The following is a 461,373-nucleotide window of genomic DNA, read 5'->3' as shown; positions in this document are numbered from 1 at the left end:
GAGCTGGCGCTGACCGCCGACCCGACCGTGCTGCGCGGTCGCCGCTTCGGCAACGCGGTGCTGCTCGCCTCGGACCGGGAGCTGCCGGTGGCGGAGCTGACCCGCCGGGTCGCCACCGACCCGCACCCGGGCCGGGTCGAACACGGGCGGGCGCTGGCCGACTTCGCCGGGGGAGCGGTGCCGGTCACCGACGCGAGTGCCAAGCCCTCGCCCGTACCGCCGGCGTCCGTCTTCCGCTGACCGTCCCGGCCGGGGCCCCGGGGCCTCAGACCGCTCGGTCCTCGATCTCCACCCGGGGCGCGGTGTCGTGCCAGACGCAGAACACGGACAGCTCGCGGCCGTCCGCGGTGAACGTGACCCGGATCCAGGTGGACTGCTTCCACACCTGCATCTGCCAGCCGGAGGCCGGGATCGCGGAGACCAGTTCGGCCGAGGTGTCCCCGATGTCGAAGGTGACCCGGCCGCCGTCGACCGTGTAGCTCTTCACATCCGAACCGGAGTCCGCCGGGGCGGTGGTGGGCGCTTTCGTCGTGGGCCTGGGCGTCCGCGAGGGGGGCGCCGGAGGGGTCGCGGGCGCGGTCGTGGGGTCGGCGCTCGGCGTGGCCCTGGTGGTGGCGGGCGGGGAGGGCGTCCCGGTCCCGGGCCGCCGCGTCGACGAGGACCGCGGGTCGTCGCCGGCCGTCTCCGCCACGTCGGCGGCGCCGGCGGGGAGGGGCAGCGCGCGCGGAGGGTCGTAGACCGTTCCGGACAGCACGGTGTGCACTCCCCACCAGGACAGGGTGACCGCCGCGCCGGTGGCGAGCGACCAGGCCAGGGCGTGAACGAGTCCTCTTCGCACCGGGACATAGTGCACCACGCCCGGGAGGGCCGGGCCGGGGGGTGGACATCGTCCGATGATTCCCCTGAATGGCGTACGGTGCCGCCCATGGCAAGTGTGCTCGTGGTCGAGGACGACCAGTTCGTGCGCTCGGCCCTCATCCGCCAGCTGTCCGAGGCCTCCCACACGGTACGGAGCGTCGGCACGGCTCTGGAGGCGCTGCGCGAGGTCGCCCATTTCCGCTTCGACGTCGTGATCCTGGACCTCGGTCTGCCGGATCTCGACGGGTCCGAGGCGCTCAAGATGCTGCGCGGAATCACCGACGTCCCGGTGATCATCGCGACCGCCAGGGACGACGAGGCGGAGATCGTACGGCTCCTCCACGCCGGGGCCGACGACTACCTCGTGAAGCCCTTCTCCGTGGACCATCTCACGGCCCGGATGGCCGCGGTGCTGCGCCGGGCGAGGTCCGCCGCGGGGGAGGCGCCGCCCTCCCGGGTGATCCGGGTCGGCGGGCTCACCGTCGACCCGCTGCGCCGTCAGGCGGAGCTCGACGGGGCGCCCCTGGACCTCACCCGGCGCGAGTTCGACCTGCTCGCCTTCCTCGCCGGGCGGCCCGGTGTCGTCGTCCCGCGCAAGGAACTGCTCGCCGAGGTGTGGCAGCAGTCGTACGGGGACGACCAGACCATCGACGTACATTTGTCATGGCTGCGGCGGAAACTGGGTGAAACGGCCGCCCGTCCCCGCTACCTGCACACCCTGCGCGGGGTCGGCGTGAAGCTGGAACCGCCCCGGGAGCCGCAGCCGTGAGATGGGCGCTCGTCAAGGTGTCGCTCGCCGTCACCGCCATGGTCGTCTTCGCCTTCGCCGTACCCCTCGGGCTGGTCGTCAAGGAGATGGCCCGCGACCGGGCGTTCTCCAACGCCGAACGGCGGGCCGCGGGCCTCGCCCCCGTCCTCGCCATCACCACCGACCGCGACGAACTCGAGAAGGCCGTCGCCACCACCGAGGACGGCGCCGCCGGACGGCTCGCCGTCCACGTGCCCGCCGCCGAACCCGGCGGTACGGCCCTCGCGATCGGCACCCGGCGGGCCGGCGAGGAGGAGCTCGCCGCCACCCGCAGGCTCGGCCGGGCCTCCATCGCGGAGGTCCCCGGCGGCTACGCGCTGCTCCAGCCCACCGCCCTCAGCAGCGCCCAGGTCGCCGTCGTCGAACTCTTCGTCCCCGAGAACGAGGTGTCCAACGGCGTCGCCACCGCCTGGCTGGTCCTCGCCGGGGTCGGCGTCGCCCTGATCGTCGGCTCCCTCGCCGTCGCCGACCGGCTCGGCGTCCGGATGGTCCAGCCCGCCCAGCGGCTCGCGGGCGCCGCCCACGACCTCGGTGAGGGCAAGCTCGGCGCGCGGGTCCCCGAGGAGGGCCCGCCCGAACTCAAGTCGGCCGCCGTCGCGTTCAACTCCATGGCCGACCAGGTCGTCCAACTCCTCGCCAACGAACGGGAACTGGCCGCCGACCTCTCCCACCGGCTCCGCACCCCGCTCACCGTGCTCCGGCTCAACGCCGCCTCGCTCGGCTCGGGACCGGCCGCCGACCAGACCCGCGCCGCCGTCGAGCAGCTGGAGCGCGAGGTCGACACCATCATCCGTACGGCCCGGGACGCGAAGCCGCAGACCCAGGCGACCGGGCCGGGCGCGGGCTCCGACGCCGCCGAAGTGGTGCGCGAACGCATGGAGTTCTGGTCGGCGCTCGCCGAGGACGAGGGCCGCCGGGTCCGGATCGCGGGCGTCGAGCGCCCGGTCCGCATCCCGGTCGCCCGCCACGAGCTCGTCGCCGCGCTCGACGCGTTGCTCGGCAACGTCTTCCGGCACACCCCCGAGGGCACGGCCTTCTCCATCGACGTCCACAACGGCGACGACGCCGTCATCGTGCTGGTCTCCGACGCGGGCCCCGGCATCGCCGACCCCGCCGCCGCGCTGGCCCGCGGCAACAGCGGCGCCCGGGACGGCTCCACGGGCCTCGGCCTCGACATCGTGCGGCGGATGGCGGAGGCCACCGGCGGCGACGTCCGCATCGGCCACTCGGTGCTCGGCGGCACGGAGGTCCGGATCTGGATCGGCCTCGACGGCCGCCGCACGGGCGCCGCGTCCGGCCGCCGGGGCCACCGCCCGCCCCGCCGCCGCGGCGGCACGGGCACCCGAAGGGCCAACGGCGGCTGAACCGCCCGCCGTTCCCCGGCCGACGGCGACGGAACCGTACCCCGCTCCATCGCCGACGGCGGGGCGAACCGCCCCCCGTCTTCTCGCCGCTCCCGGCCGAACCGCCCGCCCTGCCCGCGCCCAACCTTTCGTGGCTCCGATGCCTTCCTTAAGCGGAGCCTAAGGATCCCCGTCCGCGTCCCCGGACGCCGTTCTGTCCGCTTCCCGGTCGCTAGCGTGCTGCCCGCACCCCCTCCCCACACCCCAGCACAGAGGCAGGCACCCGATGGGCACCAGTTCGCACCGGCGCAGGGCGAGCACCAGGACGAAGATCGCGGGTGCGGTCGTCGCCGCCGCGGTCGTCGGCGGCGCCGCGTTCGCGCTCACGGGTACGGCCCAGGCGGCGGCGGTCGGCGCCGCGTACACCAGGACCAGTTCCTGGACCGGCGGCTACACCGGCCAGTACGTCGTCACCAACGAGACCGCCGCCGCCCAGTCCGACTGGACCCTGGAGTTCGACCTCCCGGCCGGCACGGCCATCGGCTCCCTCTGGAACGGCGAGCACACCGTCTCCGGCCGCCATGTCACCGTCCGGCCCGCGAGCTGGAACAAGCAGCTGGCGCCCGGCGGCTCCGTCACCGTCGGTTTCGTCACCTCGGCCGCCGGAGCGGCCGGCGACCCCACCGGCTGCCTGATCAACAAGGCCGCCTGCTCCGCCGGAGGCCCCGCCCCCACCCCCAGTGGCCGCCCCACCGAGCAGCCCACCCCCACCACCGCCCCGACCACGACGGCGCCGCCCACCCCCGCGCCCACCACGGCCGCCCCCACCACGGCCCCGCCCACCACGGCCGCGCCCACCCCCACCCCCACGGCGACCGCGACCGGCACCCCCGTCGGCGCCGCGAAGTTCGCCCCCTACGTCGACACCTCGCTCTACCCGGCGTACGACCTCCTCGCCACCGCCGACGCCACCGGCGTCAAGGAGTTCAACCTCGCCTTCGTCACCTCCGGCGGCTCCTGCGCCCCGCTGTGGGGCGGTGTCACCGACCTGGCGAACGACAAGGTCGCCGCCCAGATCGGCGCCCTGCGCGCCAAGGGCGGGGACGTCCGGGTCTCCTTCGGCGGCGCCGCCGGCCACGAGCTGGCCCTGAACTGCTCGTCCTCCTCGGCGCTGGCCGCCGCGTACGGCAAGGTGATCGACCAGTACGGGCTGACCAAGGTCGACTTCGACATCGAGGGCGCCGCGCTGCCGGACACTGCCGCCAACACCCGCCGCGCGCAGGCCATCGCCCAGCTCCAGAGGTCCCACCCCGGCCTGAACGTCTCCTTCACCCTGCCGGTGATGCCCGAGGGCCTGACCCAGCCGGGCGTGGACCTGCTCGCCGACGCGAAGCGGAACGGGGTCCGTACCGACGCCGTCAACATCATGGCGATGGACTACGGGCCCGCCTACAGCGCCGACATGGGCACGTACGCGATCCAGGCGGCGACCGCGACCCAGGCGCAGGTCAAGGGTGTCCTCGGGCTCTCCGACGCGGCTGCCTGGAAGGCCGTCGCCGTCACCCCGATGATCGGTGTCAACGACGTCGCGAGCGAGGTCTTCAAGGTCGACGACGCCACCCAGCTCGCCGACTTCGCGAAGTCCAAAGAACTCGGCTGGCTCTCCATGTGGTCCTCGACCCGCGACAAGCAGTGCGCGGCCGGCGCGATCGACTACGCGGACGCCACCTGCTCCTCGGTCCTCCAGCAGCCGCTGGCCTTCACGAAGGCCTTCGCCGCCTACAAGTGACCGCCCCCGTCACCCGCGGCCGACCGCCCCCGCCCACCCGCACCCGACGACCTCCCCCGTCCCCCCACACCGCGCGCCCCGGCCGGACCCCTACCACCGGCCGGGGCGCGCACCCCTTTGAGCAGGTCCAGCTCGATGCAGTAGCCGGCCCGCTTCGGGTCCTCGGCGATCTTCATCTGGGCGCCTTCGAGGAGCAGGTCGAGGCGCTGGCGGGGGCAGGGGGATGGGGTCGACACCTCGCCCGAACGGGTGAGCGGGCAAACGGATGTGCGGGTGAGGGTGGCGGCCCGGCGCGTAAGGGGGGCGATGTGGGCCGTCGGCCCGGGCGTCACGGGGCCGGTGCGGGCCGTTCGCCCCGGCGCACAACGACGCAGGCCCCGGTTCTTTCGAACCGGGGCCTGCGCTCTGAGGGTGAGTAACGGGACTTGAACCCGCGACATCCTGGACCACAACCAGGTGCTCTGCCAGCTGAGCTATACCCACCATGCCCGGCGGTTTCCCCGAAGGTTTCCCTGACCGGCCGAGAAGAAGTCTACAGGGTCTTGGAGGGTGCTCGCGCCCGCATTGTTTCGGGGGCGCGAGCAGGCCCTATGCGAAGGGATTCACGCGGCCGGAACGGGGATCATTCGGCCGGTACGACATGACGGGCCGCGATCTTCTTCGCGGTGTCCGAGTCCGGTCCGGGCTGCGGGACGAAGACCGCCTCCCGGTAGTAGCGCAGCTCCGCGATGGATTCGCGGATGTCGGCGAGGGCCCGGTGGTTGCCGTTCTTCTCCGGACTGTTGAAGTACGCCCTCGGGTACCAGCGGCGGGCCAGCTCCTTGACCGAGGAGACATCGACGATCCGGTAGTGCAGGTGGCTCTCCAGGGCGGGCATGTCCCGGGCGAGGAAGCCGCGGTCCGTGGAGACCGAGTTCCCGCACAGGGGCGCCTTGCCGGGTTCCTTGACGTGCTCGCGGATGTACGCGAGGACCTGGGCCTCCGCGTCGGCGAGCGTGGTGCCGCCGGCGAGCGCGTCGAGCAGCCCCGAGGACGTGTGCATCTGGCGCACGATCTCGGGCATGGTCTCCAGGGCCCTGTCCGGCGGGCGGATCACGATGTCCACTCCGTCGCCGAGCACGTTCAGTTCCGAGTCGGTGACCAGTGCGGCCACCTCGATGAGTGCGTCGTCCGTCAGCGAGAGCCCGGTCATCTCGCAGTCGATCCACACCATGCGATCGTTCATGCGTCCTACCTTAGGGCCTGCCCGACCATTCCCGCCGGGTCCGGACCGCCCGGCACGAAGGCTCGAACGGCCCGGCGCGATCCGGCGCGAAGGGCCGGCCGGGCCCAGCGGGTCTTCTTCTTGTCCGGGCGCGCCGACGGGCGCCCGGGGAGGTGTCCCCGGGCGCCCGTCGGTCCTGCGGTGCGCGGCTTGTGGCCACGCCGGTCCTTCCGCGGGGGGCCTGTCGGCCGGTCCCCCTACGGCGCGCTGCGCTGGCCCGGGAGCGACGCGCGCCCCGGAACGTAGGCGTCGGACTGCGGCTTCCCCGGCTCGAGCGGCGACCCGGGTCGCCGGACACCCGCCGAGAGCTGCGCGGGCACGACCGGGTCGAGCACCGCCGTGGCGGTCTCGCCCTGCGGCCGACGGGCCCGGTACGCCGCCCGGTAGGCGGCCGGCGAGGAGCCGAGCTGGCGCCGGAAGTGGCCGCGAAGTGCCACCGGGGAGCGGAAACCGCACCGGCCCGCGACCTCGTCGACCGAGTAGTCGGAGGTCTCCAGGAGCCGCTGCGCCTGCAGCACCCGCTGGGTGATCAGCCACTGGAGCGGGGCCGAACCGGTCAGCGAGCGGAACCGGCGGTCGAAGGTCCGCCGGGACATGTAGGCGCGGGCGGCCAGCGTCTCCACGTCGAACTGCTCGTGGAGGTGCTCCAGCGCCCAGGCGACGACCTCGGCCAGCGGGTCGGCGCCGATCTCCTCAGGTAAAGACCTGTCGAGGTAGCGCTCCTGACCGCCGCTGCGCCGCGGCGGGACGACGAGTCTGCGCGCCAGCGCGCCCGCCGCCTCGGTGCCGTGGTCGGTCCGCACGATGTGCAGACACAGATCGATTCCGGCCGCGGTGCCGGCGGAGGTCAGTACGTCCCCGTCGTCGACGAAGAGCTCCCGGGGGTCCACATGGACCGACGGGTAGCGCTTGGCGAGCGTCGGCGCGTACATCCAGTGGGTCGTCGCCGGCCGGCCGTCGAGGAGGCCGGCCGCGGCGAGGACGAACGCCCCCGTGCACAGGCCGACGATCCTGGCGCCCTCCTCGTGGGCGCGGCGCAGCGCTTCGAGCGCCTCCGGCGGCGGCGGCGAGGTGATCGACCGCCAGGCCGGTACGACGACGGTGCCCGCGCGGCTGATGGCCTCCAGGCCGTAGGGCGCGGTCAGTTCGAGTCCACCGGTGGTCCGCAGCGGGCCGTCCTCGCCCGCGCAGACGAGCAGTCGGTAGCGTGGCACCCCGGCGTCCTGCCGGTCGATGCCGAACACGGAGAGCGGGATGGAGCTCTCGAAGATGGGGCCGCCGCTGAACAGCAGCACCGCGACGACTTCGCGACGGCGGCGTCCGGTCAGCTTCCGTGCGGCCTCCGGTACGGCGGAGTCCTGGCTCATGACGCTAAGCCCCCCTCGGTGTTCGCGTCTCCCTGGTCGTGTCGCTCCTGCACGTTTCCCCTCGGTTTTGCACGAGACCCCAGTCTTCGGTACCCATGATCGAATCTACTGCGTCCCGTGCCGCCGGCGTGACAAGTTCTCCGTCCGGTGGATTGTCGACAAGGCCACTTGGCGTGAAGCGATCGATCGCGAAGTCTTCCGTCCGGAGGTCGCCGGGGGAGGGTCCGGTACGGCGAACACCCCCGTAAGCGGGGGGTGCGAGCCCCTGGAGCGGGGCATTCTCGGGTGCCGGCACCAGGGTTGGGCAATCGTTTTGCCAAGGACTCGCCGACGGATGGAAGTTGGCCGAAAACATATGGGTTCGGGTGTACGAACCTGTCAACTCCAGGAGGGGCGGGCCCGGTGGGGGGCTCCTTTTCGGACCGGTTTGCCCCCCCGTTCACCCCGCTCCCCGTCCACCGGGGCCGCTCAGGCGCGGCGCCTGCCGTGCGGGACCTCGGCCCGCAGCCCGCGCTCCGAGCGGCGCAGCAGGGCCCAGCACGCGGCCGTCACCGAGACGAGTCCGAACGCGGTCCCGGCGGCCCCGGCGAGCGAGGCGCCGTAGACGACGAGGACCACCGGGACGAGCGCACAGCAGAAGACCGCCCAGCGGACGACGTCACCGGCCTGGTCGCCCGCGCCCGCCGTCCCCGCGCCGGACCCGGGACCCGTACGCGACCCGGGGCCCGCACCCATCGGTCCCGGTGCGGTGCCCATCGGTCCCGGCGTCGCGCCCACCGGTCCCGGTGCCGCTCCCGCGTCCGGGTCCCCGGGAGCGGCCCATGTGGTGGTGGGGGTGCGGCGGAGCCCGTGCGGCCCGGAGAGAAGGGGGGCGGGGGCGGTGGAGGTCTGGCCGGCGGCGGTCGATGGTGCGGGCACGGGCGGTCTCCCTGCGACGGTGGGCTGGACCTGTGGCAACGAGGAGCGGAACGTTACGGTCACTCTCGGCGACGTCCGTTTGGCCCCCGTACGGACGCCTGTAGGGCACATCCGCCATTGCCAGATCCCGAACCCCTCGGGCATGCTCCCTGGAACGCCGCGCGTGAGCGGCGGGCACGCCAGGAGTGGCACGGCAGGCTCTGGGCAGGAGAGGAGTGGCGCCGTACCCTTGGGGGTATGGGCTTGGGAAGATGATTCCCGGACACAGCTCCGCCGCCACCCGTCGTTCGTCCCCTTCTTTCCCCGTCCCTTCCCACGAGGACCTTCTTCGCCGAGACACCGATGGCCGGTCACGAATTCCCCGAACCCGCGGACCGCAAGCGCGTCGCCGATTCCACGGTCGACCCCCTCGCGGTAGAACAGCCACGTCATGCCTGCGACCCGGCCTTCCGGCACGGGGTGGTCGTCGGCTTCGACGGCTCCACGTCCAGTGAGCGAGCCCTCGCGTACGCCATCGGCATGGCCAGGCGCTCCGGCTCGGGCCTGATCATCGTGCATGTGGCCAACCGGCTGCCCACCACGGTGTGGGCCGGCTGCGAGCCCCCCGTCTTCGTCGACGTGCCCGACCACCGAACCGAGGTCCTCGGCCTCGAACTGGCCTGCGCGGAGCACCTGTCGGAGGTGCCCTGGATCCTGGTCGAGCGCGGCGGGGACATCTGTCACGAGCTGCAGGAGGTCGGCCGGGAGTACTCGGCCGACGCGATCGTGGTCGGCTCCACGCACGGGATCGTCGGCCGGATCTTCGGCTCCGTGGCCGGGCGCCTCGCGCGCCGCGCGCAGCGGCCCGTGATCGTCATCCCGTAACGGGTACGGGGACTCCTTCCGCCCCTCATGACCCGTCAGGCACCAGGGTCAACTGCCGTTCTCCGGCCATAATTTCGGACTTCCTCAGGTGAATTGTGCGCTTGTGAAGGGTACATAAAGGTCACCGGAACACAGCAGCTCACGCAGTACACCTGCGCATCTGAAGGGAGCCCGCCGTGGACAACGAAGTCGCCGCGGGAAACACCACTTCCACTCTCGGACACCTGGCACTCGGACTCACCCTGCTGGCCTTCGGCCTGGGTGGTACGGGTGTCATCGACAACGTCGCGGCGACGGACGCCGCGGGCCTCGCCACCTGGGTCGGCGGGGTGACGCTCTTCCTCGTCGGCCTGCTCGCCCTGCGCGCGGGCGACAAGGGGGAGGGCACGGCGTTCGCGGCGCTCGGCGCCTTCTGGTTCACCTGGGGGACCGCCGCCGGCGGCGGCGCCTCGGCCGACGCCATCGGCGTCTTCCTGCTCCTGTGGGCGCTGCTGGCGCTCACGCTGACGCTGGCCGCATCGGGCGGCGGACTGTTCGGCCAGGGCGTGTACGGGCTGCTGTTCGTGGCGCTCCTGCTGCTCGGCATCGGGGCGCTCGCCGACAACGGCGGGCTCGGGAAGGCGGGCGGCTGGGTGGCCGCCGCCGCCGGTCTCGTCGCCTGGTACGGCGCCACGGCAGCGGTCGCGGGCTGGCCGACCTCCCTGGCCCGCGCGGGCCGAGGGGCCCCGGCAGCGAGCTGACCGTACGGGACAGGCGAACCGAGCCCCAAAGAAAGCGGCCCCCCGTGCACCTGGGATGCACGGGGGACCGCTTTCGTGTCCGGTCGAACGCCGGGGGACAGGCCCGGCGCGCGGGGGGCGGGGGGACAGGCCCGCCCGGGTGCTACTCGACCGTGACGGACTTGGCCAGGTTGCGCGGCTTGTCGATGTCGCGGCCCATGGCGAGCGCCGTGTGGTAGGCGAGGAGCTGGAGCGGGATGCCCATCAGGATCGGGTCCAGCTCGTCCTCGTTCTTCGGCACGATGATGGTGTGGTCGGCCTTGGCCTGCTCCTGGTGCGCGACCGCGAGGATGCGGCCGCTGCGGGCCTTGATCTCCTCCAGGGCGGCACGGTTCTTCTCGAGGAGGTCGTCGTCGGGGACGATCGCGACCGTCGGCAGCGCCGGCTCGATGAGGGCGAGCGGGCCGTGCTTCAGCTCGGAGGCCGGGTAGGCCTCGGCGTGGATGTAGGAGATCTCCTTCAGCTTGAGGGAGGCCTCCAGGGCGACCGGGTAGCCACGGACACGGCCGATGAACATCATCGACTGGGCGCCCGCGTACTCCGCCGCGATCTTCTTGATCTCGTCCTCGGACTCCAGGATCTCCTGGATCTGCGCGGGCAGCTTGCGCAGGCCCTCGATGATCCGCTTGCCGTCGGTGACGGACAGGTCGCGGATCCGGCCCAGGTGCAGGGCGAGCAGCGCGAAGGCGGTGACCGTGTTGGTGAAGCACTTGGTGGAGACGACGCAGACCTCGGGGCCGGCGTGGACGTACACGCCACCGTCGGCCTCGCGGGCGATGGCGGAGCCGACGACGTTGACGACGCCGAGGACGCGGGCGCCCTTCCGCTTGAGCTCCTGGACGGCGGCGAGCACGTCGTAGGTCTCACCGGACTGGGAGACGGCGATGTAGAGGGTGTCGGGGTCCACGACCGGGTTGCGGTAGCGGAACTCCGAGGCCGGCTCGGCGTCGGCGGGGATGCGGGCCATCGACTCGATGAGCCCGGCGCCGATCAGACCGGCGTGGTACGAGGTGCCGCAGCCGAGGATCTTGATCCGGCGGATGGTGCGGGCCTCGCGCGGGTCCAGGTTCAGGCCGCCCAGGTGCACGGTGGAGAAGCGGTCGTCGATCCGGCCGCGCAGCACGCGGTCGACCGCGTCGGGCTGCTCGGAGATCTCCTTGTGCATGAACGTGTCGTGACCGCCCATGTCGTACGAGGCGGCCTCCCACTCCACGGTCTCCGGGGTGGCGGTGGTGGACGCGCCCGAGGTCGTGTACGTACGGAAGTCGTCGGCCTTGAGGGTGGCCATCTCGCCGTCGTCGAGGGTGACGACCTGGCGGGTGTGGGCGATCAGCGCGGCGACGTCGGAGGCGACGAGCATCTCCTTCTCGCCGATGCCGAGGATGACCGGGGAGCCGTTGCGGGCCACGACGATGCGGTCGTTGAAGTCGGCGTGCATCACGGCGATGCCGTAGGTGCCCTCGATGACCTTGAGCGCCTCGCGGACCTTCTCTTCCAGAGTGTCGGCCTGGGAGCGGGCGATGAGGTGGGTGATGACCTCGGTGTCCGTCTCGGAGGCGAAGACGACGCCGTCGGCCTCCAGCTTGGCGCGGAGCTCCTGGGCGTTGTCGACGATGCCGTTGTGGACGACGGCGACCTTGTTCTCGGGGTCCAGGTGCGGGTGCGAGTTCACGTCGCTCGGCGCGCCGTGGGTGGCCCAGCGGGTGTGGGCGATGCCGGTGGTACCGGTGAAGCGCTTGGGGACCTTGGCCTCCAGGTCACGGACCCGGCCCTTGGCCTTGACCATCTTCAGGCCGGAGGCCTTCGGGCTGGTGACGACCATGCCGGCGGAGTCGTATCCGCGGTACTCCAGACGCGCCAGGCCCTCAAGGAGCAGGGGGGCGACGTCGCGCTTTCCGATGTAACCGACAATTCCGCACATAAAGGTGAAACCCCTCCAGGTTGGTGAGTGTGCCCGTGCCTCAGCCGTAGACGATGCGGCGCAACTGCCGGAGCGAGAGCTCCGGTGGTGCCACCGCCCGGTGCGGCAGTTCCGTCGCGATCCGTTCGAAGATCTCGGCGTTCACCGCCCCGCCGGACTGCAGCTCGCGGTGGCGGCGGCGGACGAAGTCCTCGGTCGACTCGTCGAAGTACGCCAGCACGTCGAGGATCACCCGGGCGGCCTCACCGCGCTGGAGCGCGGTGCTGCGGACCAGGTGGTCGATGAGGTCGTCGTGCGACGGTCGGCGTTCGAGCACCCGTGAATACTGAGGGGTCCACCCCGCCTTCCGCAAGAATCCTGCCCGATATCGGGCAGGGGTGTCATGATCCAGGGCTTTCGGGTGTGGCTTGGTCCAGACCTTGACCGTTCGGAGTCTCAGCGGTACGGATGGTGACGGTTCGGATATACAAGTCGACAGACGCGCCCAACCGATCGAAAGGGACCCAGCCTGTGAGACAGCGCCGAAGGATTCCGCGCCTGATCGGATCACTGCTCCTGGTCGCCGCCGCCGGGGTCGGCTGCGGGGAGGCCGTCGCCGACAGCCGGACGGACGGCAGGAACGGCGGCGCCGCCGCCGAGCCCGAGGTCCGCCCGCTCGGCCGCATCGTGCCCGTACCCGCGTCCGTCACCCCCGAGGGCGAGCCCTACACCCTGACCCGCGCCACCCGCATCGGCGTCGACGGGGCCTCCCCCGAGTCGCGGGACGTGGGCCGCTACCTCGCCGGACTCCTCCGTCCCGCCACCGGCTTCCCGCTGCCCGTCGTCGACGCGGCCGGGGCCCGAGGCGGCATCCGCCTCCGCCTCGACCCCGACGACACCGCGCTCGGCGACGAGGGCTACCGGCTGCACTCCGCGCCCGACGGCCTCACCCTCACGGCCCACGCCCCCGCGGGTCTCTTCCGCGGCGTCCAGACCCTGCGCCAGCAGCTCCCCGCCGCCGTCGAGCGCCGCAGCGTCCAGACCGGGCCCTGGAAGATCGCCGGCGGCACCATCACCGACACCCCGCGCTACGGCTACCGGGGCGCCATGCTCGACGTCGCCCGCCACTTCTTCACCGTCGACGAGGTGAAGCGGTACATCGACCAGCTCGCCCTCTACAAGGTCAACACCCTCCATCTGCACCTCTCCGACGACCAGGGCTGGCGCATCGCCGTCGACTCCTGGCCCCGCCTCGCCACCTACGGCGGCTCCACCGAGGTCGGCGGCCTCCCCGGCGGGTACTACACCAAGGAGCAGTACAAGGAGATCGTCCGGTACGCGGCCTCCCGCTACCAGGAGGTCATCCCCGAGATCGACATGCCGGGCCACACCTTCGCGGCCCTCGCCTCCTACGCCGAACTCAACTGCGACGGCGTCGCCCCGCCGCTCTACACCGGCATCAAGGTCGGCCTCAGCTCGCTCTGCGCGCCGAAGCCCGTCACGTACGACTTCGTCGACGACGTGATCCGCGAGATCGCCGCGCTGACCCCCGGCCGGTACCTCCACATCGGCGGGGACGAGGCGCACTCCACCAGCCACGCGGACTACGTGACCTTCATGGACAAGGTGCAGCCGGTCGTCGCCAAGTACGGCAAGAAGGTCGTCGGCTGGCACCAGCTGACCGGCACGACGCCCGCGCCCGGCGCCCTCGTCCAGTACTGGGGCCTCGACCGCACCCCCGCCGCGGAGAAGGAGCGGGTCGCCGCCGCCGCCCGGAACGGCGCCGGGCTGATCCTGTCGCCCGCGGACCGCACGTACCTCGACATGAAGTACACGAAGGACACCCGCCTGGGCCTGGCCTGGGCCGGCTATGTGGAGGTCCGCAAGTCCTACGACTGGAACCCGGCGACGTACCTGCCGGGAGCCCCGGAGGACGCCGTCCGAGGCGTCGAGGCCCCCCTGTGGACGGAAACCCTGGCCACGACGGACGACCTCGACGTGATGGCCTTCCCGCGCCTGCCGGGGGTGGCGGAACTGGGCTGGTCCCCGGCGTCCACCCACGACTGGGACACCTACAAGCAACGCCTGGCGGAACAGGCCCCCCGCTTCCGGGCCCTGGGCATCGACTGGTACCGCTCACCGGAGGTGCCCTGGCCGGCGGAGTAGGAGCCGGTACGTAGACGGGAAACGCCCGGCCGGGGAGACCCGGCCGGGCGTTCCGCGTACGTGCGCGGGTCAGACGTTCCCGAACGCGCTGCCCTTGACGCCGGTGACGAAGGCCGTGAAGGCGGCGGCGGCGACGTCGAGCACCGGGCCGGTGGGGCGCTTGGAGTCACGGACAGGGACCGAGCCGAGGGAGCCGACCAGGTTGGTGGCGACCTCGACGCACTCACCGCCGGTGGTGCTGTAGGAGGACGTGAACCAGCGGGGGAACTCGGTCGTCACGGCGTGCCCTTTCGTGCCTCATTGATCACGACCACGGATTCAGATTGGCTGAGCGACGCGGCCTGTAGTTGATGGTAGCCCGTCAGCAAGGCCAGGACGGCGGTGCTTTCGCGCTCTACGTGACCCTGCGCGTGAGTCTCGGCGTACGCGACCAGGGACCGGTCCGTCAGCGTGAGCAAGTTGACCGGCAGGTTGAACGAGCGGCGCTCGCCTATGTCGAAGGGTGCCACCTGGACCACGGTGTTCGGCAGCTCGGAGAACTCGACCAACCGTTGCAGTTGGGCGTCCATGACGCCGGGGCCCCCGATCGGGCGGCGGATGCAGCTTTCGTCCATCACCACGAACACCATGGGAGGCCGGTCTCGCGCCAACTTCGCCTGCCGGTCGGCCAGGAACGCGAGGTGCTCCTCTGCCTGTTCGGGGGTGATGGAGCCGCGCCGTACGTCGCCGTACGTCAACGCCCGTGCGTACTCCCGGGTCTGTAGCAGCCCGGGGATGATCCCGAGATGGAACGAACGGATCTCGACGGCACGCCCCTCGTATCCGACGTACTCCGGGAAACCCTCCAGCAGCACACCGTGTCTCAGTTCCCGCCACTCGCGTTCGAGTGAGTCGCTGGTTCCGGCGAGGCCGAAGACCTGGTCGGCCTTGCGCGAGAACGGGAGGGTCGGCGGTTTGCGACAGGTTTCCACGGCGGAGATGTGCTGGCTGGTACAGCCCATGGGGCCCGCCAGGTCCTCCTGGGTCCAGCCCCGCTCCTCCCGCAGCCTGCGCAGATGAGCCCCATAGGCCGCCTGCGGGCTGGAATTCGGTCGTAACTCCTTGCGGTTCGCCACAACTCATCCTTCGCATCCGATTAGTTGAAGGGTTCCAGACTCTAGGACACTCTGGGCACCCTTGGTAGTGAATCCACTACGGAGAGGAGTGTCCGTGCCCGTGCACAGTCAACCCGCCGCCGGCGCCTTCGTGGCCGATGTCGGCAACGGAACGACCCGGCTCGGCAGGGTGTCGCGCAGCCAGGTCGGGTGCGTCTACCTGCGTCCCCCGGGCGGTGGCGCCGAGTGGGCCGCGTCGCCCGAGGACCTGCGCGCGCCCACCGAGGGCGAGTGGTCGACCATCCGGGTCCTCACCACCCCCGTACCCGCGACGCTCGTCCTGTCCGCCGACCACGGGCTACGCCCCCGCCCCGAGCCGGCTCCGGACTGCACGCCGTGCGCGCATCTGGTGCGGTGGTTCGACCTCTACATGGGCACCGGGCCGCAGCACGACGAATCCGCCGCCGTGGACTGCGTCGTGGAGATCCGGAACCACCCGCACGACCCGCCGAAGATGCGGATCGAGGCGCCGTGACGGCGGCACCGGTGGACGTACCCGTCACGCGCCGGATCGGCCCGCACCCGCAGGGGGAGGTCGTCGCGACGGCCTACTGCCTGGACGGCGGGTGCACCTGGGAGACGCAGCCGACGCCCGCGCCCCCGGGCGTGAACGTCGAATGCCTGGCGCATGCCGTCGCGATCGGGCACGACACCTTCGCCGTGACGGTCGAGTACGTCGCCCTGGTCACGGACGGCCCCCCGATGAGGCTCCAAGCCGTGGCCGTCACGGCCGTGAGCTTCGTCGGTGCTCTCGCCATGGCTCTCGTCGTCAGCCGGTGACCTCGAACGGCCCTGGGGTACGCCCCTTCCTCCCGGCTGCGGGCTCTCAAGGGGAAGGAAGGGGAGCTCCACCCGGAGCGGTCCGTTCCGCGGGGCCCGGCCCCGCCGCCGGGCCCGGGATCCCGCGGCGGATACTCATGGGTAGCCGGACTCATGCCCTCCTGCTGGGCCATCGCCACCAGCCACTACCCGATCGGGGTATGGGGACCCTCCAGAAGGCAGATGCGAGCCCCGGCGGAGGACCGTACTCCGGCGGGGCTCGCATCGGTTCCGGGGGAGGTGTCAGGCGAAGCGGGCTATCGGGTTGACCAGGTCGCCCACCAGTTGGAGGGCCGCCGACGGGTCCGCCAGGTCCACCATCTGCTTGTTGTCGCGGAGCTGGAGGCGGTTCAGGGCCGACAGGGCGAAGGTCTCCGCGAACATGTCGTACTGGGCGAACCGGTCCGCCAGTTCCGGCTTCGACCGCTCGTAGCCGCGTACGCACTCCGCGACCGTCCGCCAGAAATCGTCCTCGTGCAGGACGCCCTCCGTCGCCAGCGTCGCCGCCAGGAAGCGGAAGAAGCAGTCGAAGACGTCCGTGAAGACCGACAGGAGCTTCATGTCCTCCGGGACATCGGCGCGCACGCGCTCCACCGCCGGAGGCAGGACCGCCGTCGGGTCCATGACGACGATCTCCTCCGCGATGTCCTTGAAGATCGCCCGCACCACCGCCCCGCGCTCGTCCAGGACCAGGATCACGTTCTCGCCGTGCGGCATGAACGCCAGGTCGTACGCGTAGAAGCTGTGCAGCACAGGCAGCAGGTACGCGTCCAGGTACCGGCGGAGCCACGCCGTCGGCGCCTGCCCCGACTCCTTGATCAGCGCCCCCGCGAACGACGCGCCCGCGTGGTCCACATGGAGCAGAGAGGCCATCGTCGCCAGCCGCTCGCCCTCGGCGAGGGTCGGCACCGGCGACTCGCGCCAGAGCGCCGCCAGCATCTTGCGGTACGGCGAGTAGCGGTCGGTCGCCGCCTCGTACTCCAGGTGCCGGTAGCCCACCGCCGCCCGCTCGCGGATGATCGAGAAGCGGGCCGCCGCGAACACCCCGTCGGAGGCGATCAGACCGGTCAGCCAGTCGTTGATCGCCGGCGTGGCCTCCATGTACGCGGCCGAAAGCCCCCGCATGAAGCCCATGTTGAGCACCGAGAGGGCCGTCTTCACGTAGTGCTTCGACGGGTCCGAGGTGTTGAAGAAGGTACGGATCGACTGCTGCGCCAGATACGCGTCGTCGCCCTCGCCCAGGTACACCAGACGCTCCCGCGCCACCTCCGCCGCGAAGGTCACGGACAGCTTGTTCCACCACTGCCAGGGGTGGCAGGGCATCAGGAGGTACTCCGCCGGGTCCAGGCCCCGGGCGCTCAGCGCCGCCGCGAAGCCGTCCACCGTCGCCTCGCCCAGCTCCGCGCGGACGAAGGAGTCGTACTCGATGTCCGCGCCCGCCGTGAACGTCGCCCGGTCCCGGCGCGCGGCCAGCCAGATCAGCCGGATCTCGCTCGCGGCCTCGGGGGCGTACGCCCGGAACTCGTCCACACCGAAGCCGAGCCGGCCGTTGTTGGCGACGAAGCAGGGGTGCCCCTCCGTCATCCCCGTCTCGATCGCCTGGAAGCCGGCGCGGGCCAGCTCGGCGGAGGTGACGGGCGGTTTCGTCGACTTGTAGGCCGTACCGGCGAGGGTGGAGGAGATCTCCTCCAGGTAGACCGGGAGGACCTCGTCGCTCAGGCCGAGCGAGCCGCGGAGTTCGATGACGAACTCCAGTGTGTCGAGCGGGAGTTGCTCGTCCCCGCGATGGCGGCTGATCGAGTCCGGGTAGACCTGCCAGTGGTCGAGGGCGAACCGGTCCGCCGTGAAGCGGTACTCGGTCGTGCCGTCGTCACTGAGCACCGCGTAGCGGCTCTCGCCCAGCTCCCTCGGGTGCAGCAGCCGCTCGTGGGCGAACTCCGCGAGGCCCTTGCGGATCAGGGCGCGGTTGGCGTCGGCCCAGCGCTCGGGGGTGAGGTGGGCGACGGGGTTCGCGGGCGCGGGGGCCGGTGCGGAGGAGGTCGCGGCCCCGGGGGACGCGAGGTTCACGGTGCTCACGCGGTCGCTCCCACTGCCGTCTCGAACTGCGCCCTCGTGCAGAAGCTCAGCAGCGCCGTCTTCTCCGGCTTCCGGATCTCCCGCTCCGGTACGAAGCCCACCGCCTCGTTCAGCGCGTGGACCGCCTTGTTGCCCACGTCCGGCTCGACGACCACGCGCGCGGTCGCCGGGTCGGCGAACAGCTCCTTCATCACGGCGGTGATCACCGTCCGGGTGAAGCCGTGCACGGGCGTGTCCGTGGGGGCGACGAGGAAGTGCATGCCGACGTCGCCCGGCCGGGGCTCGTACAGCCCGACCAGCTCCAGCTCCGCGGGGTCGTAGCGCTCCATCAGGAACGCCGGTTCGCCGTCGACGAGGCCGATGAAGGCGTCGTGGTGCGGGTGGGCGGTGATCGCCGCGTACTCGCGCTCGACGTCCTGGAGCGTCGCGTCCCGCATCATCCAGAAGGCGGCTTTCGGGTGGGTGACCCAGGGGTGGATCAGCCCGGCGTCCTTCGACGGGTCGAAGGGGCGTATCGATACGGTCATGCCGCGAACTCCTGGAAGGCGATGGTCTTCTCGACGGGGTAGTACTCGCGGCCCAGCATCGCTCCGATGATGTAAGCGTTGCGGTACGCCCCCATGCCGAGGTCGGGCGAGGTGACCGAGTGCGTGTGCACCCCGGCGTTCTGCAGGAAGACCCCGCTGCCGGTCGTGTCGATCGCGTAGTTGCGGGCCACGTCGAAGCGGCCCTGTCCGTCCCAGTTGAGGCGGTCGCGGACCGGCTCCAGGAAGGCGGGGACGGCGTACTTGTACCCGGTGGCGAGGATCAGGCCCTCGGTCTCCAGGGTGAAGTCCTTCTCCTGTTCCTCCTGGCGGAAGCCGAGGCTGTACGTGTCCGCCGTGGCGTCGTACGCGGCCGTGCGCAGCGCCGAGTTGGTGAGCAGCCGGGTGGGGACCGGGCCGTTGAGGTTCTTCTGGTAGAGCAGGTCGAAGATCGCGTCGATCAGCTCGCCGTCGATGCCCTTGAAGAGGCCCTTCTGCTCCGTCTCCAGGCGGTAGCGGGTCCGCTCGGGCAGCGCGTGGAAGTAGTCCACGTACTCCGGGGAGGTCATCTCCAGGGTGAGCTTGGTGTATTCGAGGGGGAAGAAGCGCGGGGAGCGGGTGACCCAGTTCAGCCGGTAGCCGTGGACGTCGATCTCGCTCAGGAGGTCGTAGTAGATCTCGGCGGCGCTCTGGCCGCTGCCGACCAGGGTGATCGACCTCTTCCTCTGCAGCTGCTCCTTGTTGGGGAGGTAGCGCGAGTTGTGGATCAGGTCGCCGCCGAGGTCCCGGCAGGTCTCGGGGACGTACGCGGGGGTGCCGGTGCCGAGGACCAGACGACGGGAGCGGAACGTCTCGCCGGAGTCGGTGGAGACGATGTACACCTCGTCGGTCTCGTCGAAGTCCACGGTCGTGACCGTCGTCGAGAAGCGGACCGAGGAGAGTTGCCCGGCGGCCCAGCGGCAGTAGTCGTCGTACTCGGTCCGCAGCGGGTAGAAGTTCTCGCGGATGTAGAACGAGTACAGCCGGCCCTTCTCCTTCAGGTAGTTGAGAAAGGAGTACGGCGAGGTCGGGTCGGCCATCGTGACCAGGTCCGACATGAACGGGGTCTGGAGGTGGGCGCCTTCGAGGAACATCCCCGAGTGCCACTCGAAGTCCGGCTTCGACTCCAGGAACAGGCCGTTCAGCTCGTCGACCGGCTCGGTCAGGCAGGCGAGTCCGAGGTTGAACGGACCGAGCCCGATGCCGATGAAATCGAGGGTCTGAGCCGTCTCAGGCGTGGACAAGGTTCTCTCCCAGGTACTGCTCGGCGTGGCCGGCTATCAGATCGAGGACGGCGGCGATGTCGGCCGCGGTGGTCTCGGGGTTGAGCAGGGTGAACTTGAGGTACTGGCGCCCGTCGACCGTCGTCCCGGCGACGACGGCCTCGCCCGAGGCGAAGAGGGCCTTGCGGGCGTGGAGGTTGGCCCGGTCGATCTCCTCGGGGGAGACGACGGCCTCCGGGACGTACCGGTAGACGAGGGTGGAGAGCCGCGGCTCGACCACCACGTCGTAGCGCGGGTCGGCGGCGAGCAGCGCGAAGCCCTCGGCGGCCAGGTCGCAGACCTCGTCGAAGAGCTGCCCGACGCCTTCGGCGCCCATCACGCGCAGCGTCATCCAGAGCTTGAGCGCGTCGAAGCGGCGGGTGGTCTGGAGGGACTTGTCGACCTGGTTGGGGATCTTCTCGGCGACCGTGCGGCGCGGGTTGAGGTAGTCCGCGTGGTACGTCGCGTGGCGCAGGGTGGCGCCGTCGCGGACCAGCAGGGCGGAGGAACTGACCGGCTGGAAGAAGGACTTGTGGAAGTCGACGGTGACCGAGTCGGCCCGCTCGATGCCGTCCAGGAGGTGGCGGCGGGTCGGCGAGGCCAGCAGCCCGCAGCCGTAGGCCGCGTCCACGTGCATCCAGGCGCCGTACTCCTCGGCGAGGGCGGCGATCTCGGGCAGCGGGTCGATCGAGCCGAAGTCGGTGGTGCCGGCGGTGGCGACGATCGCCATCGGGACCAGGCCCTCGGCGCGGCAGGCCTCCAGCTCGGCGGCGAGGACGACGGACTGCATCCGCTTGTCCCGGTCGACCGGGATGGAGATGACGGCGTCCTGGCCGAGACCGAGGAGCGTGGCCGACTTCTGGACGCTGAAGTGGCTGCACTCGGAGGAGAAGACGCGGAGCCCGGCCAGCCCGGCGGGGCCGGTCCGGTCGGTCCGTCCCGCCGTCGCCTCCTCGCGGGCGAGGAGCAGCGCCTGCAGGTTGGACTGGGTGCCGCCGCTGGTGAACACCCCGTCGGCGAGCGGGCCGAGGCCGATACGGCCGGTGGTCCAGTCGACGAGCCTGCGCTCGATGAGGGTGCCGCCCGCACTCTGGTCCCAGGTGTCCAGCGAGGAGTTGACCGCCGAGAGGACGGCCTCGCCGAGGACGGCGGGGATGACCACGGGGCAGTTGAGGTGCCCGAGGTAGCGGGGGTGGTGGAAGTAGACGGCGTCGCGGAGGTAGACGCTCTCCAGCTCGTCGAGGGCGGCGGAGGAGTCGCCGAGCGGGAGGTCGAGGTCGACGGCGTCGATGACGGGCGCGAGTTCGGCGGGCGTCACGCCCGTGAACGGGCCGCGCGTCGCGGCGAGTTTCCTCGCCACCCGCTCCACTCCTTCGGTGACGGAGCGCCGGTAGCTCTCCGCCGTCGTGTCGTTGAGCAGGTGGGAACGCATGTGTGGGGGCCCTTCCGGGAGCGGACTCGGTCGGCTTGAGTAAGGTTAGCCTAACCTAACTTCATCGCACAACGGCCCCCCAACCCGAAAGGGCTGGGGGGCCGTTGGCCCTGTGGGGGTAGAGGGGCGGGGCTACGCCGCGTCCTGCGATGCGCCCCGCACTGCCTCGTCGCGCGTCGCGTCCCGCGCCTCGTCCTGTGTCGTCTCGTCCGGGACCTCGCGCAGTGCGTCCTCGGACAGCCCCTTGCGCCAGTAGCCGACGAACGTCACCCGGCGCCGGTCGAGTTCGCGCTCCCGCACGAAGTGCCGGCGCAGTGCCTTCACCGCGCCCGACTCGCCCGCGATCCAGACGTACGGGGCCTCCCCGGCCAGTTCGGCCCCGCGCACCGCGTCCACGGCGGACGGCGCCCCCTCCTCCCGTACGAGCCAGGTGACGGTCGCGTCGGCGCGCGTCGACAGCTCCATGCGGTCCCCGGAGTAGGGCACTTCGAGGAAGACCCGGGCGCGGGTGTCGGCCGGCAGCCACTCCAGGATCGCCGAGGCGGCCGGAAGGGCGGTCTCGTCCGCCCAGATCACGACGGAGTCGGCGTCCTCGGGCAGCCGGAAGCGGACGCCGGTGTTCTCCGCGACGGCCGGTCCCAGTACGACCACCCGGTCGCCGGGCGCGGCGCGTCCGGCCCAGCGGCAGGCGGGGCCGCCGTCCTCGTGGATCGCGAAGTCGATGTCCATCTCGTGCACCGGCTCGGTGCGCTGCTCGCGGACGGTGTACGAGCGCATCACGGCCCGCTCGTCGTCGGGCATCGCGCGCCAGGCGCCGAGGATCGCGTACATGTCGGGATCGTCCAGCGGCGGCAGGACGGGTGCCGGCTGGCCGGGGTGCGGCAGGAAGAGCGAGAGCGACTGGTCGCGGCCCCCGGCGGCGAAGTTCTTCAGCTCGTCCCCGGTGAAGGTGACCCGGACCAGGGACGGGCCGAGCCGCCGGGTCCGGTCGACCTGGAGGGGGAAGAACTGGAAGGGGGCGGTCTCGGCGTGCGTCATGAGAACGTAGGTTAGCCTAACCTCACTAATCTCCATAGGGGTGCGGGGGCAGGGGATACGGGGGTACGGCGAAGCCCGCCGCCCCGAGGGGACGACGGGCTCGCCGCGGGGAGGGGTCCGCGTCAGGCCGGCAGGCCCAACTCCCGTGCGATCAGCATCCGCTGGACCTCGCTCGTGCCCTCGCCGATCTCCAGGATCTTCGAGTCGCGCCACATGCGGGCCACCGGGTACTCGTTCATGAAGCCGTAGCCGCCGTGGATCTGGGTCGCCTCGCGGGCGTTGTCCACCGCTACCGTCGAGGAGTACAGCTTCGCGATGGCCGCCTCCTTCTTGAAGGGCTCGCCGAGGACCAGCCGCGAGGCCGCGTCCCGCCAGCCGATCCGGGCCATGTGCGCCTTCGTCTCCATGTCGGCGATCTTGAACTGGATGGCCTGGTTGTCCGCGATCGGACGGCCGAAGGCGTGCCGCTCGTGCGCGTACTTCACCGACTCGTCGACACAGCCCTGCGCGAGGCCCGTCGCGAGCGCCGCGATGGCGACCCGGCCCTCGTCGAGGATGCGCAGGAACTGCGCGTACCCGCGGCCCTCCTCGCCGAGCAGGTTCTCCACCGGGACGCGGACGTCGGTGAAGGACAGCTCGCGGGTGTCCGAGGCGTTCCAGCCGACCTTGGAGTACGGGGCGGCGACCGTGAAGCCCGGGGTGCCGGAGGGGACGATGATCGAGGAGATCAGCGGCCGACCGTCGGGCTTGCGGCCGGTGACCGCCGTGACCGTCACCAGACCCGTGATGTCCGTACCGGAGTTGGTGATGAAGCACTTGGAGCCGTTGATCACCCAGTGGTCGCCGTCGCGGACGGCGGTGGTGCGGGTGCCGCCGGCGTCGCTGCCGGCGCCCGGCTCGGTCAGCCCGAACGCGCCGAGGACCTCACCGGCGCACAGCTTCGGCAGCCACTCGCGCTTCTGCTCCTCGGTCCCGAAGCGGAACACCGGCATCGCGCCGAGCGAGACACCGGCCTCCAGGGTGATCGCGACGGAGGAGTCGACCCGGGCCAGCTCCTCCAGGGCGATCCCGAGCGCCAGGTAGTCGCCGCCCATGCCGCCGTACTCCTCGGGGAACGGCAGCCCGAACAGGCCCATGCGGCCCATCTCGCGGACGATCTCGTACGGGAACTCGTGCCGCTCGTAGAGGTCGCCGATCTTCGGCGCCACCACGTCGTGCGCGAACGCCTCGACGGTACGGCGGAGTTCCTCGTGCTCTGCGGAGAGCCGGTGGTCGAGGGACATGGTGTTCGTCACTCCTTGTGGGAGAGGGCGCGGACGGTACGGGAAGGGCTGGGGCGGCCCAGCCGCTCGGCCATCCACACGCTCGTGGCGGTGAGGGCGGCCAGGTCGATGCCGGTCTCGATGCCGAGACCGTCGAGCATCCACACGAGGTCCTCGGTGGCGAGATTGCCGGTCGCGCTCTTCGCGTACGGGCAGCCGCCGAGGCCGCCGGCGGAGGCGTCGACCGTGGTCACCCCGTGGCGCAGGGCGGCCAGGGTGTTGGACAGGGCCTGTCCGTAGGTGTCGTGGAAGTGCACGGCGATACGGGAGGTGGGGACGCCGGCCTCGTTCAGGGCCGTCAGGAGGGCCTGGACATGACCGGGGGTGGCGACGCCGATGGTGTCGCCGAGGCTCAGTTCGTCGCAGCCCATGTCGGCGAGGGCCTTGGTGACCCGGACGACCGGCTCGACCGGCACGGCGCCCTCCCAGGGGTCGCCGAAGCACATCGAGAGGTAGCCGCGGACCTTGAGCCCCGCCTCCATGGCGCGGGTGACCGTCGGCGCGAACATCGCGAGCGCCTCGTCGACGGTCCGGTTCAGGTTGGCCTTCGCGAAGGACTCGGTCGCCGAGGCGAACACGGCGACCTCGCGGGCGCCGAGCGCGAGGGCCCGGTCGAGACCGCGCTCGTTCGGCACGAGCACCGGGAGCCGGACGGGGAGGTCGCGGACGAGCGGGAACAGCTCCTCCGCGTCGGCCAGTTGGGGCACCCACTTCGGGTGCACGAAGCTGGTCGCCTCGATCGTGCCGAGCCCGGCGGCGGCCAGCCGCCGCACGAACTCCGCCTTCACGTCGGTCGGGACGGCCGTCTTCTCGTTCTGCAGCCCGTCCCGGGCACCGACCTCGTGGATCCGGACCCGGGCGGGGAGCGCGGGGTCGCGGACGGTCATGGGCAGGGTCATTCCGCGGCCTCCTCGCGGGGGGTCACCACGGCCAGGATCTGGTCCATGGCGACGGTGGTGCCGGGGGTGACGTCCAGCTCGGTGACGGTGCCGGCGTGCGGGGCGGAGATGACGTGCTCCATCTTCATCGCCTCCACCACCAGCAGGCTCTGCCCGGCCTCGACCTCGTCGCCGACGGCGACCTTGACGACGGTCACCGTCCCGGGCATGGGCGCGGCGAGCGTGTCGGCACCGCCGTGCCGGGCGCCGGAGAGGGCGGCGGCGACGGGGTCGTGATCCATGACGTGCCAGGAGTCGCCGTCGCGGCCCAGCCAGTCGCCGGCGTGGCGGAAGGTGTGGGTGACGCCGTCCAGGGCGACCGTCACCGCGGTGTCCGTGACCCGGGTGCCGGCCGGCGCCCCGGCCATGACGGGCTCGTGCCCCGGTACGCGGAACGGCAAGGCGAGCGGCTTCGCGGTGCCGCCGAGGCGCCAGCCGCTCGGCACGTCGAACGGGTCCGTCCAGCCGTCCCGGGCCTGCGGGGCCAGCCGCGCGAGCCGTACGGCCGCCGCCGCCGCGTACACCTCCTCCGGAACGCCCTCCGGGATCAGGCTCTCCGCGTCCCGCTCCACCAGCCCCGTGTCCAGCGCGCCCGAGACGACGTCCGGGTGGGCGAGGAGGCGGCGGAGGAAGCCCGCGTTCGTCGGGACGCCCAGGGTGACCGTGTCCGCCAGGGCCGCGCGCAGCTTCCGCAGGGCCGCCTCGCGGGTGGGGGCGTGGACGATGACCTTCGACAGCATCGGGTCGTAGAGGGACGAGACCTCCGTGCCCTCCGAGAGGCCCGAGTCCGTGCGGACGCTTCCCCTCTGCGGCTCGTTCAGCGCCAGGACCGTACCGCCCGAGGGCAGGAAGCCCCGGGAGGGGTCCTCCGCGCAGATCCGCGCCTCGACCGCCCAGCCGTCCAGCCGGATGTCCTCCTGCGCGAACGGCAGCGGCTCGCCCGACGCCACCCTCAGCTGCCACTCCACCAGGTCGACGCCGGTGATCAGTTCGGTCACCGGGTGCTCGACCTGGAGGCGGGTGTTCATCTCCATGAAGCAGTACGAGGACGGGTCGCCGCCCGGCACGATGAACTCGACCGTGCCCGCGCCGACATACCCGCAGGACCGGGCCGCCTCGACCGCCGCCGCACCCATCGACGCCCGGAGCTCCGGGGTCAGCAGGACGCTCGGCGCCTCCTCGATGATCTTCTGGTGGCGCCGCTGGAGCGAGCACTCGCGCTCGCCCAGGTGGATCACGTTCCCGTGGGTATCCGCGAGGACCTGGATCTCGATGTGCCGGGGCCGGTCGATCCACCGCTCCACCAGCAGCGTGTCGTCACCGAAGGAGGCACGCGCCTCGCGCCGGGCCGCCGCGATCTCGTCCTCGAGGACCGTCAGGTCCCGGACGAGCCGCATGCCCTTGCCGCCGCCGCCCGCGCTCGGCTTGAGCAGGACGGGCGCGCCCAGCTCGCGGGCGGCGTCGACGATGTCGGGGTCCGCGGCGCCGGGCACCACGGGCACGCCCGCGGCCTTCACGGTCTCCTTCGCCCGGATCTTGTCGCCCATCAGGGAGATCGCGGCGGCGGAGGGGCCGATGAAGACCAGGCCCGCGTCCGCGCAGGCCTGCGCGAAGCCGGCGTTCTCCGCGAGGAAGCCGTAGCCGGGGTGGACGGCCTGCGCGCCGGTCCGCCGGGCCGCGTCGAGCAGCGCCGGGACGGACAGATACGACTCGGAGGCCGACGGCGGGCCGATCCGTACCGCCGTGTCCGCCTCCCGTACGTGGCGGGCGTCGGCGTCCGCGTCGCTGTACACGGCCACCGAGCGGACGCCCATCTCCCGCAGGGTGCGGATGACGCGGACGGCGATCTCGCCCCGGTTGGCCACGAGGACGGTGTCGAACATGCTGTGCATCTCCTGGGGGCCCTTCACATCCGGAAGACGCCGAACTGGGGGTCTCCCAGGGGCGCGTTGGCACAGGCGGTCAGGGCGAGTCCGAGGACCTGCCGGGTCTCCATCGGGTCGATGACCCCGTCGTCCCAGAGCCGGGCGGTCGCGTAGTAGGCGTTGCCCTGGCTGTCGTACTGCTCGCGGATCGGCGCCTTGAAGGACTCCTCGTCCGCCGCGCTCCAGTCGTCGCCGAGCTGGTCGCGCTTGACGGTCGCGAGGACGGACGCGGCCTGCTCGCCGCCCATGACCGAGATCTTGGCGTTGGGCCACATCCACAGGAAGCGCGGGGAGTACGCCCGGCCGCACATCGAGTAGTTGCCCGCGCCGTACGAACCGCCGACGACGACCGTCAGCTTCGGGACGCGGGTGGTCGCCACGGCCGTGACCATCTTGGCGCCGTGCTTGGCGATGCCGCCGTGCTCGTACGCCTTGCCGACCATGAAGCCGGTGATGTTCTGCAGGAAGACGAGCGGGATGCCGCGCTGGTCGCACAGCTCGATGAAGTGCGCGCCCTTCTGGGCGGACTCGGCGAACAGGATGCCGTTGTTGGCGACGATGCCGACCGGGTGGCCGTGGATCCGGGCGAAGCCGGTGACCAGCGTCTGCCCGTACTCGGACTTGAACTCCTGGAAGCGGGAGCCGTCCACGACCCGGGCAATGACCTCGCGCACGTCGTACGGGGTGCGGGAGTCGACCGGCACCGCGCCGTACAGCCCGGCGGGGTCGACCTTCGGCTCCTCGACCGGCTCGACCGACCAGGGGAGCGGGCCGCGCCCGGGGAGCGTGGCGACGATGTTCCGGACGATCCGGAGCGCGTGGGCGTCGTCCTCGGCGAGGTGGTCGGTGACGCCGGAGATCCGGGAGTGGACCTCGCCGCCGCCCAGCTCCTCCGCGGTGACGACCTCACCGGTCGCGGCCTTCACCAGCGGCGGACCGCCGAGGAAGATCGTGCCCTGGTTCCGTACGATCACGGCCTCGTCGCTCATCGCCGGGACGTACGCGCCACCGGCCGTGCACGAGCCCATGACCGCCGCGATCTGCGGGATGCCCGCGCCGGACATCCGGGCCTGGTTGTAGAAGATCCGGCCGAAGTGCTCCCGGTCGGGGAAGACCTCGTCCTGCATCGGCAGGAAGGCGCCGCCCGAGTCGACCAGATAGAGGCAGGGGAGACGATTCTCCAGCGCCACCTCCTGGGCCCGCAGGTGCTTCTTCACCGTCATCGGGTAGTACGTGCCGCCCTTGACGGTCGCGTCGTTGGCGACGATCACGCACTCGCGTCCGCTGACCCGGCCGATGCCCGCGATGACCCCGGCCGCCGGGGCCGCGTCGCCGTACATGCCGTTCGCCGCGAGCGGGGCCAGCTCCAGGAAGGGCGAGCCCGGGTCGAGGAGCGTGTCCACCCGGTCGCGCGGCAGCAGCTTCCCGCGCGCGGTGTGCCGGGCCCGCGACTTCTCGCCGCCGCCCAGTGCCGCGGCGGCGAGCTTGTCGCGCAGGGTCGCGGCCAGCTCGTGGTGCGCCGCCTCGTTCGCCTGCCAGGCCGGCGAGGCGGGATCCGCCGCACTCGCCAGCACAGGTGCCTGCTGCATCCCTCGAGCTCCCTTGCTCGGTTAATGAGCGTTAACGTATGACGCTCAGGTTAACGACCGCTAACCGCGTTGTCTAGGATGGAACCCATGGCCACGACTCCGACCCCCACCGCCACCGGCAGGATCGACGCCCCCACGCGGCGCGAGCAGATCCTCAAGGAGGCCGCCCGCCTCTTCGCCGAGCGTGGGTTCCACGGCGTGGGCGTGGACGAGATAGGGGCCGCCGTCGGCATCAGCGGCCCCGGGCTCTACCGGCACTTCCCCGGCAAGGACGCGATGCTCGCCGAGCTGCTGGTCGGCATCAGCGAGCGGCTGCTGTCCGGCGGACGGCTGCGGGTGGCCGAATCCGACGGGGACCCGCGCGTCCTCCTCGGCGCCCTCATCGACGGGCACATCGACTTCGCCCTCGACGACCGGCCGCTGATCACGCTCCACGACCGCGAGCTGGACCGCCTCAAGGACGAGGACCGCAAGCGGGTGCGGCAGCTCCAGCGCCAGTACGTGGAACTGTGGGTGACGGTCGTGCGCGAGCTGTACCCGGACGCGGGGGAGTCGGAGTCGCGGACCGCCGTCCACGCCGTCTTCGGACTCCTGAACTCCACCCCGCACCTGGCCGCGCTCGGCCGGGGCCCGATGGAGGCCCTCCTCAAGCGCCTGGCCCACGGGGCCTTCGGGGCGCTCGCGGGGTAGGCCCCGGCGGGTCCGGCCGCGGCTCCCGGCGGGCCGTGCCACGGCTTCCGGCGGGTCCGGCCGCGGCTTCCGGCGGGTCCACGGGACGGAACGATTGCCCGTCACGCGGTGGCGTCCTCCAGAATGAACCCCATGCCGATACTCAGCCGCCCCGCCCTCGTCGAGCACCTCGTCCGCACCCGGATCGCGGGAGACGTCGCGACCCCGCGCGACAACAACCTCTCCCACTACCGCAAGCTCGCCAACGGCGACCGGCACTACTGGCTCGGCCTGGAGCTCGGCGACCGCTGGAGCGACGAGCAGGACGTGCTCGCCGTGATGGCCGAGCGCTGCGGCGTCATCGACGACCCGGTCCACCGCGTCGGCCAGGACACCATCGATCCCGAGCTCACCGTCGACGGCCTCGACCGGATGGCCGCCCGGCTGCGCAAGGCCGCCGCGGGCCGTGAGCGGGTCCTCTTCGCGACCGGCCACCCCGGCGCGCTGATCGACGTGCACAGCCGGGTCGCCGCCGCGCTGCGCGCCCAGGGCTGCGACATCGTCCGCATCCCCGGCGGGCTCGTCGCGGACGAGGGATACGTCGTGCAGTTCGCGGACGTCGCCGTCTTCGAGCGCGGCGCCAGCCTCTGGCACACCCACTCCCCGGAGCCGATGAACGCGATCCTGGACGGGCTCGGCGAGGACGGCCGCCCCGACCTGGTGATCGCGGACCACGGCTGGGCCGGGCGCGCGGGCCAGCGCGGGATCGACTCCGTCGGCTACGCGGACTGCAACGACCCCGCGCTCTTCATCGGCGAGGCGGAGGGCACGATGCAGGTCACGATCCCCCTGGACGACCACGTCCTGGACCCCCGCTACTACGAGCCGCTGACGGCGTACACGCTGGACGCGGCGGGCCTCGCCTGACGGTCCCCTACCCCTCCCGCCCGTCCCGGCGCCGCGCCACGCCCGGCGTCAGGTCCAGGTACACCCGGCGGATCTGGGGGAAGCGTTCGCGGAGCTGTTGTTCGGCGTCCTCGCAGGCCCATTCGACCTGCGCCGCCGACGCGACGTCCCGGAAGTCGACCTTCGCCGCGATCAGGACCTCGCCGGGGCCCTGGATGAGGGTGGTCAGATCGAGTACGTCCACGATGTGGGGCACGGAGAGCAGCTCCTCGCGGACCTCCTTCCGCATCGTGCGGGGGAGCGGCCGGCCGATGAGCAGTTCGGCGTTGGAGCGGCCGAGCACCCAGGCCACGTACACCAGCAGGCAGCCGATCAGGATCGAGGCGACGCCGTCCCAGACGCCGGAGCCGGTGATCTGGACGCCGAGGAGGCCGCCCGCCGCCAGCATGAGTCCGGCGAGGGCGGCGGAGTCCTCCATGACCACCGCCTTGACGGTGGTGTCGGGCATCAGCCGCAGATAGCGGGCGAAGGGCGCCCGCGCCCGCTCCGCCTCGGCCTTCACCTGCTTCACCCCGGTCCGCAGCGAGAAGCCCTCCAGGAGGAAGGCGACGCCGAGGACGATGTAGGAGATCAGCGGGTCGCCCGGCTCCTCGCCCTGGCTGAGGGTGTGGATGCCGTCGTAGATCGAGAAGACCGCGCCGCCCACGAAAGTGGCGACGGCCGCGAGCATCGCCCAGACGTAGCGCTCGCCCGCGTACCCGACGGGGTGGTCCTCGTCGGCCGGCTTCCCGCTGCGCTTGAGCGCGGTGAGCAGCATGACCTCGGTGACCGTGTCGGCGAGGGAGTGGGCGGCCTCCGAGAGCATCGCGCTGGATCCGCTGACGACGCCGGCGACGGCCTTGGCGACGGCGATCCCCAGGTTCGCCGTCGCCGCCACGATCACCGTGAAGGTGCTCTCACCGTTCCCCGACTGCTCTGCCATGACATCGGACGGTATGTCCGGTCATCAGCGCGGCACGCGAACGACACCCTCCTGGATGACCGAGATCGCGAGCCGTCCGTCCTGGGTGTAGATCCGGGCCTGGCCGAGGCCGCGCCCGCCGGACGCGGTCGGCGACTCCTGGTCGTACAGGAGCCATTCGTCGGCCCGGAACGGCCGGTGGAACCACATCGCGTGGTCCAGGGAGGCCCCGACCACGTCCCCGACGGCCCAGCCGCCCCGCCCGTGCGCGAGCAGGACGGAGTCGAGCAGGGTCATGTCGGAGACGTACGTGGCCAGGACGACATGCAGCAGGGGGTCGTCGGCGAGCTTGCCGTTGGTACGGAACCACACCTGTGAGCGCGGCTCGCGCGGCTGTCCGACCGAACCCCAGGGCGGTACGTCGGCGTACCGCAGGTCCACGGCCGCGCGGGCCTCGACCAGCCGGTCCGCGACCTCGCGCGGGAGGTGGCGGGGGAGCATCTCGGCCGGTGTGGGGAGTGACTCCGGGTCCGGCGCGGGCGGCATGTCGACCTGGTGGTCGAGCCCCTCCTCGTATGTCTGGAAGGACGCCGAGAGGTGGAATATCGGCTGCCCGTGCTGGACCGCGACCACCCGGCGGGTGGTGAAGGAGCGTCCGTCGCGGATGCGGTCGACCGTGTAGACGATCGGCGCGCCCGGGTCGCCGGCGCGCAGGAAGTACGCGTGGAGCGAGTGGGCGAGCCGGTCCTCCGGCACGGTCCGGCCCGCCGCCACCAGCGCCTGGGCGGCCACCTGGCCGCCGAAGACGCGGGGGACGAGCGCGGACCGGGACTCGCCCCGGAAGATGTCCCGCTCGATCCGCTCCAGGTCGAGCAGATCGAGCAGGGCGTCCAGGGCGCTGTGCGCTTCGGGCACCTGGACCTACAGGCCCATCGACTTGGCGATGATCGACTTCATGATCTCGCTGGTGCCGCCGTAGATGCGGTTGACGCGGTTGTCGGCGTACAGGCGGGCGATCGGGTACTCGTTCATGTAGCCGTAGCCGCCGTGCAGCTGGAGGCAGCGGTCGATCACGCGGTGCGCGACCTCGGTGCAGAACAGCTTGGCGCTCGCGGCCTCGGCCGGGGACAGCTCGCCCGCGTCCAGGGCCTCCAGGGCGCGGTCGGCGACGGCCTCGGCGGCGTCCACCTCGGCCTGGCAGGCGGCCAGCTCGAACTTGGTGTTCTGGAAGGAGGCGACCGTCTTGCCGAAGACCGTGCGCTCCTGCACGTACTGCTGCGCGAAGCGGACGGCGGCCTTGGCCTGCGCGTAGGCGCCGAAGGCGATGCCCCAGCGCTCGGAGGCGAGGTTGTGGCCGAGGTACGAGAAGCCCTTGCCCTCCTCGCCGAGCAGGTCCTCGACCGGCACCTTGACGTCGACGAAGGCCAGCTCGGCCGTGTCGGAGGTGCGCAGGCCCAGCTTGTCCAGCTTGCGGCCGATGGAGTAGCCCTCGGACTTGGTGTCCACGGCGAAGAGGGAGATGCCGAAGCGGCGGTCCTCGGCGCTCGGGGCGGAGGTGCGGGCGCAGACGATCACGCGGTCGGCGTGGACGCCACCGGTGATGAAGGTCTTGGCGCCGTTGAGGACGTAGTGCGTGCCGTCCTCGGAGAGCTTGGCGGTGGTCTTCATGCCCGCGACGTCGGAGCCGGTGCCCGGCTCGGTCATCGCGAGGGCCCACATCTCCTCGCCGGTGACGAACTTCGGCAGGTAGCGCTTCTTCTGGTCGCCGGTGGCGAGCATCTTGATGTACGGCAGGGCGAGCAGCACATGGACGCCGGAGCCGCCGAACTGCACACCGGCGCGCGAGGTCTCCTCGTACAGGACGGCCTCGAACTTGTGGGTGTCCAGGCCCGCGCCGCCGAACTCCTCGGGCACGTTGATGCCAAAGATGCCCAGCTCACCGAGCTTGTCGTAGAACTCGCGGGGCGCCTGGCCCGCGGCGAACCACTCGTCGTAGACGGGGACGACCTCGGCCTCGATGAAGGCGCGGATGGTCTCCCGGAACGCCTCGTGGTCCTCGTTGAATACGGTACGGCGCACGAGTCGCCCTCCTTCGTGTCCGGTCCAGGTTGTCTAAGCGCTTGCTCAGCCCTCTTGGGGACGAAGTTACCGATCGGTCAACCCCTCTGTCCAGCGTTCGGGGCCGAGTGCAATGCGAACCACAGCTCCATCCTTACGTCCGGATCGTCCAGGTCCCGGTCGAGGAGCGCCGCGCAGCGCGCGATCCGCTGTCGCACGGTGTTGCGGTGCAGGCCCGTCGCCACCGCCGTCCGGTCCCAGCCGCCGTGCAGCGAGAGCCATGCGCGCAGGGTCTCGGTCAGCGGCTCCCCGAGCGGCGCCAGCAGCTCACGGGCGTACGCGGCGGCCTCGTCCCGGTCCACCAGCCCCGCGAAACCGCCCGCCCGGTGCCGCACCAGCGCCACCCGGGTGGCCTCCGCCCGGCGCAGCGCCCGCGCCGCCTGGGCGTCCCCGGCGGCGAGGTCGGCGGCGGGGACGGGGGCGCTCGCCCCGAGGGTCCAGCCGTCCTGGGGGGTGAGGGCGGCGGAGGAGGGGAGGAGGAGACGGACGGTTCCGGGGGCGGCTTTGCCCGCGCCCGCGCCCGTGTCCGTGCCCGTGCCCGTGCCTGTGCCTGTGCCCGAGGCCGTGGCGCCGCCCGCCCCCGCCCCCGTGTCCACCAGTGGTGTCCCCAGCGCCGCCGCCAGGCTCGCCGCCGCGAACGGCGTGCCGTCGCCGCCCGAGGCGTGGACCACCGTCCACGGGCCGGGGCCCAGGGCGCCCGCGGCCTCCGCCGGGGCCGCGCCCAGGAGCAGCCGGACCAGCGCCCCGTCCCGTACCGTCACGTCCGCACCCCGGTGCGGGGCCGTCAGCAGGGAGAGCAGCACGACCGCGACCCCCGCGATCGTGTGGTCCCCGGGGCCGCGCCGCTCCGTGGCGATCCCGAGCGTCAGACCGTCCCCGCCGCCCAGCGCGTACGCCGCGAGCCGCAGCCCGCCGCCGTCCCCGCTCGCCGACGCGGGCCCGCCGGGGCGCGGCCCCAGCACCCCCGCCAGCTCGCGCAGCGCCCGCGCCGACTCCGCCGGTACCGCCCGGCCCGCCGCCGCGGACTCCGTGCCGTCCGCCCCGAAGAGGACCGCCCGCCCCGCCAGCCGCGAGGCGAGCGCGCCGAGCACCGCCGGGACCGGGGCGGGCCGGGCCGCTGCCGCCGCCAGGGACTGCTGGGCCTCCGTCACCCGGCGCAGCTCGTGCAGCCGGGCCTCGGCCATCAGCCGCCACACCGCCCGCGCGACCGCCGTGAACGGAGTCCTCGGCGGCACCTCGACCAGCGGCAGCCCGTGCCGCGCGCAGGCCTCGACCAGTTCCGCCGGAACCGTGTCGTACACCGGCGTCACCCCGAAGGCGAGCGCCGCCGCCCCCGCCTCCACCACCCGCTCCACGTACCGCGCCGGCTCGGTGAGCTGCACGCCCGCCGTCATCAGCAGCTCGCCGCCGAGGAGGTACGGATACGGGTCGGCCATCTCCGAGGTGTGCACCCAGTGCAGCGGTACGTCCCCGGGCCCGGCGAGCAGCCGGAGCCCCAGGTCCCGGCGGGCGAGCAGCGCGGCGAGGGAGACGGGCGGCGCGGGGGGAGTGGGGGAGGCGAGTTCCGGTACGGACACGGTCATGGATCCTTCGTACATTTCCGGTGTCGACAGTGGAGGAAACGTACCCTTCAACGGAGGGCCCCGGCGACCTACCGTCGTGAACATCCGGGGCCACGGGCGGACCCCGACCGATCCACCTCAGGAGGACCCCGACCATGAGCAGCAGCGACCGGAACACCCCGCGCGGCCCGATCGACTCGTCCCGCGTCCCGCGGTACGCCGGTCCCGCGACGTTCGCCCGCCTGCCGCGACTCGACGAGGTCGGCACCACCGACATCGCCGTGGTCGGCGTCCCCTTCGACAGCGGCGTCTCCTACCGCCCCGGCGCCCGCTTCGGCGGCAACGCCATCCGCGAGGCCTCCCGCCTGCTGCGCCCCTACAACCCGGCGCAGGACGCCTCCCCGTTCGCCCTCGCCCAGGTCGCGGACGCCGGCGACATCGCCGCCAACCCGTTCAACATCAACGAGGCCGTCGAGACCATCGAGGCCGCCGCCGACGACCTGCTCGCCTCCGGCGCCCGCATGATGACCCTCGGCGGCGACCACACCATCGCGCTGCCGCTGCTCCGCTCCGTCGCCAAGAAGCACGGCCCCGTCGCCCTGCTCCACTTCGACGCGCACCTCGACACCTGGGACACCTACTTCGGCGCCGAGTACACCCACGGCACGCCGTTCCGCCGGGCCGTCGAGGAGGGCATCCTCGACACCGAGGCGCTCTCCCACGTCGGTACGCGCGGCCCGCTCTACGGCAAGCAGGACCTCACCGACGACGAGAAGATGGGCTTCGGCATCGTCACCTCGGCGGACGTCTACCGCCGTGGCGCCGACGAGGTCGCCGACCAGCTGCGCCAGCGCATCGGCGACCGCCCGCTGTACATCTCCATCGACATCGACTGCCTCGACCCGGCCCACGCGCCCGGCACCGGCACCCCCGAGGCGGGCGGCATGACCTCCCGCGAGCTGCTGGAGATCCTGCGCGGGCTGTCCTCCTGCAACCTGGTGTCGGCGGACGTCGTCGAGGTGGCTCCCGCGTACGACCACGCCGAGATCACGGCGGTCGCCGCTTCGCACACCGCGTACGAGCTGACGACGATCATGTCCCGCCAGATCGCGGCGGGCCGCGCGGCGAAGTAGGAACCTGTCGGAGGTGCCCCGCGTTCCTCCCCCGGGCGGAACGCGGGGCCCGCCCCGGCCACCGGGCCGCACCGCACCGACCACGCCACGCCCCGAGGGATCCGATGACCCACGACCACGACCTGGTACTCCGCCCCACCGACGCGCAGACGGCAGCCGCCCTCGACCCGCCCAAGGGGCGCATCGGCGGCGACCTGGTCGTCGAGACCCTCACCGGCCTCGGCGCCACCACCGTCTTCGGCCTCCCCGGCCAGCACGCCCTGGGCATGTTCGACGCCCTGCGCCGCTCGGCACTGACGTACGTCGGCCTCCGCGTCGAGAACAACGCGGGCTTCGCCGCCGACGCCTACGGCCGGATCACCGGTGAGGCCGCCCCGCTGCTGCTCTCCACCGGGCCCGGCGCGCTGATGTCGCTCGCCGCGCTCCAGGAGGCCGCGTCCGCGTCCGCGCCCGTCCTCGCGATCGGCAGCCAGATCCCGGTGGCCGGCCTCGGCGGCGGCCGACACGGCTACCTGCACGAGCTGCGCGACCAGCAGGCCTCCTTCCGGGACGTGGTGAAGTCCGTCCACACGGTCCGTACGCAGTCCCAGATCCCCTCCGCCATCGCGGCGGCCTGGGAATCGGCGCTCACCGCCCCGCACGGGCCGGTCTGGGTGGAGATCCCGCAGGACGTGCTCCTCGCGGAGACCACCCTGCCGGTCGTGACGGCGATGGACGCGACGCCCGAGGAGGTCGCCCCGCGCCCCGAGCTGACGGCGGTCGCGGCGCACCTGCTCGCGAACGCCGAGCGCCCGGCGGTCATCGCGGGCGGCGGAGTCGTCCGCTCCGACGCCTCGGGCAAGCTGCTGGCGCTCGCGGAGCGGCTGGACATCCCCGTCGTGACGACCTTCGGCGGCAAGGGGGCGTTCCCGTGGGAGCACCCGCTGTCGCTCCAGTCCTGGCTGGAGGACCGGCACACCACCGACTTCCTGGAGGACGCCGACGTCCTCCTCGTCATCGGCTCGGGCCTCGGTGAGCTGTCCTCGAACTACCACACGTTCGCGCCGCGCGGCCGGGTGATCCAGATCGAGGCGGACGCCGGGAAGCTGGAGTCGAACCACCCGGCGCTCGGCATCCACGCGGACGCCCGGCTCGCGCTCCAGGCGCTCCTGGAGACGGTGCCGGAGCGCCGGGACCCCACCGCGCCCGAGCGGGTCGCGGCCGTCCTGGCGAAGGTCAGGGACCGGATCGCGGCCCAGGGCCTGGGGCTGGAGCAGCGGGTCGTGGCGGCGGTACGGGAGGCGCTGCCGGAGCGGTCGCCGAGCTTCTGGGACATGACGATCCTGGCGTACTGGGCGTGGTCGGCCTTCGACGCGAAGCACCCGAACACGATGCACTCCGCGCAGGGCGCCGGCGGCCTCGGCTACGCCTTCCCGGCGGCCCTCGGCGCGGCGGTGGCCGACCCGAGCCGCCCGGTCCTCGCGGTCTCCGGCGACGGCGGCGCGATGTACTCGATCGCGGAGCTGGCGACGGCGAAGCAGTACGGCCTGGACGTGACGTGGCTGATCGTCGACGACGGCGGCTACGGCATCCTGCGCGAGTACATGACCGGCGCCTTCGGCGAGGCCACCGGCACGGAACTCACCCGCCCGGACTTCGTGGCCCTCTCGGAGTCCTTCGGCGTCCCGGCGACCCTGACGACCCCGGAAACCCTGACGACGGACCTGACGAAGTCCCTCACGACCCCGGGCCCGTCGGTGGTCGTCCTCCCGGCCCTCCTGAGGATGTTCGAACCGACGCACCTCTGAGCGGACCGGCCGGGGTCCTAGGACCCCGGCCGGGTCCCCGCCGGGACCTTGGGCGGGACCTCGTCCCCGATTTGTTGCGGCGGGATGAAATCGCACGTCGGCCGTGTTGGGGCTTCCGGTAGAGCAGGACGGACGGGAGGCCATTCGTGGCGGTGGTCGGGGAGAAGCAGCAGGGCTGGGCGCGCAGGCTGGCCGGGTACGCGTGGCGGTACAGGGCCAACGTGTTGCTCGCGCTCGGGTCGTCCCTGCTCGGGATGGCCGTGCTCGCGCTCGTGCCGCTGGTCACCAAGGTGATCATCGACGACGTCGTCGGGACGAAGACCCGGAGCCTCGGCGTCTGGACCGGGCTGCTCGTCGGCGCCGCCGTCATCGTCTACGTCCTCACCTACGTCCGCCGCTACTACGGCGGCCGGCTCGCCCTGGACGTCCAGCACGACCTGCGTACCGACATGTTCGCGACCATCACCCGGCTCGACGGGCGGCGGCAGGACGAGCTGTCCACCGGGCAGGTCGTCGGGCGGGCCACCAGCGACCTCCAGCTGATCCAGGGCCTGCTGTTCATGCTCCCGATGACCATCGGGAACATCCTGCTCTTCCTCATCTCACTGGCCGTGATGGCCTGGCTGTCCCTGCCCCTCACCCTCGTCGCGCTCGCCGTCGCCCCCGCCCTCTGGTGGATCGCCAAGCGCAGCCGTACCCGCCTCCACCCCGCCACCTGGCACGCGCAGCAGCAGGCCGCCGTCGTCGCCGGTGTCGTCGACGGGGCCGTGACCGGCGTCCGGGTCGTCAAGGGCTTCGGCCAGGAGGACCAGGAGACCGGCAAGATCCGCGAGGCCGGGCGGAAGCTGTTCGCCGGCCGGCTGCGGACGATCCGGCTGAACGCCAAGTACACCCCGGCCCTCCAGACCGTCCCCGCCCTCGGCCAGGTCGCCGTCCTCGCCCTCGGCGGCTGGCTCGCCTACAAGGGCCAGATCACCCTCGGCACCTTCGTCGCCTTCTCCTCCTACCTGGCCTCCCTCGTCGGCCCGGTCCGGATGCTCGCCATGGTCCTCACCGTCGGCCAGCAGGCCCGCGCCGGCGTCGAGCGGGTCCTCGACCTCGTCGACACCGAGCCGGTCATCCGGGACGGGACCAAGGACCTTCCCGCGGACGCTCCCGCCACCGTCGAGTTCGACGATGTGAGCTTCGGATACCCGGGCGCCTCCGGCAGGACCATTCCCGTCCTCGACGGCTTCTCCCTGGAGATCCGCGCCGGCGAGACCGTCGCCGTCGTCGGCGCCTCCGGCTCCGGCAAGTCCACCGTCTCCCTCCTCCTGCCCCGCTTCTACGACGTCTCCCACGGCGCCGTCCTCGTCGGCGGCCACGATGTCCGCGAGCTCACCCTCGACTCGCTGCGCGCCGCGATCGGCCTCGTCCCCGAGGACTCCTTCCTCTTCTCCGACACCGTCCGCGCCAACATCGCGTACGGCCTCCCGGACGCCACCCAGGAGCAGATCGAGACGGCCGCCCGCGCCGCCCAGGCCGACCGGTTCATCGCCGAGCTGCCCGAGGGCTACGACACCAAGGTCGGCGAGCACGGCCTCACCCTCTCCGGCGGCCAGCGCCAGCGCGTCGCCCTCGCCCGCGCCATCCTCACCGACCCCCGTCTCCTCCTCCTCGACGACGCCACCTCCGCCGTCGACGCCAAGGTCGAGCACGAGATCCACGAGGCCCTGAAGTCGGTGATGGCGGGCCGTACGACCCTGCTCATCGCCCACCGCCGCTCCACCCTCGGCCTGGCCGACCGCATCGCCGTCCTGGAGGACGGCCGGCTCGCCGACATCGGCACCCACGCCGAGCTGGAGGAGCGCTCCCCGCTCTTCCGCCGCCTCCTCACCGACCCCGACGAGCTGGGCGCCGTCTCGCCCGGCCACATCGCGCCGCCCGCGCCGCCCGAGGACCGCATGCTGCGGGCCGAGCTGGACGCCGAGTTCGACGCCGAGCGGGGCCTCACCCCCACCCTGTGGGTGCGCGAGGAGACCCCCGACCGGGAGAGCACCGCGCCGGGGGCCACCCCCGAGCTGCTCGCCGCCGTCGAGGCCCTGCCGCCCGCCGACGACACCCCCGGCATCGACGAGGCCCGCGCCGTGTCCGCGGAGGACTCCTACGGCCTGCGCAGGCTGCTCCGGGGCTTCGGCCTCCCGCTGCTCGTCAGCCTCGGTCTGGTCGCGCTCGACGCCGGCGCCGGCCTGCTGCTCCCGGTCCTGATCCGGCACGGCATCGACCAGGGCGTGAACCGGCTGGCGATCGGCGCCGTCTGGGCGGCGTCCGCGCTGGCCCTGGTGACCGTGCTCGTGCAGTGGGTCGCGCAGACCGCCGAGATCCGGATGACCGGCCGGACCGGCGAGCGGGTCCTCTACGGGCTGCGGCTGAAGATCTTCGCCCAGCTCCAGCGGCTCGGCCTGGACTACTACGAGCGCGAGCTGACCGGCCGGATCATGACCCGGATGACCACGGACGTGGACGCCCTGTCCACCTTCCTCCAGACGGGTCTGGTCACCGCCTTCGTCTCGGTCGTCACCTTCTTCGGGATCATGGTCGCGCTGCTGGTGCTCGACCTCCAGCTGGCCCTGGTCGTCTTCGCGACCCTGCCGGTCCTCGCCGTCGCCACGTTCTTCTTCCGCCGTTCCAGCGTGAAGGCGTACGAGCTGGCCCGCGAGCGGATCAGCGTGGTCAACGCCGACCTCCAGGAGTCGGTCTCCGGCCTCCGGATCGTGCAGGCCTTCCGTCGCGAGCGGTCCGGGGCGGAACGGTTCTCCGAGCGCAGCGACCACTACCGCGAGGCGCGCGTCCGGGGCCAGTGGCTGATCTCGGTCTACTTCCCGTTCGTCACCCTGCTGTCCTCGGTCGCCGCGGCGGCCGTCATGATCGTCGGCGCGAACCGGATCGAGGCGGGCACGCTCACCACCGGCGCCCTGGTCGCCTACCTCCTCTACATCGACCTGTTCTTCGCCCCCGTGCAGCAGCTCTCGCAGGTCTTCGACGGCTACCAGCAGGCGACCGTCTCGCTGCGGCGGATGCAGGAACTCCTCCAGGAGCCCACGTCGACGGCCGCCGCCGACGCACCCCTGGACGTGCTTTCGCTGCGCGGTGAGATCGCCTTCGAGGACGTCTCCTTCGCGTACGGAGGGGAGGACGGCACCGTCAAGGACGAGACCGCCCTCACCGGCATCGACCTGCGCATCCCGGCCGGCCAGACCGTCGCCTTCGTCGGCGAGACCGGCGCGGGCAAGTCGACCCTGGTCAAGCTGGTCGCCCGGTTCTACGACCCGACGGGCGGCCGGGTCACCGCCGACGGCACCGACCTGCGGGACCTCGACCTCACCGCGTACCGGCACCGGCTCGGCGTCGTCCCGCAGGAGGCGTACCTCTTCGCGGGGACGATCCGCGACGCCATCGCCTACGGCCGTCCCGAGGCGACCGACGCCGAGGTGGAGGCGGCGGCCCGCGCGGTCGGCGCCCACGACATGATCGCCACCCTCGAAGGCGGCTACCTCCACGAGGTGGCCGAGCGGGGCCGCAACCTCTCCGCCGGTCAGCGCCAGCTCATCGCGCTCGCCCGCGCCGAACTCGTCGACCCCGACATCCTGCTCCTCGACGAGGCCACGGCGGCCCTGGACCTGGCCACCGAGGCCCAGGTCAACCAGGCCACCGACCGGCTCGCCGGCCGCCGCACGACCCTGGTCGTCGCCCACCGGCTGACCACGGCGGCCCGCGCCGACCGGGTGATCGTCATGGACCACGGCCGGGTCGCGGAGGACGGCACCCACGAGGAACTCCTCGCGCTGGGCGGCCGGTACGCGGCCCTGTGGAGCACGTTCATCGGCGAGGCCGTGGACGAGGAGGAGCCGGAGCGGGTGTGACGCGGGGCCGGGGCCGGGAGCCGTCGCGCGATCTGAGTACGGGCCGCCCGGCGGGACGAGTATCCCGGCGGATTCCGGTCGGCCCCCGCCGGGACCGAATCGGGGTCATGAGCAACGCCCGTCCCCGAGCCGCCTCGCCCGTCCCCGTCACCCCGCCGGACGTCGAGGGCACACGTCTGCGCAAGCGCTCGATGATCCGGGCCGGGCTGTTCGTACCGGCGTCGCCGCTCGCCGGCATCCTCGTGCTCACCCGGGAGAACACGACCCAGCTCGGCGCCGAGGGCGTCTTCCCGCTCTTGCTCCTCACCGCGTTCGCGTAGCCGCAGCAGCCTGGAGGCAACCATTCCGGCCCGGCGCGCGTCGTACGCCCGTACGCCGATCCACCCGGGAGGGGAACCCATGTCCACGGACACGACGTCCGCACGGCCCGGCCGACGGCTGCTCGCCCGGGTCCTCGCCCCGCTCCTGGCCGCCCTCGCGCTGCTCCTGCTCCCGGGACCCGGCCCCGGCGGAGCCGCCGCCGACGCCGCCTCCGTCTGTCACGGCCGGCCCACCCGCACCATCGCCTTCGCCACCGGCGAGCTGCGCCTCTACAAGACCCGCCACTACGCCTGCGCCGTCACCGTCGCCAAGCGGCCCGGGGCCCTCCGCCCGATGAGCGTCTCCCTCCAGCCGCGCGGCGGCCGGCCCGCCGTCAAGGCGGGGCGCTTCGGCCGGCAGGCCGGTCCCGTCACCGTCCACGCCCTCAACCGCTGCGTCCGCGTGGTCGCCTCGGTGTCCGGCCGGGGAACGGCCACGGGCTGGATCCTGTGCTGACCGTCCGCCGCGCCGACTGATTCCCCGCCGCCCGATTCCCGTACCGAACGGCACCCGCCCGCCCGTTTCCTGTGCCCATACGAAGGAAAGTCCAAGCGTAAGGGCCAACTGGGTCTGGCGGTCCACACGTTGCCCCCGCTAGGTTCGCGAGACCGTTGTGAACCAAGGGGAGGACGAATGCGCAAGTCGCTCAGATGGGCGCTGTCGCTTTCGGTGCTCATAGGCACCGTCGGCTCGACGGGCGTGGCTACCGCCGCGGACACCGAGGCCGAGACCATCACCACGTCCGTCGCCGACTCGCAGAGCACGGACATCAAGGACCGCCTGCTGGCGATTCCCGGGATGAGCCTGATCGAGGAGAAGCCGTACGCCGGCTACCGCTTCTTCGTCCTGGACTACGTCCAGCCGATCGACCACCACCGCCCGTGGGCGGGCACGTTCAAGCAGCGGATCTCGGTCCTCCACAAGGGCACGGACCGCCCCACCGTCTTCCGCACCAGCGGCTACGGTCTGAGCACCGCCCCGAGCCGGGCCGAGCCGACCCGGATCATCGACGGCAACCAGGTCTCCATGGAGTACCGCTTCTTCACGCCGTCCCGCCCGCAGCCGGCCGACTGGTCCAAGCTCGACATCTGGCAGGCCGCCAGCGACCAGCACCGGATCTACACCGCGCTGAAGAAGGTCTACAGCGAGAACTGGCTCTCCACCGGCGGCTCCAAGGGCGGCATGACCGCCACCTACTACGAGCGCTTCTACCCGAGGGACATGGACGGCGTCGTCGCCTACGTGGCCCCCAACGACGTGGTCAACAAGGAGGACTCGGCGTACGACCGGTTCTTCGAGACCGTCGGGACGAAGGACTGCCGCGACCGCCTGAACAACATGCAGCGCGAGGCCCTCGTCCGCCGCGAGCCGCTGCAGAAGAAGTACAAGGAGTGGGCCGAGACCGAGGGCGCCACCTTCAACACCCTCGGCTCGCTCGACAAGGCGTACGAGGCCGTCGTCCTCGACTTCGTCTGGGGCTTCTGGCAGTACTACGGCCAGGACGTCTGCGACCGGATCCCGGACGCGAAGACCGCGAGCGACGACACCGTCTACGAGACGATCGACGCCTACTCCGGCTGGTCCGCCTACACCGACCAGGACCTGGAGTACTACACGCCGTACTACTACCAGGCGGCCACCCAGCTCGGCTCGCCCAGCATCAAGCAGCCGCACCTGAACGGTCTGAGCCGCTACGGCTACCAGCCGGCCAGCAGCTTCGTGCCGAGCGAGATCCCCATGAAGTTCCAGCCGCAGGTCATGCGGGACGTGGACAACTGGGTCCGCAGGAACGCCGACCGGATGCTCTTCGTCTACGGCGGCAACGACCCGTGGGGTGCCGAGCCGTTCCACCTCGGCAAGGGCGCGCGCGACAGCTACGTGTACTACGCGCCGGGTGCCAACCACGGTGCGAACGTCGCCGGTCTCGTCGACGCGGAGCGTGAGAACGCCACCGCGCGCATCCTGGCCTGGGCCGGAGTCGACGCCCCGGCCGTGCGGGCGGCGCAGCCGCTGGCCCGCTTCGACGCCCGCCTCGACAAGGCGGTCGACGAGGACGTGACGCGGGAGCACGGCCTGCGGCCGTAGTCCCTCGGCCGGACCATGAGGTACGAGGTGGGGTGCGTCCGGCGGCGCACCCCACCGTCGTGTCAGCGGTACGACAGGCCGTACCCGACCGGGTACAGCTCCTTCGCCGGGTCCTTCGCGCTCCGCACCGGGACCGGCAGGCGGCCCTGCGGCCGTGCCCGGCCGGCCAGCACGCGTACGGCCGCCCGGAGTTCGACGTCGGTCCACGAGTAGGCCGCGAGCGTCGCCCGCTGGCCGGAGAGCAGCGCCACGTCGTACGGGTTGCGGATCGCGACCGTCACCACGGGCACCCCGGTCGCCACCAGCCGCGCCACGAGCGTCCGCTGCGGGCTGGTCGCGGTGACGTTGTACGTCCCCACCACGACCAGTTCCTTCCCGGCCGCCGCCGCCACCGCCTCGTCGATCTTCGCGGCCGTCGGGGTGATCCCGGTGGAGAGCGCGGTCGCGGTGAAGCCCAGTTCGGTCAGGGCGGTCGCGAGCGTCGTGGTCGGCGGGCCCGTCGTACCGGACGGGGAGGCCGGGTCGGCGCCGACGACCAGGACCGTGCCGTGCGACGCCGGAGCCACCGGCAGGAAGCCGTCCTCGTTGACCAGCAGGGTCGTGGTCGCCTCCGCGATCCGGTCGGCGTGGGCGAGGTGCGCGGCCGTGCCGACCACCCGCTCGACCCCCGCCCGGGTCACGTACGCGTTCCGGAACAGGCCCAGCTTCGCCTTGAGCCGCAGGATGCGCAGGATCGATTCGTCGAGCCGGGCCTCCGTCAGCTCACCGCTCCTGACCGCCGCCAGGACCGCGTTCCACGCCACGTCCAGCTTCGGCGGGTTGAGCAGCTGGTCCACGCCCGCCTTCAGGGCGAGGACCGGGACGCGCGCGTCGCCGTACTTGGTGCGCACCCCCTCCATGCCGAGCGAGTCGGTGACCACCACACCGTCGTAGCCGAGCTGTTCGCGCAGGATGCCGGTGAGGATGGGCCGGGACAGGGTCGCCGGGTCCTCGCTCGGGTCGAGCGCCGGGACCACGATGTGCGCGGTCATGATCGAGTCGATCCCGGCGCCGATCGCGGACCGGAACGGCGGGGCGTCCAGCTCCGCCCACTGCTCCCGGGTGTGGGTGATCGTCGGCAGCCCGTAGTGGCTGTCGACGGCCGTGTCGCCGTGGCCCGGGAAGTGCTTGGAGGTCGCCGCGACCCCGGCCCGCTGGTAGCCCTTGACCTGCGCGGCGACCATCCCGGCGACCGCCGCCGGGTCGGAGCCGAAGGAACGGACCCCGATGACCGGGTTGGCCGGGTTGACGTTGACGTCCGCGACCGGCGCGTAGTTCTGCCGGATGCCGACGGCCGCCAGCTCCTCGCCCGCGATCTGCGCCGCCTTACGGGCGTCCGCGTGCGAACCCCCGGCGCCGAGGGCCATCGCCCCGGGCAGCAGCGTGGCGGGCTCGCCCACCCGGCAGACGATGCCGTGCTCCTGGTCGGTGGAAATGAGCGCGGGGACCGGGGTGGGCTGCGCGAGCGCGGCCTGCTGGATGCCGTTGGACAGCTCGGCGATCTGCTGCGGGTCACGGGTGTTGTGGGCCCAGGCGAAGTAGATGACCCCGCCCACGTGGTAGCGCTCGACCAGCTCGGCGGCCGTCCGGACACCGATCTCCTGGAGGTTGGCGTCGATGTCGGCCTGGTCGGGCGCGGTCGCGGAGTGGCCGTACACCCTCATCACGAAGAGCTGGCCGACCTTCTCCTCAAGAGACATGCGGTCGATGATCCGCCGGAGCTTCCGGTCGTCGGGCCGTTCCCTCTCGGCGTGGGCGGGGGTGCTCACCCCGGTGACGGCGGCTGCCGCCGCGGCGGCCGTCACCGTGAGAAGGGTGCGTCGGGAGGGGGCGGGGGCGCGGTGGTGCACTGATGCTCCTTCCGGCCGTGCGAGGTTGGAGGACTCGTCGGAAGAACCCTTGAAGGAAACTTCCAAGGAGTCACGAAAGCCCGAAAGTAACTGCCAGGTCAAGGACCCGCGCAGGAATCACCCACGGCGGCGATCCCGGGCCGGAGTCCCTGGAGCGTACGGACCGTCGCCCGGATCTCCGGGCGCCGCGCCGCCCCCGTCCGCCATACGGCGTGCGGCCGGCGCGTCGCCATCGGATCGAGGCGCACCGCCACCACGGCGGGGTCCCGCGGCGGGCGGGAATTCGGTGGCGACCGGCGGGCCCGCGGCCGTATCGTCGTCCGGTCGCAGCGCCCAGGAAAGGCCCGTATGACCTTCGAGAACATCACCGTCGACGCCTCCGTGCCGGCCCCCGGCGCCGTGCTGATCGTCGGCATCCCCGGCAGCGGCAAGTCCACGGTCGCGGCGGCCCTCGCCGCCCGCCTCGCCCGCTCCGCGCACATCGAGGGCGACGCCCTCCAGTCCCTCATCGTGAGCGGCTGCCACTGGCCCACCCCCGACGGCGACCCGGAGGCGGACCGCCAGATCCTGCTGCGCGCCCGCAACGCCTGCCTGCTCGCGGACAGCTTCGCCACGGCCGGCTTCGTCCCGGTCATCGACGACGTGGTGGTACGCCGCTCCCACCTGGACCACTACCGCGCCCTGGCGAAGGCGGTGCCGCTCCATGTGATCGTCCTGGCCCCGGGCCCGGAGAAGGCCTGGGAGCGCAACAACGCCCGCGACAAGCGCCTGACGACGAACTGGGCGTTCCTGGACGAGGCGATGCGCGCCGAACTGTCGGGCGAGGGCGTCTGGATCGACAACGCGGAACACACGGTGGAGCAGACGGTGGAAGCGGTGGCGGAGGCGACGGGCCTGAGGGACCTGCTGAGCTGACGTACGTGCGCGTGGGCGACCGGAGTTCCCCGCCGACTCCGCGCCGCCCGACGCCGCTTGCCCGGTAGCCGCCCGGCCTCCGCGGCGCGGCCGCATGGCCCCCGCCCCGCAGCCGCCTGCCCCCTCCGTCCTGTCAGCGGAGGCACCTCCGTCACGCGAGGCACCCGAGGCACCCCCCCTCACCCCCGAGGCACCCGAGGCACCCGAGGCACCCGAGGCACCTCCGTCACCCGAGGCACCCGAGGCACCTCCGTCACCCGAGGCGCCCCAGGCACCCCAGCCACCCCAGCCACCCGAGGCACCCCCCTCACCCCCGAGGCGCCCCCGTCGACCCCCGTACCACCAGCCCCGCCGGGACGTCCTCCCTGCCGCCCGCCGGAGGCTCCTCCGTGCCCATGGCCAGGCGGCCCGCCCGTACCCCCGACTCGTGCAGCGGGAGGTGCACCGTCGTCAGGGACGGGACCGCGTCCACCGAGAACGGCAGGTCGTCGAAGCCCGCGACGGACACGTCGCCGGGGATGTTCAGGCCGCGTTCCCGCAGGGCCGCGCAGACGCCGAGGGCCACCGTGTCGTTGGCGGCGACGACCGCCGTGAGGCCGGGGTCGCGGGCGAGGAGTTCGGCCGTGGCCTCGTAGCCGGCCCGCCGGTCGTACGCGCCGTGGACGGTCGGCCCCTCCGGGACGCCCGCCGCCGCGAGCGCCTCGCGGTGGCCTTCGAGCCGGTGCCGGGTGGTGGTGCGGGCGGCGGGCCCGGCCGCGTAGCCGATGCGCCGGTGTCCGAGGCCGAGCAGGTGCTCGGTGAGGCGCCGCGCGCCGGTCCGGTTGTCGAAGACGAGCGCGGCCGTGTGCGCGTCGCCGTCCACGGGCGGGCGCCCGCAGAGCACCACGCGCGTCCCCGCCTCCGCGAGCTTGGCGAGCTTCGCCGTCGTGGCGGCCAGGTGCTCGGGCCCCTCCAGGGACCCGCCCATCAGGATGACGGCGGCGGCCCGCTGCCGCTGGAGCAGGGTGAGGTAGGTCAGTTCGCGTTCCGGGGAGCCGCCGGTGTTGCAGACGACGGCGAGCTTCTCACCGCCGCCGCGCCCGGTCCCGCCCTCCCCGATGGCGCTCTGCGCGGCCCCGGCCATGATCCCGAAGAAGGGGTCGGCGATGTCGTTGACGAGGACGCCGACCAGATCGGACGTGGCGGCGGCGAGCGAGCTCGCGGGCCCGTTGAGGACGTAGTCCAGCTCGTCCACCGCGCGCAGCACCCGCTCGCGGGTCGACGCGGCGACGGGGTAGTTGCCGTTGAGGACGCGGGAGACGGTGGCGGGGGAGACCCCAGCGCGGGCGGCCACGTCCGCCAGGGTGACGGTCATCGTGTGCGTACCTCCGGGGCCTTGTCGACGGCGATGTCGGCAGGCTAGCGTCCTCCTCGATGGAAAGCGCTTTCTATCGAGGCGCGGAACACCGGGGAGAGGAACCTTTCGTGACACGCAGGACAGTCCGCATCGCCATGAACGGCGTCACCGGACGCATGGGACACCGCCAGCACCTCGTCCGCTCGATCCTCGCGCTCCGCGAGCAGGGCGGTCTCGACCTCGGCAACGGCGACGTCCTCTGGCCCGAGCCGGTCCTCGTCGGCCGCCGCGAGCCCGCCCTGCGCGCCCTCGCCGAGCGCCACGGCCTCACCGAGTGGTCGACCGACCTCGACGCCGTCCTCGCCGACGACAGCATCGACATCTACTTCGACGCCCAGGTCACCTCCGCCCGCGTCGAGGCGCTCACCAAGGCCATCGAGGCCGGGAAGCACATCTACACCGAGAAGCCCACCGCCGCCGACCTGGCCGGCGCCCTGGAGCTGGCCCGCCTCGCCACCGCGAAGGGCGTGAAGCACGGCGTCGTCCAGGACAAGCTGTTCCTCCCCGGACTCCTGAAGCTGAAGCGCCTGATCGACGGCGGCTTCTTCGGCGAGATCCTGTCCGTGCGCGGCGAGTTCGGCTACTGGGTCTTCGAGGGCGACTGGCAGGACGCCCAGCGCCCCAGCTGGAACTACCGCGCGGAGGACGGCGGCGGCATCGTCGTCGACATGTTCCCGCACTGGGAGTACGTGCTCCACGAGCTGTTCGGCCGGGTCACCTCGGTCACCGCCCAGGTCGCCACCCACATCCCGCGCCGCTGGGACGAGCAGGGCAAGCCGTACGAGGCCACCGCCGACGACGCCGCGTACGGCATCTTCCAGCTGGAGGGCGGCGCCATCGCCCAGATCAACTCCTCCTGGACGGTCCGCGTCAACCGCGACGAACTCGTGGAGTTCCAGGTCGACGGCACCCACGGCTCGGCCGTCGCGGGGCTCCGCGACTGCCGTGTCCAGCACCGCTCGGCCACCCCCAAGCCGGTCTGGAACCCGGACATCCCGGCGACCGAACCCTTCCGCGAGCAGTGGCAGGAGGTCCCCGACAACGCCGAGTTCGACAACGGCTTCAAGGCCCAGTGGGAGCTGTTCCTGCGGCACGTCACGCTCGGGGAGCCGTACCACTGGGACCTGCTCGCGGGCGCCCGGGGCGTCCAGTTGGCCGAGCTGGGCCTCAGGTCGGCGGCCGAGGGCCGCCGCCTGGAGGTCCCGGAGGTGACGCTGTGACGATCCACCTGCCCGGACCCGACGGCGGCGTACGGGCGTACGAGCCCCGCACCGAGCCCCTCGCGCCCGCCACCGGCGGCCCGCTCGCCTCCCGTACGGTCTTCTCCGCCGCCCATGTCGTCGCCGACCCCTTCGCCGACACCACCCCCGACTCGCCCGCCGCCGTCGACTGGGGCGCCACCCTCGCCTTCCGCCGCCACCTCTGGTCCCACGGCCTCGGGGTCGCCGAGGCCATGGACACCGCACAGCGCGGGATGGGCCTCGACTGGGTCGGCGCGGCCGAACTGATCCGCCGCTCGTCGGCCGAGGCGAAGGCCGTCGGCGGGCAGATCGCCTGCGGGGTCGGCACCGACCAGATCGCGGGCGGTTCGCTCGCGGAGATCCGCGCGGCCTACGAGGAACAGCTCGCGGTCGTCGAGGAGTCCGGCGCCCAGGCCATCCTGATGGCCTCCCGCGCGCTCGCCGCCGCCGCGAGCGGCCCGGAGGACTACCTCGACCTCTACGGCCACCTCCTGCGCCAGGCGGGCGAACCGGTGATCCTGCACTGGCTCGGCCCGATGTTCGATCCGGCGCTCGACGGGTACTGGGGCTCGGCCGACCTCGACACCGCCACCGAGACCTTCCTCGACGTGATCGCCGCGCACCCCGACAAGGTCGACGGCATCAAGGTCTCCCTGCTCGACGCCGGACGCGAGGTGGCGCTGCGCCGCCGCCTCCCGGAGGGCGTCCGCTGCTACACGGGCGACGACTTCCACTACCCGGAGCTGATCGAGGGCGACGAACAGGGCTTCAGCCACGCCCTGCTCGGCATCTTCGACCCCCTCGCCCCGCTGGCGGCGGAGGCGGTCAGGACCCTGGACACCGGCGACACGGCCGGCTTCCGCGGGATCCTCGACCCGACCGTCGCGCTCTCCCGGCACCTCTTCCGGACCCCCACGCGCTTCTACAAGACGGGCGTGGTGTTCCTCGGCTGGCTGGCCGGCCACCAGGACCACTTCACGATGGTCGGCGGCCTCCAGTCCGCCCGCTCGCTGCCGCACCTCGCACGCGCGTACGAACTGGCCGACGGCCTCGGCCTGTTCCCGGACCCGGCCCTGGCCGAGGCCCGGATGCGGTCCCTGCTCACGGTCCACGGAGGCATGCGATGAACCTCGACCGCTTCAGCGTCAACCAGATGACGGTCAAGCAGCTCGCCCTGCCGGAGCTGGTGTCCCAGTGCGTCCGCCTCGGCATCCGGGGCGTGGGCCTGTGGCGGGAGCCGGTCCAGGAGTACGGGGTGGAGGCGGCGGCCGACCTGGTACGGGACGCGGGCCTCACCGTCACCACCCTCTGCCGGGGCGGCTTCTTCACCACGGAGGGCTGGCTCGACTCCAACCGCGCGGCGATCGACGAGGCGGTGGTGCTCGGCACCGACACCGTGGTCCTGGTCTCCGGCGGGCTCACCCCGGCCCACCCGGACCTGCCGTCCGCGCGCGCCCGCATCACCGAGGCCATCGGCGAACTCGCCCCCTACGCGGGCGAACGCGGCATCCGCCTCGCCGTCGAACCCCTCCACCCGATGTACGCCGCGGACCGCTGCGCCGTCTCCACCCTGGACCAGGCGCTGGACATCGCGGAACACTTCCCCGCCGAACAGGTGGGCGTGGTCGTGGACACGTACCACCTGTGGTGGGACGACCGGGCCCCGGCGGCGGTGGAACGCGCGGGCGCGACGGGCCGCATCCACTCCTTCCAGCTCGCGGACTGGACGACCCCCCTCCCGGCCGGAGTCCTCAACGGCCGGGGCCAACTGGGCACGGGCTCGATCGACCTCAAGGCCTGGTCGACCCTGCTGGAGAAGACGGGCTACACGGGCCCGGTCGAGGTGGAACTCTTCAACGAGGAACTGTGGGCGAGGGACGGGGTGGAGGTCCTGGAGGAGACGCTGGAACGCTTCCTGGAGGTGTGAGGGCCCCGACCCCGCTGGTTACTTCTTGGTGCCGCCGCCCAGGAGGTTGCCGAGCCCGCCGCCCTTCTTCGCGGCGGCGCGCTTGGTGAGGGCGGCGAGGACCACGGGGACGAGGATGTCGACGGCGCGGTTGACCGTCGCGGGCGGGAGGCCAGTGCGCTTGGCGACCGCGTTCGCCGCCGGTTTGGCGAGCTTGGCGAGCACTCCGGCCATCAACCCGCCCGCCGCCAGACCGCCGAGCGTGGCGACGCCCTGGAGCGGCGGCTCGGTGGAGGTCACCTCGTCGACGGCGGCGCGGACCTCGTCCGCGCTGCCCGGTTCGGCGGCCGCCTGGCGCAGCTCGCCGGAGAGCTCCGCGACCGAACCGCCCACGAGCTCCCTGGCCCCGACGACATCCGTGCCGACGAGCCCGGCGATCTCCTGGAGCCGGTCGTCCCCGAGCTCGCTCAGCACGTCGTCCTGGAAAGATCCGTCGCTCACGCGGACAACGCTATGACGGGCTTTGTGCGTCGGCATGTCGAGAACGTGAGCGGCTCCGGGCGGGACGGCACCCGGGGTCCCGACGCGGACGCGCGGGTACAGGTTGTCCGTACCGCCTTCCGTAGAATCGGCCATCCGGGTCGGCAGGTCGTCTCCTGCCCTGGTTCCGCCCTCAGGACCGAGCGAACGGACTGCGACTCCCATGTACGTCAGCAGGATCCACATCGAGAACATCAAGTCGTTCCACGGTCCTCGCATGGTCGACCTGGCGCTGACCCGGCCCGACGGCAGTCATGCCGGCTGGACGGTGCTCGCGGGCCGTAACGGGTCGGGCAAGACGACCCTGCTGCGTGCGCTGGCGCTGGCCCTGAGCGGGCCGGTGGCAGCGCGCGGGCTCGTCCAGAGCTTCGAGAACTGGATCGCGCGGGGGACGGAGGTCGGCCGGGCCGAGGTCGAGATCGTGAGGGACAGGAACTTCGACAGGTTCAGCGTCGGGGGAAGGACCGTGGACGAGTTCTGGACCGGACTCAAGTGGACCGCACCAGGTGAAGCGAGCGGCAGTCGCCGGGGCGCGCAGCCCGCGCTGGAGGAGGTCCGGTACCCGAAGGCACGGGCGACCAGTGCCACCCCCGCCCGGCGCGGCCCCTGGTCCGACAACCCGGCGGGCTGGTTCTGTGCCGCGTACGGGCCGTTCCGGCGCATGGCAGGCGGCTCCGGAGACGTACAGCGACTGATGCTGGCCTCCGGCCCGGTCGCCCGCCAGGCCAGCCTGTTCCACGAGGACGCTTCTCTCGCCGAGGGCGTCGGCTGGCTGATCGAGCAGCACCTGCGCGCGCTGGAGGGCAGGGAAGGCGCCGAAGCCCTGAAGGGGGCGGCTCTGTCCATCCTGGGCGACGGGCTTCTGCCGGACGGATACCGAGGGGACGACGTGGACTCCGAAGGGCTCTGGGTCACCCGCGACGGACACCGCTTCCCCTTGCGTGAGATGAGCGACGGCTTCCGTACGGTCGCCTCCCTCGTCGTCGACCTGCTCAAACAGATCCACGACGCGTTCGGTGACGCGGCGTTCCCCGGAGACGGCGAGGGCCTCCGGGTGATCCGCGTTCCCGGAGTGGTGATCATCGACGAGATCGACGCCCACCTCCACATCACTTGGCAGCGTCGCATCGGGCCGTGGTTGACCTCGCACTTCCCCCACATCCAGTTCATCGTCACCACGCACAGCCCGTACATCTGCCAGGCGGCCGACCCCGGAGGCCTGGTCCGCCTCCCCGGAGTCGACGAGGAGGCCGCGCCGGAAGTGGTGCCGGAGGACCTGTACGAGCGGGTGGTTTTCGGCAGCGGAGACGACGCGGTCCTCTCCGAGCTGTTCGGTCTGGACACCCCGTACTCCGCACGGGCCGAGCGGCTCCGCGCCGAGTTCGTGGAGCTGGAAGCGAGCGTCTACGACGGCGACACGTCGGCGGAGACCCTGACCCGATACAAGGAGCTGAAGAGCCGGCTCACCAGTTCGCCGACGGCTCGCCTCGACGAGATGTCCGCCCGGCTCCAGCGGCTCTCCGACGAGATCGCGGAGGGCGAGGCGGAGTGATCCGGCTTCGGCGTATCGCGCTGCCGCAAGAGACGGCGACGCGGCTGGGGGAGTACACCGAGAAGATCGCGGAACAGACCACGGAGAAGGCCCGGAAGACCAAGGCCAAGGACCTCTGGGGCGCCCGGCGGAGCGTACGCCCCGCGCTCCTCGCCGCACTCACGGAGATGGCGCCCGGCCACGCGCGCTGCATGTACTGCGGCGACAGCCAGGGCACGGACATCGATCATTTCGACCCGAAGAGCCGTACTCCGCTCCGTACCTTCGACTGGCTCAACCACCTGCTCGCCTGCTCGTTTTGCAACAGCAACCAAAAGAGGAGCCTGTTCCCCCTCGACGGCGACGGTGCCCCCCTCCTGGTCGACCCGACCCCGCGGGATCCGCTGGACCATCTACGCCTGGTGCTTCCCCTCGGCGAGTACAAGGCGAGGACGCCACAAGGCCAGGCGTGCATCGACGTGTTCGGGCTGAACAGCAGACCGGTCCTGGTCAAGGGACGGGTGGATGCCTATGCGACGTCTCGGCACTCGTTGGAACTATGGCGCATCGCCACGGACAAGGGACAGCACGACAAGGCGAGAGAGATCGTCCAGGTCTCCTGGAACCGCCCACTCGTCGACGTGCTCGTCACGATGTTCCACCAGTCCGAGCACGCCGCAGCCGAGGCACTCTTCGCGGGCGAAGACGACGTACTGGCACTTCTGCGCGACCCGGAGCTTCGGGAGGGGTTCCTGAACCGGGCGTGACCTCTCTCGCCGCTGTTCTCCGGGCCCGTGGAGCCCGGAGATTCAGGCGGAGAAGCGGCCGTCCTTGACGGCGGCGACGAAGACGGACCAGCCGTCGGCCGAGAAGACAACAGCGGGGCCGGTCACGGCCTTACTGTCACGGACGGGCACGCCGGCGTGGCCATGGGCTACCTCAAGGCACTCGCCCTGATCGCCGCCGCTGTAGCTGGACTTGTGCCACCCGGTGAGGGAGGACGAGTCGGAGACGGTGTGCTCACTGTGGACCATGTGCGTATTCCTCTGCTGCTGCCCTCACGAGGGCCAGTGACTCCTGTCGCGACAGTGCATCGCTCAGAGCCAGAGCGTAGGCCGTGCGACTGGCGTTCACCAGGGAGGGATCATCCATCAGGTTGCCCGTGAGGAACGCTTCCACGTAGGCGACCGGGGCGGAGTCCTCGAAGCTCATGAGGGTGAGCAGACTCTGCTGGAGCGCGTGAGCACCAGCGCTGTTCGGCAGTACGTGCAGCCGGATCCGTCCCGCCTCGGCCAAGTCGGCGATCCTGTGGAGCTGTTCAGCCATCACCTTTCGTCCTCCGACCTCGCGCCGAAGCACAGCCTCGTCGAGCAGCGTCCAGATGACAGGATGCGCCGGCCCGTCGAGAAGACGGGCACGCTTTGTTCGGATGACAACGGCCTCGTCAAGTTCCTCCGCCGTGTGGTTCGGCCGGTATGCCCGGAACAGAGCGCGCGCGTATTCAGGGGTCTGGAGCACGCCGGGAACCAGCGACAGGGCGAACTGCTCGATCGTCGTGGCCTGTAGTTCCAACTCGGCGGCAGCCGCGAAGTGGTCGGCGTACTTGGACTCCAGGTCCTCCAGCCAGCGCTCGAAGAACCCGTCCGTCCCCAGCGCCCGGTCGATCCGCCGTGCGTCATCGGGCTTCGGAAGTCGTCTCCCGGCCTCGAAGTGGCTGATGAGCGTGGGTGAGCAGACGACCAGGTCGCCCAGTTCCTCCTGCGTGAGACCGGCCGCGATCCGCCGCAGCCTCAACTCCTCCCCGTACTTCTGTCGTTGCGTGCGCGGCTTTCGGCGCTGTTCCATGCGGCCGACTCCCCAACCTGACGAGTGTCCTGTCAAGCCTCCGGTACTGGAAGCGTATCCAGCTTCGACCCCACTCTGTGAGTAGATCGACACACAACGCTACGAAAGGAAGCGGTTGTCATGACATCTCACCTCGCCCGGCTCCGGGAGGCGTTCGCGCGGTTCCTCCCCTCCCGATGGCGGCGGAATCCGGCGTCGTACCGCCCTACGTACCCCTACTCCTGCGTGTACGTCGGAGGGTCGACCGCGCACCACATCGGAAGCCGTCCGCCGCGCAGCGAGGACAGCCCGCTGGTGCGTCCGTACCTCCTCGCCGATGAGCGGCGGACGGTCGCCAGGCGCGCCTTGCGGATCGTGGGGCCGGGCGTGGACATCCGTATGCTGCCCGCCCTCCCCGTAGGGGTGGCGTCGTGACCGCCGGACGGCTGCTGCCCTGGACTGGGGAAGGCGGTCGCCCCTGCTACCTGCGGGGCGACGGGTCGGGCCGTGTCTCACGGCTTGCCGACGACATCGAGAGCATCCAGCTCGGTATGGCCGGCGGACTCCTCGGCCATGCCGCCGAACTCCTCGCGGACCGTCGGGTGACCAACGGTGAACTGCACTACCTCGCCAGTCGGCTCAGCGAGTCCCTGCGGGACGTGAAACGGGTCGCGGACAGCCGTGGGGCACGGCTGGCGCAGCGGGAGTCCTGACGGTTTTCCACAGCATATTCCCAGGTCAAGGTGAAAGGGCGACCGTGAGACGTGTGCTACTGGCTGAACGAATCTCCTACAGCCGGGACGAGAAGAGCGAGTCCATTGAGGCTCAAGACGCCAGGCTGAGGACCAGGGCCGCAGAGGAGGGAGCCCGCATCGTCGGCATCACGGCGGACGTGTCCGTGTCCGGCGACGTGGACATGTTCGACAGGCCGGCACTCGGTGAGTGGCTGGCCATGGACAAGCGCGAAGAGTGGGATGAGCTGTGGGTCACGAACCAAGACCGGCTCAGCCGCAGCGAACCGCATTTCATGGCGTTCGTCTTCAAGATGCTCGAATGGAACAAGGAGATCCATGTCCTGGATGACGCCTCGTTCACGGAGCAGATGCAGACGCCTGAGGGCCGCGCCATCCTGCACGTGAAGTCACTCGGTCCGCACAACGAGCTGGAGCGCATCAAGAAGCGCATCCAGGACTCCCATGACCGGCGACGCTTCACGAACCGCTGGCCAGGGGGTATCCCTCCCTTCGGCTACCGCATCCTCAAGCGGTACGAGAACGGCCGAGAGGCCGCGTACATCGAGCTGGACGAGGAGATGGTGATCTGGCTTCACCGGATGCGGGAGTGGGTCATCGCCAACGAGTCTCACGCGAATATCGCGACCAAGCTCAACGATTCGGACGTACTGACCGCGCGGGACCGGGCACGCATCGCCCGAGGCAAGCCGACCAAGAGCAAGTCGCCTCTCAGGAAAGACCTGGAGACAAGCCGGGAGCATTGGTCTAACGGCTCGATCAAGGCCCTCCTGACGAATCCGGCGCTACTGGGGTACAAGAAGTACCGCGGGGAGGTACTTCGGAACGAGAACGGTGACCCCATGCTGATCGCTGATCCGGTCTTCACGACGGAGGAGTGGGAGACGCTTCAGACGGCCGTCCAGGCTCGCCTTGTCTCGACGGCCCGCAGGGTGAACATGACCTCACCCATGTACGGGGCCGCTATCTGTGGGGGATGTGGCAGCAACGCCAACCACAAGATCTCTCGTGGCCAGAAGAACCGATCTGGGGCCCCCGAGTACCGCTACTACGTCTGTGGGAACTGGCCGAACAGCCGGCGATGCAAGGGCATCAGCTGTCGCGCCGAAGTCGTCGAAGAGATGGTGGAAGTGCTCTTCCTCCAGCACTTCGGCCACGAACGCGTGACCAAGCGGGTGTGGGTGACGGGGTCTGACAGTTCCAGGGAGCTGGAGCAGGTAGAGGCCAAAATCCGGCGCCTGAAGCGCCAGGACGAGGAAGGGGACTGGGAGGACGACCGGGCGGAGTACCGCCAACGGATGGACAGGCTCAAGATCCGCAAGAAGGAATTGGGTGCTCAGCCTGTCGTGCGATCCGGCTGGATCGAGGTCGATCAAGGGATGACCTACCTAGAGCTGTGGGAGTCGCTAGATCTCGAAGGGCGGCGGAAGCAGCTCATGGAGTCCAGCTTCCGCATGGTCATCGGCAAGGGCACCGCGTGGCCCGAGAAGGTGACTCTGCAAGAGGCGTTGGTCATCGAGGGCGATGCAGCGGAGCCCGCACCGGTCTCCCTCGCTGAGTGACCTCTCGGCCCCTTCCGAAGATTGTGAGCCCTCTGTCGGAGCCTGGCAGTAGCCTCCGAGGCGTCGGAGACGTAGGAAGCACAGGTGGGGACGTGTCGGGTAAGGACGTTGACTCTGGACGGAGTAGCCGCCAAGGCGTTTGTGAAGTCGATGGGGTCCTGGAGCGGATCACCTATGCCAACGAGGAGAGCGGGTACACGGTCGCCCGGGTCGACACCGGGCGTGGTGCCGGTGATCTGCTCACCGTGGTCGGGGCGCTGCTCGGCGCGCAGCCGGGGGAGTCGCTGCGGATGGAGGGGCGCTGGGGGTCCCATCCGCAGTACGGCAAGCAGTTCAGCGTGGACAACTACACGACGATCCTTCCCGCCACCATCCAGGGCATCCGCCGCTACCTCGGCTCCGGGCTCGTCAAGGGCATCGGGCCCGTCTTCGCCGACCGCATCACGACGCACTTCGGTCTCGACACCCTCGACATCCTGGAGGACGCCCCCGCGCGCCTGATCGAGGTTCCCGGGCTCGGCCCCAAGCGCACGAAGAACATCACCGCCGCCTGGGAGGAGCAGAAGGCGATCAAGGAGGTGATGGTCTTCCTCCAGGGCGTGGGGGTGTCGACCTCCATCGCCGTACGGATCTACAAGAAGTACGGGGACGCCTCGATCTCCGTCGTGCGGAACCAGCCCTACCGGCTCGCCGCCGACGTCTGGGGGATCGGCTTCCTCACCGCCGACAAGATCGCCCAGGCCGTCGGCATCCCCCACGACAGCCCCGACCGGGTGAAGGCCGGCCTCCAGTACGCCCTGTCGCAGTCCAGCGACCAGGGCCACTGCTTCCTCCCCGAGGAACGGCTGATCGCCGACGCCGTGAAGCTCCTCCAGGTCGACACCGGGCTTGTCATCGAGTGCCTCGCCGAGCTGGCCGAGGACCCCGAGGGGGTGGTGCGGGAGACCGTTCCCGGGCCCGAGGGGACCCCCGTCACCGCCGTCTTCCTCATCCCCTTCCACCGGGCCGAACTGTCCCTCGCCGGGCAGCTCCACCGGCTCCTCGGCACCGACCGGGACCGGCTGCCCGCCTTCCGCGACGTGGCCTGGGACAAGGCCCTCGCCTGGCTCGCCGACCGGACCGGGGCCTCCCTCGCCCCCGAGCAGGAGGAGGCCGTACGGCTCGCCCTCACCCGCAAGGTCGCCGTGCTCACCGGCGGTCCCGGCTGCGGCAAGTCCTTCACCGTCCGCTCCATCGTGGAACTGGCCCGCGCCAAGAAGGCCAAGGTCGTCCTCGCCGCGCCCACCGGCCGGGCCGCCAAGCGGCTCGCGGAGCTGACCGGCGCCGAGGCCTCCACCGTCCACCGGCTCCTGGAGCTGAAACCGGGCGGCGACGCGGCCTACGACCGGGACCGGCCCCTCGACGCCGACCTGGTCGTGGTCGACGAGGCCTCCATGCTCGACCTGCTCCTGGCGAACAAGCTGGTCAAGGCGGTGGCGCCGGGGGCGCATCTGCTGCTCGTGGGCGATGTGGACCAGCTTCCCTCGGTCGGCGCGGGGGAGGTCCTGGGCGATCTGCTCGCCCCGGGAAGCCCCGTACCGGCGGTGCGGCTGACCCGGATCTTCCGGCAGGCCCAGGAGTCCGGCGTCGTCACCAACGCGCACCGGATCAACGCCGGACTCCCGCCGAGGACCGAAGGGCTGCCGGACTTCTTCCTCTTCGTCGAGGAGGAGACCGAGGACGCCGCCCGGGTCGCCGTGGACGTCGCCGCCCGCCGGATTCCGGCCAAGTTCGGGCTCGACCCGCGCCGCGACGTCCAGGTGCTCGCCCCCATGCACCGGGGCCCGGCCGGCGCCGGCTCGCTCAACGGACTGCTCCAGCAGGCCATCACCCCGGCCCGCCCCGACCTGCCGGAGAAGAGATTCGGCGGCCGGGTCTTCCGTGTCGGTGACAAGGTCACCCAGATTCGGAACAACTATGAGAAGGGGGTCAACGGGGTCTTCAACGGTACGGTCGGCGTCGTCACGGCGCTGGACGCCGTCGAACAGCGGCTGACCGTGCGGACGGACGAGGACGAGGAGGTGCCGTACGACTTCGACGAGCTGGACGAACTCGCCCATGCGTACGCGGTCACCATCCACCGTTCGCAGGGCAGTGAGTATCCGGCGGTGGTGATCCCGGTCACCATGAGCGCGTGGATGATGCTCCAGCGGAACCTGCTCTACACGGCCGTGACCCGGGCCCGGAAGCTGGTCGTCCTGGTCGGCTCCCGACGGGCGATCGCCCAGGCGGTCCGTACGGTCTCGGCGGGCAGACGCTTTACCGCACTCGCCCATCGGCTCACAGGGAACGCCCTCGTGTGAAAGATCACGGAGGGCTACCGGAACCGGGGCGAAGGGGGCAGGATGTGTAGGTTGGCGGCACTGAGTGCCGCCGATTGGGCCAATGAGCGACCCCGAGTGCACTCTCCTGAGCCAAATGGGGGATGGTAGAGACAGTCAGGGCACCTCGAAGAAGAGGCACTACGTCGGTGAGGGATGACGTGAGCGACAACTCTGTAGTACTGCGGTACGCGGACGGTGAATACACCTACCCGGTGGTCGAGAGCACCGTCGGCGACAAGGGCTTCGACATCGGGAAACTCCGAGCCCAGACCGGTCTGGTCACCCTGGACAGCGGATACGGCAACACCGCCGCCTATAAATCCGCGATCACCTACCTCGATGGTGAGCAGGGGATTCTGCGGTACCGCGGCTACCCCATCGAGCAGCTGGCCGAGCGCTCCACCTTCCTTGAGGTGGCGTACCTGCTGATCAACGGCGAGCTTCCCAAGGTCGACGAGCTGTCGACCTTCAAGAACGAGATCACGCAGCACACGCTGGTCCACGAGGACGTCAAGAACTTCTTCCGCGGCTTCCCGCGGGACGCCCACCCGATGGCGATGCTGTCCTCGGTGGTCTCCGCGCTGTCCACGTTCTACCAGGACAGCCACAACCCGTTCGACGAGGAGCAGCGCCACCTCTCCACGATCCGGCTGCTCGCGAAGCTGCCGACGATCGCGGCGTACGCGTACAAGAAGTCGATCGGTCACCCGTTCGTCTACCCGCGCAACGACCTCGGCTACGTCGAGAACTTCCTGCGCATGACGTTCTCGGTCCCCGCGCAGGAGTACGACCTCGACCCGGTCGTCGTCTCCGCGCTGGACAAGCTGCTGATCCTGCACGCGGACCACGAGCAGAACTGTTCGACCTCCACCGTGCGTCTGGTCGGCTCCTCGCAGGCGAACATGTTCGCCTCGATCTCCGCCGGCATCTCGGCCCTGTGGGGTCCCCTGCACGGTGGCGCCAACCAGTCGGTCCTGGAGATGCTGGAAGGCATCCAGGCCAACGGCGGCGATGTCGACTCCTTCATCCGCAAGGTGAAGAACAAGGAGGACGGCGTCCGCCTGATGGGCTTCGGCCACCGGGTGTACAAGTCCTTCGACCCGCGCGCCAAGATCATCAAGGCGGCGGCGCACGATGTCCTCTCGGCGCTCGGCAAGGACGACGCGCTGCTGGACATCGCGCTCAAGCTGGAGGAGCACGCGCTCTCCGACGAGTACTTCGTCTCGCGCAACCTCTACCCCAACGTGGACTTCTACACGGGCCTCATCTACCGCGCGATGGGCTTCCCGACCGAGATGTTCACCGTGCTCTTCGCGCTCGGCCGCCTCCCCGGCTGGATCGCCCAGTGGCACGAGATGATCAAGGAGCCCGGCTCCCGCATCGGCCGCCCGCGCCAGATCTACACGGGCGAGGTCCTCCGCGACTTCGTCCCGGTCGAGGCCCGCTAGGACCTCAAGGGCTGGACAGCGCCCCGGCGAGTGAGCCGAAGGGGCGCGTCGGTGTCGAGACGGTGATCGCGCGGAGGCCCGACGAAGGAGGGTCGAGCACGATCGCCGTCTCGACACCGGCTGAAGCGCCCCGGAGGCGAACCGAGCCTCGAAAAAAAGAGGAGCGCCCCGGAGGCGAGCCGAGCCTCGAAAAAAAGAGGAAGCGCCCCGCCGTAGATCCCCCCACGGGTCCACGGTCGGGGCGCTTCCCATGTCCCGGTGCGGATTCCCCCCACGGGATCCGGGCCGGGCGTCTGCGGGTGTCAGCAGAAGCTACGCGGGTCGGGCGCTGCGCGGTCTGCCGGGGTACGTACGGGAGGGCCGCTCAAAGCTCCCCGGTGCACGTGCCCCGGCCAACGCTTGCCAATGGGACATCCCCCAAGACATCCCATGAACGTCCCCCAAGACGTTCTCGGCATCGCCCACTTAGACTCGCGAACAGCCCAGATGGTTACCCCCCAATATCTGTGATCTAGATCTCTTTGTGAAGGTCCTGTGCGTCAAGCGTAGGTGAATTCACGAGAACCGCCGCAGCCGCAGGCTGTTGGAGACGACGAACACGGACGAAAGGGCCATCGCGAGGCCCGCGATCATCGGATTGAGCAGTCCGGCCGCCGCGAGCGGCAGCGCCGCCAGGTTGTAGCCGAAGGCCCAGCCGAGGTTGCCCTTGATCGTCGCCAGGGTCCGCCGGGAGAGCCGGATCGCGTCCGCCGCGACCCGCAGGTCACCCCGTACCAGCGTCAGGTCGCTCGCCTCGATCGCCGCGTCCGTGCCCGTCCCCATCGCCAGCCCCAGATCCGCCGTGGCGAGCGCCGCCGCGTCGTTGACCCCGTCGCCGACCATCGCGACCGTACGGCCCTCCGCCTGGAGCCGGCGGACCACCTCGGCCTTCTCCTCGGGCAGTACCTCCGCGATCACCTCGTCGATGCCGACCTCGGCGGCCACCGCCTCCGCCACCGCCCGGTGGTCCCCGGTGAGCAGCACCGGGCGCAGCCCGAGCCCGCGCAGCCGGGCGACGGCCTCGGCGCTGGTGTCCTTGACGGTGTCGGCGACGGTCAGGGCGCCCCGGGCGACTCCGTCCCAGGCGACGTGGACGGCGCCGGGCTCCGCCCCCGCCGGGACCTCGATCTCCTCGGCGGCGAGCAGGGCGGTGCGCCCGACGAGGACCAGGTGGCCGTCGACGGAGCCGCGTACGCCGAGCCCGGGGACGTTCTCGAAGGTCTTCGGTACGGGCAGCTCCCCGCACCGCTCGGTGGCCGCGGCGGCGACCGCGCGGGCCACCGGGTGCTCGGAGGAGTGCTCCAGGGCCCCGGCGAGCCGGAGCAGCGTGTCCTCGTCGGCGCCCGCGCCCTCGTACACGTACACCTTCCGCAGGGACATCCGGCCGGTGGTGACGGTGCCGGTCTTGTCGAGGACGACGGTGTCGACCCGGCGGGTGGACTCCAGGACCTCGGGGCCCTTGATGAGGATGCCGAGCTGGGCGCCGCGGCCGGTGCCGACCATGAGGGCGGTGGGCGTCGCGAGGCCCAGGGCGCAGGGGCAGGCGATGATCAGGACGGCGACGGCGGCGGTGAAGGAGGCCGTGGCGTCGTCGGTCACGAGGAGCCAGGTGACCAGGGTGCCGAGCGCGATGAGCAGCACCACGGGGACGAAGACGGCGGAGATCCGGTCGGCGAGCCGCTGCACCTCGGCCTTGCCGTTCTGGGCGTCCTCGACGAGCTTCGCCATCCGGGCGAGCCGGGTGTCGGCGCCGACCCGGGTGGCCCGGACGACGAGCCGGCCGGAGACGTTGACGCAGCCGCCGGTGACGGCGCTGCCCTCGGTGACGTCGAGGGGCAGGGACTCGCCGGTGAGGAGGGAGGCGTCGACGGCGGAGGCGCCCTCGGTGACGGTGCCGTCGGTGGCGATCTTCTCCCCGGGGCGTACGAGGAATTGGTCGCCGGCCCGCAGTGCGGCGACCGGGACGCGGACCTCGGTCCCGCCGCGCAGGACGGCCACGTCCTTGGCGCCCAGGTCCATCAGGGCGCGGAGCGCCGCGCCCGCCTTCCGCTTGGCGCGGGCCTCCAGATAGCGGCCGAGCAGGATGAAGGTGACGACTCCGGCGGCGACCTCCAGATAGATCGCGGAGGAGGCCGCGGAGCGGTCCACGGTCAGGTCGAAGCCGTGCCGCATGCCGGGCATGCCCGCGTCGCCGAGGAAGAGGGCCCAGAGCGACCAGCCGAAGGCGGCGAGGGTGCCGACGGAGACGAGGGTGTCCATGGTGGCGGCGCCGTGCCGGAGGTTGGTCCAGGCGGCCCGGTGGAAGGGCAGTCCGCCCCAGACGACGACGGGGGCGGCGAGGGTCAGCGAGAGCCACTGCCAGTTGTCGAACTGGAGGGCCGGGACCATGGAGAGCAGGACGACGGGCGCGGCGAGGAGCGCGGAGACGGTGAGCCGCTGCCGGAGGGAGGCGAGCTCGGGGTCCTCGTGGGTCTCCGGGGCGGTCGTCGGTCCGGGCTCCGGCGGCGGGGGTTCCTCGGCGGTGTAGCCGGTCCTGACGACGGTGGCGATCAGCGCGTCGACGTCGACCTCCGGAGGGTGCTCGATGCGCGCCTTCTCGGTGGCGTAGTTGACCGTCGCGGTCACCCCGTCCATCCGGTTGAGCTTCTTCTCGACACGGGCGGCGCAGGAGGCGCAGGTCATGCCACCGATCGTGAGCTCGGTGATCGTGGACGTCATGAGCGGTTCCAAACGGGAGCAGGGCCGTACCAGGTAAACGGTACGACCCTGCGGGGTGGTGGCGGGGGAGCGGTCAGACCAGCTCGTAGCCGGCCTCGTCGACGGCGGCGCGGACGGCCTCCTCGTCGAGCGGGGCGGCGGAGACGACGGTCACCTGTCCGGTCGCGGAGACGGCCGTCACGGAGGAGACGCCGGGGAGCTCGGAGATCTCGCTGGAGACGGCGCCCTCGCAGTGGCCGCAGGTCATGCCCTTGACCTGGTAGACGGTGGTGAGTTCGGTCTTCGTCTCTGCGGTCATGGCGTTCTCCTCGTGGGTTCAGTGCCGTACACCACCAGATTATACCCCTAGGGGGTATGAATTCCAGTCGGGGCGCGGTCGTGGCGCGCCAGTGATCTCAGCCAGAGGAGACCGGCCAGGGTCACGAGCACGAGTCCGCCCACCGAGAACAGGGTGAAGAGGTGCTGCTGCTGGTCGGTCGGCTGCGGAAGGTACCCCTGGGCGAAGAGCGAGCGGTCCAGGCTGGTGGTGGTCACCTGGAGGACCAGCCAGAGCGCGATGCCGTGCATCGAGTCCCAGAGCGCGTGCAGCACCGCGACGCCGAGGTAGGTGCCGATGACCGGCCCGGTGAAGCGGAAGCGGCCGTCGGGGCGGCGGAAGGCGAGCAGTACCCCGCCCGCGACGGCAGTCCACAGGCCGTGCCCGAAGGGGGCGAGCAGGCCGCGCAGGATCTCGGTCTCCAGGAGGGAGCGCAGGTCGATGCCGTCCATGGTGACGGCGGCGTTGAAGGCGTATCCGGCGCTCTCGAAGGCCGCGAAGCCGAAGCCGACGGAGCCGCCGAGCACGATCCCGGCCCGGACGCCCCGCAGCCGGGTGTGGCGGCGGACGACGAACATCAGCGCCGCCAGCTTCACCGCCTCCTCGATCAGGCCCACCCCGAGGAACATCCACAGGGAGGGGTGGAGCAGGTAGTACTCCATGACCGAGGCGCCGAGCACGCCGAGGACCCCGCCGGTGACGAAGCAGCCGAGGATCACCGGCACCCCGAGGTCCCGGCCGTGTCGCTCGTAGGCCCAGAGCACGAAGACCGCCGGGACGAGGAAGCTGCCGAGCAGGATGAGGGTGGGGAGGAGGGTGGTGTTCTCGGTGGTGTACGTGACGACCGCGGTCAGCACCCAGAGCGCCAGGCCGCCCCAGAGGCAGCGCTTCCACAGGCCGGGGCGCGGCATGGGGGCCGGCGGGGCCGCCGGGGGTGGCGGTGTCTGTGTGATGGGCGGGTACTCGTGCACGGGAAGACCTCCAAGTCCCTCCGTCGCCAGGTGATCTGACCGGAGCTTATGATAAATACCCCATATGTCGCATTCGGGGACCACGCTCATCCTGATCATGGCGATCGCCGTCCTGGCGCCGCTGCTCGCCTACGGAGTCGGCCGCAAGGTCCCCGTACCCCTCGTCATCTTCGAGATCCTGCTCGGCATCCTCATCGGCCCCGACGTCCTCGACTGGGCCCGCCCGAGCGAGCTGATCGACGGACTCTCGCAGCTCGGCCTCACCATGCTGATCTTCCTCGCGGGGTACGAGATCGAGTTCGGCAAGGTGCGCGGCGACACCCTCCGGCGCTCCGTCTGGGCCTGGGCGATCGCCCTCGCGGTCGGGCTCGGCGCCGGCGTCCTGCTCGGCGGCGGCTACACCAAGGGCGTCTTCATCGGGGTCGCGCTCACCAGCACCGCGCTCGGCACCGTCCTGCCCGTGCTCAGGGACGCGGGCGACCTCCGCGGGCGGTTCGGCTCGGTCGTCATGGCCTTCGGCGCCGTCGGCGAGTTCGGCCCGATCATCGCGATGACGCTGCTGCTCAGCGGGCGCGGCGCGGGCGAGTCGACGGCGCTCCTCGCCGTCTTCGCCGCGCTCACCGCCGGGGCCGTGTTCTGGGCGCTCCGGCCGCGCCCGCCGTGGTTCTCGAAGATCATCGCCAAGACGCTGCACAGCAGCGCCCAGTTCGCGGTCCGGTTCGTCTTCCTGCTGCTCGCCGTGATGCTGGGCGCGTCGGAGGCCCTCGGGCTGGACGTCCTGCTCGGCGCCTTCGCGGCCGGACTCATCACCCGGCTCGTCCTGACCGGGGCGGCGCCCGAGTCCGGCCCGCAGATCCTGGAGAAGGTCGAGGCCGTCGGCTTCGGTTTCCTGGTGCCGGTCTTCTTCGTCGTCACCGGCATCGAGTTCGACCTCGACTCGCTCCTCGACGGCGGCCGGACCCTGCTCCTGCTGCCGGTCTTCCTGCTGCTCTTCCTGGTGGTGCGCGGCGGCCCGATCTGGTTCCTCGCCCCGCGCGACCTCGACCGGAAGGACCGGGGCGGGCTCGTCCTGTACGGCTCCACCGCGCTGCCGCTCGTCGTCGCCATCACCACGATCGGCGTGGACGACAAGGCGATGACGGCGGGCGAGGCGGCGGCGCTCGTCGGGGCCGGCATGGTCTCGGTCCTCGTCTTCCCGCTGCTCGCGCTGAAGGTGCGGGCGGGGAAGGGGGAGGGCGGGGACGCGCTTCTCGCGGAGCGGGTCAGCGGTTCGGAAACGTGGTGATCGGGGGGGCTGTGGTGAGCCTGGGGTCCGTGGTGGCTCTGGGGTCCGTGAGCGGCTCGCCGGTCAGTGGGCTGAGGTAGCGCAGGAGGAGGGTCTTCAACTCGTTGATGGTCGCGTCCCGCTCGGGACCCTCGGGCGCGGCCAGTACGAGCCCCAGGCCGCCCTTGAAGGCCGAGAAGGTCATCGCGGCCACGCGTGCGCGGTCCGGGGCGGGCGTCTCCGGGGCGTAGTGGGCGATCACCTCCTGCACGCGCGCGAGGAGCGAGGCGTGCAGGGCGTCGTGCTCCTCGGCGATCCGGCCGGGCACCTCGGAGCCGTGCATCAGGGCGAGGAAGGCGGGGTTCGCGCAGTTGAACTCGATCATCGGGTCGACGACCGCGTCGAGCAGTTCGGGCAGCGGCAGTGCGAGGTTCTCCGGGACGAACGCCTGGCCGTGGGCCTCGCGCATCTCGTGCATCAGGCGCTCGCCGAGCTCGATCGCTATGGCTTCCTTGTTCGGGAAGTACTGGTAGAGCGTGCCGGGCGAGACATGGGCCTCCCGGGCGATCGCGTTGGTGCTGGCAGCCGTGTAGCCGTTCGCGCAGAAGACGTTCGCGGCGGCCTGGAGCAGCTGCGCGATGCGGCGCTCGCCGCGCGCCTGGTGGCGGCGCGGCTTCGGTTCTTCGGACACGGTTGTCCCCAGCTCTCCTCAACGCGATTGACAAACACGAGAGGTCGCTCGCATTCTTGGGAAACGCGAGTGATCACTCGTGTTTGCCAGTCTATGGCAACGGGCGACCCATGTGACCTGCCGGGAAGCGAGCGCACGGGTCAGGTGAAGGGGACACCTCGTCATGGCCGAAGTCAAGAATTCAGCACCCGGGGGAGGGTCCTCCGGGACCGCGGGGGCGGCGAGGTCCCGGGGCGGCGCTTCCGGGGCGGCCGGGTCAGGGGGCGGGGCTTCCGGGGCGGCGAGGTCCGGCGGGTGGACGCGGGTCGTCACCGCACGGCCGCGTCTCACCCTGCTCGTGGCCCTCGTCCTCACCGCACTCGCGGTGCTCGCCGGCGGCGGGGTCGCCGACCGGATGGGCAGCGGCGGCTGGGAGGACCCGACCGCCGAGTCCACGTACGCCATCGAGGCCCTGGAGCAGCGGTTCCCCGGCTCCCAGCCCAATCTGCTCCTCCTCGTCGACGCAGGCCCCGCCGGGACCGACGCCCCGGCGGTGGCCGCCGAGGCCCGGAGGCTCACCGAGCGGCTCGACGCCGAGCCGGGTATCGAGGGCGTCGGCTCCTACTGGTCCACCGGCTCGCCCGCCCTCCGCTCCGAGGACGGCCGGCAGGCCGTGATCGCCGCCCGGATCGCCGGCGAGGAGAAGGACGCCGCCGCCGTCCTCGACCGGATCGCCCCCGCCTACCGGGGCACGCACGGGCCCGTCGAGGTCTCCCTCGGCGGCGGCCTCGCCGTCCGCCACGAGATGCAGACGATCATCCAGGAGGACCTGCTGAGGGCCGAGCTGATCGCCCTGCCCCTCACCCTCGTCCTGCTCGTCATGGTCTTCGGCAGCGCCGTCGCCGCCCTGCTGCCGCTCGGCGTCGGCATCGTCGCCATCCTCGGCACCAACGCCGTCCTGCGCGGCATCACCGAGTTCACCGACGTCTCCGTCTTCGCGCAGAACCTGACGACCGCCCTCGGGCTCGGACTCGCCATCGACTACGCCCTGTTCGTCGTCCGCCGCTACCGCGAGGAACTCGCCACCGGGGCCGACACGTACACCGCCGTGCGCACCACCCTGCGCACCGCCGGGCGGACCGTGCTCTTCTCCGCCCTGACCGTCGCCGTCTCGCTCGCCGCGATGCTGGTCTTCCCGCAGTACTTCCTGCGCTCCTTCGCGTACGCCGGGATCGCGGTCGTCCTGCTCGCCGCGACGGCGGCGCTCACCCTGCTCCCGGCGGCCCTCGTGCTGCTCGGCGACCGGGTCAACGCCCTCGACCTGCGGCGCCTCCTGCGGCGGGGCGCGTCCGGCGGCGGCAGCCGCGACCGTGGCGAGGGTGCGGGCTGGGCGAAGGCCGCCGCGCTCGTGATGCGCCGGGCGCCGGTCTTCGCGGTCCTCGCCACCGCCGGACTCGTCCTCCTCGGACTGCCCTTCCTGGGCGTGCGGTTCGGCACCGCCGACGACCGCCAGCTCCCCGTCACCGCCTCCTCCCGGGTCGTCCAGGACCAGCTGAGGGAGGGCTTCCCCGGCGACCCCGGCGGCGGCATCACCGTGCTCGCCGAAGGGACGGCCACCCCCGCCCAGTACGCGGCCTACCGGGAGCGGATCGCCGCCCTCGACGGCGTCGTGCGGGCCGACGGCCCGGTGACCGCCGGCGGCGGCCACGCCTACTTCACCGTCGTGCCCGAGGGGGAGACCGTCGGCGCCGGGGCCCAGCGGGCCGTGGCGGAACTGCGGGCCGAGCCCGCCCCGTTCGACACCTCCGTCACCGGGCAGGCCGCCGTCCTCGTCGACTCCAAGGACGCCCTCGCCGAGCGGCTGCCCTGGGCCGCGGGCATCATCGTGCTCGTCACCCTGCTGCTCGTCTTCCTGCTCACCGGCAGCGTCCTCATCCCCGTACAGGCCGTCGTCCTCAACGCACTCAGCCTCACGGCGATGTTCGGCGCGGTCGTCTGGGTCTTCCAGGACGGACACCTCGCCGGACTCCTCGGCTTCACGCCCACCGGCGACATCGAGACCACCCTGCCCGTCCTCATGTTCTGCGTGGCCTTCGGACTTTCCATGGACTACGGGGTGTTCCTGCTCTCCCGCATCAAGGAGGAGTACGACGCGACCGGCGACCACGAGCACTCCGTCCGCTTCGGCCTGCGCCACACCGGCGGGCTCATCACCGCCGCCGCCGTGATCCTCGCGGTCGTGATGGTCGCCATCGGCACCTCCCGCGTCACCAACACCAAGATGCTCGGCCTCGGCGTGGCCCTCGCCGTCCTCATGGACGCCATGGTGGTCCGCAGCCTCCTCGTCCCGTCCGTGATGAGACTGACCGGCCGCCTCACCTGGTGGGCGCCGGGCCCGCTGCGCCGCTTCCACGACCGTTTCGGGATCAGTGAGTCGGACGGGCACAATCCTGGACATCGCCCAGGTGTCGAAGAGGTGTCCGAGGAGCGGTGTGAAACCGCTTCGCCGCGCACATGAGAAGCACTCCCAGGGGGGATTCATGGCACGCATTCGCGGGGCTCCGGTTCTGGCGGCGGTCCTCGGCGCGGGTGCCCGACGAGGAGAACCTCCCGTACCGGCCCCGCCGGGTCCCGGAGGTGTTCCGGGGCCCGGCGTCCTCGTCGGGGGCGGGGAGGTGTCAGTCGCGGCGGCCCCGGTTGCCGGGGCGGTTGGCGACCCAGGCGCGGATGGTGTCCACGTACCAGTAGGGCTTGCCCGACTCGACGTGGTCGGGGGACGGAAGCAGCCCGTGCTTCCGGTAGGAGCGGACCGTGTCCGGCTGCACCCGGATGTGTGCGGCGATGTCCTTGTACGACCAGAGCCTCTTGTCCGTCATGCCTGGTACCTCCCTGCGCACCGCGCAGCGGCGGCGGGGGTGCCGTTCGGGGGCGCTGCGGGCGGGCGTTGGCGATCACTGAGCCTGTGCCCCGTGCAACGACCCCTCCAGACAGGAGGGGAGGGGCTGTCGATCGCCTGTGACGGAAGACCCGCGTAATGGAGACATGTGTGACGGTCGCGGGACGAGCGTGACAGAAGAGACGCATTGGGGCATCGGTGTGTCCGCATGCGTCACCCCTGGTCGGAGAGGTATGCGCCGCCGCGCCCGTCAGACGCCGCAGGACCGCAGGAAGCGCCGGGTGCGTACGGCGACCGGGTAGGGGACGTCCGGCTCGCACGGGTACATGTCCTGCTCGACGATCGCGAACAGGTCGACGTCCAGGGCGGACGCGGCGGCAAGGACCGGTTCCAGGGCGGGCACCCCGGACGGCGGTTCGCACATCACACCCCGCGCGACGGCCGGACCGAACGGCACCCCCTCGGCCACCACCCCCGCGAGGACCTCCGGGTCGACCTGCTTGAGGTGGAGGTAGCCGATCCGCTCCCCGTACGTCTCGATCAGCTTGACGCTGTCCCCGCCGGCGTACGCGTAGTGCCCGGTGTCCAGGCAGAGCGCGACCGCCTCGGAGTCGGTGGCGTCGAGGAACCGCGTCACGCTCTCCTCGCCGTCGAGATGGGTGTCGGCGTGCGGATGGACGACGATCCGCAGCCCGTACCGCTCGCGCACCTCCCGGCCGAGCCGCTCGGTGAGCCGGGTCAGATTCCGCCACTGCCGCGCGGTGAGCGTCCGGTCCTCAAGCACCTCGCCGGTGCGGTCGTCCCGCCAGAACGAGGGGATGACGACGAGATGGCCCGCGCCCATGGCCTGGGCGAGGGCGGCGTTCTCGGCGACGTGCGCCCAGGTCCGCTCCCAGACGTCGGGCCCGTGGTGGAGGCCGGTGAAGACCGTGCCCGCCGAGACCCGCAGGCCGCGCCGCGCGGTCTCCTCCGTCAGGACGGCCGGATCGGTGGGCAGATAGCCGTACGGGCCCAGCTCGATCCATCCGTAGCCCGCGCCGGACACCTCGTCGAGGAAGCGCCGCCAGGGCACCTGGCGGGGATCGTCGGGGAACCACACGCCCCAGGAGTCCGGGGCCGACCCGATCCGGATGCGGGACGGCGACGGCTGTGGTGACGGCTGCGGGGACGGCTTCGTCATGTCCGCCACCTTGGACGGGGGCCACGAGCAGCGTCAAGGAGGCCGCCCCGGCCCGGTCACGTCGTCCGAATGTCCGGACATATCGTTGACACGCCTCCCGGCGGACGGCTAGACCTGGGTGCGGGAGACCGGACGCGAGAGGTGGCGCGGGTGGAGTCGGAGCCGTACGACCTGATCACCATGGGGCGCCTCGGTGTGGACCTGTATCCGCTCCAGACCGGCGTCGGGCTCGACCGGGTCGAGACCTTCGCCAAGTTCCTCGGCGGCTCCCCGGCCAACGTGGCCGTCGCAGCCGCCCGCCTCGGCCGTCGCACCGCCCTCGTCTCCCGTACCGGGACCGACCCCTTCGGGGTCTATCTGCGCCGCGAGCTGCGGGGCTTCGGCGTGGACGACCGCTGGGTGACCGGGGTCGAGGAGCATCCGACGCCCGTCACCTTCTGCGAGCTCTTCCCGCCCGACGACTTCCCGCTGTACTTCTACCGCCGCCCCAAGGCCCCCGACCTGGAGATCCACCCGCACGAGCTCGACCTCGACGCGATCCGCGCCGCCCGGGTCTTCTGGGCGACCGGCACCGGGCTGTGCGCCGAGCCGAGCCGCGCCGCGACCCTTGCGGCGCTGCGGGCCCGGTCGGGCCGCGAGGTGACGGTGCTCGACCTGGACTGGCGGCCGATGTTCTGGGCGGACCCGGCGACGGCCCGGCCGTACTACACCGAGGCGCTGCGGCACGCGACCGTCGCCGTCGGCAACCTCGACGAGTGCGAGGTGGCCACGGGGGAGCGCGACCCGTACGCGGCGGCCCGCGCCCTGCTCGGCTCCGCCGCCGGGCGGGCGCTCCGGCTGGCCGTCGTCAAGCAGGGCCCCAAGGGCGTCCTCGCGCTCGCCGCCGACGGGACGAGCGCGGAGGTGCCGCCGCTGCCGGTGGAGGTCGTCAACGGGCTCGGCGCGGGGGACGCCTTCGGTGGGGCGCTGGTGCACGGGCTGCTCGCCGGCTGGGACCTGGAGACGGTCCTGCGCCACGCGAACGCCGCCGGCGCGATCGTCGCCGGCCGCCTCGCCTGCTCGTCGGCGATGCCGTACGCCTCCGAGATCGCCGAAGCGCTGGCCGGCGGCGGCGGAACCCGGGCGGAAACGGGGTAGGGGTCTGCCATGAGCACCGATCACCCCCCGTCCCTCCACCTGCCGGCCGGGACCGCCGCCCGCGGCCCCTACGCGCTCGACATCGACCCCACGCGGGCCGGATGGGCGTACTCCGCCCTCCGTGTCCTCACCCTCGGACCCGGGGAGATCCACTCCTTCGAGAGCGGGGATTCCGAATGGACCGTGCTTCCCCTCGCCGGTGCCTGTAGCGTGCGCGTCGACGGAGAGAACCTCGAACTCCAGGGCCGCGCAGGCGTGTTCGAAGGGGTGACCGACTTCGCCTACGTACCGCGCGACGCCCACGCCCAGATCGCCTCCGGTGCGGGAGGCCGCTTCGCTTTGGCAGGAGCGAAGTGCGAGCGACGACTCCCCGCCCGCTACGGCCCCGCGCCGGAGGTTCCCGTCGAGATCCGGGGCAGCGGCAACCGCGCCCGCGAGGTGCGGAACTTCGCCTCCGCCGACGCCTTCGACTGCGACCGGCTGATCGCCGTCGAGGTCGTCACCCCCGGCGGCAACTGGTCCTCCTACCCGCCGCACAAGCACGACGAGCACCGCCCCGGCGCCGAGTCCGTCCTCGAAGAGATCTACTACTACGAGGTCGACGGCCCGCACGGTCTGGGCTACCAGCGGATCTCGCCCTCCCGGCCCGGCGGCGCCGAACTCCTCGCCGAGGTCAGGGGTGGCGACGCGGTCCTCGTGCCCGACGGCTGGCACGGCCCCTCGATCGCCCAGCCGGGACACGACCTCTACTACCTCAACGTGATGGCGGGCCCGGGTCCCGGGCGGGAGTGGAAGATCTGCTTCCACCCGGACCACACGGAGGGATACGCATGAGCGACACCGGCCCCGGCCACGGACCCGGCCACGGACCCGGCCACGGCCACGGACCCGGCCACGGCCCCGGCCACGGACCCGGCCCCGGCCACGGACCCGGCCACGGACCCGCGAGCCCCGGCGGCCCCCGCCCCGCCGGTGCCCCCCACGTCCGCCTCACCGTCGCCCAGGCCCTCGTCCGCTTCCTCGCCGCCCAGTACACCGAGCGCGACGGCGACCGGCAGCGACTGATCGCCGCCACCTGGGGCATCTTCGGTCACGGGAACGTCGCCGGCATCGGCCAGGCCCTCGTCGAGGACCCCACCCTGATGCCCTTCCACCAGGGCCGCAACGAGCAGGCCATGGTGCACGCCGCCGTCGGCTACGCCCGCCAGTCGAACCGGCTCTCCGCGCACGCCGTCACCACCTCCATCGGCCCCGGCGCCACCAACCTCGTCACCGGCGCCGCCCTCGCCACGATCAACCACCTCCCGGTCCTGCTGCTGCCCGGCGACACCTTCGCCGGCCGCCCCGCCGACCCCGTGCTCCAGCAGCTCCAGCTGCCCTACGCGGGCGACGTGTCCGTCAACGACTGCCTGCGCCCGGTGTCGCGGTACTTCGACCGGGTCACCAGGCCCGAGGCCCTGATCCCGGCCGCGCTCGCCGCCGCCCGGGTCCTCGCCGACCCCGCCGAGACCGGTGCCGTGACCCTCGCGCTGCCCCAGGACGTCCAGGCGGAGGCGTACGACTGGCCGGAGGAGTTCTTCGCCGAGCGGATCTGGCGGGTCCGCCGTCCCCGCCCCGACACGGCCGAACTCGACTCCGCCGTACGGGCGGTGAGGTCCGCCGCCCGCCCCCTGGTCATCGCCGGCGGCGGGGTGAGGCACAGCCGCGCCGAGGACGCCCTGCGCCTCCTCGCCGAGCGGGCCGGCCTCCCCGTCGCCACCACTCAGGCGGGCAAGGGCGTCCTGCCGTACGACCATCCCTGCGACGTCGGCGGCATCGGGCACACCGGCACCGGGCCCGCGAACGCCCTGGCCCGCACCAGCGACCTGGTCATCGGCGTCGGCACCCGCTACACCGACTTCACCACCGCCTCCGGCACCCTGTTCCCCGAGGGCACCCGCTTCCTCAACCTCAACATCACCGGCTTCGACGCCCACAAACTGGGCGCCCTCCCGCTCGTCGCGGACGCCCGCGAAGGCCTGACCGCGCTCACGGAAGCGCTCGGTGACCACCGCCGGGACACGGTCCGGTGGCACTCCTCCAAGCAGCGCTGGGAAAAACAGGTCGACGCCGCCTACGCCGTCCCCGACGAGGACGCCCGCCCCACCCAGACCCAGGTCCTCGGCGTACTCGACACCCTGGTCGACGGCAGCGACATCCTGATCAACGCCGCCGGCTCGCTCCCCGGCGACCTCCACAAGCTCTGGCGGACCCGCTCACCCGACCAGTACCACGTCGAATACGGCTACTCCTGCATGGGTTACGAGATCCCCGCGGCCATCGGCGTCCTGCTCGCCGCACCCGGCCGGCCCGTCTGGGCGCTCGTCGGCGACGGTACGTATCTGATGAACCCCACCGAAATCGTCACCGCCGTCCAGGAACGGCTGCCCCTGCGTCTTGTCGTCCTCCAGAACCACGGCTACGCCTCGATCGGCGGCCTCTCGGAAGCCGTCGGAGCCGAGCGGTACGGCACCGACTACCGCCACCGGGACGCCTACGGAGGCTTCACCGGACCCCCGCTCCCCGTCGACCTCGGCGCCAACGCCGCCTCCCTCGGCATGCGGGTGCTACGCCCCCGCACCGTGCGTGACCTGCGGGAAGCCCTCGCGGACGCGCGGGCGGCGACGGTTCCCACATGTGTCTACGTCGAGACCGAAACGGCAGACAGAGTGTCGGGCCCGCCCCCGGCCCAGGCGTGGTGGGATGTGCCCGTGGCCGAGATCTCGACCCGCCCGTCGGCGGTCAAGGCCCGCGAGGAGTACGACCGGCACGTCACCGCCCGACGCAGCCATCTCTGAAGGAGCATTTCGTCATGACGAACACCGTCAAGACCGTCGACCACTGGATCGGTGGCAAGACCGTCGAGGGCACGTCGGGCAACTGGGGCCCGGTCACCGACCCGGCCACCGGCGCCGTCACCACCCGGGTCGCGCTCGCCTCCGTCGAGGAGGTGGACGCCGCCGTCGCCGCCGCCAAGGGCGCCTTCGCGACCTGGGGCACCTCCTCGCTCGCCCAGCGCACCACGATCCTCTTCAAGTTCCGCGCGCTGCTCGACGCCAACCGCGACGCCATCGCCGAGCTGATCACCGCAGAGCACGGCAAGGTCCACTCGGACGCGCTCGGCGAGGTCGCCCGCGGCCTGGAGATCGTCGACCTGGCCTGCGGCATCACCGTCCAGCTCAAGGGCGAGCTGTCCACCCAGGTGTCGAACCGCGTGGACGTGGCCTCGATCCGCCAGCCCGTCGGCGTCGTCGCGGGCATCACGCCCTTCAACTTCCCGGCCATGGTGCCGATGTGGATGTTCCCGATCGCCATCGCGACCGGCAACACCTTCATCCTCAAGCCGAGCGAGAAGGACCCGTCGCCGGCCCTGAAGATCGCCGAGCTGCTCGCCGAGGCCGGTCTCCCGGACGGCGTCTTCAACGTCCTGAACGGCGACAAGGTCTCCGTGGACCGCCTCCTGGAGCACCCGGACGTCGCGGCGATCTCCTTCGTGGGCTCGACCCCGATCGCCCGCCACATCCACACCACCGCCTCCGCCAACGGCAAGCGCGTCCAGGCGCTCGGCGGCGCGAAGAACCACATGCTGGTCCTCCCGGACGCCGACCTCGACGCCGCCGCCGACGCGGCCGTCTCCGCGGCCTACGGCTCCGCCGGCGAGCGCTGCATGGCGATCTCGGCCGTCGTGGCCGTCGGTTCCATCGGTGACACGCTGGTGGAGAAGATCCGCGAGCGCGCCGAGAAGATCAAGATCGGCCCCGGCAACGACCCGACCTCCGAGATGGGCCCGCTCATCACGGCCGTCCACCGCGACAAGGTCGCCTCGTACGTGACCGGCGCGGCGGCCGAGGGCTGCGAGGTCGTCCTCGACGGCACCGGCTACACGGTCGAGGGTCACGAGGACGGCCACTGGATCGGCCTGTCCCTCCTGGACCACGTGCCGACCACGGCCAAGGCGTACCAGGACGAGATCTTCGGCCCGGTGCTCTGCGTGCTGCGCGCCGACACCTACGAGGAGGGCCTCGCCCTCATCAACGGCTCGCGCTTCGGCAACGGCACCGCGATCTTCACCCGCGACGGCGGCGCGGCCCGCCGCTTCCAGATGGAGGTCGAGGCCGGCATGGTCGGCGTCAACGTGCCGATCCCGGTGCCGGTGGGCTACCACTCCTTCGGTGGCTGGAAGGACTCGCTCTTCGGCGACCACCACATCTACGGCAACGACGGCGTGCACTTCTACACCCGCGGCAAGGTCGTCACGACCCGCTGGCCGGACCCGTCCGACGCCCCGTCCGGCGTCGACCTGGGCTTCCCGCGCAACCACTGATCAAGCCCGGCAGCACCCCGCCGCCCCGTACCGCACCTGCGGTACGGGGCGGCGCTGTCGTACGACCCCAGAAGGTCGGGCGGCTCCGCCCCCGGGCAGCCGTACGGTGGGGCCGGGACGCCTAGGCTCGACACCATGCGACTCCGACTTCCCCGGTGGGCCGCGGTCACCGCCGTCCTCGCCGTTCTCGCGGGTGCCGGCACCTGGACCGCCGTCGCCTCGGACGATCCGCCGCCCGTGCACCGCGCGGACCGGACGCTCGACATCGACGGTGCCCGGCTCGACACCTCGTACTTCACCGGCGACGGTGACGGGCGCCGGCCGGCCATCCTCCTCGGCCACGGCTTCGGCGGCTCCAAGGACGACGTCCGCGCCCAGGCCGAACAGCTCGCCCGCGACGGCTACGCCGTCCTCACCTGGTCCGCCCGTGGCTTCGGCGCCTCCACCGGGCGGATCGGCCTCAACGACCCCGCGTACGAGGTCGAGGACGCCCGCAAGCTGATCGACTGGCTCGCCGCCCGCCCCGAGGTCCTGCTCGACAAGCCCGGCGACCCGCGCGTCGGCGTCACCGGCGCCTCGTACGGCGGCGCGATCTCCCTGCTGGCCGCCGGGCACGATCCGCGCGTCGACGCCATCGCCCCCCAGATCACCTACTGGAACCTGGCCGACGCCCTCTTCCCGAACGGCGTCTTCAAGAAGCTCTGGGCCGGGATCTTCTTCTCGGCGGGCGACCGGCCCGCGGCGGGAGCAGCAGCAGGAGCAGGAGCAGGAACCGGAGCCGGGGCCGGAGCCGCCGCGCCCGGGGCGGCCGACGCCTGCGGGCGCTTCACCCCCGAACTCTGCGCCCTCTACCAGCGCGTAGCCGTCTCCGGGAAGCCCGACGCCGCCGCCCGCGCCCTCCTCGAAGCCCGCAGCCCCTCCGCCGTCGGCGCCCGGATCAAGGTCCCCGCCCTCCTCGTCCAGGGCCAGTCCGACTCCCTCTTCACCCTCGCCCAGTCCGACGCCATGGCCCGCGCCCTCACCGCCAACGGCGCCCCCGTCGCCGTCGACTGGATCTCCGGCGGCCACGACGGCGGCGACCGCGAGACCGAACGCGTCGAACGCCGCATCAGCACCTGGTTCGACCGCTGGCTGAAGCGCGACACCTCCGTCGACACCGGGCCCGCCTTCCGCGTCAGCCGCACCGGAGGCGTCGACTCCACCGACGGACAGGCCACCCTGCGCGCCGCGACCGACGACCACTACCCGGGCCTCACCGCGGGACCCATGGCCGTGGCCCTCGCGGGACCGCCGCAGACCTTCACCAACCCCGCGGGCGCCGCACCGCCCGCCGTCTCCGCCGTCCCCGGGCTCGGCGGCGGCATCGCCGGACTCTCCTCCCTCGGCGTCGGCCTCTCCCTCGACTTCCCCGGCCAGCACGCCCGCTTCGACGCGAAACCGCAGACCGGAGCCCTGCGGATCACCGGCACACCGACCGTCCGCGTCAAGGTCACCTCCACCGCCGCCGACGGCTCCGCCGTTCTCTTCGGCAAGGTGTACGACGTCGGGCCCGACGGGCGTCAGCAGGTGCTGCCCGCCCAGCTCGTCACCCCCGTCCGCGTCGACGGCGCCAAGGCCGGGAAGAGCGTCACGCTCACCCTCCCCGCCATCGACCACGAGGTGGAGGCCGGGCACCGGCTCCGGCTCGTCGTCGCCGCCACCGACCTCGGCTACGCCTCCCCGGTGGTCCCCGCCGGGTACACCGTCGCCGTCGAGGGCCCGCTGACCGTCCCCACCGCGCCCGGCCTCGCCACCCAGGCCGCCGGCTTCCCCTGGTGGGTGTGGGGCCTGCCGCTGCTCGGCCTCGCCGTCGCCGCCGCGCTGCTGCTCACCGCCCGCCGCCGCACCGCCGCCCCCGCGCCCGACCCCGGACTCGTCTCCGTACCCCTCCAGATCACCGGACTGTCCAAGAAGTACAAGGGCGGCGGGCTTCCCCAGGCTCTCGGCTTCGCTCAAGCAGGAGAGACCCCGTTCAGCGTCAAGGACCTCTCCTTCCGCGTCGAGCAGGGCCAGGTGCTCGGCCTCCTCGGACCCAACGGCGCCGGGAAGACCACCACCCTGCGCATGCTGATGGGCCTGATCACCCCCGACGAGGGCGAGATCCGGGTCTCCGGCCAGGCCATCCGGCCCGGCGCCCCGGTCCTCTCCCGGGTCGGCGCGTTCGTCGAGGGCGCCGGCTTCCTGCCGCACCTCTCGGGCCGGGAGAACCTGGACCTGTACTGGAAGGCCACCGGTCGCCCCGCCGAGGACGCCCACGTCGACGAGGCCCTGCGCATCGCGAACCTCGGCGGCGCACTGGAACGCGCCGTCCGCACCTACTCGCAGGGCATGCGGCAGCGCCTCGCCCTCGCCCAGGCCATGCTCGGCCTGCCGGACCTGCTGATCCTGGACGAGCCCACCAACGGACTCGACCCGCCGCAGATCCGCGAGATGCGCGAGGTGATGATCCGGTACGCGGCCGGCGGCCGTACCGTCATCGTCTCCAGCCACCTCCTCGCCGAGGTCGAGCAGTCCTGCACCCATCTCGTCGTCATGGACCGGGGACAGCTCGTACAGGCGGGACCCGTCGCCGAGATCACCGGCTCCGGCGACACCCTCCTGGTGACGCTCGGGGCGCCCGTCCCCGACGCCCTCGTGGAGAAGGTCGGCGCCCTCCCGGGCGTCGCCGGGGCCACCCGGACCGACGGCGGCATCCTGGTCCGCCTCGACGGCCTCGAACCGACCGCCCTCATCGGCGAACTCGTCGGCCTGGACGTCCCCCTGACCGGGGTCGGACCGCACCGGCGCCTCGAAGACGCCTTCCTGACCCTGATCGGAGGCGGAGCCGCATGAGCCCGCTGCTCGACACCGCCACGACCGCCGACGCCGACGGGACCGGCGCGACCCCGCCGGACTCCGCCCCCGGCTACCGCCCCGGACGCACCCTGCCCCTGCGGGTCGAAGCGCTCCGGCAGTGGAAGCGCCGCCGCACCCTGGTCATGGGCGGCATCCTGGTCGCGCTGCCGTTCGTCCTGATGATCGCGTTCGCGGTCGGCGGCGAGCCGGACGGCGGCGGCAACAGCCGCATCACCCTGATGGACACGGCGACGGCCTCCGGCGCCAACTTCGCCGCGACCTGCCTCTTCGTCTCGGCCGGTTTCCTCCTCGTCGTCCCCGTCGCCCTGTTCTGCGGGGACACCGTCGCCTCCGAGGCGAGCTGGTCCTCACTGCGCTACCTCCTGGCCGCGCCCGTGCCCCGGTTCCGGCTCCTCGCCTCCAAGCTGGCGGTCGCCCTCGGCTACAGCGCGGCCGCGATGGTCCTGCTGCCGCTGGTGGCCCTCGTGGCGGGCACGGTCGCGTACGGCTGGGGGCCGCTCCAGCTGCCCACCGGGGGCTCGGTGCCCGCCGGGGACGCGCTGTTCCGGATCGCGGTCGCCGTCGCGTTCGTCTTCGCCTCCCAACTGGTCACGGCGGGACTCGCCTTCTGGCTCTCCACCCGGACCGACGCCCCGCTCGGCGCGGTCGGCGGCGCCGTCGGCCTGACCATCGTCGGCAACGTCCTGGACGCCGTCACGGCCCTCGGCGACTGGCGCGAGTACCTGCCCGCGCACTGGCAGTTCGCCTGGATCGACGCGCTCCAGCCGCAGCTGGAGTGGGGCGGCATGGTGAAGGGCACGGCGATCTCCCTCACGTACGCCCTCGTCCTCTTCGCCCTCGCCTTCCGGGGCTTCGCCCGCAAGGACATCGTGTCCTAGAGCACGTATCCGAAAGGCCCGGGCCGGGGCGGCGGGCACGTATCCGCAAGCCCTGGGCCGGGGCCTCAGGGTCTCGTCACAGCCACCCCCTCCGAGCCGCTTCCGCGCCCGCGCGGAAGCGGCTCGTCGTGCCAAGGGCCGCCATCAGCTCGCCGACCCGGCGGCTGTACGTCCGCGCCGACATGCCGAGTCGGGCCGACGCCGTCTCGTCCGTGAGCCCCGACAGCAGGGCGTCGAGGACCGGACGCAGCTGCGGCGGCAGATCGTGGGGCGGCGGCGGGGGCGACGGTGTGTACGTCAGCTCCTCGGCCGCCGCCCAGCAGACGCGGTGCGCCCGGACGAGGGCCTGCACCACCACCGGGTCCCGGATCAGCAGCAGCCCGTTGTAGAGGAGTTCGAGGTCGAGCGGGAGCGCCGCCACGGTCCGGTCGACCACGATCATCTTGAACGGGATCGACTCCGCCAGTCTGGCCCGGCCCGGCATCCGGACGCCCGACTCGATCCGGGGCAGCGCGTGCCGCGGCACGATCCTCCTGACCTCGTCGGCCCGCTCCGCCGCGGCCCGCATGCACGCTCCCGCCAACTGCAGGAACGGCTCGGGAATCGCGCAGCCCGCGGACGCGACCGGGTCGTCGAAGGTCAGCAGTTCGTACCGGGTGGAAGCGGCCAGCCCGGCGAGCGCCGCGCTGATGCGCCGCGCACCCCGGACCGGGCGCCCCGCGGGCCGCTGTCCCTCGGTCGCGGCCCGGTTCATCGCCGAACGGGCGAGCATCACGGAGCCCGCGCTCTCTGCCACCGCTGACCACCCCCGCCCGATCGATGTCCACTCCATGTACGCATGCGACTGCACACGGTGACAACCCCTGTTGAGAAGGATGGCGAATCCATGCCACACCACGTCATCCCGGGCGCCGTTGCCGCATCGAGATTCATCCGCAACACCTTCGACTGCTTCCGGCGGGCCCTCTCGTTCGTCACATTCGCAAGTGCCTTACGGGGAGGGGGAGATGACATGGGACGACCCGGCAGCGCGACGACCCGGCGAGGAACGGGCCGACGGGGGCGGTTCTCGGCCACCGTCGCGGGGCTGCTCGCGGCCGGACTTGCGATCGGGGGGCTGCGAACGGCGACCGGCCCTCCACCGCCGACCACTCGGGCCGGGCGGCCCCGTACAGCTGAGATCCGGGGGTCCGTACGGGCGGGGCCCCGTGCGGCCCCCTTCTCCGGTGCCGGTGTCACGGCTGATCCGCAAACACTGACGCCGCGGGCGGGCGGCGGGTCAGAATGGCCGCATGGCCTCCCTGTTGCTCGCTCTCGCCGTCGGATGCACCGGGCTGTACGCCGGATTCATGCTGATCTTCCAGGCCGGGATCATGCCCGCGCTGGCCCGGCTGACGGACGCCGAGTTCGTCACGGCGATGCGCAGGATCAACGAGTCGGTGCCGAGGGGCGTGTTCATGGCCGTCTTCCTCGGGGTGGTCGCCTTCCCCGCCGCCGCGTTCTTCGTGCCGGCCGACGGGCGTACGGACACGCAGAAGTGGCTGGTCCTCATGGGGCTCGTCGCCGCGGTCCTCAATCACGCGGTCACCGTCGGCGGCAACATCCCGCTCAACACGGCCCTGGCCGCCTCGGAGTCGACGGGCGAGGCCCCGGCCGCCGTCCGCGCCGCCTTCGAGAAGCGCTGGAACGGCTTCCACCGGATCCGTACGGCGCTGGTCGTCGCCGCGTTCGGCCTGCTGACGGCCGCCGCCGTCCAGTAGGTCCCGCCCGGAACCGTACCCCCCTGCCCGTTTCTGGCGTGAACTCGCGGGTGAGGCCACCTCCCGTTCCCACGAGGGGCCCGCGAAAGCGTACCTACGAGTCCGGAAACAGTCTTCCGGCGTGTGTCAGTCTCCGCCACTGACGAAATCCCTACGCTCAGATATCTCGACAAAGGGGGTGAATCACCCCGATATCCAGGGTCGGGTTTCCATACCCTCCGGTTTCTTATTGACATGCCTACGGGGGTCTTTTCTAATCATCGAGAGTCATCCCGCGCGCAGACACCACACAGGCACTGAGGGGGCAAGGTGGACGTCCGGATCCTGGGGGGGCTGTCGGTGCGCGAGCACGGGGTGTCGATCACCCCGACGGCCGCCGCACCCCGGCAGCTCCTCGCCCTGCTCACGGCCAGCGCCGACCAGGTCGTCCCCGTGACGGTCCTGACCGAGGAGCTGTGGCCGTCCGGCGCGCCCCGCGGAGCCCGTACCGAACTCCAGTCCCACATAGCCGAGTTGCGCACCCTCATCGCGGGTGCGCTGCGCGGCGCCGACCCGGCCGAGCCCCGGCCCGGCGGCTGGTCCGACCGGCGCACCGCCGACGCGATCCTCGTCTCCCAGCCCGGCGGCTACCGGCTCGACACCGGCGGCGGCGCCAACGACGTCTGGCAGTTCGAGCGCGCGGCCGGCGCCGGCTACCGGGCCATGGAGGCGGGTGACCTGCCGAGGGCCGCGCTCCGTCTCGGCGAGGCCCTCGCCCTGTGGCGCGGCGAGCCCTACGCGGGCGTCGCCGCAGGACCCCGTCTCCGCAGGGAGATCGAGCGCCTCGAAACCTCCCGGCTGAGCGTGCTCGACCAGTGGGTGGAAGCACAGCTCGGCCTCGGCCGGCACGCCGAACTCGTCTCCGAACTCTCCGGGCTCACCGCCCGCTACCGCACCAACGAACCGCTGCACGCCCACTACATCGTCGCGCTGCTGCGCTGCGGCCACCACGACGAGGCCCTCGCCGCGTACGAGCGGCTGAGCGCCTCGCTCCTGGCGGAGAGCGGCATGGAGCCGTCGGCGCGGCTCAGACGCCTCCAGCGCTCGGTCCTCGCCGTCCGGGAGACCGCGATCCGCCCCGTGTACGCTCCCCGCATCCCGGCCCAGTTCAGCCCCACCCAGTTCAGCCCCACCCGCGCCCGGCTCGTCCCTGCGGGCTCCGTCGGCTGACGGCGCCGGAAACCACGAAACGCGCCGGGCGGTCGACGGCGCGGGCACCGGCGGGGAATGAAGTGCGGCAACTCACCGTTGACCGACTCCCGAAGCCGAATTATTTTCGGCGAGCAGTACGGGTTTCCTCCCAGGTGCCCGATTTCGCTCGACCACGGGGGTAGGGGCCATGAGCTTGCACGGCGCGGACGGAGCCGGTGGTGCCGACGCGCTGCTCACGGTCCTCGAACTGCTCGCCCGGCAGGCGCCGCCCGCCCGCTTCGACGCCGTCCTCGCCGAGGCCCGTGCCACCGGCCTCGAAGGCGACGCGCTCGCCCGCCTCGAACGGGCCGTGGCACTGGCCGGGGAGGCCCACGCGGGACGGGAACGGGAGGCGCGCGGCGACGACCGGGGCGCCCTTGATCAGGTCTTCCGCGAGCAGGTCTTCGGCGATCAGGACTTCCCCGATCAGGACTTCCTCGAACAGACGGCCCTTGAGCGGGCCGCCCTTGAGCAGGCCGCCCGGCGCGAGCAGGCCGTCCGCGAGCAGGCCGTCCGCCGTGAGGCCGGGCTCGCCGCCCTCGCCGACACCGCGCGCGACCTGACCTCCTCGTACGACCTCGAAAGCCTGCTGCGGGTCATCACCCGCCGCGCCCGCCGGCTCCTCGGCCTCGACCTCGCGTACGTCACCCTGCGCGGCCCGCACGGCGCCTGCTACGTCCACACCACCGAGGGCTCCCGGGCCGGCCGCGGCGCGGGCCCCCGGCTCGCCCCCGGACTCAGGATCGCCGAGGGGTACGGGCTCGGCGGCGCCGTCCAGCTCCACGGCGAACCCGTCTGGACCGCCGACTACCTCGCCGACGAACGCTTCGCGCCCTCCGGCTCCCTCGACGCCGGCGTCCACGCCCCCGCCTTCGACGAGGCCGCCGAGACGGCCCTGCGCGCCGAGGACCTGCACGCGATCATGGCCGCCCCGCTGCGCAGCGGCGACACCGTGATCGGCGCCCTGCACGGCGCCGACCGGCGCGTCCGCGACCACACGGCCGAGGAGATCGGACTCCTCGCCGCCCTCGCGGACCTCGCCGCCCTCGCCGTCGAGAAGGCCGGACTCCTCGACCGCACCCGTGCCGAGGTCTCCGAGCTGGAACGGGACAGCTCCCGGGTCCGTACGAGCCTCACCCGGATGCGGCACGTCAGCGAGGCCCACGGCCGCATCATGAACCTGGTCCTCGCGGGCGGCGACCTCTGCAACGTGGCCAAGGCCACCGCCGACGCCCTCGACGCGACCGTGATGATCCGCGACCCCGGAGGCCGCTGCCTCGCCGGTGCCGGGGACCTCCCCGGTCTCGACGAGGAGGCCGTCGCCAAGGCCTCGCTCGACGCGCACGCCCGCCGCCGCCCGGTCCTCGCCGACGACGACACCTGGGTCGCGCCCGTCATCGCGGGCTCCGAGGACCTCGGCGGCCTCGTCATCCGGGCCGCCGGCGGACTCACCGGCGAGGACGAACGGCTGCTCGAACTCGCCGCCCAGTCCGTCGCGTTCCTCCTCCTCATGCGCCGCTCCACCGCCGTCGCCGAAGGACCCGTCCGCGACGAACTCCTCGACGACCTCATCGCCGACCCGCCGCACGCACCGCAGCAGATCGCCCAGCGGGCCCGCCGCCTCGGCGTCGACCTGCGCAAGCCGCACGTCCTCGTGCTCGCCCGGCCGGAGGGCGGCGAACAGGGCAGGGCCGTGGTCTGGGCGTCCTCCTACGCGTACCGCCTCTCCGGTCTGAAGACCGTGCAGGGCGGCTGCATCGTGCTGCTGCTCCCGGGCATCGACGCCTCGGCCGCCGCGCGGGCCGTCGCCGACGAACTGTCCCCGCTGCTCGGGCACCCCGTCTCCGTCGCCGCCGCCGGACCCGCGCAGAGCCCGGACGGCGTCGCGCGGATGCACCAGGAGGCCGGCCGCTGCCTGGACGCGATGAGCGCGCTCGGCGGCACCGGCTCCGCCGCCTCCGTGCAGGACCTGGGCTTTCTCGGGCTGCTGCTCTCCGACGACAACGACGTGGACGGCTTCGTCGAGGCGGCGATCGGACCCGTGCTCGACTACGACGCCGAGCGGTTCACCGACCTCACCCACACCCTGGAGGCGTACTTCGCCTCCGGCGGCAGCCCGACGAACGCCGCCGAGGCCCTGCACGTCCACCCCAACACGGTCTCCCGGCGCCTGGAGCGGATCGGCGAACTCCTCGGCCCCGAATGGCAGAAGCCCGGCCAGGTCCTGGAGGTCCAGCTCGCGCTGCGCCTCCAGCGCACCCGCGAGCTCCTGGCCAGGGGCCGTCAGCCTGCCGAACGCCCCGAGCCGTAGCCCGAACCGTACGGCGCGTCCCAGTCGGCGGAGGCCAGCACCGTCGCCGCGTGGGCCGCCGACGCCAGCGTGATGTGACGGTGCCAGCCGCGGAACGAACGGCCCACGAAGTCCCGCAGCCCCGCCCCCTCACCGACCTCCACGAAGTCCCGCTCCACCCGGCGCGCCAGCTTCGTCAGCCGCAGCAGCGTGCCGACCGGCGACCCGGCCAGATCGCTGATCCACACCCGGGACGGCGCCCGCCGGGGGTCGTCCCACTCACCGAGCAGCACCAGCGGACGCATCCGCTCCCCGCCCGGCGTGGGCAGCGCCACCCGCACGGCCGTGGCCAGCGAGGTCCGCGAGGTCCGCGCTCCGGCGACGGTGTCCACCCAGCTCACCGGCCTGCGCAGCCCCTTGAGCGACTCCAGGATCTGCACGGCGGACAGCGGGCCCGCACCGAAACCGGGCAGCGAACGGTCCGCGATGGCCAGCCGGGACCCCGGACCGATCCGCGCCACGACCGGCACCCCCGCCCCGGCGAGCCGGGTGAGGGCCGCCCGCCCCGCGCCGCCCCGGATGTCGAGCAGCACCGGCTTGCGGGTGACGTCGGACCAGCGGGCGGTGTCGAGCGCCGCCGCCACCGCGCACTCCTCCAGCGTCTCCTCGCCGGCCTCCTGGGGAACCTCCGCGCGGTCGCGCCGCGTGCGGTCGTTCACCCAGGGGTCCGGCAGGAACAGCCGCCAGTTGACGGGGACGCTCAGCTCGTCGCTCGCGAACCACACCCCGAACGCCTGCTGGCCGTGGAAGACCTGGCCGCGCTCCGGGTCGAAACGCCGGTCCACGCCCACCGAGTGCTCCCCGGCCTTCGGGATCGGCATCGGCCGCACCACCCAGGCCTGCGGGCAGCCGTTCCGCTCCAGGTGGCGGGCGAGCGCCGCCCGCATGGGCTGCCAGTCCCAGGTGGAGCTGGACACGAAGTGGTGCAGGCTCTGTTCGGCGGCGGGGCCGCCTATCTGGGCGGCGATGTTACGGATCGACTTGCGGCCCTGCGCGGTGAGCAGGCCGTGCAGATACTGCTCGGCCTTCAGCCGCTGGTCGCGGCGCGGGAAGCCGGAGAACAGCGCGGCACACAGCTCGGCGTAGACGTCCTCGCGCGAGCCGGCCGCGCCGACGGACCTGACGACACCCAGGGGCGCGGCCGGGGGAACGGTACCGGCGGCGGCCCTGCGCTTGGTTGCGACGGATGTACTCACGACACTCCTGCCCGAAGGTTGCGCAGCTCCCTCCCGCTGCGCCACCACCGTCGCCCGTGACCGCTTCCCGCGACGAGGTGTACCCGGCACCCGAATCGGCCGCCGGATGGTGGCCGGACCACCTCCCGCCGTGTCGTCGCAGGTCGCGGGGGTCACCGCCGCTCCCTCGCCGGCCCTCGCCCGGGGAGTCCGGAATACCCCGCGGGGGGATCTGACAGACTCGCGGGCCGGGCTTTGACCCGTCGCACGGCGTGGCCGGACCATCGCAGAGCGAGGCTGCACGGGCCGGACCGCGGTTAATGCCCCAGGCCGGGGACCGCGCCTGTGCGCCTCGCCTCGACCCGCCTGTCATAGGCTCTCGGCCATGGCACTGCGGCGACTGCACGGACTGCGGGGACCGCGGGGACTGCGCGCGGAACTGCCGGTCGTCGCCGCGGTGGCCGTCGGCGGCGCCATCGGCGCGTCCGCCCGCTACGGCGCGGGACTCCTCTGGCCGAGCCCCGAGGGCGCCTTCCCCTGGACGACGTTCACCGTCAACGTCACCGGCTGCGCGCTGCTCGGCGTGCTGATGGTCCTGGTCACGGAGAAGCCGACCGAGTGGTCCTCCGCACCCCCGCACCCGCTCCTCCGGCCCTTCCTGGGCACCGGGTTCTGCGGCGGGTTCACCACCTTCTCGACGTACGCCCTGGAGACCGAGCGGCTGCTGAGCGGCGGCGACCCGACGCGCGGGCTGCTGTACCTGGGCGGGACGGTGCTCACCGCGTTCACCGGGGTCTGGGCCGGTGTCACCGTCACCAGGTCCGTGTGGCGAAGGGCCGGCGGTGTCCGGGCCGCCCGTGAGCGGGCGGGCCGCGTGTGAACTGGCTGCTCGTGGTCGTCGGAGCCGCCGTCGGGGCGCCCCTGCGCTACCTCACGGACCGTGCGGCACGGGCCCGGTTCGGGCCGGACTTCCCCTGGGGCACGTTCCTGGTGAACGTCGTCGGATCGTTCCTGCTCGGCCTGTTCGCCGGAACCGCCTCCGGCCGTGCGTACCTGCTGCTCGGCACGGGCCTGTGCGGGGCCCTGACGACGTACTCGACCTTCTCGTACGAGACGCTCAAGCTGTTCGAGGACGGGGCGAAGCGCCACGCGCTGCTCAACGTGGCCGGGAGCCTGGCCGCCGGACTCGGAGCCGTATGGCTGGGAGTCCGGACGGCCGGGCTGTTCTAGCCAAGGCCTCAGGCGGTGATCCAGTCGCTGGTCGCGATCACCGGCTGGACGCCCTCGCGGTGGATCGTGCCCTCGATGAGGCCGTACATCCGGTCGGCCGCGAAGTACACCTCGTTGTCGTTCTTCAGGCCGAAGGGCTCCAGGTCCACCAGGAAGTGGTGCTTGTTCGGCAGGTTCAGCCGGACCTCGTTGACCGTGGACACGTTGTCGAGGACCCGGTCGGCCATCGCGTGCAGGGTCTGCTGGAGCGAGTAGCTGTACGTCTCCGCGAAGGCCTCCAGCATGTGGCGGCGGACCTTCCCGTACGAGCGGTCCCAATCGTGCTCCGTGTCGGCGGCGGCGGACGCCGAGTTCGCCCAGCGGGCGGTCACCTTGGTGGCCAGGATGCGGTCGTACGCCTCCTGGAGCGTCGTGTACCTGTCCTTGATGAAGCCGTGGAACTCGGAGCCGGTCGAGTTCATGACCGTGAGCTCCCTGAGGCCCGAGAGGACCTGGAGCCCGGTGTTCTCCGAGTAGGTGATCTGCGCGGTGCGGACCTCCTGGCCGTCGCGGACGAAGGAGTGCTGCTCCTTGCGCGTGGGGACGGAGATCCGCTCCCAGGCGTACTCCTCGATCCGGATCTGCGCCTCGTGGATCACCTCCCGGCCACTGGCAATGGGGGAGCGGCGGGGAGCCGTATGTCCCCCCCCGCACGTACGGGACGCGTCAAGACGGGCATTCGCGGCGTTAGGGGCACGTCAACGGAAGCGGTGAGCGGCCCGAGGAGGGGTTTCCTCATCTCGTCAGAGAATCCGTTCTTCCTTCTTCCTTCATCCGGGAGCTCACGATGGCCGACATGGCCTTCGTCGTCACCACGGTCGCGGTCTTCGCGCTGGTGGCCCTCATCGCCAAGGGGGTGGCGAAGCTGTGAGTGCCGAGAACATCGTCGGTCTCCTGGTGGCCGCCGCCCTGCTGGGCTATCTCGTCCTCGCCCTCGTCAAGCCCGAGAGGTTCTGAGTACGACGATGAGTCCTGTTCTCGCTGGGATCCTCCAGCTTCTCGCGCTGGTCGTCGCGCTCGGTCTTTCGTACCGGCCGCTGGGCGATCACATGGCGCGGGTCTACTCCTCCGACCGGCATCTGCGGGTGGAGAAGTGGATCTACAAGGTCATAGGTGCCGATCCGTCGGTGGAGATGCGCTGGCCCGCGTATCTGCGCGGGGTCCTGGCCTTCTCCGCCGTGAGCGTTCTGTTCCTCTATCTGCTGCAGCGGCTTCAGGGTTCGCTGCCCGGCTCGCTCGGCTTCGTGTCGATCGACCCGGACCAGGCGTTCAACACGGCGGCGTCGTTCGTGGCGAACACCAACTGGCAGTCGTACTACGGCGAGCAGGCCATGGGCCACGTCGTGCAGACCGGCGGCCTCGCGGTGCAGAACTTCGTCTCGGCTGCCGTGGGCATCGCCGTCGCGGTGGCGCTGGTACGTGGTTTCGCCCGTTCGCGTACGGGGGAGCTGGGCAACTTCTGGGCCGACCTGGTCCGTGGTGTCGTCCGGATCCTGCTGCCGATCGCGGTGATCGGCGCGTTGGTGCTGGTGGCGTGCGGGGCGATCCAGAACTTCTCCGGCATTCATGAGGTCGGGCAGTTCTCGGGCGGTTCGCAGCAGTGGAACGGTGGGGCGGTGGCCTCGCAGGAGGTCATCAAGGAGCTGGGCACGAACGGCGGCGGGTATTTCAACGCCAACTCGTCCCACCCCTTCGAGAACCCCAACGGGCTCTCCAACCTCTTCGAGATCTACCTGATCCTCGTGATCCCGTTCGCGCTGACCCGCACGTTCGGCCGGATGGTCGGATCGTTGCGGCAGGGGTACGCGATCCTCGGCACGATGGCCACGATCTGGCTGCTGTTCACGGGCCTGATGCTGTGGACCGAGTTCGCGGGCAAGGGCCCGGCGTTCGAGCTGGCCGGCGGGGCGATGGAGGGCAAGGAGACCCGGTTCGGGATCAGCGGCTCCGCGATCTTCTCGGTCGCCACCACCCTGACCTCGACCGGCGCGGTGAACTCCTTCCACTCCTCCAACACCGGCTTCGGCGGCGGCATCGACCTGCTGGGCATGCAGCTCGGCGAGATCGCGCCCGGCGGCGTCGGCTCCGGCCTCTACGGCATGCTGATCATGGCGGTCATCGCGGTGTTCATCGCCGGGCTGATGGTCGGCCGCACCCCGGAGTACCTGGGCAAGAAGATCGGCACCCGCGAGATCAAGTTCGCGGCCTGCTACATCCTGATCACCCCCACCCTCGTCCTCGGCTTCACCGCGATGGCGATGGCCCTGGACACGCCGTCGAACTCGATGACGAACTCCGGCGCGCACGGCTTCTCCGAGATCCTCTACGCCTACACCTCCGGTGCGAACAACAACGGCTCGGCGTTCGCGGGTCTGAACGCCGACACGCAGTGGTTCAACTCGACGATCGGCATCGCGATGATGCTGGGCCGGTTCCTGCCGATGGTGTTCGTCCTCGCGCTGGCCGGTTCGCTCGCCGAGCAGACCCCCGTCCCCGAGACGGCGGGCACGCTGCGCACGGAGAAGCCGCTGTTCACGGGCCTGTTGGTCGGCACGATCCTGATCATCACCGGTCTCACCTACTTCCCGGCCCTCGCGCTGGGACCGCTCGCCGAAGGGCTCGCAGCATGAGCACCATCACTCCCACCCGGCCCCCGCAGGCGGGGACGCCCGGCGGGCACCACGCCCCCGGACGCGTCGGCGGCGGACTGTTCGACCCCAAGCAGCTGGTGAAGTCCTTCCCGGACGCGATCAGGAAGCTCGATCCGCGGGTGATGGTCAAGTCGCCCGTCATGTTCGTGGTGTTGGTCGGCTCGGTGGTCACCACCGGGCTGGCGGTGGCGCATCCGGGGGACTGGTTCGGCTGGGCGATCACCGTCTGGCTGTGGCTGACGACGATCTTCGCCAACCTCGCGGAGGCCGTGGCGGAGGGTCGGGGCAAGGCGCAGGCCGACACCCTGCGCAAGGCCAAGACCGACACCGTGGCGCGCAGGGTGATCGGGAAGAACGAGGAGCGGGTCCCGGGTACCGAGCTCCGCATCGGTGACCTGGTGGTCTGCGAGGCCGGCGACATCATCCCCGGCGACGGAGACGTCGTCGAGGGTGTGGCGAGCGTGGACGAGTCCGCGATCACCGGGGAATCGGCTCCCGTCATCCGGGAGTCGGGCGGTGACCGGTGCGCGGTCACGGGCGGTACGAAGGTGCTGTCGGACCGGGTCGTCATCAAGATCACGACGAAGCCGGGTGAGACGTTCATCGACCGGATGATCAATCTGGTCGAGGGCGCGGCCCGGCAGAAGACGCCGAACGAGATCGCCCTCAACATCCTCCTGGCGTCCCTCACGATCGTCTTCCTGCTCGCCGTGGTCACTCTCAAGCCCTTCGCGATCTACGCCGGGGCCGACAAGCAGACTTCGATGATCGTGCTGGCGGCGCTGCTGGTCTGCCTGATCCCGACGACGATCGGCGCGCTGCTCTCCGCGATCGGCATCGCGGGCATGGACCGCCTCGTCCAGCGCAACGTCCTGGCGATGTCGGGGCGCGCGGTGGAAGCGGCCGGCGATGTGTCGACGCTGCTGCTCGACAAGACGGGCACGATCACCCTGGGCAACAGGCAGGCCTCCGAGTTCGTGCCGGTGGCCGGGACGACGGCGGCCGAACTCGCCGATGCCGCCCAGCTGTCGTCACTCGCCGACGAGACGCCCGAGGGCCGCTCGATCGTGGTCCTCGCGAAGGAGAAGTACGGGCTGCGCGAGCGCCACCAGGGCGAACTCGCCCACGCGCAGTGGATCGAGTTCACCGCCCAGACCCGCATGTCCGGCGTGGACATCGACGGCCGGAAGGTACGCAAGGGCGCGACCGGCTCGGTGGTGGCGTGGGTGAAGGAGCGGGGCGGCAGTGTCTCCGAGGATGCGCAGGCGCTCACGGACCGGATTTCCCAGGCTGGTGGCACGCCGCTGCTGGTGGCTGTGGAGGACGACAAGGGCGGCGCGCGGGTCCTGGGTGTCATCCACCTCAAGGACGTCGTGAAGGACGGCATGCGGGAGCGGTTCGACGAGCTGCGCCGCATGGGCATCCGCACGGTCATGATCACGGGCGACAACCCGCTGACCGCGAAGGCCATCGCCGAGGAGGCGGGTGTCGACGACTTCCTCGCGGAGGCGACGCCCGAGGACAAGATGGCGCTGATCAAGCGTGAGCAGGCCGGCGGGAAGCTGGTCGCGATGACCGGTGACGGCACCAATGACGCCCCCGCCCTCGCGCAGGCGGACGTCGGTGTCGCGATGAACACGGGCACGTCGGCCGCGAAGGAGGCCGGCAACATGGTCGACCTCGACTCCGACCCGACCAAGCTCATCGAGATCGTCGAGATCGGCAAGCAACTCCTCATCACCCGGGGTGCGCTGACGACCTTCTCGATCGCCAACGACGTCGCGAAGTACTTCGCGATCATCCCCGCGATGTTCGCCGTCGCCTATCCGTCGCTGGACAAGCTCAACATCATGGGCCTGGCCTCGCCGGAGTCCGCGATCCTGTCCGCCGTCATCTTCAACGCGCTGATCATCATCGCCCTGGTCCCGCTCGCCCTGAAGGGCGTCCGTTACCGGCCCTCCAGCGCCGACTCGATGCTCCGCCGCAACCTCGGGATCTACGGACTCGGCGGCCTCATCGCCCCGTTCATCGGCATCAAGCTCATCGACCTGCTCCTCACCCTCATCCCCGGAATCGGCTGACCACCATGAACATCTCAGCGGCGAACACCGGCCGAGTCCTCTGGGCGGGCCTGCGCGCCCTCCTCGTCCTGACCGTCGTCTGCGGCGTGCTCTACCCCCTCGCCGTCACCGGCATCGCCCAAGTCGCCTTCCCCGGCAAAGCCAACGGCTCCGAGGTCACCGACGCGAACGGGAAGGTCGTCGGCTCCGAACTCATCGGCCAGAGCTACAACCTGCCCCTCAAGGACGGCGAGAAGACCGCCGCCCCGGACCTGCGCTGGTTCCAGCCACGCCCGTCCAACGGCCTGGGCTCCAACAACGTCAACACCCAGTACTCCATCATTCTCTCCGGCGCCACCAACCGCTCCGGTGACAACGCCGACCTGATCCAGTGGGTCAAGGACGCCAAGGCCGCCGTCATCAAGGACAACTCCACCGCCGACTACAAGGTCAAGCCCTCGGAGATCCCCGCCGAGGCCGTCACCTCCTCGGGATCCGGCCTGGACCCGCACATCTCCCCGGAATACGCGAAGCTCCAGGTCCACCGGATCGCCGAGCGGAACCACCTCACCGTCGCCCAGGTCGACAAGCTCGTCGCCGACCACACCGACGGCCGCGTCCTCGGCTTCGTCGGCGAACCCCGCGTCAACGTCCTCCAGCTCAACATCGCGCTGAAGGAGATGGTGGGGGAGCGGGGTTGAGACCCCGTCAGGCGTACGGAGGGCCTCAGGCGCCCGGGAGCACCCGGGTCTCGACCGCCGGGAGGCCCTTCGTCCACCAGTGGTCGTAGCGGCCGTAGACCCGGGGGTCCCGGCCCGCGAGGAGACCCCCGAGCGCCGCCGCCTCCTCGGCCAGGCCGGCCCAGACCCCGGCGGGCAGCGGGTGGAAGGCCGAGGCCTCGACGCCGCCCTCGACCGGCCGCCAGACCCCGGCGACGTACCCGTCCACCAGGAGCGTCGGCAGGGTGTCGCCGTTCACACGGATCACGTGCCTGCGGTACTCGGACGGGATCACGCGCGCACGGTCGGCGTACGCCAGCAGGATGCTGTCCCACATGGCCATCAGCCGGGGCGGGGCCGGAGTGTCCTCGTCGGGGCGCGGCGCCCCGGGCACGTCGTACAGGACCGTTCCACCGGGCCCCTCCAGCTGCTCCAGCTTCGGCAGGTCCCCGCCCGGGAGGCCCGGGAGGCCTTCGAGGAGGAGGCTCAGCGCCTCGCGGACCTTGCCCCGCGGGGCCGTCGTGAACTGCGCCATGTCCGGGACGGACGCCGGCCCGAAGCCCTCCAGATAGCGCCGGAGGAGGACGGCGAGCCCCGCCGTCGAGGCCTCCGGTTCGGCGAGTACCGGCAGCGTGGCCGCCGTCACGAAGGACTGCGCCGTCCCGAACGACCACGGCGGCCCCGTCGGCGCGTGCCAGAGCGGCGCGTACTGCCGGATCATCCGCCAGACCACGGCCTCCACCGGACCGCCCCTGACCTCCTCCAGGCGCGCCCGCATCTCCGCCCCGCTCCGCACCCGCCCCGCGTACTCCAGCAGACCGGGCAGCAGCGCGTCCGCGTCGGCGGCCGTGAACCCCGCGGCCTTGAACCGCGGATCGTGCAGCCGCGAGCCGCGCAGGGTCGGCTCCATGCCCTCCCGGAAGGCCCGGTAGTCCTCGGCGTGCACCAGGTGCAGGGTCAGCCGCATCAGGGTCGACCTGACCAGCTCGTACCCGTCCAGCGCCTCGTCCAGCCGCTCCGGAACGAAGCCCGCGACCCGGTTCCACAGCGCCACGTACGGGGAGCCCGGCTGCTGCGCCTGGAGCGCCACGACCTGTCGTACGGCGTCCCCGACGCCGATCCGCGCCCGGTCGAGCAGCAACTGCCGGGCGAGGGTGGACCGGTTGAGAGCGCGTGCGGTGATCACCATGGGCCGATTCTCCCTCCATGGAGTCATATAGACGCACCGTAGGGTCATGGCCATGGATGCCATATCGACGCGTACGTCACCGCGACCGCCGGAGGGGGAGGCGGGGGGTGCGGCGTCCGCGGAGGGTGGCGGTGCGGGGTACGGGGAGGGGGCTGCGGCAGCGGTTGCGGTACTGGCACCGGCACCGGCACCGGCACCCGCACCGGCAGTGGCGACGGTCCCGGGCGGGGTCGTGGCGAGCCTGTCGCGCCGGCACGATGTCCTGCTGACCCTCCTGTGCTTCGTCGTCTGTTGCGGCATCGGGTTCCAGTCCTGGACCGCGATGCGGCTCACCGGCTTCGACCTCGGCATCTTCGACCAGGCGGTCCGCGCGTACGCGCACTTCGAGCTGCCCAGGTCGCCCATCAAGAACGTCCACCACGAGTTCCCGCCCGGCTTCTCCCTCCTCGGCGACCACTTCACCCCGGCCCTCGCGCTCCTCGCGCCCCTGTACTGGCTGTGGGACGACCCAAGGGTCCTCGTCCTCGCCCAGGCCGCGCTGTTCGCGGCGGGCGTGCCGGTGGTCCGGCGCATCGCCCGGCACTGCTTCGCCCCCGCCGGGCCGCCCCCCCCGCACCGCTCACCGAGCCGCTCGCCGTGCGCCGGGCGGCGGACCTCGCCGGGCTGGTGTACGCCCTGGGGTGGCCGCTCCTCAACTCCTCGTACAACGGCTTCCATGAGGTCGCCTTCGCGGTCCCTTTCACCCTCCTGATGCTGGAGCGGGGCCTCGCCCACCGCTACGGCGCCGCCGCCTGCTGGGCGCTCATGCTGTGCACGGCCAAGGAGGACATGGGCCTCGTCGTCGGCGCCTTCGGCCTGGTCCTCGCGGCCCGCGCCCACCGCGCCGGCCACGGCGGGGGCCGCGCCACGGGCATCGCGCTCGCGCTCGGCGGGCCCCTGGTGTCCGCCGCCGTGATCGGCTGGTTCCTGCCGGTGATGGGCGGACCCGACGGCTACTACTGGTCGTACGGGAGTCTCGGCGCCGACCCGGGCGCCGCCCTGACCCATGTCCTCAGCTCCCCGTGGGTCCTGCTCCAGGTCGCCGTCACGCCCCTCGTGAAGGTCGGCATGCCGGCCTGGATCCTGGGCACACTGGCCCTGCTGCCGCTGGGCTCCCCGACGTTCCTGCTCGCCGTGCCCCTCCTCGCGGAACGGGTCCTCTCCGACAATCCGAACCACTGGCCGGTGATCAACCACTACGACGCCTTCCTGTGGCCGATCCTGCTGACGGCGGCCCTGGAGACGCTCGGGCGTCTGCACGGGAAGCACCCCCGGCTGTTCCGGCGGTGGGCGGTCACCGGAACCGCGCTCGCCTCGACGGCGGCCGTGGCCCTCGGCCTCGTCCTCTTCGTCCAGCCGGGCGCGTGGCGGGCCCCGGACGACCGGCGGGCCCTCGCGGACGCGGCGGAACTGATTCCGGACGGGGCGACGGTGGAGGCGGACAACGCGGTCGCGCCCCGGCTGACCGCCCGTACCCGGGTGGTCATCGCCGACGCCACCCCCAGAGGCGCGGACTGGGTCCTCCTCCGCGTCGAGGGCAGGACGTTCCCGTTCACCTCGCTGGAAGAGCAACAGCTGCGGGTGGCCATGCTCCTGGACCACGGGTACACGCGGGTGTGGCAGCGCGACGGATCGGTTCTGCTCCAGCGCACCCGACGGGTGCCGATCCCCGGGATGCGCGTACCGGGCCCGGACAGCACACCGGTCAGGGAGGCGGTACCGAGGGACGTGGGCGCGAGCTTGTTCCGGCGGTAGGGGGACCGAGTCGCTCCGGCGGTGGGGGACCGAGTTCGTTCCGGCGCTGCGGGCGCGTGGCTGTTCCTTCGGGGGCGTGTGCCCGTGTCAGGGGCTCCGGACGCCGCCGGTTCACCGAACCCACCTCCGGGGGACACGCGGATCTCACCCTCCCTCACGACCATCGTCCGCATGACCTCCACCGCCACCTCCACGTCCACGTCCACGCCCGCACCCCGGGGCGCGCGCCGCGCGCACACCGCCGGTTCGGCCGTCGTCGGTTCGGCCCTCGCCCTCGCGGCGGCCGTCGCGCTCCTCGCCCCGGCCGCGCCGGCGTACGCGGCGGGCAACGCCGTCCCGACGTACGAGGTGAAGATCAACCTCACCGCGGCGGCCCTGGACGGCTCCCACAACCCGAGCGCGGCGGTGAAGTCGGCCTTCGGCATCACCGGTTCGGCCAAGTCCCGCTCGTACAGCTACTACGACACCGACGCGCGGGCGCTCGACGCCGAGGGCTGGAGCGTCCGCCTCCGCCACAAGGACGGTTCCTCCTTCGAGGAGACGTACAAGAAGCGCTTCCCCGTCACCGACGGCGACATCGACGCGGCGCTCACCGCGGCCAACGCCGCCGGCTTCGACAGCGGCGACACCAACTACGACGCCGAGGTCGACTGGGGCTACGCGAAGCAGACGCTGAGCTTCAGCAACGACAAGAGCCACAGCGCGAGCGGCTACTCGGGCACGACGCTGCCGACGAGCACCACCGGCCGCGGCTGGCTCGTCAACGACATCCCCGGCAAGCTGGCCGACTGGCGCGGCACCGCCTGGGGCACGAACACCCTCAAGGCGTCCCGCGCGCACGGCCCGGTGACCGCGAAGGTGTACGGCGGGGCGTGGGGCGGCTCGGACGACGCGAGCATCGAGGTGCTGCCGGTCGTCGGGGCGAGCGGCACGGGTACGGAATACGTCGTCGAGCTGTCCTTCAAGACGGACTCGTACGCCGACGCGGCCGACCTGCACGGCGACGCGATCGCGGTCGCCGAGGCCAACGGCTGGCTCCACCACGGGGACATCCTGAAGACACAGCTGATCCTCGACCGCTACTAGAAGAGGTTCGCGGGCGCGGAGCCGCGCGTTCATCCAGGGCTCTCCTCGTCGTCGTGCGGACGATGCCCGTCGTTGTGGCCGGAAATAGACCATGAGGCCGCCTCCACGGGTGACATCCACACGTTCAAAGGGAGTTCAGATGAATCCGCGCCTCCTGCGCCGGCCTGCCGTCGTGGTACTGCCCCTCACCGCCGCGCTCGCGATCACGGCGGTCATGGGGACGGCCGAGGCGGAGCCGGCGCGGCACGGTTCCGCCGCCCGCGTCGTCTCCACGTCGACCCTGCCCGACATCCCGCTGGCCGGCTTCAGCAACGGCCTGCTGCCCGGCAGCGTCGACGACGACCGGGACGTCGACCTGGGCGGCATCGGCAGTGACCTGTACCCGGCCGGGCGGCGCGGGGAGTACTGGACGGTCACCGACCGCGGCCCCAACGGCCAGATCGCGGTCGGCAAGGACAAGCGGCGCACCTTCCCGGTCCCCGGCTTCGACCCGGCGATCGTGAAGATCCGCGCGGTCGGCGGCCGGATCCAGGTCCTGAAGTCCATCCCGCTCACCACCGCGTCCGGCGCGCCCGTCACCGGCCTGCCGAACCAGCGGGGCCGCGACGAGGCCCCGTACAACTACGACGCCTCGACCCCGCTCGCGTACGACCCCAACGGCCTCGACACCGAGGGCCTGGTCCGCGACCGCGACGGCAGCTTCTGGCTGGTCGACGAGTACGGGCCGTCCCTGGTGCACGTCTCCGCGAAGGGCCGGGTGCTCGCCCGCCATGTGCCCAAGGGCCTGAACCTGACCGGCGCCGACTACCCGGTGATCGAGTCGCTGCCGTCGATCTTCCTCAAGCGTAAGGTCAACCGCGGCTTCGAGGGCCTCGCGCTGCTGCCCGACGGCGACCTGGTGATGGCGCTCCAGAGCCCGCTGCTCAACCCCGACAAGGCCACCGGCGAGGACTCCCGCAACACCCGCCTGGTGCGCTTCTCGCCGCGCCAGAACCGGGTCACGGCCGAGTACGCGTACCGCTTCGACGCGGTCGGCGAGGTCGAGCCCGGCCAGACGAAGACCTCCGAGCTGAAGATCTCCTCCGTCGTCGCGCTCGGCGGCGACCGCCTCCTCGTGCAGGAGCGCACCGACAAGTCCGCCCGCGTCTACGAGGTACGCCTCCGCCGCGGCGCCGACATCCTCGGCTCGCCGTGGGACGGCGCGGCCGCCCCGACCCTGGAGCAGCTCGACGACACGACGCCGGCGAAGGCCCCGTTCCTGGCCAAGCGCCTGGTGGTCGACCTGAACACCGTCGAGGGGGTCCCCGGCAAGATCGAGGGCATCGCCGTCGAGGGCTCGTCGACCCTCGTCCTCCTCAACGACAACGACTTCGGCATGACGGACGGCCCGTCGGCCTTCGACGCGAACGGCCGCCTGGTGGACAGCGACGTGGAAACAACCCTGGTCCGCGTCCGCCTGAACCACCCGCTCCGCTGACGGAATGAAGTCCGGGGGCGGCGGGAGGCCGTCCCCGGCGGGGCGTCGTCCGGAAGGTCCTTCGCGACGGGCGGCGCGCCGAGGACCGGGCTCACTTGGCGCCCGCGCCCGTACCCCCGCCCGTGCTTCCCGGCGTGGCCGGTGCGTCGGTGACCTGGTAGGTCACCTGCGGTTCCGGCGCGCCCTCGGTCTTCATCGCCTTGCTCTCGCTCTTGAGGATGCGCGCGGCCTTGCCCGCGTTCCGCGCCAGCTCGGGGAGCTTCTTGGCGCCGAGCAGGACGATGACGACGATGAGGAGGATGGCGATCTCGCTGATTCCGAACACTGTTCTCCACTCCCTGTGGAATCGGGGCCTGCGGCCTGCGGTGCCGCCGGGGGCGACCCCTTCCCGGTGTCGTCCAGGAGCCTGAATCTACAGTGCTGTAGAAGATGCGGGAAGTGCGGTGAGGTGCGGAGCGCGGCCGTGCTGTGGGGCCCGCCCCCTCCTGTGCCGGAGCCGGTGTGCGGGTGCACCCGCCACCTGGCGAAGCACGACAAGCAGGGTCGGTGCCACGAACGCGTCGAGGTGCCGACGGCCTGGGACGAGACGAAGAAGCCGCTGCGGTACGAGGCCGGGCAGTGCAACTGCCGGCAGTACGTGGGGCCGCAGCCGTTGTCGCAGGTGTTCGCGGAGGACCTGACGGACCTGGCGTAGCCCGCCACCCGCGCGACCGGAGCCCCCTCCGGGCGCCGCGACGGTCGATGCCTCCGAGCACCGCGACCGCCGCGGCTCCCGGCTCCCGCCCTGCGGCTCCCGGCCCCCGTCCCGCGGCTCCCGGCCCCGTCCCGCCGCTCTCAGTCCTCGTCGCCGCTCTCGTCCTCTTCCTCGTCGCCCTCGAAGAAGTCACCGATCTCGTCGACGACTTCGGCCGCGACCATGCCGCCGACGACCCCCACGGCGAGCCCGGCGGCTCCGGCCGCGACGGCGGTGCCCATGCCGGGACCGGAGTGATGCCCGTGGCTGTCGCTGTGGCCGTGGCTGTGGCCGTAGGAATCGTGGGATCCGTGGGATCCGTATGCGGCGTGCGACCCGTGCGACCCGTGCGATCCGTGCGCGGCGCGGTGCTCGACCAGCTGCCGCATCCAGGAGCCGACTTCGGCGTTCCAGTCGATCCGGTCGACGCCGTGGTGGCTGACGGTGAAGCGAGTGACGGTGTCCTGGCCCTCGGAGAAGAACCCGCCGCGCTTGTCGGCCTCCAGGACGACATCGACTCCGGCCGGCCCGGCGAGGAAGGTCACCTCGATCTCGTTGACCTGGGACGCGTACTGGGGCGAGGGCGTGACCTCGATCTCCTGGTAGAAGGGCAGCTGTTGCCCCGTCCCCCGGATGTGCCCGAGTTCGAGGCCGGCGGACCGGAAGCCGAAGCCGAGCCGGCCGAGGGCTTCGAGGATCGCCTCCTGGACCGGCAGGGGCCGCACCGCGAGGGGGTCGAGGTCGCCCTTGTCCCTGGCGCCGGAGATGCCGAGTTCGGTCCGTACGCCCAGGGTGATGCCGAGGCCCTGGCCGTACAGCTCGGTGATCGGGGTCTCCCAGGGCAGGTTGACGCCGAACGGGACGGTGCGCAGCTCGCCCGCGGAGAGGCGGAAGCCGCCACCGACGGTGAAACGCTCGAAGACGACCGTGCCCTCGGACTCGCCGTCCTCGTGCTCGGCCTCGACGCGGGCGACGAGTTCGAGGGTGATGTGCTCGATCGTGAAGTCGGCGTCGCCGCCCTTCAGATGGACCTGACCGGCCAGACCGCCGCCCGGCGTCACCGCGCCGGGGTCGAGGACGGTGTCCACCGAGGGGGCGCCGACGCCGAGGGATCCGAGCAGCCGCTTGAACACCATCGTGGCGTTCACTCCTTCTTACGTACGTGTACGGGTCGAGCACGGGCTGCGCGAGCCCACCCCGTGCCTCTACATCACTGTAGAAGGATAGAGGGCGAGTACTCCAACGGAAGTGCGCGCCAAGGCGCTTGGGGAAGAAAGTCCGAAAGGTGAGCACGAAGCCGACCGGAACCTTCGGGCTGTCGGTGGGGTGGACGCCGGTGGGGGCGTAGGGAGGGCCTGGGCGGGGGAGCGGCTGCTGCCCGGTTCGCCGGGGACGAGCGACGGCAGGGCGGCCGTGAGGGCGGTGTCGCCGAGTCGCCCAGGTCGAAGGCGACGGTTCCACCGACGGGGTTGGGCAGGCGGCCACGGGGGAAGTCTCCGTCCCGCGGACCGTCGACCGACCGTTGTCCGAGAGCAGCGGAAACTTCAGGGATGGAGTTGATGCACGGTGGAACGACGCATGCCGGTCGCGACGCACTGGGGCAGTTTCATCGCGGTGGTCGACTCCGGCCGGTTGGTGCGCATCGAGCCGAGGGGCGATGACCCCGTGCCGTCACCCATTGGCCCCGGAATGGTGGCAGCCGCCGACGACAGCGCTCGCGTGCTGCGCCCCGCGGTGCGCAAGGGCTGGCTGAACGGCCTGCCGCGCGTCCACGACACGGCCAGAGGCGCGGATGCCTTCGTGGAGGTGAGCTGGGACGACGCGATCACGCTGGTGAGCGATGAACTGCTTCGAGTTCGCTCACAGCACGGAGACAGCGCGGTGTTCGGCGGATCCTACGGCTGGGCGAGTGCGGGCGGCTTCCACAACGCGCAGGGGCAACTCCATCGGTTCCTGGCCTTGGGCGGGGGATACACCGACTCTCGCAACACGTACAGCACCGCGGCTCTGGAGGTCGTCCTCCCCCATGTGATCGGCGGGCATCCGTGGAGCTACCAGTCCCGGATGCCGATGTGGGACGAGATCGCCGAGAACTGTGAGTTGGTGGTGGCGTTCGGAGGGCTGGCCCTCAAGAACAGCCAGATCAACCCTGGTGGGCTGGCCAGGCACCAGACGCGGAACCTGCAGCGCCGGTGCCGTGAGGCCGGGGTGCGGTTCGTGAACATCAGCCCCATCCGCAGCGATGCCGCCGGCTTCCTCGACGCCGAGTGGCTGCCCGTCGTGCCCAATACCGACACCACCGCGATGCTCGGAATCGCACACACGATGCTGGTCAACGGGTGGCACGACGAGGACTTCCTTCGCCGGTGCTGTGTCGGATTCGACCGCTTCGCCTCCTACCTGGTCGGCGAGCCCGATGGCGTCCCCAAGGATGCCGCCTGGGCGGCGAGGATCACGGGCATCAGCCGCGACGCGATCACCGACCTCGCTCGCCGCCTCACCACACGGCGTTCACTCGTCATGGTCAACTACGCGGTGCAGCGGGCGGACCACGGCGAACAGCCGATCTGGATGTCCGTCGTGCTGGCCGCCATGGCGGGCTCGATGGGCCGGCCCGGCTGCGGCTGGGGCGCGGGTTACGCGACGATGGACGCGACCGGCGTCGCCAGGGGCCGCCCCTCCGTGGCGGCGTTCCCCGGGGCTTCCAACCCCGTGCCGGATTTCATCCCCGTCGCGCGGATCGCCGACACCCTGCTGCATCCGGGCAGGACCATCGACTACGACGGCCGGCGCCTCACGCTGCCCGAGCTTCGCCTGATCTACTGGTGCGGAGGGAACCCGTTCCACCACCACCAGGACCTCCATCGGCTGACCCGGGCCTGGCAGACTCCTGACACGGTGGTGGTTCACGAGGCCTGGTGGAACACCACGGCCAAGTTCGCGGACATCGTCCTTCCTGTCGCCACCAGCCTGGAGCGCGACGACTTCGCCGCCGGATTCTCGGACCCCCACCTCACCGCGATGCCGAAGGTCCGCGAGCCGGCGGGTGAGTCGCGCACCGACCACCACATCTTCACCGCCTTGGCCTCCCGGCTCGGATACGAGCGGGAGTTCACGGAGTCGCGCTCCGAGATCGAATGGGTCCGGCACCTTTACGAGCAGACGAAGGCCGAACTCGGCGACGATGCCGCCTTGCCGAGCTTCGACGACTTCTGGCGAAACTCCGCCGCCGAGTTGCCGGCGTCGACGGGGCCGTATCCCGGCAGCTTCGAGGCGCTCCGCTCGGATCCGCAGCGGTTCCCCGTGCCGACGCCCTCGGGCCGGATCGAGATCTTCTCCGAGGAGATCGACTCGTTCGGCTACGACGACTGCGCCGGGCATCCGGCCTGGTTCGAACCGGCCGAGTGGCTTCGTGGCGATCTGGCGGAACGATTCCCGCTGCATCTGATCTCGAATCAGCCCGCTTCCCGCCTGCACAGCCAGTACGACAACGGTGGCCACAGCCTCAGTTCGAAGATCCGCGGCCGTGAGCCCGTGACGATCAACCCGTCGGACGCCGCGTCACGCGGCATCGAGAACGGCGTGATCGTACGCGTCTACAACGACCGAGGCAGCTGCCTCGCGGGTGCGGTCCTGTCGGACGACGTCATGCCGGGTGTCGTACAACTGTCCACCGGAGCGTGGTGGGATCCAGTGCGGCCAGGGCTGAGCGGAACGCTGGACCGCCACGGCAATCCGAACGTCCTCACGGCGGATCGGCCGTGCTCGCGCCTGTCCCAAGGGCCGAGTGCTCTCAGTGCGCTGGTCGACATCGAGCTCTACGACGGCCCCCTTCCCGATGTGTTCGCCTTTGCGCCACCGAAACTCGAACATTGACACGAATGTCGGAAATCCCTACGCTCGCCCGTTTTGCGCGTGCGTAGGGGAATGAATACGGTGCGCAACCGTGACTGCACTTCAAAACCTCAAGTACGCACAGTGGTTCAGGGGCGCCGACGTCGACGGCGACGGGTTCATCACCCAGCGGGACGTCCGAATGATGAGCGAGCGATACATCGCCGCCCGCGGCGCCGCGCCGGACTCCGCGCCCGCCCGCCTGCTCGCCGAGGGGTTGGACGGGTTCTGGAGGAACGTGATCGCCCCGATGGACCAGGACGGTGACGGGAAGGTCGATCTGCGGGAGATGACCGAGGGGTTCCATCGGGTCCTGACCGACCCCGCCCTGTACCCGCAACAGGTCGAGCCGGTGACCGAGTGCTTCTTCGACCTCGTCGACCTCAACGGAGACGGCAAGATCGACCAGGCGGAGTTCCAGCAGATGTTCGACGCGGTCGCCAGAGTTCCCGGCGAGGACTGCGCCGCGGTCTTCGCCGCTCTGGACCGGGACGGCTCCGGTGCACTGGACCGCGCCGAATTCCATCAGGCGGTCACGGAGTTCTTCTACGGCAACGACCCCGACGCTCCTGCCAACCACCTGTTCGGCAGGGTCACCGGCTGACGGCCCCAGGCACGGCCCGGCACCCGCACGCCCCTGGTTCGGCGGGAACCCGAGACCTTCCGCGTGCGTCCACGCCCGCCTGTGCGGCGCGCTCAGATCCTGCTCCACGTCGTCCAGGAAGAAGAACGCCCCAGTTCCGGTGAAGATCCTGGAGATGAGGCGGCTGCGCCGTCCGGGCCCGCGCCCCGCGCGGCGGGGCGGTCGCCCCGATGAGCGGTACGGGCCCGGTCGCGCCTTGCGGCGGCCGGGCTCGTGGCGGGCGCCCGTCGCGGCTCGACTCCGATGCCGCACGCACCGCCCTCCCTGCGGGGGCTGCTCTGACCTGCGGAGACACCGTCAGCAGTATCGATTCCGATGTCCGACCGGAACGCCGCTTCCCGTCCTGAGGGTGATCACGCGGTGGTTCCGGTACGCGGACCATGGCCGATGGCTCACCCTCGGTAACTGGTGCAAGCTCCAGCGCACCCCGCCCAGCGTCACGACCACCCTCTGACCTGCCCGTCGCCCGGCCGCCGTCCCGGGTGACCGCTGCGAGCGTCACGCCCGGTCGAGACGTTCCCGGCGGACGGCTTCGCTTTCCCCCCGACCAGCAAAAAGACCCTCCCGAAGGAGGGTCTATCGCGGAGCGCCCCCGGCAGGACTCGAACCTGCGGCCAAGTGCTTAGAAGGGACTTGGTGGGTGGGGGCGTGGGGCGTCTCTGACCTGCGCGGACGTGCGTAGTAGCTGCCCGCTCCCGAAAACTTCGGGCGTTTTCGGGACGGCGGGACTGTCAGTGGTGGGGGCTAGCGTGCGTCGCATGGGAGCGAAGACGGCGCTACTGGCGTACGCGGACGGAGACGTGGCCTCGGCGCTGCGGGAGGCCGGCGAGCCGGTGGCTGAGGGAACGGCGGCGTTGATCGCCAAGGTCTTCCCCTGCTGGGGGATGGAGTCGACGGAGGGAGAGGTCCTGGGGGAATCGACGTACCCGCCGGAGGGACTCACGTACGCGGCGAGCTTCCCGGGCGTGGACCTGGTCTGCGATCGGCGTCTGATGTTCGACCGCCCGTCGGAGCTCCTGGCGCACCTCCTGGAAACGGCAGCGGGACGCCGGGTGATCCTGCATGCGATGCACAGCGTCTCGGACTGGCTTGCCTTCGCGGTCTGGGAGGACGGCCGTCTCTGCCGCTCGCTGAGCCTCTCGCCGGACGGCGGCATCGTGGAGAACATCGGTGACCCGTTCCCCTTCGAGACGCCCTACTGGGCGGGTGACCGTCCCGTGGAATTCGACCCGGACTGGGACGAGGAGCCGTACGCCCTGCCCTTCCACCCCCTGGAACTGGGCAATGAAGCCCTGCGCGCCTTCTTCGGCTTCCTCCTGGAAGGCCGGCCCTTGCCCGAGGACGTCGACCCGGACGAGGTCCCACTGCTCGGTTTCCGCCTCTTCGCCGACAGCAATGAGCCGAGCAGCTGACACCGCCCAGACGATGGCATCCGTCTGAGATAGGTTGACGATTCACGTCTGCAAGGGGGTGCGACGGTGGCCGGTCTTGCTCCGGATGTCAAGTTCATCGCGGAGGGAATGATCCGCGGGTCCATGGGGCTTCTCGACACGATGCGGGGAGCGCGTGACACGGCCATTGCCGTCGGCCACGAACTGGCGCGACAACAGGGGATGGCAGGGGACGACGAGGCGGGGCGAGCCTTTGCCAAGGTGTACGTCTCGGCAGCCGCCGCGACGCTCGACAAGATGGGCTTCAGTTCCTACGTCCTTGGCGAGACGAGCAAGGGGCTGATGCGTAACGCCCGTGAGTTCATGGCCGAGGAGAGCCGACAAGTCTCTGCCTTCCTGGGACGACAGGCCGACCTCACCGCAGGGATGGGCGACCCCGGCGCAGACTGCACCGAGAACTACCTCGGGCTCGGCCAGGAGCTCCCCGAAGTGGTGGGGGAGACCGCCTGGTACGAGCAGTACGCCCCCAGCGGCGGCAGCGACCGCTTCCGTGGCTCGCCGGAAAAGATCCGGGACGTCGCCGGCTCCTGGCGTCACGCCGGAGTGCTCATGCAGCGCTTCCTGGAGGACGCGCAGGCGTACGCCCTCACCGCGAGCAAGGCACACTCCGGCGAGGCCGCCGATGCCTTCCAGACGTACGTCAAGTACAGCGTCGGCCTCACCTGCCCGCCGGCGAAGGCGGAGGATGGCGAGCCGCTGGTGACGAACCTCGTCGCTGCTTGCGCGCAGGTAGCCAAGGCGTGTGACCGGTACGCCGAGCACGTGGAGGCTGCCAAGGGGAAGATCGCCGAGCGCAAGCTGGACCTCTTCGCGGTCGACATGCCCTGGGACCAGCCGACGTTCGGGGGCAACGGATACGACGGCGGACTGCTCGATGCCGTGCTCGGGGACTCCTGGATCCGGGACCTCGGCTCCGTGGGGCATGCACTGGACTCGTCCGCCGCACGCATCAAACTTCCCGCCGCCGATCCGCCGGCGGCACCCACCATCCCGGGATTCCCGTTCCTGCCGCCGCTCATCCCCGCGCCGATTCCCGTACCCGTCCCGATCGTCCTCGCGTCGTACACCGGGCAGGTCCCGGCGCTGGCTCCGATGATCAACCCAGTCGACCCGGGTATCTCCTTCGCCGACCCGATTCCGCCGGTCCCTGGGACGACCCGTCTGCTCACCGCGGCAGAGCAGCAGCAGTTCCGCGCGTGGACGAATACCCTCCGACCCGGCGGCCTGGCCGGCGGCGGTGGCCCGGCGGCCCCGGACAACGCCTACCAGCTCCGCGTGGCCGGCTATCCCGAGCGTGAGGTGCCGTTGCTCGGGAGCAAGCGCGGGCTGATGGTGGACGGCATACGCCCCCTCGACGGCCACCTCGTCGAGGCGAAGCACGTACGGGACCCGGACTGCACGAAGAAGAGCTTTCGCACCCTCGACCGAGTCGAGGAGACACTGGCGAAGCCTGTCAAGATCAACAATCAGGGGAAGATCGCATGGGACCCTGTCGTCGACTCCATGTACGCGGGTGACGAGAAGGAGCTCATCCGCTACAAGCAGGCCATGGCCAACCCCGCCAACAGCGAGATCAGGGGCCTGGAGATCGTGACGAACGGCAGGGACAACGCCGTCTACTGGCAGTCCATGATGGCGATGACGGGCACGCCAGGCTCGACGCGGTACGTCCCCTGAGAACAAGGAAGACCATGGCCACGGAACGAAACATCCGGACGAACTTCGCCTTCTATCCCCCCGAGGGGGACGGCGGAGCCTGGCACGCCACGCTGGACTCCCTGGAGCGGGCGCTGCGAGAGGCGTTCCCCGACCCCACCATCGGGCACCGGCGGTCCGGCGTCCACGAGATGACCGTCCTGGACTTCGAGATCGAGCTGTCGCCGGATGTGTGGCTGGACGGCACCGCGGCCATCACCGAGCCCGACTACGCCTACATCACCCTCACCGACGCGACCGCGGACGAAGCCGGCGCCTTCGCCGTCTGGCTGCGCGACTCCTTCGCCCCAGCGCCTAACCTCGTGCGCTTCGCCAGCAGCCTCGCCATGGCGAACGGCGAGGACACCCCCTCACCGCTGCCGACCGCAGGGGGCCGCGAAGACATCGGCGACCTGCTGCGCCGGCACCTCGACACATTCGACTACTGACCGGCGACCACCAAGCGTCTGCCGCCTGTGTGACGCTGCTTCCCGTTGGTCTAATCGGCCGATGGAACGTAGGGCCGCAGTGTCACAGGCCCGGATACCTTCCGCCGAGCCCCGGAGCGGGGCTCGGCTCGAAGAGGCGGTCCGGCGGGTGCAACGCAGGCCGCTCTGCCTCTGCCCGGACGGGACTTGTGCTGACACTGTCGGCGGGTGACCGGATGTGCGCGCATCTCACCGGTCCCGTGCTGCACGCCAGGCGTCGGTGATGCAGCCCTCCCACGACCTCTTCGTCCCGAACGAGGTTCGGGTGGAGTCGGGGTCAGGCGGTTTGGTGTTTTGCCTGGTCAGGGTGTTGGGGGCGGGCGGTCTCGGGTGGTCTGGAAGTGGACCAGGGAGTGGGCCGGCTCCCAGGCGGCTCCCAGGAACCCGCGGCGGGGTGGGGCCGGGCGAGGTCGGGTCGTCTGTCGTCTCCACGATCCGGGCCAATAGAGCCTCCATCCGCAGGTCAAGCGTCGCCCTCCTCCTCGAGCGCCACTCCGAGCGCGGCCATGGCAGGCGCGAGTTCAGGGTCCCGGTCCACATCGACCGGGCGACCGTCGAGAGGTGGTTGCGGGATTGCCCGCGTCCGGCGGCAGGACCGCCGGGCTCACGCAGCTTCGTCTGGACGTCCGGGACGCGAGGTCAGCCAGGAGGATCCCGCAGATGACCCGCGTGATCGCGAGGTGCTCAGCCGCTCGGGTGCACTGAGGTACGCGTACGCGTCCGAGCGGCGGTGCGCCTCGTTGGCGTCCTGTGCCGAAGACATGTCGTGGCCTCGCGGACTGGGCGCCGAGTGCGAGTTCCGCCATGTCTGCGAGGTGGCATGGAGGGTCTGAGGGGCGACGCCGGACGAGACCGGAACTGATCCGGGAGGCCGCTGGTGGATGGCACGGGGCGCGTTCTCTCCCACTCAGACGCGTGAACGTACTTTACGGAGGACCCGTTTAGGTCACTGGCCTGCTTCGAGCTCTACTCGTGCCGCGCTTCGTTGGCCAGACTGTCGGACACGACGGCGCCTCGGGGCGGGAGCTTGCATGGTGGGTAGGCATGGACGAGGTGCGGTCGCGCGAAGGCGGACGGCCGTCCGGTCGCGGCGGGTGGCCTTGGGCGGTGGCGCAGCGATAGCCCTCGGCGTGATGTTCTGGTCCACGGTCTGGCCCTACCTCGTCTGGGTGCTGGTTTTCGGAGGCATGGGTGGCACCGCCTGGTGGCTCTGGCATACGGACCGACGAGTCCGCGGGCGGGACCGCCTGTGGCGGCAGGCTGACAGGGTCGAGAGCGGGCGGCGGACACTCGCGGAGATGGACGCGATGACTGGTACGGAGTTCGAGGAGCAGGTCGCGGCCCTGTGCCGGAGGGACGGCTGCACCGGCGTACGCCGCGTCGGCGGCGCGAACGACAACGGCGCTGACGTCGTCGGCCGTCTCCCGGACGGCCGGACCATGGTGATCCAGTGCAAGCGCTACGCGCCGACCAGGACGGTCGCGAGCCGCGAGATGCGTGATCTGCTGGGGGCCAGGGTGCATTTCGGAGTCGATCTGGCGGTGTTCGTGACGACTACGCGGTTCAGTCGGCCTTCCCAACAGTTCGCCGTACAGCACGGCATTCTCGCGGTGCACCGTGACCTCCTCGGGCTATGGAACAGCGGAGCGTCGCTGCTGTCGCTCGGTGAGGTGAACGGTGGCGGACAGGGGGATCCTCAGCACCGGACGCGATGGAAGCGGGCGTACGGAGAGTGAGAGCCCTTGCCGGATCAGAACGGCGGGCCTGGCTCACCCCCGCTGTTCCTCTGTCTCGTACAGCCTCCAGGCTGGCCATCGAGCCGCTTCGACTTCGCCATCTCCACCGTCCAGCAGACTCCGCCGGCGCAGCACAAGCCGAATGTGGCGTGCCGCGTCGGTGCCCTCTTCGACTCCTCTGTCGAGCAGTACAGCTCTAGGGGCGGTGCCGCCGATGCCTCCCACCAGAGCGTCCACCGGATGCCCGTGAACGGTCTCGCCCAGTGTGACAGCGGCTCCCGCCTCGCGGGAGAGGACCTGGTACAGGCGTTTGAGCAGCACGTCTTCGCTGCTGTCACGCGGGGGCACGCCGTCGCGCTCCGCGCTCTCCAGCAGCGCAGCGGCCACGCCTCCCCGCTTCCGCCAGCGCTCCTTGTCTCCCACGACGATGAGGTGACTTCGCGCGCGGGTGACGGCGACGTTCCAGAGGTTCAGCTGCCCGCCGACCCATTCGACGGCACCGGGGTGCATGCCATCCCCGGCGACGAGGGTGAACACCATGACATCGCGTTCGCCGCCCTGGAAGGTGTGCACTGTGCCGATGCGCAGACGCTCCTCGTCGTATGGTCGCAACCGCCTCCGCAGCGCTTCGGCTTGCGGCGCGAAGGGAGTGACGACGCCGACGGTGGCTTCGGGCGGCAGCTGTTCCAGAAGGTAGTTGACGCTGTCGAGCGCCTTTCGGATTTCATCTTCGTTGACCCAGGAGCCACCGAACCGGGGGCGGGTGGCTCGTCCGGGCACGTCTGTCCAGATGACTGCGGGACGCGGCAGAGCGGGGCGGCCGCGGGTGTCCGTGAGGACGGTCAGTCCGCCGTCGTAGAAGAGGTCGTTGGAGATCGCGGCGATGTGCGGGTGGCAGCGGAAATGCTCGTCGAGAAGCAACGTGCCGCCCGCGGAGCGTTCGGCGGCGTGGAAGGCGGAGTGGCGCCGGTAGGCAAGGCGGTGTTTCTCAAGCCATTCCGGCCGTAGCCCGTTCCCGCGGCGAATGAGCGAATCGCGGTGCGGGCTGGTCTTCGTGATGTGCGTGAGCTGCATGGGGTCGCCGATGACGAGGGCGCGCCGCGCGCGGAAGAGCAGTGGTAGGACGTGCGGGATCGCGCATTGGCTGGCTTCGTCGATGATGACGAGATCGAACAGTGCCGGGCCCAGCGGAAAACGTCGGGCGGAGAGGCTGGTTACGGCCCACCCGGCCACCGCAGGTGTATCCGGCGAGCCGTCTGAGCGGCCCAGAACCCTCCGCATCTGCGGCCAGTCGCTGCGGCTGCCGTCCTGAGCGGACAGCAGATCGAGGATGCGACGGCGCCCAGCCCAAGCGGCGGATTGCACCGTGGTGGCGAGGAGAGCACGCGAAGCGTTCTGAACGCGGTTCTCGGCGTCGCCCAGTGCGCGCGCGAGCGCTGTGTCGTCCACGGATGCTGCGTGCTCGTGCCCGTCACGCCATTCCGTCTCGGCCGCGGCGAAGCCGGCGATCGCGAGGCAGCCCGCGGCGGAGTCGCCGTCATACCCGTCCAGACCTGCCCGACGCAGGAACCTGGCCCGGCGCCACGACCCGAGGAAGCGCGCGCGGGAAAGGCGCCGCGACTTGTCCTCCAGCTCCCTCGGCCGGGGTAGACGACCGAGTAGGCCCTGGAGTTCGGCGACGGCGATCCCCAGCTGTTCCGCGTGGTGCTCGCGCGACTCGCCTGCCCGGCGGAGCCGCAACTCCGTCGTCGCGATGTGCGCCAGGTTCCGCCGTACTTCTGCCAGATGGTCGGCGGCCAAGGTGGCCTCCATGGACGCCGTGGCCACGGTGGACGACGGCTCCGGGCCGGTGCGCAGCGCGTGCAGCGCGGCGGCCTCGTGCTCCGCGTTGCTCTTGGCGTTCTTCCGTGCTGAACCTGTCCGTACGATGCTGCCGGGCACCAGTGTGTCGCAGCGGCGCCAGACCTCGTCCACGGCTTCGTTGTTGGTGGACGCGACCAGTACGGTCTGACCGGCAGAGATCGCGGTGGCGACGAGATTGGCGACCAACTGACTCTTGCCGGTGCCGGGGGGCCCGGTGGCCACTGTGAGCCGGCGGGTCATGGCGGCCCGGAGCACCGCGGTCTGCGCCTCGTTGCAGGGCAGTGGGGTCACGAGGCGTGCCGGTTCGGGTTCCGTGTGGCCGAGGGCTCGTTCACGCTGCGAGGTTTCGGGCGCGAGGGCCCCGAGGGCGGTCTTCTCGATCTGGTCGGTCCGCTTGGCGATGTCCGCGAAGTCGTTGAGCAGGCGCTTGGTGAAGCCTGTCTGGGGGCGCGCCGCAAAGAGGACCGCGGTGTTGCGGGCACCGTGGCCGGGTGTGCGGACGTCGATGCGGTCGGCGAGACGGTCGGGCTGGAGTTCCTGCACGCACGGCAGTTCGAACTCCTGTGTAAGGAGGTTGCGCACCTCCAACGCCATACGGTCGTGCTGCCCTCGATGCCAAGACGGCTGGAACGTGTCGATGAGCTGGGTGGCCTCCTCCTCGCCGAGCCAGTCGAGAGCCAGCTGAGGATGCGGCTGGACCGGGCCGTACGGCTTGAGCCTTACCTCGCCCTTGCCTTCGCCGTCGCCCTCACCCCGGACGATCTCGACACGGCGTACCAGAAGCGGCGCGAACTTCGGGTGCCGCCAGGGGTGCCCGGAGCGCGGCCCGGTGAGGACCACGGCGGGGTAGCCCGCCCAAAGCTCCGCGTCCTCCTCGGTCGCCGAATGCACCAGTGAGGCTGCTTCTTCGGGGAGTGGGGTGCATCCGTCGTCGTCCACGTCGCCGGAGATGAACCTCTCAGCGCCGTCCAGGCATACGTACGACGTGTTCTGGTGGCCCACCTCCATCAGAGGCGTCTCGGCGCTTTCGGCCAGCACGCACTCGCGGTAGTAGTCCAGCAGGCCGGCCCAGGAGGGCTGCGTATGGGCGGACTTCGCGGCGTGCGGCTGTGGCGGTTCCTCGGCGCTGGCACGGGGTCGCGGACTGGGGGGATCGAGGATCGGGGCCCGGCCGAATGGACTGTCCGCGATGACGATTCGATCATCGACGCCGAGCGCGGAGTGCACCGGCACCTGGCGGCCACCGTCCTGGGCACGCATGCGTCGGTTCACATAGTGGAAAAGGTCGCTGATCTGTACTTCACTGCCGCCGTCCTTGCTGACCTTCCCCGTGCGCAGGGCTTCGATGACCTCACCGGTGAACGCCGACGGCCTCACGTGATCGCCGCCGACCGCGTCAGCGAACGAGTCTTCTCCGGCCCGTGAGGACGACAGGACGTACACGCCCCTGCTGGTCAGTGGAGGCTGCTCGCCGGATTTCGCCACGGAGCTGTCAGACCGTCGGTCCGACGTACGCAGCCCCATGGCGAACCCGCCGCTGCGGCAACAGTCGATCATCACGATCTTCTGCGGTGCGACGCATTCTTCCAGCGAATCATTGAGGAAGCCGGCGCTGACACCGGTCGTGGCCACTCTGTCATAGTCGGTGTCCTTGGCGACGAAGTGGAACTCACCGCCGTCACGCACCGTGCGTACACCGTGCCCGGAGACGTATACGAGCGCGAGTTCGTCCTCGTCGCGATCCTGAAGGAACTCGCCGATGACCGCCCGCATGTCGTCTGCTGTGAGATCGGATTCTGTCTGGACAGAGACGAAGTTGCCGATGCTGCGGTGCTTCAGGACCTGGGCGAGCCCCCATACGTCCGCTCGGACGGAGGCGAGTGGCGAGAAGCGGCCGTCGTCGTAGTGCTCGTTGCCGATCAGAAGAGCCCGGCGCTTGTGGAGGCGGGTCACGCCGCGCTGTCATCCGGGCCGGGGCCGTTGTCGCCGGAGACCCGGTCCTGGAATTCGCGGACCATGCGTTCTTGAGCGGCGTCAGGGCGTCCGGTGATCTCAACGGAGTCGCCCGCGATGGTGACCACGACCTTGCGGTGTCGTTCCTTGGCGCACCACTCCTTGATCAGGGTGATCAGCACCTGCGACGCCGGGCGAACGACAGCTGCAGTGGTAGCGGCCCAGAGAGCCACCTCGCCCACGCCTGTACCTTTGTGGCCCGGTCCGGTGGGCCTTTCGGCGTCATGGAAGCCGACGACGAGACCCTCTGCCCTCTCCAGGCTGTCGTGCAGATCCCGAGTGAGGCGCTCCTGCCGGAGCGTGTCGCCGCCTGTGGGTACGGTGAGTGTCCACTGTGCTCCCCCGTCGCGCATGTGCTGCCCCTCGCGTTCGCCTGTTTGCTTGTCCGGCCCGTTCAGCGACTTTGGCACGAGGACGTTCGCTGGTGACAGCCGGGGGCGGAGGGAGGGGCGGCATCCGGCCACCTCCGTTCTTTGAGGAGTGGCGTCTCAGCTGCCGACCGGCGGATCCTCAGGACGGTAGCGCTGGGGATTGTGCGCGGTGTCGGTTCCCAAACGGCTCCCAGGTTCCCCCGGAAACGCCTCAGGGGCCTGACCTGCTCTCGCGGATCAGGCCCCTGAGGGTTTTGCGGCTGTCGGGGTGGCGGGATTTGAACCCACGACCTCTTCGTCCCGAATGAGGTTCGGCCCGGATCTTCACCGGCCTGTTTGCCGTTTCGCCTGGTCACAGCGTTGGTGTGCGGTGGGCTCGGGTGGTCTCGCGGGGGCTTGGGGAGCAGGTCGACTCCCAGACGGCTCCCAAGCGGGGCCGGGCGCGAATCAGGCTTCAGTGCGGTTGAGGGTATTGCCGAGGCGGCGTGGTGCGGCGAGTGCCCCGTAGGCTGCGCCGAGGATGACGGTCAGGGCGACGACGGCGGAGATGGCTGCCCAGTCCATGACGACCGGGATGTCCCCGGGCCAGTTCCGTGCGGCGCTCAGACCCCACCCGGCGGCGGTGCCGAGCACTGCCGCGAGGGTGGCGATAGTGACCGACTGACAGACGACGATCCGGCGCAGCGTACCCGGGGACAGGCCGACGCGGTGCAAGCGCACCAGGTCGGGTCGGAGCTCGGTCGCGGAGGAGGTGACTGTGATGCCGAGAACGGTCACCACGGCGGCCAGTGCGAGGCCGAGCAGGAGGTACCACAGGGAGGGCGGTGTCACTTCGGGGCAGCGACCTGGAGAACTGGCTCAGCGACTGTGAGGCCGCTGCGTGACTGTTCGGTCCTACAAGGTCCGCTTCTACAAGACGGAGGTCTACGAGGGGAAGCGCGGCTCCACCTACACCGTCCGCTGGTCGGTCGATGGCCGGCGGCACGGCGAGACGTTCAAGAAGAGCGCGCTCGCCGAGTCCTTCCGCGCCACCCTGCTCGTCGCCGCCAACAATGGCGAGCCCTTCGACCAGGACACCGGCCGACCTGTCTCCCACGCCGCGCCGTCCACCGAGATCACCTGGTACGACTTCGCCATCCAGTACGTCGACATGAAGTGGTCCCGCATCTCGGCGAACAACCGCATCAGCACCGCCAAAGCCCTGACCAAGGCCACGCTCGCACTCCTCCGGGCCGAGCCCGTCCAGTACGAGGGCGTGGACGTCCGCAAGGCGCTGCGCGAGTACGCCTTCAACAAGAACCGCCGGGAGGAAGCCCCGTCCGAGTACCGGGCGATCCTGGCCTGGATCCGGCGCAACTCGCTCCCGATGAGCGCTTGGGAGGACACCAAGCACGTCGACGCCGTCCTCCATGCCCTCGACACTGTCCTCAACGGCACGCCGGCCGCCGCCAGCTCTGCCAAGCGCTACCGCCGCATCCTCAACGTGGTCCTGCGCCACGCCGTCCGCCAGAACGTCCTTCGGGCCAACCCCATGCCCAAGGGGAAGGAGGAGAACGCCGCCCCGAAGACCTCCGGCGCCGTCGACAAGCGATCCCTCCTCAACCCCCACCAGGTGGCCGGCCTGCTCGTCTGGATCGCCGCTCGGCCTCGCACCGGCCATCGGCTCACCGTGTTCTTCGCGACCCTGTACTACACCGGTCTGCGCCCTGAGGAAGCGGTCGCCCTGCGAGTCGAGGACGCCGTCCTGCCCGCGACCGGCTGGGGCGAGCTCCGTGTCCACACGGCAGAGCCCGAGGTTGGCAGCCACTGGACCGACGACGGCGAGGTCCACGAGACCCGTAACCTCAAGGGCCGCGCATCCGGAGACACCCGCGCTGTCCCCGTCCACCCCGACTTGGTCGCGAGCCTCCGGGACCTGATCGCACGCGAGCAACTCAAGCCCGGTGGCCTGCTCTTCCCCGGAGAGAAGGGCGGTCTCCTGGCCGGCTCCGTCTACCGACGGATCTGGGCCAAGGCCCGCAAGGCCGTCCTGCCCGAGCACGAGTTCAAGTCGCCTGTCGGGAAGCGCGTATACGACCTCCGGCACACCTGCCTGACGACCTGGCTCAACAACGGCATCCCGCCCGCCCAGGTCGCCGAATGGGCCGGCAACAGCGTCCCCGTCCTGCTCTCCACCTACGCCCGCTGCATCACCGGGCAGATCGCCGAACTCCAGCAACGCATCGAAGGCCCCCAGGCACTGCCCGGTCCGCGGCTGCCTTCGAGCATCGGTCTTACCCGTGCCGCAGCCTCTTCGGCGAGAGGTGCTCGGGCAAGGTGACTTCTCGACACGATGCTTATCGCGCGTTGCCGACGGAGCCGCGCCTTGAAGGCTGTTCTGTGCGATGTGCCGTCGTGTGACGCGGCCGATCACTTCAACCAGCTGGAAGGGTGCCTGATGAGCCTTGCAGCTGGCTGCGGGGAGGCTCTGTCAGAGGCGGCTGGCACCATGCCCCGCATGGATCTCGCACACCCGCTCGACGACCTGGACGCTTTGCCCTGGGCCTCCTCCTCCCACGCGTACGGCAGCGCGGAGGACGTTCCTGACTTGCTTCGGGCTCTGACAGGTACGGACGCCGCTGCGGCGTCCGAAGCGTTGTCGGAGCTGTATGGGAGCGTGCTGCATCAGGGGACGGTCTACGCGGCCAGCGCGGAAGCGGTGCCGTTCCTCGCCAGGATCGCGGCGGCCGGCCACCGTACGGCTGACGTCCTCGGGTTGCTCGGTGGCATGGCCGAGAGCGAGGACGAGTACGGCGTGGCACCGGGTGGTGTTCGGGCGGCCGTGGCCGCGCAGTTGGAGCTGCTTCTGCCGTTGCTGGCCGACGCCGAGCCGGACGTCCGGCGGACCGCCGCCTGGGCGGTTTCGCACACCCGCGCAGGCAGAACCGTCCTGCCCGCGCTGGGGATCCGCTGGGCGGAGGAGACAGAGTCCACCGTGCGGGCCGAGGTCCTGGCCGGGATCGCTCGGCTCGACCCGCAGCGCGGAGTGGTTGAGGCGGCTTCCGTCCTGGACCCGTCCCAGCCTGCCGTGGTGCGGCTGGCCGCCCTCTTCGCCTGTCTCGATGCGGACGCTTCGTGGACTGATTCCCTGCACACGACGATGCTGTCGCTCCTGCCCGCCGACTCCTTGCGTTCCGACTTCGACCTCGAACGCGGCGAGCCACTGGCCGCCGTCGTCGAAACCCTCCTGGGCCGGGATCGCGGACTGGAGCGGGAGGCAGCGTTCGCCCTGGTCGACGCGGCCCTGCGCGATAGCCGGGCCGAGGTCCGGGCCGAAGGCGCCTGGGCGGCCGACCGCGCCTGCATGCTCTCGCGCAGTGCCCCGCAGCAGTTGGTGGAGAGCCTGCGTGCGGCGGCCTTCGACGACAAGGCAGTGGTGGACATGGCGTCTCTCTTGGAGCGGCTGGCCCACGCTGCCGAACCTGCTGTGGCCGTGCTCGCCCCTCTCGCCGGACGGAACCTGGACCGGGAGGACGATCACGCCGACCGTGCTCTGGCCGCACTCGTGCTCGTCGCACCCGAGCAGGCTGCCCCGCTCCTCGCCGCCGGCCTTGGGCGCCGCCCGCGTGCCCTCGACGCGGCGACCGGCTTGTGGGACGTGGAGAGCGCGGCCTTCCCGTTCGACAGGCAACTCCTCGATGCTGTTCGCTCCCGCCTCTCCCAGCCCGCGGCGCTCAGCGGCAACGAACCATGGCAGCTGACCAGTCTGTTGGCCGGGTGGGGCGCCGAGGCGGCGGCTGCGCTGCCCGAGCTGTGTGCAGCGGTCCCGCACTTTCCTGCCCAAGCCTCACGTGCCCTCGTCTCCGTCGTGGCGGACTGCGCTCCGTCCGATCGCGACATGGCCCTTGCCGCGCTGCGTACGCCAGTCCAAGGGAACGTCCTCCCGGCGGCGAAGGCCCTGTACGACCTCACGGACGATCCCGCACCGCTGCTGCGATGCCTCGAACAGGAACTCGGCCGTGGCGGCCGAGACCTGCGCGACGCCGCCAGGATCGCTGCCGTACTTGGTCCCCGGGGAGTGGTCCTAGCGCCGCTCCTGCGCGGGGCGCTCAGTGACCCGGCCAAGGACACCACGCCCGCGCTGGACACGGACACGGCCCTCGCCGAAGCCCTGTGGCGCGTCACGGGGGACCCGGAACCTGTCGCCGCCGTCCTTGCGTCGGTCTTCGACCGCGCCGCGCAGAGCCAGTGGACCCGCTGGTCGGTGGCGAGAGCCGCCCGGGCGACCGCGCTCCTCGGCCCTGCCGGTCGTTCGCTCATCGACAGGCTGGAGGCGGCCCTCGACGATCCGGTGCAGGCGCCAGCCGTGGTGCTGGCCCTCGTAGCTGTTGCGGACCCTGCTGCTCTGGACCATGCCGCGCTCGCCTCCGCCGCCCTGGCGTCCGCCGAGTCGGACGCCGATCCGGTGGGGGCCTGCGACGCCCTGGAAGCCCTCGGAAGCGCCGCCTTGAACAACGACCACCTGCGCCGGCTTGCGGTCCTCGCCGACGGCGACGCCCGGGTGGTCCGCTCGGGAGCCGAGAACCGCATCATCCGCCAGGACGAAGCCTTCCGGAACCGGGCCAGGTCGCTCCTCACCGCATTCAGGAATGCTGCGGCGTCCTGAGTGGATGCTCGTGAGTGCTGTGTCGGTCCGCTGACCTACACAGCACTCCTCGGTCGTGTCGGCGGCTCGGGGCGGTTTCTCCTGCGGCCCGGTCTATTCGGAGTCGGGCATGCGAACGGGCATGACACCGAGAACGAGGTTCTCCATGGCCTCGGGCATACGGCCGAAGCGGGCCAGCCAGTCGGCGACGACGTACAGTTCACCGTCCTCGTCCAGGCCGAGGAACGCGTGACCGTGGGCGAGTTCGCCCACCGGGAAGAGGTGGTGGCCGATCTCCTGCCCCCACTCGTTGAAGCGGTCGGCCTCGCCCAGCGCCAAGAGCGGGTCCAGATCGAAGGGTTCCCGCGCGCGCGTGATGCCGGCACCACCATGCTCCACCGACAGTCCGCCGAACTTGCGCAGGAAGTCGTCGGCAGCGGCATGAGAGCGGAAGCCGTCCTGCTCCATTTGTTGCTTCCAGCCCCTCGCATCGACAGCCCGTCCGGGATGCCAGCCCGTCTCCCGCAGAACCTGCTCCACCTCGGACGCCCATGCGTGCGGCTCCTTCAGCCCTACGGCGTCATCGGTACGCACCAGAGTGGCTGCGAGCGCGGCGGCCTTCGCCGGATCGGGCGTCGTCAGCCGGACGACGTCTCCCCGCCGGTCGTGACCCACCACCTCGTACCGTCGGGACGAGCGAACATCGCCGGGAGCAGGGCATGCCCCCACTCTCCCCAGCTGTCCCCTGGAGACACACTCAGCTGTTCCATCGACACCCAGGGGTACATCGCACCGAGCGTGGCTTCGTGGCGGGCCGCCTCGATCAGACAGCCCAGGGATGGCAGAACCTGATGGCCGTCAGCAGGCCGAGTGGGGTACGTCTCCAGCAGCTTCGACCAGGCTGCTGCGTGACCGAGCGACGCGGGAGCGGAATCCATGCACCGACCCTGACGGCGCCAACCGCCCCCGTCAACGGCTGTGCCTCTGGCCGCCAGCATCCGCCGTGCGACGATCCCGGTGTGAACGCTCCAGAAGACCTCTCCGCCAACGAGCGCGCATTCATGCTCAACGCCTTTGAGATCGACATCCTCCCGGGCGTCCGCGGCGATCTGGACGAACCCCTCGCATCGGCGCCGCCTGGAGAACTGATCCCCATCCTCCTTCCCCTGATCGACAGAGGGTGGATCGATGTGTGCCGCGTCATCCCCTGGACGCCTCCGAGCGGGGGCGCCGGCGAGCAGCCTGGTCCGCCCCTCGCCCGCGAGGAACTGTTGAAGGTCCTGGCCGACGCGGACAACTGGGAGTATCCGGAGAGCGGTGACTGGATCGGCTGCGTGACGCTCACCCACACACCCGAGGGCCGTCTGATCTCCTGGTGAGCCGCTTCCCTTCTTCGGTAGCTCGGGAAGCATGCAGTTGCCTCTGCCATCCAATCCGATGACACAGCGGCTGGGTTCGCTGTTGTAGGAGCTCGCTGGCTCATGTCACGGAGCATTGCGCTGACCAGCAGGTTCCTGATCCGTCTCAGGGCGTTGTCCACACCGCTGTCTCACCTACCGGGCATTTCCTCGTTGGGGTGGCAGCGGCGTGCTGGATGATGGGACGGTGCAGCGCCCCTACGTCTACCGCGTGACCAAGTACGACCCCGCCGACCGTGACGAACACGGGCATTACGCTGGCAATGAGGACACCGTCAGCGATCACGGCGAGGTCGAGGCGTCTTATCTTCAGGCGGTCGCGGCCTTCGCCGAAGACACCGGCGTCGATCACCTGGCTGTACGTGAACCGCAGGTCCCGTCCTTCGCGCACTTCGGTGCGGAGCCTCCGGTGGACGGCTTTGGGTTGGCCGGGCTCTTCCCTGCCGGTCCGACCGGTTTTCACGACGGGGCAGAGGTACCGCTCGACATCGCGCTGGAGCTGGTGCGCGCCATGTTGCGTAACAACGGCGCCTGGTGCCGACTGGAGGCAGAAGGCTCGTTCGCGGGCCATGTGGGATGGGACCAGTACCTCTACATCGGCAGCAGCCGGCCCTGCGAGGAGGCCCTGGCCCGAACCCGCGCGCTGGGGCTGTTCCCGGAACGCCTGGACTCCTCTCCGTACGAGATGGAGACCGATGGCGCAGAAGTCCAGCGGCCCGGCGACGACGAGTTCTGGGCCGGTCTGCGCTGGGCAGTCGCCGCATGCCGCGCCGGGCTCCTGGAAGAGACGTACATCGACGGCGCCTCGCGGTGGCACCGCCTCACGCGCGACTCCATCGACACGGTTCGCGCCGGGATCGCTCCCCGCGCCCGGCTGGCCGTGTGGCCGGACCTGTCCTCCGACGTCGACGCAGCCATCGCTGCCCTCCCCGCCGAGGGCCTCGTCGAATGTGTCTGGCAGGACAAGGACGGCCGGATCCACAGCGCTGTCGCTGACGAGGATGAGTTCGCGGAGTTGGCCGCCCGGCTGTCCGATGCCGAAGCTGCAGCGCTCCTGTCCGTGTATGCCGATGAACGTGCGCCTCTGTTCACCGCTGTCATGCCTGACGACGACGGAGTGGTACGGGCCCGCTGGCAGACCGAGCCGACGCCGAGCGACCGGAACTGGGCCTTCCTCAAGACCCTTCACCGAGGCGAGACCGTCACCGGCACGGTGACCCACATCGCCGACTTCGGCGTCACCTTCGTGGACATCGGCGGCTTCGAAGCGATGATCAATATCCCCGAGCTGTCGTGGCGCCCCTTCGACCACCCCTCCGACGTCGTCTCCGTCGGGCAGGAGATCAACGCCGAAATTCTCGACGTCGATCCCATCCGCGAACGCGTATCACTGTCCCTCAAGGCCCTGCACGAAGATCCGATGCCGCTGCTGACCGTGCAGATCGGCCAGACCCTCGTCGGTCGCGTCACCAAACTCATACCGTTCGGCGTCTTCGTACGCATTGAAGAGGTGGAGAACGGTTTCGAGGGGCTGGTACACAACTCCGAACTGGCCGACGAGCACCTGGAAAACCCTCAGCTCGGCATCCAGCTGGGTGACGCACTACTGGTCAAGATCCTTGACATCGACACGGTCCGGCGTCGAATCACCCTCTCGCACCGGCAAGCTGTTTCAGGGCTCTAGCCCCAGGCCGTCTGACGATCAAGGCGACGGGACGAAAGTCGCCGACTGGTCAACCAGGAAGGGGGAGCCGGACCCGGCAGGCTCCCAGCCCTGCGCCAGCGCCTCTTTGATGCTGGCGGCAACATGATCCGGCCTGACGGGCTCCGCTTCAACGCCCAGCCAGTTACTGGGGTGCGGTTGGCCAGTGGTGACAACCAACGTCCTGCCCGGGCGGTCGTCGTCGGCGAGTTCGACGGCGTAGGCCAAGGGCGTCCAGCACAGTCCCTGCATGTAGGACGGCTTCCGGCGGATCCGCCAACGGTAGGCGGCCCCGTCGACTGTGATCCGCCGAGAACCCTTCTTGTTCAGCGCCATCAGGCCCCCTCTCCTGCTCTCGGACTGTAATGCCCTGCCATCGGCCTGTCCCCGTAGATTCCTGGCTGCGGTGGCGACCTACTTCCCGGAAAGGCGAGCGTCCCGAACCGGTGTCCCGTCGCATCGGAGCTGTCTCTGGATCTTGGCCTGAGCCGCTGGTTCGCCAAGTGGATCGAGAACACACCTCGCCGGATTCTCAACAGACGTGGCTTCGGCGGAATCGCTGATGACCGTCCGTCGCCCTTGGCTGGGCCGTGCACCATGGTGGGGTGATGAGCACCGAAGCAGAGCCTGTGGAACACGATGACCGGTGGACCTTGAATCTCCGAGGGTGGGGCGTTGCTGGGATCACTGTCGACTACCGCCTCACGCTGACTCTCGACGGAGGTTGGGAAGTCGTACTCGAAAAGCCTGCTCAGCTCTCCTCCGGGCCGGCCCACACCAATCCCGGCGTGCTTCTGGTGCCGGAGACCCAGGACGTGGCCGCAGCCCTCCCGCTCTTCGGGACGAAGGTCGTCTCTGCGGTCGCCTTCAAGTCCGGCACGCTTCGGATGGTGTTCGAGGATGGCTCGCATCTGACGTGTCCCACCGATGCGGCGTTCGAGGCGTGGCAGATCACAGGACCTGGAGGATGGCGGTTCGTGTCCCTGCCGGGAGGCGACCTCGGCGTTTGGTCCGCCTCCGCGGCGAATGAGAATCCGCAAGGTCGGTCTGCAGCGCATTGAGAATCTGCCAGCTGGAGTGCGACGGGACACCCGCGAGTCTCTCGGAGACGGCGCAGGCGTCATCGATGTGACATCGGACCTGAGGGTGTGCCGCGAGATTTGAGACCCCACAGCTGTCAAAGGACACCAGTTCGCCGGAGGCAGACGAGGAAGAGCGCCAAGGGGCTGGTTACGGCCCCACGGCCATGTCAACGTAGACGACCGCCCAGAACCTCGATCTCACGGAGGCGCCCCTGCACCCGCACCGCTTTAGCGAATTCTCCCTCCCGGACCCTGTGTACTGGGTCGCCCCTCGCCACCTAGCGGGCGACGACGAAGCTCTCGCCGACCAGGTGGGCGCGGCCCTGGACTTCGCAGGCTGGCGGATGTGGCCCACCGCCCGCGACACCCTTCTCTACGTGAGCCCGAACGAGCTGTGCGGTGCCGAGTGGACACGCGCAGCCTGTCCGTTCGAACTGGGAGACCTCCCGGTGGCCTGGCAGATCTCAGTCCGGTCGCATCCCACCAGTGCGCTGGCGGAGTGGAACGCGTACTTCACCGCCGGCATCCCGTACGAAGCGCTGACCGACTTCCTGCTCGCGCTCGACGCCCGCCGGGAACCCTCCTCTTCCTTTGATGGACCCGAGACCGTCCTCGCGGCGGTCTGCGCTCAGGGGTGGGTTCGCGACATCGACCGCCCCCGCACCGCCGCCCTCGCCCCTGGCTTGTCCGCCGGCGTCTCGCTGGAGGAGGTGCCACCGCTCGTGCGCGATGCCGATCCGCGGCCCGGACAGCTCGGATGGCAGGCGTGGGCCGAGCCTGTCGTCGGGGACCCGTACCTGTGGTGCGCCAGCTTCAGCGCCGGCGTGCCGCACGACCTGGCCGCGATCTTCGCTTCCTCGCTTGCCGCGCCCCACCCCGTGCCCCGGTCCACCCTCCCGGCGGGAGTCGAGGGGCGGCTCACCGTCATCCAGCAGGGGGTTGATCGACAGAGGAGAGCACGCCGGTCGGAGTGAGGCAGGGCAGCGGGCGATCTCAAAACTTCGGGAAGTTTTCGGGAAAACCAGCCGTCAGAGGCCGCCTCTGGCCGGTTTCAGCCGGACAGATCAGGCCATCTGATGTCCTCGCCCTGGCACCCCTACCCTCGACCGAAAACCGCCCCTGAACAGCAAAAAGACCCTCCCTAGGGAGGGTCTTTCGTCGTGCGCCCCCGGCAGGACTCGAACCTGCGGCCAAGTGCTTAGAAGGCACCTGCTCTATCCACTGAGCTACGGGGGCCGGGTGGTGGCCGTGTGGCCAGGAGCCCCTTTTGGGTGGGGTGTGGCCTGTTGGGACAAGGATAGGGCTCCGATCGCCTTGGCCCGGTTGCTTCACCTGCGTGGCACGATGTGGAGGTTCGGTGAAGCGGAACGATAATCGCAGGCAGGTGCGATTCGCGCAGCGCTTTTCACGCCGCTCGGGGCGGGTGTTGTGCACTCGTTATGCCTGAGGTTCCGGTCACCGCTCCTCTCTTCGGCGCGCAGGGCCGCAATAGGCTTCAAAAACACTCATAAATTGGGCATTCTTCGCATGTGGTGACCTTGGACGAACGGCCTCAGCTGATCGACGCACTCTCCGCCCTGCGCGACCGTGTCGCCGCCGTGCGTCTCCCCCTCCCCCTTCCCGACACGCCGCGCGCCCGGCAGACCCGGGCCGAGCTGCTCGCCCAGCTCGACGACTACCTCGTTCCCCGGCTCAAAGATCCCGACGCGCCGCTCCTCGCCGTCGTCGGCGGATCCACCGGCGCCGGCAAGTCCACCCTCGTCAACTCCCTTGTCGGGCGGCGCGTCAGCGAGTCCGGTGTCCTCAGGCCCACGACGCGCACCCCCGTGCTCGTCTGCCACCCCGAGGACCACCACTGGTTCGCCGGCATGCGGGTCCTCCCGCAGCTCACCCGCGTCTGGCTGCCGCAGGCCGACCACGACCACCCCGCCGACGACGCGCCCCCCGAGGAGAACGCCCTGCGCGTCGAGACGGCCTCCTCCATGCCCCGCGGCCTGGCCCTCCTCGACGCCCCCGACGTCGACTCCCTCGTCGTGGAGAACCGTCTCCTCGCCGCCGAGTTGATCTGCGCCGCCGACATCTGGGTGATGGTCACCACCGCCTCGCGCTACGCCGACGCCGTCCCCTGGCACCTCCTCCGTACCGCCAAGGAGTACGACGCCACCCTCGTCACCGTCCTCGACCGTGTCCCGCACCAGGTCATCGGCGAGGTCTCCCGGCAGTACGAGGCCCTGCTCGACAAGGCCGGCCTCGGCGACGTGCCCCGCTTCACCATCCCCGAGCTCCCCGAGTCCGCCGACGGCGGCAGCGGTCTCCTGCCCGACAGCGCCGTCGCCGCCCTCCGCGGCTGGCTCGCCCACCGCGCCGAGGACCCCGCCGCCCGCCAGCAGGCCGCCGACCGCACCGCCTCCGGAGTCATCGACTCGCTCGACGCCCGGCTCCCCGAGCTGGCCGCCGCCGTCGCCGCCCAGTACGCCGCCGCCGGACGCCTCGGCGGCGCCGTCGAAGCCGCGTACACCGCCCAGGGCACCCGGGTCCGCAAGGAGCTGGGGCGCGGCGCCGTCCTCGCCGGCGACGCCCGGACCCGCTGGCGCGGCTACCCCCGCGACAGCACCGCCGACGAACTCCTCGACGCCCTCTCCGAGTCCCTCGCCGCCCTCCTCCACTGCGCCGTGTCCGCCGCCGAGGAGCGCGTCCGCGACGCCTGGCGCCGCGAACCGGCCGCCGAGGCCCTCGGGCCGCCGCGGACCGGCTCCGACCGGGACACCGGCGAGCGGATCGGCGTGGAGGTACGCCGCTGGCGCCGCGTACTCGAAGAGCTGGCCGAGGAAGAGGTACGCGGCCTTGAACGGCCCTCCTCCTCCCGTACCGCCGTGCCCGAGGCCGACACCGTCGCCGCCCTCCTCGCCGCCTCCCTCCTCGGCGGCCGGCGCACCCGGGCCGCCGGCGAACGCCTCGCCGAACTCCTCGGCGCCCAAGCCGCCCTGCGGCTGCGCGACAAGGGCGGCGAACTGGTCCTCTCGTACGTCGACCGTGTCCTGCACACCGAACGCGACCGGCGCCTCGCGCCCCTCGAAGCGCTCGGCGTGACCCCCGAGCCGCAGGCGGAGCTGATCGCCGCGCTCTCCGTACTGCAGAAGGAGAAGTGACGTGGTGGATCCGGGAGCAGGGACAGGGGCCGGGGCAGAGACAGAGACAGGGGCCGGGGGTCGGGCTGCGGCGGGAACAGGGGCCTGGGACGACGGGCTCATCGCCCGTCGTGCCGGTGAACGCGGGGGCGGCTCCGGAGACCGCGCCGGATCCGGAGCCTGGGCCCCCGGCGCCGACGGCGCGGACGCACACGAGCCCGACACCCTGCCGCCCCTCGGCGGGAGCTACGGCGGCCCCCTCCGTACCCGCCTCGACGCCCTGCACGAACTCGTCGGACTCTCCCGCACGCGGGTCGACAGCGAGGCGCTCGCCGAAGCCGGGCGGGTGCTCGACGAGGCCGCCGCACGGCAGCGGCTCTCCTCCCGGCACACCGTGATCGCCATCGCCGGCGCCACCGGCAGCGGCAAGTCCACCCTCTTCAACGCCTTCGCCGGCGTCCCCGTCTCCGAGACCGGACTGCGCCGCCCCACCACCTCCGCGCCCATCGCCCTCAGCTGGTCCGAGGGCGCCGCCGGACTGCTCGACCGGCTCGCCGTCCCCGGCCGGCTGCGCCGCCGTCCCCTCGCGGGCGGCGCGGCCCACACCGAACTCCAGGGGCTCGTCCTCATCGACCTGCCCGACCACGACTCGGCCGTCACCGCCCACCGCGACCAGGTCGACCGGGTCCTCGGCCTCGTCGACGCCGTCATCTGGGTGGTCGACCCCGAGAAGTACGCGGACGCCGCCCTCCACGAGCGGTACCTCCGGCCGCTCGCCGGGCACGCCGAGGTCACCTTCGTCGTCCTCAACCAGATCGACCGGCTCGGTACCGAGGCCGCCGACCTCGTCCTCGACGACCTGCGCCGCCTCCTCGACGAGGACGGCGTGGCACTCGGCGAGCACGGCGAACCCGGCGCCACCGTCCTCGCCGTCTCCGCGCTCACCGGCGACGGCGTACCCGAACTCCGCGAGATGGTCGGCCGTTTCGTCCAGGAACGTACCGCCCCCGAGCGCCGGCTCGCCGCCGACGTCGACGCCGCCGCCGCCCGGCTGCGCCCCGCCTACCTCGCCGACGGCCGGCCCGGCCTCGACGAGCGGGCCCGGGACGCCTTCACCGACCGGCTCGCCGTCGCCGTCGGAGCGCAGGCGGCGGGCGAGGCCGCCGAGCGGGTCTGGCGCCGGGGCGCGATCCGCGCCTGCGGGACCCCGTGGCTACGGCTCTACCGCTGGTACGAGCGGATGCGCGCGCACGGCTCCACCGACCCGCACCTCGCCTCCCCGGTCGAGGACGAACTGACGGCCCGCCAACGGGTCGAGCAGGCGGTACGGATCGTCGCCGACGAGGCCTCGCGCGGGCTCCCGGCGCCCTGGGCGCAGGCGGTGCGCGAGGCGGCGGAACGCGGGGCGGAGGGGCTGCCCGAGGCCCTCGACGAGCTGACCGTGAGCATCGGCGACCCGGCCGCCCGGCCGCCCCGGCCCGCCTGGTGGCCCGCCGCCGTCCTCGCCCAGGCCGTGATGACGCTCCTCCAGATCTTCGGCGCGCTGTGGCTGGTGGGGCAGATCGTGGGTGTCGTCGAGCCGGGCCTGCTGCCGCCGGTCCTCGTGATGCTCGGCGGCATCATCGGCGGCCCGCTCGTCGAATGGGCCTGCGAGGGCGCCGTGAAGGGACCGGCCCGGCGGTACGGGCAGGAGGCCGAGCGGCGCCTTCGGGAGGCCGCGGCGGCCTGCGGCAGGGCCCGGGTGCTCGACCCGGTGGCGGCGGAGCTGATGCGCTACCGGGAGGTGCGCGAGCAGTACGCGACCGTGACGGGGACGCGGCCGGGGACACGGATCGTGGGCGGGACCCGCGCCGGTACGACACGGCTCGGGGCGACTCGGGCGGAGGTACGGGTGAGGTAGCGGCCTCCCTCCTCCTCCCCGGGGGACCCGCTTTGTCCGGTCTCCTCGGTTCACCCTTCCGGGTGGGGGAGTTGTCCCCATCCGTCCGGCTGTCCACAGGCTCCGGCGGGTTTTTCCCGATGGCTCCAGGATGGGTGTCGACCGGCGAAGAGGCCGGGGCGGACAGCAGGGTGAGGACAGGGGTGGGGGACGGATCATGAACGAGACGACCGTGACGCTCGTCGGCAACGTGGCGACGGCGGTGGAGTACCGGGACACGGCGACGGGCGGGGTCGCCAGGTTCCGCTTCGCGGTGCCGACGCGCCGCTGGGACCGGGTGCAGGCGCTCTGGTCCGACGGGCCCACCAGCTTCTACACGGTGTCCGCCTGGCGCTCGCTCGGCGCGAACCTCGCGGCCTCGGTGTCGGTCGGGGAACCGCTCGTGGTGCACGGCCGGTTGCGGGTGCGGGAGGATGAGCGCGACGGCCAGCGGAAGACCTTCGTGGACGTGGCCGCGCTGGCGGTGGGCCACGATCTGAGCCGGGGGACGGCGGCGTTCCGGCGCGCACCGAAGCCGGAGCAGAGGCCCGAGCCGGACCCATGGGCCGTGCCCGCCGTGACTGCCGTGCCCGCCACGGCCACCGCGCCCGCCACGGCCGCCGAAGGCGCAGAGGACACACGGGGCGCAGAGGGCACGTCGGCCACACAGACCACACCGGCCACACAGCGCGCGGGGGCCCCGGCGGCGGACGCCGTCGCCGGGTCGAAAGCGCGCTTGGTGACCGTCCCCTGACCTTCCGTCGTGGGGATTTGTCGACCAACTCGCTTTGTGTGATAACGATTCCGAGTCGGAATGCTTATCTGACCGGATGGCCGGGCACCGGGGGGTTCCGCATACCTAGGATTCCCGGGTACTCATGTGGCACGTGAGCCCATCGAGTCTGTGAATCTGCTGGCGTGCGCTCCCTCCACGCAAATCGACCATGTTTGCGGAGCGACGCGCCCGGAGGGGAATGCAATGTTTTCAGTTCGAGGGCGAGGCGTAGCCCGTCTCGCCGCTGCGACTCTCGTCTCCGGCCTCGTCGCGGCCGGAGCGATAGCCACGGCAGGTCCGGCGCTCGCCGCTGACCCCGCGGGTACCGGTGGTGTGACGGCGAAGCTCGGCGGCATGACCGACCGCGGCTCCGTCGAGATCGCCGAGAAGGACGGCGACACGTGGAAGAAGTGGCCCAGCCCCGTGACCGGCGGCCTCTTCAAGATGCAGGTCGAGGGCGGCGGAACGCTCCAGACCTACTGCATCGACATCCGGACTGAGGCGAAGCACGACTTCGACTACAAGGAAGTCGGCTGGAGCGAGTCCTCGCTGCACAACAACGACAACGCGGGCAAGATCCTCTGGGTCCTGGAGAACGCCTACCCGAAGAACTCCGCCGAGGCCCTCGGCGCGAAGCTCGGCGTCGACCTCTCCAAGGACGAGGCCGCCGCGGGCACGCAGGCCGCGATCTGGACGTTCTCGGACGACGTGAGGGCGACGCCGCGCAGCGCCGACGCCAAGAAGCTGACCGCGTACCTCCTCAAGGAGGCGGTCAAGCTCGAGGAGCCGAAGGCTTCCCTCTCGCTCTCCCCGTCCTCCGTGGCGGGCAAGGCCGGTGACAAGCTCGGTCCGATCACCGTCGCCACCAACGCCGAGACCGCGAAGCTCCAGGCCGCCGCCGGCACCCCCGAGGGCGTCAAGGTCGTCGACAAGGACGGCAAGCCGGTCACCGAGGCCAAGAACGGCGACGAGGTCTACTTCGACGTTCCCGCCGGCACCGCCGACGGCACCGCCGAGCTGACCGCCTCCGCCACCACCAAGGTCTCCCTGGGCCGCGCCTTCGTCTCGATCGACGGCCCCTCGCAGACCCTGATCCTGGCCGGCTCCAGCGACTCCACCGTCACGGCCAAGGCCTCCGCCAGCTGGGCGAAGAAGGGTGCCGTCCCGGCCGTCACGGTCGCCAAGGACTGCGCCAAGGGCGGCCTTGAGGTCATCGCCTCCAACAAGGGCGACGAGCCGTGGACCTTCGACCTGAAGGGCACCTCGTACACCATCGCCGCCGGTGAGACGAAGACCATCACGGTCCCGCTCGCCGAGGACGAGGCGTACAAGTTCACGATCACCGGCCCGAACGGCTTCGAGGAGACCTTCGAGGGTGTCCTGGACTGCAAGACGGCCCCTCCCGGCCCGAAGCCGTCCGAGACCCCCAGCACGGAGCCCTCGACCCCGGCCTCGCCGTCCCCGTCGACCCCGGCCGGCACCACCGGTGACACCACGGGCGGCACGGCCGGCGGCTCCAGCACCACCACCGGTGGCGGCGACCTCGCCGAGACCGGCAGCTCCAACGCCACCCCGATGATCGCCGGCATCGCCGCCGCGCTCGTCGTGGTCGGTGGCGGCGCGGTGTTCTTCCTCCGCAAGAAGAAGACCGCCGGCCACTGAGCCCGACCCCCACGGGATGAACCCGTTCCGTGAGAACGCTCGACCCCGGACCGCGTCAGCGGGCCGGGGTCGTCGTCTGTCCGGGGGCGTTCTAACCCGCCGTCCCGCAGCGTTCGGTGTCGATCTCCGCGAGGGTGGGGTCGTTGTAGCGGGGGCCCCGCACCGTCGTCGCGTTCAGGATGCGGCCCGCCGCTTCGAGGGTCTCGGCGGGGACGGTCCGGTCCAGGGTGGACAGGTTCTCCGTCAGATGGGCCGTCGAGCGGGTGCCGGGGATCGCGAGGACGTGCGGGCCCCGGGAGAGGACCCAGGCCAGCGCCAGCTGCGCGAGCGTCACACCGGCGTCCTCCGCGAGCCGGGCCAGTTCGCGGCGCAGCAGCAGGTTGGCCGGGTAGTGGTCGGCGCCGAAACGCGGCATGCCCCGCCGGATGTCACCGGCCGGGAGGCCGTCGAGGTCCGGTGGGGTCGCCGTCAGGAAACCGCGGGCCAGCGGGCTGAACGCCACCAGGGCGACGCCCAGCTCGCGGGCCGCCGCCAGGGTGCCCTGCTCGGGGTTGCGCGACCAGAGGCTGTACTCGTTCTGGAGCGCGGCGATCGGATGCACCGCGTGGGCCCGCCGCAGCGTCGCGGCCGACGCCTCCGACAGACCCAGCGCGCGTACCTTCCCGGCCTCGACGAGCCCGGCCATCGCGCCGACGCTCTCCTCGACCGGGACCTGCCGGTCGATCCGGTGCAGGTAGTACAGGTCGATCACATCGGTACGCAGCCGGGCCAGCGCCTCGTCGGCGGTGCGGCGGACGGTCTCGGGGCGGCCGTCGATGACCCGCCGCCCGTCGACACCGGTCATCCCGCACTTGCTGGCCAGCACGATCCGGTCCCGGTGGCCGGACAGGACCCGGCCGACCAGCGACTCGTTGGCGCCGAAGCCGTACAGCGCGGCCGTGTCGAAGAGCGTGACCCCCTGGTCCAGGGCGGCCAGGAGCAGCTTCTCCGCCGCCTCGGGCTCCGGGGCGACCCCGTACGCGTGACTGAGGTTCATGCACCCCAGGCCGATCGCGGGGACCTCGAACGGGCCGATCCGGCGCGGCGAGCGGCCGGAGCCGCCCGCCGGTGCCGCACTCGCCGTACTCACGCGCCCGCGACGGCGTCGAGCTGCTTCTCCAGGTCCGCCAGCGTCCGGTAGCACGGCATCACCTGGGCGATGGAGGAGTTCGGCTCGCGGCCCTCGCGGATCGCGGCGACGAACTCGCGGTCCTGGAGCTCGATGCCGTCCAGCGAGACGTCGACCCCGCTCACGTCGATCGGCTCGTCCTTGCCGGTGACCAGGTCGTCGTACCGCGCGAGGTAGGTGCCGGTGTCGCCGATGTACCGGAAGAAGGTGCCCAGCGGGCCGTCGTTGTTGAAGGACAGCGACAGGGTGCAGAGGGCGCCGTTCTCCGCGCGGAGCTGGATGGACATGTCCATCGCGATGCCCAGCTCGGGGTGGATCGGCCCCTGCATGGCGTTGGCCTGCACGATCGGCGACCCGGTCTGGTACGCGAACAGGTCGACGGTGTGCGCGGCGTGGTGCCACAGCAGGTGGTCGGTCCAGGAGCGCGGCTTGCCGAGGGCGTTGAGGTTCGTACGGCGGAAGAAGTACGTCTGCACGTCCATCTGCTGGATGGAGAAGTCCCCCGCCCGGACCTGCTGCCGCACCCACTGGTGGCTCGGGTTGAAGCGCCGGGTGTGGCCCACCATGGCGACGAGCCCGGTGCGCTGCTGGGCCGCCAGGCACGCCTCGGCGTCGGCCAGGGACGCGGCCAGCGGGATCTCGGTCTGGACGTGCTTGCCCGCTTCGAGGCAGGCCAGCGTCTGCGCGGCGTGCATCGGCGTGGGCGTGGCCAGGATGACGGCGTCGACGTCGTCCATCGCCAGGACCTCGTCCAGGTCGGCGACGGCGCGGTCGATGCCCTGCTCCGCGGCGAACTTCCGGCCGCTCTCCAGGCTGCTGCTCACGACGGCGGCGACCTCGACGCCCTTGATCCGCCGGAGCGCGGCCGCGTGCTTGGCACCGAAGGCGCCGCCTCCGGCCAGGGCGATCCGTACGGTCTGGTCGTCAGTCATGTCGTCACTCCTTCACGGCGGGCTCCTGGGCCCGCGGGTGGTTTTCCAGGATCAGATGGCCGACGGCGGTGTTGGACGCGGGCACATGGTAGAAGCGGTGCTTGACCTCGATCTCACCGGACTCGTCGAGGTCGCTCATCGCGCCGCGGGCGATCAGCCACATGACCAGCTCGATGCCTTCCGAGCCGGCCTCCTCCACGTACTCCAGGTGCGGCACCTCCGCCAGGCCGGCCGGGTCGTCGATCAGCCGGTCGAGGAAGGCGTTGTCCCATTCCCGGTTGATGAGTCCCGCGCGCGGGCCCTGCAGCTGGTGGCTCATGCCGCCGGTGCCCCACACCTGGACGTTCAGCGGCCTGTCGTAGGACTCGATCGCCCTGCGCAGCGCCTGCCCGAGCTTGAAGCACCGGGCGCCGGACGGCACCGGGTACTGCACCACGTTGACGTGGAAGGGAATCACCTTGCACGGCCACTTCTCGACGTCGCCGAACATCAGCGACAGCGGGACGGTGAGGCCGTGGTCGACGGTCATCTCGTTGACGAGGGTGAGGTCGAAGTCGTCCCTGATCAGCGAGTGCGCGATGTGCGCGGCCAGGTCGGGGTCGCCCTCGATGCCGGGGACCGGGCGGGGCCCGTACCCCTCGTCGGCGGTGGGGTAGGCCGCGCCGGTGCCGAGCACGAAGGTCGGGATCAGCGACTGGTCGAAGGAGCTGGCGTGGTCGTTGTAGACCAGGAAGATGACGTCGGGGACGTTCTCCCGCTCCCACCGCCGGGAGTACTCGTACCCCTCGAAGACCGGCTTCCAGTAAGGCTCCTCGGTCTTCCCGAGGTCCATCGCCGCACCGATCGCGGGCACGTGCGAGGTGAAGACCGCACCGGTGATCGTGGCGTGCTCGGCCGGCGGGTTCGGGTCGGCGTAGGCGGCGTCGAGGACGGCGTGGTCGATGCGGTTGCCCTCGACGGAGCGGCCGCCGCCGACCATCATGTCGCGGTACTCCTGCTCGGTCATGCCGGTCATGGAGCCCGCCATCTGCTGGAACGACAGGCCCAGCGTCGCCCCCCACTTGGCGAGGAAGTAGATGTTGCCGCCCTCGCGCATCGCCGCGTTGAGGTCGCGGTCGAGCAGCGCCTGCTTCTGCTCCTCGCGCAGCGGCCACGCGTCCAGGTAGGCGCGCTCGTCGGCGAGGTACAGCGCCCGGTTCTCCGCTGTCATCAGCGACATGCAGAACTGGTTGAGGTGGTAGCCCTTGGCGGACTGCTCGGCGTCGAAGATGGTGGTTCCCGGAACCAGTTTGTACGTCTTGTCCAGTGCCATGCCCGGACTCCAATCGTGAGGCGGGTCAGTCGGCTTCGGGCCAGTACAGGCGCGTCGGGTTGTCGACGAGCAGCTTGCGCCGCAGCTCCGGCGTCGTCGCGATGTCCGGGACGAAGTCGACGAGCAGACCGTCGTCGGGCATGTGGTCGGTCAGGTTGGGGTGCGGCCAGTCGGTGCCCCACAGCACGCGGTCGGGGAACTCCTCGACCACCCGCCGGGCGAACGGGACGACGTCGCGGTACGGCGCCCGCTCCCCGTCGAGGGCCGGCGGACCGTCGGTCGACAGCCGCTCCGGGCAGGAGACCTTGCACCATATGTCCGGCTTCGCCCGCATGAAGTTCAGGAACGCCTCGAACTCCGGTCCTTCCGGGTCCTTGGTGACATCGGGCCGGCCCATGTGGTCGATGACCAGCGGCACGGGGATCGACAGGAAGAACTCGCGCAGGTCGGCGAGGTCGGCCGCCTCGAAGTAGACGACGACGTGCCAGCCGTACGGCGCGATGCGCTCGACGACGTCCCACAGGTCCTGCCGGGGCGCCGCGTCGACGAGCCGCTTGACGAAGTTGAACCGCACACCGCGGACACCCGCCTCGTGCAGCTCCCGCAGCTCCGCGTCAGAGATGTCCGGCCGTACGGTGGCGACGCCCCGGGCCAGGCCGCCGGAGGCCCGCAGGGCGTCGGCCATGGCGCTGTTGTCGGCGCCGTGGCAGGTCGCCTGGACCACGACGTTACGGGCGAAGCCCAGGTGGTCGCGCAGCTGGAAGAGCTGGTCCTTGGACGCGTCGCAGGGGGTGTACTTCCGCTCCGGGGCGAAGGGGAACTCCGCGCCCGGCCCGAAGACGTGGCAGTGCGCGTCGACGGCGCCCTCGGGCACCTCGAAGCGGGGCCGGCTCGGACCGGCGTACCAGTCCAGCCAGCCGGGGGTCTTCTCGAAGTCGGTCATCGTCGGTCCTCGTCGGTCGTCGTCAGGCCTCGTCCGTCCTCGTCCACCTTCGTCAGTCCTCGTAGCGAAGGCCGAGCTCGGCCAGCGGGCCGCGCATCTTGTACATGTCCAGGCCGAGTTCGCCGGCGCGGAACCGCTCGCGCTTGCCCTCCTCGTTGGCCTCCCGGGCGGCCGCCGCCGCTGCGACCTCGGCGGCCCGCTCGCGCGGCACCACCACGACGCCGTCGGCGTCCGCCACGACGACGTCACCGGGCCGGACCAGGGCGTTGCCGCAGATCACCGGCACGTTGACCGAGCCGAGGGTGGCCTTGACCGTGCCCTTGGCGTTGACCGCGCGGGAGAAGACCGGGAAGTCCATCCGCTCCAGGTCGGCCACGTCGCGCACACCGCCGTCGATGACCAGGCCCCGGCAGCCCCGGGCGCGGAACGAGGTGGCGAGCAGGTCGCCGAAGAAGCCGTCCTCGCTCTCCGTCGTGCAGGCCGCGACCACCACGTCGCCCTCGCGGATCTGCTCGGCGACGACGTGCATCATCCAGTTGTCGCCGGGCTGCAGCAGGACGGTCACCGCCGTGCCGCACATCCGGGCCGTCGGGTAGACGGGGCGCAGGTAGGGGCGCATCAGCCCGACCCGGCCCATCGCCTCGTGGATCGTCGCCACGCCGAACGCCGACAGCGCGGCGACCGCGTCCGGGTCGGCCCGGGTGACCGAGGTGTGGACGACACCGATCTCGGTGTGCTGCATGTGCTCTTCTCCTTGGTCGGTCGGTGGCCGGTCAGCGGCCGGCGGCGGCGAGGCGCGCGGCGAGCCGGGGGTAGACGCGCAGGGCGTTGCCGGAGTAGACGGCGGCTCGCTGCTCGTCCGAGAGGTGCGGGGTGGCCTCGACGTACCGCTTGGTGTCGTCGAAGTGGTGGCCCGTGCGCGGGTCGATGTCGCGGACGGCGCCGATCATCTCGCTGGCGAACAGGACGGAACGGCTGGGGATCACGCGGGTGAGCAGGTCGATGCCCGGCTGGTGGTAGACGCAGGTGTCGAAGAAGACGTTGTCCAGCAGCGCCTCGGGGTCCGGCTTGCCGAGCGCCATCGCCAGGCCGCGGAACCGGCCCCAGTGGTACGGCACCGCGCCGCCGCCGTGCGGGATCACGAACCGTAGCGTCGGGAAGTCGGCGAACAGATCGCCCTGGACCAGCTGCATGAACGCCGTGGTGTCGGCGTTCAGGTAGTGGGCGCCGGTGGTGTGGAAGGCCGGGTTGCACGAGGTGCTGACGTGGATCATCGCGGGCACGTCGTACTCGACCATCGCCTCGTACAGCGGGTACCAGCTGCGGTCGGTCAGCGGCGGCGCGGTCCACCTGCCGCCCGACGGGTCGGGGTTGAGGTTGACCGTCACCGCGCCGAGCTCCTCGACCGCGCGGCGCAGCTCGGGCAGACAGGTCGCCGGGTCGACGCCCGGGGACTGCGGCAGCATCGCGCCCATCGCGAAGCGGTCGGGGTAGAGGGTGCTGACGCGGTGGACCAGGTCGTTGCAGATCCGCGACCACACCGAGGAGACCGCGAAGTCGCCGATGTGGTGCGCCATGAAGCTGGCCCGCGGCGAGAAGACCGTCAGATCGCTGCCGCGCTCGTCCATGAGCCGCAGCTGGTTGCCCTCGATCGCCTCGCGCAGGTCGTCGTCACTGATGACCAGGTCGTCGGGGTCGGGCGCGTCGCCGCCGGAACCGGCCGCCGCCACCTGCCGGTCGCGCCACTGGGCCAGCTGCGGCGGAGCGGTGGTGAAGTGACCGTGACAGTCGATGATCATGAGTACTCCCGGTGCTCTTCGGGTCAGTTCTGGGGGCGGGTGGGCCAGCCGGTGTACTGCTCCGCGAGGTAGGCGCGCCCGGCGCGCGTCCCCACCACGTTGTCCAGCTCGCCGAGCTGACGCCGCAGGTCGTACGGCGAGGCGCCGGGCGCGGTGTGCAGGAGCCGGGTCATCCAGTACGAGAAGTTCTGGGCCCGCCAGACCCGCTGGAGGGCGCGCGGCTCGTACTCCTCCAGCGCGCCCTCGCCGGCGTCGCCGAGAGCCCTGAGCAGGATCTCGGCGAGCACCTTCACGTCGTGCAGCGCGAGGTTGAGCCCGCGTGCCCCGGTGGGCGGCACGGTGTGCGCCGCGTCGCCCGCCAGGACCATGGAGCCCCACCGCATCGGTTGCTGCACGAAGGAACGGAAGCGCAGCACCGTCTTCTCGGTGATGGCCCCCTCTTTGAGCTGGAAGCCGTCGTGGCCGGCCACGCGCGCCTGGAGGGTCTCCCAGATGCGGTCGTCGGACCAGGCGTCGACGGACTCGTCGGGGTCGCACTGGAAGTACATCCGCTGCACGCTCTCGGTGCGCTGGCTGATCAGCGCGAAGCCGTGCTCGGAGTGGGCGTAGATCAGCTCGGGCGCGCTCATCGGCGCCTCGGCCAGGATGCCGAACCAGGCGAAGGGGTATTCCTTGCCGTAGCGCATCCGCCGGTCCTCGGGGACCAGGTCGCGGCACATGCTGCGCGAGCCGTCCGCGCCGACCACGTACCGGGCCCGGATCTCGTGGCGGGCCCCGTCGGGCGAGGTGTAGCGGACGCGCGGGGCGTCGGTCGTGATGTCGAGGACCTCGGTGTCCCGGATGCCGAAGTGGACCGTGCCGCCGTCCCGGTCCCGGGCGTTCGCCAGGTCGACGAAGACGTCGGTCTGCGGGTAGAGCCAGACCGAGGCGCCGACCAGCTCCTGGAAGTCGATGCGGTGCGGCCGGCCGTCGACGCGCAGCTCGACGCCCTCGTGCTCGTACCCCTCGCTGAGGATCCGGTCGGAGACGCCGGTGTCGACGAGGTCCCGGGCCACGTCGGCCTCCAGGATCCCGGCCCGCTGCGTCGTCTCGATCTCGTGCCGGGTACGGGTGTCGAGCACGATCGTCTCGACACCCGCGCGACCGAGCAGGTGCGCCAGCATCAGGCCTGCTGGACCGGCACCGATGACCGCGACGGGAACCGAGGCAAGGGTGTCGACGGTGGCGTCGGCCATGGCGTCTCCTCAACAGCTGCGAACGTTCGGAACACCCGAACGTTGACAGCCGGTGCGGGGGCGGGTCGCCGCCGTTTCCGCCAGGCGGAAGCCGGTCGTGGAACTCGGTCGCGGGGCCGGTCGCCGAAGCCGGCCCCGTCTCCGGTCCTCCCGGAACTCGACGGGGCGTCAGGCCGTCGTCGTACGGGTCCGCCGGCCGAGTTCGTCGGAGATCCCGTGCGCCGCCCGCAGCAGCGGCTCGCGCAGCCCGCCCGCGCGGCGCGCGTCCCGGGCCGTGAAGACGATCCCCAGGACGGCGCTGACGGGACCGGTCCGGCCGATGCGGACCGGGGTGGCCACGGCCACGGTGCTCTCCGAGAGCTGCCGGTCGCTGACGAAGACCTGCTCGCGCCGGATACGGTCCAGCTGGGCGCGCAGGGTCTTCGGGTCGGTCACGGTGTGCGGGGTCCACGCCCGCAGCGGCGATTCGAGGACCTCCTCCTGGACGTCCCGAGGCGCGTGCGCGAGCAGCACCCGGCCCATCCCGGTGGAGCTGACGGGGAACCGGCTGCCGACCATCGTCAGCAGCTCCACCGACCGGTGCCCGGCGATCCGCTCGACGAACACCAGCTCGCTGCCCTCGCGCACCGCGAGCTGGATGTTCTCGTGGGTCCCCTCGTACAGGTCCTGCATGAACGGCAGTGCCACATCGCGCAGGATCTGGGTACGGGGACACCCCGAGGCGATCTCCCAGAGCCGCAGCCCGACGTGCCAGGACCCGTCCTCGCCGCGTTCCAGCGCCCCCCAGGCCGCCAGTTCGGTGACCACCCGGTGCGCGGTGCTCAGGGCCAGACCCGTGCGCTGGGCGATCTCCGACAGGGTCTGCGCCGGGTGCTCGCGGTCGAAGGCCGCGAGGACCTCCAGGACCTTTCCTGCCGCCGTGCTCCGGGTTGTGCTCACCCGGCAAGTCTCGCAGACCGGCGTTGAGCGGCCCGGCCGGTCGCCGTACCATCTGCCGGACACCCGTACCACCCACCGGACACCAGGAGCGACGTGGAACGAGAGATCGCAGGACTGTCCTCGATGGCGACCTGGCCGGTCCTGGCCGAGGTCGCCGCGCACATCGGGCTCGCCCACGGCATCCCGGTGCGCTTCGACGCCGCCGGCGGCGTCGAGATCGCACGGCGGGTCCGCGAGGGCGCCGAGGCCGACGTGCTGGTACTCGCCGCCGGAGCGCTCGCCGCGCTGGAGGCGGAAGGGCACCTGGTGGCGGGCACGGCACGCCCGCTGTGGATCTCCCAGGTCGTCGCCGCCGTCCCGGAGGGCGCACCCGTTCCGGCCCTCGGCTCGGAAGCCGGCCTGCGGGCCGCGCTCCTGTCGGCGCGGACGATCGCCTACTCCACCGGCCCCAGCGGAACGGCGCTCGTCGAACTGATCGCCCGGCTGGATCTGACCGGCCCGCTCACGGACCGGCTCGTCCAGGCCCCGCCGGGGGTCCCGGCCGGCAGCCTGCTGTCCTCGGGCCGGGCGGATCTGGCCTTCCAGCAGCACAGTGAGCTGATGGACCTCCCGGGCGTCGTCGTGGCAGGCCCGCTCCCGGGCGACACCGCGATCAGCTCGACCTTCGGCGCGGCCGTCCTGGCCACCTCGACCGCCCGGGACCGCGCCCGCGAGGTCCTGGACCTGCTGTCCTCCGCCCCCGCCTCGGCGACGGCCCGCGCCAGAGGCATGCGCCCGGCCGCGGACGCGTAGCGGAACCCCAGGTCAGCGAGCCCCCCGCCTACTGGTTCGCCCCCGAGGGTGGCGGTCAGGCAAGATGGGGTGTATCTGCCCACTCACTCTTTGCCGGACGGTTTCTCTTGGCTGAGTTCATCTACACCATGCGCAAGGCGCGTAAAGCGCACGGCGACAAGGTGATTCTCGACGACGTGTTCCTGAACTTCCTGCCCGGCGCCAAGATCGGTGTGGTGGGCCCGAACGGTGCCGGTAAGTCCACCGTTCTGAAGATCATGGCCGGGATCGAGCAGCCGTCCAACGGTGACGCGTTCCTGTCGCCGGGCTACAGCGTCGGCATCCTCATGCAGGAGCCGCAGCTCGACGAGTCGAAGACCGTCCTGGAGAACGTGCAGGACGGCGCGGCCGAGCAGATGGGCAAGCTCAAGCGCTTCAACGAGGTGGCCGAGCTCATGGCCACCGACTACAGCGACGCGCTGATGGAGGAGATGGGCAAGCTCCAGGAGGACCTGGACCACTCCAACGCCTGGGACCTCGACGCCCAGCTGGAGCAGGCCATGGACGCCCTGGGCTGCCCGCCCGGCGACTGGCCGGTCACCAACCTCTCCGGTGGCGAGAAGCGTCGTGTCGCGCTCTGCAAGCTGCTCATCGAGGCCCCGGACCTGCTCCTCCTCGACGAGCCCACCAACCACCTCGACGCCGAGTCGGTGAACTGGCTGGAGCAGCACCTCTCGAAGTACGCGGGCGCCGTCGTGGCCGTCACCCACGACCGCTACTTCCTGAACAACGTCGCCGAGTGGATCCTCGAGCTCGACCGCGGCCGCGCGATCCCCTACGAGGGCAACTACTCCACCTACCTCGACAAGAAGGCCACCCGCCTCAAGGTCGAGGGCAAGAAGGACGAGAAGCGCGCCAAGCGCCTCAAGGAAGAGCTGGAGTGGGTGCGGTCCAACGCCAAGGGGCGTCAGACCAAGTCCAAGGCCCGTCTCGCCCGTTACGAGGAGATGGCGGCCGAGGCCGACAAGATGCGGAAGCTGGACTTCGAGGAGATCCAGATCCCGCCGGGCCCGCGCCTGGGCTCCATCGTCGTCGAGGTCGAGAACCTCTCCAAGGCCTTCGGCGACAAGGTCCTCATCGACGGCCTGAGCTTCACCCTGCCCCGTAACGGCATCGTCGGCGTCATCGGCCCCAACGGCGCCGGCAAGACCACGCTGTTCAAGATGATCCAGGGTCTGGAGACCCCGGACTCCGGCTCCATCAAGGTCGGCGAGACCGTCAAGATCTCGTACGTCGACCAGAGCCGCGCCAACATCGACCCCAAGAAGACGCTGTGGGCCGTCGTCTCCGACGAGCTGGACTACATCAACGTCGGCCAGGTCGAGATGCCGTCCCGCGCGTACGTCAGCGCCTTCGGCTTCAAGGGCCCGGACCAGCAGAAGCCCGCGGGCGTGCTGTCCGGCGGTGAGCGCAACCGCCTCAACCTGGCGCTCACCCTCAAGGAGGGCGGCAACCTGCTGCTCCTCGACGAGCCCACCAACGACCTCGACGTCGAGACCCTGTCGTCGCTGGAGAACGCCCTCCTGGAGTTCCCCGGCGCCGCGGTCGTGATCTCCCACGACCGGTGGTTCCTGGACCGGGTGGCCACCCACATCCTCGCCTACGAGGGCGAGTCCAAGTGGTACTGGTTCGAGGGCAACTTCGAGTCGTACGAGAAGAACAAGGTCGAGCGCCTCGGCGCGGACGCCACCCGTCCGCACCGTGCCACGTACAAGAAGCTGACCCGAGGCTGAGGTCAGTGGCCAGACACCTCTACAGCTGTCCTCTGCGCTGGTCGGACATGGACGCCTTCGGGCACGTCAACAACGTCGTCTTCCTGCGGTACCTGGAAGAGGCGCGGATCGACTTCATGTTCCGGCTGGCGCCGGGGGACGGTTCCCCCTCGTTCTCCGGCGGGTCCGTCGTGGCCCGGCACGAGATCGACTACCTGCGGCCGCTGGTCCACCGGCACGAGCCGGTGACCATCGAGTCGTGGGTGACGAAGATAGGCGCGGCGTCGCTGACGATCGCGTACGAGATCAAGGACCCCGACGTGACCTACGTACGGGCGTCCACGGTCGTCGTGCCCTTCGACCTGGAGGCGCAGCGGCCCCGGCGGATCACCGCCGAGGAGCGCGGCTTCCTGGAGGAGTACGTCGACGACGGGATGACGTCCGGGGGAGCGAAGTCCGCCGCATGACCGTGCTCGCTCCGCTGCACTTCGACGACGCCAGGGAGGCGGCGGCGCTCGCCGCCTTCCTGACCCGGCTCGTCCACTACGACCGGGCCGCCGCCGTCCGCCTCCAGGCAGGCGGCGGGGCGCTCGCCGTCTTCGGCCGGCCGCCGTCGTTCGAGGTGCTCGCCATCCGTACGGCCCGGCTGGCCGACGCCGTCGACCTCGACGCCACCGTCTCCGCCGGCGAACTCCTCGAAGGCATCGAGGAGTCGGCGGGCAAGGCGGTCGTCCCGGAATCCGTGACCGGGCCGCCCTGGACGGGAGTCCTCCCGCCCCGGGCCGGCTGGCAGCCGGTCGCCGGACTGCCGGGAGTCGTCGCGATGCGCGGCGCGGTCGCCGCCGCCGTCGCCGAATTCCGGGCGCGGGACGAGGAGTTGCCCGAGGAGCGGCGCACCAGGGCCGAGCGCGACCTCATCGGCCGCGAGATCTGGTCCAGGACCCTCGGTCCGACCGGACTGCCGCTGCGGGCCGTGCACGCCGCCCAGTCGCTGGGCTTCCTGCCGCCCGAGGGCACCGAGGCACCGGTCGCCCTTCTCGCCTCCGGGCCGTGGCTGCGGCTGCGCACCCCGTACGGCTCGATCGCCCTCCGTACGGTTCCGATGTCGCTGACCGTCATGCCCGGCACGTCCGGGTGACGGAAGGTCCTGACATCCGCCCGCCGGACCTCCGGGTCGACGGGCCGCTCACCGGCGACGAGCTCAACCTGCTCTTCCACGCCGCCTGGCCCGGACACCGGGACACCGACTTCGGCCCCGTGCTCGCCCGCAGCCTGCTCCGGGTGACCGCCCGCAGTGCCGGGCGGCTCGTCGGCTATGTGAACGTCGTCGGCGACGGCGGCGTCCACGCCTTCCTGCTCGACACCACCGTCCACCCCGACGAACGCCGTCGGGGGCTCGGTGTCGCCCTCGTACGGGCCGCCGCCGAAGCCGCCCGGCGGCGCGGTGCGCACTGGCTGCACGTGGACTTCGAACCCCACCTCACCGCCTTCCACGAGCGGTGCGGCTTCCGGTCGACGGCCGCCGGGCTCATGCCGCTGGACCGGCCCCTCGGCTGAACCCGCGCGCCCCCGCCGTCGCGGCGGCCAGCAGCAGGACGGCGAGGATCCCCTGCCGCCAGGGCATCCGGGAGCCCTCCACCTCCGGGTCCACACGCCGCCTCGGGTCGTAGGCCACCCGGACCTCCCCGCCGTCCGGTGCGAGCCGGCGGTCCTCCGAGAGGGAGGACGGATAGCCCCCGGGGCAGCGCAGGGTGTGGACGTACAGCACCCGCGTACCGCCGCCCTCGCCGACCGACGTGGATTCCTCCTCGACGACCTTCACCACGACGCAGTCGGCGACCGCCCCGCGCCCCGCCGCCCGGTCGGCGGCGGCCACCGTGAGCAGCAGTGCGGCGACCAGCGCGAGCGCGCCGAAGAGGCCCGCGGCCCCGTCGACCAGACGGTGGTACGCCACCCCCGCGGCGAGGACCGCCGCCCCGCCGACCGAGACCGCCACCGTCGTGGACGGCGCCGACGCGCCCCCGAAGCTCCAGGCCGACCAGGCGTAGAGCGCCGCGGCGGCGGTCACGGGCAGCACCGTGACACCCCGACTCGGCACGCCCGAGGCGGACATGCGCGCGAACATGGACATGGACCTCACCCCCGTGGGGGGACGCCCGGTGTCCGCTCCCCGGTTGCTCAGCGCTCCGTGTCGTCCGGCCACACCCCGATGTGGTCCTGCTCCAGCTCCAGCGCCACCCGGTGCTCCATGCCCAGGGACTGGGTGTAGTCCGCCGGGAGCTGGAGCCGGCCCGCGCGGTCGAGCATCGCGTACTCCCGTGCCACCAGGGACTCCTGGCCCTGCTCGTCGACCTCCGTGCGGCGCAGCACCTCCGAGGAGGTGCGGCCGTCGCGGATGGCGACCGTACGGCGGACCTCGGAGGCGACCGCCTGGTCATGGGTGACGATCACGATCGTCGTGCCCAGCTCCTCGTTGGCCCGGCGGAAGGCCGCGAAGACCTGCTCGCCGGTGGCCGAGTCCAGCTCGCCCGTCGGCTCGTCGGCGAGGAGGACCGCCGGGTTGTTGGCGAGGGCGACCGCGATGGCGACCCGCTGCTGCTGACCGCCGGAGAGCTGGTGCGGGCGCCGGTCGCGGGCGTCCGCGATGCCGAGCATCGACAAAAGCTCCTCGGCGCGCTCCGCCTTGTGCCTCGCCCGGCCCCGCAACTGCATGGGAAGCGCCACGTTCTGAGCGGCCGTCAAGTACGGAAGGAGGTTGCGGGCGGTCTGCTGCCAGACGAAGCCGACGACCTCGCGGCGGTAGCGCAGCCGCGCCTTGCCGTCCATCGCGAGCAGGTCGCACCCGGCGACCCGGGCCGCGCCCGCGGTCGGCACGTCCAGGCCCGCGAGGATGTTCATGAGCGTCGACTTGCCCGAACCGGACGCGCCGACCAGGGCCATCAGCTCGCCCTCCTTCACGAGGAGGTCGAGCCCCTGGAGCGCCTGCACCTCCACCCCGTCCGTGGTGAAGATCCGGACCAGCCGGTCGCAGGCGATGAGCGCGTCATGACCGTACGAGGGCCGGTCGCGCCGCGCGGTCGCCCGGCGTTCCAGCTCCTCCAGGGTGGTGGAGTCCGCGGCGGACCCCGCCGCGGACGATCCCCGGCTCGACGTCTCGGTCTTCGTCATCGTGCGTCTCCTGCCCTGAGTTCCTTGATCGAGCCCCTGCGTCCCGCCCACCAGGCCTGTCCGCCCGCCGCCAGCGCCGTGATCAGCACGACCACGACGGCGGGCACCAGCAGCGACCACGGATCCGCCCGCAGCGGGGCGCTGTCCAGCGGGGCGAACCCCGGAGTCGTCGCCAGCGCCAGCCGGAACAGGTCGATGCCCGGGGCGAGCAGCGGCACCGTCGCCCAGCCGACCAGCATGCCGCCCAGCGCCGCGAGGACCGCCTGCGGCAGCGCTTCGAGCCCGAGCAGCCGCCGCCCCTGCTTACGGGTCAGGCCCATTGTCCGCAGCCGGGCGAGGAGCGTGGTCCGCTCCGGCGCGCTCTGCATCAGGGAGAGCAGCACGGCCACCACGGCGAAGCCGGCGCCCGCGCCGATCGCGCCCAGGTACATCCCCTCGGCGCCCGACTGGAGCGGCGAGTCCACATAGGTGGCCCGCTCCTCGCTGCGCATCGACACCATGAGCTTGTCGGACTTCGACTTCACGGTGGCCCGTAGCGCGGCCCCGTCCTTCGGTCCTGTGACCAGCAGCGCCGTGGCCGCCCGGTGGGTCAGGTCGGCGCCGTTGACGACGAGGAAGTCGGCGTCGGGCAGCGCGGGGGTGGCCGACCGGACGGCGACCACCTTCACCCGGAACACCCCGGCCGCCGTCACGACCTCCTGCGGCGCGCTGCCGAGCCGGTCGGCGACGGACGGCGAGGCGATGGCGGGCAGCACCCGTTCGGTGTCCGCCGCCGCCTCCTTGCCGCCCTTGCCGGTCGTGGCGAGCAGCCCCGCCGGGAACGCGCCGAAGCCCGTCCGGTCCGCGAGCCGGGCGTACGAGCCGGGCTCGACGCCCACCACGGTGCCGCTCATCGGCTGGGCGGAGGTGCCCTCGTGGGACGGCAGGGACACCCCGTACTCGATCTGCACCGGCGCCACGTCCCGTACCTCCGGCGTCCTCCGGACCCCTTCCTCGAGTCCGGTGGGCAGCCGGGTCCAGTCCACCGAGCCGTCGATCCGCGCGTCCGCGCCGACCGCACGCAGCGCGGCCCGGTCGCGGGCGTCGGCGACGCCGGCCAGGACCGAGCCGCCGAAGGCCGCCGTGGTCAGGGCGAGGACCAGCGCGAGCAGGGGGAGGGTGCCCGCCGTGGACGAGCGTCCGGCGCGGGCCAGGGCCAGCGGGCCGACCGCCCCGCGCAGCCGTCGCGCGGGCCGGCCGAGCCACCGCAGCGGCAGCGGGTAGATCCGGACGAGGAGCATGGCGGCGATCAGGCCGACGAGCACCGGCGCGGCGCTCACCAGGGCGTCGGCGGAGTCGCCGGTGCCACGGAGCCGGAGGGACGCCACGGCGCCCACGGCGAGGACGAGCAGGGTGAGTTCGAGGACCGTACGGCGCCGGGAGGGGCGCGCGGTCAGCAGGTCGTCACGGCCGCCGTGCAGGCGCGGCCTGCGGTGGATGACGACGGCCCGTACCGGCAGCACCAGCATCGCGAGCAGGGCGACGCCGACGGTGGCGAGCAGCGACGGCAGCAGCGGGATGTCGGCCGGGCCGGCGCCCGGACCGCCGTCCGGCGGCCGTACGGTGACCACGGCCAGGACCAGGGCGAGCGCGGCGGCCGGTGCGGCGACCGCCGAGGTCTCGCCGAGCAGCCGCAGTCCGATGCCGGTGAGCGAGGCGCCGCGGGAGCGGATCAGGGACAGTTCGGCGTCCCGGCGGGCGACGAACAGACCGCCCGTCATGGCGAGGACGACGGCCGCGACCGCGCCGATCCCGAAGACGGCGACGGCCACGACCGGGTTGATCGCCTCGCGCATCGAACGGTACGAGTCCACGATCGTGTCGAGTTCGGTGGTCATCGCGCCGGTGGGCCCCACGACCTCGCGAATCTTCACCAGGTCGGGGCCGCCCGCCGCCGAGCCGAGGGCGGCGCCGAGCGCCTCGGTGTCCCGGCCGGTGAGGTGACCGGAGGTGGGCAGGTAGCGGAAGAAGACCTCGGGCTCGCCGGTGGTGGAGAGCACGGCGGGCGCGGAGGTGGGGGAGAGGAGCAGCGCCGCCTGCCAGTAGTAGAACACCTCGTCCTTCTTGACGACCGCGGCGAGCACGGGGGTGCGCAGCAGCGGCTCCACGGCCCAGTAGGCGCCGGCGGGGCCGCTCGGCTCCACGATCCCGGTGATCGTGACGGCGATCTGCTCGGAGCCGATCCGGCCCGGCACGTGCACGACGGAACCGGGCTTCAGGTGCAGCGACTCGGCGGTCTTCGGGGTGACCACCGCCTCGGGGGCGCGGGCCGTGCCGGCGGCGAGGCGGCCCGCGCGCAGGGTGGCGTGGGCGGCCAGATCGGACGGCGAGGAGAGCACGAACTCGGGGGAGAGCCCCTGGGGCCGGGGCAGCCACGGGTCGAGCCCCTCGACCCGCTTGACCGTACGGACGCCGTGGACGTTCTGCTTCGGGTCGGTCCGCAGCGGGTCCGGGAGCAGGGCCCGTGCCTCGTCGTGCTGCTTCTGCAGGACGGCGGGGGCGAGACCGGCCTCGCGGGCGGCCTGGGGGAGGTCCAGGCCGGGCGGCGCGGCGGTCAGTTCGAGGACGGCGTTGCGGGGCGCGGCGGTCCGGATGTCGTGCCGCAGGCCCTCGGTCTCGTACCGGTCCATGGCGCGCGGCAGCGCGGCGGCGAGGTAGGCGGTGACCAGGACGAGGAGGGCGAGCGAGGCCGCGGCCCAGGGCGCGGTCCGGAGCCGGGTCCGCACCCAGGGCGCCACGGGGCGGGCGGGCTTGTCGGACCGGGACGACCGGGACCGGGGCATGTCGGGGGCCTTCCTGCGTGCGGAGGGTGTGTCGGGGGTCGCCTCGGCGGGGCTCAGGGAAGCGCCCGTGTCCGGGGCGGCCTCGGGGGACGCTCGGGGGCCTTCCCCGGCCAGCACCCGCGGGTCCTGCCCGGCCGGTGCCTGCGGGTCTTCCCCGGCCGGTGCCTGCGGGTCCGGCCCGGTCGGCCCGGCCCGGTCTTCCCCGGCCGGCTTCTCCGGGTTCTCCCCGGTGGCGGCGGACATCAGTTGTCCCCCTGGTGGCGCAGGGTCACGGCCGGGTCGGTGCGGCGCAGGGCGATCACCGCGACCATGGCGAGCGGCAGCGCGGCGACCCCGGCGAGCAGCAGGGCCACCTGGCCGAGCGGCAGTTCGACGAGGACCGGCGGCACGGGCCGGGCGGCCTGGCCGGTCAGGACCACCAGCGGGACGACCGCACGGGCCAGGACCGTACCGAGTCCGATGCCGATGAGCAGGCCGATGCCGATGAGCAGGCCCTGCTCGGCGGCGATCAGCCGGGCCAGCCGGCGCTGCGGTGTACCGAGCGCCCGCAGCACGCCGAACTCGGCGGACCGCTCCCGCATGGCGCCGGCCGAGCCGACGGCGAAACCGACGGCGGCGAGCGCCGCGGCGGCGGCGGCGACCGCCATCAGGGCGGCGTTGGGGCCCGCGCCGAGCGGGTCGCCGAGGAGTTCGGCGGCGATCTCGTCGCGTACCAGGACCTGGGCGGGGTCCGCGTTGGGGCGGGCGCGCAGGGCGGCGGCGACATCGGCCGTGCGGCCGGGTTCGACGGTCAGCCACCACTCGGAGGGCGGCACGGTCGCGACCTCGCCGCCGGCGGCCAGGTAGCGGTTGACCGAGGCCAGGTCGAGGAGGATCGCACCGCCGTCGTCGGGAGTGGTGACGGCGCTGGTCGCGGAGGCGGCCCGCGCGCCGGGGCCGGTGGTCGGCAGCTCGTCGACGACGCGTTCCACGACGGCCTTGACGTGGAGGCCGTCGAGGGAGACCTCGATCAGGTCACCGGGCTTCGCCCCGGAGGCCGCCATGAATCCGCCGGTGGCCACGGCCGTCAGCTTGCCGGGCGCCTTGGGACCGGGGGCGTCCATCCGCAGGGTGAACTCCTCCATGTGCCAGAAGGGGACGCCGGTGCGCGCGCCCGTGGCGGCGAAGGTGAGGGAGTACGGGGCGGGCCGGCCGCCGGGTCCGGCGGAGCCGGGGACGCCGGACGTGGGCTTGCCCTCCTGGGGGTCGCCGTTCTCCGTCTGCCCGAAGGTGTGCACCCAGGTGGCGAGGACCTGGCCCGGGGCGTGGATCTGCTCGCCGCCGTCCGCGCGGACGACGGCGAACCGCTCGACGCGCAGGGTCTGGGTGCCCGTCCGGCCGTCGGCGATCGGGCCGGTGAACTCGAGGCCGATGAGGGTGAGCAGGCCGGCCGAGCCGCCGCCGGCCGAGCCGCCGGGGCCCGCGGTCAGGCCGGCGACGTCGAGGGTCAGCCGGTGGCTGCGGCCGTCGGAGGGCACCGTACCCAGGGCCTGCCGGTACGGGACGCCGTTCGGGTCCTCAAGGACGGCGGTGACCCGGGCCTCGGTGCCCGGCTCGGCGAGCCGCAGGTCGGCGGTGAGGGCCCGGCTGCCGGCGGGCAGCGGGAGGCCGGGGCGGGTCGTCGCCGGGGGTGCGAGCGGGGCGAGCAGGGAACGGGCGGTGACGTCGGCGAGGTCGGGGCGGAGCAGCATGCCGCCGGCGGCGTTGCGGGTGTCCACGGCCAGGACGGTCGCGCTCTTCCCGGCCACGTCCATGGTGGTGCGGTGCACCGGGGCGACCGCCTTCACGCCCGGTACGGAGCCCAGCTGTTCGGTCTGGGTGGGTTCGCCGGGCCCGGCACTGAGGACGCGGACCGCCGCGCCGGCCCGGAAATCGGCCTGGTCCCGCTGTGAGCGCTCCCACGAGCCGCTCTGCCCGATGGCCAGCATGCCCATCGCGACGGCGAGGACGAGGAGGAGGACGGGGCCCGCGCCCCGCAGCGGCCGGCGGCTGAACTGCCAGCCGGCGAGCGCGGCGGAGAGCCCGCGCCCGGCCGCCGCGCGCCGCTCCGCCAGCTTGGCGGCGGGCGGCAGCAGACGCAGCGTCAGGACGGTGCCTGCGAGCAGGGCGAGGGCGGGCGCGGCGATGAGCACCGGGTCGACGGAACCGCCGCCGGCCTCGTCCGTGCCGAGGGTGCCGCCCGCGGCGGCGGGGCGCTGGAGCTGCCAGTAGGCGACGGCGGCGATGGCGAGCAGACCGAGGTCGGCCCCGGCCCGTACGGGTCCCGGCAGCGAGGCCGAGCGGGCCTTGCGCAGGGAGACGCCCGAGTCGTCCCCGGCGGCGAGCGCGGGGGCGACGACGGCCGCGGCACAGCACAGGGCCACGGCGGCGGCGACCAGCCACACGGAGCCCGACGGCGTCGTGTCGAGTCGTACGCCGAGCGAGGAGAGCGCGGACCGCTCGGCGAAGAGCCCGGTCAGCGGGCCGGAGAGCAGCGGGGCGGCGATGGCCGCGGGCAGGGCGAGCAGCAGCGCCTCGGTGGCGGCGAGCCCCGCGATCCGGCGCCGCGAGCCGCCGCGGGCGCGGAGCAGCGCGGTCTCGCCGGAGCGCTCGGTGCTCAGCAGCCGGGCGACGAGCAGCAGGGCGTACGCGGCGAGCAGCACCAGCTGCACGGCGACGATCAGGACGGTCGAGCGGGAGACGAGCAGGGACCGCTGGGTCTGTTCGAGGACGGTCGGCAGCGAGGTGGACGCCGAGATCGTCGTACCGAAGGCCTCGGTGCCGGCGGCCAGCTTCTTCGGGCCCTCGGTGGCGCTCGCGCGCAGGGCGTCCATGCGGTCGGTGGTGAAGCCGGTGAAGTCGGCGGAGCCCAGCCAGGAGGTCTCGCCGGTGCTCAGCGCTCCGGCGGTGAGGACGGCGGGGTCGACGAGCAGCGGCCCGTAGGTGGTGAACGCGACCGTCCGCACCCCGCGCCCGCCGGCCGGGTCCAGCTGCCAGTACAGGTCGTGGGTGTCGACGGGCCGGTAGATGCCGGTGATCCGGGTCTTCACCGGCCGGTTGTCGAGCCGGTCGGAGAGGTCGAGGACGGTGCCGGGGGTGACGCGCAGCCGCCGGGCCGCCTCCTCGGGCAGCGCCGTCTCGATCACACCGGCGGTCCGGGAGGCGGACGGCCAGGCGCCCTTGACGAGGGTGAGCCGCGCGCGGTCGAGCGCGGCGAAGTGGGTCAGGTCGGGGTCGCCCTTACGGGCGGCGGGCGGCTGGAGGCTCCGGGGCAGCGCGTACGGCCCCGAGCGTTCGAGCCGCCGTACGGTCACCGGCAGCCCCTCGAAGGTCCGCCGGGCCCCGTCCTGGACGGCCGCGTCCGCGGAGTCCCGCTTGGCGGCCGGCACCTGCCCGCTCACGAGCAGCGAGGCGGCGGCCGCGGAGCGGCCCCGCAGACCGGCCTGGAGCGCCGCGTCCCCGATCGCCCCGGAGAAGGAGGCGAGGGTGGCGAGCACCGAGGTGGTCAGGAGCACGGCGAGCAGTGCCGCGGCGAGCAGCAGTCGGTGCGCCCTGACGCGCAGAAATACGAACCCCGTCACCCATCCCCCTGGCCACCCTGATCACGGTGCGCCCGTCGAACACTTTCCGAACGCTCCCGAAACTTCTCCCGGATGCTTTCAGAGTGCACGTGCCGCTGGAAACCGCTTGCGGGCCCACCTTGATGCGATCGTGACCGTTATTCGGCGTTCCGTCTCCGGAATGTGTCAGTCCGTGACCGGGGGAGGACTCAGCTGGCCGAATTCACCATCGACGCCGCCGCGTACGTCAGATAGCGCCACAGCTCCCGCTCGTGCTCCGGAGCGAGGCCGAGCTCGTCCAGCGCGGTCCGCATGTGCAGCAGCCAGGCGTCGTGGGCCGCCTGGTCCACGGTGAACGGCGCGTGGCGCATCCGCAGCCGCGGGTGCCCCCGGTGGGTGCTGTAGGTGCGGGGGCCGCCCCAGTACTGCATGAGGAAGAGCACGAGGCGCTCCTCGGCGGGGCCGAGGTCCTCCTCGGGGTACATCGGGCGCAGCAACGGGTCGCCCGCGACGCCCTCGTAGAAGCGGTGGACCAGACGGCGGAAGGTCTCCTCGCCGCCGACCTGCTCGTAGAAGGTCTGCTCCTGCGTCGTTTCCCCGGGAATCTCGTTCACCGTTCCATCGTCTCAGATGCCCCGTCCTAGGACTTGGGATCCAGGACCGCTCGCCGGGCACCCTCCGGGGAGCGAGAGTGGAGGCATGGGTGCACGGCGGGACGAGTTCGCCGAGGCCGGCGCGCGGGAGCGGCGGGCGCTCGTGCGCGAGATCGACGCGGCGGGCGTCCTCACCGACCCCGCCTGGCGGGCCGCCTTCGCCGAGGTGCCGCGCCATCTGTTCGTCCCGTACCACTACATCCCGGGCACCGGCGGATACGAGCGGCTCTGGTCCGGCGACCCCGACCCGGTGCGGCGGGACCGGTGGCTGCGCGGCGCCTACGCGGACACCGCCATCGCCACCCGGGTCCGGGACGGGGAACTGGTCTCCTCCGCGAGCCAGCCCTCCCTGATGGCGCTGATGCTCCAGGCCCTCGACGTGCGCGACGGGCAGGACGTCCTGGAGATCGGCGCCGGCACCGGCTACCACGCGGCCCTGCTCTGCCACCGCCTCGGCGAGCGGCACGTCACCACCGTCGACCTCGACGAGGAGATCACCGAGTCGGCCAGGACCCATCTGGCCGCCGCCGGATACCGGCCGGCCGTCCTCGCCGCCGACGGCGCCCGGGGCTGCCCCGAGCGCGCCCCCTACGACCGGATCGTCGCGACCTGCGCGCTGCCCTCGGTCCCGCGCGCCTGGCTCGCCCAGTGCCGGAGCGGCGCCCTGGTCCTCGCGCCGCTCTCCACCGGGCTGCTCCTGCTGAGGGTGCGCGACGCCACCCACGCGGAGGGAAGGTTCCTGCCGACGCCCGCGTACTTCGTGCCGCTCCGGGGCGTCGCCGCCCGCGCCCCGCGCCCCGCGCCACGGACCGGCGGGGGACTCGCTCTTCCACTTCTTCCGGGACCTGGTCGACACGACCCTCGACCGCGGCGAAGCGCTCTCGCTCTGGCTGTGCGAACGACGGCCGGAACGGGAGCGCTTCGGGGTGACGGTCAGCGGCGACCGGCAGTGGGCCTGGCTGGACGACCCGTCGGGGCCGTACGCCTGGCCCCTGCCGGACGCCTGAGCGCAGCGGTCAGCCGAGCCGGACCGTGATCGTCGTCCAGGCGCCGACGTGCACCCGGTCGCCGTCCTGGAGCTGGACGGGGACGTAGGGCTGGATCGGCTCCTCGCCGCCGTTGACCGTCGTGCCGTTGGTGGAGTTCTGGTCCACCACCGCCCACGAGCCGTCCGGCTGCTGCACGAGCACCGCGTGCTGGTGCGAGACGCCCGGGTCCTCCGGCGGCACCGACAGGTCGATGTCGGGGGACTCGCCGGTGGAGTGCCGGCGGCGGCCGATGGAGATCTGGTTGCCCTCGAGCGGCAGCTGCTTCGCCGGTGAGTACGCGGGCAGGTTCAGGCCCGTCGCCTCGGGACCGCTGCGCTGCATCATCGCCATGAAGTAGTCGCGGTCCGGCGCGATGAGCGCGGTCCAGGACAGCGGCTGCTGCGGCGGCTGGGGCTGCTGGAACTGCTGCGGGGGCGGCGCCATGTGCGGCGGCGGGCCCTGGTGCGGCGGGGGCGCCTGGTGCTGCTGAGGCTGCGGCGGGCCCTGCGGCTGCTGCGGGGGCGACGGCTGTGACGGCGGGGACAGGACCCAGTCGTCGTCCGCGCGGGGCTGCGGCGGCGCGGGCTGCGCCGGGGCCTGGACCGGGGCGCCCGGCGGTCCAGGCGGCGCCTGGAGGTACGCCGGAGGCGCCGGCGGCTGCTGCCCGGGCGGACCGGGCGGCTGCTGCTGCGCCGGCGGGCGCTGCGGCGGGGCCTGGTGGTGGGTGGGCTCGGCGCCCAGCGGCTCGGCGGGCCGGTTCACCTGCGAGGGCCGCGAGCCGTGGTACCCGAAGGGGTCCTGGGGCTGCGGGGCCTGCGGCGGCGGCGGGGACTGGAAGCCCGGCGGCAGGTTCAGACCGGGCGGCGGTCCGGGCTGCTGCTGCGGGGACGGGACGTTGTGCGGGGCGAGCGGGGTGTACGAGGTCGCCGTGTTCGTGAGGAAGTTCCAGCGGCACTCCTCGCAGAACGGCGCCATGTGCTCGCGCGGGGTACGGCACTGCGGGCAGAGTTCCGCCTGCGCCGTCGCGTTCGGGTCGCCACCGGTGCCGAAGCCGCCGGGGGCGGGCGGGGCACCGTGGCCGCCGGGAGCGCCGTAACCACCGGGGCCACCGGGCGGACCGTAGCCACCGGGGGCGCCATGGCCCTCGGGGCCGCCGGGCGCACCGTAGCCACCCGGGGTGCCGGGGCCCTCGGGGTTGCCGGGGCCGGGGTATCCGTAAGCGGGAGGCGGCGGCGGGGGAGGCGGCGGTACGGCACCCGTCGGCGCACCCGCCCCGGCCATGCGATGGCCGCAGACCTCGCACCAGTCGTCGGAGACCGACTGGTGTCCGTTCGGGCAGGTAGGCATGTCGGTGCTTCCCCCTCTCGTCGTCCGGCCCGCTGGCCGGGCTACCTCTTCACACGAACGGTCTTGGTGGAGCGGGTCTCGAGTGTCATCTCGTCCGCTTCCGCGACCTTCGCCTTCAAACGCACAGTACCGGTCGCCGCGTCGACGACGTCGACCACCTTCGAAAGGAGTTTCGCCGTATCCGCGTTGCCGGAGGCCGCCGCGAGCTGCACGGCGCGCCCCAGTTTGGCCGTCGCGCCGTCGTGATCGCCCGATTTGCGGGCATCCAGACCCTGCTGGATGACGTCCGCCAGTTCGGCCTGGCCGGTGTAGTGCGCGACCTGCGGGTTGATCGAGGTCGACATCGCCAGGTCGTCCGTCCACACCGCCCGTACCAGTCCCTGGGACAGCGTCCGGGGGTCGCCGCCCAGCGGGTCCGGCGCGATCAGGGAGACCCGGGCCGCCAGCATCTCCCGGCCGACCGCCGCCTGCGGGACCCGCACGCTCACGTGGTAGTCGCGGGACTCGTCGCCCCACGAGCCCGTCGGGTAGTCCCCGGCGCGCGGCCCGGCCTCCGTACGCCGTCCGCTCAGGTCCCCGACCGTCGGCGCCACCTGCTTCACGAAGGCGATCTCCACCCCGACCGGCGTCCACAGGCGCAGCGCGACGTCCGCCACGCCCTTGCCCATCGCGTGCTCCATCATCGAGGTGAAGTCGCCGGCGAGGGCGGCCGGGTCGGCGACGATGTCGGCGGTGCCGAGGAGGGCCGAGGCGATCCCGGTGACCTCCTTGACCTCCCAGTCGGTGCCCACTCCGCGCGCGTCGCAGGTGAAGCGGCCGGCGCAGGCGTCGAGCGCGGCCCGCAGCTCCTCGGGCGACTCGTGCTCGTTGCGGCCGTCGGTCAGCAGGATGCCGTGCCGGATGGTGAGGTCGGCGGAGGACAGCAGCCGGTCCGCGAGCCGCAGCCAGGTCCCGATCGCCGTGCCGCCGCCCGCGCTCAGCCGGCGCAGTGACTCCTTGGCCTCGGCCCGGGTGCGGGCGTCGGCCACCGCGAGGCGGCGCTGCCCCGGGTAGATCTCCATCGCCGTGTGCGTACCGGCGACGATGGCGAACGAGGTGCCGTCGCGCAGCGTGTCGACGGCGGCGGCGGTCGCCTCGCGCGCGCCGCGCATCTTGGTGGCGGGGTAGTCCATCGAACCGGAGCAGTCGACCATGATCACGACCCCGGCCGCGCCGTCGCCCGCCGGGCCGGACAGCCCGCTGGTGCCGCCGCCGGTCGAGGTGACGGTGACGATCGCGCTGACGTCCCTGCCGCCCTCCGGCAGGAACTCGTTCTGGTAGACGTCCACCGAGAACTGCGGCACGGTCGACTTGGAGAAGTTCGCCATCTGTTACGGCTCCTCGGGCAACAACGGAGAAGGGACGGGGGAGCGGCGACCGCTCAGGCGGATCCCGCCTCTTGGGGAGTGACGGTGAACGGCACCAGCGCGACCGTGATGTTGTCGTGGCCACCGCCGTCCAGGGCGTGTCCGACGAGGACCTGGGCGCTGTGCAGCGGGCGGTCCGCCGCGTCGGCCGGGATGACCCTGGCCATGTCCTCGGCGCCCTCGGCGTAGTTCCACAGCCCGTCCGTGCAGACGACGACCACACCCGACCGGTCGGGCTTGAACGCGGCCGTGTGCGGCTCCAGTTCGTAGGCGTCGGCGCCCAGCCAGCCGGTGATCGCGTGGGCCCGCTCGTCCGCGTAGGCCTGGGCCTCGTTCATCAGGCCCGCGGCGACCATCTGCGCGGCCCACGAGTCGTCCTCGGTGAGCCGGGCGGGCGGGGTGGACCGGTCGTCCGGCACCCAGTAGGCGCGGCTGTCGCCGACCCAGCCCACGACGAGCAGGCCGTCGGCGACGACGGATCCCACGATGGTGCAGGCCGGAGCGTTGCGGTGGCGGTGCGGTTCGTGTTCGGCGCCGCCCTGACCGGGTTCCTCCGCGAGGGAGTTGACGGCCTCGGCGGCGGCGACGATCGCCTCGTGCATCGCCTGCTGCGGGTGGGTGCCCCGGGGCAGCGCGGCGAGCAGCGAGGCGCCGGCCGCCTCCGCGGCGGCGGCGGAGGCCTCGTCGGGCCGGGTCGCCGAGGAGACGCCGTCGCAGACGATGGCGACGGTGGCGGGGGAGCCGTCGGGGAGCGTGGTCGCGGAGACGGCGAAGGCGTCCTCGTTACGGTGGTGGCGCAGCCCGCGGTCGCTGACGGCGGCGACGCGGTCGAGCTCCCGCTCCATGTGGTCCCGCTCGCGGGGCTGGGCGTGCCCGCAGTTCTCGCAGTAGCCGTCGGTGTCGACCCGGCCGGCGCGACAGGCCACGCACAGGGCGGCGGAGGCGGGAGCCGTGGGAGCGGCCGGAGCCGTCGGGGCGCCGGGGCTCGTAGCAGGGGCAGTCGCCGGGGCCGGTGGGGCTGACGGGGCCGGCGGGACGGGGTCCGCCCGTACCGCCGTCCGCGGGTCGGGGGCCGCCAGCTCGAAGTCGCCGCTGCCCGCCGTCGTCTCCCCGCCGGGCGGCACGGGGCCGTCCGTACGGACCGGGGGCGTACCGGCCGGGGCGGAACTGCCCGAAGTCGTACCGGCCGGGGTCGTACCGCCCGGGGACGTACCGTCCGGCGCCGTACCCGCCGTACCCGCCGTACCCGCCGTACCCGCCGTACCCGCCGTACCCGCCGTACCCGCCGTACCCGCCGTACCCGCCGTACCCGCCGTACCCGCCGTACCCGCCGTACCCGCCGTACCCGCCGTACCCGCCGTACCCGCCGTACCCGCCGTACCCGCCGGTGCCGTGGCGACCGGCATCGTCGGGAGGTCGCGGCCGCCCGAGTCGGTGCCCGGCAGGTCCCCCGGGTGCTGGGTCAGCGTCGACAGCGAACCGGGGTCACGGGGCGGGGCGTCCGGCCAGGCCACGGGCGGGCCGATGGCCACGGTCGGGTGGTCGGGCTCCGCCCCGGCGGCCGCCACGGCCGTCAGGTCGTACCCGCAGGCCCCGCAGAACCGGTCGACCGGCTCAAGGGGTTCCGCGCAGTCCGGACAGACGGCCAGTCCGTGCGGCGGCTTCGGCTTCTGGGACATCCTCACACCCACGTCCGGGGGCGGAAGCGGTTGGCCCGCTCCACCAGTTCGATCCTCTCCTCGCCCCGCTGGGCGAGCCGGGCCAGCACCCGGTACGAGCGTTCGAGGCCGAAGCGCAGTCCGCGCTCGTCCAGTTCACTCCCGAGCAGCAGCGCGCCGCCGCCCGGTTCCGCACCGGGACTCCCGGAGAGTACCCAGTCGAGGGCCGTCCCGAGGACCTCGGTCGACAACTGCTCCCGGCGCACCGCGTCCAGACCGAAGCCCTGGAGCGCGGAGACCTGCGCCGCCGCCGCCGTCAGATCGGGCCCGAGCGGGTCCGCCGCCGGGCGCCGCCGCAGCCGCGCCCGCACGGTCGCCACCCGGGCCGCCGTGTAGTGGATCGAGGCCTCCGGCACGGACTCCAGGGTCCGTACGGCCCCGGCCCGGTCGCCCGCCGCGAGCCGCACCCGGGCGAGCCCGAATGCGGCGCTGACGAAGCTCGGGTCGGTGGCCCACACCAGGCGGTAGTACTCGGCGGCGTTGTCCAGCTGGCCGAGCACCTCGGCGCAGATCCCGAGCGCCAGCTTCGGCGCCGGCTCGCCGGGGAAGGCGTCGTAGACCGCGTCGAAGGCGAGCGCCGCGTGCTCGTGGTCCCCGGTCACCAGGGAGGCGACGCCCCGGTACCAGACGATCCGCCAGTCGTCCGGGTCCCGCTCCTCCAGACCCGCCAGGGTCCGTACGGCGGAGGGCGCGTCACCCAGTTCCAGCTGGGCCCGCAGGGTGCGCAGCCGCAGCTCCGTGGAGGGCGCGGGCGCGGCGTGCAGCGCGGCGAGCAGTTCGCCGGGGGCGGCGACCGCGAGTCCGGCGAGCAGCCCGGCGTTGGGGTCGCCGATGTCGACGTGCGGCACGGGCAGCGCGAGCGCGGTGGCGGGCGTGTCGAGCGTCGCGAGCAGGGACCCGAGCCCCTGTCCGGGCGCGGCGGGACCCGCCGGAGGAAGCGCCCCCGGCACGGCGGCGGCCCGCGCCGCCCGCCTGCGCCCGGTGCGTGCCCCCAGCAGCGACACGTCCTCCGTCAGCTCCGCGAACAGAGCCGTGTCCGTGACCCGCACCTCCGTGCCGAACAGCGTCGAGAGCGCCGGGCGCGGCCGTCCCGACTGGAGCGCCACGACCTCGCGCAGCACCCCGGTCAGCTGCTCGGCCATCTCCTGCGCGGAGGCGAACCGGCGCGCCGGGTCCGGGTCGGTGGCGCGGACCAGGAAGCGGTAGAAGGACTCGTACGTCCGGAAGACCTCGATGTGCTCCGGGTCCGGCAGCGAGTCCGCGAAGACGTTCGTGTAGCCCTGGAAGTCGAAGGTCATCACGGCGAGCGTGCGCGCCACCGTGTACAGGTCGCTCGCCACCGAGGGGCCGACCTCGGCCACCTCCGGCGCCTGGTAGCCGACCGTGCCGTAGATCGCGGACTCGTCGTCGTCCATCCGCCGGACCGCGCCCATGTCGATCAGCTTGAGCTGGTCCTCGGACTGGATGGCGTTGTCGACCTTGAAGTCGCAGTACAGCAGGTTCCTGCTGTGCAGGTGCCCGAGCGCCTCCAGGGCCTCGATCCCGTACGCGCAGGCCTGCTCGACCGGCAGCGGATCGCGCCGGCCGTCCGGGGTGCGCCGGTCGTTGGCGATCTCCTTGAGCGACTTGCCGCCGACGTACTCCATGACGATGTAGCCGTCCATGGAGCCGGTGCGCTGGTCGAGGTGCTCGACGAAGTTGTAGATGCGGACGATGTTGGAGTGCTCGATCTCGGCGAGGAAGCGGCGCTCGGAGATCGCCGCCTCCATCGCGTCCTGGTCGCCGGTGTCGAGCAGGCCCTTGAGGACGACCCACCGGTCGGAGACGGCCCGGTCGACGGCCAGGTAGATCCAGCCGAGGCCGCCGTGCGCGAGACAGCCCGCGACCTCGTACTGGCCGTGGACGATGTCCCCGCCGCGCAGCTTCGGCACGAAGGAGTACGGGTGCCCGCACTTGGTGCAGAAGCCCTCCGTACGGCCCTCCCGGTCACCCCGCGAACGGCCCACCGGCGCCCCGCAGTCGGAACGCGAGCAGAAACGCTTCCGCTCGGGGACCTCGGCGTTCTCCATCACCGCGGCCCGCGGGTCCGGACGCGGCACCTCGGGGATCGACACCAGACCCGCGCCCAGCCGGTTGCGGGCGGACTGCCCGGTCGAGGTGCCCGAGGAGCGCACCGACACCGAATGGGACGCGGACGCCCCGGAGAGCGAACGCGAGAGCCGCCCCGAGACCGAGCGCCGGGACGTCGACGAACGCGAGGACGCCCGCGACGACGCCCCCGAACCGCTCCGCGAGGAGCCGGAGTCCGGACCCCCGATGCCGGAACCGACTCCGGAGCCCGTGCCCGTGTTCCTGCCCGGCACGGCCATCCCCGTCGGCGTCGAGCCGATCAGCCCCCCGGGCGACACCACCGGGGCGAGCCCGCAGGTGTCGCAGTACAGCTCGCCGCCTCCCATGTCCTCGTACGAACCCTCGCACGAAGGACGCTGACAGCTCCCCACGCCCGTCTCCCCGTTCACCACTGTCGTCCTCCCGCGTCTCTCGGGCCGGACAGCACGTCCGCCACCGCCCGCTGGTACCGCAGCACGGCCTGTTCCGCGACCCGCAGATCGCAGGGCGCGCTCCACAGCATCCTGCGCGCCGCGTCGTACCGCTCCACCAGCACCGGGTCCTCGGCCGCGCCCAGCCGCGCCACCTTCGCCTTGTACGCGTCCAGCCGGCCGCGCAGCTCCGCCCGCACCGCGAGCGGCGCCGTCACCGCGGTCAACGACTCCCGCGCCCGCAGCAGTTCGTCCTCCGCCTCCCGCTCCAGGGAATCCAGCAGGGGCGACAGCCGGTGCCACCGGGCGTGCCTGCGGTACTCGGCGGCGGCGGCCAGCCGCTCCTGGAGCACGATCGGCGGCCCGCTGACGGCCGGCACCTCGGAGGCGGCGATCTTCGCCAGGACCTCGCCGCGCGCCGACCGCGCCTCGGCGAGCGTGCGGTCCGCCCGCGAGAGCACGTCCCGCAGCCGGAGCAGCCGGTCCTCGGAGTCCTGCCGGACCGCGAGCACCGCCTCGATCTCCCGCCGGACGTCCTCCAGGGCCAGCGCCGCCCGGTCGTACCGCCCGGTGTCGGGCCTGCCGCCGCCGGGCGCCGAACTTCCCGCCGCCGGCCGCCAGAAGGCCAGCGGATCGGTCACGACCTGGGAGCGCAGCGCGGTCAGCTCGGCGGTGATCGCCTCCAGCTCGTCCCCGGCCGGGTGCTCCCCGGGCCGCACGCCCACCGAGTGCGCGAGCGAACGCGTCCGGCCCAGCTCCGCGGCGAGCAGGTCTATCCGGGCGGGCAGCGCCGACCAGACCGCGTCGGCGGTGACCACCACGTCCAGCGAGGACGCGTACAGCTCGTTCATCCGCCGGACCAGGCCCTCCAGCGTGAACCGCTCGGCGAGCAGCCCTTGTTCGCCCGCGCCGCCGGCGACGAGCACGCTCTCGCCGCGCAGCCGCTCGGTCAGCTCCGCGAGCTCGTCCCGGCCGGGCCAGCGGCGCCGGGCGCGCAGCTCACGGGCGTCCCGCAGGGCGCCGGTGTACACGTCGAAACAGGTCCAGAGCAGGGTGATGGTCCGCTCGGTCTCCGCCCAGCGGTCCCGGGTCGTGCCGGTGAGGCCGGCCCCTTCGAGCAGTCTGCGGCCCGCGTGGTCCTGGAGTGCGAAGAGCGAGTCCTCGACCGCCTTGTGCTCGGCGCCGAGCCGCGCCAGCGCACGGTCCGCCTCGTCCCGGTCCATCACCGGACCGGGGGGTCCCGTGACGCCCATCGGTCACCTCTTCCTCTCCGTGTACGGGGCTACCGGTACGGGGCTGCTCGTAGGGGCTGCGGGGGTACGGCGCTACTTCTACCGGGGCTGGGGCGGCCTGGTTATCCCGGGCAGGTCCTTCTCCAGCCACTTCTTGTACGCCGCCTGCCAGGGGCCCTGCCGGTACCCCACGAGCACCTGGTTGACCCGGCGCACCAGGTCGTCGTTGCCCAGCTTGGCCGCCACCCCGTAGTACTCCTCGGTGAACGGCCGGCCCTTGAGCTCGACCGCCGGGTCCTGCGCGGCCTGGCCGGCCGCCAGGGCGTTGTCGGTGACGATCGCATCGACCTCGCCCAGCTGGAGCCTGACCAGGCAGTCCAGCTGGTTGGGGACGGTCAGCAGGTCCTTGTCGTCCTTGGTGCCGTCGCCCTCGTCCTTGAAGACCGCCCCGAAGGATTTCTCCGCCAGCGCGTCGTAGGCCGTGGACCCCTCGGCGGTGCAGATCCGCTTCCCGCGCAGCGAGGAGTTGTAGCCCGTGATGGTCTTGTCGTCCTTGGCCGCCAGGACCTGCTGCCCGGCCTGGAAGTAGGCGGTGGAGAAGGCGACCTCGCCGATCCGCTTGCAGTTGATCGTCATCGTGCGCACGACGAGGTCGATCTTGCCGCTGTTCAGGAGGGCGGTCCGCTGATTGGTGGGGATCGCCCGCAGGATCACGTCGTTCCGGTTGCCCAGGATGTCCGCGGCGATGGCGCGGGCCAGCTCGATGTCGAAGCCCTCCAGGGTGCCCTTCTCCGGGTCCCGGTAGCCCCAGCGGTAGCTGGACTGGTCGACGCCGACGACCAGCTTGCCGCGCTTCTTGATCGCGTCGATCGAGGGCCCGTCCGCCGACGAGGGGGTCAGCGAGGCCTCCGGGTTCCGGCAGGTGTCCGCCCTGACCTGGACGGCCGACCCGAAACCGGGGCCGGGGCCGTACGTCCCGGGGGCCGCCGAGACGCCGTCGCCCTCCTGTGCCAGCGGCAGCAGGGTCAGCGAGGCGGTGAGCCCGCACGCCAGGGCCATGGCGGCCACCCCGCCCCAGCCCCGGAGCCGCTTCGCCGTCCGCCGCACCAGCGGGTACGTGCCGTTCGGCATCCCGCCCCCTCTCACCGGTACTCCGACAGTCTGCGGTTGATGCCGAGCACGGCGCCCGCCGCGCCCAGTATCCCGAGGGCGGCGGCGCCCAGCGGCAGGGCCGTCAGCGCGGCCCCGGCGTCCTCGGCGGAGCGGGTGAACTCGGCCTTCTCGTGGACGAGGGCCCGCTCAAGGGCCGCGTCGACCTGGTCGAAGGCCTGGCCCGTCGAGTCCTTCGGACCGACGATCCGGACGAGGGCACCCTCGTAGTCGCCGGCCTCGTCCTTCGAGCGGGCTTCCTTGTGGAGCGTCTGCCAGGTGCGGACGCGGTTCACGGCCTCGTCGACCGGAGTGCGGCCGTCGGCGTCGTCGGCCAGCGCGTCGGCGGCGGCGAGGGCGCCCGTCAGGGCCTCCATGCTCGCCGCGTAGTCCGCCTCGTACTTGTCCTTGGTGCGGTCCTCGGTGAGCACCGCGCCCCGGGCGACCAGGGTCAGGTTCTCGTTGGCGCGGGCGGTGAGCGAGCTGATCCGGGCCGTGTTGAGGACCTGGAGCGACTCCTGCCCGTGTGCCTGGGCGTCGTTCAGCCCGGCGCGCGCGAGGGTGTGCGCGGTGGCGAGCCAGAGCAGGGCGACGACGGTGGCGGCGGTGGCGGCGAGCAGCCCGTGGTTGAACACCCGGTGGGTGCGGACGTAGTTGCGGCGCTGGGCCCAGCCGAGGGCCACGAGGACGATCAGACCCACAGCGACCGACAGGTACGGCCAGGTGCGGGCCGAAACGTCGTCCTTCCTGAGCCGTTCGGTCTCGGCCGTGTACAGCCGCTCGGCGGCGGGCAGCAGGGTGCTGGTCATCTGCTGGTTGGCGTACCGCAGATAGGCGCCGCCCAGCGGCAGGCCCTGCCGGTTGGCGGCCCGTGCGCGCTCGACCAGTCCCGTGTAGCGGGGGAGCTGTTCGTTGAGGGTGGCGATCTCGGCGGCCGACCGGCCCGAACCGTCGGTGCCCGCGGCGGCCTCGACGAGGAGCCGGGCGGCGGCGGCGATGTCCCGGTCGTACCGCTTGCGGGACTCCTCCGGTTCGAGCGTCCCGGCGAGGAAGCCGCTGGCGGCGGTGGTGTCCGCGTCCGCGAGGTAGCGGTAGATCGCGGCGGCGTCGCCGGACAGCGGCTGGCTGCGGTGGACGACGTCGTCGGCGGCGGCGGCCCGGTCGTCGACCTGGAAGGCGGTGACCACCCCGAACGCGACGAGCAGCGCCGCGAGTACGGCCCCGAGGATCTGGAGCCGGCCCGGTTCGGTCGTCGCGGCGACCCGCAGCCGCTCCCGGCCCACGGCCCAGGCACCCCGCCCCTGGGGCGGGACGGTGCCGGGCGCGGGCGACGGCTGCGTGGGCACGCCGGTCGGGCGTACGGGCGCGGGCGCCGTGCTCCGCGCCGCCGGGGCGGCGGGTGCGTTCGGCGGGTGTGTCACTTGACCTCCCCCTGGGTCGCTGACGTCGGCAGGTCCGGCCAGCAGTATGGCCGCAGGGGGCCCTCCGCACACCGGGATTGACTCGATCTTGTTCCTATCGTGCCGTATGCCCCCGGCACGTCCGTGGGCAATCCCCCTCACCTTGAATACGTCTCCACGCCGTGATCGGTTCCGTTCCGGGCATCGCTCGAACAGGTGAACATGCCGGTGGGGCGCCCCTTCCCCTGGAAGAGGCGCCCCACACTCCGCCGGCTCAGGCCCCGTAGTGCTCCCGCAGCCGGGCCGCCGCCTCCGGTCCCGCCGCCACCTCGTCCAGGGCGAGCAGCCCCGCCCCGAGGACCGGCGGCGCCGTCACGAAGCCGATGACGGCCTTCGGCGCCCGCTCGGCGAGGAGTTCACGGATCCGCTCCTCCAGCTGCGGGTGGCGCGCGGCCAGCACACTGCCGCCCAGCATCACCGGCGCCTCCTCGTCGAGGAGACCCAGCCGTCCGAGCGCGACCGACGACAGGGCGACGACCTCCTCGGCCAGCCGGTGCACCAGCGAGAGCGCCACCGGGTCGCCCGCCGCGCTCACCCGGAACAGCACGGGCGTCAGCTCGTGCCGCCGCTCGAACGGCACCAGGCCCAGGTGCAGCGCCTCGATCAGCGCGTACATCGACTCCAGACCGAAGTGCGCGGGCAGCGCCCGCGCCAGCTCGGACGGCTCGCCGCGCCCGTCCTCGGCGCGCGCCGCGAACCAGAGCGCCTCCTCGGCCATGCCGCTGCCGCCGCCCCAGTCGCCGGAGATCTTCCCGATCGCCGGGAAGCGCGCGGTCCGCCCGTCCGGGGTCATCCCGACGCAGTTGATCCCGGCCCCGCACACCACCGCGACGCCGCGCGGCTCGTCGATCCCGGCGCGCAGTATGGCGAAGGTGTCGTTGTGCACCCGCACCGACCCGCTCCACCCCCGGCCGAGGACCTCGGCCTGGAGCGCGGTCTCCTCGACGGGCAGGTCCGCGTTGGCGAGGCAGGCCGTGACATGGGCGAATCGGGCCGGGACACCGGCCAGTTCGCACGCCCGGCCGACGATCTCCGCCAGCGAGTCGACGGCCGTCCCCACCCCCACCACCGGCGGCTGGAACCCGCCGCCGCGCGCCGCGCCCAGGACGGTGCCGTCCCGGCCGACGACCGCGACGTCGGTCTTGCTGTTCCCCGCGTCGACCGCGAGGAGGACGCCGTCCGGGTTCACGCCCACGCGAGGTGCTCCCGGTTGTGCGCGATCAGCCGGTCGGTGAGCCCGTCGGCGTACGCGTACTGGCCCACCAGCGGGTGGGCGAGCAGCGCCTTGAACACCCGGTCACGGCCGCCGCGCAGCGCCGCCTCCAGGGCCAGGTCCTCATAGGCGGTGACGTTCGCGATCAGCCCGGCGTACAGCGGGTCCACCGGGGCGACCTGCAGCGGGACGGCCCCGTGGGCGCCGACCGCGGCCTGCGTCTCGATGACCGCGTCGTCCGGCAGGAACGGCAGCGTGCCGTTGTTGTACGTGTTGACCACCTGGTACGGCGAGCCTCCGCCGCCCAGCAGGGAGGCCGCCAGGTCCACGGCCGCCTCCGAGTAGAAGGCGCCGCCGCGCTTGGCGAGCAGGGCCGGCTTCTCGTCGAGCGCCGGGTCCCCGTACATGTCGAGGAGTTCCTTCTCCATCGCGGCGACCTCGGCGGCCCGCGAGGGCTTGGTGCCGAGTTCCCGTACGACCTCGTCGTGCGCGTAGAAGTACCGCAGGTAGTACGAGGGGACGACGCCGAGCCGGTCCAGGACCGGGCGCGGAAGGCGGAGGTCGTCGGCGACCGCGTCGCCGTGCTCGGCGAGCAGCCGGGGCAGCACGTTCTCGCCCTCGGGGCCGCCGAGGCGCACCGCGCGCTCCCAGGTCAGGTGGTTGAGCCCGACGTGCTCCAGGTGGACCTCGGAGGGGGCCACGCCGAGGAGTCCGGCGAACTTCCGCTGGAAGCCGATGGCGACGTTGCACAGGCCGACGGCCTTGTGCCCGGCCTGGAGCAGCGCGCGCGTGACGATGCCCACCGGGTTGGTGAAGTCGATGATCCAGGCGTCGGGGTTGGCGCGCCGGACCCGCTCGGCGATGTCCAGGACGACCGGGACGGTGCGCAGCGCCTTGGCGAGGCCGCCGGCTCCGGTGGTCTCCTGGCCGACGCAGCCGCACTCCAGCGGCCAGGTCTCGTCCTGCTGACGGGCGGCCTGTCCGCCGACCCGCAGCTGGAGCAGGACGGCGTCGGCGCCCTCGACCCCGGCGTCGAGGTCGGAGGTGGTGGTGATCCGGCCCGCGTGCTCCTGCTTGGCGAAGATGCGCCGGGCGAGCCCGCCGACGAGGTCGAGCCGGTCGGCGGCCGGGTCGACGAGGACGAGTTCGGTGATGGGCAGGGTGTCGCGCAGGCGCGCGAATCCGTCGATGAGTTCGGGGGTGTAGGTGGAACCGCCCCCCACGACAGTGAGCTTCATGGTGTGATTCAGCCCTTCACTCCGGTCAGTGTGACTCCCTCGACGAACGCCTTCTGGGCGAAGAAGAAGACGAGGATCACAGGGGCCATGACCAGGACGGTCGCGGCCATGGTCAGATTCCAGTCGGTGTGGTGCGCGCTCTTGAAGGACTCCAGGCCGTAGCTCAGGGTCCAGGCGCCGGGGTTCTCGGAGGCGTAGATCTGCGGCCCGAAGTAGTCGTTCCAGCAGTAGAAGAACTGGAAGAGGGCGACGGCGGCGATGCCGGGCTTCGCCATCGGGAGCACGATCCTGATCAGGGTGCGGAACTCTCCGCAGCCGTCGATCTTCGCCGCCTCGATGTACTCGTTGGGGATGGTCAGCAGGAACTGGCGCAGCAGGAAGATGGCGAAGGCGTCGCCGAAGGCCATCGGGATGATCAGCGGCCAGAGCGTGCCGGAGAGGTCCATCTGCTTGGCCCAGAACAGGTACATCGGGATGATGACGACCTGCGGCGGCAGCATCATCATCGAGATGACCAGCAGCATGGACAGGTGCCGGCCGCGGAAGCGGAGCTTGGCGAGGGCGTACGCCACGGGGACCGAGGACACCACGACGAGGACGGTGCCGAGTCCCGCGTAGAGCAGCGAGTTCTTCCACCAGGTGAGGAAGCCCTCGGTCCGGAAGACCTGGACGTAGTTGTCCCAGTGCCAGGAGTTCGGTGTCAGGTCCCGGGTGAGCGCCTGCTGATCGCTCATCAGGGAGGTCAGGAAGACGAAGACGAACGGGAGCACGAAGAACAGCGCTGCGGCGATGCCGAGCGAGTGCACGGCGATCCAGTGCAGCAGCGACCTGCGGCGGGCCCGCTTCTCGGCGGGGCTCACCGGGCCGTTCGTGGCGTGGCGTGCGGCGGGGGCGGTTGCGGTCGTCATGAGTCAGTCACCCGAGCCGATCAGGCCGCCGCGCCGGCGCATGAGCAGCGCGGTGAAGGCCATGGAGAAGGCGAAGAGCACCAGGGCCACGACGCAGGCCGCGCCGTAGTTGAACTGGCTGAATCCGAGGCTGTAGACCAGCTGCGGCAGGGTCAGCGTGGAGTCGTCCGGATAGCCGGGCTGGAAGGTGACGCCGGAGCCGCCCATCACGCCCGAGGCGATCTTGGAGGCCACGATCGGCTGCGTGTAGTACTGCATCGCGCCGATGATCCCGGTGACGACCGCGAAGAGCACGATCGGCGAGATGTTCGGCAGGGTGACGTAGCGGAACCGCTGCCACGGGGACGCGCCGTCGAGTTCGGCGGCCTCGTACTGCTCCTTCGGTACGTCGAGCAGCGCGGCCATGAAGATGACCATGAGGTCGCCGACGCCCCACACGGCGAGGACCGTCAGGGCCGGCTTGGCCCAGTCCGCGTCGTTGAACCAGGAGGGGGCGGGGATGCCGACCGCTTCGAGGAGCGAGTTGACCGGTCCGGTGCCGGGGTTGAGAAGGAAGACGAAGGCGAGCGTGGCGGCCACCGGCGGGGCCAGGTAGGGCAGGTAGAAGAGGGTGCGGAAGACGCCGGCACCGGTCTTGATCTTGGTGATCAGCATGCCGATGCCGAGGCCGAAGACCACCCGGCAGCTGACCATGACGACGCCGAGCCAGAGGGTGTTCTGCAGGGCCGGCCAGAACTTCGGGAACTCCGTGAGGACGTACGTCCAGTTCTCCAGGCCCCGCCAGGTCGGCGGGTTGAGGCCGTCGTACCGCATGAACGAGAAGTACAGGGTGGAGATCAGCGGATAGGCGAAGAAGACGCCGAAGCCGATCAGCCAGGGCGACATGAAGGCCAGGGTGACGAGCGCGTTGCGCCGGCGCTTCGCCCGCAGCGTGTTCGTCACCCGCGGGGAGGCGGCGGCCGGGGCGGCGGCCGTCTCCTTCGGGGACAGGGTGTCCGTGCTCATGGGTGGGTGCCGGCCGTCACTTCGCCGCGGCGATGTCGCGGTCGATCTGGGCGGCGGCGTCCGCGAGGCCCTTCTTCAGGTCGGTGACCTGGCCCTTCTCGTACCGCTGGGCGAGCCGGGACAGGGTCTCCTGGTAGGCGGGGCCGTTCACGGCGCCGTCCGGGGTGGTGGACTCGGGGTGCCGGGCGATGTCCAGGAAGGCCTTGAAGCGCTTGTCGAACTTCAGGTCCGGGGACTTCAGCGCGTCCAGGGTGGAGGGGACGTTGCCGATCTCGTTGGCGAAGCCCACCACGGCGTCGGTGTTAGTGGTCATGTACTTGACCAGCTCCCAGGCGGCGTTCTGCTTCTTGCTCTGCGGGGCGATGCCCATGATCGTGCCGGAGAGGTAGCCCTTGCCGTACTCGGCCACCTCGTCGTCGGCGACCGGCAGCGGCGCGACGCCGACCTCGAAGGGGACCTTGGCCTCCTTGATGAAGTTCAGCCGCCACTCGCCGTCGAGCTGCATGGCGACCTGGCCGGTCTGGAAGGGGTGCTTGACGCCCCACTCGTCACCGAAGGTGGTGCGGTACTTGTCCAGCTTCGCGAAGCCGCCGAGGCCGTCGACCAGGGACTTCTGGTACGTCATCATCTCGGCGAACGCCGGGTCCTTGGCGACGTTCGACTTGCCGTCCGCGTCGAAGTACTTGTGGTCCCACTGGGACATGTAGTGCTCGACGACGGTCTCGTAGCCGAGGTAGGTCGGCATGAAGCCGAGCTGCTCGTAGGAGTCGCCCTTGGGCTTGGTGAGCGCCTTGGCGACCTGGGCGAACTGGGACCAGGTCTTCGGCGGGGCCTCGGGGTCGAGTCCGGCCGCCTTGAACGCGTCCTTGTTGTAGTAGAGGCCGTACGCGTCGGAGAGCAGCGGCAGGGAGCAGCGCTTGCCCTCGAACTGCGTGTACGACTGGAGGACCTTCGGGAAGATCTTGTCCAGGTCCAGCTTGTCCTTCTCGATGAAGGGCTTGAGGTCCGCGAGGGCGCCCGAGGCGCAGAACTTGCCGACGTTGGAGGTCGTGAAGGAGGAGACGACGTCCGGTCCGTTGGAGCCGCCCGCGCGCAGCGCCTGGCCCAGCTTGTCGTCGTTGATGTCGCCGACGACCTTCACCTTGATGTTCGGGTGGGCCTTCATGAAGCGGTCCACGTTGTTCTGGATCGCCTTGACCTCGCTGGGCGTCGACCAGCCGTGCCAGAAGGTGATGGTGGTCTGGGCGCTGGGGTCGTCGGGGGCCGTGTTGCTCGCGGAGCCCGTACAGGCGGTGGCGAAGAGGGCTATCGAGGCGGTGGCGGCGAGCGCTGCGGCTGCTTTGCGCGGACGTACGGGCATGACGGTGTCTCCCTGTGGCGGAGGGGTTACGGGGCGGGGGGAGCGGGACGGGGGACCGGAGCGGGCGGTGGGTCAGCGCGAGGTGTCGAAGACCTCGTCGCGCGTGGTGACGAGGGCGCTTTCGAGGGCGCCGCGCAGGACGGGACGCACGGGTACGGAGGTGAGGACGAGCCGGGGCCGGGAGGCGGCGAGGTCGGCCAGCTCGGACTGCACGCGGACGCGCAGGGCTTCGCCGCCGGCGACGAGCACGTCACCGGAGAGCACGATGAGTTCGGGGTCGAGGACCGCGACGAGGGAGGCCAGCCCGGTGGCGACGCGCTCGGCGTACCGGTCCAGCAGTTCCGCGTAGCGGGGGTCCTCGCCGTGCGCCTCCGCCGCGTGCGCGAGCAGTCCGCAGGCGACCGGCACGTAGGGCTGCTCGGGGGTGTCGATGCCGAGCGCGCGGGCGATCCGGGGGACCGCCTGGACCCCCGCGAGCTCCTGGTAGCCGCCGGAGTTGGCCTTGGTGACCTGCCGGACGAGCGGGGTGCCGGGCACCGGCAGGAAGCCGACCTCGCCGGCGCCGCCGGTGAAACCGCGGTGCAGCCGCCCGCCGAGGACGAGGGCGGCGCCCATGCCCTCCTCGTTCCAGAGCAGGGCGAAGTCGGAGTGGCCCCGGGCGGCGCCCAGGCGCTGTTCGGCCACGGCGACGAGGTTGACGTCGTTCTCGTACTCGAACGGCATGGGCAGGACGGCGGCCAGCTCGTCCAGGAGGGTGGGGGAGTGCCAGCCGGGCAGGTGGGCGGCGTACCGCAGGCGTCCGGTGGCCGGGTCGAAGGCGCCGGGGGTGCCGATGACCAGGCGCCGGACGTCCTCGCGGGTGATCCCGGCCGCCTTGACGGCCCCGTCGAGGGCGTCGGTGACCTGGCGGACGACGCCGGAGGCGGCGCGGCCCGGGGTCCGCAGCTCGAACTCGCCGACGATCTCGCCGGTGATGTCGGCGACGGCGGCGTGTATGCGGGACTGGTTGACGTCGAGTCCGGCGGCGTACGCAGCCCGCGCGTTGACCGCGTAGAGCTGGGCGTTCGGTCCCGGCCGGCCTTCGGTGGTGCCGGTGGCGACGACGAGTCCGGCCGCTTCGAGGCGGGCGAGCAGCTGGGAGGCGGTCGGCTTGGACAGGCCGGTGAGCTTGCCGATCCGGGTCCGCGAGAGCGGGCCGTGCTCCAGGAGGAGGTCCAGGGCGGCGCGGTCGTTCATGGCGCGCAGCACGCGCGGCGTGCCGGGGGTTCCGGGGGCCGTACCGGCCATGGGGTCGCACCTGCCTTCGTACTGTTAGGAAAGTTTCCTATTGGGTTGGGAGGAAGGTAAGGCGGGCGTCACCGGGTCGTCAATACCCGGGTACGACAAACGCCCCCGAAGGCAACCGAAGTGTTACCCACGAGGGCGTCGTTCTCGCGCGTTCTCGCGCGATCCGCCGTGAAGTGCCGTGAAGTGCCGCTACTTGGTGAGGTCCGGCCTCGGCAGCGGGGTCGCCGCCGTCGACTGGGGCGAGGTCGCCGACGCGAAGGCCGACGGGGCCGCCATGCCCGCCGTCGGGTCCGCCGCCGCCTCCTCCGCCTGCGCGGGAACCCCGCCCACGATCCGGATGCCGGCCTCGTCCAGGCCCCGCTTGATGCGCCAGCGCAGCTCGCGCTCCACGCCGAGCGCCTTCCCCGGCATCGTCTTCGCCGAGACCCGGACCGTCATCGAGTCGAGCAGCACCTCGTTCAGGCCCAGCACCTCCACCGGACCCCAGAGGCGCTCGTTCCACGGCTCCTCCTTCGCCATGGACTCCGCCGCCTCGGTGATCACGGCCCGCACCTTGTCCAGGTCCTCCGTCGGCCGGACCGTCACGTCGACGCCCGCCGTCGCCCAGCCCTGGCTGAGGTTCCCTATCCGCTTGATCTCGCCGTTGCGCACGTACCAGATCTCGCCGTCCACGCCCCGCAGCTTCGTCACCCGCAGGCCCACCTCCACGACCTCGCCGGACGCCACGCCCGCGTCGACCGAGTCACCGACGCCGTACTGGTCCTCCAGGATCATGAAGACGCCCGACAGGAAGTCCGTCACCAGGTTGCGCGCGCCGAAACCGATCGCCACACCGGCCACACCGGCAGAGGCGAGCAGCGGCGCCAGATCGATCTTGAAGGCACCCAGGATCATCAGCCCCGCCGTGCCCAGGATCAGGAACGACGCCACCGAACGCAGCACCGAGCCGATCGCCTCCGATCGCTGCCGCCGCCGCTCGGTGTTGACCAGCAGACCGCCCAGGGCCGTCCCCTCCACCGCCTGCGCCGAACGGTTCATCCGCTCGATCAGCTTCGTCAGGGCACGGCGGACGGCCATCCGCAGGAGCAGCGCGACGACCAGGATCAGCAGGATGCGCAGCCCGGTGTTCAGCCAGGTGGACCAGTTCTCCTCCACCCAGCTGGCGGCGTTCGTGGCCTTCTCCGCCGCCTCGTCCAGGGTCACCGGAATGGGCTCGGGTTCGGTGGCAGCCGCAAGGGCGGACCAGGACACGGGAAGACCTCCAGGCATCGCGTACGCAGGCCATCCACAGTAACGGGGCGTCGGACATGGTCCCGTAGCCGTGTTCGAGGGAGAGACCGACCTCACCCGGGCAGACAGAGGGGAGACATGCCGATGTGGTCGAGAACACGCCGGGTCCGTCACCCCGATCCCGGTACGTGGTGGCGTTCCGACCAGGCATGAGGGGAGACTGAGAGCAGTTCGTCCCGGCGCGAGCCACGCGCCGCCGGCGTCATAGGAGGCATCCGTGCCGCATGTCCTGGTCCTCAACGCGTCGTACGAGCCGCTCGGCGTCGTACCGCTCCGCCGCGCACTCGTCCTCGTCCTGGAGAACAAGGCTCTCTGCCTCGAGGAATCCGGCGCCTTCCTGCACAGCGAGACCCAAGTCGTCCCCGCGCCCAGCGTGGTGCGACTGAAGCGCTTCGTGCGGGTCCCCTACCGGGGGCCCGTTCCCTTGACCCGCAGGGCCCTCTTCGCCCGTGACGGCGGGCGCTGCGCGTACTGCGGGGCGGTCGCGACCAGCGTCGACCACGTCATCCCGCGCAGCCGTGGGGGCACCCACGCCTGGGAGAACGTGGTGGCGGCCTGCCGCCGCTGCAATCACGTCAAGGCCGACCGCCACCTGCGCGAGATCGGCTGGCGGCTGCGCCACCAACCGGCCCCGCCCACCGGCCTGGCCTGGCGGATCATCGGGACCGGACACCGGGACCCCCGCTGGCTGCCGTACCTCCAGCCGTACGGAGCCGAGGACGTGATGGCCCGGATCGACTCCGTCGCAGACGCCCCCGTGAGGGCGCTGACGACGGGTTGAGCCGGGCCTTTCGCGTACGCGGGGGCGGTACGGCACCGCCTGCGCGGGACGGTACGGCTTCGCGTACGCGGCGGTACGGAACCGGGCGGCGCACCCCTCAGGGGGTGGGCCGCTCTTCCGGCGTGCCCGCCGACGCGGCGTCCGGCGCGGTGCCGGGAGCGGTGACGGGCGCGGTGTCCGGAGTCTTCTCCGGCGGGTTCGCGGGCCCCTCCTGGGCGGACCGGGCCGGCCCCGTGCCCGCGGGCCGCTTCGGCGCCGCCACCGCGTACGTCTCCACCGACCAGAGCGAGTAGCCGAACCGGGTCGCCCGCGACTCCCCCTGCACCCGCAGGAAACGGGTGTCCGCCGCGTCCATCCGGACCGACTCCCGGCCGCCCCTGCCGTCCGCCACCGCCGCCGCCGTGCGCCACACGCGCCCGTCGGCCGAGACCTGGACCCGGTAGCGGGAGGCGTACGCGTCCTGCCAGTGCAGCACCACCCGCCCTATCCGGGCCGGCTCCGGCAGCTCCAGCTGCCACCAGGCGCCGTCCTCCGCGGGGGAGGACCAGCGGGTGGCCGGATCGCCGTCCACCGCCGAGGCGGCCGGGAAGTCCGCCGTCTCGTCGCCCGAGGAGGAGGCCGTCGCCGCCCGCGCCAGATCCGGACCGGCCGTACGGGGGAAGGCCCGCACGGTCAGCACCCGCTCCTCGCCCGCGAAGGACACCGGCACCCGGTACGCCCCCACCGGCACGCCCGGCGCCACCGACACCTCCAGCGGGACGGTCGTCCGCGCGCCCCGCTCCACCACGGCCTCCTTCGGCAGCCGTACGGTGACCCCCTTCGGGGCCCTCGCCGTCAGCGGCCCGCGCACCTCGCCCGCGCGCCGCCCCGACAGCTCCACGTCCACCTTCAGCGCCGGGCCGCCGATCTCCGCGTCCGTCTCCGCCCGCGCCAGGTCGAGCCCCGCGCGCGGCCCGTCCGCGAACCAGGGCACCAGCGCCCGCACCTCGGGCGCGGGCTCCTCGGCGTCCCACACGACCCGCAGCGCGTCCGCCCGCAGCCCCTTCGGCTCGGTCTGGGTCCACCCGGACGCCGACAGCGGGCCCAGCGACCGCCAGCCCTCGCCCGGCACGAACGCCTCCACGCGCGCGTGGCCGCCCCCGCCCGGCTCGGCCATCACGGTCAGCGCCTCCACGGACCGCGCCCGGTCGAGCCGCACCGTGTACGAGCCGCTCGCGCGGTCGGCACGGGCCGCCGGGGTGCGGTCGGCGCCGGTCCAGGCCGCGGACCGGTCCACCGCGCGTGTGAGGAACGGGTCCAGCACCCCCGCGCCGACCGTCACCCGGCTCGCCGCGAGTTCCTTCCGCAGCGGTTCGAGGCGCAGCTGCGCCTCCCAGGCCGCCGCGCCGTCGCCGCGCCCCTGGGCGAGCAGCATGTCGACCGCCGTCTCGCCCGCGAGGCCGTACCGGGAGAGCTGGTCGAGCCAGGGGCCGGTCTCGTCGCCGAGGGCGCCGTCGGCGGTGGCCGCGAGCCGCTCGGGGGCCCCGCGCATCACAGTGAAGGCGTCCCGCAGCTCCCGCGCCGCCTTCTCCCGCCGCGCGTCCGTCCCGGCGCCGGTGGTCGCGCGGGAGGCCCAGAAGGCGTCCAGGAGGGGCTTCAGGTACGCCGATTCGCCCGCCGGGTCGAGGACCGAGGAGGCGCCGTTCCCGACGAGCGCCCGCAGTGCCTCGCGGGCGGCCGGTTCGGGGCCCGCGAGGTCGTCGACGGCCGCCCGCCAGGACTCCCGCGGCCGGTAGCCGCGCGGGTTCCAGGCGTAGTCGGCGGCGGTGAAGAGCGGCACCCGGGAGGCGGCCGGCTGCTCCATCGCGTGGGCCAGGTAGGCGGCGGAACCGGCGGCCACCGCCGGGTCCCGGCCGGTGGCCGGGCCGAGGAACAGCCGGTCCTGGGCGTAGTCGTTGACCGGGTAGTTGTCCATGGTGACCAGCGGGTGGCGCAGGGCGCCGCGCGCCCCGGCCAGCTCGCCCCCGGTGATCGTGCGCGGGACGACCCCGACACCGGTCCACGCCACCCGCACGTCCGCGTCGAGCGCCTCGGCGAGCTTCGTGCGGTACGCGGTCGCGCCGTCCTGGTAGTACTCCGTCGGCATCACCGTCAGCGGCTCGGCGTCCGGGTGCCGTTCGGCGAACCGGCGGGCCACGGTGTTCGCCACGCGCGCGTGGGCGGACGCCGCCGCCTCCGGGCCCCGCCCGAAGACGTCGGCGTCCCGGTCGCAGTGCCACTCGTCGTAGGAGGCGTCCTGGAACTGGAGCTGGAAGGAGCGCACGCCGAGCGCCCACATCGCGTCGAGCTTCCGGGTCAGCGCCGTCACGTCGGAGCCCGAGGACAGGCACATCGACTGGGCGGGCGAGACGGCCCAGCCGAGCGTCACGTGGTTCGCGCGGGCCCGCTCCGCGAGCGCCCGGAACTCGGCCTGCTGGGCGGCCGGGTAGGGCTCGCGCCACTGCGCCCCCCGGTACGGGTCGTCGCCGGGCGCGTACAGGTAGCGGTTCTGCTTGGTCCGGCCCAGGAAGTCGATCTGGGCGAGCCGCTGCCGCGCCGTCCAGGGGCTGCCGTAGAAGCCCTCCGTGATCCCGCGCTCGGCCGTGCCCGGCCAGTCGCGGACCACGACCCCGGGGACCTCCCGGCCCTCGCCGATGAGCTGACGCAGCGTCTGCACGGCGTGGAACAGCCCGTCCCCGCCCACCCCGTCCAGGGCGACCGTGTCCCGGCCCTGGAAGCGGCCCGTGGCGAGCCGGTAGCCGCCGCGCGGCAGATCGATCCGGTCGGGCACCCGCAGGGCGCTCAGCGCCTCCTCCGCGGCCGAGCCGTCGGGCCCCGCGACCCGCAGGACCGGCCCCCGGCCCGGGAGACCCTCGTGGACCGTCCGCACCCCGGCGGCCCGCAGCAGCGCGCGCAGGGCCGTGAGGGCGTACGGATCGGCGTCCTCGTCGGCGAGCAGCGTCACCTCGTTCCCGAGGCGTACGGAGGTCCCTGCGGCGGTCAGGGACTGCGGCCGGGGCCAGACGGCGGGAACACCGGCGGTGGCGGTCCGCGCGGTGGCGGTGGGGGCTGTCGGGGCCTTCGGGGCGGAAGGCGTCACCGGGGACGGCGGCGCGAGCGGCGCGTGCGGGGCCCCGAGCGCCGCCGGGGAGGCCGGGGCCTCCGGGAGCGCCAGCGCCGAGCCGGGCACCACGCCACCGAGGAGGCCGCCGATGACGGCGGCGGCCACGGCCGTCGCGGTGCGCTTCCTGCGCCCGAGGTGCACGGGGTCTCCCTTCGGCCGGGTCCCGGCCGCTCCGCCGGATGGTCACGAGTAGGTCACGAGCCCACCACCCGTCGCACTGGGGTGTCAATGAGAGTGGCCGATGTGTCGGCTTTGCCCGGCGAGCCGTCGGCGAGGTGACGTCACTTCGTCACTTTCCGCCGGTAAAACGAGGTGCGGTGGGTAGGCCTCCCTTCGTGACCCAGGTCCCACCTGTCGAGACGAATCGGGAGACCCCCGTGACCACGACCGCCCAGCACCTCGGACGGATACGGATTCCGCAGCAGCCGGCGCCCGGCGGCGAACCGCTGACCAGCGAACCGCCGCTCCCCGACGCCGCGCCCCTGACCAGCGAACCGCCGCTCACCGTGGCGGCCCCCCTCACCAGCGAAGCCACCGCCCCCGGCAGCGCGGTCGGCACGGAGTCCCCCGGAGTGTGAAGTGACCCTGGCCCGTCTCGCCGCCCGTCACGGCGTCGCCACCGCGTACAGCCCCTCCGAAGGGGTCACCGTGCCCGTACCGGACACGACCGTGGTGGCCGTCCTCGGCGCCCTCGGCGTGGACGCGGCCACCCCCGAGGCCGCCGCCGCAGCCCTCGAAGCGGCGGAACGGGCCGACCGGGAGCGGCTGTTGCCCCCGACCCTGGTCAGGCGGCACAGCGAGGAGCCCGTCCGCCCGCCCGACGGCCTGCCGCCCGGCACCCGGCTCCGCGTCACCACCGAGGGCGGCGCGGTCCTCACCGGCGAGGACTGGGAGCGGCTGCCCCTCGGCGTCCACACGGTCGACGCGCAGGCCCCCGACGGGCGCACGGCCACCGCCACCCTGATCGTGAGCCCCGCGCGCGTACCCGCTCCCGAGCGGCGCTCCTACGGACTCCTCGTCCAGCTCTACTCGCTGCTCTCCACCCGCTCCTGGGGCATGGGCGACCTCGGCGACCTGCGGGAGCTCGTCACCTGGGCGGGCCGCACCCACGGGGCCGGTTTCGTCCAGGTCAACCCGCTCCACGCGGGCGTGCCCGGGGCTCCGGGCGACCCCTCCCCGTACCGCCCCTCCTCCCGCCGCTTCCCCGACCCCGTGCACCTGCGCATCGAGGAGATCCCCGAGTACGCCCTGGTCGGCCCCGAGCGCCGCGAGGAGCTCGACGGCATCCTCGCCGAGGCCGCCGAACTGCGCGAACGGGTCCTCGGCAAGGGCGCGTCCATCGACCGGGACGCCGTGTGGGAGGTCAAGCTGCGCGCCCTGGAACTCGTCCTCGGGAGCGTGGAGCCCGGCCCGGGGCGGCGCGCCGACTTCCACGACTTCCTGGCCGCGCGGGGCCGCGCCCTGGAGGACCACGCCACCTACCAGGCCCTCGCCGAGCGGTACGGCCACCACTGGCGCGGCTGGCCCGAACCGCTGCGCGACCCGCGCACGGCGGAGGCCGTGGTCCGCGACGACCCCGCTCTGGCCGCCCGGGTCGACTTCCACTGCCGGCTCGCCTGGCTGACGGACCGGCAGCTCGCCGACGCCGCCTCGGCGGCCCGCGAGGCCGGGATGGCCGTCGGGATCGTCCACGACCTGGCGGTCGGCGTCCACCCGGAGGGCTCCGACGTCTGGGCCCGGCAGGACGCCTTCGCGGCCGCCATGTCGGTCGGCGCCCCGCCCGACGCGTTCAACGCCCGCGGCCAGGACTGGGGCCTGCCGCCCTGGCGCCCCGACGCCCTCGCCGCCGCCGGCTACGCCCCGTACCGCGGTCTCCTGCGCGAACTCCTGCGGCACGCGGGCGCGCTGCGCATCGACCATGTGATGGGCCTGTTCCGGCTCTGGTGGGTGCCGGAGGGCCGCGAGCCCACCGAGGGCACCTACGTCCGGTACGACGCCGAGGCGATGCTCGCGGTCCTCGTCCTGGAGGCCCACCGCGCCGGGGCCCTGGTCATCGGCGAGGACCTCGGCACGGTCGAGCCGGGGGTGCGCGAGGCACTGGCCGGGCGCGGGGTGTTCGGCACCTCCGTGCTCTGGTTCGAGCGGGACTGGGAGGGCACCGGCCGGCCGCTCCCGCAGGACGCCTGGCGGGCCGCGTGCGTGGCCACCGCCACCACCCACGACCTGCCCCCGACGGCCGCCCGGCTCTCCGGCGACCACGTCACCCTGCGGCACCGGCTCGGGCTGCTCGCCGGCGACCTGGGGCGCGAGCGGGCGGCGGACGCGGCCGAGACCGCCGAGTGGCTCGGCCTGTTCGAGCGGCTCGGGCTGCTTCCCGAGGGGCCGGGGGGACCCGGGGACGACGAGGCGGAGATCAGGGCCGTCCACCGGTTCCTGCTCGGCACCCCGGCCCGGATGGTGGGGGTGTGGCTGCCGGACACGGTGGGGGACCGCAGACCGCAGAACCTGCCGGGCACCTGGGACGAGTACCCCAACTGGCGGCTGCCGCTGGCGGGCCCGGACGGGCAGCCGCTCACCCTGGAAGGGCTCGCGGCCTCGCCCCGCGCGCACGCGCTGCTGCGTGAACTCAGGGCCGGGACGGAGGCCCCGGACGCCCGTACGGCACCCCCGGGCGCGCGGCCCGTTTAGGTGTTCGCTACGTTTGCACCGTGGACAAGAAGAACGCACTGCGCGCCGGCTCGATCGCGGCCGGTACGACGCTGATGATGCTGCTCATGTCGTCCCCCGCGCTCGCTCTCACCCGCGACGACGGCGACGACCCGGCTCCCAAGCTGGAGGTCATCGAGACCCTCGGTCTGTTCGTGGCCACACCGCTGGTGCTGTTCCTGGTGATCGCCGGCCTGGTGATGGTGCTCGACAAGTCCAAGAAGGCCTGACGGCCGCTTCCTTCTCTCCGCCGAGGGCGCCGCACGGTACGAGGTACCGCGCGGCGCCCTCGCGTGCGTCAAGGCCCTTCACGGGCCCGGGGCCGGCGGAGGCAGGCCCCTCGCGGGGGTCCGGCCCCTCACACCGTCGTGGCGAGCAGTTTCCGCAGCAGCCCGGTCAGCTGGTCCGCCTCCTCCTCGGTGAGCGCGGCCTCCAGGGCGGCGCGCTGCTCCCCGAGACCGGCCTCGACGGCCCGGTCCACCAGCTCCCGGCCGCGCTCGCTGAGCGTGACCCGCAGGCCCCGCCGGTCGTTCGGGTCGGGGCTGCGGGTGAGCAGCCCGGCCTTCTCCAGCTTGTCCAGTCGGCCGGTCATCCCGCCGGTCGTGATCATCAGCGTGGCGGTCAGCTCGCGCGGTGAGAGCGTGTACGGCTCGCCGGACCTGCGCAGGGTCGCGAGCACGTCGAACTCCCCGAGTGCCATGCCGTAGGGCGCGTACGCCTTGTCGACCCTGCCGCGCATGGCGTTGGACAGGCGGTAGATCCGCCCGAACACGGCCATCGGCACGGTGTCCAGGTCGGGGCGCACGGCCGCCCACTGGTCGGCGATGGCGTCGACGGCGTCATGGGCGGGTCCGGGGTTCTTCGTCTCCATGCGAGCAGTCTCCTCTTCCGCGTGACTCGATGGCAAGAAAGCCACTTGCAAGTAAGTAGCTTAGTGCTAAGTTAATTACTGCCAAGCCAGTCCGGCGCCCATCGGGGAGCCGGCGCCGCCGCATCGCATCAGGGGGGAACCCGCCATGTCCCGCAAGGCAGCCGTCGTCGCACTGACCGCCCTCGCCCCGATCTCCTGGGGCTCCACCTACTTCGTCACCACGGAGTTCCTGCCGCCCGACCGGCCGCTCTTCACCAGTCTGATGCGCGCCCTGCCCGCCGGTCTCCTGCTCCTCGCCCTCACCCGCAAGCTCCCGCGGGGCGCCTGGTGGTGGAAGGCGGCCGTCCTCGGCGCCCTCAACATCGGCGCCTTCTTCCCGCTGCTCTTCCTCGCCGCCTACCGGCTCCCCGGCGGTGTCGCCGCCGTCGTCGGTTCCGTCGGCCCGCTCTTCGTCGTCGGCCTCGCCGCCCTCTTCCTCGGCGAGAAGCCCACGGTGAAGACCCTGCTCACCGCCGTCGCCGCCGCCTTCGGCGTCAGCCTCGTCGTCCTCAAGGCCGGGGCCGGGTTCGATCTGGTCGGCGTGTTCGCCGGACTGCTCTCCTCGCTCTCGATGTCCGCCGGCATCGTCTTCACCAAGCGCTGGGGCCGCCCCGAGGGCGTCGGCGCCCTCGCGCTCACCGGCTGGCAGCTCACCGCGGGCGGCCTGGTCATCCTGCCCATCGCCTTCCTGATCGAGGGCGCCCCGCCGGCCCTGACCGGCACCAACCTGGCCGGCTACGCCTACCTCGCCTTCGGCAACACCGCGATCTCGTACTTCCTCTGGTTCCGCGGCATCGAGCGGCTGAGCGCCTCCTCGGCCACCCTCCTCGGCCCGCTCTCGCCGATCACCGCGGCCGTCATCGGCTGGGTGGCGCTCGGCCAGGCCCTCGGCCCGGTGCAGGTGCTCGGCATGACGATCGCCTTCGGCGCCACGCTGGCGGGCCAGCTGAGCCCCCGTACCGCCAAGGCCCCGGCGGCGCCGGTGGAATCGTTCAGTTCGACTGAAAAGAATGGCCAGGAAGTTTCGATGGACCTGGATGTTTCGGCGGTGCGACGGTAGGCGGCATGAAGCCGACCACCGCCCGCCACCCGACCGCGGCCCCGGACATCACCGATACCCGGCACCGATACGAGCGGCACCACCACCGCAGCCCCCGAGAGGCCGGCACCCGTCAAGGGCGCCGGCCTCGGCGTGCTCCTCGCCCCGCTCGCCACCGTCGTCCGGTCCGGCAGCTTCGTCGTCGCCCGCGCCCTCCATGACACCGTCCCCCCGGTGCAGGCCGCCTTCTGGCGCTGGATCGTCGCCCTCGTCGCCGTCGCCCCGCTCGCCGCCCGCGAGACTGAGCTCGGCCCGGTAGGCGGGGCCGGATATGTTGCGCCCCATGACCGAGTGGGACATCAAGAAGCTCCAGATCCTCCGCACCCTCCGTGACCGCGGCACCGTCACCGCGACCGCGGAGGCCCTGCTCATGACCCCCTCGGCCGTGTCGCAGCAGCTCACCAACCTCGCCAAACAGCTCGGGGTGCGGCTCCTGGAGGCCCAGGGCCGGCGCGTCCGGCTCACCGACGCCGCCCATCTGGTGCTGCGACACGCCGAGGTGGTGTTCGCCCAGCTGGAGCGCGCCGACGCCGAACTCGACGGATATCTGCGGGGCGAGGCCGGCCAGGTGCGGGTCGCGGCCTTCTCGACCTCCGTCACCGCCCTCGTCGTACCCGCCGTACGGCAGCTCCGCACCGCGCACCCCGGGCTCGACGTCCGGATCACGGAGGCCGAGGCGGCGGAGGCGTACGAGCTGCTCTCGGCCGCCGAGGTCGATCTGGCGCTCTCGCTCGCCGCGCACGCCCCCTCCGCCCGCGACCCCAAGTTCAGCCGGGTGCCACTGCTCGCCGACCCGCTCGACGTGGCCCTGCCCGCCGGACATCCGCACGCCGACGCGCCGGGACTCCGGCTCGCCGACCTCGCCGCCGAACCCTGGATCTTCGGCGGCTCGGGGCCCTGGTCGGAGATCACCACGGCCGCCTGCGAGGCCGCCGGATTCGTCCCCGAGCAGGCCCACAGCGCCTCCGGCTGGACCGCGATCCTCGCCATGGTCGAGGCCGGGATGGGCATCGCCCTGGTGCCCCGGATGGCCTCGGCGGAACGCCCCGGCGGCACCGGCGTCGTGATGCGGGTCCTCTCCGCCGACCAGCCGCGCCGCCATGTGGTCGCGGCGGTACGGCGCGGGGCGGCGGAGGGTCCGGGGGTGGCGCGGGTGCTCGCGGCGCTCCGGCAGGCGGCGGCGGCCCGGAAGACCGTTCAGCAGAGCTGAACAGTATCGTCGAAAACATTCGATGGACCGGGGTGTCCCGACCGGAGGAAGCTCGTCCCATGAGCAGCCTCGACGTGAACCAGGACCCGCACGCCAACGACGCCGCCCCCTACTCCGGAGGCGACCCGTACGCCGACTACCGCACCGGTGACTTCCCCTTCACCGAGCTGGTCGACCTCGCCGACCGCCGCCTCGGCGCCGGGGTCGTCGCCGCGAACGACGAGTTCTTCGCCGAGCGCGAGAACCTCCTCGTCCGCGAGCGCGCCGTCTTCGACCCGGAGCACTTCGGCCACAAGGGCAAGATCATGGACGGCTGGGAGACCCGCCGCCGCCGCGGCGCGGACGCCGAGAACGTCTTCCCGGCCCCCGAGGACCACGACTGGGCGATCGTCCGGCTCGGCGCCCCCGGCGTGATCCGCGGGATCGTCGTCGACACCGCCCACTTCCGCGGCAACTACCCGCAGCGGGTCAGCATCCAGGCCGCCGCCGTGGAGGGTTCGCCCAGCCCCGGGGAACTGCTCGACGCGAAGTGGGAGGAGCTGGTCCCGCCGACCCCCGTGCGCGGCCACGCCGCCAACGGGTTCACCATCGACGCCGAGCGCCGCTGGACCCACCTCCGCGTCTGCCAGCACCCCGACGGCGGCATCGCCCGCCTCCGCGTCCACGGCGAGGTCGTGCCCGACCCCGAGTGGCTGGAGCTGCTCGGCACCCTCGACCTGATCTCCGTGCTCAACGGCGGTTCGTACGAGGACGCCTCGGACAAGTTCTACTCCTCGCCGACCCAGATCATCCTGCCCGGCACCTCCCGCAAGATGGACGACGGCTGGGAGAACCGCCGCCGCCGGGTGCGCGGCACCAACGACTGGGTGCGCTTCCGGCTCGCCGCGCAGGGCGCCGTCCGCGCCGTCGAGATCGACACCGCCTACCTCAAGGGCAACTCGGCCGGCTGGATCGCCCTCCAGGGCCGCAACGGCGAGACGGGCGAGTGGTTCGAGATCATCCCCCGGACCCGGCTCCAGCCCGACACCCTGCACCGCTTCAAGCTGCCCGCGCAGGCCGTCGTCACCCACGTCCGCCTCGACGCCTTCCCCGACGGCGGCGTGGCCCGGATGCGGCTGCACGGGGCGCTGACGGAGCAGGGCGCGGCCGACCTCCGCGCCGGGTTCGCCCGCCTGGGCGGCTGAGCGAAGGACCCGCACACTTCCGCCCGGCGGAGCGGCCGCGCGCCGACGCCCGCCCGCCGGGCGGACTCCACGCACGAGGAAGGGGCGCCCCCACGGGGGAGGGCGCCCCTTCTTTCGTACGGCCTGCCGGACTACTTCGCGGCCGCGTCCGCCGCCTGTGCCCTCAGGGCGCGCTCGACGCCCGCGCGGCACTCCGTCACCATGCGCCGCAGCGCCGGGACCGGGTCGTTCTCGGCGATCCACGCGTCCGTGGCGTCCAGGGTCTCCTGCGAGACCTGGAGCGCCGGGTAGAGGCCGACCACGATCTGCTGGATCATCTCGTGGCTGCGGGTCTCCGCGACGCCCTTGATCGACGCGAAGTACTTCGCTGTGTACGGGGTGAGCAGCTCGCGCTGGTCGGACTGGACGAAGCCGCCGATGACGGCCTCCTGCACGGCGTTGGCCAGCTTGTCGTCCTCGACGACCGATGCCCAGGCCTCCGCCTTCGCCGCCTCCGCCGGACGGGCCGCGCGCGCGGTCGCCGCGTGCCGCTCGCCCGCCGCCGTACGGTCGCGCTCCAGCTCGGCGGCGATCTCCGCCTCGTCGAAGCGGCCGGTGGCCGCGAGCCGCTGCACGAACGCCCAGCGCAGCTCGGTGTCGACGGCCAGGCCCTCGATCACCACGGAGCCGTCGAGCAGCCCGGCGAGCACGTCGAGCTCCGCGTCCGTACGGGAGGTCGCCGCGAAGGCCCGCGCCCACGCCAGCTGGTGGTCGCTGCCGCCCGCGGCGGCACGCAGCTGCTCCTGGGCGAAGGCGCCCCAGCGGGCCAGGCCGGTGGTCCGGAACTCCGGCGCCGCGTACAGGTCGAGGGCCGCCTTGACCTGGCCCTGGAGCGACTGGACCACACCGATGTCGGACTCCTTGGCGATGCCCGAGAGCACCAGGTCCAGGTAGTCGCGGGTGGCCAGCTCGCCGTCGCGGGTCATGTCCCAGGCCGAGGCCCAGCACAGGGCGCGCGGCAGCGACTCGGCGAAGTCGCCGAGGTGCGCGGTGACGTTCTTGAGGGACACCTCGTCGAGGCGGACCTTGGCGTACGACAGGTCGTCGTCGTTGAGGAGGACGACCGCCGGGCGGGACTTGCCGAGGAGCTGCGGTACGGCGGTCAGCTCGGCGGCCTCGATGTCGAGTTCGAGGCGCTCGGTGCGGACCAGCTTGCCGGCCGCGTCGAGGTCGTAGAAGCCGATCGCGATCCGGTGCGGGCGCAGCACGGCCTCGCCCTTGGCGCCGGCGGGCAGTGCCGGGGCCTCCTGCCTGACGGCGAAGGCGGTGATGGAGCCGTTCTCGTCGGTCTCGATCTCCGGGCGGAGGATGTTGATGCCGGCGGTCTCCAGCCATGCCTTCGACCAGGTCTTGAGGTCGCGGCCCGAGGTCTCCTCAAGGGCGCCGAGGAGGTCGGAGAGGCGGGTGTTGCCGAAGGCGTGCGCCTGGAAGTAGGCCTGGACGCCCTTGAAGAACTCGTCCTCGCCGACGTAGGCGACGAGCTGCTTGAGCACGCTCGCGCCCTTGGCGTACGTGATCCCGTCGAAGTTGACGAGCACGTCCTCCAGGTCGTTGATCTCCGCCATGATCGGGTGCGTCGACGGCAGCTGGTCCTGGCGGTAGGCCCAGGTCTTCTCCGCGTTGGCGAAGGTGGTCCAGGCGTTCGGCCAGCGGGTGCCGGGCACCGAGGCCTGGCAGGCGACCGAGGTGAAGGTGGCGAACGACTCGTTCAGCCAGAGGTCGTTCCACCACTCCATGGTCACGAGGTCGCCGAACCACATGTGGGCCAGCTCGTGCAGGATGGTCTCGGCGCGCCGCTCGTACGCCGCGTCCGTCACCTTCGAGCGGAAGACGTACTGGTCGCGGATGGTGACCGCGCCCGCGTTCTCCATCGCGCCCGCGTTGAACTCGGGCACGAAGAGCTGGTCGTACTTCGCGAACGGGTAGTCGTACGCGAACTTCTCCTGGAACCAGTCGAAGCCCTGGCGGGTCACGTCGAAGATGTGGTCCGCGTCGAGGAACTCGGCGAGCGAGGGACGGCAGTAGATGCCGAGCGGGACGGTCTGGCCGTCCTTCTCGTACGTCGAGTGCACCGAGTGGTACGGGCCGACGATCAGGGCCGTGATGTACGTGGAGATGCGCGGGGTCGGCTCGAAGACCCACACGTCCTGGTCGGGCTTCGGGGTCGGCGAGTTCGAGATGACCGACCAGCCGCTCGGGGCCTTCACGGTGAACTGGAAGGTCGCCTTGAGGTCGGGCTGCTCGAACGAGGCGAAGACGCGACGCGCGTCCGGCACCTCGAACTGGGTGTACAGATAGGCCTGGTCGTCGACCGGGTCGACGAAGCGGTGCAGGCCCTCACCGGTGTTGGTGTACGCGCAGTCCGCGACCACCTTGAGCTCGTTGCGGCCCGCGACGAGGCGGTCCAGGGCGATCCGCGAGTCGCGGAAGGCGGCGGCGACGTCGAGCGCGTGGCCGTTGAGGACGACCTCGTGGACGGCGGGCGCGACGAGGTCGATGAAGGTCGAGGCACCGGCCTCGGCGGAATCGAAGCGGACGGTGGTGACGGACCGGTAGGTGCCGCCCTCCTGCGCGCCGGTGAGGTCGAGTTCGACCTCGTACGCGTCCACGGTCAGCAGCGCCGCCCGCTGCTGAGCCTCTTCACGGGTCAGGTTCGTGCCAGGCACCCGGTCAACTCCTCGGTTTCGTGACGTTTGGGCCATCCTTCCACGGGGCGGCTCGGCGGCGCACGGAACATTTCCACGGCGCGATCCGGGCCCGGGCACGCCGGAGGGGCGGCGACCCGCGACGGGTCACCGCCCCTCCGGGGGGTCGTACGGTTCAGCCCTTGAGCTCGGCCGCGACCAGCTCCGCGATCTGCACGGCGTTCAGCGCCGCGCCCTTGCGCAGGTTGTCGTTGGAGAGGAAGAGCGCCAGACCGTTGTCGACGGTCTCGTCCACCCGGATGCGGCCGACGTACGAGGCGTCCTTGCCGGCCGCCTGGAGCGGGGTCGGGATCTCGGACAGCTCGACGCCCTCGGCGTCCTTGAGCAGCTCGTAGGCGCGCTCGACGCTGATCGGACGCTCGAAGCGGACGTTGACCTGGAGCGAGTGGCCCGAGAAGACGGGGACGCGGACGCAGGTGCCGGAGACCTTGAGCTCCGGGATCTCCAGGATCTTGCGGGACTCGTTGCGGAGCTTCTGCTCCTCGTCGGTCTCGAAGGAGCCGTCGTCGACGATCGAGCCGGCCAGCGGGACCACGTTGAACGCGATCGGGCGCTGGTAGACGGTGGGCTCGGGGAACTCGACGGCCTCGCCGTCGAAGGCCAGCCGGTCGGCGGTCTCGGCGACGGCGAGGGCCTGGGTGCGCAGCTCGGCGACACCGGCCACGCCCGAGCCGGAGACGGCCTGGTAGGTGGTGGCGACCAGCGCGGTCAGGCCGGCCTCCTGGTGGAGCGGCTTGAGGACCGGCATGGCGGCCATGGTGGTGCAGTTCGGGTTGGCGATGATGCCCTTGGGGCGGTCCTTGACCGCGTGCGGGTTGACCTCGGAGACGACCAGCGGGACCTCGGGGTCGCGGCGCCAGGCGGAGGAGTTGTCGATCACGACGGCGCCCTGGGAGGCGACCTTCTCGGCGAGGGCCTTGGAGGTGGCGCCACCGGCGGAGAACAGGACGATGTCCAGGCCGGTGTAGTCGGCGGTGGAGGCGTCCTCGACCGTGATGCCGTCGACGACGGTGCCGGCGGAGCGGGCGGAGGCGAAGAGCCGCAGCTCGTCGAGCGGGAACTCGCGCTCGGCCAGGATGCTGCGCATGACTGTGCCGACCTGACCGGTGGCTCCGACGATTCCGACCTTCACGGGGACTCCTCCGTACGTATGTGCAGGGTGCTGCCGGTCCATGATGCGTATGTCCCGTGCCGCCTTGTCCAATCCATTGTCCAAGGGCCGGGACGGCCGGCCGGGTGCCCGCCCCTCAGCTCTCCTTCGTACGGGCGTAGTGGCGGGAGGCCTTGGCCCGGTTGCCGCAGACCGCCATCGAGCACCAGCGGCGGGTGCCGTTCCGCGAGGTGTCGAAGAAGTGCAGGATGCACGCCTCGTGGGCGCAGGCCCGGATGCGGTCGGGCGCGGTGCGGAGCAGGTCGAGGTAGTCGCGGGCGGCGGTCCAGCCGGGGCCCCGGGCGGGGTCGGTGAACTCGGCGCGCTCGCCGGGGCCTTCGGTGGTGAGGGTGGCCCGGATGCGGCCGTGGCCGAGGACGGCGTCGACGCGGGCGGTGGCGTCGGGGTCGCCGGGGCGGTCGACGAGCGCGGCGAGCGCGTCCCGGGCGGTGAGGGTGTGGCGGAGGGTGGCCGCGTCGGCGGTGAACCGCTCGGCCAGGCCGTTGGCGGCGAGCCAGACGGCGAGGCCCTCGACCCCGGTGAGCAGGTCCTGCCGGACGCCGTCCTCGTTCCAGCGGGTGTTGAGGAGGTCCAGGGAGACGGGCTCGCCGGTGAGCGGTCGCGGGTCGACGGGGGTCGTGGCGGCGGTCATGGCGGCACCCTTCTCGGCGAACTAACCCCTCAAGAATACGTGAGCGGTTGACGCCCCTCCTGGCTAACCACTAAAGTTGAATTAAGGGGTTAGCTCGGAGAAGCCCCGGCATCCGCACCCTCTGGAGGACCCCATGGGCTCCCACGACACGCAGCCCGGACCCGCGTACCACCCCGGCTCCCTCGCCCTCCAGGGCCGCTTCGGCGTCCGCGACCTCGCCGCCCACGTCGGCCGCTCCATCGCCCCCGGCATCCGGCCCGTAGCCGCCGCCTTCGTGGCGGCCCAGCCCATGCTGCTGCTGGGCGCCGCCGACCGCTCCGGCCGCGTCTGGTCGAGCCTCCTCGCCGGGGCCCCCGGCTTCGTCCGCGCCACCGGCCCGCGCACCCTCTCCGTCGCGGGCGGCGTTCCCGCCCACGACCCGCTCGCCGGGGCCGTCACCGCCGAAGGAACCGCCGTCGGCACCCTCGCCCTCGACCCCCGCACCCGCCGCCGGATGCGCCTCAACGGCATCGCCAGGCCCAGCGCGCGCGGGATGGTGATCGAGGCCGAGCGGGTCTTCTCCAACTGCCCGAAGTACCTCCACCGACGGGAGTGGTACGGTTCCGACCCCGCCGGCCCCGGAACCGGTGCCGTGCGGCACGGCGAGGTGCTCACCGCCGACCAGGTGCGCCGCGTCCGCGCCGCCGACACCTTCTTCGTCGCCACCGTCGGCCCCGACGGCGCCGAGACCAGCCACCGGGGCGGCAACCCCGGCTTCGTCCGGGTCGAAGCGCCCCGGGAGCTCACCTGGCGCGACTACCCGGGCAACGCGATGTTCCTGACCCTGGGCAACCTGGAGTCGGACGGGCGCGCCGGGCTGCTCTTCCTGGACTGGGAGACCGGGACGACCCTCCAGCTCAGCGGCCTCGCCCACACCGAGTACGGCCCCGAGGGGCGGGTCACCCGCTTCCGGGTCGAGCGCACGGTCGAGACCCCGGCGGGCAGCCCCCTGCGCTGGTCGGCGGTGGACCGCTCGCCGATCGACCCGGCCGCCTGATCCACCGATCGACCCGGCCGCCTGATCCACCGATCGCCCCGGCCGTCTGAACCGCCGATCCCTACCGAAGCCACCTCCGCCGACACCCCGAGGACCGCACGTGACCACCACCCCGGCCCCCGAAGCCACCCTGCCCACCGCGGCCACGGCCGCCACCCCGCCCCGAGCCGACACCCGCCCCGGACCGCCCCCGCGCCCCCGGCTCCGGGTGCTGCTCGGTTCCACCGTCGGCAGCGTCGCCGCCCTCCTGGTCCTGGTGGCCGTCGGCACCGCGCTCGACCTGCCCCTGCTGATCCCGCCGCTGGCGGCGAGCATGGCCCTGGTGGCGGGCGCCCCCGACCTCCCGCTGTCCCAGCCGCGCTCGGTCGTCGGCGGCCAGTTGCTCTCCGCGCTCACCGGCTTCGCCGTCCTGGCCCTCGCGGGGCCGGGCCTCTGGTCCGCCGCCGTAGCGGGCGGCCTCGCCCTCGGCGTGATGACGGCGGCCCGCACCCCGCACTCGCCCGCCGCGGCCACCGCCGTGATCGTCGCCCTCCAGTCGCCGCCCTTCGGGTCGTTTATCGGCCTTCTCGCCCTCGCCTCCGTCCTGCTGGTCGCCGTCGGCCTCGGAGCCGCCCGCGTCACGGGCCGGACGTATCCCGCGTACTGGATCTAACCTCGTTCCATGAAGCAGGAGTTGAGGGTGGCGGCCTACGCCGTGTGCGTCCGGGACGGCGAGCTGCTCCTCGCCCGCTGGGTGGCGGACGACGGGACCAGGCGGTGGACCCTGCCCGGCGGTGGCATGGACCACGGCGAGGAGCCCGTACGGACGATGGCCCGGGAGGTCGAGGAGGAGACCGGCTATCGCGTCGAGCCCACCGCCCTCCTCGGCGTCGACTCCGTCCGCCGCGGCCGGCTCCGCCGGTTCGGGGGACCGGGCGACTTCCAGGGCCTGCGGATCATCTACGAGGCCCAGGTCACCGGGGGCGCCCTGCGCAACGAGACCGGCGGTTCCACGGACCTCGCCGCCTGGCACCCGCTCGACGCCGTCGCCGCCCTGCCCCGGGTCGAACTCGTCGACATCGGCCTCGACCTGTGGCGCGAACGGCCCCCGGTCGGCCGCTCCCGCCTCACCGACCCGTCAAACGGCTGAAAAGGGCTCAACCGCCCCACCCTTGCTCAACCATCCCCGCGGCCCCTCGGTCCTCCCCGCCGACCGCAGCACACGCACAGCAGAGCCACAGGGGAGCCCGCATGTCAGCCGTACGCACCACCCGCACCGTCCTGGCCGCCGTCCTGGTCGCGGGGATCACCGCCACCGCCCTCGCCGCCCCCGCCCTGGCGGCGGCACCGGCGCCCGCACCGGCGAAGCAGGACCACGCGGCCACGCAGCAGGTGCTCTTGGACGCCGTCGACGCCGGGGTGCCCGGCGCCGTCGCCCAGGCCCGAGACGGCCACGGCACCTGGACCGGAACCGCCGGCGACCGCAAGGGGAACGACCGCTATCGCGTCGGCTCCATCACCAAGACCTTCACCGCCACCGTCCTCCTCCAGCTCCAGGCGGAGGGCCGCATCGACCTCGACGACCCGGTCGGGAAGTGGCTGCCCGGCGTCGTCAGCGGCAACGGCCACGACGGCGGGAGGATCACCGTCCGCCGGCTGCTCAACCACACCAGCGGCGTATACAGCTACACCGAGGACCCCGCCTTCCAGGAGAAGGTCTTCGGCCCCGGCTTCCTGGAGCACCGCTACGACACCTGGACCCCGGAGCAGCTGGTCGCCGTCGCCATGAACCACAAGCCGGACTTCGCCCCCGGCACCTCCTGGAACTACTCCAACACCAACTTCGTTCTGGCCGGCATGGTGATCGAGAAGGTCACCGGCCGCCCCTACGGCAAGGCCGTCGAGAACCGGATCATCAAGCCGCTCAAGCTCCGCGCCACCACGGTCCCCGGGACCCGCTCGGCCATGCCGGAGCCCAGCAGCCCGGCGTACTCCAAGCTCTCCCGGGACGTGAACGCCCCCGTCCACGACGTCTCCGCGCTCAACCCGAGCATCGCCGGCGCGGCGGGCGAGATCATCTCCGACTCCCGCGATCTGCAGACCTTCTACCGCGCCCTGCTCAAGGGCCGGCTCCTCACGAAGGACGGTCTGAAGGAGATGACCACCACGGTGCGGATCTCCCCCGACTTCCCGAACGTGGGCTACGGCCTCGGGCTCATGAAGGAGAAGCTGAGCTGCGGGCAGGAGGTCTGGGGCCACGGCGGTGGCATCCACGGCTCCAGCTCCCTCGCCCAGGTGACCCGCGACGGCGAGCACTCCCTCGCCGGCAACTTCAACGCCGACTGGGCGGGCGACACCCAGAAGGTCGTCGAGGCCGAGTTCTGCGGCACCGGCGCCGCCCCCGAGAAGTAGGCCGTCACCGCGGCAGGACGGCGACATACGCGGCGGGCTGCCGGTCCGGCGCGGCCATCAGCGCCGTACGCACCACGGTGGCCTGCTGGTCCATCGCCTCGCGCAGCTTGCGCGGGGTGAGGTGGACGACCGTGATGCCGAGCCGCTCCAGGTGCTCCCGCTTGCGGGTGTACTCGGACCACAGCGCGTCGTCGTCCTGCCGGGGCGCCCGGGTGTCCAGCTCGACGGCGACCGCCTGGTCCGGCCAGTAGGCGTCCACCCCGCCCAGGTGCGGGCCGCCCGGCAGCCGCAGATCCACGTTCCACAGCGGGTCCGGCAGCGCGAACTCCCGCACCATCTCGTACAGCCGCTCCTCGGACAGCGAGCGGCCCTCGGCGAGCAGCGCGTCCACCGCGTCCACCACATGCGCCCGGGTGAGCAGCCGCGCTCGGCTCAACTCCCTTACCACCGTGCCAGGTTCGCAGTGCCCACCGCGGACCGCCTCGGTGAGCAGCAGGCGTACGGTCTCCGCGTCCGAGAGACCCGACACCGCGTCGGCGACGGCGCGGGCGACCGGGGCGACCGGGACCCCGGTGAGCTCCAGCGGCTCCGGGGACTCAGGGGCTCGCACGACCCGCACCCAGCCGGTCGAGCGCAGCCGCCGGGTCCTCGGCACCAGGACGTCGATCCGGTCGAGGGCGGTCAGCGGGGGAGCGGAGGAGAAGCGGTGCAGGGCCAGCGCGGCGAGTCCGGTGATCATCGCGTCGGGGCCCTGCGGGGGTACGGCCCCGGTCCTGCGGGCGTAGAGCAGCGCCGCGTGGAGCCGGTCCTCACTGGTGGGGGCGCCCGGCTGGAGCAGGAGGACACCGGGCAGCAGCTGCTGCCAGCCGCCGCCGGGCCGGCAGCGCGCGGCGACCTCGCCGGCCGGGACGCCCTGGAGCCTCAACTGGTCGGCGGACGCGAGGCGTTGCGTGCCGCCGGTGCGGGAGGTGAGGGGGAGGGGGCGGGGGGTGATGGGGGTGTTGTGGTTCATGCGGGGGGTCTTCCGCTTCCGAAGGCTCCCCTAACCCCTGTTACACGCTCGTCGACAATTGGGGACAACCTCGCCCTAAAGTACGCGCGTTCGAGTGCCGATGGGGGAGCGGCGCACCTTCCGGGGCGCCGCTCCCCTCACGTACCGGCTACTCCGCCGCGCGTCCGTCGCAGGCCTGCGCCCGCAGCGCCCGCGCCAGGTCGTCCCGGGCTTCGAGGACCAGTCGCCGCAGCGCCGGCGCCGCCGACTCGTGCTCCGAGAGCCACGTGTCCGTCGCGGCCAGCGTCTCCTCGTCGTCCTGGAGCCCCGGGAACAGGCCCCGGACCACGTCCATGCCGATCTGGATCGACCGCTCGGCCCACAGTCGCTCGATCGCCGCGAAGTACTTCTCCGCGTACGGCGCGATCAGCTCGCGCTGCGAGGGCTGGACGAAGCCCGCGATCGTCGCCTCGACCAGTGCGTTCGACAGGGTGTCCGACTCGACGACCTGCACCCAGGCCTGCGCCTTGACCGCCGCCGAGGGACGCGAGGCGAGCAGCCGGGTCTGGTGCCGCTTGCCGGTCGCCGTGTCGTCCCGGCCCAGCTCCTCGTCGATCCGGGCCTCGTCCGCGCGGCCGTGCGCGGCCAGCGGGGCGAGCAGCGCCCAGCGCAGCTCCTGGTCGACGTCGAGCCCGTCGATCTTCGCCGTGCCGTCGAGCAGCCCCTCGAGGAGCTGGAAGTCGGCGTCCGTACCGGCGGTGGCCGCGAAGAACCGCGCCCAGGTCAGCTGGTGCTCGCTGCCCGGCTCGGCGAGCCGCAGCTCGCGCAGGCCGCCCTCGGCGAGCAGCCGCCCGCCCTCCTCGCGCCACTCGGGGGCGGCGTAGAGGGTGACGGCCGACTTCGTCCAGGCGTGCACCATCTGGAGGACGCCGATCTCGGTCTCGCGGCCCGCGAAGGCGAGCACGACGGAGACGAAGTCCCGGGCGGGCATCAGCCCGTCACGGGTCAGGTTCCACAGCGCGGACCAGCACAGGGCGCGGGCCAGCGGGTCGGTGATGTCGCCGAGGTGCTCGCGCAGGGTGGCGAGGGAGCCGTCGTCGAAGCGGATCTTGCAGTAGGTGAGGTCGTCGTCGTTGACGAGGACCAGGTCGGGCCGCTCCTCGCCCGCGAGCTCGGTGACGACGGTCCGGGCGCCGGTGAGGTCGGCCTCGGCCCGCGCGTACCGCACGAGGTCCCCGCCGGAGATCCGGTAGAGGCCGACGGCGGCCCGGTGCGGACGCAGCTCGTCGCCCTCCTGGAGGACGGCGAGTTCGGTGATCCGGCCCTCCGCGTCGTAGGTGACGGCCGGGGTCAGGCTGTTCACGCCGGAGGTCTGGAGCCAGGACTTCGCCCAGGTCCTCATGTCACGGCCGGAGGTCTCCTCCAGGATCGTGAGGAGGTCCGCGAGGCGGGTGTTCCCGTAGGCGTGGCGCTTGAAGTAGCGGCGCGCGCCCTCCAGGAACGCGTCCCGGCCCGCGTAGGCGACGAGCTGCTTGAGGACCGAGGCGCCCTTGGCGTACGTGATGCCGTCGAAGTTGAGCTTGGCGTCCTCCAGGTCACGGATGTCGGCCGTGATCGGGTGGGTGGACGGCAGCTGGTCGGCGCGGTAGGCCCAGGACTTGCGGTTGTTGGCGAAGGTCACCCAGCTGTTGCTGAAACGGGTCGCCTCGGCGTTCACGAACGAGCCCATGAAGTCGGCGAAGGACTCCTTCAGCCACAGGTCGTCCCACCACACCATGGTGACGAGGTCGCCGAACCACATGTGCGCCATCTCGTGGAGGATGACGTTGGCCCGGCTCTCGTACGCCGCCTGCGTCACCTTGCCGCGGTAGATGTACTCCTCGCGGAAGGTCACCAGGCCCGGGTTCTCCATCGCGCCGAGGTTGTACTCGGGGACGAAGGCCTGGTCGTACTTCCCGAAGGGGTACGGGTAGTCGAAGTTGTCGTGGAAGAAGTCGAAGCCCTGCTTGGTGATCAGGAAGACGTCGTCCGCGTCGAAGTGCTTCGCGAGCGACTTCCGGCACATCGCGCCGAGCGGGATCTCCAGGTCGCCGCGCTGGTACGAGTCCGTCACGTAGTGGTACGGGCCCGCCACGACACAGGTGATGTACGTGGAGATCGGCGCCGTCTCCGCGAACCGCCACACGCCCTCGGCGTCCTGCTCGCCCGCGCCGTTCGACCAGACCGTCCAGCCCTCGGGCGCGGTCACCGAGAAGCGGTACGGGGCCTTGAGGTCGGGCTGCTCGAAGTCGGCGTACACCCGGCGGGCGTCGGCCGGCTCGTACTGCGTGTAGAGGTAGACCTCGCCGTCCTCGGGGTCGACGAAGCGGTGCATGCCCTCGCCGGTCCGGCTGTAGGCGCACTGCGCGTCCACCACGAGCGTGTTCTCGTCGGCGAGGCCGTCGAGGGCGATCCGCGAGCCGTCGAAGACGACCGCGGGGTCGAGCGCGCGCCCGTTCAGGGTGACCGAGGTCACGGACGGGGCGATCAGGTCGACGAACGTACTCGTGCCCTCGCCGGTGCGGCGGAAGCGGATCGTCGTCTCCGAGCGGAAGGTGCGCACCTCCTCGGCCCGGTCGCCGACCGCCGACCGGAGGTCGAGGGCGACCTCGTAGCCGTCGACGGACAGCAGCGCCGCCCGCTCGTGGGCCTCGTCGCGGGACAGATTCTCACCGGGCACGGTCACTCCTTTGTGGCACGTTCGAAACAGCACCGATCCTCCCATGTGCAGCTGACACCCGGCACAGGGGAATGCCTTCGCGCCGCCCTGGCGTTGCCTCCTTTCGGCGCACCACCTTCCCGACGGCCTTACCGAGGAGCGAGATGTCCGAGAGCAGGACCACCGCCGACTTCTACTTCGACCCCCTGTGCCCCTGGGCGTGGATGACCTCCCGCTGGATGCTGGAGGTGGAGCAGGTCCGCCCGGTCGACGTGCGCTGGAAGGTCATGAGCCTGGCCGTGCTCAACGAGAACCGTCTCGACGAGGTGCCGGCCGAGTACCGCGAGATGCTGGAGACCCAGGCCTGGGGCCCCGTCCGGGTCGTCGTCGCCGCCCAGCAGCTGCACGGCGACGAGGTCGTCGGCAAGCTCTACACGGCGCTCGGCAGCCGTTTCCACAACAACGGCGAGGGCCCCACCCGCGAGGCCATCGCCGGCGCCCTCAAGGACGTCGGCCTGCCCGAGGACCTGGTCGAGTACGCCGACAAGGACACCTACGACACCGAGCTGCGCGCCTCCCACAAGGAGGGCATCGACAAGGTCGGCCAGGACGTCGGCACCCCCGTCGTCGCGGTGCCGGGCCCGGACGGCGACGAGGTCGCCTTCTTCGGCCCGGTGGTCACCCCCACCCCGCGCGGCGAGGCGGCGGCCCGGCTGTGGGACGGCACGCTGCTCGTGGCGTCGACGCCGGGCTTCTACGAGATCAAGCGCACCCGGACGGCGGCGCCCAGCTTCGAGTAGTCCCGGTCGCGCAGCCGGAAGAACCCCCGTGAGTCATGTCCTCACAGGGGTTCTTCCTTCATCCGCCTGCCCGGTGAACGGTGAGAAGACGATCACGAGCAGGAGTCGGGGTTCAGAAGGAGATCAGCGGTACGGAGGCCTTGGCCGCCCGGTAGCGGCGGCTCACGTCCTGCCAGTTGACGAGCTGCCACATGGCTTCGATGAAGTCGACCTTCTGGTTCTTGTACTGCAGGTAGAAGGCGTGCTCCCAGGCGTCGAAGACCAGGATCGGGACGGAGCCCTGGCCGACGTTGCCCTGGTGGTCGTAGACCTGCTCGACGATGAGCCGGCCGCTGACCGGCTCGTGGGCGAGGACGCCCCAGCCGGAGCCCTGGGTGGTCGCGGAGGCCTTGGTGAGCTGGGCCCTGAACTTGGCGAAGGAGCCGAAGGACTCGGTGATCGCCTCCGCGAGGTCGCCGACGCCGTCGGCGGCCAGCGGCTCGCCGCCCCCGCCGTTCTTCGGGCTGGCCATGTTGTTCCAGTAGATGGAGTGGAGGATATGGCCGGAGAGGTGGAAGGCCAGGTTCTTCTCCAGGCCGTTGACCGCGCCCCACTGGTCCTTGTCGCGGGCCTCCTCCAACTGCTCCAGGGTGTCGTTCGCGCCCTTGACGTACGCGGCGTGGTGCTTGTCGTGGTGCAGCTCGATGATCTGCGGATTGATCACCGGTTCCAGCGCCGCGTAGTCGTACGGCAGCTCCGGAAGTGTGTAGATCGCCATGCCCGGCCCCTTCGACTGCTCCTGCTTATTGCAACCTATATGCAAGTGCAGGCTAACAGCAGGTGGGGGAGAAGTTGATCAGCCCTTCGTCCTGGGTCCCGTCCCGGGGCGCGGCGAACTGGTCCCGTCCCCAAGCGCGGCGAAACCCCGGGCACGACGAAGCCCCCGGACCGGCAGACGGTCCGGGGGCTCTCGTACGGGGGAGGGCTCAGGCGGCCCGGCCGGCCGCCGCCCGCTGACGTACGTAGCCGACGATCGCGAGCACCAGCGTCAGCCCGCCCGTCCAGTACAACTGCACCCGGGTGCCTTCCTCGCGGGCCATCAGGACGAAGATCGCCGACATGCAGCCCAGCGCCACCCAGGTCAGCACCGGGAAGGCCCACATCCGCACGACCAGCTTCTCGGGCTCCTCGCGCTCGGTGCGGCGGCGCAGCACCAGCTGGGAGGCGGCGATGAAGAACCAGACGACCAGGATGATCGCGCCGATCGTGTTGAGCAGCCAGACGAAGATGTCGTCCGGACGCCAGTAGCTCAGCAGCACGCACAGGAAGCCGAAGACGGAGGAGACCAGCACCGCGGGGCGGGGGACCCCGCCGTAGGTGCGGCCGAGCGCCTTCGGGCCCTGGCCGCGCGAGACCAGCGAACCGGCCATCCGGGAGGCCCCGTAGATGTTGGCGTTCATCGCGGAGAGCAGGGCGACCAGCACGACCACGTTCATGATCTGGCCGGCCGCCGGGATGCCCAGGTGGTCGAGGGTCGCGACGTACGGGCCCTTCTCGACGACCGCCTTGTCGCCCCACGGGACCAGGGTGACGATGACCGCCATCGAGCCGATGTAGAAGAGCGCGATCCGCCACATCGCCGTACGGACGGCCTTGGCGACGCCCTGCACCGGGTGCTCCGACTCGGCCGCCGCGATGGTGACCGTCTCCAGGCCGCCGTAGGCGAAGACCGAGGCCAGCAGGCCCACGATCAGGCCGTCCGTGCCGTGCGGGAAGAAGCCGCCCTCGCCGGTGAGGTTCGCGGTGCCGGGGGCGTCCGTGCCGGGCAGGACGCCGACGATCGCGAGCACGCCGATACCGAGGAAGAGGACGATCGCGCCGACCTTGAGCGCGGCGAACCAGAACTCGAACTCGCCGAAGTTCTTCACCGCCGCCAGGTTGGTGACGCAGAAGACCAGCATGAAGAGCGCGACCCAGGCCCACTCGGGGCTGCCCGGGAACCAGCCGGTCATGATCTTCGCCGCGCCGATGCCCTCCAGGCCGACGGCGACGCAGAGCAGGAACCAGAACGCCCACCCGGCGGTGAAGCCCGCCCACGGGCCGAGGGCCCGCTCGGCGTGGACGGAGAAGGAGCCGGAGGCCGGGTTCGCCGCGGACATCTCGCCGAGCATGCGCATCACGAGCATGACGAGCACGCCCGAGATCGCGTAGGCGATCACGATCGAGGGGCCGGCGGCGGCGATGCCGGCGCCGGAGCCGACGAAGAGCCCGGCGCCGATGACGCCGCCGAGGGCGATCATCGAGAGATGGCGCTGCTTGAGGCCGTGCGTGAGGCCCTGGGCAGCTGCGGTCGCGCCGTCCTTCCGGTCGGCCGGCGCGGGCGCGGTGGTCCGAGACATGGGCGAGCCCTGTTCACTAGCTGAGACGGGGAGAGCCCACAGTCTGAGCGCGCGCACCGCTCACAGGGAACAGGAGTCCGCTATACGGGCACCAGCCTCACACAAGGTGAAGAATCAGTTCCGGTTCGTACGCAGTTCCCGCACCCACGCCACGAGCAGCACCGCCCCGGTCGCCGCGCTCGACCACAGCACCTGCGGCCTGGCCGTGTCGTCGAGCAGCATCAGCACCAGCACCACCCCCATCGCGGCGAGCGCCACCCAGGTCAGCCACGGGAAACCCCACATCCTCAGCGTCAGCGTCTCGGGCGCCTCCCGCTCGATCCGGCGCCGCAGCCGCAGCTGCGAGACCGCGATCAGCGCCCAGACGAACAGCAGCACCGCGCCGACCGCGTTGAGCATGTAGAGGAAGACGGAATCCGGCCACTTCAGATTGAGCAGTACGGAGACGAAGCCGAAGGCCACCGAGGCCAGCACCGCCCGGCGCGGCACCCCGCCGCCCGCCGCCCTGTCGCCCGACACCTTGAGCAGCCCCTTCGGCGCCTCCCCGCGCTCCGCGAGCGAGAACACCATCCGGGAGGACCCGTACAGGTTGGCGTTGAGCGCCGAGAGCAGCGCCACGAACACCACCACGTTCATGATCTGGCCCGCCGCCGGCACCCCGATCGCGTCCAGGACCGCCACGTACGGCGACTCGCCCGGTTCCATCGACGTCCACGGCAGCAGCGTCACGATCACCAGCATCGAGCCCACGTAGAAGAGCAGGATCCGCCAGACCGCGCTGCGCACCGCCCGCGCCACGTTCCGCGCCGGGTCGTCGGACTCGGCCGCCGCGATCGTGACGACCTCCAGACCGCCGAAGGCGAAGACGACCACGAGGACGCCCGAGACCACGCCCGACCAGCCGTTCGGCAGGAACCCGCCCTGCCCGGTCAGATTCGTGAGCCCCACCGGGTCCGTGTCGGGCAGCAGGCCCCCGATCGCGAGCACGCCCAGGATCAGGAACAGCACGATCGCGCCGACCTTGAGAGCGGCGAACCAGAACTCGAACTCGCCGAAGTTCTTCACCGCCGCCAGGTTGGCGAGGGTGAACACCACCATGAAGACCAGCACCCAGCCCCACTGCGGCACCCCGGGCGCCCAGCCGTGCGCGATCCGCGCCGCACCCGTCGCCTCCACGGCGAGGACCACGACCAGCAGGAACCAGTACAGCCAGCCCACCGAGAAACCGGCCCAGCGGCCGAGCGCCCGCTCGGCGTGCACCGAGAACGCCCCCGAGGCCGGCATCGCCGCCGACATCTCGCCGAGCATCCGCATCACCAGCATCGCGAGCGCGCCGGCGATCAGATACGAGACCACGATGCCGGGTCCGGCGACCGCGATGCCCACGCCCGAACCGACGAAGAGCCCGGCGCCGATCACACCGCCGAGCCCCAGCATCGTCAGATGACGCTGCTTCAGACCGTGGGAGAGGGGCTCCGGTTCGGGAGTGAGAGGGTCGTGCATGTGGGGGCTCGTGCTCTCTGGCGGTTTATGGAGACTCCACAGTCTCTCCAGTGAACGTCCCCTGGCGCAAAAGGGACCTCCACGGAGGAGTTCCCAGTGACAAGCGTCACGTGGCGCGATGTGTGATCGACGGCCTTTGTTCGATCTCCACGAAGCGCTCGCCCCGCGCTTTGTGGGCCGCTGACGGTGATCGGGCGTTCACTCCTGGCATACCGTCAACCTGTCCCACCCACCCTCACCCCCGCGGAGTACCGATGAGCACCGCCGCCGCCCCCGCCCGTACCCTCCGTGCGGGCACCGTCCTCGCCGACCTCATCCCGTCGAGCCGCGCCCGGGACATCGCCCTGGTCGTCGGCGGCGCCGCCCTCACCGGCCTCGCCGCGCAGCTCTCCGTCCCGGTCCCCGGCTCCCCGGTCCCGGTCTCCGGCCAGACCTTCGCCGCCCTGCTCGTCGGCACCGCGCTCGGCGCCCGCCGCGGCTTCCTCGCCCTCGCGCTGTACGCGGTGGCCGGCATGGCGGGCGTGCCGTGGTTCGCCGAGGCCTCCTCCGGTTACGGCATGCCGTCCTTCGGCTATGTCCTCGGCATGCTCCTCGCCGCGACCGTCGTCGGCTCCCTCGCCCGCCGCGGCGCCGACCGCTCGGTCCTGCGCACCGCCGGCACCATGGCCCTCGGCTCCGCGATCATCTACGCCGTCGGCGTGCCCTACCTGGCGCTCGCCACCGGCATGACCTTCGGCCAGGCCGCCGCCGCGGGCCTGACGCCCTTCCTCATCGGCGACGCCCTCAAGGCGGCCCTCGCCATGGGCGCCCTCCCCACCGCCTGGAAGCTCGTCGGCCGCAAGGGCTGAGCGCCCACCGCGCACACGAGGAGGGCCCGTCGTTCCCGGGGGAACGACGGGCCCTCTCGCGTACGGGCTACCGGATCACCGGCGCTCGGAGACCTCCGCGGCCTCCGCGGGCCGGTCGGTACGGCCGAGGCGCTGGCGCACCAGCGAGATCGCGATGACGAGCGCGGCGACGAGCAGGGACAGGACCACCTGGTCGCGGTTGCTGCCGCCGTCGTAGACCATGTAGCCGAGGACGCCGACGATCATGACGATGTTCGCCCAGGTCAGGTACGGGAAGAGCCACATCTTCACGACCAGCTTCTCCGGCGTCTCGCGCAGGATGATGCCGCGCATCTTCAGCTGGGTCACACAGATGACCAGCCAGACGAAGAGCGCCACCGCGCCGGAGGAGTTCAGCAGGAAGGCGAAGACGGTGTCCGGCCACTTGTAGTTGAAGAAGACCGCGACGAAGCCGAAGACGACCGAGCCGAGGATCGCCGCCGTCGGCACGCCCCGCTTGTTGACCTTGGCGAAGGCCTTCGGCGCGTCCCCGCGCCGGCCGAGCGAGAAGGCCATGCGGGAGGCGGTGTAGAGGCCCGAGTTCAGGCAGGAGAGCACGGCGGTCAGGACGATCACGTTCATGATCTGCCCGGCGTGCGGGATGCCTATGGAGTCGAGGGCGGCGACGTAGGAGCCCTTCTCGACGATCGACTTGTCGTTCCACGGCAGCAGCGTCAGGACGACGAAGATCGAGCCCAGGTAGAAGACGCCGATGCGCCAGATCACGCTGTTGGTGGCCTTGCTGACGGCCTTCTGCGGGTTCTCGGACTCGCCGGCCGCCAGGGTGACGATCTCGCTGCCCATGAAGGAGAAGACGACCATCAGCACACCGGTGAGGACCGCGCCCGCACCCATCGGGAAGAAGCCCCCGCTGTCGGTGAGGTGCGCGAAGCCGGCGCCCGGGTTGTCCGAGCCGGGGAGCACGCCGAAGACGGCGAGCAGCCCGATGACGACGAAGGCGCCGATGGCGACGACCTTGATGCCGGCGAACCAGAACTCGAACTCGCCGTACGAGGCGACCGAGCCGAGGTTGGTCGCGGTGAGCACCACCATCACGATGAGCGCCCAGCCCCACTGCGGCACGGCCGGGACCCAGCTCTCCAGGATCTTGGCGCCGGCGGTCGCCTCGACGGCGAGGACGACGACCCAGAAGAACCAGTAGAGCCAGCCGATGCTGAAGCCGGCCCAGCGGCCGAGCGCGCGGTCGGCGTAGGCGGAGAAGGAGCCGGAGGAGGGCCGCGCGGCGGCCATCTCGCCCAGCATCCGCATCACGAAGACGACCATGGCGCCGACGAGTGCGTACGAGAGGAGGATCGCGGGCCCGGCCGCGGCGATGCCGGAGCCGGAGCCGACGAACAGGCCGGCGCCGATGACGCCGCCGATCGCGATCATCGACAGGTGGCGGTTCTTGAGTCCGGCCTTGAGGCCGTCGGCGGACTGCGGGGCGCCGGACGTACCGGTGCCGTCGCTGTCCTTCGTCAGGGTCGGTTGCGTGTTCATCGACGCTTCCTCGTGTGTGGGGGGTGCTCGGGTCGCGAGCCCCAGCATTGAACCCCGTGGGCGGGGATGATCGGAAGCCCTCATTCCGGATCGTTGTACGGGCGACATCGCGAGAGTCGAAGGTCCGTACCAGGTCGGGTGAAGGTCCCGACCCCGATGCCTGCTACCCGGGCCCTGACGTGCCACACTCGGCATCATGCGCGTCTATATCGGTTCCGACCACGCCGGCTTTGAACTAAAGAACCACCTCGTCGAGTGGCTCACGGCTCACGGCCACGAGCCCGTCGACTGCGGTCCCCACATCTACGACGCCCTGGACGACTACCCGCCGTTCTGCCTGCGCGCCGCCGAGAAGACGGCTGCGGACCCGGACGCCCTGGGCATCGTCATCGGCGGCTCCGGGAACGGCGAGCAGATCGCCGCGAACAAGGTGAAGGGGGTGCGCGCCGCCCTCGCCTGGAGCGAGCAGACCGCCGCCCTCGGCCGCGAGCACAACAACGCCAACGTGATCTCCGTCGGCGGCCGGATGCACACCCGGGAAGAGGCGACCAAGTTCGTCGAGATCTTCCTGAACACCCCGTACTCCGGTGACGAGCGTCACACCCGCCGGATCGACATGCTCACCGCGTACGAGAACACCGGCGAGCTCCCCCCGATCCCGGCCCACCACCCGCAGGAGCCCACCGCCTGATGCCCGAAGGGCACACCATCCACCGACTGGCCGCCGACCACCGGGAACGGTTCGGCGGCCGGTCCGTGCGCGTCTCCAGCCCCCAGGGCAAGTTCGCCGACTCGGCCGCCCTGCTCGACGGCGCCGTCCTGGAGACCACCGAGGCTCACGGCAAGCACCTCTTCCTCGGCTTCCCCGGCGAGGAATGGATCCACATCCACCTGGGCCTCTTCGGCAAGGTGAACTTCGGCGACACCCCCGCCCCGCCGCCCACCGACACCGTCCGGCTGCGCCTCGCGAACCCCGAGTCGTACGTCGACCTGCGCGGCCCGACGACCTGCGCGCTCATCACCGACGCCGAGAAGCGGGCGATACACGACCGGCTCGGCCCCGACCCGCTGCGCACCGGCGACGACCCCGACCGGGCCTGGCAGCGGATCTCGAAGTCCCGCAGCACCGTCGCCGCCCTGCTCATGGACCAGAAGGTCATCGCCGGCGTCGGCAACGTCTACCGCGCCGAAGTCCTCTTCCGGCACGGCATCGACCCCTACCGCGCCGGCAAGGACCTCACGGCGGGGGAGTGGGACGCGATCTGGAGCGACCTCGCGATGCTGATGCGCGAGGGCGTCCGCCTCAACCGCATCGACACCGTCCGCCCCGAGCACACCCCCGAGGCGATGGGCCGCCCGCCGCGCGTCGACGACCACGGCGGCGAGGTCTACGTCTACCGCCGGGCGAACCAGCCCTGCCACCTCTGCGGCACCGGGATCCGCACGGCGGACCTGGCAGCCCGGAACCTCTTCTGGTGCCCGGACTGCCAGACCCGCTGACGACGCCCCTCCGCGACCCCCGCCGCTAGAAGCCGTGCGGCAGCCACGGCGCGACGGGCGACCCGAAGGCGACGGACGCCTCAAGGAGCGCCCCCTCCCGCAGCTCCCGCACCCGCCCGGCCGAGGCCAGCGACACCAGCGAGGTCCCGCCCAGATAGGCCGCACCCAACTCCCGTACGGACAGCGCGAGATCGGCCGCGTCCTTCGTCCGTACGCAGCTCGCCCCCTTCGCGTCCCCGGTCAGCCGCCAACGCCCCTCGTTCCAGGGGCAGAACGCGTCCTCCACCTCGAACACCACGTCCACCGGCGTCTGGTACGTCCGCGCCTCCAGCGCCGCGCCCACCTCCACCACCCGGACGAACAGCACCTCCCGCGCCGTCGGCTGGCACCGCCGCACGTCCGACACCAGCTGCCGCCACGCCCCGTCCACGGGGCTGCTGTGGATCCGTACCGTCGACGTCAGATCCACCGAGCACAGGAACCGCCACAGCGCCGCCTCCGCCACCGGGTCGAGCGCGAGCAGCTGCTGCACCCCCACCGAACCGTCCGCCCCCGCGAACGACCAGTTCGGCTTGATCGCGTAGTGCGCGAAGCCCACGACCTCCCCGTCCCGCTCCGCGAGCACACACAGCCGGGGCGAGGAACCCTCGCGCTCCGACTCCGGATCGATCAGCGGCAGCCGCTCCCAGCCCGGCCCCCGGGCCACCATTCCCGGCCGCAGCGGCACCAGCCTGGCGTACACCTCCTCGCAGACCGCCGAGGACTCCGTCAGATCCGCCTGCCGCAGCGTCACCCCGTCCGTGCCCTCCGGCACCGAGAGCCGCACCCGGTTCGTGTCGATCGCCGCGTGCTCGGCCCAGGACGCGGCGCCGTAGCCGAACCGCCCGTAGATCACCGGCTCGGAGGCCGTGAGCACCGCCAGCGGTTCACCCGCCGCCCGTACGTCGTCGAGCTGCCGCCGCATCATCGAGGTGAGGATCCCGCGCCGCCGGTGCGTGCCGGCCACGCTCACCATCGTCACCCCGGCCGCCGGTACGAGACCCCCGCCCGGCACCGTCAGCCGGAACGAGAACGCACCCGCCGTCCCCACGCACAGGTCCCCGTCCCAGGCTCCGAGCGACCGCTCGTACTCCGTGAGGTCCCGCCACAGCGCGCGCGACTCCGCAGGCTCGTGAAGGCCGCCGAACGCGAGGTCCAGCACCTCGAACCAGCGGTCCCAGTCGTTCGGGTCGAGAACCCGCAATTCAGTAGTCATATGCCATCGATATCAGCGGCGCCCGCCCAGGGCGACCCGATTTCACGCACATTGTCACCGGGGTACCCCTGCACGATGTCCGACGGGATGGATAGGGTCCAGGCCAATGGGACACCGCGCAGGAGTGAACACGTACGCGGCCCGCATGCGCAGACGCGCCCGCCGGGCCCGCATCGCGCTGCGCAGGTCCGGCGTCGACTACTTCCGCGGCGACGGCTCCGACCGGCTCGCCTTCGCCGGACTCCTCCTGATGATCCCGGCCATCGCCTTCGGCACCGTCCTCGACCCCATCTGGTGCGCACCCGCCGCCCTGGCCCTGCCCATCGTGGCCGGCGGACTGCTGCTGCGCCCCGCGAGCCTCCTCGGTCTGTACGCGACCGCCGCCAGCGCCCTGATCGTCGAGTCCGTCGTCCTCGGCCCGTACACCCAGGGCCCCGCCCGGGTCACCCCCGGCACCGTCCTCGTCGTCGCCGCCTGCGGCCTCTTCGGACTGCTCATCGCCCAGTTCCGGGCCCGCGTCGGCGTGCCCTGGCGGCGCGGCGGCACCATGCTCTTCGACCTCCGCGAGCGCATCCGCGTCCAGAGCGCGCTGCCCCGGCTCCCCAAGGGCTGGCACCGCGAGATGGCGCTGCGCCCGGCCGGCGGCCAGTCCTTCTCCGGCGACTTCGTCGTCGCCGCCCGCACCCACGGCGGCCGCACCCTGGAAGTCGTCCTCACCGACGTCTCCGGCAAGGGCATGGACGCGGCCTCCCGCTCCCTGCTGCTCTCCGGCGCCTTCGGCGGCCTCCTCGGCTCCCTCCCGCCGCACGCCTTCCTTCCCGCCGCCAACGGCTATCTGCTCCGCCAGGACTGGGACGAGGGCTTCGCCACCTCCATCCACCTGGTCCTCGACCTGGAGTCCGGCGACTACGAACTCTTCTCGGCCGGCCACCTCCCCGCCCTCCAGCTCCACGCGGGCAGCGGGCGCTGGGAGGAGAAGGCCGCCGACGGCCCCCTCCTCGGCGTCTACGACCTCGCCGAGTTCCACCCCGTCAAGGGCACGCTGCGCACCGGCGACGTCCTCATGCTCTTCACCGACGGCCTGGTCGAGGCCGCCGACCGGGACATCGCCGAGGGCATCGACCGGCTCACCGGCGAGGCGGACCGCTGCGTCGCCGAGGGCTTCGAGGGCGTCGCCTGGCACCTGATCGAGGCCGTCGCGAAGGACGTCAACGACGACCGCGCGCTGCTCCTGCTCTCCCGCCCGGCCTGACCGGCGCGTCAGGTGTGACGTGATCGTCTCCACGACGATTCGTCACCAGGCAGCGGGGGCAGGGGGGTTGGTGGCACGATGGAGACAGCGGGGGGTGTTCCGGGACACGGGCTCCCTGGTGGGCAAGGCGGGACCGACCGAGGGTGTGATCAGTTGTGGCCATTTCACTGTCTGTGGTGTTGCTGTTGGCAATCATCCTGGTGGTGCTGATCCGCGGGGGGAACCTCAAGGCCGGCCCGGCCGTGGTCGCCGTGCTCTTCGGCTTCTTCCTCGCGTCCACCGGGATGGCCGACGACATCCAGCGCTTCCTGGACTCGATAACGCAGACGGTGGCGTCCATCAAGTTCTGACGCGGGGGCGGGCAGCCGCGGCTACCTCTTCTTCCCCTTCCCCTTCTTCTTCCGCTTCTGCTGCCTCTTCTTCCTCGAAGGGGCGGTCGGCTTCGCCTTCTTCGGAGGGACGGCCCGCTTCACCTTCTCCTCCGGGGCGGGCGCGGCGGGCTTCTTCTCTTTCTTCTTCCCCTTCTCCGCCGCCGCCCCGGCCGCCGCGTCCTTGCGCGAACGGGCCGTCGGCCAGGTGAGTTCGAGTTCGAGCTCGACCTCTCCCTCGCCCACCTCGAACTCCACCTCGGAGCGGAGTTCGTCGGGGATCCACAGGCTCATCGTTCCCGAGCCGAGATCGAGCTCGACCTCCCCGCCCTTCCTCAGGGCGGCGGCGAGTGCCGTCAGCCGGTCCGCGGCCTCGCCCCGGGACAGGGAGCGCTTCTGCTCGAACTTCAGGTCCTTCATGGCTGCCTCCGATCCTGAGGCCAGTCTGCACGCGCCCACCGGACCCGGCATCTCGCACGGCCGGGAAACGCCCTCGGGCCGGCCGGGAGACACCTCCTGACCGGCCCGGAAACGCCTCGGGGCCGGTCAGGAGAAGACTTCTCCTGACCGGCCCCGAGGCTCGTGGAGCGGGTGACGGGAATCGAACCCGCGTAGCTAGTTTGGAAGACTAGTGCTCTACCATTGAGCTACACCCGCGCAGCACCGCGCCGCAGGTCACGAGGACCGCGGCACGAGGAGCATGTTAGCGGTTCGGGAGCCGTTCGCGCACACCCGTCAAAAGAGGGGGCGCCGCACAGTCCCCGTCCATGTACCCTACGTGTCGCACCGACGGGGTGTGGCGCAGCTTGGTAGCGCGTCCGCTTTGGGAGCGGAAGGCCGTGGGTTCAAATCCCGCCACCCCGACCATGACGATCACGCGCCCACCTCGCGCACTCTTGATCACGTTGTGGGCGTCATCCCGCTTGCGGTTACTATGCAAGCTGCGTGCCCGTGTGTCTTTCTGACCGGGCCGACCCGCCGGACCCGCTTCACGCGGCGACGGCGGTTTCCAGGAATCAGCCACAAGGAGACCGAACCGTGAAGAGCGCCGTGGAGACCCTGAACCCGACTCGGGTTCGGCTCACTGTCGAGGTGCCCTTCGAGGAGCTCAAGGACAGCCTCGACGCGGCGTACAAGAAGATCAACCAGCAGGTCACGGTCAAGGGCTTCCGTAAGGGCAAGATCCCGGCTCGCGTGATCGACCAGCGGTTCGGCCGCGGCGCCGTGCTGGAAGAGGCCGTCAACGACGCGCTCCCGAAGTTCTACACCGAGGCCGTGAACGAGGCCGAGGTCAACCCGCTCGGCCAGCCCGAGGTCGACATCACCGAGCTGAAGGACGGCGAGCTGCTGGCCTTCACCGCCGAGGTCGACATCCGCCCGACGATCGAGATCCCGGACTACTCCGGCATCGAGGTCACCGTCGACGCGGTCGAGGTCACCGACGAGGACGTCGAGAAGTCCGTGGAGCAGCTCCGTGAGCGCTTCGCCTCGACCTCCCCGGTCGAGCGTGCCGCCCAGGACGGCGACGTCGTCACCATCGACCTGCAGGCCAAGGTCGACGGCGAGGTCCTCCCGGACGGTGTCGCCGACGGTGTCTCGTACACCATCGGTTCGGGCGAGCTGCTCGACGGCATCGACGAGGCCGTCAAGGGCCTGGAGGCCGGTGGCGAGGCCACCTTCACCTCGCAGCTGAAGGGCGGCTCCGCCGAGGGCAAGGACGCGGAGGTCACCGTCAAGGTCACCACCGTTGCCGCCCGTGAGCTCCCCGAGCTGGACGACGAGTTCGCGCAGATGGCGTCGGAGTTCGACACCCTCGACGAGCTCAAGGCCGACAGCCGCAAGCGCCTCGAGAACATGAAGCAGTTCGACCAGGCCACCCAGGCCCAGGAGCGCGTCCTCGACGAGCTCCTCAAGCTGGTCGAGGTCCCGATGCCCGAGAAGCTTCTCGAGGACGAGATCAACACCCGCAAGCACAACCTGGAGCACCACCAGCTCGGCCAGATGGGCCTCGACCTCGCGAAGTACCTGGAGATCCAGGGCAAGACCGAGGAAGAGTTCCTGGCCGAGACCAAGGAGCAGGCCGAGAAGGGCATCAAGACGCAGTTCATCCTCGATGAGCTCGTCAACAAGGAGAAGCTCGAGGTCTCCCGCGAGGAGCTCACCGAGCACCTGTTCCGCCGTGCCGCCTCCTCCGGCATGAGCCCGGACCAGTTCGCCCAGGCCGTGGCCGAGGGTGGCCAGGTGCCGATGCTCGTCGGCGAGGTCGCCCGCGGCAAGGCCCTCGCGGTCGTCGTCGAGGCCGCCAAGGTCGTCGACGTCAACGGCGAGGTCGTCGACCTCTCGGACGACGAGGACGAGGTCGAGGCCGCCGCCGAGGCCGTCGAGGCCGTCACCGGCGAGGCCGAGGTCTCCGAGGACAAGTAAGGCTCACCGCGAGGCTCGCGCCCCGCGCTGAACCCGCTCCACGGGCCCGTACGCACTCCTGTGCGTACGGGCCCGTGGACGTAGCCGGACCCCGTTGCGCGGCCCCAACTACCTTGCGCTCCCAGCGAACAGTTCGGGAACCGGGATGGCGTTGTCCTACCTGCGCGTTAGGGTCCATGAATACGAGGGCAGTGCCCTCTGAACGAGACGCTGAGACGGCCCTGGCCGTCGGAGACGAGCAGGTGGATACGTGACGAATCTGAAGCCTTACGCCGCGGGTGAGCCGTCCATCGGTGGCGGCCTCGGCGACCATGTCTACAACCGGCTGCTCGGCGAGCGCATCGTCTTCCTCGGCCAGCAGGTCGACGACGAGATCGCCAACAAGATCACCGCTCAGATGCTCCTCCTGGCCGCCGAGCCGGAGAAGGACATCTTCCTGTACATCAACAGCCCCGGTGGCTCGGTGACGGCCGGCATGGCGGTCTACGACACCATGCAGTTCATCCCGAACGACGTCGTCACCATCGGTATGGGCATGGCGGCCTCGATGGGCCAGTTCCTGCTCACCGCCGGCGCCCCCGGCAAGCGCTTCGCGCTGCCGAACACCGACATCCTGATGCACCAGGGCTCCGCCGGCATCGGCGGCACGGCCTCCGACATCAAGATCCAGGCCGAGTACCTCCTGCGCACCAAGAAGCGCATGGCCGAGATCACCGCGCAGCACTCCGGCCAGACCGTCGAGGCGATCATCCGCGACGGTGACCGTGACCGCTGGTTCACCGCGGACGAGGCCAAGGAGTACGGCCTCATCGACGACATCATCACCCACGCCGCGGGCGTTCCCGGCGGCGGCGGCACGGGCGCCTGAGCCCGGCCGCTGAAGAGCCCCAGCCCCCGCCGAACGCCACCAGGACGGTGAACACCCAGATGCAGAACAACCTCTCCGCGAGCGGCCTCTACACCGGCGCGCCGATGGACAACCGCTACGTCGTGCCGCGCTTCGTGGAGCGCACCTCGCAGGGCGTGCGCGAGTACGACCCGTACGCGAAGCTGTTCGAGGAGCGCGTGATCTTCCTCGGTGTGCAGATCGACGACGCCTCCGCCAACGACGTCATGGCGCAGCTGCTGTGCCTGGAGTCGATGGACCCGGACCGCGACATCTCGATCTACATCAACAGCCCCGGTGGCTCCTTCACCGCGCTGACGGCGATCTACGACACGATGCAGTTCGTGAAGCCGGACATCCAGACGGTCTGCATGGGCCAGGCGGCCTCCGCCGCGGCCGTGCTGCTCGCCGCCGGCACCCCCGGCAAGCGGATGGCCCTGCCGAACGCCCGCGTGCTGATCCACCAGCCGTCCGGCGGCACCGGCCGTGAGCAGCTCTCCGACCTGGAGATCGCGGCCCGCGAGATCCTGCGGATGCGCAGCCAGCTGGAGGAGATGCTGGCCAAGCACTCCTCGACGCCGATCGAGAAGATCCGCGACGACATCGAGCGCGACAAGATCCTGACGGCCGAGGACGCCCTCGCGTACGGTCTCGTCGACCAGATCGTCTCCACCCGTAAGAGCACGGCCTCCGCCGAGCGCTGACGCCCGACCTTCCCCTGGCACGGCCCGCGTGGCCGAATCACGACCATGTGAACCGTGCCAAGGGGGGCCCGAACGAGGGGCCCGGCAAGGTACCGTCGAATATGAGGCACCAGGAGTCGCTGAACCAGGCGCTCCCAGGCGAAGGGGAAGCACCTCGTGGCACGCATCGGTGATGGCGGCGACCTGCTCAAGTGCTCGTTCTGCGGAAAGAGCCAGAAGCAGGTGAAGAAGCTCATCGCGGGACCCGGTGTGTACATCTGCGACGAGTGCATCGACCTCTGCAACGAGATCATCGAGGAGGAACTCGCGGAGACGAGCGAGGTGCGCTGGGAGGAACTCCCCAAGCCCCGCGAGATCTACGAGTTCCTCGAGGGGTACGTCGTCGGGCAGGAGCCCGCGAAGAAGGCCCTCTCGGTCGCGGTGTACAACCACTACAAGCGCGTCCAGGCCGGCGAGAACGGCGGCGCGCAGGGCCGGGACGACGCCATCGAACTGGCCAAGTCCAACATTCTGCTGCTCGGCCCCACGGGCTCCGGGAAGACGCTGCTCGCGCAGACCCTGGCCCGCATGCTCAACGTCCCGTTCGCCATCGCCGACGCGACGGCGCTGACGGAGGCCGGCTATGTCGGCGAGGACGTCGAGAACATCCTGCTCAAGCTGATCCAGGCGGCCGACTACGACGTCAAGAAGGCCGAGACCGGGATCATCTACATCGACGAGATCGACAAGGTCGCCCGTAAGAGCGAAAACCCGTCGATCACGCGCGATGTCTCGGGCGAGGGCGTGCAGCAGGCCCTGCTGAAGATCCTGGAGGGCACCACCGCCTCCGTGCCGCCGCAGGGCGGACGGAAGCACCCGCATCAGGAGTTCATCCAGATCGACACGACGAACGTGCTCTTCATCGTGGGCGGCGCCTTCGCCGGCCTGGAGAAGATCATCGAGTCGCGGGCGGGCGCCAAGGGCATCGGCTTCGGGGCGACCATCCGCTCCAAGCGCGAGATCGAGGCGAGCGACCAGTTCCAGGAGGTCATGCCGGAGGACCTGGTGAAGTTCGGGATGATCCCGGAGTTCATCGGCCGTCTCCCGGTCCTCACCTCGGTCCACAACCTGGACCGCGAGGCGCTCCTCCAGATCCTCGTCGAGCCGCGCAACGCGCTGGTGAAGCAGTACCAGCGCCTCTTCGAACTCGACGGTGTGGAGCTGGACTTCGACCGCCCCGCCCTGGAGGCCATCGCCGACCAGGCGATCCTGCGCGGCACCGGCGCGCGAGGCCTGCGCGCCATCATGGAGGAGGTCCTCCAGTCGGTGATGTACGAGGTCCCGTCCCGCAAGGACGTGGCCCGGGTCGTCATCACGGCGGACGTCGTCCGCAACAACGTCAACCCGACGCTGGTCCCCCGGATCGTGAAGAACGACGGCAGGCACGAGAAGTCCGCCTGAGCCGTACGGACATGGAAGGGGCGCCCCGCCGACCGGCGGGGCGCCCCTTCCGCGTGCTGCGGGCCTGGGATCAGGCCTTGACGCGGACTTCCTTGCGGAGCTTGGCGGTGATGGCGGCGGCGTCCTCGGCGGAGCCGGTCTTCCCCGCGAGCAGCGAGGCCGTGTCGAACGGGACGACCATGCCCACGGTGCTGTGGTCGGCCCACACGCACATCGTCATGGTCATCGCGGGAGCGCCCGTGCCGGCGTCGGCCTTGGTCTTGAGCTGCTGGCACTTGAGGACGGCGCCGTCGAGCTCGGACGGCTTGTACTCCTGCGGGCTGCCGACCAGCTCCGGGGATTCGGCCTTGTCCTTGTCCTTGTCGGCCTCGGCCTTCGTGGCGGTGAAGATGGCGTCGACGACCGCCTCGGGGTCGTCGATCTCGCCGTAGAGGCCGTTGAACTGGAGCATCTTGCTCGCCAGCGGGTTGGCCTTGTTCTCCACCTGGTAGGTGGCCTTGGCCTCCTGGGCGTTCTTGACGCCGTTCTTCTCGGCCTCCTTCAGGGAGTCCTTCTCGGAGGAGGACCCCTTGTCGGGAGCCTTCTTGTACTCACCGAGGACCGTGGCCGGCGTGACCAGCTTGTGGGGGCCGTCGTTCGCGACCGAGGAACCGCCGCCGCCGAGCACGAAGTACGCGCCCACGCCGATCGCCGCGACCACCGCCACCGCGCCGATGATCCAGCCGGCCTTCGACTTCTTCGGGGCCGGGGGGTGCGGCACATAGCCGCCGGGGCCCTGGGGGGCGCCGTACTGCGGCTGCTGGCCGTACGGGCCGGGCTGCTGGGGCTGCTGCGGGTAGCCGTAGGGGGGCTGCTGCGGCGGAACGCCCTGCGGGGCCTGCTGGGGGTAGCCGTACCCGGGCTGGGGCGCCTGCGGCTGCCCGTACGGCCCCGGCTGCTGCGGCTGCTGGCCGTAGGGGCCCGGCTGGCCGTAGGGGCCGGGCTGCTGGGGCGGCTGGCCGCCGTACGGGCCCGGCTGGTTGTAGCTCATCGACAGGTTCCCCTCACAGGATGTTTATGCCTGCCGAACATCCTGGCGGAACCGCCGGGGCGGAAGTGCGGCGGGGGCCACACCGTTACCGAACCAAAGCGTTTCAGGACAGGGCGAGGACACCCCTAAACTGGCCCCGTGACCGAGAACACTCAGCAGCAGACAGCGCCCACCACCGAACTGCCGACCACCTACGCGCCGGCCGAGGTAGAGGGGCCGCTGTACGAGCGCTGGGTAGACCGGGGGTACTTCGAGGCCGACGCGAAGAGCGAGAAGCCTCCGTACACCATCGTCATCCCGCCGCCGAACGTCACGGGCGCCCTCCACCTGGGCCACGCCTTCCAGGTGACGCTCATGGACGCCCTGACCCGTCGCAAGCGCATGCAGGGCTTCGAGACGCTCTGGCTGCCGGGCATGGACCACGCCGGCATCGCGACCCAGAACAAGGTCGAGCAGCAGCTCGCCGAGGAGGGCAAGTCCCGCCACGACCTGGGCCGCGACGAGTTCGTCGACCGCGTCTGGCAGTGGAAGGACGAGTACGGCGGCCGCATCCTCGGCCAGCTGCGCCGCCTCGGCGCCGGTCTCGACTGGTCGCGTGAGCGCTTCACCATGGACGAGGGCCTGTCCAAGGCCGTCCAGAAGATCTTCAAGGACCTGTACGAAGACGGTCTGATCTACCGCGCCGAGCGCATCATCAACTGGTGCCCGCGCTGTCTGACCGCCATCTCGGACATCGAGGTCGAGTACCAGGACGACGCCGGCGAGCTGATCTCCATCCGCTACGGCGAGGGCGACGACTCCCTGGTGGTCGCCACGACCCGCGCCGAGACGATGCTCGGTGACACCGCCGTCGCCGTCCACCCCGACGACGAGCGCTACGCCCACCTGATCGGCAGGCAGATCAAGCTGCCGCTGACCGACCGGACCATCCCGGTCGTCGCCGACACCCACGTCGACCCGGAGTTCGGTACCGGCGCCGTCAAGGTGACCCCGGCGCACGACCCGAACGACTTCGAGATCGGCCGTCGCCACGACCTGCCCTCGCTCACCGTCATGGACGAGCACGGCATCATCACCGTCCACGGCCCCTTCCTCGGCCTGGACCGCTTCGAGGCCCGCTCGGCGATCGTCGGCGCGCTCAAGGAGCAGGGCCGGATCGTCGCCGAGAAGCGCCCGTACATGCACTCCGTCGGCCACTGCTCGCGCTGCAAGACGACCGTCGAGCCGCGTCTGTCGATGCAGTGGTGGGTCAAGGTCGGCCCGCTGGCGCAGGCCGCCGGTGACGCGGTCCGCGACGGCTCGGTCGAGATCCACCCGAAGGAGCTCTCGAAGCGCTACTTCGACTGGGTCGACAACATGCACGACTGGTGCATCTCGCGCCAGCTGTGGTGGGGCCACCGCATCCCGATCTGGTACGGCCCCGAGGGCCAGGTCGTCTGCGTCGGACCCGACGAGGAGGCGCCCGGCACCGAGGCCGAGGGCTGGACCCAGGACCCCGACGTCCTGGACACCTGGTTCTCCTCCGGCCTGTGGCCGTTCTCCACGCTCGGCTGGCCGGAGAAGACCCCGGACCTGGCGAAGTTCTACTCGACCGACGTCCTGCTCACCGGCCACGACATCATCTTCTTCTGGGTCGCCCGGATGATGATGTTCGGTCTGTACGCGATGGACGGCGAGGTCCCCTTCAAGACCGTCGCGCTCACCGGCCTCGTCCGCGACGAGTTCGGCAAGAAGATGTCGAAGTCCAACCCGAACGCGGTCGACCCGCTGGACTGGATGGACGCGTACGGCTCCGACGCCGTCCGCTTCACCCTGGCCAACGGCGCCAACCCGGGCGCGGACGTGCCGATCGGCGAGGACTGGGTCAAGGCCTCCCGCAACTTCGCCAACAAGATCTGGAACGCCACGCGCTTCGCGCTGATGAACGGCGCCACGATCGAAGGCCCCCTGCCCGACGTCTCCGAGATGTCCGCGACCGACCGCTGGATCCTGTCCCGGCTCAACGAGACGGTCGCGCAGGTCGACGCGTACTACGAGGACTACCAGTTCGCCAAGCTCAGCGAGTCGCTCTACCACTTCGCGTGGGACGAGGTCTTCGCCTGGTACGTCGAGCTGTCGAAGACCACGTTCTTCGCGGGCGGCGAGGGCGCCAAGGTCTCCGGCCGCGTCCTCGGCGAGGTCCTGGACGTCATGCTGCGCCTGCTGCACCCGATCGTCCCGTTCGTCACCGACACCCTGTGGACCACCCTCACCGGCGGTGAGTCCCTGGTGATCGCCGACTGGCCGAAGGACTCCGGCTTCCGCGACGAGGCCGCGGAGAAGGAGATCGAGCTGGTCCAGCGGGTCGTCACCGAGGTCCGCCGCTTCCGCAAGGAGCAGGGCCTCCAGGACGCCCAGAAGGTGCCGGCCCGCCTCACCGTCGACGGCACCCCGCTCGTCGCGCACGAGGCCGCCATCCGGCAGATCCTGCGCCTCCAGCCGGAGGGCGAGGGCTTCGCCGCCACCGCCTCCCTGCCGGTCGCCGGCGCCACCGTCGCGCTCGACCTGTCGGGCACGATCGACGTGGCCGCGGAGCGCAAGCGCCTCGCGAAGGACCTCGCCGCGGCGGAGAAGGAGAAGGCCCAGGCGAACGGGAAGCTCGGCAACGAGGCCTTCCTCGCCAAGGCCCCGGACAACGTGGTCGACAAGATCCGCACCCGCCTCGCCAAGGCGGAGGAGGACATCGCCCGCATCGAGACCCAGCTGGCGAGCCTGCCGCAGGCCTGACCCACGGCATGAGGAGGGCCCGGAACCGCTCGTCGGTTCCGGGCCCTTCCGCAAAGGGACGAAGTGCCCGATGTCACACACGACGGGACTTCAGGTCCTCGGCGTCGGGACCAAAGACCTTGGATGATGGAGGGCATGCTCCGCCTCCCCACCGTCCCCGCACTGCGCCGCTGCGTGGACCGGTGGGCGGTATCGCCCCGCGCCCTCGACATCGTCGCCGCGCTCAGCGCCTTCGGCCTGATGGTGCTGGACGTGCCGGGGCTCGCCCGCGCCGACAACTCCCTCACCGGGGTCACCGCGGCGCTGGTCCTCGCGGCCGGGGCGGCCACCCTGGTGCTCCGGCGCCGGCTGCCGTGGCTCCCGTACCTCGTCGCGCTCGGCCTGATGGGGTGGCTGCACGAGCTGACCATGATCCAGTTCGCGCTGTACTCGATCGGCCGCTACCGGGGGCGCCGCGCCGCGATCTTCGCCACGCTGCTGTACGTCGTCGTCGCCTACGGCCTCTTCCAGACGCCCGGCTGGCCCGCCCGGCACGGCGACACCCTCAGCGACTTCCTGAGCCTGGTCGTCCCGATCGGCGTCCTCGCGGCGGGCGTCGGCATCGCCGCGTACCGGCAGGACCTCGTGCGCGCCCTGGAGGTCCAGCGGCGCGAGGCCGCCGCCCGGCAGGCCGTCCAGGAGGAGCGGATCTCCGTCGGCCGGGACGTCCACGACCTGGTCGGCCGGGAGCTGACCGTCCTCGCGGTACGGGCCGAGGTCCTCGCCGTACGGGCCAGGGGAGAGGCCCACCAGCGGGACTTCGAGGAACTGGCTGACACCGCCCGGCGCGCCCACCTCATGCTCAACGAGACGATCGTGCGCCGCGCCGACCGGGACACCGCCACCCCCGGCCTCGAAGAGCTCGCCGCCCTCGCCGGGGAGAGCGAGCGGATGGGCAGCCCCGTGGAACTGACGGTCGCCGAGGAGGCGAAGGCCCTGTCGCCGCTGCGGCAGGCGGCCGTCCACCGGGTCGTCCAGGAATGCCTGACGAACGCCGCGAAGCACGCGCCCGGCCTGCCCGTCACGGTCACCATCGCGGTGGAGGGCCCCGACCTGCGGATCGAGGTCCGCAACCCGCTGCCGGAGGACCCGCCGGACCGCGCCCCGGTCTCGACCGGCACGGGACTCCTCTCGATGGAGGAGCGGGTCACCAGCATGGGCGGCACGCTGAAGGCCCACCGGGAGCGGGACGAGTACGTGGTGACGGCGGGGCTGCCGACCGGGCTGACGCGCTGAGCGTCAGCGCGGCGTCGCGCGGCGGACCGGGAGGCCCGCTACCGCGCCCCCTCGCTCAGCGGACCGTCTCCGCCTTCCCCAGGACCCGCTGGAGTGAGTCGAAGTCCTCCACGCACCGGCCCGAGCCCAGGGCCACACAGTCCAGCGGCGCGTCCGCGACGAAGACCGGGATGCCCGTCGCCGAGGCCATCCGCAGGTCCAGGCCCGACAGCAGCGCACCGCCGCCGGTCAGCACGATGCCGTGCTCCATGACGTCGCCGGACAGCTCGGGCGGGCACTCCTCCAGGGTCACCCGGACGGCCGCGATGATCGCCTCCACCGGCTCGTCCAGCGCCGCCCGCACCTCCGGCACCGTCAGTTCCACCGTCCGGGGCAGCCCGCTGACCTTCTCCCGGCCCCGGATGGTGAAGGTCCGCCGCTCCAGCTCCTCGCCGCCCGGCACCGGCCACGCCGTGCCGATGGCGACCTTGACGTCCTCCGCGGTCCGCTCGCCGATGAGCAGCGAGTGCTCCTTGCGGACGAAGTCGATGACGGCCGCGTCGAGACGGTCGCCGCCCACCCGGAGCGACTGGGCCGTGACGATCCCGCCCAGCGAGATCACGGCCACCTCGGTCGTGCCGCCGCCGATGTCGACGACCATCGAGCCGCGCGGGTCGGAGACCGGCAGCCCGGCGCCGATCGCCGCCGCCATCGGCTCCTCGATCAGATGGACCGCGCGGGCCCCCGCCGACAGGGAGGCGTGCACGATGGCCCGCCGCTCGACCTGGGTCACCCCGCTGGGCACGCACACCACCATCCGGGTACGGGGCCGCCGCCGGCCGGGGACGGCCTTGCGCACGAAGTGCCGGATCATCTCCTCGGCCGCCTCGTAGTCGCTGATCACGCCGTCCCGGAGCGGGCGGATCGCGGTGATCGAACCCGGCGTACGGCCGATGGTCTCCTTCGCCTCCGTACCGACCGCGAGCGCGTGCCGCGAGCCCTCCTGCACCGCCACCACGGACGGTTCGTTGAGCACGATGCCCCGGCCGCGCGCGTAGAGGAGTGTGTTGGCCGTGCCGAGGTCGATCCCTATGTCCATGATCGCCAAGTTTGCCCGGCCGGCCCGGCGGACGGTGGACCGAAGGTCCCGAAAGGGGTGGGTCCATGGTCCTGTCGGTACCGCTCCGTAGACTGGGCCCGTGAGCGAGCCGAGCGACCCGAATGACCAGTTCGACGACATCGTCGACAACGAGACGAACCGCGACCCCGACCTGGCGGTGATCGAGGCCGGCAGCCGCACCCTGCGCACGCAGGGCGGCGCCCCGCAGGGCGACCCCGTGCCCGGCCGTCCCGAGGACCCGGAGCTGGACAAGGCACTGCGCGAGGTCGAGACCGAGCTGTCCACCCGCTGGGGCGAGACCAAGCTGGACCCCTCGGTCACCCGCATCGCGGCCCTGATGGACGTCCTCGGCGACCCGCAGCGGGCGTACCCCTCGATCCACATCACCGGCACCAACGGCAAGACGTCGACGGCCCGCATGATCGAGGCCCTGCTCGGCGCCTTCGAGCTGCGCACCGGGCGGTACACCTCGCCGCACGTGCAGACCATCACCGAGCGGATCAGCCTGGACGGCGCCCCGATCTCCGCCGAGCGGTTCATCGAGACGTACCAGGACATCAAGCCGTACGTGGAGCTGGTCGACGCCCGGGAGGAGTACCGGCTCTCCTTCTTCGAGGTCCTCACCGCGATGGCGTACGCGGCCTTCGCCGACGCCCCGGTCGACGCGGCCGTCGTCGAGGTCGGCATGGGCGGCACCTGGGACGCGACGAACGTCATCGACGCCTCCGTCGCCGTCGTCACCCCGATCGACCTGGACCACACCGACCGGCTCGGCGGGACGACCGCCGAGATCGCCGGCGAGAAGTCCGGGATCATCAAGCAGGGCGCGACCGTGATCATGGCCCAGCAGCCGGTGGACGCGGCGCAGGTCCTGCTGAAGAAGGCCGTCGAGGCGGATGCCACGGTCGCCCGCGAGGGCATGGAGTTCGGCATCGTCTCCCGCGAGGTCGCGGTCGGCGGACAGCTCCTCACCCTGCGCGGCCTGGGCGGCGAGTACGACAACGTCTTCCTGCCGCTGCACGGCGCCTACCAGGCGCACAACGCGGCGGTGGCGCTCGCGGCGGTCGAGGCCTTCTTCGGGATCGGCGCGGAGCACGCCCGCACGCTGGACCTGGACACGGTCCGTCAGGCCTTCGCGCGGGTGGCCTCGCCCGGCCGCCTGGAGATCGTCCGCTCCTCCCCGACGGTCGTCCTGGACGCCGCGCACAACCCGCACGGCGCGCGGGCGACGGCGGAGGGCATCAGCGAGGCCTTCGGCTTCTCGCGGCTCGTCGGAGTGGTCTCCACGAGCGGCGACAAGGACGCCCGGGGTCTCCTCGAGGCCTTCGAGCCGATCTTCGCGGAGGTCGTCGTCACGGCGAACTCCAACCCCCGTGCCACCGACGTGGACGCGCTGGCGGCCGTCGCCGTCGAGGTCTTCGGCGAGGACCGGGTCGTCGTCGAACCGCGGCTGCCCGACGCCATCGAGGCGGCCATCACCCTCGCGGAGGAAGAGGCCGAGTACGGCGGCGCGGGTGTCCTGGTGACCGGTTCGATCTTCACGGTCGGCGACGCCCGACTGCTGCTGCGGAGGGGCTGATCCGATGCGTACGCTCTGTTCCTCGACGCTCATCGGCGAGTTCTTCGTGATCGGCTTCGCCGGCCTCGTCGCCATGAAGGACGACAGCCTTACGACGTCCACCGTGTGGTGGGTCTGCGGGATCGCCATGGTCCTTTCGGTGCTGCTGTGCGGGATGATCACCCGCCCCGGCGGTGTGCAGCTCGGCTGGGCCCTCCAGATCGCCCTGATCGCCAGCGGCTTCTTCGTACCGACCATGTTCTTCCTCGGCGCGGTCTTCGCCGGCCTGTGGTGGGCCTCCGTCCACTACGGCCGCCGCATCGACGACATCAAGGCCCGCTGGGCGGAGGCCCAGGCCGCGGGGGCCTCGGCAGGGCCTGACGCTGCGTAATCGAGGGGCGTGCGGGGCCTGTAGCCTCGGAGGTCCCGCACACCGCTTTTCCGAAGGAGTTCCCCCGTGAGCCAGCGCACGCTCGTCCTGCTCAAGCCCGACGCCGTCCGCCGTGGCCTGGTCGGCGAGATCATCGGCCGCATCGAGCGCAAGGCCGGCTGGACCCTGGCGGCCCTGGAGCTGCGCGACCTGGACCAGGAGACCCTGGAGCAGCACTACGGCGAGCACAAGGGCAAGCCCTTCTACGAGCCGCTGATGGGCTTCATGGCCTCCGGTCCCGTCGTCGCGCTCGTCGTCGAGGGGGAGCGGGTCATCGAGGGCGTCCGCGGGCTGGCCGGCCCGACCGACCCGATCGCCGCCGCCCCGGGCTCGATCCGCGGCGACTTCGGCACCATCGTCCGGGAGAACCTGATCCACGCCTCCGACTCCGAGGAGTCCGCGGCCCGTGAGCTGAAGATCTTCTTCCCGGGTCTCGTCTGACGAGAAGTCAGCCGAACGCAGCAGCCTATGGGGCGACCGAAGGAATTTCGGTCGCCCCCAGGCATATGAACGCCGAACCCGGGAACGGATCGCCGCGTCCTACCGTCACCTGTACAGAGGCGGACCACCGCGCGGTATCCGTGCGGGCGGCACTACGATGGAAAACTCCACGCCGCACCACTCTCAGCCATGGGAAACAAGGGGAACTCAATGTCGTTCATCGGCCGTGACATGGCTGTCGACCTCGGGACCGCCAACACGCTGGTGTACGTCAGAGGCCGAGGCATCGTCCTGAACGAGCCGTCCGTCGTCGCGATCAACACCAACACCGGTGGCATCCTCGCGGTCGGCTCCGAGGCGAAGAAGATGATCGGCCGGACCCCCGGCAACATCGTCGCGGTGCGCCCGCTCAAGGACGGTGTGATCGCCGACTTCGAGATCACCGAGCGGATGCTCCGCTACTTCATTCTCAAGATCCACAAGCGCCGCTACCTGGCCCGCCCCCGCGTCGTGGTCTGCGTGCCCTCCGGCATCACCGGAGTCGAGCGCCGCGCCGTCATCGAGGCCTCGACGCAGGCCGGTGCCCGCCAGGTGCACATCATCGAGGAGCCCATGGCGGCGGCCATCGGCTCGGGCCTCCCGGTCCACGAGGCCACCGGCAACATGGTCGTGGACATCGGCGGCGGCACCACCGAGGTCGCCGTGATCTCCCTCGGCGGAATCGTCACGGCACAGTCGATCCGGGTCGCCGGCGACGAGCTGGACAACGCGATCATCCAGCACATCAAGAAGGAGTACTCGCTCCTCCTCGGTGAGCGCACCGCCGAGCAGATCAAGATCACCATCGGTTCGGCGTACGACCTCGACAAGGACGAGCACACCGAGATCCGCGGCCGCGACCTCGTCTCCGGTCTCCCCAAGACCGTGGTCATCTCCGCCGCCGAGGTCCGCAAGGCCATCGAGGAGCCGGTCAACGCCATCGTCGACGCGGTGAAGACCACCCTCGACAAGTGCCCGCCGGAGCTGTCCGGTGACGTCATGGACCGCGGCATCGTTCTCACCGGTGGCGGTGCCCTGCTGCGCGGCCTCGACGAGCGCCTCCGCCGCGAGACCGGCATGCCGATCCACATCGCCGAGGACCCGCTGGACTCGGTGGCGCTCGGCGCCGGCAAGTGCGTCGAGGAGTTCGAGGCCCTCCAGCAGGTCCTGGACGCCCAGCCGCGCCGCTAGCACCGGCGTACCACCCGTACAGTCGCCTCACCCGTACGGTCGTTCCACCGCACCACAGTTTCACCGGCACACGCGCTTCACCCGCACAGCCGAACAACCGAACAACCGAACCACGAGGAAAGGCACGGCCGCCGCACGTGAGGGACACACGAGAGAGCCGGCTGCTCCTGGTGCTGCTGATCGCCATCGCGTTCGCACTGATCACGGTGGACATCCGCGGCGGACAGGAGTCACCCGTCGACGGTGCCCGGCAGGCCGCAGCCGCGGTCTTCGGGCCCGTCGAGAACGGTGTGGCGGCCGCCGTCGACCCCATCGGCAACGCCATAGGGGCCGTCCGGGACTCCGGCGAGCGGTACACCCGCATCGCCGCCCTGGAGAAGGAGAACGCCGAACTCAAGGCGAAACTCGGCAGCGACGACCGCAACCGCAACCGGCTCCGCGAGCTCGACACCATGCTCAAGACCGCCGGCGCCGGGCAGTACGGCATCAAGGGCGCCCAGGTCATCGCCATAGGAGCGGCCCAGGGCTTCTCCTGGACCGTCACCATCGACGTCGGCGCCCGCGACGGCATCAAGCGGGACATGACCGTCCTCAACGGCTCCGGACTCGTCGGCCGGGTCACCACCGTCGGCCCCTCCACCTCCACGGTCCTCCTCGCCAACGACCCCGACTTCACCGTCGGCACGCGCATGGAGAAGTCCGACGAACTCGGCTTCGCCACCGGCCAGGGCGACCGCCCGCTGCTCGTCCAGCTCCTCAACGGCAAGGCCAAGGTGAAGCCCGGCGACCGGCTCGTCACCTTCGGCTCGCGCGCCGACAAGCCCTTCGTGCCCGGCGTGCCGGTCGGCGAGGTCGTCCGCGTCGACCCCGCGGGCGGCGGACTCACCCGCAACATCTACGTCCGCCCGTACGTCGGCTTCACCAAGCTCGACATCGTCGGCGTCGTCGTCCAGGCCCCGCGCTCCGACCCGCGCGACGCGGTCCTGCCGCAGAAGCCGAAGCCCGCGCCGACCGTCACCGTCACGGTCACACCGACACCGCCGGACGGGCAGCAGGCCGCCGACGGGCAGAAGCCGAACACCGAGCAGCAGAACCAGCAGAACCCGGCCCGGAACCAGCAGGACCAGGGCCAGGGCCAGGGCCAGGACCAGGGGGCCGTGACACCGTGAAGTTCAACCGGATCCTCCTCTCCGCCACCCTGATCGTGGTGGCCATGGTCGTCCAGGTCTCCGTCCTCGCCCGGCTCCAACTCCCCGGCGCCGTCCCCGACCTGGTCCTGCTCACCGTCGTCGGCCTGGCCCTGGTGTACGGACCCGTCAGCGGTTCGCTCATCGGCTTCACCGCCGGCCTCCTCGCCGACCTCGCCCCGCCCGCCGACCACGCCGCCGGCCGCTACGCCCTCGTGCTCTGCGTCGTCGGCTACCTCGTCGGCCTCGCCCGGCCCGAGAACGGCCGGCTGACCTCCGCCGCCGGCCCCATGGCCGTGGTCGTGGCGGCGGCCGTCGGCTCCACCCTCCTGTACGCGGGCGTCGGCGCCCTCGTCGGCGACACCGCCGCCCGCCATGTCGGCCTGGGGTTCCTGCTGTTCACCGCCGCCGTCTACGACCTGCTCCTCGCGCCCTTCACGGTGCCGCTCATCATGGCGCTGGCCCGCCGCGCGGAGAACGACCCGCTCGCCGACGCCGGCGGGGGCAACGGCGCCGATGTCGCCTCGGGCTGGCTCTCCACCGGCACCGGCCTGAGGATCGGCACCCAGCGCGGCGGCCTGCGCGTCAAGGCCGCCCGGAGCCGCGCCTCACGGGCCGGACGCATCAAGGGAGTCAAGCGACTGTGACCGAGGGGGCACCGGCAGTATGAGCAACATTCCCGAGACAGGGCGGACCCCCCGGGTCCAGATCCGGCTCGTCGTCATCCAGATCCTCGTCTTCTCGCTGCTGCTGACCCTGGGGGGCCGGCTCTGGTACCTCCAGATCCGCAACGGCAAGGAGTACACCGACGAGGCGAAGAACAACCACGTCCAGCAGGTCGTGCAGCCCGCCGTGCGCGGCTCCGTCCTCGACGCCCGCGGCGTCCCGCTCGCCGACAACGAGACCCGGCTCGTGGTCTCCGCGTCCCGCACCGAGCTGATGAAGATGAAGGACCGGGGCAAGTCCGTCCTCACCCGGCTCGCCGACGTCCTCGACATGAAGCCCGACGACGTCATCAACAAGATCCGGCTCTGCGACTCCAAGACCCCCAAGCCCTGCTGGAACGGCTCGCCCTACCAGCCGATCCCGGTCACCGACGAGGCCACCACCCAGCAGGCCCTCCAGATCCGGGAGCGCGCCGAGGACTTCCCCGGCATCACCGCCGAACCCACCGCCGTACGCCGCTACCCGGCCCCCGGCAAGTCCCGCACCTCCCAGGTCCTCGGCTACCTCTCGCCGGTCACCGACCAGGAGATCGAGAAGGCCAAGGACACCGACTCGCCGTTCCTCCGTTCCGACCAGGTCGGCCGCTCCGGCCTGGAGCGGACGTACGACAAGCAGCTGCGCGGCAAGGCCGGCGTCACCCGCTACGAGGTCGACAACCTCGGCCGGGTCATCGGCCAGGCCAAGAGCGACCCCGCCGTCCCCGGCTCCAACGTCGTCACCTCCATCGACGCCCGCGTGCAGGCGGTCGCCGAGTGGGAGCTGAACAACGCCATGCTGGAAGCCCGTAAGACCTACGACAAGAACACCAGCGAGAACTACAAGGCCGACGCGGGCGCCGTCGTCGTCATGGAGACGAAGACCGGCCGGATCGTCGCCATGGCCTCGCTGCCCGACTACGACCCGAACGCCTGGGTCGGCGGGATCTCCGCCAAGGACTACGCGGCCCTCACCGGCAAGGACTCCAACCTCCCGCTCCTCAACCGGGCCATCCAGGGCCAGGCCGCCCCCGGCTCGATCTTCAAGGTCATCCCGACCACCGCCGCCGTCAACGCCGGATACGAGTTCAACGGGCGCTACCCGTGCCCCTCCTCGTACTCCATCGGCAACCAGGTCTTCAAGAACTTCGAGTCCCAGGGCCACGGCTCCATCACCCTCGGCCAGGCCCTCGAAGTCTCCTGCGACACCGTCTACTACGCCCTCTCCCACCAGCAGTGGCAGAAGGACGGCGGGATGAAGCCGAAGAAGGACGCCAAGGACTGGTTCTACAAGACGGCCCACCAGTTCGGCCTCGGCGCCGAGACCGGCATCGACCTCCCCAACGAGGTCACGGGCCGCGTCCCCGACCGGAAGTGGAAGCAGGACTTCTGGGCGGCCAACAAGGACTACTGGTGCAAGGTCGGCAAGCGCGGCGGCACCTACGTCGAGCAGCTCTCGTACGAGAACTGCCTCGAAGGCAACCTCATGCGCGCCGGTGACTCCGTCAACTACTCCATCGGCCAGGGCGACACCCTCGTCACCCCCATCCAGATGGCCACCATCTACGCCGCCATCGCCAACGGCGGCACCCTCTGGAACCCCACCGTCGGCAAGGCCGTCATCAGCCCCGACGGCAAGAAGGTCACCGAGATCGCACCCAAGGCGCACGGCAAGCTCCCGATGGACTCCAAGACGCAGGCCTTGATAGAGGAGGCCCTCGCGGGAGTCGCGACCCGGGGTACGGCCGCCTGGCGATTCGGCGGCTGGCCGCAGGACAAGATCCCGATGCACGCCAAGACGGGCACCGCCGAGGTCTACGGCAAGCAGACGACCTCCTGGTTCGCCACGTACACCAAGGACTACTCGATCGTCATGACGATCGCCCAGGGTGGTACGGGCTCCGGCGCCTCCGGCCCCGCCGTGCGCAACATCTACGACGCGCTCTACGGACTCGACGACGCCGGCAACCAGGACCTCAAGCGGGCCCTGCTGCCGCAGCCGCAGCGGACCCTCCCGAAGATCGAGGCCGACGGCTCCATCGACGCCCCCAAGGTCGGCCCGTACGACCCCGAACTCCAGAAGATCGACCCGAACGCACCCCCGAAGCAGGACCCCACCACCCCTGCGAAGAAGCCGGACGACCAGACGCTCGCGGGACCGCCCGCCACCTGGCGGAGGGACTGAGGACCATGACCGCACCCCACGGCTTCTCCGTCTCGCGGTACGCCCCCGAGCGCGGCACGCTCGCCAAACTGGCCGCCCGCGACTCGGTGGTCCGCCGCCTCGACTGGCCGATCCTGCTGTCCGCGCTCGCGCTCTCCGGCATCGGGTCGCTGCTCGTCTGGTCCGCGACCCGCGGCCGCACCGAGCTGAACAACGGCGACCCGTACTACTTCCTCTTCCGGCACCTGCTCAACACCGGCATCGGCGTCGCCCTGATGATCGGCACGATCTGGCTCGGCCACCGCACCCTGCGCGGCGCCGTCCCGGTCCTCTACGGCCTCTCGATCGTGCTGATCCTCGCCGTCCTCACCCCGCTCGGCGCCACCATCAACGGCGCCCACGCGTGGATTGTCGTCGGCGGCGGCTTCTCCCTCCAGCCCAGCGAGTTCGTCAAGATCACGATCATCCTGGTGATGGCGATGCTGCTCGCCGCGAAGGTCGACGCCGGGGACCAGCTCCACCCCGACCACCGCACCGTCGCCAAGGCGCTCACCCTGGCCGCGCTCCCCATGGGCATCGTCATGCTGATGCCCGACCTCGGCTCGGTCATGGTCATGGCCGTCATCGTGCTCGGCGTGCTGCTCGCCTCCGGCGCCTCCAACCGCTGGGTCCTCGGCCTGATCGGCGCGGGCGTCCTCGGCGCCGTCCTCGTCACCACGCTCGGCATGCTCGACGAGTACCAGATCAACCGCTTCGCGGCCTTCGCCAACCCCGACCTCGACCCGTCCGGCGTCGGCTACAACACCAACCAGGCCCGTATCGCCATCGGCTCCGGCGGCCTCCTCGGCTCCGGGCTCTTCAAGGGCTCCCAGACCACCGGCCAGTTCGTGCCCGAGCAGCAGACCGACTTCGTCTTCACGGTCGCGGGGGAGGAGCTGGGCTTCGTCGGCGCCGGCCTGATCCTCGTCCTCCTCGGCGTCGTGCTCTGGCGGGCCTGCCGGATCGCCCGCGGCACCACCGAGCTGTACGGCACCGTCGTCGCCGCCGGCATCATCGCCTGGTTCTCCTTCCAGGCCTTCGAGAACATCGGTATGACGCTCGGCATCATGCCGGTCGCGGGTCTGCCCCTGCCGTTCGTCTCCTACGGCGGCTCCTCGATGTTCGCCGTCTGGGTGGCGATCGGACTGCTCCAGTCGATCCGCGTACAGCGCCCGATGACCGCCTGACGGCGACTAGATTCGAGGTATGGCCGAGACGAAGCGCGAGATCGAGCGGAAGTACGAAGCCACCGGAGAGACACCCGTACCGGACCTCACCCGGGTCCGGGGGGTCTCCGAGGTCCTGGACCGGGGCGTCATGGAACTCGACGCCGTCTACTACGACACCCCCGACCTGCGCCTCGCCGCCGACGCGCTCACCCTCCGCCGCCGCACCGGCGGGGACGACGCGGGCTGGCACCTGAAGTTCCCGGTGGCCTCCGGAATCCGCGACGAGATCAGGGCCCCGCTGGCCGACACCCTGCCGGGTGAGCTGGCGGGGCTCCTGCGTTCCCGCGTCCGCGAGAGCGAGGTCGTCCCCGTCGTCCGCCTCCGCTCCGCGCGCGACGTCCGCCACCTCGTCGACGCGGACGGCGCGCTCCTCGCCGAACTCTCCGTCGACACCGTCCACGCCGAACGGCTGCCGGGCGGCGCGGTGACCGCCTGGACCGAGATCGAGGTCGAACTCGCCGACGACACCGACCCGGCGTTCCTGGACGCCGTGGAGAAACGCCTCCGGAAGGCGGGCATCGCACCCGCCGCGTCGGCGTCGAAAGTGGCGAGGGCGCTGGCGGAGACGGGCGCCGGGCCCCGGACGACGGCCACCCCGGGAAAACCCGGCACCGCCGGGGCCGCCGTCCTCACCTACGTACGCGAACAGGTCGAGGCGATCGTTGCGTACGACCCCGCCGTCCGGCGCGACCTGCCCGACGCCGTGCACCAGCTGCGCGTCGCCTGCCGGCGGCTGCGCAGCGCCTTCAAGACGTACCGGCACGTCCTCGACCGCGAACGCACCGACCCCCTCGGCGAGGAACTGAAGTGGCTCGCCGCGGAACTCGGCGTCGCCCGCGACCAGGAAGTCCTCGACGAACGGCTGCGCGCCCGCGTGAAGACGCTGCCCCGCACCCTCGTCCTCGGCCCGGTCATGGCCCGGCTGCGCTTCCGGGCCGTCGCCCTCGGCGCGGACGCCCGGCAGCAGGTCCTCACCGCTCTCGACTCCGCCCGCCACCTCGCCCTCCTCGAAGCCCTCGACGCGCTCCTCGCCGAGCCGCCGCTGCGCAAGGCGGCGGGCCGCGACGCCCGGAAGGTCCTCGCCCGCGCCGTCCGCCATGACCACGACCGGCTCGCCGGCCGGATCGGGCACGCCCTCGCGCTCGACCCCGGCCACGAGCGCGACCTCGCCCTCCACGAGGCCCGCAAGGCCGCCAAACGCGCCCGTTACGCGGCCGAGGCGGCCCGCCCCACCCTCGGCAAGCCCGCGAAGCGGCTCGCGAAACGGGTGAAGGCCGTGCAGTCCCTGCTGGGCGAGCACCAGGACGCCGTCGTCGCCCGCGCGGCCCTGCGCGAACTGGGCGTCCAGGCCGACGGCGCCGGCGAGACGGCCTTCACCTGGGGACTCCTGTACGGCAGGGAGGAAGCCGCCGCCGAGGCCGCCGAGCGGGAGCTGCCCGAGGTCTGGGCCCGCGCCTCGGCCCCAAGACTCAAGGCGGCTCTGAGCCGCTGAGCACCGGGGTACGCTTGAGAGTCGCCCCCCTGCCAGCTCACGAAGGTTCGAGATGTCTGCTGCCGAGTCTGTCTTCCCGCAGCTCGAAGCTCTGCTCCCGCACGTGCAGAAGCCGATTCAGTACGTCGGTGGAGAGCTGAACTCCACGGTCAAGCCCTGGGAGTCCGCCGACGTCCGCTGGGCGCTGATGTACCCGGACGCGTACGAGGTCGGTCTGCCCAACCAGGGCGTCATGATCCTGTACGAGGTGCTCAACGAGCGCGAGGGCGTCCTCGCCGAGCGCACCTACAGCGTCTGGCCGGACCTCGAAGAGCTGATGCGGGAGCACAAGGTCCCGCAGTTCACTGTGGATTCGCACCGCCCGGTGAGTGCGTTCGACGTCTTCGGCCTGAGCTTCTCCACGGAGCTCGGCTACACGAACATGCTCACGGCCCTGGACCTGGCGGGCATCCCGCTCGACGCGGCGGACCGCACCGTCGACCACCCGATCGTGCTCGCCGGCGGCCACGCCGCCTTCAACCCCGAGCCGATCGCGGACTTCATCGACGCGGCGATCATCGGCGACGGCGAGCAGGCCGTCCTCGACATGACCGAGATCATCCGCGCCTGGAAGGCCGAGGGCAGGCCGGGCGGCCGCGAGGAGGTCCTCTTCCGCCTCGCGAAGACCGGCTCGGTGTACATCCCGCGCTTCTACGACGTCGAGTACCTGCCGGACGGCCGTATCGGCCGTGTCGTGCCCAACAGGTCCGGTGTCCCGTGGCGCGTCTCCAAGCACACCGTCATGGACCTCGACGAGTGGCCCTACCCCAAGCAGCCCCTCGTGCCGCTCGCGGAGACCGTCCACGAGCGCATGTCCGTCGAGATCTTCCGCGGCTGCACCCGCGGCTGCCGTTTCTGCCAGGCCGGCATGATCACGCGCCCCGTGCGGGAGCGAAGCATCACCGGCATCGGCGAGATGGTCGAGAAGGGCCTCAAGGCGACGGGCTTCGAGGAGGTCGGCCTCCTCTCGCTCTCCTCGGCGGACCACTCCGAGATCGGTGAGATCGCGAAGGGCCTCGCGGACCGGTACACGGAGGACAAGGTGGGCCTGTCCCTCCCGTCCACCCGTGTCGACGCGTTCAACGTCGACCTGGCCAACGAACTGACCAGGAACGGGCGCCGCTCCGGCCTGACCTTCGCCCCCGAGGGCGGCTCCGAGCGCATGCGCAAGGTCATCAACAAGATGGTCTCGGAGGAGGACCTCATCCGGACCGTCTCCACCGCGTACGGCAACGGCTGGCGCCAGGTGAAGCTGTACTTCATGTGCGGCCTGCCGACGGAGACCGACGAGGACGTCCTCCAGATCGCCGACATGGCGATGAACGTGATCGCCGAGGGCCGCAAGGTCTCCGGCCAGAACGACATCCGCTGCACCGTCTCCATCGGCGGCTTCGTGCCCAAGCCGCACACACCGTTCCAGTGGGCCCCGCAGCTGTCGGCCGAGGAGACGGACGAGCGGCTGCGCAAGCTCCGCGACAAGATCCGCGGCGACAAGAAGTACGGCCGCTCGATCGGCTTCCGCTACCACGACGGCAAGCCCGGCATCGTCGAGGGCCTGCTCTCGCGCGGCGACCGCCGCATCGGCGCCGTCATCCGCGCGGTCTACGAGGACGGCGGTCGCTTCGACGGCTGGCGCGAGCACTTCTCGTACGACCGCTGGATGGCCTGCGCGGAGAAGACGCTGCCCGACTTCGGCGTCGACGTCGCCTGGTACACGACCCGCGAGCGCACCTACGAGGAGGTCCTGCCCTGGGACCACCTGGACTCCGGTCTCGACAAGGACTGGCTCTGGGAGGACTGGCAGGACTCCCTCGACGAGACCGAGGTCGAGGACTGCCGCTGGACGCCTTGCTTCGACTGCGGCGTCTGCCCGCAGATGGACACCCACATCCAGATCGGCCCGACCGGCAAGAAGCTGCTGCCGCTGACGGTCGTGAAGTAGGTCCGTTCGGGTAACACTCCGGCGACGGCCCGGCGCGAGAGGAAACCTCGCGCCGGGCCGTCGCGTCATTTCCCGCCCGCAAGGCCGCCGTCGTATCGGGGCGGGCGGTCCGGGACGCGCTCGCCTCGGCCCGCGCCGCGGTGCGCGAGGCGCGCCGGGACGCCCGGCGTCCCCTGGTCGGCGGAGCCCGGTCGACCGAGCCCGGGGAACCCGAGGCGGCTCGGGCGCGTACTCTGGGTAGTACAACGAACGTCCCCGGAGAGGCGCCCGCCCCCGAGATCTCCCCGCGCGAGCGGGGGTGAACCGGGCGGGACCCCCAGGGCGACCCGTACATCTCGTGGACGGCGCGCACCCGCGTCGCCCCGCACCGAGGAGAAGAACCACTGGGCAAGCGACAGCCCGAAGGCCCGCCGCCCGCACCGGCGGTGCAGCGCATCCGACTGCGCTACACCAAGCGCGGCCGCCTCCGGTTCACCAGCCACCGTGACTTCCAGCGCGCTTTCGAGCGTGCGCTGCGCCGTGCCGAGGTGCCCATGGCGTACTCGGCCGGCTTCACCCCGCACCCCAAGGTGTCGTACGCCAACGCCGCCCCGACGGGTACGGGCTCCGAGGCCGAGTACCTGGAGATCGCGCTCACCGCGACGCGCGACCCGGAGACCCTCCGGGCCCTGCTCGACGAGTCCCTCCCGGCCGGCCTCGACATCACCGACGCCGTCGAGGCCCGGACCTCGGGTCTCGCCGACCGGCTCACCGCCTCCGTGTGGGAGCTGCGGCTCGAAGGCGTCACCGTCGACGAGGCCGAGAAGGCCGTCGAGGCGTTTCTCGCGGCCGAGACCGTGGAAGTACAGCGCAAGACCAAGAACGGCGTCCGCACCTTCGACGCGCGTTCCGCGGTCACCGAGCTGACGGCGGCAGGTACCCAGGGCGATCCCCAGGGTGATAGGCCGCTGGACAGCGCCTGTGCGATACTGCGGCTGGTTGTTCGGCACGTGACACCTGCCGTGCGACCCGACGACGTCCTGTCCGGTCTCCGAGCCGTGGCCGACCTGGCGCCGCCGGTCCCCGCTGCGGTGACCAGGCTGGCGCAGGGGCTCTTCGACGAGGAGTCCGGCACGGTGACCGACCCGCTCGCGCCCGACCGCGAGGCAGCCACGGCCGCATCTACCACTGCCGCCGGGACCGCCTCTGCGACGGCGCCGGGTGCCGGCACCGCGTAAGGAGCAGTCGTCGTAGCGCAGCCCTCGTACTCGGGAGCCACCTGGGTCGGGCCGCGCACTGACCAGGAGACTTTCGCCAGGCCGTCCGCACAGGGCGTACGGAACCGGCGAGCCAGACATAGAGCTCCCGTGCGGCGCCCGCGCCCCGGACGGCGGCACCGCGCCTCAGGCGCGACCGTGCCGCCGGACCGGAACCAGGCGCGGCGCCCGGGAGCGTGACGGGAGAACCCCGCATGCTCGAGTCCAACGAAGACACCAACGCCCCCGGTGACAAGCTGCCGCCGCGCCGCAGGCGCCGCGCCGCTTCCCGCCCCGCCGGTCCGCCGGTGACGGGCACCACCGCCGATTCCGCCGAGGCCACGGCGACCGCCGAGACCCCGGCCGCCGAGGCCGCCCCGGCGGAGACCGAGGCCGCCGCGCCGCGCACCCGCCGCCGCGCCACCCGCAAGACCGCCGCACCGGTCGTCGAGACCACCGAGGCCTCCGAGACGGCGCCGGAGCCGGTCGTCGAGACCGTCGCCGCCGAGGCCGTCGCGTCCGAAGCCGTCGAGGAGGCCCCCGAGGCCGCCCCCGCCCGCCCGCGCCGTCGCGCCACCCGTAAGGCCACCTCGCCGGTGACCTCCACGGCCACCGCCGAGGCGCCCGCCGAGCCGGTCGTCGAGGCCGTCGCCGCCGAGGTCGTGGAGGAGGCCGCGCCGCCGGCCCGTACCCGCCGCCGTGCCACCCGTAAGGCCACCGCGCCGGCCGCCGCCGAGGAGGCCGCGGAGACCGCGGTCGCCGCCGCCGAGCCGGTCGTCGAGGCCGTCGCGGCCGAGGTCGTGGAAGAGGCCGCCGCGCCCGCCCCGCGTACCCGCCGCCGTGCCACCCGCCAGGCCACCTCGCCCGAGCCGGCCGCCGAGGCCGCCGCCACCGGCGAGTCGCTGCCCACCGCCGCCGTCGCGCAGATCGCCGCCGACGAGGCCGAGGTCACCGCCGCCGAGACCGCCGCCACCCGTGGCCGCGGCCGTCGTCGCGCGACCTCCCCGCAGTTCACCTCCGAGCCGGCCCCGGTCAGGGAGACGCGCCGCGCCGCGCGCCCCGCCGTCGCCGTCTTCCAGGCCCCGGTCTTCGCCGAGCCCATGTTCCAGACCCCGGAGACCGCCGCCGCGGCCGCCGCCGTCGTCGCCGTCGAGCCGGAGGACGAGGAGGAGACGGTCGAGGAGATCGAGGCCGTCGAGCCCGAGGTCGTCGAGGCCCCCGAGCCCGCCGAGCGTGACGGGGCCGGCTCCCGCCGTCGCCGCCGTCGCCGTGGCGAGCCCGTCGCCGTCGAACCCGTCCCGGCCACCGTCGCCGACGAGCCCGAGGTCGAGGACGTCGCCGACGAGGCGGAGGCCGAGGAGGCCGAGGAGTCGGACGAGTACGAGGACCGCCCGTCCCGCCGTCGCCGTCGTGGCGGCCGTCGTCGCCGTCGCGGCGAGCTCACCGAGGTCGAGGAGGCCGAGGAGGGCGAGGAGCCGCACGCCGAGGACGACACCGACGAGTCCGAGGAGGGCGAGGAGGAGCAGGACGAGGCCGAGGGCTACGCCGGCGGCTCCAGCAGCTCCCGCCGTCGCCGTCGCCGCCGCCGTCGCAGCGGGGACGCCTCCGCCGAGGCCGAGGCCGCCGACGAGGAAGGCGTCCGTACGGTCGTCAAGGTCCGCGAGCCCCGCCCGGCCCGTGAGAAGGCCGAGCCCGGCACCGGCGCCGACGAGGTCCAGTCCATCAAGGGCTCGACCCGCCTGGAGGCCAAGAAGCAGCGCCGCCGCGAAGGCCGCGAGCAGGGCCGCCGCCGCGTCCCGATCATCACCGAGGCCGAGTTCCTGGCCCGCCGCGAGGCCGTCGAGCGCGTCATGGTCGTCCGCCAGAACGGCGAGCGCACCCAGATCGGCGTCCTCGAGGACAACGTGCTCGTCGAGCACTACGTCAACAAGGAGCAGGCCACCTCGTACGTCGGCAACGTCTACCTGGGCAAGGTCCAGAACGTGCTGCCGTCCATGGAGGCCGCCTTCGTCGACATCGGCAAGGGCCGCAACGCCGTCCTGTACGCCGGTGAGGTCAACTTCGAGGCGCTCGGCATGGGCCACGGCCCGCGCCGCATCGAGTCCGCCCTCAAGTCCGGCCAGTCGGTCCTCGTCCAGGTGACGAAGGACCCGATCGGCCACAAGGGCGCCCGTCTGACCAGCCAGGTCTCGCTGCCCGGCCGCTACCTCGTGTACGTGCCCGAGGGCTCGATGACCGGCATCAGCCGCAAGCTCCCGGACACCGAGCGCGCCCGCCTCAAGACCATCCTCAAGAAGATCGTCCCCGAGGACGCGGGCGTCATCGTGCGCACCGCCGCCGAGGGCGCGAGCGAGGACGAGCTGCGCCGCGACGTCGAGCGACTGCAGGCGCAGTGGGAGGACATCCAGAAGAAGGCGAAGAGCGGCAACGCCCCGACGCTGCTCTACGGCGAGCCGGACATGACCGTCCGGGTCGTCCGCGACATCTTCAACGAGGACTTCTCCAAGGTCATCGTCAGCGGTGACGAGGCCTGGGAGACCATCCACGGCTATGTGCACCACGTCGCCCCGGACCTCACCGACCGCCTGTCCAAGTGGACGAGCGAGGTCGACGTCTTCGCGACGTACCGGATCGACGAGCAGCTCATGAAGGCGCTGGACCGCAAGGTCTGGCTGCCGAGCGGCGGCTCGCTGGTGATCGACAAGACCGAGGCGATGATCGTCGTCGACGTCAACACCGGCAAGTTCACCGGCCAGGGCGGCAACCTCGAAGAGACCGTGACGAGGAACAACCTCGAAGCGGCCGAGGAGATCGTGCGCCAGCTGCGGCTGCGCGACCTCGGCGGCATCGTCGTCATCGACTTCATCGACATGGTCCTGGAGTCCAACCGCGACCTGGTGCTCCGTCGCCTCCTGGAGTGCCTGGGCCGGGACCGGACCAAGCACCAGGTGGCCGAGGTCACCTCGCTCGGCCTGGTGCAGATGACCCGCAAGCGGGTCGGCCAGGGCCTCCTGGAGTCCTTCTCCGAGACCTGCGTCCACTGCAACGGCCGCGGTGTCATCGTGCACATGGAGCAGCCGACCACCGCCGGTGGCGGGGGCGGCGGCAAGCGGGCGAAGAAGCGTGGCCGCGGCGGCGCCGAGCACGTCCACGAGCACGAGCACGAGCACGCCGAGGCCGTGGAGACCGGGGCGGAGACCGCCGAGGCCGAGACCGAGGACGAGGTCGCCGCCGAGCTGGCCGCCCCGGTGGCCCTGCCCGAGCCGATCGCCCCGGACGAGGAGCTGTACGGCTCCATCGCCGAGGCGGAGGCCGCCGCCACGCGCGGTCGTGGCCGTCGTCGCGCCACCCGCCGGGTGTCCGCGCCGGTCGCCCCGCGGCCGGTCGTGGAGACCGAGAGCGTGGAGTTCGAGCCGAAGCCGGAGCCCGTCGTGGCGCCGGAGCCGGTCGTCGAGCAGGCCGTGGCGCCCGAGCCCGTCGTCGAGCCGGTGGCTGAGCCCGTCGCCGAGGAGACCGCGGCCCCGGCCCCGCGCGGCCGTCGCCGTGCCACCCGCCGGGCGACCTCCCCGGTCGTCTCGACCACGGAGCCGGCCGCCGCCGAGGCCGTCGCCGAGCCGGTCGTCGAGACCGCCCCGGAGCCCGTCGCGGAGCCGGTGGCCGAGCCCGTCGTCGAGGAGGCCCCCGTGGCCGCCCCGCCGCGTGCCCGCCGCCGGGTGGTCCGCAAGGCCACCGCGCCCGCCGGTTCGCCCTCGGGCGCCGAGGAGGCGGCCGTCGTCGTGGTGACCGCGGCCCCGGCCGAGGCCGAAGCGGCGACCGAGGCAGAGGCCGAGGCCGAGCCCGCCCCCGTCAAGAAGACGGCGGCGCGCAAGACCGCGGCGAAGAAGGCCACGGCCAAGAAGGCCGCCACCAAGAAGACGGCGGCGACCAAGAAGACCGCGGCGAAGAAGACCACCGCCAAGAAGGCCCCGGCCAAGAAGGCGGCGGAGAAGACCGCCGCCCCGGCCCAGGACTGACCGGCGGGTACGGGCCGCCCCCCGACCGGGGGCGGCCCGTACCGCACGGGCGAATTTGACCCTCCGAGGCCGCCGCCCGTAACCTAGACCGTCGGCGTGTCGATCGACATGCCGCGCCTCTGAGCACCTCCCTCCCGTTCGCCGGGAGAGGCCGCTCGTCCGATTCCGGAACGCCGCGGGCCCTCGGGTCCGTGTGAGCGGCTGGCTTCAGAGGTTTCGATCCCGAGTGAGAGAGAGATCCGCGTGTACGCCATCGTGCGCAGCGGTGGTCGTCAGCACAAGGTTGCTGTCGGCGACATCGTTGAAGTTGACAAGATTCCCACGGCCAAGGTTGGCGACACGGTCGAGCTCTCGACCCTGCTCGTTGTCGACGGCGACGCCGTGACCAGCGACCCGTGGGTGCTGGCCGGGATCAAGGTCCAGGCCGAGATCGTGGACCACCACAAGGGTGCCAAGATCGACATCCTGCGCTACAAGAACAAGACCGGCTACCGCCGTCGCCAGGGTCACCGCCAGCAGTACACGGCGATCAAGGTCACCGGTATCCCCGCGGCTGCGAAGTAAGAGGGACTGAGACATGGCACACAAGAAGGGCGCATCTTCCACCCGGAACGGGCGCGACTCCAATGCCCAGCGGCTCGGCGTGAAGCGCTTCGGCGGTCAGCTCGTCAACGCGGGTGAGATCCTGATCCGCCAGCGTGGCACGCACTTCCACCCCGGCTCCGGCGTCGGCCGTGGCGGCGACGACACGCTGTTCGCCCTGCAGGCCGGTTCGGTGCAGTTCGGCACCCACCGTGGCCGCAAGGTCGTGAACATCGTTCCGGTCGCCTGATCGGTTCTTTTGCGGAGGCGGACCTCACTTCCCGTACGGGAAGCGGGTCCGCCTTTCGCGTGTTACTAGATAGACATTCAGTACGTAAATAGATGGAGGCACAACCATGACCACCTTCGTGGACCGCGTCGAGCTGCATGTCGCCGCGGGTAACGGAGGCCACGGCTGCGCCTCCGTTCACCGGGAGAAGTTCAAGCCGCTCGGCGGACCCGACGGCGGCAACGGCGGCCGTGGCGGCGATGTGACCCTGGTCGTCGACCAGGCGGTCACCACCCTCCTCGACTACCACCACTCGCCGCACCGCAAGGCGACCAACGGTCAGCCCGGTGCCGGTGACAACCGCTCCGGCAAGGACGGCCAGGACCTGGTCCTGCCCGTGCCCGACGGCACCGTCGTCCTCGACAAGGAGGGCAACGTCCTCGCCGACCTCGTCGGTCACGGAACCACCTTCGTCGCGGGCCAGGGCGGTCGCGGCGGCCTCGGCAACGCGGCGCTGTCCTCCGCGCGCCGCAAGGCCCCCGGCTTCGCGCTGCTCGGCGAGCCCGGTGAGGCGGGGGACGTCGTCCTGGAGCTCAAGACCGTCGCCGACGTGGCGCTCGTCGGCTACCCGAGCGCCGGCAAGTCCTCGCTGATCTCGGTCCTCTCGGCCGCCAAGCCGAAGATCGCGGACTACCCCTTCACCACGCTCGTCCCGAACCTGGGCGTCGTCACCGCCGGTTCGACCGTCTACACGATCGCCGACGTGCCGGGCCTCATCCCGGGCGCGAGCCAGGGCCGCGGCCTGGGCCTGGAGTTCCTCCGCCACGTGGAGCGCTGCTCGGTCCTGGTCCACGTCCTGGACACCGCGACCCTCGAATCGGACCGTGACCCGGTCAGCGACCTCGACATCATCGAGGAGGAGCTGCGGCAGTACGGCGGTCTTGAGGACCGGCCCCGCATCGTCGTCCTCAACAAGGTCGACATCCCGGACGGCCAGGACCTCGCGGACATGATCCGCCCGGAGCTGGAGGAGCGCGGCTACCAGGTGTTCGAGGTCTCCGCCGTCGCGCGGCTGGGCCTCAAGGAGCTGTCCTTCGCCCTCGCCGGCATCGTCGGAGAGGCGCGCGCGGCCAAGCCGCAGGAGGAGGCGACCCGGATCGTCATCCGCCCGAAGGCCGTCGACGACGCGGGCTTCACGGTCACGTACGACGAGGCCGAGGACGTGTACCGGGTGCGCGGCGAGAAGCCGGAGCGCTGGGTCCGCCAGACCGACTTCAGCAACGACGAGGCCGTCGGCTACCTGGCCGACCGTCTCAACCGCCTCGGCGTCGAGGACCGCCTGATGAAGGCGGGCGCCCGCGCGGGCGACGGCGTCGCGATCGGCTCCGAGGAGAACGCGGTCGTCTTCGACTGGGAGCCCTCGATGATGGCCGGCGCCGAGATGCTCGGCCGCCGAGGCGAGGACCACCGCCTGGAGGCCCCCCGCCCGGCAGCCCAGCGCCGCCGCGACCGCGACGCGGAACGCGACGACGCACAGCGCGAGTACGACGAGTTCGACCCGTTCTAGCGGGTCTCGGGGGCCGGGCCTTGGGCCCGGCCCCCTTTGGGTGCTGGTGGGGGCACGTAGGATTCCCGGGTGAGTGAGAGTTCCCGGCCGTTGGGCCCCGCGCGTGTCAGTGTCGTCGTCATCGCGTACAACGACGCGGCGCATGTCGGTGACGCCGTGCGTTCCGCGCTCGCGCAGGGGGACGCCGTCGGTGAGGTGATCGTCGTCGACGACGCCTCCGGGGACACGACCCCCGAGGTGCTCGCCGGGTTCGCCGGCGAGCCGCGCGTACGGCCGCTGCCGCGGACCGAGAACAGCGGCGGCTGCGGCACCCCCCGTAACGACGGCATCGCCGCCGCCGTACACCCCTACGTCCTGTTCCTGGACAGCGACGACCTGCTCCTCCCCGGCGCCGTCGACGGGCTGCTCGCCGTCGCCGAAGAGCAGCGCACGGACGTCGTCGCCGGCGTCTGCGTGCGCCGCGAGCTGCCCGAGGGCCGCGAGACCGTCTGGGCGCCCTCGCTGTACGACGTGTCGCAGGGCGCCACGCTCCCCGGCACCGTCCTCGACGGCGTCGAGGACCACCCCGAGTTCCTCCTCGACACCCTCTCGGTGAACAAGCTCTACCGCCGCGACTTCCTCGCCCGGCACGCCGTCCGCTTCCCCGACGGCGCCTTCCACTACGAGGACTTCGTCTTCAGCGCCCGCGTCCAGGCCGCCCGCCCCCGGCTCGCCGTCACCGACGTGCCCGTCTACGTCTGGCACGTACGGCGCCAGGCCGCGACCCTGTCGATCTCGCTGCGCCGCGCCTCCCTCGCCAACTGGGAGCACCGGCTCGCCGCGCACGCCGCCGTCGTCGACGTGTTCCGTACGGCCGCCCGGCCCGCGCTCGCCCGCGCCGCGCAGACGAAGTTCCTCGACTACGACCTCCCCATGTACCTGCGCGAACTGCCGCAGCGCACCGCCGAGTACCGGGCCGGCTGGTGGACGGTCACCCGCGCGCACCTGGCCGGCTTCGAGGCCGCCGCGGTCGCCGACGCCGAGGCGCCCTCCCGCTGGCTGCACGCCGCCTTCGCGGCCCTGGCCGCCGTACCGGAGGGCCGGGAGCTGACCCGGTTCGTCGAGTTGGCCGCGCCCCGGCCCCGGCTCGTCCCCCCTTACCCGCGCGCCGGGGACGGCACCCCGGTGCTGGCCGCCGCGCCCGCCGACGTACCCCTCGACGGTCTCGGGGAGCTCGGGCCCGACGCGCTTCCGGTGGCGGTGGACGGCGAGGTGACCGTCGGCGCGTCGACCCGGCTGACCCTGACCGTCCACGATCTGTACGGGCGTGTCGCCGCGCTCGCCCCCCTCTCCGTCGGCGTGTCGTTCACCGAGCGGGTCTCCGCCGACGAGGTGTCGGCCGAGGCGCCGCTGCTTCCCGTGGAGGAGGGCTGGACGGCCACCGTGTCGCTGCCGACGTCGAAGCTGCTGCGCGCGGGCCGGCTCGCCGCCTGGTCGCTCCACGCCGAGCTGCGGTACGCGGACGGTTCGACCGGGACGGCCGAGGTCAGGGCCCCGCAGGGCTTCGCGGGACGGCGCGGAATGGTCCTCGGGAGGCTCGGCCGGGTGCTGCTCGTCCAGGTCGTGGCCTCGGCGCGGCGGGGCCTCGTGCTCCGGTTCGCGGGAGGCGCGGTGGGCGCCCGTCAGGTGATGTCGGGCCGCTTCAAGAGGCTGTTTGCCATGCGGTGAACATCACTGAATGTGCGGGAGAGCAGGTATGGAACAATTCCTCCTGCCGGGTAGTCTTTCCGGTCGCCGGGTGGCGCTCATCGTGCAGATGCGGCGGCACCCCCACCTTTGAAGGCCGTAGTGCGCCATCGACCGTGGCGCTGGCAGCGCCGCAGCCGGCCGGGACGCGTACCGGACGTTGCCGCCCCGCACTTGTGAGAGGACTTGGATGCCGACTAGCGACGTCCCTGATGTGAGCGTCGTCATCATCGTCTACAACGATGAGGAACGGCTCCCGCGAGCGGTCCGGTCGGTGCTCGACCAGACCCTGAACAACCTCGAAGTGATCATCGCCGACGACTGTTCGACCGATGGCACCGAGCGCGTCGCGCGTTCTCTTGAGGCCTCCGACCCGCGTGTGCGCTACGTGCGTCTGGAGCAGAACAGCGGTGGCTGCAGCGCCCCCCGCAACCGCGGCATCGCGGTCGCCCGCGCCCCGTACGTCATGTTCCTGGACAGTGACGACGAGCTGCCCCGCCACGCCTGCAAGAGCCTGCTCCTCGTCGCCGAGGAGACCGGGGTCGACTTCGTCACCGGCGAGGTGACCCGTCTCTTCGAGGAGACGAACACCACCGGCCTCTGGTACCCGCACCTCTTCACCGAGAAGCGGGTCGTCAACGGCATCGCCGAGAGCCCCGAGTACTTCTTCGACCACCTGTCGACGAACAAGCTCTACCGGACCGCCTTCATCCGGGACCACGCCCTGGCCTTCCCCGAGGGCATCCACTACGAGGACCAGCTGTTCTCCGCGCAGGCGTTCACGCTCGCGGAGTCCTTCGCCGTCGCCCCGTGGTCGGTCTACACCTGGCGCCTCGCCCCGGAGAGCGTCTCCATCTCCTCCAGCCGGCACAAGATCCAGAACGTCGCGGACCGCATCGGCGTGGCCCGGCTCATCGACGCCTGGTTCGAGGAGCAGGGCCGCGGGGAGCTGCGCGCGGAGAAGGACTACAAGTTCCTCCGCCACGACTTCCGCCTGTACCTGGGCGACCTGCCGTTCCGCGACCTCGAGTGGATCGCCGAGTTCGCCGAGGTGGTGAACCCGTACCTGGACGAGATCTCCGACGAGACCTACGCCCGGCTCTCCCGCGAGGAGCGCATCTGCATCCACCTGCTGCGCACCGGCCGCCTCGAAGACCTCCAGCTCGCCGCGCGCCAGCTCGGCCGGCCGCAGATCGCCCCCCGCTCCGTGACCGAGCAGGACGGCACCGAGTACTGGGGCGCCGTCGCGCCCGCCGACGACACGAGCCGCGCCGAGCTGGACATCGGCGAGTGGCACATGCGCGACCAGGTGCTGGCCACCGGCCGCATCCGGCACGAGCTGACCTCCGTGACGATGCACGGCCCGGTCATGCGCCTCGAGATCCACACGTACGACCCGGCCGGTCTGATCACCGAGGGCACCGTGGCCTCCGTGAAGCTGGCCGCGCACAAGACGCCGCTCTCGGTGCCGCTGACGCTCCGTCCGCAGGGCGAGGGGGAGTACAGCTCCTCGGTCGAGCTGGACCTGCGCAAGGTGCCCGTCGGCAAGGTCGGCGTGGCGACCCGCCGCCACCCGGTGGTCGCGCTGGAGCGGGACGGTTCGCGCCGCACCGACATACTGCTGGCCCGGCACGACCAGCCGGACTTCCGCGCCACCGTGACGTACCACACCTTCGGCATCCACCACCTCCGCGTCAGGGCGGAGCAGAAGGGCGCCGGCCGTCTCGAGGTCACCTGGGAGCGTTCGGGTGTCCTGAAGTCGCTCGAACCGTTCGGCCCGTACGCCCGCAAGGCCAAGGGCAAGGTCGGCAAGGTCAGGAAGATCCTCGTCGGCAACGAGGGCAAGGCCACCGCGTACGACGCCGTGTCCAAGCTCCCGCGCAAGCGCAGCCTCGCCGTCTTCGAGGCGATGGAGGGCCGCGGTTACGCCGACAGCCCGCGCTACATCTACGAGGAGCTCAAGCGCCGCAACCTCCCCATAGACGTGGTCTGGGCGTACTCCGGCGACCGTTCGTCCTTCCCGAAGGACGTCACCCTCGTCAAGCGCGGCAGCTTCGCGTACGGCCGCGCGCTGGCCCGCGCCACGTACTGGGTGGACTCGCACAACCTGCCGTACCTGTACCCGAAGCCGAAGGGCACCCGGTACCTGCAGACCTGGCACGGCCAGACGTTCAAGGCGATGGGCTTCGACGTGCCGTCGCTGCGCGGTGCCTCGGACATCGAGAAGGGGCGCTTCCGCGCCGCCGTGGGCCGCTGGGACGCGCTGGTCTGCCCGAGCGCCGAGTTCGAGCGGACCTTCGTCCCGGCCTTCGAGGTCTCGGCCGACCTGATCCGCTCCGGCTACCCGCGCAACGACGTGCTGGTGCGCTGGGCGGAGCCCGAGCAGCAGACCAGGGCCGCCGCCGTCCGCGAGGCCCTGCGCATCCCGGCCGGCAAGAAGGTGCTGCTCTACGCCCCGACCTTCCGCGACGCGGCCCGCCGCACCGGACAGTCGGTACGGGTGGACCTGGAGGCGCTGGCCCCGCACCTCTCCGATGACTGGGTCATCATCGTGCGGACCCACCCGTACGACCGGTTCACCATCACCCCGGAGCTGGGTCACTTCCTGCGGGACGGCTCCTCCTACGCCGACATCAACGATGTGATGCTGGCCTCGGACGCGGTCCTCACGGACTACTCGTCGCTGATGTTCGACTACGCCAACACGGGCCGTCCGATCCTGCTCTACACGGACGACTACGAGGCGTACAAGGGCGGCGACCGCGGCACGTACTACGACCTGGAGGAGATCGCTCCGGGTCCGATGCTGACGACCACCGAGGACCTCGCCGCCGCCGTGCGGGACCTCGACGGCACACAGGAGCGGCACGCGCAGCGGTACGCGCGCTTCCAGGAAATGTTCTGCTCGTACGAGACCGGCCACGCCAGCAAGATGGTGGTCGATGCTTTTTTCGAAGGCGGCACCCATGACTGAGGCCTCCCCTGTCCGCACCGTGTTCTTCGTCGGCATCGACGTCGACTCGATGGGTGGATCCCAGCGGGTGCTGCACACCCTCGCCCAGGGCATGGGGGAGCGGGGCCACCGCGTCGAGCTGATCGGCATCCGGCCCAGCCCGGAGCCCTTCCCGTACAACGCCACGCGCGCGTACCGGCACTCGACGCTCTACCCGGCCCCCGCCGAGCCCAAGCCGCCCGTGCGCACGGTCGGCGACCGGCTCAGCCTGGCCCGGCGCGCCGACACCCGGCGTGCGCGCTCCGACCGCGACAACGCGCGGGCGGAGTTCGAGCGGAAGCTCGCGGAGGTCGAGGACGGCTACATCGTCTTCGGCTCGCCGTGGGCGGTGGACTGGGTCATGCCGCTGAAGTGGCGCCACCTCAAGGGCATCGGCCAGTACCACGAGTCCTTCGCGCAGGCGAAGCGCAGCGCCAACCTGGGCCTGATCCGGCGTCACTACCCGGAGCTGGAGCAGACCCTGGTGCTCTCCGAGGGCGACGCGGTCGAGTTCGTCAACCAGCGCGTGCCGAACGTGCGGGTCATGCCGAACCCGCTGCCGTTCTACCCGGACGAGCTGGCCCCGCTCGACACCCGCAGGATCGGCGCGGTCGGCCGGCTCGACCCGATCAAGCGGTACGACCGGATGATCGAGGCCTTCGCGCAGGCCCACAAGGGCCGCGACGGCTGGGAGCTGCACCTCTTCGGCGAGGGCCCGCTGGAGGAGGAACTCCGGATGCGCGCCGAGGACCTCGGCGTCGCCGAGCAGGTCGTCTTCCGGGGCACGGCGCAGGACATGGCCGCCGCCTACCGCGAGCTGTCGGTCGTCGCGATCAGCAGTGAGCGCGAGGGCCGGCCGATGGCGCTGGCCGAGGCCGCCGCCTGCGGTGTGCCGTGTGTGAGCTTCGACGTCTCCGGCGGTGTCCGCGAGCTCGTCGCGGACGGCGTGACCGGCACCCTGGTGCCGCCGGCCGACGTGCCGGGACTCGCCGCCGCGCTGGGCGAACTGATGGACGACGACGAGCTGCGTCTGCGGTACGGCAGGGCGGGGCGCGAGCACGTCGCGCACCTGGCGCTGCCGCACGTGCTCGACCAGTGGGAGGCGGCGTTCGAGGAGATCGAGCGCTAGGACCTGCCCGTCACAGGTACGGAAAAGCCCCGCCGGGAGACCTCTCCCGGCGGGGCCTTCCGCGTCCGGCGGCCCCGGCCGGGGCCCGAAGGGCATGGCTACACTGTCGGAATGACCTGGCTCATCACCGGCGGCGCCGGTTACATCGGTTCCCACGTCGTCAAAGCAATGACCGAGGGCGGCGAGCGCGTCGTCGTGGCCGACGACCTCAGCACCGGCAACCCGGCGCGCGTCCCGGCGGGCGTCGTCCTCGAAGAGGGCACGGTCCTCGACCGCGCGTTCCTCGACCGGGTGCTGCGCGAGCACGAGATCACGGGCATCGTCCACCTCGCGGGCAAGAAGCAGGTCGGCGAGTCGGTCGAGAAGCCGCTGTACTACTACCACGAGAACGTGACGGGTCTGCAGACGATCCTCGACGCGGCGGCCTCGGCCGGTGTGAAGAGCTTCCTGTTCTCCTCCTCCGCCTCCGTGTACGGCATGCCCGACGTGGACCTCGTCACCGAGGACACCGCCTGCCTGCCGCTCAGCCCGTACGGCGAGACCAAGCTCGTCGGCGAGTGGATGGCGCGCGCCGTCGGCCAGGCCCACGGTCTGTCCACCGCCTGCCTGCGGTACTTCAACGTGGCGGGCGCGGCGGCGCCGGAGCTCGCCGACACCGGTGTCTTCAACCTGGTGCCGATGGTCTTCGAGCGGCTCGACGCCGGCGAGTCCCCCCGTATCTTCGGCGACGACTACCCGACGCCGGACGGCACCTGCATCCGCGACTACATCCACGTCGCCGACATCGCCTCCGCCCACCTGGCGGCGGCCCGCGCGCTCGCGGCGGCGGGCGAGGCCGGCGAGACGGCCACGCTGACCCTGAACATCGGGCGCGGCGAGGGTGTGTCGGTGCGCGAGATGGTGAACCTGATCAACGAGGTCACCGGGCACAGCGTCGAGCCCCTGGTCACCCCGCGCCGGCCGGGCGACCCGGCCCGCGTGGTCGCCTCGGCGGAGCGCATCGAGACGGCGCTCGGCTGGAAGGCGCAGCACGACGTGCGCTCGATGATCACCTCCGCCTGGGAGGGCTGGGGCGCGAACAGGGCGGTCGGCGCGACCGTCTGACAGTTCTTCTTCCAGGTTTCTCGCGGTCTCGCGGTCTCGCGGTTCTCGTGAAGGCGGGGCGTCCCGGATTCGGGGCGCCCCGCCTTCATGTGTGCTCAGGGCCGGTGGATGCGGTCCACGCGGTAGTACGTGGCCGCGCACTGCGCCACCCAGTCCCGCGCGTACGAGGAGGCGAAGAGCGGCTCGCTGAGGCCGCCGATGAGGAGCGGCCGGTACGCGACGTCCCGGGCGCCCGCCGCCACCTCCGCCCTGATCCGGGTGTTCTGGCGGTCCCAGGCCACGCTGCGCACCACCGTGACCTTCGTCAGCGTGTACACCGGCTGCACCAGGGCGGCCACGCTCCCGACGGCGACCGCACCGGCCGCCACGAGCGCCGCCGCGCGTCCGGCGGGCCGCCCGGGTGCCCGCAGGCGGCGGGCGAGGGAGTGCCCGCCCCAGGCGCCGTACGCGCAGAGGGCGAGCAGCAGCGGCAGGAGAAAGCTCGTCCAGGCGCGGCCGTACGTCCAGCCGGCGTCCCCGTAGCCGCTGCGCAGTCCGAGGACGACGGCGAGCGAGGCCAGGGCGATCAGGGGCACCGGAAGGAGCACCGCCACCAGGAACAGCCTGCGGGGCGGCAGCCCGGGGGACGGGCGGCGGGGGCGGGTGTCCTGCCGGCCGTGCCGGGTGCCGGTGTCCCGCCTCGGGGTGGTGGCGGCCAGCGCCAGGCCGAGGAGCGCGCCGACGGCGACCGCCCCCAGGTACGCCCACTGGCCGCCGATCGTCTGCCAGAGGCGCAGCCAGTCGTGGAACGTATCTCCGATCTCCGCCGCCGACAGCGGGTCCTGCGGGTGCTGGGTGCGCCGCCACCGGGCGCCGGGGGAGGTGTAGAGCAGGGTGAGGCCGGTGGCGAGGCCGAGGCAGGCCGCCGCGCACCAGGTGCTCACGTACCGGTCCGCGGCCCAGCCGAGCCGGGGCAGACAGAGCACGGCGACGGTGGCCGCGAGCAGCCCGGCCACCAGGGTGAACGGTTCGCTCAGCATGCCGACGGCCATCCCCACCAGGAGCACCGACGCGACGGCGGCGGTCCTCGCCCACCGCAGGCCGCTGCGCGCGGCCCGGACGGCACCGAGCACGGCCCAGATGCCGATCACGCTCGGCAGGGTGTGGGAGATGGTCGCCGGTGCCCAGAGGAGTACCTGGTAGCTACGGGTGCCCGCGAAGAACAGCAGCGCTGGGAGGAGCGCGGCGGCGGCGACGAGCGGCACGAGGGGCGGGGCGGGGTGGCCGCCGGGCGGTTCCGCGGCGGGGCGCAGCGCGCGCAGCGCCGCGCGGCCGAGGAAGAACAGCCCCGTGCAGAGCGCGACCACCAGGAAGGCGGGCATCAGCTTCGGCCCCCGCATGTCGTCGGAGTAGAGCAGACCGGTCAGGAAGGCGTTGGTGACCCGACCGTTCTGGGTGCGGTAGAAGTCCCCGGTGATGCCGAGGACGCCCATGTCGCGGGCCTTCCAGAGGGCGCACCAGTCGTCCGACGTGGGGCGTACGTAGAGCCCGAGGAAGGCTCCGACCGCGAGCAGCGCCCCGGCGCCGGCGGCGACGACGAGCGCCACCAGGGGGAGTGCCCGCCGCAGAACGCCCCCGGAGTCCTCGTCCCGGCCGTCGTCGTTCCGTCCGCCGCCGTGGTCCGGCATTCGTGCGTCACCACGCTCCGAGAAGGTCGTCCTGCTCACCGGTCATCGCTCCACGGGGCTCTATGGGTGACAAAAGGTTAAAAATGCCTCGTATATCAATATCTTCCCTTCATGCTTTGCTGCATGGACGACATGCCGACCGGGGTCGGTCACTCGGGCGACGCCGGACGGTCACCGCCGCTCCGTACCCTGGCCGCGCTGCTCGAAGGAGAGTTCGGTGGCGGTCCCTCAGGACGTACTCTCGCCCATCCCTCTGGAGTGACCGTTCCATGACCAGGCTTTCCGTCGTCGTCCCCTGCTTCAACGAGGAGGACGTCGTCGACCGCTTCGACGCGCGCATGCGCCAGGTGCTCGACACGCTCCCCGTCGGCTACGAGATCTGCTACGTCGACGACGGCAGCTCCGACGGAACGCTGGGCAAGCTGCGCGAGATCGCCGCCCGGCACCCGCACCGCACCCAGTACGCCTCCTTCAGCCGCAACTTCGGCAAGGAGGCCGCCATGCTCGCCGGCCTGCGCAAGTCCACCGGCGACGCCGTGGTCATCATGGACGCCGACCTCCAGCACCCGCCGGAACTCCTGGCGCGGATGCTCGACCTCCACCACCAGGGCCACGACCAGGTCATAGCGCGACGCACCCGCGAGGGCGACAAGAAGCTCCGCTCCGCCCTCAGCCGGATGTACTACCGGGGCGTCAACCGCTGGGTCGACGTGGAACTCACCGACGGCGTCGGGGACTTCCGGCTGCTGTCCCGCCCCGCCGTCGACGCCCTGCTCTCGCTCCCCGAGTACAACCGCTTCTCCAAGGGCCTGTTCTCCTGGATCGGCTTCGACACCGTCACCTTCGACTACCAGAACGCCGCACGCGAGGGCGGTGAGACGAAGTGGAAGTTCAGTTCCCTGCTCAACTACGGCATGGACGGGCTGATCTCCTTCAACAACCGCCCCCTGCGCATCGCCCTCTGGCTCGGGATGATGCTCAGCGGCCTCGCCGCGCTGTACGCCGTCTGGGTGACCGCCGCCGCCGTCACCCAGGGCGTCACCGCCCCCGGTTACGTCACCCTGGTCGCGATCATCGTGGGCCTCGGGGGCGTGCAGATGGTGATGCTGGGGCTGATCGGCGAGTACATCGGCCGCATCTACTACGAGACCAAGCGCCGGCCGCACTTCCTCGTGAAGGAGACCCACCGCTCCTTCGGCCGGGGCGCCGCCGAACGCGCCGCCGCCGAGCGCATCCGCGTCGTGGCCACCGAGGGGGAGCGCTGATGGCCGCCGGCTCCGGCGCGACCCGGCGCGGACGTCTCGCCCAGATATTCCGCTTCGCCCTGGTCGGCGGGGTCAACACCGGCACTTTCTTCGGCTGTTACCTGCTGCTCCACCCCTGGATGCCGTACTTCGCCGCGTACTCCCTCGCCTTCGTCCTCAGCATGGTCGGCTCCTTCTTCCTCAACACCTACTTCACCTACCGCACCCGGCCGACCTGGAAGAAGTTCGCCCTCTTCCCGCTCACCAACGTCACCAACTACCTGGTGCAGAGCGCCGGTCTGTACGTGCTCGTCACCTGGGCCGGAATGGACGACAGGATCGCGCCACTCGTCGCCGCCGTCGTCGCCATCCCCTTCACGTATCTGATCTCCCGGCGGATCCTGGTGCCACGCGGCGCCGGACCGGATGACGGCGGACCGGATACCGGCGACTCCGGTCCAGGGAGCGAAACGGACGAGCGGCGGCCCTCCCGGCTCGCGTAGATTGCCCTGGCAGCCGCGGCCCGGGAGCGCGCGGCACGCAGGACAGCCGAGTGAGGACGACGCAGGTGGCGACGCACGTGACGACGGAGATGACGACCCAGGTGGCGGCAGGGGCGGGCGTGGCGCGACCGTACGTGACGGAGGCCCGCAGGATCGTCGTCAAGGTCGGCTCCTCCTCGCTCACCACCGCCTCCGGAGGCCTCGACGCCGACCGCGTCGACGCCCTCGTCGACGTCCTCGCCAAGGTCCGCAGCGGCGGCGAGAAGGAGATCGTCCTCGTCTCCTCGGGTGCCATCGCCGCGGGGCTCGCCCCGCTCGGCCTCACCCGCCGCCCCAAGGACCTGGCCCGCCAGCAGGCCGCCGCCAGCGTCGGCCAGGGCCTGCTCGTCGCCCGCTACACCGCCTCCTTCGCCCGCTACGGCGTCCGCGTCGGACAGGTCCTCCTCACCACCGACGACACCAGCAGGCGCGCCCACTACCGCAACGCCTACCGGACCCTCGACCAGCTCCTCGCGATGGGCGCGCTGCCCGTCGTCAACGAGAACGACACCGTCGCCACCGACGAGATCCGCTTCGGCGACAACGACCGGCTCGCCGCCCTCGTCGCCCACCTGGTCCGCGCCGACCTGCTCGTGCTGCTCTCCGACATCGACGGGCTCTACGACGGGGACCCGGCCAAGCCCGGCACATCGAGGATCGCGCAGGTCACCGGCGCCGCGGACATCGCCCACGTCGAGATCGGCTCGGCGGGCAAGGCCGGGGTCGGCACCGGCGGCATGGTCACCAAGGTCGAGGCGGCCCGGATCGCCGCCGCCGCCGGCATCCCCGTCGTCCTCACCTCCGCGAGCCGCGCCGCCGACGCCCTCACCGGCCGCGACACCGGTACGTACTTCCACCGCACCGGCCGCCGCTCCGCCGACCGGCTCCTCTGGCTCGCCCACGCCTCCACCCCGCAGGGCTCCCTCACCCTGGACGACGGAGCCGTACGAGCCGTCGTCGACGGCAAGAAGTCCCTGCTCGCCGCCGGTATCGCCACGGTCGAGGGCGACTTCGTGGCCGGCGACCCCGTCGAGCTGCGCGACACCACCGGCCGGGCCGTCGCCCGCGGCCTCGTCAACTTCGACGCCAAGGAGCTGCCCCGGATGCTCGGGCGCTCCACCCACGCCCTCGCGAAGGAAATCGGGCCCGAGTACGAGCGCGAGGTCGTCCACCGCGACGACCTGGTCGTCATCGGCTGACCCCCGCGCCCCACCCGAAACGGCTGAAAGTGCGGCCATCCGGAAGGGACGTTTACTAAAACCGCCCCAAGTGCCGCCTCGGACTGGTCAACTTTGTCTCGGGGGTAAGAGCAAGGCGGGGGTACAGCACCACACGCATCACACAGGAGGCCGCCGGTGAGACGAGCGCGCCCTGGGGCACCGCCCCGCGGGACTGCCGAACGCGCCCTGACCAGTGTCGAGGCCGGAGCCGACTTCGACGAGGCACGGGACAGGTTCGAGGACAGGAAGACCGAACCCAGCACGGAGACACGCGAGGTGCGCGAGGCACGTGAGGCACGGGCCAAGGAACAGCCCGAGTCCAAGCTCTGGCACATCACCCTCAGCGTGTCGGGAGTGGAGTCACCGCTGAAGGAGGTACGACGCGGGCTCGAACAGCTGGCCCACGACCACCCCTTCCTGCTGACCAGCCGCTATGCCAACGACCACGCCGAGATCCGGTACTGGGAGGAGGCCCGCGACCTGCACGACGCGGCGGCCGTCGCCCTGCGCCTGTGGGGCGAGCACCGGCAGACCGCGAAGCTGCCGCCGTGGGAGATCGTCGGGCTGGAGGTCATCGACCGCGAGACCTACCACCAGCGCATCGCGGAGGGCTACGGCCCACCGCCGGCGGCCCCGGTCGGCGTCCACCCGTACTGAGGCGTGCACCCGTACGGAGCGGACGGCGCACGTCTCGGAGTGCGGGATACGTGAGGGATGTCCGCAGGGGTGCCAGTACCCTGCGGGCATGACCTCGCTCACGCCCCTCGACAACCTGTCCCCGGTCACCCGGGCCGCCTACCGGGCCCGTGGCGCCGCCGCCGAAATCGCGCCACTCCCGCGCGCGGCCAAGGACGACGCCCTGCTGGCGATCGCGGACGCCCTGGAAGTCCGTACCGCCGAGATCGTCGAGGCCAACGCCGAGGACATCGCCAAGGCCCGCGAGGCCGGGACCAGCGAATCCGTCATCGACCGGCTCACCCTCACCCCCGAGCGCGTCCGGGCCATCGCCGCCGACGTCCGTCATGTGGCCGCCCTGCCCGACCCCGTCGGCGAGGTCGTCCGGGGCTCCACCCTCCCCAACGGCATCGACCTGCGCCAGGTCCGCGTCCCGCTCGGCGTCGTCGGCATCATCTACGAGGCCCGGCCCAACGTCACCGTCGACGCCGCCGCCCTCTGCCTCAAGTCCGGCAACGCCGTCCTGCTCCGCGGCTCGTCCTCCGCGTACGCCTCCAACGCCGCCCTGGTGAAGGTGCTGCGCGACGCCATCGGCGGCGCCGGACTCCCCGCCGACGCCATCCAGCTGGTCCCCGGCGAGTCCCGCGAATCGGTCCGCGAGCTGATGCGCGCCCGCGGCCTCGTCGACGTCCTCATCCCGCGCGGCGGCGCCTCCCTGATCCGGACGGTCGTCGAGGAGTCCACCGTCCCCGTCATCGAGACCGGCACCGGCAACTGCCACGTCTACGTCGACGCGCAGACGGACCTCGACATGGCCGTCGACATCCTCATCAACTCCAAGGCCCACCGGGTCAGTGTCTGCAACGCCGCCGAGACCCTCCTCGTCCACCGGGACGTCGCCGAGGCCTTCCTGCCCATGGCCCTCGACGCCCTCGCGGAGGCCGGCGTCACCGTCCACGCCGACGAGCGGGTCCTCTCCCTCGCCGAGGGCTCCAAGGCCACCGTCGTCCCGGCCACCGCCGAGGACTGGGAGACCGAGTACCTCTCGTACGACATCGCCGCCGCCGTCGTCGACTCCCTCGACAAGGCCGTCGAGCACATCCGGATGTGGTCCTCCGGCCACACCGAGGCGATCGTCACCACCTCCCAGGCCGCCGCCCGCCGTTTCACCCAGCTGGTCGACTCGACCACGGTCGCCGTGAACGCCTCCACCCGCTTCACGGACGGCGGACAGTTCGGCTTCGGCGCCGAGATCGGCATCTCCACCCAGAAGCTGCACGCCCGGGGCCCCATGGGCCTTCCGGAGCTGACCTCGACCAAGTACATCGTCACCGGTGACGGTCACGTGCGGTAATCACCTCCTTTCGGTACGGGCGGGGAGGGTTCGCACTCTCCCTGCCCAAAACCACCTCGCGGGTCTACTCTGAAACCGTGCCGGACGACGTGGGGGGCACGCCGTTCCAGAACGGCGGGGACCCCGAGGACTCTGTCGACCGCGGAGGCGCCGACGAGGTCTACGCCGACGTGGTGTTCGACGAGGAATTCGTACGGGCCGCGGTCGTGCACGAGCCGACCGCGGTCGAGCGGCTGCTCGCCGCCGCCCAGGCCCGTGCCGAGGCCGAGGCGGCCCGCGCCCGCGCCGGTGGCGGACCCGTCGAAGACGACCCCTACGGGGAGTTCCACGACACCTCCGACCTCACCTACGAGCCCGACGACGTGGGTGACGACGCCAGCCCCTACGGCCGCCACGGAGGCGCCCTGCGCCCCTACCGGGGCAGCGCCCGCTGGCACCGGCCCGTCGCCTGGCTGCTCGCCCTCGTCATGGGCGTCGGCATGGTCGCCCTCGCCTTCAGCGCCGTCTACCGGGGTGCTGCCGCCAACCGGCAGGACCAGGTCCCGCCGCCGGCCACCACGGGCGTCGACACGCCCCAGCCCCATCCGGCACCGCCCGCCGCCCAGGCTCCGGCGGCGCGGTCCGCGTTCCCCGGGTAGCGGTCCGTGACCTCCGCACACCCCGACGGGGGAATTCTTCCGAACTTGTCGTGAAGCCGGGCGTTTACCGAAGCCCCCGCGGACCTACCCTGAAGGTATGGCAGGCCGCGAGGACCCGCCTGAAGGGACGCCCGAGGGGTTCCCCGGCGGTGGTGAGGACGAGTACCGATCCGTCGTCTTCGACGAGGCGTTCGTCCAGGCTGCCCGTCTCCAGGAGTTCTCCGCCAACGAGCGGATGGGCGAGCACGCACAGGCCGTCCGCAGCCGCCGCTCCGCCTGGGAGCGCAGAAGCGGCTCCCGCCAGGCCCTCATGCTGGTCATGCTGATCCTCCTCGCCTTCGGAACCGCCATCTACCTGGGTGTCCGCAACCCGTACATGCCTCCCGTCGACCAGCGGGCCGAGCCGCTGCGGACCACCGTGGTGGCGCTCGCCCCCCGGGTCCCGGTCGCGGGCGGTGTGCCCGAGCGGCTCTTCGACCACAGCCCGGCCGCCGACTACCGCACGGGCGCCGCAGGCATCGTCCTGCCCGTCCCCGGAAGCACCACCCACTTCGCCGAGAGCCAGGTCGGCGCGGCCCTCGGCATCGCCAAGGACTACCTCGTGGCCTCCTCGCTGGAGCCCGATGTCCTGTCCGGGGCGACCGTGCGGCCCCCGCGGCTGCTGCTCGACCCGGACCAGCTGGACCAGTTCGACCGGAGCGTCGCGGCATCCGCGGACGACGGCCGGCACGCCCTCGCCGCCTGGCTGGTCCGCTTCGACCCGCGGCAGGTCGTCCTCGCGGATCCCGCCACGCGCGTCCAGGGCACCCTGCGCTTCGAGGAGACCGGTCCCGACACCCTGGACGTCACCGCGGACCACACGTACACCTACGCCCTGCGCCCGGCCGCCCACGGCCCGGGGCCGGTCGCGGCGGCGTCCCTCTTCACCGTCCACCGCGTGGTGCACTTCCGCTTCGACCGCGGCGACCTGCGCATGCACCGGGCCGAGCTGCTGACCAGCACCGTCGAGGCGGGACCCCAGGCCTGCGGCGCGGACACCACCGGCGCCCTGAAGCCGCTCCTCGCGGGAGCGCGGCCCCCCGGGCCGGGCGACGGACCGACGGTCACCGACCCGTACGCCACGGGCCGCCCCGCCGCCCCGTCCCTCTGCGGAGTCCTGGCCCCGAGCGCCCAGCCCTCGCTCTAGCCGGGGTGTCGCGCGCTCTAGCCGGGGTGCCGCGCGGGCCCTACTTCTTGGCGTCCCCGTCGCCCTTGGTGCCGTCGTCCTCGGTATCGCCGGCCGGTCCGCCCTCGTCCGCCTGCTTGGGGCCGCCCTGAGCACCGCCGCCGAAGCGGTTGCGCAGCCGTCCGCCCAGGTCGCCCGCCAGGTCACCGGCGCCGCCCGCTATGTCCCCGACCAGCTTCATCAGCGGATCCTTGCTGGTCCTCACCGTGTCGGCGTAGTGCCCGGCCGACTCGCGGAAGGAGTCCGTGACGGAGGTGTCCTTGTCCTCCGAGCGCTTCGGGTAGTGGCCGTCCATGATCCGCTGGAAGTCGCGGCTCTCCGACCACTTCTTCAGCTCCGCCGCCCGGACGGTGGCGAAGGGGTGCGTGCGCGGCAGCACGTTGAGGATCTTCAGGACCGAGTCCCGCAGGTCCCCGGACTTCTCGTACTCGTCGGCCTGGGCGAGGAACGCGTCCACGTTCATCTCGTGGAGGTGGTTGCCTCCGGCGAGCTTCATCAGGCCGCGCATCGAGGACTGCACGTCCTGCCCGACGAGGAGGCCCGCCCGGTCGGCGGACAGCTCGGACTTGCGGAACCACTCGCGCAGCGCCGTCACGATGGCCATGATCGCGACGTTCCCCAGCGGGATCCAGGCGATCTTGAGCGCCAGGCTCGTGAGGAAGAGCAGCACCGTGCGGTACACGGAGTGCCCCGAGAGGGCGTGCCCGACCTCGTGGCCGACGACCGCCCGCATCTCCTCCTCGTCGAGGAGCTCCACCAGACCGGTGGTGACGACGATGATCGGCTCGTCGAGGCCGATGCACATCGCGTTGGGCTTCGGGTCCTGGGTCACGTACATCGGCGGGACCTTCTCCAGGTCCAGGATGTAACAGGCATCCCGCAGCATGTCGTTGAGATGGCTGAACTGCGCGTCGCTCACCCGGACGGAGTCCGAGAGGAAGAGGAGTCGCAGGCTGCGCTCGGGCAGCAGCCCGCTGAGCGCCTTGAAGACCGTGTCGAAGCCGCTGAGCTTGCGCAGCGCCACCAGCGCCGAGCGGTCGGCCGGATGCTCGTAGGCCCGCGAGGAGATGCCGGGGAACCGCTTCCGCTGCCTGCTCGGCACGTTCCCCTGGTCGTTCTCGGTCATGGATGCCCCCTGTTCGTACGAGTCGGTGCTCGTCCCCCTGACTGAACCCACCCTAGGCGCTGGCGCTACCGTGTGCCGGGGCCTGTGGATAACTCGGGCACCACGGACGACCGAGGAGCACGACCGACATGCCGGACACCGCAGACGCCGCAGCCGCCCTGCTCGCGGCCGCCGCACAGCAGGGACCGGGCAACACGCTCCGCATCGTGCTGCTCGTCTCGATCGTGGGCGGCGCCCTGCTCGCCTGGTTCCTCCTGCGCGGGTACCGCAGCGACGACACCGAGGTCACCGACGACACCGGGACCACCGGCAACACGGAGCGCGACGCGAACGCCTGAGTCGGCGTGAGCCCGTCCGGGCGGCCCGCATACGATGTTCGCGAAGTCTCCGCTCCCATCCCCGATCGATAGGTCTGTCGAAGATGAGCCTCCACAGCACCGCCGCCAACCTGGTCTCTCTCGCCGAGGGCGCCGAGCACGGCGGCGGCAACCACGAAAGCCTCAGCCCCTACCTCACCGGTTTCGGTGCCTTCGGTGCCCTGCTCCTGCTGCTGTGGATCACCACCCGCTTCAACCGCGACCGCTGAACCGGCGACCCTGATCCGGCGTCCGCTGCCGTGCCAGTAGGCTCTGCACGCATGGGAGAGCAGGAATTGCCTACTGGCGGGCGTGGGAAGCGCCGACTCGGCGTGATGGGCGGAACGTTCGACCCGATCCACCACGGACACCTGGTGGCGGCCAGTGAGGTCGCCGCCCTGTTCCACCTCGACGAGGTGGTGTTCGTGCCGACCGGGGAGCCGTGGCAGAAGAACGACAAGGCCGTGTCGGCGGCCGAGGACCGTTACCTGATGACGGTGATCGCCACCGCGTCCAACCCGCAGTTCTCGGTCAGCCGGATCGACATCGACCGCGGCGGCGCCACGTACACCATCGACACCCTGCGGGACCTGCACTCCCTCAACAGCGACTCGGACCTCTTCTTCATCACCGGGGCCGACGCGCTGTCGCAGATCCTCACCTGGCGCGACGCCGAGGAGCTCTTCTCGCTCGCCCATTTCATCGGCGTCACCCGGCCGGGCCACGACCTCACCGACGACGGACTGCCCAAGGGCGGGGTCTCGCTGGTCGAGATTCCCGCGCTGGCGATCTCCTCCACCGACTGCCGGGCGAGGGTCAGGCAGGGCGACCCCGTCTGGTACCTGGTCCCGGACGGCGTGGTGCGCTACATCGACAAGCGCCAGCTGTACCGCGGCGAGTGAGCTTCGGGGAGGGGCACCGGTGAACGATCAGCAGAATCCGTACGATCCGTACTATCCGCAGCCGCAGATCATCGGCTACGACGCGTACGGGCAGCCGGTGTACCAGCAGCCACAGCAGCCACAGCAGCCACAGCAGGCTCCCGGGCAGCAGCATTACGACCCGTACGGCGGTCAGCAGCAGGGCCAGCAGGCGCATCAGCCCCAGCAGGGCCACCAGCCCCAGCAGCCCCAGCAGGGCCACCAGCCCCAGCAGCCCCAGCAGGGCCACCAGCCTCAGCAGCCCCAGCAGGGCCACCAGCCCCAGCAGCCCCAGCAGGCGTACGGCTACGACCCCTACGCGCAGCAGCAGCCCGCGCCGCAGCAGCAGCCCTCGTACGACCCGTACGACCCCTACGGGCAGCAGGGGTACGCCTACCCCTCCCAGGACACGGGGCAGCAGTGGGCCGCCCGGGCCGAGCCCGCGCCCGCCCCCGTACAGGCTCCGCCGGCCGCCTCCGTCGCGGCCCCCGCAGGAGTCCCCGGGCAGCGGCCCGCGTCCGAGCGGTCCGCCCCGGCGAGGCCGGCCGACGGCGAGGACCGGGACTACCGCACCGAGCAGTTCTCGTTCATCGAGGAGCCCGACGAGGACTCCGAGGACGTCATCGACTGGCTCAAGTTCACCGAGAGCCGTTCCGAGCGACGCGAGGAGGCCCGGCGCAAGGGCCGCAACCGGGTCATCGCGCTGGTCGTCGTCCTCGTCCTCGCGGTCGTGGGCGGCGTCGGCTACCTCTGGTCCGCCGGCCTGCTCCCCGGGTCATCCGACACGGAGGAGAAGGGGGGCGCCACCGCGACCGGTCCGCAGAAGCGCGACATGATCGTCGTCCACCTCCACGACACCAAGAACGGCGGCACCTCCACCGCCCTCCTCGTGAACAACGCGACCACCCGCCAGGGCAACACGGTCCTCATCCCCAACTCCGCCCTCGTCGCCGACGACGAGGGCGCCGCGACCACGCTCGGCAAGTCCGTCGAGGCCGACGGCTCGGGCGGCACCCGGGAGGCGGTCGACAACCTCCTCGGCACCACGATCACCGGTACCTGGCGCCTGGACACCCCGTACCTGGAGAACCTCGTCGAGACCCTCAGCGGCATCGAGGTCGACACCGACACGGCCGTGCCCGACACCAAGAAGGGCGCCGAGCCGCTGGTCAGGAAGGGCGAGAAGCAGACGCTGAACGGCCGCGCCGCCGTCGCCTACGCGACCTACCGGGGGCCCGGAGAGGCCGAGGCCAAGCAGCTCCAGCGCTTCGGCCAGGTCATGTACGGCGTGCTGCGGAAGTTCTCCTCCGACCCCGAGGCCGCCACGGTCACCGTCCAGACCCTCCAGCAGATCCTCGACCCCTCGCTCCCCGAGAAGGACCTGGCCGCCTCCCTGGCCAGGCTCGCCGAGCACGCCAAGATCGGCGCGTACAAGACGGCCCTGCTCCCGGTGGGCCAGGACGGCGCGCTGACCGAGGGCGGCGCCGACAGTGTGGTGAAGGACATCCTGGGCGGCAAGGTCACCGCACCCAAGGCCGACGACGTGCCCCGGGTCTCGGTCCGGGACGGCTCCGGCAAGAACGCGACCGAGGCGGCCCGGGTCGTCCTGATCAACGGCGGCTACGCCTTCACGGGCGGCGTGGAGACGGCCACCCAGGAGAAGTCGCAGGTCGTCTACGGTGACGAGGCCCAGAAGGCGACGGCGGTCGAGGTGGCCAAGACGCTGGGTCTGCCGACAGGATCGGTCACCAAGGGCAAGCCCTCGGGAGCGGCCGCGGTGACCGTGCTCCTGGGCCAGGACTACGAGATCAAGGGGGCCCGGTAGGGGCCCTGTGGGGCGCCCCGGAAAACGTTGGCGGTGTCGTCGGCGGTCCGTGAGACCCTGGAGGGGTACTGGACCGCCGACGAAAGCCTGCTTGTGACCGCCACGGATCGTTCCATCGAACTCGTCAACGCCGCCGCTCAGGCGGCCGCCGACCGGCTCGCGCACGACATCATCGCGTACGACGTCAGCGATGTGCTGTCGATCACCGACGCCTTCCTGCTCGCCTCCGCGCCCAACGACCGCCAGGTCAAGTCGATCGTCGACGAGATCGAGGAGCGCCTGAACAAGGACCTCGGCGCCAAGCCGGTCCGCCGTGAAGGCGACCGCGACGCCCGCTGGATCCTGCTGGACTACGTCGACATCGTCGTCCACGTCCAGCACAGCGAGGAGCGGGTCTTCTACGCCCTGGAGCGGCTGTGGAAGGACTGCCCCGAGCTGCCGCTGCCCGAGGACGCGGCGAAGACCCGCGGCAAGGGTGCCGAGCACGCCGAGCTCACCGGCGTCGACCTCTCCGCGCACGCCGCCGGCCTGCCCGACGGACCGGACGGTGAGCTGAGCTGAGCACCACCAAGGGCGGCACTGGCCGCCGAATCGTCCTCTGGCGCCATGGCCAGACCTCCTGGAACCTGGAGCGCCGCTTCCAGGGCTCGACCGACATCGAGCTGACGGAGACCGGCGTCGCCCAGGCGCGCCGGGCCGCCCGGCTGCTCGCCGCGCTGACGCCGGACGCCATCGTGGCCTCCGACCTGAAGCGGGCGGCGGCCACCGCCGCCGAGCTGGCCGCGCTCACCGGCCACACCGTCAACCACGACTCCGCGCTGCGCGAGACGTACGCGGGGGAGTGGCAGGGGCTGACCCACGAGGAGATCGTGGGGCGGTACGGCGAGCAGTACGCCGCCTGGAAGCGCGGCGAGCCCGTGCGCCGGGGCGGCGGCGAGCTGGAGACCGAGGTGGCCGACCGGGCCGCCCCGGTGGTCCTGCGGCACGCCGACAAGCTCCCCGAGGACGGCACGCTCGTCGTGGTCAGCCACGGCGGCACGATCCGCACCACCATCGGCCGGCTCCTGGGCCTGGAGGCCGAGCACTGGGAGAGCCTGGGCGGCCTCTCGAACTGCTGTTGGTCGGTCCTGGGCGAGGGTGCCCGCGGCTGGCGTCTGATGGAGCACAACGCGGGCACGCTGCCCGAACCGGTCCTCGGCGACGACGACTGAGCCCCGAGACCGGCCTGCCGGACCCGGATTTCACTTTCCGGCAGGTCACAGGCTAGAGTTCTTCTTGTTCGCAGCGCAGAGCGCGAAGAACACGAGGGGCTATAGCTCAGTTGGTAGAGCGCCTGCATGGCATGCAGGAGGTCAGGAGTTCAATTCTCCTTAGCTCCACAGTCACCGAATCCCGTCCCCAGCAGGGGGCGGGATTCGTCGTTCCGGCACCTCGCGTGGGTCGGCCACCTCGCGTGGGTCCGGCACCTCGCGCAGGGATGCGAGCCCACGGCGGCTCTCCTCGTCGGTGGGGGTGTAGGCCACGATCCGGCACTCCGGCATCCCGTTCACGGAGAGGGAGACCGAGGTCAACCGGACCTCGCCCACCCGCGCGTGGCGTAAGACCTTCACCCGTGTCCCCGGCGGGACCACGTCACCACCGCGCCACAGCCGGGTGAACTCCGGACTGACCTCCGCGAGACCCCGTACGAGCTCCTCCCAGGCGGGCTCGCCCGCATGCCGCCCGTACGCGCCCCGCAGCCGCGCCACCATCAGCGCCGACTCCCGCTTCCGGTCGACCACCGGGCACAGGGGGCCGGGCACGCCGAACAGCGCCCACAGCGCGTTGCGTATGGAGAACGGGCCGGTGTCCGGGGTCTGTCCGTCCTGGAAGAAGAGCCGCTCGTACACGGTGTTGGTCGCGAGCACGTCGTACCGCGCGTTGTAGAGCACCGCCGGGTGCGGCTCCAGGGCGTCGAGGATGCCCTGGATCTCCGGACTGACCTCCTGGACGTCCCCGGCGGACCTCTCGGGCGCGTACGGCACCTCGGCCAGGTGGTAGAGGTGCTCGCGCTCGGGGCGGTCGAGGCGAAGGGTGCGGGCGACCGCGTCGAGCACCTGCGCGGAGGCGTTGATCGGGCGCCCTTGCTCCAGCCACGTGTACCAGGTCACGCCGACTCCGGAGAGGTGGGCGACCTCCTCGCGGCGCAACCCCGGTGTGCGGCGGCGGAGTCCGGGCGGCATCCCGACGTCCTCCGGAGTCACCCGGGCCCGGCGGCTGCGCAGGAACGCGGCCAGTTCCGGCCGTCGGCGTCGCTGTGTCGGTACTGCTGCCACGATCGTCCACCCTCATGGTCGACAACATGTCCCGTACCCAGTAAAGACGGTGGCACCGACAATCGCCCCGGCCCGCCGCTCGGGGGCGCCGGGCGCCGCGCCGAGCACGCCGACCCTCTTGCGAGGCCATGGCAGAATCGGACGGCCGGAGGGGGACGAGGATCCGGACGGGAGGGTGACCCAAGTGCTCGGCGACAACGGCAGGGTGTCCTATGGGTGCACGGCCTGCGGCCACAGCTGGAGCTGACTGATGGGTGCACACAGGCGGAAGTGCGACTGGTGCGGCAGCGGCACGCCCATCGTGCGCGACATGGAACCCGTCAACCCGGGGTTCCAGTACTGGTGCGAGGAGTGCGCGCGGGCGCTGATCATAAAAGGCGACCCCATCGAGACGTACCGCGAACTCGAGGGGGAGCCGATCTACGGCCGGCTCCTCGACGAGCACTGCACCCTCAAGCGGTTCTACTCCTTCGCCACGGCCTGACGCCGCAGCGTCAGCGCGTATCCCACGAGCAGCGCCGTCGCCGTCAGCGGATAGACGGCCGACAGCAGCATCTGTCCCGCGTTCTGGTCCAGTTCGGGCCGGCCCGGGTCGTGCGGAACCCACCACAGCGCGAACGAGGCGAAGACCAGGGCCACCGTCCCCGTCACCGCCCACGCGCGCGTGGCGCGGTCCGCGAGCAGGATCAGCAGCGGCACGCACCAGACCCAGTGGTGTGACCACGAGATCGGGCTGATCATCAGCGCCGTGAACGCGCAGACGACCACCGCCACCGCCTTGTCGCCGCGCACAGCGGCCCGCACCGCGAGCACCATCGCCAGGCCGCCGAGGACCGCCGCGGTCACCGCCCACCACATGCCCGGGTCGTCCGTGTGCATCAGCCGGGCAAGGACCCCGCGGATCGACTGGTTGGCGGTCTCCTCGGCGAAGCCGACCCGGCCCGTCTCGAACAGGGTCTCCGTCCAGAACCGCTTGGAGTCCGCGGGCAGTACGAGCGCCACGGCCAGCGTCGTCCCGAGGAACACCCCGGTCGCCGTCACCGCCGTCCGCAGCCACTGGTTCCAGACCCGGTCCCGGCGCCACAGCAGCAGCCCCGCGACCAGCAGCAGGACCACGAAGAGGCCCGGTGTGAGTTTCACCGCGGTCGCCAGGCCGATGCCCAGGCCGGCCCAGCGGCTGCCCTCACGGCGCGTGAGGTCCCAGAGCACCGCCACCGCTATGAGCAGGTTGATCTGCCCGTACCGCAGGGTCGTCCACACCGGCTCGCACCAGACCACCACCGCCGCGACCCACAGTGTCGTACGCCACAGATCCGTGCGGGACAGCGACGGGCGGACCAGCTGGAGCGAGAGCTGCACCAGCGCGACCACCAGGAGCAGGTTCCCCGCGGTGGTGAGCGTCCGCATCAACGGCACCCCCACCAGGGTCAGCGGGACGAACAGCAGTGCGGCGAAGGGCGGATAGGTCATGCCGAGGTTCGCCGAGGTGGCGCGCATCGCGTAGAGGTCGCCGCCGGCCCGGACCGTCTCGCCCTCGGCCCGGTAGACCATCACGTCGAGCATGTTCACGTGGGCGAGGCGTTGCGCCACCCAGAAGGCCGCGAACGAGAGCAGACAGACCGCCGCGGCGGTGGCCAGGGGCCACGGCCGGGCGCGGGTTTTTGAGAGCACGGAGACGGACACAGTCGGCGACCCTACCCGGCAGGTCAGAAGGGTCCGGAGAATCGATTTGGAGATCTGCCGGGGAGCCGGTTAATGTTCTGTCTGTCGCCGCGAGGGAAACTGAAACGGAGACGGGAACAACAAGGGGCTATAGCTCAGTTGGTAGAGCGCCTGCATGGCATGCAGGAGGTCAGGAGTTCAATTCTCCTTAGCTCCACAGAAAAGAAAGCGGACCACCCGGATCGGGTGGTCCGCTTCTTCGTGTGTCCGCACTCGGAACGCCGGTGCGGCCCGTACGGGCCCTGCGGTACCCTGGCGCCATGCGTGCCGTACGCCTTCTGCTTACCGAGCCGCGCTGATCAGTCCCGACGGATGACAGACATCTGTCGGAGTCGGCGCGGCGTCCCCTCCTGTGCGAGGGGATTTTTCATTTCACGGCAGTCCGTGGCAGTGGGCAGAGACGATCGATGGAGCTTCAAGGACCATGACCGAGATCAATACGGCCGCCGAGACGGCGGCCCCGCATCGCTACACGGCGGCCATGGCCGCTGACATCGAGGCACGCTGGCAGGACTTCTGGGACGCCGAGGGCACCTACGAGGCCCCGAACCCCACCGGTGATCTGGCGGGCGACCCCGAGGTCGCCGCCCGGCCCAAGAAGTTCATCATGGACATGTTCCCGTACCCATCGGGTGCGGGCCTGCACGTCGGCCACCCGCTCGGCTACATCGCCACGGACGTCTTCGCCCGCCACGCGCGCATGACCGGCCACAACGTGCTGCACACCCTGGGCTTCGACGCCTTCGGCCTGCCGGCCGAGCAGTACGCCGTGCAGACGGGCACGCACCCGCGCGTGTCCACCGAGGCCAACATGGAGAACATGAAGGTCCAGCTGCGCCGGCTGGGCCTGGGCCACGACAAGCGCCGGTCGTTCGCCACGATCGACCCGGAGTACTACCGCTGGACCCAGTGGATCTTCCTGCAGATCTTCAACTCCTGGTACGACGACGAGGCCGGCAAGGCCCGTCCGATCGCCGAGCTGGTCGAGCAGTTCGAGAACGGCACCCGTGAGGTCCCCGGCACGCGCGCGTGGAGCGAGCTGAGCGCCGCCGAGCGCTCCGAGGTCCTGGGCGAGTACCGCCTGGCGTACGCCTCCGACGCGCCCGTCAACTGGTGCCCCGGCCTGGGCACGGTCCTGGCCAACGAGGAGGTCACCGCCGACGGTCGCTCCGAGCGCGGCAACTTCCCCGTCTTCAAGTCCAAGCTGCGCCAGTGGAACATGCGGATCACCGCCTACGCGGACCGCCTGCTGGACGACCTGGACGCGCTGGACTGGCCCGAGGCCATCAAGCTGCAGCAGCGCAACTGGATCGGCCGCTCCGAGGGCGCCCGCGTCGACTTCCAGGTCGGCGACACCGGTGCCATCACCGTCTTCACCACCCGCCAGGACACCCTGTTCGGCGCCACCTACATGGTCCTGGCTCCGGAGCACCCCCTGGTCGACGGCGCTGCGAAGATCGTCCCTGCCGTCTGGCCCGAGGGCACCCACGACGTGTGGACCGGCGGTCACGCCACCCCGCCCGAGGCCGTCGACGCCTACCGCAAGCAGGCCGCCTCCAAGTCCGACGTCGAGCGCCAGGCCGACGCCAAGGAGAAGACCGGCGTCTTCACCGGCGCGTACGCGACCAACCCGGTCAGCGGCGAGCAGGTCCCGGTCTTCATCGCCGACTACGTCCTGATGGGCTACGGCACCGGCGCCATCATGGCCGTCCCGGCGCACGACAGCCGCGACTTCGCCTTCGCGCGCGCCTTCGAGCTGCCGATGCGCTGCGTCGTGGATCCGAGCACGGCGTCCGACAGCGGCTCCGCCGCGGACCGCGGGACCGATCCCTCGACCTGGGACGAGGCCTTCTCCTCGTACGAGGCGAAGCTGGTCAACTCCTCGAACGAGGACATCTCCCTGGACGGTCTGGGCGTCGTCGACGCCAAGGAGAAGATCACCGCCTGGCTGACCGACCGGGGCATCGGCGAGGGCACGGTCAACTTCCGGCTGCGCGACTGGCTGTTCAGCCGCCAGCGGTACTGGGGCGAGCCCTTCCCGATCGTCTACGACGAGGACGGCGTCGCCCACTCGCTGCCCGAGTCGATGCTGCCGCTGGAGCTGCCGGAGGTCGAGGACTACTCGCCGCGCACCTTCGACCCGGAGGACGCGGACACCCAGCCGGAGACCCCGCTGTCCCGCAACGAGGACTGGGTCAACGTCACCCTGGACCTGGGTGACGGCGCCGGTCCGCGCCGCTACCGCCGCGAGACCAACACCATGCCCAACTGGGCCGGTTCCTGCTGGTACGAGCTGCGCTACCTGGACCCGCACAACGACGAGAAGCTGGTCGACCCGGCCGTCGAGCAGTACTGGATGGGCCCCCGCGAGGGCATGCCGACCGGTGGCGTCGACCTGTACGTCGGCGGCGCCGAGCACGCCGTGCTGCACCTGCTGTACGCGCGGTTCTGGTCCAAGATGCTGTTCGACCTGGGCCACATCTCCTCGGCCGAGCCGTTCCACAAGCTGTACAACCAGGGCATGATCCAGGCCTTCGTCTACCGGGACGAGCGCGGGATCGCCGTGCCGGCGGCCGAGGTCGAGGAGCGCGACGGCGGCTTCTGGTACCAGGGCGAGAAGGTCAGCCGCGTCCTGGGCAAGATGGGCAAGTCCCTGAAGAACGCCGTGACGCCGGACGAGATCTGCTCCGAGTACGGCGCCGACACCCTGCGCCTGTACGAGATGGCGATGGGCCCGCTGGACGTGTCCCGTCCCTGGGACACGCGCGCGGTGATCGGCCAGTACCGGCTGCTGCAGCGGCTGTGGCGCAACATCGTCGACGAGTCGACCGGCGAGGTCACCGTCGTCGACGACGCGCCCGACGAGGACACCCTGCGCGCGCTGCACAAGGCGATCGACGGTGTCTCCCAGGACATGGTCGCGATGCGCTTCAACACCGCCATCGCCAAGATCACCGAGCTGAACAACCACCTGACGAAGACGGGCGGCGCGCTGTCCCGGTCGGTGGCCGAGCAGCTGGTGCTGCTGGTCGCCCCGCTGGCTCCGCACATCACCGAGGAGCTGTGGCGCCGGCTGGGCCACACCGACTCGGTCGTCCACCAGGGCTTCCCGGTGGCCGACCCGGCGTACGTCGTCGACGAGACCGTGACCTGTGTCGTGCAGATCAAGGGCAAGGTCAGGGCCCGTCTGGAGGTCTCGCCGTCGATCACCGACGCGGACCTGGAGGCGCTGGCGCTGGGCGACCCGCACGTGGTCGCGGCGCTGGGCGGCGCGGAGATCCGCAAGGTGATCGTGCGGGCGCCGAAGCTGGTCAACATCGTCGCGGGCTGACGACACGGTCGCCGTCCCGACGGACACATAGGGGTTTCCCCTACGGGCAGGTTGGGGGTTCCGAAGGAACCCCTGGCCTGCCCGTTCCGTTTACGGTGGAGGGACCACATCCGTGGGAACCGACGGACGCCGGAGGGGCACACATGGAAGCCACGATTATCACGATCATGGCGCTGCTCTTCTTGTCGTTCGTGGCGCTCGGTGTCTTCGTCACCGTGAAGGCTGTCAAGGCCGCCAAACGCGGGGTCGACCGCACGATCGACCAGGCGCGGCGCACGGTCGAGGACACCACGCTGCGGGCCAAGAGCTTCGGCCAGACAGGGGTCCCGGGCGAGCTGGCCAGACTCCGGCTCTCGCTGCGCACCTCCATGCGGGCCACGCAGGAGGCGCTCCAGGCGGGTGTCGGCGAGGACGCTTCGCTGAAGGAGTCGCTGGACCTGTTCCGCCGGCTCAGCGGGCACGGGCTCGAACTGGACGACGACCTCAGGCGCCTTGAGCGGGAGCCCGACCGAGCATGGGTGGCCGGGCAGCTCCCCGAACTCACCGCGCGGACCGAACGGATCACGAGCTCGGCCGACGCGCTGCGCCGCGCCGCCCGGGACCGGGCCCTTAAGTTCGCCGAGGACGACCTGTCGTCGCTGAGCGACCAGATCGACGTCGAGGCGGGGGCACTGCGCCACTGGACCGGCCCGGAGAGCTCGCCGCGTGCGGCGGCGGGCACCGACGAATTCGGGGCCGCGCCGTCCGGGCAGTCCGGGACCGCCGGGCAGGCCGGGCAAGGGGCCGGCGGTGAGCGGTCCGCGATCACGGCGCCCGATCCGCGTCGGACCGCCTACCCCTGGGAGAAGTCGGCCCGCCCCGAGACCACCACCTGACGGCACCCGGGCGGAGGACGGAAGCCCGGGCGCGGGCGTCCGGACGGAAGCTCGACGTGTCGCCGGTGGGGCCGGGCTGCCGTGCGGCGGTCTCGGCGGGTAACCTCCCGCTCATGTCCCGGCATGTCGCGATCGTCACCGATTCCACGGCCTACCTGCCACGCCAGACGAGGGAGCGGCACGCGATCACCACGGTCCCGCTGACCGTCGTCATCGGCGACCGCGCCTTGGAGGAAGGCACCGAGATCTCGGCCAAGGCCCTCGCCGAGGCCCTGCAGAAGAAGCGCCCCGTCACCACCTCGCGGCCGAGCCCCGAGGTCTTCGCCGAGGCCTACCGCGACGCCGCCGAGGCCGGGGCGACAGGCGTCGTCTCGCTCCATCTGTCCGCCGAGGTCTCCGGGACCTACGACGCCGCCGTGCTCGCGGCGAAGGACGCGCCGCTGCCCGTGCGCGTGGTGGACACCCGGATGATGGGGATGGCGCTCGGCTTCTGCGCCCTGGAGGCGGCGCGGATCGCCGAGGCCGGCGGTTCGCTCGACGAAGCCGTCGCGGCTGCCGAGAAGCGCGCCGCGGGGACCTCGGCCTACTTCTACGTCGACACCCTGGACTATCTGCGCCGGGGCGGACGCATCGGGACCGCACAGGCGCTGCTCGGCTCCGCGCTCGCGGTGAAGCCGCTCCTCGAACTCGACGGCGGGCGGATCGAGCTGAGGGAGAAGGTGCGCACTGCCTCGAGGGCCATCGCGCGCCTGGAGGAGATCGCGGTGGAACGGGCCGGTTCCGGCGACGTCGACATCGCGGTCCACCACCTCTCCGCCCCGGAACGGGCCGCGGCGCTCGCGGACCGGCTCAGGGAGCGTGTGCCGGGAATGGCGGAGATCCAGGTCAGCGAGGTGGGAGCGGTCATCGGCGCGCACACCGGGCCCGGGCTGCTCGCGGTCGTCGTCTCGCCGCGCTGAGAACCGTCACTCGGGGGAGTGACGGAGTTTTCCACAGCCGGGCCCCTGTCCACGGAACCTCGTCGGGTCCCGCACGGTGCGGTCGCGATACCTAGCGTCATCCGCATGACTCTTCGTACACGTACGGCATCGACCACTCCACGCACCCTGGGCACGAGGGGTGCTCCGACGAGCGGACCCGGCAGGGCGTCGGGTTCCGACGGGCGGAGCCGCCCCGGAGCGCGCGGAGCGTCTCCCGGGCGGGCCGGGAGGCGGGCCAGGGTCGGGAGGACGGCCACGGGGATTCCCGGGGCGGGGGTACGGCGCCGGGGCGACGCGCTGTTTCCTGGAGCTGCGGGGGCGGTGGGGGCGGGCGCCGTGGGGACGGTGCCGGTGGGCGCGGTGGCTGTGGGGCCGGTGCCGGTGGGGGTGGCCGGCGGTGCGGTGGTGCCGGAGGCGCCCGAGGCGCCGGAGGCGCCCGAGGCGTTTGAGCGGGGGTCGCCGCCCGGGGCTCGGGGGCGGCTGGCGGAGGCGTTGCGCGAGCGGATGCCGGTGTGGGTGCAGACGCGTTGTGGGCTCGAACCCAGGTCGCTGGCCGCGGTGGTGGTGGTCCTGGTCGTCGCCGCGGGGCTCGCGGGCGGCTACTTCTGGACGGGTCGGCCGGAGCCGGTGCGCGCTCCCGAACTCGTGCGGGCCGTGCCCGTCGCGGACGCGCCCGCGCCCGGATCTCGCGCCGGGACGGGGACAGCGCCTCCTCGGGGTCCGGGCGCCGCGTCGGGTGGGGCGAGGGTGATCGTCGATGTCGGTGGGAAGGTGCGCAGGCCAGGGGTGCTGACGCTGCCCGCGGGCTCGCGGGTGGCGGACGCCCTGCGTGCCGCGGGCGGGGCGAAGCCGGGCGCCGATCTCACCGGGCTCAACCGGGCCCGTGTCCTCTCCGACGGCGAGCAGGTGCTCGTCGGACTGCCGGGGGTGGCGGCGGGCGGTCCCGGTCCCGGGGGCGCGGGAGGAGGCGGGCCGGGGGTGCCGTTGAGCCTGAACACCGCCACGGCGGAGCAGCTCGACACCCTTCCCGGGGTCGGTCCCGTCCTCGCCCGGCACATCGTCGACCATCGGACGGAGCACGGCGGATTCCGGTCGGTCGGGGAGCTGCGGGAGGTCAACGGCATCGGTGAACGCCGGTTCGCCGACCTCGAACCCCTGGTCCGGCCGTGAAGGGCCGGGAGAGGACGGCCGGCGAGCCGGAGAGCGCCGGGGCCGAGGAGGAGCGCCGGGCCGCCGGGTGGGAGGAGGGGCCCGTGGATCTCCGGCTCGTTCCGCTCGCGGTGGCGGCGTGGGCGGCGGCGGCCTGCGCGCTCGGTGCCACCGGGTGGTGGACGCTCGGCGGGGTCGCGGTGTGTCTGGTGGTGGCCGTCGGTCTGCTGGTGCCGGGGGTGGCCCGGAGGTTCGGTGGCGGGGAGGCCCGCCGGGGTGTCTCGGAGATGGATTCCGGGGCGCCCTCCGGGGGCGGCCGCGTCGCCGGGGGCACTCGCCGGTGGTCGGGGTCGCCGGGGTGGCGGTTGCGGGCGACCGCGTGTGCCGGAGCCCTGCTGTGCGCTGCCGCCGGGGCGACCTCGGCGGGGCTGCACGCGGCGGATCTGCGGCGCGGTCCCGTTCCGGTGCTGGCGAAGGAGTCGGCGCGGGTGTGGCTGGAGGTGACGGTGGCCTCCGATCCGAGGCTCACCCGGCCCCGTGTGCGGGGCAGTGCGACGGTCCCGGTCTCGGTCGTCCTGGACGGGGTGGTCACCAGGGCCGAGCGGTCCGACGGCACGGCCCATCGGACCAGGGCCCCGGTCCTGCTGATCGTGCCGCCGGGGGAGGGGCGGGAGGAGTGGTTACGGCTCCTGCCGTCGACCCGGCTGAGGGTCGGTGGGAGGCTCGCACCGCCGGCACGGCCGGACGATCCGTTCGCCGCGGTGCTCAAGGTCGACGACGCCGGGGCGCCTCGGATCATCGGGCCACCGAGCGCGCTGCAACGGACGGCGGGGGAGTTGCGCGCGGGGCTGCGGCGGGCGACCGAGGGGCTGCCACCCGATGCGCGGGCCCTGTTGCCCGGCCTGGTCGTGGGCGACACGTCCAGGGTCGAGCCCGAGCTGCGGGACGCCTTCCAGGCGACGGATCTCACCCATTTGCTTGCTGTTTCAGGAAGCAACCTCTCCATCGTGCTGCTTCTGCTCGTGGGGCGCCCGGGGCGGGCCCACCTGGTGGAGCGGGGCGGGCTCGCGCCCCGGCTGGGGCTTTCGCTGCGGGGCACGGCCTTGGCCGGGGGAGCGCTGACGCTGGCGTTCGTGGTCGTCTGCCGGCCCGATCCGAGCGTGCTTCGGGCGGCGGCCTGCGGGTTCGTGGTGCTGCTCGCGATCGGGACCGGCCGGCGGAGATCGTTGATTCCGGCGCTGGCCGCCGCCGTCCTGGCGCTGGTGCTCTACGACCCCTGGCTGGCCCGGAGTTATGGATTCCTGCTCTCGGTCCTGGCCACCGGCGCCCTGCTCATGGTCGCCCCGGGGTGGAGCGAGGGGCTACGGCGGCGAGGGGTGCCCGGTGGGCTCGCGGAGGCCCTCGCGGCCTCACTGGCGGCGCAGGCGGTCTGTGCCCCGGTCGTGGTGGTCTTCGCCGCGCGGGTGAGTCTGGTCGCGATTCCGGCGAACCTGTTCGCCGAGCTCGCGGTGGCGCCCGCGACGGTGCTCGGATTCGCCGCGCTCGCCCTGGCGGCGGTGTGGACGCCGGCGGCGGAGTGGGTCGCCTGGCTGGCGGGGTGGCCCGCCGGTTGGATCGCTCGGGTGGCCCGTACGGGCGCCGCCCTGCCGGGGGCGGAACTGAACTGGCCGGGCGGGTGGTGGGGCGGCCTCGCCCTGGCGCTGCTCACGGCCGTGGTCGTGCTCGGGGCGCGCAGACTTCCGTACCGGGGGCCGATCGGTGTGCTGGTCGTCGTCGTGCTCCTCCTCGTGGTGGTGCGGCCGGCGCCGCTGACCCGGTGGGCCACCGGATGGCCGCCGCCGGGCTGGGTGTTCGCGATGTGCCAGGTGGGGCAGGGGGACGCGACAGTGCTCGCGGCGGGCGGGGACGCGGGCGTCGTGGTGGACGCGGGACCGGAGCCGGAGGCAGTGGACCGGTGTCTGCGCGAACTCGGGGTCAGGAGCGTGCCGTTGCTGCTGCTCACCCATTTCCACGCGGACCATGTGGCCGGGCTGCCGGGGGTGCTGCGCGGGCGGGCGGTGGGGGCGATCCAGACGACGGGTTTGGAAGAGCCGCCCGGCCAGGCCGCGTTCGTCCGGCGGACGGCGGCTACCGCGCGTGTGCCGCTGATCCGCGCGGGGCCGGGGGAACGGCGGCGGGCCGGGGCCCTGGAGTGGCGGGTGCTCTGGCCGGCGCCGGAGGCGGGGGCGGTGGCCGGGGAATCCGTCGCCGGGCCGAACGACGCCAGTGTCACCCTGCTCGTCCGGGCGGCGGGAGGGCTGACCCTGTTGCTGCTCGGTGATCTGGAGCCACCGGCGCAGCGGGCGTTGCTACGGGCCCATCCGGGCCTCGGGCCGGTGGACGTGCTCAAGGTCGCCCACCACGGTTCCGCCCACCAGGACCCGGGGCTGATACGGGCGGTGCGGCCGAGGCTCGCGTTGGTCTCGTCCGGGCGGGACAACCCGTACGGGCACCCTTCGCCCCGGACTCTGGAGCTGCTGCGGGCCGGCGGGGCGCGAGTGCTGCGGACCGATCGGGACGGGGCGATCGCGGTGGTGGGAGCGGGGCCGGGCCTCGTGGCCGTACCGAGGACCATCCTTGTAAAGGAGTCTTTCTAAAGATATCTTTACATCATGTCGGAGAACAGTGACCCACGGCCCGAGGGCGAGCAGCCCCGCAGTATTCGGCTCACCGACCCGCGCGCACTCCGCGCGTACGCCCACCCCCTGCGGATGTCCCTGGTGGGGCTGCTCCGCACCAGCGGACCGTTCACCGCCACCCGGGCGGCCGAGCTGACCGGGGAGTCCGTCGCCAGTTGCTCCTACCACCTGCGGATACTCGCCAAGTACGGGCTGGTGGAGAAGGCGCCGGGGGGCAAGGGCCGGGAGAAGCCCTGGCGGGCCACGGCCCGGTACACGGAGTGGCCGGAGTACAGCGAGGATGCGGCGGTCACGGAAGCGGCCGACGCGCTGGGCGCGGCGATCGTCGAGTGCTACTTCGAGCGGGTCACCCGGGCCATGGAAGGCCGGCACCGGCTGCCGAGGGAGTGGCGGGAGGCCGAGCAGTTCGGCGACCGCGTGCTCCACCTCACCCCCGAGGAGCTGGCCGGGATCGGGGAGCGCATCGACGAGCTGTTCCGGCCCTACGAGACGCGTGCCGCCGACCCGTCGCTCCGGCCGGAGGGCTCGCGGCCCGTCACCGTCCTGCAGATCGCCTACCTGGACCAGGACGTACCCGAAAGCGATGAGGAGTGAGAGGGGAGTGGGAGCAGTGGGAGGAGTGAAGCGTATGGGCCTCATGGGCCGGGTGCCGCCGTTGCTGCGCGAGCGGACCTTCCGTCGGTACTGGACAGGACAGACCATCTCGCTCGCCGGGGACCAGATATCGCTCATGGCGATTCCGCTCGCCGCGGTGCTGGTACTCGGCGCCGACGCCGCCGCGATGGGCTGGCTCAAGGCCGCCGAACTCCTGCCCGCGCTCCTGTTCAACCTGCCGTTCGGCGCCTGGGCCGACCGTCAGGCCGGCCGCAGGCGCGCCATGATCGCGACCGACCTCGGGCGGGCGGCACTGGTGCTGTCCCTCCCCGTGGCCTACGCGCTCGACGCCCTGACGCTCACCCAGCTCTACGTGGTGGCCTTCGGGGTCGGCGCGCTCACCGTGCTCTTCGAGGTCTGCAACGCCACGCTCTTCGTGGCGCTGGTGCCCACCGAGCGCTATGTGCAGGCGAACTCGCTGGTCAACGGCAGCCGTTCGACTGCCTGGCTCGCGGGGCCCGGGGTCGGCGGCCTCCTGGTGCAGTTCCTCACCGCTCCCTTCGCCCTGGTCGCGGACGCCCTCACGTACCTGGTGTCGGCCGGGTACCTGGCCCGGATCGCCCCGGCCGAGCCCCCGCCCGCGCCCGTCACCAAGGGGCACTTCACCGAGGGGATGCGCTGGGTGCTCCGGGAGCGTTCGATGCGTGCGCTGTTCTCCGCCTCCGGGACGGTGCAGTTCTTCAACTTCATGTTCCACACGCTCTTCGTGCTCTACGCGACCACCGAACTCGGCCTCGGGGCGGGCCTGCTCGGCCTGGTGCTGGCGACCGGCGCCGTGGGCGGTCTTCTCGGGGCGGTGTGGAGCGGAGCGGTTGTCCGGCGGATCGGCATCGGCGGCTCGCTCGTCGCCGGCTTCCTCGGGTTCACGCTGCCGCTGCTCCTGATACCTCTGGCCGGCGGCCCGCGGACGTTGGTGGTGTTCGTGCTGTTCCTGGCGGAGTTCCTCTCGTGCGTCGGCGTGATGATCGTGGATGTGGCGGTGGGATCGTTCCTGATGGCGCTGATACCCGACGCCGTGCGGGCCCGGGTCATGGGTGCTTTCCGGACGCTCAACCATGGCTTCCGCCCGCTCGGCGCGCTTGTCGGAGGGCTGCTCGGCACCGCGATCGGACTGCGGCCGACGCTCTGGATCGCCACGGTCGGGGCCGTCTTCGCCGTGCTGTGGCTGCTGCCCTCGCCGCTGCCGTGGATGCGGGAGTTGCCGAAGCGGGAAGGGGAATCGGCGCCGGTCGCGTAGGTGCGGGGAGGTGCGTTCTTCTGCGCGGGTCGCGCTCGGTGACCGAGTAAAGTGGAATTTCCGATTCGAACCGTCGGTAACACTTGCTGCGGGCTTGCCCGGTTTGCCTAGAACGTGTCGGCGGTGATCGAATGCGACTTCGTTGCACAATGAACGAGTCGCACGGGGGTGCGTGAAGAATGTTCGATCGTCTCTTCGGGAAGCGTGCGGCGGGCGCCGCCCGGGGCGGTCCGCTCGCCGGTCTCGCCGTACCCGCCTCTGCGGGAATGCTGAGCTGCCGGGTGCTCGACCCGGTGCACGAACCGGTCCGGCAGGCCGAGTTCGTCGTCAGCGACGCCGCGGGGCGCAAGGTGCTCGCGGGGGAGACCGACCCGTACGGCACGGCGCTCGCGACCGTACCGGCGGGCGAGTACCGGCTCGCGATCACCGCCGAGGGCTATACGCCGCACCACGGCACCGCCGTCGTCGCCGAGGGCGGCCACGCCGGGCTCGGTGACGTACTGCTCCAGATCGCCCCGCAGCCCCCGCTCCCCGAGGCGGGCGACTGGGAGATCGACCCGACGCACTCGCAGATCGGGTTCACGGCGCGCCACATCGGCCTGGCCCGGATCCACGGACGGTTCAACAGCTTCGCGGGCGCGGTGCGGATCGGTGAGCGGATGGAACAGTCGGCGATGCATGTCGTCATCGACGCCGCGTCCATCGACACCGGGGTGCAGATGCGCGACGACCACCTGCGGTCCGGTGACTTCCTCGACGTCGGCGCCTATCCCACGCTGGAGTTCTTCAGCGAGCGCTTCACGCACAGGGGTGGCAACCGGTGGGCCGTCACCGGCGCACTCACCCTGCACGGCGTGAGCCGCACGGTGACGCTCGACACCCAGTACCTGGGCCTCGGGAGCGGGCTGGAGGGCGAGACCCGCGGTGCCTGCCGGGCCAGCACCGAACTGCACCGGGAGGACTTCACCCTCACCTGGCAGACGCTGCTCGCGCGGGGGATCTCGGCAGTGGGGTCGAGCATCAGCATCGAGCTCGACATCCAGATCGTTCCGAAGTCGACGCGGGGCTGACGGGCGGGCGCCGCCCGGAGCGGGGCGGGGTCGCCGGCCGGTCCTGCGGGCGACCCCGTGGACGTCCCCGCGGGTGTCTTACGGGGCCTCCAGCCAGCCCTCGTACTCGGCGGCCAGCTCGTCGAGGGCCGCCGGGTCCAGGCTGCCGTGCGGATCCTCGACCACCACCAGCCACTGGGCGTCCTCCGCGTCGTCCTCCCCGGCCAGGGAGTCCCGTACGAGCTGAGGTTCCTCCGCCAGGCCGAAACGGTCGGGGAGTTCGCCCGCGACCTCCTCGGCGGCGTCGCGGTCGGGGAGTACCAGTACGTGTCGTTCGCTCACCCGGCCATTCTCGGGCATGGGTGTCAGTGGCCCGTGGGATGCTGGATCGCGATGGCCACCAGAAAGACTTCCCCCGAAGAACTCCTCGGTCCCGTGACGCTCGCCGTGGGGCAGGAGGACCTGCTCCTCGACCGTGTCGTCCAGGAGGTGGTGGCGGCCGCCCGCGCCGCCGACGCCGACACGGACGTCCGCGACCTCATGTCCGACCAGCTCCAGCCCGGGACGCTCGCCGAGCTCACCAGCCCCTCGCTCTTCGCCGAGCGGAAGGTCCTGGTCGTGCGGAACGCCCAGGATCTCGCCGCCGACACGGTCAAGGACATCAAGGCGTACCTCGACGATCCGATCGAGGACATCTCGCTCGTCCTGCTCCACGCGGGCGGGGCCAAGGGCAAGGGGCTGCTCGACGCCGCGCGGAAGGCGGGGGCACGGGAGGTGGCCTGCCCGAAGACCACCAAGCCGGCGGAGCGGCTGACGTTCGTACGGCAGGAGTTCCGGGCGCTGGGGCGGTCGGCCACGCCGGAGGCCTGCCAGGCGCTCGTGGACTCGATCGGCAGCGACCTGCGGGAGCTCGCGTCCGCGGCGGCGCAGCTCACGGCCGACGTGGACGGGACGATCGACGAGGCCGTCGTCGGGCGGTACTACACGGGGCGCGCCGAGGCGTCCTCCTTCAACGTCGCGGACCGCGCCGTCGAGGGGCGGGCGGCGGAGGCGCTGGAGGCGTTGCGCTGGTCGCTCTCGACCGGGGTCGCGCCGGTGCTCATCACCAGTGCGCTCGCGCAGGGTGTACGGGCGATCGGCAAGCTGTCCTCGGCGAGGGGCGGGCGACCCGCCGACCTCGCCCGGGAGCTGGGGATGCCGCCCTGGAAGATCGACCGCGTACGGCAGCAGATGCGGGGCTGGACCCCGGACGGGGTGTCGCTCGCGCTGCGGGCGATCGCGGAGGCGGACGCGGGGGTGAAGGGCGGCGGGGACGACCCGGAATACGCCCTGGAGAAGGCGGTGGTCGCGGTGGCTCGGGCGGCGAGGATGCGGCGGGGGTAGGGGGCGGGGGTGTCTGCGGGTCGGTGATTGTGGGTGGGGCGGGGTAGGTCTGGGCCGGGGCCGGGGCCGGGGCCGGGGGGTCGGTGCGGGCGGTAGGTGGCCGGCGCCGGAGCGGTTTCCCCCACCCCGCCCCTTCCCGAAACCCTGCCGGGGGCGGGTGGGCACAAGCCCGATTGCCGGGGGCTCCGCCCCCGAACTCCAGCGGGTGCGGCAGCTTTGCGCCCCAGGGGCTTACCGCGGGACCCCGCGTGGGTTTGGCGGCTTCGCGCCGTGGCGCTGCGCGCTCGGTCTCGGTGGGCGGGGCGGTCTTGAGCTGTGGGGCTTCGCCCCGCCCCAGCCGGCCTCGGCGGCTTTCCCTTGGCCGCTTAGGGCCCGGCCCCCGGCCCCGCCCCCTCGACCCCCAGCCCGCATCATCGGCATGAAGGCAGTTCCTGTCGCCCCGGGAACGGCGAAAGCCCCGGCTCTCCTGGGGGAGGAGAGGCGGGGCTTTCGGCGTGTTCAGGGTGGGCTCGCACCCGCGTGGCGAACGCGTCCGCGTGCGAGTCCTGGGTGGCCGGGCGGGAGCGGGAGAGAGGGCCCGCTGGATCCCGTACGGCCGATCACATCAGGGCTCAGCCCTGGAGAGCGGCAGCCTTGGTGGCCAGCGCCGACTTCTTGTTGGCGGCGGCGTTCTTGTGGATGACGCCCTTCGAGACAGCCTTGTCGAGCGCGCGGGCGGCGGCGCGAGAAGCCACGACGGCCTTCTCGACGTCACCCGCGGCGACGGCCTCGCGGGCCTTGCGGATCGCGGTCTTGAGCGAGGACTTGACGGCCTTGTTGCGCAGGCGCGCCTTCTCGTTCGTCTTGTTCCGCTTGATCTGGGACTTGATGTTCGCCACGAAAAGAGCCTTTACAGGTTCGATGTTCCTTCTGGATGCGCCTCGCAGCTGAGAGGGCATACGAGACACAGCTGTCCACAGTATCAGCGACCCTCGCGCCCGCCCAAACCGGGCGCCGGGCGACGGGCATGGGACCATGGAGCCTACGTATCGATCCGACATCGCCCCGAGACGAGACCCTGCGTGCCCGCGACTCCTACCAACGTGCCCGAGCCGAGCCGTACCGACCCGGCTCTGATCCGCAACTTCTGCATCATCGCGCACATCGACCACGGCAAGTCCACGCTCGCCGACCGGATGCTCCAGCTGACCGGTGTCGTCGACCAGCGGCAGATGCGTGCCCAGTACCTCGACCGCATGGACATCGAGCGGGAGCGCGGCATCACGATCAAGTCCCAGGCGGTCCGGCTGCCGTGGGCGCCCACCGACGGGCAGGGTGGGGGCAGGACGCACATCCTGAACATGATCGACACCCCGGGGCACGTCGACTTCACGTACGAGGTCTCCCGGTCGCTCGCGGCCTGTGAGGGCACGGTGCTGCTCGTGGACGCGGCGCAGGGCATCGAGGCGCAGACGCTCGCCAACCTCTACCTGGCGATGGAGAACGACCTCACCATCGTCCCGGTCCTGAACAAGATCGACCTCCCGGCCGCCCAGCCGGAGAAGTTCTCCGAGGAGCTGGCCAACCTCATCGGCTGCCAGCCGGAGGACGTCCTCAAGGTCTCCGCGAAGACCGGCATGGGCGTCGAGGCGCTGCTCGACCGGGTCGTCCGTGACGTGCCGGCCCCGGTCGGCGTCGCCGACGCGCCCGCCCGCGCGATGATCTTCGACTCGGTCTACGACTCCTACCGCGGTGTCGTGACCTACGTCCGTGTCGTCGACGGCCAGCTCAACAAGCGCGAGCGCATCAGGATGATGTCGACCGGCGCCACCCACGAGCTGCTCGAGATCGGTGTCTCGTCCCCCGAGATGACGTCGTCCGACGGCCTCGGCGTCGGCGAGGTGGGCTACCTCATCACCGGTGTGAAGGACGTCCGTCAGTCCAAGGTCGGTGACACGATCACCTCCCTGAACAAGGGCGCCACCGAGGCCCTCGGCGGCTACAAGGACCCGAAGCCGATGGTGTTCTCGGGCCTCTACCCGCTGGACGGCTCGGAGTACCCGGACCTCCGCGAGGCCCTCGACAAGCTCCAGCTCAACGACGCCGCGCTCGTCTACGAGCCGGAGACCTCCGCCGCGCTCGGCTTCGGCTTCCGCGTCGGCTTCCTCGGTCTGCTCCACCTCGACGTGATCCGCGAGCGGCTGGAGCGCGAGTTCGGTCTCGACCTGATCGCCACCGCGCCGAACGTGGTCTACCGCGTGGTCATGGAGGACGGCAGCGAGCACACGGTCACGAACCCGAGCGAGTTCCCCGAGGGCAAGATCGACGACGTGTACGAGCCCGTCGTACGCGCCACGATCCTGGCCCCCAGCGAGTTCATCGGCGCGATCATGGAGCTGTGCCAGACGCGTCGCGGCACCCTCATCGGCATGGACTACCTCTCCGAGGACCGCGTCGAGATCCGCTACACGCTGCCCCTCGCGGAGATCGTCTTCGACTTCTTCGACCAGCTGAAGTCCAAGACGCGCGGTTACGCCTCGCTCGACTACGAGCCCACCGGCGAGCAGGCCTCCAGCCTGGTCAAGGTCGACATCCTGCTGCACGGCGACAAGGTCGACGCCTTCTCCGCCGTCACCCACAAGGACGCCGCCTACGCATACGGCGTGCGCCTCGTCGCCAAGCTGCGCGAACTCATCCCGCGGCAGGCCTTCGAGGTGCCGATCCAGGCCGCCATCGGCTCCCGGGTCATCGCCCGCGAGACCATCCGCGCCATCCGGAAGGACGTCCTCGCCAAGTGCTACGGCGGTGACATCTCCCGTAAGCGGAAGCTGCTGGAGAAGCAGAAGGAAGGCAAGAAGCGCATGAAGATGGTCGGCTCCGTGGAGGTGCCGCAGGAGGCCTTCATCGCCGTCCTGTCGAGCGACGAGTCCTCCGGCAAGAAGAAGTAGCCCCAGGCCGCCGCACCGGCTGCCCTGTGCGGACAACGGGTCCACGTGCCACGGGCGCGTGGGCCCGTTCGTTATCAAGCGGCACCCTGCAGACCCTTACGCGCCGGTCCCCGGCCCTTTACTCTGATCCCGGCTCGAAGGTTACTCGCCAGTTAGTTACGAACCACCAGAAGGCACCGCCGCCGCCCGGAGGACGTCGTGAGCGACACACAGACCCAGATCGAGAACCGGCCGCCCTCCGTGGCGACCCTCTTCCTTGAGCGCGTCGAGCGGACCCCGGATGCGGAGGCCTACCGCTACCCGACGCCCGCCGCCGGTGCGGGCCCGGACGACTGGAAGTCGCTCAGCTGGGGTCAGGCCGCCGAGCGGGTCTACGCGATCGCCGCCGGCCTCGTCGACCTCGGCGTGGAGTCCGAGGAGCGGGTCGCCCTCGCCTCCTCCACCCGCGTCGAGTGGATCCTCGCCGACCTCGGTGTGATGTGCGCGGGCGCCGCGACCACCACGGTCTACCCGCAGACCAACGCCGAGGAGTCGGCGTTCATCCTCTCGGACTCCGAGTCGAAGGTCCTGATCGCCGAGGACGCGGCCCAGCTCGCGAAGGCCGTCGAGCGCCGCGCCGACCTGCCGAACCTCCGCCATGTGGTCGTCATCGACACCACCGGAGTGGAGAGCGACGGCGAATGGGTGATCTCGCTCGCCGAGCTGGAGGCACGCGGCAAGGCCTATCTGGAGAAGCACCCCGAGGCCGTCAAGGAGCGGGTCGCGGCGATCACCTCCACGCAACTCGCCACCCTCATCTACACCTCGGGCACCACCGGCCGCCCCAAGGGTGTCCGCCTCCCGCACGACAACTGGTCGTACATGGCCAAGGCCATCGCCGCCACCGGCCTCGTCACCCAGGCCGATGTGCAGTACCTGTGGCTGCCGCTCGCGCACGTCTTCGGCAAGGTCCTCACCTCCGGCCAGATCGAGGTCGGGCACGTCACCGCCGTCGACGGCCGCGTCGACAAGATCATCGAGAACCTGCCGGTGGTCCAGCCGACCTACATGGCCGCCGTGCCCCGCATCTTCGAGAAGGTCTACAACGGCGTCGCCGCCAAGGCCCGCGCCGGGGGCGGCGCCAAGTACAAGATCTTCCAGTGGGCCGCCGAGGTCGCCCGCGAGTACGCCAAGGCCACCCAGGACAACTTCCGCCGCACCGGCACCGCCTCCGCGCCCTTCGGCCTCACCGCCAAGCACAAGGTCGCCGACGCGCTCGTCTACGCCAAGATCCGTGAGGCCTTCGGCGGCAACCTGCGCGCCTGCATCTCCGGCTCCGCCGCGCTCGCCCCCGACATCGGCTACTTCTTCGCCGGCGCGGGCATCCACATCCTGGAGGGCTACGGCCTCACCGAGACCTCCGCCGCCTCCTTCGTCAACCCGGGCGAGGCCTACCGCACCGGCACCGTCGGCAAGCCGCTCCCCGGCACCGAGGTCCGGATCGCGGACGACGGCGAGGTGCTGCTGCGCGGTCCCGGCGTCATGGAGGGCTACCACGGCCTGCCCGAGAAGACGACCGAGGTCCTGGAGTCCGACGGCTGGTTCCACACCGGCGACATCGGCGAGCTGTCCCCCGACGGCTACCTGCGGATCACCGACCGCAAGAAGGACCTGATCAAGACCTCCGGCGGCAAGTACATCGCGCCGGCCGAGGTCGAGGGCCAGTTCAAGGCCGTCTGCCCGTTCGTCTCGAACATCCTCGTCCACGGCGCCGACCGGAACTTCTGCACCGCGCTCATCTCCCTCGACGAGCCCACCCTGCTCGGCTGGGCCGCCGAGCACGGCCTCGCGGGCAGGTCGTACGCCGACGTCGTCGCCGCGCCGCAGACCGTGACGATGGTCCAGGGCTATGTCGACCGCCTCAACGAGGGCCTCCAGCGCTGGCAGACGATCAAGAAGTTCCGTCTGCTGCCGCGCGACCTCGACATCGAGCACGGCGAGCTCACGCCGTCGCTGAAGCTGAAGCGTCCGGTGGTGGAGCGGGAGTATAAGGGCCTCATCGACGACATGTACGCGGGGTCGCGGGAGTCCTGACCGCAGCAGACGCGGGGTCGCCGGGAGTCCTGACCGGCGCGTGCGTGTCCTGAGCGCTGCCCTGTGGACAGGTTGTCCACAGGGCAGGGCGTTCACCCCGGGCAGTACGGGACAATGGGGCTCATGCCTTCCGTACTGCCCGATGGTGAGTCCGTGCCCGACGACGGGGCGCTGCCCCCGCACGCCCTCGAAGGGGCGGGGGAGCGGCCGCTCGGGTTCTACCTGCACGTGCCGTACTGCGCGACCCGCTGCGGGTACTGCGACTTCAACACCTACACCGCGAGCGAGCTGCGCGGCACCGGCGGGGTGCTCGCCTCCCGGGACAACTACGCCGAGCAGGTCGCCGAGGAGATCCGGCTGGCCCGGAAGGTGCTCGGCGACGACCCCAGGCCCGTGCGGACCGTGTTCGTCGGCGGCGGTACGCCCACGCTGCTCGCCGCCGGTGACCTCGTACGGATGCTGGGGGCCGTCCGGGACGAGTTCGGGCTGGCGGACGACGCCGAGGTGACGACCGAGGCCAATCCCGAGTCCGTGAACCCGGCCTATCTGGCGGAGCTGCGGGAGGGCGGCTTCAACCGGATCTCCTTCGGCATGCAGAGCGCCAGGCAGCACGTCCTCAAGATCCTCGACCGGACGCACACCCCCGGACGCCCCGAGGCGTGCGTCGCGGAGGCGCGGGCCGCCGGGTTCGAGCACGTCAACCTCGACCTGATCTACGGCACCCCCGGCGAGTCCGACGACGACTGGCGGGCCTCCCTCGACGCCGCCATCGGCGCCGGGCCCGACCACGTCAGCGCCTACGCGCTGATCGTCGAGGAGGGGACACAGCTGGCCCGCCGCATCCGGCGCGGCGAGGTGCCGATGACCGACGACGACGTCCACGCCGACCGGTACCTGATCGCCGAGGACGTCCTCTCCGGAGCCGGATTCGAGTGGTACGAGGTGTCCAACTGGGCCACCTCGGAGGCCGGCCGCTGCCTCCACAACGAGCTGTACTGGCGCGGCGCCGACTGGTGGGGCGCCGGACCGGGCGCGCACAGCCACGTGGGCGGCGTGCGCTGGTGGAACGTGAAGCATCCCGGGGCGTACGCGGCCGCGCTGGCCGGCGGGAAGTCGCCCGGCGCGGGCCGGGAACTGCTCTCCGAGGAGGACCGGCGGGTCGAGCGGGTGCTGCTCGAACTGCGGCTCAAGGAGGGCGTGGAGCTTTCGCTGCTCAAGCCCGCGGGCCTCGCCGCCTCCCGCAAGGCGCTCACCGACGGGCTCCTCGACCCCGGGCCCTACGAGGCCGGGCGCGCGGTCCTGACCCTGCGGGGCCGGCTGCTCGCCGACGCGGTGGTGCGGGACCTCGTGGACTAGGGCCTGTCTTTTCCGCCCCTTTCCCGACGACCCGCCCAGCCCCGCCCCGGTGACATGGCCAGGGGCAGGGCGGCGCGGGCCGGTCAGTAGTGGGAGGGCAGCACGTCGTAGCAGAACTCGTACATCGCCGGGTTCTGGCCCAGGACCGCCAGCATCTTGTCGCCCGTGTCGGGGCCGACGACGCCGTCCGCCTGGGAGCTGCCCAGCTTCGCGCGCTGGAAGTCCAGCACGCCGGACTGTGTCCGATCGCCCCAGATGCCGTCCTCCTCCAGCCGTGCCGACGAGGTGTGGGACCAGTTCACGGCCGCCTGCACGCACCGCACACCGTCGCCCTGGTCTCCGTACGAGACGTACGGGGCGGAGGGGGCGGCGCTCGCGGTGCCGGCGAGGCTCACCACGGCGACGGCGACGGACGAGGTCAGCAGCGCCGCTCTCTTGAACACGGGGCGGGAGAACACGGTTTCCTCCAGGGGCGTGGTGGTGCGAGTGATCGTTCCGCCACGCTGGCACGGACCCGTGCGTCCCGGCACGGCTCCGTTGTCCCGGGACAACGGGCGCACCGTCCCGGGACGGCGCTCCTACGGCGCCGTCACGAAGTCGATCAGCTCCTCCACCCGGCCGAGCAGCTCCGGCTCCAGGTCCTTGTAGGACTCCACGCGCTTGAGGATCGCCTGCCAGACCGCGCCGGTGTTGTCCGAGGGCCAGCCGAGGGCCCGGCACACGCCGGTCTTCCAGTCCTGGCCGCGCGGGACCGCGGGCCAGGCCGGGATGCCGAGCGAGGAGGGCTTCACGGCCTCCCAGACGTCGATGTACGGGTGGCCGACGACGAGCACGTCCGGAGAGGTCACCCGGGCGGCGATCCGCGACTCCTTCGAGCCCGGGACGAGGTGGTCGACGAGGACACCGAGGCGGGCGTCCGGCGCCGGGCCGAACTCCGCGACGATCGACGGCAGGTCGTCGACGCCCTCCAGGTACTCCACGACCACGCCCTCGACGCGCAGGTCGTCGCCCCAGACCCGCTCGACGAGCTCCGCGTCGTGGCGGCCCTCGACGTAGATCCGGCCCGCCCGCGCCACCCGCGCCCGCGCCGCCGGGACGGCCACCGAGCCGGAGGCCGTACGGGACGGGCGCACCGGCGCCGACGAGGACGGGCGGACCAGGGTCACCACCCGGCCCTCCAGGAGGAAGCCGCGCGGTTCCAGCGGGAACACCCGGTGCTTGCCGAAGCGGTCCTCCAGGGTCACCGTGCCCGCCTCGCAGCGGATCACCGCCCCGCAGAAGCCCGTGGAGACCTCCTCCACGACCAGATCGCGGTCGGCCGGGATCTCCGGGACGGGCTTCGGCTTCTTCCACGAGGGCGTCAGGTCCGGGTCGTAGCTGCGCATTCGGTGGACGCTACGACACCGCGAAGCGCGTTGCCAGTTCACCGCGCTGGGTCCGTACGAACGTGGCGTCCACCACCGCCCCGTGCCCCGGCACGTACACCGCGTCCTCGCCGCCGAGCCGCAGCAGCCGGTCCAGCGCGTCCGGCCAGCGGGACGGGACCGCGTCCGGGCCCGCCTGCGGCTCGCCCGACTCCTCCACCAGATCGCCGCAGAAGACCACCTCCCGCTCCCCGGGCACCAGGAGCACCAGGTCGTGGCCGGTGTGGCCGGGGCTGACGTTCGCCAGGAGGACCTGCCGGCCGCCCAGGTCGAGCGTCCATTCGCCGGAGACGGTGTGCCGCGGGGCCACCAGGGAGTCCACCGCCTCCGCTGCCGCCGCCTCGCCGACCCCCTGCCGTACCGCGTCCTCGCCCAGCGCCTCCCGGTCCCGCACCCGGCCCATCAGCTCGTCCGAACCCACCGCGCCGAAGACCTCCGCCCCGGCGAAGGCCGCCGTGCCGAAGACATGGTCGAAATGGGGGTGGCTCAGTGCGATGTGTGTCACTCTCCGGCCGCCCGTGAGGCCCGCGATCTGCGTCCGCAGCTCGGCGCCCTCCGCGAGCGAGGAGCCCGTGTCGTACAGCAGCACCGCCCGCTCGCCCAGGACCAGTCCGACCGTGGCGTCCCAGCCGGGCAGCCGCCGCCGGCCCACCCCGTCCGCGAGCCGCTCCCATCCGTACGCTTCCCAATCCACGTCCATGGGGCGACGCTAACCGGTGGGGGCGTCGCCACCTTGCCAGGAGCGACGCCCGCCGCCGTACACTGACCGGGGGATCGCTGGCACTCGGACAGGTCGAGTGCCAAAAGCGGAGCAACCGGAACGACGACGACAGCTGGAGGTGCGCACGATGCTCAGCGAACGCAGACTCGAGGTCCTGCGCGCCATCGTCCAGGACTACGTCGGGACGGAGGAGCCCGTCGGCTCCAAGGCGCTCACCGAGCGCCACAAGCTCGGCGTGTCACCCGCCACCGTGCGCAACGACATGGCGGTGCTGGAGGAGGAGGGGTTCATCGCCCAGCCCCACACCAGCGCCGGCCGGATCCCGACCGACAAGGGCTACCGGCTCTTCGTCGACCGGCTCGCCGGCGTCAAGCCGCTGTCGACGCCCGAGCGGCGGGCCATCCACAACTTCCTCGACGGAGCCGTCGACCTGGACGACGTCGTCGGGCGCACGGTCCGGCTGCTCGCGCAGCTGACCCGTCAGGTCGCCGTCGTCCAGTACCCCTCGCTGACGCGTTCGACCGTCCGGCACGTGGAACTGCTCTCGCTGGCCCCGGCCCGCCTGATGCTCGTGCTCATCACGGACACCGGACGTGTCGAGCAGCGGGTCGTCGACTGCCCCGCGCCCTTCGGCGAGACCTCGCTCGCCGACCTGCGGGCCCGGCTCAACAGCCGGGTCGTCGGTCGCCGGTTCGCCGACGTGCCGCAGCTGGTGCAGGACCTCCCCGAGTCCTTCGAGGAGCTCGAGGACCGCGCCACGGTCTCGACCGTGCTCGCGACCCTCCTCGAAACCCTGGTCGAGGAGCACGAGGAGCGGCTGATGATCGGAGGCACCTCCAATCTCACCCGCTTCGGCCCCGACTTTCCCCTGATGATCAGGCCCGTCCTGGAAGCTCTCGAGGAGCAGGTCGTGCTCCTCAAGCTGCTGGGCGAGGCCAAGGAATCGGGCATGACCGTACGCATCGGGCACGAGAACGCCCACGAGGGGCTGAGCTCCACGTCCGTCGTCTCGGTCGGCTACGGTTCGGGCGGCGAGGCAGTCGCCAAACTCGGCGTGGTCGGACCGACCCGCATGGACTACCCCGGAACGATGGGAGCGGTACGCGCAGTGGCACGTTACGTCGGACAGATCCTGGCGGAGTCGTAAGTGGCCACGGACTACTACGCCGTACTCGGCGTGCGCCGCGACGCTTCCCAGGACGAGATCAAGAAGGCGTTCCGGAGGCTCGCCCGCGAGCTGCACCCGGACGTCAATCCCGATCCGAAGACGCAGGAACGCTTCAAGGAGATCAACGCCGCCTACGAGGTCCTCTCGGACCCGCAGAAGAAGCAGGTCTACGACCTGGGCGGCGACCCCCTCTCGGCCTCCGGCGGAGGCGGCGCGGGCGGCTTCGGGGCCGGTGGCTTCGGCAACTTCTCCGACATCATGGACGCCTTCTTCGGCACGGCCTCGCAGCGCGGACCGCGCTCGCGGACCCGCCGCGGCCAGGACGCCATGATCCGTCTGGAGATCGACCTCAACGAGGCGGCCTTCGGCACCACCAAGGACATCCAGGTCGACACGGCGGTCGTCTGTACGACCTGCTCGGGCGAGGGCGCCGCACCCGGCACCTCCGCGCAGACCTGTGACATGTGCCGCGGTCGTGGCGAGGTCTCCCAGGTCACCCGGTCCTTCCTGGGCCAGGTCATGACCTCGCGGCCCTGCCCGCAGTGCCAGGGCTTCGGCACCGTCGTCCCGACCCCGTGCCCCGAGTGCGCGGGCGACGGCCGGGTCCGCTCCCGCCGCACCCTCACCGTCAAGATCCCGGCCGGTGTCGACAACGGCACCCGGATCCAGCTCGCGGGCGAGGGCGAGGTCGGCCCCGGCGGCGGCCCCGCCGGCGACCTGTACGTCGAGATCCACGAGACGCCGCACGAGACCTTCCAGCGGCGTGGCGACGACCTGCACTGCACGGTCACCCTCCCGATGACGGCGGCGGCGCTCGGCACCAAGGTGCAGCTCCAGACCCTCGACGGCCTTGAGGAGATCGACGTCCGTCCGGGCACCCAGTCCGGTCAGTCGATCCCGCTGCACGGCCGGGGCGTCACCCATCTGCGGGGCAACGGCCGGGGCGACCTGATCGTGCACGTCGAGGTGCAGACGCCGGGCAAGCTGGACGCGGAGCAGGAGCGCCTCCTGCGCGAACTGGCCAAGCTGCGCGGCGAGGAGCGGCCCACCGGCCAGTTCCAGCCGGGGCAGCAGGGTTTGTTCTCGCGTTTGAAGGATGCGTTCAACGGGCGGTAGGCGCTCTGCTGGGGGTCCGGGGGTCGTCCTCCGGGCAGACACAGTCAGCCGGGGCAGCAGGGTTTGTTCTCGCGTTTGAAGGATGCGTTCAACGGGCGGTAGGCGCTCTGCTGGGGGTCCGGGGGTCGTCCTCCGGGCAGACACAGTCAGCCGGGGCAGCAGGGTTTGTTCTCGCGTTTGAAGGATGCGTTCAACGGGCGGTAGGCGCTCTGCTGGGGGTCCGGGGGTCGTCCTCCGGGCAGACACAGTCAGCCGGGGCAGCAGGGCTTGTTCTCGCGTTTGAAGGATGCGTTCAACGGGCGGTAGGGCCCGTACGGACGAAGGGGCGGTGCCGTGATCACACGGGCCGCCCCTTTCCCGTACCCGACGTACGTGTGGCGCCGTGGCGCACCGGCCCCGCACCTGACGTACGAGCGACGTACGGATTCGGCGCCCGAGCGGGGTCATGACACGATGCCCATATGTCCACCACCGCACTGAACGATCTCTCTCGGTTTCCGATCGTGCAGGCCCCCATGGCGGGTGGCGGCTCCAGCCCCGAGCTCGTCGGAGCCGTCTGCGAGGCCGGGGCGCTCGGCTTCCTGGCCGGCGGGTACAAGACCGCCGGAGGCATGTACCAGGAGATCAAGCAGGTGCGCGCGCTCACCTCGCGGCCCTTCGGCGTCAACCTCTTCCTGCCGCAGTCCGGGCGGCCCGCCGACCCGGCCGCCGTCGAGGTCTACCGCCACCAGCTCGCCGGCGAGGCCACCTGGTACGACACCCCGCTCGGCGAGACCGACGACAGCCGCGACGACGGCTACGACGGCAAACTGGCCATCCTCCTGGAGGACCCGGTCCCCGTCGTCTCCTTCACCTTCGGCTGCCCCACGCCCGAGGCCCTCGCCGCCTTCGCCCGCGCCGGCACGTACACGATCGTCACCGTCACCTCCGCCGAGGAGGCCCTCGCCGCGCAGCTCGCCGGGGCCGACGCCGTCTGCGTGCAGGGCACCGAGGCCGGCGGACACCAGGGCACCTTCCGCGACGAACCGGCCGACGACGACGCCCCCGGCACCGGGCTGCTCACCCTCCTCACCCAGGTCCGCGAGAGTGTCGCCCTGCCGATCCTCGCGACCGGCGGGATCATGCGGGGCGCGCAGATCGCCGCCGTCCTCGCGGCCGGGGCCGACGCCGCCCAGCTCGGCACGGCGTTCCTCTGCTGCCCCGAGTCCGGCGCCCACCCGCTCCACAAGCGGGCCCTGACCGACCCGCTGTTCACCCGGACCGCGTTCACCCGGGCCTTCACCGGACGCCCGGCGCGCGGCCTCGTCAACCGGTTCCTGCGCGAGCACGGGCCGTACGCCCCCGCCGCCTACCCCGAGATCCACCACCTCACCGCCCCGCTCCGCAAGGCCGCCGCAGCCGCCGGCGACGCCCAGGGCATGGCCCTGTGGGCCGGCCAGGGCCACCGGCTCGCCCGCGAACTCCCCGCCGGGCGGCTGGTCGAGGTGCTGGCCGCCGAACTCGACACCGCCCTCTCCGGCCAGGCCCACAGGAGCGCCTCATGACCGCACCCGTCTTCGTCGTCGACGCCGTTCCCGGCGCCGGGAGCTTCCTCCTGGACGGCCCCGAGGGGCGGCACGCCGTCTCCGTGAAACGGCTGCGGGAGGGCGAGGAACTGGTCCTCGCCGACGGCCGGGGCCGCTGGGCGGCGTGCGTGGTGCTGACCGCCGAGGGCAAGGACCAGCTCACCGTGCGGGTCGACGAGGTCCACGAGGACCCCGAGGAGGAGCCCCGGATCACCGTCGTCCAGGCGCTGCCCAAGGGCGACCGGGGCGAACTCGCCGTCGAGACCATGACGGAGACCGGGGTGGACGCGATCGTTCCGTGGGCCGCCTCCCGCTGCATCACCCAGTGGAAGGGCGACCGGGGCCTCAAGGCGCTCGCCAAGTGGCGGTCCACCGCGCGCGAGGCAGGCAAGCAGTCGCGCCGCTCCCGGTTCCCCGAGGTCACCGAGGTGATGACCACCAAGCAGGTCGCCGCCTTCCTGGCGGAGGCCGACTTCGCGGCCGTCCTGCACGAGGACCGCGACCACCCCAGCGGGGCGCTCGCCACCGCCGAACTCCCCGCGAAGGGCTCGGTCGTGCTGATCGTCGGCCCCGAGGGGGGCGTCTCCCCGGAGGAGCTGGCCGTCTTCGAGGCGGCCGGGGCGCGCCCGTACCGGCTGGGCCGCAGCGTGCTGCGCACCTCCACGGCCGGCACGGCGGCGACGGCACTGGTCCTGGGACGCACGGGACGCTGGAGCTAGCGGACGCGGGCCGGGGCGGGGCCGGGGCGGCACCGGACCCGGCGGCGCGTGGGCGATCCGGCGGCGCCGGACCCGGTGGCGCTCCGTACGAACCCACGGTGGCGCGTACGTACGGAACCCGGTGGACGGCCGCCCCCGGCGGCTCCCTAGGCTGGCCCGCATGGCCGACGAGTCCCCCCTGATCCGCAGTCTGCGCGCCGCTGTGGCCGCCGCCCCCGGTGACGTACCCCTGCGCCTCCACTTCGCCGAACTCCTCCTCGCGGAGGGGCGCGCCGACGAGGCCGTCGCGGAGGCGGCCGTCGCCCTCCAGCACGCGCCGGGGGACGCGGACGCCCGCGCGCTGATGATGCGGGCGATGGGGATGCCGCCGGCCCCGGCGCCCGCCCCCGAAGCGCCCGTACGGCCTGAGGCGCCGGCGATCCCGCCCGTACAGCCGGAAGCGTCCACTGCCCAGCCCCCCGCCTTCGACTGGGCCGCCGCCGAGCAGCAGGTCCAGGACGTCGTCGGGCCCCGGTTCCTGGAGGACCCGCAGGCCGCCGACGGCGAGGGGGCCGCCGGGGACGCCGCCGCCTGGGACGTCGACGCGCCCGGCTCCGTGCGCCTCGCCGACGTCGGCGGGATGGAGGAGGTCAAGGACCGGCTCGAAGCCGCCTTCCTCGCTCCCATGCGCAACCCCGAACTCCGCAAGCTGTACGGCAAGTCGCTCCGCGGCGGCCTGCTCCTCTACGGGCCGCCCGGCTGCGGCAAGACGTTCATCGCACGGGCCGTCGCGGGCGAGCTCGGCGCGAACTTCCTCACCGTCTCGCTCTCCGACGTCCTCGACATGTGGATCGGGGCCTCCGAGAAGAACATCCACGACATCTTCGAGACCGCCCGCCGCCAGGCCCCCTGCGTGGTCTTCCTCGACGAGCTGGACGCCCTCGGCGCCAAGCGCTCCCGCTCCCACCACAGCGGCCTGCGCAACGTCGTGAACCAGCTCCTCACCGAACTGGACGGCATCGCGAGCGGCGCCGGCAACGAGGGCGTCTTCGTGCTCGCCGCCACCAACGTCCCCTGGGACGTGGACATCGCCCTGCGCCGCCCCGGCCGCCTCGACCGCACCCTGCTGGTGCTGCCGCCGGACGCCACCGCCCGCGAGTCGATCCTCCGCTACCACCTGCGCGAGCGTCCCATCGAGGCCGTCGACCTCGGCAAGCTCGTCAAGGCAACCGAGGACTTCTCCGGCGCCGACCTCGCGCACGTCTGCGAGACGGCCGCCGAGGCCGCCCTCCTGGACTCCGCCCGCAGCGGCTCCGTACGCCTCATCTCCACCAAGGACCTGCTCGGCGCGGCCAAGCAGATCAAGCCGTCCACGGAGCCGTGGTTCGCCGCCGCCCGGAACGTCGCCATGTTCGCCAACGAGGGCGGCCTGTACGACGACCTCCTCGCCCACCTCAAGCGGAAGCGCAAGCTGTGACCGCCCCGACCGCGCTCCGGCGCGCCGAGGCCCTCTACGACACCGGGCGGTACGCGCAGGCCGGGGAGCTCGTCGCCCAGCACCTGGCGACCGAACCGGAGGACGCCGAGGCGCTCGTCCTGCTCGCCCGCTGCCACCACCGGGCCGAGGACCACCCGGCCGCCCTGGACGCCGTGGACCGGGCGCTGCGCGCCGAACCCGAGCTGCTCATGGGCTGGCTGATGCGGGTGCAGATCCTGCTGGGCCTGCGCCGCTTCCCGGAGGCGGAGGCCTCCGCCCGGCACGCCGTGGAGCTCGCCCCGCAGTTCTGGGGCAGCCACTATGCCCTCGGCACCGCCCTCGCCCAGTTCGCGGAGCACGCGCGCACGCCCGCGCGTACCGTCGCCGCGTACGAGGCGGCGCGGACCGCCGTGAACCTCGGCCCCGAGGAGGACGCGGCCCATTTCCTGGTGGGGCTCACCGCCCAGCGCCGGGGCGACCACGCCACCGCGCAGCGGGCGTACGAGACGACGCTGCGGCTCAACCCGCAGAGCAGCGAGGCCCACAACAACCTGTCGCTGCTGCGGCTGCGGCGCCGCTGGTTCCGGCGCGGGGCCTGGACCCAGGCCGCCGAAGGCTTCGTCGCCTCCGCCGCGCTCGACCTCCAGGACCGCAAGGCCCGCTACAACCTGGAGGCCATGGCCTGGAACACGGTCGCCGGGGCCCGCTGGGTGGCCCTGCTCGGCTTCATCGCCTCGACGTTCGGCGCCGCCGCCGTCCGGAGCGGGGCGACCGGCGCGGAGGCGGTCGTGCCCCTGGTGACCGGGGCGGTCGTGCTCGTCGGCGCCTGGGGCGGCTGGGTGCTGTGGATGGGCCGCCGGGTGCCGCCCCGGCTGCGCCGCCCGCTGTTCCTGGTGGCGCGCTCCTGCCGGCCGGTGATCGCGATGGCCACCGCCGTGGGCCTGCTCGGGCTCTACTCGGTGGTGTCCATGGCCCTGTGGTCGTTGGGCACGGGTGTGGTCGGCGGACTCGGAACCCCGCTGTTCTGGGCCGTGATCATCACGTACTGGGTGAGCCGCTCGGCGCTGAACCGGCGCGCGCCCAAGGACTGACCGGGGACGCGGTGGTGTCGGAGGCGGCCGATAGCATGCGCGTGTACTGACCGACGGAGTCGAGGAGGACCGGGCCATGGCCGGAGAGCCGCAGGGCGACTGCCTGTTCTGCAAGATCGTGGCGGGTGACGTGCCCGCGACGCTCGTGCGGGAGACCGAGACGACCGTCGCGTTCCGCGACATCAACCCGCAGGCGCCCACCCACGTCCTGGTGATCCCGCGCCTCCACTACCCGGACGCGGCCTCCCTGGCCGCCGCCGCGCCGACCGTCGCCGCCGACATACTGCGCGAGGCCGGCGTGGTCGCGGCGCAGGACGGCGTCGACGACAGCGGTTTCCGGATCGTGTTCAACACCGGCGCCGGAGCGGGCCAGACCGTCTTCCACGCCCACGCGCACGTGCTGGGCGGCCGCGGCCTCAACTGGCCCCCCGGCTAGAGCGGGACGCGCGCACGTGTCCGTACGCGAACTGGTCGTGCTCGGGACCGCCAGCCAGGTCCCGACCCGGCACCGCAACCACAACGGCTATCTGCTGCGCTGGGACGGACAGGGCATCCTCTTCGATCCCGGCGAGGGCACCCAGCGGCAGATGCTGCGGGCCGGGGTCGCCGCCCACGACATCGACCGGATCTGCGTCACGCACTTCCACGGCGACCACTCGCTGGGCCTCGCCGGGGTGATCCAGCGGATCAACCTCGACCAGGTCCCGCACCCGGTCACCGCGCACTACCCGGCCGGCGGGCAGCACTTCTTCGAGCGGCTGCGGTACGCCACGGCCTACCGCGAGACCGTGCGGCTGACCGAGGCGCCGGTCACCGCCGACGGGCCGCTCGCCGTCACCGACGCGTACACGCTCGACGCGGCCCGGCTCTCGCACCCCGTCGAGTCCTACGGCTACCGGCTCACCGAACCCGACGGGCGCCGCATCCTGCCCGAGCGGCTCGCCGCGCACGGCATCAAGGGCCCCGACGTGGGCCGGATCCAGCGCGACGGCGTCCTGGCCGGGGTGACCCTCGACGAGGTCAGCGAGGTCCGGCGCGGACAGCGCTTCGCCTTCGTCATGGACACCCGCCTCTGCGACGGCGTGCACGCCCTCGCGGAGGGCGCCGACATGCTCGTCATCGAGTCGACCTTCCTCGACGAGGACGTCCGGCTCGCCACCGACCACGGCCATCTGACGGCCGGACAGGCCGCCGCCGTCGCCCGGGACGCGGGCGTACGGCATCTCGTCCTGACCCACTTCTCGCAGCGCTACTCCGACCCGGAGGAGTTCGAGCGCCAGGCGCGGGCGGCCGGGTTCGACGGCGAACTGAGCATTGCCAAGGACCTCATGAGGGTCCCCGTACCGAAGAGATAGAGCACCACCCATGCACCTCCCGGTGGGCCTTCCCAAGGCCGAACTGCACCTCCACATCGAAGGCACCCTCGAACCCGAGCTGGCCTTCGCGCTCGCCGCGCGCAACGGCGTCACCCTGCCGTACGCGGACACCGCCGCCCTGCGCGAGGCGTACCGCTTCGACGACCTCCAGTCCTTCCTGGACCTGTACTACGGACTGATGGCGGTCCTGCGCACCGCCGAGGACTTCACCGAACTCGCCGACGCCTATCTGGAGCGGGCCGCCGCCCAGGGCGTCCGGCACGCCGAGATCTTCTTCGACCCGCAGGCGCACACCGCCCGCGGCGTCCCGATCGGCACCGTGATCGAGGGCCTGAGCGCCTCCCTCGCCCGCTCCGAGGAGCGGTACGGGGTCTCCACCCGGCTCATCATGTGCTTCCTGCGCGACGAGTCGGCCGAGTCGGCCCTCGCGACCCTGGAGGCCGCGAAGCCGTATCTGGACCGGATCACCGGCGTCGGCCTGGACTCGGCGGAGGTCGGTCATCCGCCGGCGAAGTTCCGCGAGGTGTACGAGGCCGCCGGGGCGCTCGGGCTGCGCAAGGTCGCCCACGCGGGCGAGGAGGGCCCGGCGGAGTACGTCCGGGAAGCGCTGGACGTCCTCGGCGTGGAGCGGATCGACCACGGCCTGCGGTGCATGGAGGACCCGGACCTCGTCGGCCGGCTGGCCCGCGAGCGGGTGCCGCTCACGCTCTGCCCCCTGTCGAACGTACGGCTGCGGGTCATCGACACCCTGGCCGACCACCCGCTGCGGACGATGATGGCGGCGGGGCTGCTCGTCACCGTGAACTCGGACGACCCGGCGTACTTCGGGGGGTACGTGGGGGACAACTTCGAGGGGGTGCGGGAGGCGTTGGGCCTGGAGCCGGAACAGCTCCGCGAGCTGGCCCGCAACTCGTTCCTGGCCTCGTTCCTGGAGGACGACGAGCCCCGCAGGGCGCGGTACCTCGCGGAGGTGGAGGCGTACGAGTTCCCGGGCCGGTGACCCGGTGAGCCGGGCGTACAGGTTTCCGGCGAACGCGTTTTCGGGGATCGGGTTTCTCGGCCCGGCCGTGGGGTGACACTCGGGCGACGACAGTTGTTTCGGGGGAGCGGCACGGTGTCCGACATGTCCGGTCGCGCAGGGGATCCCACGGCCACGCCACCGAGCCCGGCCGCCGCACGCACCGCCGGGGCCGGCCGGACGGCCCACCATCCGCCCCGGTGGGCCTGGTGGGTGGCCGGAGTCGTGGTGCCCCTGATCGGCGCCCTGGCGACGGTCCTGACCCAGACGCAGCGCGGGGCCCTGCGCCGACCACTTCTGCCGGTTCGGCTGAGCCGATCCGCTCCGGCGGTTCGGGGCGGCCTGATCGGCAAGACACGCCCTAGCCCCGGTCGCTCGGCCTCGCCAGCCGGAAGGTCGCCTTCGTCAGGCGGCGGCGGCCCGGGGCCGCCGGGAGCGGGATCGGGGCCAGCCGTGCTTCCGGGGCGCCCATCTGGGGGACCGTGGGCGGGGTCGCCGCCGCCGTGCCCGCCAGGACCGCCGCCGGGGCGCCGCCCCTGCGGTGGATCGAGCCCGGCACCAGCGGACGGCCGGAGGCATGGCGGGCGACCGCCGTCATCGGGGCGGCGACGAGCAGGAGCAGCGCGCACAGGACCATGCCCATGCCCGGGTAGCCGGCCCCCTCCGAGAGGAGGCTGCCCGTGACCGGGCCGCAGGCCACGCCCAGGGAGGACGCCGAGCCGACCAGGACGGCCCACCGGCCGCGCGGGTCGAGAGAGGCGGCCAGGCCCAGGAGGTACGACAGGACCACCGGGTAGACGGCGTTCCACAGGATCTCGCCGGTCGCGAACGACGCCAGGTCCCCGGCGGCCGAGCTGAGCAGCACACAGCCCGCGATGAGGACCGTGCCCACCCCGATCGGCACGGCCCGGCCGAGGCGCGAGCCCAGCGCGCCCGCAGCCGTGACCCCCGCCAGGCCCGCGCCGAGCGCCGCCGCGAAGACCGCGCCGACGGTGACCTCGGAGAGCCCCGCCTGGGTGAGCCCGATGCGGCCGCTCACACCCCACAGGGCGTTCTGCGCGAGGGACCAGCAGAGGATGCCCCCGGCGAGCACGACCCCGGCCCGGCGGTACGGCAGCGGGCCCGTCGGCACGGTCCGCCGCTCCGCCCGCCCGCCCCGCGCGCGCGTGGCGCCCGGCAGTCGGCTCGTCAGCGGCCACACCAGGACCGCCGCGCAGGCGATGGCCAGCAGCGGCGGGGCGTGACCGCCCGCCAGGTGCGGCAGGGTCAGATACAGGGCGCCCGCTGTGGCCGAGACCGTCAGCAGGCCGAGTGTGGCCGCCCGGTGCGGGTCCCGCTGCCCGGCGATCCCGGCGGCGGCCACCGCCGTCGCCGTGCCGGAGCCGAGACCGCCGAGGACCGCGCCCGCCACCACCAGCGGGACGAGGCCGGTCGCGGCGGCGGAGCCGTATCCGACGGCCATCGCGAGCAGGCCCGCGCGGGCCGCCCGGCGCGGTGCGATCCGGTCCCCGCGCGCGGCGAGCGTGAAGCCGGCCGAGGAGGAGCCGAGGAGCAGGACGGAGCCGACGAGGCCCGCCTGCGCGGGGCTGAGGCCGAGCCCGGCGGAGAGCCGGCCGACGACGGTCGGCAGCAGGTACGGGGCGAGGTATCCCGCCGTGAAGAGGGCGACGAGGGCGACGAGAGCCCCCGGGACGCGCGGGCGCGACGACATGGGCGTTCCAGGAACTGAACAGGGAAATGAGATGGGCGCCCGGTGATCCACGGGTCGCGGCACCATGTGTATCAAGCATCCGAGTGGGCGGAGAAGACGGTATCCCCCGATTCGGCCTGTGATGTGGGCCACAATCGGTTTGGGGTCGGAACGGCGGGGCAACGCGCGACGTCCGCGTCGCGTCACCCCCGTCCCTCCACCCCCATCGGGCACACTGTCCAGACCGGCACCACGGTGCCGGTCCAGCGCACCACGACCGGGGAGTCCGCCGTGACCGCAGCAAGGGGAGACCAGCCGCAACACGACGCCGGGGTCGACCCGTTGGTGCGCCTGCGTGAACCCACCGACCCCGCCTGCGACGTCTTCCTCACCGGCACCGTCTTCCTCGACATCATCTTCACCGGCCTCGACAGCGCCCCCGTCCGCGGCACCGAGTCCTGGGCCCGCGGCATGGGCTCCAGCCCCGGCGGCGTGGCCAACATGGCCACCGCCCTCGCCCGGCTGGGCCTGCGCACCTCGCTCGCCGCCGCCTTCGGAGACGACCACTACGGCGAGTACTGCTGGGACGCCCTCGAACAGGGCGAGGGCATCGACCTGTCGCTCTCCCGCACCGTCCCCGGCTGGCACTCCCCGGTCACCGTCTCCATGGCCTACGAGGGCGAGCGGACGATGGTCTCCCACGGCCACGAGGCCCCCCACCTGGACGGAGCCCTCCCCGCCTACCCGCCCCACGCGCGCGCGGCCGTCGCCTCGCTCGTCCCCGGCCGCTCCGAGGAGTGGGTCGCCCGGGCCGCCCGCGGCGGCGCCAAGGTCTTCGCCGACGTCGGCTGGGACGACACCGGCCACTGGGACCTCGCCGGACTCACCGACCTCGCCCACTGCGAGGCCTTCCTGCCCAACGCCGCAGAGGCGATGCGCTACACCCGCGCCGACTGCCCCCGGGCCGCCGCCCGCGCCCTCGCCGACAGGGTCCGCTACGCCGTCGTCACCCTCGGCTCCGAAGGAGCCTACGCCGTCGACGGCGCCACCGGCGAGACCGCGGAGGTCCCCGCCATCCAGGTCTCCGCCCTCGACCCGACCGGTGCCGGGGACGTCTTCGTCGCCGGATTCGTCACCGGCACCCTCGCCGACTGGCCGCTCGCCGACCGCCTCGCCTTCGCCGGCCTCACCGCCGCCCTCTCCGTCCAGGAGTTCGGCGGCTCCCTCTCCGCCCCCACCTGGGGCGAGATCGCCGCCTGGTGGCAGCACGTCCAGGGCCACGCCATGCAGGACCCCGAGGCCCTGCGCGACCGCTACGCCTTCCTGGAGCGCCTCCTGCCCGCCCCCGCCCCCGCCCGCCCCTGGCCGCTGCGCAGGGCGGTGCCGACGATCGGCTTCCGGGCGGCCGCCCCGTAAATCCCTACGGCCTGTCGGTGCCGAGTCGTAGGCTTGGAGATCCAGAGGTTGTCGAGCAGCGAGAACCCTGCAACGGGAGGTATGCGCAGGCTTAGTGCCGGCCCATGACTCAGACACCCACAACCCATGACGGGGCGTCCCGCGACGGAGCGCCCGACCAGGCCCGCGCCCACTTCACCGTCCCCGCCAAGCACCCGATGGTGACCATCCTCGGCTCAGGCGATTCGCTGCTCCGCGTCATCGAGCGGTCGTTCCCCGGGACCGACATCCATGTCAGGGGCAACCAGGTCAGCGCGGTCGGCGACGCGGCGGATGTCGCTCTGATCCAGCGCCTGTTCGACGAGATGATGCTGGTGCTCCGCACCGGTCAGCCGATGACGGAGGACGCGGTGGAACGCTCCATCGCCATGCTGCGGGAGGAGACCGGGGACGCGGCCGTCGAGACGCCGTCCGAGGTGCTCACCCAGAACATCCTCTCCAACCGGGGCCGCACGATCCGCCCCAAGACGCTCAACCAGAAGCGGTACGTCGACGCGATCGACAAGCACACGATCGTCTTCGGCATCGGCCCCGCCGGCACCGGCAAGACCTACCTCGCCATGGCGAAGGCGGTCCAGGCCCTGCAGTCCAAGCAGGTCACCCGGATCATCCTGACCCGCCCGGCCGTCGAGGCGGGCGAGCGCCTCGGCTTCCTGCCCGGCACGCTCTACGAGAAGATCGACCCGTACCTGCGCCCGCTCTACGACGCGCTGCACGACATGCTCGACCCGGACTCGATCCCCAAGCTCATGGCGAGCGGGACGATCGAGGTCGCGCCGCTGGCCTACATGCGCGGCCGGACGTTGAACGACGCGTTCATCATCCTCGACGAGGCGCAGAACACGAACCCCGAGCAGATGAAGATGTTCCTCACCCGCCTCGGCTTCGACTCGAAGATCGTCATCACCGGTGACGTCACCCAGGTCGACCTGCCGAACGGGACGAAGAGCGGTCTGCGGCAGGTGCGCGACATCCTGGAAGGCGTCCAGGACGTCCACTTCTCGACGCTCACGTCGCAGGATGTCGTCCGGCACAAGCTCGTCGGCCGTATCGTCGACGCGTACGAGCAGTACGACATCCGCAACGAGAGCCGCGACGACAGCCGCGGTGAGCATCGGCGCGGCCGTAACGGGAAGTAGAACGCAGAGCACATGTCGATCGACGTCAACAACGAGTCCGGTACCGAGGTCGACGAGCAGGCGATCCTCGACATCGCCCGCTACGCGCTCGCGCGCATGCGCATCCACCCGCTCTCCGAACTCTCGGTGATCGTGGTGGACGCGGAGGCCATGGAGCAGCTCCACATCCAGTGGATGGACCTGCCGGGCCCGACGGACGTCATGTCCTTCCCGATGGACGAGCTGCGCCCGCCGGCGAAGGACGACGAGGAGCCCCCGCAGGGGCTCCTCGGCGACATCGTGCTCTGCCCCGAGGTCGCCACCCAGCAGGGCAAGGACGCGCCGACGGAGCACTCCATGGACGAGGAGCTCCAGCTGCTCACCGTCCACGGTGTGCTCCACCTCCTCGGGTACGACCACGAGGAGCCCGAGGAGAAGGCCGAGATGTTCGGACTCCAGGCGGCGATCGTCGACGGCTGGCGCGAGGAGAAGGGCCTGACCGGCCCGTCCCCCGCGCCGACCGTCTCCTGACCCGATGGACGTTTCACTGATTTTCGGGGCGGTCGCCCTGGTCGTCGTGGCCTGGCTGGCCGCGTGCGCCGAGGCCGGTCTCGCCCGCGTCTCCAGCTTCCGCGCCGCCGAGGCCGTACGGTCCGGGCGGCGCGGGGCCGCGAAGCTCGCCCAGGTCGCCGCCGACCCGACCCGCTATCTCAACGTGGCGCTGCTGGTCCGCGTCGCCTGCGAGATGGCCGCCGGGGTCCTCGTCACCTACGTCTGTCTGGAGGCCTTCCCGGAGACCTGGGAGGCACTGCTCGTCGCGATCGCCGTGATGGTCCTCGTCTCGTACGTGGCCGTGGGCGTCTCGCCGCGCACGATCGGCCGCCAGCACCCGCTGAACACGGCGACGGCCGCCGCGTACGTGCTGCTGCCGCTGGCCCGGATCATGGGCCCGATCCCGCAGCTGCTGATCCTCATCGGCAACGCGCTGACCCCCGGCAAGGGCTTCCGGAAGGGTCCGTTCGCCTCCGAGGCGGAGCTGCGGGCCATGGTGGACCTCGCCGAGCGGGAGTCGCTGATCGAGGACGAGGAGCGCCGTATGGTGCACTCCGTCTTCGAGCTGGGCGACACCCTCGTGCGGGAGGTGATGGTGCCCCGGACCGACCTCGTCTGCATCGAGCGGTACAAGACGATCCGTCAGGCGCTCACGCTCGCGCTGCGCTCCGGCTTCTCCCGCATCCCGGTCACCGGGGAGAACGAGGACGACATCGTCGGCATCGTGTATCTGAAGGACCTGGTCCGCAAGACGCACATCAACCGCGAGTCCGAGGCCGACCTGGTCTCCACCGCGATGCGGCCGGCCGCCTTCGTGCCCGACACCAAGAACGCCGGTGACCTGCTGCGCGAGATGCAGCAGGAGCGCAACCACGTCGCCGTCGTCATCGACGAGTACGGCGGCACCGCCGGCATCGTCACCATCGAGGACATCCTGGAGGAGATCGTCGGGGAGATCACCGACGAGTACGACCGGGAGCTGCCGCCGGTGGAGGACCTCGGCGAGGACCGCCGCCGGGTGACCGCGCGCCTCGACATCGGCGACCTGGGCGAGCTGTACGGCCTGGGGGCCGACGAGTACGACGACGAGGACGTCGAGACCGTCGGCGGTCTGCTCGCGAAGGCGCTGGGCCGGGTCCCGATCGCCGGCGCGAAGGCGGTCGTGGAGCTGCCCGACGGGCGTTCGCTGCGGCTGACGGCGGAGTCCCCGGCCGGCCGGCGGAACAAGATCGTCACCGTTCTCGTGGAACCGCTGGAACCGGAGGAGAGCCCGGAATGACCCCCGACGAGCTGCGCGCCTTCTGTCTGGACTTCAACGATGCGACGGAGGAGTTCCCCTTCGGGCCGGACGTCTCCGTCTTCAAGGTCGCCGGGAAGCTGTTCGCGCTCTCGTGGCTCGGGTCCGAGCCGCTGCGGGTCAATCTGAAATGCGATCCGGACGACGCCGTACGGCTCCGCGAGGAGTATCCGGCGATCGTCCCCGGCTATCACATGAACAAGCGGCACTGGAACACGGTGAGCGTGGGAGAGCTCCCGGACCGCATGGTCCGGGAGCTCGTCGAGGACTCGTACGACCTCGTCGTCGCCGGTCTTCCGAAGGCGGTACGGCTCCGCCTCGACCGCCCCTGAGTCACCGGCGCCGCAGTCCGATGCCGACCAGGAGCGCGGTGCCGAGCAGGATCGCCGCGTCCAGGAGGAGGACCGTGCGGACGCCGCCGTAGAGGTTCCCGCCGGTGGTGGCGAGGACGCCGAGCAGCGGGATGCCGACGGTGAGGCCGACCTGCTGGGTGGTGGTCACCAGGCCGGTGGCCAGGCCCTGCTCCTCGTTCGGGACGCCGGAGGTGACGGTCAGCCCGTACGAGACGATCGCGCCGAGGTGGAACATCGAGGCCACCGAGACGGCGACGGTCGCCAGGACCGCGCCCGACTCCTCGCCCACACCGAGCAGCCCGGCCGTCAGGACGCCCTGTCCGACGAGCGAGCCGACGAGGGTGCGGCGGGCGCCGATCCGGCCGATCACCTTCGGCGCGAGCACGCCGGCCACGACCGACACCACGCCCTGCACACCGAAGATCAGGCCGGTCTGGAAGGCCGACAGGTCCAGCGTCTCCTGGAAGTACAGGGTCAGCACGAAGACGACGGTCGACATCATCGAGAAGGTGACCAGACCGCCCAGGTTGCCGAAGGCGACCGTGCCCCGGCGCAGCATCGGCAGGGAGACCAGCGGGGCCGCGTGCCGGGACTCGACGCGTACGAAGACCGCGAGCAGCAGCAGGCCCGCCACCAGGGTGACCAGCACGTCGGCGTCGCCGAAGCCGCGCTGGGCGGCCGTCGACAGGGCGTAGATCAGGGCGAGCAGACCGCCGGTGACGGTGACCGCGCCGGGCACGTCGAGCCGGGGCCGGTCGGGGGTGCGGGACTCGGGGAGCAGTCCGGGGGCCAGCGGCAGCACGATCACGCTGAACAGGGCGAGCAGGCCCATGGTGGAGCGCCAGCCGAGGGTGTCGGTCATGACGCCGCCGAGGACCATGCCGACGGTGAAGCCGAGCGAGAGCAGGGTGCCGGAGATGCCGAGCGCCCGGTCGCGCAGCGGGCCCTCGGGGAAGGTAGTGGTCAGCAGGGACATGCCGGTGGGCACGATCGCGGCGGCGCCGATGCCCTGGAGGGCGCGTCCGGTGAGGAAGACGGCCGGGTTCCAGGCGAAGGTGGCGAGCAGCGAGGCCGCGCCGAAGAGGGCGAGCCCGGCGAGGAACAGCCTCTTGCGTCCGTAGAGGTCGCCGACGCGTCCGAAGAGGAGCAGGAAGCCGCCCGAGGGGAGGGCGAAGGCGGTGACGGCCCACTGGAGGGCGGACTGGCCGAGGCCGAGGTCGGCGCCGAGGACGGGCAGGGCCACGTTCAGGACGGAGAAGTCCAGCGCGACCATGAACTGGGCGGCGCAGAGCACGAAGAGGATGAGACGGGTGCGGCCGGTGAGGGCCGGGGGAGCGGCCGGGGCGTCCGGGGTGCCGGAGGCGGTGGGGGCGGTCGGGGGTGAGGTCGTCGTTGCCATGCCCCCACCTTCGGCGTCCGGGAACAACGCTGGGGAGCGGGAACTTATCCTGTTGGTCGTACCACCAGGCATCCAGGGGGAGGAAGCACACGTGGCCACCGCTCTCGAGAGCACCACGATGAAGCAGCACCGGCTGGGCGAGCTGCGCGAGTTCCTGATGAGCCGCCGGGCCCGGGTGAGCCCGGCCGAGGCGGGGCTGCCGGACGGCGGCGCGCGGCGCCGCACGCCGGGGCTGCGCCGGGAGGAGGTCGCGGTCCTCGCGGGTGTCGGGGTCTCCTGGTACCAGTGGCTGGAGCAGGGCCGGGACATCACGGTCTCGCCGCAGGTGCTCGACTCGGTGGCGCGGGTGCTGCGGCTGAGTCCGGCGGAGCGGCGCCATCTGTACGTCCTGGCGGCGCTGAACCCGCCGGCCCCGCAGACGGCCCCGGAGGACCGGGACATGTGCGAGGGGCTGCGGCGGCTCATCGACGCGTGGATGCCGTATCCGGCGCACATCATGGACGCCTACTGGAACACGATCCTGTACAACGACGCGGCGTCGATCGTGCTCGGGATGCGGCCGGAGATCTCGCAGAACTGCCTGGTGAACTTCTTCACCGATCCGCTCTACCGCGCGCGGGTGGGGTACTGGGAGGAGCTCGCGCCGAGGGTCGTCGCGCAGTTCCGCTCGGCCTGCTCGGAGTGCCCGGACGACGAGGGCTTCCGGGCGGTGGTCGAGGAGCTCAAGGAGCTGAGCCCGGAGTTCGTCGAGCTGTGGGACCGGCGGGACATCCTGCCGGGCGGCCAGAACCGCAAGGAGCTGACACATCCGCTGGTCGGCGCGCTGTTCGTGGAGGCGACGCAGCTCAGGGTCCCGGCCCGGCCGGACCTGGTGATCGTGATGCACACGCCGCTGCCGGAGGCGGGCACGGCGGAGAAGCTGGAGTGGCTGGTGTCGCCGGAGGGACGCCGGGGGGCGATGTACCCGGTCGCGGGCTGATCCCCCGGGGTGGACGGCCCGGTCGCGGGCTGAGACGCCGGGCGGTCGCGGGCTGAGACCGGACCCGGGCCCGTCCCGGCCTCGACCTATGCTCGGGGCATGACACTCAGCAGCGAGCACGGCGACCTCGGCGCCGAGGACCTCAAGATCATCACGCTGGCGCGGAGCGCCCGCGCGCGCAACGGCGTGCCCGAGGGGGCCGCGGTGCGCGACGAGACCGGGCGCACGTACGTGGCGGGCACGGTGGAGCTGGAGTCGCTCAGCCTGAGCGCGCTGCGGACCGCGGTCGCCATGGCGGTGGCCAGCGGCGCCCGGTCGCTGGAGGCGGCGGCCGTCGTGTCGAACGCCGGGGCCGCCTCGGACGAGGACCGCGCGGCGGTACGGGACCTCGGCGGCCCGGAGACCCCGGTGCTGCTCGCGGGCCCGGACGGACAGCTGCGCGCGGCGGTCACCGCGGGCTGAACCGAGCGGCGAGATCAGGACACGGAGGGTCCGGCGGAGAGCCGGGCCCTCCGTGTCTTTGTGTGTTTGTGAAGGATCACCGCATCTTCTCTTGCCTTCCCCGGCGGTCTGCGTCTCAATGAACACCGGTTCGTCCGACGGACCGTCAGATCTCCACCATTCACGCAGTGTCCGCACCCCTGCGTTCGTCATCGGAAGGGGTTCGAACTCGCCATGAGAAGCAGAAGCACCTTAGGGACCGTCGCGGTCCTCGCCGGCGGCATCGCCGCCGCCTCGCTGGCCTTCGCTCCGACGGCCGCCGCCGTGGCGCCGGGGACGGCCACGGCGACGTACGACTGCGGAAGCTGGGGCGGTGGCACCGCCACCCTCGCGGCCACGCAGAGCGGCACCGCCGCGACCATCACCGTCACCTCCGCCGTCACGACGCCGATCGCGGTCGGCGCCGACACGATCAGCTCGACCCTGACGCTGGCCAAGGGTGGCGGCGGCACCCGGGTCTTCACCGGGAAGAAGAACCCGGCGCTCGCTGCCGGGCAGTCCGTGGTCATGGGCCCGCTGAGCGGGACCGTGGCCTCGGGTGACAGCCTCAACTCGTACTTCGCGGGTGTCGCCCTCAAGATGGTGATCTTCGGGGTCACGGTGAACTGCGACGCGGTGACCTCGCAGTCGCCCGGCCCGTTCGTGTTCAGCTGAGCCCTGCCCCAACCGGACCGGTGTCGCCTTCGGGCGGCACCGGTCTCCGTCGTGTTCCGGGGCGGTGACCTGGGGAAACGTCGGAGTCGGCGATCTTGACATTATCTGATGGGTCATCAGTCGATGTCTTTCGCTTGCATTGACTTCTTTTCGCCGGCGGCCGTCAATGGCGCCCACTCATTCCTCAGGAGGGGGCACTCCCATGGCACTCACCCGATCCCGGGCGGCGGCCCGAAGACGGCGCTGGACCGCCGTCCTCGGCGCCACCGCCCTCGCGGTCGTCGGCGGCGGCGCCGTCGCCGCCCCGGCCGGCGCGACCAGCACCTCCGTGGAGGTGCAGTTCCCCACGCGCTGCGTCCCGCCGCCGATCGCCGGCATCCCGGCCATCGAGGGCACGACCACGTCCGCGATCACGGTCGACAAGTCGGCGCCCAAGGTCGGCGACACGGTGACCGTCACCTACACGATCACCAAGCCCGCCGCGTCCAACCCGGTCGACCTGGCACTCCCGGCCGACATCATGACGCCGAGCGGCAAGGTCGTCCTCGGCGGCGCCCAGTCCGGCGCCGTGACCGTCACCGGACCCAAGAAGAACCCGCCGGTCCCCGGCAAGGGCTCCTTCCCGGCCTTCTCCATGACCGGCACCTTCACGGTCACCGAGGCCGGATCGATCACCCTGTCGCCCGGCGACTACAACATCCACACCAGCTACCTCATGGAGCTGGACACCCCCTGTACGGTGCTCAACCCGCCCGCCCCGGTCTCCGAGACGGTCGTCGCGAGCCCCGTCACCAGCCCCAACGCCCGGACGCTCCAGCTCGACAACGCCTCCGGTGACCCCGGGGTCCGGGTGACCGTCAGCGGCGCCAAGTTCACCCCGCTCACCGAGGTCACCGTCGTCGGCCGGGCCGGCGGCGCCGAGACCGCGGACCGGATGACCGTCACGACCGACAGCGAGGGCGCCTTCGCCGCCCGTCTGAAGGTCAACGACGTGGCGACCACCGGGATCGTGGCGTACGAGGGCGCGGCCTGGGACCCGGAGAAGGGCGCCGGACCCGCCGCGTACAAGGTCGTCGTCCCCGCTCCGCCGAACAGCCAGACGGTCACCGCGACCGTCACGGCCGGCGAGCTGTCCATGACCCAGGCCGGTGACGCCGTCCAGCTGTCCGCGGTCGACTTCGGCCAGGGCGGCGCGGCCACCGGAGCCCTCCAGACGGTGACGGTCAAGGACTTCCGCGGCGGCCCCGCGGGCTGGTCCCTGACCGGCAAGGTCACCGACTTCACCGGCCCCGGCGGCGCCATCGGCGCCGGGAACCTCAGCTGGACCCCGGCCTGCACCGCCAAGGCGGGCAGCCCCAGCACCTGCGCGGCCGGTTCGGCCGGCCCGGTCGGCAGCGGCGGCGCGACCCTCGCCTCCACGCCGAACGGCGCCCTCACGGGCGGCGAGTTCACCGTCGACGCCGGGCTCTCCCTCGACGTCCCGGCGTTCACCGCGCCGGGCGCGTACGCGGGCGTGCTGACGCTGACCCTGTCCTGACCGCACAGCGGGCCGGGCGCGCACCCGGCCGGCCCGCTCCGATCCGCACCCCGGGGGTTCCGCACCGTGCGCGTCAAGCCGTACGTCCTCCTCCTGAGCGCCCTCCTCGTCCTCCTGGGCCTCGCGCCGGTCGCGCGGGCCGCCGAGAACGGCGAGTGGGCCGTCTACCCGGCCGCCGCGAAACTCGGCAGCCGCCCGTACTTCTTCCTCACCGCCGACCCCGGCTCCACGGTCACCGACCGGGTCACCGTCGCCAACAAGACCGCCGCGCCGCTCACCTTCCGGCTCTACGGGGCCGACGCCTACAACACCGACCGGGACGGCGGCTTCGCCGTCCGCGCCCAGCGGGAGAAGCAGACCGGCGCGGGCGCCTGGATCAAGCCCGCGCGGACCCGGATCACCGTCCCGCCCGGCTCCGCCGTCACCGTCCCGTACACGCTGACCGTGCCCGCCGACGCCGACCCCGGCGACCACCCGGGCGCCCTCGTCGCCCTCGACGAGCGGATCAGCCCCGGTGCGAAGGGCTCCGTGGCCGTCGGTGTCCAGCGGGCCGTCGCCGCCCGCGTCTACCTCCGGGTCAACGGGCCGACCGTGCCCGCCCTCGCCGTCGAGGACGTCACCCTCGACCAGGACCGGCCGCTGGTCCCCGGCACCCGGAGGAGCAGCGCCGTCGTCTCGTACACCCTGTTCAACCGGGGCAACGTCACCCTCAGCCCCAAGGTCGTCCTCAAGGCGGAAGGGCTCTTCGGCCGTACCCTCCTCGACCGCGACCTGGCGAAGGTGCCGGCCGAGCTGCTGCCCCGGCAGAAGATCAGGCTCACCGAGCGCTGGACCGGCTCCCCGCAGCTCGACTGGGGTGACGTCACCCTCACCGCGACCGCGAAGGACGTGAAGGAGACCGGCACGGTGTCCTTCCTCGCACTGCCCTGGCTCGCCGCCGGAACCCTGCTCGTCGGGGGTGCGGCGGGTGTCTTCGCCCTGCGGGTACGGCGCCTCCGGGCGGCCCCGGCGGACGCGGGTACGGACGCGAGCACCCACTGAGTGCGTGAGGTGGGCGCTCATCGGGGACAATGGCCCCCATGAGCGCTCGCAACCAAGAAACCGAAGCCGTCCACCGGGCCGGCTTCGCCTGCTTCGTCGGCCGCCCCAACGCGGGCAAGTCCACTCTCACGAACGCTCTGGTCGGCCAGAAGGTGGCCATCACCTCGAACCGGCCGCAGACTACCCGGCACACGGTGCGCGGCATCGTGCACCGCCCCGAGGCGCAGCTGATCCTGGTCGACACCCCCGGGCTCCACAAGCCGCGCACCCTCCTGGGCGAGCGGCTCAACGACGTGGTGCGCACCACCTGGGCCGAGGTCGACGTGATCGGCTTCTGCCTGCCCGCCGACCAGAAGCTCGGCCCCGGTGACAAGTTCATCGCCAAGGAACTGGCCGGGATCAAGAAGACCCCCAAGGTCGCGATCATCACCAAGACCGACCTGGTCGACTCCAAGACGCTCGCCGAGCAGCTGATCGCCGTCGACCAGCTCAGCAAGGAGCTGGGCTTCGAGTGGGCGCAGATCGTGCCCGTCTCGGCCGTCGGCAACAAGCAGGTCCAGCTCGTCGCCGACCTGCTGATCCCGCTGCTCCCGGAGTCCCCGCCGCTCTACCCGGAGGGCGACCTCACGGACGAGCCCGAGCAGGTCATGGTCGCGGAGCTGATCCGCGAGGCCGCGCTCGAAGGCGTACGGGACGAGCTGCCGCACTCCATCGCCGTGGTCGTCGAGGAGATGATCCCGCGCGAGAACCGTCCGGCGGACCGGCCGCTGCTCGACATCCACGCCAACGTGTACATCGAGCGCCCCAGCCAGAAGGGCATCATCATCGGCCCGAAGGGCAGCCGCCTCAAAGAGGTCGGCATGAAGTCCCGCAAGCACATCGAGGCGCTGCTCGGCACCCCGGTCTTCCTCGACCTCCACGTGAAGGTCGCGAAGGACTGGCAGCGCGACCCGAAGCAGCTGCGGAAGCTGGGGTTCTAGAAGCCCGGAGCCCCGAGAGCTTCTACGCGCCTTCCTTGAGGACCCTCGTGATGAGGGTCCTCTGCGCGTCCGTGAGGCGTGGGTCGCGGCAGCGGACCGTGACGCCGTCGACGGTGATCTCGTAGGCGAAGCCGTCCGGCACGCCCCGGCCCTCGTCGCCGCCCTCGTCGAGGACGGTTCCGGCCAGGGTGTGCCAGCCATCCGCGTCGGGCCGGCCGGAGGTGTCCACCTCCGCCGACCGCTCGATGCCCGCGAAACCGCCCGTGCGCCGCACTCGAATCCGCATGGGCCCTGTCTACCAGCCGGTCAGTCGGTGGGCACCCCCACCGCGGACCAGGCCTTCAGAACGGCCTGGATCTCCTCGCCTTCGCCGTACCGCGCCTTCGCCGCCGCGACGGTGGCCGCCGCGAACTCGGAGAAGCGGGCCTCGGGGGTGAGCGTGCCGCCGGTCATCACGTCGTACCAGATCTGCCCGGTCCGCTCCCAGGCGCTGCCGCCCAGCTCGGTCGCGGCCAGGTAGAAGGCGTGGTTGGGGATGCCGGAGTTGATGTGCACCCCGCCGTTGTCGCGGCCGGTGCGCACGTAGTCGTCCATGTGGCCGGGCTGCGGGTCCTTGCCGAGGACGTCGTCGTCGTACGCGGTGCCCGGGGCCTTCATGGAGCGCAGCGCCGTCCCCTCCACGTTCGGGTGGAAGAGGCCCTCGCCGATGAGCCAGTCGGCCTGCTCGGCGGTCTGGCCGAGGGCGTACTGCTTCACGAGCGAGCCGAAGACGTCGGAGACGGACTCGTTGAGCGCGCCGGACTGGCTGAAGTACTCCAGGTTCGCCGAGTACTGGGTGAAGCCGTGGGCCAGTTCGTGGCCGATGACGTCCACGGGGAGGGTGAAGTCGAGGAAGATCTCGTTGTCGCCGTCGCCGAACACCATCTGCTCGCCGTTCCAGAAGGCGTTGCCGTAGTTCTCGTCGTAGTGGACGGAGGCGATCAGCGGCAGCCCGGAGCCGTCGATCGAGTCGTGCCCGAACGCGTTCATGAAGAGTTCGAAGGTGGCGCCGAGGCCCGCGTACGCCCGGTTGACGGTGGCGTCGCCGGTGGCCTCCTCGCCCTCGCCGCGGACCTTGGCGCCGGGCAGGACCGTGCCGCGCTCGCAGTCGTGGACGGTGCGGTGCGGCCGGCCGGTCTCGGCGGGGGCGAGGGTGGGCGCGGTGCCGGGCAGCGGCAGGACCCGGAAGGTGCGGGCCGAGGCGTCCGCGACGAGGGTGCGGCGGGCGGTCGCCGCGACGGCCGGGTTCGAGGAGCGCGCGAGGTGCTCCAGGAGGTGCGGGGGGACGATCGAGCAGAAGACAGGCGTGTGGGGAGTCATCTCCGCAATGTGGCACTGAGTGAGGCCGGTGTCACGGGATGAGACGAGGATTGGCGAAATGGAGTGATGCGTCACTGTTCGGTATTGACGCGGAGGCCGTCCCGCATACTGATACGGGACGTCCGTCTCCGTCGTCCTGGGCTAGGCTGCCGCCATCATGCGTTTCGGGCTGCTTCTCCTTAGCCGCCGCGGCGAGGGCCTGTAGTCGTAGGCCGACCCCCTCCCCGCGGGACCTGGTGTTGCGTTCGACAGTCGGCCGTCCTTCTTGCTGGACCCGAGGAGCTCAACGCAATGACCCAGTCCCCGTTCGTCAGCCGCCCCACGCCGGTCACCAACGCGACGCAGCTGCAGAAGCCGTCCGGGATGCCGATCCACAAGTACGGCCGGTACGAGGCCGTGGAGATCCCCGACCGCACCTGGCCCGAGCAGCGCATCACCACGGCGCCCCGCTGGCTGTCCACCGACCTGCGTGACGGCAACCAGGCCCTGATCGACCCGATGTCCCCGGCGCGCAAGCGCGAGATGTTCGACCTGCTGGTCCGCATGGGCTACAAGGAGATCGAGGTCGGCTTCCCGTCCTCCGGCGAGACCGACTTCGCGTTCGTGCGCTCGATCATCGAGGACGGCGCGATCCCGGACGACGTCACCATCTCCGTACTGACCCAGGCCCGCGAGGACCTGATCGAGCGGACCGTGGAGTCCCTGGTCGGCGCCAGGCGCGCCACCGTCCACCTGTACAACGCGACCGCGCCCACCTTCCGCCGTGTCGTCTTCCGCGGCTCGAAGGAGCAGATCAAGCAGATCGCCGTGGACGGCACGCGGCTGGTGATGGAGTACGCGGAGAAGCTGCTCGACGAGCGGACGACCTTCGGCTACCAGTACAGCCCCGAGATCTTCACCGACACCGAGCTGGACTTCGCCCTGGAGGTCTGCGAGGCGGTCTGCGACGTCTGGCAGCCCGGTCCGGGCCGCGAGATCATCCTGAACCTGCCCGCCACCGTGGAGCGTTCGACGCCGTCCACGCACGCGGACCGCTTCGAGTGGATGTCCCGGAACCTGACCCGCCGCGAGCACGTCTGCCTGTCGGTCCACCCGCACAACGACCGCGGTACGGCGGTGGCGGCGGCCGAGCTGGCGATCATGGCGGGCGCCGACCGCATCGAGGGCTGCCTGTTCGGCCAGGGCGAGCGCACCGGCAACGTCGACCTGGTGACCCTGGGCATGAACCTGTTCAGCCAGGGCGTCGACCCGCAGATCGACTTCTCGCAGATCGACGAGATCCGCCGGACCAGCGAGTACTGCAACCAGATGGAGGTCCACCCGCGCCACCCCTACGCGGGCGACCTGGTCTACACCGCCTTCTCCGGCTCCCACCAGGACGCCATCAAGAAGGGCTTCGACGCGATGGAGGCCGACGCGGCCGCCGCGGGCAGGACCGTCGACGAGATCGAGTGGGCGGTGCCGTACCTGCCGATCGACCCGAAGGACGTCGGCCGCTCCTACGAGGCCGTCATCCGGGTCAACTCGCAGTCCGGCAAGGGCGGCATCGCGTACGTCCTGAAGAACGACCACAAGCTGGACCTGCCCCGCCGGATGCAGATCGAGTTCTCGAGGATCATCCAGCAGAAGACGGACACCGAGGGCGGCGAGGTCACGCCGGCCGCGATCTGGGCCGTCTTCCAGGACGAGTACCTGCCGAACCCGGAGGACGCCGCGGCTCGCTGGGGACGGATCCAGCTGCGCTCCGGCCAGACCACCTCCGACACCGACGGCACGGACACGCTGACCGTCGAGGCGGTCGTGGACGGCGCCGACACCGTCCTGACGGGCTCCGGCAACGGCCCGATCTCGGCCTTCTTCGCCGCGCTGCAGGGCATCGGCGTGGACGCCCGCCTGCTGGACTACCAGGAGCACACGATGAGCGAGGGCGCCTCCGCGCAGGCCGCCTCGTACATCGAGTGCGCCATCGACGGCCAGGTCCTGTGGGGCATCGGCATCGACGCCAACACGACCCGCGCCTCCCTGAAGGCGGTCATCTCGGCGGTCAACCGCTCCGCCCGCTGACCCGCGCGAAGCCCTGCCGACCCGCTCGGACCCCTGCCGCCCCGCCCCTTTCCGAAGGGGCGGGGCGGTCTCGTATACGGGCTGCCATGTGAGCCGCCATGTGAGCTGCATCACTGTTTCAGGTTCGCTTAAGGAAGGTCATCCGGCTATGCCGGAATCAATGGCATATCGGATGAGTTGACGGCACATCAGGGAATGGCGGAAGGTCAACGCGTCCCCTCGGACACACCCCCCACGCGCCCCCTTCGCACCTCCCTGACCTGGAGTTCCGCATGCGTACGACCGCTGCCGTGGCCACCGTTCTCGCGGTGACCGGCGCCGCCCTCGCCTGGGCCCCCGCCGCTTCCGCCGTCGGCTCCGCCGCCACCGCCGAGTGCGTGGCGCAACCGCTGGGCACGGCCGGTCTGTACGCCGAGTTCGTCGAGAAGGACTCCACCCGCCACTCGGACTCCGAGGGCGCGGTCGCGGTCGGCGGCGACGCGTACTTCGGCGACCCGAAGCAGCCCTCCGGCTTCTCCATCGGCCACAAGCTCACCGGCGCCGACCTCGCCAAGCTGCCGGGCGGGCGCAGCCTCGTCGTCGGCGGCACGCTCTACGCGAACCAGGTCGTCCTGGACAACGGCACCGGCATAGCCGGCAAGGTCGTCGACCGCTCCACCCCGGGTCAGGGCTTCGGCGTCGACGGCGGCAAGGTCGCGGAGGGCGCCTCTCCGGTCGACTTCGGCAAGGAGTTCACGAACCTGCGGGCGCTGTCCACCGGCTGGGCCGCGACGGAGCCCAACGGCACGGTCGCCTCCTCCGGTGACGGCATCTTCCTCACGGGCACCGACCCGAGGCTCAATGTCTTCGCCGTGAACGCCGCCGACCTGGAGAAGTTCCGCGCGATCACCCTGGACGTCCCGGTCGGCTCCTCGACCCTGGTGAACGTGCTCGGCACCTCGTACGACATGAGCACCTCGGCCACCTACGGCGTCTACTACAAGAACCTCGACGGCGGCGCCCCTGTCGTCGACGACTACGCGGTGCCGCGCGACGAGTACCGGCAGATCCGCTCCAAGCTGCTGTGGAACTTCCCGCAGGCCGAGAGCGTGAAGAAGAACTACACCTCGTGGCCCGGCACGATCTTCGCGCCGAACGCCAAGGTCGAGATGGGCGGGAAGAACGTCGGCCCCGGCCACGTCAACGGCTCCGTCGTCGCCGAGGAGCTCGTCACCGTCCCCGGCGCCGAGACCCACCAGATGAACTTCACCGGCTGCCTGCCGGGGGAGAAGACGCCGGGCCCGGTCGTCACCCCGGAGACCCCGAAGCCGACCGACACCCCCGTCCCCACCCCGCCGGCCACCCCCGAGCCCACCCCCAGCGAGGGCGGCTCCACTCCCGGCGCGACGCCGTCGACGCCGGGCGGCTCCGCCTCCCCGTCCACCCCGGCCGGCCCGGGTGAGGCCACCACCGCCCCGGCGGCGACGCCGACCCCGGCGCCGTCCGCCACCCCGGAGGGTGATCTCGCGACGACCGGTTCGGCCATCGGACCGGGCGCGATCGGCGCCGCCGCGGGCGCCGTCCTCGTCGGCGGAGGCTTCCTGGCCTTCGCAAAGCGCCGTCGCCGCGCCTCCTGACCGATTCCGGAAGCGTGTCGTGTCTCGGCCAACTCCTGAGTGAACTCCTGACGGGGTGCTGACGCCACATCAAGGATGTGGCTAACATCACGCCAACGCCGGCAGTGCAGCCGGGCCGTTGAGGAGGTGCGTGTGCGGTCTGCCCGGAATTCACGTGGTGGGAAAGTGGGCGTCTGCGGAATCCGTACCTCCTGGAACACCGTCGGAGACGGCGAGTTCTTCTGCGAGGAGTGCGGGGGCGACCGCAACTACCGGCGGCGCACCGGCCGCCGCAGGTTCGCCGTCCTCGGGGTCCCCGTCCTGCCCCGGGGCTGTACGGGCCCCGTCGTCGAGTGCGCGGCCTGTCACACGCACTTCGGCACGGAGGTGCTCGACCACCCGACGACGAGCCGTTTCTCCGCGATGCTGCGGGACGCGGTGCACACCGTCGCCCTGGCCGTGCTCGCGGCCGGCGGCACCGACTCCCGCAAGGTCCTGGACCGGGCCGTCCACGCGGTCCGGTCCGCCGGCTTCGCGGACTGCACGGCCGTCCAGCTCGTCGACCTCGTCGAGGCCCTGGAGGCCGACACCGGGCGGTTCATGCCCGAGGTGAACCCCGAGGGGGCGCTCCTCGCGATCGAGCTGCACGAGGCCCTGGAGCCGCTCACTCCGCACCTGGCGCCCTCGGGGCGGGAGTCGATCCTCGTCCAGGCCGCCCGGATCGCCCTCGCGGACGGCGCCTACAGCCCGTCCGAGCGCGAGGTCCTCGGCACCGTCGGCAACGCGCTCGCGCTCACCCCCGACGACGTGACCCGGCTCCTGGCCTCGGCCAGGACCGTGGCGTAGGGGCCCGGCCCTCAGCGCCGTACCGCTCCGGCGGCGCCGAGCATCGTCGCGCGCCGGGCGTCCGGTACGGCTCCGAGCCGTTCGAACAGGGCCCGCGCGGCGCCCAGCTCCCTGCGCGCCTCCGCTTCGTCGCCCATCGCCCGGTGGGCGACCGCGAGCAGCGTCCGTACCCGAGCGGCCTCGTACGGCACGCGCAGCTCCCGCCAGCCCGCGAGGGCCCGCCGCAGCACCTCCCGGGCCTCCCGGGGCGGTGCGACCGAGCCGAGCGCCGTGTCGGCGAGGGCACGCGGCAGCGGTACGTCCCCGGCGAGGGCGTCCAGTTCGGCCGCCGCCTCCGCCGCCCCCGGCATGTCGTCGACGGCGAGCGCCACTTCGGTACGGGCGGCGAGCAGCCGGGCCCGGCCCAGCAGGTCACGGCCGGCCGTGCCGTGGTGGGCCAGGGCGAGTTCGATGCCCGCGACGGCCGCGTCGGTCCGGCCCTGCGCGAGGCGCAGCAGGGCGAGGCCCGGCTGCGGGACGCGGCCCAGGTCGTGGGCGTGCCCGTACGAGACGGCGGCGGCGTCCGTACGGCCCTGGCGCCGCTGGACCTCACCGGCGGTGTAGCACGCGGCGGCGGCGGCCTCCAGCCTGTCCACGGGCACTTCCCGGCAGGCCTGCCGTGCCTCGGCCTCGGCGAGCGCCCAGGCGCCGAGGAGGTCGAGCACCTCGGCCCGACGGGCCCGGCAGACCCCCCGGAAGGGGTTCTCGCCGGCGGGCACGGCCATGGACGGCACGGGCGCGTCGGCCGGGAAGCCGTCGGCCGGGAAGCCGTTGGCCGGAAGGCCGTCCGCCATGAGGCCGTCCTCCTCCGGCCGTCGTCCCGACCACGGCGGCGCGCACCACTCCATCGCCGCGTTCGTCCATTCCACCGCCCGGCCGAGGGCCGCCGTCTCCATGCACTGGGTGAGGGCCAGCTCGTACAGGCGGCCCGTGAACATGCCGCTCAGCTCTCCCGCCGCCACCATCCGCATCGCCTCGTCCAGGAGGGCGAGCGCCTCGGTCCTGCGGCCGGCCGAGAGCAGCGCGCCCGACTCGGCCTGGAGGCCGAGGGCCAGCAGATCGGGGCTGCCGGAGCGCAGGGCCAGATCCGTCGCACGGCGGGCCGAGCCGAGCGCGGCCCCGGGGTCGCCCCGGGCCTCGGCCTCCTCGGCCGCCGTCCAGGCGAGATAGCACTGCTCGGGGCAGTCCGGCAGGTCCTCCAGATGGTGCCCCGCCCGATGCAGCCAGCCGGCCGCCGCCGCGGGCCGTCCGAGGCCCCGGTACTCCTCCGACAGCCACCAGGCGGCCAGCCCGGCGCCCCGGTGGTCCTGGGCGGCGACATGGGCGGCGTGCGCCCGCAGCCGGGCGGTGACGGACTCCTCGACGTGTCCGGACCACCAGGCGGCGTCGGCGAGGACGGAGAGGTCGTCCGCGGTCAGGCCGCGCGACGGGTGGCGGTCGTGCGCGTGGAGCAGCGCGTACGCCTCGGCCCAGGCCTCACGGGAGGCCGCGTCACGCGCGCGTGCGACCGCGTCGGCCGCGTGCGGGCCGTGCATGGTGGGTGCGGACATGGCTCACGCCCCTTCCCGGTCCATTTCAGGGTAGGACCGGGAAGGGGCGTGGGCTCGTCGTGAAGGACCTACTCGATCGCGCCGCTCGCGCGCAGCATGTCCTCGCGCTCGACGATCTTCACGCGCTCGCGGCCCTGCGGCTCGCCGAGCGCCTTCTCGGCGGCGTCCAGGGCGTACCAGCCCTCCCACGTCGTGTACGTGAGGCCCCGGCTCTCCAGGAAGGACACGACCGCGTCCTCCTCCGGGGTGTCCGGGGTGAGCAGCCGCCCGTTCGCGAAGTCGTCCAGGAGGTTCGCGACGGTCTCGTTGGCGTCGCCCTTGGTGTGGCCGATGAGGCCGACCGGGCCGCGCCGGATCCAGCCGGTGCAGTAGGTGGAGTCCATGTGCTCGCCGGTCTCCTCGACGACCCGGCCGCCCTCGTCCGGGAGGGTGCCGGTGGTGGTGTCCCAGGGCAGCTTGGGCAGTTCGTCGGAGAGGTAGCCGACGGCGCGGTAGACGGACTGGACGTCCCAGTCGGTGGTCGTGCCGGTGCCCTTCACGTTCCCGGTGCCGTCCAGCTCGGTGCGCTCGGTGCGCAGGCCGACGACCCGGCCGTCCTCGCCGAGGATCTCGACGGGCGACTCGAAGAAGTGCAGGAAGAGCTTGTGCGGGCGGTCGCCGACATCGCGGATCGCCCAGTTCTCCAGGGTCTTGGCGACCATGTCGGTCTGCTTGTTCTTGCGCCGCTCGGCGATCGAGCCCTCGTCGTAGTCGATGTCCTCGGGGTTGACGATGACCTCGATGGTGGGGGAGTGGTCCAGCTCGCGCAGCTCCATGGGGCTGAACTTCGCCTGGGCCGGTCCGCGGCGCCCGAAGACGTGGATCTCGACGGCCTTGTTGGCCTTGAGGCCGTCGTGGACGTTGGCCGGGATCTCCGTCGGCAGCAGCTCGTCGGCGGTCTTGGCGAGGATGCGGGCGATGTCGAGCGCCACGTTGCCGACGCCGAGGACGGCCACCTTCTCCGCTTCGAGCGGCCAGGTGCGCGGGACGTCGGGGTGGCCGTCGTACCAGGAGGCGAAGTCGGCGGCGCCGTACGAGCCGTCCAGCTCCACGCCCGGGATGCCCAGCGGGCGGTCGGCCATGGCGCCGGTCGAGAAGATCACCGCGTCGTAGAAGGCGCGCAGGTCGTCGAGGTGCACGTCGGTGCCGTAGTCGATGTTGCCGAAGAGGCGGACCTGCGGCTTGTCGAGGACCTGGTGGAGGGCGTTGACGATGCCCTTGATGCGGGGGTGGTCGGGGGCCACGCCGTAGCGGATGAGACCGAAGGGGGCCGGCATCCGCTCGAAGAGGTCGATGGACACACCCGGCTCGGCGGCGGCCTCGGACTTCAGCAGCGCATCGGCGGCGTAGATTCCGGCGGGGCCGGCGCCGACGATCGCGACCCGGAGGGGGCGGGGCATGACTGGGTTTCCCTTCGCAAGCGAGGTGGCGGCGAAGCCGCCGACACTTAGGCCACCCTAAATAATGCCGGACGCGGACCGGTACCCGACCCTGGTCTATGAACCCATAAGGCGGACTTATGACTTCCATAAGTCCGCCTGTGCGTCGTGCGGGCGATCCGGTGGTGTCCGGTCAGCCGGTGAGCGTTTCGGCGGCCGGCCACCCGATCCCGAAGGGCCCGCCGCCCGCCAGGCCGCGGCCGACCGGGGCCATCAGCGCCATTATGGGCCGCACGTGGGCGCCCTCGCGGAGGCGGGCGGAGCCGCGCCGCACGGCACTCGCGGCGGCTGCCCGGACCGTCCCTAGCCGACGACGACGTTGTACGCCGGGATGATCGTGGGCTGGATGTCCGCCCGGCCGAGGTCGGCCAGGACCGGGCCGAAGGCCTTCGCGTGGGCTTCGAGCGCCTCCGTGCTCTCCCAGACCTCCGTCACCCGGAAACCGCTCTCGGACGGCCCCGCCGCGTGGGAGATCAGGCCCGGGTTCGAGACGTCCGCGAACCGCGTGAAGCCCTGCCCTCCGGTCATGCGGTCGATGACCGCGTCGTAGAGCTCCTGTCCGGCGCCGGGGAACTCGAAGGTGACGATGATGGCCATGGCGATGCCCTTGTCTCGGTCCACCGCGCGAGTGCGGCGGCAACGCCCGAGATCCTAGCGATAAGTGGCCGGTTGGTTCCGCAGGGTGACGACGTGCGGGCTGTGCACGCTTCACCACCGCCGGATCATCGGGGAGCGTCCCCGATGGAAATAGGGCGCGTACGGCGACTTGTTGATGAGTCTGCGCCGGGTTCGTTCGAAAATACCGCCGGTTTGTAGGACTCGTCGATTCTCATCACCGCATCCCGCCGCGGCTTTCGAATTCACTGCTCGAACAGGCCGATGTACACGCCCGAAACGAACACCCGTGCACCCGGTTCCCCCGGGGAGCCCCGTCCTGCGCCTCCTTTAGTAATGAACTAACTCCCCGAGCCTGCGCCGCAGTTGTACGGCCTGCGCGTCTGCCGATTCTACGGATCCGCCGCCACCCTGGTGAGGCGAAGCGGGAAATGGATTCAGAAAGGCATACGTTGGTGAAGGAAGACATCATGAAGACGACGACCACGGGGACACTCGAAGCCGCACAAGAGGCCGTGACGGAATTGCGCGAGGCGCTCGCCAGGGCGGGAATCACGCTTCCCTCGCTCGGGCTCGACGCCGTCACGCTCTCCGCGGAGCCCCCGAGGCCGCTCGTCGAATTGGGACGCTGCACGGTGGAAACGGCCCGGCTCCTCGCCGCCGCCCTACTGCCGGAGGAGGAGAGCAGGTCATGACGCTGCCCATCGGGTCGTACGTCGTGGAGATCCGCACCGGGCGGGTCGGAAGGGTCATGGGCCACGAGGGCCCTTACGTCCAGATCCGGTCGCTGGGTGGCGGGCGCGAGTGGGACGTGGAGCCCGAGGACGTACGGGAGGCCACCTCGGCCGAGCGGCTGAGCGCGGCCACCGCGCATGTGAACGCGCGGAGCCGGGGCGAGGTGTCCTGACGCGGGCGGGGAAGGGCCCGGTCCGCGACTCCCGGTCCGGGTCCTTCCTCCCGTACGCGAGAATGGGCCCATGAGTCTGTTCCGCGACGACGGCATCGTGCTGCGCACCCAGAAGCTGGGTGAAGCGGACCGCATCATCACGATCCTCACGCGCGGTCACGGACGCGTACGCGCCGTCGCGCGGGGCGTCCGGCGGACCAAGTCGAAGTTCGGCGCGCGACTCGAACCGTTCTCGCACGTGGACGTGCAGTTCTTCGCCCGGGGGAGTGAGCTGGTCGGACGCGGGCTGCCGCTCTGCACCCAGAGCGAGACGATCGCCCCCTACGGCGGCGGCATCGTCACCGACTACGCCCGGTACACCGCCGGCACCGCGATGCTGGAGACGGCGGAACGGTTCACCGACCACGAGGGCGAGCCCGCCGTACAGCAGTACCTGCTGCTCGTGGGCGGTCTGCGGACCCTCGCCAGGGGTGAGCACGCCCCCCACCTCATCCTGGACGCCTTCCTCCTCCGCTCCCTCGCCGTGAACGGCTACGCGCCGAGCTTCGAGGACTGTGCGAAATGCGGAATTCACGGGCCGAACCGGTTCTTTTCGGTCGGGGCGGGCGGGGTCATCTGCGGCGACTGCCGGGTGCCCGGAAGCGTCGTACCCTCTGCGGAGGCCATCGGCCTGCTCAGCGCGCTGCTCACCGGCGACTGGGAGACGGCGGACGCGTGCGAGCCGCGTCACGTCAGGGAGGGCAGTGGGCTCGTGTCCGCCTATCTGCACTGGCACCTGGAGCGCGGCCTGCGCTCCCTGCGGTACGTAGAGAAGAGCTAGGAGATCCATCGCCATGGCCATCGCACGACTTCTCGGGCGCCAGCGTCGGGAGTACAGCACCCCCGAGCCGCACCCGTCCGGCGCCCACCCGCCGAAGCTCCAGTCGGAGCTGGTCCCGGAACACGTCGCGATCGTCATGGACGGCAACGGCCGCTGGGCGAAGGAGCGCGGGCTGCCGCGCACCGAGGGGCACAAGGTCGGCGCCGAGCAGGTGCTCGACGTGCTCCAGGGCGCGATCGAGATGGGCGTGGGGTCGATCTCGCTGTACGCCTTCTCCACCGAGAACTGGAAGCGCTCGCCCGAAGAGGTCCGCTTCCTGATGAACTTCAACCGCGACTTCATCCGCAAGTCCCGCGACCAGCTCGACTCGCTCGGCGTCCGGGTGCGCTGGGTGGGCCGCATGCCGAAGCTGTGGAAGTCGGTGGCCAAGGAGCTCCAGGTCGCCCAGGAGCAGACCAAGGACAACACCAAGCTGACGCTGTACTTCTGCATGAACTACGGCGGTCGCGCCGAGCTGACGGACGCGGCGCAGGCGATGGCCGAGGACGTCAAGGCGGGCCGGCTCGACCCGGCGAAGATCACCGAGAAGACGATCCAGAAGTACCTGTACTACCCGGACATGCCGGACGTGGACCTCTTCCTGCGGCCCAGCGGTGAGCAGCGCACCTCCAACTACCTGATCTGGCAGAGCGCGTACGCCGAGATGGTCTTCCAGGACGTGCTGTGGCCCGACTTCGACCGGCGCGACCTGTGGCGGGCCTGCGTCGAGTTCGCCCAGCGCGACCGCCGCTTCGGCGGCGTCGACCCGGCCGACATGGCCGTACTCGACAAGGCCTGAGCGGAACCCGGGGGGGATCACCATGGACGAACAGCTCGTACTCGCCTATTCGCCCGACCTCGGCGACGTGAAGGAGGCCGTACGGGTCCGGCTGCGGGCGACCGTCTGGTGGCGGCTGCTGCGGTGGACCGCCTGGGGCGGCGGCGTGCTCGCCTTCCTGGTCGCCGGCCTGGCCCTGCTGCCGCCCTCGCCGGAACCGGGTACGACGGCCCTGTTGCTGGCGCTCGGCCTCCTCGCCGTGGGCTGTGCGGAGGCGCAGCCCTGGCTGACGGCCCGGATCGTCTTCCGGCTGATCAGGTCCCAGGGCGACGCCACGGCCGTCGTCGGCGAGGACGGGGCCCGGTGGACCTCCCGGGACACGGAGACCACGATCCGGTGGGGGCTGCTGCCGCGGTACGTGGAGACACCCCGGCTCTTCGTGCTGCTCACGGCCCAGCAGTCCGGCACCGGCTTCGCCTACCTGCCCAAGCGCGGGCTCGCCGGCCCGGCCGACGCCGACCGGCTGCGGGCGATCCTGGACCGGAACATCACCCACGCCTGAGACGACGAGGGGCCCGCACCGGATTCCTCCGGTGCGGGCCCCTCGTATGTCAGGTCACCGCCGGGGTCACTTCTCCGCGCAGTCCGCGCACGTCCCGAAGATCTCCACCGTGTGCGCCACGTTCACGAAGCCGTGCTCCGAGGCGATCGTCTCGGCCCACTGCTCCACCATCGGGCCCTCCACCTCCACGGCCTTGCCGCAGACGCGGCAGACCAGGTGGTGGTGGTGGTCGCCGGTCGAGCAGCGGCGGTACACCGTCTCGCCCTCGCTCGTGCGCAGCGCGTCGACCTCGCCCGCGTCCGCCAGGGACTGGAGCGTGCGGTAGACGGTGGTGAGGCCGACCGAGTCGCCGCGGTGCTTGAGCATGTCGTGCAGCTCCTGGGCGCTGCGGAACTCGTCCACCTCGTTCAGCGCCGCCGACACGGCGGCCCGCTGCTTGGTCGAGCGGCCTTGTACGGGGGGTCCTGCCGTCACCACGGGGGCCTCCTTGAATGCTTGTCTGCCCCCGCCATTCTGCCAGTTTCCCGTGGCGCCGAGGCCTGACCGGATCAGACCTTCACGTCGTCCGTCGGCCGCCGGGTGGCCGGAACCGGTACGTCGCACCCGGCCGCGGCCACCTCCGCCGCCCGTGCCCGCCGTTTCGCGAGCGGGGTGGCGAGGAGGGTCAGGACGATGAAGACCCCGATCGCGTACAGGACGATCGTCGCGCCGGGCGGTACGTCCTGGTAGTACGAGGTGACCGTGCCCGCCAGGGTGACCACGATGCCGGTCGCCACCGCCAGGACGAAGGTCGCGCGGAAGGACTTCGACAGCTGCTGGGCCGCCGCCACCGGCACCACCATCAGCGCGCTGACCAGGAGCAGGCCCACGACCCGCATGGCGACCGTGACGGTCACCGCCGCCGTGACCGCGATCAGCAGGTTGAGGGCGCGCACCGGCAGACCGGTGACCCGGGCGAACTCCTCGTCCTGGCTGACGGCGAAGAGCTGCCTGCGCAGACCGACGGTGACCAGGACGACGAAGGCCGCCAGGATCGCGATGGCGGTGATGTCCTCGGTGGACACCGTGGAGAGCGAGCCGAAGAGGTACGAGCTGAGGTTGGCGTTGGAGCCGGTCGGCGAGAGGTTGATCAGCAGGACGCCGCCCGCCATGCCGCCGTAGAAGAGCAGCGCGAGCGCGAGGTCGCCGCGGGTCTTCCCGTACGCCCTGATCAGCTCCATCGCCACCGAGCCGACGACGGCGACCAGGGTCGCCATCCAGACCGGGCTGGAGTTCAGGAGGAAGCCGAGGCCGACGCCGGTCATGGCGACATGGCCGATGCCGTCGCCCATCAGCGCCTGGCGGCGCTGCACCAGGTAGATGCCGACGGCGGGGGCGGTGATGCCGACGAGGACGGCCGCGAGGAGCGCCCGCTGCATGAAGGCCGGTTCGAGGAAGTCCATGATCAGCTCAGCAGTCCCGTGCGGAGCGGCTCGCCGGCCGCGTGCGGATGTACGTGGTCGTGGCCGGGCAGCGCGTGCTGGCCGACGGCCTCGGGCGGCGGACCGTCGTGGACGACGCAGCCGTCGCGGAGCACGATCGCCCGGTCGATCAGCGGCTCCAGGGGGCCCAGCTCGTGCAGGACGAGGAGGACCGAGGTGCCGCCCGCGACCTGCTCGCGCAGGGTCGCGGCCAGGATCTCCTGGCTCGCGAGGTCCACGCCCGCCATCGGCTCGTCCATGATCAGGAGTTCCGGTTCGGAGGCGAGCGCGCGGGCGATCAGGACCCGCTGGTGCTGGCCGCCGGAGAGCGCGGAGACGGAGTCCCCGGCGCGGTCGGCGAGGCCGACGAGGTCGATGGCCCGCTCGACGGCGGCCCGGTCCGCCCTGGACAGCCAGCCGAGCTTCTTGCGGGACAGCCGCCCCGAGGAGACGACCTCGCGGATCGTGGCGGGCACGCCGCCGGCGGCGGTGGTGCGCTGCGGCACGTAGCCGACCCGGGCCCAGTCGCGGAACCGCTTCCGGTCGGTGCCGAACAGCTCGATCGTGCCGCCCGTCAGCGGCACCTGGCCGATGACCGAGCGGACCGCGGTGGACTTGCCGGAGCCGTTGGCGCCGAGCAGCGCGACGACCTCGCCGCGGCGCACGGTGAGGTCGACGCCCCGGAGGACGGGCCGGGCGCCGAGGGCCGCCGAGGCTCCGCGGACGGAAATGACGGGTTCCGGTTCCATCGCTCGTACCTCCTGGGATGCGGTGATCACTTGGCGCCGAGGGCCTTCTGCAGCGCGGCGAGGTTGGACTGCATGACCTCGATGTAGTCATCGCCCTTCGACTTGTCCGTGATTCCCTCCAGCGGGTCGAGCACGTCGGTCTTCAGACCGGTGTCGCCGGCGAGGGTCTTCGCGGTCTTGTCGCTCGCGAGGGTCTCGAAGAACACGGTGGTGACCTTGTCCTTCTTCGCGATGTCCTGGATCTCCTTGATCCGGGCGGGGCTCGGCTCGGACTCGGGGTCGACGCCGGAGATGCCCTCCTGGTCCAGGCCGTACCGCTCGGCGAGGTAGCCGAAGGCGGAGTGGGTGGTGACGAAGGTCTTCGTCGCGGTGTTCTTCAGGCCGGTCTCGAAGGCGGTGTCCAGGTCGCCGAGCTTCTTCACCAGGGCGTCGGTGTTCTTCCGGTAGTCGGCGGCGTGGTCCGGGTCCGCCTTCTCCAGCGCGGCGCCGACTCCCTTGGCGACCTCGGCGTACTTCACGGGGTCGAGCCAGATGTGCGGGTCGCCGCCGGCCTCGGAGCCGTGGTCGTGACCGGCCTCTTCGGAGCCGTGGTCGTGGCCGACCTCGGCGCCGTGCTTCTCCAGCGTGGTGAGGGTGGCCGCGTCGACGGTGTTCTTGACGCCGGCCTGGGCGATCGCGTCGTCGACGGCGGGCTGGATGCCCTTGAGGTAGAGGACGACGTCGGCCTCGCCGAGCTCGCCGATCTGCCTCGGCTTGAGCTCCAGGTCGTGGGGTTCGACGCCGGGCTTGGTGAGCGTGTCGACGGCGACGTGCGCGCCGCCTATCTGCTCGGCCAGGTACTGCATGGGGTAGAAGGACGCCACCACGTCCAGCTTGCCGTCGCTGCCCTTGTCGGCCGCACCAGAGGTTCCGCCGCAGGCGGAGAGGGTGACGGCACCGAGGGCGACGGCTCCGGCGAGCGCGGAACGGGGTATGAGGCGGCGTACGTTCATGACACCCATTTTCAACAAAGATGGAAACGATTGTCAATTGTCGTAGCTGTGGCCCGCCCCACGCGCTCCCGCGCACACCTCCCACGCGCCCCGCGCGGGCCCTCGTCACCGAACCGATTTGATACGGGGGGTGCGGGCGCCGGTAACCTGAGGCATTCGCACTTCGTCGTCGTAATGAAGAGAGCACCGTGGCCGCCGAGAAGATCGACACCATCGTCAGCCTGAGCAAGCGCCGTGGCTTCGTCTACCCGTGCAGTGAGATCTACGGCGGCCAGAAGGCCGCCTGGGACTACGGACCGCTGGGTGTCGAGCTCAAGGAGAACCTGAAGCGTCAGTGGTGGCGTTACATGGTCACCGCGCGCGAGGACGTGGTCGGCATCGACTCGTCGGTCATCCTGGCCACCGAGGTCTGGGAGGCCTCCGGCCACGTCGCCACCTTCACCGACCCGCTCACCGAGTGCACCTCCTGCCACAAGCGCTACCGCGCCGACCACCTGGAGGAGGCGTACGAGGAGAAGCACGGCCGCCTCCCCGAGAACGGCCTCGTCGACCTCAACTGCCCCAACTGCGGCAACAAGGGCACCTTCACCGAGCCCAAGCAGTTCTCCGGCCTGCTCTCCACCCACCTCGGCCCGACCCAGGACTCCGGCTCCGTCGCCTACCTGCGTCCCGAGACCGCGCAGGGCATCTTCACCAACTTCGGCCAGGTGCTCCAGACCTCGCGCAAGAAGCCCCCGTTCGGCATCGCGCAGATGGGCAAGTCCTTCCGGAACGAGATCACTCCGGGCAACTTCATCTTCCGCACCCGCGAGTTCGAGCAGATGGAGATGGAGTTCTTCGTCAAGCCGGGCGAGGACGAGGAGTGGCAGGAGTACTGGATGCAGCAGCGCTGGAACTGGTACACCGGCCTGGGTCTCCGTGAGGAGAACATGCGCTGGTTCGAGCACCCGCAGGAGAAGCTCTCCCACTACTCGAAGCGCACCGCCGACATCGAGTACCGCTTCTCCTTCGGCGGCAGCGAGTGGGGCGAGCTGGAAGGCGTCGCCAACCGCACCGACTACGACCTGAACGCCCACTCCAAGGCCTCGGGCGCCAACCTGACCTACCTGGACCAGGAGTCCGGCGAGCGCTGGACGCCGTACGTCATCGAGCCCGCCGCCGGTGTCGGCCGCGCGATGCTGGCGTTCCTGCTCGACGCGTACACCGAGGACGAGGCCCCGAACGCCAAGGGCGTCATGGAGAAGCGCGTCGTCCTGCGCCTCGACCGGCGCCTGGCGCCGATCAAGGCCGCGGTCCTGCCGCTGTCCCGCAACGCGCAGCTCTCCCCGAAGGCCAAGGGCCTGGCGGCGGACCTGCGCCAGAACTGGAACATCGAGTTCGACGACGCCGGCGCCATCGGCCGCCGCTACCGTCGCCAGGACGAGATCGGCACCCCGTTCTGCGTGACCGTCGACTTCGACACCCTCGACGACAACGCGGTGACCGTGCGCGAGCGCGACACCATGAAGCAGGAGCGCGTCTCCCTGGACCAGATCCAGAGCTACCTGGGCAGCCGCCTGATCGGCTGCTGACCCGCTCACGCGGCACGCGAAAGCCCCCGGTTCCGGACGACGGAACCGGGGGCTTTCCCGTGGAGTCGGGCGGCTGCGGCGGTCAGGCGGACGGGAGTTACGCTCCCGTGCCTGCTCCCGCTCCCGCCGCCGCTGCCGCTGCCGCCTGGTCCTCCGCCTGGCGCCTCGCGCCCTCGGCCGCGCGGCGCTTGCCGAACCAGGCCGTCCACACGCCGAGGACGCCGAGTACGCCGTAGATCATGAGCGGGCTGAGCGTCACCATGGTCGCGGTGCTCAGCGTGTACGCCAGACTGATCCGCACCAGCGCCTCGGCCACGTACGCCACGCCCCACACCAGCGTCATCGTGCGCATCGTGGAGCGGAAGCCCTCGAACTGCCACATGCCGTTCCACCAGGCCGTGCTCGCCGGAGTGCCGTCGGTCGCGAACTTGCGGCCGAAGTAGAACATCAGCGGTCGCGGCGCCAGCAGCGTGACCAGACAGAGCAGCCCGAACAGCCCCGTCACGCCCGAGTCCTTGATGAGCAGCGCGCGGGCGGTGTGCGCGCCGATCAGCGAGACCAGGGCCGTGATCACCAGGAAGACCAGGGTGACGACGGCGAACTCGTCGACCTTGCGCCGCCAGGCGACCATGATGGCGCTGTCCAGGACCGGCCAGACACTGCCGGCGAGCAGGGCGGTGAACTCGGACCAACCGTGGTTCTCGGTCAGGGTGTTGTACGTGACGATCGGCGCGACGACATTGAGGCCGATGGTCAGGATCCAGCCGAGCGCGGCGGAGCCTCCGGAGCGGGCGGGCTGCCCCGGTTGTCCGTCGGCCGGTGCGGCCGGTGGCCCGCCGGGTGCGGACAAGGCGTCGGACATGGTTCCCCCTGGTGCTGAAATCGGGCGCGGTGCGGGAGAAGGCTAGTCATGTTCCGGACAAGGAACGGGCAAGTCCGCTCCAAGTGATCTTCAAATGCCGCCGACGCGCGCCCCGGCGGGGGTCAGACGCGCAGCCCTCGCAGCAACAGGCCCACCACGGCCTCGAATTCGGTCCCGATCGTGGGCCGCCGCCACTCCGGCGCGTACGCAGGGTCGTGGAACCGGGCGGTCGCGTCGAACAGCGCGCGGGCCGTCGCCTCCGGGTCGGGGGCGACGAACTCCGCCTCCCGGGTCCCCTCCTCGACGATCGACCGGACCTGGTCGATCAGGATCCCGACGTGCTGGTCGACCACGCCGCTGTTCTCGTCGATCAGCACCCCGTACGTCGCGAACAGCTCCGGGTCGTCGCCCGCCTTGTGCCGCTTGGCCTCGAAGAGCAGCGCGAACCAGTCGTGCAGCTTGGCCGGCGCCGCCAGCTCCGGCTGCGCCGTCAGCTCGGCGAGCGCCTTCTCGGTCCGCGAGAGCCACCGCTCGGTCACCGCCTCGCGCAGCGCCGCCTTCGTGCGGAAGTGGCGGTAGACACTGCCATGACTGACACCGAGCACCCGCGCCACGTCCACCACGGTCGCCTTCGCCGGCCCGTACCGCCGCAGCACCTCCTCGGTTGCTTCGAGGATGCGCTCTGCGGTCAGGGTCTCGGTGGCGGCCATGGAATGACAGTACCTGTCAGTCCCCGCGGACCGGCGGACACGGACCCGGAGGCGGGCCCGGTCCCCGGCAGGGTCACGGACATCGTCAGCGCTCGCTGTCCAGGTGGGCCATCTGGGCCGCCGGGTAGCGGTCGCCGGATGCCGCGTCTGCCGGGACGGCTTGCTCTATCGCGGTCAGGTCGGCCGCGTCGAGGGTGATGTCGAGGGCGCCGAGGGCCTCCGCCAGACGGTCCCTGCGGCGGGCGCCGAGCAGGGGGACGATGTCCTCGCCCTGGGCGAGGACCCAGGCGATGGCGGTCTGCGCGACCGTCACGCCCTTCGCCTCGGCGACCGTCCGCAGCCGGTCCACCAGGTCCAGGTTCCGTCCGAGGTTCTCGCCCTGGAAGCGCGGGCTCATGCCCCGGAAGTCGTTCGGCGCCAGTTCCCGGTCCCGGGTGAAGTGGCCGCTGATGAGCCCCCGCGACAGCACGCCGTACGCCGTGATGCCTATGCCCAGCTCGCGCGCGGTGGGCAGGATCTTCTCCTCGATCGAGCGGGAGATCAGCGAGTACTCGATCTGGAGGTCCGCGATCGGGGCCACGGCCGCCGCCCGGCGCAGGGTGTCCGCGCCGACCTCCGAGAGCCCGATGTGCCGCACGTGCCCCGCCTCCACCAGCTCCGCGATGGCGCCGACGGTCTCCTCGATCGGCACGTCGGGGTCGGCGCGGGCGATCCGGTAGATGTCGATGTGGTCCGTGCCGAGGCGCTGGAGCGAGTACGCCGCGAAGTTCTTCACCGCGGCCGGCCGCCCGTCGTATCCGCTGAAGCCGCCCTCGACCGTGCGCAGCGCGCCGAACTTCACGCTCGTCAGCGCCTGCTCGCGGGCGCCGGCCGGGGCGCTCCGCAGCGCCTCCGCGATCAGCAGCTCGTTGTGCCCCATCCCGTAGAAGTCGCCCGTGTCGAGCAGTGTCACCCCGGCGTCCAGCGCCGCGTGGATCGTCGCGATCGACTCGGCACGGTCCGCCTCGCCGTACAGCGCGGACATCCCCATGCAGCCGAGGCTCAGCGCGGAGACCCGGGGGCCGGTGGTGCCGAGCGGACGGGTGGGAACGGAGGTCTGTGCCGTCGTCTTCGTCGTCTGTGTCGTCTTCATGGAACAACCATGACATGACCGATGACAGATTTCAATATCTGTCATTCGTGTGGGTGAAGCGGGGGCGTGGAGAAAACCGGGTGCCGACGGGAGCGGGCCGGGGGTAGCGTCGCCGGCATGTATTCGTTCTTCCAGATCTACGAGTGAGCGCCTTCGGCGCCAGGCCGAGCCCCACCGAAGCCCACCTCACTGACGGGAGAACACCGTGTCCAAGAGCCGTAACAACAACCTCCTCGGCGTGGGCGGACAGCGCAAGAAGCTGTCCCGCGCCGACCAGCACGGCACCGGCCAGGGCCGCAACGCGGCCCGAAGCTCCGCCGACGACCGCAAGCAGGAGCTGCTGAAGAAGATGCGCGAGCGCGCGCAGGCGGCAGCGGAGAGCACCGACGCGGCGGAGAGCACCGACGCCGCGGACACCACGCAGGCGGCCGAGCACGCCGACGCCGACACCGGTCGGCAGTAGCAACCACGAAGGGCCCGGGGCGCACTCCGCCCCGGGCCCTTCGTCCTGCCCGGGGCGCACGCCGCACCGGCCCCCTTCACCGCGACGTCGCCCTCTCCGTCGCCACCCCGCTCCCTTCCCCCTCCTCCGCCAGGCACCTCGCCGTCCGTTCCGCCGTGCGCCTCGCCCAGCTGCCGCTCGTCAGCGCCCCGACCGCCAGGACGGCCAGCCCGCAGGCCGTCACCACCCAGTAGGCCGGCCGCGCCGCCGCCACGAAGGTGTCCGGGGACGTCCCCGTCCCCACTCCGGCCGCCAGGACCGCGCCCACGACCGCCACTCCGAGCGTCTGCCCCACCTGGCGGCTCGTCGAGGCCACTGCCGACGCCACCCCGGCCTGCGCGCGGGGCATGCCCGAGACCGCCGTGTTGGTGATGGGGGCGTTCACCAGGCCGAAGCCGATGCCGAACATCACGTACCCGGCGAAGAGCAGCGGATCGCTCGTCTCGGCCCCGAAGGCCGCGAAGAGCAGCGCCCCCGTCGCCATCGCCGTGCCCGCGAGGAGCAGCGGAAGCCGGGGTCCACGCGCGCCCGTGAGCCGTCCCGACAGCGGGGCGAAGACGAAGGTCATGCCCGCCATCGGCAGCATGTACAGACCGGCCTGGAGCGGCGAGAGGCCGCGCACGTCCTGGAGGTACAGCGTGTTGAGGAAGAGGAAGCCGCCGAACCCCGCGAAGGCGCAGACCGCGACCACCGTGGCCCCGCTGAACGGCGCGCTGCGGAAGAACCGCAGGTCGATGAGGGGTTCGCGGCGCCTCGGCTCGTACAGGAGGAGTCCGGCGAGCGCCCCGGCCGCGATACCGGCGAAGAGCGGGTCGGTCTCGATGATCGCGTACGTCAGGGAGCCGAGGAGCGCCGCCACCAGGAGCTGCCCGACCGGGTCGGGGCGCCGGGGCCGGGGCGCGCGGGACTCGGGGACGTACCGCAGGGTGAGGAGCAGCGCGAGGCCGGCGACCGGCAGGTTGACCCAGAAGATCGCCCGCCAGCCGACCGACTCGACGAGCAGACCGCCCACCAGGGGGCCCGCGGCCATGGAGACGCCGACGACCCCGCCCCAGATGCCGATGGCACGCGCGCGTGCGGCGGGTTCGGTGAAGGTGTTGGTGATGATCGACATGGCGACCGGGTTCAGCATCGAGCCGCCCACGGCCTGGACGGCCCGGAAGGCGATCAGCGCCTCCAGGTTCGGTGCGAGGGAGCAGAGCAGCGAGCCGAGCGCGAAGACGACGAGGCCGGTGACGAAGACCTTGCGGCGGCCGACGCGGTCGGCGGTGGAGCCGGCGAGCATGAGCAGCGAGGCGAGGACCAGGGTGTACGCGTCGATGACCCACTGCAGGCCGGTGACGGAGGCGTCGAGGTCGCGCCGCAGGGTGGGCAGGGCGACGTTGAGCGCGGTGTTGTCCAGGCTGACGATCAGCAGGCTCATGCAGCAGATCGCCAGGACGAGGAGTTGCCGGCGCCGGGGGAGCGGCGAGCGTGTGAGCTCGGGCATGTTCGGATAGTACGGCTAACTAATGACCGCCGCAGTACGCGACAATGACTCCATGACCGCGTTCTCCCCCCTCGCCATCGGGCCGCACATCGTGCAGCCGCCGGTGGTGCTCGCCCCCATGGCCGGCATCACCAACGCCCCCTTCCGTACCCTCTGCCGCGAGTTCAGCGGCGGCAAGGGGCTGTTCGTGAGCGAGATGATCACGACCCGCGCCCTGGTCGAGCGCAACGAGAAGACCATGCAGCTCATCCGCTTCGACGCGACCGAGCAGCCGCGCTCGATCCAGCTGTACGGAGTGGACCCGGTCACCGTCGGCAAGGCCGTGCGGATGATCGTCGACGAGGACCTGGCCGACCACATCGACCTGAACTTCGGCTGTCCGGTCCCCAAGGTGACGCGGAAGGGCGGCGGCTCCGCGCTTCCCTACAAGCGGCCGCTGCTGCGCGCGATCCTCAACGAGGCCGTGACCAACGCGGGCGACCTGCCGGTCACGATGAAGATGCGCAAGGGCATCGACGACGACCACATCACCTTCCTCGACGCGGGCCGGATCGCGGTGGAGGAGGGCGTCACGGCGATCGCCCTGCACGGGCGGACGGCCGCCCAGCACTACGGCGGTACGGCCGACTGGGACGCCATCGCGCGCCTCAAGGAGCACGTGCCCGAGATCCCGGTGCTCGGCAACGGCGACATCTGGTCGGCCGACGACGCCCTGCGGATGATGCGGGAGACGGGCTGTGACGGCGTGGTCGTCGGGCGCGGCTGCCTGGGGCGTCCGTGGCTCTTCGCGGACCTGGTGGCGGGCTTCGAGGGCACGAAGGCGTACGCGGCGCCCGGTCTGCGGGAGGTCGCGGACGCGATGGTGCGGCACGCGCGGCTGCTCGGCGAGTGGCTGGGTGACGAGGCACGCGGTGTCATCGACTTCCGCAAGCATGTGGCCTGGTACCTCAAGGGCTTCTCGGTGGGTTCCGAGATGCGCAAGAAGCTGGCGATCACCTCGTCCCTGGACGAACTGAGCGCTCAGTTGAGCGAGCTGGACCTGGACCAGCCGTGGCCGGTGGGTGCGGACGGTCCTCGGGGGCGTACGTCCGGAAACAACCGAGTTGTCCTGCCGGAGGGCTGGTTGAAGGACCCCTACGACTGCGCCGGGGTGAGTGAGGACGCCGAGCTGGACACGTCCGGCGGCTGAGATCCGGCCTTTCCGGGGGAGTGATCCTCGCCACCCTTGAGGGGGGTGGTGCTCAGATGAGCAGGTTACAAAAGGCTGCACTGCCTGAAAGGGTGGCACTGGGTGCCACCCTTTTTGTGTTCAAGAGTTGAACGCAAATGGGCGAAGGGTATGCTCGGATGAGCGAAATCCCGTCGATTCGGCCCCCTCTGCCTTCGGGGTCTGAAAGCGGAAGCTTCGCCTCGGTAACTTTCGAAGTGCTGGCGGACGGGTGGTTAAGACCACGTGTCCGCTAGGCGTACCTCCCCAGAAGCCTTCGATCTGGGTATGTTCCTCGCCGTCAGGGCAGCCAACCGAGTCATCGAGGAGTCGGGACCCGTGTCGGAAAACAATGATCAGAAGTTCGTGTACGACTTCACCGAGGGCAACAGGGACCTGAAGGACCTGCTCGGTGGCAAGGGCGCGAACCTGGCCGAGATGACCAACCTCGGTCTGCCGGTCCCCCCCGGCTTCACGATCACCACCGAGGCGTGCAAGGTCTACCTCGAGAGCGGTTCGGAGCCCGTGGAGCTCCGCGACGAGGTCAGCGCGCACCTCGACGCCCTCGAGAGCCAGATGGGCAAGAAGCTCGGCCAGGCCGACGACCCGCTGCTCGTCTCCGTCCGCTCCGGAGCCAAGTTCTCCATGCCGGGCATGATGGACACGGTCCTCAACATCGGCCTCTCCGACGAGTCCGTCACCGGACTCGCCCGCCAGGCCGACAACGAGCGCTTCGCCTGGGACTCGTACCGCCGCCTCATCCAGATGTTCGGCAAGACCGTCCTGGACGTCGACGGCGAGCTGTTCGAGGAGGCCCTCGACGAGGCCAAGGCCGAGAAGAAGGTCGCCAGCGACACCGACCTCGACGCCGCCGACCTCAAGAAGGTCGTCGAGCACTTCAAGGGCATCGTGAAGGCCGAGACCGGCCGCGACTTCCCCCAGGACCCGCGTGAGCAGATGGACCTCGCCATCGAGGCCGTCTTCAACTCCTGGAACACCGACCGCGCGAAGCTGTACCGCCGCCAGGAGCGCATCCCGGGCGACCTCGGCACCGCCGTCAACATCTGCTCGATGGTCTTCGGCAACCTCGGCCCCGACTCCGGCACCGGCGTCGCCTTCACCCGCGACCCCGCCTCCGGTCACGCCGGCGTCTACGGCGACTACCTGCAGAACGCGCAGGGCGAGGACGTCGTCGCCGGTATCCGCAACACCGTGCCGCTGGCCGACCTCGAGTCGATCGACAAGACCTCGTACGACCAGCTCATGCACATCATGAACACGCTGGAGACCCACTACAAGGATCTCTGCGACATCGAGTTCACCATCGAGCGCGGTCAGCTCTGGATGCTCCAGACCCGCGTCGGCAAGCGCACCGCCGGTGCCGCCTTCCGCATCGCGACCCAGCTCGTGGACCAGGGCCTGATCGACGAGGCCGAGGCGCTCCAGCGCGTCACCGGCGCCCAGCTCGCCCAGCTGATGTTCCCCAAGTTCGACGAGAACGCGAAGGCCGACCAGATCGGGCGCGGCATCGCCGCCTCCCCGGGCGCGGCCGTCGGCAAGGCCGTCTTCGACTCGTACACGGCCGTCAAGTGGTCCCGCTCCGGCGAGAAGGTCATCCTGATCCGCCGCGAGACCAACCCGGACGACCTGGACGGCATGATCGCCGCCGAGGGCATCCTCACCTCCCGCGGCGGCAAGACCTCGCACGCCGCCGTCGTCGCCCGCGGCATGGGCAAGACCTGTGTCTGCGGTGCCGAGGAGCTGGAGGTCGACACCAAGCGCCGCCGGATGACCACCTCCGACGGCCAGGTCGTCGAGGAGGGCGACGTCGTCTCCATCGACGGCTCCACCGGCAAGGTCTACCTCGGTGAGGTACCCGTCGTACCGTCCCCGGTCGTCGAGTACTTCGAGGGCCGGATGCACGCCGGCGCCGACGACGCGGACGAGCTGGTCGCCGCCGTCCACCGGATCATGGCCTACGCGGACCGCGTCCGCCGCCTCCGGGTCCGCGCCAACGCCGACAACGCCGAGGACGCCAACCGCGCCCGCCGCTTCGGCGCCCAGGGCATCGGCCTCTGCCGCACCGAGCACATGTTCCTCGGTGAGCGCCGCCAGTTCGTCGAGCGGCTGATCCTGGCCGACACCGACACCGAGCGCGACCAGGCCCTCGAAGCCCTGCTCCCGCTCCAGCAGACGGACTTCGTCGAGCTCTTCGAGGCCATGGACGGGCTGCCCGTCACGGTCCGGCTGCTCGACCCGCCGCTGCACGAGTTCCTGCCCGACATCACCGAGCTCTCGGTACGCGTCGCCCTCGCGGAGTCCCGCAAGGAGCCGCACGAGAACGACCTGCGCCTGCTCCAGGCCGTCCACCGGCTGCACGAGCAGAACCCGATGCTGGGTCTGCGCGGCGTCCGCCTCGGCCTGGTCATCCCCGGCCTGTTCACCATGCAGGTGCGGGCCATCGCCGAGGCCGCCGCCCAGCGCATCGACGCCAAGGGCGACCCGCGCGTCGAGATCATGATCCCGCTGGTCGGCACCGTCCAGGAGCTGGAGATCGTCCGCGAGGAGGCCGAGACGGTCATCGCCGAGGTCCAGGCCCGGACCGGCGTCGAGCTCAAGCTCGCGCTCGGCACCATGATCGAGCTGCCGCGCGCCGCCGTCACCGCCGGTCAGATCGCCGAGGCCGCGGAGTTCTTCTCCTTCGGCACCAACGACCTGACCCAGACGGTCTGGGGCTTCTCCCGCGACGACGTGGAGGCCTCGTTCTTCACCGCGTACCTCGAGAAGGGCATCTTCGGCGTCAGCCCCTTCGAGACCATCGACAAGGACGGTGTCGGCGCGCTCGTGCGCAGCGCCGTCCAGGCCGGCCGCGCCACCCGCCCGGACATCAAGCTCGGTGTCTGCGGCGAGCACGGCGGCGACCCGGAGTCGGTGCACTTCTTCCACGAGGTCGGTCTCGACTACGTCTCCTGCTCGCCCTTCCGGATCCCGGTGGCGCGTCTTGAGGCCGGCCGCGCGGCGGCCGAGTCGAAGGGCAGCGACAGCCGCTGAGCCACGGGGCTCCGGGCCCCGGCTCCGAGCCGCGGGCGCCGAGCCCCGCTCGACCCCCGGGGCCGCCGTCGGTCAGCTCTGCGACCCTCACCGGCGGGCGGCGGCTCCGGATTCACAAAAAGAGACGGGACGGACACCTTTGTGCGGAGGTGTCCGTCCCGTTGTTTGTTTGCCCGTAGAGCTGATGTGAGTCAATGTTCAATTGCGCCTGATCGAATTATCGGCCATTGAACTTCCCCGGTTCCGTACCGAAAAGAATGGAGCAGGCGCGACCCCCGGATCCCCACCCGGAGGCCGCGCCCTTTACCGTTGCCGGGCAGGTGAGCCGCAACCTCGCCGACCGCCGCCGGACGGGCAAAGCCCCCCACGGTCTTCGCCACGTCACCTCGGTCCTGAAGGTTTCCTGCCCGACCCGTACAGCTTTTCGGTTCCCTGGTGATTGCCGCGATGCCTTTCAACTGTGGCTGAAACACCCTGGTAACCTGCAGTGATGCTGTGCATACTCGTTGTCGGGGGTGGTTGCGAGTGCACAGGTGGGGACGTCATGCTGCGGATTCATTTCACCGGAATCGACTTGGCGGGGGTGCGGACGGCGGCCCGGCCGGACGTTCTGTGGGAAACGATTCTGAGCTTTCACCGTTTAAGGGACCGGCGCGGACCCGTCGTCTTCGGAGAATGGCGCTCCGAAACGCGGATGCGGCTCGGCGGTGAGACGAGGCTGCTTGCCGCGCTCGTTCCCAGCCGCGGCTATTTCCCCGACTTCCTGACGCCCGCGGAAGGCGTCCAAGGGCTCGACGAGGGACTCCAGGCGATCCGCGCGACCGACACCGGCCGGCTGCGCGGCGAACTCTCGCTGCTCGCCGCCGACCGCTCCGGCGGGCGGACCGTGCCGCATTCGCTGCGCGCCCTCGCCGACGGCGGCGCGGAGCCCTTCGACCGGCTCGTGGGGGCGCTGCGGAGGTACCACCGGGCGGCCGTCGAGCCGTTCTGGCCGCACATCCGGGCCAGGGTCGAGGCCGACCGGGCCCGCCGGGGCCGCGCGCTCCTGGACGGCGGCGCCGAGGAACTCCTCGCCTCGCTGCCGCCGATGCTGCGCTGGAAGGCGCCCGTCCTGGAGGCGGACTACCCGGTCGACCGGGATGTCCACCTCGACGGGCGGGGGCTGCTGCTCCAGCCCTCGTACTTCTGCCGCGGGACCCCCGTCGTGCTGCGCGATCCCGTGCTGCCGCCGGTCCTCGTCTACCCCGTCACCCACGGCGAGGCGCCGACCGTCCGCGCGCCGGGCGGCTCCTCGCTCGCCAAGCTGGTCGGGCAGACCCGCTCGGCGGTCCTGCACGCGATCGGGGACGGCGGTACGACCAGTGAGCTGGCCCGCCGGGCCGGGGTGTCGCTCGCCTCGGCGAGCCAGCACGCGGGCGTGCTGCGCGAGGCCGGGCTCATCGCGACCCTCCGTCACGGCAACGCGGTCCTGCACACCCTGACGCCGTTGGGCGCCGCCCTGCTCGGCGGCGCCCAACGGACGGTCGACCTGCGTTGCTACGCGCGGAACGGCCCCGTCACCTCGTAGGTGATGCCGCCCGAGGAGCTGCCGCTGGTGCCGCGCTGGCTGGAGAAGTACAGCCGCCTGCCGTCGGGGGAGAAGGCGGGGCCGGTGATCTCGGAGCCGGACTGGCCGCTGATCCGCAGGAACGGCGCGACGACGTCGTCCGGGGTGATCAGGCAGATCTCCATGTTGCCGCCGTCCTCGGCGACGAACAGGTCGCCGGAGGCGCTGCCGGTGACGTTGTCGACGCCGGTGAGCGGCGCGCCGCCGCCGGAGACGAGCGAGTCGTCGTAGGCCAGCTCGTAGGTGCCGGCGGCGAGGTTGACCTGCCAGACCCGGTTGTCGCCCTTGGTGGTGAACCAGACGGTGTCGTCGGAGTAGTAGCAGCCCTCGCCGCCGTTGAAGTGCTTCGCGCCGGAGACCTGGGTGCGGGTGGTTGTCGGGGAGCCGTCCGGGTCCGGCACGTTCTGCCAGGTGAAGGTGCCGGAGGTGGCGGTGGAGGCCTTGAAGACCTGGAGGGTGCCGGCGGAGAGGCTGCCCCAGGTGGTGGGGATGAAGCGGTAGAAGCAGCCGTCGGTCTCGTCCTCGGTCAGGTAGATCACCTTGCGGACCGGGTCGGCGGCGGCGGCCTCGTGCTTGAAGCGGCCCATCGCGTCCCGGCGGTAGGCGGTGCCGCCCCAGGGGTTCGACTCGTAGACGTAGCCGAGGGACACCTCCTCGCAGGAGAGCCAGGTGTTCCACGGGGTGGCGCCGCCCGCGCAGTTCTGGCGGGTGCCGGAGAGGATGCGGTACGCGCCGGTGATCGCGCCCGCCGAGTCGAACTTCACCGCGCTCGCGCCGCCGCTCGGGTTGATCTCCGAGTTCGACACGTAGATCCAGCCCGTGCCGTCGGCGAAGCAGGCGCCGCCGTCGGGGGCGCTGTGCCAGGCGTACGAGGTACCGGGGACCGACTGGCCGGACCGGGCGATCACCCGGCTGGTGAACCCGGCGGGCAGCAGGATGCCGTTGGCGTCCGCCGCGCCGAGCGCGCCGTAGGGGCCGGCGCCGGGCTGGGCGGGGGCGGCGAAGGCCGCGCCGTGCCACAGGCTGCCGCCGAAGGCGGCGGCCGAGGTGCCGATGACCGCTCCACGCAGGAAACTGCGTCGCTCCACGTCTCACTCCTGAGAAGGGTGGTGAACCGCCCCGTCGCGCCGGTCGGGCGACGGGGTCGCGCGCTTCCGGAACCTAGGAGTGCGGAATTGACTGTGCATCAACAAACGGTGAAGGGGAAGCGGCGGGCGGCGGGCGGGGACCCGCCTGTCGGTGCCGGCCGCTACCTTCAGGCCATGTCGATCTCCGCACGTCCGGTCCTCGCCCGTCCACTCGGCTCGGTACGGCTGCCCGGTGCCTCGGGACTGCTCCGGAACACGGCCTTCGAGACCCGGGCGGACGGCCCGCGCCGCGCCCTGCTGTTCCACGGCGACGGCCTGGAGGTCCACGACCTGGAGGACCTGTTCGCCGGGGAACGGGCGCCGGGGACCGTCTTCCCGATGCCCTGGCCGGGCTGGGCCAGGGGCGGGGCCTCGGTGAGCCCGGACGGCACCTTCGCGGTCTTCTCCGGCCAGCGGGCGGTCCGGGCCGTCCGCGCGGACGGCGCGACGCTGTGGGAGCACCGGCACCCCTGCTGGGGCCCCGAGCCGGGCCACTCGCACACCGGGGACGAGCAGCAGGTCTGCGGCGGCTTCGAGCACGGCTCCTGCCGGATCTCCGACGACGGCCGCTTCGTCTGGACGCACGCCCTGACCCCGGGGGAGGAGTACGACGAGTGCTGGTCCGTCCTCGACGCGCGGGACGGCCGCGAGCTGGCCCGGCTGCCCCTCGACGACAGCGCGGCCGCCGGCTCCTCCCACCTCTCCCACCCCGACGGCGTCCACATGGGGCTCTGCATCGGCATGGGCCAGGACGGGGTCCTGCTGTACTGGGCGCGCTGGGACGGCGAGCGGCCGACCGTGTGGGACCTCGACGAGACGCTCGACCGCATCCTCGCGGACGTCCACCCGGCCCACGAGGGCTTCCTGACCGTCGAGCACTACGGGGAGGACCTGCGGCTGCACGCCCTGGACGGCACGGTCCTGGCCGAGCGGGGGCCGGTCCCGGCGGCGGAGGAGTCCGAGGAGGACGAGCTGCCGTGGGACCACCGGCCCGGCTTCGTCGACGCCGGCACCGTCATCGCGACCACCGGCGTCGAGTACGACGTCGACGACGCGGGCCCCCGCCACTGGCTCCTCGACGCCCGCACCCTGGAGATACGCGGAACCGTCACGTATCCCGGCGGCCCCGTCGACAGCCCGGCCCACCCCCTCGGCGACGGAAGCTGGCTCACCTGCGACGAGGCGGGCGGGACGCTCCACCGCTGGGCGGTCTGACGTCCGGGGCCTTCGGCCCTTGGGGATGCCGGTGCCGGCGGGGGACACTGGGGGGCATGCGTGTCACCCGGGACATCAGCGACCTCGACGACCTCGACGTGCTGCTGCGGCGCTTCTACGGCGCCGCCTTCGCCGATCCGCTCATCGGGCCCTTCTTCACCGAGGTCGCCGGGACCGACCTGGAGGCCCATCTGCCGCACATCGTGGACTTCTGGGAGAGGGCCCTCCTCCGCACCGCCGAGTACCGGCGCGACGCCTTCGCCCCGCACGGGGCCCTGCACGCCGCACGGCCCCTCACCGCCGCCCACTTCGGCCGCTGGGTGCAGCTCTGGCGGGCCACCGTGGACGGGCTGCACTCCGGGCCCCGGGCCGAGCGGGCCAAGGCGCAGGGCGAACGGATCGCCCTCGCCCTGCTGCGGCGGCTCGCCGGGCCCGGCGCGGCCACCGGCGGCACGGGCGGCGGGTTCGTCCCGCTGGCGGCCCTGGAGCTGCGCTCCGTCGCCTGAGCGAAAAGAATCCCCGGGAGAGCGATGAGTTCCGAGGGGCGGGCCCGTCCTACCTCTCGACAGCACCGCACGAGGGAAGAGAGCACATCATGGCCCCGCAGATGATCTTCGTGAACCTGCCCGTGAAGGACGTCTCCGCCAGCAAGACCTTCTTCGAGAAGCTCGGCTACTCCATCAATCCGCAGTTCAGCGACGAGACCACCGGCTGTGTGGTCATCAGCGACACGATCTTCGCGATGCTCCTCGAAGAGCCCAAGTTCCAGTCCTTCATGGCCCCCGGCAAGGAGATCTCCGACGCGACCAAGGCCACCGAGGTGCTGGTCACGCTGAGCGCCGAGAGCCGCGAGAAGGTCGACGAGCTGGCCGACGCCGCGCTCGCGGCCGGTGGCACCCCGGCGAAGGAGCCGATGGAGCTGGGCTTCATGTACGGCCGCTCGTTCACCGACCTGGACGGCCACCACTGGGAGATCTTCTGGATGGACCCGGCGGCGGCCCAGGGCTGAGCCCGGTAGCGGGCCGCCACCGGACCGGGGGCAGGGCCCCCGGCCACGTACTCAGGCGGAGACGCCGCCGTCGATCACCAGGTCCGTGCCGACGGCGGAGCCCGCGTCGTCCGACGCGAGGTACAGCACGGCCGCCGCCACCTCCGCGGCGGAGGAGATCCTGCCCAGCGGCGACTCCTCCTTCATCCGGACCTCCCGCTCGGCCTCCGTCTCGCCGGGCCGCAGCGACATCGCGGACTCCGAGGCGCCGGGGCTGACCGCGTTGATGCGGACCCCGTCGGCGATGTGGTCCAGCGCCGCGGCCCTGGTCAGCGCCGACACGGCCGCCTTCGACACCTGGTAGCCGAAGACGCCGGGGATCCGGACGTGCGGGCCCAGGTTCGACGCGATGTTCACGATGGCCCCGCCGCCGTGCGCCCGCATGTGTGCCACCTCGGCCTGGAGGGCGTGCAGCACCCCCGTGACGTTGATGTCGAGCAGCGTCTGCCAGTCGTCCAGGGGGAAGTCGGCGGCGCTGTGCCCGCCGCGGAAGACTCCGGCGTTGTTCACGGCCACGTCGAGACCGCCGAACAGCTCGACCGTGCGCCGGACCAGCTCACGGGTGGACGCGGCGCCGGACACGTCGGCGGTGACGGCCGCGGCCGTGCCCCCGGCGGCCTCGATCAGGGCCACCGTCTCCTTCAGCGGCCCTTCCGTACGGCCGGCGACGACGACCTCGGCGCCCTCGGCGGCGAAGGCGAGCGCGATGGCCCGGCCGAGACCGGAGCCGGCCCCGGTGACGAGGGCGACGCGGTCGGTGAAGCGTGCGGACATGGGTGACTCCCCTGTGATGGTCGGCGGGTGGTGCGGGGTGGTGCGGGGTGGTGCGGTCGGGCCGGTGCTCGTGACGATGCGGGGGAGTGTTTGAACTTGACCGTACGTTCCATAATGAGGTCCGAAGGACGGGCGCCCCCCCGTGGGCGCCCGTTCTCAGTCCAGCAGGCCCAGTGCCTGTTCCGCCGCGTCGCGGACCCTGGCCGGGTCGCTCGACACCTTGCCGACCACCCGGATGCCCTGCATCAGCACCAGCAGCATCCGGGCGAGCGCCCGGGGGTCCCGGTCGGCCGGGAGCTCGCCCCCGGCGCGGGCCCGGGTGAGCGCCCCGTGGAGCAGCGTCTCGATCAGCTCCCAGCTGAGCTCGACCCGGCGGGCGACCGCCGTGTCGTGCGGTCCCAGCTCCGTCGCCGAGTTGGTGACGAAACAGCCGTTCAGCCGCTCCCCGTCCGTCATCGCCTCGGTGGCGAAGCGGCGGACCAGCGCGCGGACGGCCGGCAGTGCGGGGCCCGGCGTGGACAACTCCTCGACGATCCACGGGTCGCGGGTCTCCAGGTAGTGGTCCATCGCCTTCAGATACAGCTCGTGCTTGTTGCCGAAGGTCGCGTAGAGACTGGCCCGGCCGATGCCGAGGTGCTCCACGAGGTCCGACATCGCCGTCGCCTCGTAGCCGCGAGCCCAGAACAGTTCGAGCGCTGCCCGGAGCGCGGCGTCGGGATCGAATTCCTTGGTCCTGGCCACAGAAAGACCGTACGTCTTTCAAGAACGATCGGTCAATATATGGTCGCGCTGGACCGACCGCACCGGATACACCGCCACCGTCACCCCGTCGTCGTCCAGGCACCGGCCCGTCTCCAGGTCGAAGCGCTGCTTCAGGAGCGGCGAGGCCACGAACGGCCGCCCGTCCGAGGAGCCGACGAGCCCCCGGGAGAGCACCCGCGCCCCCGTGAACGGATCGCGGTTGTCGATCGCGTACGTCCGGCCCGAGCGGTCCCGGAAGACCGCCGCCTGTCTGCCGTCCGGCAGCAGCGCCGCCACCCCCCGGCCGGGGGTCAGCCTGGACTCCTCGCAGACCGCCAGCCAGGCGTCGGGGGACGGGGAGAGTTCGAGGGTCGTCGTCATCGGGAAGCGGCCCCTTCCGGTGTGCTGTTCGTCCTGCCGAGCGTCAGGATCGTGAGGTCCGGCTTGATCTGGTCGCGCTCCGGCACGAACCGGACCGTGGGGTCCGGCGCCTCCGGCGCGTTCACGAAGGAGACGAAGCGGCGCAGCCGCTCCGGGTCGTCCAGGGTCTGCGCCCACTCGTCCCGGTAGCCGGCGACGTGCGCCGCCATCAGTGCCTCCAGCTCCTCGCAGAGCCCGAGCGAGTCGTGCACCACCACGTCCTTGAGGTGGTCGAGCCCGCCCTCCAGGCGCTCCAGCCAGGCCGACGTCCGCTCAAGGCGGTCCGCTGTCCGGATGTAGAACATCAGGAACCGATCGATCAGGCGCACCAGTTCGGTGTCCGAGAGGTCCTGGGCGAGCAGGTCCGCGTGGCGCGGGGTCGCGCCGCCGTTCCCGCCGACGTACAGGTTCCAGCCGTTCGCCGTCGCGATGATCCCGAAGTCCTTCGACCGGGCCTCGGCGCACTCGCGGGCGCAGCCCGAGACCGCCGACTTCAGCTTGTGCGGGGCGCGCAGCCCCCGGTAGCGCAGCTCGAGGCGGATGGCCGTCCGCACCGAGTCCTGGACGCCGTAGCGGCACCAGGTCTGACCGACGCAGGACTTGACGGTGCGCAGCGCCTTGCCGTACGCGTGCCCCGACTCGAAGCCCGCGTCCACCAACCGGGTCCAGATGGAGGGGAGTTGGTCGACGCCGGCGCCGAAGAGGTCGATCCGCTGGCCGCCGGTGATCTTCGTGTAGAGGCCGAAGTCCCGGGCCACCTCGCCGATCACGATCAGTTTCTCCGGGGTGATCTCGCCGCCGGGGATGCGCGGCACGACCGAATAGGAGCCGTTGCGCTGCATGTTGGCGAGGAAGTGGTCGTTGGTGTCCTGGAGGGCGGCCTGCTCGCCGTCGAGGATGTAGCCGTCGATGCCGAGCGCCGGGGCCAGGGAGGCCAGGATCGAGCCGACGGTCGGCTTGCAGACCTCGCAGCCCTCGCCGCCCCGCGCCTCCTCCCGCCCGTGCGAGTCGAGCAGCGCGGCGAAGGAGGTCAGCCGCAGGGTGCGGGCGATCTCGTACAGCTCGCTCCGGGTGTACGGGAAGCAGCCGCAGAGCCCCTTGTCCACGGCGGCCGGCAGCAGCTTCTCGATCGTCTTCACACAACTGCCGCAGCCCGTACCGGCCTTGGTGCACTTCTTCACCTCGGGCAGCGAGGAGCACTGCCCGATCGCGTGCTTGGTCACGTTGTGGCAGGAGCAGATCACCGCGTCGTCCGGCAGCGCCGAGGGGCCGAGCGCGACCGGGGCGCCCGCGCCGGCCGGGAGCACCAGCTGCTCGGGGGAGACGGGCGGCACGGAACCGGTGAGCGGGCGGAGGAGCCCGTACTGCTCGGCGTCACCGACCAGGACACCGCCGAGCAGCACCCCTTCCCCGGAGATCACCAGCTTCTTGTAGACGCCCGATCGGGAGTCGGAGTACACGACGTCGAGACAGCCCTCGGCCGCTCCGTGCGCGTCGCCGAAGGAGGCCACGTCCACGCCGAGCAGCTTCAGCTTCGTCGACATGTCGGCACCTGTGAAGCCGGCGCCCTCGCCCACCCCGGCCTCGTCCGCGAGGACCGCCGCGACCGTCTGCGCCATCTCGTAGCCCGGCGCCACCAGGCCGTACACCCGGCCGTCCACGGCGAGCGCGCACTCGCCGATCGCGAAGACCGCCGGGTCGGAGGTGCGGCACCGCTCGTCGACCGCGATGCCGCCGCGCTCCCCGACCGTGAGCCCGCAGTCGCGGGCCAGCCGGTCCCGGGGCCGTACCCCGGCGGAGAACACGACCATGTCCGTGGGCAGTTCGGAGCCGTCCGAGAGCTTCATCCCGGTCACGGCGCCGTCCGCCGTCACCACCTCCTGGGTGCCCGTGCCGGTGTGCACGGTCAGGCCCATCCGCTCGATCGTACGGAGCAGGGCCGCGCCGCCGCCCTCGTCGACCTGCACCGGCATCAGGCGCGGCGCGAACTCCACGACGTGGGTGTCAAGGCCGAGCCCGCTGAGCGCGCCCGCCGCCTCAAGACCGAGCAGCCCGCCGCCGACGACCGCTCCGGTCGTCGCCGTCCGCGCGTACTCCTCGATCGCGAGCAGGTCCTCGATCGTGCGGTAGACGAAACAGCCGCGGGCGTCCTTGCCGGGGACGGGCGGCACGAACGGGTACGAGCCGGTGGCCAGGACCAGCGTGTCGTACGCGAAGACCCGCCCCGAGCGGGCCGTGACCGTACGGGCCTCCCGGTCCACCGAATCGGCCGGGTCGCCCACGTACAGCTCGATGGAGTGCTTCTCCAGGAAGCCCGCCTCGACCATCGACAGCTCGTCCGGGGTCCTCCCGGAGAAGTACGAGGTCAGCTGCACGCGGTCGTAGGCCGGGCGCGGCTCCTCGCAGAGGACCACGATCCGGGCCCGCTCGGTGACGCCACGGTCCGCGAGCGCCTCAAGGAACCGCTGGCCGACCATTCCGTGGCCGACCAGGACGATGGTGGGGGTGGTCATGAGGAGCCTCCGTCGTGGGTGAGCAGATGGAGCAGGGGCGCGTCGCCGGGCAGGGCCTCGTCGCCCTCCCAGGCGCGGGCGAGCGTCCCGACCGCGGCCAGATCGCCGAGGAGGACGCCCCCGACGAGCCGGTCACCGCGGACGACGACCTTGCGGTAGGCGCTGCGCGTGGCGTCGGTGAGCTGGACGACCTCGTCGCCCGGCAGCGCCGTGACCTCGCCGAACGCGGCGAGGTCGAGCGGCCGCGCACCGCCGAGGGTGAGCCGGGTGAGGGCGCGGGTGCCGGTGTAGCGCGCGCCCGGGAGTCCGGCCGTGAGCAGGTCCGCCAGCACGTCGGCCTGTTCGAGCGCCGGGCCCGCGAGGCCGTAGCTGCGGCCCCGGTGCTCCGCGCAGTCGCCGACCGCGTGGATGTACGGGTCGGAGGTGCGGAGTTCGTCGTCGACGACGATGCCGGTGGCGATGTCGAGCCCCGCCTCACGGGCGAGGGCGACGCGGGGGCGCACCCCGCAGGCGAGGACGACGACCTGGGCGTCGAGGACGAAACCGTCGGCGAGTTCGACGGCCGTGACGGCCCCGTCGCGCTGCCGGAGGCCGCTGACGCGGCACTCGGTGTGCACCTCGACGCCGAGGGCCGTGACATGGTCGTGGAGCAGGGCCGAGGCATGGGCGTCGAGTTGACGTTCCATCAGCCGTTCGCCCTGCTGGGCCAGGACCACGTCCGCGCCGAGCGCGGCGAGGGCACGGGCCGCCGAGACGCCGAGAAGACCGCCGCCGATGACCACCGCCCGCACCCCCGGCCGGACGGCGGAGCGCAGCTCCAGGCAGTCGTCGAGGGTACGGAAGGGGTGGACGCCCTCCGGCGGTTCCACCCCGCGCACCCCGCGCAGCGGCGGCAGCACCGGGTTGGAACCGGTGGCCAGGACCAGCCGGTCGTAGCCGACGAGGGAGCCGTCCGCGCACTCGACCGTCCGCGCCGCCCGGTCGATCCGCACCGCCCGCGTCCCGAGCCGCGCGGGCTCCCGGGTCCCGGGCAGGGCGATCACCTCGGGGGCGTACCGCCCGGCGAGGACATCGGCGAGCAGCACCCTGTTGTACGGTGCGTGCCGCTCCTCGCCGAGGAGGGTGACGGGGAGGCGCTGGGCGAGCCGGGCGCCCGCCGTTCCGCCCCCGACCACCACGATCCGTGTACTCATGACGGGAAGCGTGCGCGGCCGGTGTTACCCGACGGCATCCCGGCTGTTTCCCGTACGGAACGCTGATCTCCGTGCCCGGTCCGGAGGGCTGTGAGGGTGCGTGGGAGGGGGCGAGGGCGGCCGGACCGGAGTCCGGGCCGCCGGTCGGGGCGAGGACCGGGCCGAGGACGGGCCGAGGGTTAACCCGTGGTCAGGCTCGGCTCAAGCCCGCCTTAAGAATCGGGCCGGAGGGCCTGAGCTGCGGATTCCCGTATACGGGGGACCCTAGGGTGCCGGATGTGACCTCCGAGGCCCGCCCCCACCCGCTCTACGTGCCCCTGCCCAGCCGGCCGGCCCCCGTTCCGGCGCCCGCCCCTCCGGCAGCGGCAGACCACGCCCCCGTCCCCGTCCTCCGCCTCGCCCCCGACCGGCTGCGGACCGGCATCCTCGCCGGGGCCGGAGCAGTCGCCCTGCTCTGGGGCCTCCAGGCCCGGCCCTCCGCCCGGCTCGACGCCTTCTTCGCCACCGGCGCCCACCTCACCGGCCTGCTCGCCGGCTACGGCGTCCTGGTCCTCCTGCTCCTCATGGCCCGCGTCCCCGCCGTCGAACACGGCGTCGGCGCCGACCGGCTCGCCCGCTGGCACGCCCTCGGCGGCCGGTACGTCCTCGGTCTGATCGGCGCCCACGCGCTCCTCGCCCTCATCGGCTACGCCGTGCACACCCGTACCGACCTCGTCACCGCCACCGGGGGCCTCCTCGGATACGGGGCCATCGCCGCCGCCACCGTCGGCACCGCCCTGTTCGTCGCCGTCGGCGTCACCTCCGCCCGGGGCGTACGGCGGCGCGTCGGACACGAGACCTGGCGGGCGGTGCACCTCGGAGGGCTCCTCGCCGCCGCCCTCGGCTTCGTCCACCAGCTCGCCGGACCCGACCTCGCCGACAGCCTCCTCATCCGCTGGCTCTGGTCGATGGCCCACGGCACCGTCGCCGTCCTCCTCCTCTGGTACCGGATCGTCGTCCCCGTCCGCGCCGCGCTCCGCCACGAACTGCGGGTCGTCGAGGTCCGCGACGAGGGCCCCGGAGTCGTCTCCGTCCTCGTCCGGGGCAGAGGAGTGGCCCGGCTCCGGGCCGAACCCGGCCAGTTCTTCCGCTGGCGCTTCCTGCGGCGCGGACTCTGGTCGACCGCCCTGCCCTTCTCCCTCTCCGCACCCGTCCGCGACGACACCCTGCGGATCACCGTCAAGGCGCTCGGCGACCACACGCGCCGTATCCGGCGGCTCCGCCCCGGCACCCGGGTCCTGGCCGCCGGACCGTTCGGTGCGCTCACCGCCCACCGCCGCACCCGCCGCAAGGTCCTGCTGCTCGCCGGCGGCGTCGGCATCACCCCGCTGCGCGCCCTCTTCGAGACCCTGCCCGGCGGGCCCGGCGACGTGACCCTGCTCTACCGGGCCTCGGACGCGACCGGACTCGTCCTCCGTACGGAACTGGAGGCCATCGCCCGCGAACGGCAGGCCGCGCTCCACTTCCTCCTCGGCCCCTCGGACGACTCCTTCGACCCGCTCGCACCCCGCGCGCTGCGCGACCTCGTGCCCGGACTCGCCGCCCACGACGTGTACCTGTGCGGGCCGCCCGCGATGGCACGGGCCGCCACCGCCCATCTGATCCGGGCCGGTGTGCCGGCCTCCCGCATCCACAGCGAGGACTTCGACCATGGCTAGACACGGCGCACCCCGCGTCCCCAGACACGGCGCACCCCGCGCTTCCACCGTCAGGCGGGCCCGGCGCCGGCTCGCCGCCGCGCTGATCGGCGCCGGGGCGCTGGCCGCGACCTTCCTCACCGCCTCCGTCAGCCCGGCCGCCCCGCCGGCCCCCGACCGGGAACCGGGCGCCGCAAGCTCTGACGTAGCTCAACTCTCCAGAGATTGATGGACGGGGCAACGACCGCCTCCCTAGGCTCACGGACATGCCCGAGATCTCGTTGACCACCCTTGTCCTGCTCTGCCTCGCCGCGCTCGTGGCCGGGTGGATCGACGCCGTGGTCGGCGGTGGCGGGCTGCTCCAGCTGCCCGCCCTGCTGCTCGGGCTCCCGCACGTCCCGGCCGCGCACATCCTCGGCACCAACAAGGCCGTCTCGATCGTGGGTACCACCGGGGCCGCCGTCACCTACCTCCGCAAGGCGCCCGTCCAGGTGGGGACGGCGGTGCGGATCGGACTCGCGGCCCTCGCCGGCTCCATGTGCGGCGCCTTCTTCGCGGCCGGGATCAGCAGCGAGGTGCTGCGCCCGGTCATCATGGTGGTGCTGCTCGCGGTGGCGGCCTTCGTGATGCTGCGGCCCTCGTTCGGCGCGAAGGCCGAGGGGGAGGACCGGGCGCCGCTGACCCGGGCCAGGATCGTGACCGCGATCGTCGTCGTGGGCGGCGGTATCGGGTTCTACGACGGCCTGTTCGGGCCCGGCACCGGCACCTTCCTGGTCCTCGCGCTGACCGCCGTGCTCCACCTCGACCTGGTGACGGCCTCGGCCACCGCGAAGATCGTCAACGTCTGCACCAACGCGGGCGCGCTCGCCATGTTCGCCTATCAGGGCAGCGTGTACTGGCAGCTCGCCGCCGTCATGGCGGTCTTCAACCTGGTGGGTGGGACCGTGGGGGCGCGGATGGCGCTCAGCAAGGGCGCCGAGTTCGTGCGCGGGGTGCTGCTGGTGGTCGTGCTGTCGCTGGTCGCGAAGCTCGCCTTCGACCAGTGGGCGTGACCTCCGCCGTCTACCGGACCCCGATGAGGTGCCCGAAGGCGACCACGTTCCCCTGGTAGCCGTTCTTCTTCGAGAAGCCGCCGCCACAGGTGATCACCCGGATCTCGGCCCGGCCGGCCTCGTCGTACACCTTCCGGTCCGGGAACCCCCGGTTCTCGTAGACCTCGACCGCGTCGACGGTGAACACCGCCGTACGCCCGTCCTGCCGGTCCACCTCGATCCGGTGGCCCTTCCTCAGCGCGCCGAGCGTGTAGAAGACGGCCGGCCCGTCGGCGTTGTCGACATGGCCCGCGACGATCGCCGTGCCCCTGGCGCCGGGCGTGGTGCCGTCCCCGTACCAGCCGGCCATGTTCCGGTCCCGCGCCGGTGGCACGTCGAGCGAGCCGTCCGGGGCCAGACCGAGCCGCATCATCGGGGCGTCCACGTCGGTCTCCGGGATGCGCAGCCGGACCGGCGGCGACGGCGGCAGCGGGTCGGCGGCGGCGTCGGTGTGCACGCTCGGCCCGGCGGCGAAGGCCTGCGCGGCCGACGGTACGGGCGGGGTGACCTGCTCCGAGCCGTTCTGGACGAGCCAGAGCCCGACGCAGGCGGCCACGGCTATGCCCCAGCCCTTGCTCCTGTTGCTCACCTGGTTTCCTTCGCGTCCTCACGGGGCCGGTGGTGATGTGGCCCTGCCCCCGCCGGGCCGTGTTCGGGCGCTCGGCGGGGGCAGGGCGGGCGGGGGTCTCAGTGCCCCTGCGCGCCGCTCGCCCGGCGGCGCAGAAGCCAGACCCCGCCCACGGCAGCCGCGGCCAGCACCGCCGCACCTGCCGTGACCTGGGCGGTGTCGGGGCCCACACTGCCCCCGACACCGGTCTGGACGTGGCCGCTCGGACCCCGGTGCTTGACGGTCAGGTCGCCCCGGGCCGTCTTTCCGTTGTCGCAGGCCACACTGATGCCGTAGGTGCCGGGCTTGGCGTGCTCCGGCACGTTGAACTGACCCACCACGACCTCTCTGTGGGTGCTCGGGTTCAGCTGGAACTCGCCCGCTCCGAGCGAGTTCGCGTCCCCGACGCCGTGACCGTGCTCCCCGCAGGCGAGGGTGTTGACGGTGACGGTGGTGCCCGGTGAGGCGGAGGAGGGGGAGACTTCGAGCGACTCCGGATTGTTGTTGTTGGCGTACGCGCCGGGAGCGGCGAACGCCCCCAGCGCGGCGACCGTCAGCGCGGTACCGGTGAACAGACGGACAGTGGTGCGCATGGGGGGCCTCCGGGGCGCGCGAGCGGTCATGCCGTGCGGTCCTCCCGGGAGGGACTTCCCGGAAACGACCTTCTGAGACCGAGATAAGAGCCGCCGCGCGCCCCGCGCCTGCTGATGAGGCATCAGGATGGGGCCGTCCGATACGGTGTGTCGACTGGATTCCCGGCATCTACGCAGGTCAGGCCGGGTGCCGAAGGCGTCAGCTGGCGCCCGGTGCCGAACGGGTGACGGGGTCGGGGACCCCGTTCCCGTGCAGCCCCAGCGGGACCCGGACCGGCAGAGGGACCCGGGCGACCGGTGCGCCGGAGAAGTCGCGGGCGGACGCGTCAGCGCGAAGTCGTGCATGTACGGGTTGCCGGGCACCCGGACGGTCCTGGTGGCGTCCATCACGATGTGCTGGATGTCGTCGGAGCGGTAGAGGAAGGCGAGCGAGTGCAGTTCGCCGGTGTGCGGGGCGAAGAGCGAGTGGGCGTTGGCGCTGTACCCCTCGGGGGTCGGCCCCGGGCCGCAGGGGCCCGCCGTGTCCGGCTCGTAGCCGAGTTCGTACGGGAGGCTGCCTCCCTCGACGAGGGCGCGGCGCAGCCGGGCGAAGCCCTCCCGGTACAGCGCGTCGATCAGTCCCTCCTTCCCGCCGGACATCGTGTAGATGACCTTGGTCGACGCGCCGATGTGGAGGGGGGCTCCGTGGCGCGTCAGGGCCGGAGTTCGTCCCGCTCCACCGCGTCGTACGCCGCGTACACCCGCCCCATCAGCTCCTCGTCCACCGCGAACGCGACCTCGTCGATCGCCGTCACGGGGGCGATGCCCCGGGAGTTGGTCACCAGGGCGGCCCGGTACCCCGGCAGGTCCGCCAGGGTGACCGGGCGCCTGACCGAGCCCAGCCGGGGCGCCAGCAGGGCCATCGTGATCCCTTCGAGGCAGGGCGCCGAGGGCCAGACCAGCGAAGTTCCGTCCCAGAAGGCGATGTTGGTGATCGCGCCCTCGGCGATCTCGCCGTACGGGGAGGTCAGCAGGGCCTCGTCGAAGCCGGCCCGCACGGCCGCCTCGCGGTGGTAGCTCTGGCCGAAACCGCCCAGGTGCTTGATGTGGGGGGCGGGGCGCCAGTACTCGGCGGTCGTCAGCCGCTGCGGGGTGCCGGGGCCGTCCGGGGCCGGTGCGGCGACCGTCACCGCGACGCGGACGCCCGGGTACACGTACACCCGCAGCGAGGCGTCCCGCCGCCCGGCCCGCTCCAGGGCTCCGGCTGCCAGCGCGCGGACCTCCTCGCCGTCCAGCCCCCGGCCGAACAGCTCCCGGGTGGAGCGGTCCAGGCGGGCGAGGTGGAGGCCGAGCCCCTTCACGCGGCCCTCCCGCACCTGCATGGCCGTGAAGTGCCCGAAGCCGGTCATGACGGCGGCCAGCAGTCCCGGGTCGGCCACGGGGGCGCCGTCGATCTCGATGTGCGGAGGCGGAGTCGTCATGCGCTCACCGTACGTCCAGGGGAAGTTCCCGCGATCGGCGCTTGACCTCAACCAAACTTGAGGTACCACGATCCTCGGCATGGACATCACGAGCTCCACCCAGGCCCAGCCCCTCACCCTCGCCCTCGTCGTCGCCAGCGACCGTGAAGGCCGCTTCGCCCCCGTCGTCACCGACTGGTTCCGCTCCCGCCTCGCCGAGCGCGAGGACTTCGCCGTCACCCTCGTCGACCTCGCCGAGGTCGATCTCCCCACCACCCTCTCCCACCGGCCCTCCCCGGCCGTCCGCGCCGAACTCGCCAAGGTCACCCCGGTGCTGGAAGCGGCCGACGCCTTCGTCGTCATCACCCCCGAGTACAACCACTCCTTCCCCGCCTCCCTCAAGAACCTGATCGACCGGCACTACACCGAATGGCAGGCCAAGCCCGTCGGCTTCGTCTCCTACGGCGGCATCTCCGGCGGCCTGCGCGCCGTCGAGCAACTGCGCCAGGTCTACGCCGAGATGCACGCCGTCACCGTCCGCGACACCGTCTCCTTCCACCACGCCCACGGGCAGTTCGACGAGGACGGCCGTCACAAGGACCCGGCCGGCGCCGAGATCGCCGCCAAGGCCCTCCTCGACCAGCTCGCCTGGTGGGGCCGCGCCCTCAAGGACGCCAAGTCCTTCCACCCGTACGGCGAGTGAGGAACCGTCACCGTGCTGCTGCGACTTCTCGCGCCCCGCCTCCTGCCCCACCGGCGCCTCCTCGCCCTCCTCGTCGGCCTCCAGCTCGTCCAGACGCTGGCCTCCCTCGCCCTGCCCACCCTCAACGCCGGGATCATCGACCAGGGCGTCCTGCGCGGGGACACCGACCGGGTCCTCCACGGCGGCGCCGCGATGATCGCCGTCACCCTGCTCCAGGCGGTGGCCGCCGCCGCCGCCACCTACACCGGCGCCCGGATCGCCATGGGCGTCGCCCGCGACCTGCGCTCCGAGGTCTTCCGGCACGTCCAGGACTTCTCCGCCCGGGAGCGGGGCCGCTTCGGCGCCGCCTCCCTCATCACCCGTACCACCAACGACGTCCAGCAGATCCAGACCTTCACCGTCCTCGTCCTGACGATGCTGGTCGCCGCGCCTCTCCTCTGCTTCGGCGGCATCGCCATGGCCCTGCGTCAGGACGTGCCGCTCGCCCTGGTCCTGCTGCTCTTCGTACCCGTGATGACCGGGGCCGTCGGCACCGTCGTGCTGCGCATGAGGCCGCTCTTCCGGGGCATGCAGGAGCGCGTCGACGGAGCCAACCGGGTGCTGCGCGAGCAGATCACCGGCGTCCGGGTGGTCCGCGCCTTCGTCCGCGACCGGCACGAGCGGGAACGGTTCGCCGCCGCCAACGACGAACTCTTCTCCGTCGGGCTGCGGGCCGGCCGCCTCCAGGCCCTGATGTTCCCCACCGTGCTCATCGTCTGGCAGCTGACGACCGTCGCCCTCGTGTACGTCGGAGCCCACCGCATCGACTCCGGCGCCCTCCAGCCGGGCGGGCTCGTCGCCTTCCTCGGCTATCTGCTCCAGACCTCGATGTCCGTGATGATGGTCCTCTTCCTGCTCATGAACATGCCCCGGGCCGAGGCGGGCGCCGAGCGCGTCCGTGAGGTGCTCGGCACCCGCCCGTCCGTCGCCCCTCCGGTGAACGCGGTGAGGCCGGCGGTCCGGCGCGGTCATCTGGAGGTCAGGAGCGCGGACTTCCGCTACCCGGGCGCGGAGGAATCCGTCCTCAAGGAGGTCGGGCTCGTCGCCCGGCCCGGGGAGACCACCGCGATCATCGGCTCCACCGGCAGCGGCAAGTCCACCCTCCTCGGACTCGTCCCCCGGCTCTTCGACGCCACCGGCGGCGAAGTCCTCGTCGACGGCGTCGACGTCCGCAGGCTCGACCCCGAGCTCATGGCCAGGACGGTGGGTCTCGTCCCCCAGAAGCCGTACCTCTTCTCCGGGACCGTCGCCACCAACCTCCGCTACGGCAGACCCGACGCCACCGACGAAGAACTCTGGCACGCGCTGGAGGTCGCCCAGGCCGCCGACTTCGTCCGCACGCTCGACGAGGGCCTCGACGCACCCGTCTCCCAGGGCGGCACCAACTTCTCCGGCGGCCAGCGCCAGCGCCTCGCCATCGCCCGGGTCCTCGTCGCCCGCCCCCGCCTCTACCTCTTCGACGACTCCTTCTCCGCCCTCGACCCCGGGACCGACGCCCGGCTCCGCGCCGCCCTGCGCGAGGAGACGGCGGACGCGACCGTCGTCATCGTCGCCCAGCGGGTCTCCACCATCCGGCAGGCCGACCGGATCGTCGTCCTCGACCGGGGCCGGAGCGTCGGCACCGGCACCCACACGTCCCTGATGCGGGACAACGCCACCTACCGGGAGATCGTCCTCTCCCAGCTCACCGAGGAGGAAGCCGCGTGAGTACGGCGACCGAGCCCCGCGCCCCCGGCCCCACCCCCGGCGGCCCCGGCACCACACCCTCCGCTCCCGGCCCCACCCCCGGCGGCCCCGCCACCGCCCCCGCCCGCACCGGCCCCCCGCCCCAGCGCGGCCCCGGCCTCGCCACCCCTTCCCTCGAACGTTCCCTCTCCTTCCGCGCCTCCGGCCTCCGCCTCCTGCGCACCCTCGCCCCCGACCGGGCCCGCCTCCTCGGCGTCCTCGCCGCCGGCGCCGCCGCCGTCTCCCTCTCCGTCCTCGGCCCACTCCTCCTCGGCCGCGCCACCGACCTCGTCATCACCGGAGCCACCGGCCCCGCCGGGGTCGACTTCCCGGCCGTCGGCCGGCTCCTCGCCCTCTCCGCCCTCGTCGTCGCCGGGTCCTCCCTCCTCACCTGGACCCAGCTGCGCATCGCCACCACCGTCGTCCAGCGGGCCGGCCACCGGCTCCGCCGGGAGGCCCAGCACAAACTGGCGAAGCTGCCCCTCACCTATCTCGACCGGCAGTCGCGCGGCGAGGTGCTCTCGCGCACCACCAACGACATCGACAACGTCACCCAGACCCTCCAGCAGGCCTTCAGCCAGATGGTCCGCGCCCTGCTGACCCTGGCCGGAGTCCTGGTGATGATGTTCTGGATCTCCCCGCTGCTCGCGCTCGTCGCCCTCGCCACCGTGCCCGTCTCGATCGCCGTCGCCGCCCTCGTCGGCCGGCGCGCCCAGCCGCAGTTCGTGAAGCAGTGGGCGGTCACCGGCCGGCTCGGCAGCCACGTCGAGGAGATGATCACCGGCCACACGGAGGTCGTCGCCTTCGGCCGCCGCGCCGAGGCCGTGCGCCGCTTCGACGAGCTGGGCGAGGAGCTGTACCGGGCGAGCTTCCGCGCCCAGTTCGTCTCCGGCTTCATCCAGCCCGCGCTGACCTTCGTCGGCAACCTCAACTACGTCGCCATCGCCGTCGTCGGCGGACTGCGGGTGGCGAGCGGCACTCTCTCCGTCGGCGACGTGCAGGCCTTCGTCCAGTACTCGTACGACTTCAACGGCCCGATCACCCAGGTCGCCGCGATGGCCAACCTCCTCCAGTCCGGGGTGGCCTCCGCCGAGCGGGTCTTCGACCTCCTCGACGCCGAGGAGGAGACCCCGGACCCGGCCGCACCGCGGCGGCCCGCCGAGCCGCGCGGCAAGGTCTCCTTCGAGCAGGTCGCCTTCCGCTACGAGCCGGGCAGGCCGCTCATCGAGGAGCTGTCCCTCACCGTCGAGCCCGGCAGGACCGTCGCGATCGTCGGCCCGACCGGCGCGGGCAAGACCACCCTGGTCAACCTGCTGCTCCGCTTCCACGAGGTGACCGGCGGCCGGATCACCCTCGACGGCGTCGACACCGCCGCGATGACCCGGGAGGAACTGCGCTCCGGCATCGGCATGGTCCTCCAGGACACCTGGCTGTTCGGCGGCACCATCGCCGACAACATCGCGTACGGGGTGCCCGGCGAGGTCTCCCGCGAGCGGATCGTCGAGGCGGCGCGGGCCGCGCACGCCGACCGCTTCGTCCGCACCCTGCCCGCCGGGTACGACACCGTGCTCGACGAGGACGGCGGCGGCCTCAGCGCGGGGGAGAAGCAGCTGATCACCCTCGCCCGCGCGTTCCTCTCCGATCCGGTGATCCTCGTCCTCGACGAGGCCACCAGCTCCGTCGACACCCGCACCGAGGTCCTCGTCCAGCAGGCGATGGCCTCGCTCCGGGCCGGCCGCACCAGCTTCGTCGTCGCCCACCGGCTCTCCACGATCCGCGACGCCGACACCATCCTGGTGATGGAGGACGGAGCCATCGCCGAACAGGGCGGCCACGAGGAACTCCTCGCCGCCGGAGGGGCGTACGCCCGGCTGCACGCGGCCCAGTTCGCCCGTACGGTGGAGACGTGATCGTCACCGTCCGCACCACCATCGACGCGCGCGCCAAGGCCGAGGCCCTGGCGCGCGGCGCCGTCGAGGCCCGGCTCGTCGCCTGCGCGCAGATCTCGGGGCCCGTCACCTCCGTCTACCACTGGCGGGGCGCGATCGAGACGACCGAGGAGTGGCAGGTGGAGTTCAAGAGCACCGAGGCCCGCTACCCGGCGCTGGAGGCGTACCTGCTCGCCGCCCACGACTACGAGACGCCCGAGATCCTCGCCACCCGGGTTGCCCGGGTGGGCGCGGAGTACGCCCGCTGGGTCGAGCGGGAGACCGAGGCCGCCGAGGTGACCGCGGCCCCCGCGGACGACGAGCGGCCGTTCTTCGTCTACGGGACGCTGCGCCCCGGCGCGTACAACCACGACCGGTTCCTCGCCGGCCGGATCGGCTCCGAGGCGGACGCCGTGCTGCACGGGGCGGTCCTCCACGACGGGCCCGGCTACCCGTACGTCGTCCCGGCGAACGGCGGCGAGGTGGTCGGCACGCTCCTCACGCCCTCGCCCGGCGACTACGGCGATCTGTTCGGGCTGCTCGACCGCCTTGAGCTGCCCGTCGGGTACGAGCGGGCGGCGATGGACGTCGTACGGGTACGGGACGGGGCGCGGGTGTCCGCCTGGGTGTTCCTGGCGGCGCCGGACGCGCCGCTCGGCGAGGTCATCGAGAGCGGGGACTGGTTCGACCGGCCGTAGCGCCCGTGGTGCGCCCGGCCGGCCTCAGCGCGTGCGCGGCCGGTTCAGCCGGCCTCGGCGTCCTCGGTGACGACCGGCTCCAGGCGCACCGCGCACACCTTGAACTCCGGCATCCCGGACACCGGGTCCAGCGCCGGGTTCACGAGGGTGTTGGCCCGCCCCTCCCCGTACCAGTGGAACGGCATGAAGACCGTGTCCGGCCGGATGGCGGCGGTGATCCGGGCCGGTGCGACCGCCCGCCCGCGCCGCGAGACCACCGCGATCCGCTCGCCCTCCGCCACCCCCAGCCGCTCGGCCAGCCGGGGGTGCAGCTCCACGAAGGGGCCGGGCGCCGCCGCGTTCAGCTCGGCGACCCGCCGGGTCTGCGCCCCGGACTGGTACTGGGACACGACCCGCCCGGTGGTGAGGACCACCGGGTACTCGGCGTCCGTCTCCTCGGCCGCCGCCCGGTGCACCACCGGCACGAACCGGGCCCGCCCGTCGTCGGTCGCGAACCGGTCGAGGAACAGCCGGGGCGTCCCGGGATGGGCCCCGGCGCCCTCCGGGGCCGCCGGGCAGGGCCAGAAGACGCCCTGCTCCTCCTCGATCCGCCGGTAGTCGATGCCCGAGTAGTCGGCGGGACCGCCGGCCGAGGCCCGCCGCAGCTCGTCGAAGACCTCCTCGGGCTCGGCGGGGAACCCCTTCTCCCAGCCGAGGAGTCCGGCGAGCGCGTGCAGCACCTCCAGGTCGCTGCGCACCCCGGCGGGCGGGGTGAGGGCGCGGCGCCGGAGCAGGACCCTGCCCTCCAGGTTGGTCATGGTGCCGGTCTCCTCCGCCCACTGGGTGACCGGCAGCACCACATCGGCGAGCGCGGCGGTCTCGGAGAGCACCACGTCCGCGACGGCGAGGAAGCCGAGCGACCGCAGCCGCTGCTCGACGTGCGCGGCGCGGGGCGCGGAGACCACCGGGTTGGAGCCCATGAGCAGCAGGGCCTTCACGTCGCCGCCGAGCGCGTCGAGGAGTTCGTACGCGCTCCGCCCCGGGCCCGGCAGCGACTCGGGGGGCACGCCCCAGACCCCGGCCACGTGCGCGCGTGCGGCCGGGTCGTCGAGCTTGCGGTAGCCGGGCAGCTGGTCGGCCTTCTGGCCGTGCTCGCGACCGCCCTGGCCGTTGCCCTGGCCGGTGAGGCAGCCGTAGCCGCTGAGCGGGCGGCCCGCCTTGCCGGTGGCCAGACAGAGGTTGATCCAGGCGCCGACGGTGTCGGTGCCCTTGGACTGCTGCTCGGGGCCGCGCGCGGTCAGGACCATGCCGGTGGGTGCGTCGGAGAACAGCGCGACCGCCTCCCGGAGCTGCGGTACCGGCACGCCGGTGATCCGCTCGACCTGCTCGGGCCAGTGGGACATGGCCCCGGCGCGCGCGGCCTCCCAGCCCGCGGTGCGCTCCCGGACGAACTCCTCGTCCACCCGCCCCTCGGCCACGACCAGGTGCAGCATGCCGAGGGCGAGCGCGAGGTCGGTGCCGGGGCGCGGGGCGAGGTGCAGGTCGGCGTGTTCGGCGGTGCGGGTGCGGCGCGGATCGACCACGATCAGCTTCCCGCCGTTCTCCCTCAGCTCGGTGAGGTGGCGCAGGGCGGGCGGCATGGTCTCGGCGAGGTTGGAGCCGACGAGGATCACGCAGCCGGTCCTCGGGATGTCCTCCAGGGGGAAGGGCAGCCCCCGGTCGAGCCCGAAGGCCCTGCCGTGGGCGGCTGCCGCCGACGACATGCAGAAGCGCCCGTTGTAGTCGATCTGCGAGGTGCCGAGGACGAGCCGGGCGAACTTGCCCAGGGTGTACGCCTTCTCGTTGGTGAGGCCGCCGCCGCCGAAGACTCCCACGGCGTCGGGGCCGTGCCCGGCGCGGGTGCGGCGCAGCCCGTCGGCGACGGCGGCGAGCGCCTCCTCCCAGGACGCGGGCGCCAGGGCCCCCGTGTCGGGGCGCCGGACCAGGGGCCCGGTGAGCCGGACCCGGGAGGAGAGTACGGAGGGGGCGGTGCGGCCCTTGCCGCACAGGGCGCCCCGGTTGACGGGGAAGTCGGCCCGCTCGACCACCTCGGCGGGCAGCTCCGGGGCGCCGGTGGGGCGGAGCGACATGCCGCACTGCAGGGCGCAGTAGGGGCAGTGGGTGGGTACGGCGGTGACCTCGGACATGCGGTTCAGCGTGGGTCGGGAGTGTTACGCGGGGTGGTGCCGCGCATTACGGGCGCGGTGCGATGCGCTCCGCGCCCCGCGGCCTCCGGGGTGAGGGCGGCGCCTCGGTCCCTCGCCTCACCGCGGGGCGTGGGCCGCCGAGGCCAGCGCCTCGGTGACGCCCTTCTCCTGCGGGCCGAGGAAGTGCGGGTCGGGCCGCAGACCGGCGTCGAGGGCGGCCTTGCCCGCCGCGAACAGCTCCCGGGTGGTGCCGTAGTACCAGGTGCGGTCGTGGGGTTCGGGCACCCCGACGCCGTACGCGTCGACGCCCGCGCGCCCGCAGAGCGCGACGGCCCGCTTGATGTGGAAGTCCTGGGTGACGAGCACGGCCCGGTCGACGCCGAAGACCTTCCGGGCGCGGACGCAGGAGTCCCAGGTGTCGAAGCCCGCGTAGTCGCTGACGATCCGGCCGTCGGGCACCCCGCGCGCGGTGAGGTACGCGCGCATGGCGCTGGGTTCGTCGTACGCGGTCCGGCTGTTGTCGCCGGTGACGAGGAGGACCCGGACCTTGCCCGTCCGGTACAGCTCGGCGGCCGTGTCGAGCCGGTGCGCGAGGTACGGGGTGGGGCGGCCGTTCCACAGCCCGGCGCCGAAGACGACGCCGACGTCCCGGGCGGGCACGTCGGCGGTGGTACGGAGCTTCCCGGCGGCGGCGGTGTGCATCCAGGTGACCGGGGCGAGGGCGAGCACGGCGCCCAGCATCACGGCCTGGACGGTACGGCGGCGGGCCCGGACGGTGCGGGGGATCGACCGGGTGAGCCGTGCCGGCATGCGGGAACCTCCGTGGTGCGGGGAGCGGTGTCGGTCTGTCACCCCGTCCGACGCGCGTCGGCGGGATTCGGTTCGCCGGACGTGCGGGTTGTTCCGTACAACACACCGGCCAGGCCCATCCCGAGCAGCATGCCGAGCAGTTGGGCGGCGGCGAAGGCGGGCACGGAGGCGGGCGCGATCCCGGTGAAGGAGTCGGTGAAGGCGCGGCCGACGGTGGCCGCCGGGTTGGCGAAGGACCCGGACGAGGTGAACCAGATGGCCGCGCCGATGTAGCCGGCGACGGCGACCGGGGCGAGGGAGGGGCGCCCGATGTGGCGCAGGCCCCGTACGACGAGGACGAGACCGGCGGTGGCGACGGCCTCGCCGAGCAGCAGATGGGGCGCCGTGCGGGGCTCGGTGGCCCAGGCTGTGCCGGGCGTCCGCCCGAACATGGCCTCGGCGAGCAGGGCCCCGGCGACGGCGCCGGTGACCTGGGCGCCGATGTAGGCGGCGGCCTCGCGGCCCCCGCGCTCGGGGCGCCCGGACCACCACTCGGAGAGGGTCACGACGGGGTTGAAGTGGGCGCCGGAGAGCGGCCCGATCAGGGCGATGAGCAGCCCGAGGCCGAGGGCGGAGGCGGCGGCGTTGGCGAGCAGCCGGACACCGATGTCCTGGCTCAGGGAGTCGGCGCGGATGCCGGAGCCGACGACGACGGCGACGAGGGCGCCGGTGCCGATGAACTCGGCGGCGACACGCCGGGGGAGCGCGGGCGGGGACATTCTCATAACGGAAAAGATATTCCGTGATTCGGAAGGAAAAAAGAGGAGAGGGGAAGGTGCTCCGGCCCGTACGATCCGCCCATGATCATCGATGCCGTCCTCGCGGAGGCCGTCCGCAACAACGCCGAGTGGTGCCGGGCCATGTGCGCGGCCCACGGCCACCCCGGCACCTTCGGCCCCCGCGCCTGGACCCACGACCGCCGCACGCCGCTCTACTACCCGGACGCGGTGACGCTGACCGGGGACGCGACGGCCGGGGACGTCCTCACCGGCATCGACCGAAGCACCCCCGGCGCCTCGGTGAAGGACAGCTACGCCCGCCTGGACCTGGCGGCCGAGGGCTTCCGTCTTCTCTTCGAGGCCCAGTGGATCCACCGCCCGGCGGGCCTCCCGGTGCCCCCGGCCCCCGGCGACTGGCGCGCCGTCCGTACCCCGGACGAACTCGCCGCCTGGGCCCTCGCCTGGAGCGACGGCGACGCCGAGGAGGCGGCCCTGTTCCGGCCGGAACTCCTCGCTGACCCGGCGACCACGATCGTCGCGGGACACGCCGCCGACGGGCGGATCCTCGGCGGCGCGGTGCTCAGCGCGAGCGCCCGCGTCACGGGCGTCTCCAACCTCTTCGCCACGGGGGACACGGACCCGGCCGAGGCCTGGGCGGGCTGCCTGGGCCTGGTGCCGGGCGACCACGTCGCCGTCGGCTACGAGTCGGGCGACGACCTCACCCCCGCGCTGGCCGCGGGCTTCCGTGAAACGGGCCCGCTGAGGGTCTGGCTGGACACCTGACCGCACCGCACCGCACGCGTGCGCGTGGGCCTGGCCGGCAACGCCGCGCGCGTGAGCGTGGGCCTGGCTGACAACGCCGCGCGCGTGAGCGTGAGGTCACGGAAAACAGTCGTGACCCCCGCGCAACGGGCAGGCAACCTGCGACCCGCAGGATCGGTGCATGACGGAGCCGGACAGTACCTTCGCCCACGCCGCCGGGCTGCTCGGCAGGATCACCGAGCAGCTCGGACTCCAGCTCGGCCAGGTGCGTCCGTACGGCCCCCGGCCGCGGAAGCACGGCGAGGAGGTGTCCCCGCCCATGACCACGCCCACCCTCGTTGCCGTCGGCCACGGCAGCCGCGACCCCCGCGCCCGCGCCACCCTGAACCGGCTCCTCGGCCGGGTCCGTGAGCTGCGGCCAGGGCTCGACGTGCGGCTCGCGCACATCGAGCTGAACGCCCCGCTCCTCGACGCCACGCTCACGGAACTGGCCGCCGAGGGCCGGGACGCCGTACTCGTCCCGCTGCTCCTCGCCCCCGGCCACCACGTCACCCACGACCTGCCCGCCGCCCTCGCCGCCGTACCCGCCCTCCGGGCCCGCGTCGCCGGACCGCTCGGCGCGCACCCGCTCCTCGTCGAGGCCCTCGCCGACCGGCTCGCCCGGGCCGGCTGGACCCCCGAGGACGGCACCTCCCGCTCCGCCGGCGTCGTCCTCGCCTCCGCCGGATCCCGCGACCCCCGCTCCGCCGCCGAGATCCGCGGCATCGCCGCGCTCCTCGCCGAACGGCTCGGCGGCGTCCCGGTCGTCCCCGCGTACGCCTCCGCCGCCGCCCCCACCGTCCCCGAGGCGGTCCGCGCCCTCGCCGCCAGGGGCCGCCACCGGGTCGCCGTCGCCTCCTGCTTCACCGCCCCCGGCCTCTTCGCCGCCCGCGCCGCCGCCGACGCCCCCTGGATCGCCTCCGCCCCGCTCGGCGCCCACCCGGCGCTGGCCCGGCTGGTCCTCCACCGCTACGACACCTCCCTGGGGCGCACCACCCCGAGGCGGGAACTCGCCACCGTCTGAGCGCTTCTGTCGGTCCCTCCGGTTACCTTCGAGTCATGGAAGGCATCACAGACAGCGCGGACAGCGCGGACATCAAGGACACCCCGGACCCCACGCACCTCACCGGCACCCCGGGGTACGACTCGGCCGCCACCGAGCGCTGGGCCGCCGAGCCCGACAAACGCCCCGGCCGCACCGCCTTCCAGCGCGACCGCGCCCGCGTGCTGCACTCCGCCGCGCTCCGCAGGCTCGCCGGCAAGACACAGGTCGTCACCCCGGGAACCCGGGGCCATGCCTGGGACGCCAGCCCCCGCACCCGGCTCACCCACTCCCTGGAGTGCGCCCAGGTCGGCCGCGAGCTGGGCGCCGCCCTCGGCTGCGACCCCGACCTCGTCGAGGCCGCCTGCCTCTCCCACGACATGGGCCACCCGCCCTTCGGGCACAACGGCGAGCAGGCGCTCAACGACGTCGCCGAGGACTGCGGCGGCTTCGAGGGGAACGCCCAGTCGCTCCGCCTCCTCACCCGCATCGAGCCCAAGCGCTTCGTGAAGGACGACGAGGGGGAACTGGTCAGCGTCGGGCTCAACCTCACCCGGGCCGCGCTCGACGCCGCCACCAAGTACCCCTGGCCGCGCGGCGGACACCCCGAGGACCCCGGCTCGCCCAAGTTCGGCGTGTACGAGGACGACCTGCCCGTCTTCGAATGGATCAGGCGCGGCGCCCCCGCCGACCGCAAGTGCTTCGAGGCCCAGGTCATGGACTGGTCCGACGACGTGGCCTACTCGGTGCACGACTTCGAGGACGGTCTGCACGCCGGGCACATCGACCCCAACCTGCTGCTCGCCGAGCCCGAGCGCGCCGACATCTGGGCGGTCGCCATCGGCCGCTACGTACCCGGGGACACCGACCCGCAGGAGCTGGCCGAGGCCCTCGACCGGCTCCTCGACCAGGAGTGGTGGCCGCACGGCTACGACGGCTCGGCCGTCGCCCAGGCCCGCCTCAAGGACGCCACCAGCCAGCTCATCGGCCGCTTCTGCCTGGCCGCCGAGGGCGCCACCCGGGAGGCCTACGGTTCCGGGCGCCTCACGCGCTACGGCGCCGCACTCGTCGTCCCCCGTGAGGCGCGCAACGAGTGCGCGGTCCTCAAGGCCGTCGCCGACCGGTACGTGATGCAGCGCCCCCAGCAGGAGGCCCTCCGCGCCGACCAGCGCGTCGTCGTCGCCGAACTCGCCGAGGCCCTCGTCGTCCGCGCCCCCGACGGCCTCGAACCCCAGTTCCGGTCCCTCTTCGACACGGCCCGCGACGACCGGGCCCGCAAGCGCGTCATCATCGACCAGATCGCCTCCCTCACCGACGCCTCCGCCCGAGCCCTCCACGCCCACCTCCGCCCGCACCGCGCGTAGGTCCTCTTCCGTCACCCGGCTCCGTACGGGACGCTCGCTTGCGCGCCCCGAGGCGGAACGTCCCGACGAACTCCCGGGGGCGTAGGTTGGAACCGGTCGCAAAGAGGAGGAAACGACGTGGTCGACGCAGATCAGACCTTTGTCATCGTCGGCGGGGGCCTGGCAGGGGCCAAAGCGGCGGAGACCCTGCGCGCCGAGGGGTTCAACGGCCGGGTGATCCTCATCGGCGACGAACGTGACCACCCCTACGAGCGCCCACCCCTCTCCAAGGGGTATCTCACCGGCGCCAAGGAACGCGACAGCGTCTTCGTCCACGAGGCCGCCTGGTACGCGGGCCACGACATCGAACTGCACCTCGGGCAGTCCGTCACCGCCGTCGACCGCGAGGCCCGCACCGTGCGCCTCGGCGACGGCACCGTCATCCGCTACGACAAGCTGCTCCTCGCCACCGGCGCCGAGCCCCGCCGCCTCGACGTCCCCGGCACCGAACTCGCCGGCGTCCACCATCTGCGCCGGCTCGCCCACGCCGACCGGCTCCGCCAGGTCCTCACCGGCCTCGGCCGCGACAACGGCCACCTGGTCATCGCCGGAGCCGGCTGGATCGGCCTGGAGGTCGCCGCCGCCGCCCGCGGCTACGGCGCCGAGGTCACCGTCGTCGAGTCCGACCCCACCCCGCTGCACCGGGTCCTCGGCCCCGAGCTCGGCCAGCTCTTCGCCGACCTCCACAGCGACCACGGCGTCCGCTTCCACTTCGGCGCCCGGCTCACCGAGATCGTCGGCCAGGACGGCATGGTCCTCGCCGTCCGCACCGACGACGGCGAGGAGCACCCGGCGCACGCCGTGCTCGCCGCGATCGGCGCCGCCCCCCGCACCGCCCTCGCCGAGAACTCCGGGCTCGCCCTCGTCGACCGCGCCGACGGCGGCGGCATCGCCGTCGACGAGTCGCTGCGCACCTCCGACCCCGACGTGTACGCCGCCGGGGACGTGGCCGCCGCCCACCACCCGCTGCTCCACACCCGGCTGCGCGTCGAGCACTGGGCCAACGCCCTGAACGGCGGCCCGGCCGCCGCCCGCGCCATGCTCGGACAGCCCGTCTCCTACGACCGCGTCCCCTACTTCTTCTCCGACCAGTACGACCTGGGCATGGAGTACTCCGGCTGGGCGCCCCCCGGCTCGTACGACCAGGTCGTCGTCCGCGGCGACACCGGCAAGCGCGAGTTCATCGCCTTCTGGCTCAAGGAGGGCCGGGTCCTCGCCGGCATGAACGTGAACGTGTGGGACGTCACAGAGCCGATCCAGCGGCTCATCCGCTCCCGCAAGGCCGTGGATGCCGACGCCCTCGCCGATTCCTCCGTCCCCCTGGAGAGCCTGGTTCCGTAGGGGACCCCCGGCCCCGCCCGTACACTTCATGCGTGGCAGGCAGGATCAACGATGACGACGTGAAGGCGGTACGGGACGCGGTCCCGATCGACGCCGTCGTGTCCGAGTACCTCCAGCTCCGCAACGCGGGCGGCGGAAACCTCAAGGGCCTCTGCCCCTTCCACGACGAGAAGTCGCCCTCCTTCCAGGTCAGCCCCAGCAAGGGACTCTTCCACTGCTTCGGCTGCCAGGAGGGCGGCGACACCATCGCCTTCGTGATGAAGATCGACCACCTCTCCTTCTCGGAGACGGTCGAGCGCCTCGCCGCGAAGGCGGGCATCACCCTGCGGTACGAGGAAGGCGGCTACAACCCCGGCCACCAGCGCGGCGAGCGCATCCGGCTGGTCGAGGCGCACAAGGCCGCCACCCAGTTCTACGTCGACCAACTCGACTCGCCCGAGGCGGAGATCGGCCGCAAGTTCCTCGCCGAGCGCGGCTTCGACCAGGCCGCCGCCGCCCACTTCGCCGTCGGCTACTCCCCGGCCGGCTGGGACCACCTCACCCGCTTCCTGCGCGGCAAGGGCTTCTCCGACAAGGAACTCATCCTCTCCGGGCTCTCCCAGGACGGCCGCCGCGGCCCCATCGACCGCTTCCGCGGCCGCCTCATGTGGCCGATCAAGGACGTCGGCGGCGAGATCGTCGGCTTCGGCGCGCGCAAGCTCCGCGACGACGACAACGGCCCCAAGTACCTCAACACCCCCGAGACCCCGATCTACAAGAAGTCCCAGGTGCTCTACGGCATCGACCTGGCCAAGAAGGACATCGCCAAGGTCAGCCGGGCCGTCGTCGTCGAGGGCTACACCGACGTCATGGCCTGCCACCTCGCCGGGGTCACCACCGCCATCGCCACCTGCGGCACCGCCTTCGGCGGCGACCACATCAAGATCCTCCGCCGCCTCCTCATGGACAACGGCTCGGCCCGCGTCATCTTCACCTTCGACGGCGACGCCGCCGGCCAGAAGGCCGCCCTGCGCGCTTTCGAGGACGACCAGAAGTTCGCCGCCGAGACGTACATCGCCATCGCCCCCGACGGCATGGACCCCTGCGACCTGAGGCTCGCCAAGGGCGACCCGGCCGTCGCGGAACTGGCCGAACCCCGCACCCCGCTCTTCGAGTTCGCCCTCCGTCAGATCGTGAAGCGGTACGACCTCGACACCGCGGGAGGCCAGGCCGCCGCGCTGGACGAGGCCGCCCCGATCGTCGCGAAGCTCAAGAACCTGGCCGTACGGCACGGCGTCGCGGTTCAGCTCGCCGGCATGCTCGGCATCATGGACGAGCGGTTCGTCGTCCAGCGGGTGAGCCGGATCGCCCAGTGGCAGCGGGACCGCGGCGGACGCGGCCCGACAGCCGACCGGCCGCGCCGCGAGACGCCGCAGATCGAGGCACCGGCGGCGCAGTCCGGTCCCGCGCTCAACCTGCGCAGCCCCGCCCACCGCACCGAGCGGGAACTCCTCAAGCTGGCGCTCCAGCGCCCCGAGCTGGTCTCGCCGTTCTTCGACGCCTACGGCATCGACGAGTTCACCGCACCGCCCTACGCGGCCGTCCGCCAGTGCATCCAGGACGCCGGCGGCACCGACGGCGCCCCCTCCGACTACCTCGACGTCGTCCGCGAAGCCGCGCCCAACGACACGGTCCGTTCCCTCGTCACCGAACTCGCCGTCGAAGCGATCTTCGCGGCCAAGGCGGTCGACGAGGTCTACGCGGCCGAACAGCTCGCCGCCGTCCGGCTCCGTGCCGTCGACCGCCGTATCGACCAGCTGAACTCCGCCCTGAAGCGCCTGGGCGCGGTGCCCCCGGAGCAGCAGGCCGCCGCACAGCAGGAGGTCTTCGTCCTCCAGCAGTACAAGACGGCCCTCAAGACGCACGGTGCCGGCGCACTCTAACGTCCGGTAGTCTCCCGGTCTCAAAAAGTCACCGCACGCCCCTCGTGGCCTCGGTGTGTCGTACCCCACACTGGATGACGGAGTCGTTCCGCCCCTCCAGGAGGTCGCCCGCCGTGCAGACCCAGACCGTGCCGCAGGAACCGGCCGAACCCGGCGGGGAGACGGAGGGGGCGGCGGTGCCGCCGCAGCGACGCCGGCCCGAACCCGGAGGCAACGGGCCCTCCTCCGACCTCTTCCGCCAGTACCTCCGCGAGATCGGCCGCATCCCCCTGCTCACCGCCGAGGAGGAGGTCGACCTCGCCCGCCGGGTCGAGGCCGGACTCTTCGCGGAGGAGAAGCTCACCAGCACCCCCGACCTGGACTCGCAGCTGGCCGGCGACCTCGACCGGATCGTCGTCCTCGGCCGGATCGCCAAGCGCAGGCTCATCGAGGCCAACCTCCGCCTCGTCGTCTCCGTCGCCAAACGGTACGTGGGCCGCGGCCTCACCATGCTCGACCTCGTCCAGGAGGGAAACCTCGGCCTCATCAGAGCCGTCGAGAAGTTCGACTACGCGCGCGGCTACAAGTTCTCCACGTACGCGACCTGGTGGATCCGCCAGGCGATGTCCCGGGCCCTCGCCGACCAGGCCCGGACCATCCGCGTCCCCGTGCACGTCGTCGAACTCATCAACCGGGTCATCCGCGTCCAGCGCCGGATGCTCCAGGAACGCGGCTACGAACCCACCGCCGAAGAGGTCGCCGCCCAGCTCGACCTGGCCCCCGAGCGGGTCGGCGAAGTCCTCCGCCTCGCCCAGGAACCGGTCTCCCTGCACGCCCCCGTCGGCGAGGAGGACGACGTCGCCCTCGGCGACCTCATCGAGGACGGCGACGCCGCCTCACCCGTCGAGTCCGCCGCCTTCCTGCTGCTCCGCCGCCACCTGGAGGACGTGCTCTCCACCCTCGGCGAACGCGAGCGCAAGGTCGTCCAGCTGCGCTACGGCCTCGACGACGGCAGGCCCCGCACCCTGGAGGAGATAGGCCGCATCTTCGGCGTGACCCGCGAACGCATCCGCCAGATCGAGTCCAAGACCCTCAACAAACTCCGCGACCACGCCTACGCGGACCAACTGCGCGGCTATCTGGACTAGGGCCTGTCGTCACACTCCCGCCTGCCCCACGACGCCTGGCACGCGCTCTCGCCGCACCGGGCGAAAGCCCAAGTACGGTCCAGTACGAGGGCTTCCGCCCGGCACGCCGAGAGCACGCACCAGACGCCGCGGGGCCGCCCTTCGGGCGACGACGGGAGTGTGACGACAGGCCCTAGGACCTGTCGTCACACTCCCGCAGCGGGACCCGGCGGCACCCAGGAATGCTTGGATACGCGACCCGTGCCGCACATCGTGCGGCACGGGTCGCATGCCCGGTCAGTCGACCTCGGCGACCGCCTGCGCGAACTGCGCCGCGTACAGCCGGGCGTAGGTCCCGCCGGACGACAACAGCTCCTCGTGCGTGCCCTGTTCGACGATCGAACCGTTCTCCATCACCAGGATCACGTCCGCGTCCCGGATCGTGGAGAGCCGGTGCGCGATCACGAACGACGTACGCCCGTCGGCGAGTCGGGCCATCGCCTTCTGGATCAGCACCTCGGTACGGGTGTCGACCGAGCTGGTGGCCTCGTCCAGGACCAGGATCACCGGGTCGGAGAGGAACGCCCGCGCGATGGTGATCAGCTGCTTCTCACCCGCGCTGACCCCCGCCCCGTCGTCGTCGATCACCGTGTCGTAGCCCTCGGGCAGGGTGCGGACGAACCGGTCGGCGTGCGCGGCCCGCGCCGCCTCCTCGATCTCCTCCCGGGTCACCTCGCGCGTCGCGCCGTACGCGATGTTGTCGGCGATGGTGCCGCCGAACAGCCAGGTGTCCTGGAGGACCATGCCGATCCCGGAGCGCAGCTGCCCCCGGGTCATCGCGGCGATGTCCACCCCGTCGAGGGTGATCCGGCCGCCCGTCACCTCGTAGAACCGCATGAGCAGGTTCACCAGGGTCGTCTTGCCCGCGCCGGTCGGGCCGACGATCGCGACCGTCTGGCCCGGCTCCACGGTGAGCGACAGGTCCTCGATGAGCGGCTTGTCGGCCTCGTAGCGGAAGGAGACGCCCTCCAGGGCGACCTTGCCCTTGAGGTCCGCCGGGTGCGCGCTCGTCGGGGAGTCCGGCTCCTGCTCCTCGGCGTCGAGCAGCTCGAAGATCCGCTCGGCCGAGGCGACGCCCGACTGCACCAGGTTCGCCATCGACGCGACCTGCGTCAGCGGCATCGAGAACTGGCGCGAGTACTGGATGAAGGCCTGCACGTCACCGATGGAGAGCGTGCCGCTCGCCACCCGCAGACCGCCGACGACGGCCACCAGGACGTAGTTGATGTTCGAGACGAAGAACATCACCGGCTGCATGACGCCGGAGTTGAACTGCGCCTTGAAACCGGCCTCGTACAGGGCGTCGTTCTGCTCGCGGAAGTCCTTCGCGGACTCCGCCTGCCGGCCGAAGACCTTCACCAGGGTGTGCCCGCTGTACATCTCCTCCACGTGCGCGTTGAGCGTGCCCGTGGACTTCCACTGCTGCACGAAGTGCGGCTGCGAGCGCTTGCCGATCTTCGCCGCGACGAACACCGACACCGGCACCGTCACCAGCGCCACCAGGGCGAGCAGCGGCGAGATCCAGAACATCATCGCCAGCACGCCGACGATGGTGAGCAGCGAGTTGATCAGCTGCCCCATCGACTGCTGGAGCGTCTGCGAGATGTTGTCTATGTCGTTGGTCGCCCGCGACAGCACCTCACCGCGCTTCGCCTTGTCGAAGTACGACAGGGGGAGCCGCGCCAGCTTCGTCTGGACGTCCTCCCGCATCCGGTAGACCGTCCTGTTGATCACCTTGATCGACATGCGGGTGGAGACCAGCATGAGCAGGCCCGCCGCCACGTACACGCCGAGGACCACGAGCAGCACATCGCCGACGGCGGAGAAGTCGATCCCCTGCCCCGGCGTGAAGTCGACCCCGGACAGCATGTCCGCCATGCCGGAGTCGCCCGAGGCGCGCAGCCGCTCGATCGCCTCCGCCTTCGTACCGCCCTCGATCTGGCGCCCGAGGACGCCCGCGAAGACGAGGTCGGTCGCCTTGCCGAGGATCTTCGGGCCGACCACGGAGGCCGCCACCGAGAGCACACCGGCGATGAGCATCACCCAGAGCGCGCCGCGCTCGGGCGCCAGCTGCTTGATCAGCCGCTTGCCCGAGCCCTTGAAGTCCATCGACCGCTGGTCGGGGCCGCCACCGGCCATCATGCGTCCGCCAGGACCGGCCATCAGGCTGCCTCCGCCTCGGTGAGCTGGGAGAGCACGATCTCCCGGTACGTCTCGTTGTCCGCCATCAGCTCGTGGTGCCGTCCGGTGCCGACGACCCGACCCGCGTCGAGGACGACGATCCGGTCGGCGTCGCGGATGGTGGAGACCCGCTGGGCGACGATGACGACGGTCGACTCGGCCGTCTCCTCGGCGAGCGCGGCCCTGAGCAGGGCGTCCGTCTCGTAGTCGAGCGCGGAGAACGAGTCGTCGAACAGATAGATCTCGGGCCGCTGCACCAGGGTCCGCGCGATGGCGATGCGCTGGCGCTGGCCGCCGGAGACATTGGTGCCGCCCTGGGCGATCGGGGCGTCGAGGCCGTTCTCCAGCTTCCGTACGAAGTCGGCGGCCTGGGCGGTCTCCAGGGCGCGCCAGAGTTCTTCGTCGGTGGCGTCGGGCTTGCCGTAGCGGAGGTTGGTGGCGACGGTCCCGGAGAAGAGGTACGGCTTCTGGGGGACGAGACCCACCGTCCTGGCCATGAGCTCGGGGTCGAGCTTCCGGACGTCGACGCCGTCGACGAGGACTTCGCCGCCGGTGGCGTCGAAGAGGCGGGGGACGAGTCCGAGGAGGGTGGACTTGCCGCTGCCGGTGGAGCCGATGATCGCGGTGGTCTCCCCGGGCCGGGCCACGAGCCCGACGTTCCTGAGGACGGATTCCTCCGCGCCCGGGTAGCGGAAGTCCGCGCTCCTGACCTCCAGATGACCGCGCCGGTCCAGCGTCCTCACCGGGTCCGCCGGAGGCACCACGCTCGACTCGGTCGAGAGGACCTCCTCGATGCGCTCGGCACAGACCTCGGCCCGCGGCACCATCATGAACATGAAGGTGGCCATCATGACCGCCATCACGATCTGCATCAGATAGGCGAGGAACGCCGTCAGCGCGCCGATCTGCATCCCGCCGCTGTCGATGCGGTGCGCGCCGAACCAGACGACGGCGACGCTGGAGACGTTCACGACGGTCATCACCGTCGGGAACATCAGTGCCATCAGCCGGCCGGTCGCCATCGACACATCGGTCAGGTCCGCGTTGGCGCCGCGGAACCGCTCCTCCTCGTACCCGTCCTTCACGAAGGCGCGGATGACGCGGTTGCCGGTGATCTGCTCGCGCAGCACCCGGTTCACCGTGTCGAGACGCGTCTGCATGGTCCGGAAGAGCGGTCGCATCCGCCGCACGATCAGCGAGACGGAGACGGCGAGGACAGGCACCACGGCGAGCAGCACGCCCGAGAGCGGCACGTCCTGGCCGAGGGCCATCACGATGCCGCCGACACACATGATGGGCGCGGAGACCATCAGGGTGAACGCCATCAGGACGAGCATCTGGATCTGCTGCACGTCATTGGTCGTACGGGTGATCAGCGAGGGCGCGCCGAAGTGCCCCAGCTCCCGCGCCGAGAAGGACTGCACCCGGTCGAAGACCGCGCCGCGCACGTCCCGGCCCAGGGCGGCGGCGGTCCGGGCGCCGTAGTACACGGCCCCGATGTTGCAGACGACCTGGACGACGGACACGCCGACCATCAGGGCGCCGAACCGCAGGATGTAGCCGGTGTCCCCGTCGACGACACCGTTGTCGATGATGTCCGCGTTCAGGGTCGGCAGGTAGAGGCTCGCGCAGGTCTGCAGGAACTGCAGCAGGACGAGCAGTGCGATCGGTTTTCGGTAGGGCCCGAGGTGGGTTCGGAGAAGTCTTATGAGCACGGCTTCTACTATCGCCCGCGCCCCCGGTGCGTTACGACTCGGTTTTGGGGCGCGGGCCGAGCCCTGGGCAAGACTTTACGAAGCGAAGGCGCCGGGGTGGAGCTGGTCCCGCGTCGCCACGTACTGCTGCCGTACGGCCTGCCCCGTCGCCAGTTCCTCGCCGGGCTCCAGGATCTGCGCGGCGGCGCCCTGCCAGGCCGGGGGAGCGGACGGCGACAGCGTGCCCTTCGCCACCCCGAGGGCCCAGGCGGCCTGCCGGGCGGCACCGAGCGCCGCGTAGTCGGCCGGCTGGGGGACGACGACCTGGGCGCCGAACAGCGCGGGCGCGAGCGCCTGCACCGCGGGGAGCGCGGCCGCGGCGCCGAGCAGGAAGACCCGCCGCACCTCGACGCCCCGCCCGCGCAGTACGTCCATCGCGTCGGTGAGCGCGCAGAGCATCCCCTCGAACGCCGCCCGCGCCAGGTGCTCGGGCTTCATCGACGCCCGCCGCAGTCCGCTGAGGGTGCCGGCGGTGTGCGGCAGGTTCGGGGTCCGCTCGCCCTCCAGGTAGGGCAGCAGGACGAGCCCGGAGGAGCCCGGGGTCGACTTCAGGGCGAGCGCCGACAGCTCGTCGAGCGATTCGACGTCCAGCATCTCGGCGGTGCCGCGCAGCACCCGTACCGCGTTGGAGGTGTGGACGACGGGCAGGTGCATGCCGGTGGCGTCGGCGAAGGAGGTGATCATGCCGCTGGGGTCGGAGAGGGCCTCGTGGTGGACGGCCATCACGGAACCGGAGGCGCCGAGGGAGACCACCGCGTCGCCGGGGCCGAGACCGAGGCCGAGCGCGGCGGCCATCGTCTCGCCCGTGCCGGCGGAGATCAGCAGCCCCTCGGGGGTGGTGCCGGCCGCCTCGGCGGGCCCGAGGACCTCGGGCAGGACGGCCTGGTGCCCGAGCGCCAGCTCGACGAGGTCGGGGCGGTAGGTGCCGGTGCGGGCCGACCAGTAGCCGGTGCCGGAGGCGGCGCCGCGGTCGGTGGTGCGCCGCGCGGGCCGGCCGAGCAGCTGCCAGACCAGCCAGTCGTGCGGCTGGAGCACCATCGAGACCCGCCGGGCGTGCTCGGGTTCGGTGCGGGCGAGCCAGCGGAGCTTGGCGACCGGCTGTCCGGCGCCGGGCACGGAGCCCACGGCCTCGGCCCAGGCCTGTCGGCCGCCCAACGCGTCGACGAGGTCGGCGGCGGCGACCTGGGCCCGCTTGTCGTTGCGGACGAGCGCGGGCCGCACCAGGCCACCCTGTGCGTCGAGCGGTACGAGTCCGTGCTGCTGCGCGGACACGCCGATGGCCTGCACGCCCTCGAGGAGTCCGCCGGTGGCGGCCTCCCCGAGTGAGAGCAGCCAGGTCTGCGGGTCGACGTCGACGGCCTTGGGTTCGCCCGGATGGGGGGCGTACCCCTGCCGCAGTACGGCACCCGTGTCCGTGTCACAGACGACGATGCGTGTGAACTCCGCAGAGCTGTCGAGTCCGGCGACTATCCCCATGACACCTGATTCTGCCGCACGCGGGACGGTTCAGGTGTTGCTGGTGCCCCAGTCGTCGTCCTCGACCCTCCCGTTCGACCGTCCGTGGCCGCACAGGGCCTGGAACCGGTCGGTCACGGAGGACGGCAGCCGGTCGCCGACCTTGTCGCCCACGACGTGCGCGGCCCTGCCCGCGGCCTGCCGCCCGGTCTGGGCGGCCGACTCGGCGGCGTTCCGCACGGCCGGGTTCTGCGTGAAGTCCTTGGCGGACTGCTTCATCTGCTCGTAACGCTCGCGTCCGGCGCGCGTGCCGACCACGTAACCGAGGGCGAGTCCTACGACGAACGTCAGCTTGTATCGCATGGCCACCACCTTCCCTGGAGAGCTTCCCTGATGCATCGCGGGTGCCCGGGCGGTGCCGACGGCGATACCGATTGGCGGAGCACCCCCCTGCTTGCGCTAATGTATGTCTCGCAGCGAGCGAGCGCCCTCCCGGTACGACCGGACCGGGTCCGTTCGGTGCAACGCAGCAATCCCCTGTAGCTCAATTGGCAGAGCAGCCGGCTGTTAACCGGCAGGTTACTGGTTCGAGTCCAGTCGGGGGAGCGCGATCCCCTGTAGCTCAATTGGCAGAGCATTCGGCTGTTAACCGGAGGGTTGCTGGTTCGAGTCCAGCCGGGGGAGCGGAACGAAAGAGGACCCTGAGGGGTCCTTTTTCGCGTCTCCGGGAACCATGCGCGACGCGGCGAGGTCTTCATGGTCAGCAGAGCCGATCTTCCGGAGCAGGAGATCGTATGAGCGGCTATGCTGCGGCAGACGGCGCGCACACATGTACGCGCCTCACCGTACGGGGCGGTAGCTCAGCCGGTTAGAGCAGCGGACTCATAATCCGTCGGCCGTGGGTTCGAGTCCCACCCGCCCCACCGAAGAAAAACGTTCTGACCTGTGAGAACGTCCCCGAAGGGGTGGTTCCGCGGGTGGCGATCGCCTCGCATCGGTGTGGCGAAACGGGTGTTACCGGCCTGCCTCGGCCCGTCCGTACCTTCTGAGCTGCGGTATTGGCCGGAGCGTTGAGGCGGAACCACGTCGATGGTCCCATGGCGATCCCGCGGATCCCGTGTGTGACACGCCGCACATCCGGCCGCAGGCTCGCTGAGCCGTGCGGCCGGGACACCCGGGACGGTCAGCCCAGCAGCCTGTCGTCGTAGTCCCCGCCGCTGAGCTCCTGCGGGCGGGTGTACGGCGCACGCCAGTTGCCCGTGCCGAGGTAGAGCTTGGCGTCGCCGAGGCTGTTGATGCCGACGAGGTCGTCGACGCCGTTGCCGTTCGCGTCCGCCACCGAGGTGAAGTCGGCGTAGGCGTTCCAGCCGCCGCCGATCTTCGTGCGGGCCGCGAAGGTGCCGTCGCCCCTGCCCAGGTACAGCCAGAGGACGCCGGACCGGTCGCGGGCGACGAGGTCGCCGGACGGGTCGCCGCCGATGTTCCCGGTCGCGGCGATCCGGTCGTAGGTGTTCCAGCCGTGCCCGATCTTCGTGCGGGGAGCGAAGGGGGCCTTGGTGACGCCGGTGCCCTTGTAGAGCCAGAGGGCGCCCGTCCTGTCGGTGGCGACGAGGTCGGGGCGCCCGTCACGGTTCAGGTCGGAACCGGCCGCGATCTGGTCGTAGACCTGCCAGCCGCCGCCGATCCAGCTCCGGCCGCCGTACCCGCCCGAGCTGTTGCCCTGGTAGAGCCAGAGGCCGCCCTTCTTGTCGCGGGCGACGAGGTCGGGCAGCGCCGATCCGGCGATGTTCCGGGTGGTCTCGACGCGGTCGTAGATGCCCCAGGCGTAGCCGATCCCGGTACGGACGGTGCCGAAGCCCGGCAGATCCGAGGAGTGGGTGAGGTCCAGGCGGTCGAGGTTGCCGTCGTTCCGGGCGATCAGGTCGGGGGACCCGTTGTCCGTCAGGTCGCTCGCGTTCGCCTTGCGGGCGACGGTGAACGAGCCGGAGGCCGTGGCCGCCGGACCGAGCCCGTCCTGCGGGGTGGCGGTCAGCGTCCAGTCGTAGGCGCCGTTGAAGGCGCGCTCGCCGCCGTCGAGGGTGCCGTCCCAGGCGAAGCGGAGCAGGTTCTCGGCGACGTAGTCGTTGCTCGACGGGTGGAGGACCGTGGTGCGCGCCTTGCCGGTGCGCTGGTGGCGGAGGGTGACGGTGACCTCGGCGTTGAGCCGGGACAGCGGCCAGTCGAGGTTCACCCGGGTGCGGTTCTTGTCGAGGTCGAGCACCGCCGGGATCTTCGACGGCCCGATGGTGAGCTTCACCGGCTTGCCGCTGGAGGCGATCCTGGTCGCCGCCGGCCTGCCGTCGGCGCCGACGCGGATCCGGTAGAGGCCCTGGCCGTCGGCCAGGGTGCCGCCCTGGACGAGGAGCGAGCCGTCGGGCTCGTCGACGGCCTTCGTGACGGTGTCGAGGAGGCGGACCTCTTCGCCGGACACGGTCCGCGCGCGGAGCGCCTGGACCGGGGACGGCTCGTAGAAGTTCCGCGCGTCGGCGAAGAGCACCCAGTCGCCGAGGGCGCGGACCACCGGGCGGTAGGTGTTCCCGAGGTCGACGGAGGACCGGGCGCCGCTCTTCAGGTCCTGGATGACGAGGGGCGCGTCGTTGCTCGTCTGCCAGGCGCGGGTGGTCTCCGACTGGTCGCCCGCCCAGGCGTTGAGCGGGAAGGGGGAGCGCTCGGCGCCGCTGAGCGTGCTCGTCGCGAGGTCGAGCACGGCCTTGTACGGCACGCGGTCGACCTCGTAGCTGACGGCGACGGTGCCGCCCTGGACCGTCCCGACCGCGACCCTCTTCGCGTCGGCGGGCAGGCCGGTCGCGAGGGTGGTCGCGTCGGGCCGGTACACGCGCAGCTTCTGGAAGCCCGTCGTCCCGTCCGTGGAGAGGGACAGGAGGGTGGAGCCGACGGCTCCCAGGACGGACTGCTGGTACAGCGCCGAGTTGGGGACGGTCCGGACGACCGTGCCCGTCGTCATGTCGCGGATCGTCGCGGATCGTCGCGGTCTCGCGGTCCTCGGAGACGACGCTGTCCGAGCCGTTGAGGTGCCGGACGGAGGGGGACATGACGTGATCCTCGTGGGCAGGGCAGGACAGGGCAGGGCAGGCCCGGTGAAGGAGATGCGAGTGTGACGGAGGTTCCGTCACACCCGCGAGACCCCTGAGGATGCCGAAAGGTTGTACGACCGAGACGCCGGGATGACGGCGACCGGGGCGAACCGGTCGCCGTCGGGCGGATCGGGCGTGGCCGGGGTCAGAAGACCAGACCGGCCTTGATCCCGGAGTCCTTCAGGGTCGTGTTGGCGACACGGTTCTCGAAGGGCGCCTTCCACTCGCCGTTGCCCCGGTAGAGGTACCCGGTGCCGTCCGGACCGTAGGCGTAGAGGTCGTTGCGCCAGTCGCCGTCGGCGTCGCCGATGCCGATGATGTCGCCGTAGGCGTTCCAGCCGCCGCCGATCCTCGTGCGGGGGGCGAAGGTGCCGCCCGGCTTGCCGAGGTACAGCCAGAGGACGCCCGCCTTGTCGCGCGCGACCAGATCGCCCTCGATTCCACCGCCGATGTCGCCGACGGCGGTGATCCGGTCGTAGACCCCCCAGCCGTGGCCGATCTTGCGCCGGGGCAGGTACGTGCGCTCGCCCGTGCCGTCGGACCCCTCGTAGAGGTACAGGTCGCCCCGCTTGTCGACCGCGACGAGGTCGGGGTGGAGGTCGTAGCGCACGTCGCTGCCGCCGGTGAACATCGTGTACGTGTTCCAGCCGCCGCCGATCCTCGTGCGGGTCCAGAAGGAGCCCGCGTACGAGGCGGACTTGGCGGTGTACTTCCACAGGACGCCGTCGCGGTCGCGGGCGACGGCGTCCGGGTAGCCGTCCGGGGTGATGTCGCCGACCATCTCGATCCGGTCATAGGCGTTCCAGCCGCCGCCCTCCGGGACCGGGGCCTCCGCGGCGGTGAAGTTCTTGCCGCTCGCGTCCCGGACGCTGCCGATCCGCCACACCTTCCCGGAGGCGTCCCGGGCGAGCAGGTCCGGGGAGACGAACGGGTGCTTCAGGCCGTGCATGTTCTTCGGGGGGGAGGACGGGTACGGCGCGGCGCTCGCCGAGGAGGCCAGGGTGCCCGCGCCGAGGGCGGTGGCGAGGGCGACGGCGGCGGCGGCCTTGGCGCGCCGCCGCTTCGGACGCGCGGAGCGTACGGGGTTCACAGTGGGGGCTCCCTGAGGATCTGGGGATCAGAAGACGATGTTGTAGACGCCGGCGCCGCTGAGGGCCGGGCTCGCGACACGGGACGCGAAGGGTGCCTTCCAGTCGCCGGTGCCCTTGTAGAAGAAGGCGGCGCCGTTCGCCCCGTAGGCGAGGAGGTCGGTGATGCGGTCGCCGTCGGCGTCGCCGATGCCGACGGTGTCGCCGTAGGCGTTCCAGCCGCCGCCGATCCTCGTGCGGGGGGCGAAGGTGCCGTCGCCCTTGCCGAGGTGGAGCCAGAGCACGCCGTCCTTGTCGCGGGCGACGAGGTCACCGGCGCCCGCTCCGGCGACGTTGCCGACGGCGGTGATCCGGTCGTAGACCCCCCAGCCGTGACCGGTCTTCTTGCGGGCCTTGTACAACGCGGCCGTGGAGGCGGTGGACTCGTACAGGTACAGGTCGCCCTTCGCGTCGACTGCCACCAGATCGGCGAGGCCGTCACCGGTCAGGTCGCTGCCGCCGGTGAAGCGGGCGTAGGCGTTCCAGCCGTCGCCGATGAGCCGGCGGGGCGTGAACGTCGGGCTCCACCTGTTGCCGGCGCCCTGGTGCAGCCACAGGAAGCCGTCGCGGTCGCGTGCCACGACATCGCCGCCGTCGATGTGGTCGACGTCCCCGGCGGCCTCGATCCGGTCGTAGACGCCCCACCCGCCGCCGCCGGCGACGGCGGCCCCGGTGGCCTTGAGGGTCTTCGCGGCGGCGTCGTAGCGGGTGTCGATCCGCTTCATCTGTCCGGCGGCGTCCCGGACGACCAGCGACGGTCCCCCGTTCTGCTTGATGTCGTGCAGGTCGGCGGCGTGGCCGGCCTGGAAGCTGCCGGACGCCTCCAGATCCGGGCCGACGCCGTTCTGCGGGACGGCGCGGATGGTCCAGTCGTACACGCCGGAACGGGCGTCCTTGCCCAGCTGGGACAGCTCGGCGACGCGCGCCCAGGTGATGCCGACGGTGTTGTCGCCGTAGTAGTACGGCGAGCCGGCGGACTCGGTGAAGAGGGGCATCGTGTACGAGAAGCCGGCGCCGGTCCCCCGGTTCCGCAGCGTGAGGTGCACGTCGATGTTGACCCGAGAGAAACGCCACTTGAGGGTGGGGTTCCTGTCGAGGCGGAGGGAGGAGTACGGGATGTCCGTACCGCGGTGGACGACCTCGGTCGGCACGCCCTTCGAGGCGACGAGCCGGGCGGCGGGCCTGCCGTCCGCGTCCACGGCGATCCGGTAGAGCCCCTCGTCGTCCTTGGCGGTGCCGCCCTCGGCGATCAGCGAACCGTCGGGCGCGGTGAGGACCTTGGTGACGTGGTCGAGGAGCCGGACGGTCTCGCCGTTCGCCAGCGACCGGGCCCGGAGCGGCACGAGGGCCTTGCGCGTCTCGTCCAGCATGCCCTCGTCGGTCAGGCCGGTCCGGGCGGCGTACGTCGCCCAGGAGCCGGTCAGGCCGGTGACGAGGTCCGAGTCGAGGCCGAGGTCGACCGGGGTCTCCTCGCCGGTGGCACGGTCGAGCGCGACGAAGCCGCGGTAGCCCTCGGTGCCCTTCGTGGTGGCCGCCAGCACATGGGTGGCGGAGAGGCCGACGTCGCCGTTGTGGGCGGGCGAGGTGACCAGGGTGGAGACGGCCTCGGCGGCGGCCACGTCGACCACGGCGTAGTGGACCTCGCGGGCCGCGCCCTCACCCGAGAAGTACTGGACGGCGACCGAGCCGTTGAGGAGCGCCGAGGCGGTGAACCACGTCTTCCCCGCGGGGACGCCCGCGATCTTCCGCTGGGTGGCCCCGTCCGCGCCGACGGTGACCAGCCGCAGCTCGACGGAGCCGTCCTCCAGCGGCACCTGCACCAGCACGGACTCGGGGCCGACGGCCTTCACGTAGCGCGCGTTCAGCGCGCCCAGGTCGACGGTGACGGGCGCGGCGCCGGTGGCCATGTCGTGCAGCTTCACGACGCGGGACGCCGTCAGCCTGGACTCGTCACCGGTCGCGACGACATCGCCCCCCGCGCTGTCGTAGCTCGGCGCGGACAGCGGCAGGGAACTGCCGTCCGCGTACGCGTACCAGCGTCCGCCGGCGACGAAGCCGGTCGCGCCGACGGCGTCGAGCCGGTCCGTGGCCTTGAGGGCCACCGGCTTCGCGGCCGTGGTCCCCGCCCGCGCCGTCACGGCGTCGGTGGCGGCGGAGGCGGGGGCGGCGGCGAGGACGCCCGCGCCGAGGGTGACGGCGAGGGCGGTGGCGACGGCGGCCGTGAGGTGGCGCCGGCGGGTGAGGACGGAACGCACGGAGTACAGGATGACGACCCCCAGAAGAAAGAAACCTGCTGTCGCCCATGTGTTCACGTGGCGACGACAGAGGAGACAGCCCGGGTCGTCGAATGGTTGTACGTGTCCTGAGTTCCGGTGGACCGCGGCCCCGGCCGCCGCGTCGTCGGGTGGGGGTCGCCCTCCGACGCGGCCGCCGCTCAGTACGTGAGGATGCCCGGGTCCGAGACGTCGGGGGCGCCCGTCTCGATGTGGCCCGCGAGGCGGCGGAGGTAGTCCGTGGACGTGGACGAGGTGACCGTCACGTCGTACCAGCGGTGGCCCGAGGTCAGGGCGACGGTATGGGTGGCCGTGGCGCCGTTCGCGACGGTGAGCGTCCGGGTGGTCCCGTAGGCGTTGGCGATCGTCAGGGTCGCCGGGGCCGCCGTCGGATTGGTGAACGACAGGTCCAGGCTGCCCGTGCTCGCGTTGTGACGGGCGGTCACCTCCGGGACGGCCGTCTTGCCGGGAGAGCGGAAGCGGCGGAGGAAGCCGTTCGGGCCGTGGACGGTGAGGTCGGTGAGGCCCTTGGAGTACTTCGTGTTCCAGGTGTCGGCGATCGACTTGTTCGCCTCGGCGGTGTAGGTCCACGGGACGTCGGTGCGGTTGGCCGAGGTCACGTAGAACTGGGCGCCCGCCGCCGGGCCGCCGCTGAACGTGAGGCGGTAGGTGCCGGCCGCCACGTCCGCCGCGCCGTCCACGTACGGGGCGTATCGCAGCGGGCGGGTGGGCTTGGTGCCCCGCTCCTGGCGGGGCATCGTGCCGGTCGCCGGGGCGGTGGCGAGGAAGTCCGGGTGACGGTTCCGGTCCGGCGGGAAGTAGCCGGCGGTCGACGGCAGCGGGGCCGCCGAGGTGTCCGCGCGGGTGAAGTCGAAGGCGGAGGTCAGGTCGCCGCAGACCGCACGCCGCCAGGGCGAGATCTGCGGCTCGCGGACGCCGAAGCGGCTCTCCATGAAGCGGATGACCGAGGTGTGGTCGAAGGTCTCCGAACAGGTGTAGCCGCCGGTCGACCAGGGCGAGACGACGATCATCGGGACGCGCGGGCCCAGGCCGTAGGGGCCGGCCGCGTAGCCGATCTTGCCGGGGAACCAGTCCAGGGTCGTGGCGGTCGTGGACTTGCCCCATGAGGCGTCGCCCGGGGCGAACGGCGGGACGACGTGGTCGAAGAAGCCGTCGTTCTCGTCGTACGTGATGAACAGGGCGGTACGGGCCCACACGTCCGGGTTCGAGGTCAGTGCGTCCAGGACCTGCGCGATGTACCAGGCGCCGTAGTTCGACGGCCAGTTGGCGTGCTCGGAGAAGGCCTCGGGGGCGGCGATCCAGGAGATCTTCGGCAGCGTGCCGGCCTGGACGTCGGCGCGCAGCCGGTCGAAGTAGCCCTCGCCGTTCTTGGCGTTCGTCCCCGTGCGGGCCTTGTCGTACAGCGGGTTGCCGGGCTGGGCGTTGCGGTAGTTGTTGAAGTAGAGCAGCGAGTTGTCGCCGTAGTTGCCGCGGAAGGCGTCGTTGATCCAGCCCCAGGAACCGCCGGCGTTCAGGCCGTCGCCTATGTCCTGGTAGATCCTCCAGGAGACGCCCGCCGCCTCCAGGCGCTCGGGGTACGTGGTCCAGCCGTAGCCCGCCTCGGCGTTGTTGAGGACGGGGCCGCCACCCGTGCCGTCGTTGCCGACGTGACCGGTCCACATGTAGTAGCGGTTGGGGTCGGTCGCGCCGATGAACGAGCAGTGGTACGCGTCGCAGACGGTGAAGGCGTCGGCGAGGGCGTAGTGGAAGGGGATGTCCTCGCGGGTGAGGTGCGCCATGGTGGCCTTGGTCTTGGCCGGGATCCAGTTGTTGTACTTGGCCTTGTTGAAGGCGCTCTGGCCGCCCTGCCAGTCGTGGTTCAGGCCCTGGAGGTACTCCATGCCCAGCTTGTCGCTGGTCGGCCGGAAGGGGAGCGTGACGTTCCCGAAGTTGTCCTCCTGGTTCCAGACGGACTTGCCGCTGGGGAGGGTGACCGGGCGCGGGTCGCCGAAGCCCCGCACGCCCTTCATCGCCCCGAAATAGTGATCGAAGGAACGGTTCTCCTGCATCAGGACGACAATGTGCTCGATGTCCTGGATCGTGCCGGTGGAGCCTTGCGCCGGGATCGCGGCGGCGCGGGCGATGCTCTCCGAGAGCATCGTGAACGCGGCGGTGCCGCCCGCCAGTTGAAGGAAGCGGCGACGGTCGAGATCGGCCATGGGGGGAGTTCTCCTCCGGTGTGAGTGCGAGCGCTGGGTGCGGGCGCGGGCGCGGGCGTGGGGGTGCGGGCGCGACGGCCGGGCGGACCGGCCGACGGGCGCCCCAAGGAGAGCGTCCGTGGGCCACGGCCCGGCGGCCGTCCCATGACTGCTCGCCGTACGGTAGACGAATCCCCCGTGCTCGAACATGAAAACTCACAACCGAACGCCCCCGGTGGGCAGATGACCACCGGGGGCGTGCACGAACCAACAGGAAATTACTCCACGACGAGATCGACGGTGATGTTGCCGCGGGTCGCCTTCGAGTAGGGGCAGAAGGCGTGGGTCTTCTCCAGGAGGGCCCGGCCGGCCTCGCCCTGGAGGTGGTCGGGGAACTCGGCGCGCATCACGACCGCCAGGCCGAAGCCGCCGTCGGCGGCGTCCTTGCCGATGGAGACCTCGGCGGTGACCGAGGCCTCGGAGATGTCGATCTTCTCCTGGCGGGCCACCAGGTTCATCGCGCTCGCGAAGCAGGCCGCGTACCCGGCGGCGAAGAGCTGCTCGGGGTTGGTGCCCAGGCCGTCGCCGCCGAGGGCCTGGGGGTGGGCGAGGGGGAGGTCGATGTGGCCGTCGGAGCTGACGGCGCGGCCCTCGCGGCCGTTGGCGGTGGCGACGGCGGTGTAGATGGCGTCCATGGGTCTTCCGTTCCTGTCCTCGGGGTGCGGTGCTCCGTGTGTGGCGCTCCACCATTAGTAGCGCACGATTAAGTTGTGCACAACTCAATCGCGCGTGAGGTGTCCTCGCGTATCCTGGTCCCATGGAGACGCTCGACACCGTCCCGGACGAGGACTTCCTCCGGCTCGACCACCAGATCTGCTTCTCGCTGCACGCGGCGACCCGCGCGTTCAACGGCGTGTACCGCGAGGCCCTCAAGGACCTCGGGCTCACCTACCCCCAGTACCTCGTCATGCTGGTGCTCTGGGAACACGGCGAGCTGCCCGTGAAGGGCATCGGGGAGCGGCTGCGGCTCGACTCCGGCACCCTGTCACCGCTGCTCAAACGGCTGGAGGCGGCCGGATACGTCGAGCGGCGGCGCAGTCCCGAGGACGAGCGGTCCGTCACCGTGCGCCCCACCGCCGACGGGACCGCCCTCAAGGCGAAGGCCCTCGGCGTCCCGCGCCGGATCGCCGCAGCGACCGGCCTCGGCCTCGACGACATCCGCGAGCTGCGGGAACGGCTCGACGCCCTGGCCGCCCGGCTCGACCGCGTCGACCCGGACGACCTCGCCGCCTGTACGACGCCTTAGCTTGTGGCCGTCCGGGGCTCGCTTCTCGAGGTTCGGGGACACGGGTCGGGCAGGCGAGGTGAGCGCGGATGTTCCTGAATCAGTCAGGCAGCGCCACGGTGAGATCCACCTCGACGAGTTGTCCGGAAAAGCCCAACTGGGTGACGCCCAGCAGCGTGCTGGCGGTGGTGAACGCCGGGCCGATGGCAGAGTTGATGAGCCGATCCCACACAGCCCCCAGCACGTCCCTGTCGTCGCTCCGCACGTAGATCACTGACCGCACTACATGGTGCGGCCGAGCGCTCACGGCTGCGAGAGCAACGGACGCGTTCGCCACGACCTGGTCGACCTGTGTCTCAAAGGAGCCGGCTCCGACGAGGGCGCCATTTCCATCAAGCGGACACTGCCCCGCGAGATGGGCCGTGCGGCCGGCCTCCACCACGGTGACATGGTGGTAGCCGGGCGTCTGATGCAACTGCTCGGGATTGATACGAGTGATCTTCTCAGTCATGCCTGCGAGTCTGACCAGTACGCATGCCGGCACGCACCTCAATTCCACCCACCGGCAGGCACTCTGCGGCGGCCCAGAGTCAAAGACCGAGCCGAGGACCTGTCGTCGAACTCCCGCCTGCCCCACGACGCCGGGCCGCCCTTCGGGCGACGACGGGAGTTCGACGACAGGCCCTAGCGGGCCGTCGTCGCGCCCCGGCCGCGCGTGGGGCTCAGGCCGCGCGCGTGGTTCAGGCCCAGCAGTACGCACACGTCCGTGAGGAGCGGTACGTGGTACGGGAACGGCCTCGGGCCTGCCTGGTCCGGGCGTGAGACGAAGCCCCCGTCCGGGCGCTGCCGTTCGAGGAGGTGGCGCACCGCGCGTTCCGTCGCGCCGACGGCGGACGGCACAGCCGGTGTCCTGGCCACCGCGATCAGCGCGTACGCGGTGCTGATCGGGTCGCTCGGGTCGCTCGGCACGTGCCCCCAGCCGCCGTCCGCGTTCTGGGTGTCGATCAGCCGCGCCACGGCTCGGGCGCGGGCCCGCGCGACCTCGGTGCCCGCCGGATGGCCGGGCGCCGCCGCCCGGAAGGAGTCGTACGCGAGGACCGTACGGAAGAGGGCGTTGCTCTCGTTCAGGCTCCAGCTCCGCTCGAAGGGCCCCGCCTCCTCCTGTCGTGCCACCAGGAGCCGGACCGCTTCGGTCACCACGGGCAGGTGGGCGGGCTCGGGGGCCAGGGCGTTCACGGCCGCCGCCGTTATCGCCACCTCGGATGCCGTACCCGGCTCGAAGGTGGGGAAGCCGCCGTCCCTGCCGCGCCGGGCGAGCAGATACCGCTCACCCGCCGCCACCTCGGCGCCGAACCGTTCGGACGCGACGGTCCGCAGGAACTCCACGCAGTACGAGGTGTCGTCGACGTCGCTCTGGCCGACATGGCGGTCGAAACCCCAGCCCCCGTCCGGGTTCTGACGTTCGGTCAGTGCGGCGGCGAGGGCCCTCAGGGTGTGCGCCGGAGCCCCCGCGCCCGCCAGGGCGAGGCCGCCGGTCGCCGTCGCGAACACGCCCAGACCGGTGATGAACGGCAGCCCGCCGTCCTCGCGGAGCATCCCGCGCAGCTCCCGGGCGCACGCGGCCACCGCCGTCGCGCAACCCGGGCGGTGCCGGAGCGCCAACAGGGCCAGGATCCTGGCCAGATGGCAGCCGTCCGGCGGCGGGCCGGGCAGCGCGCAGGGGGCCAGGGCGCGCCAGTCGTCCTCGGTGACGAGCCGGGGCGAGCCGGTGCCGAAGGCGTACAGGACTTTCAGGGCGGCCATCTCCGTGATCAGCCACCGCTGTTGGCCGCGCGCCTCGAAGGCCGCGCCGGGGGAGGCGAGTTCGGGGAAGGCGTGGGCGCCGAGCTCCGCCAGGACGGTCTGGAACATCAGCCGCTTGCGCCCGGCGGTGAAGTGGTCGAAGCCGCCGAGCAGCCGGGTCAGCGCGGCCGGTCCGTCCACGTACTCGCCCAGCGCGGCACGGGCCGCCGCCTCCTGCACGGGGTCGGGGGCGCCCTCGTCCAGGGCGGTCTTGAGGCGGCGCGTCAGCCGTTCCTGCGCGTCCGGGTCGACCCCGGTCACCGTGAGCAGCCGCAGGGCCAGGGCGGATTCCAGGATGCGGCTGTCGCAGGGGGCGCGGAGCAGGCCGTCCGGTCCGGCCGCCGCGAGCAGCCGGGTGGCGAGCCGGGCGCGGGCGCCGTCGAGGGGGCCGGCGGTGGGCGCGGGTTCCGGCCGGGGGCCGGGAACGGCGAGGGAGGCGCCGGATAAGGGCAGCGCGCAGTGCGTCATGGGGGAGGTGTCTTTCGTGAGGTGCGGGGGGTGGGGACGGGGGGATCAGAAGGGGAAGAGGCGCCGTACGGCGTCGGCGCCGGCCGGGACCAGCGGGGTGTAGCCGCCGGTCACGACCGTGAGCGGTGCGACGAAGCCGCACCAGGCGACCTCCTCCGGGTCGGGCCGGGGCGGCCGGTCGGCCACCCAGCGGTGGACCGTCAGGAAGCAGGCGCCGTGGGGATCGTCGACCCGGATCCGGTACGCCTCGACGAGCCCGGTCGCCGTCTCCCAGCCCAGCTCCTCCCGGAGTTCACGCAGGGCGGCGGCGCGGTACGCCTCACCGGTCCGCACGGCCCCGCCGATCAGTACGTCGTAGTGGTCGGGGTAGACCGGCGCGGAGGGCGTCCGCCGGTAGAGCAGGACGCGGCCGGCGTGATCGGTGCAGACGGTGGCGGCGTAACGCCGGAGCAGCCCGGCGGGAACCCCGGCGGTCCGCCGCCCCTGGGCGACGACCCGATCCCGGGGATCGACGTGGTCCACCCGCTCATGCGCGTGCGCACTCATGCCCGCTCCCGCACCCGCTCCCGCACCCGCGCGCGCGGCGCGCGGACAGGGCGTGGACGGATACCGAAGGCAATACCGCCGTCAAGAAGGCCGAGAAGATCGCGAAGGGCATCACCCGTCACGCATTGCGATTGCATGATGACGTATCGTAGCCGTCTGTGCGATCTTCAGATCCCACGCGAAAAAACGTAAGGATCGAACTCTAAGCCCGCCCCTATACTCGCCCCATGTCCGAGTTCACCGTCCGGCGTGCCGTCGCCGATGATTCCAAGCGGCTCACCCGGCTTGTTCGGGGGTCCGGGGCCTATCGGGGTGACTATGCCGGCATGGTCGAGGGGTATCAGGTCGGTGGTGCGTACATCGAGCACCATCCCGTTTTCGTCGCCGTCGGCCCAGGCGGTCGCGTCCTCGGGTTCTACGCGCTCGTCGTCGAGGACGCCGAACTCGATCTCGCCTTCGTCGCCGACAGCGCCCAGGGGCTCGGCATCGGGCGGCTGCTCATGGAGCACATGACCGGGCAGGCCAGGGCCGCCGGGCTCAGTGCCGTGCGGGTCGTCTCCCACCCGCCCGCCGAGGAGTTCTATCTGCGCACCGGCGCCGTCCGTACCGGCACCGTCCCCGCCGCCGGGCACGTCCACTGGGACCGCCCCGAGCTCCGGTACGAGCTCGCGTGACCGCCACGCAGGACACCCGGGAGCGCCGCAGGGTCTTCGCCGACCTCACCCCGCTACGGACCTCCGTGCACTACCGCCGGCTCTGGTTCGGCAACACCGTCTCCTGGGTCGGGCAGGGCATGACCGCCCTCACCATCTCCCTCCAGGTGTACGACATCACCCGCTCGCCCTTCTCCGTCGGGCTCGTCGGGCTGTTCTCCCTCGTACCCCTCGTCGTCTTCGGGCTCTACGGCGGCGCCATCGCCGACACCGTCGACCGCCGCAAGCTCGGCCTCCTCAGCGCCTCCGGCTCCGCCGTGCTGTCGATCGCGCTCGCCGCCGCCGCGTTCGCCGGCTTCCACCGGGTCTGGTTCCTCTACGGGATCGTCGCCCTCCAGTCCGTCTGCGCCGCGCTCAACGCGCCCGCCCGCTCCTCGATGATCCCCCGGCTCCTGCCCCCCGAGCAGCTGCGCGCCGCCAACGCGCTGAACTCGATGGTCACCACCTTCGGCACCCTCGTCGGCCCCAGCCTCGGCGGTCTGATCGTCGGGCTCGCCGGCTACCAGACCGCGTACCTCGTCGACGCCGTCGCCTTCTCCGCGAGCCTGTACGCGATGTGGCGGCTGCCCTCGATGCTCCCGGAGCGGACCGGGAGCAGGAGGGCCTCGGTCCTCGACGGGCTGCGTTTCCTCGCCACCCGCCCCAACCTCCGCATGACGTTCTTCTCGGACTTCTGCGCGATGATCCTCGCCCACCCCCGCGCCCTGTTCCCCGCCGTCGCCGTGCTCTGGTACGGCGGCGACGCGAAGACCGCCGGACTCCTCGTCGCCGCACCCGCGTTCGGCGCGCTGCTCGGCGGGGTCCTCTCCGGCTGGCAGGGCCGTATCCGCCACCACGGGCAGGCGATCCTGATCGCCGTCGCCTGCTGGGGCACCGCCATCGCCGTCTTCGGACTCACCCGGAACCTCTGGCTCGGAGTGCTGCTGCTCGCCCTCGCCGGGTACTCCGACACCGTCTCGATGATCTTCCGGAACACGATGATGCAGGTCGCCGCCCCGGACGAGATGCGCGGCCGGCTCCAGGGCGTGTTCATCGTGGTCGTGGCCGGCGGGCCCCGGCTCGGGGACTTCCTGGCCGGCTCGGTCGCCGATCTGACCTCGCCCGCCGTCGCCATCACCGGCGGCGGCATCGCCTGCGTCGTCGCGGTCGGCGCCCTCTCCCTGTACGCGCGCGGCTTCCGACGGTACGACGCCCTCGACCCGACGCCCTGAGCGGTTCGCCTCACCTCGCCCTCGGCCCGGCGCCCCGAGTCCGGGCGATGCGCCCGGTCCCGTACCCCTCCGAGCGATTTCGGCCCGAACCGACCGTCCTGGTCTGGCGGTTGACCGCCACGGCACATAACCGCCAGGAACGACAGGAGTCAACTCCCGTCTCCCAGGCCAAGACTCCTCGCGGCACCCGGAAACACCCCCGACCCCGGGTCCGCGAGGAGTTCGAACGATGACGTCGAGGAACGCACCCTTCGACCGAGGGAGAGCCGCGCTGATCGCCGCGGGCATCTCCCTCGTGATGCTCTCGGCCGGGCAGACCGCCGCCGCCGGGACCACCGCCACCCCCGTACCGGACACCTTCAAGGCCGCGGCCGCCCCGAAGGCGAGCACCACCGTCACCCTCGTCACCGGCGACCGCGTCACCCTCACCGACCTCGGCGGCGGCAACAGCACCGTCACCGTCGACCGGGCGAAGGGCGCCACCGGCGCGATACGCAGCCGGACCGCGAACGGCCGGGTCACCGTGATCCCCGACGAGGCCCGCCCCTACCTGGACTCCGGCGCGCTCGACCCGCGCCTCTTCGACGTCACCGGCCTCGTCGAGCAGGGCATCACCGGCGATCTGCCGCTGATCGTCACGTACGGCGGGAAGGGCGCCCGCACCGCCGCCTCCCCGCGCGGCGCCGAGACCGTCCGGGCCCTGCCCAGCATCGGCGGCGCCGCCGTCACCGCCACCGACCCCGCCGCCTTCTGGCAGGGCTTCACCGCGCGCGGCACCTCCCGCGCCGCCGCCCCCGGCAAGGTGTGGCTCGACGGCCGCGTCAAGGCCGCCATGGCCGAGTCCAACGCCCAGATCGGCACCCCGAAGGCCTGGGAGGCCGGGCTCACCGGCAAGGGCGTGAAGGTCGCCGTCCTCGACACCGGCGCCGACCTCGCCCACCCCGACCTCGCGGGCCGGGTCACCGAGACCAAGTCCTTCATCGCCGGCCAGGAGGTCGCCGACCGCAACGGCCACGGCACCCACGTCTCCTCCACCGTCGGTGGCAGCGGCGCCGGTTCCGACGGCAAGGAGAAGGGCGTCGCCCCCGGCGCCGGCCTCGCCGTCGGCAAGGTCCTCAGCGACGAGGGCTACGGCTCCGAGTCGGAGATCATCGCCGGCATGGAGTGGGCCGCCAAGGACATCGACGCGAAGATCGTCTCGATGAGCCTCGGCTCCAGCGAGCCCAGCGACGGCACCGACCCGATGGCCCAGGCCGTCAACACCCTCTCCGCCGAGACCGGCGCCCTCTTCGTCATCGCCGCCGGGAACTCCGGCTACCCGGGCTCCATCGGCTCGCCCGGCGCCGCCGACTCCGCGCTGACCGTCGGCGCCGTCGACTCCGCCGACGAGGCCGCCTACTTCACCAGCCAGGGCCCCCGCTACGGCGACCAGGCCCTCAAGCCCGACCTGTCGGCGCCCGGCGTCGGCATCCTCGCGGCCCGCTCCCAGCTCGTCGGCGGCAGCGGCCTCTACACGAGCATGAGCGGTACGTCGATGGCGACCCCGCACATCGCGGGTGTCGCCGCGCTGCTCGCCGAGAAGCACCCCGACTGGACCGGCGCCCGGCTCAAGGACGCGCTGATGTCCTCGTCGAAGACGCTCGACGCCACCGCGTACGCCCTCGGCTCCGGGCGCGTCGACGTGGCCGCCGCGATCTCCGCGAACGTCACCGCGACCGGCTCCGCCGACCTCGGCTTCACCGCCTGGCCGTACGAGCAGAGCAAGCCGGTCACCAGGACCGTGACCTACACCAACTCCTCCGACGCACCGGTCGAGTTGAACCTCTCCGTCGACGGCATGGCGGCCGGTGTCGCCACCCTCGCCGACACCGCCCTCACCGTCCCCGCCCACGGCTCCGCGAGCACCACCGTCACCGGTGACGGCACCAAGGCCCCCGTCGGCCAGTCCTCCGGCCGGATCACCGCCACCGCCGGCGGCGCCCCCGTCGCGCACACCGCGCTCGGCCTGGTGAAGGAGGAGGAGCGCTACACCCTCACCGTCCACGTCAAGGACCGTGACGGCGCCCCCGCCGCCGCCCGCCTGGGCGTCCAGAAGCTCGCCCAGGGCGAGGACGCCTTCCCGGTGCCGGTCGGTGAGTCCGGCACCCTCGAACTCCGCCTCAAGCCCGGCACGTACACCGTCGACACCTTCCTCGACGTGCGCGGCTCCCACGGCAAGGACTCCCTCGGCCTCGGCTTCCTCACCGCGCCGGAGATCACCCTCGACCGCGACCGCGAGATCACCCTCGACGGACGGCGGCTGCGCGAGATCCGCGCCGAGGTCGACAAGCGCACCGAGACCCGTCAGCTCCTGATGGAGTTCGACCGGAAGGCCAACGGCGCCTCGTACGGCGGAGCCGTCCAGGTCCCGCCGATGTACGACTCGATCTTCGCGGCGCCCACGGAGAAGCCCGCCACCGGCACCTTCGAGTACCGGACCGTCTGGCGTCTCGGCAAGCCGCTCCTGGAGGCGAGCGTCGACGGCGCCCGGCTCTCCGACGCCACCCCGCAGGCCGGAACCACCCTCCTGGAGGGCGGCCACCGCCTCGGTCTCGTCGACGCGGGCACCGGCACCGCCGCCGAGTACACCGGCAAGGACGCCACCGGCAAGGCCGTCCTCGTCCGCCTGACCGAGGGCGCCGACCCGGCGCAGCTCGCCCAGAACGCCCAGGACGCGGGCGCCAGGGCCCTGTTCGTCACCGACGACCAGCCGGGCCGCCTGATGAAGTGGTTCGGCACCGCCGACTACGAGGACCGGCCGCTCGCCGTCGCCACCGTCGCCACCGCCGACGCGAACCGCCTCGCTGCCGCCGCCGCCCGCGGCAAGCGCGTCGACCTGACCGGCACCCGCTTCACTCCGTACACCTACGACCTCTCCGAGGGACACCCCGGCGCCATCGGCACCGACCTGGTCCTCCGGCCCGGCAAGGACGAACTCGCCACCATCCGCTCCACCTTCTACGCGCCGACCAAGCGCGAGGAACCGGGCGGCGAGTTCCGCTACTCGATCACCGACACCTTCCCGATCGGCTTCGGCTTCAAGGAGCGGATCGCCTTCCCGGCACAGCGCACCGAGTACGTCTCCACCGGCACCGGCCAGCGCTGGCACGAGTCCGTCGACCTCGGCGACTCCCTGGAGGAGCGCGGCGGCACCCCGTCCTACCGGGGCGGCAGCCGCGTCGACCTCGACTGGTTCGGTCCCGTCTGGCACCCGTGGCTGGGCACCGGCCTCGGCTGGGGCCAGGAGCGCGCCGGCAACGACCTGCGCTTCAACACCCCCGGCTGGGGCGACTCCGGCAACGACCACACCGGCTTCGGCGACGTGTGGGGCGACGACTCGATGACCCAGTACACCGAGGTGTACGTCAACGGCGTCCGCGTCGACCGCAAGAAGAGCTCCGGCGCCTACGCCTGGGACGCCCCGGCGGAGGAGGCCACCTACAAGGTGGTCACCGACACCGCGCTCGACCCGGCGCGCTGGCGGCTCGCGGGCAAGGGTCACAGCGAGTGGACCTTCCGCTCCGCCGAGACCCCGGCGGACCGCTACAGCTACCTGCCGATGCTCAACCTCGGCTTCGACGTGGCCACCGGCCTCGACGGCGACGTCCGCGCCGGGAGCAGGCTGCCCGTCGGGATCTCCGCCGAGTACGTGAAGGGCGCCACCGGCACCGGCACCATCGTCGGCGGCACCCTGGAGGTCTCCTACGACGAGGGCGTCACCTGGACGAAGGTCGCCCTCGAGCCCGCCCGCCACGGCGCCGCCTGGAACGGCGAGCTGCGGATTCCGGCCGCCGCGAAGTCCGTCTCGCTGCGCGCCGGGGCGAGCGACGACCGGGGCGGCTCGGTGAAGCAGGAACTGATCCGCGCGGTGGGCGTGAAGTAGTCCCCGAGTGGTCAGGACCGGGCCCCCGTCGTCGGCGGGGGCCCGGCTCCGTCCGCTCAGCTTCCCTCGCGCAGCGCCTTCTTGAGGATCTTGCCCATGTCGTTGCGGGGGAGCGCGTCGAGGAAGCGCACCACCCGGGGGCGCTTGTGCGGCGCCAGCTGCCCGGCCACGTGGTCGGCGAGCTCCGCCTCCTCCGGCGGCCTCTCCCCGTCCCGCGCCACCACCCAGGCCACGATCCGCTCGCCCAGGTCCGGGTCGGGCTCGCCCGTGACCGCCGCCTCGCGCACGCCCGGGTGGTCGAGCAGGGCGTTCTCGATCTCGCCCGCCCCGATCTTGTAGCCGCCGCTCTTGATCAGGTCCGTCGCCCTGCGCCCCACCAGACGCACCGCGCCGTCCGCCTCCCGGACCGCCATGTCGCCGGTGCGGAACCAGTCGCCGTCGAAGGCAGCCGCCGTCGCCTCGGGCCGCCCCAGATAGCCGGAGAACAGGTTCGGGCCGCGCACCTGTACCTCGCCGACCGTCTCCCCGTCGTACGCCCCGAGCACCGAACCGTCCTCGTCCACGAGCCGCAGCCCCACCCCGTCGAGCGGCACCCCGACGGTCCCGGGGCGCGGCCCGGCGCCCGGCAGGACGCTGGTGTTCATGAGCGTCTCGGTCATCCCGTACCGCTCCACGACCGTCCGGCCCGTCGCCGCCGCGATCCGCTCGTGGTCGTGGACCGGCAGCGCCGCCGAACCGGACACCAGGAGCCGCGCCCCGGCCATCGCCCGGACCAGGGCGGCGTCCCCGGCCAGCGCGTCCGCGAGCCGGTGGTACATCGTCGGTACGCCGAACAGCATCGTGCCGCCCCCGGCACCCAGCTCCCGTGCCACGCCCTCCACCGAGAACGCGCCCAGGTGCCGGACCTCACCGCCCCGCCGCAACGGGCCCAGGACGCCGAGGACGAGACCGTGCACATGGAACAGCGGCAGTGCGTGCACCAGGACGTCGTCCGCCGTCCACGACCAGGCCTCGGCGAGCGCGTCGAGGGAGGCGGCGACCGCCCGGCGGGAGAGCACGACCCCCTTCGGGGGGCCCGTGGTGCCCGAGGTGTAGACGACGAGGGCGGGGGCTTCCGGGTCGTCCGGTTCGACGGCCGCCGGGCCGTGGGCGGCGAGGTCCACATCGATCCGGGGGAGTCCGGCGAGCCCGGCGGGCAGCACGTCCGCCGGCCCCGCGAGGACCGCCGTGGGCGCGCTGTCGCCGAGGATGTGCGCCAGCTCCCTTTCGCCCGTGCGCGGATTCAGCGGTACGGCGGGCACGCCCGCGAGCAGCGCCCCGACCACCGCGACCGCCGTGTGCGCGCTGGACGTGGCCCAGACCGCGACCCGCCCGGCCCCCACGAGCCGGGCCGCCACCGCGCCGCCCGCCCGCGCCAGCTCCTCGTACGTCAGGGTGTCGGCGCCGCAGCGCAGCGCGGGCCGTTCGGGATCGGTCCCGGCCGCGTCGGCCAGGGCCGGGAAGAAGGCACTCACCGGTCGTACTCCTCGGGTCGTCGAGGGCGAGGGTCGCCGGGAGCCATTCTGCCGGGGCGTCAGGGCCGGCCGGCCGTGACCTTCGTCGCCTCCGGCGCCTCCGCCTCCCCGTCGGGACGGATCCCGCGCATCCGCCCGTACGCGTACACACAGCCCGCGAGTGCCAGGTCGGACAGCAGCATGAAGCCGATCGAGTACGAGCCCTTCGCGCTGTAGATCGCGCCCATCACCAGCGGCGGCAGGAAGCCGCCGAGCCCGCCCATCGCGCCGACGATGCCGGTCACGCTGCCCACCTTGGCCTGCGGGGTCACCTGGGAGACCAGGGCGAAGACGGAACCGCTCGCCGTGCCGAGACCGGCCGCCATGAGGAGCAGGGCGATGGTGCCGCCCGGGTTCAGCGGCGGGTCGAAGGCCTGGACGATCGCGAGCAGGGCGACCACGGCCAACGCGACGGCCGTGACGAGCGCCGGGTGCACCCGGTCCGAAAGCCAGCCGCCGATCGGCCGGAAGACGACCGTGACCAGCGCGAACCCGGCGGCCTTGGTGCCCGCGTCCGTCGGGTCGAGCTCATACCAGGTCTTCAGGTACGTCGGCAGATAGACGCCGAACGCGACGATGCCGCCGAAGCCGATCGCGTACAGCGCCGACAGCTCCCAGGTGACCCGCAGCCGGCCCGCCGAGCGGAGCCGGGCCGCCAGCGGGGCGGTGGGCACCGGCCGGTCGGGCCGGTCCGTGATGAGGAACGTGGCAAGTACCGCGTACACCGCGAGCGCGATCGCCACCACGATGAACGGCAGGTTCTCGCCGTGCTTCGCGATGCGCGGGGTGAAGTAGCCGGAGAGCGCGACACCGCCCATGCCCATGCCGAACACGCCCAGCGCCAGACCGCGCTTCGCGGGCGGGAACCAGGAGTTGACCAGCGGGATGCCGATGGCGAAGGTCGTGCCGCCGAGGCCGAGCAGGAAGCCGACGGCCAGCATCAGGCCGTAACTGTCCTTGACCACGATCAGCAGTAGCACGGGGATGATCGTCAGCGCCGAGACCAGCGGGAACATCAGCTTCGCGCCGTACCGGTCGGTCAGCGCCCCGGCCGGGACGCGGCCGAGCGAGCCGACCAGGACGGGGACCGCGACCAGCAGCGACTGCTCGAAGGAGCTGAGGTCGAGCCGGTCGCCGTACCAGCTCGCGAGCGGCGCGATCAGGTCCCAGGCCCAGAACGTGAGCGTGAAGCCGACGGTCGCCATCACCAGGTTGCGGTAGGCCGCGGCGGTCGGGGGCTTGGTGTCGGTGGTCACCCCTCCAGTCAAGATCGGGACGGGATCGGCGGCGCGCGGGGCTGCTCCGTACGAGTGCGCGCGCGTGCCCCCCCCTGTACGGGCCCGCGCGGGGGCTCCTACGGCCAGGTCACCGTCGTCGGCGGTGTGCCGTCGTCCTCGACCCGCAGCCGGGCGCCCCCGTCGCCCACCGACACCTCCACCATGATCGCGCCGATCCCGGACCGCCGGTGGGCCGCCGCGAGCGCCCCGCGCAGTGTGGCCAGGATCCTCCCCGCGTCCTCCTCGTCCACGAGGGTGTCGACCGCGCCGGAGAAGTGCACCGACGGCTGGAAGCCGAGCAGGACCGCCGCCCCGCCGGTCTCCCGCAGCACCTTCCCCCGGAAGGAGGTCGGCGCGTCGGCGGGCGGCTGCTGGAGGGCGAAGATGGTCGTACGGACCTCCTGGATCGTCGAGTCCAGCTCGTCCACGGCCCGCCCGAGCAGCGCGTCGTCGTCGGCGGAGCCGGCCGCCCGCCGCCGGGTGGACTCCAGCATCATCTCCGTGGCGAACAGCCGCTGGACCACCAGATCGTGCAGGTCACGGGCGATCCGGTCCCGGTCCTCGTACACCGCGAGCCGCTCCCGGTCGTGCCGCGCGTCCGCGAGGACCAGCGCGAGCGCCGCCTGCGAGGCGAACTGCGAGGCGAGCAGCCGGTCCACCGCCGAGTAGGGCTCGGCGCCGCGCCGCCGGGGGAGCGCGAGGGTGCCGATGAGCTTCCCGCCGCTCTGCAGCGGCAGCATCATCGACGGGCCGAACCGCGACCGCACATGGGTGGTCATCCGGGGATCCGTTGCCGAGTCCTCGATGAACACGGGCTCCCCGCCGAGGAGTTGGACGAGTACGGGGGAGCCGGGCGCGATCGTCGTGCCGACCAGGTCGCCCGGGTCGTCCGTGGTGGAGGCGGCCACGATCTCCATGCCGCCCTCCTGGGTGGGCTGGAGGACCACTCCGGCGGAGGCGCCGGAGAGGATGCGGGCCTGCTCGGCGACGGCCATCAGGGCGTTCTCCGCGGACTGGCCGGTCAGCAGGGCCGTGGTCACCGCGGCGGCCCCCTCGATCCAGCGCTCCCGCTGCCGGGCCGTCTCGTACAGCCGGGCGTTGCCGATCGCGATCCCCGCCTGCGAGGCGAGGACCCGGAGCAGGGTGAGGTCCTCCTCGGTGAAGCCGCCCACGCGCTTCTCCGTGAGGTACAGATTGCCGAAGACCTCGGTGTGGACCCGGATCGGGACACCGAGGAAGGAGTGCATCTCCGGGTGCCCCTCGGGGACGCCGGAGGAGCGCGGATCGGCCGTCAGCTCTGCGAGCCGCAGCGACTGCGGGTTCTGGATGAGGACGCCGAGCAGCCCGGTGCGGCCGTCGGGGATGCGGCCGATGCGCTGCCGCTCCTCGTCGGTGACGCCGGAGGTGAAGAACTCGGTGATGCGGCCGCGCTCGGGGTCGACGACCCCGAGCGCGCCGTAACGGGCCCCGGTCAGCTCGGCGGCGGAGTCCACGATGTGCTGGAGCGTGGTGCGGAGTTCGAGGTCCGTGCCGACGCCGAGGACGGCTTCGAGCAGCACCGGCAGACGGGGCGCGTCCTCGTCCGTGTCCTCATCCATGATCGTCATGGTCCCATTGTCGTACGAATCATGAGGTTTCGCCGGAGGTATCCGGCGTGGCTCGATCCGCGTCGGCATACGTCGGCCCGGTCCGCGCTCAGTCCTCGTCGGCCAGCGGGTCGCGCTCCGCCAGCGGGTCGAGGACCATCGGCTGGACCTTGCCCTCCAGCATCGCGCCGAGGCCCAGGACCGCGCACACGTCCGGGCGTTCGGCGATGTGCACCGGCATCCCGGTCGCCTCGCGGAGCATCTGGTCCAGCCCCGGCAGCAGCGCCGAGCCGCCGACCATCATGATCCCGCGGTCCGCGAGGTCGGCCACCAGGTCCGGCGGGCAGTCCCGCAGCACCTTCCCGATGCCGTCGAGGACCGCCGTCAGCGGGGTGTGGATGGCTTCGCGCACGGCGGCGGTGTCGACGGTCACCGACCGGGCCAGGCCGGTGGCGACGTCCCGGCCGTGGATCTCGGTCCACGCCGGGCCGTGCGGGGTCAGACCGTTCCCGCTGAGGGCCACTTGGAGCGGGCGCACCGACTGGCTCGGCAGCATCAGCTCGTGGTGGTGGCGCAGATGCTGGATGACGGCGTGGTCGATGGCGTCGCCGCCGACCGGCATCCGCTCCGCCGTGACGATCGCGCCGAGCGACAGCACCGCGACCTGCGTGGTCGCCGCCCCGCACACCATGATCATGGTCGCCGTCGGCTGCTCGACCGGCAGCCCGCAGCCCACGGCCGCCGCGATCAGCGTGTCGACCAGCTCGACCCTGCGTGCCCCGAGACCGACGAGGGTCTCCACGGCGGCGCGCTGGGCGAGCGGGTCGCTGTCGTGCGGGGTGCAGGCGGCGGCGCGCAGCCGGGGCTTGCGGCGCAGCTGGCGGCGCAGCTTCTCGCCGAGGAGGTGGCGCAGCATCCGCTGCGCCATCTCGATGTCGACGACGGTGCCGCCCGAGACGGGGCGGACGACCCGGATGTAGTCGGGGGTGCGGCCCGTCATCTTCTCGGCCAGCGCGCCGACGGCGATCAGCGCTCCGGTACGGGTGTTGACGGCGGCGACGCTCGGCTCGTCGACGACGAGTCCGGCGCCCTTGACGAAGACCCGGGTGCGGGCGGCACCCAGGTCGACGGCTACATGGCAACGACGCAGCTGCTCAAGGCTGACGGTCACGGCGGATCCTCCGGAGTGCGGTGCTGGCACGGGCGAGGTGTTTCGCGTTACGCGATCCTGTTGGCATCGTCCGGCCGTCCGGGGCACGGCGCGCGCTGGGCTGCGCCGCCCGGGGCCAGGCGTGGCGCGTCCGCGCGTACGCCCCGAAGCGGGAGAATCTCGGCGCACCACCGCCGACCTGCGGTTTCCTCACAGGATCCTCACCTCCGTGCCTACCTGCGCCCGTACCGGGCCGCATAGCCTGCGGGCCCCATGGACTACTGCAACGCGTGCCGGCGGCACCTCAACGGGGCCCTCGCCTGTGCCGGGTGCGGGACTCCGGTCGAGGAACTGCGGTACGAGACCCCCCACATACCCGCCCGGCGGACGGCCCCGCCGGTCCACGTCCAGGGGTACGCCCAGGCCTACGCCCCGGGGTACGCCCCGGACAGCTCTCAGGGTCACGCCCCGGACGAAACCCGGGCCCACGCCGAGCCTGACCGGGCCCACGCCGAGCCTGACCGGGCCGCGCCCGAGCACGTCTACGAACTCGACGTCCTGGAGCCGCCGCGCCCGTCCGCCGGTGGCCGCCGCGCCGTCCGGGGCCGCGCCGCCGCGCGCCGGGGCAGACGCTCGCGGAGCCGCCGGGGCCGTACCGTCCTGGTCGGCACCCTCGGCCTGGTGCTGGCGGCCGGGACACTGACCCTGGTGCGGCTGGCGACGGAGGAACCGGAGGCGCGGGGCGCGGCCACGGCCGTCGAGGAGCAGGAGGTCGCCGAGGAGACCCTGTCCCCGGACCCGGTGGAGACCACGGAGCTGCCGGACGGCGGCGTTACGTCCCCGGCCGCGCCGACGCCGACGCGCCCGCACCGGGTGAGCGCGGGCACGGGACCGGGCGGAAGCACGGGCAAGGGCTCGGGTACGGGTCCGGGCAGGGGCACGGGAGACGGTTCCGGTACGGGGAAGGGCGACGGCGGCCCGCAGGGTCCACCGGCGCCCACCGCCCCGACGACGGCGCCCACGACCCCCACGCCGACGCCGTCGAGGACGGAGAGGGGGACGGAGCCGACCGGAACGTCCGCACCCCCGGCGACCACAGCGTCCCCGACCTCCACAGGCCCGACCCCGAGCACCACCCCGACCCCGACCCCGACACCCACCCCGACGTGCACCCGGTTCCTGTGGTGGTGCGTGTAGGGCCGTACGACGGGACGGTCGACGGCGACGGGGGAGCGGCTCGGCTCGGGCGTCAGACCGCGTCCGTGCCCAGCATGCGCTTCAACAGGTCCCGGAGCAGGGTGCGTTCGGTCTCGGTCAGTTCGTTCAGGGGCTCCCGGGCGAAGTCCAGGGACTCGCGCAGGCGGCGGGCCGTGTCGCGGCCCTCCTCCGTGGGGACGGCCAGCTTCACGCGGCGGTCGGCCGGGTCCGGGCGCCGCTCCACCAGGCCGCGGACCTCCAGGCGGTCCACGATCCCGGTGATGTTGGACGGCTCGCACTTCAGCTTCTGGGCGATCCGCCGCATCGGCAGCGGGTCCAGTGAGAGCAGGCCGAGGACGCGTGCCTGCGCGCCGGTCAGGGCGTGCTGCGCGGCCGCCTGCTCGTACTCCTCGTAGTAGCGCGCCACGACCGTACCGATCAGCTCGACGACTTCGAGGGTCAGGGGGTCCGTGCGTGAGGTGGCCATGGGTGACATCCTACTCGGATACTTGACAACATGAAATATCCAGGCGCATGGTTGTTTCAGTAAGTGAATCTTTATTGATCTCAAGCTTTCCCGAGCGTTCCCCCTGGAGGCCGTGCTCATGTCCGTTCTTCCCGCGTCCAGCCGTGAGTGGCACCTCGTCGCCCGCCCGCACGGCTGGCCCGTCCCCGCGGACTTCGCCCTGCGCGAGACCCCGGTCACCGAGCCCGCCGAGGGCCGCGTCCTCGTGCGCAACCTGCACTTCTCCGTGGACCCGTACATGCGCGGCCGCATGAACGACGCGAAGTCCTACATCCCGCCGTTCCAGCTGGACCGGCCCATGGACGGCGGCGCGGTCGGCGAGGTCATCGCCTCCAGCGCGGAGGGCTTCGCCGTCGGCGACCACGTCCTGCACGGCCTCGGCTGGCGCGAGTACGCCGAGGTGCCCGCCCAGCACGCCACCAAGGTCGACCCCGCGCTCGCCCCCCTCTCCGCGTACCTCGGCGTCCTCGGCATGACCGGCCTCACGGCCTACGCCGGCCTCTTCGACGTCGCCTCCTTCAAGGAGGGCGACGCGGTCTTCGTCTCCGGCGCCGCCGGCGCCGTCGGCAGCCAGGTCGGCCAGATGGCCCGCCTCAAGGGCGCCTCCCGCGTCATCGGCTCCGCCGGCTCCGACGAGAAGGTCAAGTTCCTCGTCGAGGAGCTCGGCTTCGACGCCGCCTTCAACTACAAGAACGGCCCGGTCGGGGACCAGCTCCGCGAGGCCGCCCCGGACGGCATCGACGTCTACTTCGACAACGTCGGCGGCGACCACCTCGAAGCCGCGATCTCCTCGCTCAACGTGCACGGCCGCGCCACCATCTGCGGCATGATCGCCCAGTACAACGACACCGAGCCGGTCCCGGGCCCGCGCAACATGGCGATGATCATCGGCAAGCGGCTGCGCCTCCAGGGCGTCCTGGTCGGCGACCACTACGGCCTCCAGCAGCAGTTCGTCCAGGAGGTTGGCGGCTGGCTCGGCTCCGGCGAGCTGAAGCACCGCGAGACCTTCGTCGACGGCATCGAGAACGGCGTGGACGCCTTCCTCGGACTGCTCCGCGGCGACAACACCGGAAAGATGATCGTCTCGGTGACCCGTTAGTCTTCCCTCAGCCGCCGCGATCGTGGGCGCGAGTCGCGGCGAACCCATGAAGGAAGTACCTCGCATGTCGATCCAGCACTCCGACGTCCTCTACACCGCCGTCGCCACCGCCGAGAACGGCCGTGACGGCCGGGTCGCCACCGACGACGGTCAGCTCGACGTCGTCGTGAACCCGCCCAAGGCCATGGGCGGCTCCGGCGCGGGCACCAACCCCGAGCAGCTCTTCGCGGCGGGCTACAGCGCCTGCTTCCAGGGCGCGCTCGGCGTCGTCGCCCGTAACGAGAACGCCGACGTCTCCGGCTCGACGGTCACCGCCGAGGTCGGCATCGGCAAGAACGACGACGGCTTCGGCATCATCGTCAAGATCTCGGCGACCATCCCGAACGTGGACGCCGAGACCGCCAAGAGCCTGATCGAGAAGGCCCACCAGGTCTGCCCGTACTCCAAGGCGACCCGCGGCAACATCACGGTCGAGCTCGCCGTCTGAGTCCGGACGCGGTCGAACGAGGGCCGTACTCCCCACCCGGGAGTACGGCCCTCGCCGCGTCCGGGCCGTCGGGCGGGGCCGGGTGGGGCCCTCCCGGCACGGCCTGCGGCATCATGTCCCTGTCCGGCGGACAAGGGGAGTCGAGTGGCGTCGTACGACGGGCCGGAACGCACCGGCCACGAGCTGATCGGCGGGCGCTACCGCCTGGGCGAGCGCCTCGGCCGGGGCGGCAACGGCGTCGTCCGGCGGGCCACCGACGAACTCCTGGGGCGTTCCGTCGCCGTCAAGACCCTCACCCTCGACACGGACGCCGACCCGGCGGGCGCCCTGCGCGAGGCCCGGGTCGTCGCCCGCGTCCGCCACCCGCACGTGATCGTCGTCCATGACGTCGTCGAGCACGAGGGGCGGCCCGCCCTGGTGATGGAGCTGGTCGACGGCGGCTCGCTCGCCGACCGGCTGGCAGGCCCCGGCGGCGCGCTGTCCGTACGGGAGACCGCCCGCCTCGGGCTCGCCCTGCTCGGCGCGCTGTCCGCCGCCCACGCCCACGACGTGCTGCACCGGGACGTGAAACCGGCCAACGTCCTCCTGGAGAAGGACACCGGCCGCGCGGTCCTCACCGACTTCGGCATCGCCAGCCTCCCCGGGGCGACCACGCTCAGCGGGACCGGGGTCTTCGTCGGCACCCCCGAGTACACCGCGCCGGAGCGGATGCGGGGCGAGGAGGCGGGACCCGCCGCCGACCTGTGGTCACTCGGCGCGCTGCTGTGCGCGGCGGCGACCGGCACCTCACCCTTCCGCCGGGACTCGATCGGCGCCGTCCTGCACGCCGTCGTGTACGGGGAGATCCGGCCGCCCGAGCACCTCGGCCCCCTCCTGCCCGTCGTCCACGGCCTGCTCGAACGCGATCCGGCCAAGCGCCTGACCGCCGAGGAGGCCGGCCGGCTGCTCACGGCGTGCGTCGCGGCGGGGGAGGGGACCTCCCTGACGACGGTCGGCGGCCCGGACCTCGACACTCCCGGGCTCGACACCCCCGGGCTCGACACTCCCCGGCTCGACACTCCAGACGTACGGGACCCGGACGGCATGTCCGCCGTCCAGCCCCCGACCCGTGACACCCCCGCGCGCCGGGGCGCCCTCGCGCTGCCCCTCGTGGCCGCCGCCGTCGCCGCCTGCGTCGCCGCGGTGACCGTCGCCGTCCTGCTCGCCGTCCGTGACGAGGGCGCCCCCGAGGCGGGTCCCCTCGCGCCCGCCCCCACCCGTACGACCACCCCGCCGACCACCACCCCGGCGACCACCACCCCGCCGACCAGCACCCCGGCGGCCACCGCCCCCGCCCCCGGCCCGCTGCCCGCCGGGTACAGCGCCGTCACCGACGAGCGCGGCTTCACCCTGGCCGTACCCACCGGAGCGACCCGCTCCACCGACGGCGACCGCGTGTTCTACACGACGGGGGACGGATCCGTCTGGGTCGGGATCAGGATCAGGGCGATCCCGTCCGGTGGCGCGATCGGAGCGATGCGCGCCTCCGACGCGAGCGGTCCCCGCACCAACCCGGGCTACCGCGACGCCACCGTGGAGGAGATCCGGCACGAGGGACTGCCCGCCGCCCGCTGGGAGTTCACCTGGAACGGCTTCACCGCCGCCGAGGGGCCCCGGCACACCGCCGACGTCTGCTGGGAGCAGGCCGGGACCCTGTACGACGTGTGGGCCTCGGCCCCGGTGGGCCGTGCCGACGAGGCCCGCGCCCACCTCGAAGCGGCGCTCGGCTCCTTCCGTACCTCGGGCCGTTCACCGGGCGGTACGCCGGGGAGCTGACCTGCGCACCACCGATAAAGTGGCCCCCATGCGTGATCTCGGGGTGGGTTTCAGACATCTGGTCCAGGGCCAGAAGTGGGTGTTCCAGCACGGACGGTGGTTCGGTTTCGGGCTGTTGCCCGGACTCGTGACCCTCGTGCTGTACGCGGGCGCGCTCGTCGGTCTCGGTTACGGCGCCGACGACCTGGCCGCCTGGGCGACCCCCTTCGCCGACGACTGGACCTCGCCCTGGCTCGGCCTCCTCCGGGGCACGATGACCGCGCTGGTCTTCGCCTTCGGGCTGTTCCTCGCGGTGATCACCTTCACCGCCGTGACCCTGCTCGTCGGGCAGCCCTTCTACGAGTCCCTCTCCGAGGAGGTCGACCGGGGCGAGGGCGGCGAGGTGCCCGAGTCCGGGCTGCCGCTCTGGCGCGACCTGTGGATCTCGGCCCGGGACAGCGTGCGGGTCCTGCTGAGGGTCGCGTTCTACGGCGTCCTCCTCTTCGCCTGCGGCTTCATCCCGGTGGTCGGCCAGACGGTCGTCCCCGCCATCGGTTTCTGCGTCTCCGGCTTCTTCCTCACCGAGGAACTGACGGCCGTCGCGCTCCAGCGCCGTGGCGTCGAGCTGAAGGAGCGGCTGCGGCTGCTCCGGGGCCGCCGGATGGTCGCCCTCGGCTTCGGAGTCCCGCTGACGCTCGCCTTCCTGGTCCCCTTCGTCGCCGTCCTCCTGATGCCGGGCGCCGTCGCAGGAGCCACCCTGATGGCCCGTGACCTGCGGGGCGAGCCGAGCGGCGAGGACCGGGACGAGGCCGACCGGGACGAGGAAGACCGAGAGGGCGACCGGAACGACCGGCAGGTGCACCCCTTCCCCCGCTGAGACCGAGGTCCCTCAGACCTCCAGCACCGGATGCAGCTCCGGTCGGGCGTCCCACCACGCCCGGTAGAACGCGTTGTTGTCGACGTTCGCCAGATAGGCGTGCGCCGCCGCCCGGTACAGCAGCTCCGCGTGCCGGGCGGACACCGCCGCCTTGTTCCAGGCGAGCCTGATCCGCCCGAGCACCGGATCGCCCTCCAGCGGGCGCAGGACCGTGCCCGCCGCGGGCGGGGCCGTCGGCTGGCTCATCGAGATCGCCCGGCCCGAGGCGATCAGCCCGTAGTGCATCTGGCGGTCGGGCACCCGGTGCCGCAGCACCGGGGTGAAGCCGGCCTTCGCGCAGGCCGCGACCAGCGCCTCGGGGCCGCCGTCGTCGTCCTCCACCAGCGTCATCCAGGACTCGCCCGACAGCTCCGCGAGCGCGATCCGCTCCTTGCCCGCCAGCGGATGCCGCGCCGAGAGCCGTACGCAGAACGGCTCCTTGGGCACCACGGTCCTCGCGGTGGTGCCCTCCGGCAGGGCCACCTCGTGGTCGTTGACCTCCCCGTAGAGCACGGCGTCGTACCGTCCCGCGCCCAGCTGCCGGGTCAGCGTGGTGGCGGAGTGCTCCACGGTCACCGCGATGTCCTGCCCCGCCATGATCCCCTCCAGCTCCCCGAGCAGCCCGTCGACCAGCACGAGCAGGATGCAGCCGAGGCGCAGCGGGGTGTGCGGGGCGGCGGCCCGCGCCCCGGCGGCCAGCGCGTCCATCTCGCCGAGCACCAGCCGGGCCTTGGCGAGGACGAACTCGCCGAGCGGGGTGGGTTCCACACCGTGCCTGCCGCGTAGGAACAGCTCGCCGCCCGCGACCCGTTCGATGCGGCGGAGCTGCGCGGAGAGGGCCGGCTGCGAGACCCCGAGCCGCCCGGCGGCACGCCCCAGACTGCCCGCTTCCGCTATCCGGCAGACGGCCTCGAGATGCCTCAACTCCAGCTGCATTTCAGCAGCGTACGCAGCACCGTCCGGCCGCACCATAACCCGCGTCTTATGCCGGATGAGATGTCCCGAACTAGCCATGTCCACGCCCATACTCGGCGCGACGACCCGTCTCCCCCACCACGATCCACACCCCGATCGGAGCAGACGTTGCACCCCACCAGACTCACGGCGGCCGTGGCCGCCCTGGCGCTCTCGGCGAGCCTCGCGACTGCCCTCGCCGGCACCGCCACCGCGGCCCCGCAGGCGCAGCCCGTCCCCCCGGGCCACGGCAAGTCCCTCGCCCTCGCCGCCGCCGACGGTGCCGCGGCGAGCGGCCTCGACGAGCTGCGGCACGGCGCGGACGAGGACCTCGTCCGGACATCCGTCACCCCCTGGGCGAACGGTCTGTACTACGCCGCCTACGAGCGCACCTACCGGGGCCTCCCGGTCGTCGGCGGTGACGCCGTCGTCGTCTCCGACAGCACCGGCAAGGTCCGCGAGGTAACCGGCGCCCGGGCGCCCGCCATCAAGATCTCCACCCGGGCCGGGGTGAGCGCGGCGGCGGCCCTCGCCACCGCCCGGAAGCAGCTCGCCTCCGTCGAGTCCGCGAGCGCCCCCGAGCCGACCGTGCTCCTCAAGGACGGCAAGGCCGTCCTCACCTGGCACACCCTGGTCATCGGCCGGACCGCGCAGGACGCCCCCAGCTCCCTCGACACCTTCGTCGACGCCCGTACCGGATCGGTCGCCCGCGCCACCGACAAGATCCTGCACGCCGACGGCCGCGGCTACCACAACGGCAACGTCACCATCGACACCGCCGCGAGCTCCATGACGGACACCACCCGCGGCGGCTTCAAGTGCGGCGGGCAGAACGGCAGCGCGTACACGGGCTCCTCGCCCTGGGGCAACAACGGCGCCAACGACCTCGTGACCGCCTGCGTCGACATCATGTACGCGGCGCAGAAGGAACACTCCATGCTCAAGGAGTGGTTCGGCTACAACGGCCAGAACGGCCAGGGCGGCATGGTCCCGGCCCGCGCCGGACTGAGCGAGGTCAACGCGTACTACGACGGTACGAAGACCACGTACGGCCGCAACCAGGGCGGCACCATGCAGCTCACCGGCATCGACGTCGTGGCGCACGAGTACGGCCACGAGGTCTTCGACCGGACGCCGGGCAGCTCGGGCTCGTCCAACGAGAACGGCGGCATGAACGAGTCGACGGGCGACATCTTCGGCGCGCTCACCGAGCACTACGCCAACAACCCGAACGACACCCCGGACTACACGGTCGGCGAGAAGCTGAACTTCCTCGGCGACAACAAGCCGATCCGCTACATGTACAACCCCTCGCTCGCCGACAACGCCCCCAACTGTTACCCGCAGTTGAGCTCAGGCACCGAGGTGCACGCGGCGGCGGGGCCGCAGAACCACTGGTTCTACCTGCTCGCCGAGGGCTCCAGCCCGGGCGGCGGCAAGCCCAACAGCCCCATATGCTCCGGCGGTCCGTCCTCCGTGACCGGCATCGGCATCCAGAAGGCCGGCAAGATCTTCATGGGCGCCCTGCTCATGAAGACCTCCTCCTGGAACCACCTCGCCGCCCGCAAGGCGACCCTGACCAGCGCCAAGAACACCTACGGCAGCGCCGAGTGCAACGCCGTGAAGGCGGCCTGGAACGCGGTCGGCGTCCCCGCCCAGTCCGGTGAGACCGACTGCGGCGGCACCACCACCCCGGACTTCTCGCTCGCCCTGAACCCGTCCTCGGGCTCGGTCCAGGCCGGCGGCACCGCCACCTCCACGGTGAACACCTCCACCACCGGCGGCAGCGCGCAGACCGTCCAGCTCACCGCGAGCGGCGCCCCGACCGGGGTCAAGGTCTCCTTCAGCCCCGACTCGGTGACCTCGGGCTCCTCGTCCACGATGACCGTCCAGGTCGACGCGGGCGCGGCCAACGGCACGTACCCGATCACGGTCACCGGTACGGGCTCCGCCACCCACACGGTCACCTACCAGCTGTCGGTCGGCGACACGACCCCGCCCACCGGCTGCGACAACACCGAGTACAGCTACCAGGGCACCCTGTCCTCCGGTCAGGCCGAGGCCCAGCCGGACGGCTCGTACTACTACTCGGCGACCTCGGGCACCCACGTGGGCTGCCTGCGCGGCCCGGCCGGCACCGACTTCGACCTCTACCTCCAGAAGTGGAACGGGGCGACCTGGGTGGACGTGGCCGTCGGCGGCACGGCGACGGCCGACGAGGACACCAGCTACTACGGCACCGCGGGCTACTACCGGTACGTGGTCCACGCGTACAGCGGCTCCGGCGCGTACACGCTGGGCCTGAGCGCCCCGTAACGGGGGCGGGGCGTCGTCGCGGACCGGGGGTTCCGTGACGGCCTCCCCGGAGCCGGGCGGCCGAATGTCCCACGGCCGCCCGGCTTCTCCGTTTCCCCGCCGCCCGGCACCTCCGGGTCCTCCGTCCCGCCGCCCGGCTTCTCCGTGCCCCTGACTCAGCCGACCTCCGCCAGCGCGAACCCCGGTTCCGTCCCGCCCGCGTCCGCGATCCGCTCGCCGTCCGGGCCCCAGGCGCCCGCCGCGCCGACGCCCACGCACTCCTCGTTGGCCCCCAGGGCGTTGCCGAGCACCACGTACAGACCGAAGTCCCTGGCCCGTACCGGGTACACCCGCTCGAACGAGTCGTTGTCGGCGCCGAGCACCGAACTCGCCAGGTACACCCCGCAGCCGTCGGCGGCGGCCCGCTCCGCCAGCTCGGGGAAGCGGTTGTCGTAGCAGGTCGCCAGGGCGAACCGGACCCCGTCGAGCGCGAACCGCCCGTCGGTGGAGCCCGGTTCGAAGGCCTCCGCCTCGACCCCGTACAGGTGCTGCTTGTCGTAGCGGGCGAGGAGCGAGCCGTCCGGACCGATCACCAGCGTGGTGATCCCGGGGCGTGAACCGCCGGTCCGTACCGGCCCGTTGACCACGGCCGCCGCACCGGCCGTCCGGCAGGCCTCCCGTACGGGAGCGAGGCGGGGGTCGTCCTCGTCGAGGACCAGACCGGGGGTGTCCCGGATCAGGGACGGCTCGTACCCGGTGAGCGAGAGCTCGGCGAAGACCACGACCCGGGCCCCCTCCGCCCCGGACCAGCCCGGCGATCGTACGGACGTTGGCTTCGATGTCCCCGGCGACCGGGGCGAACTGGGTGGCTGCGACGATCATGGCCCCCATCCTCCCGCGCGCCCGCCGCGCGGGAAAGCACGGGACCCCGCGACGCCTGTGCCGGCTCCCCATGGCCCGCCGGCTCCCGGCCGCCGGACACCCGCTAGTCGGTGTCCGCCTCGTCGTCCCCGGACAGCAGCCGCAGGAAGTCCCGGAAGGCGCCCGGCATGTCGACGGCCGAGGGGTCCAGTAGCCACTGGTACTGGAGGCCGTCCATCACCGCCGTGAGGAGGGGCGCCGCCCGCTCCGGGGTGAGCCCGCCCGGCAGCCGGTCGCCGAACTCCGTGCGCAGCACGTCCGCCATGTTCGCCCGCACCTGCGCGTACCGCTCGGTGAAGAACTCCCGTGCCGGGTGCCCGTCCGTCACGCTCTCGCCGAGCAGCGCGGAGAAGGTCTGCACGATGCCGGGCCGCATCGCGTTGTACTCGACGAGGGATGCGATTAGGTCGAGCCGCCAGCCCTCGCGGTCCCGGCCGCCGCTGGTGTCCCAGCGGTCCCGCTCCTCCAGGACGGCGACGAGCAGCGCCTCCTTCGTCGGGAAATAGTGCAGCAGCCCCTGCTGGGTCAGCCCGACCCGCTCGGCGACCGAGCCGAGGGTGGCGCCCCGGTAGCCGCGCTCGGCGATCACTTCGAGGGCGGCGCGGAGGATGTCCGCGCGCCGTTCCTCACTCCTGGCCCGCACCATCGCCGTGGCCCCCTTCCGCGTCGTCGTTCCCGCCGTCGCTTCCGATCATCGCTTCCGACAGGACCGTACCCCCTCCAGGAAAGTAACAAACCGATAACATCACCTACCGGTCTACAGGTACCGGGTGCAGGATGGACACATCGGGGTCATCGGTACGTCAATGAGGAGGTACGGCCATGACGGAGACCAGCGCCGACACGGCACGGGAAGCGATCGTCGAGGCGGCACTCGCCAAGCTCGGCCTGGACGCCAAGACCCGGCTGCTCGGCGGCCAGGACATGTGGTCCCTGCCCGCCCTGCCGGAGATCGGGCTGAAGTCCCTGGTCATGTCCGACGGCCCGATCGGCGTCCGCGGCGTCCGCTGGACCGCCGACGACCCGTCCGTGGCCCTGCCGTCCCCGACCGCGCTCGCCGCCACCTGGGACCCGGCCCTCGCCCGCCGCGCCGGCCGCCTCCTCGCCCAGGAAGCCCGCCGCAAGAGCGTCCACGTGCTGCTCGCGCCCACCGTCAACCTGCACCGCAGCCCGCTCGGCGGCCGTCACTTCGAGGCCTACAGCGAGGACCCGTACCTGACGGGCGCCGTCGCCACCGGCTACGTCCAGGGCGTCCAGGAGGGCGGTGTCGGCACCACCGTCAAGCACTTCGTCGCCAACGACGCCGAGACCGACCGCTTCACCGTCGACAACCGGATCGCCCCCCGCCCGCTCCGCGAGATCTACCTCGCCCCCTTCGAGGCCATCGTCAAGAACGCCCACCCCTGGGGCATCATGACGGCCTACAACCAGGTCAACGGCGTCACCATGACCGAGCACCGCTACCTGGTCAACGAGGTCCTCCGCGGCGAGTGGGGCTTCGACGGCTACAACGTCTCCGACTGGATGGCCGCCCGCTCCACCACCGGCGACATCGAGGGCGGCCTCGACGTCGCCATGCCCGGCCCCGACACCGTCTACGGCGAGAACCTCGCCGCCGCCGTCCGCGCCGGCGAGGTCGCCGAGTCCGCCGTCGACACCGCCGTCCGCAACGTCCTGCGGCTCGCCGCCCGCGTCGGCGCCCTCGAAGGCGCCCCGCCGGCCGTCACCGAGCACCCCGCCACGATCGACGGCGACGCCCTCGCCCGTGAGATCGCCCGCCGCGGCTTCGTCCTCGTACGGAACGAGGGCGGCGTGCTCCCGCTGGCCGCCGGCACCACCGTCGCCCTCTCCGGCGCCGCCGCCCGCGACGCCCGCGTCCTCGGCGGCGGCTCCGCCCAGGTCTTCCCCGAGCACGTCGTCTCCCCGCTCGACGGCCTCGCGGCCGCCCTGCCCGAAGGCGCGCTCACCTTCAGCGTCGGCGCCGATCCCAGCGAGGAACTCGTCCCCGCCGACCAGGGGTTCACCCTCCGCGCCCGCTGCCGCGACGCCGAGGGCCGCCTCCTCGGCGAGGGCTCCCTGCCCAACGGCCAGGTCCAGTGGATCGGCGACGACCTCCCCGAGGGCGTCACCCACGACGAGCTCGCCTCCATCGAGGTCGTCGGCACCTTCATCCCGCGCGAGTCCGGCGAGCACGCCTTCGGCACCCGCGGCCTCGGCGCCTTCACCCTCACCGTCGCCGGGGAGACCGTCTTCGACGGCGCGCAGGTCATGGGCCCCGAGACCGACCCCTTCGAGGCCTTCTTCGGCTCCCCGGTCGAGCGCGCCAAGGTCGCGCTCACCGCGGGGCAGGCCGTCGAGGTCTCCCTGCTCCACACCCTGGAGAAGGAGTTCGCGGCCCCGCTCTCGGCCGTCATGTTCTCCTTCGTCCACCTCGGTCCGCGCCGTGACCCCGACGAACTGATCGCCGAGGCCGTCGAGGCCGCCCGCACCGCCGCCACCGCCGTCGTGGTCGTCGCCACCACCGAGCGCGTCGAGTCCGAGGGCTTCGACCGCAAGGACCTCGCCCTCCCCGGCCGCCAGGACGACCTCGTACGCGCCGTCGCCGCCGTCAACCCGAACACCGTCGTCGTCGTCAACTCCGGCTCCCCGGTCGAGATGCCCTGGCGCGAGGACGTGGCCGCGATCCTGCTCAGCTGGTTCCCCGGCCAGGAGGGCGGCGCCGCCCTCGCCGACGTCCTCACCGGCGCCGAGGAGCCCGGCGGGCGCCTCCCCACCACCTGGCCCGTCGCCCTCGCCGACGTCCCCGTCACCGAGGTCACCCCCACCGAGGGCCGACTCGACTACACCGAGGGTGTGTTCGTCGGCTACCGCGCCTGGGACAAGGCCGGCGCCGTCCCCGCGTACCCCTTCGGCCACGGCCTCGGCTACACCACCTGGTCGTACGAGTCCCTCACCGCGGGCCCCGACACCGCCACCGTCCGGCTCACCAACACCGGCGACCGCACCGGCCGCGAGATCGTCCAGCTCTACCTGGCGCCCGTCGACGACTCCGTCGAGCGCCCGGCCCGCTGGCTCGCCGCCTTCGCGAGCGTCGAGGCCGGCCCCGGCGAGACCGTCGAGGCCGAGATCGCGCTGCCCCGCCGCGCCTTCGAGATCTGGGACGAGGACAAGAACGACTGGACCCTCGTCCACGGCGGATACGAGGTCCTGGCCGCACACTCCCTGACGGATGCCCGGCTGAGCGCGACACTGGAGGTCTGACCCCCGGGGGGTCACTCCTGGGGACCCCCTGCGGGTCCCCCGAGGAAACCCCCTGCGGGTCCCCGAGAACGGCCCCGGGGCGGAACCTGACAACCGCCCCGGGGTCCCTCACTCCTTCGTGATCCGCCGGTACGCCAGCTCCGCGAGCCGCGCCTGCCCGTCCCGGCTCGGATGGAACCAGTCCCAGGGGCTCAACTGCCCTCCGTCGAACGGGAATCCGAAGACCGCGCCGCCGTCGTACCGGCAGCGCTCGTCCTTCGCGCACACCTCCGAGAGCACCCGGTTGTACGCCACCACCCGGTCCCGTACCTCCGCGCGCCGCCGCTCCGCCGCCGGACCCAGGTCCTCGGGGTCCGCCAGCATCGCGCCGCAGATCCCCAGCTTCCACACCTCCCGGCCCATCGGGCTCACCCGCCCGGTCGACCACAGATGCATCAGGTCCGGCACGCTCGCCACGTACACCTGCGCCTTCGGCGCGCCCTTCCGGAGCCGGGCCATCGCTGTCTCGAAGGACGACCGGAAATCTGCGACCGGCGTCATCAGCTCCGGGGTCGCCCGGCAGGCGTCGTTGGCGCCCATCATCACCGTGACCAGCGCGGGCCGTTCGGCCGCCGCCCCCGCCATCTGCTCGGGAAGCTCCGCCATCCGGGCGCCCGTCCGCGCCAGGTTCCAGCTGTGGGTGGCCACCTTCGCCGGGCCGAGGAGGCGCAGGGCGAGACTGTTCACGGCGGTGTCCGTGCCCGTCGCCCAGGAGACCTCGGGGCAGTCCGACAGGACCGAACAGGCGTCGAAGGCGCGGGTGACCGAGTCCCCGACGGCGGCGACGGAGGCGGGGGAGACGTCCCAGAGGGGCTCCGGCGGCGGGGTGGGCTTCGGCTTCGGGGCCGCTCCGGTGGCGGCAGGGGTCGCCGACGGTTCCCCGGAGGTGCAGCCGGACAGCGCCCCCGCGCACAGCAGCGCCGCCGTCGCGGAGACGGCAGCGGTACGGAATCGGCGTCGGCCGCGCATCCCCGGCCCCTCCTTCGGCGTCCTGGCGGGTGAAAGCTTCGTGTTCACCCGCCCCCTGACCGACCGTACGTCACACCGATGACGGTGCGGCACGGTAGCTTTTCCCCCGTCGAACCAGAGGCACCTTTGCCGAACGGCTCCGGTAAATTACATCACGTCACATGCTGTCCCCTTTTTGCGGGTTTGCCATGTTCTGCTCCTGATGCTGTTTACTGAGGCCGCTGGGAAAGGCGAATCTCGTCCCACACTGGAGGTCCCGGTGACGACACGTGGAGTCCTGTACGTACACTCCGCACCGCGCGCGCTGTGCCCGCACGTCGAATGGGCGGTCGCGGGTGTCCTCGGTGCGAGGGTCCAGCTCGACTGGATCCGCCAGCCGGCGTCCCCCGGCACCTGGAGAGCGGAGTTCTCGTGGCAGGGCCGCACCGGCACCGCCTCCGAGCTGGCCTCCGCCCTGCGCGGCTGGCAGATGCTCCGCTTCGAGGTCACCGCGGAGCCCAGCCCCACCGCCGAGGGCGAGCGCTACAGCGCCACCCCCGCGCTGGGCATCTTCCACGCCGTCACCGGCATCCACGGCGACATCCTCGTCCCGGAGGACCGCCTGCGCGCCGCCCTGGCCCGCGCGGCCCAGGGCGAGACGGTGCTCGAAGCGGAGATCGCCCGGCTCCTCGGCAAACCCTGGGACGACGAGCTGGAGCCCTTCCGCTACGCGGGCGAGGGGGCTCCGGTGCGCTGGCTGCACCAGGTGGTCTAGGACCTGTCCTCGGATCGTGCCGGGCTCGCGACCGACGGCCCCGCCCAGGTGGGCGGGGCCGTCGGTCCGTGTGGGAGCGGGTCAGAGGTGGCGGCCCCGGTTCCGGCGCCGGGCGGCGAAGGCGAGGCCCGCTCCGGCGGCCACGGTGAGCGCGGCGGCCGCGGCGGCCGGTCCGGCGATCGACCCGGTCTCGGGGAGCTGACCGCCGCCCCCCGGGTGGCCGCTCTGCGACGGGTCGGGCGTCGGGGTCGGGTCCGGGGTCGGGGCGGTGGGCGAGCTGGGCTCGGGCGTGGGCGTGGGGGGAACGTCGACCTCGGTCGTGGTGGTGCAGTCCGGGTCGCTGCCGCCGGCCGGGCAGTTGCCGCCGGGCTTGTCGCCCACCACGGTGTTCGTCAGCTTCCGGTCCCCGTGGGCCGGCTCGTCGACCGTGACGGAGTAGGCCAGCTTCGCGCTCTCGCCGACGGCCAGGTCGCCGGTCCAGCTCAGCTTCGGGGCGGTGTAGTGCGGGGTGCCGCTCGTGGCGGTGGCGTCGTCGTTGTACGTCGCGTCGTCGAGCACCTCGCCGAGGTCGTCGGTGACGGTCAGCGCCTGCAGCGGTGTGTTCCCGGTGTTGGCGATCTCGACCTCGTAGGCGACCTTGTCGCCGGGGGCGGCGGTGGCGCTGTCCGAGGTCTTCTTGACGTGGTAGCCGGCCTTGGCGGCCACCGTGTTGCGCACGGTGTTGCTGTGGCGTTCCTGGGTGCGGCCCGTCTGCTTGCCCTTGAAGGCGACCGAGGCGGTGTCGTCCAGCTTCGTGCCCGCGGCGGTGCCGGCCGCGACCTTCGCCCGGAACGAGACGGTACGGGACGCGCCGGGCGCGAGGTCGGTGGTGGCGCAGGTGACGGTGGACGCCTTCGCGGTGCAGTCCGGGTTCGAGCCGGCGACGTACTCGGTGCCGACGGGCAGCTCGTCCGTGAGCGTGACGTCCGTGGCCGTGTCCAGGGCGTCGGTGCCGCCGCCGGCGTGCTTGTTGGTCAGGGTGAAGGTGTAGGTGATGGTGGCGCCGGCGTCGACCAGGCCGGGCGGGGTGTCGCTGGTGGTGCCGGGCGGGTCGTTGGCCTTGGTGAGCTGGAGGTCCGGCTCACGGGCCTCCAGGGCCAGCCAGACGGCCTGGGGCTCCAGCGCGTCGCCCGCGCCGTTGATCCGGAGCAGGGCCTGGGTGCTGCCCGCGGGGATCTTGCCGGTCACGTCGATGATGCGGGCGTCGTAGCCGTAGTTGCTGACGGGGTTCGGGTCGCGGGTGGTGATGTTGGCATCAGTGCCGTCGGCGGCGACGTGGTCGATGCGCCCGGTGAAGGCGTTGTCGGTGGTGACGCCGTTCGGGCCGGGCATGGGCAGTTCGGTGAGGTTGGCCACGGTGGACCCCACCAGGGCCTGGTCGCCGGAGATCGGGGTGTCGCCGTCCCCGACGGTGACACCCATCGTGGCAGCCGCCGGGCCGCCGTCCGGGGTGCGGATGCCCGCCAGGGTGAGGGTGGTGGCGGGGTTGGGGTCGCGCAGCAGCTGGTAGCCGTCCCAGACCTGGAGGTAGCGCAGGGGCTCGGTGGGGGCCTCGTAGGCGACGACCAGGGACCAGCCGCCCCAGCAGCCCACGTTGTTCCCGCCGTGGTTCTGGGCGGAGGAGCGTCCGCTGCACGCCTGGATGTCGGCGACGGTGTACGAACCCGCTCCCGCCGCCTTGACCTCGGCCGTGACGTCCTTGACGGCGCCCGCGGCCATCAGCGGCTCCGGCGGGGTCCCGCCGACCTTCTGGTCGAAGTAGTCGTAGGTGTCCGCGGTGACCTGTGTGTAGCCGCTCGCCCCGGGGACCTTCCAGGACACGGTGTCACCCTTGGCGAGGTCGCCGGAGGTGCCGTTGGTGCTCGTCCCGGTGGGGTTGAACTGCCAGTAGAGGCGCGCGGACAGCACGGTGGCGCCCGCCGGCAGCCGGAGCTGGGCGGAGGAGGCGTTGGGCCCGGGGGCGCCGGGGTCGGACTTCACGTACATGGTCCGGCCGTTGTTCGTGCCCTCGGTGTCGGAGCAGACGCTGCCGTCGCTCGGGTCGCAGGTCAGGACCGAGTTGGAGGCCATCGTCAGGTTGCCGTGGGCGAGCAGCGTGACCACCGGGTCCGGACCGATCGGCCGCTCGCTCCCCGCGCCGCGCGGGGCGTTCTGGGCGGCGCCCGCCACGGGTGCCGCGCCCACGGCCAGGGTGGCCGCCGCGAGGGCGCCGACCGCGGCTCGCAGGGTTCGCTTGGGGCGCCCACCTCTGTGGTGACGACGGATCATGGGTGACGCCTCTCGCGGCCGAGTTCCCGGCCGGCGCCTACCGCCGACCGCCGATTCCGCCACCGGGAGCGGGCCGAGTGGCGGTACGGGGGTCAGCATCACACGCCCATTCGAGTCAAAAGGTGCGACACGCTTATTGATCAACTTATAGGACAAGAAAGGCGGAGGCCCACCCCCGGCCGGGGGTGGGCCTCCGCGCATGTGACGGAACGTCACGTCATGGTTCAGACCGTACGGAACGCCAGCACCACGTTGTGGCCGCCGAAGCCGAACGAGTTGTTGATCGCGGCGATCGTGCCCTGCGGGAGTTCGCGGGGCTCGTCGCGGACGATGTCCGCGTCGACGTCCGGGTCCAGGTCGTCGATGTTGATCGTCGGCGGGGCCAGCCGGTGGTGGAGCGCCAGGACCGTCGCGACGGTCTCGATGCCGCCCGCGCCGCCGAGGAGGTGACCGGTCATCGACTTCGTCGCGGAGATCGCGACGTGGTCCAGGTCGTCGCCCAGGACCTTCCGCAGCGCCTTGATCTCGGCGACGTCGCCCTGCGGCGTCGACGTGGCGTGCGCGTTGAGGTGGACGACCTCGGACGGCTTGAGGTCCGTCGCGTCCAGCAGGTTCTGCATCGCGGCGGCGATGCCCCGGCCGGTCGGCTCGGGCTGCGCGATGTGGTGGCTGTCGGCCGACAGGCCCTGGCCGAGGACCTCGCAGTAGACGCGCGCGCCGCGCGCCTTCGCGTGCTCCTCGGACTCCAGGATCACGACGCCCGCGCCCTCGCCGAGCACGAAGCCGTCACGGCCCGTGTCGTACGGACGGGAGGCCTTCGTCGGCTCGTCGTTGCTCTTGGACATCGCCATCATGTTGGCGAACGCGGCGATCGGCAGCGGGTGGATCGCGGCCTCGGTACCGCCGGCGACGACCACGTCGGCACGGCCGGTACGGATCATCTCGACGGCGTAGCCGATGGCCTCGGCGCCGGACGCGCACGCGGAGACGGGGGTGTGGACGCCCGCGCGGGCGTTCACCTCCAGGCCCACGTTCGCGGAGGGGCTGTTCGGCATCAGCATCGGCACGGTGTGCGGGGAGACGCGGCGGACGCCCTTCTCCTTGAGCACGTCGTACTGGTCGAGCAGTGTGGTGACACCGCCGATGCCGGAGGCGATGACGGAGCCGAGCCGCTCGGGCGCGATCTTCTCGTCCTCGCCGGCGGGGGCGGTGTAGCCCGCGTCGGCCCAGGCCTCGCGGGCCGCGATCAGCGCGAACTGCGCCGAGCGGTCCAGCTTGCGGGCGAGCGGGCGGGGCAGGACGTCACCGGGGTCGACGGCGGCCGTCGCGGCGATCTGGACGGGCAGTTCGGCGAAGCGCTCGCCCTCCAGGGGCCTGACGCCGGAGCGTCCGGCCAAGAGACCTTCCCAGGTCGACGACACGTCGCCACCCAGCGGTGTGGTTGCGCCGATACCGGTGACGACCACGGTGCGATTGGTCGAGCTCACAGGAATTCGTTCTCCATGTGTGTGATGGTCGGAATACGGCGCCACCGCCGGGTGGCGGACCGAGTCAGCGAGGGCCGAATCAGGCCTGGTGCTTCAGGATGTAGTCGGCAGCGTCGCCGACCGTCTTGAGGTTCTTGACGTCCTCGTCCGGGATCTTGACGTCGAAGCGCTCTTCGGCGGCGACGACGACCTCGACCATGGAGAGCGAGTCGACGTCCAGGTCGTCGGTGAACGACTTGCCCAGCTCGACGTCCTCGACCGGGATGCCGGCGATCTCGTTGACGATCTCGGCGAGGCCTTCGACGATCTGGTCCTGGGTGGCGGCCATGGTGGCGCTCCTTCTTGTGATTGCTTGGGTACGGGCTTCCGGAAGAACCGGAGTGCCTAGGGGAGGGTAACGACCGTCGCGGCGAAGACGAGACCCGCCCCGAAGCCGATGATGAGCGCCGTGTCGCCGCTCTTCGCCTTGCCGGTCGCCAGGAGTCGTTCCATGGCGAGCGGAATCGAGGCCGCCGACGTGTTGCCGGTGGTCTCGACGTCGCGGGCCACCGTCACGTGCTCCGGCAGCTTCAGCGTCTTCACCATCGAGTCGATGATCCGCATGTTCGCCTGGTGCGGGATGAAGACGTCCAGGTCGTCCGCCGAGATGCCGGCGGCGTCCAGCGCCTGCTGGGCGACCTTCGCCATCTCGAAGACGGCCCAGCGGAAGACCGCCTGGCCCTCCTGCGTGATGGCGGGGAACTTGATCTCGCCGGCCTCGTTGAGCGGCAGCTTCGAGACGTCGCCGACGTGGAACTCGTTCCACGGGACGGTCTGCTTGATCGTCTCGGACTTGTCGCCCTCGGAACCCCACACGGTGGGGCCGATGTGCGGCTCGTCGGAGGGGCCGACGACCACGGCGCCGGCGCCGTCGCCGAACAGGAAGGCCGTCGCGCGGTCCTCCAGATCCGTCAGGTCGCTGAGCCGCTCCACGCCGATGACGAGGACGTACTCGGCGGAACCCTCGACGATCATGCCCTTGGCGAGCGTCAGGCCGTAGCCGAAGCCCGCGCAGCCGGCGGAGATGTCGAACGCGGCCGGCTTCCCGGCGCCGATCCTGTCGGCGATCTCGGTGGCGACGGCCGGGGTCTGCTTGAAGTGCGAGACCGTGGAGACGATCACCGCACCGATCTGCTCCGGGTTGATCCCGGCGTCCGCGATGGCCTTGCCCGAGGCCTCCACCGACATGGCGGCGACGGTCTCCTCGGGCGAGGCCCAGTGGCGGGTGGCGATACCGGAGCGCGAGCGGATCCACTCGTCGGACGAGTCGATCGTCTCGAGGATCACCTCGTTCGGCACGACCCGGGTGGGGCGGTAGCCGCCGACACCGAGGATCCGCGCGTACGGGGCGCCCTTGCTGGGCTTGATCTTCGACATGCTTCTCGACACTCCTTGTCAGACGGCCGTGTGCTCAGCGATGAGCGTACGGGCCGCGTCCAGGTCGTCGGGAGTCTTCAGCGCGACGGTGGCCACTCCGGGCAGGGCGCGCTTGGCGATGCCGGTCAGGGTGCCGCCGGGGCACACCTCGATCAGCGCGGTCGCGCCGAGCGCCTGGAAGGTCTCCATGCACAGGTCCCAGCGGACCGGGTTCGCGACCTGGCCGACCAGGCGGGCCACGACCTCGGCGCCGTCGGTGACGACCTGCCCGTCCTTGTTCGACACGTAGCGGGTGGCCGGGGCGGCCGGGGAGAGCTCCTTCGCCGCCTCCTCCAGCTTCGCCACGGCCGGGGCCATGTGGTGCGTGTGGAAGGCACCGGCGACCTTGAGCGCGACGACCCGGCGGACACCCTCGGGCTTGTCGGCGTCCAGGGCGGCCAGCTGCTCCATGGTGCCGGCGGCCACGATCTGGCCCGCGCCGTTCACGTTGGCGGCGGTCAGGCCGAGCTTCTCCAGGTGCGGGACGGTCACCTCGGGGTCGCCCCCGAGCAGCGCCGACATGCCGGTCTCGGTGATCGCGGCGGCCTCGGCCATCGCGAGCCCACGGGTCCGCACGAGACGCAGCGCCGCGGCGTCGTCGAGGACGCCCGCGAACGCGGCGGCGGTGAACTCGCCGACGCTGTGACCGGCGACGACGCCGGGCTTCACCTCGCCGAGCGCGGCGGCGGACAGCAGGCCGGCGGCGACGAGGAGCGGCTGTGCCACGGCGGTGTCACGGATCTCGTCCGCATCGGCCTTCGTGCCGTAGTGGGCGAGATCGAGCCCGATGGCGTCCGACCAGGCCGCGATGCGGTCGGCGGCGCCGGGGAGTTCGAGCCAGGGGGTCAGGAAGCCGGGCGTCTGGGCGCCTTGGCCGGGAGCGACGAGTACGAGCACCCTCACACTCTCTCTTGGGGACGGCTCCTGGCGCCCGTGGGGACAGGGACGAAGAACCGTCGGGGGAATTGTTGGTGTTCGACAAAAGTCTAGGACTGCGGATCTCCGTCGGCCAAGCGTCCCAGGATGAGCGCGATCCGCAGAGTGAACGCGGAGCGAACGTCGGAGGGTGACCAGCCGGTGACGTCGGTCACACGTCGGAGCCGGTAGCGCACGGTGTTGGGGTGGACAAAGAGCATCCGCGCCGCGCCTTCCAGGCTGCTGGCCTGCTCCAGGTACACACTGAGAGTTTCGAGCAGCGCCGAGCCCGCTTCCTCCAGCGGTCTGTAGATCTCCTCCACCAGCTGCTCGCGCGCCGAAGGGTCGGAGGCGATGGCGCGCTCCGGCAGGAGATCGTCCGCGAGAACCGGGCGAGGGGCGTCCTGCCACGCCGAGCACGCCTTGAGGCCGGCGGCCGCCGCCTGTGCGGAGCGGGTCGCCGCGAGCAGGTCGGGGACGACCGGGCCGGCCACGACGGGACCCGCCGCGTACGGGCCGATCAGCGCCTTGGCCACGGCCAGCGGATTGTCGTTGCCGCCCGCGATGACGACCAGACGGTTGCCGAGGACTCCGGTGAGCACCTGGAGCTTGGCGTGCCGGGCGGCCCGGCGGATGGCCTCGACCGTCAGCTCGCTGTCGCCGTCGGGGGCGGTGCCGAGGATCACGCACACATGGTCGGGGGAGTTCCAGCCGAGGGCCGCCGCGCGGGAGACGGCACCCTCGTCGGCCTCGCCGGAGAGGACCGCGTTCACCACGAGGGATTCCAGCCGCGCGTCCCAGGCGCCCCGGGCCTCGGCGGCCTGCGCGTACACCTGGGCGGTCGCGAAGGCGATCTCCCGTGCGTAGACGAGGAGTGCCTCGCGCAGTATCGACTCGTCGCCGGGGGCGGCGACCTCGTCGATGGCCGTCTCCATGACCTCGATGGTGGTGCGCACCATCTCGACGGTCTGGCGGAGGGTGATCGCGCGGGTCAGCTCGCGGGGCGCGGTGCCGAAGACGTCCGTCGAGATCGCCTGCGGGGTCTCGGGGTGCCGGAACCACTCGGTGAACGCGGCGATGCCGGCCTGGGCGACCAGCCCGATCCACGACCGGTTCTCTGGCGGCATCGCCCGGTACCACGGCAGCGTCTCGTCCATGCGGGCGATGGCGTTCGCGGCGAGCCGCCCGGAGGACTGTTCGAGGCGCTTCAGGGTCGCGGCGTGCGGGTGAGGGGCGTTCGTGGGTTCTGGCACGGGGACAAGACTGCCTTATCGGGACGGCGCCGTGCGGGGTCGGGGCGGGTTCGCCTCCGCCGGGCCCGGGGGCCCGCACTACCGTGGGGCAGGTGATACGCATCCAGCGCGCCGACGAGCGGTACCCCGGGGGCGACCCGGCGGCCGGGATCGAGACCCGGCACGCCCTGTCGTTCGGGCCGCACTACGACCCCGGCAACCTCCGCTTCGGCGCCCTGCTCGCCTGCAACGAGGAGCGGCTCGCGCCCGGCGCGGGCTTCGAGGAGCATCCGCACAGCCACACGGAGATCGTGACCTGGGTCGTGGAGGGCGAGCTCACCCACCACGACACGGCCGGTCGCACCACGGTCGTCCGGCCCGGCGACCTCCAGCGGCTGAGCGCGGCGGGCGGCGTCCGGCACGTCGAGCGCAACGACGCCGACGTGCCGCTCGTCTTCGTGCAGATGTGGCTCGCGCCGCTCGTACCGGGCGGGGAACCGTCGTACGAGGTGGTGCGCGGTCTCGGGGACCCGTACGACCTCCCGGAGGCGGATGCCCGCCTGCATGTCCACCGCCCCCGCGCGGGGGAGCGGTTCGAGGTCCCGGCCGCCGACTTCACGTACGTCCACGTGGTGCGGGGCGCGCTGCTGCTCGACGGCGAGGAACTCGGCCCCGGCGACGCGGCCAGGCTCACCGGCCACACCGGTGGCCCCGGGCCGACCGCCACGGCCGACGCGGAGGTCCTGATCTGGGAGATGCGGGACTGGCGCAAGGCCCTGGGGTGAACGCCCTGGGAGGCAACGGCCCCCGGAGGGTTCCTCAGGCGAGCGCGCTCTTCTGCTTCCACTGCTCCCAGCTCAGGTTCCACGCCCCGTAGCCGTTGCCCTCGGCGACCGTGCCCTTGGTGTCCTTGCCGGTGATCTCGAAGGGGTCGCCGACCTTCACCGAGGCGTAGAAGGAGGCGGCGTTCTCGTCGCTCATCCCGATGCAGCCGGAGCTCTTGTTGGCCCTGCCGAAGTACGCCGCGTTCCACGGGGCCGCGTGCGCGTACATGCCCGACCAGGTCAGCCGCATCGAGTAGTCGACGTCCTTGTCGTAGGCGTCGCCGAGGCCCACCGTCTCCGAGTTCATGTTGATGGTGCCCTCCTTCGCCATCAGCACGGCCGTGCCCCGCCAGGACCGCTTGTCGCCGCCCGGGGTGCCGCCGGAGACCGGGATCGTACGGATCGCGCGGCCGTCCTTGACCAGGGTCAGCTTCTGCCGGTCCAGGTCGACCTTCACGATCTGCGAGGCGCCGATCGTGAAGCCGGTGCGGTAGTCGCGGACGAACCAGCCGCCGCCGGAGTCCGTGCCGTTCAGGTCGGCCTCCAGGGTGACCTTCGTGCCCGGCTTCCAGTACTCCTTGGGGCGCCAGTCGGCCCTGTCCCGGCCCGAGTAGTCCTTGACCCAGCCCCAGGACCCCTCGGTGGCGTTCGAGGTGGTGACCTTCAGCTGCTTCTCCACGTCCGCCTTCTTCGTCACCGGGAGGTCGAAGACGATCGAGAGGGGGTGGCCCACGCCGACGGTGGTGTTCTTGCCGGGGGCCAGGGTGAGCTTGTTGACCTTCTCCGCCTCCGGGGTGCTGAAGGAGGACGTCGTCGTCGACTCCTTGCCGTCGCCGGCGCGGGAGGTCACCCGCACCGTGTACGTGGTGCCCGGCGCGGCCTTCCGGTCCGAGATCCAGCTCGCGCCGCCCGTACTCGTACGGCCGGCGAGGGCCCCGCCGTCCGCGTCGACGACCTTCACCTCGGCGAGCGTGCCGCCCGAGGCGGTCACGGTCACCGGCCGGCCGGCCGCCGGGTCCACGACCCTCACCTTCGCCGGGGCCGCCGCCGACGAGGGCGCCCCCGCCGTCTTCGAGGGGCCGCTCGCCGCCTGGGCCGAACAGGCCGTGAGGGAGACGCTCAGTGCGACTGCCGCGAGGGCGGGACGGGATGTGCGTATGCGCAGCACGGAAGACCTCCGCGTAAGGGAATCGGGTGGGATGTTCCGGACTGTAGGTCGCCCCGGCCGCTCCCGGGCGGCCCGGAGCCCATGTGACGGGGGCTGCGGCGGAACCGTCACCGTCCGGTCACATGTGCCGCGCGCACCCGTCGAATTCGGCTGTGAGCCTGCTGTGCGCCCCACCACCGAGGGGCGGAACAAGGAGGCTCCGTTGTGTCAGCGCTGCTCGTGACGGCCGCACCCGCCGCCCGCCCTGCCCTGCGGCTCGGGCCCGTGACCCCCGAGGCGTACCGCGCGTTCCTCGCGTCCCGCTCCGGTGCGGACGGTCCCAGCTTCCTCCAAGTCCCCTCCTGGGCCCAGGTGAAGGACGGCTGGAACCACCAGCTCATCGGCTGGGGACCCGAGTCCGGGGCACTCGAAGGGGTCGCCCTGGTGCTGCTGCGCCCCTTCCCCGGCACCCGGAAGTACTTCGCCTACCTTCCCGAGGGGCCCGTCGCCGACTGGGCGGACCCCGACGTCGACGGCTGGCTCTCCCCGCTGCTCGGACATCTGCGGGCCTCGGGCGCCTTCGCCGTACGCATCGGCCCCGGCCCCGCCTACCGGCGGTGGAACGCCGCCACCGTCAAGGCGGGCAGCGGTCCCGGGCGCCGCCTCTCCGACGTGCTCGCCGACGAGGTCGACCCGCTCGGCACCGTCGTCGCCGACCGGCTCAGGGCACGCGGCTGGCGGCGCTGCGGCGGCGAGTCCGAGGACGGCGCCGACGCCCAGCCCCGGCACGTCTTCCAGGTCCCGCTGACCGGACGCACCACCGACGACCTGTGGACCGGCCTCAACCAGGAATGGCGGCGCAACGTCCGCAAGGCCCGCAAGTCCGGCGTCGAGATCACCGTCGGCTCCGCCGCCGACCTGCCCGAGTTCTACCGGCTGCTCCGCATCACCGAGGAACGCGACGGCTTCCGCCTCGGCCGCTCCCTCGCGTACTACGAGCGCCAGTACACCGTCCTCAACGCCGAGATGCCCGGCCGGATGAAGCTCTATCTCGCCCGCCACGAGGGCGAGATCCTCGCCGCCCACACCATGGTCACGGTCGGCGGGCGCGTCTGGTACCAGACCGGCGCCTCCGCCGACCACCGACGCGAGGTCCGCCCCTCCAACGCCCTCCAGTGGCGCATGCTGCTCGACGCGCACGCCCTCGGCGCCGCCGTCTACGACCTGCGCGGGGTACCCTCCACCCTCGATCCGGGCGACCGCGCCCACGGGCTCCTCCGCTGGAAGCTCGGCACGGGCGGACAGGTCGTCGAGACACTGGGGGAGTGGGAGACACCGATGCAGGGGACGACCAACCAGGCGCTGTACCGCGCCTTCCACGCGTACCTGGCCCGCCGATGACGGGCACCACCGCCACGCTCACCGCCGACCGGCCGGCGGCGGCCAAGGCCGCGCCCACCGCGCTGCGCAGCGGCGCGCTGATGGCCGCCGGTTCGCTCGTCTCCCGCGCCACCGGCTTCGTCCGGGCCGCCGTCGTCGCCGCCGCGCTCGGCGCGGGCTACGTCGCCGACGGCTACGCGGTCGGCAACTCCGTCCCCACCATCGTCTACATGCTGCTCCTCGGCGGCGCCCTCAACGCCGTCTTCGTCCCCGAACTGGTCAAGGCCGCCAAGGAACACGCCGACGGCGGAGTCGCCTACACCGACCGGCTCCTCACCCTCTGCGCGCTCGCCCTCACCGCCCTCACGGCGGCCGCGGTGCTCGCCGCCCCGCAGATCGTCGACCTGTACACCGACTACGCGGGCCCGCAGCGGGAGATGACCGTCGCCTTCGCGCGCGCGTGCCTGCCGCAGATCCTCTTCCTCGGCCTCTTCACCCTCCTCGGACAGGTCCTCAACGCCCGGGGCCGCTTCGGCGCCATGATGTGGACCCCCGTCCTCAACAACGTGGTCGTCGTCGCCGTCTTCGGCCTCTTCCTCGTCGTCAGCGACGGCGGAGAACTCACCCCCGGCGAGACCGCGCTGCTCGGCTGGGGAACCACCGCGGGCATCGCCCTCCAGGCCCTCGCCCTCGTGCCCTCGCTGCGCGCCGCGGGCTTCCGCTGGCGGCCCCGCTTCGACTGGCGGGGCAGCGGCCTCGCCGCCCCGCTGCGCTCGGCCGGCTGGCTGGTGCTGCTCGTCCTCACCAACCAGGGCGCGTACTGGGTGACCACCCTGCTCGCCACCTCGGCGGGCGGCACGGCCACCGGCGGCGGTTCGGGCCTCGCCGCGTACAACAACGCCTATCTGCTGTGGACCGTCCCGCACGGCATCATCACCGTCTCCCTCGTCACCGCACTGCTGCCCCGGATGAGCGGCGCGGCGGCCGACGGCGACCTCGCCGGGGTCCGGCGGGACGTCTCGTACGCCCTGCGGACCAGCGCGGCGGCCGTCGTCCCCGCCGCCTGCGCGCTCCTCGCGCTCGCCGTCCCCCTGATGACGGTCGTCTTCCGGTACGGGGCGACCGGCGCCGACGACATCCGCGCCATGTCGTGGATCCTGATGGCCTTCGCACCCGGCCTCGTCGCGCTGTCCGGACAGTACGTGTGCACCCGCGCCTTCTACGCCCTGCGCGACACCCGCACGCCGTTCACGCTCAACCTGGTCATCGCGGGACTCAACGCGCTTCTCTCGTTCACCGCGTACGCGACCCTGCCGACGCGCTGGGCCGTCGCGGGGATGGCGGCCGGGTACTCGCTCGCCCTGTGGGTGGGCTGGGGAGTCACGGCGTACGTGCTGAGGCGGAGGCTGTCGGGGGGCAGGGAGGACGGTGGCGGGAGCGCCGGCGCCGGGGACCCCGAGGCCTCCGAAGGTGCCGTCCCCGCGATCGTGCGCCTGCTGCTCGCCGCCGTGCCCGCCGCCGGGTACGGGCTCCTCGTCACCGACCTCACCGGCCCCGCCGGAGCCGTACCCGCCGGCCTCGCCGGCGCCCTCACCGTCCTCGGGGTCTTCGCCGTCCTCGCCCGCCCCTTCCGCCTCACCGAACTGCGGTCCCTCCTCACGGCCGGGTCCGGCCGGCTGCGCGGCCTCGCCCGCCGCACCTGACCCACCGCCCCCTCCGCACGAGGGGCCCGTCCACCTTGGGATACTCCACAGATGCCCCGCGTGCTCCTGATAGAAGACGACCCCTCCGTCCGCGAAGGAGTCGAGATCGGGCTGCGCCGCCGCGGCCACGAGGTGCGGACCGCGCCCACCGGGGAGGCCGGGCTCGCCGCCCTCGGTGAGTTCCGGCCCGATCTGCTGCTGCTCGACCTGATGCTGCCCGGCATGAACGGCGTCCAGGTGTGCCGTACCGTCCGCGAGAGCAGCCAGCTGCCGATCATCATGCTGACCGCCCGCGGCGACGACTTCGACGTGGTCGTCGGCCTGGAGGCCGGCGCCGACGACTACATCGTCAAGCCCGCCCGTACCGAGGTCATCGAGGCCCGGATACGGGCGGTGCTCCGCCGCATCGAGGAGCCCGGCGGCAGCAAGGCCGCCGTCGAGTTCCACGGGGAACTGGCCATCGACCGGGCCGGGCTCACCGTCGCCAAGTCCGGCGAGCGCCTCGGCCTCGCCCCCTCCGAGCTGAAACTGCTGCTCCACCTCACCGCCGCCCCCGAGCAGGTCTTCAGCCGCCAGCAACTCCTCGAACACGTCTGGGAGCACAGCTACCACGGCGACGCCCGGCTGGTCGACGCCTGTGTCCGACGGCTGCGGAACAAGATCGAGGACACCCCGGGCGAACCCCGCTACATCCAGACCCTGCGCGGCTTCGGCTACCGCTTCGGACCGCTGTGAAGGCCTGTGTGAGCCCGGAGCCGTACACCGGGGACAGGGTGGAACCCCGTCGCGAGCCCCGGCGGCGGGCCCGCAGCCCCCGGCTGCGCCCGCACCCCTTCGGCCTGCGCACCCGGCTCGTCCTCGCCTTCCTCCTCGTCGCCGCCGTCGGCTGCGGCACCACCGCCGCCCTCACCTACCGGGCCGCCCGCAACGCCATCCTGGAGCAGACCCAGAACACCGCCGTCTCCGCCTTCCGCGAGCAGGTCGACGCCCTCAACATCCAGCTGCCCGTCGACCCCGGCGACCTGCGGGACTCGCTCATGCAGATCGCCCGACAGGGCAAGCCCCGCCCCTGGCGGGTCTACGCCGAGTACGGCACCCTCCGTGTCTCCTCCACCGACCGGCCCTCCTCCTCCGTCATCACCCCGGAGCTGCGGGCCCGCGCCGCCGACCAGGCCGTCCCGCACGGCAGCTTCCAGCGGGTGGTCAAGGGCGGCGTCCCGTACCTCACGATCGCCGTCCCCGCCGTCTTCCTGGCCCACTCGCCCGGCGGACCGCCCCAGCGCACCGGTCTGGTCCTCTACGCCGTCATGGACCTCGGCGCGGAGGAGGCGAACGTGGAGGCCATGGTGGCGGCCGCCCGCGACGGCGCCCTCCCCGCCCTCGCCGTCGCGCTCATCCCCGCGCTGATCGCCGCGCGCAGCGTGCTGCGGCCGGTACGGGAGCTGCGCCACGCCGCCCACAGCATGGGGCGCGGCCGGCTCGACACCCGTATCCACGCCAAGGGCCGCGACGAACTCGCCGATCTCGCCCGTACGTTCAACGAGTCCGCCGCCGAGCTGGAACGTTCCGTCGCGGAACTCAGGGACGCCGAGGCCCGGGCCCGCCGCTTCGCCTCCGACGTCTCCCACGAGCTGCGCACCCCGCTCGCCGGGATGCTCGCGGTCACCGAGGTCCTCGACGAGGACGCCGGGAGCCTCGACAGCGACACCGCCCGCGCGGTCCGGCTGATCAGCGCCGAGACCGGCAAGCTCGCCGTGCTCGTCGAGGACCTCATGGAGATCTCCCGCTTCGACGCGCGCGCCGCCGAACTCCACACCGACGAGGTCGACGCGGCGGACTGCGTACGCAAGACTCTCCAGAACCGCCACTGGACCGATCCGGACCGGGTCGTCCCGTACCTCACGGAGGGGATCAGGGCCCGGCTCGACCCGCGCCGCTTCGACGTCGTCGTCGCCAACCTCGTCGGCAACGCCCTGCGGCACGGCGGGACGCCGGTCACGGTCCGGCTGTACGCGGAGGGGGACCAACTGGTGACCGAGATCGCCGACCGGGGGCCGGGCATCCACCCGGACGTCCTGCCCCATGTCTTCGACCGCTTCTACAAGGCGGACCAGGCCCGCACCCGCTCGGCGGGCAGCGGTCTCGGCCTCGCGATCACCCTGGAGAACGTACGGCTGCACGGAGGCACGGTCACGGCGGCCAACCACCCGGCGGGCGGGGCCGTCTTCACCGTACGGATGCCGCTGTGAGGCGCCGCCCGGCCGCCGTCGGGGTGCGCCGCCCGGCCGCCGCGGCGCTGCTCGCCCTGCTGACGCTGACGGCGACGGCCTGCGGCATACAGGAGAGCGACGTCGTCGAGGCGGGCGGCGCCGCGACCGTCGCCGTCGCCCCGATCCCCGAGTACCGGACCGTGCTCTACTTCCTCGGCCCGGACGGCCGGTCGATGCCGGTGGCCCGAGAGCCCATCCGCCCCGTCCCGGTGGCCAGCAGCAGGTCGGGCGGCACGGGCGCGTCCGTCCACGAAGGGGCCGGCCCCGACGACAAGTCGTTGCTCGGCGAGCTGCGCTCGGGGTCGATCGCCACCGACAAGATCCTCGCGGTGCTCCTGGCCGGCCCCGGGCCCGAGGAGGCCGCGGCGGGCATCACCACGGCCCTGCCCGACGCCGCCACCGCCGGCGGCCTGCACGTCACACCGGACCCGGCCGGTCCGGTCTCGGGACGCCGGCTGCTCCGGCTCCGGGCGCCCTTCCCCGTCAGGGAACTGTCGGAGTCGGCCGTCCGCCAGCTGGTCTGCACGACCGCCTACGCGGAACACCCGGCCGGCCTGGTCGACGTGTCGATCACCGGCCCGGACGGTGCCCTGCCGGTCGCACGCTGCGACGAATAGCGCGGCCCCGTCCCTTACGAGGACCGGGACGCCGCCCGCAGCTCCGCCAGCACCGCGTCCGTGAACGGCGGCCACGCCTCCACCGCCCACGCCCCGAAGGGCCGGTCGGTGAGCGCCACACACGCGGCCCGGACGTCCGGGTCGACCCACAGGAACGTGCCGGACTGGCCGAAGTGGCCGAAGGTGCGCGGCGAGGAGCTCGCGCCCGTCCAGTGCGGGGTCTTGCCGTCGCGGATCTCGAAGCCCAGCCCCCAGTCGTTCGGCCGCTGGTGCCCGTAACCGGGCAGGATGCCGGTCAGACCGGGGTACGCGACGGTCATCGCCTCCAGGACCGTGCGCGGGTCGAGCAGCCGCGGCGCCTGCACCTCGGCGGCGAACCGCACCAGGTCGTCCACGGTCGACACGCCGTCCTTCGCGGGCGAGCCGTCCAGGCTCGTCGACGTCATGCCCAGCGGCTCAAGGACCGCCTGGTGCAGATACTCGGCGAAGGGGATGTCGGTCGCCTTGGCGAGATGGTCGCCGAGCGCCTCGAAGCCGGTGTTGGAGTAGATCCTGCGGGTGCCCGGCGCGGCCATCACCCGGTTCTCGTCGAAGGCGAGCCCCGAGGTGTGGGCGAGCAGGTGGCGGACGGTCGCGCCCTCGGGCCCGGCCGGCTCGTCCAGGTCGATCGCCCCCTCCTCGTACGCGACGAGGACGGCGTACGCCGCGAGCGGCTTGGTGACGGAGGCGAGCGGGAAGCGCCGCCCGGTGGGGCCGTACGCCCCGGCCAGGGTGCCGTCCGCGCGGACCACGGCGGCGGCCGCGGTGGGGACGGGCCAGTTCTCGATCGACGCCAGGCTCGGCACGCTGCTCTCCATGCGGCCGAGCCTACTTGCTTCGAGTGCACTCCAACGTTTTAGCGTGGGGTCATGAGCGTGATGGCGAGCACGAGCACGAGCCCGAGCGGAACCCGGGCGCACCACACCATCAGCGAGGTCTCCGCGCTGACCGGTCTTTCGGCGCACACCCTTCGCTGGTACGAGCGGATCGGCCTCATGCCGCACGTCGACCGGTCGCACACCGGCCAGCGCCGCTTCACCGAGCAGGACCTGAGCTGGCTCGCCTTCGTCGGCAAGCTGCGGCTCACGGGGATGCCGGTCGCGGACATGGTCCGGTACGCCGAGCTGGTCCGCGAGGGCGACCACACCCGGGACGCGCGACGGGAGCTCCTGGAGGCCACCAGGGAGGACGTGCTCACCCGGATCACCGAACTGCAGGACACGCTCGCCGTGCTCGACATCAAGATCAGCCACTACGGGACCGTCTGCGGAGGAACACCTTCATGACCAGCGAGACCAGGATCGACACCATACGCCTCGGCCAGGACGGACCCCGGGTCGGCGTCCAGGGCTTCGGCGCCATGGGCATCAGCGAGTTCTACGGCGACACCGACGAGACCGCCGCCCGCGACACCCTCGACGCGGCCCTGGAGGCCGGCGTCACCCTGATCGACACCGCCGACATCTACGGCAGCGGCGCCAACGAGGAGTTCCTCGCCCCGTTCCTCGCCGCCCACCGCGACGAGGTCACCCTCGCCACCAAGTTCGCCATCGAGCGGCGCGCCGACGACCCCACCCACCGGGCCGTCCGCAACGACCCCGCGTACATCAGGAAGGCCGCCGAGGACAGCCTGCGCCGCCTCGGCATCGAGACCATCGACCTCTACTACATGCACCGCCGCGACCCGGAGATCCCCTTCGCCGAGTCCGTCGGCGCGATGGCCGAACTCGTCCGGGCGGGCAAGGTCCGGTACCTGGGCCTCAGCGAGGTCACCGGGGCCGAACTCCGCGAGGCCCACGCCGTGCACCCGATCACCGCGCTCCAGTCGGAGTGGTCGCTCTTCTCCCGCGACGTGGAGCGCAGCGCCGTCGGCGCCGCCGCCGAACTCGGCGTGACGTTCGTGCCGTACTCGCCGCTCGGCCGGGGCTTTCTGACCGGGGCGTTCGCGGACGCCGCGAAGGACCTGTCGGGCGGCGACTTCCGCCGCCACCAGCCCCGCTTCAGCGGCGAGAACGCCGAGCGGAACGCCGCCCTCCTCGACCCGGTACGGAAGATCGCGGCCGCGCACGGGGCGACCCCGGCGCAGATCGCCCTCGCCTGGGTCCAGCAGCGGGCCTCCGTGCACGGCCTGACGGTCGTCCCGATCCCCGGCACCCGCAAGCGCTCCCGCCTGGAGGAGAACGCGGCGGCCACCCGCATCACCCTCACCGACACCGAACTCGCCGAGCTGGAGCCGATCGCGGGCCTGGTGGCGGGCGACCGCTACCCGGACATGCGGTTCACGTCGGTGGGCCGGGAAGGCTGAGCGGGCCGTTCCACCCGCCGACGCGGGACTCCGGGTTCCGTCCCCTGACGGGAGGGAGCGACCCGGGGCCCCGGTTCCGGTCCGGGAGCCGGAGACCCTCACGCGAGACCCAGCGCGAAGACCGCGAAGCCCGCCGCGAGCAGCCCCGCCAGGGTGCGGCGGGCCGGGCCGGTCCTCGTCCACGGGGACTCGAAGGTCCGGGCGTACCGGCCGATGAGGACGAGGAGGCCGGCGAAGACCGGCATCCAGGCGAGCCGCGCCAGGATCCAGCCGACCGAGTCCGGCGCGCCGACCAGACCCGGGATCTCTCCGAGGTACGAGCCGGGGACCGCGGCGGCGAGCATCGCCGTCTGGTGCCAGCACAGGATCGTCATCGCCGACAGGTTGACGACCACGACCGGCGCCCACAGCGCGGGCCGCTTCAGGAGCCGGCCGAGCCGGTCGCGGAGCAGGATCGCCGCGCCGCTCTGCGCGGCGGCGAGGGCCAGGACCAGCAGCGACGGCGGGTGCGAGTTGGTGCGGGCCTCGCCGGGGACGCCGACCATCGACGCCGGGTAGCCGAAGGCGAGCAGCAGCGCGGCGAACAGCGCGGCCCCGCCCAGCAGCAGCGCCCAGGCATGCCGCTTCGTGACCCGGCCCTCGCCCCAGGAGACGCCGAGCTGATACGCGAACAGCCAGCCGGGCAGGATGTTCAGGAGGCTGAGCCAGGACGGTACGGCGTCGGCGTACGGCCCGTACCGCAGGAAGTCGACGACGGCGACCGAGCCGAGCAGCGGCGCCGCCGCCCACACCCCGAGGCGGCGGGCCGCCCGTACACACAGCGGGGTCAGCGCGGTGACCACGGTGTACACCCCGACGAACCAGAGCGGCTGGATCACCAGCGTCGACGCCGTCCGCAGGGTGTCCACGGGCACCCCGAGTCCGAAGTGCAGCAGCGGGAGGAGCGCCGCCCACACGGCGGTGACCCCGAGGACCGGGCGGCCGAGCCGAGCGAGCCGGCCCTTGAGCCACTCGCCCGTGGAGCCCTTGCGGCGGCGGTACGAGAGGACCGAGGCATAGCCGCCGACCAGGAAGAAGATCCCCAGCATCTGGAGGACCCAGCTGACCGGGGCGAGCCCCGCGAAGGTGCCCAGCGGGCTGGCGTTGTGGATCGCGCCGTCGGAGGAGAGCGTGAAGCCGCCGAGCAGCCAGTGCCCGGTCGGCACGGCGAGCAGGGCCAGCGCGCGCAGCCCGTCGATCGCCCGGTCGCGGTGGGCCGGGGTGCCGGACTCGATCTTCGCGGCCGTCTTCCGGGCCATGGTCGTCAGGGTGCTCATCGGACGTCTCCCTCGGCGATGGCGGCGAAGGTGCGGAGGGAGGCCGTACCGGGCGCGAAGTAGCCGCCGTGGCCGGCGGCGTCGTCGGCCGCGATACGGCGGGCCCCGAAGGCCGGCTCCGTCGGGTCGGTGCCGTGCCCCAGGCCCGCGAACTCGACGTTGGGGACCCGGTCGATCCAGTCGGTGGGATCCTTCGCCGCCCAGACGCGGGCGGAGGTGCCGAGTTCGCCGACGTTCCCGGCGCGCATCCCGGGGGAGCCGAACACCACCAGGTCCTTGGCCTTCAGCTGGTGGGCGGCGAGGCCGCAGACCACGGAGCCGTAGCTGTGGCAGAACACGGACGGCTCGGCCGCCCCGACCGCCGCCAGACCGTCCACGAACCGGGTGAGCCGGTCCGCCCCCACCTCGGCGAGCCGCCCGGTGGCCGCGTCCAGACCGACGCCGAGCGGAGTCGTGTATCCGGCCCAGGCGACGACCGCCGTACGGCCGCCGGTGGCCCGGCGCAGCGCCTCCGCCATGTCTTCGAGCGAGCCGATGCGCCCCGCGTCGGTGTCGGACCCGGGCACGATCACCGCCACGTGCTCGGCCCGCGCCAGGTCCCCGTACACCAGGGCCACCTGACCCCGGCCGCGTGCGTCGTGGGCGAGGACCCGGGCCCCGCCGAACTGCCCCCGGGTGGCACGGGCGTTGGCCTCGTACCGCAGCTCCAGGGGTGCGCCGTCGAGGTTCCCGACGACGGTGGGGTGGGTCCGGGCCAGTTCCCGCCGCCGTGCGGGGTCCAGCCCGGCGAAGAACCGCGCCACCCCGGCCGGGTCCATCCGCTCGGGGTCGGGCAGCCCCGCCGCCCGCCACTCGGCCGTCCCGGCCGGCGCCCCGGTCACGGCCTCCTGGCTGTCGCCGGCCGCGAAGCCCGCCGTCCCGCCGATCACGGCGGTCACCAGGGCCGCGGTGATCAGGGTCCTCGAAATGCGGCGCATGGGGTCGCCCTCCCTCTTCGGTACTCGCTCGTTCGCTGGCGAGAGGAAGGTAGGAAGACGACGGGTGACGGCACGTCACACCGGGGAGCCAACTCCCGCCCGATACCCGGGTAGGGGGTGGAGGAGCAGCCAACACCAGGGGAGGGGTGGGGTTTTCCCCCGGGGGCGGGCCGGGGGGTGGGTCAGGGGCGTGGGCACGGGTTCAGCGCGCGCCGGGCCGGGGGCGCGGGGCGGAGCGGGGGCGCGGGATCAGGACGCACCCGGTGTGACCAGGCCCGACTCGTACGCGAAGACCACCGCCTGCGCCCGGTCGCGCAGGTCCAGCTTGGCCAGGACCCGGCCGATGTGGGTCTTCACGGTCTGCTCGGCGAGGACCAGATGATCCGCGATCTCCTGGTTGGACAGGCCCCGGGCGATGAGTTCCAGTACCTCGGTCTCACGCGGGGTGAGACCGTTCAGGCGCAGCGCCGTGGTGTCCCGGCGCGGGGCCGGCCGGGAGGCGGCGAAGTCGGCGATGAGCCGCCGGGTCACCGAGGGGGCGAGCAGGGCCTCGCCCGCCGCCACCACCCGTACCGCCGCGATGAGATCGGCCGGCGGCGCGTCTTTCAGGAGGAAGCCGGACGCGCCCGCGCGCAGCGCCTCGTACACGTAGTCGTCGACATCGAAGGTGGTCAGCATCAGCACCTTCGGCAGATGCGTCACCCCGGTCGGCGGGTGCAGGATCTCCCGGGCGGCGGCGAGCCCGTCGAGCTCCGGCATCCGTACGTCCATCAGCACCACGTCCGGGTGCGTCGACCGGGCCACGTCGACGCCCTGCCGTCCGTCGGGGGCCTCGCCCACGACGTCGATGTCGGGCTGCGCGGAGAGCAGCGCGGCGAATCCGGCCCGCACCATGGCCTGGTCGTCGACGATGATCACACGGATGGTCACTCGGGGTCCTTGACGGTTGGGGTGGGGGCTGGGGTGGGGGTCGGGGCCGGGGGCGACGCCTGGGCCGAGGTCTGGGCCGAGGTCTGGGTCGGGGTCGGGGTCGGGGTCGGCTTCCGGGTCGGGGAGGCGACCAGGTCCGGAACAGGGCCCGGAACAGGGTCCGGAACAGGGCCCGGAACGGAGTCCGCGGCCAGCGGCATCCGCGCCGCCACCCGGAAGCCCCCGTCCGGCAGCGGTCCGGTGTCGAGCGAGCCGCCCGTCAACCGTACGCGCTCCCGCATACCGACGAGTCCGTGACCCGTCCCCGGCACACCCCGCTCGACCGAGGAACCCGCCTCCAGGCTGGGCCCGTTGACGACGAGGACCGTCAGCCAGCCGTCGTCCGCGCGGACCGACACCCGGGTCGACGCCCCCGGCGCGTGCCGGACGACGTTGGCGAGCGCCTCCTGCACGATCCGGTACGCGGACAGGTCCACCGCCTGCGGTACGTCCCCGAGGTCGGCGGCGAGCCGGAGCTCCGCCGGCACCCCGGCCCGTACCGTCGCCTCCACCAGCTGCTGCACCCGGTCCAGGCCCGGCTGCGGGGCCCGCTCGCCCTCGCTGCCGTCACTGCGCAGCACCGAGAGCAGCCGGCGCATCTCGGCCAGCGACTCCCGCGCGCTCGCCGCGATCGAGGTGAACTCCTCGCGGGCCGCCTCCGGGAGCTCCGGGATGCGGTACGGCGCCGAGTCCGCCTGCACGGTGATCACGGACATGTGGTGGGCCACCACGTCGTGCAGCTCGCGCGCGATCCTGGCCCGTTCCTCCAGCAGCGTCCGGCGTGCCCGCTCGGCCTCGCTGATGTGCTCCTGTTCGACGAGGCGCCGCTGGGCGTCCCCACGCGCGCGTACGGCCGAGGTGAGCAGGAGCAGCACACCGCTCAGGACGAGCAGCAGCATGTGGATGCTGGTGTACCTCTCGGGCCGGAAGACCTCCAGGACGTATCCGGCCACGCCCGTCGCCAGCCACACCCCGAACAGGGCCCGCCGGGACTCGCGGAGCCCGAGCGCGATCATCAGCGCGCAGTAGCCGACGAGGACGGGCGGGGGCCAGGGCCAGAAGTCGGCCTGCTGTCCGTCCGCGGCGAGGAGGACGACGGCGCCGAGGACATCGGCGGCGAAGATGATCCACCAGGCTTCGAGGGGCCGGGCGACGGCCAGCAGCAGCGGCGCGGTCTGGGCGGTGCCGAGCGCCCCCGCCAGGGCGCCGTTGACGCCGTAGTCCCCGATGAGGATCTGGATCGTGGTGGGCAGCAGCGAGGCGACGAAGGCCAGGGCGACGGCGTACGGCAGCAGCCGCACCCACCGCGAGGAGGCGTCGGCGAGGAGCGGCGCCCCCGGGGCGGTCGGGGTGGTGAGCGCGGTGCCCAGCCCCTGGAACATCGCGCGGGCCCGGGTGCCGATCCGGCGGAGGGTGAGCGGCTCGTGCCGCTGTTCGGTAGCCATGACCCGCCCAGGGTAGGCAGCACACCCGACGCCCGGCGTCATACCGGGGAGCGGGCTGCCGACTGATACCGGGGTATGACATCGGGGGAGCGGGGGTCTGGTGTTCCGGCCCGCGGCGCCCGGCCGGGGTCTGGTGTTCCGGCCCGCGGCGCCCGGGCCGGCGTCTGGTGTTGCCCGCCCGCGGCGCCCGGGCCGGCGTCTGGTGTCTGGTGTCTCCCGCCCGGGGTCCCGGCGGCCCCCGGGTCAAAGCTCCGCCAGGAGCTCCGCTTTCTTCGCCGAGAACTCCTCGTCCGTCACCAGCCCCGCCTGGTGCAGTTCACCCAGGTGCCGAATCCTTTCGGCAACCGCTCCGGGCGTGGCCACGCGCACGGGTACGCGGTCCGTGCTCCGGATCGCCGCGAGCACCGCCGCCGCGAAGGGAAGGGACTCGTGCACCGGCCCGTAGCCGCGACCGAACACGACCGAGGCGGGGTCCCGGTCGGCCTGCGGCACCTGCGGCTCACCGCCCCGGCGCACCAGGCGCAGATACCCGTCGAGTCCGTCCGCCGAGCACCATTCGACCCCGCAGAGGTCCCGTACGGAGAAGGACTGGTCGCCCGCCTTCCACTTCTCGGAGGAGGCCCCGGTCCACGACCAGCGGAAGGTGACCTCGGAGGCCCCGTCGAAGCTGGCCCTGCCGTCGTACGCCTTGAAGGACAGCGGCCCCCGGGGTGGCGCGACCAGGAACCGGTCGCCGGGCATCAGGTCCCCGTCACCGGGCGACAGCCGGCCGAGGAGTTCGTCCCGGTAGCGCGCGGCGAGCGGCTCGCGTTCCGCGGGGAGCACCAGGCGGTACGGATCGCACCCCTCCTTGAGCTGCCCCGCGGCCGCCTCCATCAGCGGATCGGCGCCAGGTCTGGGCACGGCGTGCAGCACGACGGTGCCCCGCTTCCCGGGCGTGAGCGTCACGGACGCCAACGCCTCGTGCGGTACACGTCGTTCGCGCAGCGCCTGGTAGAGCCTCGGCGTGCGGATCCCCCGTTCGAAGCGGATGACGAGCGCGTCGCTCTCGAACTCCCAGGTGGCATGAATTCCGGCCAGCACATCACCCATACGCCTCATCGTAAGCGGCGCGTGTCTCCGCGTCGCCCCTGTGAAAGGTCCTGAAATCACGTGATCTACGCGCGTCAGAGCCCTTCCGCGCCGGATATTCCGTCGTGGCACGCGCTGTCGGCACGTGCGCAGACCAGACTCGGGTAGGCGCCGACCCCTATCGCGGCGAAGTTGCCGAGGCTCTCGGTCCCCGGCTCGAAATAGCCACTGTGGCCGAGTGCCCCCCGCGCCGAGAGCAGCCGGGCGCCGAACTCCGGCTCCACCGGGTCCGCCCCGTGCCCGAGCCCGCCGACCTCCAGATGGGGCACGTCCGCTATCCAGTCGTCCGCGTCCCGCATCGCCCACACGCGCGCGCGTGTGGCCAGGTCGGCGGCCCGCTCGACGCGCATGCCGGGGCTCCCCGCCACGGCCACGTCCGTCACCCGGCCGGACAGCCGGGGCGCGGCGACCCCGCAGAGCACGGAGCCGTAGCTGTGGCAGAACAGCGCCACGCGCGCGCTGCCGGGCAGTGCCCCGGTCAGCTTCACGAGCCGTACGGCGCCCTCCTCGGCGAGCCGGCCGGTGGCCGCGTCGACGCCGACCCCGGCGGGCGCGGTGTAGTCGGCCCAGGCGATCACCGCGACCCTGGCGCGGGGGGAGGTCCGCCGCTCGGCGGCGTAGAGGGCCTCTGCCATGCCGGCGGGAGCCGCGTACCGGCCGTGGGTCTTCTGGAAGGTGAGGAGGTTGGTGTCGACACCGGGCACGATCACCGAGACGCGCCGGGCCCGCTCCAGGTCGCCGAGGACCTCGGCCGTCCGGCCCGTACCGGTCGGGTCGAAGGCGAGTATCTGGCGGCCGGGCCGCATCAGAGAGGCGAAGCGGTCGAACCGGCGCCGTGCCTCGTGCCGCCCCTCGGGGGAGAGCCTGGCGTCGTCGATCCTGCCCCGTTCGGTGTCGAGCGCGCGGCCGAGGGTGATCCGGTTGGCGCGGTAGCGCAGGGCGACGGGGGCGCCGTCGAGGTTGCCGACGACGAGCGGGTGCCGCTCGGCGAGCCGAGCCCCGCGCGCGTGGCCGAGCCCGGCGAAGAACCCGGCGACGGTACGGGCCGGGCTGTCGGGCCCCGGCAGCGGGCGGTGGTCGATCCGGTCGCGCGCCCAGGCGGTGAGCGCGGCCTCCCGGGACGGGCCGGGTACGGGGCGGTGCCGGATCGTCGTCCACCCGGTGGTCGAGAGCAGCACGAACACGACGGCGAGCGCGAGCAGGGCGCGCACGACGGCGAGGCTGGGTGAAACGGCATCGGCTGAGGTCACGGGCCGCCACCCTACGGGGCCCGGGTCAGGCCCCCGGCCGCCGGTCCCGCCAGCGCGGGGCGAGCGCGGGGCCGAGGTGGTCGAGGTACTCCTCGGTGAGGCCGCGGATGGCCTCCAGGCTCTGGTCCGTACCCCTGCCCCAGAGCTGTCCGGTGACGCGCATCACACCGCTGAACGCCGCCACCGCGATCCGGGGCCGCGGGTCCGCGTCCACGTCCAGGCCCTCGCGGTCGGCGATGATCCGGGCGATGGTCTCCTCCATCTCGGTGGAGCGGCGCAGATGGACGGCGAGCAGCGCGGGCGTCGACTCGATCATCTGGAAGGTGCGCAGGTACAGCCCGACGGGGACGACCTCGGTGATGGCGTCGCCGATGGTGTCCCAGGCGCAGAGCACGGCGTTGCGCATGGCGTCGAAGGGCCCCTCGCCCGGCGGCCGCTCCCCGAGCGCCTCGACGAAACGCTCCTCCACCATCTGCTGCACCGCGAAGGCGACCTCCTCCTTGGAGGAGAAGTACCGGAAGAAGGTGCGCTGGGAGACCTCGACGGCCTCGACGATCTCGTCGACGGTCGTACGCTCGTACCCCTGGGCGGTGAAGAGCTCCAGGGCCACCCGGGTCAGCGCGTCGCGCGTGCGTTGTTTCTTCCGCTCGCGCAGGCCGGGCACGGTCACGTCGGGTCCCTCTTTTCAGGCATTTCGTCCTGCTCAGCGTACCTGTGAGCTACGTGACAGTTACCGACGCGTGAATCGCTTTGTCAATTGTCAGTGGCTGTCACTAGTTTGGTTTTCATGACTAGTCAGACCACCGTGGAAAAGGCCCCGCAGGGTCAGGGGGGCACCCGGGAACCCGTACCGGGCCCGGCGAAGGGACTGCGCGGCCACCCCTGGCTGACCCTGTTCGGCGTGGCCGTGGGCGTGATGATGGTCGCCCTCGACGGCACCATCGTCGCCATCGCCAACCCCGCCATCAAGAACGACCTCGGCGCCTCGCTCGCCCAGGTCCAGTGGATCACCAACGGCTATCTGCTCGCGCTCGCCGTCGCCCTGATCACCGCCGGCAAGCTCGGTGACCGCTTCGGCCACCGGCAGACCTTCCTCATCGGCATCGCGGGCTTCGCCGCCGCCTCCGGCGCGATCGGCCTCTCGCACTCCATCGGCGCGGTGATCGCCTTCCGCGTCCTCCAGGGCCTCTTCGGCGCCCTGCTGATGCCGGCCGCGCTCGGCCTGCTGCGCGCCACCTTCCCCGCCGAGAAGCTGAACATGGCCATCGGCATCTGGGGCATGGTCATCGGCGCCTCCACGGCGGGCGGCCCGATCGTCGGCGGCCTGCTCGTCGAGCACGTCAGCTGGCAGTCCGTCTTCTTCATCAACGTGCCGGTCGGCGTCGTCGCCCTCGTCCTCGGCCTGGTCATCCTCAAGGACCACCGCGCCGAGAACGCGCCGCGGTCCTTCGACGTCCTCGGCATCCTGCTGCTCTCCGGCGCCATGGCCTCCCTCGTCTGGAGCCTCATCAAGGCCGGCGAGTCCTGGGGCTGGTCGAGCGGCAAGACCTGGGGCGGCCTGATCGGCGCCGTGCTGCTCTTCGTGGTCTTCGCCTTCTGGGAGACCAAGGTCAAGGAGCCGCTGATCCCGCTGGGCATGTTCCGCTCCGTGCCGCTCTCGGCCGGTGTGGTGCTGATGGTCCTGATGGCCTTCGCCTTCATGGGCGGCCTGTTCTTCGTGACCTTCTACCTCCAGGGCGTGAAGGGCCTCAGCCCGGTCGACAGCGGTCTGCACCTGCTGCCGCTGACCGCGATGATGATCGTCTCCTCGCCGCTGGCCGGTGCGCTGATCACCAGGTTCGGCCCGCGCGTGCCGCTGGTCGGCGGCATGGTCTGCACGGCCGTCGCCATGTTCGGCATGATCACGCTCACCGCCGGCACCGGCACCCTCGCGATGTCCCTCTGGTTCGCCCTGCTGGGCCTCGGGCTCGCCCCGGTCATGGTCGGCGCCACCGAGGTCATCGTCGGCAACGCGCCGCTCGAACTCTCCGGCGTCGCCGGCGGTCTCCAGCAGGCCGCGATGCAGGTCGGCGGCGCGCTCGGCACGGCGGTGCTCGGCGCCGTGATGTCCTCCAAGGTCGCCGACTCCTTCGAGGGCAACTGGAAGGAGGCCGGCATCCCGGCCCCCGTCAACCCGCAGCTGGAGCAGGCCGCCGAGTTCGGCATGGCCCCGCCGGAGCTGGCCAAGGCGCCGGGGATGACCCCGGATCTGCTCCAGCAGATCACCAAGGTCATCCACGACACCTTCCTCGACGGCATGGGCCTCGCCTTCACCGTCGCCGGTGTCGTGGCGGTCGTCGCGGCCCTGGTCGCCACGCTCACGAAGCGCGGCGAGAACGCGGAGGCGGGCGGCATGGGCGGCGGCCACATCTGACGTTCGTCAGGGTTCCCGTAGGGGGCCGTCACCCGTTCGCGTGAACGGGGGCGGCCCCTCTTCCATCAGTGGGAGACCTCCGCCATTCTCGTGATTACAGAGAGTGACCAAACGGGGGTTCATCAGCATGTATACGAAAACCGTTCTCGCCGCCGCGACCGTCGCGGCCGTCCTGACCGCGCTGCTCGCGGTGCCCGTGAGCGCCGTGCCCGCCGGGGGGACGGCCCTCGGCGCCTGTGGACCCGGGCGGCTCTGCCTCTGGTCCAAGCCCGACTTCAAGGGCCGCGCCCAGACCCATGAGCTGGCCACGATCGACATCGACAGCTGTGTCGCCCTCCCGGCGGGCACCTCGGCCCAGTCCCTGGCGAACCGTACGGGCCGGCCGGTCACCACGTACCAGTCGGCGGAGTGCGCGGAGACGGGCGAGTTCGAGACCTACCCGGGGCGGGGGACGTGGGTGCCGCAGACGCCCTACGAGGTCAGAGCGTTCAAGCTCTGGGAGCGGTAGGGGCCGGTTCGGCGGCGGGGCCGGAAGCGGGGGTGGATACGGGGACGGGCGCGGCGGCCGGGGTTCCTGGGGCGGCCGGGGCCGGGAGTTCCGGCGCGGGCGACAGCCGGGCCACCTCCGCGCGCAGTTCGCGGACCTCCAGGGTCAGCGCCTCGAGGAGTTCGGTGTGCCGGCGCTCCACCGCGTCGTCCCGGTCGAAGCGGGAGATGAACCAGGCCGCGATGTTGGCGGTGACGACACCGAGCAGCGCGATGCCCGAGAGCATCAGCCCCACCGCCAGGACCCGGCCGAGACCCGTGGTCGGGGCGTGGTCGCCGTAGCCGACCGTGGTCATCGTGGTGAAGGACCACCAGACCGCGTCCCCGAGCGTCTTGATGTTGCCGTTCGGCGCGTCCCGCTCGACGTGCAGCACGGCCAGCGAGCCGAACATCATCAGCCCGACGACCGCGCCCGCCACATAGGTGGTGAGCGTTATCTGCGGGGCCATCCGGGCTCGCCGGCCCACGAGGAGGAGGGTGGAGACGACCCGCAGCAGCCGCAGCGGCTGCACCATCGGCAGCAGGACCGCGAGCAGGTCGACGGGATGGGACCGCACGAAGGCCCAGCGGGCGGGGGCGATGGCGAGGCGGACCAGGTAGTCGAGGGCGAAGGCCGCCCAGACCGTCCACTCGACATGGGTGCACAGCCGGTGCACCCAGGGGTCGGCGCCGGGAGCGACGATCGGCACGGCGTACGCGATGCCGAACGCCACGGCCAGCACAAGGAGCGGCACCTGCGTCCGCTCTTCCCAGCGATCCCTCATGCGGGGAATCGTAGAGAACGCCGAGGGGCGGCAGGACCGGAGTCCCACCGCCCCTCACCAGGCGATCCGTGCTACCGGGGCGCTACGGAAAGGCCCCGGGAGGGCCGGTCCGAGCACTACCGGCCCGGGGCCCGGCCTTCGCCGTCGGTCCGGCTCAGGCGTCGCCGCCCGCCGGGCCCGGGTCGGCGGCCGCCACGTCGAGCAGCTGGTAGCGGTCCACGGCCTGCTTCAGCACCGAGCGCTCCACCTTGCCCTCGCGGGCGAGTTCCGTCAGTACCGCCAGCACGATCGAAGGAGCGTCGATGTGGAAGTAGCGACGGGCCGCGCCCCGCGTGTCCGCGAAGCCGAAGCCGTCCGCGCCGAGCGAGCCGTATGTGCCCGGCACCCAGCGGGAGATCTGGTCCGGCACCGCGCGCATCCAGTCCGAGACCGCCACGAACGGGCCCTGGGAGCCCCGGAGCTTGCGCGTCACGTACGGGACGCGCTGCTCCTCGTCCGGGTGGAGCAGATTGTGCTCCTCGACGGCCACGGCCTCACGCCGCAGCTCGGTCCAGGAGGTCGCGGACCAGACGTCGGCCCTGACGTTCCACTCCTCGGCGAGGATCCGCTGCGCCTCGATCGCCCACGGCACGGCGACACCGGAGGCCATGATCTGCGCCGGGATGGTGCCCGCCTCGGCCGGCTTGAAGCGGTGGATGCCCTGGAGGATGCCCTCCACGTCCACGTCCGCCGGCTCGGCCGGGTGCTGGATCGGCTCGTTGTAGACGGTCAGGTAGTAGAAGACGTCCTCGGCCTCGGAGCCGTACATCCGGCGCAGACCGTCCTTGACGATGTGCGCGATCTCGAAGCCGAACGCCGGGTCGTAGGCGATGCAGGCCGGGTTGGTCGAGGCCAGCAGGTGGGAGTGGCCGTCCGCGTGCTGGAGGCCCTCGCCGGTCAGCGTCGTCCGGCCGGCGGTGGCGCCGAGCACGAAGCCGCGCGCCAGCTGGTCGGCCATCTGCCAGAACTGGTCGCCGGTCCGCTGGAAACCGAACATCGAGTAGAAGACGTACACCGGGATCAGCGGCTCGCCGTGCGTGGCGTACGCCGAACCCGCGGCGATCAGCGAGGCCGTGCAGCCGGCCTCGGAGATGCCGTCGTGCAGCATCTGCCCGGTCGGCGACTCCTTGTAGGCGAGGAGGAGTTCGCGGTCCACCGCCTCGTACTGCTGGCCCAGCGGGTTGTAGATCTTGGCGCTCGGGAAGAAGGCGTCCATGCCGAAGGTGCGGTACTCGTCGGGGGCGATCAGCACGAAGCGCTTGCCGATCTCCTTGTCCCGCATGAGGTCCTTCAGGATGCGGACGAAGGCCATCGTGGTGGCGATGGACTGCTGCCCGGAGCCCTTCTTGGCCGCCGCGTAGGTCGTGTCCCCGGGGAGGACCAGCGGCTTGGACCGCACGACACGGGTCGGGACGTACCCGCCCAGCGCCTCGCGGCGGTCGTGCATGTACTGGATCTCCTCGGAGTTCCGGCCCGGGTGGTAGTACGGCGGCAGGCCGTCCTCCAGCTGCTTGTCCGTGACCGGGATGTGCAGCCGGTCGCGGAAGCGCTTGAGGTCGTCGACCGTCAGCTTCTTCATCTGGTGGGTCGCGTTGCGGCCCTCGAAGTTCGGGCCGAGCGTCCAGCCCTTGACGGTCTGCGCGAGGATCACGGTCGGCTGGCCCGCGTGGGCCTTGGCCGCCGCGTAGGCCGCGTAGATCTTCTTGTGGTCGTGGCCGCCGCGGCCCAGGTGCAGGACCTGCTGGTCCGACATGCCCTCGACCATCGCCCGCAGCCGGTGGTCGCCGCCGAAGAAGTGGTCCCGGATGTAGCCGCCGGTCTCGGTGGCGTACGTCTGGAACTGGCCGTCGGGGGTGGTGTTGAGCTTGTTGACCAGGATGCCGTCGCGGTCCTGCGCCAGCAGCGGGTCCCAGGAGCGGTCCCAGATCAGCTTGATGACGTTCCAGCCGTTGCCCCGGAAGATCGACTCCAGCTCCTGGATGATCTTGCCGTTGCCTCGGACCGGGCCGTCGAGCCGCTGGAGGTTGCAGTTGACCACGAAGGTCAGGTTGTCCAGGCCCTCGCGGGCGGCGATGGACAGCTGGCCGAGCGACTCGACCTCGTCCATCTCGCCGTCGCCGAGGAACGCCCAGACGTGGGACCTGGAGGTGTCCGCGATGCCGCGCGCCTCCATGTACCGGTTCATCCGGGCCTGGTAGATCGCGCCGAGCGGGCCGAGGCCCATCGACACGGTCGGGAACTCCCAGAAGTCCGGCATCAGCCGCGGATGGGGGTACGAGGAGAGGCCGTTCGGGTACCTCGACTTCTCCTGGCGGAAGCCGTCGAGCTGGGCGTCGTTCAGCCTGTCCAGGAGATACGCGCGGGCGTAGATGCCGGGGGAGGCGTGCCCCTGGAAGAAGATCTGGTCGCCGCCGTCGCCCTCGTCCTTGCCGCGGAAGAAGTGGTTGAAGCCGACGTCGTACAGCGAGGCCGAGGAGGCGAAGGTGGCGATGTGACCGCCGACGCCGATGCCCGGACGCTGGGCGCGCGAGACCATCACGGCCGCGTTCCACCGGGTGGCGTTGAGGACCTTGCGCTCGATCTCCTCGTTGCCGGGGAAGAAGGGCTCGTCCCTGGTGGCGATGGTGTTGACGTAATCCGTGCTGCGCATCTCGGGCACGGCCACGCGCTTCTCGCGGGCGCGCTCGATCAGTCGGAGCATGAGGTAGCGGGCCCGCTCACGGCCCCGCTCGTCGACGGCGGCATCGAGGGAGTCGAGCCATTCCTGGGTCTCTTCCGGGTCGAAATCCGGGACCTGGCTGGGAAGGCCGCCAATGATGATCGGGTTGCGATCGGATCCGGGAGCCACGCTCTTCCTTCGCTGTTCGGTGGTACCCACGGGGCCACGGAAGTGGTCGGGATGTTCATCGTGTACCCCGTCGGTGCCAGACGTCACATTTACCGAAAGGTAACCCCCAGGGGTGCCCTCCAGGCGTCCGGGTGTACTCAAATCGCAACCTTACGCCCAACCCGCGCATGCGTTTCGTCCCGGCGTTCGGCAGACTGAAACCTCAGAAGTCCCCGAACCGGGATGAATCGTGTGTGCCTGATCACGGAGTGCGGTCCGTCAGCGCCGGAAGTTGCGGCGAGACGGCCCCAAACGTCACCGTTTCGGCGGTCTCCACGGCCGGGTACTTGCGCGATGCGCCCCGGCACGTGTGGACTACGGCCAGCGCCGCGCGCATACGCGTGGCCCAAAGCATTTACCGAATGAGCAGGAGGCAAGCCGTGAGCGCGACCGCGGACCACGCGGAGGAGCGGACCAACCCGGCCGTCAGGCTGGGGTTCGAGCCCGGACAGGTGGTCCAGGAGATCGGCTACGACGACGACGTCGACCAGGATCTCCGCGAAGGCATCGAGTCCATCATCGGGGCCGAGCTCGTGGACGAGGAATACGACGACGTCGCTGACGCCGTCGTGCTCTGGTTCCGCGACGAGGACGGCGATCTCACCGACGCCCTGGTGGACGCCATCGGTCTTCTGGAGGACGGCGGCACCATCTGGCTGCTGACGCCGAAGACCGGCCGCGACGGCTACATCGAGCCGTCCGACATCAACGATGCCGCGCAGACTGCTGGTCTCTCCCAGACCAAGAGCATCAGCGTCGCCAAGGACTGGACGGGTACCCGCCTGACCGCCCCCAAGCGCTGATCACCACGCTGCGAGAAGCCCCCGTCGGGACGCCGGCGGGGGCTTTCGTGTGCAGGCCGTAGGGTGGGGATCACCGATTCGGCCCAAGGTCAGGGCCCCGGCGAAGGGATGCGTACGCGATGGCGATCGAGGTCGGGGCCGAGGCCCCGGATTTCGAGCTGAAGGACAACCACGGGCGCACCGTGCGGCTCTCCGACTTCCGCGGCGAGAAGAACGTGGTGCTGCTCTTCTACCCCTTTGCCTTCACCGGTGTCTGCACCGGTGAGCTCACCGCGCTGCGCGACAACCTGGCGGAGTTCGTCAACGACGACACCCAGCTGCTGGCCGTCTCCAACGACTCCATCCACACCCTGCGCGTCTTCGGCGACCAGGAGTCCCTGGAGTTCCCGCTGCTCTCCGATTTCTGGAAGCACGGCGAGGCCTCCCGTGCCTACGGTGTGTTCGACGAGGAGAAGGGCTGCGCGGTGCGCGGGACCTTCGTCATCGACAAGGAGGGCGTGGTCCGCTGGACCGTCGTCAACGCCCTGTCGGAGGCCCGCGACCTCGGCGAGTACCTGAAGGCGCTCGACGCCCTCTGAGGCACGCGTCGGGCCGCTCCGGCACCGACACCCTCGGATTCACCGGGCGAATCGACTGTTTCGACCGGGAACCCGTCACTAGGATCCAGTCGTTGATCCGATACCAACGCACGACGGGGGCGCTGCCCCTGGAAACCTATGGAGGGACTCGTGGGAGTCAGCCTCAGCAAGGGCGGCAACGTCTCGCTGACCAAGGAGGCCCCTGGCCTCACCGCCGTGACCGTCGGTCTGGGCTGGGACGTCCGCACCACCACCGGTACGGACTTCGACCTCGACGCCAGCGCGATCCTGGTGAGCGAGGAGGGCAAGGTCCGCAACGACCAGGACTTCGTCTTCTTCAACAACCTGAAGAGCGCCGACGGCTCCGTCGAGCACACCGGTGACAACCTCACCGGCGAGGGCGAGGGCGACGACGAGCAGGTCAAGGTCAGCCTGGCCACCGTGCCGGCCGACGTGGCCAAGATCGTCTTCCCGGTGTCGATCTACGACGCCGAGAACCGCCAGCAGTCCTTCGGCCAGGTGCGCAACGCGTTCATCCGCGTCGTGAACCAGGCCGGCGGCGCCGAGATCGCCCGGTACGACCTCTCCGAGGACGCCTCGACCGAGACCGCCATGGTCTTCGGCGAGCTGTACCGCCACGGTGCGGAGTGGAAGTTCCGTGCCGTCGGCCAGGGCTACGCCTCGGGCCTGCGCGGCATCGCGCAGGACTTCGGCGTCAACGTCTGAGCCGAAACGTTCGAACCGTCCGGCGCCGCACACCCCGTGCGGCGCCGGACGTGCCTCATCACCACCGGGGAGGAACCGAATCATGGGCGTCACGCTCGCCAAGGGAGGCAATGTCTCCCTCTCCAAGGCCGCACCCAACCTCACCCAGGTCCTCGTGGGGCTCGGCTGGGACGCGCGCTCCACCACCGGGGCTCCGTTCGACCTCGACGCCAGCGCGCTGCTGTGCCGGGCCGGACGGGTGCTCGGCGACGAGTACTTCGTCTTCTACAACCAGCTCCGCAGCCCCGAGGGCTCCGTCGAGCACACCGGTGACAACCTCACCGGCGAGGGTGACGGGGACGACGAGTCCCTCGTCGTCGACCTCGGCAAGGTGCCGGCCCACTGCGACAAGATCGTCTTCCCGGTGTCGATCCACGACGCCGACAACCGCGGCCAGAGTTTCGGCCAGGTCAGCAACGCGTTCATTCGTGTCGTGAACCAGCTGGACGGTCAGGAACTCGCCCGTTACGACCTCTCCGAGGACGCCTCGACCGAGACCGCGATGATCTTCGGCGAGCTGTACCGCTACAACGGCGAATGGAAGTTCAGGGCGGTGGGTCAGGGGTACGCGTCCGGGCTCCGGGGCATCGCTCTAGACTTCGGGGTCAACGTTTCGTAAAGCCATGTAATTTCACGATGGGGTAGACAGTGGTTCTGAAAACCTTCGGCTGGTCGTTCGCGATCACTGCGCTCGGCTTGGTCGCAGCGGTGCTCTACGGGGGGTGGGAGGCCTTCGGGATCGTCGCGATCCTCTGTGTCCTCGAGATCTCGCTGTCCTTCGACAACGCGGTGGTCAACGCCGGAATCCTGAAGAAGATGAATGCCTTCTGGCAGAAGATCTTCCTCACGATCGGTGTGCTCATCGCCGTCTTCGGTATGCGGCTCGTCTTCCCCGTCGTGATCGTCGCGATCAGCGCCAAGATCGGCCCGATCGACGCCGTCGACCTGGCCTTCAACAACCCCGACCGCTACCAGGAACTGGTGACCGACGCGCATCCGTCGATCGCCGCGTTCGGTGGCATGTTCCTTCTGATGATCTTCCTCGACTTCATTTTCGAGGACCGTGACATCCAGTGGCTGCGCTGGATCGAGCGCCCGCTCGCCAAGCTCGGCAAGGTCGACATGCTGTCGGTCTGCATCGCCCTCGTCGTCCTGCTGGTCAGCGCGATGACCTTCGCGACCCACGCCCACCAGCACGGCGGCACGCACGTCGACAAGGCGCAGACGGTGCTGATCTCCGGCATCGCCGGCCTCATCACGTACCTCGTCGTCGGCGGTCTCTCCAGCTACTTCGAGAACAAGCTGGAGGAAGAGGAGGAGCGCGAGCACGAGGCCGAGGAAGAGGCCAGGCTCAGCGGCAAGAAGCCTTCCGTCGTCCAGCTGGCCGGCAAGGCCGCCTTCTTCATGTTCCTCTACCTGGAGGTCCTCGACGCCTCCTTCTCGTTCGACGGTGTCATCGGCGCCTTCGCCATCACCAACGACATCGTCCTGATGGCGCTCGGCCTCGGTGTCGGTGCCATGTACGTCCGTTCGCTGACGGTCTACCTGGTCCGCCAGGGCACCCTCGACGACTACGTCTACCTGGAGCACGGCGCCCACTACGCCATCGGCGCCCTGGCCGTCCTGCTCCTGGTCACCATCCAGTACGAGATCCCCGAGGTCATCACGGGCGGTCTCGGCGTCGCGCTCATCGGCTGGTCCTTCTGGTCCTCCGTCCGCCGCAACAAGCGGCTGGCGGCGGCCGAGGGAGGTTCCGGTTCGTCGGAGGAGAAGACCGAGGTGCCGTCCGGGGTGTGACACCCCCGGCGACGAGGAACGCTTCACTGCGGGGCGGCCGTATCACCCGGCCGCCCCGCAGGCATGTGCGCGGGAGATCACGAGCAGTGGGGGGTGAAGGCGGCATGGCCTTCTGGGACAACCTTTTTCCGGGGAGGGCGGCGCATTTCGACTCGGGCAGCGCCGCGTCGAACTCGATCGACCTGACGAGACGGCACCCGACCGTCTCGCTGACCAAGCAGGGAGCGGCCACCGGCAACCTCCGGGTGAACCTGTCCTGGCGGATGCGGACCTCCGACCTGGAAGGGCGCTCGCGCCAGAGCGGGCGGCTGCTCCGCAACCCCTCCCAGCTCTTCAAGCCCGAGGTCGTCCAGGCGCACACCCAGGGCATGGTCAACGTCGACCTGGACCTGGGCTGCCTCTATGAGCTCAAGGACGGCAGCAAGGGCGTGGTGCAGCCGCTGGGCGGCTTCTTCGGCGACCTGAACGGCGCCCCGTACGTGAAGCTCAGCGGGGACGACCGCTTCGGCGGCTCGTCCGGCGAGACGATCTTCGTCAATCTGGACCACAAGGACGAGATCAAGCGCCTGCTGTTCTTCGCGTACATCTACGACCAGACGCCGGCCTTCGACCGTACGCACGCCAAGATCACGCTCTATCCGAGCAACGGTCCCCGGATCGAGATCGAGCTCGACGAGCGCGCCCCGCAGGCACGCTCCTGCGCGGTCTTCACCGTGGAGAACACCAAGGGCGAGCTGACGGTCCGCCGCGAGGTGCGCTTCGTGTACGGCTTCCAGGCCGAGCTGGACCGGCTGTACGGCTGGGGACTCCAGTGGGGGCGCGGCTACAAGACCAAGGCGTAGTCCTTGCCCGCCGCCTCAGGACCGGGCGAACTGGGGACCCATGGGCGGCATCCGGAACTCCGGTGCCGGGTGCTGCTCGGGCGCGGCGCCGACCGGCTGCGGATAGCCGTACGCGGGGGCCGGGACGTTCGCCGGCGGCTGGGGGTAGCCGTAGGCCGGGGCCCGGTCGGGGACCGGCGGCGGCATCGTCGGCTGCGGGGGTACGGGGCCGTGGGCGACGGTCAGGTCCAGATCGGGCGCGCCGGGGGCGTGAACGGCCGCCACGGCCTCCTGGGCGGCACCCGAGGGCTCCCGGGCGCCCGGGAGCTCGGGGAAGCCGCCAGGAGCGTCGGGGAAGCCGCCCTGGGGCGTGGCGGCGTCGCTCCGCGCGTCCTGGACGTCCAGGGCCTCCTGCGCCTCCTCGTCGACCGAGATGCCGAAGTCGGTCGCGAGGCCGATCAGGCCGGTCGGGTAGCCCTGTCCGACCGCGCGGAACTTCCAGGTGTCCCCGCGCCGGTACAGCTCGCCGCAGATCACCGCCGTCTCCTCGCCGGTCTCCGCCGTCACGGCGAACAGGGCCAGCGGCTCGCGCTCGGGGCCGGGCGTCGCGTCGTACAGCAGGATCCGCAGGTCCGAGACGGACCGGAAGGTGCCGCCGTCGGAGGAGGCCGCGATCACCACCCGGTCGACCGAGACGTCCAGACCGCCGAGATCGGCCTCCACGGTGTCCGTCAAGCCCCCGGAGTCCCGCTTCTTGGGCAGCCGCCGCACCAGGCCCGAGGGGTGGCGCGGCTGGTTGTAGAAGACGAAGTCCTCGTCGGACCGCACGCGGCCGGCGGGCCCGAGCAGCAGGGCCGACGCATCGACGTCGGGGACCCCGGGGCCCGGGGTCCAGCGGAGCACGGCCCGTACGGCCGCGGTGTCGAGAGGGACGTTGGAGCCCTTCAGCATCGCGTGCGTCATGACGGCAATCCTGCCCTCCCGGCGGGCCCGCGGACAACGCGGGGGCGCCACCGACCTGGGGAGAGGGGGTGACGGATGCTGACGAGTTACCTGAATTTCACGCTCGCGGGGAACTACGGACACCCGCACCTACGTACTATTACCGGCCACATGTCGTCAGGTCGAGAAAGGTAGACGGGGGACTTATATGCGTCATTTCGGGCACATCCCGTCCACGACACGGGCAGGATTGTTCCACCGCGAGCCGGCCGTCTTCACCGCCGACTCGCCCGCGCGCACGCTCGCCGTGGCGCTGGGAGCCACGCTCTACAGCCCGGCCACCCGGCCGCGGCTCGCCGACGACGTGCGCAAGCAGGCGGCCCGCGGAGTGGTCTCCATGGTGCTCTGCCTGGAGGACTCCATCAGCGACGGCGAGGTGGAGGCCGGCGAGGTCAACCTCGTCCGCCAGTTCGCCGACCTCGCCGCGGGCACCGTGACGGACGGCGACACCGTCACGGACGTGCCCCTGCTGTTCATCCGGGTCCGCGAACCGCGCCAGATCACCGACCTCGTCGACCGCCTCGGCGACACGGTCCGGCTGCTGTCCGGATTCGTACTGCCCAAATTCACCGAGAACCGCGGCCGCGCCTTCCTCGAAGCGCTCACCCAGGCCGAGCGGAACTGCGGACGGCGCCTCTTCGCCATGCCCGTCCTGGAGTCCCCCGAGCTCCTCCACCTGGAGACCCGGGCCGAGACCCTCGCCGGCATCGCCTCGATCACCGACAAGTACCGCGACCGCGTCCTCGCCCTGCGTCTCGGGGTCACCGACTTCTGCTCCGCCTACGGGCTGCGCCGCTCGCCCGACATGACCGCCTACGACGTCAAGATCGTCGCGAACGTCATCGCCGACGTCGTCAACGTCCTCGGCCGCTCCGACGGCACCGGCTTCACCGTCACCGGACCCGTCTGGGAGTACTTCCGTCCCGGCGAGCGCATGTTCAAGCCGCAGCTCCGCCGCAGCCCCTTCCTGGAGGGCCGCGCCGAGGACCTCCGTACCGCGCTCATCCAGCACGACCTCGACGGCCTGCTCCGAGAGATCGAACTCGACCGCGCCAACGGCCTGCTCGGCAAGACCTGCATCCACCCCACCCATGTGGTGCCGGTGCACGCCCTCTCCGTGGTCAGCCACGAGGAGTGGAGCGACGCCCAGGACATCCTGCGGCCGGAACAGGGCGGCGGCGGAGTCCTCCGCTCCGCCTACACGAACAAGATGAACGAAGTGAAGCCGCATCGCGCGTGGGCCGAGCGCACCCTGCTGCGCGCCGAGGTCTTCGGCGTCGCCAACGAGGACGTCGGCTTCGTGGATCTGCTCACCGCCGGCCTCGCCGGCTGACGAAGGGACGTCGACGACGTGGTGTGGACCGGAACGTGGGTCGCGGAGCGACTGGGCGTCGAACTGATCGGCGACGAGGAGCTACCGGCCCTGTTGGGCCTCGCACTGCGCCGCAACCCCAAGCGCGCGCACCTGCTCGTCTCCAGCGTGCTCGGCAAGCACGTGCCGCAGCGCCCCTCCGTCGTGTACGGCTCCGGCCTCGGCCTCGGCCGGCGCGTCCGCGAACTCCTCGGCGAGGAGGAGGCCGCGCGCTCCGTCGTCCTCGGGTACGCCGAGACCGCCACGGCCCTCGGCCACGCCGTCGCCGACGGGCTCGGCCTCGCCCCGTACCTCCACTCCACCCGGCGGCCGGTGGCCGGAGTGGCCCGCGCGGGCGGCTTCGAGGAGTCCCACTCGCACGCCACCTCGCACCTGCTGCTGCCCGAGGACACCGAGCTGCTCGCGGGCGACGGGCCGCTGGTCCTCGTCGACGACGAGTTCTCCACCGGCAACACCGTCCTCAACACCGTCCGGACCCTCCACGAGCGCTACCCGCGCAAGCGGTACGTCGTGGTGGCCCTCGTCGACATGCGCTCCGCCGCCGACCTCGGCCGCCTGGACGCCTTCGCCGAGGAGATCGGCGCCCGCGTCGACCTGGTGGCCGGCGCCGCCGGAACCGTACGCCTCCCGGAAGGGGTCCTGGAGAAGGGCCAGGCGCTGGTGGCCGAGCACGAGACACCCACCCCCGCCCCCCTCCGCCCGGCGTCCCGCCCGGCCCCCGTGCGGATCGCGCTCGACTGGCCCGAGGGGGTCCCCGACGGCGGCAGGCACGGCTTCACACCGGAGCACCGCACCCGCCTGGAGCAGGCCCTGCCGGCCCTGGCACGCAGGATCGGCGAGCAGCTGGGCGCCCCGTCGGCCGCCGCGGAGGAGCCCGGCGCTCCCGCCTCGCCGTCCGCCGGGGAGCCGCGAGAGCCGCGAGAGCTGCCCGCCGGGGAGCCGCGAGAGCCGTCCGCCGGGGAGCATCGAGAGCCCGCCGGGGCCCGACCCGGCACCCCCGCCCCGCCGCCCGCCGCGCCCCGCGTCCTCGTCCTCGGCTTCGAGGAGCTGATGTACGCGCCGCTGCGCCTCGGCACCGCCCTGGAGGACGCCGGCCACGACGTCAGCTACTCCACCACCACCCGCTCGCCCGTCCTCGCCGTCGACGACCCCGGATACGCGATACGCACCCGGCTCGTCTTCCCCGCCCACGACGACCCCGCCGGCGGACCCGGCGAGCGGTACGCGTACAACGTGGCCGGCGCGGGCTTCGACGCGGTCGTCGCCGTCGTCGACTCCACCGCCGACACCCCGGCCCTGCACGCCCCCGACGGCCTGCTCGCCCAGCTGTCCGCGCACGTCCCGCGCGTCCTCCTGGCCGTCGTCCCCTCGCACACACCCGCACCCACGCCTACGCACGGGCCCACAGCCGCGCCCATGCCCACGCACACGCCCACGGCCTCGCCGTACCCCTCGTACGACGACAGGCCCCCGGTCACCGAAGCTCCCGAAAGGAGCTCCATGCTGCCCGAGCCCCTCCGCGGCCCCGCCTTCTCCTCCTACGCCCCCGAGGAGGTCGGCTGGCTGCTCCAGGACCTCTCGGACGTCGAGCTGGAGGCGCCCACCGAGGAACGCGAGGAAGCCATCCAGAGCGGCGGCGCCCACTACGCCGAGTCGCTGCCCGTCGAGTACCAGCCCAGCCCCCGCTACCAGGAGTTGTTCCACAGCGCCCTGGAGACCTCGGCCGCCCGTATCGCCCGCGCCGTCGGCACCGTCACCGAGACGGTCCTCGCCGAGCTCCCCCTTCGCCGTGGACGGCGCGGGAGGGACCCCCAGGGCCGCCGCCCGGTGCTCGTCTCCCTCGCCCGCGCCGGCACCCCCGTCGGCGTCCTCATGCGCCGCTGGGCGCAGGCCCGCCACGGCCTCGACCTGCCGCACTACGCCGTCTCCATCGTGCGCGGCCGGGGCATCGACGCCAACGCGCTGCGCTGGCTCGCCGCCCACCACGACCCGGCCGACGTCGTGTTCGTCGACGGCTGGACCGGCAAGGGCGCCATCACCCGCGAACTCGCCGAGGCGATAAGGGAGTTCGAAGCGGCCGAGGGCGTCACGGGCTTCGACCCGGAGATCGCGGTCCTCGCCGACCCCGGCTCCTGCGTCCGCACCTACGGCACCCGCGAGGACTTCCTCATCCCGTCCGCCTGCCTCAACTCCACGGTGTCCGGCCTGATATCGCGTACGGTCCTCCGCGCCGACCTCGTCGGACCGGACGACTTCCACGGCGGCAAGTTCTACCGCGAACTGGCCGGAGCCGACGTCTCCAACGACTTCCTCGACGCCGTCGCCGCCCGCTTCGACGAGGTCGCCGGCTCCGTCGACGGGGACGTCAAGGAACTCCTCGCCGCCGACCGCACCCCCACCTGGGAGGGCTGGGCGGCCGTCGAGCGGATCAGCGAGGAGTACGGCATCCACGACGTCAACCTGGTCAAGCCGGGCGTCGGCGAGACCACCCGCGTCCTGCTCCGCCGCGTCCCCTGGAAGATCCTCGCCAAGCGGGGCGCGGGCGCCGACCTCGCGCACGTCCGGCTGCTCGCCGAGCAGCGCGGCGTACCGGTCGAGGAGGTCGACGAACTCCCGTACAGCTGCGTCGGTCTGATCCACCCTCAGTACACCAGGGGCGCGACAGGCGCCGACGGCAAGGCGGTGGTGTCCCAGTGAGTACGACCCCGGTGGGTACGACGAAGGATCCGGCCTCCGTACTGGTCGCCAGCGACCTCGACCGCACCCTCATCTACTCCTCCGCGGCCCTCGCCCTCGGCATGCCCGACGCGCAGGCACCCCGGCTGCTCTGCGTAGAGGTCCACGAGTCCAAGCCGCTCTCCTACATGACCGAGGACGCGGCCGACCTCCTCGCGAGACTGACCGGCGAAGCCGTCTTCGTGCCCACCACGACCCGGACGCGCAAGCAGTACCAGCGCATCCAACTCCCCGGCGCCGCACCGAAGTACGCGATCTGCGCCAACGGCGGACACATCCTCGTCGACGGCGTCTCCGACCCCGAGTGGCACGCCTCCGTGGTGCGCCGGCTCGCGGAGGAGTGCGCGCCGCTCTCCGAGATCCGCGCCTACCTCACCGCGACCACGGACCTGTCCTGGGTGCGCAAGCACCGAGTCGCCGAGGACCTCTTCGCGTACCTCGTCGTCGAGCGCGAGCGGCTCCCCGAGGACTGGCTGGGCCGCTTCGGCGCCTGGGCGGGGGAGCGCGGCTGGACGGTCTCGCTCCAGGGCCGCAAGGTGTACGCGGTCCCGAAGCCGCTCACCAAGAGCGCGGCGGTCCGCGAGGTCGCCCGCCGCACCGGGGCCACGCTCACGCTGGCCGCCGGCGACTCCCTCCTCGACGCCGACCTGCTGCTCGCCGCGGACCGGGCCTGGCGGCCGGGCCACGGCGAACTGGCCGACAGCGACTGGACCGCCCCCCACCTGGACGTCCTGGTGGAACGCGGGGTCGCGGCGGGCGAGGAGATCCTGCGCCGCTTCCGGGCGGCGGCCGCCGTCTAGAGGACGGTCAGGCGTACGGCGGCCTCAGCCGCAGCAGCCCCCGCCGCAGCAACCGCCGCCCCCGCCGCCGCCACTCGGCGCGGGGCCGGCGGTGGAGCTGCCGCCGACGGCCACGGCCGAGAGCAGCTTCACGGTGTCGTCGTGCCCGGCGGGGCAGGAGGCGGGGTCGGAGGACTCGGCCATGGGACGGCTGAGCTCGAAGGTGTCGCCGCAGGTCCGGCAGCGGAATTCGTAACGAGGCATGGGGACAGGCTAGAGCCTTCGGCTCGGGGTGTTCCGCTCACGGCCGTCCGCGTGCGGCTTCCTGCCCGCAGCCCCCGCTTTCGGCTCCCGGCTCCCGGATCAGTGCCCGGCGCCCCGCTCCTCCCGGATCTGCCCGACGACGTGCGCGGCCGAGGCCCGTACGCCCTCCAGTTCGGTGAGGAAGTGCCAGTAGTCGGGGTGCCGCCCCTCCAGCGTGCCGACCGCGCGGTCGAGCCGGGCGACAGCCTCGTCGAGAGGCCGGGCGTGGCGGGGGTCGGGGGTGCTCCGGCCGGCCATGGCGAGCCGCTGGGCGTCGCGCACGGCGAACCGGGTCCGGTCGATCTCGGCCTTCGGGTCCTTGGCGACGGCGTCGAGACGGCGCAGCCGGTCCCCGGCGGCGGAGACGGCCTCGTCGGTGGAGTCCAGCAGGGCGCGGACGGTGGAGAGGAGCGAGGTGGTGTCGGGCCAGCGCTGCTCGGCCCGTGCCCTTCCGGCCTCGGCGAGCCGCTCCTCGGCCTGGTGGAGCGAGGTGGCTGCCTGCTCGGGCACGTGCTGGAGGTCTTGCCAGCAGGGCGCGGTGAAGCGTCGGCGCAGCTCGGAGAGGACGGGTTCGACGCCGCCTGTGCGGGTGGTGAGCGCTTCGGTGCGGGTGCGGAGGGAGACGAGCCGCCGGTCGATCTCGGCGGCCCGCTCGGGCAGCCGCTCGGCCTCGGCGCGTACGGCCTCGGCGTCCCGGAGCACCCGGTCGGCGCGCTGGAGCGTCTCGGGTAGGCCGTGCCGCCCGGCGCCCTCGTTGAGCCGGGTCAGCTCGGGGCCGAGGGCGGCGAGCCGGGCGGCGAGGTCGTCGGCGCGCAGCCCGCTCTCGCGTACGGAGTCGAGGGCGCCGGACGCGCCGCGCAGGGCCTGCCGGGCGCGTTCGACGGCGGGGGCGAGGCGGGCGAGCTGGGTCTCGGCACGCCCGAGCAGCGGCGCGAGCCCCTCCTCGTACCGGTCGAGGTCGGCCTTCGCGCGGTTCAGTTCGTCCTTGGCGCGGGTCAGTTCGGCGCGGGCGCGGGAGGCGGTCGCGGCGTCGAGCTCGGCGTGGTCGAGGTCGTGGGCGTCGACGGCGTCGATGTAGAGGTGACTGACCTCGTCGATACGGCGGCCGAGGGCCTCGAAGCCCTCGACGGCGCGGCGGGCCTCGGGGGAGCTGTCGACGGCGGTGATGGTCTCGATGGAGATGCGCAGCCCGCGCTGGGCGGTGTCGAGCTCGTAGAAGGCCGCGGCGGCGGCGTCCTTGGCGGCCTGGGCCTCGGCCCGCTGGCTCTCGCCGCGCCCGCCGAACCAGCGGCGGGTGCCGCCGCCGGCGAAGGCGTGCGGCATGAGGGCGCCGACGAGGAGGGGCAGGGCGAGGGCGAGCCGGAGGCCGGAGGGCGCCTGCCGCGGCCCACCGTCGGTTCGGGTGTCTGCCCGGCCGGGCGTGTCACGACGTCGAACGCCGCCCGCCCCCCTCGCGTCGCTCGCCGCCACGTACCTCTCCCGTGCTGTGTCCGCCGTGCCCGGTCCGATTCATTCTCCCACCAGCTAAGGACGAACACACGGGCCGGTCAGTTCGCGGTGAGGACGGACACGTCACCGTTGTCGCTGCGGGCGCTCACGGAGTGGCCGCTGCCGTCGCGGCGGGGGACGTCGATGCGGACGTCACCGTTGTCGCTGGCGCCGGTCACCTCGTAGTCGGCGGTGGGGAGGGAGAGGGTGATGTCGCCGTTGTCGGTGAAGAGGTCGACGCGACGGGGTACGGCGCCGAGGGCGATGCGGACGTTGCCGTTGTCGGAGCGGGCGACGACCTCGGGGGCGGTGGCGCCGGAGTCGACGACGACGTCGCCGTTGTCGGTGAACAGGTCGAGGGGGCCGGCGGGCTTGCGGACCCGTACGTCGCCGTTGTCGGACCGTACCTTCAGGGGTGTGGTGAAGCCCTCGGCGGTGACGCCTCCGTTGTCGTCCTGGACGGTGACGGCGGCCTTGCGGGGCACCTGGATACGGTGGACGGCGTCGCAGTTGGAGGTGACCCCGGTGCACCCCACGCGCAGGGTGAGCCGCCCGTCGGTGAGCGTCCAGGTGGGCTCGGGCCCGGAGCCCATGAACGCCCACCCGTCGACCTGCCGCTCGACCCGCACCTCGTCGATGTCGGCGGGCGTGATCACCAGCTCGGAGTCGTCGGAGTCGATGGTGAGCGCCGCGCCGTCGAAGGCGAACGACTTCCGCTCCACGGGCGCGGCGTCGGCATCGGCGGAACCGCACCCGGCGAGCACGAGGGAGGAGAGCAGCACCCCTCCGGAGACGAGCAGCACACGGAACGGACGACCTGCGACAGCCATGACGATGAACCCCCACCGAGAAACGCGGACAGTAGGACGACGCTATGCCCCCGCCACCCCGCGTCACGATCCGGCGACCCACCGTCCCGAGGGTGGGGCTACCCCCCGGCCAGGGGTATCGGATTGCGGCACCCACCCATGCGCCATGTACGCTGTTGTCCCTCCCACGGGTGCGTAGCTCAGGGGTAGAGCGCTGCTCTTACAAAGCAGATGTCGGCGGTTCGAAACCGTCCGCGCCCACCAGCAGGTAGCACGACAAAGGCCCAGGTCACCGGTACTGAACCGGGAGCCTGGGCCTTGTTCGTTCTTTGGGCGGGAAGGCGGGGGAGGGGCGCCGTGCCAGTTACGTGCCAGAAGCGTCGCCGGACTCGCCCGGCCGGACTTTTTTGATCTGCTCGTCGACGTGAGCGGCGATGGCGTGGTCACGCCCGTTCACCAGGTGCTGATAGATCAGCGCGGCCCGCACCGACGAATGCCCCATCCGTTGCATCAGCTCACGCGTCGTGGCGCCGCCAGTCGCGGCGAGGGTGTTCCCAGTGTGGCGCAGATCGTGGAAGTGGACGTCGCGGAGGCCGGTGTCCTTCAGGGCCCGCAGCCACAGTCGCCGGAAGTTGTTCCGACGCAGCTGCCCGCCGCGGGCTCCGGTGAAGACCAGCCCGGTGCGACCCGGCTCGGCGTAGACGGCGAGATGAGTGGCCAGGCTCTCCGCCAGGGAGGCCGGGAAGGCGACGGTCCGCACACCGGCCGCGCTCTTGGGCGTCTTGACCAGGATGCCGTCGGTGCGGGTCTCCGCCAGCGAACGTCGTACGGCGACGGTTCGCCGGTCGAGGTCGACGTCATGGCGCTGAAGCGCGGCGAGCTCCCCGAAGCGGAGGCCGGTGAAGGCCGCCAGCAGGATGAACATCCGGAAGCGCGCCGGCACGGCATCGGCGAGCTGGAAGACCTCGGCGACGTCGAGGAACGGCCGCTCAGCCGTCTTGGCCGCTCCGGCGCCCTTGATGCGGCAGGGGTTGCGCTGGATCAGCTCGTCGTCGACCGCAGTGTTCATGATGGCGCGGAGGATCTGGTACGCCTTGGCGACCGTCGGCTCACCGACACCCGACTCCAGGAGGCCGGCACGCCAGCGGCGTATCTGAGGTGTGGTGATCTCACTCAGGACCACGTCCGCGAAGGTCGGCAGGATGTGGAGGCGCAGCGCGCTGCCGTTGCGTTCGCGGGTGGTCGCTGCGTAGTCGCGTTCCTTGAACCAGGCGTCGGCATAGACGCCGAAGAGAACTTTGTCGTCAGGGTTCTTCCATTTGCCGTCGATGATCTCCGCTTCCTTGCGGACGAGCCACCGATCGGCATCGGTCTGCGAGGCGAAGGTCTCGGGAGCCGATCGGGTGATCCCGTCGGGCCCCTGATAGCGGGCCTGGAACCGTCCTGACGGCAGCTTGCGCACTGCACCGAAGCGCCGCCGCTTCCCCTTGCTGTTCGCCATCAGGCCACCGCCGCGAATCGGCGACGAGTGGTGATCGGCTGGACGGTGTGGGTGACGACGAATTCCTCCAAGGCCCGCTCAGGGATGCGGACATGCCGCCCCACCTTGACGAAGACGATCCGGCGCTCGGCGATGAGCCGACGCGGAAACCTCTCGGTGGTGCCGAGGAGTTCGGCGGCCTGGCCCACGGTCAGCAGTCGGTCGGTCATGCGCTTGCTCCCTCCAGGGCGAGTTGGTCGCGCAGGGCTTCGCGGGCGGTCTCACGGTTGAGCGCGATGTCCCTGGCGATGGAGGCGGCGAGGGCGGCCTCGCCGGGGGTGTGGCCCTGGCCGGCGTAGGACCAAGAGGTGAGGACGAAGACGGTGTCCGGCTCGATGTCGTCGAGGCCGCGGGCGGTGCGTTCCTGGGCGGCGCGGTAGTCGGCGCGGGTCTGGCGGAGTTCGCTCAGGGTGGTCGAGTACTGCCGGGACTTGGTGGAGAAGTGGCCCCGGAAGCCGAGCATGTGGGCCCAGGCGAGGAGGCGGCGGTCGGGGTAGAGCGGGTCGAGGTCGAAGCAGGCTTCGACGAGGCGGCGGGTGTGGTCGGGTACGCCGAGGAGGACCAGGGCCTCACGGTTGCCGATGCGGCGGTCGAGGCTGCCGGTGGTCTCGGCGGCCTTGGTGGCGTACTTGGCGATGTAGGAGGCGACGGCCTGTTCGGTGATGTCGGAGCCGTCGCCGAACGCCTTCACGGGCCGGATGTCGAGCTGGGTGCCCCAGCGGAGGCGGCGGGTGGGGTGGTCACCGGCGGCGGGGACGGTGACGGTCGTGTACGCGTGGGTGGCGGCGGCGCGGATGGCGTCGGTGAGGTGTTCGGTGGTTTACCAGGACGGCGGGGGCGAGTCGGGGCCGTCCACGCCGTCGATGCGGACGACGGCGTGGAAGTGGACGGCGCCCCGCTTCTGGAACTCGGCGACCTTCCCGTACGAGATCCGGGCGACCTCCTTCAGCTCCCTCTGCGAGAGGCCAGCCGTGGCGGCGATCTCCCGGCGGAGTCGATTCGTGAACCTCTGCCAGAGCTGCCCGGCGTGGTTGTTGAAGAGGACGGCGGCGGCGTAGTCGTACGAGTCGGGGTCCAGCGGCGTGCCGAGGGCGGCGTCGTCCTCGGCGTGGCGAACGCCGCAGCGACAGGGCCGGGGGTCGGGACGGTTGTGGACCGGTCCGAAGGATGGGGCGGTGAGGGTGAGGAAGACGCGAGGGTGTTCGCGGACGGTGGCGGGGATGTCCCGGGCGCTGTCTCCGGCGAGGCCGGCGCGGATGAGGTGGTACGTGTCGCCCGCGTACGTCCACGCGCAGGCGGGGCAGCGGGAGGCCCGGCGGTTGCCGCAGGCGATCCGGAGCCGTGCGCCCGGTTCGGTGTCGGTGGAGTACCGGTGGAGGGTCTCCCCGGTGCTCTTGTCCCTGGTGAGGGTCCAGCCCTGGAGGTGGATGGGGTGGGAACAGCCGCCGGTGCGGTGGATCTGCTCCTTCCAGCGGTCGAAGCCGGGGGACCCGGCCACCCGAAGCATGTCGCCCAGGGTGGCGGTATCGAACCCCGCCGACGAGGCGGCTGGGACGGTCATCATGGAGTGCTTCCTTCTGGTTCTGCGAGCTGGGCAGGAGCGGGGCTTCCGGGCGGCGGAGACTTGGCGGTTGAGCCGCCCGGAGCCCGACTAGCGGCGCCGCTGCTGTCCGTTGAGGAGTGAGCGCAGGACGACGGCGCACACGGCGACCGAGGCGGCGCTGATAGCGACGGCGAGGAGCATGGAGACCAGGACCGTGCCGACGACGAGGACGGCTCCGACGCCTCCGGCGACGACGACAGCCAGGCTGGCCGGGGTGAGGCGCACGGCGGAGAAGCGTGCCGGGACCGGAGCAGGGGCCGGGGCGTGGTGGTGGTTGCAGGCCACCGCGTCGGCGGTGTGATGGGGCGCGATGTCGGCGGTGGCGGTCGGCTGGACGAGCGGGGTGACGATGCCGGCCGGAAGTGGGTTGACCGGGATGCGCGGCTGGAACATGACGGTTCTCCCTACTTGTTGATCGTGCTGTCGATGAGCGGTGCGAGGACGCTGTCGGCGAGGAGGAAGCCGCCGAGGAGGATCACGGCGACGAGCCACCAGGGCGGGCGGATGAGCTTGATGCCGAGGCCGCCGACGACGACCAGGGCGAGCCAGAGCGGGACGTCCATGACGGGTCTCCTTCGAGGTCAGCGGGGCTGGCAGCGGTGGGTGCGGGCGGCGAGCTGGGCGGCCGAGGAGCTGGAGTACTCGGCGGACCAGCCGCAGCCGTCGGACGTGCACACCGCGGCGTACTTGGTGCGGCCGTGGCGATCGCGGCGGGTACCGATCTGCACTGGGCCGATCCGCATCACGGAGTGGAAGTGGTCGCGAGGGGCCATGAGGGTCTCTCTTCAGACGAGCTGGGCGGCGATGGCGTTGGCCATCAGGGGCGGGACGCCGAGGCGAGCGCGCAGGGTGTCGGCGTCGATCGGGTAGCCGGTGCGGGCGCGGTAGTCGTCGGCGACCTTCCGGGCGTGAGCGACGAGCGCCGGTGGTGCGGCCACGGGGGCGGGTTCGGGCTCAGGTGCGGGTTCCGGGACCGGCTCCGGCTCCGGAGAGGGGAGGGCCGGGGCGGCGGCGATCTCAGGCTTCGGCTCGACCACGTCATCCCGCTCGATGACCGCTTCCACGGCCGAGGGGTGCCCAGTGTCCGTGTCGGGTTCGGCAGGCTTGGTGACCGCCGGATGTCCAGGGGAGTGGACAAGAAGGGTCCCGCCGAGGAACGCGAGGGCAGGCCAGCCCGCGACGAGGATGCGCAGCCAGGCGGGGACGTGGCCGAGGTCGAGGAGCCCGGCGGTGGCGACGTTCGCACCGAGCGACGCGGCCAGGGCGACCATGAACCACGTCCAGGCCGAGCGGGCAGGCTCACCGGCGGCCCGCGAGGTCCGCAGCCGATGCCAGGCGGCGACGAGTAGGAGATCGACGGAGATCGGGTAGGCCCAAGCCTTCCAACCGGACTGTCCGGCAGCCGCAGCCAGGTCGTGAAGGTGAGCGAAGGACAGGGCGCCGGCGATCACGGCTTGTACGAGGACGGCGTCCGGTCGGCGGATGGGACGCATCGGGGGTCCTCCTTCCGGTTTCGGCATGGGCGGGGTAGGGACCTGGCGTGAAGCGGTCACGCCGCCGTGGAGCGAGGGGATTCAGGCGATCGCGGGAGCCGCAACGGTCGAGGGCGCCGCGGCTTTGCCCAGAGGCGACAGGACGGGCCGGAAGGCGTCCAACGCGGGGATCTCGGGCGTGCGGTGAGCGTGGGAGTTCGCGATGTTCACGGCTCGCCGGAGCGTGAGGTGGGGAGTACGGATGCGGACCCACCCACCGGAGGAGTCGCCGACGACGGCGGTGCCGGGCCGGTCGGTGCGGATCTGGACCGTGGCGAGGACGGCGTCCGGGGCGATGTCGCCGAAGGCCATGTTGGCGGAGGTCTCGTCGTTGACGCGGTGAGCGGTGCGGCCGGTGAGCTGGGCGCGGAGCATGGTGATGCCCTTACCGAGCTCGGAGCCGAAGCGCTGCCCGCAGATCTCCAGGTAGATGCCGGCGGCGCGGCCGAGCTGGGCGAGCCGGACGAGGGAGGTGATGATCCGATCCCGCCGCTTCTCCTCGTCCTTCGTAGCGAAGAGGGCGAGTTCGGCGACCTCATCGACCAGGAGCACGATCGGCGTCGGTCGCAGGTGATCGGGCAGGTCCCAGATGTCGGCGGTGATTTCCACATCCGGCAGGTCTGCACTCAATCTCTGCTCACGTCGGATCAGTTGGTAGACGTCCTCCATGTGCTCGACGAGGGCGTCGAGGAGGTTAGCGGCGGCATCAGGGTTGTCGGCCAGGGCGGTGAACCGTCGGGCGAGCGGGGCGAGTTCGACTCCCTGCTTGCAGTCGATCCCGACGAGGGCGACATCCAGCGTGGCGAGCGCAGCGACGAGGTTGCGCTGATAGACGGACTTCCCGGACTGGGTGGCACCGACGTTCAGGGCGTGCGGGGTCTGGCGGTAGTCGCGGTAGTACACCTCCCCGTCCTCCCGCATGGCGACCGGAACCCGCATCACCCCACCACGGGCCGCCGCGGGCATCTGAACCCGTTTGAGGACGTCGTACCCGGTCATCCGCAGCTCGACGACACCCGAGCGGATCTCCCGGGCGGTGACGTTCTGCATGACGAACGAGTGCCGGAGCCGGTCCGAGGCAGCGGAGAAATCGAACGCGTCCTGACCGGGGCGGAGCTTCACCCGCAGTACGAGCCCGGTACGCGTCGGCCGCAGCCGCAGGATCCGGGGCGCCCGCGAATCGGGGATGGGCCGGCCGGTCATCCGAGCCAGTGCCAGGCGCCAGCGCGAGGGCGGGACGGTCAGCCCACACGCGTCCATGACCGACGCGTACCGGGCGAGGATCCGCACCACCGCGAAGACGACACCAAAACTCATCCAGTACCAGGCCGGACGCTGCCACCGCAGCAGCAGCGCGACCGTGGCGACCAGCGCGAGCGTGACCGTTAAGGCGGTCATGGGTCAGTTGACCTTCGCGGCGGCGAGCGAAGTGACGGCGACGGCGCGGAAGCTGATGCCGTGGCGCTTCTGGCCGTTGAACTCGTTCTCCCACGGTCGGGCGACGACGCCGGTCAGGGCGACCGGGGTGCCCATGGACAGCTCCTCGGAGATGCCCGTCTCGGGCACGGTCAGGTTGAGGATCTCGGCGTTGCCGTCCATGACGAACATGACGTCGACGGTCATCAGCGTCGTACCGGTCTCACGGTCGGTGGCGATCTCACCGGTCTGACGGTTCGCGATCTTCGGGGCCGGGGGCTGGGCCACCATCACCATCGCGGCGGAGGTATCGACGGGGATCTGACGCACAGTGGATCACTCCTCTATAGAGGCTGGACTCATCCACTCCTATATAGGAGTGACATGAAGAAGAGTGCCTCACTCCTGTATATGAGTCAACCCGCCACGGGCAGAAACCGCAGCGGGTTGAAGGGAGTTGAGTGCGCGTCAGTCGGTCGCGGGGATCCGGTACTGGAAGACGAACTGGTCAGCGGCCATGAGGGTGTCGCAGACCTCCACGACCCGCCCCTTCTTCGTCACGGCATCGCGCAGCAGGTGCACCACAGGAGCCCCAGGGCTGAGAGCGAGCTCCGACGCCTCCGCCTTCGCGGCCGGCCGAGCCTGAAGGGTCTCCACGAACTCAGCGAAGGCGTGGCCGTGGTCTTCGAGCCGGGCGTAGATG

General features: G+C 72.0%; 389 protein-coding genes, 10 tRNA genes and 5 pseudogenes (2 of these 404 only partly in view). 228 read left to right on the top strand and 176 right to left on the bottom strand.

Annotation, left to right across the window (positions count from 1 at the left end; translation table 11 throughout):
- Nucleotides 1-240: the end of a spermidine synthase gene (locus V4Y03_RS11625; RefSeq protein WP_317878592.1), read on the top strand. It extends 630 nt beyond the left edge of the window; 240 of the gene's 870 nt are visible here — the last part of the coding sequence; its start codon lies beyond the left edge, outside the window; its stop codon occupies nt 238-240.
- 25 nt (nt 241-265) lie between these two features.
- Here the strand turns inward: V4Y03_RS11625 and V4Y03_RS11620 are convergent, their stop codons facing one another.
- Nucleotides 266-838 carry a hypothetical protein gene (locus V4Y03_RS11620; protein WP_317878591.1) on the bottom strand — a complete coding sequence of 191 codons (573 nt, stop codon included), beginning with the start codon at nt 836-838 and terminating at the stop codon, nt 266-268.
- An 87-nt stretch (nt 839-925) separates the two neighbouring features.
- Between V4Y03_RS11620 and V4Y03_RS11615 the strand changes: the two genes are divergently transcribed.
- From V4Y03_RS11615 to V4Y03_RS11605, 3 genes are all read left to right on the top strand, one after another.
- Nucleotides 926-1,627 carry a response regulator transcription factor gene (locus V4Y03_RS11615; protein ID WP_332434866.1) on the top strand — a complete coding sequence of 234 codons (702 nt, stop codon included), beginning with the start codon at nt 926-928 and terminating at the stop codon, nt 1,625-1,627.
- On the top strand, nt 1,624-3,030 hold the full coding sequence (locus tag V4Y03_RS11610) for a sensor histidine kinase (RefSeq protein WP_332434865.1): 1,407 nt from the start codon (nt 1,624-1,626) through the stop codon (nt 3,028-3,030). Before V4Y03_RS11615 ends, V4Y03_RS11610 begins: the two co-directional genes overlap by 4 nt.
- A gap of 265 nt (nt 3,031-3,295) precedes the next feature.
- On the top strand, nt 3,296-4,798 hold the full coding sequence (locus V4Y03_RS11605; protein ID WP_332434864.1) for a glycoside hydrolase family 18 protein: 1,503 nt from the start codon (nt 3,296-3,298) through the stop codon (nt 4,796-4,798).
- Between the two features lie 410 nt (nt 4,799-5,208).
- On the opposite strand, the gene V4Y03_RS11600 is transcribed toward V4Y03_RS11605, so the two are convergent.
- The 4 genes from V4Y03_RS11600 to V4Y03_RS33890 all read right to left on the bottom strand — a co-directional run bounded on the left by V4Y03_RS11600 (nt 5,209) and on the right by V4Y03_RS33890 (nt 8,347).
- Nucleotides 5,209-5,281, bottom strand: a tRNA-His gene (locus V4Y03_RS11600).
- A 139-nt stretch (nt 5,282-5,420) separates the two neighbouring features.
- Nucleotides 5,421-6,023, bottom strand: a complete 603-nt coding sequence (orn, locus tag V4Y03_RS11595) for an oligoribonuclease (protein WP_317873872.1) — start codon at nt 6,021-6,023, stop codon at nt 5,421-5,423.
- A 236-nt stretch (nt 6,024-6,259) separates the two neighbouring features.
- Entirely contained in the window at nt 6,260-7,429 is a 1,170-nt protein-coding gene (locus V4Y03_RS11590; protein WP_317873871.1) for a helix-turn-helix domain-containing protein, read from the bottom strand.
- Between the two features lie 468 nt (nt 7,430-7,897).
- A complete protein-coding gene (locus V4Y03_RS33890) occupies nt 7,898-8,347 on the bottom strand; it encodes a hypothetical protein (protein WP_443079772.1) in 450 nt (149 codons plus the stop codon).
- Nucleotides 8,348-8,689: 342 nt separating this feature from the next.
- Here V4Y03_RS33890 and V4Y03_RS11580 point away from each other — a divergent pair, with 342 nt between their 5' ends.
- On the top strand, nt 8,690-9,211 hold the full coding sequence (locus V4Y03_RS11580; RefSeq protein ID WP_317873870.1) for a universal stress protein: 522 nt from the start codon (nt 8,690-8,692) through the stop codon (nt 9,209-9,211).
- A gap of 176 nt (nt 9,212-9,387) precedes the next feature.
- Nucleotides 9,388-9,951 (top strand): GPR1/FUN34/YaaH family transporter, encoded by a 564-nt coding sequence (locus V4Y03_RS11575; RefSeq protein ID WP_332434863.1) that lies wholly within the window; start codon nt 9,388-9,390, stop codon nt 9,949-9,951.
- A 142-nt stretch (nt 9,952-10,093) separates the two neighbouring features.
- Here the strand turns inward: V4Y03_RS11575 and glmS are convergent, their stop codons facing one another.
- Both glmS and V4Y03_RS11565 read right to left on the bottom strand, forming a co-directional pair.
- Nucleotides 10,094-11,911, bottom strand: coding sequence for a glutamine--fructose-6-phosphate transaminase (isomerizing) (gene glmS, locus V4Y03_RS11570; protein WP_317873868.1), 1,818 nt, complete (start codon nt 11,909-11,911; stop codon nt 10,094-10,096).
- 40 nt (nt 11,912-11,951) lie between these two features.
- A complete protein-coding gene (locus tag V4Y03_RS11565; RefSeq protein WP_056558524.1) occupies nt 11,952-12,227 on the bottom strand; it encodes a hypothetical protein in 276 nt (91 codons plus the stop codon).
- A 194-nt stretch (nt 12,228-12,421) separates the two neighbouring features.
- Here V4Y03_RS11565 and V4Y03_RS11560 point away from each other — a divergent pair, with 194 nt between their 5' ends.
- Nucleotides 12,422-14,056, top strand: a complete 1,635-nt coding sequence (locus tag V4Y03_RS11560; RefSeq protein ID WP_332434862.1) for a beta-N-acetylhexosaminidase — start codon at nt 12,422-12,424, stop codon at nt 14,054-14,056.
- A 69-nt stretch (nt 14,057-14,125) separates the two neighbouring features.
- Here V4Y03_RS11560 and V4Y03_RS11555 read toward each other — a convergent pair whose 3' ends face one another.
- Nucleotides 14,126-14,335, bottom strand: coding sequence for a DUF397 domain-containing protein (locus tag V4Y03_RS11555; protein WP_332434861.1), 210 nt, complete (start codon nt 14,333-14,335; stop codon nt 14,126-14,128).
- Complete coding sequence (locus V4Y03_RS11550) at nt 14,332-15,171, bottom strand: helix-turn-helix domain-containing protein (protein ID WP_332434860.1); 840 nt, start codon at nt 15,169-15,171, stop codon at nt 14,332-14,334. The genes V4Y03_RS11555 and V4Y03_RS11550 overlap by 4 nt, the downstream gene beginning before the upstream one ends.
- 100 nt (nt 15,172-15,271) lie before the next feature.
- Between V4Y03_RS11550 and V4Y03_RS11545 the strand changes: the two genes are divergently transcribed.
- Together V4Y03_RS11545 and V4Y03_RS11540 are read left to right on the top strand one after the other, a co-directional pair.
- Nucleotides 15,272-15,685, top strand: coding sequence for a hypothetical protein (locus tag V4Y03_RS11545; protein WP_317873864.1), 414 nt, complete (start codon nt 15,272-15,274; stop codon nt 15,683-15,685).
- Nucleotides 15,682-15,990 (top strand): hypothetical protein, encoded by a 309-nt coding sequence (locus V4Y03_RS11540; RefSeq protein WP_332434859.1) that lies wholly within the window; start codon nt 15,682-15,684, stop codon nt 15,988-15,990. The genes V4Y03_RS11545 and V4Y03_RS11540 overlap by 4 nt, the downstream gene beginning before the upstream one ends.
- Before the next feature lie 282 nt (nt 15,991-16,272).
- Here the strand turns inward: V4Y03_RS11540 and V4Y03_RS11535 are convergent, their stop codons facing one another.
- The 9 genes from V4Y03_RS11535 to V4Y03_RS11495 form a co-directional block, all read right to left on the bottom strand.
- The gene (locus V4Y03_RS11535) at nt 16,273-17,988 is read right to left on the bottom strand and encodes an IucA/IucC family protein (protein ID WP_443079869.1); all 1,716 of its coding nucleotides are present in this window, start codon (nt 17,986-17,988) and stop codon (nt 16,273-16,275) included.
- Between the two features lie 113 nt (nt 17,989-18,101).
- The gene (locus V4Y03_RS11530; protein ID WP_317873861.1) at nt 18,102-18,632 is read right to left on the bottom strand and encodes a GNAT family N-acetyltransferase; all 531 of its coding nucleotides are present in this window, start codon (nt 18,630-18,632) and stop codon (nt 18,102-18,104) included.
- Nucleotides 18,629-19,912, bottom strand: coding sequence for a lysine N(6)-hydroxylase/L-ornithine N(5)-oxygenase family protein (locus V4Y03_RS11525; RefSeq protein WP_332434858.1), 1,284 nt, complete (start codon nt 19,910-19,912; stop codon nt 18,629-18,631). Before V4Y03_RS11525 ends, V4Y03_RS11530 begins: the two co-directional genes overlap by 4 nt.
- Nucleotides 19,899-21,362: a pyridoxal phosphate-dependent decarboxylase family protein gene (locus V4Y03_RS11520; RefSeq protein WP_332434857.1), complete on the bottom strand. Its 1,464-nt coding sequence runs from the start codon at nt 21,360-21,362 to the stop codon at nt 19,899-19,901. The genes V4Y03_RS11525 and V4Y03_RS11520 overlap by 14 nt, the downstream gene beginning before the upstream one ends.
- 132 nt (nt 21,363-21,494) lie before the next feature.
- A complete protein-coding gene (locus tag V4Y03_RS11515) occupies nt 21,495-22,400 on the bottom strand; it encodes a siderophore-interacting protein (protein WP_332434856.1) in 906 nt (301 codons plus the stop codon).
- A 122-nt stretch (nt 22,401-22,522) separates the two neighbouring features.
- Nucleotides 22,523-23,683 carry an acyl-CoA dehydrogenase family protein gene (locus tag V4Y03_RS11510; RefSeq protein WP_317873857.1) on the bottom strand — a complete coding sequence of 387 codons (1,161 nt, stop codon included), beginning with the start codon at nt 23,681-23,683 and terminating at the stop codon, nt 22,523-22,525.
- Between the two features lie 8 nt (nt 23,684-23,691).
- Nucleotides 23,692-24,621 carry a hydroxymethylglutaryl-CoA lyase gene (locus V4Y03_RS11505; protein ID WP_332434855.1) on the bottom strand — a complete coding sequence of 310 codons (930 nt, stop codon included), beginning with the start codon at nt 24,619-24,621 and terminating at the stop codon, nt 23,692-23,694.
- Nucleotides 24,618-26,552 (bottom strand): ATP-binding protein, encoded by a 1,935-nt coding sequence (locus V4Y03_RS11500; RefSeq protein WP_332434854.1) that lies wholly within the window; start codon nt 26,550-26,552, stop codon nt 24,618-24,620. Before V4Y03_RS11500 ends, V4Y03_RS11505 begins: the two co-directional genes overlap by 4 nt.
- 14 nt (nt 26,553-26,566) lie before the next feature.
- Nucleotides 26,567-28,174, bottom strand: a complete 1,608-nt coding sequence (locus V4Y03_RS11495) for a carboxyl transferase domain-containing protein (RefSeq protein WP_332434853.1) — start codon at nt 28,172-28,174, stop codon at nt 26,567-26,569.
- Between the two features lie 87 nt (nt 28,175-28,261).
- Between V4Y03_RS11495 and V4Y03_RS11490 the strand changes: the two genes are divergently transcribed.
- Both V4Y03_RS11490 and V4Y03_RS11485 read left to right on the top strand, forming a co-directional pair.
- On the top strand, nt 28,262-28,864 hold the full coding sequence (locus V4Y03_RS11490; protein ID WP_317873853.1) for an SACE_7040 family transcriptional regulator: 603 nt from the start codon (nt 28,262-28,264) through the stop codon (nt 28,862-28,864).
- 132 nt (nt 28,865-28,996) lie between these two features.
- Nucleotides 28,997-29,770 carry a phosphatase gene (locus V4Y03_RS11485; RefSeq protein WP_332434852.1) on the top strand — a complete coding sequence of 258 codons (774 nt, stop codon included), beginning with the start codon at nt 28,997-28,999 and terminating at the stop codon, nt 29,768-29,770.
- Nucleotides 29,771-29,777: 7 nt separating this feature from the next.
- On the opposite strand, the gene V4Y03_RS11480 is transcribed toward V4Y03_RS11485, so the two are convergent.
- From V4Y03_RS11480 to V4Y03_RS11465, 4 genes are all read right to left on the bottom strand, one after another.
- Entirely contained in the window at nt 29,778-30,731 is a 954-nt protein-coding gene (locus V4Y03_RS11480; protein ID WP_332434851.1) for a cation diffusion facilitator family transporter, read from the bottom strand.
- Nucleotides 30,732-30,755: 24 nt separating this feature from the next.
- Nucleotides 30,756-31,625: an acyl-CoA thioesterase gene (locus V4Y03_RS11475; protein WP_317873850.1), complete on the bottom strand. Its 870-nt coding sequence runs from the start codon at nt 31,623-31,625 to the stop codon at nt 30,756-30,758.
- A gap of 6 nt (nt 31,626-31,631) precedes the next feature.
- Nucleotides 31,632-32,789, bottom strand: a complete 1,158-nt coding sequence (locus tag V4Y03_RS11470; protein WP_317873849.1) for an acyl-CoA dehydrogenase family protein — start codon at nt 32,787-32,789, stop codon at nt 31,632-31,634.
- Nucleotides 32,790-32,866: 77 nt separating this feature from the next.
- Nucleotides 32,867-34,411 carry a PucR family transcriptional regulator ligand-binding domain-containing protein gene (locus V4Y03_RS11465; RefSeq protein WP_332434850.1) on the bottom strand — a complete coding sequence of 515 codons (1,545 nt, stop codon included), beginning with the start codon at nt 34,409-34,411 and terminating at the stop codon, nt 32,867-32,869.
- Between the two features lie 134 nt (nt 34,412-34,545).
- On the opposite strand from V4Y03_RS11465, the gene speB reads away from it, so the two are divergent.
- The 6 genes from speB (at nt 34,546) to V4Y03_RS11435 (ending at nt 43,657) form a co-directional block, all read left to right on the top strand.
- On the top strand, nt 34,546-35,523 hold the full coding sequence (gene speB, locus V4Y03_RS11460) for an agmatinase (RefSeq protein WP_317876725.1): 978 nt from the start codon (nt 34,546-34,548) through the stop codon (nt 35,521-35,523).
- A 104-nt stretch (nt 35,524-35,627) separates the two neighbouring features.
- A complete protein-coding gene (locus V4Y03_RS11455) occupies nt 35,628-37,310 on the top strand; it encodes a thiamine pyrophosphate-binding protein (RefSeq protein WP_332434849.1) in 1,683 nt (560 codons plus the stop codon).
- Nucleotides 37,311-37,462: 152 nt separating this feature from the next.
- A complete protein-coding gene (locus tag V4Y03_RS11450; RefSeq protein ID WP_332437154.1) occupies nt 37,463-41,212 on the top strand; it encodes an ABC transporter ATP-binding protein in 3,750 nt (1,249 codons plus the stop codon).
- 107 nt (nt 41,213-41,319) lie between these two features.
- A complete protein-coding gene (locus tag V4Y03_RS11445) occupies nt 41,320-41,532 on the top strand; it encodes a hypothetical protein (protein WP_332434848.1) in 213 nt (70 codons plus the stop codon).
- Between the two features lie 79 nt (nt 41,533-41,611).
- Entirely contained in the window at nt 41,612-42,028 is a 417-nt protein-coding gene (locus tag V4Y03_RS11440; RefSeq protein WP_332434847.1) for a hypothetical protein, read from the top strand.
- Nucleotides 42,029-42,205: 177 nt separating this feature from the next.
- Entirely contained in the window at nt 42,206-43,657 is a 1,452-nt protein-coding gene (locus tag V4Y03_RS11435; protein ID WP_317878327.1) for an aminopeptidase, read from the top strand.
- A 62-nt stretch (nt 43,658-43,719) separates the two neighbouring features.
- On the opposite strand, the gene V4Y03_RS11430 is transcribed toward V4Y03_RS11435, so the two are convergent.
- On the bottom strand, nt 43,720-45,546 hold the full coding sequence (locus V4Y03_RS11430) for a glycoside hydrolase family 3 protein (protein WP_332434846.1): 1,827 nt from the start codon (nt 45,544-45,546) through the stop codon (nt 43,720-43,722).
- Nucleotides 45,547-45,894: 348 nt separating this feature from the next.
- On the opposite strand from V4Y03_RS11430, the gene V4Y03_RS11420 reads away from it, so the two are divergent.
- Nucleotides 45,895-46,461, top strand: a complete 567-nt coding sequence (locus tag V4Y03_RS11420) for an AAA family ATPase (protein WP_332434845.1) — start codon at nt 45,895-45,897, stop codon at nt 46,459-46,461.
- Nucleotides 46,462-46,768: 307 nt separating this feature from the next.
- Here the strand turns inward: V4Y03_RS11420 and V4Y03_RS11415 are convergent, their stop codons facing one another.
- Nucleotides 46,769-47,815, bottom strand: coding sequence for a LacI family DNA-binding transcriptional regulator (locus tag V4Y03_RS11415; protein ID WP_332434844.1), 1,047 nt, complete (start codon nt 47,813-47,815; stop codon nt 46,769-46,771).
- Nucleotides 47,816-47,925: 110 nt separating this feature from the next.
- Here V4Y03_RS11415 and V4Y03_RS11410 point away from each other — a divergent pair, with 110 nt between their 5' ends.
- The 3 genes from V4Y03_RS11410 to V4Y03_RS11400 are packed head-to-tail and all read left to right on the top strand — an operon-like array spanning nt 47,926 to nt 51,025.
- Nucleotides 47,926-49,077, top strand: coding sequence for a Gfo/Idh/MocA family protein (locus tag V4Y03_RS11410; protein ID WP_317874595.1), 1,152 nt, complete (start codon nt 47,926-47,928; stop codon nt 49,075-49,077).
- The gene (locus V4Y03_RS11405; protein ID WP_332434843.1) at nt 49,074-50,225 is read left to right on the top strand and encodes a dihydrodipicolinate synthase family protein; all 1,152 of its coding nucleotides are present in this window, start codon (nt 49,074-49,076) and stop codon (nt 50,223-50,225) included. The genes V4Y03_RS11410 and V4Y03_RS11405 overlap by 4 nt, the downstream gene beginning before the upstream one ends.
- Nucleotides 50,222-51,025, top strand: a complete 804-nt coding sequence (locus tag V4Y03_RS11400) for a sugar phosphate isomerase/epimerase family protein (RefSeq protein WP_332434842.1) — start codon at nt 50,222-50,224, stop codon at nt 51,023-51,025. The genes V4Y03_RS11405 and V4Y03_RS11400 overlap by 4 nt, the downstream gene beginning before the upstream one ends.
- 18 nt (nt 51,026-51,043) lie before the next feature.
- Here the strand turns inward: V4Y03_RS11400 and V4Y03_RS11395 are convergent, their stop codons facing one another.
- Nucleotides 51,044-51,505, bottom strand: a complete 462-nt coding sequence (locus V4Y03_RS11395; protein WP_317874592.1) for a DUF937 domain-containing protein — start codon at nt 51,503-51,505, stop codon at nt 51,044-51,046.
- A gap of 202 nt (nt 51,506-51,707) precedes the next feature.
- Here V4Y03_RS11395 and V4Y03_RS11390 point away from each other — a divergent pair, with 202 nt between their 5' ends.
- Both V4Y03_RS11390 and V4Y03_RS11385 read left to right on the top strand, forming a co-directional pair.
- Nucleotides 51,708-53,096 (top strand): AAA family ATPase, encoded by a 1,389-nt coding sequence (locus tag V4Y03_RS11390; RefSeq protein WP_332434841.1) that lies wholly within the window; start codon nt 51,708-51,710, stop codon nt 53,094-53,096.
- A complete protein-coding gene (locus tag V4Y03_RS11385) occupies nt 53,093-53,842 on the top strand; it encodes an HNH endonuclease signature motif containing protein (RefSeq protein ID WP_332434840.1) in 750 nt (249 codons plus the stop codon). The genes V4Y03_RS11390 and V4Y03_RS11385 overlap by 4 nt, the downstream gene beginning before the upstream one ends.
- Nucleotides 53,843-53,884: 42 nt before the next feature.
- Here V4Y03_RS11385 and V4Y03_RS11380 read toward each other — a convergent pair whose 3' ends face one another.
- Together V4Y03_RS11380 and V4Y03_RS11375 are read right to left on the bottom strand one after the other, a co-directional pair.
- The gene (locus V4Y03_RS11380) at nt 53,885-54,109 is read right to left on the bottom strand and encodes a DUF397 domain-containing protein (RefSeq protein ID WP_317874589.1); all 225 of its coding nucleotides are present in this window, start codon (nt 54,107-54,109) and stop codon (nt 53,885-53,887) included.
- Complete coding sequence (locus V4Y03_RS11375; protein ID WP_317874588.1) at nt 54,096-54,920, bottom strand: helix-turn-helix domain-containing protein; 825 nt, start codon at nt 54,918-54,920, stop codon at nt 54,096-54,098. The genes V4Y03_RS11380 and V4Y03_RS11375 overlap by 14 nt, the downstream gene beginning before the upstream one ends.
- Before the next feature lie 120 nt (nt 54,921-55,040).
- Here V4Y03_RS11375 and V4Y03_RS11370 point away from each other — a divergent pair, with 120 nt between their 5' ends.
- The 5 genes from V4Y03_RS11370 to V4Y03_RS11350 all read left to right on the top strand — a co-directional run bounded on the left by V4Y03_RS11370 (nt 55,041) and on the right by V4Y03_RS11350 (nt 61,024).
- The gene (locus V4Y03_RS11370; RefSeq protein WP_332434839.1) at nt 55,041-55,334 is read left to right on the top strand and encodes a hypothetical protein; all 294 of its coding nucleotides are present in this window, start codon (nt 55,041-55,043) and stop codon (nt 55,332-55,334) included.
- Nucleotides 55,331-55,612: a hypothetical protein gene (locus V4Y03_RS11365; protein WP_317874586.1), complete on the top strand. Its 282-nt coding sequence runs from the start codon at nt 55,331-55,333 to the stop codon at nt 55,610-55,612. The genes V4Y03_RS11370 and V4Y03_RS11365 overlap by 4 nt, the downstream gene beginning before the upstream one ends.
- A 44-nt stretch (nt 55,613-55,656) precedes the next feature.
- Nucleotides 55,657-57,213, top strand: a complete 1,557-nt coding sequence (locus V4Y03_RS11360; RefSeq protein WP_332434838.1) for a recombinase family protein — start codon at nt 55,657-55,659, stop codon at nt 57,211-57,213.
- Between the two features lie 92 nt (nt 57,214-57,305).
- On the top strand, nt 57,306-59,555 hold the full coding sequence (gene recD2, locus V4Y03_RS11355) for an SF1B family DNA helicase RecD2 (protein ID WP_332434837.1): 2,250 nt from the start codon (nt 57,306-57,308) through the stop codon (nt 59,553-59,555).
- A gap of 179 nt (nt 59,556-59,734) precedes the next feature.
- Entirely contained in the window at nt 59,735-61,024 is a 1,290-nt protein-coding gene (locus tag V4Y03_RS11350) for a citrate synthase (RefSeq protein ID WP_317874583.1), read from the top strand.
- A 555-nt stretch (nt 61,025-61,579) separates the two neighbouring features.
- Here V4Y03_RS11350 and V4Y03_RS11345 read toward each other — a convergent pair.
- The 3 genes from V4Y03_RS11345 to V4Y03_RS11335 all read right to left on the bottom strand — a co-directional run bounded on the left by V4Y03_RS11345 (nt 61,580) and on the right by V4Y03_RS11335 (nt 65,008).
- Nucleotides 61,580-63,781 (bottom strand): heavy metal translocating P-type ATPase, encoded by a 2,202-nt coding sequence (locus V4Y03_RS11345; RefSeq protein WP_332434836.1) that lies wholly within the window; start codon nt 63,779-63,781, stop codon nt 61,580-61,582.
- 73 nt (nt 63,782-63,854) lie between these two features.
- On the bottom strand, nt 63,855-64,079 hold the full coding sequence (locus tag V4Y03_RS11340; RefSeq protein WP_332434835.1) for a heavy-metal-associated domain-containing protein: 225 nt from the start codon (nt 64,077-64,079) through the stop codon (nt 63,855-63,857).
- 47 nt (nt 64,080-64,126) lie between these two features.
- Complete coding sequence (locus tag V4Y03_RS11335; protein ID WP_332437153.1) at nt 64,127-65,008, bottom strand: PrsW family intramembrane metalloprotease; 882 nt, start codon at nt 65,006-65,008, stop codon at nt 64,127-64,129.
- Nucleotides 65,009-65,132: 124 nt separating this feature from the next.
- Here V4Y03_RS11335 and V4Y03_RS11330 point away from each other — a divergent pair, with 124 nt between their 5' ends.
- On the top strand, nt 65,133-66,353 hold the full coding sequence (locus tag V4Y03_RS11330) for a cation:proton antiporter (protein ID WP_317874580.1): 1,221 nt from the start codon (nt 65,133-65,135) through the stop codon (nt 66,351-66,353).
- Here V4Y03_RS11330 and V4Y03_RS11325 read toward each other — a convergent pair.
- The gene (locus tag V4Y03_RS11325) at nt 66,331-67,023 is read right to left on the bottom strand and encodes a TetR/AcrR family transcriptional regulator (RefSeq protein WP_317874579.1); all 693 of its coding nucleotides are present in this window, start codon (nt 67,021-67,023) and stop codon (nt 66,331-66,333) included. The genes V4Y03_RS11330 and V4Y03_RS11325 overlap by 23 nt on opposite strands.
- Nucleotides 67,024-67,186: 163 nt before the next feature.
- Between V4Y03_RS11325 and V4Y03_RS11320 the strand changes: the two genes are divergently transcribed.
- Nucleotides 67,187-69,520 (top strand): MMPL family transporter, encoded by a 2,334-nt coding sequence (locus V4Y03_RS11320; protein WP_332434834.1) that lies wholly within the window; start codon nt 67,187-67,189, stop codon nt 69,518-69,520.
- A gap of 160 nt (nt 69,521-69,680) precedes the next feature.
- Here the strand turns inward: V4Y03_RS11320 and V4Y03_RS11315 are convergent, their stop codons facing one another.
- Both V4Y03_RS11315 and V4Y03_RS11310 read right to left on the bottom strand, forming a co-directional pair.
- Nucleotides 69,681-69,878, bottom strand: a complete 198-nt coding sequence (locus V4Y03_RS11315) for a helix-turn-helix transcriptional regulator (RefSeq protein WP_332434833.1) — start codon at nt 69,876-69,878, stop codon at nt 69,681-69,683.
- 270 nt (nt 69,879-70,148) lie between these two features.
- The gene (locus tag V4Y03_RS11310; protein WP_332434832.1) at nt 70,149-71,078 is read right to left on the bottom strand and encodes a sugar phosphate isomerase/epimerase family protein; all 930 of its coding nucleotides are present in this window, start codon (nt 71,076-71,078) and stop codon (nt 70,149-70,151) included.
- A gap of 180 nt (nt 71,079-71,258) precedes the next feature.
- On the opposite strand from V4Y03_RS11310, the gene iolC reads away from it, so the two are divergent.
- The 6 genes from iolC (at nt 71,259) to V4Y03_RS11280 (ending at nt 80,351) form a co-directional block, all read left to right on the top strand.
- A complete protein-coding gene (gene iolC, locus V4Y03_RS11305) occupies nt 71,259-72,215 on the top strand; it encodes a 5-dehydro-2-deoxygluconokinase (RefSeq protein WP_443079868.1) in 957 nt (318 codons plus the stop codon).
- A gap of 9 nt (nt 72,216-72,224) precedes the next feature.
- Nucleotides 72,225-73,049, top strand: a complete 825-nt coding sequence (gene iolB, locus V4Y03_RS11300; RefSeq protein ID WP_332434830.1) for a 5-deoxy-glucuronate isomerase — start codon at nt 72,225-72,227, stop codon at nt 73,047-73,049.
- Complete coding sequence (gene iolD, locus V4Y03_RS11295; protein ID WP_332434829.1) at nt 73,046-75,052, top strand: 3D-(3,5/4)-trihydroxycyclohexane-1,2-dione acylhydrolase (decyclizing); 2,007 nt, start codon at nt 73,046-73,048, stop codon at nt 75,050-75,052. The genes iolB and iolD overlap by 4 nt, the downstream gene beginning before the upstream one ends.
- A gap of 14 nt (nt 75,053-75,066) precedes the next feature.
- Complete coding sequence (mmsA, locus tag V4Y03_RS11290) at nt 75,067-76,578, top strand: CoA-acylating methylmalonate-semialdehyde dehydrogenase (RefSeq protein WP_317873362.1); 1,512 nt, start codon at nt 75,067-75,069, stop codon at nt 76,576-76,578.
- A gap of 135 nt (nt 76,579-76,713) precedes the next feature.
- Entirely contained in the window at nt 76,714-79,449 is a 2,736-nt protein-coding gene (locus tag V4Y03_RS11285) for an alpha/beta fold hydrolase (RefSeq protein WP_332434828.1), read from the top strand.
- Nucleotides 79,446-80,351: an ABC transporter permease gene (locus tag V4Y03_RS11280; protein WP_317873360.1), complete on the top strand. Its 906-nt coding sequence runs from the start codon at nt 79,446-79,448 to the stop codon at nt 80,349-80,351. Before V4Y03_RS11285 ends, V4Y03_RS11280 begins: the two co-directional genes overlap by 4 nt.
- Nucleotides 80,352-80,427: 76 nt before the next feature.
- Here the strand turns inward: V4Y03_RS11280 and V4Y03_RS11275 are convergent, their stop codons facing one another.
- Nucleotides 80,428-81,147, bottom strand: a complete 720-nt coding sequence (locus V4Y03_RS11275; RefSeq protein ID WP_332434827.1) for a DNA-binding response regulator — start codon at nt 81,145-81,147, stop codon at nt 80,428-80,430.
- 496 nt (nt 81,148-81,643) lie between these two features.
- Between V4Y03_RS11275 and V4Y03_RS11270 the strand changes: the two genes are divergently transcribed.
- The 3 genes from V4Y03_RS11270 to V4Y03_RS11260 all read left to right on the top strand — a co-directional run bounded on the left by V4Y03_RS11270 (nt 81,644) and on the right by V4Y03_RS11260 (nt 85,652).
- Entirely contained in the window at nt 81,644-82,111 is a 468-nt protein-coding gene (locus tag V4Y03_RS11270; RefSeq protein ID WP_332434826.1) for an anthrone oxygenase family protein, read from the top strand.
- Between the two features lie 309 nt (nt 82,112-82,420).
- Nucleotides 82,421-83,320, top strand: coding sequence for an AfsR/SARP family transcriptional regulator (locus V4Y03_RS11265; RefSeq protein ID WP_317873357.1), 900 nt, complete (start codon nt 82,421-82,423; stop codon nt 83,318-83,320).
- 169 nt (nt 83,321-83,489) lie between these two features.
- Nucleotides 83,490-85,652, top strand: coding sequence for a helix-turn-helix domain-containing protein (locus tag V4Y03_RS11260; RefSeq protein WP_332434825.1), 2,163 nt, complete (start codon nt 83,490-83,492; stop codon nt 85,650-85,652).
- Here V4Y03_RS11260 and V4Y03_RS11255 read toward each other — a convergent pair.
- On the bottom strand, nt 85,625-86,887 hold the full coding sequence (locus tag V4Y03_RS11255; protein ID WP_317873355.1) for an IS701 family transposase: 1,263 nt from the start codon (nt 86,885-86,887) through the stop codon (nt 85,625-85,627). The two genes, V4Y03_RS11260 and V4Y03_RS11255, sit on opposite strands and share 28 nt — an antisense overlap.
- 364 nt (nt 86,888-87,251) lie before the next feature.
- On the opposite strand from V4Y03_RS11255, the gene crcB (V4Y03_RS11250) reads away from it, so the two are divergent.
- A complete protein-coding gene (gene crcB / locus V4Y03_RS11250) occupies nt 87,252-87,746 on the top strand; it encodes a fluoride efflux transporter CrcB (RefSeq protein ID WP_332434824.1) in 495 nt (164 codons plus the stop codon).
- Nucleotides 87,743-88,096, top strand: coding sequence for a fluoride efflux transporter CrcB (gene crcB / locus V4Y03_RS11245; protein ID WP_317873353.1), 354 nt, complete (start codon nt 87,743-87,745; stop codon nt 88,094-88,096). The genes crcB (V4Y03_RS11250) and crcB (V4Y03_RS11245) overlap by 4 nt, the downstream gene beginning before the upstream one ends.
- Nucleotides 88,097-88,104: 8 nt before the next feature.
- On the opposite strand, the pseudogene pucL reads toward crcB (V4Y03_RS11245), so the two are convergent.
- A pseudogene (pucL, locus tag V4Y03_RS11240) lies at nt 88,105-88,746 on the bottom strand (factor-independent urate hydroxylase); the annotation flags it as partial.
- 256 nt (nt 88,747-89,002) lie between these two features.
- Between pucL and kdpF the strand changes: the two are divergent.
- From kdpF to V4Y03_RS11220, 4 genes are read left to right on the top strand one after another with little or no spacing between them, the layout of a single operon-like run.
- Nucleotides 89,003-89,092 carry a K(+)-transporting ATPase subunit F gene (gene kdpF / locus V4Y03_RS11235; RefSeq protein ID WP_033204243.1) on the top strand — a complete coding sequence of 30 codons (90 nt, stop codon included), beginning with the start codon at nt 89,003-89,005 and terminating at the stop codon, nt 89,090-89,092.
- 8 nt (nt 89,093-89,100) lie between these two features.
- Nucleotides 89,101-90,765: a potassium-transporting ATPase subunit KdpA gene (gene kdpA / locus V4Y03_RS11230; protein WP_332434823.1), complete on the top strand. Its 1,665-nt coding sequence runs from the start codon at nt 89,101-89,103 to the stop codon at nt 90,763-90,765.
- Nucleotides 90,762-92,867 (top strand): potassium-transporting ATPase subunit KdpB, encoded by a 2,106-nt coding sequence (kdpB, locus tag V4Y03_RS11225; protein ID WP_332434822.1) that lies wholly within the window; start codon nt 90,762-90,764, stop codon nt 92,865-92,867. The genes kdpA and kdpB overlap by 4 nt, the downstream gene beginning before the upstream one ends.
- 5 nt (nt 92,868-92,872) lie before the next feature.
- Nucleotides 92,873-93,547, top strand: a complete 675-nt coding sequence (locus V4Y03_RS11220; protein ID WP_332434821.1) for a potassium-transporting ATPase subunit C — start codon at nt 92,873-92,875, stop codon at nt 93,545-93,547.
- A 25-nt stretch (nt 93,548-93,572) separates the two neighbouring features.
- Here V4Y03_RS11220 and V4Y03_RS11215 read toward each other — a convergent pair whose 3' ends face one another.
- Nucleotides 93,573-94,754, bottom strand: a complete 1,182-nt coding sequence (locus V4Y03_RS11215) for a winged helix DNA-binding domain-containing protein (protein WP_317873348.1) — start codon at nt 94,752-94,754, stop codon at nt 93,573-93,575.
- 208 nt (nt 94,755-94,962) lie between these two features.
- Here V4Y03_RS11215 and V4Y03_RS11210 point away from each other — a divergent pair, with 208 nt between their 5' ends.
- The 4 genes from V4Y03_RS11210 (at nt 94,963) to V4Y03_RS11195 (ending at nt 99,111) form a co-directional block, all read left to right on the top strand.
- The gene (locus tag V4Y03_RS11210; protein ID WP_332434820.1) at nt 94,963-95,505 is read left to right on the top strand and encodes a DUF2079 domain-containing protein; all 543 of its coding nucleotides are present in this window, start codon (nt 94,963-94,965) and stop codon (nt 95,503-95,505) included.
- Nucleotides 95,391-96,548, top strand: coding sequence for a DUF2079 domain-containing protein (locus tag V4Y03_RS11205; RefSeq protein ID WP_332434819.1), 1,158 nt, complete (start codon nt 95,391-95,393; stop codon nt 96,546-96,548). Before V4Y03_RS11210 ends, V4Y03_RS11205 begins: the two co-directional genes overlap by 115 nt.
- A 171-nt stretch (nt 96,549-96,719) precedes the next feature.
- Nucleotides 96,720-97,634, top strand: a complete 915-nt coding sequence (locus tag V4Y03_RS11200) for a hypothetical protein (protein ID WP_317873346.1) — start codon at nt 96,720-96,722, stop codon at nt 97,632-97,634.
- A 139-nt stretch (nt 97,635-97,773) separates the two neighbouring features.
- Nucleotides 97,774-99,111 (top strand): esterase-like activity of phytase family protein, encoded by a 1,338-nt coding sequence (locus V4Y03_RS11195; protein ID WP_332434818.1) that lies wholly within the window; start codon nt 97,774-97,776, stop codon nt 99,109-99,111.
- Between the two features lie 91 nt (nt 99,112-99,202).
- Here V4Y03_RS11195 and V4Y03_RS11190 read toward each other — a convergent pair whose 3' ends face one another.
- Entirely contained in the window at nt 99,203-99,436 is a 234-nt protein-coding gene (locus tag V4Y03_RS11190) for a twin-arginine translocase TatA/TatE family subunit (protein ID WP_332434817.1), read from the bottom strand.
- 165 nt (nt 99,437-99,601) lie between these two features.
- Between V4Y03_RS11190 and V4Y03_RS11185 the strand changes: the two are divergent.
- A pseudogene (locus V4Y03_RS11185) lies at nt 99,602-99,805 on the top strand (hypothetical protein); the annotation flags it as partial.
- A 140-nt stretch (nt 99,806-99,945) separates the two neighbouring features.
- Here V4Y03_RS11185 and V4Y03_RS11180 read toward each other — a convergent pair.
- Nucleotides 99,946-100,980: a sporulation protein gene (locus V4Y03_RS11180; RefSeq protein WP_332437152.1), complete on the bottom strand. Its 1,035-nt coding sequence runs from the start codon at nt 100,978-100,980 to the stop codon at nt 99,946-99,948.
- 442 nt (nt 100,981-101,422) lie between these two features.
- Here V4Y03_RS11180 and V4Y03_RS11175 point away from each other — a divergent pair, with 442 nt between their 5' ends.
- The 6 genes from V4Y03_RS11175 (at nt 101,423) to V4Y03_RS11150 (ending at nt 109,751) form a co-directional block, all read left to right on the top strand.
- Entirely contained in the window at nt 101,423-103,720 is a 2,298-nt protein-coding gene (locus V4Y03_RS11175; RefSeq protein WP_332434816.1) for a molybdopterin-dependent oxidoreductase, read from the top strand.
- A gap of 70 nt (nt 103,721-103,790) precedes the next feature.
- Nucleotides 103,791-104,342 (top strand): EF-hand domain-containing protein, encoded by a 552-nt coding sequence (locus tag V4Y03_RS11170; protein ID WP_332434815.1) that lies wholly within the window; start codon nt 103,791-103,793, stop codon nt 104,340-104,342.
- Nucleotides 104,343-105,139: 797 nt separating this feature from the next.
- The gene (locus V4Y03_RS11165) at nt 105,140-105,793 is read left to right on the top strand and encodes a DUF6928 family protein (protein ID WP_332434814.1); all 654 of its coding nucleotides are present in this window, start codon (nt 105,140-105,142) and stop codon (nt 105,791-105,793) included.
- Nucleotides 105,794-105,916: 123 nt separating this feature from the next.
- Nucleotides 105,917-107,509 (top strand): restriction endonuclease fold toxin-2 domain-containing protein, encoded by a 1,593-nt coding sequence (locus V4Y03_RS11160; RefSeq protein WP_332434813.1) that lies wholly within the window; start codon nt 105,917-105,919, stop codon nt 107,507-107,509.
- 14 nt (nt 107,510-107,523) lie between these two features.
- The gene (locus V4Y03_RS11155; protein WP_332434812.1) at nt 107,524-107,976 is read left to right on the top strand and encodes a hypothetical protein; all 453 of its coding nucleotides are present in this window, start codon (nt 107,524-107,526) and stop codon (nt 107,974-107,976) included.
- 1,337 nt (nt 107,977-109,313) lie between these two features.
- Complete coding sequence (locus V4Y03_RS11150) at nt 109,314-109,751, top strand: restriction endonuclease (RefSeq protein ID WP_332434811.1); 438 nt, start codon at nt 109,314-109,316, stop codon at nt 109,749-109,751.
- Between the two features lie 33 nt (nt 109,752-109,784).
- Here V4Y03_RS11150 and V4Y03_RS11145 read toward each other — a convergent pair whose 3' ends face one another.
- The 3 genes from V4Y03_RS11145 to V4Y03_RS11135 form a co-directional block, all read right to left on the bottom strand.
- Nucleotides 109,785-113,567, bottom strand: coding sequence for a caspase, EACC1-associated type (locus V4Y03_RS11145; protein WP_332434810.1), 3,783 nt, complete (start codon nt 113,565-113,567; stop codon nt 109,785-109,787).
- Nucleotides 113,564-114,037, bottom strand: a complete 474-nt coding sequence (locus V4Y03_RS11140) for a hypothetical protein (protein ID WP_332434809.1) — start codon at nt 114,035-114,037, stop codon at nt 113,564-113,566. Before V4Y03_RS11140 ends, V4Y03_RS11145 begins: the two co-directional genes overlap by 4 nt.
- Before the next feature lie 408 nt (nt 114,038-114,445).
- Nucleotides 114,446-114,829: an FtsX-like permease family protein gene (locus V4Y03_RS11135; RefSeq protein ID WP_332434808.1), complete on the bottom strand. Its 384-nt coding sequence runs from the start codon at nt 114,827-114,829 to the stop codon at nt 114,446-114,448.
- Nucleotides 114,830-114,878: 49 nt separating this feature from the next.
- On the opposite strand from V4Y03_RS11135, the gene V4Y03_RS11130 reads away from it, so the two are divergent.
- Both V4Y03_RS11130 and V4Y03_RS11125 read left to right on the top strand, forming a co-directional pair.
- The gene (locus V4Y03_RS11130; protein ID WP_332434807.1) at nt 114,879-116,318 is read left to right on the top strand and encodes a tyrosine-type recombinase/integrase; all 1,440 of its coding nucleotides are present in this window, start codon (nt 114,879-114,881) and stop codon (nt 116,316-116,318) included.
- A 177-nt stretch (nt 116,319-116,495) separates the two neighbouring features.
- A complete protein-coding gene (locus tag V4Y03_RS11125) occupies nt 116,496-118,643 on the top strand; it encodes a hypothetical protein (RefSeq protein ID WP_332434806.1) in 2,148 nt (715 codons plus the stop codon).
- Nucleotides 118,644-118,736: 93 nt separating this feature from the next.
- On the opposite strand, the gene V4Y03_RS11120 is transcribed toward V4Y03_RS11125, so the two are convergent.
- Nucleotides 118,737-119,300, bottom strand: a complete 564-nt coding sequence (locus V4Y03_RS11120) for an SUKH-3 domain-containing protein (protein WP_332434805.1) — start codon at nt 119,298-119,300, stop codon at nt 118,737-118,739.
- Nucleotides 119,301-119,641: 341 nt separating this feature from the next.
- Between V4Y03_RS11120 and V4Y03_RS11115 the strand changes: the two genes are divergently transcribed.
- The gene (locus tag V4Y03_RS11115; protein ID WP_332434804.1) at nt 119,642-120,001 is read left to right on the top strand and encodes a hypothetical protein; all 360 of its coding nucleotides are present in this window, start codon (nt 119,642-119,644) and stop codon (nt 119,999-120,001) included.
- Between the two features lie 250 nt (nt 120,002-120,251).
- The gene (locus V4Y03_RS11110) at nt 120,252-121,724 is read left to right on the top strand and encodes a S1 RNA-binding domain-containing protein (RefSeq protein WP_332434803.1); all 1,473 of its coding nucleotides are present in this window, start codon (nt 120,252-120,254) and stop codon (nt 121,722-121,724) included.
- Between the two features lie 18 nt (nt 121,725-121,742).
- Here V4Y03_RS11110 and V4Y03_RS11105 read toward each other — a convergent pair whose 3' ends face one another.
- A complete protein-coding gene (locus V4Y03_RS11105) occupies nt 121,743-122,078 on the bottom strand; it encodes a hypothetical protein (protein ID WP_332434802.1) in 336 nt (111 codons plus the stop codon).
- 272 nt (nt 122,079-122,350) lie between these two features.
- Here V4Y03_RS11105 and V4Y03_RS11100 point away from each other — a divergent pair, with 272 nt between their 5' ends.
- Both V4Y03_RS11100 and V4Y03_RS11095 read left to right on the top strand, forming a co-directional pair.
- Nucleotides 122,351-122,803 carry a DUF6188 family protein gene (locus V4Y03_RS11100; RefSeq protein ID WP_332434801.1) on the top strand — a complete coding sequence of 151 codons (453 nt, stop codon included), beginning with the start codon at nt 122,351-122,353 and terminating at the stop codon, nt 122,801-122,803.
- Nucleotides 122,804-123,201: 398 nt separating this feature from the next.
- Complete coding sequence (locus V4Y03_RS11095; protein ID WP_332434800.1) at nt 123,202-123,798, top strand: DUF317 domain-containing protein; 597 nt, start codon at nt 123,202-123,204, stop codon at nt 123,796-123,798.
- A 189-nt stretch (nt 123,799-123,987) separates the two neighbouring features.
- Here V4Y03_RS11095 and V4Y03_RS11090 read toward each other — a convergent pair.
- A tRNA-Arg gene (locus V4Y03_RS11090) sits at nt 123,988-124,060 on the bottom strand.
- A gap of 302 nt (nt 124,061-124,362) precedes the next feature.
- Between V4Y03_RS11090 and V4Y03_RS11085 the strand changes: the two genes are divergently transcribed.
- The 4 genes from V4Y03_RS11085 (at nt 124,363) to V4Y03_RS11070 (ending at nt 130,307) form a co-directional block, all read left to right on the top strand.
- Nucleotides 124,363-125,973 carry a dynamin family protein gene (locus tag V4Y03_RS11085; RefSeq protein WP_332437151.1) on the top strand — a complete coding sequence of 537 codons (1,611 nt, stop codon included), beginning with the start codon at nt 124,363-124,365 and terminating at the stop codon, nt 125,971-125,973.
- Between the two features lies 1 nt (nt 125,974).
- Entirely contained in the window at nt 125,975-127,852 is a 1,878-nt protein-coding gene (locus tag V4Y03_RS11080; protein WP_443079771.1) for a GTPase, read from the top strand.
- Between the two features lie 196 nt (nt 127,853-128,048).
- A complete protein-coding gene (locus tag V4Y03_RS11075; protein WP_332434799.1) occupies nt 128,049-128,624 on the top strand; it encodes a single-stranded DNA-binding protein in 576 nt (191 codons plus the stop codon).
- A gap of 225 nt (nt 128,625-128,849) precedes the next feature.
- Nucleotides 128,850-130,307, top strand: a complete 1,458-nt coding sequence (locus tag V4Y03_RS11070; RefSeq protein ID WP_317875193.1) for an LAETG motif-containing sortase-dependent surface protein — start codon at nt 128,850-128,852, stop codon at nt 130,305-130,307.
- 91 nt (nt 130,308-130,398) lie between these two features.
- Here V4Y03_RS11070 and V4Y03_RS11065 read toward each other — a convergent pair whose 3' ends face one another.
- The 8 genes from V4Y03_RS11065 to V4Y03_RS11030 form a co-directional block, all read right to left on the bottom strand.
- Nucleotides 130,399-131,436 carry an aldo/keto reductase gene (locus tag V4Y03_RS11065; protein WP_332434798.1) on the bottom strand — a complete coding sequence of 346 codons (1,038 nt, stop codon included), beginning with the start codon at nt 131,434-131,436 and terminating at the stop codon, nt 130,399-130,401.
- On the bottom strand, nt 131,433-132,407 hold the full coding sequence (locus tag V4Y03_RS11060) for a Gfo/Idh/MocA family oxidoreductase (protein ID WP_317875192.1): 975 nt from the start codon (nt 132,405-132,407) through the stop codon (nt 131,433-131,435). Before V4Y03_RS11060 ends, V4Y03_RS11065 begins: the two co-directional genes overlap by 4 nt.
- Nucleotides 132,408-132,411: 4 nt before the next feature.
- Nucleotides 132,412-133,719 (bottom strand): protocatechuate 4,5-dioxygenase subunit alpha, encoded by a 1,308-nt coding sequence (ligA, locus tag V4Y03_RS11055; protein WP_317875191.1) that lies wholly within the window; start codon nt 133,717-133,719, stop codon nt 132,412-132,414.
- Between the two features lie 25 nt (nt 133,720-133,744).
- A complete protein-coding gene (locus V4Y03_RS11050) occupies nt 133,745-134,662 on the bottom strand; it encodes an amidohydrolase family protein (protein ID WP_317875190.1) in 918 nt (305 codons plus the stop codon).
- Nucleotides 134,663-134,714: 52 nt separating this feature from the next.
- Nucleotides 134,715-135,404: a 4-carboxy-4-hydroxy-2-oxoadipate aldolase/oxaloacetate decarboxylase gene (gene ligK, locus V4Y03_RS11045; RefSeq protein ID WP_317875189.1), complete on the bottom strand. Its 690-nt coding sequence runs from the start codon at nt 135,402-135,404 to the stop codon at nt 134,715-134,717.
- A 31-nt stretch (nt 135,405-135,435) separates the two neighbouring features.
- Nucleotides 135,436-136,461, bottom strand: a complete 1,026-nt coding sequence (locus V4Y03_RS11040) for an amidohydrolase family protein (RefSeq protein WP_317875188.1) — start codon at nt 136,459-136,461, stop codon at nt 135,436-135,438.
- Between the two features lie 23 nt (nt 136,462-136,484).
- Nucleotides 136,485-137,696 (bottom strand): 4-hydroxybenzoate 3-monooxygenase, encoded by a 1,212-nt coding sequence (locus V4Y03_RS11035; RefSeq protein WP_332434797.1) that lies wholly within the window; start codon nt 137,694-137,696, stop codon nt 136,485-136,487.
- A gap of 168 nt (nt 137,697-137,864) precedes the next feature.
- The gene (locus tag V4Y03_RS11030; RefSeq protein WP_317875186.1) at nt 137,865-138,635 is read right to left on the bottom strand and encodes an IclR family transcriptional regulator; all 771 of its coding nucleotides are present in this window, start codon (nt 138,633-138,635) and stop codon (nt 137,865-137,867) included.
- Nucleotides 138,636-138,728: 93 nt separating this feature from the next.
- On the opposite strand from V4Y03_RS11030, the gene V4Y03_RS11025 reads away from it, so the two are divergent.
- The 5 genes from V4Y03_RS11025 to V4Y03_RS11005 all read left to right on the top strand — a co-directional run bounded on the left by V4Y03_RS11025 (nt 138,729) and on the right by V4Y03_RS11005 (nt 142,735).
- Entirely contained in the window at nt 138,729-139,427 is a 699-nt protein-coding gene (locus V4Y03_RS11025) for a substrate-binding domain-containing protein (protein WP_332434796.1), read from the top strand.
- 107 nt (nt 139,428-139,534) lie between these two features.
- Nucleotides 139,535-141,199, top strand: a complete 1,665-nt coding sequence (gene ettA, locus V4Y03_RS11020; protein WP_317875184.1) for an energy-dependent translational throttle protein EttA — start codon at nt 139,535-139,537, stop codon at nt 141,197-141,199.
- Between the two features lie 5 nt (nt 141,200-141,204).
- On the top strand, nt 141,205-141,645 hold the full coding sequence (locus V4Y03_RS11015; protein WP_317875183.1) for an acyl-CoA thioesterase: 441 nt from the start codon (nt 141,205-141,207) through the stop codon (nt 141,643-141,645).
- Nucleotides 141,642-142,316, top strand: a complete 675-nt coding sequence (locus tag V4Y03_RS11010; RefSeq protein ID WP_317875182.1) for a hypothetical protein — start codon at nt 141,642-141,644, stop codon at nt 142,314-142,316. Before V4Y03_RS11015 ends, V4Y03_RS11010 begins: the two co-directional genes overlap by 4 nt.
- Complete coding sequence (locus tag V4Y03_RS11005) at nt 142,313-142,735, top strand: GNAT family N-acetyltransferase (protein ID WP_332434795.1); 423 nt, start codon at nt 142,313-142,315, stop codon at nt 142,733-142,735. Before V4Y03_RS11010 ends, V4Y03_RS11005 begins: the two co-directional genes overlap by 4 nt.
- On the opposite strand, the gene V4Y03_RS11000 is transcribed toward V4Y03_RS11005, so the two are convergent.
- The 5 genes from V4Y03_RS11000 to V4Y03_RS10980 form a co-directional block, all read right to left on the bottom strand.
- Nucleotides 142,707-143,309, bottom strand: a complete 603-nt coding sequence (locus V4Y03_RS11000; protein ID WP_332434794.1) for a hypothetical protein — start codon at nt 143,307-143,309, stop codon at nt 142,707-142,709. The two genes, V4Y03_RS11005 and V4Y03_RS11000, sit on opposite strands and share 29 nt — an antisense overlap.
- Nucleotides 143,310-143,356: 47 nt before the next feature.
- The gene (locus V4Y03_RS10995; RefSeq protein WP_332434793.1) at nt 143,357-144,346 is read right to left on the bottom strand and encodes an ABC transporter ATP-binding protein; all 990 of its coding nucleotides are present in this window, start codon (nt 144,344-144,346) and stop codon (nt 143,357-143,359) included.
- Complete coding sequence (locus V4Y03_RS10990; protein WP_332437149.1) at nt 144,343-147,168, bottom strand: FtsX-like permease family protein; 2,826 nt, start codon at nt 147,166-147,168, stop codon at nt 144,343-144,345. The genes V4Y03_RS10995 and V4Y03_RS10990 overlap by 4 nt, the downstream gene beginning before the upstream one ends.
- A gap of 242 nt (nt 147,169-147,410) precedes the next feature.
- A complete protein-coding gene (locus tag V4Y03_RS10985; RefSeq protein WP_332434792.1) occupies nt 147,411-150,767 on the bottom strand; it encodes an FtsX-like permease family protein in 3,357 nt (1,118 codons plus the stop codon).
- Between the two features lie 188 nt (nt 150,768-150,955).
- Nucleotides 150,956-151,360, bottom strand: coding sequence for a globin (locus V4Y03_RS10980; protein ID WP_332434791.1), 405 nt, complete (start codon nt 151,358-151,360; stop codon nt 150,956-150,958).
- 85 nt (nt 151,361-151,445) lie between these two features.
- Between V4Y03_RS10980 and V4Y03_RS10975 the strand changes: the two are divergent.
- Nucleotides 151,446-152,406 (top strand): annotated as a pseudogene (locus V4Y03_RS10975) (methyltransferase domain-containing protein).
- Nucleotides 152,407-152,415: 9 nt separating this feature from the next.
- Here the strand turns inward: V4Y03_RS10975 and V4Y03_RS10970 are convergent.
- From V4Y03_RS10970 to V4Y03_RS10955, 4 genes are read right to left on the bottom strand one after another with little or no spacing between them, the layout of a single operon-like run.
- On the bottom strand, nt 152,416-153,774 hold the full coding sequence (locus V4Y03_RS10970) for an FHA domain-containing protein (protein ID WP_332434790.1): 1,359 nt from the start codon (nt 153,772-153,774) through the stop codon (nt 152,416-152,418).
- Nucleotides 153,775-153,815: 41 nt separating this feature from the next.
- Nucleotides 153,816-155,141 carry a vWA domain-containing protein gene (locus V4Y03_RS10965; protein WP_332434789.1) on the bottom strand — a complete coding sequence of 442 codons (1,326 nt, stop codon included), beginning with the start codon at nt 155,139-155,141 and terminating at the stop codon, nt 153,816-153,818.
- A gap of 53 nt (nt 155,142-155,194) precedes the next feature.
- Nucleotides 155,195-156,859, bottom strand: a complete 1,665-nt coding sequence (locus tag V4Y03_RS10960) for a PP2C family protein-serine/threonine phosphatase (RefSeq protein ID WP_332434788.1) — start codon at nt 156,857-156,859, stop codon at nt 155,195-155,197.
- 2 nt (nt 156,860-156,861) lie between these two features.
- Nucleotides 156,862-159,072, bottom strand: a complete 2,211-nt coding sequence (locus V4Y03_RS10955; protein ID WP_443079770.1) for a tetratricopeptide repeat protein — start codon at nt 159,070-159,072, stop codon at nt 156,862-156,864.
- Here V4Y03_RS10955 and V4Y03_RS33885 point away from each other — a divergent pair.
- The gene (locus tag V4Y03_RS33885) at nt 159,056-159,388 is read left to right on the top strand and encodes a hypothetical protein (RefSeq protein ID WP_443079769.1); all 333 of its coding nucleotides are present in this window, start codon (nt 159,056-159,058) and stop codon (nt 159,386-159,388) included. The genes V4Y03_RS10955 and V4Y03_RS33885 overlap by 17 nt on opposite strands.
- 25 nt (nt 159,389-159,413) lie before the next feature.
- Here the strand turns inward: V4Y03_RS33885 and V4Y03_RS10950 are convergent, their stop codons facing one another.
- The 10 genes from V4Y03_RS10950 to V4Y03_RS10905 form a co-directional block, all read right to left on the bottom strand.
- The gene (locus V4Y03_RS10950) at nt 159,414-160,691 is read right to left on the bottom strand and encodes a hypothetical protein (RefSeq protein ID WP_332434787.1); all 1,278 of its coding nucleotides are present in this window, start codon (nt 160,689-160,691) and stop codon (nt 159,414-159,416) included.
- A gap of 78 nt (nt 160,692-160,769) precedes the next feature.
- Entirely contained in the window at nt 160,770-161,801 is a 1,032-nt protein-coding gene (locus tag V4Y03_RS10945; RefSeq protein WP_332434786.1) for a glutamate ABC transporter substrate-binding protein, read from the bottom strand.
- 11 nt (nt 161,802-161,812) lie between these two features.
- Nucleotides 161,813-163,240 (bottom strand): hypothetical protein, encoded by a 1,428-nt coding sequence (locus V4Y03_RS10940; protein ID WP_332434785.1) that lies wholly within the window; start codon nt 163,238-163,240, stop codon nt 161,813-161,815.
- Between the two features lie 253 nt (nt 163,241-163,493).
- Nucleotides 163,494-164,474, bottom strand: coding sequence for an N-acetylglucosamine kinase (locus tag V4Y03_RS10935; protein ID WP_317876951.1), 981 nt, complete (start codon nt 164,472-164,474; stop codon nt 163,494-163,496).
- A complete protein-coding gene (locus V4Y03_RS10930) occupies nt 164,465-165,730 on the bottom strand; it encodes a 6-phospho-beta-glucosidase (RefSeq protein ID WP_317876950.1) in 1,266 nt (421 codons plus the stop codon). The genes V4Y03_RS10935 and V4Y03_RS10930 overlap by 10 nt, the downstream gene beginning before the upstream one ends.
- Before the next feature lie 8 nt (nt 165,731-165,738).
- A complete protein-coding gene (locus V4Y03_RS10925; protein ID WP_317876949.1) occupies nt 165,739-166,638 on the bottom strand; it encodes a carbohydrate ABC transporter permease in 900 nt (299 codons plus the stop codon).
- Between the two features lie 3 nt (nt 166,639-166,641).
- On the bottom strand, nt 166,642-167,643 hold the full coding sequence (locus tag V4Y03_RS10920) for a carbohydrate ABC transporter permease (RefSeq protein ID WP_317876948.1): 1,002 nt from the start codon (nt 167,641-167,643) through the stop codon (nt 166,642-166,644).
- Nucleotides 167,644-167,659: 16 nt separating this feature from the next.
- The gene (locus V4Y03_RS10915) at nt 167,660-169,003 is read right to left on the bottom strand and encodes an ABC transporter substrate-binding protein (RefSeq protein ID WP_317876947.1); all 1,344 of its coding nucleotides are present in this window, start codon (nt 169,001-169,003) and stop codon (nt 167,660-167,662) included.
- Nucleotides 169,004-169,075: 72 nt separating this feature from the next.
- Nucleotides 169,076-170,290, bottom strand: coding sequence for an ROK family transcriptional regulator (locus tag V4Y03_RS10910; RefSeq protein WP_332434784.1), 1,215 nt, complete (start codon nt 170,288-170,290; stop codon nt 169,076-169,078).
- A gap of 189 nt (nt 170,291-170,479) precedes the next feature.
- Nucleotides 170,480-171,559, bottom strand: a complete 1,080-nt coding sequence (locus tag V4Y03_RS10905; protein WP_442809779.1) for a mechanosensitive ion channel family protein — start codon at nt 171,557-171,559, stop codon at nt 170,480-170,482.
- Nucleotides 171,560-171,797: 238 nt separating this feature from the next.
- On the opposite strand from V4Y03_RS10905, the gene V4Y03_RS10900 reads away from it, so the two are divergent.
- Complete coding sequence (locus V4Y03_RS10900; protein ID WP_056558814.1) at nt 171,798-172,361, top strand: HNH endonuclease; 564 nt, start codon at nt 171,798-171,800, stop codon at nt 172,359-172,361.
- Nucleotides 172,362-172,458: 97 nt separating this feature from the next.
- Here V4Y03_RS10900 and V4Y03_RS10895 read toward each other — a convergent pair whose 3' ends face one another.
- A complete protein-coding gene (locus V4Y03_RS10895; RefSeq protein WP_332434783.1) occupies nt 172,459-175,644 on the bottom strand; it encodes a beta-N-acetylglucosaminidase domain-containing protein in 3,186 nt (1,061 codons plus the stop codon).
- Between the two features lie 236 nt (nt 175,645-175,880).
- On the opposite strand from V4Y03_RS10895, the gene V4Y03_RS10890 reads away from it, so the two are divergent.
- From V4Y03_RS10890 to V4Y03_RS10880, 3 genes are read left to right on the top strand one after another with little or no spacing between them, the layout of a single operon-like run.
- Nucleotides 175,881-176,081, top strand: coding sequence for a hypothetical protein (locus V4Y03_RS10890; RefSeq protein WP_317879082.1), 201 nt, complete (start codon nt 175,881-175,883; stop codon nt 176,079-176,081).
- 1 nt (nt 176,082) lies between these two features.
- The gene (gene malQ / locus V4Y03_RS10885) at nt 176,083-178,191 is read left to right on the top strand and encodes a 4-alpha-glucanotransferase (RefSeq protein ID WP_332434782.1); all 2,109 of its coding nucleotides are present in this window, start codon (nt 176,083-176,085) and stop codon (nt 178,189-178,191) included.
- 20 nt (nt 178,192-178,211) lie between these two features.
- Nucleotides 178,212-178,439 carry a hypothetical protein gene (locus V4Y03_RS10880; protein ID WP_332434781.1) on the top strand — a complete coding sequence of 76 codons (228 nt, stop codon included), beginning with the start codon at nt 178,212-178,214 and terminating at the stop codon, nt 178,437-178,439.
- A gap of 128 nt (nt 178,440-178,567) precedes the next feature.
- Here V4Y03_RS10880 and V4Y03_RS10875 read toward each other — a convergent pair whose 3' ends face one another.
- Complete coding sequence (locus V4Y03_RS10875; RefSeq protein WP_317877929.1) at nt 178,568-179,080, bottom strand: MarR family winged helix-turn-helix transcriptional regulator; 513 nt, start codon at nt 179,078-179,080, stop codon at nt 178,568-178,570.
- A gap of 145 nt (nt 179,081-179,225) precedes the next feature.
- On the opposite strand from V4Y03_RS10875, the gene V4Y03_RS10870 reads away from it, so the two are divergent.
- The 4 genes and pseudogenes from V4Y03_RS10870 (at nt 179,226) to alc (ending at nt 182,612) form a co-directional block, all read left to right on the top strand.
- Nucleotides 179,226-180,179, top strand: coding sequence for an EamA family transporter (locus tag V4Y03_RS10870; RefSeq protein WP_332434780.1), 954 nt, complete (start codon nt 179,226-179,228; stop codon nt 180,177-180,179).
- A gap of 54 nt (nt 180,180-180,233) precedes the next feature.
- Nucleotides 180,234-180,455, top strand: a pseudogene (locus V4Y03_RS33880) (DMT family transporter); the annotation flags it as partial.
- Between the two features lie 46 nt (nt 180,456-180,501).
- Nucleotides 180,502-181,428 carry a LysR family transcriptional regulator gene (locus V4Y03_RS10860; protein ID WP_332434779.1) on the top strand — a complete coding sequence of 309 codons (927 nt, stop codon included), beginning with the start codon at nt 180,502-180,504 and terminating at the stop codon, nt 181,426-181,428.
- A 59-nt stretch (nt 181,429-181,487) separates the two neighbouring features.
- Nucleotides 181,488-182,612, top strand: coding sequence for an allantoicase (gene alc, locus V4Y03_RS10855; RefSeq protein ID WP_317877926.1), 1,125 nt, complete (start codon nt 181,488-181,490; stop codon nt 182,610-182,612).
- A 131-nt stretch (nt 182,613-182,743) separates the two neighbouring features.
- On the opposite strand, the gene pepN (V4Y03_RS10850) is transcribed toward alc, so the two are convergent.
- The 3 genes from pepN (V4Y03_RS10850) to V4Y03_RS10840 form a co-directional block, all read right to left on the bottom strand.
- Entirely contained in the window at nt 182,744-185,317 is a 2,574-nt protein-coding gene (gene pepN, locus V4Y03_RS10850) for an aminopeptidase N (RefSeq protein ID WP_332434778.1), read from the bottom strand.
- 154 nt (nt 185,318-185,471) lie between these two features.
- The gene (locus V4Y03_RS10845; RefSeq protein WP_317878106.1) at nt 185,472-186,488 is read right to left on the bottom strand and encodes an aspartate-semialdehyde dehydrogenase; all 1,017 of its coding nucleotides are present in this window, start codon (nt 186,486-186,488) and stop codon (nt 185,472-185,474) included.
- 115 nt (nt 186,489-186,603) lie between these two features.
- Nucleotides 186,604-187,158: a CGNR zinc finger domain-containing protein gene (locus tag V4Y03_RS10840; protein WP_317878105.1), complete on the bottom strand. Its 555-nt coding sequence runs from the start codon at nt 187,156-187,158 to the stop codon at nt 186,604-186,606.
- Nucleotides 187,159-187,291: 133 nt separating this feature from the next.
- Here V4Y03_RS10840 and V4Y03_RS10835 point away from each other — a divergent pair, with 133 nt between their 5' ends.
- From V4Y03_RS10835 to V4Y03_RS10820, 4 genes are all read left to right on the top strand, one after another.
- Nucleotides 187,292-188,194 carry a pyridoxamine 5'-phosphate oxidase family protein gene (locus V4Y03_RS10835; protein WP_332434777.1) on the top strand — a complete coding sequence of 301 codons (903 nt, stop codon included), beginning with the start codon at nt 187,292-187,294 and terminating at the stop codon, nt 188,192-188,194.
- Between the two features lie 100 nt (nt 188,195-188,294).
- Complete coding sequence (locus V4Y03_RS10830) at nt 188,295-188,846, top strand: HPP family protein (protein WP_332434776.1); 552 nt, start codon at nt 188,295-188,297, stop codon at nt 188,844-188,846.
- A 9-nt stretch (nt 188,847-188,855) separates the two neighbouring features.
- Nucleotides 188,856-189,323 carry an NUDIX hydrolase gene (locus V4Y03_RS10825; protein ID WP_332434775.1) on the top strand — a complete coding sequence of 156 codons (468 nt, stop codon included), beginning with the start codon at nt 188,856-188,858 and terminating at the stop codon, nt 189,321-189,323.
- A 101-nt stretch (nt 189,324-189,424) separates the two neighbouring features.
- The gene (locus V4Y03_RS10820) at nt 189,425-190,585 is read left to right on the top strand and encodes a serine hydrolase domain-containing protein (RefSeq protein ID WP_332434774.1); all 1,161 of its coding nucleotides are present in this window, start codon (nt 189,425-189,427) and stop codon (nt 190,583-190,585) included.
- 4 nt (nt 190,586-190,589) lie between these two features.
- Here the strand turns inward: V4Y03_RS10820 and V4Y03_RS10815 are convergent, their stop codons facing one another.
- Together V4Y03_RS10815 and pepN (V4Y03_RS10810) are read right to left on the bottom strand one after the other, a co-directional pair.
- On the bottom strand, nt 190,590-191,597 hold the full coding sequence (locus V4Y03_RS10815) for a hypothetical protein (protein ID WP_332434773.1): 1,008 nt from the start codon (nt 191,595-191,597) through the stop codon (nt 190,590-190,592).
- Nucleotides 191,598-191,745: 148 nt separating this feature from the next.
- Nucleotides 191,746-194,295, bottom strand: a complete 2,550-nt coding sequence (gene pepN, locus V4Y03_RS10810) for an aminopeptidase N (protein WP_332434772.1) — start codon at nt 194,293-194,295, stop codon at nt 191,746-191,748.
- Nucleotides 194,296-194,438: 143 nt separating this feature from the next.
- Between pepN (V4Y03_RS10810) and V4Y03_RS10805 the strand changes: the two genes are divergently transcribed.
- Nucleotides 194,439-195,074, top strand: a complete 636-nt coding sequence (locus tag V4Y03_RS10805) for a mycothiol-dependent nitroreductase Rv2466c family protein (protein ID WP_332434771.1) — start codon at nt 194,439-194,441, stop codon at nt 195,072-195,074.
- A gap of 112 nt (nt 195,075-195,186) precedes the next feature.
- On the opposite strand, the gene V4Y03_RS10800 is transcribed toward V4Y03_RS10805, so the two are convergent.
- The 3 genes from V4Y03_RS10800 to V4Y03_RS10790 form a co-directional block, all read right to left on the bottom strand.
- Nucleotides 195,187-195,831, bottom strand: coding sequence for a superoxide dismutase (locus tag V4Y03_RS10800; RefSeq protein ID WP_317873373.1), 645 nt, complete (start codon nt 195,829-195,831; stop codon nt 195,187-195,189).
- A gap of 208 nt (nt 195,832-196,039) precedes the next feature.
- Entirely contained in the window at nt 196,040-197,452 is a 1,413-nt protein-coding gene (locus tag V4Y03_RS10795) for an amino acid permease (protein WP_332434770.1), read from the bottom strand.
- A 114-nt stretch (nt 197,453-197,566) separates the two neighbouring features.
- A complete protein-coding gene (locus V4Y03_RS10790; protein WP_332434769.1) occupies nt 197,567-198,955 on the bottom strand; it encodes an amino acid permease in 1,389 nt (462 codons plus the stop codon).
- Between the two features lie 254 nt (nt 198,956-199,209).
- On the opposite strand from V4Y03_RS10790, the gene V4Y03_RS10785 reads away from it, so the two are divergent.
- Nucleotides 199,210-199,803, top strand: a complete 594-nt coding sequence (locus V4Y03_RS10785) for a biotin transporter BioY (RefSeq protein ID WP_332434768.1) — start codon at nt 199,210-199,212, stop codon at nt 199,801-199,803.
- Nucleotides 199,804-199,878: 75 nt separating this feature from the next.
- Here the strand turns inward: V4Y03_RS10785 and V4Y03_RS10780 are convergent, their stop codons facing one another.
- Nucleotides 199,879-201,342 (bottom strand): amino acid permease, encoded by a 1,464-nt coding sequence (locus V4Y03_RS10780; protein WP_332434767.1) that lies wholly within the window; start codon nt 201,340-201,342, stop codon nt 199,879-199,881.
- A 196-nt stretch (nt 201,343-201,538) separates the two neighbouring features.
- On the opposite strand from V4Y03_RS10780, the gene V4Y03_RS10775 reads away from it, so the two are divergent.
- Nucleotides 201,539-202,033 (top strand): ribose-5-phosphate isomerase, encoded by a 495-nt coding sequence (locus tag V4Y03_RS10775; RefSeq protein ID WP_317873378.1) that lies wholly within the window; start codon nt 201,539-201,541, stop codon nt 202,031-202,033.
- Complete coding sequence (locus V4Y03_RS10770) at nt 202,033-202,842, top strand: Fpg/Nei family DNA glycosylase (protein WP_332434766.1); 810 nt, start codon at nt 202,033-202,035, stop codon at nt 202,840-202,842. The genes V4Y03_RS10775 and V4Y03_RS10770 overlap by 1 nt, the downstream gene beginning before the upstream one ends.
- Before the next feature lie 25 nt (nt 202,843-202,867).
- On the opposite strand, the gene V4Y03_RS10765 is transcribed toward V4Y03_RS10770, so the two are convergent.
- Complete coding sequence (locus V4Y03_RS10765) at nt 202,868-204,097, bottom strand: GNAT family N-acetyltransferase (protein WP_332434765.1); 1,230 nt, start codon at nt 204,095-204,097, stop codon at nt 202,868-202,870.
- Nucleotides 204,098-204,203: 106 nt separating this feature from the next.
- Here V4Y03_RS10765 and V4Y03_RS10760 point away from each other — a divergent pair, with 106 nt between their 5' ends.
- Together V4Y03_RS10760 and V4Y03_RS10755 are read left to right on the top strand one after the other, a co-directional pair.
- Nucleotides 204,204-205,349 carry a PP2C family protein-serine/threonine phosphatase gene (locus tag V4Y03_RS10760; protein WP_332434764.1) on the top strand — a complete coding sequence of 382 codons (1,146 nt, stop codon included), beginning with the start codon at nt 204,204-204,206 and terminating at the stop codon, nt 205,347-205,349.
- A 155-nt stretch (nt 205,350-205,504) separates the two neighbouring features.
- On the top strand, nt 205,505-205,699 hold the full coding sequence (locus V4Y03_RS10755) for a hypothetical protein (protein ID WP_056558898.1): 195 nt from the start codon (nt 205,505-205,507) through the stop codon (nt 205,697-205,699).
- A 21-nt stretch (nt 205,700-205,720) separates the two neighbouring features.
- Here V4Y03_RS10755 and V4Y03_RS10750 read toward each other — a convergent pair whose 3' ends face one another.
- Entirely contained in the window at nt 205,721-206,137 is a 417-nt protein-coding gene (locus tag V4Y03_RS10750; protein WP_317873382.1) for an amphi-Trp domain-containing protein, read from the bottom strand.
- Between the two features lie 163 nt (nt 206,138-206,300).
- A tRNA-Gly gene (locus tag V4Y03_RS10745) sits at nt 206,301-206,374 on the bottom strand.
- A 133-nt stretch (nt 206,375-206,507) separates the two neighbouring features.
- On the opposite strand from V4Y03_RS10745, the gene V4Y03_RS10740 reads away from it, so the two are divergent.
- The 5 genes from V4Y03_RS10740 (at nt 206,508) to clpX (ending at nt 211,171) form a co-directional block, all read left to right on the top strand.
- A tRNA-Pro gene (locus V4Y03_RS10740) sits at nt 206,508-206,584 on the top strand.
- 171 nt (nt 206,585-206,755) lie between these two features.
- The gene (tig, locus tag V4Y03_RS10735; protein WP_332434763.1) at nt 206,756-208,141 is read left to right on the top strand and encodes a trigger factor; all 1,386 of its coding nucleotides are present in this window, start codon (nt 206,756-206,758) and stop codon (nt 208,139-208,141) included.
- Nucleotides 208,142-208,391: 250 nt separating this feature from the next.
- The gene (locus V4Y03_RS10730) at nt 208,392-209,009 is read left to right on the top strand and encodes an ATP-dependent Clp protease proteolytic subunit (RefSeq protein ID WP_317873384.1); all 618 of its coding nucleotides are present in this window, start codon (nt 208,392-208,394) and stop codon (nt 209,007-209,009) included.
- 59 nt (nt 209,010-209,068) lie between these two features.
- The gene (locus V4Y03_RS10725) at nt 209,069-209,731 is read left to right on the top strand and encodes an ATP-dependent Clp protease proteolytic subunit (RefSeq protein ID WP_056561395.1); all 663 of its coding nucleotides are present in this window, start codon (nt 209,069-209,071) and stop codon (nt 209,729-209,731) included.
- A gap of 156 nt (nt 209,732-209,887) precedes the next feature.
- Nucleotides 209,888-211,171 carry an ATP-dependent Clp protease ATP-binding subunit ClpX gene (gene clpX, locus V4Y03_RS10720; protein WP_015033605.1) on the top strand — a complete coding sequence of 428 codons (1,284 nt, stop codon included), beginning with the start codon at nt 209,888-209,890 and terminating at the stop codon, nt 211,169-211,171.
- A 70-nt stretch (nt 211,172-211,241) separates the two neighbouring features.
- Here the strand turns inward: clpX and V4Y03_RS10715 are convergent, their stop codons facing one another.
- Entirely contained in the window at nt 211,242-212,201 is a 960-nt protein-coding gene (locus V4Y03_RS10715) for a hypothetical protein (RefSeq protein WP_317873385.1), read from the bottom strand.
- A gap of 138 nt (nt 212,202-212,339) precedes the next feature.
- Here V4Y03_RS10715 and V4Y03_RS10710 point away from each other — a divergent pair, with 138 nt between their 5' ends.
- The gene (locus V4Y03_RS10710; protein WP_317873386.1) at nt 212,340-214,967 is read left to right on the top strand and encodes a valine--tRNA ligase; all 2,628 of its coding nucleotides are present in this window, start codon (nt 212,340-212,342) and stop codon (nt 214,965-214,967) included.
- A gap of 135 nt (nt 214,968-215,102) precedes the next feature.
- Nucleotides 215,103-216,242 carry a sensor histidine kinase gene (locus V4Y03_RS10705; protein WP_317873387.1) on the top strand — a complete coding sequence of 380 codons (1,140 nt, stop codon included), beginning with the start codon at nt 215,103-215,105 and terminating at the stop codon, nt 216,240-216,242.
- A gap of 55 nt (nt 216,243-216,297) precedes the next feature.
- Here V4Y03_RS10705 and V4Y03_RS10700 read toward each other — a convergent pair whose 3' ends face one another.
- Nucleotides 216,298-217,320 (bottom strand): rod shape-determining protein, encoded by a 1,023-nt coding sequence (locus V4Y03_RS10700; RefSeq protein ID WP_317873388.1) that lies wholly within the window; start codon nt 217,318-217,320, stop codon nt 216,298-216,300.
- Nucleotides 217,321-217,420: 100 nt separating this feature from the next.
- On the opposite strand from V4Y03_RS10700, the gene folC reads away from it, so the two are divergent.
- From folC to galE, 19 genes are all read left to right on the top strand, one after another.
- Nucleotides 217,421-218,920 (top strand): bifunctional tetrahydrofolate synthase/dihydrofolate synthase, encoded by a 1,500-nt coding sequence (gene folC / locus V4Y03_RS10695; protein WP_332434762.1) that lies wholly within the window; start codon nt 217,421-217,423, stop codon nt 218,918-218,920.
- Between the two features lie 4 nt (nt 218,921-218,924).
- Entirely contained in the window at nt 218,925-219,290 is a 366-nt protein-coding gene (locus V4Y03_RS10690) for a DUF4233 domain-containing protein (RefSeq protein WP_317873390.1), read from the top strand.
- Nucleotides 219,291-219,356: 66 nt separating this feature from the next.
- Nucleotides 219,357-219,770, top strand: coding sequence for a nucleoside-diphosphate kinase (gene ndk / locus V4Y03_RS10685; protein WP_317873391.1), 414 nt, complete (start codon nt 219,357-219,359; stop codon nt 219,768-219,770).
- 210 nt (nt 219,771-219,980) lie between these two features.
- Nucleotides 219,981-221,000, top strand: coding sequence for a rod shape-determining protein (locus V4Y03_RS10680; RefSeq protein ID WP_317873392.1), 1,020 nt, complete (start codon nt 219,981-219,983; stop codon nt 220,998-221,000).
- Between the two features lie 137 nt (nt 221,001-221,137).
- Nucleotides 221,138-222,169, top strand: a complete 1,032-nt coding sequence (gene mreC / locus V4Y03_RS10675; RefSeq protein WP_332434761.1) for a rod shape-determining protein MreC — start codon at nt 221,138-221,140, stop codon at nt 222,167-222,169.
- Entirely contained in the window at nt 222,166-222,834 is a 669-nt protein-coding gene (mreD, locus tag V4Y03_RS10670) for a rod shape-determining protein MreD (RefSeq protein ID WP_317873394.1), read from the top strand. Before mreC ends, mreD begins: the two co-directional genes overlap by 4 nt.
- A gap of 19 nt (nt 222,835-222,853) precedes the next feature.
- Nucleotides 222,854-225,073 carry a penicillin-binding protein 2 gene (mrdA, locus tag V4Y03_RS10665; RefSeq protein ID WP_317873395.1) on the top strand — a complete coding sequence of 740 codons (2,220 nt, stop codon included), beginning with the start codon at nt 222,854-222,856 and terminating at the stop codon, nt 225,071-225,073.
- A gap of 5 nt (nt 225,074-225,078) precedes the next feature.
- Nucleotides 225,079-226,278 (top strand): rod shape-determining protein RodA, encoded by a 1,200-nt coding sequence (gene rodA, locus V4Y03_RS10660; RefSeq protein ID WP_332434760.1) that lies wholly within the window; start codon nt 225,079-225,081, stop codon nt 226,276-226,278.
- A 19-nt stretch (nt 226,279-226,297) separates the two neighbouring features.
- Nucleotides 226,298-227,812 carry a CYTH and CHAD domain-containing protein gene (locus V4Y03_RS10655; protein WP_332434759.1) on the top strand — a complete coding sequence of 505 codons (1,515 nt, stop codon included), beginning with the start codon at nt 226,298-226,300 and terminating at the stop codon, nt 227,810-227,812.
- 52 nt (nt 227,813-227,864) lie between these two features.
- Complete coding sequence (locus V4Y03_RS10650) at nt 227,865-229,793, top strand: TIGR03960 family B12-binding radical SAM protein (RefSeq protein ID WP_332434758.1); 1,929 nt, start codon at nt 227,865-227,867, stop codon at nt 229,791-229,793.
- A gap of 425 nt (nt 229,794-230,218) precedes the next feature.
- On the top strand, nt 230,219-231,010 hold the full coding sequence (locus V4Y03_RS10645; protein ID WP_317878341.1) for a TIGR03936 family radical SAM-associated protein: 792 nt from the start codon (nt 230,219-230,221) through the stop codon (nt 231,008-231,010).
- A gap of 233 nt (nt 231,011-231,243) precedes the next feature.
- A complete protein-coding gene (locus V4Y03_RS10640) occupies nt 231,244-235,041 on the top strand; it encodes an Rne/Rng family ribonuclease (protein WP_332434757.1) in 3,798 nt (1,265 codons plus the stop codon).
- Nucleotides 235,042-235,284: 243 nt separating this feature from the next.
- Nucleotides 235,285-235,605: a 50S ribosomal protein L21 gene (rplU, locus tag V4Y03_RS10635; protein ID WP_056558958.1), complete on the top strand. Its 321-nt coding sequence runs from the start codon at nt 235,285-235,287 to the stop codon at nt 235,603-235,605.
- Nucleotides 235,606-235,618: 13 nt separating this feature from the next.
- The gene (gene rpmA / locus V4Y03_RS10630) at nt 235,619-235,873 is read left to right on the top strand and encodes a 50S ribosomal protein L27 (protein WP_056558961.1); all 255 of its coding nucleotides are present in this window, start codon (nt 235,619-235,621) and stop codon (nt 235,871-235,873) included.
- Between the two features lie 106 nt (nt 235,874-235,979).
- A complete protein-coding gene (obgE, locus tag V4Y03_RS10625; RefSeq protein ID WP_332434755.1) occupies nt 235,980-237,419 on the top strand; it encodes a GTPase ObgE in 1,440 nt (479 codons plus the stop codon).
- 69 nt (nt 237,420-237,488) lie between these two features.
- Nucleotides 237,489-239,126 carry a glycosyltransferase family 2 protein gene (locus tag V4Y03_RS10620; RefSeq protein WP_332434754.1) on the top strand — a complete coding sequence of 546 codons (1,638 nt, stop codon included), beginning with the start codon at nt 237,489-237,491 and terminating at the stop codon, nt 239,124-239,126.
- A gap of 208 nt (nt 239,127-239,334) precedes the next feature.
- A complete protein-coding gene (locus V4Y03_RS10615) occupies nt 239,335-242,118 on the top strand; it encodes a bifunctional glycosyltransferase/CDP-glycerol:glycerophosphate glycerophosphotransferase (protein ID WP_332434753.1) in 2,784 nt (927 codons plus the stop codon).
- Entirely contained in the window at nt 242,111-243,265 is a 1,155-nt protein-coding gene (locus V4Y03_RS10610; RefSeq protein ID WP_317877879.1) for a glycosyltransferase, read from the top strand. Before V4Y03_RS10615 ends, V4Y03_RS10610 begins: the two co-directional genes overlap by 8 nt.
- Nucleotides 243,266-243,376: 111 nt before the next feature.
- On the top strand, nt 243,377-244,369 hold the full coding sequence (gene galE / locus V4Y03_RS10605) for a UDP-glucose 4-epimerase GalE (protein ID WP_317877878.1): 993 nt from the start codon (nt 243,377-243,379) through the stop codon (nt 244,367-244,369).
- 95 nt (nt 244,370-244,464) lie between these two features.
- Here galE and V4Y03_RS10600 read toward each other — a convergent pair whose 3' ends face one another.
- Nucleotides 244,465-246,075, bottom strand: a complete 1,611-nt coding sequence (locus tag V4Y03_RS10600) for a hypothetical protein (protein ID WP_332434752.1) — start codon at nt 246,073-246,075, stop codon at nt 244,465-244,467.
- 230 nt (nt 246,076-246,305) lie between these two features.
- Here V4Y03_RS10600 and V4Y03_RS10595 point away from each other — a divergent pair, with 230 nt between their 5' ends.
- The 7 genes from V4Y03_RS10595 to V4Y03_RS10565 all read left to right on the top strand — a co-directional run bounded on the left by V4Y03_RS10595 (nt 246,306) and on the right by V4Y03_RS10565 (nt 252,895).
- Entirely contained in the window at nt 246,306-247,301 is a 996-nt protein-coding gene (locus V4Y03_RS10595) for a glycosyltransferase family 2 protein (RefSeq protein WP_332434751.1), read from the top strand.
- Nucleotides 247,301-247,783 (top strand): GtrA family protein, encoded by a 483-nt coding sequence (locus V4Y03_RS10590; protein WP_317877687.1) that lies wholly within the window; start codon nt 247,301-247,303, stop codon nt 247,781-247,783. The genes V4Y03_RS10595 and V4Y03_RS10590 overlap by 1 nt, the downstream gene beginning before the upstream one ends.
- Before the next feature lie 134 nt (nt 247,784-247,917).
- On the top strand, nt 247,918-249,021 hold the full coding sequence (proB, locus tag V4Y03_RS10585) for a glutamate 5-kinase (RefSeq protein WP_332437147.1): 1,104 nt from the start codon (nt 247,918-247,920) through the stop codon (nt 249,019-249,021).
- A gap of 156 nt (nt 249,022-249,177) precedes the next feature.
- On the top strand, nt 249,178-249,699 hold the full coding sequence (locus tag V4Y03_RS10580; protein ID WP_317877686.1) for a hypothetical protein: 522 nt from the start codon (nt 249,178-249,180) through the stop codon (nt 249,697-249,699).
- 88 nt (nt 249,700-249,787) lie between these two features.
- Nucleotides 249,788-251,071, top strand: coding sequence for a glutamate-5-semialdehyde dehydrogenase (locus V4Y03_RS10575; protein WP_332434749.1), 1,284 nt, complete (start codon nt 249,788-249,790; stop codon nt 251,069-251,071).
- A gap of 77 nt (nt 251,072-251,148) precedes the next feature.
- On the top strand, nt 251,149-251,709 hold the full coding sequence (locus V4Y03_RS10570; protein ID WP_332434748.1) for an SCO2584 family spore wall biosynthesis protein: 561 nt from the start codon (nt 251,149-251,151) through the stop codon (nt 251,707-251,709).
- A gap of 97 nt (nt 251,710-251,806) precedes the next feature.
- Nucleotides 251,807-252,895: an SCO2583 family membrane protein gene (locus V4Y03_RS10565; RefSeq protein ID WP_332434747.1), complete on the top strand. Its 1,089-nt coding sequence runs from the start codon at nt 251,807-251,809 to the stop codon at nt 252,893-252,895.
- Between the two features lie 40 nt (nt 252,896-252,935).
- On the opposite strand, the gene V4Y03_RS10560 is transcribed toward V4Y03_RS10565, so the two are convergent.
- Nucleotides 252,936-254,060, bottom strand: coding sequence for a M48 family metallopeptidase (locus tag V4Y03_RS10560; protein WP_332434746.1), 1,125 nt, complete (start codon nt 254,058-254,060; stop codon nt 252,936-252,938).
- 128 nt (nt 254,061-254,188) lie between these two features.
- Here V4Y03_RS10560 and V4Y03_RS10555 point away from each other — a divergent pair, with 128 nt between their 5' ends.
- The 7 genes from V4Y03_RS10555 (at nt 254,189) to V4Y03_RS10525 (ending at nt 258,540) form a co-directional block, all read left to right on the top strand.
- Nucleotides 254,189-254,398 carry a hypothetical protein gene (locus tag V4Y03_RS10555; RefSeq protein WP_317878810.1) on the top strand — a complete coding sequence of 70 codons (210 nt, stop codon included), beginning with the start codon at nt 254,189-254,191 and terminating at the stop codon, nt 254,396-254,398.
- Between the two features lie 83 nt (nt 254,399-254,481).
- Nucleotides 254,482-254,646 (top strand): hypothetical protein, encoded by a 165-nt coding sequence (locus tag V4Y03_RS10550; protein ID WP_317878808.1) that lies wholly within the window; start codon nt 254,482-254,484, stop codon nt 254,644-254,646.
- A 51-nt stretch (nt 254,647-254,697) separates the two neighbouring features.
- Nucleotides 254,698-255,318, top strand: a complete 621-nt coding sequence (gene nadD / locus V4Y03_RS10545) for a nicotinate-nucleotide adenylyltransferase (RefSeq protein ID WP_317878807.1) — start codon at nt 254,698-254,700, stop codon at nt 255,316-255,318.
- Nucleotides 255,319-255,337: 19 nt separating this feature from the next.
- Entirely contained in the window at nt 255,338-257,161 is a 1,824-nt protein-coding gene (locus V4Y03_RS10540; protein WP_332434745.1) for an LCP family protein, read from the top strand.
- A gap of 93 nt (nt 257,162-257,254) precedes the next feature.
- Nucleotides 257,255-257,722 carry a ribosome silencing factor gene (gene rsfS / locus V4Y03_RS10535; RefSeq protein ID WP_317876500.1) on the top strand — a complete coding sequence of 156 codons (468 nt, stop codon included), beginning with the start codon at nt 257,255-257,257 and terminating at the stop codon, nt 257,720-257,722.
- Nucleotides 257,719-258,372 carry a histidine phosphatase family protein gene (locus V4Y03_RS10530; RefSeq protein WP_332437146.1) on the top strand — a complete coding sequence of 218 codons (654 nt, stop codon included), beginning with the start codon at nt 257,719-257,721 and terminating at the stop codon, nt 258,370-258,372. Before rsfS ends, V4Y03_RS10530 begins: the two co-directional genes overlap by 4 nt.
- A gap of 95 nt (nt 258,373-258,467) precedes the next feature.
- Nucleotides 258,468-258,540 (top strand) — tRNA-Ala (locus V4Y03_RS10525).
- A 3-nt stretch (nt 258,541-258,543) separates the two neighbouring features.
- Here V4Y03_RS10525 and V4Y03_RS10520 read toward each other — a convergent pair.
- The gene (locus V4Y03_RS10520; protein ID WP_317876494.1) at nt 258,544-259,476 is read right to left on the bottom strand and encodes a helix-turn-helix transcriptional regulator; all 933 of its coding nucleotides are present in this window, start codon (nt 259,474-259,476) and stop codon (nt 258,544-258,546) included.
- A 250-nt stretch (nt 259,477-259,726) separates the two neighbouring features.
- Here V4Y03_RS10520 and V4Y03_RS10515 point away from each other — a divergent pair, with 250 nt between their 5' ends.
- Nucleotides 259,727-259,960, top strand: coding sequence for a hypothetical protein (locus tag V4Y03_RS10515; protein WP_056559019.1), 234 nt, complete (start codon nt 259,727-259,729; stop codon nt 259,958-259,960).
- Here the strand turns inward: V4Y03_RS10515 and V4Y03_RS10510 are convergent.
- Entirely contained in the window at nt 259,939-261,159 is a 1,221-nt protein-coding gene (locus tag V4Y03_RS10510; protein ID WP_332434744.1) for a glycosyltransferase 87 family protein, read from the bottom strand. The two genes, V4Y03_RS10515 and V4Y03_RS10510, sit on opposite strands and share 22 nt — an antisense overlap.
- 123 nt (nt 261,160-261,282) lie before the next feature.
- On the opposite strand from V4Y03_RS10510, the gene V4Y03_RS10505 reads away from it, so the two are divergent.
- The 9 genes from V4Y03_RS10505 (at nt 261,283) to V4Y03_RS10465 (ending at nt 273,172) form a co-directional block, all read left to right on the top strand.
- Nucleotides 261,283-261,355: transfer RNA gene (locus tag V4Y03_RS10505), tRNA-Ala, on the top strand.
- A 267-nt stretch (nt 261,356-261,622) separates the two neighbouring features.
- On the top strand, nt 261,623-264,529 hold the full coding sequence (gene leuS, locus V4Y03_RS10500) for a leucine--tRNA ligase (protein ID WP_332434743.1): 2,907 nt from the start codon (nt 261,623-261,625) through the stop codon (nt 264,527-264,529).
- Nucleotides 264,530-264,672: 143 nt separating this feature from the next.
- The gene (locus V4Y03_RS10495; RefSeq protein WP_332434742.1) at nt 264,673-265,404 is read left to right on the top strand and encodes a hypothetical protein; all 732 of its coding nucleotides are present in this window, start codon (nt 264,673-264,675) and stop codon (nt 265,402-265,404) included.
- Nucleotides 265,405-265,517: 113 nt separating this feature from the next.
- Nucleotides 265,518-266,363, top strand: a complete 846-nt coding sequence (locus tag V4Y03_RS10490) for a DegV family protein (RefSeq protein WP_332434741.1) — start codon at nt 265,518-265,520, stop codon at nt 266,361-266,363.
- A gap of 381 nt (nt 266,364-266,744) precedes the next feature.
- Entirely contained in the window at nt 266,745-267,554 is an 810-nt protein-coding gene (locus V4Y03_RS10485; protein WP_443079768.1) for a helix-hairpin-helix domain-containing protein, read from the top strand.
- Nucleotides 267,555-267,820: 266 nt separating this feature from the next.
- Nucleotides 267,821-270,169, top strand: a complete 2,349-nt coding sequence (locus V4Y03_RS10480) for a ComEC/Rec2 family competence protein (RefSeq protein WP_332437145.1) — start codon at nt 267,821-267,823, stop codon at nt 270,167-270,169.
- Nucleotides 270,170-270,184: 15 nt separating this feature from the next.
- Nucleotides 270,185-270,805, top strand: a complete 621-nt coding sequence (locus V4Y03_RS10475; protein WP_317874854.1) for a winged helix-turn-helix domain-containing protein — start codon at nt 270,185-270,187, stop codon at nt 270,803-270,805.
- Between the two features lie 34 nt (nt 270,806-270,839).
- A complete protein-coding gene (locus tag V4Y03_RS10470) occupies nt 270,840-272,102 on the top strand; it encodes an MFS transporter (RefSeq protein ID WP_332434739.1) in 1,263 nt (420 codons plus the stop codon).
- 179 nt (nt 272,103-272,281) lie between these two features.
- Nucleotides 272,282-273,172: a YceI family protein gene (locus V4Y03_RS10465; protein WP_332434738.1), complete on the top strand. Its 891-nt coding sequence runs from the start codon at nt 272,282-272,284 to the stop codon at nt 273,170-273,172.
- Between the two features lie 78 nt (nt 273,173-273,250).
- Here the strand turns inward: V4Y03_RS10465 and V4Y03_RS10460 are convergent, their stop codons facing one another.
- A complete protein-coding gene (locus V4Y03_RS10460; RefSeq protein ID WP_443079767.1) occupies nt 273,251-273,511 on the bottom strand; it encodes a hypothetical protein in 261 nt (86 codons plus the stop codon).
- Between the two features lie 33 nt (nt 273,512-273,544).
- Here V4Y03_RS10460 and holA point away from each other — a divergent pair, with 33 nt between their 5' ends.
- The gene (holA, locus tag V4Y03_RS10455) at nt 273,545-274,534 is read left to right on the top strand and encodes a DNA polymerase III subunit delta (RefSeq protein ID WP_332434736.1); all 990 of its coding nucleotides are present in this window, start codon (nt 273,545-273,547) and stop codon (nt 274,532-274,534) included.
- Nucleotides 274,535-275,145: 611 nt separating this feature from the next.
- On the opposite strand, the gene rpsT is transcribed toward holA, so the two are convergent.
- Nucleotides 275,146-275,412 (bottom strand): 30S ribosomal protein S20, encoded by a 267-nt coding sequence (gene rpsT, locus V4Y03_RS10450; protein WP_317874849.1) that lies wholly within the window; start codon nt 275,410-275,412, stop codon nt 275,146-275,148.
- Nucleotides 275,413-275,595: 183 nt separating this feature from the next.
- Between rpsT and lepA the strand changes: the two genes are divergently transcribed.
- From lepA to hemW, 3 genes are all read left to right on the top strand, one after another.
- On the top strand, nt 275,596-277,461 hold the full coding sequence (lepA, locus tag V4Y03_RS10445) for a translation elongation factor 4 (protein ID WP_317874848.1): 1,866 nt from the start codon (nt 275,596-275,598) through the stop codon (nt 277,459-277,461).
- 198 nt (nt 277,462-277,659) lie between these two features.
- A complete protein-coding gene (locus V4Y03_RS10440) occupies nt 277,660-279,534 on the top strand; it encodes an AMP-dependent synthetase/ligase (RefSeq protein WP_332434735.1) in 1,875 nt (624 codons plus the stop codon).
- Nucleotides 279,535-279,657: 123 nt separating this feature from the next.
- Nucleotides 279,658-280,890, top strand: a complete 1,233-nt coding sequence (gene hemW / locus V4Y03_RS10435; protein WP_317874846.1) for a radical SAM family heme chaperone HemW — start codon at nt 279,658-279,660, stop codon at nt 280,888-280,890.
- 83 nt (nt 280,891-280,973) lie between these two features.
- On the opposite strand, the gene V4Y03_RS10430 is transcribed toward hemW, so the two are convergent.
- The 3 genes from V4Y03_RS10430 to V4Y03_RS10420 form a co-directional block, all read right to left on the bottom strand.
- Nucleotides 280,974-281,348: a peptidoglycan-binding domain-containing protein gene (locus tag V4Y03_RS10430; protein WP_332434734.1), complete on the bottom strand. Its 375-nt coding sequence runs from the start codon at nt 281,346-281,348 to the stop codon at nt 280,974-280,976.
- A gap of 120 nt (nt 281,349-281,468) precedes the next feature.
- Nucleotides 281,469-282,275 (bottom strand): DUF3097 domain-containing protein, encoded by an 807-nt coding sequence (locus tag V4Y03_RS10425; RefSeq protein WP_317874844.1) that lies wholly within the window; start codon nt 282,273-282,275, stop codon nt 281,469-281,471.
- Nucleotides 282,276-282,285: 10 nt separating this feature from the next.
- Nucleotides 282,286-283,014 (bottom strand): MBL fold metallo-hydrolase, encoded by a 729-nt coding sequence (locus V4Y03_RS10420; protein WP_332434733.1) that lies wholly within the window; start codon nt 283,012-283,014, stop codon nt 282,286-282,288.
- Between the two features lie 148 nt (nt 283,015-283,162).
- Here V4Y03_RS10420 and hrcA point away from each other — a divergent pair, with 148 nt between their 5' ends.
- The 9 genes from hrcA (at nt 283,163) to V4Y03_RS10375 (ending at nt 292,526) form a co-directional block, all read left to right on the top strand.
- On the top strand, nt 283,163-284,182 hold the full coding sequence (hrcA, locus tag V4Y03_RS10415; RefSeq protein ID WP_317874842.1) for a heat-inducible transcriptional repressor HrcA: 1,020 nt from the start codon (nt 283,163-283,165) through the stop codon (nt 284,180-284,182).
- Complete coding sequence (gene dnaJ, locus V4Y03_RS10410; protein ID WP_056559063.1) at nt 284,183-285,319, top strand: molecular chaperone DnaJ; 1,137 nt, start codon at nt 284,183-284,185, stop codon at nt 285,317-285,319.
- A 461-nt stretch (nt 285,320-285,780) separates the two neighbouring features.
- A complete protein-coding gene (locus V4Y03_RS10405) occupies nt 285,781-286,863 on the top strand; it encodes a nitronate monooxygenase (RefSeq protein WP_332434732.1) in 1,083 nt (360 codons plus the stop codon).
- Nucleotides 286,860-287,603 (top strand): 16S rRNA (uracil(1498)-N(3))-methyltransferase, encoded by a 744-nt coding sequence (locus V4Y03_RS10400; RefSeq protein ID WP_317874840.1) that lies wholly within the window; start codon nt 286,860-286,862, stop codon nt 287,601-287,603. The genes V4Y03_RS10405 and V4Y03_RS10400 overlap by 4 nt, the downstream gene beginning before the upstream one ends.
- 160 nt (nt 287,604-287,763) lie before the next feature.
- On the top strand, nt 287,764-289,059 hold the full coding sequence (locus tag V4Y03_RS10395) for an ATP-binding protein (protein ID WP_332434731.1): 1,296 nt from the start codon (nt 287,764-287,766) through the stop codon (nt 289,057-289,059).
- A complete protein-coding gene (locus V4Y03_RS10390; protein ID WP_332434730.1) occupies nt 289,056-290,150 on the top strand; it encodes a tetratricopeptide repeat protein in 1,095 nt (364 codons plus the stop codon). The genes V4Y03_RS10395 and V4Y03_RS10390 overlap by 4 nt, the downstream gene beginning before the upstream one ends.
- Nucleotides 290,151-290,226: 76 nt before the next feature.
- Complete coding sequence (locus tag V4Y03_RS10385; RefSeq protein WP_317878242.1) at nt 290,227-290,586, top strand: histidine triad nucleotide-binding protein; 360 nt, start codon at nt 290,227-290,229, stop codon at nt 290,584-290,586.
- Between the two features lie 16 nt (nt 290,587-290,602).
- Nucleotides 290,603-291,505 (top strand): ribonuclease Z, encoded by a 903-nt coding sequence (locus V4Y03_RS10380; RefSeq protein ID WP_332434729.1) that lies wholly within the window; start codon nt 290,603-290,605, stop codon nt 291,503-291,505.
- Nucleotides 291,506-291,515: 10 nt separating this feature from the next.
- Complete coding sequence (locus V4Y03_RS10375; protein ID WP_332434728.1) at nt 291,516-292,526, top strand: adenosine deaminase; 1,011 nt, start codon at nt 291,516-291,518, stop codon at nt 292,524-292,526.
- Between the two features lie 379 nt (nt 292,527-292,905).
- Here V4Y03_RS10375 and V4Y03_RS10370 read toward each other — a convergent pair whose 3' ends face one another.
- A complete protein-coding gene (locus V4Y03_RS10370; protein ID WP_332434727.1) occupies nt 292,906-294,255 on the bottom strand; it encodes an MFS transporter in 1,350 nt (449 codons plus the stop codon).
- A gap of 270 nt (nt 294,256-294,525) precedes the next feature.
- On the opposite strand from V4Y03_RS10370, the gene V4Y03_RS10365 reads away from it, so the two are divergent.
- From V4Y03_RS10365 to V4Y03_RS10345, 5 genes are all read left to right on the top strand, one after another.
- Entirely contained in the window at nt 294,526-295,650 is a 1,125-nt protein-coding gene (locus V4Y03_RS10365) for a PfkB family carbohydrate kinase (RefSeq protein WP_332434726.1), read from the top strand.
- 104 nt (nt 295,651-295,754) lie between these two features.
- Entirely contained in the window at nt 295,755-296,828 is a 1,074-nt protein-coding gene (locus V4Y03_RS10360; RefSeq protein ID WP_317876414.1) for a PhoH family protein, read from the top strand.
- 12 nt (nt 296,829-296,840) lie between these two features.
- Complete coding sequence (ybeY, locus tag V4Y03_RS10355) at nt 296,841-297,338, top strand: rRNA maturation RNase YbeY (RefSeq protein WP_056559093.1); 498 nt, start codon at nt 296,841-296,843, stop codon at nt 297,336-297,338.
- 4 nt (nt 297,339-297,342) lie between these two features.
- Entirely contained in the window at nt 297,343-298,638 is a 1,296-nt protein-coding gene (locus V4Y03_RS10350; protein ID WP_317876412.1) for a hemolysin family protein, read from the top strand.
- A complete protein-coding gene (locus V4Y03_RS10345; RefSeq protein ID WP_317876411.1) occupies nt 298,635-298,988 on the top strand; it encodes an MmcQ/YjbR family DNA-binding protein in 354 nt (117 codons plus the stop codon). Before V4Y03_RS10350 ends, V4Y03_RS10345 begins: the two co-directional genes overlap by 4 nt.
- 1 nt (nt 298,989) lies before the next feature.
- Here V4Y03_RS10345 and V4Y03_RS10340 read toward each other — a convergent pair whose 3' ends face one another.
- The gene (locus V4Y03_RS10340; protein ID WP_332434725.1) at nt 298,990-300,408 is read right to left on the bottom strand and encodes an MFS transporter; all 1,419 of its coding nucleotides are present in this window, start codon (nt 300,406-300,408) and stop codon (nt 298,990-298,992) included.
- A gap of 118 nt (nt 300,409-300,526) precedes the next feature.
- On the opposite strand from V4Y03_RS10340, the gene V4Y03_RS10335 reads away from it, so the two are divergent.
- The 6 genes from V4Y03_RS10335 (at nt 300,527) to era (ending at nt 306,100) form a co-directional block, all read left to right on the top strand.
- Nucleotides 300,527-301,387 (top strand): helix-turn-helix transcriptional regulator, encoded by an 861-nt coding sequence (locus V4Y03_RS10335; protein ID WP_317876416.1) that lies wholly within the window; start codon nt 300,527-300,529, stop codon nt 301,385-301,387.
- Between the two features lie 99 nt (nt 301,388-301,486).
- Entirely contained in the window at nt 301,487-301,849 is a 363-nt protein-coding gene (locus tag V4Y03_RS10330) for a cytidine deaminase (RefSeq protein ID WP_332434724.1), read from the top strand.
- A gap of 213 nt (nt 301,850-302,062) precedes the next feature.
- The gene (locus tag V4Y03_RS10325; protein ID WP_317876408.1) at nt 302,063-302,542 is read left to right on the top strand and encodes a hypothetical protein; all 480 of its coding nucleotides are present in this window, start codon (nt 302,063-302,065) and stop codon (nt 302,540-302,542) included.
- Between the two features lie 202 nt (nt 302,543-302,744).
- Nucleotides 302,745-304,079: a beta-xylosidase gene (locus V4Y03_RS10320; protein WP_332434723.1), complete on the top strand. Its 1,335-nt coding sequence runs from the start codon at nt 302,745-302,747 to the stop codon at nt 304,077-304,079.
- Nucleotides 304,080-304,145: 66 nt separating this feature from the next.
- Nucleotides 304,146-305,120 (top strand): WxL protein peptidoglycan domain-containing protein, encoded by a 975-nt coding sequence (locus V4Y03_RS10315; protein ID WP_332434722.1) that lies wholly within the window; start codon nt 304,146-304,148, stop codon nt 305,118-305,120.
- Between the two features lie 29 nt (nt 305,121-305,149).
- A complete protein-coding gene (gene era / locus V4Y03_RS10310) occupies nt 305,150-306,100 on the top strand; it encodes a GTPase Era (protein WP_442809761.1) in 951 nt (316 codons plus the stop codon).
- 22 nt (nt 306,101-306,122) lie between these two features.
- On the opposite strand, the gene V4Y03_RS10305 is transcribed toward era, so the two are convergent.
- A complete protein-coding gene (locus V4Y03_RS10305; RefSeq protein WP_317879100.1) occupies nt 306,123-306,386 on the bottom strand; it encodes a protealysin inhibitor emfourin in 264 nt (87 codons plus the stop codon).
- Nucleotides 306,387-306,406: 20 nt separating this feature from the next.
- Nucleotides 306,407-307,459 (bottom strand): M4 family metallopeptidase, encoded by a 1,053-nt coding sequence (locus tag V4Y03_RS10300; protein WP_332434721.1) that lies wholly within the window; start codon nt 307,457-307,459, stop codon nt 306,407-306,409.
- A 291-nt stretch (nt 307,460-307,750) separates the two neighbouring features.
- Here V4Y03_RS10300 and leuA point away from each other — a divergent pair, with 291 nt between their 5' ends.
- The 3 genes from leuA to V4Y03_RS10285 all read left to right on the top strand — a co-directional run bounded on the left by leuA (nt 307,751) and on the right by V4Y03_RS10285 (nt 311,964).
- A complete protein-coding gene (gene leuA / locus V4Y03_RS10295) occupies nt 307,751-309,523 on the top strand; it encodes a 2-isopropylmalate synthase (protein WP_317878619.1) in 1,773 nt (590 codons plus the stop codon).
- Nucleotides 309,524-309,795: 272 nt separating this feature from the next.
- Nucleotides 309,796-311,139, top strand: coding sequence for a choice-of-anchor A family protein (locus V4Y03_RS10290; RefSeq protein ID WP_332434720.1), 1,344 nt, complete (start codon nt 309,796-309,798; stop codon nt 311,137-311,139).
- Between the two features lie 132 nt (nt 311,140-311,271).
- Nucleotides 311,272-311,964, top strand: coding sequence for a TerB family tellurite resistance protein (locus V4Y03_RS10285; protein ID WP_317879098.1), 693 nt, complete (start codon nt 311,272-311,274; stop codon nt 311,962-311,964).
- Nucleotides 311,965-311,975: 11 nt separating this feature from the next.
- On the opposite strand, the gene V4Y03_RS10280 is transcribed toward V4Y03_RS10285, so the two are convergent.
- From V4Y03_RS10280 to V4Y03_RS10270, 3 genes are all read right to left on the bottom strand, one after another.
- On the bottom strand, nt 311,976-313,553 hold the full coding sequence (locus tag V4Y03_RS10280) for a LuxR family transcriptional regulator (RefSeq protein ID WP_332434719.1): 1,578 nt from the start codon (nt 313,551-313,553) through the stop codon (nt 311,976-311,978).
- Nucleotides 313,554-313,621: 68 nt separating this feature from the next.
- Nucleotides 313,622-314,992 (bottom strand): FAD-dependent oxidoreductase, encoded by a 1,371-nt coding sequence (locus V4Y03_RS10275; protein ID WP_317874150.1) that lies wholly within the window; start codon nt 314,990-314,992, stop codon nt 313,622-313,624.
- Nucleotides 314,993-315,334: 342 nt separating this feature from the next.
- The gene (locus tag V4Y03_RS10270) at nt 315,335-315,652 is read right to left on the bottom strand and encodes a hypothetical protein (RefSeq protein WP_332434718.1); all 318 of its coding nucleotides are present in this window, start codon (nt 315,650-315,652) and stop codon (nt 315,335-315,337) included.
- A gap of 464 nt (nt 315,653-316,116) precedes the next feature.
- Between V4Y03_RS10270 and V4Y03_RS10265 the strand changes: the two genes are divergently transcribed.
- From V4Y03_RS10265 to V4Y03_RS10245, 5 genes are all read left to right on the top strand, one after another.
- Nucleotides 316,117-316,341, top strand: a complete 225-nt coding sequence (locus V4Y03_RS10265) for a hypothetical protein (RefSeq protein ID WP_332434717.1) — start codon at nt 316,117-316,119, stop codon at nt 316,339-316,341.
- Nucleotides 316,338-316,553: a hypothetical protein gene (locus V4Y03_RS10260; protein ID WP_317874153.1), complete on the top strand. Its 216-nt coding sequence runs from the start codon at nt 316,338-316,340 to the stop codon at nt 316,551-316,553. Before V4Y03_RS10265 ends, V4Y03_RS10260 begins: the two co-directional genes overlap by 4 nt.
- A gap of 70 nt (nt 316,554-316,623) precedes the next feature.
- Nucleotides 316,624-317,373: a DNA repair protein RecO gene (gene recO / locus V4Y03_RS10255; RefSeq protein ID WP_317874154.1), complete on the top strand. Its 750-nt coding sequence runs from the start codon at nt 316,624-316,626 to the stop codon at nt 317,371-317,373.
- Nucleotides 317,374-317,386: 13 nt separating this feature from the next.
- Nucleotides 317,387-318,211: an isoprenyl transferase gene (locus V4Y03_RS10250; protein ID WP_317874155.1), complete on the top strand. Its 825-nt coding sequence runs from the start codon at nt 317,387-317,389 to the stop codon at nt 318,209-318,211.
- A gap of 22 nt (nt 318,212-318,233) precedes the next feature.
- Nucleotides 318,234-318,752 (top strand): YcxB family protein, encoded by a 519-nt coding sequence (locus tag V4Y03_RS10245; RefSeq protein WP_317874156.1) that lies wholly within the window; start codon nt 318,234-318,236, stop codon nt 318,750-318,752.
- A gap of 66 nt (nt 318,753-318,818) precedes the next feature.
- On the opposite strand, the gene V4Y03_RS10240 is transcribed toward V4Y03_RS10245, so the two are convergent.
- The 4 genes from V4Y03_RS10240 to V4Y03_RS10225 all read right to left on the bottom strand — a co-directional run bounded on the left by V4Y03_RS10240 (nt 318,819) and on the right by V4Y03_RS10225 (nt 321,953).
- Nucleotides 318,819-319,229, bottom strand: coding sequence for a Fur family transcriptional regulator (locus V4Y03_RS10240; protein WP_317874157.1), 411 nt, complete (start codon nt 319,227-319,229; stop codon nt 318,819-318,821).
- A 71-nt stretch (nt 319,230-319,300) separates the two neighbouring features.
- Complete coding sequence (locus tag V4Y03_RS10235; protein WP_332434716.1) at nt 319,301-320,194, bottom strand: metal ABC transporter permease; 894 nt, start codon at nt 320,192-320,194, stop codon at nt 319,301-319,303.
- A gap of 2 nt (nt 320,195-320,196) precedes the next feature.
- Nucleotides 320,197-320,961 (bottom strand): metal ABC transporter ATP-binding protein, encoded by a 765-nt coding sequence (locus V4Y03_RS10230; RefSeq protein WP_317874159.1) that lies wholly within the window; start codon nt 320,959-320,961, stop codon nt 320,197-320,199.
- Nucleotides 320,962-320,987: 26 nt separating this feature from the next.
- On the bottom strand, nt 320,988-321,953 hold the full coding sequence (locus V4Y03_RS10225; protein ID WP_332434715.1) for a metal ABC transporter substrate-binding protein: 966 nt from the start codon (nt 321,951-321,953) through the stop codon (nt 320,988-320,990).
- A 188-nt stretch (nt 321,954-322,141) separates the two neighbouring features.
- Between V4Y03_RS10225 and V4Y03_RS10220 the strand changes: the two genes are divergently transcribed.
- The gene (locus V4Y03_RS10220) at nt 322,142-323,524 is read left to right on the top strand and encodes a glycine--tRNA ligase (RefSeq protein ID WP_317874161.1); all 1,383 of its coding nucleotides are present in this window, start codon (nt 322,142-322,144) and stop codon (nt 323,522-323,524) included.
- A gap of 97 nt (nt 323,525-323,621) precedes the next feature.
- Here the strand turns inward: V4Y03_RS10220 and V4Y03_RS10215 are convergent, their stop codons facing one another.
- The 3 genes from V4Y03_RS10215 to V4Y03_RS10205 all read right to left on the bottom strand — a co-directional run bounded on the left by V4Y03_RS10215 (nt 323,622) and on the right by V4Y03_RS10205 (nt 326,228).
- On the bottom strand, nt 323,622-324,386 hold the full coding sequence (locus V4Y03_RS10215) for a VC0807 family protein (protein WP_332434714.1): 765 nt from the start codon (nt 324,384-324,386) through the stop codon (nt 323,622-323,624).
- Between the two features lie 122 nt (nt 324,387-324,508).
- On the bottom strand, nt 324,509-325,096 hold the full coding sequence (locus tag V4Y03_RS10210; RefSeq protein ID WP_332434713.1) for a TetR family transcriptional regulator: 588 nt from the start codon (nt 325,094-325,096) through the stop codon (nt 324,509-324,511).
- An 85-nt stretch (nt 325,097-325,181) separates the two neighbouring features.
- Entirely contained in the window at nt 325,182-326,228 is a 1,047-nt protein-coding gene (locus V4Y03_RS10205; protein ID WP_332434712.1) for an aldo/keto reductase, read from the bottom strand.
- Between the two features lie 205 nt (nt 326,229-326,433).
- On the opposite strand from V4Y03_RS10205, the gene V4Y03_RS10200 reads away from it, so the two are divergent.
- Entirely contained in the window at nt 326,434-326,691 is a 258-nt protein-coding gene (locus V4Y03_RS10200; protein ID WP_332434711.1) for a DUF6243 family protein, read from the top strand.
- Nucleotides 326,692-326,767: 76 nt separating this feature from the next.
- On the opposite strand, the gene V4Y03_RS10195 is transcribed toward V4Y03_RS10200, so the two are convergent.
- The gene (locus V4Y03_RS10195) at nt 326,768-328,219 is read right to left on the bottom strand and encodes an MFS transporter (protein WP_332434710.1); all 1,452 of its coding nucleotides are present in this window, start codon (nt 328,217-328,219) and stop codon (nt 326,768-326,770) included.
- A 52-nt stretch (nt 328,220-328,271) separates the two neighbouring features.
- On the opposite strand from V4Y03_RS10195, the gene dusB reads away from it, so the two are divergent.
- The 3 genes from dusB (at nt 328,272) to V4Y03_RS10180 (ending at nt 334,044) form a co-directional block, all read left to right on the top strand.
- Nucleotides 328,272-329,408, top strand: coding sequence for a tRNA dihydrouridine synthase DusB (gene dusB / locus V4Y03_RS10190; RefSeq protein WP_317874167.1), 1,137 nt, complete (start codon nt 328,272-328,274; stop codon nt 329,406-329,408).
- A gap of 357 nt (nt 329,409-329,765) precedes the next feature.
- Complete coding sequence (ppdK, locus tag V4Y03_RS10185; protein ID WP_317874168.1) at nt 329,766-332,477, top strand: pyruvate, phosphate dikinase; 2,712 nt, start codon at nt 329,766-329,768, stop codon at nt 332,475-332,477.
- Between the two features lie 544 nt (nt 332,478-333,021).
- Nucleotides 333,022-334,044 carry an ArsR/SmtB family transcription factor gene (locus V4Y03_RS10180; RefSeq protein WP_332434709.1) on the top strand — a complete coding sequence of 341 codons (1,023 nt, stop codon included), beginning with the start codon at nt 333,022-333,024 and terminating at the stop codon, nt 334,042-334,044.
- Here the strand turns inward: V4Y03_RS10180 and V4Y03_RS10175 are convergent.
- The gene (locus tag V4Y03_RS10175; protein ID WP_332434708.1) at nt 334,014-335,171 is read right to left on the bottom strand and encodes an alkaline phosphatase PhoX; all 1,158 of its coding nucleotides are present in this window, start codon (nt 335,169-335,171) and stop codon (nt 334,014-334,016) included. The two genes, V4Y03_RS10180 and V4Y03_RS10175, sit on opposite strands and share 31 nt — an antisense overlap.
- Before the next feature lie 174 nt (nt 335,172-335,345).
- Here V4Y03_RS10175 and V4Y03_RS10170 point away from each other — a divergent pair, with 174 nt between their 5' ends.
- The 3 genes from V4Y03_RS10170 (at nt 335,346) to V4Y03_RS10160 (ending at nt 337,434) form a co-directional block, all read left to right on the top strand.
- Nucleotides 335,346-336,425 (top strand): hypothetical protein, encoded by a 1,080-nt coding sequence (locus V4Y03_RS10170; RefSeq protein WP_332434707.1) that lies wholly within the window; start codon nt 335,346-335,348, stop codon nt 336,423-336,425.
- A 56-nt stretch (nt 336,426-336,481) separates the two neighbouring features.
- Nucleotides 336,482-336,931: a group III truncated hemoglobin gene (locus V4Y03_RS10165; protein ID WP_332434706.1), complete on the top strand. Its 450-nt coding sequence runs from the start codon at nt 336,482-336,484 to the stop codon at nt 336,929-336,931.
- An 89-nt stretch (nt 336,932-337,020) separates the two neighbouring features.
- Nucleotides 337,021-337,434 carry a VOC family protein gene (locus V4Y03_RS10160; RefSeq protein WP_317875978.1) on the top strand — a complete coding sequence of 138 codons (414 nt, stop codon included), beginning with the start codon at nt 337,021-337,023 and terminating at the stop codon, nt 337,432-337,434.
- Between the two features lie 51 nt (nt 337,435-337,485).
- Here V4Y03_RS10160 and V4Y03_RS10155 read toward each other — a convergent pair whose 3' ends face one another.
- From V4Y03_RS10155 to V4Y03_RS10135, 5 genes are all read right to left on the bottom strand, one after another.
- Entirely contained in the window at nt 337,486-338,247 is a 762-nt protein-coding gene (locus V4Y03_RS10155; protein ID WP_317875977.1) for an SDR family NAD(P)-dependent oxidoreductase, read from the bottom strand.
- A 156-nt stretch (nt 338,248-338,403) separates the two neighbouring features.
- The gene (locus tag V4Y03_RS10150; protein WP_332434705.1) at nt 338,404-338,988 is read right to left on the bottom strand and encodes a TetR/AcrR family transcriptional regulator; all 585 of its coding nucleotides are present in this window, start codon (nt 338,986-338,988) and stop codon (nt 338,404-338,406) included.
- Between the two features lie 18 nt (nt 338,989-339,006).
- The gene (gene nirD / locus V4Y03_RS10145) at nt 339,007-339,369 is read right to left on the bottom strand and encodes a nitrite reductase small subunit NirD (RefSeq protein ID WP_332434703.1); all 363 of its coding nucleotides are present in this window, start codon (nt 339,367-339,369) and stop codon (nt 339,007-339,009) included.
- The gene (nirB, locus tag V4Y03_RS10140; RefSeq protein ID WP_332434702.1) at nt 339,366-341,921 is read right to left on the bottom strand and encodes a nitrite reductase large subunit NirB; all 2,556 of its coding nucleotides are present in this window, start codon (nt 341,919-341,921) and stop codon (nt 339,366-339,368) included. The genes nirD and nirB overlap by 4 nt, the downstream gene beginning before the upstream one ends.
- The gene (locus V4Y03_RS10135; protein ID WP_332434701.1) at nt 341,918-343,114 is read right to left on the bottom strand and encodes an NAD(P)/FAD-dependent oxidoreductase; all 1,197 of its coding nucleotides are present in this window, start codon (nt 343,112-343,114) and stop codon (nt 341,918-341,920) included. Before V4Y03_RS10135 ends, nirB begins: the two co-directional genes overlap by 4 nt.
- A gap of 278 nt (nt 343,115-343,392) precedes the next feature.
- On the opposite strand from V4Y03_RS10135, the gene V4Y03_RS10130 reads away from it, so the two are divergent.
- The gene (locus V4Y03_RS10130; RefSeq protein ID WP_332434700.1) at nt 343,393-344,811 is read left to right on the top strand and encodes a ferredoxin reductase family protein; all 1,419 of its coding nucleotides are present in this window, start codon (nt 343,393-343,395) and stop codon (nt 344,809-344,811) included.
- Between the two features lie 245 nt (nt 344,812-345,056).
- Complete coding sequence (locus tag V4Y03_RS10125; protein WP_317875971.1) at nt 345,057-345,842, top strand: sulfite exporter TauE/SafE family protein; 786 nt, start codon at nt 345,057-345,059, stop codon at nt 345,840-345,842.
- A gap of 10 nt (nt 345,843-345,852) precedes the next feature.
- On the opposite strand, the gene V4Y03_RS10120 is transcribed toward V4Y03_RS10125, so the two are convergent.
- From V4Y03_RS10120 to V4Y03_RS10110, 3 genes are all read right to left on the bottom strand, one after another.
- Nucleotides 345,853-346,470 (bottom strand): class F sortase, encoded by a 618-nt coding sequence (locus tag V4Y03_RS10120; RefSeq protein WP_317875970.1) that lies wholly within the window; start codon nt 346,468-346,470, stop codon nt 345,853-345,855.
- 98 nt (nt 346,471-346,568) lie between these two features.
- Complete coding sequence (locus V4Y03_RS10115) at nt 346,569-347,081, bottom strand: hypothetical protein (RefSeq protein ID WP_317875969.1); 513 nt, start codon at nt 347,079-347,081, stop codon at nt 346,569-346,571.
- A gap of 692 nt (nt 347,082-347,773) precedes the next feature.
- Nucleotides 347,774-348,541, bottom strand: coding sequence for an aminotransferase class IV (locus V4Y03_RS10110; protein ID WP_317875968.1), 768 nt, complete (start codon nt 348,539-348,541; stop codon nt 347,774-347,776).
- A gap of 79 nt (nt 348,542-348,620) precedes the next feature.
- Here V4Y03_RS10110 and V4Y03_RS10105 point away from each other — a divergent pair, with 79 nt between their 5' ends.
- From V4Y03_RS10105 to cutA, 4 genes are read left to right on the top strand one after another with little or no spacing between them, the layout of a single operon-like run.
- The gene (locus V4Y03_RS10105) at nt 348,621-349,223 is read left to right on the top strand and encodes an NADPH-dependent FMN reductase (RefSeq protein ID WP_332434699.1); all 603 of its coding nucleotides are present in this window, start codon (nt 348,621-348,623) and stop codon (nt 349,221-349,223) included.
- 12 nt (nt 349,224-349,235) lie between these two features.
- On the top strand, nt 349,236-350,969 hold the full coding sequence (locus V4Y03_RS10100) for an ABC transporter ATP-binding protein (protein ID WP_332434698.1): 1,734 nt from the start codon (nt 349,236-349,238) through the stop codon (nt 350,967-350,969).
- On the top strand, nt 350,966-352,897 hold the full coding sequence (locus tag V4Y03_RS10095) for an ABC transporter ATP-binding protein (RefSeq protein ID WP_332434697.1): 1,932 nt from the start codon (nt 350,966-350,968) through the stop codon (nt 352,895-352,897). Before V4Y03_RS10100 ends, V4Y03_RS10095 begins: the two co-directional genes overlap by 4 nt.
- Nucleotides 352,894-353,613, top strand: coding sequence for a divalent cation tolerance protein CutA (cutA, locus tag V4Y03_RS10090; protein WP_332434696.1), 720 nt, complete (start codon nt 352,894-352,896; stop codon nt 353,611-353,613). The genes V4Y03_RS10095 and cutA overlap by 4 nt, the downstream gene beginning before the upstream one ends.
- Before the next feature lie 44 nt (nt 353,614-353,657).
- Here the strand turns inward: cutA and V4Y03_RS10085 are convergent, their stop codons facing one another.
- From V4Y03_RS10085 to V4Y03_RS10075, 3 genes are all read right to left on the bottom strand, one after another.
- Nucleotides 353,658-355,778: a molybdopterin oxidoreductase family protein gene (locus V4Y03_RS10085; protein WP_332434695.1), complete on the bottom strand. Its 2,121-nt coding sequence runs from the start codon at nt 355,776-355,778 to the stop codon at nt 353,658-353,660.
- 117 nt (nt 355,779-355,895) lie between these two features.
- Nucleotides 355,896-356,588: a SanA/YdcF family protein gene (locus V4Y03_RS10080; RefSeq protein ID WP_317877572.1), complete on the bottom strand. Its 693-nt coding sequence runs from the start codon at nt 356,586-356,588 to the stop codon at nt 355,896-355,898.
- A 38-nt stretch (nt 356,589-356,626) separates the two neighbouring features.
- Nucleotides 356,627-357,352, bottom strand: coding sequence for an aquaporin (locus V4Y03_RS10075; protein ID WP_317877571.1), 726 nt, complete (start codon nt 357,350-357,352; stop codon nt 356,627-356,629).
- A gap of 75 nt (nt 357,353-357,427) precedes the next feature.
- Here V4Y03_RS10075 and V4Y03_RS10070 point away from each other — a divergent pair, with 75 nt between their 5' ends.
- From V4Y03_RS10070 to V4Y03_RS10045, 6 genes are all read left to right on the top strand, one after another.
- Nucleotides 357,428-358,129, top strand: a complete 702-nt coding sequence (locus tag V4Y03_RS10070; RefSeq protein WP_332434694.1) for a hypothetical protein — start codon at nt 357,428-357,430, stop codon at nt 358,127-358,129.
- A 160-nt stretch (nt 358,130-358,289) separates the two neighbouring features.
- Entirely contained in the window at nt 358,290-359,171 is an 882-nt protein-coding gene (locus V4Y03_RS10065) for a sirohydrochlorin chelatase (protein WP_332434693.1), read from the top strand.
- A gap of 35 nt (nt 359,172-359,206) precedes the next feature.
- On the top strand, nt 359,207-360,553 hold the full coding sequence (locus V4Y03_RS10060) for a deoxyguanosinetriphosphate triphosphohydrolase (RefSeq protein ID WP_332434692.1): 1,347 nt from the start codon (nt 359,207-359,209) through the stop codon (nt 360,551-360,553).
- 117 nt (nt 360,554-360,670) lie between these two features.
- The gene (locus V4Y03_RS10055) at nt 360,671-361,933 is read left to right on the top strand and encodes an NAD(P)/FAD-dependent oxidoreductase (protein ID WP_332434691.1); all 1,263 of its coding nucleotides are present in this window, start codon (nt 360,671-360,673) and stop codon (nt 361,931-361,933) included.
- Nucleotides 361,934-361,965: 32 nt separating this feature from the next.
- Nucleotides 361,966-363,855 carry a DNA primase gene (dnaG, locus tag V4Y03_RS10050; protein WP_317876774.1) on the top strand — a complete coding sequence of 630 codons (1,890 nt, stop codon included), beginning with the start codon at nt 361,966-361,968 and terminating at the stop codon, nt 363,853-363,855.
- A gap of 176 nt (nt 363,856-364,031) precedes the next feature.
- Entirely contained in the window at nt 364,032-364,982 is a 951-nt protein-coding gene (locus V4Y03_RS10045; RefSeq protein ID WP_443079867.1) for an RNA polymerase sigma factor, read from the top strand.
- Nucleotides 364,983-365,258: 276 nt separating this feature from the next.
- Here the strand turns inward: V4Y03_RS10045 and V4Y03_RS10040 are convergent, their stop codons facing one another.
- From V4Y03_RS10040 to V4Y03_RS10025, 4 genes are all read right to left on the bottom strand, one after another.
- A complete protein-coding gene (locus V4Y03_RS10040; RefSeq protein ID WP_332434690.1) occupies nt 365,259-367,184 on the bottom strand; it encodes an ABC transporter ATP-binding protein in 1,926 nt (641 codons plus the stop codon).
- The gene (locus tag V4Y03_RS10035) at nt 367,184-368,917 is read right to left on the bottom strand and encodes an ABC transporter ATP-binding protein (protein ID WP_317876772.1); all 1,734 of its coding nucleotides are present in this window, start codon (nt 368,915-368,917) and stop codon (nt 367,184-367,186) included. Before V4Y03_RS10035 ends, V4Y03_RS10040 begins: the two co-directional genes overlap by 1 nt.
- Before the next feature lie 75 nt (nt 368,918-368,992).
- Nucleotides 368,993-370,432: an FGGY family carbohydrate kinase gene (locus tag V4Y03_RS10030; protein WP_332434689.1), complete on the bottom strand. Its 1,440-nt coding sequence runs from the start codon at nt 370,430-370,432 to the stop codon at nt 368,993-368,995.
- Nucleotides 370,433-370,462: 30 nt separating this feature from the next.
- Nucleotides 370,463-370,774 (bottom strand): YtxH domain-containing protein, encoded by a 312-nt coding sequence (locus V4Y03_RS10025; RefSeq protein WP_317876882.1) that lies wholly within the window; start codon nt 370,772-370,774, stop codon nt 370,463-370,465.
- A gap of 170 nt (nt 370,775-370,944) precedes the next feature.
- Between V4Y03_RS10025 and V4Y03_RS10020 the strand changes: the two genes are divergently transcribed.
- From V4Y03_RS10020 to V4Y03_RS10010, 3 genes are all read left to right on the top strand, one after another.
- A tRNA-Asn gene (locus V4Y03_RS10020) sits at nt 370,945-371,017 on the top strand.
- Between the two features lie 5 nt (nt 371,018-371,022).
- A tRNA-Asn gene (locus V4Y03_RS10015) sits at nt 371,023-371,095 on the top strand.
- Between the two features lie 165 nt (nt 371,096-371,260).
- A tRNA-Ile gene (locus tag V4Y03_RS10010) sits at nt 371,261-371,334 on the top strand.
- A gap of 260 nt (nt 371,335-371,594) precedes the next feature.
- On the opposite strand, the gene V4Y03_RS10005 is transcribed toward V4Y03_RS10010, so the two are convergent.
- From V4Y03_RS10005 to V4Y03_RS09985, 5 genes are all read right to left on the bottom strand, one after another.
- Nucleotides 371,595-373,415: an FG-GAP repeat domain-containing protein gene (locus tag V4Y03_RS10005; RefSeq protein ID WP_332434688.1), complete on the bottom strand. Its 1,821-nt coding sequence runs from the start codon at nt 373,413-373,415 to the stop codon at nt 371,595-371,597.
- A 275-nt stretch (nt 373,416-373,690) separates the two neighbouring features.
- A complete protein-coding gene (locus V4Y03_RS10000; protein ID WP_332434687.1) occupies nt 373,691-374,635 on the bottom strand; it encodes a hypothetical protein in 945 nt (314 codons plus the stop codon).
- Between the two features lie 27 nt (nt 374,636-374,662).
- Nucleotides 374,663-376,927 (bottom strand): FG-GAP repeat domain-containing protein, encoded by a 2,265-nt coding sequence (locus V4Y03_RS09995; protein WP_332434686.1) that lies wholly within the window; start codon nt 376,925-376,927, stop codon nt 374,663-374,665.
- A gap of 179 nt (nt 376,928-377,106) precedes the next feature.
- On the bottom strand, nt 377,107-379,164 hold the full coding sequence (locus V4Y03_RS09990) for a phosphocholine-specific phospholipase C (RefSeq protein ID WP_332434685.1): 2,058 nt from the start codon (nt 379,162-379,164) through the stop codon (nt 377,107-377,109).
- Between the two features lie 257 nt (nt 379,165-379,421).
- Complete coding sequence (locus V4Y03_RS09985; protein ID WP_317877136.1) at nt 379,422-379,838, bottom strand: organic hydroperoxide resistance protein; 417 nt, start codon at nt 379,836-379,838, stop codon at nt 379,422-379,424.
- 122 nt (nt 379,839-379,960) lie between these two features.
- Between V4Y03_RS09985 and V4Y03_RS09980 the strand changes: the two genes are divergently transcribed.
- Nucleotides 379,961-380,449, top strand: coding sequence for a MarR family winged helix-turn-helix transcriptional regulator (locus tag V4Y03_RS09980; RefSeq protein ID WP_332434684.1), 489 nt, complete (start codon nt 379,961-379,963; stop codon nt 380,447-380,449).
- A 79-nt stretch (nt 380,450-380,528) separates the two neighbouring features.
- Here the strand turns inward: V4Y03_RS09980 and V4Y03_RS09975 are convergent, their stop codons facing one another.
- The 3 genes from V4Y03_RS09975 to V4Y03_RS09965 all read right to left on the bottom strand — a co-directional run bounded on the left by V4Y03_RS09975 (nt 380,529) and on the right by V4Y03_RS09965 (nt 383,284).
- Nucleotides 380,529-380,939, bottom strand: a complete 411-nt coding sequence (locus tag V4Y03_RS09975; RefSeq protein ID WP_332434683.1) for a RidA family protein — start codon at nt 380,937-380,939, stop codon at nt 380,529-380,531.
- 173 nt (nt 380,940-381,112) lie between these two features.
- Nucleotides 381,113-382,738, bottom strand: a complete 1,626-nt coding sequence (locus V4Y03_RS09970; RefSeq protein ID WP_332434682.1) for a prenyltransferase/squalene oxidase repeat-containing protein — start codon at nt 382,736-382,738, stop codon at nt 381,113-381,115.
- 45 nt (nt 382,739-382,783) lie between these two features.
- Nucleotides 382,784-383,284: an NUDIX domain-containing protein gene (locus V4Y03_RS09965; RefSeq protein ID WP_317877517.1), complete on the bottom strand. Its 501-nt coding sequence runs from the start codon at nt 383,282-383,284 to the stop codon at nt 382,784-382,786.
- 227 nt (nt 383,285-383,511) lie between these two features.
- On the opposite strand from V4Y03_RS09965, the gene V4Y03_RS09960 reads away from it, so the two are divergent.
- From V4Y03_RS09960 to V4Y03_RS09950, 3 genes are all read left to right on the top strand, one after another.
- The gene (locus V4Y03_RS09960) at nt 383,512-383,958 is read left to right on the top strand and encodes a GNAT family N-acetyltransferase (RefSeq protein ID WP_317877516.1); all 447 of its coding nucleotides are present in this window, start codon (nt 383,512-383,514) and stop codon (nt 383,956-383,958) included.
- On the top strand, nt 383,955-385,208 hold the full coding sequence (locus V4Y03_RS09955) for an MFS transporter (protein ID WP_332434681.1): 1,254 nt from the start codon (nt 383,955-383,957) through the stop codon (nt 385,206-385,208). The genes V4Y03_RS09960 and V4Y03_RS09955 overlap by 4 nt, the downstream gene beginning before the upstream one ends.
- A gap of 229 nt (nt 385,209-385,437) precedes the next feature.
- Nucleotides 385,438-389,130: a S8 family serine peptidase gene (locus V4Y03_RS09950; RefSeq protein ID WP_332434680.1), complete on the top strand. Its 3,693-nt coding sequence runs from the start codon at nt 385,438-385,440 to the stop codon at nt 389,128-389,130.
- A gap of 56 nt (nt 389,131-389,186) precedes the next feature.
- Here V4Y03_RS09950 and V4Y03_RS09945 read toward each other — a convergent pair whose 3' ends face one another.
- The 4 genes from V4Y03_RS09945 to V4Y03_RS09930 all read right to left on the bottom strand — a co-directional run bounded on the left by V4Y03_RS09945 (nt 389,187) and on the right by V4Y03_RS09930 (nt 394,717).
- Nucleotides 389,187-390,644: an acyl-CoA synthetase gene (locus V4Y03_RS09945; protein ID WP_332434679.1), complete on the bottom strand. Its 1,458-nt coding sequence runs from the start codon at nt 390,642-390,644 to the stop codon at nt 389,187-389,189.
- A 59-nt stretch (nt 390,645-390,703) separates the two neighbouring features.
- Complete coding sequence (locus V4Y03_RS09940; protein ID WP_332437144.1) at nt 390,704-391,888, bottom strand: nitrate/nitrite transporter; 1,185 nt, start codon at nt 391,886-391,888, stop codon at nt 390,704-390,706.
- A gap of 149 nt (nt 391,889-392,037) precedes the next feature.
- Complete coding sequence (locus V4Y03_RS09935) at nt 392,038-393,567, bottom strand: GAF domain-containing sensor histidine kinase (protein WP_332434678.1); 1,530 nt, start codon at nt 393,565-393,567, stop codon at nt 392,038-392,040.
- An 88-nt stretch (nt 393,568-393,655) separates the two neighbouring features.
- Nucleotides 393,656-394,717, bottom strand: coding sequence for a rod shape-determining protein (locus V4Y03_RS09930; RefSeq protein ID WP_317878330.1), 1,062 nt, complete (start codon nt 394,715-394,717; stop codon nt 393,656-393,658).
- A 252-nt stretch (nt 394,718-394,969) separates the two neighbouring features.
- Between V4Y03_RS09930 and V4Y03_RS09925 the strand changes: the two genes are divergently transcribed.
- A complete protein-coding gene (locus V4Y03_RS09925) occupies nt 394,970-395,893 on the top strand; it encodes an SCO2400 family protein (protein ID WP_332434677.1) in 924 nt (307 codons plus the stop codon).
- A 52-nt stretch (nt 395,894-395,945) separates the two neighbouring features.
- Here the strand turns inward: V4Y03_RS09925 and V4Y03_RS09920 are convergent, their stop codons facing one another.
- Nucleotides 395,946-396,380: a MarR family winged helix-turn-helix transcriptional regulator gene (locus V4Y03_RS09920; protein ID WP_332434676.1), complete on the bottom strand. Its 435-nt coding sequence runs from the start codon at nt 396,378-396,380 to the stop codon at nt 395,946-395,948.
- A gap of 118 nt (nt 396,381-396,498) precedes the next feature.
- Here V4Y03_RS09920 and V4Y03_RS09915 point away from each other — a divergent pair, with 118 nt between their 5' ends.
- From V4Y03_RS09915 to V4Y03_RS09900, 4 genes are all read left to right on the top strand, one after another.
- Nucleotides 396,499-397,518 (top strand): NADP-dependent oxidoreductase, encoded by a 1,020-nt coding sequence (locus V4Y03_RS09915; RefSeq protein ID WP_332434675.1) that lies wholly within the window; start codon nt 396,499-396,501, stop codon nt 397,516-397,518.
- A 64-nt stretch (nt 397,519-397,582) separates the two neighbouring features.
- Nucleotides 397,583-398,005: an organic hydroperoxide resistance protein gene (locus tag V4Y03_RS09910; RefSeq protein WP_030693363.1), complete on the top strand. Its 423-nt coding sequence runs from the start codon at nt 397,583-397,585 to the stop codon at nt 398,003-398,005.
- A 144-nt stretch (nt 398,006-398,149) separates the two neighbouring features.
- Entirely contained in the window at nt 398,150-399,820 is a 1,671-nt protein-coding gene (locus V4Y03_RS09905; protein WP_332434674.1) for a serine/threonine-protein kinase, read from the top strand.
- A gap of 28 nt (nt 399,821-399,848) precedes the next feature.
- The gene (locus V4Y03_RS09900) at nt 399,849-400,676 is read left to right on the top strand and encodes an EI24 domain-containing protein (protein WP_317877664.1); all 828 of its coding nucleotides are present in this window, start codon (nt 399,849-399,851) and stop codon (nt 400,674-400,676) included.
- A gap of 12 nt (nt 400,677-400,688) precedes the next feature.
- Here the strand turns inward: V4Y03_RS09900 and V4Y03_RS09895 are convergent, their stop codons facing one another.
- Nucleotides 400,689-401,651, bottom strand: a complete 963-nt coding sequence (locus V4Y03_RS09895) for a LysR family transcriptional regulator (RefSeq protein WP_317877665.1) — start codon at nt 401,649-401,651, stop codon at nt 400,689-400,691.
- Nucleotides 401,652-401,798: 147 nt separating this feature from the next.
- Here V4Y03_RS09895 and V4Y03_RS09890 point away from each other — a divergent pair, with 147 nt between their 5' ends.
- The gene (locus V4Y03_RS09890; RefSeq protein ID WP_332434673.1) at nt 401,799-403,985 is read left to right on the top strand and encodes a M4 family metallopeptidase; all 2,187 of its coding nucleotides are present in this window, start codon (nt 401,799-401,801) and stop codon (nt 403,983-403,985) included.
- Nucleotides 403,986-404,140: 155 nt separating this feature from the next.
- On the opposite strand, the gene V4Y03_RS09885 is transcribed toward V4Y03_RS09890, so the two are convergent.
- Nucleotides 404,141-404,746 carry a carbon-nitrogen hydrolase family protein gene (locus tag V4Y03_RS09885; RefSeq protein WP_332434672.1) on the bottom strand — a complete coding sequence of 202 codons (606 nt, stop codon included), beginning with the start codon at nt 404,744-404,746 and terminating at the stop codon, nt 404,141-404,143.
- A gap of 203 nt (nt 404,747-404,949) precedes the next feature.
- A complete protein-coding gene (locus V4Y03_RS09880) occupies nt 404,950-405,531 on the bottom strand; it encodes a TetR/AcrR family transcriptional regulator (protein WP_317877668.1) in 582 nt (193 codons plus the stop codon).
- Between the two features lie 176 nt (nt 405,532-405,707).
- On the opposite strand from V4Y03_RS09880, the gene V4Y03_RS09875 reads away from it, so the two are divergent.
- Nucleotides 405,708-408,146 (top strand): glycoside hydrolase family 3 protein, encoded by a 2,439-nt coding sequence (locus V4Y03_RS09875; RefSeq protein ID WP_332434671.1) that lies wholly within the window; start codon nt 405,708-405,710, stop codon nt 408,144-408,146.
- 108 nt (nt 408,147-408,254) lie between these two features.
- Here the strand turns inward: V4Y03_RS09875 and V4Y03_RS09870 are convergent, their stop codons facing one another.
- On the bottom strand, nt 408,255-409,154 hold the full coding sequence (locus V4Y03_RS09870) for an SGNH/GDSL hydrolase family protein (RefSeq protein ID WP_317878699.1): 900 nt from the start codon (nt 409,152-409,154) through the stop codon (nt 408,255-408,257).
- 259 nt (nt 409,155-409,413) lie between these two features.
- Between V4Y03_RS09870 and V4Y03_RS09865 the strand changes: the two genes are divergently transcribed.
- Nucleotides 409,414-409,908 carry a DUF3145 domain-containing protein gene (locus V4Y03_RS09865; protein ID WP_317878700.1) on the top strand — a complete coding sequence of 165 codons (495 nt, stop codon included), beginning with the start codon at nt 409,414-409,416 and terminating at the stop codon, nt 409,906-409,908.
- Nucleotides 409,909-409,989: 81 nt separating this feature from the next.
- On the opposite strand, the gene V4Y03_RS09860 is transcribed toward V4Y03_RS09865, so the two are convergent.
- The 6 genes from V4Y03_RS09860 to fasR form a co-directional block, all read right to left on the bottom strand.
- Nucleotides 409,990-412,215, bottom strand: a complete 2,226-nt coding sequence (locus V4Y03_RS09860) for a DUF7927 domain-containing protein (protein WP_332434670.1) — start codon at nt 412,213-412,215, stop codon at nt 409,990-409,992.
- Nucleotides 412,216-412,439: 224 nt separating this feature from the next.
- Entirely contained in the window at nt 412,440-413,702 is a 1,263-nt protein-coding gene (gene fabF / locus V4Y03_RS09855; protein WP_317877322.1) for a beta-ketoacyl-ACP synthase II, read from the bottom strand.
- A gap of 79 nt (nt 413,703-413,781) precedes the next feature.
- The gene (locus V4Y03_RS09850; RefSeq protein ID WP_030220891.1) at nt 413,782-414,030 is read right to left on the bottom strand and encodes an acyl carrier protein; all 249 of its coding nucleotides are present in this window, start codon (nt 414,028-414,030) and stop codon (nt 413,782-413,784) included.
- Nucleotides 414,031-414,086: 56 nt separating this feature from the next.
- The gene (locus tag V4Y03_RS09845) at nt 414,087-415,118 is read right to left on the bottom strand and encodes a ketoacyl-ACP synthase III (protein ID WP_317877323.1); all 1,032 of its coding nucleotides are present in this window, start codon (nt 415,116-415,118) and stop codon (nt 414,087-414,089) included.
- Nucleotides 415,119-415,136: 18 nt separating this feature from the next.
- Nucleotides 415,137-416,054, bottom strand: coding sequence for an ACP S-malonyltransferase (locus V4Y03_RS09840; protein WP_332434669.1), 918 nt, complete (start codon nt 416,052-416,054; stop codon nt 415,137-415,139).
- A gap of 89 nt (nt 416,055-416,143) precedes the next feature.
- The gene (gene fasR / locus V4Y03_RS09835) at nt 416,144-417,325 is read right to left on the bottom strand and encodes a fatty acid biosynthesis transcriptional regulator FasR (protein ID WP_317877325.1); all 1,182 of its coding nucleotides are present in this window, start codon (nt 417,323-417,325) and stop codon (nt 416,144-416,146) included.
- 92 nt (nt 417,326-417,417) lie between these two features.
- Between fasR and V4Y03_RS09830 the strand changes: the two genes are divergently transcribed.
- The gene (locus V4Y03_RS09830) at nt 417,418-418,089 is read left to right on the top strand and encodes a pirin family protein (protein ID WP_332434668.1); all 672 of its coding nucleotides are present in this window, start codon (nt 417,418-417,420) and stop codon (nt 418,087-418,089) included.
- 34 nt (nt 418,090-418,123) lie between these two features.
- On the opposite strand, the gene V4Y03_RS09825 is transcribed toward V4Y03_RS09830, so the two are convergent.
- The gene (locus V4Y03_RS09825; RefSeq protein WP_332434667.1) at nt 418,124-419,296 is read right to left on the bottom strand and encodes a L,D-transpeptidase family protein; all 1,173 of its coding nucleotides are present in this window, start codon (nt 419,294-419,296) and stop codon (nt 418,124-418,126) included.
- Nucleotides 419,297-419,500: 204 nt separating this feature from the next.
- On the opposite strand from V4Y03_RS09825, the gene V4Y03_RS09820 reads away from it, so the two are divergent.
- Genes V4Y03_RS09820 through V4Y03_RS09800 form a run of 5 tightly spaced genes read left to right on the top strand, consistent with a single transcriptional unit; the run spans nt 419,501 to nt 425,245 of the window.
- Nucleotides 419,501-420,676 carry a lipid II:glycine glycyltransferase FemX gene (locus V4Y03_RS09820; RefSeq protein ID WP_317877328.1) on the top strand — a complete coding sequence of 392 codons (1,176 nt, stop codon included), beginning with the start codon at nt 419,501-419,503 and terminating at the stop codon, nt 420,674-420,676.
- Complete coding sequence (gene murJ, locus V4Y03_RS09815; RefSeq protein ID WP_332434666.1) at nt 420,673-422,358, top strand: murein biosynthesis integral membrane protein MurJ; 1,686 nt, start codon at nt 420,673-420,675, stop codon at nt 422,356-422,358. Before V4Y03_RS09820 ends, murJ begins: the two co-directional genes overlap by 4 nt.
- 51 nt (nt 422,359-422,409) lie before the next feature.
- Complete coding sequence (locus V4Y03_RS09810) at nt 422,410-423,093, top strand: response regulator transcription factor (protein ID WP_317873940.1); 684 nt, start codon at nt 422,410-422,412, stop codon at nt 423,091-423,093.
- An 8-nt stretch (nt 423,094-423,101) separates the two neighbouring features.
- The gene (locus tag V4Y03_RS09805; RefSeq protein ID WP_442809550.1) at nt 423,102-424,607 is read left to right on the top strand and encodes a sensor histidine kinase; all 1,506 of its coding nucleotides are present in this window, start codon (nt 423,102-423,104) and stop codon (nt 424,605-424,607) included.
- Nucleotides 424,604-425,245, top strand: a complete 642-nt coding sequence (locus V4Y03_RS09800) for a hypothetical protein (protein ID WP_332434665.1) — start codon at nt 424,604-424,606, stop codon at nt 425,243-425,245. Before V4Y03_RS09805 ends, V4Y03_RS09800 begins: the two co-directional genes overlap by 4 nt.
- A gap of 14 nt (nt 425,246-425,259) precedes the next feature.
- On the opposite strand, the gene V4Y03_RS09795 is transcribed toward V4Y03_RS09800, so the two are convergent.
- Nucleotides 425,260-426,102, bottom strand: coding sequence for a serine hydrolase domain-containing protein (locus tag V4Y03_RS09795; RefSeq protein WP_332434664.1), 843 nt, complete (start codon nt 426,100-426,102; stop codon nt 425,260-425,262).
- Nucleotides 426,103-426,153: 51 nt separating this feature from the next.
- On the opposite strand from V4Y03_RS09795, the gene V4Y03_RS09790 reads away from it, so the two are divergent.
- Together V4Y03_RS09790 and V4Y03_RS09785 are read left to right on the top strand one after the other, a co-directional pair.
- On the top strand, nt 426,154-426,570 hold the full coding sequence (locus tag V4Y03_RS09790; RefSeq protein ID WP_442809552.1) for a MerR family transcriptional regulator: 417 nt from the start codon (nt 426,154-426,156) through the stop codon (nt 426,568-426,570).
- A complete protein-coding gene (locus V4Y03_RS09785) occupies nt 426,567-427,589 on the top strand; it encodes an aldo/keto reductase (protein ID WP_332434663.1) in 1,023 nt (340 codons plus the stop codon). The genes V4Y03_RS09790 and V4Y03_RS09785 overlap by 4 nt, the downstream gene beginning before the upstream one ends.
- Nucleotides 427,590-427,687: 98 nt before the next feature.
- Here V4Y03_RS09785 and V4Y03_RS09780 read toward each other — a convergent pair whose 3' ends face one another.
- From V4Y03_RS09780 to V4Y03_RS09750, 7 genes are all read right to left on the bottom strand, one after another.
- Nucleotides 427,688-428,905 (bottom strand): acyltransferase family protein, encoded by a 1,218-nt coding sequence (locus tag V4Y03_RS09780; protein WP_317873944.1) that lies wholly within the window; start codon nt 428,903-428,905, stop codon nt 427,688-427,690.
- Entirely contained in the window at nt 428,902-429,882 is a 981-nt protein-coding gene (locus V4Y03_RS09775) for an alpha/beta hydrolase (protein WP_317873945.1), read from the bottom strand. Before V4Y03_RS09775 ends, V4Y03_RS09780 begins: the two co-directional genes overlap by 4 nt.
- Nucleotides 429,883-430,131: 249 nt before the next feature.
- On the bottom strand, nt 430,132-430,812 hold the full coding sequence (locus V4Y03_RS09770) for a response regulator transcription factor (protein WP_317873946.1): 681 nt from the start codon (nt 430,810-430,812) through the stop codon (nt 430,132-430,134).
- A complete protein-coding gene (locus V4Y03_RS09765; RefSeq protein ID WP_443079766.1) occupies nt 430,809-432,296 on the bottom strand; it encodes a sensor histidine kinase in 1,488 nt (495 codons plus the stop codon). Before V4Y03_RS09765 ends, V4Y03_RS09770 begins: the two co-directional genes overlap by 4 nt.
- Nucleotides 432,297-432,539: 243 nt before the next feature.
- Complete coding sequence (locus V4Y03_RS09760; protein WP_317873947.1) at nt 432,540-433,388, bottom strand: DUF4429 domain-containing protein; 849 nt, start codon at nt 433,386-433,388, stop codon at nt 432,540-432,542.
- A 74-nt stretch (nt 433,389-433,462) separates the two neighbouring features.
- Complete coding sequence (locus V4Y03_RS09755) at nt 433,463-434,677, bottom strand: alpha/beta hydrolase (protein WP_332434662.1); 1,215 nt, start codon at nt 434,675-434,677, stop codon at nt 433,463-433,465.
- Between the two features lie 25 nt (nt 434,678-434,702).
- Nucleotides 434,703-435,347 (bottom strand): TetR/AcrR family transcriptional regulator, encoded by a 645-nt coding sequence (locus V4Y03_RS09750; RefSeq protein WP_317873949.1) that lies wholly within the window; start codon nt 435,345-435,347, stop codon nt 434,703-434,705.
- A 117-nt stretch (nt 435,348-435,464) separates the two neighbouring features.
- Here V4Y03_RS09750 and V4Y03_RS09745 point away from each other — a divergent pair, with 117 nt between their 5' ends.
- Nucleotides 435,465-437,090 carry an MFS transporter gene (locus tag V4Y03_RS09745; protein WP_317873950.1) on the top strand — a complete coding sequence of 542 codons (1,626 nt, stop codon included), beginning with the start codon at nt 435,465-435,467 and terminating at the stop codon, nt 437,088-437,090.
- Nucleotides 437,091-437,217: 127 nt separating this feature from the next.
- Entirely contained in the window at nt 437,218-437,598 is a 381-nt protein-coding gene (locus tag V4Y03_RS09740; RefSeq protein ID WP_317873951.1) for a peptidase inhibitor family I36 protein, read from the top strand.
- Here V4Y03_RS09740 and V4Y03_RS09735 read toward each other — a convergent pair.
- Nucleotides 437,579-438,400, bottom strand: coding sequence for a potassium channel family protein (locus tag V4Y03_RS09735; RefSeq protein ID WP_332434661.1), 822 nt, complete (start codon nt 438,398-438,400; stop codon nt 437,579-437,581). The genes V4Y03_RS09740 and V4Y03_RS09735 overlap by 20 nt on opposite strands.
- 154 nt (nt 438,401-438,554) lie before the next feature.
- A complete protein-coding gene (aceE, locus tag V4Y03_RS09730; RefSeq protein ID WP_332434660.1) occupies nt 438,555-441,287 on the bottom strand; it encodes a pyruvate dehydrogenase (acetyl-transferring), homodimeric type in 2,733 nt (910 codons plus the stop codon).
- 419 nt (nt 441,288-441,706) lie between these two features.
- Between aceE and V4Y03_RS09725 the strand changes: the two genes are divergently transcribed.
- The 6 genes from V4Y03_RS09725 (at nt 441,707) to V4Y03_RS09700 (ending at nt 446,111) form a co-directional block, all read left to right on the top strand.
- Entirely contained in the window at nt 441,707-442,129 is a 423-nt protein-coding gene (locus V4Y03_RS09725) for a DUF3052 domain-containing protein (RefSeq protein WP_056559438.1), read from the top strand.
- A 119-nt stretch (nt 442,130-442,248) separates the two neighbouring features.
- Nucleotides 442,249-442,707: a peroxiredoxin gene (locus V4Y03_RS09720; protein ID WP_332434659.1), complete on the top strand. Its 459-nt coding sequence runs from the start codon at nt 442,249-442,251 to the stop codon at nt 442,705-442,707.
- 150 nt (nt 442,708-442,857) lie between these two features.
- Entirely contained in the window at nt 442,858-443,433 is a 576-nt protein-coding gene (locus V4Y03_RS09715; RefSeq protein ID WP_026058190.1) for a TerD family protein, read from the top strand.
- Nucleotides 443,434-443,515: 82 nt separating this feature from the next.
- A complete protein-coding gene (locus V4Y03_RS09710; protein WP_317873955.1) occupies nt 443,516-444,091 on the top strand; it encodes a TerD family protein in 576 nt (191 codons plus the stop codon).
- A 29-nt stretch (nt 444,092-444,120) separates the two neighbouring features.
- On the top strand, nt 444,121-445,269 hold the full coding sequence (locus V4Y03_RS09705) for a DUF475 domain-containing protein (RefSeq protein WP_317873956.1): 1,149 nt from the start codon (nt 444,121-444,123) through the stop codon (nt 445,267-445,269).
- A gap of 104 nt (nt 445,270-445,373) precedes the next feature.
- Nucleotides 445,374-446,111 (top strand): TerD family protein, encoded by a 738-nt coding sequence (locus tag V4Y03_RS09700; RefSeq protein WP_317873957.1) that lies wholly within the window; start codon nt 445,374-445,376, stop codon nt 446,109-446,111.
- Between the two features lie 15 nt (nt 446,112-446,126).
- On the opposite strand, the gene V4Y03_RS09695 is transcribed toward V4Y03_RS09700, so the two are convergent.
- Nucleotides 446,127-447,053 (bottom strand): TerD family protein, encoded by a 927-nt coding sequence (locus V4Y03_RS09695; RefSeq protein ID WP_332434658.1) that lies wholly within the window; start codon nt 447,051-447,053, stop codon nt 446,127-446,129.
- A gap of 187 nt (nt 447,054-447,240) precedes the next feature.
- Between V4Y03_RS09695 and V4Y03_RS09690 the strand changes: the two genes are divergently transcribed.
- From V4Y03_RS09690 to V4Y03_RS09680, 3 genes are read left to right on the top strand one after another with little or no spacing between them, the layout of a single operon-like run.
- Nucleotides 447,241-448,425, top strand: coding sequence for an HpcH/HpaI aldolase/citrate lyase family protein (locus V4Y03_RS09690; protein ID WP_332434657.1), 1,185 nt, complete (start codon nt 447,241-447,243; stop codon nt 448,423-448,425).
- A gap of 18 nt (nt 448,426-448,443) precedes the next feature.
- On the top strand, nt 448,444-451,161 hold the full coding sequence (locus V4Y03_RS09685; protein WP_443079765.1) for a phosphoribosyltransferase domain-containing protein: 2,718 nt from the start codon (nt 448,444-448,446) through the stop codon (nt 451,159-451,161).
- Complete coding sequence (locus V4Y03_RS09680; RefSeq protein ID WP_332434656.1) at nt 451,158-452,000, top strand: HAD family hydrolase; 843 nt, start codon at nt 451,158-451,160, stop codon at nt 451,998-452,000. Before V4Y03_RS09685 ends, V4Y03_RS09680 begins: the two co-directional genes overlap by 4 nt.
- Nucleotides 452,001-452,024: 24 nt before the next feature.
- Here V4Y03_RS09680 and V4Y03_RS09675 read toward each other — a convergent pair whose 3' ends face one another.
- The 3 genes from V4Y03_RS09675 to V4Y03_RS09665 form a co-directional block, all read right to left on the bottom strand.
- Nucleotides 452,025-452,243, bottom strand: coding sequence for an FmdB family zinc ribbon protein (locus tag V4Y03_RS09675; RefSeq protein WP_332434655.1), 219 nt, complete (start codon nt 452,241-452,243; stop codon nt 452,025-452,027).
- 99 nt (nt 452,244-452,342) lie between these two features.
- Nucleotides 452,343-453,752 (bottom strand): hypothetical protein, encoded by a 1,410-nt coding sequence (locus V4Y03_RS09670; protein ID WP_332434654.1) that lies wholly within the window; start codon nt 453,750-453,752, stop codon nt 452,343-452,345.
- Nucleotides 453,753-453,829: 77 nt separating this feature from the next.
- Complete coding sequence (locus V4Y03_RS09665; protein WP_332434653.1) at nt 453,830-454,600, bottom strand: DUF4097 family beta strand repeat-containing protein; 771 nt, start codon at nt 454,598-454,600, stop codon at nt 453,830-453,832.
- Between the two features lie 168 nt (nt 454,601-454,768).
- On the opposite strand from V4Y03_RS09665, the gene V4Y03_RS09660 reads away from it, so the two are divergent.
- A tRNA-Val gene (locus tag V4Y03_RS09660) sits at nt 454,769-454,843 on the top strand.
- 100 nt (nt 454,844-454,943) lie between these two features.
- On the opposite strand, the gene V4Y03_RS09655 is transcribed toward V4Y03_RS09660, so the two are convergent.
- The 10 genes and pseudogenes from V4Y03_RS09655 to V4Y03_RS09610 all read right to left on the bottom strand — a co-directional run.
- Nucleotides 454,944-456,080, bottom strand: coding sequence for a tyrosine-type recombinase/integrase (locus tag V4Y03_RS09655; protein WP_332434652.1), 1,137 nt, complete (start codon nt 456,078-456,080; stop codon nt 454,944-454,946).
- Nucleotides 456,080-456,289, bottom strand: coding sequence for an excisionase family DNA-binding protein (locus tag V4Y03_RS09650; RefSeq protein ID WP_332434651.1), 210 nt, complete (start codon nt 456,287-456,289; stop codon nt 456,080-456,082). The genes V4Y03_RS09655 and V4Y03_RS09650 overlap by 1 nt, the downstream gene beginning before the upstream one ends.
- A pseudogene (gene repSA, locus V4Y03_RS09645) lies at nt 456,286-457,683 on the bottom strand (replication initiator protein RepSA). Before repSA ends, V4Y03_RS09650 begins: the two are co-directional and overlap by 4 nt.
- An 87-nt stretch (nt 457,684-457,770) precedes the next feature.
- Entirely contained in the window at nt 457,771-458,115 is a 345-nt protein-coding gene (locus V4Y03_RS09640; protein ID WP_332434650.1) for a SpdD-like protein, read from the bottom strand.
- 11 nt (nt 458,116-458,126) lie between these two features.
- Nucleotides 458,127-458,285, bottom strand: a complete 159-nt coding sequence (locus V4Y03_RS09635; protein WP_332434649.1) for a hypothetical protein — start codon at nt 458,283-458,285, stop codon at nt 458,127-458,129.
- An 18-nt stretch (nt 458,286-458,303) separates the two neighbouring features.
- Complete coding sequence (locus V4Y03_RS09630) at nt 458,304-458,495, bottom strand: mobile element transfer protein (protein WP_332434648.1); 192 nt, start codon at nt 458,493-458,495, stop codon at nt 458,304-458,306.
- A gap of 12 nt (nt 458,496-458,507) precedes the next feature.
- On the bottom strand, nt 458,508-459,215 hold the full coding sequence (locus tag V4Y03_RS09625) for a DUF2637 domain-containing protein (RefSeq protein WP_332434647.1): 708 nt from the start codon (nt 459,213-459,215) through the stop codon (nt 458,508-458,510).
- Nucleotides 459,216-459,296: 81 nt separating this feature from the next.
- Nucleotides 459,297-460,652: an FtsK/SpoIIIE domain-containing protein gene (locus V4Y03_RS09620; RefSeq protein WP_332434646.1), complete on the bottom strand. Its 1,356-nt coding sequence runs from the start codon at nt 460,650-460,652 to the stop codon at nt 459,297-459,299.
- Nucleotides 460,653-460,655: 3 nt separating this feature from the next.
- Complete coding sequence (locus V4Y03_RS09615; RefSeq protein WP_332434645.1) at nt 460,656-461,000, bottom strand: SCO3933 family regulatory protein; 345 nt, start codon at nt 460,998-461,000, stop codon at nt 460,656-460,658.
- 138 nt (nt 461,001-461,138) lie between these two features.
- Nucleotides 461,139-461,373, bottom strand: partial view of a GntR family transcriptional regulator gene (locus V4Y03_RS09610; RefSeq protein WP_332434644.1) — the 3' end only. Its footprint extends 563 nt past the window's final position; the window shows 235 of its 798 coding nt (coding positions 564-798); the start codon falls outside the window, past its right edge; the stop codon is at nt 461,139-461,141.

The organism is Streptomyces sp. P9-A4, assembly GCF_036634195.1.
Lineage (GTDB): Bacteria > Actinomycetota > Actinomycetes > Streptomycetales > Streptomycetaceae > Streptomyces.
This window is presented reverse-complemented; position numbering and strand designations above follow the sequence as displayed.

Coding starts and splice junctions, on each gene's coding strand:
- V4Y03_RS11615 (WP_332434866.1), top strand. CDS start 926: ATGGCAAGTGTGCTCGTGGTCGAGGACGACCAGTTCGTGCGCTCGGCC.
- V4Y03_RS11605 (WP_332434864.1), top strand. CDS start 3,296: ATGGGCACCAGTTCGCACCGGCGCAGGGCGAGCACCAGGACGAAGATC.
- orn (WP_317873872.1), bottom strand. CDS start 6,023: ATGAACGATCGCATGGTGTGGATCGACTGCGAGATGACCGGGCTCTCG.
- V4Y03_RS11590 (WP_317873871.1), bottom strand. CDS start 7,429: ATGAGCCAGGACTCCGCCGTACCGGAGGCCGCACGGAAGCTGACCGGA.
- V4Y03_RS11580 (WP_317873870.1), top strand. CDS start 8,690: ATGGCCGGTCACGAATTCCCCGAACCCGCGGACCGCAAGCGCGTCGCC.
- glmS (WP_317873868.1), bottom strand. CDS start 11,911: ATGTGCGGAATTGTCGGTTACATCGGAAAGCGCGACGTCGCCCCCCTG.
- V4Y03_RS11530 (WP_317873861.1), bottom strand. CDS start 18,632: ATGACCGTATCGATACGCCCCTTCGACCCGTCGAAGGACGCCGGGCTG.
- V4Y03_RS11520 (WP_332434857.1), bottom strand. CDS start 21,362: ATGCGTTCCCACCTGCTCAACGACACGACGGCGGAGAGCTACCGGCGC.
- V4Y03_RS11515 (WP_332434856.1), bottom strand. CDS start 22,400: ATGACGCACGCCGAGACCGCCCCCTTCCAGTTCTTCCCCCTCCAGGTC.
- V4Y03_RS11510 (WP_317873857.1), bottom strand. CDS start 23,683: ATGTCCCTCGACCACCGGCTCTCCGCAGAGCACGAGGAACTCCGCCGT.
- V4Y03_RS11505 (WP_332434855.1), bottom strand. CDS start 24,621: ATGACCCTGCCCATGACCGTCCGCGACCCCGCGCTCCCCGCCCGGGTC.
- V4Y03_RS11500 (WP_332434854.1), bottom strand. CDS start 26,552: ATGCACAGCATGTTCGACACCGTCCTCGTGGCCAACCGGGGCGAGATC.
- V4Y03_RS11495 (WP_332434853.1), bottom strand. CDS start 28,174: ATGCAGCAGGCACCTGTGCTGGCGAGTGCGGCGGATCCCGCCTCGCCG.
- V4Y03_RS11490 (WP_317873853.1), top strand. CDS start 28,262: ATGGCCACGACTCCGACCCCCACCGCCACCGGCAGGATCGACGCCCCC.
- V4Y03_RS11485 (WP_332434852.1), top strand. CDS start 28,997: ATGCCGATACTCAGCCGCCCCGCCCTCGTCGAGCACCTCGTCCGCACC.
- V4Y03_RS11480 (WP_332434851.1), bottom strand. CDS start 30,731: ATGGCAGAGCAGTCGGGGAACGGTGAGAGCACCTTCACGGTGATCGTG.
- V4Y03_RS11465 (WP_332434850.1), bottom strand. CDS start 34,411: ATGACCGTGTCCGTACCGGAACTCGCCTCCCCCACTCCCCCCGCGCCG.
- speB (WP_317876725.1), top strand. CDS start 34,546: ATGAGCAGCAGCGACCGGAACACCCCGCGCGGCCCGATCGACTCGTCC.
- V4Y03_RS11455 (WP_332434849.1), top strand. CDS start 35,628: ATGACCCACGACCACGACCTGGTACTCCGCCCCACCGACGCGCAGACG.
- V4Y03_RS11445 (WP_332434848.1), top strand. CDS start 41,320: ATGAGCAACGCCCGTCCCCGAGCCGCCTCGCCCGTCCCCGTCACCCCG.
- V4Y03_RS11440 (WP_332434847.1), top strand. CDS start 41,612: ATGTCCACGGACACGACGTCCGCACGGCCCGGCCGACGGCTGCTCGCC.
- V4Y03_RS11435 (WP_317878327.1), top strand. CDS start 42,206: ATGCGCAAGTCGCTCAGATGGGCGCTGTCGCTTTCGGTGCTCATAGGC.
- V4Y03_RS11420 (WP_332434845.1), top strand. CDS start 45,895: ATGACCTTCGAGAACATCACCGTCGACGCCTCCGTGCCGGCCCCCGGC.
- V4Y03_RS11415 (WP_332434844.1), bottom strand. CDS start 47,815: ATGACCGTCACCCTGGCGGACGTGGCCGCCCGCGCTGGGGTCTCCCCC.
- V4Y03_RS11400 (WP_332434842.1), top strand. CDS start 50,222: ATGAACCTCGACCGCTTCAGCGTCAACCAGATGACGGTCAAGCAGCTC.
- V4Y03_RS11390 (WP_332434841.1), top strand. CDS start 51,708: ATGTACGTCAGCAGGATCCACATCGAGAACATCAAGTCGTTCCACGGT.
- V4Y03_RS11380 (WP_317874589.1), bottom strand. CDS start 54,109: ATGGTCCACAGTGAGCACACCGTCTCCGACTCGTCCTCCCTCACCGGG.
- V4Y03_RS11375 (WP_317874588.1), bottom strand. CDS start 54,920: ATGGAACAGCGCCGAAAGCCGCGCACGCAACGACAGAAGTACGGGGAG.
- V4Y03_RS11370 (WP_332434839.1), top strand. CDS start 55,041: ATGACATCTCACCTCGCCCGGCTCCGGGAGGCGTTCGCGCGGTTCCTC.
- V4Y03_RS11345 (WP_332434836.1), bottom strand. CDS start 63,781: ATGACGTCCACGATCACCGAGCTCACGATCGGTGGCATGACCTGCGCC.
- V4Y03_RS11340 (WP_332434835.1), bottom strand. CDS start 64,079: ATGACCGCAGAGACGAAGACCGAACTCACCACCGTCTACCAGGTCAAG.
- V4Y03_RS11335 (WP_332437153.1), bottom strand. CDS start 65,008: ATGCCGCGCCCCGGCCTGTGGAAGCGCTGCCTCTGGGGCGGCCTGGCG.
- V4Y03_RS11330 (WP_317874580.1), top strand. CDS start 65,133: ATGTCGCATTCGGGGACCACGCTCATCCTGATCATGGCGATCGCCGTC.
- V4Y03_RS11320 (WP_332434834.1), top strand. CDS start 67,187: ATGGCCGAAGTCAAGAATTCAGCACCCGGGGGAGGGTCCTCCGGGACC.
- V4Y03_RS11315 (WP_332434833.1), bottom strand. CDS start 69,878: ATGACGGACAAGAGGCTCTGGTCGTACAAGGACATCGCCGCACACATC.
- V4Y03_RS11310 (WP_332434832.1), bottom strand. CDS start 71,078: ATGACGAAGCCGTCCCCGCAGCCGTCACCACAGCCGTCGCCGTCCCGC.
- iolC (WP_443079868.1), top strand. CDS start 71,259: ATGGGGCGCCTCGGTGTGGACCTGTATCCGCTCCAGACCGGCGTCGGG.
- iolB (WP_332434830.1), top strand. CDS start 72,225: ATGAGCACCGATCACCCCCCGTCCCTCCACCTGCCGGCCGGGACCGCC.
- iolD (WP_332434829.1), top strand. CDS start 73,046: ATGAGCGACACCGGCCCCGGCCACGGACCCGGCCACGGACCCGGCCAC.
- mmsA (WP_317873362.1), top strand. CDS start 75,067: ATGACGAACACCGTCAAGACCGTCGACCACTGGATCGGTGGCAAGACC.
- V4Y03_RS11285 (WP_332434828.1), top strand. CDS start 76,714: ATGCGACTCCGACTTCCCCGGTGGGCCGCGGTCACCGCCGTCCTCGCC.
- V4Y03_RS11280 (WP_317873360.1), top strand. CDS start 79,446: ATGAGCCCGCTGCTCGACACCGCCACGACCGCCGACGCCGACGGGACC.
- V4Y03_RS11270 (WP_332434826.1), top strand. CDS start 81,644: ATGGCCTCCCTGTTGCTCGCTCTCGCCGTCGGATGCACCGGGCTGTAC.
- V4Y03_RS11260 (WP_332434825.1), top strand. CDS start 83,490: ATGAGCTTGCACGGCGCGGACGGAGCCGGTGGTGCCGACGCGCTGCTC.
- crcB (WP_332434824.1), top strand. CDS start 87,252: ATGGCACTGCGGCGACTGCACGGACTGCGGGGACCGCGGGGACTGCGC.
- kdpA (WP_332434823.1), top strand. CDS start 89,101: ATGAGTCCTGTTCTCGCTGGGATCCTCCAGCTTCTCGCGCTGGTCGTC.
- kdpB (WP_332434822.1), top strand. CDS start 90,762: ATGAGCACCATCACTCCCACCCGGCCCCCGCAGGCGGGGACGCCCGGC.
- V4Y03_RS11220 (WP_332434821.1), top strand. CDS start 92,873: ATGAACATCTCAGCGGCGAACACCGGCCGAGTCCTCTGGGCGGGCCTG.
- V4Y03_RS11215 (WP_317873348.1), bottom strand. CDS start 94,754: ATGGTGATCACCGCACGCGCTCTCAACCGGTCCACCCTCGCCCGGCAG.
- V4Y03_RS11200 (WP_317873346.1), top strand. CDS start 96,720: ATGACCTCCACCGCCACCTCCACGTCCACGTCCACGCCCGCACCCCGG.
- V4Y03_RS11195 (WP_332434818.1), top strand. CDS start 97,774: ATGAATCCGCGCCTCCTGCGCCGGCCTGCCGTCGTGGTACTGCCCCTC.
- V4Y03_RS11180 (WP_332437152.1), bottom strand. CDS start 100,980: ATGGTGTTCAAGCGGCTGCTCGGATCCCTCGGCGTCGGCGCCCCCTCG.
- V4Y03_RS11175 (WP_332434816.1), top strand. CDS start 101,423: ATGCCGGTCGCGACGCACTGGGGCAGTTTCATCGCGGTGGTCGACTCC.
- V4Y03_RS11165 (WP_332434814.1), top strand. CDS start 105,140: ATGGGAGCGAAGACGGCGCTACTGGCGTACGCGGACGGAGACGTGGCC.
- V4Y03_RS11160 (WP_332434813.1), top strand. CDS start 105,917: ATGGGGCTTCTCGACACGATGCGGGGAGCGCGTGACACGGCCATTGCC.
- V4Y03_RS11155 (WP_332434812.1), top strand. CDS start 107,524: ATGGCCACGGAACGAAACATCCGGACGAACTTCGCCTTCTATCCCCCC.
- V4Y03_RS11150 (WP_332434811.1), top strand. CDS start 109,314: ATGGACGCGATGACTGGTACGGAGTTCGAGGAGCAGGTCGCGGCCCTG.
- V4Y03_RS11125 (WP_332434806.1), top strand. CDS start 116,496: ATGGATCTCGCACACCCGCTCGACGACCTGGACGCTTTGCCCTGGGCC.
- V4Y03_RS11105 (WP_332434802.1), bottom strand. CDS start 122,078: ATGGCGCTGAACAAGAAGGGTTCTCGGCGGATCACAGTCGACGGGGCC.
- V4Y03_RS11100 (WP_332434801.1), top strand. CDS start 122,351: ATGAGCACCGAAGCAGAGCCTGTGGAACACGATGACCGGTGGACCTTG.
- V4Y03_RS11075 (WP_332434799.1), top strand. CDS start 128,049: ATGAACGAGACGACCGTGACGCTCGTCGGCAACGTGGCGACGGCGGTG.
- V4Y03_RS11070 (WP_317875193.1), top strand. CDS start 128,850: ATGTTTTCAGTTCGAGGGCGAGGCGTAGCCCGTCTCGCCGCTGCGACT.
- V4Y03_RS11060 (WP_317875192.1), bottom strand. CDS start 132,407: ATGACTGACGACCAGACCGTACGGATCGCCCTGGCCGGAGGCGGCGCC.
- ligA (WP_317875191.1), bottom strand. CDS start 133,719: ATGGCACTGGACAAGACGTACAAACTGGTTCCGGGAACCACCATCTTC.
- V4Y03_RS11050 (WP_317875190.1), bottom strand. CDS start 134,662: ATGACCGACTTCGAGAAGACCCCCGGCTGGCTGGACTGGTACGCCGGT.
- ligK (WP_317875189.1), bottom strand. CDS start 135,404: ATGCAGCACACCGAGATCGGTGTCGTCCACACCTCGGTCACCCGGGCC.
- V4Y03_RS11040 (WP_317875188.1), bottom strand. CDS start 136,461: ATGATCATCGACTGTCACGGTCACTTCACCACCGCTCCGCCGCAGCTG.
- V4Y03_RS11035 (WP_332434797.1), bottom strand. CDS start 137,696: ATGGCCGACGCCACCGTCGACACCCTTGCCTCGGTTCCCGTCGCGGTC.
- V4Y03_RS11010 (WP_317875182.1), top strand. CDS start 141,642: ATGACCGTGCTCGCTCCGCTGCACTTCGACGACGCCAGGGAGGCGGCG.
- V4Y03_RS11000 (WP_332434794.1), bottom strand. CDS start 143,309: ATGTCCATGTTCGCGCGCATGTCCGCCTCGGGCGTGCCGAGTCGGGGT.
- V4Y03_RS10995 (WP_332434793.1), bottom strand. CDS start 144,346: ATGACGAAGACCGAGACGTCGAGCCGGGGATCGTCCGCGGCGGGGTCC.
- V4Y03_RS10990 (WP_332437149.1), bottom strand. CDS start 147,168: ATGCCCCGGTCCCGGTCGTCCCGGTCCGACAAGCCCGCCCGCCCCGTG.
- V4Y03_RS10970 (WP_332434790.1), bottom strand. CDS start 153,774: ATGCCTACCTGCCCGAACGGACACCAGTCGGTCTCCGACGACTGGTGC.
- V4Y03_RS10965 (WP_332434789.1), bottom strand. CDS start 155,141: ATGGCGAACTTCTCCAAGTCGACCGTGCCGCAGTTCTCGGTGGACGTC.
- V4Y03_RS10960 (WP_332434788.1), bottom strand. CDS start 156,859: ATGTCCCAGAAGCCGAAGCCGCCGCACGGACTGGCCGTCTGTCCGGAC.
- V4Y03_RS10950 (WP_332434787.1), bottom strand. CDS start 160,691: ATGGGCGTCACGGGACCCCCCGGTCCGGTGATGGACCGGGACGAGGCG.
- V4Y03_RS10945 (WP_332434786.1), bottom strand. CDS start 161,801: ATGCCGAACGGCACGTACCCGCTGGTGCGGCGGACGGCGAAGCGGCTC.
- V4Y03_RS10930 (WP_317876950.1), bottom strand. CDS start 165,730: ATGAAGCTCACTGTCGTGGGGGGCGGTTCCACCTACACCCCCGAACTC.
- V4Y03_RS10925 (WP_317876949.1), bottom strand. CDS start 166,638: ATGACGACCGCAACCGCCCCCGCCGCACGCCACGCCACGAACGGCCCG.
- V4Y03_RS10920 (WP_317876948.1), bottom strand. CDS start 167,643: ATGAGCACGGACACCCTGTCCCCGAAGGAGACGGCCGCCGCCCCGGCC.
- V4Y03_RS10915 (WP_317876947.1), bottom strand. CDS start 169,003: ATGCCCGTACGTCCGCGCAAAGCAGCCGCAGCGCTCGCCGCCACCGCC.
- V4Y03_RS10910 (WP_332434784.1), bottom strand. CDS start 170,290: ATGGCCGGTACGGCCCCCGGAACCCCCGGCACGCCGCGCGTGCTGCGC.
- V4Y03_RS10905 (WP_442809779.1), bottom strand. CDS start 171,559: ATGCCTGGAGGTCTTCCCGTGTCCTGGTCCGCCCTTGCGGCTGCCACC.
- V4Y03_RS10875 (WP_317877929.1), bottom strand. CDS start 179,080: ATGGAGACGAAGAACCCCGGACCCGCCCATGACGCCGTCGACGCCATC.
- V4Y03_RS10870 (WP_332434780.1), top strand. CDS start 179,226: ATGTCCCGCAAGGCAGCCGTCGTCGCACTGACCGCCCTCGCCCCGATC.
- V4Y03_RS10860 (WP_332434779.1), top strand. CDS start 180,502: ATGACCGAGTGGGACATCAAGAAGCTCCAGATCCTCCGCACCCTCCGT.
- alc (WP_317877926.1), top strand. CDS start 181,488: ATGAGCAGCCTCGACGTGAACCAGGACCCGCACGCCAACGACGCCGCC.
- V4Y03_RS10840 (WP_317878105.1), bottom strand. CDS start 187,158: ATGACCGCCGCCACGACCCCCGTCGACCCGCGACCGCTCACCGGCGAG.
- V4Y03_RS10835 (WP_332434777.1), top strand. CDS start 187,292: ATGGGCTCCCACGACACGCAGCCCGGACCCGCGTACCACCCCGGCTCC.
- V4Y03_RS10825 (WP_332434775.1), top strand. CDS start 188,856: ATGAAGCAGGAGTTGAGGGTGGCGGCCTACGCCGTGTGCGTCCGGGAC.
- V4Y03_RS10820 (WP_332434774.1), top strand. CDS start 189,425: ATGTCAGCCGTACGCACCACCCGCACCGTCCTGGCCGCCGTCCTGGTC.
- V4Y03_RS10815 (WP_332434773.1), bottom strand. CDS start 191,597: ATGAACCACAACACCCCCATCACCCCCCGCCCCCTCCCCCTCACCTCC.
- V4Y03_RS10805 (WP_332434771.1), top strand. CDS start 194,439: ATGTCCGAGAGCAGGACCACCGCCGACTTCTACTTCGACCCCCTGTGC.
- V4Y03_RS10800 (WP_317873373.1), bottom strand. CDS start 195,831: ATGGCGATCTACACACTTCCGGAGCTGCCGTACGACTACGCGGCGCTG.
- V4Y03_RS10795 (WP_332434770.1), bottom strand. CDS start 197,452: ATGTCTCGGACCACCGCGCCCGCGCCGGCCGACCGGAAGGACGGCGCG.
- V4Y03_RS10790 (WP_332434769.1), bottom strand. CDS start 198,955: ATGCACGACCCTCTCACTCCCGAACCGGAGCCCCTCTCCCACGGTCTG.
- V4Y03_RS10785 (WP_332434768.1), top strand. CDS start 199,210: ATGAGCACCGCCGCCGCCCCCGCCCGTACCCTCCGTGCGGGCACCGTC.
- V4Y03_RS10780 (WP_332434767.1), bottom strand. CDS start 201,342: ATGAACACGCAACCGACCCTGACGAAGGACAGCGACGGCACCGGTACG.
- V4Y03_RS10775 (WP_317873378.1), top strand. CDS start 201,539: ATGCGCGTCTATATCGGTTCCGACCACGCCGGCTTTGAACTAAAGAAC.
- V4Y03_RS10770 (WP_332434766.1), top strand. CDS start 202,033: ATGCCCGAAGGGCACACCATCCACCGACTGGCCGCCGACCACCGGGAA.
- V4Y03_RS10765 (WP_332434765.1), bottom strand. CDS start 204,097: ATGACTACTGAATTGCGGGTTCTCGACCCGAACGACTGGGACCGCTGG.
- V4Y03_RS10760 (WP_332434764.1), top strand. CDS start 204,204: ATGGGACACCGCGCAGGAGTGAACACGTACGCGGCCCGCATGCGCAGA.
- V4Y03_RS10750 (WP_317873382.1), bottom strand. CDS start 206,137: ATGAAGGACCTGAAGTTCGAGCAGAAGCGCTCCCTGTCCCGGGGCGAG.
- V4Y03_RS10725 (WP_056561395.1), top strand. CDS start 209,069: ATGCAGAACAACCTCTCCGCGAGCGGCCTCTACACCGGCGCGCCGATG.
- V4Y03_RS10715 (WP_317873385.1), bottom strand. CDS start 212,201: ATGAGCTACAACCAGCCGGGCCCGTACGGCGGCCAGCCGCCCCAGCAG.
- V4Y03_RS10705 (WP_317873387.1), top strand. CDS start 215,103: ATGCTCCGCCTCCCCACCGTCCCCGCACTGCGCCGCTGCGTGGACCGG.
- V4Y03_RS10700 (WP_317873388.1), bottom strand. CDS start 217,320: ATGGACATAGGGATCGACCTCGGCACGGCCAACACACTCCTCTACGCG.
- V4Y03_RS10690 (WP_317873390.1), top strand. CDS start 218,925: ATGCGTACGCTCTGTTCCTCGACGCTCATCGGCGAGTTCTTCGTGATC.
- V4Y03_RS10680 (WP_317873392.1), top strand. CDS start 219,981: ATGTCGTTCATCGGCCGTGACATGGCTGTCGACCTCGGGACCGCCAAC.
- mrdA (WP_317873395.1), top strand. CDS start 222,854: ATGAGCAACATTCCCGAGACAGGGCGGACCCCCCGGGTCCAGATCCGG.
- rodA (WP_332434760.1), top strand. CDS start 225,079: ATGACCGCACCCCACGGCTTCTCCGTCTCGCGGTACGCCCCCGAGCGC.
- V4Y03_RS10655 (WP_332434759.1), top strand. CDS start 226,298: ATGGCCGAGACGAAGCGCGAGATCGAGCGGAAGTACGAAGCCACCGGA.
- V4Y03_RS10650 (WP_332434758.1), top strand. CDS start 227,865: ATGTCTGCTGCCGAGTCTGTCTTCCCGCAGCTCGAAGCTCTGCTCCCG.
- V4Y03_RS10640 (WP_332434757.1), top strand. CDS start 231,244: ATGCTCGAGTCCAACGAAGACACCAACGCCCCCGGTGACAAGCTGCCG.
- rpmA (WP_056558961.1), top strand. CDS start 235,619: ATGGCACACAAGAAGGGCGCATCTTCCACCCGGAACGGGCGCGACTCC.
- obgE (WP_332434755.1), top strand. CDS start 235,980: ATGACCACCTTCGTGGACCGCGTCGAGCTGCATGTCGCCGCGGGTAAC.
- V4Y03_RS10615 (WP_332434753.1), top strand. CDS start 239,335: ATGCCGACTAGCGACGTCCCTGATGTGAGCGTCGTCATCATCGTCTAC.
- V4Y03_RS10610 (WP_317877879.1), top strand. CDS start 242,111: ATGACTGAGGCCTCCCCTGTCCGCACCGTGTTCTTCGTCGGCATCGAC.
- galE (WP_317877878.1), top strand. CDS start 243,377: ATGACCTGGCTCATCACCGGCGGCGCCGGTTACATCGGTTCCCACGTC.
- V4Y03_RS10595 (WP_332434751.1), top strand. CDS start 246,306: ATGACCAGGCTTTCCGTCGTCGTCCCCTGCTTCAACGAGGAGGACGTC.
- V4Y03_RS10590 (WP_317877687.1), top strand. CDS start 247,301: ATGGCCGCCGGCTCCGGCGCGACCCGGCGCGGACGTCTCGCCCAGATA.
- V4Y03_RS10575 (WP_332434749.1), top strand. CDS start 249,788: ATGACCTCGCTCACGCCCCTCGACAACCTGTCCCCGGTCACCCGGGCC.
- V4Y03_RS10565 (WP_332434747.1), top strand. CDS start 251,807: ATGGCAGGCCGCGAGGACCCGCCTGAAGGGACGCCCGAGGGGTTCCCC.
- V4Y03_RS10560 (WP_332434746.1), bottom strand. CDS start 254,060: ATGACCGAGAACGACCAGGGGAACGTGCCGAGCAGGCAGCGGAAGCGG.
- V4Y03_RS10555 (WP_317878810.1), top strand. CDS start 254,189: ATGCCGGACACCGCAGACGCCGCAGCCGCCCTGCTCGCGGCCGCCGCA.
- V4Y03_RS10550 (WP_317878808.1), top strand. CDS start 254,482: ATGAGCCTCCACAGCACCGCCGCCAACCTGGTCTCTCTCGCCGAGGGC.
- nadD (WP_317878807.1), top strand. CDS start 254,698: ATGGGAGAGCAGGAATTGCCTACTGGCGGGCGTGGGAAGCGCCGACTC.
- V4Y03_RS10515 (WP_056559019.1), top strand. CDS start 259,727: ATGGGTGCACACAGGCGGAAGTGCGACTGGTGCGGCAGCGGCACGCCC.
- leuS (WP_332434743.1), top strand. CDS start 261,623: ATGACCGAGATCAATACGGCCGCCGAGACGGCGGCCCCGCATCGCTAC.
- V4Y03_RS10495 (WP_332434742.1), top strand. CDS start 264,673: ATGGAAGCCACGATTATCACGATCATGGCGCTGCTCTTCTTGTCGTTC.
- V4Y03_RS10490 (WP_332434741.1), top strand. CDS start 265,518: ATGTCCCGGCATGTCGCGATCGTCACCGATTCCACGGCCTACCTGCCA.
- V4Y03_RS10480 (WP_332437145.1), top strand. CDS start 267,821: ATGGATTCCGGGGCGCCCTCCGGGGGCGGCCGCGTCGCCGGGGGCACT.
- V4Y03_RS10475 (WP_317874854.1), top strand. CDS start 270,185: ATGTCGGAGAACAGTGACCCACGGCCCGAGGGCGAGCAGCCCCGCAGT.
- V4Y03_RS10470 (WP_332434739.1), top strand. CDS start 270,840: ATGGGCCTCATGGGCCGGGTGCCGCCGTTGCTGCGCGAGCGGACCTTC.
- V4Y03_RS10465 (WP_332434738.1), top strand. CDS start 272,282: ATGTTCGATCGTCTCTTCGGGAAGCGTGCGGCGGGCGCCGCCCGGGGC.
- V4Y03_RS10460 (WP_443079767.1), bottom strand. CDS start 273,511: ATGCCCGAGAATGGCCGGGTGAGCGAACGACACGTACTGGTACTCCCC.
- holA (WP_332434736.1), top strand. CDS start 273,545: ATGGCCACCAGAAAGACTTCCCCCGAAGAACTCCTCGGTCCCGTGACG.
- hemW (WP_317874846.1), top strand. CDS start 279,658: ATGCCTTCCGTACTGCCCGATGGTGAGTCCGTGCCCGACGACGGGGCG.
- V4Y03_RS10425 (WP_317874844.1), bottom strand. CDS start 282,275: ATGCGCAGCTACGACCCGGACCTGACGCCCTCGTGGAAGAAGCCGAAG.
- V4Y03_RS10420 (WP_332434733.1), bottom strand. CDS start 283,014: ATGGACGTGGATTGGGAAGCGTACGGATGGGAGCGGCTCGCGGACGGG.
- hrcA (WP_317874842.1), top strand. CDS start 283,163: ATGCTCAGCGAACGCAGACTCGAGGTCCTGCGCGCCATCGTCCAGGAC.
- V4Y03_RS10405 (WP_332434732.1), top strand. CDS start 285,781: ATGTCCACCACCGCACTGAACGATCTCTCTCGGTTTCCGATCGTGCAG.
- V4Y03_RS10400 (WP_317874840.1), top strand. CDS start 286,860: ATGACCGCACCCGTCTTCGTCGTCGACGCCGTTCCCGGCGCCGGGAGC.
- V4Y03_RS10395 (WP_332434731.1), top strand. CDS start 287,764: ATGGCCGACGAGTCCCCCCTGATCCGCAGTCTGCGCGCCGCTGTGGCC.
- V4Y03_RS10385 (WP_317878242.1), top strand. CDS start 290,227: ATGGCCGGAGAGCCGCAGGGCGACTGCCTGTTCTGCAAGATCGTGGCG.
- V4Y03_RS10375 (WP_332434728.1), top strand. CDS start 291,516: ATGCACCTCCCGGTGGGCCTTCCCAAGGCCGAACTGCACCTCCACATC.
- V4Y03_RS10370 (WP_332434727.1), bottom strand. CDS start 294,255: ATGTCGTCGCGCCCGCGCGTCCCGGGGGCTCTCGTCGCCCTCGTCGCC.
- V4Y03_RS10360 (WP_317876414.1), top strand. CDS start 295,755: ATGACTCAGACACCCACAACCCATGACGGGGCGTCCCGCGACGGAGCG.
- ybeY (WP_056559093.1), top strand. CDS start 296,841: ATGTCGATCGACGTCAACAACGAGTCCGGTACCGAGGTCGACGAGCAG.
- V4Y03_RS10350 (WP_317876412.1), top strand. CDS start 297,343: ATGGACGTTTCACTGATTTTCGGGGCGGTCGCCCTGGTCGTCGTGGCC.
- V4Y03_RS10345 (WP_317876411.1), top strand. CDS start 298,635: ATGACCCCCGACGAGCTGCGCGCCTTCTGTCTGGACTTCAACGATGCG.
- V4Y03_RS10340 (WP_332434725.1), bottom strand. CDS start 300,408: ATGGCAACGACGACCTCACCCCCGACCGCCCCCACCGCCTCCGGCACC.
- V4Y03_RS10335 (WP_317876416.1), top strand. CDS start 300,527: ATGAAGCAGCACCGGCTGGGCGAGCTGCGCGAGTTCCTGATGAGCCGC.
- V4Y03_RS10330 (WP_332434724.1), top strand. CDS start 301,487: ATGACACTCAGCAGCGAGCACGGCGACCTCGGCGCCGAGGACCTCAAG.
- V4Y03_RS10325 (WP_317876408.1), top strand. CDS start 302,063: ATGAGAAGCAGAAGCACCTTAGGGACCGTCGCGGTCCTCGCCGGCGGC.
- V4Y03_RS10320 (WP_332434723.1), top strand. CDS start 302,745: ATGGCACTCACCCGATCCCGGGCGGCGGCCCGAAGACGGCGCTGGACC.
- era (WP_442809761.1), top strand. CDS start 305,150: ATGGCCCCCATGAGCGCTCGCAACCAAGAAACCGAAGCCGTCCACCGG.
- V4Y03_RS10305 (WP_317879100.1), bottom strand. CDS start 306,386: ATGCGGATTCGAGTGCGGCGCACGGGCGGTTTCGCGGGCATCGAGCGG.
- V4Y03_RS10300 (WP_332434721.1), bottom strand. CDS start 307,459: ATGACTCCCCACACGCCTGTCTTCTGCTCGATCGTCCCCCCGCACCTC.
- leuA (WP_317878619.1), top strand. CDS start 307,751: ATGACCCAGTCCCCGTTCGTCAGCCGCCCCACGCCGGTCACCAACGCG.
- V4Y03_RS10290 (WP_332434720.1), top strand. CDS start 309,796: ATGCGTACGACCGCTGCCGTGGCCACCGTTCTCGCGGTGACCGGCGCC.
- V4Y03_RS10280 (WP_332434719.1), bottom strand. CDS start 313,553: ATGTCCGCACCCACCATGCACGGCCCGCACGCGGCCGACGCGGTCGCA.
- V4Y03_RS10275 (WP_317874150.1), bottom strand. CDS start 314,992: ATGCCCCGCCCCCTCCGGGTCGCGATCGTCGGCGCCGGCCCCGCCGGA.
- V4Y03_RS10265 (WP_332434717.1), top strand. CDS start 316,117: ATGAAGACGACGACCACGGGGACACTCGAAGCCGCACAAGAGGCCGTG.
- V4Y03_RS10260 (WP_317874153.1), top strand. CDS start 316,338: ATGACGCTGCCCATCGGGTCGTACGTCGTGGAGATCCGCACCGGGCGG.
- recO (WP_317874154.1), top strand. CDS start 316,624: ATGAGTCTGTTCCGCGACGACGGCATCGTGCTGCGCACCCAGAAGCTG.
- V4Y03_RS10250 (WP_317874155.1), top strand. CDS start 317,387: ATGGCCATCGCACGACTTCTCGGGCGCCAGCGTCGGGAGTACAGCACC.
- V4Y03_RS10245 (WP_317874156.1), top strand. CDS start 318,234: ATGGACGAACAGCTCGTACTCGCCTATTCGCCCGACCTCGGCGACGTG.
- V4Y03_RS10235 (WP_332434716.1), bottom strand. CDS start 320,194: ATGGACTTCCTCGAACCGGCCTTCATGCAGCGGGCGCTCCTCGCGGCC.
- V4Y03_RS10230 (WP_317874159.1), bottom strand. CDS start 320,961: ATGGAACCGGAACCCGTCATTTCCGTCCGCGGAGCCTCGGCGGCCCTC.
- V4Y03_RS10225 (WP_332434715.1), bottom strand. CDS start 321,953: ATGAACGTACGCCGCCTCATACCCCGTTCCGCGCTCGCCGGAGCCGTC.
- V4Y03_RS10215 (WP_332434714.1), bottom strand. CDS start 324,386: ATGTCCGACGCCTTGTCCGCACCCGGCGGGCCACCGGCCGCACCGGCC.
- V4Y03_RS10210 (WP_332434713.1), bottom strand. CDS start 325,096: ATGGCCGCCACCGAGACCCTGACCGCAGAGCGCATCCTCGAAGCAACC.
- V4Y03_RS10205 (WP_332434712.1), bottom strand. CDS start 326,228: ATGAAGACGACACAGACGACGAAGACGACGGCACAGACCTCCGTTCCC.
- V4Y03_RS10195 (WP_332434710.1), bottom strand. CDS start 328,219: ATGCCCGAGCTCACACGCTCGCCGCTCCCCCGGCGCCGGCAACTCCTC.
- dusB (WP_317874167.1), top strand. CDS start 328,272: ATGACCGCGTTCTCCCCCCTCGCCATCGGGCCGCACATCGTGCAGCCG.
- V4Y03_RS10180 (WP_332434709.1), top strand. CDS start 333,022: ATGCTGCGGATTCATTTCACCGGAATCGACTTGGCGGGGGTGCGGACG.
- V4Y03_RS10170 (WP_332434707.1), top strand. CDS start 335,346: ATGTCGATCTCCGCACGTCCGGTCCTCGCCCGTCCACTCGGCTCGGTA.
- V4Y03_RS10165 (WP_332434706.1), top strand. CDS start 336,482: ATGCGTGTCACCCGGGACATCAGCGACCTCGACGACCTCGACGTGCTG.
- V4Y03_RS10160 (WP_317875978.1), top strand. CDS start 337,021: ATGGCCCCGCAGATGATCTTCGTGAACCTGCCCGTGAAGGACGTCTCC.
- V4Y03_RS10155 (WP_317875977.1), bottom strand. CDS start 338,247: ATGTCCGCACGCTTCACCGACCGCGTCGCCCTCGTCACCGGGGCCGGC.
- nirD (WP_332434703.1), bottom strand. CDS start 339,369: ATGACGACGACCCTCGAACTCTCCCCGTCCCCCGACGCCTGGCTGGCG.
- nirB (WP_332434702.1), bottom strand. CDS start 341,921: ATGACCACCCCCACCATCGTCCTGGTCGGCCACGGAATGGTCGGCCAG.
- V4Y03_RS10135 (WP_332434701.1), bottom strand. CDS start 343,114: ATGAGTACACGGATCGTGGTGGTCGGGGGCGGAACGGCGGGCGCCCGG.
- V4Y03_RS10125 (WP_317875971.1), top strand. CDS start 345,057: ATGCCCGAGATCTCGTTGACCACCCTTGTCCTGCTCTGCCTCGCCGCG.
- V4Y03_RS10115 (WP_317875969.1), bottom strand. CDS start 347,081: ATGCGCACCACTGTCCGTCTGTTCACCGGTACCGCGCTGACGGTCGCC.
- V4Y03_RS10110 (WP_317875968.1), bottom strand. CDS start 348,541: ATGACGACTCCGCCTCCGCACATCGAGATCGACGGCGCCCCCGTGGCC.
- V4Y03_RS10105 (WP_332434699.1), top strand. CDS start 348,621: ATGGACATCACGAGCTCCACCCAGGCCCAGCCCCTCACCCTCGCCCTC.
- V4Y03_RS10085 (WP_332434695.1), bottom strand. CDS start 355,778: ATGTCCGAGGTCACCGCCGTACCCACCCACTGCCCCTACTGCGCCCTG.
- V4Y03_RS10080 (WP_317877572.1), bottom strand. CDS start 356,588: ATGCCGGCACGGCTCACCCGGTCGATCCCCCGCACCGTCCGGGCCCGC.
- V4Y03_RS10075 (WP_317877571.1), bottom strand. CDS start 357,352: ATGAGAATGTCCCCGCCCGCGCTCCCCCGGCGTGTCGCCGCCGAGTTC.
- V4Y03_RS10070 (WP_332434694.1), top strand. CDS start 357,428: ATGATCATCGATGCCGTCCTCGCGGAGGCCGTCCGCAACAACGCCGAG.
- V4Y03_RS10065 (WP_332434693.1), top strand. CDS start 358,290: ATGACGGAGCCGGACAGTACCTTCGCCCACGCCGCCGGGCTGCTCGGC.
- V4Y03_RS10060 (WP_332434692.1), top strand. CDS start 359,207: ATGGAAGGCATCACAGACAGCGCGGACAGCGCGGACATCAAGGACACC.
- V4Y03_RS10040 (WP_332434690.1), bottom strand. CDS start 367,184: ATGGCCGGTCCTGGCGGACGCATGATGGCCGGTGGCGGCCCCGACCAG.
- V4Y03_RS10030 (WP_332434689.1), bottom strand. CDS start 370,432: ATGGGGATAGTCGCCGGACTCGACAGCTCTGCGGAGTTCACACGCATC.
- V4Y03_RS10025 (WP_317876882.1), bottom strand. CDS start 370,774: ATGCGATACAAGCTGACGTTCGTCGTAGGACTCGCCCTCGGTTACGTG.
- V4Y03_RS10005 (WP_332434688.1), bottom strand. CDS start 373,415: ATGACGACGGGCACGGTCGTCCGGACCGTCCCCAACTCGGCGCTGTAC.
- V4Y03_RS09990 (WP_332434685.1), bottom strand. CDS start 379,164: ATGGCCGATCTCGACCGTCGCCGCTTCCTTCAACTGGCGGGCGGCACC.
- V4Y03_RS09985 (WP_317877136.1), bottom strand. CDS start 379,838: ATGGACGCCATCTACACCGCCGTCGCCACCGCCAACGGCCGCGAGGGC.
- V4Y03_RS09980 (WP_332434684.1), top strand. CDS start 379,961: ATGGAGACGCTCGACACCGTCCCGGACGAGGACTTCCTCCGGCTCGAC.
- V4Y03_RS09975 (WP_332434683.1), bottom strand. CDS start 380,939: ATGACTGAGAAGATCACTCGTATCAATCCCGAGCAGTTGCATCAGACG.
- V4Y03_RS09970 (WP_332434682.1), bottom strand. CDS start 382,738: ATGACGCACTGCGCGCTGCCCTTATCCGGCGCCTCCCTCGCCGTTCCC.
- V4Y03_RS09965 (WP_317877517.1), bottom strand. CDS start 383,284: ATGAGTGCGCACGCGCATGAGCGGGTGGACCACGTCGATCCCCGGGAT.
- V4Y03_RS09960 (WP_317877516.1), top strand. CDS start 383,512: ATGTCCGAGTTCACCGTCCGGCGTGCCGTCGCCGATGATTCCAAGCGG.
- V4Y03_RS09950 (WP_332434680.1), top strand. CDS start 385,438: ATGACGTCGAGGAACGCACCCTTCGACCGAGGGAGAGCCGCGCTGATC.
- V4Y03_RS09940 (WP_332437144.1), bottom strand. CDS start 391,888: ATGGCGACCGTCGGCTTCACGCTCACGTTCTGGGCCTGGGACCTGATC.
- V4Y03_RS09935 (WP_332434678.1), bottom strand. CDS start 393,567: ATGACGATCATGGATGAGGACACGGACGAGGACGCGCCCCGTCTGCCG.
- V4Y03_RS09925 (WP_332434677.1), top strand. CDS start 394,970: ATGGACTACTGCAACGCGTGCCGGCGGCACCTCAACGGGGCCCTCGCC.
- V4Y03_RS09920 (WP_332434676.1), bottom strand. CDS start 396,380: ATGGCCACCTCACGCACGGACCCCCTGACCCTCGAAGTCGTCGAGCTG.
- V4Y03_RS09915 (WP_332434675.1), top strand. CDS start 396,499: ATGTCCGTTCTTCCCGCGTCCAGCCGTGAGTGGCACCTCGTCGCCCGC.
- V4Y03_RS09910 (WP_030693363.1), top strand. CDS start 397,583: ATGTCGATCCAGCACTCCGACGTCCTCTACACCGCCGTCGCCACCGCC.
- V4Y03_RS09900 (WP_317877664.1), top strand. CDS start 399,849: ATGCGTGATCTCGGGGTGGGTTTCAGACATCTGGTCCAGGGCCAGAAG.
- V4Y03_RS09895 (WP_317877665.1), bottom strand. CDS start 401,651: ATGCAGCTGGAGTTGAGGCATCTCGAGGCCGTCTGCCGGATAGCGGAA.
- V4Y03_RS09880 (WP_317877668.1), bottom strand. CDS start 405,531: ATGGTGCGGGCCAGGAGTGAGGAACGGCGCGCGGACATCCTCCGCGCC.
- V4Y03_RS09875 (WP_332434671.1), top strand. CDS start 405,708: ATGACGGAGACCAGCGCCGACACGGCACGGGAAGCGATCGTCGAGGCG.
- V4Y03_RS09870 (WP_317878699.1), bottom strand. CDS start 409,154: ATGCGCGGCCGACGCCGATTCCGTACCGCTGCCGTCTCCGCGACGGCG.
- V4Y03_RS09860 (WP_332434670.1), bottom strand. CDS start 412,215: ATGATCCGTCGTCACCACAGAGGTGGGCGCCCCAAGCGAACCCTGCGA.
- V4Y03_RS09850 (WP_030220891.1), bottom strand. CDS start 414,030: ATGGCCGCCACCCAGGACCAGATCGTCGAAGGCCTCGCCGAGATCGTC.
- V4Y03_RS09845 (WP_317877323.1), bottom strand. CDS start 415,118: ATGTCGAAGATCAAGCCCAGCAAGGGCGCCCCGTACGCGCGGATCCTC.
- murJ (WP_332434666.1), top strand. CDS start 420,673: ATGACGGGCACCACCGCCACGCTCACCGCCGACCGGCCGGCGGCGGCC.
- V4Y03_RS09810 (WP_317873940.1), top strand. CDS start 422,410: ATGCCCCGCGTGCTCCTGATAGAAGACGACCCCTCCGTCCGCGAAGGA.
- V4Y03_RS09795 (WP_332434664.1), bottom strand. CDS start 426,102: ATGGAGAGCAGCGTGCCGAGCCTGGCGTCGATCGAGAACTGGCCCGTC.
- V4Y03_RS09790 (WP_442809552.1), top strand. CDS start 426,154: ATGAGCGTGATGGCGAGCACGAGCACGAGCCCGAGCGGAACCCGGGCG.
- V4Y03_RS09785 (WP_332434663.1), top strand. CDS start 426,567: ATGACCAGCGAGACCAGGATCGACACCATACGCCTCGGCCAGGACGGA.
- V4Y03_RS09780 (WP_317873944.1), bottom strand. CDS start 428,905: ATGAGCACCCTGACGACCATGGCCCGGAAGACGGCCGCGAAGATCGAG.
- V4Y03_RS09775 (WP_317873945.1), bottom strand. CDS start 429,882: ATGCGCCGCATTTCGAGGACCCTGATCACCGCGGCCCTGGTGACCGCC.
- V4Y03_RS09765 (WP_443079766.1), bottom strand. CDS start 432,296: ATGGCTACCGAACAGCGGCACGAGCCGCTCACCCTCCGCCGGATCGGC.
- V4Y03_RS09760 (WP_317873947.1), bottom strand. CDS start 433,388: ATGGGTGATGTGCTGGCCGGAATTCATGCCACCTGGGAGTTCGAGAGC.
- V4Y03_RS09745 (WP_317873950.1), top strand. CDS start 435,465: ATGACTAGTCAGACCACCGTGGAAAAGGCCCCGCAGGGTCAGGGGGGC.
- V4Y03_RS09740 (WP_317873951.1), top strand. CDS start 437,218: ATGTATACGAAAACCGTTCTCGCCGCCGCGACCGTCGCGGCCGTCCTG.
- V4Y03_RS09735 (WP_332434661.1), bottom strand. CDS start 438,400: ATGAGGGATCGCTGGGAAGAGCGGACGCAGGTGCCGCTCCTTGTGCTG.
- V4Y03_RS09720 (WP_332434659.1), top strand. CDS start 442,249: ATGGCGATCGAGGTCGGGGCCGAGGCCCCGGATTTCGAGCTGAAGGAC.
- V4Y03_RS09710 (WP_317873955.1), top strand. CDS start 443,516: ATGGGCGTCACGCTCGCCAAGGGAGGCAATGTCTCCCTCTCCAAGGCC.
- V4Y03_RS09700 (WP_317873957.1), top strand. CDS start 445,374: ATGGCCTTCTGGGACAACCTTTTTCCGGGGAGGGCGGCGCATTTCGAC.
- V4Y03_RS09695 (WP_332434658.1), bottom strand. CDS start 447,053: ATGACGCACGCGATGCTGAAGGGCTCCAACGTCCCTCTCGACACCGCG.
- V4Y03_RS09690 (WP_332434657.1), top strand. CDS start 447,241: ATGCGTCATTTCGGGCACATCCCGTCCACGACACGGGCAGGATTGTTC.
- V4Y03_RS09675 (WP_332434655.1), bottom strand. CDS start 452,243: ATGCCTCGTTACGAATTCCGCTGCCGGACCTGCGGCGACACCTTCGAG.
- V4Y03_RS09665 (WP_332434653.1), bottom strand. CDS start 454,600: ATGGCTGTCGCAGGTCGTCCGTTCCGTGTGCTGCTCGTCTCCGGAGGG.
- V4Y03_RS09655 (WP_332434652.1), bottom strand. CDS start 456,080: ATGGCGAACAGCAAGGGGAAGCGGCGGCGCTTCGGTGCAGTGCGCAAG.
- V4Y03_RS09650 (WP_332434651.1), bottom strand. CDS start 456,289: ATGACCGACCGACTGCTGACCGTGGGCCAGGCCGCCGAACTCCTCGGC.
- V4Y03_RS09640 (WP_332434650.1), bottom strand. CDS start 458,115: ATGTTCCAGCCGCGCATCCCGGTCAACCCACTTCCGGCCGGCATCGTC.
- V4Y03_RS09635 (WP_332434649.1), bottom strand. CDS start 458,285: ATGGACGTCCCGCTCTGGCTCGCCCTGGTCGTCGTCGGCGGCCTCGGC.
- V4Y03_RS09630 (WP_332434648.1), bottom strand. CDS start 458,495: ATGGCCCCTCGCGACCACTTCCACTCCGTGATGCGGATCGGCCCAGTG.
- V4Y03_RS09625 (WP_332434647.1), bottom strand. CDS start 459,215: ATGCGTCCCATCCGCCGACCGGACGCCGTCCTCGTACAAGCCGTGATC.
- V4Y03_RS09620 (WP_332434646.1), bottom strand. CDS start 460,652: ATGACCGCCTTAACGGTCACGCTCGCGCTGGTCGCCACGGTCGCGCTG.